Here is a 461373-nt window from a genome sequence, read left to right on the forward strand (position 1 = left end):
AATCTGTGCGAAGCCACGGACGCGAACGTGCAGCAGGTGGCACAGGGAATGGGCCTAGACAGCCGTATCGGACCGCGCTTCCTGCGGCCCGGCATCGGCTACGGCGGCTCCTGCTTCCCGAAGGATGTCGCAGCCTTCCGTTCGGTCGCTGACCAGATGGGCGTGGACTTCTCACTGCTGACGGAAGTGGAACGGATCAACGCGACGCAGAAGAAGCGCTTCCTGGCAAAGGTTCGAGCGGCCCTGTGGACGCTGCGCGGCAAGAAGCTTGGCGTTCTCGGCCTGGCCTTCAAGGGCGATACAGACGACATCCGCGACAGCCCAGCCATTGAGATGGTGCAGATGCTGCTGGCCGAGGGATGCTCGGTGTGCGCTTTCGATCCTGCAGCAGTGGAGCGGACCAAGGCTGTTCTGCCGGAGTCGGATAAGGTGTCGTACTCCACGGATGCTTACGCGGCCGCAGAAGACGCTGACGCCCTACTGATCCTGACCGACTGGGCAGAGTTCGGCAAACTGGACATGAAGAAGCTGCGCACAGCTTTGCGTTACCCCATCATGATCGACGGCCGGAATATGTTTGAGCCAGCGACCGTTGCGGCCGCAGGCCTGACGTACTACAGCGTGGGCCGCCCTGCGGCTCACCCCGGTCGCGCAGAAGCAAACGCATAATTTAGAACGACGGTGACGGAAGCAAGAAGGACGAAGATGGCTTGGAAGCGTGTGTTGATTACGGGTGCAGCGGGTTTTCTTGGCTCGCACCTGACGGATGCAGTTCTAGCTGAAGGTGCGGAGGTGATAGGTGTCGATAACCTCTGCACCGGATCGCTTGAGAACCTGCAGCACCTGAAGGGCAACGCGAAGTTTACCTTTCAGCAGCACGACATCTGCCATCCCTTCGACTTCGGCGAAGTGGACTATGTCCTCAACTTCGCCTCGCCGGCCAGTCCTGTCGATTACATGAAGCTGGGACCGGAGACGCTGCGCGTCGGTTCCGACGGCACGGTCAATGCCTTGGAATTGGCGAAGAAGTACAACGCAGGTTTCCTGCACGCGTCCACGTCCGAGTGCTACGGCGATCCAGAGGTTCATCCCCAGGTTGAGACCTATTGGGGCAACGTAAACCCCATTGGTCCGCGCTCGGTCTATGACGAGGCGAAGCGCTTTTCGGAGGCCACCATCATGGCTTACCAGCGCTACTACGGCGTTCGGACTAGCATGGTGCGCATCTTCAACACGTACGGCCCGCGTCTGCAGCCGAACGATGGCCGCGTCATCAGCAACTTGATGATGCAGGCTCTCGCAGGCGACGACCTCACAGTCTACGGTGACGGCGCTCAGACGCGTTCCTTCTGCTTCCAGTCCGACCTGGTGCGGGGCATCCTTGCACTCGCCAAGTCCGGCGAACCGCTGCCGACCAACATCGGCAACCCGGAGGAGTGGACAATCCTTGAGTGCGCGAAGACCGTTCTTGACGTGACCGGCTCGTCCAGCAAGATCGTCTACCGGCCCATGCCGCAGGACGATCCCAAGCAGCGTAAGCCCGACATCACGAAGGCTCGCTCGATCCTTGGCTGGGAGCCGAAGGTCAATCTGCGCGAAGGTCTGGAGATGTCCATGGACTACTTCAAGCAGCGCATCGCACAGGCGGCTGCTGCAAAGTAACTCCCGGAGTTTGAAGAACTTCCTAAGATCCCTCCGCATGCTGCACTTCAGCGCTGCGGAGGGATTTTTCTTTGGGCCGATGCGCTCGGGCAAGAACAGGTGGGCTATCGGGGACCGTGCTGCCGCAATAGGGCGCAGCACACGGTTGCCGTGAATGACGATATCTAGTGACGATCGAAGCCGGATTTTAACTTTGGATACCACGTCACCTGGAATGCGCCTGTAGTGCTGCTTTGCGGGCCAGCCTTCCATATCGGTGCCTTCCAGCGCTCCTCCTGGAACCATGCGTTCAGTTCCACGTCTCGTTTCAACCGTTTGATCACGTCGATGCGGAAGATGTCCTGCGTCGTTCCGCCCTCAATGAAGGATTTTGATGTCTTCTTCCGGAGGTACTGCGCCGTGATGGTTTCGTTGCCGGACAGGTGATATGTCACCCACGCCTGGCCGCCCTTGCCCTCGCGGCCCATCCAGTCACCCATGATGTTGCCATTACTGGTGTAGCCCTGCCGCTGGATGTCTTCAAAGTAGACGCCCCGGCCAAGGACACTGCGCGAGGTCACGTAGTCGGTGTAGGCACCTTCCACACGGAGATCCACCTTCGGCATAAAGGGCAGTCTCGTGATGTAGATGCCCGGCCGCCAGGCGGCACGGCGCGGTGCCGAGATGGGGAAGACGTCATCGTGCGTGACGGAATCTGCGTAGAGCGTGGCGATGTTGCGCAGGAACGGCAGACGGTACGAGAAGGAAAAGGCGCTGAAGCGAGCACCTGGATCCGCACGTGAGTATTTCTCTGCGGGCGAGGTGTCATTGACGTCGAAGAAACCCTTCAGGAACGTGTGCAGCGTGATGGGTGCGTGGCCTTGGCCGCCAAAGATGATGGTGCGCTGAAAGCCGAGCTGGAAGTTCTTGGTGGGCGCGAAATCGATCTTCTCGCTGTGTGCATAGGGATGCCGCGGGTAGGTATGACCCTGCAGACTGCCGATCATAAAGTCATATCGTACGTTGCCCAGCAGCCAGCTGACCACGGGGATATGCAGCGGTTCCACGCGGTTGAAGCGGAAGGCATACATGTTCTCTGCGTTGTTTGACCAGGCCATAGCTCCGCCGACGCCGGGCCCAAGCCACGAGTCCGCCTTGCCGAACGAAATCTCATGTCCCAAAACGTGGGCAGAGGCGGTTGCCTGGAGTACGCGGAAGCGGTTGGCTGCTGGTACGGGCCCTGCGGGGATGGTCGGCTGCGGCGCGTTCAGTCCGCCGAACAGATTGTTGGGCGCGTTGTAGGTAATTCCGTCCAGCAAGGACAAGGACTGTGTCAGCGGCAGGTTGTAGCCTTCGTAGCTGGGCGCATGCTGCAGCTCGCCGCGAAAGTAGAGTGAAAACGGCCCAAGCTCGCCTGTCGCCGAGAAGCCGTCATAGCTGTTGAAGCCACTGGAGTATGGGCGTCCGTAGTCGTTGTTGAAGGTCTGACCCAGGTGATAGCTGTCACGCAGAACTGTTCCGCCAACCACGCGAGCGCCGACGTAAGCCGAGCTGAGACCGTAGACGAGTCCGCGTTTTTTGAAGGGCAGAGAGTTTGAGGAAGGCTCATCTCTCAGCTCGTAATACAGCTTGTCCAGAAGCTCCTCGGCCTGTTCGTCGCCGTTATAACGGATATCGCTCTCGGACAGATCCAGCATGTGCAGGACGCTGCGGCGTGTCCACGGGCGGAGCGAAAGGAACGCCGTATCCAGGTAACCCATGGAGTAGAGGCGCAGCAGTGCAGGGTACATCCAGCTGTCCATCGGGATATAAGGCGAACTGAGCCACTCGCCGGTGGGGACGGTCTCGCCGTCCTGCGTATAGCCAGTGCGCGCCACGACAGGCTGCGTGACGGGAGCGGTCGTAACAGCCGTCTGCGCGCCCGCTGATGCGGAAGAGGATGCCGGAGGCATCGTCTGTGCAGACGCTGCAACGCCGCCGAGAGCGATACAGACACCTGCGGACCAGGAGGCTACAGGGAGGGTATGGCGGCAGAAGCGCCGCGATGTTAGCGATCGCGCAGGGGGGAAGAGGGAATCGGCCACACGGAGATTCTAACTGCCCGGCCCCTGCGACGTTCTCTCTCTATGTCGAGGAGATATCGTTTTGTGGCAACAAGCCTCGGACCCGCAGCCGCTGCTCCATGCCTGCGAGAGCGTCGGGTGCGCCGTCCAGGCGAGTCGCCTGGATGATGGCTCCGCCCCATCCGTTGCGAGCCCGCAGCATAGCTTCCTGCACCACGCGGCAGACGGCAACTGCATCGGCGTCGTCAACGGGCAGGATCGGCACCTTCGTGCCCAGCGCGCGGCGCTGTGCGTCGGCACGGGATAACGGTTCGGAGCGTACGACGACGATCAGCGGCAGATCGTTCTGCGCGATCAGTGATAGCACACCATCCAACGCGGGGTAGCCACGCAGAAGCGCTACCGTCACAGCACGTACGCCTGTGGTCCGTGCTGTTTCAGCGTGCTGTAACGCCATGCCGGCGGCGACGGCCGCGCACTCCTCTCCACGACCCGGGCAAACGATCGAGTGAAGCGATGAAACCTCAATGGGGAAGTAGGCGGCGAGGGCTGCTTTTGCAAGAGGATCTTCGCCCTCAGTCAGCAGCGTATCTCGCCGATGCATCTGCGATAGCAGCGCGGCATGCAGCGCCTCTGGCTGCGCGATCATGGCAGCACGATCGGCGCGCGAAAGGCCTTCTGTAGCGGCTCTGTCACGCTTCGTAAGGCGCAACTGTTGCATGGTGGTGTACATGCTGCGCATGGCAGCGTCGCTGATGAGCGGCTTACCCAAAGTGGTTCATCCTCGAATCGAAAGCTATGGTGTGTGGTTGAGTATCGCATCCTTCGCGTTTAAGAAACGAGCTCGGACTCGAAGAGTATCCCCGCAAGAGGAAAGGGCGCTGACAGAAGTCAGCGCCCTCCTTGATACGAACAACGATTACTTCTTGGAAGGATCAGTACCCTCGGTGTCGATACCCAGATCGGCGAATGCCTTCTGAGCAACTTTGGCCTTGACGCTGCCCTCGCGCACCAGCTTGGATAGTGTTGCTGCCACGATGGCTGCGGCATCCACTTCAAAGTGGCGGCGCAGGTGTTCGCGGTTGTCGCTGCGACCGAAGCCGTCGGTACCCAGTGTTACCAGGCGTGAACCGAGCCATGGTGCCAGTGAGTCCGGCATGACCTTCATGTAATCGCTCGCGGCGACGATGGGGCCGTTCGATCCGGTGAGTGCCTGAAGAAGATAGGGCTGCTTCTCCTTCTCGGCGGGATGCAGCCGGTTCCAACGCTCGACGTCGAGTGCGTTCCGGCGCAGTTCCGTGTAGCTGGGGACAGACCAGACATCCGCCTCGACGTTGTACTTGGTCGAGAGGATCTCCTGCGCCTTGAGAACTTCGTTCATGATGGTGCCCGAACCGAAGAGCTGCACTGAAGCAGCGCCCTTTGCCGCGGCCTTGAACTTGTACAGGCCGCGCAAAATGCCCTCGCGGACGTTGTCGCCCTGCGGCATCTCCGGGTGGACGTAGTCCTCGTTGTACATGGTGACGTAGTAGAAGATCTGCTCGTCATCCGCGTACATGCGCTTAAGTCCGTCCTGCAGAATGATCGCGAGTTCGTAAGCGAACGCGGGATCGTAGCTGATGCAGGTGGGAATGGTGCTGGACAACACGTGCGAGTGACCGTCCTGGTGCTGCAGACCTTCGCCAAGCATGGTCGTGCGACCGGCAGTGCCGCCCATCAGGAAGCCCTTGCCACGCGAGTCTGCGAAGGCCCAGGCCATGTCGCCGATGCGCTGAAAGCCGAACATCGAGTAGTACATGTAGAAGGGAACGGACGGCAGGTTGTAGTTCGCATACGCGGTGCCTGCGGCCGTGAAGCTGGCCATCGATCCGGCTTCCGTGATGCCCTCTTCTAGGATCTGGCCGTCCTTCTCCTCGCGGTAGCTCAGCAGCACATCGCTGTCATGCGGGATGTACTTCTGGCCTTCGCTGGCGTAGATGCCGACCTGCTTGACGGCAGACTCCATGCCGAAGGTACGGCCCTCGTCGGGCACGATCGGGACGATCAGCTTGCCAATCTCTTTGTCCTTCATCAGAGCGCGCAAGATAGCGACGAAGACCATCGTGGTCGAGACAGCACGGCCCTTAGATCCGCCGAGCCACTCCTTGAAGAAGTCGACTGTGGGGGCGGCGAAGGTGAATGGCTTGACCTCGCGCTTGGGCAGATAGCCACCCAGGTTGGCGCGATGCTCCTGCATGTACTTGAGTTCAGGCGCGTCCTCGGAAGGCTTCCAGGGCTTGCCAGCAGCAGCCTGTTCTTCCGGCACAGGAATGTCGAAGCGCTTGACGAAGGCGACTACGCCCTCATCGGTCAGCTTCTTCTCGTTGTGCGCGGCGTTGCGGCCTTCGGTGGTTGCGAAGCCGTAGCCCTTGACGGTCTTGGCGAGGATGACGGTCGGTCCGCCCTTGTGCTCTACGGCCTGCTTGTAGGCGTTGTAGACCTTCAGGGGATCGTGCCCACCGCGGTGCAGGCGGCCAAGCTGCTCGTCGGACATGTCCTTCACCAGCTCCAGCAGCTCCGGGTACTTACCGAAGAAGTGCTGGCGCAGGTAGGCGCCGCCCTTGGCCTTATATGCCTGGAAGTCTCCGTCGACGCACTCTTCCATGCGCTTCAACAGCAGGCCGGTGTGGTCGCGCTCGAAGAGCGCATCCCAGTCCGAACCCCAGACGACCTTGATGACATTCCAGCCGCAACCGCGGAAGTGCGCTTCGAGTTCGTCGATGATGCGTTTGTTGCCGCGGACCGGGCCGTCGAGGCGCTGCAGGTTGCAGTTGACGACGAAGATCAGGTTGTCGAGGTTTTCGCGTGCGCCGAGCGTGAGTGCGCCGAGCGTATCGACTTCGTCCGACTCGCCGTCGCCGACGAATGCCCAGACCTTACGGTCGGTGACGGGAATCAGCTTGCGGTTCTCAAGGTAGCGCATGAAGCGCGCTTGATAAATGGCGTTCAGCGGGCCGATGCCCATGGAAACAGTGGGGAACTGCCAGAAGTCCTGCATGAGCCACGGGTGCGGATAGCTGGAGAGGCCGGCGTGGTCGCGCAGTTCGTGGCGGAAGTTGGTCAGGTGCTCTTCGGACAGGCGGCCTTCGAGGAAAGCGCGGCCGTAGACGCCGGGGGAGGCGTGGCCCTGGAAGTAGATGAAGTCGCCGGGCTGATCGCCGTAGCTGCCGTGGAAGAAGTGGTTGAATCCCACTTCCAGCAGCGTGGCGAGCGAGGAGTACGTCGAGATGTGGCCGCCGATGCCGGCGTCCTTCTTATTCTGGCCGTGGACCATGGCCATGGCGTTCCAGCGAATGAGCGCTTCAATGCGCTTTTCCATGTCGCGGTCGCCGGGATAGGGCACTTCATCGTGCTTTGGAATGGTGTTGCGGTAGGGCGTGGCGAGCTCGTTTTCGGCGTGAACACCGGCTTCTCGCGCGCGTTGACGCAGTGCTGTCATCAGGTCGGCGCCTTGTTGGGGGCCTTCCGCGACAATCATTTCGTCAAACGCTTCAATCCACTCGGCAATCTCTTGTTGCAGATCGCTCGCCGGGGGCACAGCTACATTGGTCGCCATAATGCTCCAGAAATGGTGTCACTCTGACACGCTTGAATCGTCTCAGACTGCACAGTCTTCACCGGAGCAATTATAAGTGGGAAGCGCATACCGTATAAGCACGGTCAGCTACTTGACAGGCCTAGGCTCCCCGCCGAACGACTCCGACAGTTGTTTGACGACCTGGCGCGAGAGGTAGTTGGGTCCAACGAGCAACATGAAGAATCGCCAGCTCGGATGCTGGATGATGACGGTCTCGGTCATCTGGAGGCGGGTCTGGGTGGGGGAGACGGCGTCGAGCTGGTAGATCCAGGTGCCGCGGAAGTTGCCAGGGCTGGAGAGACCGACCTCCCGCAGGCGGGGGGCGGTGCTGACCTCGACGCACATCATGATGGGCAGCTTGCCGGCGGTCTCCTGCCAGCAGGGGCGACCGTTCACCGAGCGGGCCGGGCTGACGCTGAGGCCTTTGCGCCAGGTGGGCTGATCCTGGACGTCGGCGATGCGTTCCCAGACTGCGGACTGGCTGGCGGGGACGATGGCGGTGTAGCTTGCGGTGTGATCGAGCGGCTGCATGTAGCCGATGCCCCAGGCAGCCACGATCAGAACGATCACCACGAGAACGATAGCCAGTAGTCGCCGCATCTCCCAGATCCTCCGCAGCGCTTTTAGGTCGAGTAGTCCGCGTTGATGTGGACGTATTCGACGGTGAGATCGCAGGTCAGGAACTTTGAGCGGCCGGGGCCGGAACCAAAGTCGATTGCGATGGTGTATTCGCGCTGCTGCATCTTTTCATGGACCGCGGCTTCGTCATAGCCCGCATCGCGCATACCGTGATCGAAAACGCGCACGCCGCCAATGGTGATGGTGACGTTCTCCGCTGCGAAGGGCACGCCTGCGTAGCCTGCGGCGCAGAGGATCCGCCCCCAGTTGGGATCGGCGCTGGACCATGCGGTCTTGCAGAGTGGGGAGTGTGCGATGGACTTTGCGATGATCTTTGCCGCCGTGTCGTCCGGCAGGCCGGAGACGTCGAGGGTGACGACGTGCGTCACGCCTTCGCCGTCGTCGATGACGGCGTGCGCGAGTTCGTTGCAGACACGCTGTAGCTCATTGCAGAACTCGTCCTGGAAGCTGCGCTGCACGCTGTCCCAACGGACACCGCTGGCGCCGCTGGCGAGGATGAGGACGGTGTCGTTGGTGGAGGTGTCGCCGTCGACCGAGATGGAGTTGAAGCTGGCCTCGACTGCGGGTTCGAGCAGAGCGCGCAGGTCGGCAGGCTCGATATGCAGGTCGGTGAAGAGATAGACGAGCATCGTCGCGTGCGGCGGTCCGAGCTGTGGGCCGATCATGCCGGCACCCTTGCAGCAGCCGAAGATGCGGACGGAGCTTTCGGCATCTTCGAGCGAAGCCTGCGACACCTTCATCTTAGTGTCGGTGGTCATGATGGCGGTGGCGAAGTCTTCCGCTGCGGCCTGATTGTTGGCGAGGCGGGATTGTGCGTTGGGGAGGGCCGCGGTCAGCTTTTCGACGGGCAGCGGCACGCCGATGATGCCAGTGGAGGACGGGAAGACCTGGTCGGCGGGGCAGTCGAAGATCTCGCCGGCGCGGCCGCATGTCTGCTCGGCGACCTGAATGCCCTGGGGGCCGGTGGCGCAGTTGGCGTTGCCGGCGTTGACGACGAGCGCGCGTACGCGGCCCTGGGTGGCAGCCATGTTGCGACGGCCGACGGTGACGGGCGCGGCGACGACCTGATTCTTCGTGAACATGACCGCGGCGGATGCGGCACGGTCGGCTACGGCAACGGCGACGTCGGTGCGGCCGCTGGCCTTGATGCCTGCTTTGACAGCAGCCCAGCGAAAGCCGCGGGGCAGTTCCTTACGTATTGAGGGCAATGATGTTTCCTTCCTGCTCGAGCTGGGCCACGAAGAAGCTTCCTTCCTCACGCGTTGGTGATGTGCGGGGCGAAAGCTAAACCTCAGGGGCTAAAGCCCGGTCTATCGATGAAGTTTGTTGGCACAGCTGAAGCTGTGCCCTTCCGGTCAATTGGCATTCTCAGTTATTGAGGCTTTGCCCTTCCACGCAATCGCATCCTCAGTTGTTGAGGCTTTGCCCTTCCACGCAATTGCATTCTCAGTTGTTGAGGCTTTGCCCTTCCACGCAATTGCATTCTCAGTTGTTGAGGCTTTGCCCTTCCACGCAATTGCATTCTCAGTTGTTGAGGCTTTGCCCTTCCGCGCAATTGCATTCTCAGTGGTTGAGGCTTTGCCGTTCCACGCCATTGGCATTCTTGTCGTTGCGGCTGTGCGCTTCCGCACGACTGCATCCTCATTGTTCAGGCAGTGCCCCTGAGCCATCGCCATCCCGTGCGCAATGTCTTTGGGCTGCTTGACAGCGCCTCTTACCAGCCGGTGCTGTCGACGCGGACGGTGGCGCCGGTGCGTTGGCTTTCCATGGCGAGTTCGATGATGCGCGCGACGCGGACGGCGCAACGGGCGGTGACCTGTGGTTCGGCTGTGCCGAGGATGGCGTCGGCAACGTTCTGGTAGAAGCCGCGGTAGTCGCCGGGAAGTGTCGGGACCTTATCGGTGACGAGATCCGAGGGCTTCGCGGTGTCGGGTGCGGTGGTGAGTGTGCCCCAGCGCTCTTCGGGTTCCGCGAGCCAGGTCGTTGCAGAGCCCAGGACGGGTGGCAGGGTACCTGCGAGGATGGTCGGCTCTTGCGGATCGAGACCGTACTTTACATAGGTACCGCCGGTGCCGTTGAGGCGGTAGCGCGGGCCGGCTTCCGCTGCGAGGACGGTCGTGCCCAGACGGACGGTCATGGTGCGGTCACGACCTGTCGGGAAGACGAGCGTGAGGTCGAAGGCGTCCGGTACCTTGCCTACGTTGCGGTCGTGGCGGAGGTTTGCGGTGATGGTCGATGGGTGTCCGAAGAGTGTGAGGGCCTGATCGATGAGGTGGGGTCCGATGTCAAAGAGCTGGCCGCCGCCCTCTTCCTCTTCACGCCATGCGCCGGGCTTGGGGTCTGGGCGGTAGCGGTCAAAGCGGGACTCGAGTGTGACGGCGCGACCAACCTTACCTTCCTGAAGGAGCTTGCGGAGCGTCTGAAAGTCGCCATCCCAGCGGCGGTTGTGGAAAGGGAAGAGCATGACGTTTTTTTGGCGGGCGAGTTTCTCCAACTCTTCTGCCTGGGCGAGCGTAGTGGTCATGGGCTTGTCGCAGACGACGTGTTTGCCTGCCTGAAGGGCCTGCTTCGTGAAGTCATAGTGCGATGGCGTGGGTGTGCCGATGACAACGAGTTCGACATCGCTTGCGAGCAGATCTTCATAGCTGCGCACCTGTACGGCCTCCGGGTAGGCCTGCTTTGCCGTGTCTCCCGTGCGCTGGACGATAGCTGCGAGCTGCAGCGACGGCACCGCCGCGACGAAGGGTGCGTGAAAGACGCGGCCAGCGAGGCCAAAACCAACGACTCCAGTACGAATGCGGCGCAAGTGATTCTCCTTCGAGGCCCGATGCGGGCCTGCATGCGTGAGCGAAACGCGAAGCAACAGGATAGAACGCAAGGGGAGTGGATGTGTGAACAACTGTGAGCGAGTGTCGCGAGGGTCTGCTGTCGTGTCATTCCGCGCCACTGTTTATCTTGTGCTGGGGCCGCCGGGTCGGCGGGTGTGAGAGCGGAGAAGTCACCGGGCACCTTTCCTGCATTACGACCGTACTTGGCAGAGCAGAGCGGGGCGCGCAAAAGGCCGGAGCGGGTGAGATTTTGGTTTCTGCAGCGGAAGAGCGGGTCCTGGTGGAGGGATTTCGCTTGCACCATATGTGTTGCAGACTGAAATGAACCCAATTCGTCCTTCTGGTCTGGCAAGGCGAACATTTTCTGCATCGAAGGCGCGGGTGGACGGCATCAGATAGGCAACGCTGACGATTTGCCACTCCGAGCGCATTGACCGATGGGTCAGTGGCGGAGGTTGAGTGAACGCAGCAGCAATGGAGCGTATGACGCAACACGATCGAGCATGGAGCAGTACCCCTCGCCCGGGGCTGTGGGCGACGGCGGTTCTAGCCGCGTTTCTCCCGATGGCGGCGGTCGCGCAGATGGCATCGCAGGGCAGCAATGGCCAGAGCCAGGGATCTTCTGCGGGCGGCCGCAGCGCCAGTGGACCGGCGACGGTGCAGGCAGCGCAGCAGACGCTGCAGACCATCTCAAGCAGCGGACAGACGCAGGGCAGCGTGAATGGTGTCAGCCAGAACGACTACAAGGGTTCGCTGATCCAGGGCAAGGCTACCGATGGCGTTCTGGAGTTAACTCTGGACGACGCGATTCAGCGCGGGTTCCGCAACAACCTTGGCATCATTCTGCAGAGTTCGGCTGTGCAGAGCGCTTCGGGTACGCGTCTTCAGCAGTTGCAGCAATTATTGCCGACGGTGACCGGTTCCGCGACCTACACAGTGCAGCAGGTCAACCTGGCTGCGTATGGTTTGAGCTTTCCCGGTATTAAGCAGATTGTTGGACCGTTTCAGGTCTTCGACTTCCGCGCGTACCTTTCGCAGTCGCTGTTGAACATCAACAGCATCCAGAACTACCTGGCTGCGAAGCATAATTTTCAGGGTGCAAAGCTGTCGGCGGAGGATGCGCGGAACCTGGTCGTGCTGACCGTTGGTAACGCTTATCTGCTCTGCATCGCCGATGCCTCGCGCATTGAGGCTGCTCAGGCTGAGAAGGCGAATGCAAAGGTTTCGCTGGATCAGGCGACGGCGAATCACGAGGCCGGCACCAGCCCCAAGCTGGACGTGCTGCGTGCGCAGGTCGATTTTCAGAACACGGATCAACAGTTGATCCAGTCGCAGAACCAGTTGGAGAAGGACAAGCTGGCACTGGCGCGGGCGATCGGCCTGCCGCTGGACCAGAAGTTCCATGTATCCGATGCATCGCCTTACTCGGCCGCAACGCCGACAACGCCGGAGCAGGCTTTTGCCGACGCACTGAAGAGTCGCAAGGATCTTGCCGGTGCGGAAGAGCGAGTGAAGGGTGCGGAGTCGCAGAAGTCTGCGGCGAAGGCTGAGTACTATCCCACGGTGAGCGTGAACGGCGACTATGGCGATCTGGGTACGACGATCGGCCATTCGCATGGAACGTACACCGCTACGGGCGAAGTCTCTGTGCCGATCCTGCAGATTGCGAAGACGCGCGGCGATATCGCCGTGGCGGATGCGAATCTGCAGCAGCAGCGTGCACGTTACAGCGACCAGGTGCAGCAGATCAACGCGGATGTTCGCGACGCTCTGCTGGATATCGAGGCTGCAGCGAAGCTGGTTGAGGCGACCAAGTCCAACGTGGATCTTGCCAACGAAGCGTTGACAGAGGCGCAGCAGCGCTTCCGCGCGGGTGTGGCGGACAATCTTGCCGTGTCGGATGCGCAGTCGCAGACGCAACAGGCAAACGATCAATACATTAGCGCGCTCTACCAGCACAATGTGGCGAAACTTTCGCTGGCGCGCGCGGTCGGCTATGCCGGCACGAACTATAAACAGGCTCTTCAACTCGGAGGAAAGTGATCGTGGCAGATTCCGATCAGCAACAAGCTGGCAATCAACAGCAGGACAACAATCAGGCAGACGCTCCCAAGCAGGACAACAAGCCTGATGTGACGGAGACGCCGCCCGCTAAGGCACGTCGCAAGTTCATCATCATTGCGGTGGTGCTCCTGCTGGTGCTTACGGCCGGGTTCTTCTACTGGCGCTCGACCTACACGGAAGATACGGACGACGCGCAGGTTGATGGCGATCTGTACCAGGTATCGGCTCGCGTGAGCGGCCAGGTCATCAAGGTGAACGTGACCGACAACCAGAAGGTAAATGCCGGCGATCTGATTGCAGAGATCGATCCGCGCGACTACCAGGTTGCACTGGAGCAGGCAGAGGCGCAGCTTGCCAATGCGAAGGCCAGCTACACGCAGGCCAATGCGAACGTGCCGATTACCAGCGTGCAGTCACGGACGCAGGTCAGCACCTCAGGGTCTGACGTTGCAACCGCAGAGGCCGCAGTGGCGCAGCAGCAGAAGAATGTAGCTGCAGCACAGGCTCGCGTGGAGCAGGCGAAGGCGAATGCACTGAAGGCTCAGCTTGACGTGGAGCGCTATACACCGCTCGTCGCCAAGGATGTCATCAGCAAGCAGCAGTTCGATCAGGCCGTGGCACAGGCTTCCGCAACCAATGCGGCGTTGCTTGAGGCACAGCAGAACGTGATCGCACAGCAGGCCGGTGTGACGCAGGCCCAATCGAAGGTAGCCAGTGCACGCAGTGATGCGCAGCAGGCTCGCGAGAATGGCCCCAAGCTGGTCCAGGTGCAGCAGGCTCGCGCACAGGCGGCGAATGCCGACATCATGACGGCGCAGGCGAAGGTGGACCAGGCGAAGTTGAACCTGAGCTACTGCCACATCACTGCACCGACGACCGGCATCATCAATCGGAAGAATGTTTCGACGGGCCAGAACATCTCGATCGGCCAGAACATGCTGACGATTATCCCGCTGGACAATCTCTGGATCACGGCGAACTTCAAGGAAACGCAGCTTGAGAAGATGAAGGTCGGTCAGGCCGTTACTTTCTCTGTGGATGCGCTTGGTGGCCGCAAGTATAAGGGTCGCCTGACGCAGGTGGGCGGTGCAACGGGTTCACGCCTGTCGCTCTTCCCGCCGGAGAATGCGACCGGTAACTACGTGAAGGTGGTGCAGCGTATCCCGGTCCGTATCGACATCGATAAGGGCGAGAACGACGATCACCTGCTGCGCCCCGGCTATTCGGTGGTGCCGGACGTGGACATCAAGTAACTGCGGTTGTTTCACGAGAGAGGCACGGCTTTGGGCCGTGCCTCTTGTCTTTGCGCATGATCGACTACACTGCTGTAGAAGGAGTTTTGCCGTATGCCGCTGTCCGGAGAAGCAATTCGCACCATGAACTACGTCGACGATATTTCTGTGACGCTGCGTCGCATCCACGCCGTTCTGCCTTCGCTGACGCCGGAAGAGCGCGCGCGCGTTGCCGAGCACATCTCCAAGGCCGAGCCGAGCTATGCTTCGGTGGTCGCGGCGATCGAGACGAAGTAGTTGACGTCCGTAACCGATCCTTTTGCACGACGTGTAACGGGCCCGCTGACGCTCGCGCTGATTGGCGCGGGCAAGGCGGGCCGTTCGCTTGCTGCGCTGGCCGTCCGCGCGGGGCATCGCGTGGTTCTGGAAGACGTGATGCCGGCGAAGCTGCGCGAAGCACTGGAAGAGATTCCGACCGAGGGCATGCCTGGCACGCTGGAGACGGTCACGACCGTTGAGGACGCCGTTCGCGAGGCGGACCTGGTGATCGATTTTGTGCCGGATGAGCTGGAGTCAAAGCTCGAGATCGTGTGCATGGTCGACCGTATGGCGCCGCCAAAGACGGTGATGTGCATCCAGACGCGGGCGTTGAATGTGACCGACCTGGCGAGCTGCACGTATCGCGCGGATCGCTGTGTGGGACTGGTCTTCGACGAGCGCACTACGGTTCGTCGGGGGATCAAGACGTCCGACGAGACGATGGCGCTGGTGGAGGCGTTCGCACGCTCGTGCGGTGCCGCTGTCGATGTGCGCGACGAGACTCCGATTACGCTGTAAGTTCTGCCTTTGCCTGCGAAAGATCCTTCACGAAGAGCGCCAGTGATTGCGTCTTGACGAGGTACGTCGCGGTGATCTCTGCTGTGTCTTCTGTGGCGTCCTGGTCGGTGTCGACCAGCAGGCGCCATTTGCCGTTTGTGGGCAGCGTGAAGTTTGCGTCCTGGTGATAGTCGTTCACGATGAGGAAGAGGGATTCGGTGTGGCCCCGTTCGGCCAGGCCGGAGGGCCGGGCTTCGCCGTCGATCATCATGCCGAAGCACTGCGGTGTATCGCCGCTCCAAGTGCTACGTTGCGTCTCTGAGCCGTCGGGCAGGAACCAGCAGAGTTCGCGGATGCCGGACTCAGCATCGAGTTCGTCGTGCAGGTATCGGTTGCTGCGGAGGACGGGGTAGCGGTGGCGCAGGGCGAGCAGCTTCTTCGTGAAGGCGAGCGTGGAGGTGTTGCTCTCGCGGAGACTCCAGTCGACCCAGCTGATGTCGTTGTCCTGGCAGTAGGCGTTATTGTTGCCGCGCTGCGTGCGCGCGAATTCGTCGCCGCCGAGGATCATGGGCGTGCCCTGGGACAGCAGTAGTGTCGCCATAAGGTTGCGCATCTGGCGGCCGCGCAGGGCGAGGATGTTGGCGTCGTCGGTGGGCCCTTCGACGCCGCAGTTCCAGGAGCGATTGTCGTTGCTGCCGTCGCGGTTGTTCTCACCGTTGTCGAGGTTGTGCTTGTCGTTGTAGCTGACGAGGTCGCCCATGGTGAAGCCGTCGTGTGCGGTGATGAAGTTGACGCTGGTCCAGGGACGGCGGCCGTGGTGGTCGAAGATCTCGGGGGAGCCTGTGAGGGACTTGGCGAGGTCGGTGCTGTTGTCGCGTCCGATCCAGAAGCCGCGCGAGCGGTCGCGGAAGGTGTCGTTCCACTCCATCCAGCCGGGAGGAAATTCGCCGACACGATAGCCGCCGGGGCCGATGTCCCAAGGTTCTGCGATGAGTTTGACGCGGCTTAGGACGGGATCCTGCATGACGACTTTCAGGAAGCCGCTGCCGCGATCGAAGCCGCCGGGTTCGCGCGCGAGGATGGTGCCGAGGTCAAAGCGGAAGCCGTCGACGTGTGTCTCCAAAACCCAATAGCGGAGGCTGTCGCAGATCATCTGCAGGACGCGCGGGTGGTTGACGTTGACGGTGTTGCCGGTGCCGGTGTCGTTAATGTAGTAGCGGCGATTCTCGGCGTGCAGGCGGTAGTAGCTGGCGTTGTCGATGCCCTTGAAGGAGAGGGTCGGGCCGCGTTCATTGCCTTCTGCGGTGTGGTTGTAGACGACGTCGAGAATGACCTCGATGCAGTGCTCGTGATACTGCGCCACCATGGTCTTGAACTCCTGCAGCGCGCGCTTGGGATCTGCGGCGTAGCGCGGGTCGGGAGCGAAGAAGCCGATGGTGTTATAGCCCCAGTAGTTGGTGAGGTTGATGTCGCGCAGGTGCGACTCATCCATGAAGGTCTGGATGGGGAGAAGCTCGATGGAGGTGACGCCGAGGGACTCGATGTGGTCGATCACAGGTTTGGAGCCGAGGCCGGCGTAGGTTCCGCGCAGGTTTTCGGGTAGGTCCGGATGAAGTTTGGTGTAGCCCTTGGCGTGGATTTCGTAGAGTACGGTTGCGTCCCATGCGACGCGGCAAGTGCGGGGCGCGCTGATGTTGTCATGCCATGCGAAGTGCGGGTCAGTGACGAGGCACTTGGGCATGCAGGAGGCGCTGTCGCGCGTGTCGAAGGTGGTGTCGTCACCGGTCTCGACGATGTAGCCGAAGATCTCCGGTCCCCACTTGAGGCTGCCGGTGTGGGCGGTTGCGTAGGGGTCGAGGAGCAGTTTGTTGTGGTTGAAGCGGTGGCCTTCGCTGGGTTCGTAGGGGCCGTAGACCCTATAGCCGTAGGCGGTGCCGGGCGGCAGGCCTTCGATGTAGACGTGCCAGATGCCGTCCGTGTATTCGGGCAGGGTGATGCGCTCGAGTTCGTGTTCGCCGGTCTCGTCGAAGAGGCACAGCTCGACCCGTTGGGCGTTGTCACTGAAGAGGGAGAAGTTCGTGCCGCTGCCATCCCAGGTTGCGCCGCGTGGGTTGGGTGAGCCCTCGCGGATTCGATAACGTGATGTCTGGGTCAATTGCGGTCTACTTCCTTATCTTGTGAGCGGGCACGCTCCGGCGCTCCCGGGTCGTACTGTCAGTTTATGCGGAGTGTATTGCGGTTTTATGTGCGTTCGAGCGGAAGCCGCGATTCGGTAGCATCGGCTTTCAGCTCCTCGCACTCCGCTCGCACGGCTTCGTAGCCGGCGTGCAGCGCATCGAGTTCCAAGTCGCTGAGATTCTCAATATCGATCATCTGGTTGCGTGCGCGTTTGTGGGCGCGGATGAGTTCATCGAGCTTGAGGTTGATGGCGCGGGCATCGCGGTTCTGTGTGTTTTGGATGAGGAAGACCATCAGGAAGGTGACGATGGTTGTGCCGGTGTTGATGACGAGCTGCCATGCCTGCGAGTAGTGGAAGAGCGGCCCCATGACGGCCCAGACGACGATGAGCAGGACAGCGGCGCAGAAGGCCCACTTGGAGCCGAGCCAGCCGGATGATTTGGCTGCAAAACGCCCGAACCAGTCGTTGGTGGTGCGCACCTGTACTTCGAGCGGAACGTCATCCTGTGCCAAGCATCACCTTCCGTTTTGACCACACCACATGCGATGCGTGTTGGCTTCGATGAGTACGTATCGGTCGCGATGGCGGAAGGTGCAGGCAGAAAAAGGCGGACCAGCGATTGCTGGTCCGCCTGGGTTTGTTGCGGTGTTCTAGCCGAGGTTCTTGATCTTGGCGCGGAGAGCCTTGGCGGCTGCGCCGGGATCGGCTGCACCGTAGATGGCTGCGCCTGCGACAGCTACGGATGCGCCGGCGTCTTCAACTTCCGTGATGCGGTCGAGGTTGACGCCGCCTGCGACGGCGAAGGGGATGTCTGCGCCGCGGCCTGCTTCGAGGAGCTTGCTGATGGAGTAGCCGGCCTGCGCCTGCTCATCAAGACCTGCGTGCAGTTCGACGGAGTGGACGCCGAGCGCTTTGAGCTGCTTGACGCGCGTTGCCTTGTCGAGGACGCCGATGACGTCCGCGACGATGCCCTTATTGTGCTTCTTCGCTGCGTCGACTGCGCCGGAGATGGTGCTGTCACCGGCTGCTGCCAGGACGCTGACGAGGTCTGCGCCGGCCTTGAATGCCATGTCGGCTTCGAGGGCGCCTGCATCCATGGTCTTCATGTCGGCGAAGACGATCTTGTTGGGATAAGCGGCCTTCACGGCGGTGACGACGGCGAGGCCTTCTTGCTTGATGAGCGGCGTACCCAGCTCAATGATGTCGACGTGCTCCGCGACCTTCTCCAACAGCGTGAGGGCGTCCTTCGTGGACAGAAGATCGATTGCTACCTGAAGCTTCATGAAATAGTTCTCCTTCGAATTAGATGAGTGGGGGTTGCACGCGACTCTGCAGAAGCGCGAGGTGGCCGAAGATCGCCTACTCGAGGTTGGCGTGGCGTTTGAGGAGTTCTTCCGAGGTCTGCGGGCCGGACTTCCAGAGTGCGTGGAAGAGTGTGTCCATGACGAGGAGGACGGCCTGCTCGAAGAGGGAACCGGCGTACTGCTGGGAGGCGCGCTCGGCGGTGTCGGATTTGGAGGCGGCGGGGAGCAGGACGATGGCGTCGGCTAGCTGGCCGAGTTTCGACGCGGGTGCCGTGGTGATGGCGAGGATCTTCGCGCCGGTCTTTTTTGCTATTTCCGCTGCGTTCAGAACGGATGTCGTTGTTCCGGAGGCGGACGCGACGAGGAGGAGATCTCCTGTGGCGAGGGAAGGTGTTGTCGTCTCACCGGCGACGTAGGCCTGCAGGCCGAGGTGCATGAGGCGCATGGCGACCATCTTGAGCGCGAGGCCGCTGCGGCCGGCGCCGTAGAGGAAGATGCGCGGGCTGGTGAGGATGAGGTCTGCCGCGGTCTGAAGCTGGGTTGGGTCTACGGCGTTGAGGGTGGTCTGGACTTCTTCAAGGAGGAGGGTGCGGGCGGTGGTGAGGTCGTTTGTTTCGGGTGGGGCTTGGTGAGGCATGTTTGTTGGATGCGGTGATGTTCGTTTGGGCCAGCCGCGGTCGGTTGTGAGCGCGCGGATTCGAACGGTTGGGCTCCTGATTGTGGGGTGGCCGCGCGGGGTTATTGTGTGATCGGGACCCAGGGCGTTGCCCTGGGCTAGGATGGCACGGGCCTTCAGCCCGTCTTCGCGCTTTGCGCGAGTCTTCCCACTCATACGCTTTGCGTAGGAATGGGGCACCCCGGCGATTGTTTTACACTGCTCCTTGAGAGGGTGCGATGGAGAGGGCTGGATCCAGGGCGATGGGCCGGTGGTTGGTGGCGGCGGGTTTGCTGCTGCTTGGCCTTTTGCTGAGTGGGTTCAACTGCCCCGGCAACCTTCGCGACCATCTGCCGGCACGCGCTGAGGCTCGCGCTGCTTCTGCGCAGCAATCCCTTCGGCGCCAGTCGATTCAAAGCGAGATCAAGGTAGAAGTTGCGAAGGCTGCGCCGCTGGTGGCGCTGCTGCTTTCGCTGGTGCCTGCTCATCCGCGTGCAACGGCGGTGCCGGTTGCCGTGGTGGCGACTGCCGGTGACAGCAGCCTTTGGCTTATGCCGTATCTGTTTCGACCACCACCCGTAAGCATCCTCGTTCGGTAGCGATCTGGCTTCACACACTGTTGTGTTGTGAAGGCATGCGTGACCCGCGGAGCGCCCTGCTCCGCACGACAGCGGTGAACAGCCGCCGAGGAAATATTCATGCAGATGATGCCTGTTGTGATGGTTGACGGTGTCCGCTCATCTCTCACGGACTTTGCAACGGACGACCGTACGCGATTGATGGATGCGATGGTGAAGCACCGGAACTACCTGTACCGGATGGCCTATTCGATCGTGCGCCACGCGGAGGATGCGGAGGATGCCGTGCAGGCGGCTTACCTGTCGGCGTGGACGGGCTGGGCTTCGTTCCGCGGGCAGTCGACCTTGAAGACGTGGCTGACGACGATTGTGATGAACAAGGCGCTGAGTGAGTTGAGGACGAAGCGGCGGCAGACCTGCGTGTCGATGGATGCGGATCCGGCGCTGCTGGCGGATGCTGAGTGGCGGCTGTCGGCGGGGCAGGTGACACCGGAACAGCTTGCGATCCGGGAGCAGAGCGTGCGGCGGGTGACGGAGCAGATGGCCTATCTGCCGGAGCATACGCAGTGCATGGTGATGCTGCGGTATGGGCAGGAGCTGAGCGTGGAGGAGATTGCGCAGAGCCGCGGGACGAGCCGGGCTTCGGTAAAGGGACACCTGGTGCGTGGGTGCAAGGCTTTGCGGAAGGGTGTTTCGAGCCGGCGGATGTTGATGGCTTGAGTGGCGTCCCGGTTCAGCCTTGTCCTGGGCCGGGATTGTTTTCGCGCATTCGCGCGAAGGTCCCACTCATCCGCTTTGCGTATGAATGGGGCACCCGGTTTTGTGGCGCATTGTGGGCGTCGTCAGGGACGGGCGTGGAGGATGGATCCGAGCAGGAATGCGATGCCGTTCCATGAGATCTGTACGCCGATGCAGAGCAGGATGAAGCCCATGACGCGCAGGATGCCGTGTGCTGTCGCGGGCGGGATGGCCTTGGTGATGCGGGCTGCGTAGGCGTAGCAGAAGTAGACGGCAGCGCTGAGGACGACGATGGCGATGAAGAGACCGAGATGCGCGAGCAGGGCAGCGGTGCCGCGGTCGCCGGAGAAGCGCGCGCTCAGTGTGAGCAGCACGACGAGCGTGCCCGGGCCCGAGGTGACGGGAAAGGTGAAGGGATAAAAGGCCTTCTCCTGCAGATTGCCCAGCGCACCACAATCCTCGCCCAGTTGGGCTTCTTCGCGCTTATTGTCGGCCATGGCCTCCGAGTCTTTCGCGTTGAGGACACCCCAGCCGATGGCGGCGATGACGATGCCTCCGGAGACCTGAACGATGGGGAGGGAGATGCCAAAGAAGTGCAGGATCGCCGAGCCGAGCAGTTCAAAGATGCAGAGGAAGATGATGTTGTTGATGGCGATCTTGCGGGCCAGCGCTCGGTAGACGCCGGACGGCACCTGCCCGACTAACCCCAGGAAGACCAGGGAGGAGCCGAGAGGATTGATCAGTGGTAGCAGGGCCGTGAAGGCTATGAGAAATGAGTTCCAGACGGGCAAGGAAGTTTCCTCTGTGGATGATCGTAACCGTCGTGCAGATCAAACAAATTGGCTTTGCTCAGAGCGGGCTGCCGGAGGTAAACAGTTAGTCCCGCATCCTTTGCCAGAAAGACAGAGGTTTCACGTACAGGACTAGCTCGCCGGGATGCACTGCGACTTTCTGCGAACCGCAATTATTGGGTTCTGCCAAGCCACCATCAAGAATATTTTTCGTCGAAAAGCTGAAGCGCTCAAACTGTGGCGTCTTGGCGGTCTTTTCCCAGCAGGGTTGAAAGCCGAGTTGAATGTGCAACGTATCGGTATATGGCAATGTTGGAATGCCAGAACTCGCGGGAGCGAGAGACTCGTCCTGCTTTCCGGTTATTAGCAGGACATTCGCTCTTCCTTCGGAATCAAAGGCGAGCGGCAACGCGGCTCCTCTGAGATTGCTCCAGAGGTTCAACCAAGAGTGCTCGATTGGCTTCATGGTCCTTCCGTCGAGAAGAAGGACGGTGATGGACTGCGCAGCGACGGGCCTTATGGTCGCGACAGCCACGCATAGGGCTGAGATCAGAGTGGGCAGCTTGGCTTTTCGCAATGGCACGTTATTAAATCTCGTCCCCGGGCACGGGCGGGACGTCGGGGCGAGAGTCCAGCCATTCTTCGAGCGCGGTTCCGGTTGCGCCTTCAGCACGGCAGCGAAAGAATGCGCGAGCTCCTTCATCGGTATCCAGTCGGGACGCGACCGCCAAGCTGATCCACTGTTCGAGCGAAACACCGCTGAGACGTGCCTGCACCTGTGCTGCATGCACGATGCTGTCCGGGAGCGATACATTGCTTACTTCGGCTGCCATGGATGCGATCTCCTCAACTTGATGATATCGCCGGGCGTGAGGACGGCGATAGTGAATTGCTTCGGCACTGCAGCGAAGTCCCGCACATTGTGCGTGACGATGGCTTGCGCGTGGCCGTTTGTAGCTGCTTCGAGAACAAGTTCGTCGTCGGGGTCTGCCAGTTGAGGCTTCCATTGGTAGTCGATGCGAGTTGGCTCGATGATCGCTGCCAAGTCTTTTAGCATGGTTTCGAGAAATTCATGTGGGATACCGTGCTCTGGTCGCGATAAGACTTCTTCGTATTCGAAGAAGAGCGTTGCTGTCGCGACCATCCGAAACTCACCGGCGATGCACGCGCGCAAGAGCATGCTGCTTGCTCCATTGCGGCTTCGGTGGGCAGCGACGAGTACGGATGTGTCGAGCACTATGCGACTCGGGATCATTTCGCGTCCCGCCAGTTGGGGCCTTTGCCTACTTCGGCGACGATTGGGATGGAGAGCGATAGGACGCTCTCCATTTCGTGTTTTACGAGGGTGGTTACGGTTGCGGCTTCTGCTTCGGGGGCGTCGAAGAGTAGTTCGTCGTGGACCTGGAGGGTCATGCGGGTGGCTAGTTTCTGGTCGCGCAGGGCCTGGTCGATGCGGAGCATGGCGACCTTGATCATGTCGGCGGCGGTGCCTTGCAGCGGGGTGTTGACGGCGGTGCGTTCGGCGAAGCCTCGCATGTTGGGGTTGCGGGACTGGATGTCGGGGATGGGGCGGCTGCGGCCGAAGAGTGTGGTTACTTTGCCCGTTTCGCGAACGGTCGCGAGTGTCTCGTTGATGAAGTTCTGCACACCCTTGTAACGGTCGAAGTAAGTCTCGATGTACGTGCGTGCTTCCTTTTGATCGATGCCGAGTTGTGCTGCGAGGCCGAAGGGCGAGATGCCGTAGACGATGCCGAAGTTAACGGCCTTGGCGCGGGCGCGTGTCTCTTTCGACATGGTGACGGGGTCGACGCCGAAGACCTCGCTGGCGGTGAGTGTGTGGATGTCGATGTCGTTGCGGTAGGCGTGGAGGAGGAGCGGGTCCTGCGAGAAGTGCGCCATGAGGCGCAGCTCGATCTGCGAGTAGTCGGCGGAGAGGATGACGTTGCCGGGCGCTGCGATGAAGGCGGCGCGGATCCCGCGGCCGAGCTCGGTGCGGACGGGGATGTTCTGCAGGTTGGGCTGCGTGGAGGAGAGGCGGCCGGTGGCGGTACCCACCTGATTGAACGTGGTGTGGACGCGGCCTTCTGCGTCGGCGAGTTGCGGGAGCTGCTCGGTGTAGTTGCTGCGGAGCTTGGCGAGCTGGCGGTACTCGAGGACGAGGCGCGGCGCTTCGTGGTGTTCGGCGAGCTCTTCGAGGACGTCCTGCGCGGTGGAGACTACTTTGCCCTTGCCGTACTTCATCGGCTTGGGCAGTTCCATCTTACCGAAGAGGACTTCGCCGAGTTGCTTGGGCGAGTTGATGTTGAAGGTCATGCCGGCCATCTCGTGGATGCGGCTGGCCAGGTCGTCCATCATGACGGCGAGGCGGGAGTTCTGCTGACGGAGTAAGTCGCTGTCGATGCGGACGCCGGCTTTTTCCATGCGGAGTAAGACCGGGACTAAGGGTAAGTCGATTTCGTTGTAAGTCTTGTCTAACTCGCCCTCGGCGATTTGTTTCTTGAGGATGGGTTTGAGCTGGAAGACGGCTGCGGCGGCTTCGGGCAGGATGTGCTCGGGCGCGATCTGCTTCTTTTCGACGACTGTGAGTGCGCGGTCGTTGAAGCGTGCGGCGACGTCGCTGAGCTTGTGCGAGCCGTGCGTGGGGTTGACGAGGTAGCTGTAGAGCATGACGTCGTCGCGCACGTTGGCGATGGGCAGGTTGGCGAGTTCGCAGGTGCGGAGGACGGCCTTGAGGTCGTGGACGGTCTTGGGGATGGCGGGGTCGGCGAGGGCTTTGCGGATGGGCTCGGCGAGGTCGCTGCGGAGGTCGAGGAGCATGGCGGTGTCGGCAGTGGCGGTGATGCCGATGGGGAGCGGCTCGGTCTGCGGCGCGGCGAAGGGCTTCGGCTCGGTGGGGATGGTCATGCTGCCGAAGAGATCCATGTTGGTTGCGATGGGATCTTCTGCGGGGGCTTCGGGATCCAGCTCTGCTTCCGCGCCTGACTCTTCGGCGAGGGCTTGTTTGTCTTCGGGGAAGAAGATGGTTAGTCCTGCAAGTTCGGTGGCGGCCGGATCCCACGTCTCAGAAGCGAGACGTGGGGCACCCGCTTTAATCGGTTGCGCCGCTGCTTCGAGTAGAGCCGTGATGTCGGCGGCGGTTGGCTTCAGGATGTAGTCGACGTGGGCTGCTTCAGGGCTGGGCAGGTCTTTGAGGAGCGTGGTGAATTCGAGCTCGGTATAGAGGCTGCGGAGTTCGGCGAGGTTTGGTTCGTCGCCGGTGCTCATTGCCTCGATGGAGTAATCCACGGGTAAGTTGCAGTGGATGGTGACTAACTCCTTGGAGAGCATGACGGTGTCGCGGTTGTTCTGCAGCGACTCGCGGTAGGTCTTCTTCTTGATCTCGTCGGCGTGGTCGAGCGCGGCTTCGACGGAGCCCCACTGCTGGATGAGTTCGACGGAGCCCTTGTCGCCGATGCCGGGTGCGCCGGGGATGTTGTCGATGCTGTCGCCGCGCAGGGCCATGACGTCAATGACCTGGCGGGGTGGGACGCCGAGGACCTCTTCGACCTTGGCGGGGTCGAGGATCAGGTTGTCCTTGGTGGGATTGAGGATCTTTACGTGCTCGGTGACGAGCTGCATCATGTCCTTGTCGCTGGAGACGATGTAGACGGGGTAGCCCTCTTCGCTGAGGCGGCGGGAGAGTGTGCCGATGACGTCGTCGGCCTCGAAGCCCTCGTGATGCAGGATGGGGATGCCGAAGGCCTCGAGCGCGCGGCGGATGTAGGGCTGCTGCTGTGTGAGGTCGGGCGGCGTTTCGCTGCGGGTGGCCTTGTAGCCGGCGTAGTCGATCTCATCGAACTGCTGCGTCTTGATGTTGAACTTGCGGATGGTCTTCATGGCCGCGGCGGCTTCGTTGCGGTGCACGGGGGCGCCGCCCTCGTAGATGGCTGCGAGGTAGTGCGGTGCGAAGTCCTGCCGCAGCTTGTTGATCATATTGATGAAGACATAGGTCGCCGCGGTCGGGATGCCGGTGCGCGTGGACATGGGCCGCGATCGCTGCATGGCGTGGTAGGCGCGGAAGACGAAGGCCATGGTGTCAAGCAGGTATACGGGCGGCTTTTGTTCGGTCGGCATGGACTTCTAGTATCGCGCTTCGTGGGGCGAGTCAGCGAGTCAGCGACTTCGAGGGCACCCGGTTCAGCCTAGGAACATGCAGTCACCGTAGGAGAAGAAGCGGTAGCGCTCGTCTACGGCGTGGCGATAGGCGGCCAGGACGTTTTCGCGGCCGTGTTCGCCGGCGAAGGCGCTTACCAGCATCAGCAGGGTGGATTTCGGCAGGTGGAAGTTGGTCAGCAGGGCGTCGACCAGCGCGAAGCGGTGGCCGGGTTGAAGGAAGATGCTGGTGCTGCCGGAGTGGGCGTGGAGCTGGCTGGTTGCTGCAACGTGCTCGAGGGTGCGGGTGGTGGTGGTGCCTACGGCGACGATGCGGCGATGGTCGGCCTTCGCGCGGAGAATGGCGTCGGCGGTGGCGGCGGGCAGCGTGTAGTGCTCCTCGTGTAGGCGAATGTCTGAGAGGTCGTCCGCGCGGACAGGTTGGAAGGTGCCGAGGCCTACGTGAAGGGTTATGTGGGCGGTTTCGACTCCTCTTTGCCGGATCTGGTCGAGGATCTGCGGCGTGAAATGCAGGCCGGCGGTGGGCGCTGCGGCGGAGCCGTGGGTGTTGGCGCCGGCGTAGACGGTCTGGTAGCGGGTGCGGTCTTCTGGTTCGTCGTCGTTGCGGCGGATGTAGGGTGGCAGCGGCATGTGGCCAAGGCGGTCGAGCGTGCCGAAGAAATCGGGTGTGGGAGCGAACTGGAGGGTTCGTTCTCCGAACTCGCCAGCTTCGATCACATCGGCTTCCAGGGAAGACGCGCTTTCGCGCGGGTTCCATTCATTCGCTTCGCGTAGGAATGGGGCACCCGATTTTCTGGCTGTTGGTTGCTCTTCGAAGATGAGGCGCTCGCCTACGGGGACTTTGCGGCCTGGTTTTACGAGGGCTCGCCAGCGGCCATCGCCTAGCGGTTGGGTCAGGAGGACTTCCACGTGACCGGTGGGCGATGGTGAGTTTGCCTGGGTGCGGAGGCCTGCGCGGCGGGCGAAGAGGCGAGCCGGGATGACTCGACTGTCGTTCATGATGAGCAGATCGCCGGGCTGCAAGAGGGACGGGAGGTCGCGGAAGTGACGGTCGGCGAGTGCGCCGGTGGTGCGAGCGACCGTCATCATGCGCGAGTCGCCGCGTTCCGCGGGTGGGTGCTGCGCAATCAGTTCGGGCGGAAGGTCGAAGTCGAAGTCAGTTACGCGCACATCTTGATTGTAAGTAGCTCGCGTTGTGTGGTGCCGGGCGTCCTATCATCACTCAAAAAGTGTGAGGAGTCCTCTTGTTCAAGCTTCGAAGCGGTTTAACGGCGTGTGGCGTTGTCGGCTGTCTGTTGATCGCTGGACCTGTCCCGGCGCAGGTTGTGGCGGAGCGGCCGAGCTTTGAGGTGACGACGGTGCGGCCGGCGAAGCCCCTTGATGGTGGGCAAAGCTGGCACACGGAGAACAATCGCAGCATCATGGAGAACTTCACGCTGCGGCAGCTGATCCGGAACGCGTACCGGCTCAAGGTGGAGTCGCAAGTGCTGGGCGGCCCGGAGTGGATCGACAAGGAACGCTTTGACATTTCGGCGAAGATGGATGACGAGGAGTTCCGGAAGATGAAGGCACTGCCATCCTCGGAATCGGGCCGTATCAGTGGTCTGCTGCAGCAGTCATTGCTGGCGGAACGCTTTGGCCTCCGCGTTTCTGTTGAGCAGCGATCCATGCCGGTGTATGCGCTGGTGGTGGATGGTGGCGGGAGCAAGTTGGCCGCGTCTGTCGATCCTCCGGCGAAGGAGGGCGAGCCGAAGCCGGAGGCGCAACACAGCATGATGATCCATAGTGGTGATCACGGCACGCACCTGGAGGCGAAGAGCATTACGATGGCGGACGTTTCCGGGATGCTGTCGGATAAGAACGAAACGGGCCGGCGTGTGGTGTTGGATCAGACCGGACTGACGGGCAACTACGATTTCAAGATGGATTGGGCGCAGGACAATGGCTCCGGCGCTCCCGCGGATGCGACACAGCCGGGGTTGATGACGGCGCTGCGTGAGCAGCTTGGGTTGCGGTTGGAGAAGCGTGAGGCTGAGGTGCCGGTGGTGGTGGTGCAGTCGGCCAGCAGGCCTCAGTTTGACTGAGCGCTTATGCTTCTGCGCTGAAAACGGCTTCTTCGAGGGAGTGCTGCAGGGTCTGTGTCGTCGGAGCCTCCACTGGTGGCTGCCATGCGATGCGGACTCGGCTGAAGGGTTTGGGGATGAGGAACCGGTCCCAGGAGCGTAGAATCCATGCGGACTCCGGGTGCAGGTGGAAGCAGGATGCGGTGCTGTTCGCGCGTCTTGCGATGGCGGCGGCGCCGTCCTTTGCGATGTAGACGGGACCGCGCGGGCCGTCGGCGGTGATGGCCACTTTGTGGTCTGCGGCGCGGGCGCGGGTGGCGGCGAGCAGGCCTGCGGCGCCGCCGCGGGAGCTTGAGCCACGGATCGGCACGAAGCCAAGGCGTTCGACGAGCCGGGCGATGAGTTCGCCGTCGAAGGATGCGGAGATGAGGATGCGGATGCCGAGGCCGCGGTAGCGCCACGCTGCGAGCAGCAGGGCGCGATGCCAGAAGACATAGACTTCGGCTTCCTGCGGGAAGTGGTCAGCGGGGCGGGCGCCGGGTGCGTAGCGTTCTTCAAAGCGCAGCGTCGATCCCAGCAGGTGGAGCAGCGCGGATGCCAGAGGGGGCACTACCGCGAGTAGCAGTCGCTGTTGGCGTGTGAAGTTCAGGTCGCCGGGCTGGTTGCGCGGCGGGCTGTCCTGGGGTGTGGAGGGCACGGGAACCATTGTAGGTTGCCGGGGACGGCACCCTGCGTGGACAGTGCAATCCGATGGCGTGGCATCCCATAGACTGTTTGCAAGCCCTTCCCCGCATGAGCGATACAGAACCCAGAGTGGATACCACCCACAGCGACTCCAAGTCGACAGAGGCGGTGCTGGCCGTGGACGTGAGCGGGGACCTGCGCTTCATGCTGGATCAGCTGCCGGATGGCGTCATCTTCATGGATGAGGCGTGGCGGATCACCTATGCGAATGAGCAGGCTCGGCGCATCAGCCGCATTCGTCCGGAGGATCTGAACAGCAAGTCTCACTGGGAGCTTTATCCGGCGACCGTCGGCACGGAGCAGGAACGGCGATACCGCCGCGTGATGTACGAGCGGGTGATTGAAGAGTTCGAGGTTTACTACGAGCCGTTCGACGTCTGGATCAAGCTACGAGCGCTGCCAATTGCCAGTGGAATGGCGGTCTACTACCAGGATGTGACGGAGCTGAAGCGGGCTCAGATCGAGGCAGCGTCGGTGACGCGACGGCTGGAGCAGGTGTTCGATGCGACCTCAGACGCCATTGCGGTACTGAACCGTGAGTGGCGTTATACCTTCCTGAATCAGCGTGCGGCCAAACTTCTGCAGCCGGATGGACGGGAACTCATTGGGCAAACCATGTGGAACATGTTCCCGGAGACTGTCTTTCCCGGATCGCCGTTCGTCGAGAACTTCTTTCGGACGATGAATGAGGGCGTATCAACCGTCTTCGAGGCTTACTATCCGGCGCCGCTGAACTCGCACTTCCAGGTGGAATGCCAGCCGTCGCCGGAGGGAGTGGTCTTCTTCTTCCGCGATATCACCGAGAGTAAGCGTGCTGAAAAGGCCCTGCGCGCGGAGCAGGCGGAGACAGAACGTCAGCGCGCTGAGTTGGAGGCGATCTATCGCACAGCGCCGGTGGGGCTGATCCTGTTTGAGCCGAAGGAGCTGCGCTATCTGCGCATCAACGATCGCCAGACAGAGATGATGGGCCTGTCGCGAGAAGAGGTTCTGGGGCGCCGCGTCGAGGAGATTGTGACGTCTCCGATTGCGCTGGAAAACTTACGCAAGGTCGCGGCGGGCGGTGTCGTAACGGACTTCACCTTTGAGACTGCATTTGTGGGGCGACCGGACGAGACGCAGGCCTTCAATGTGAACTATTCGCCCGTGCTGGATGCGGATGGACAGGTTCGCGCTATCAGTGTGGCCGCGCTGGATGTGACGAAGCTGCGGAAGGCGGAACGGGCGCTGATCCAGAGCGAGAAGCTGGCGGCCGTGGGCCGGCTGGCATCGTCGATCTCGCATGAGATCAACAATCCGCTGGAAGCTGTGACGAACCTGCTGTACCTGATCGCGACCGACGAGGTGCTGCCGCCGTCGTTGAAGCCGTATGTGCATGCGGCGCAGGACGAGCTTTCGCGAGTGTCACAGATTGCGACGCAGACGCTGCGCTTCCATCGGCAGTCGAACAAGCCGACTGCAGTGACGCCTGCGCAACTGGTGGACGCGGTGCTGAATCTGTTCGCCGGGAGGCTGTCGAACAGCGGGATTCACGTGGAGGCCTCGTACTCTACGGCGACGAAGATCGTCTGCTTTGAGAATGACATCCGGCAGGTGCTGAATAATCTGATCGCGAATGCGATTGACGCGATGCGGACGGGCGGACGGCTGCTCGCGCGGGCGCATGATGCGCATCATGGCGGGCTTGAGGGTGTGCGGATTCTTGTGGCGGACACCGGGACGGGCATGTCGGTGGAGACGCAACGGCGACTGTTCGAGCCTTTTTATACGACGAAAGATCTGAATGGAACCGGGCTTGGGCTTTGGATTTCGAAGGAGATTGTGGACCGGCATGGCGGCGATCTGCGCGTGCGGTCGACACAGAACGGGAAGATGCATGGGACGGTCTTCTCACTGTTCCTACCCAAAGAGCCCCCTGCGGTTGCGGCGTCGAACAGTGCGCCGTTAAAGAGTCCTGCCGTGGTAAAGGGCGAGGGCCTGCTGCGATAGGATTACGGCTGTGCCTCGGCGCAGAGAAGGGAAGCGAAGCCAGGATGGATGCAACATTGCAGGCAGCCCTGCCTTGCACGCTGGTGGTGCCCTGTTACAACGAGGAGCAGCGCTTTCATGACGATGCGTTCGCGGCCTTTCTTGCTGCGGAGCCTGAGGCTCACCTGCTGTTTGTGAATGATGGCAGCCGCGACGGTACGCTGGCACGTCTACATGCGTTTGCTGCGCTGCATGGGGATCGATGCAGTGTGCTGGATGTGCAGCCGAATGGTGGCAAGGGGGAGGCGGTGCGGCGCGGGATGCTGCATGCGTTGCGTACGGCTGCGAATGGCACGCTGGTTGGCTTTTGGGATGCAGATTTGGCCACGCCGCTGGATGCTTACGCGGATTTTCGCCTGATCCTGGAGACGCTGCCGGAGATCGAGATGGTCTTCGGGTCGCGCATTCAACTGCTGGGACGTCATGTGAAGCGCAATGCTATGCGGCACTATGCGGGCCGCGTCTTTGCGACGACGGTTTCGCTGGCGCTGGGATTGCCGATCTACGACTCGCAGTGTGGAGCGAAGGTGTTTCGGGTGTCAGGGGTCTTGCGTGAGGTGCTGGCAATGCCCTTCGTCTCGCGATGGATCTTTGACGTTGAGGTGCTGGCGCGATTCCTGGCGGTTTGGCGGGCTGGCGGTGCGCATCCAGAGACGCGCATCTACGAACTGCCGCTGAAGGTCTGGATCGATGTGCCGGGATCAAAAGTCCATCTGAGTGACTTCTTCCGATCGTTCACGGACCTCATCAAGATTCGCAGCAGCTTTCCGGCTGGGCGCGGCCCCCGGGGCCGTTAGGACCTTAGGCGTTCGAGCTGTGTGGTTAGGTCTGCGATGAGGTCGTCGGCGTCTTCGATGCCGCAGGAGATCCGTAGCAGGTCTTCCGGGATGCCGCGCTGGGCTCGCTGTTCTGTGGGAACGCTGGCGTGGGACATCGCGTACGGGATGCTGATGGACGAGTTGACGCTGCCGAAGCTGACGGCGATCTTGAAGAGATCGAGGCCCTCCGCGATCTGCTTTGCAGCTTCGGGGGATCCTGCGCGGAAGGTGAGCAGAACGCCGGCGCCGGTGGCCTGCCTGGATTGCACGGCGTGGGCCGGGTGATCGGGCAGGCCGGGGTAGGCGACCTCAAAATGAGGGTAGTTCTGTTGCAGGTGTTCGGCGATGCGCTGGGCGTTTGTCTGCTGCGCGTCGATGCGGAGCTTGAGCGTCTTGAGGCCGCGCAGCAGGAGGAAGCAATCCATGGGGCCGAGGGCGGTGCCTTCAGCGTTTTGGAGGAAGTAGACCTCTTTCGCGAGAGCCTCGTCCTTTACGACGACGATGCCTGCCATGACGTCGCTGTGGCCGCAGAGCAGCTTGGTGCCGGAGTGGATGACGATGTCGGCGCCGAGTGCGAGCGGGTTCTGCAGGTAGGGCGACATAGCTGAGCTGTCGACGCAGAACATGACGCCACGATCCTGCGCAACGCTGGCGAGCGCCTGAAGGTCCAGGACGCGGAGCAGTGGATTGGTCGGAGACTCGACGTAGAGCATGCGGGTTGCGGGCCGCATGGCTTCGCGTACGGCTTCGATGTCGGTTCCATCGACGAGTCGGACGGTGACGCCGGCGCGGCGCACCACGCGGTCGAAGAGACGGCTTGCGCCGCCGTAGAGATCCCAGTCCGCGACGATCTCATCGCCGGCCTTGAGGAGCCGCGTGACGGTAGCGATGGCTGTCATGCCGCTGGAGAAGGCGAAGCTGCGAGAGCCGCCTTCGAGTTCCGCCATGTGATCTTCGAGCACGCGCCGGGTGGGATTACCGGAGCGCGAGTAGTCGTACTCGCCGAAGCTGTCCGCGTGTTCCTGCTCGAAGGTTGCCGTCTGGTAGATGGGCGTGGCCATCGGCCGGAAGGGATCCTTGGGCGCAGGGTCGAAGTGGACGAGGCGCGTGGCTGTCTTCATTCGCCACTTCCGGCGGCGTTGCCGTTGAAGGTGGCGGCGAAGGCCTGCTCGAAGTCCTTGATGAGGTCCTTGGGCGACTCGAGACCGACGGAGAGGCGGATGAGGCGGTCGGGGATGCCGAGTTGTTCGCGCTGCTCCAGCGGTAGATCGCAGTGCGATGCGGTGGCCGGGTTGGTGACGAGCGTTTCGACGGAGCCGAGACTCTCCGCGCAGGTGCAGAGGCGTAGTGCGTCGATGAAGTGGAGCGAATCGACGGTGTTGGCTTCAAGCTCGAAGGAGAGCATGCCGCCGAAGCCGGTCTGCTGCTTTTCAGCGAGGGCCTTCTGCGGGAAGGAGTCGAGGCCGGGATAGTTCACCTTGTGAACCATCGGGTGCTGCTCAAGCCAGGTGGCCACGGCCATGGCATTGCTGCAGTGCATGGCGAGACGTGCCGGCAGCGTCTTGACGCCTTGGAGTGCGAGCCACGCGTCGAAGGGCGGCTGGATGCTGCCGATAGTCTTGCGGACGAGGCGCATGCGCTCGACGAGCGCCGTGTTGTGCGTGGCGAGCGAGCCGCCGATGGTGGCGTTGTGGCCATCGATGTACTTGGTCGTGGAGAGCATGGAGACGTCTGCGCCGAGGTTGAGGCAGTTCTGCAGCAGCGGCGTCAGGAAGGTGTTGTCGACGGCGACGAGTATGTCCTTGTGCGAGTGCGCCATGTCGGAGAGCGCGCGAACATCGCTGAGCTTGAGCGTCGGGTTCGCGGGCGTTTCGAGGAAGAGCAGGCGGGTGTTCGGCTTAATCGCCTTCTCGGTGTCTTCCACGCTGGCCGTGTTGGCGAAGGTGTACTCAATGCCGAAGTTGCCGAGCACCTGGTGGAAGAGGCGCGAGGTGCCGCCGTAAATGACATCGCTCAAAACGACGTGGTCGCCGGCCTTCAGCATGGAGAGGCAGAGGGTCGTGATGGCGGACATGCCGCTGCGGAAGCAGAGCGCGTTCTCGGTGCCTTCAATGGCGGCGATCGCCTGCTCCAGCGCGTTAACCGTTGGGTTGGCGCCGCGTGAGTAGCCGTATCCCTTAGTGACGCCCACGCTCTCGTGGATGTAGGTTGCCGTCTGGTGGATGGGGAAGAGGATCGAGTTCGACTGCTTCTCGTAGCTCCGGTTGCTGTGGATGACGAGTGTCGATGGATCGAAGTCCGGGCGGTCTGGCAAATGCTTCTCCCTGCGCGCGGCCGTGAGCCGGCACATCAATCTTCTTATTTCAGCACATACGTTGGATCGCTGACGCTGGCGTGGCGATTCGCGGATCCTGCAAAAGAGAAGGGAGGCCGGTTGGCCTCCCTTCTTGTGTTGGTTTTCGAATGGTCTAGACGATGGCGAGTGCGGCGCCTTCCATCTGCTCATCGCCTTCCTGCGCGACGGGACGGTAGAAGAGCTTGTCGCCCGAGAGGTAGACCTCAAGGAACGCGGGCCGTGCCGTGATCTGGCCTGCGATCAGGGCTTCAGAGAGCGGGTCTTCCACGTAGCGCTGGAGGGCGCGGCGTAGCGGACGGGCGCCGTAGCTGCGGTCGACGAGCGTCTTGTCGAGGATCCACTTCTTGGCCTCGTCGTTGACGCTGATGGTGATGGCCTTGTGCACCAGGTTGGTGTTCAGGTTCTGCACCAGCAGCTCCAGGATCTGCATCAGGTCTGCATCCGACAGCGACGTGAAGACGATGATCTCGTCCAGGCGGTTGATGAACTCAGGATTGAAGGTACGCTTCACTTCCTGCTTCACCATCTCCTCCATCTTTTCAAGGACAATCTCTTCCTTGTTCGAGGCGAAGCCGAGGCCTTCACGCTTCATCAGGTGCTTGGCGCCGATGTTCGACGTCATGATGAGGATCGTGTTCTTGAAGTCGACAGTGTTGCCCAGGCCGTCGGTCAGGTGGCCATCTTCAAAGACCTGCAACAGCAGGTTGAAGACATCCGGGTGCGCCTTCTCGATTTCGTCGAGGAGCACGACCGAATACGGCGACCGCTTGACGCGTTCGGTGAGCTGACCGCCCTCTTCGTAACCGACGTAGCCCGGAGGCGAACCGATCAGCTTGCTGATCGAGTGCTTCTCCATGAACTCCGACATATCGAAGCGGATGAGGCTCTTGTCGCTGCCGAAGAGGAACTGCGCCAGAGTGCGCGCCATCTCCGTCTTGCCGACGCCAGTTGGTCCGAGGAAGAGGAACGAGCCGATAGGACGCGCAGGGTTCTTCAGGCCCGCGCGCGAACGCCGGATGGCGCGGGAGAGGGCGCTGATCGCCTTCTCCTGGCTGATGACACGCTTGTGGAGTTCTTCTTCCACGCGCATCAGCTTCGACATCTCTTCTTCCTTCAGCGAGTTGATGGGTACGCCCGTCCAGCGGCTGACCACGTCCTCAATGTCTTCCTTCGTCACAATGCCCGAGGACGAGTCATCGAGGTGGTACTTGTCACGCAGGGCGCGAAGGTTCTCACGCTCTTTCCGCTCTTCGTCGCTGTAGAAGCGCGCCTTCTCGAACTCGTGGTTCGCAATCGCGTTTTCCATGCGGTGGACGATGAACTTGATGCGCTTCTGCACCTCGGTCAGCTCTTCGGGCAGGGTGGTCTGGCGCAACTTCACGCGAGCGCCCGCCTCGTCGATCAGATCGATGGCCTTGTCCGGCAGGAAACGGTCCGGGATGTACCGCGAGGAGTGCGTCACAGAGAAGGTAATGGCCTCATCCGTGTAGCTGACCGCATGGAACTTCTCGTACTTGTCCTTGATGCCCATGATGATCTTGATGGCATCTTCTTCATTCGGTGGCGGCACCTTGACGGCCTGGAAGCGCCGTTCCAGCGAGCGATCCTTCTCGATGGACTTGCGGAACTCGGCCGGTGTGGTTGCACCGATGCACTGGATCTCGCCGCGCGAAAGTGCGGGCTTGAGGATGTTGGCTGCGTCGAGCGAGCCCTCAGCAGATCCAGCGCCCACCAGTGTGTGCAGCTCGTCGATGAAGACGATGCTGTTCTGGTTCTCCATCAGTTCTTTCATGATGGTCTTCAGGCGCTCTTCAAACTGGCCGCGGTACTTGGTGCCGGCGACGATCAGAGAGAGGTCAAGCGACAGGACGCGCTTGTCCGCCAGGAAGCTGGGGACTTCGCCGTCGGCGATCTTCTGTGCGAGGCCTTCTACGATTGCCGTTTTGCCCACACCAGGCTCGCCGATGAGGACCGGGTTGTTCTTGGTCCGGCGGCAGAGGATCTGGATGACGCGATCGACTTCCGTGTCCCGGCCGACGAGCGGATCCAGCTGCTGATCCATGGCGGCCTGGGTCAGGTCGCGGGAGAACTCTGCCAGCATGCTCTGTTCGCCACCGCCGCCCTGTTGCTGGGCTCGACCCTGCTTGCTGCCGCCCTGCTGCTGTGCTGGCTTCTCCTGCGTGGTGCGCTGGAGCTCCTCACGAATGGTGGGCAGGCGCAGGCCACGCTCCATGAGGATCTCTGCGGCGAAGCACTTCTCTTCGCGCAACAGACCCAGCAGGAGGTGCTCCGTGCCGATATGTTTGTGGCTCAGCCGTTCTGCTTCTTCCGCGGCATAGGCGAGCACACGCTTGCATTCGTTGGAGAGGGGGAGGTCGACGGAGGTCGATACCTTCTCGCGAATGGTCGTATGTCCTTCAATCTGCTTGCGGATCGATTCCACCGAGGCGTGCGAGCGGAGGAACCGATTGGTCAGCGCCTTGTCTTCGCGGAGCAGACCCAATAACAGGTGCTCCGTCTCAATGTAAGGCGAGCCAAACTGACTTGCTTCGTAACGCGCAAAGAAGATCACGCGCCGCGCTTTTTCGGTATAACGCTCGAACATGCTCCCCCTTAGCCCTCGACCAACGGCGTGCTGCCGTCTGTGAGGCCATTGGTTCACCCGCTCGTTCCCGCATCACGCACCAAAGCGTCCGATGCGGGAACCCCTAGAACAAACCTCGCCGATATGCACGCCGGCGAAGCTGCTCCCACATCTCAAAGTGCGTCCAGTGTACCGAAAGCGGCAGACCGGCCGCATTTGCCCTCGAACTTAGGCAAAACCTTATCAGGGCGAACACACTCCTGAAACGTGATTATTGGACGCGTCCTGTGGGAAAACGATGCGTAACCCCTGCGGCGTGGCGCATTGTTGATGGCGCAGGAATCCCGTGTGGGTCAGACTTGCAGGTTCGTCGACGCCAACTCCACCAGACGGCCGTCCCGAAGCACTAGCGTCCGGTCGCACCGAGCCGCGATGGCCATGTTGTGCGTGACCATGACGGTGCTGATGCCGTGCGAGGTGTGCAGCCGGTCGAGCAGATCGAAGATGGCGTCGCCGGTGGCGGCATCGAGGTTGCCGGTGGGCTCGTCGGCGAGCAGGAGGCGGGGTTCGGTGACGAGCGCGCGGGCCAGGGAGACGCGCTGCTGCTCGCCGCCGGAGAGTTCGCCGGCGCGGTGGGTTGCGCGGTCGGCCAGGCCTACCTCGGCGAGCCACTGGCGGGCTTTCTGCCGGGCCTCGGCTTGGGAGGTGCCGCGGGTAAGTAGTGGCATGGCGACGTTCTCCTCTGCCGTGAACTCCGGCAGCAGGTAGTGCGCCTGCCAGACGTAGCCGATGGTGCGGTTGCGGAACTCGGCCTGGTCGGCGGGTTTGAGGGCGGCAAGGGAGGTGCCGTGGATGATGACATCGCCGGAGGTTGGGGAGTCCATGGCTGCGAGGAGATGCAGCAGCGTGCTTTTGCCTGCGCCGCTGGCTCCGACGATGGCCAGCATTTCGCCATGCGCAACGGTAAAGCTAAGTTCGCGGAAGAGGACGAGTTCGCCACGGCCGGTGGCGTAGCTCTTGGTCAGCGATTCCACGCGGACGAGCGGTTCGGTCAGGTCTGGCGCGTTGAGTGGTTTGGCGTCGGGCATCTATCCTCATCGTAGAGGAGACACGATGCATCCTGCCGTTGAAACCTTCCTGGCGAAGCCTGCGAGCGACGCCGCTGCCGGCCCGTTACGGGCTTTATGGCATGCCGCCCATGGCGACTGGACTGCTGCGCACGAGATCGCGCAGGCGAGTGAAGACCGGGATTCGGCATGGGTGCATGCGTATCTGCATCGCGAAGAGGGCGACCAGTGGAATGCGGAGTATTGGTATCGGCGGGCTGGGAAGCCTGTTTTTAAGGGGTCGCTCGAGGACGAGCGCGAAGCGATGATCGCTACGCTGCTTCGCTAGTCGGCTTCTCGGTCTTGATGAGGCCCATCATGGCTTCGATCTTGACCAGGCGGACTTCCAGATCGTGCTCATTATGGAGCGATTTAAGTTCGGACAGAATCCGTTCGTGACGCTCAGCGGCTATCTTCTCCGCCTGAGCGAAGCGATCCTGCTCGGTCTTGTCAGCCGCGGTGAGGCGGCGGTCCACGTCGTCGAAGCGCTTTTCAAGCGCAGTGAGGCGCACGTCAATGGCTCGGAGTTCGGGTGCGACAAGGTCCTGCAGAAGCTTCCGGTTGTCCTCGACCACGCTCATGCGGCCATCGTACCCAATCCCGGTAGAAGATCAACCAGCATTTGCAGCGATGGCTGCGACCAGCTTTGCCTGCAGACCGGGTAGATCGGCGGGTTCGAGTACGTCGCCGTCGCGGGTCAGGTAGAAGACGTCGATGGCGGTGTCGCCTTCGGTGTCGATGACGGCGACTTCAATGTTGGCGCGGGCCTCGCCGAGCGTGGTGCTGATGGCGTAGAGGAGCCCGGGAAGGTCCTGTGCGACGACCTGCAGGACGGTCGAGTGAGAGGACGATTCGGTGTCGAACTCGACGGAGGTCGAGACGTCCACCAGCGGTGCACGGCGGCGTGACCGTTTGCGGTGGGCGATCATCTTTTCGGCGACGGCGGGGTCTGCAATGGCGTCGTGCAGGTTCTGCACCAGGCGGTCGCGTTCGGAGGGGTTCATCTCCAGCGTCTTGAAGCTATCGGTGAAGCGGAAGCTGTCGACGACGATGCCGTGTGCGTTTGAGAAGGCGTCGGCAGTGATGATGTTCATGCCCCATGCGGCGAGCACGCCGGCGATGCGGGCGAAGAGTAACTGGCGGTCGGGAGTGACGAGCGTGATCTCGCTGCGGTCGGCGCGCCAGACGAAGTCGAGCTGCACGGCGTCATCGCTGAGCTTCTTGCTCATCAGGTAGTGCGTGCGGATCTGCTCGGGCGAGCGCGTGCGCAGGTAGCGCTGCGGGAAGCCTTCGAGAAAGTGCATGACGTCGCGGCTTTCGCCTTGCAGCAGTTGCGTGACACGCAGTACGAGTTCGCTGCTGACGCGCAGGTCCACGCGCTCCTCGTCGATGTTGCGGTCGAGGTGGTTGGAAGTGGCGATGTAGAGACGCCACAGGTTCTCGGCCTTCCAGGGTGTCAGCGCGTCGGGGTGTACGGCGTGGATGTCGGCGAAGGTGAAGAGCGTGATGATGCGCAGTTCTTCGGGCGTCTGCACCTTGGCTGCGAAGCCGCGGACCGTCTCGGCGTCAAAGATGTCGCGGCGCAGGGCCGCGCTCATCTCAAGGTGATTCTGGATAAGGCCGAGGACGAGGCCGGATTCGTAGTCGTCCAGTTCGAGGCGCTCGACGACGCTTTGCGCGAGGCGCGCGCTCTCCGTGGTGTGTTCGCCGGTGGAGCGGCCTTTGCCGGTGTCGTGCAGCAGTGATGCGAGGTAGAGCAGGTCGGCGTGTTGCAGGTCGCGCAGGATGGCGGCGAAGCGGCGCTTCCACTCGGCCATGGGACCTTCGCCCGGCGTGAAGAGGCCGTGGAGTGTGTCGATGAGGACGAAGGTGTGCTCGTCGACGGTGTACCGGTGGTAGGCGTCGCGGATGACGAGGGCGTCGATCCCGTGGAACTCCGGGATGAGGAGTTCGAGGATGCCGAGGGTGTGCATCGATCGCAGCGCGAGGCCGGCATGGCGACCGAGGAAGATAAGCCGCAGTTTGTGCCAGAGTGCCGTGCCTTCGTCGAGTTGCGATGAGAGGACGGGAACGGATTCTTCGAAGCGGACTTCCGCGACGTTGCTGAGGCGTGCGCCGGTCTCCGCGATGGTTTGAAAGGCGCGCAGCATGACCTCGGGGTCGCATGCGGGGTCGTAGTCCTGCGTGGCCTCGTCGATGAAGATACGGCCGCGCTCCAGGCGCATGCCGGGTGTGTCGGCGGGGGCGGTGCGCTTGAGCAGCTCCTTCGACATGCGCAGCAGCGACTTCTGCTTGGGCAGCGCGTCCATCTGCTGTTCCAGGCGTCGTGCGATTACGCGTGCGTGGCGGAAGTAGTGCTGCATCCAGTGGGCCGCATCGCGCGGCAGGCCGTGGGGTACGCCGATGCCGTCGGCGGCAGCGGCGTCCTGCGTCTTCCAGTCGAGGGCGTTGCTGTCGCGGCCATTGCGCAGGTGGAGGAAGCAGCGCACGGCCGCGAGGAAGGCGAATGCCTCGCGGAACTCCATGGACTGCGGTGCGTCGTCGTTGGTCAGGCGTGCAAGCCAGCCGCAGACGTTGGCATCGCGCAGGCCGCCGGGACATTCCTTGATGTTGGGTTCCAGGTGGAAGAGTGTGTTGCCGTACCGTGCGTGGCGGTCGCGTGTCAGTTCGGCCAGGCGCTGTGTGATGTTTTTGCGCTCGCGGTCCAGCAGCTTCGGCAGGCAGTCGTCGATCAGCTTGTTTGTGAGAGTAACGTCTCCGGCGAGCGGCCGCACGTCGAGCAGAGAGAGTGTGAACTCTGCGTTGTCACTGTCGTATTTTTCGCATTCGCCGATCACGCGTGTTGTGGCGGCGACGCGGATGCCGCTGTCCCACAGCAACTGGTTCATGCGCTTGATGGGATCTTTTGCGTTCTTCTCTTTGGCGGCATCTTCGACCACGAACAGGAGGTCGAGGTCTGAGGCAGGGAAGAGTTCCTGACGTCCGTAGCCGCCTACCGCCAACATGGCGATGCCGCTGCGCAGGCGTTCGTCTGTCGCTGCGGCCTCCTGCCAGAGTGACCTGACCAAGGAGTCGGCTGCGGCGGCTCGTGCATGGATCAGCGCCACACCCGTGGTGTCGCGAGCACTGAAACTTCCCCGCAGGGTGAGCATGCTGTTCAGGTATTGCTGCCGGGGCGCAGCGATGTCGTCTGCCATGCCCTTACCTTCTCATGCTTTCCGAGTTCTTTCTAGAAGGAGATCTCAGTGCGTGTCCGGGATCTCCTGAGGGCTGAAGCGGCGGTAGAGCAGTGGAAGGACGAAGAGAGTCAGCAGGGTTGCGGTCACGAGACCACCGATGACGACGACGGCGAGGGGTCTTTGGACCTCGGCGCCACGGGAGTTTGCGAGAGCCATGGGGACGAAGCCGAGCGAGGCGACGAGTGCTGTGATGAGCACGGGGCGCAGACGATCGGAGGCTCCCTGCTGCACGGCTGTCTCAAGATCCTTGCCGTCTTTACGGAGGGTGTTGATGTGCGAGACCATCACGACGCCGTTGAGCACCGCGATGCCGAAGAGTGCGATGAAACCGACGCTGGCGGACAGGTTCAGGTTGATGCCGGTGATCCAGAGTGCGGCGATGCCGCCGACGAGCGCCAGCGGCACGATGCAGAGGATGAGCAGCATCTGCCGGGCGTTGCGGAAGGTGGCGTAAAGCAGGGCAGCGATGATGAGGATTGAGATGGGAAAGACGATGGCCAGGCGCTGCTGTGCGCGGCTCTGGTTCTCGTACTGGCCGCCCCACTCAAGCCGGTAGCCTGCAGGCAGTTGCATGCCGTCGGCAACGGCTTTCTTGCAGTCGACGACGAAGCTGCCAAGGTCACGTCCGTCTACGTTGGAGGTGACGACGGCACGGCGTGTGGCGTTCTCGCGGTTGATGAGGATGGGACCGCGGACTTCGCGGATCTCTGCGAGCTGATCAAGCCGCACGAGATTGCCGCTGGGTGTCTTCATCTGGATCGCGCTGAGCTGTTCCGGATCGTTCCGGACATCCGCGGGCAGCCGCAGTGCGATCGAGAAGCGCTGCTCTCCGACGAGCATCTCCGAGACGGTTTTGCCGCCGTAGAGGGATTCGATGAACTCGCGGATGTCGCCAACGTTGACGCCGTAGCGGGCGATGGCGTCGCGGTCGATGCGGATCTGCAGCTCTTCCGCGCCGGAGATGAGTTCCATCTGGTTTTCGGCCGCTCCCTTGACGCCGCCGATGATGTGGTTGGCCTGGTGGCCGAGTTGTTCGAGTGTGTCGATGTCGCCGCCATCTTTTGGCGCGAAGATCTTGAGTGCAACGTCGCCGCGGGTGCCGGTGATGGTCTCATCCATGCGCATCTGCATGGGCTGGGTGAACTCGTACGAGACGCCGGGAATTTTCTCAAGCTCCTTCTCGATGCGGTCGGAGAGCTCCTTGTGTTTGCTGGTGCTTGCTTCCTGAAACTTCGGTGTGAAGGAGACGTAGGAGTCGGATTCGTACTCGCCCATGGCCTCGGTCGCCAGGTCGGGGCGGCCCAGCTTGGTGACGACGCTGCTGATCTCCGGGAAGCTCTTGATGGTGCGTTCGATCTGCTGGCCGATCACGACGGATTCGGTCAGCGAGATGCCCGGCAGGCGCTTGGACGTAATGACCATGGAGCCTTCATCGAGCCGCGGCATGAACTCCGTGCCGATGAACTTGAGCGAGCCGATAGCGAGAACGATGAGGACGCCGGAGACGATGAAGATCCAGCGGGAGTAACGTTCGGAGCGCTTGAGCGCACTCTCGTAGTGGCGGCGGAGTTTGTCGAACCAGTTTGGCTTCTTCTCGTCGTGCTTCTCGCGTTCTTCCTTTGTCTGCTTTGCCTTGTGCTTCAGGGCGAGTGAACAGAGGGTCGGCACGATGAAGAGCGCGAGGAAGAGCGACCCGGCAAGTGCTGAGACGACCGTGACTGCCATGGGCCGGAACATACGGCCTTCGAGACTCTCGAGCGTGAGCACCGGCAGATAGACCGCGATGATGATGAGCACGCCAAAGGTGACGGGGCGGGCGACCTCGATGGCGGCGTCGCGGATGATCTCGAGCAGCGGGCGTTCTTCGCCGGTTTCGACGCGATGGATGCAGTTCTCAACCATGACGACCGAGCCGTCGACGATGGTGCCGAAGTCGATGGCACCAAGGCTCATGAGGTTGATGGAGATACGGAAGGCGCCCATCCCGAGAAAGCCGAAGAGCAGCGAGAGCGGGATGGTGACGGCGACGACGAGCGCCGCGCGCCAGTCCCCAAGGAAGAAGAGCAGGATGACGATGACGAGGAATGCGGCCTCAATGAGGTTCTTCTTCACCGTATGTGTCGTCGCGTTGATGACGTCGCTTTGGTCGTAGAAGGGCAGGATGCGGGCGCCCCCGGGCAGTTTGAGCGAGGCGACTTTCTCCTTGACCAGCTTGATGATCTGGTCGCCGTTTTCGCCACGCAGGATGATGACCATGCCGGAGACCGTCTCGCCCTTGCCATCCTTCATGACTGCGCCATGGCGCGGCAGTGCCGACAGCTTCATGGTCGCGATCTGGTTCAAGTAGGTGGGGATACCGTTGCGCGTGGTGACGACGATCTTGCCCAGGTCGTCGAGTGACTGGGCGCGGCCGATGCCGCGAATGGTGTACTGCTGCTCGGCGTGCTCGATATAGCTGCCGCCGAAGTTGTCGTTGTTCGACGAGACCGCGGTGACGACATCGTGCAGCGTGAGGTCGTAGCGGCGAAGGCTGTCGGGGTTGACCTCGATGGTGTACTGCTTGGTCTGGCCGCCCCACGAGTTGATTTCGCTGACGCCGGGGATCGTGAGCAGGTCGTAACGGATCACCCAGTCGTGGAGCGTCTTGATGTCCATCAGCGACATCTTTGGCGCTTCGACGGTGTACTGGTAGACCTCGCCGAATGCCGTGGCCATCGGACCGATCTGCGGCTGCAGGCCGGTGGGTATACGGCTCTGCACCTGGTTCAGGCGCTCCGCAACAAGCTGGCGGACGAGGTACTTGTCCATGCTGTCATCGAAGATGACGGTGACCATCGAGAGGTCGAGCTTCGAGGTGGAGCGCACCATCTGCAGCTTTGGCATGCCCATCAGCGATGTTTCGATGGGATAGGTAACGAGCTGCTCGACTTCCACGGGCGACAGACCCGGGCACTGCACAGTGACGACGACCTGATTGTTCGTCAGGTCGGGGAAGGCCTCGATCGGTAGCTGGAACATCGTGTAGATGCCGCCTGCGATCAGGACGAGCAGCATCGCGACGACGAGCCAGCGGTTGTCGAGCAGGAATGAGATGACCTTCTTCATCGGGGTTTAGCCATCTCCCACGGTGCCCTTGAGCAACTCACCCTTGACCATGAACGCGCCCTTGACGACGATGTGATCGCCCGGCTTGAGGCCCTGAACGATCTCGGCGCGGCCCTTGGAGTGCGTGCCGAGCCGCACGATCTGCGGGCGGAAGGTAACGCCGTCCATGGTGAGGAATACGACCTGGTTGCCGTTGATGTTCTGCAGCGCGTCCTCCGGAATGAAGACAGCGGTACGGCTGGCGGTGCCGGCGATGTGCGCCGCTGCAAACATGCCGGGGCGGAGACGCTGCCCCGGATTAGGGATCACGATGCGCACGGGAATGGTGCGTGTCTGCGGATCGAGTTCGCTGCCGACATTTCCAACGCGACCGTTAAAGGCGAGGTCCGGAAAGCCCTGCGTGGTGACGTCGGCACTTGCGCCGTTGTGTAGCAGGCTTATGTCCTTCTCGTTCGCTGAGGCGGTGACCCAGACGGTCGACAGATCGGAGACGAGAAACGCTTCGGTGCCGGTGTCGACGACCTGTCCGACGGTGAGAGATCGCGAGAGGACAACACCGTCGATCGGCGACCGGATGGGCACCAGTTCGCGGTTGTAGAGATTATTTGCGTTTAGGCTTTCAGGCGTGACCTGGAGCAGCTCTGACAGATGTTCCCGCTCCATGTGAACGCTGGCATCTGCGTCGAGGAGACTCTGTTTCGCCTGGAGGAGATCCTGCTCGGACTTCTGCTTCTCTTCGAGTGAGGCGGCCTGGATGCTGTAGAGCTTGGCGTAGCGGTCGCGGGCCTGCGTGGCGAAGGTGACGGCGCCCTTGGCACGGTCGACAGCAGCGAACGCCTGCAGAAGCGCGCCGACGGTTTCGTGGACGGAGTGGCTGTGTACCTGGCCAAGGGTCTGGCCGCGGCGAACAACCGCGCCCGGAAGAACGCTGAGCGAGGTGATGCGACCGTCGGCGACGACACCCACGTGCGAGGTGCGCTGATCGTTGGGAACGACCTGACCGTTGAGCGTCAGGAGCTGCGGCATGGACGCGACTTCAACCGGCGCGATGGCGATGCCGGCCTTCTGCTGGTCCGCAGCCTGGATCTTCACCGAGTCGGCGCTGGCTGCCTTCTTATCGTCGGCGCCAGACTTGCCGTCGCCTTGCTGGGACGCGGACTGCTTTTGATCTTCGCCCTGCTTGCTGCTGCCCTCGTCCTGTTTTCTGGAGCAGCCGGCGAGGGTGACGCAGAGGATCGCTATCGGAATGAGGCGTATCGGTGCGTTCATGGGCGCTCTCCCGTGGCAATCTGCAGGCGGACGGCGCTTTGCTGGAACTCAGTGAGGGTTTTCAGAGCGGTGATCTCCACGTCAATCTCGGTGCGTTCGGCGTCGATGTAGCGCAGCAGGTCGACGCCGCCGATGCGGTAGGCCTCGGTCATGATGGTCAGGTTCTGTTTCGCCCGATCGCGTATTTCGGGCAGCGTGTGCTGCACGATGTCGAGCTGCTGGTCGTAGCTGACGCGTGCGGCTTCGATGTCGGCCCGTGCGGCAAGTTCCGACTGGCGCAGCTGGTCTTCGGCGAGCCGGACCTGTGCCTGCGACCGTTCGATCTCGCCCTGGTTGCGATTGCGAAAGGGGAGCTGGATGTTCATGGATGTATAGAGCGTGTCGAAATTGTTGTTGCGCTTGTATCCGGCGGAGAGGTCAAGGTCCGGTGTCGCGATGGCGTGTTGCAGCTTCACATTCGCCTGTGCGGCCGTGAGTTGCTGCTGTGCGACCCGCAGATCGATGCGGCGGCTGAGCGCGGCCTGGACGTCCAGCGGCGGAAGCAGTGGCATGGTGGTGATGCTGTCCGTAAGCCGGATTGTCGCGAAGTCCTGGCGGCCAATCTGGCGGAAGAGGTCGGCGCGGGCGAGGGCTGCGTCCCGTCGCGCAGTCTGCAGCGACAGGTAGACGCGGTCTCGTTCGATCTGCACGCGGATGAGATCGATGCCGCGCATGGCACCCGCATCGACGCGCTCCTTGTGATACCGGACGATCTCATCGACGCCGGCAATGTCCTGTTGCAGGAGGGAGACGATGGACTCTGCACTGACGGCTCGCCAGTAGCTTGCAGCAACCGAAGCGGTGAACTGCTGGCGCTTGAGGTCGCGCTGCGCCTCGGCGATATTTACGTCTGCTTGCGCAAGTCCGACTCGCTTGCGCCGCTTGCCGTCCAGCTCGAAGGTCTGCGCGAGATAACCGTACTCTTCGGTCTGATCTGCGAATGAGAACTGCGAGTCCCAGGGACGGAGGTCTTCCGACTGGAGATAGAGCCGCGGGTTAGGGCCCAGGTGCGCCTGCCTGAGGAGACCCTTCGACGCGTTCAACTCTTCATCGAAGACCTGGGCAGCGGGACTTGCCAGGGCAGAGGTGATGGCGTCGGTCAGGGTAAGAGGTTGCTGCGCTCTCAGGTTTGGGCACGCACAGAGCAAGAAGACGATCGCCGAAGCGAATGCGAGTGTCGGTCTGAAATTGATGTGCCCGACGCTGCCGTTGCGCCTCCACGATCCCCGAGTGGGTGACATCCCTGTTCCTTTTTGGTTCTGTTGCAAGCAGCAGACGAGGCTGGTGCAGTGAGGATAGGCGTTTGCGGACAGATTCGTCTGCGTAGTCACCGGGCCTCACCACAGAGCGTATCCCACTTCCGATGCTTCGAAGGCGTCCTCTTGCCCTCCGTACGAATGACAATTCGGTCATGTTCGTTCGGCTCAAAATGCGACTGCCGACTTTGCGGAGTTCTTTTAGAAATTGGCGGGCCCGGGACTTGCCTGAACGGGCGAAATGCGGTCTCGGCGGACAGGACAGATGCGCATGGGCGAGGACGGACGCTGTCCACGGATGCCGACGAACGATTGGAGTTGGGGAGAAGCATTGGCACCCCGGAGTGCTGAAAGCTCTTAAAGAATTGCGAAGGGCACGGCTTTCGCCGTGCCCTTCGTGATCGCGAGTCAAGTGGATCTAGAGCGCCAGGTCGCCGCGGTCTTCGTTGCGGATGCGGATGGCATCGTCGACGCGCGTGATGAAGATCTTGCCGTCGCCGATGGAGCCTGTCTGGGCTGCGGTGATGATTGCGTTTACGGCCTTTTCAGCCAGGTCGTCGGTGACGACGGTTTCGAGCTTGATCTTTGGGAGCAGGTCAACCGAGTATTCGCGGCCGCGGTAGAACTCCGTATGGCCCTTCTGGCGGCCGTGTCCCCGCGCCTCCAGGATGGTGATGCCCTCGATGCCGGCCTCGATCAGTGCTTCTTTTACCGCGTCCAGCTTACCTGGCTGGATGACTGCTTCAATCTTCTGCATGGTGTTCTCCGAATCCTTCTCGCGTGCGCGGTGTGCGCCGCGAAGCATCTCATTGTGCCCGAAAGGTCCGGGTGCTGTCGTCACCCGTTGGTGAAACGGCAGCACCCATGCTGGTCAGCTAGTAGGACGGCTCAGCGTGGTAACCCTCTTCGCCGTGCTGCGAGAGGTCGAGACCGGTGTCCTCATCTTCTGCCGAGACGCGCAGGCCGATGGTCTTATCGACCACAACGAGGATGATGGTCGTGCCGACGATGGCCAGACCCCAGGCGATGGCGACGCCAACGGCCTGATTGAGCAGTTGGTGGCCATTGCCTTCGATCACGCCGGTTGCTTTGCCTGCGCCGAGGATTGGGTTGATCACCGAGGTGGCGAAGATGCCGGTGAGGATGGCGCCGATGGTTCCGCCTGCGCCGTGTACGCCGAAGGCGTCCAGCGAGTCGTCATAACCGAACTTCTGCTTGACGATGAAGACCATGAAGAAGCAGAAGACGCCGGTGATGGCACCGATCCAGAGTGCGGAGATGGGCGTGACGAAGCCCGCGGCGGGAGTGATGCCGACCAGGCCGGCGACTGCGCCGGAGATCGCGCCAAGCGCGGTGGGCTTGCCGGTTTTAATCCACTCGGCTGCGGTCCAGGTGCAGGCAGCGGCGGCTGCGGCGAAGTGGGTTGCCACGAACGCCGAGGTCGCAAGGCTGCTGGCATTGAGAGCCGAACCGGCGTTGAAGCCGAACCAGCCGACCCACAGGAGCGCGGCGCCGATGAAGCTGAGCACCAGCGAGTGCGGCGGCATGGCCTCCTTCGGGTAGCCGCGGCGCTTGCCCATGTAGAGGCAGGTGACGAGGGCCGAGACGCCGCTGGTGACGTGAACGACGGTTCCGCCGGCGAAGTCGAGCGTCGGGAACTTGCCGCCCAGCGCCGCGTTCAGCAGACCGCCCTTACCCCAGACCATGTGGGCCATCGGGCTGTAGACCAGGATCGCCCACAGGATCATAAAGACCAGCATTCCGCTGAATTTCATGCGTTCCGCGAAGGCGCCGGTGATGAGGGCGGGGGTGATGATGGCGAACATCAGCTGGTAGACCATGAACGTCTGCAGTGGAATGGTGGTGACGTAGACCTTGTCCGGGACCAGTCCGACGCCGTGCAGCAGCGCATTTTGAAACGATCCAATGAAGAAACCGAAGTGGCCGGTGTTTTCACCGAACGCGAGCGAGTAACCGATGAGCGCCCACAGGACCGTGATGACACCCATCATGGCGAAGGTCTGCATCATGGTGCTGAGGATGTTCTTCTTGCGGACGAGGCCGCCGTAGAAGAGGGTCAGACCGGGAGCGGACATCATGAGAACCAGGGCTGCGGAGACGAGCATCCATCCGTTATCACCGGCGCTCTGTGCTGCGGCGACCGAGGTCTGCAGATCGGCATTCGCTTTTTCCAGGGCTGCGATGCGGGCATCGGAGGTGGGCGCGGTGCCGGAGACGCCGTGCAGCTCCGGTCCGGGACCGGCTGTGGGCGTCTGGGCCGATGCGCTGACGGTCGCGGCCGTACACAGGAGCATGAAGAGAAGACATGGAAGCAGGCGCTCCCTAAAGATTCGTCGCAGATTACGCATAGTGCAAATCACCTGTACCGAAAGAAGTAAGGGGGTTAGCCACATTGCGCTCTCGGTTTGCGAGAAGCGCAGCATGGTATCGCCGTCTAGGAAGCCCGGTGAAACGGTGCGTACAGTTGGTTCGTTTCGTTTACTGTACACAAGGACCCGAGTCGGAGAGGTACTTCACAAGGCATGACTGCAGGATTTATGAGGCGCGTCGCAGGTTTACGCCTGGTGATTATTTTTCTCGGGCTGCCGTGCTGTGGGACTTTGCAGCTGCGGGCGCAGGGCAGGGGATGCGCGTCTCTGGAGTTCGATGGCGAGGTAGAAGCGGGCAAAAGCTTTCGCCACAGCATTGATGCCTCGCACGTCTTTTTGCTTGAGAGCATTGCATCAGGCTGGATCGTGCGTGTGCTGCCGGCCGCGGGGATCCGACCTGTGCATGATTATGCGGAGCTGGCGACACCGCCCTACCGGTCGCCAAATCCTTTGCTGATCTCCACGGACTTCAGCTTTCGGGCCCAGGATGCGATCGCCTGGAATCCGCGTGAGTTCCATTTCTTTACGACGCCGCAGCAACTGGCCGTGGCGACCCGGGCATTTGAGGCGACCGAGCGGGAACCGAACCGTCCGGCAGCCGGTGCTGCGCTGTTTCCCTTGCTGGCGCAGGCCTGCAAGGGGGAACTGCGTATTACGGACGCACGCATTGCAGGCGGCACGGCGGACCAGTCTGCCATGGCGGCAACGGTGGCCTCGCACTTTGCGCAGACAGCGCATACGCTGGAGACAAGTGCCGCTCCAACCGGCCTGGGCCGGATCGTAATGTTGCGGTTCCGTGTGCGGTTTCATGGAGCCGCGGCAGGTACTTCGCGCTGAGGTGTCGTGATCTGCATCACACTGTCAATCCCCTTTGCAGGGAAGAATGTGGCCCAAGGTGCCATGTCAAACCCATGACATCCGGCAAAATGCCGCTAGTGTAGAAAGTTTCGTGACATAGAATGAAGAGCATGATGACCCCTCCAGAAGAGACCTCGAGCAACGGTCGCCCCGCGTCGCCGCAGGGATCGGACCGCTACTTTTTCGGCACACTGGATTCCTTCGGGAAGAACCAGGACAAGCTGCGTGAGGTGAACTGGGGACCGCAGCAGCCTGAGGGCGTGGTCCTGGCATCGATGGATGCGGCAGTGAACTGGGCGCGCAAGAACTCGGTCTGGCCGATGACCTTCGGCCTGGCGTGCTGCGCGATCGAGATGATGAGCATGGGTGGATCCCGCTATGACATCGCCCGGTTCGGAGCAGAGGTATTCCGTCCGTCACCCCGTCAGAGCGATCTGATGGTGGTTGCGGGGCGTGTTTCTCAAAAGATGGCACCGGTGATTCGTCGGCTTTATGAGCAGATGCCGGAGCCGAAGTGGGTTATCAGCATGGGCGCCTGCGCGACATCCGGCGGCGTCTTTAACAACTATGCGTTGCTTCAGGGCGTGAACCAGATCATCCCGGTCGACATCTACGTACCAGGATGTCCGCCACGGCCAGAGCAGCTTCTGTATGCAATCACGCTCCTCCAGGAAAAAATTCAACAGGAGCGGGGCAGCATAAAGGACTCTTTGAACATCGCATAGTGCATATCAGGATTTGTTTCGCCCACTGGCCGAGCGTTACTGGTTAGATTCGGCACGTGGTATCGAGGCAGTAGCGCTGATGTAAACCAGCATCAGTGGATAGGAACCGGCAACGGCAGATATTTCTATGATGGTATGGAAATGCTGCTATACACTCAATCGCAATCGTTACCAAGCGGGCCGTTAGTTTCAGAGCCCGCGCAAGCGTATTAGATATTCCGCGGAGGATAAGTCGCATGTTTTCTCAGCCGTTTCGCAAACTGGGCCGTTCAGTATTGGCAGCCAGCGCAGTAACCCTGGGCGCTGCAAGCCTGGGTGCGCAAACAACGCCAGCCGCACCACCCGCAGGTCCCAACCCGTCGCGCGTCGACGTGTTCATGGGATATTCATACTGGAGTGGGCATGGCCAGCTGAAGCCCGCCGGTATCAGCTACTCCTCGATTGACCTTGGCGCCATCGGTAGCGGCGCGTACTACTTCAACAAGTATGCCGGTTTCGAAGTCTCGGCAGCCTTCCATCCGGATGGTAAGAACGATGGCCTGATGCCCCTGCTTCAGGCTGGTCCGGTCTTCCGTCTTCCTGGCCAGTACGTTACCTTCTTCGGTCACGCGATGGCCGGCGCAGCCCGTCTCGGTGGACCGAACAGCGATGTCCCCGGCGCCACCTATCACAATCCCTACACCTGGGGCCCTGCTTTGACGGCCGGCGGTGGTATGGATTATGACCTGCCGTTCTTCAACCACGCATTCGGTCTTCGTCTGTTCCAGGCTGATTACACGTACATCCACGCAAACTACGGTCCCTATGTCGGCATCCCCACGGCCGGCGCTCTGGGTGGCCGCGCGAACATTAGCTCGGCTCAGTTGAGCTCGGGCATCCTGATGCACTTCGGTCACATCGTTCCTCCGCCCCCTGTAACCTACGCTTGCGTTGCGAGCCCGGTTTCCGGTTATGCGGGTGATCCGATCACCGTCACCGGCACTGCGATGAACGTCAACCCGAAGAAGACCGCGACCTACGCGTGGACTTCGGATGGCGGCAAGGTATCCGGCACCAGCAACGTTGCAACGGTTGACACCACCGGTGCGGCTCCCGGCACGTACAACGTGAAGGGAACTGTCACGGAGAGCATGAAGGCTGGTCGCTTCGCGGAGTGCACCACGCCGTTCACGATCAACCCGCTGCCGGCTCTGTCCCTGAGCTGCTCGGCTAGCCCGTCCTCGGTTCAGCCTGGCGGATCCTCGACCATCAACTCGGTGGTTTCGGACTCCTACGGCCGTCCGGTCAACTACACCTACAGCTACAGCGCAACCTCTGGCTCGATCTCGGGAAGCGGCACCACTGCTACCCTTTCGACCACCGGCGCTGCTCCTGGAACCGTCTCGATCACCTGCAACGTGATGGACGACAAGGGCCGCAACGCAACGGCTTCCACGACGGTCGCTATCATCGCACCGCCGCCGCCGCCGCCAGTTGCTTCGTCCAAGTCGCTCTGCTCGATCACGTTCGACAAGGATAAGAAGCGCCCGGCACGTGTAGACAATGAAGCCAAGGCCTGCCTTGACGACATCGCTCTGAACATGCAGCGCGATTCGTCCGCCAAGCTGGACCTGGTCGGCAACGCAGCATCCACGAAGCGCAGCGCACGTCTGGCAGCAGAGCGCGCAGCAAACACGAAGGCCTACCTGGTCACCGAGAAGGGTGTCGATGCTTCCCGCATCATGCTCTACACCGGTTCGACTGGCGACAACTCGGTCACGTCCACCCTGGTTCCGGCTGGTGCAACTGCACCTGAGCTCGGCACGATGGTTGATGAGTCTGCGGTCCGTGTTCAGCCCCGCAATGCTCCGGCACGTCGTCACCACAAGAAGTAGTCGGAACTGCAACAAGGAAGCGGCTGACCGAAAGGTCAGCCGCTTTTTCTTTTGCAGCATCTAACCTTTTCTGGCAGTGTGTTGCCGCGCAGTCCAACGAAACACCATGAGTACCGTTGCAGGTTCCCCCGATCGTCGCCGGTTACGGCCCAGGCAACTTAGAATCATGGTGCTTTCTCCAACAAGGAAACCCATGAAGTCTTTTCTGAAATCTCTTGCTTCGCTGGCTGTACTCGCCACACTCTCCTCTGCTGCCTCCGCTCAAAACCGCTGGTTACCCTACGGCCCCGACGGCGGTGACGCGCGATCGTTTGCGACCGATCCTCACGATCACAATCACATCTACCTCGGCACTGTGAGTGGAACCATCTATGACTCGCATGACGGCGGTCAGACCTGGAAGCGTCTGGCTGTAGTCGGCAAGCGCGATGACCTGGTGCTCGATAACATCCTCGTCGACCCCGCAAACGCGAATCACGTTCTGGCCGCAGGCTGGGTGCTGGATCGTGAAGACGGTGGCCTCTATGTCTCAAACGATGCTGGAAAGACCTGGACACCCAACGAGAAGCTCGCCGGTCATTCCATTCGTTCTCTGACGGTCGCGCCCTCTGACGCGAAGATCATGATTCTCGGAACGCTCGACGGTGTGTACCGTTCCACCGATAGCGGAGCCTCCTGGACGCTGATCAGCCCTGCCGGCAGCAAGGAAATTCACGAGGTCGAGTCGGTTGCGATTGACCCGAAGAACCCCGAGCGCATGTATGCCGGTACGTGGCACTTGCCCTGGCGCACGACCGACGGCGGTCAGACGTGGCAGAACATGAAGGAAGGCATCATCGATGATTCCGATGTGTTTTCCATCATTGTGGATCCGGTCAATCCGTCGAACGTTTATCTCTCGGCCTGCTCGGGCATCTACCGCAGCACGGACCAGGGCATGAAATACGCCAAGGTACAGGGCATTCCTTCCACGGCGCGCCGTACGCGCGTACTGATGGAAGATCCGAAGGAGCCAGGCACGGTATTTGCCGGCACAACAGAAGGTCTCTGGAAGACCAGTGACAGCGGCCGTACATTCCTTCGCAATGGCGATCCCTCCTGGATCATCAACGACGTGAACATCGATCCGCAGGACAGCAAGCGGGTTCTTCTGGCGACGGATCGCAACGGTGTTCTCCTTTCCAACGACGGTGGAAAGACCTTCACTCCGTCGAACCGAGGCTTCTCGTCGCGCCAGATTTCGTCGATTGCGCAGGACCGCAGCAATTCACAGAAGGTCTACGTCGGCATCATTAATGACAAGACGGCTGGCGGTGTCTTCGCCAGCGAAGATGGTGGACTGTCCTGGACGCAGAAGGCCAGCGGCCTGAGCGGTGCTGATGTCTTCTCGTTGACGCAGGCCCCGGATGGCACCATGCTGGCGGGTACGCGTCACGGTATCTTCCGGTCCACTGGCGATGCCTGGGTCAGCTCGGGTCTAACGTTGGCTCTGCCGAATGAGCCTGATCCCGAGGCACCGGCAAAGCCTGTCGTCGCAAAGGCGCCGGTCAAGGTTGCGGCACGTGGTCGCGTGACGGGCAAGGCGTCGGGGAAGGCTTCGGCAAAGGCAAAGGCACCCGCTGTCAGCAAGATGGCTCCTGCCCGGACGGTTCCTCCGCAGGAATCGAACACGGGCGTCTACTCCATGACTTCGACGGACAATACGGTCTTCGCCGGCACGGAAGAGGGCCTGCTTAGCTCCGAGGACAATGGCCGCACCTGGAACCATGTCCGGAGCGCCCCAGGGACCTGGCGCCTGGTAACGGCGCAGGGAGTGCGTGTCGCAATTGGCGACCTGCATAAACTCGCCCTGTCGGTCGACAAGGGACTGAACTTCCATGAGATCTCGGCACCTTCGGAGCTGACCTACATCACGTCGGTTGCTGTCGACGATGGCGGTCGTATCTGGGTTGGTGGTCGCGAGGGCATCTGGGTTTCCGACAACAATGGAGGCGCGTGGCACTCCCAGCCAAACCTGTTTGTGCCCAACGTGAGCGGCATCTACTTCGACCACTCAAGCAGCCGCGTCCTTGTGACCTCGCGCGAGCCGAACACCCTTGTCTTCAGCGTCCACACGCCGGATATGAAGGTGAGCTACAGCGATGCGGGGTGGTCGCTGCGGACGGTTCGGCCGGTGGGTGACCATATGGTCGGCGTGACGCCATTTGACGGCGTCGTGCTGGAACCGCGCATGGTGGTGTCACAGGAGCGGCCGCTGAAGTAAGCTGCATGAAACCGAACGACGAAAACAGCACCGGCGGCGCCACACAAATCGAAGCGTGGCGCCGCCGGTCCGCGTCTAAACTAGTGTTATGACCGAATCGCCCACAGGCCGCCCTCGCCACGAGTTTCAAACGGATGACGCTACCCTGGCGCCGATTGCGGCAAAGGTTATGGCCGGCGAACGCCTGTCAGCGGAAGACGGCTACGCGCTGTACCGCTCACCCGACATCCTGGCAGTGGGCTGGCTCGCTAACCTGGTCCGCGAGCGGATGCATGGAAACCTGACCTTCTTCAACGTCAATCGCCACATCAATCCGACGAACGTTTGCGTCGCCAGTTGCCGCCTATGCGCCTTTGGCAAGAAGAAGGGCGATAGCGGCACATACACCATGGCCTTGGAAGAGGCGTGGCAGTCGGCTGGTGAAGGCTACAGCGAGGCTGTGACGGAGTTCCATATCGTAGGCGGATTGCATCCGGACTTGCCGTTTGAATACTTCTTGGATCTTGTGAAGGGTCTAAAAGAGCGGTTCCCGAAGGTGCATATCAAGGCCTTCACGATGGTGGAAGTTGCCTTCCTGGCGAAGCGTGCGAAGCTGTCGATTCCAGATGCGCTGATTCAGATGAAGGCTGCCGGCGTGGATTCGTGCCCGGGCGGTGGCGCGGAGATCTTTGCAGACCGTGTTCGGCATATCATCTGCGATCACAAGATCGACGGCAGCGAGTGGCTGGAGACGGCGGAGATGGTGCACAACGCCGGTCTGCGGTCGAACGCGACGATGCTCTACGGTCACATTGAAAACGAAGAAGACCGCGTCGATCACATGCTGAAGCTGCGCGCTGTGCAGGATCGTACGGGCGGCTTCCAAACGTTTATTCCGCTGGCGTTCCATCCGGAGAACACGGTGCTTGGACATCTGCCGCGGACGACCGGGTTCGATGACATGCGTCAGATCGCAGTGGGACGTTTGCTGCTCGACAACTTTGCGCATGTGAAGAGTTACTGGCAGATGGTGACGCCTAAGATGGCACAGATCTCGTTACGCTTTGGTGCGGACGATATCGATGGCACGGTCGTGGAAGAGAAGATCTATCACGAGGCCGGTGCGACGACGCCGCAAGGTATGCGTCGTGCCGAGCTGGAACGCCTGATCCGCGAGGCTGGCCGTGAGCCGGTTGAGCGTGACACGCTGTACAACCGCGTTACGCGGACGGAAGATACCTTCGTCATTGCTGTTTAGATTTTGCTTGTAATGAAAAGCACGCGAGTAGCGGCTCGCCGCGGATTGGCGGAGTCGTGCCTCGCTTGTCGGCAATCGAATTGGGATGCCAGGCTCATCGTTTCCGCGACGTGGTTTCTTCTGCAGAGTCCCATGATGAAGCGCGAGATGCGGCCTCGGTATGAGGAACTTGGCATCCTTGAGCCGCTGGCATAACAGTAAGATCGCTTCATGAGTAAGAAGGCAATCGATCCTGCGCACCGCTGCCGCTGGGCCAATAGTGATCCGCTGATGAAGCAGTACCACGATGAAGAGTGGGGCGTGCCGGAGCGCGACGGCCGCATGCTGTGGGAGACGCTGATGCTGGAGGGCTTCCAGGCTGGGCTGTCGTGGAGCATCATCCTGCGCAAACGCGAGACGTTTCGTGAGGCCTTCCTCAACTTCGACCCGAAAAAGGTCGCGCGCTTTGGGGATCGGGAGATTGAGATCCTGATGGCGAATCCCGGCATCGTGCGAGCTCGCGCGAAGATCGACTCCACCATCAAGGGCGCGCAGATCTATCTCGACATGAAAGAACGCGGCGAGAGCTTCAGCGACTTCTGCTGGAGCTTTACGGACGGCAAAGTGTTGAAGGGGGATGGCGAGGCGTTTGCCACCACGACGCCACTCGCGGAGAAGATTGCGAAAGAGATGAAGCGGCGCGGCTTCAAGTTTGTCGGACCATCGATCACGTACGCATGGATGCAGGCTGTGGGCATTGTGAACGATCACAGCAAAACCTGCTTCCGGCGGAAGCAGGTCTGACGCTTTACGCCAGTGTCTTGCGCTTCCTATCGAAGTAGAAGAAGACCGGCACTCCAAGCACGATGACGATGCAGCCTGCCAGCGTGTTCTTCGGATCGTCCACCAGTTGGAAGACGGTAAGAGCGATTGACGCGAGGATGAAGATGATGGGCACGACGGGATAGCCCGGCGTTGAGAAGGCGCGTGGCTTGCCGGTCTTTGCATCGCGGCTGCGGAAGACGAAGACGGTGCTGACAGCAAGACCGTAGGTGATCCACTCCGCGAAGATGGCGAGTGAGAAGAGTGCCTGGAAGCGGCCGATTGCGAAGATCAGCAGGGAAGACATTGCAGCCTGAACGACCAGCGAGACAGCGGGCGTTTCGAAGCGCGGATGGACATTCGCGATCGACGAGAAGAAGAGGCGATCACGCGCGGCGGCAAAGCTGATGCGCGCTCCGGAGAGCGTGGTGGCGATGAGTGTTGCGGTGATGCTGATGGCCATGCCGATGCTGACCAGCGCCGCTCCCCATGCGATGCCGTGCGAGTTCATCACGAGGCGGAGTGCATCTGCTGCGGGACGGTCGTCGGCAGCCAGCGCGGCCGCTGGCAGCACGTACTGGATGGCCGCGTTAGTCAGCATGTAAAGGCCGCCGACGGCCAGAATGCCACCCACCAACGCGATCGGCAGGTCACGCTGCGGCCGCTTGACCTCACCGGCGACGGCTGCGACGTCCGACCAGCCGTCATAGGCCCACAGAGCGGCGACGAGCGCGACCATGAAGCCCGCTGCCCCGCCACGTGCGCCCGTGAAGACAGAGGTAAAGTGCTGCACGGATCCGATAGGACCGGCGAAGACGAAGCAACTGATCGCGATAACGGCGATGAGGATGACTTTGAGTAGCGTGAGGCCCATCTGCACGTCCGCAGCCTTACGCGTGCCAACGATGTCGAGCCACGTGGCCAGCCAGAGTGCGACCAGCGCGGCGACCTGTCCCCAGTTCATGTGCAGGAAGGCGGGATCGTTGAAGAAGTAGAAGACGCTGAAGGTCGCGAGCGTTCGGACGAGGCCGCTGACGACGGAGGCGATCGAGGCGGGCTTTGCGATCGTCCACCACGTCCACATGTGCAGGAATCCGACCATGTCGCCGTAGGCTTCGCGCAGGAAGGCATACTCGCCGCCGTAGGCGGGCCGGGCCGATGCGATCTCTGCATAGGTAAGTGAACCAAAGAGGCTTAGCAGGCCGCCGACAATCCAGACGAGGTACAGCGTGCTGGACTTGCCGACGGCGGCGATCATCTCGCGCGGCACCAGGAAGATACCGCTGCCGATGATGATGCCGACGACGATGGCGGTTGCGTGCCGTGCGCCGAGGACGCGTGGCAGTTCGTGGTCGTGCTGCGGAGAAGAAGTCATGCGGTGGATGCAGCGTAGCACCCACCCCTGCGGAGCGCGAAATGGATTAGTAGTAGATCTTGCTTTCGGCCCAATCCGGCGGCAGCGGCATCTTGCGATGGCGTGCCAGGTAGATGTCGTGCCGCTCGTACGGCATGGAGAGCGGATTGTCGACGCGGCCGACGACCTGCACCTCCTCGTAGTACTTCTGGATGTTCGCCACGGAGCTCTTGCGGTCGATGATCATGACCTCGCCATCCAGACCACGCGTGCCCCAAAGCCAATACGTATTGTGTTCGCTGATGACGGTCGGCAGGCCGTGGCCCAGCCATTCGAGTGAAGCCGCCTGACCGTAGTTCCCGCAGAAGATGCCGACCTTTGCGCGGTCCGCCGGCGACAGCGCATTCACGATCCGTGTGACTTCGTCGACGTTCTCCTGCCAGCCGTACCGGTCGGCAAAGAACTGCGGTAGCGGAGCACGCGCGCTGTTCTCCGTCTCAGTGTCCGGCAGATGCAGCGCCTTGGCATAACGCCAATAGGTCTGTGGCTGCAGCACCGGCGCAGCGGACGGATAGACGATGGCAGCGCCGACGATCATCGTGACAATGCCAACTGCGAAGGCCAGCGGACTGTCACGCTGCACCGACTTACGCTGCGCAAAGCGTGTCTGCCACGCGACGCCGCCCGCAGCGAAGAGGATGGGGTAGATCGGTGCGAAGTAGTAGTCCTTTGCGCCGAGCGCGATCATGACAACGAGCAGAATGAGAAACGTCAGACCCAGCCAGCGGCGATCTTGCCTGCGAAGCAGGTGAACGAGTCCGGGCAGCCAGACGAAGGCGCCCCAGGGGCCGATGACGACGATCTGGTTCAGGACGAAAGCCAGCGGCGACAGCCTGATGTTCTTTCCCTGCTCGCGGCCGTTGCGCAGGAACTCCAGCGTGGGCCAGTGGTTGTGTACCTGCCACAAGACATTCGGAAGCGCGATCAGGATCAGCAGACCGATGCCGAAGGCGGCGTGGCGTGTAAACAGAACACGCCGCTGCGGTGTCAGCAGCAACGCAATTCCCACCGAGATCAGAAAGAAGAGCATGGATGGCTTGTTCAGCAGGCCGACGCCGGCGCTGACGCCCAACAGCGACCACCACATCCACCGGCGATCGATGCCGTCCGCTTCATCGCGGAAGATCATGATGAGCGCCAGCAGGCAGGGCATCCAGAACATGGACTCGAAGCTGTTCATGGAGAGGAAGCCGTCGATTCCAAGAAACAACGGGACGCTAAGGACGGCCGCCATGGCCAGCGCCTGTGCCGACCTTTTCCCGCCCAGCGACCAGCAGAGCAGCCCCGTCAGGAAGACGCGCATGGCTCCCGCGGCGGCGGAGAGGATGCGGATGCCCAGTAGACTGTGCCCGAAGACCGTCTCCGCGATCCGTGCCTGCAGAGCTACGATGGGGCCGTGGTCCACGTAGCCCCAGGCCAGATGGCGGCCGCACATCAAGTAGTAGAACTCATCGCGAAAGTAGCCCATGCCGATATGGCGCTGCCACAGTGTGGCGGCTATGTGGATCAGCAGCTTGATCGCGAAGAAAAGTAACGCGAGGCGAACCGCAGAGCGCAGAGAAGCGTCTGTTGGACGGACAATAGTCGTGCGGGTCATGCTGGAAGCATACGCAATCCGGGGCGCAATCGTTCCTCCCTTTTTCGCTTCGCGGGGGAACGGAGGCATCGGGAGGCGGGCGTCCGCATCCAACGGAACGCAAACCAGATTCACACACCACATCACTACCTAAGGGGCAAGCAGATGCAATGGACGCCGGGCGGCACAAGCAGTGACATCGAGGATCGGCGGGGTGATTCCGGCGGTGGCGGCGGGTTCAACCTGGGCGGTGGCGGTGGCTTCGGCATCGTTGGCTTCATCGTCGTTGTGGTGATCGGCCTTATCTCTGGCCGTGGCTTCCTGGGCAGCATCCTTGGTGGTCTGGGCGCAGGCGTGGGCAGCGGCAGTGGAGCGCCGGTGCAGCGCGAGTCGGCACGAAACGCAGACGGGTCGATTCAGGAGAGTGCTTCCGAGCATCGCGACGTGCAGCTCGTCTCGTTCGTGCTGGACGATGCGCAGAAGACCTGGACGGCGATCCTGCCGCAGCAGGCCGGTCGCAACTATCGCCACGCCAAGCTCGTTCTCTTCCGCGACGCGACACGGTCAGGCTGCGGGAATGCACAGTCCTCCACGGGCCCCTTCTACTGCCCGGCGGACGAGCGCGTGTACATCGACCTTGGTTTTTGGGATGAGCTGCGCAAGCTCGGCGGCAACACCGGCGACTTTGCGCAGGCGTACGTGATCACACACGAGATCGGTCACCACGTACAGAACATCCTGGGCATCGAGCAGCGTGCGCAGAGCGCCATGCGCGATCCGTCGCAACGATCGAAGACCTCCGTGGAACTTGAGCTGCAGGCCGATTGCTACGCCGGTATCTGGGCGCACAGCACGCAGCGACGCAACATCCTGCAGTCGGGTGATATCGACCAGGCCCTGCAGAATGCAGCGGCTGTTGGTGACGACCACATCCAGAAGATGCAGCGCGGCAGCGTCAGCCCGGAGAGCTTCACGCACGGATCCAGCGCAGAGCGGCAGGGCTGGTTCAAACGTGGCTTTACGACCGGCGAAGTAAAGCAGTGCGACACCTTTACCGCGGGTGCGGACGGCTACGGCGGCTGATGCGGTGGATCAGCTAGTCACCGATCAAACGACGAAAAGACGTACATCGGTGTACAAGGCACTGCGTTGGTATCTCATCGTGTTTGTCGTTTTGGCGGCGATGGGATGGGGCCTTGAGATTGCGGGTCGCGCGGATGTGGGCGATGTCTCCATCGACCACTCCGCGCTGTTTCATCCGGAAGAGGATTTTCACGATCGCGCAGCGTTTGGCGACCTGACCGACGTAAAGGACAGGACCGTACGCCTGAGTGCGGCGGCTCTCCATAAGCCGGGTTTCGTCGCCTTTCCTTATCCACCGGCTGCGGCGTTTCTCTTTAAATTCTTTAATCAGGGCTTTTCCAACGGACCGGCGGCTTACCTCTGTTGCTTCGGTCTGATCGCGGTCGTTGCGGTCGGTCTGGTGGCGATGCGTCTGGGCCGTGGGCAGCGATTGGCATTGGCAGTGTTGCTTACGACGGCGCTGCTGGGGTCTTCGCAGATCTTCTGTGCGAATCGCGGCAATCTCGAGTTGTTCAGTGGCACCTTTGCGGCGGCCGGCCTTGGGCTTTTTCTTGGAGGGTTCGGCTGGGCCGCCGCTGTCGCGGTCGGCTTAGCGATGTGTGTGAAGCCTTTTCCTGCATTGCTCCTGCTGTTGTTTTTGTGGCGCAGGCAGTGGGCCCAGGCGGCACTCGCGATCGCGGTCTGCGTGTTGGTCTCAACTGCTGCACTGTATGTTCTTGGGCCGAGTGTTCCGGCTGCGGCAAAGATCATCCTCACGTGCTGGGCTGACTACTTCAACCAGCAGGTGGTCGTGCTGAACATCGTGCAGGAGTTGAAGACGGATCACTCACTGATGGATGCGGTGAAGCTTGTGCTGTGGCGCGTACTTGGTGATGATTTCCTGGATGTGAAGCTGACGGATTCCGACCTGCCCGTATGGGCTCGGCTTGATCTGTGGGTGAGTTTCTTTGAAGTCTTCGCGGTGTTTGCTGCGGCCTTTGTTGCGTGGTTCTTCCGTCGTGGCCCGGTACTGAATCAGGTCTTTGCGCTCGTGCTGTTGATGGTTCTGCTCCCCTTCATCTCATCGGAGTACACGCTGATGCTGCTGTACCTGCCGTGCGCCGTACTGCTCGTGCGGATGAGTCAGGGTGGCTGGGCCGGAAGCCCGCGGCAGATGGCAACGATTGCTGTGTTGCTGGCCCTGCTGTTCGCGCCACTGAATGTGTTGGGTGTCTATGCTGGCCTGGCGAAGACAGTGCTGCTGCTTGGCCTGTTTGGCTTCGTGGCTCGTGTGCCGTTAGGAGACTCTGCCGAGGGTAGACATCTACTGAAGGATGCGTAGAGCGGGATCGCCTGCATCCGTCGTCGGTGTGCCCATCCCGTCGATGACGCCTTCGCGCTCGCCGTCAAAGTAGGCGCGGATCTTCTTCGCAGTTGCTGCATTTACGACGGCCGTCAGCGCGTCGTAGCCTGCGGCCTTGATGCCGCGCAGACTGCCGAAGTGTTCGATCAGACGCTTGCGCGTGGTGTCGCCGACACCAGGTATCTCCAGCAGTTCGCTGTCCCGGTCGCGCATCTCGCGGCGCTTGCGGTGGTAGCTGATCGCGAAGCGGTGCGACTCATCGCGGATTCGTTGCACCAGGTGCAGCACCGGGCTGCGGCGGTCAAGAACGACCGGATCGTCCTCCTGCCCGTAGACGTAGATCACTTCCTCCCGCTTCGCGATGGAAGCGAGCGGTTGCAGCGTGATGCCGATACTCTCAAGCGCTGCGTAGGCAGCGTGCAGTTGGCCCAATCCGCCGTCAATGAGGATCAGGGAGGGGAACGGCTCGTTGTGCGCCTGGAGCTTGCTGTAGCGGCGCACCAGGATCTCGTGCATCGATGCGAAGTCGTCGACGCCGCTGACGGTCTTCACCTTGAACTTGCGGTAGTCGGCCTTTTTCATCTCGCCGTTCTCCCACACGACCATGCTGGCGACGGTCTCTGCGCCGGCGATGTGCGAGATGTCGAAGCACTCGATGCGGGTTGGGATTTCGGGCAGGCCCAGCGCCTCCTGCAGCGCGTTGGCGATGGCGTTCTTCGATGGCGTCAGCGTGCGGAAGCGTTGATCGTACGACTGCTTGGCGTTCTGCCCGACGAGATCGACGAGGGAGCGCTTGTCGCCGCGCTGTGGTGCAAGGATCTCAACCTTGCGGCCCGACTGCTCGCTCAGGAACGAGGCCAGGGCGACGCGGTCCGGGAACTCCAGCGGTACCAGGATCGTGCGTGGAACGTACGGCTGGTCGAGGTAGAGCTGCTTCAGAAATGCGGAGAAGAAGACGCCCGGTGAGAACGGCTCGGACGCAGGAGGCGCGGCGTTGAAGCTGTCGGCCGTGGGCTCTGACTGCTCTTTCAGGCTTACGCCTGGGGTCGGTTCGACGGATGTCTCGTCCTGCTCCGGCTCTCCCGCGTCGAAGAGCAGGTCGGGCAGATCCTCCCAGAAGAAATCGCGTTTATCGACGATCTTGCCTTCACGCATGTGGAACTGCCCAACGGCGAGCATCTCCTTGTCGAAGTGATAGCCGAAGACATCCGCATCCTCGTTCTCTGCGGATGCGATGCGCTGCTTCTCCTGCAACTGGTGAACGGTCACAAGCTGGTCGCGGAACTTTGCTGCCATCTCGTACTGCTCGTTCATGGCGGCGTCGGCCATGCGCTTCTTCAGACGGCTTTCGAGTTCATCCTCATGACCTTCTAGAAACAGCTGTACGTCGCGGATCGCCTCGCGATACGTCTCGGGCGCCACCTGGTTCTCAACGCAGGGCGCGAGGCATCGCTTGATGTAGAACTCGAGGCAGGGTCGGGGGTGGTAGCGATTGAGGTCGACCTTGCAGCTGGGAATCAGGAACGAGCGGTGGATCAGGTCCACGATGCGATACGCCAGATTGCCGGGGAAGTAGGGGCCGTAGTACTGGCTGCCATCCTTCTTCAATTTGCGCGTGACGAAGACCTTCGGGTGGCGGTCGCCCGTGGTCAGCTTCACATACGGGTAGGTCTTGTCGTCGCGCAGAAGGATGTTGAAGCGCGGCTTCCGCTGTTTGATTAGGTTGTTTTCGAGCGCCAGCGCCTCGTGCTCGTTCGCCACCTGGATGTAGTCGACGTCGACCGCTTCGCGCATCAGCGAGCCGGTCTTTCGATTGGCGAGCTGGTTTGCCTCCAGCAGATAGCTGCTCACGCGGCTGCGAAGATTCTTCGCCTTGCCGACGTAGATCACCTCACCCTCGGCGTTCTTGTACAGGTAGACGCCTGGCTGCTTGGGGAGTGTCCGGATTTTAGCGGCGAGATCCATGAGGGAGCGAAGGCAGGCGAGCGGCCTGCCTTTAGTTTAGATTGCCGGCGTAGTTGGAAGTTTCTGCCGGGATTTCCGGCAGAAACTGCCCCGTATTCGCCTGCGCTTCTCTCTGATGGGGCTGTAACTGATTCATATAAAGCAACTTGTGAGCGTTAATGTTTGGTGATCAAGTTGCACAAGAGTACACGTCAGGCGCCATGCGCCTTTAAGACCTGGAGGATGGATCAATGAATACCAGCGTAAAGAAAATGACACGTGCAGGGTTGGCAGCGGGATCCGCTGCCCTGATTCTTTTTCTGACCACGGGCTGCTCGACCAAGAACTACGTTCGTTCCCAGGCAACACCGCTGGTGCAGAACACCAACGAACTTGACGCGCGCACGTCGCAGGATCACCGGAACATCGTCGACACGGACACCCGCGCCACTGCCGGAATTGCCAACGCTCAGAACGCAGCAGATGCCGCGAACCAGCATGCGCTGGCCGCCGGTCAGTCGGCTGACAAGGCACAGGGCAGTGCAAAGGATGCCTACAACCGCGTGGACTCGCTCGCGGGCGCAGTCGCCGGCCTGGATACCTATAAGCCCCTCAGCGAGAGCAGCGTGACCTTTGGGTTCGATAAGTCAACGCTGACCGCAACAGATAAGAAAGAACTGGACAGCATCGCTGCAAGCCTGGACACCACAAAGCACTACATCCTGGAACTGACAGGCGGTACCGACTCGACCGGCGACGCGCAGTACAACTACGCGCTGAGCCAGAAGCGTGCGGACGCAGTGGCTTTCTATCTACAGAGCAAGTACAACATCCCGCCGCACAAGTTCTACATGGTGGGTATCGGCAAGGATAAGGAAGTAGCTTCGAACCGTACGGCCGCTGGCCGTAAGGAAAACCGCCGGGTGGCAGTTCGTGTGCTATCCAACTTGCAGGACGAGGGAACCACGACCGCGCGCGCCGGTCAATAGCCTGTTTCGATAGCGTAAACATGGGGCGGCCTTCGGGCCGCCCTTTTGTGTAAGACGGGTGTGTCTGTTACCGAACTTTCTTGTTATATGTCATGCCGCCAGTTGCGAGTACGCTCTGTGTAGGAATTGTGTATGGCGCGACCAGGAACAAAATCGGAAGGTGACCCCGCATCAAGTGGCAGCATGAACGGGCACGATCTCTCATCGCTGACGAGCAAAGATCTGGACGAGACAATTGCTCTGTTAGAGGGCGGCGGGTTCTGCTGGCTGCGCCACAGTCCGATCCTCGAAGCCCGATTTGAGGATTCATTATCGGTCCACCGTTCCAAGAGGTTTTTGATTGAAGGGATCATCTGTGTCCTGCTCTTCAACCTGTTCCTGATCCCGGACTACTTCCTCTTTCCACAACACTTTCTTCACTTTTTTGTCGTACGGATCGGATTTGCGACTCCGCCCGCCCTCGTCGCCCTCATTCTTTTGCGGCGAGGTGTCAGTGCGGCCGTACGCGAGAGCTGTGTGGTCGTAATCGGCGTAACCTTCGCGCTGACTATTCTTTACCTCTACTTTGACATCAGCCCGGTGGTGTCGTCGTATGCGGTGACCGATCTGTCCATTCTGCTTTTGTTTGCCAACGTTGGCATCCGCGCACGATTCCCATACGCGATCGTGGTCTCGGTACTCTGTGTCTTGTTCGGTGCGATCTACCTGGTGCTGGATCCGATGTTGAAGCAGCCGGAAAAGGTTGAGAGTTTTGCCATCCTGTTCGCAGCAGCACTGCTTTCTGTTGTCGGAAACTACAGCATTGAGCGCGGGGACCGGCTCAACTTTCTGCGTCGACTCGAGAGTGAAGTGAGCTTCGGGGAACTCGCGAATGCGAACGATGAACTCCTGCTGCTGGCAAGGCAGGACAAGCTGACGGGGCTGGCCAATCGTGGGCACTTCGACGAGACTTACCGGACCATTTGGTACGAGAGTATTGAGAACGGTTCGATTCTGTCGGTCATCATGATCGACATCGATAACTTCAAGGCGCTGAATGATAGGTACGGACACCTCTACGGCGACTCCGTGCTGCAGCGTGTCGCGACACTTCTGAAGCAGGCCTTGCGCGGGGAAGAGGACTTCGTCGCTCGATACGGCGGCGAGGAGTTCATTGTCTTGCTGCCGAATACTTCAGAGGAAGCCGGCCTGATCGTCGCACAGCGAATTCGCCTGCTGATTGAGGTCGCAGGGAGTCCGGCGGTGCCGGCGGTCGCTTCGCACGAGCATGGGTGGGGGACCGTCAGCTGCGGTCTGGCTACGGTGCATCCGCGGAAGGGGCTGAGTCGCAACGGCCTGATCGCTCAGGCTGATGTAGCGCTCTACCAGGCCAAGGCGGATGGACGAAACCGCGTTTGTGTCGCGGAAACCGTGAAGGCGGAGCGCTAAAAGCTACAGGAGTGAGCCAATCAGGTGGCCCATCTTGTCCCGCTTCACTTCCAGATACTTCTGGCTCGTGAGTTCCGCAGCGACTTCGGCGCTGATCCGTTCCACTACCTTGATGCCGGCGTTTTCCATCGCCTGCACCTTCTCCGGATTGTTCGTGATCAGGCGAACGGCCTTCACTCCAAGCTGCTTGAGAATCTCCGCCGGCAACGTGAAGTCCCGGTGGTCTGAGCGGTAGCCCAGATCCTCGTTGGCCTGGATCGTGTCACGACCCTGATCCTGCAATTCGTAAGCGCGCAGCTTCGCCATCAGGCCGATGCCACGACCCTCTTGCGCCTCATAGATCAGGATGCCTGCGCCGTGCGCCGTGATGGTATCCAGCGCCAGCTCAAGCTGCTGTCGGCAGTCGCACCGCAGCGAATGAAAGACATCGCCGGTAAGGCACTGTGAGTGCACTCGCACAATGGGCGTCTTGCCATTACAGTTCCCATCGCTGCAGTCGCCGTAGACAAGCGCGACGGCTTCTTCGACGGTCTTACCCATGGGCCCGGGTGTTGCACCGGGGGGCAGGTGGCCTTCGAAGCCAAGAATGCGGAAGCTGCCCCAGCGTGTGGGCAGGTCGGCTTCGGCAATTTTCTCAACCCGGCTGTATTGCATAACGTCATTCTATAGATGCCGGACTGAGCGCACGGATGCAGGCAGTGCCCGGCGACGTACAGTAGAACCGTGCACCCCGTCGAGCCAAAGCTGGTCCTCATTTCGTTGCTGGTTCAGTTGGGCGTCGCTGCGGCGGTCTCCAGCTCGCTGGCGCGCTCGACACTCTTCCGGCGGCTGCTGCTGGCGCCGGAACGCTCGCCCTCCGATCGCCTGAAGCTGGTAGCCCTGATCTGTGCACCGCTGGTTCTGGGTGTCTGGATCCGCGCGGTCGTGCCAAACTTCCTCGCTGCGGACATCTCCCTGGCGACGGTGATCCTGCTCGGCATCATCGTCGGAACGCCCATGGCATCCGTGGGTGCAATCGCCCTCTCGCTACCGGCGATGCTGCATCGCGAATATCTGTCGCTTCCTGTGAACCTGATGGCAGCCGCTGTCTCCGGCCTCTTTTACCGATTTGTGGACGTGGAGGCGATCTGGTCCTTCTCGCCCATGATCGACCTCAGCCTGTACCGCTGGGTGCGCCGCAATCTGCGCCGCCCGCACCTCGACCGGCAGGTCTTCCTGCTGCTCATCATTGCGCTTCTGCAACTGGCGGCAAGTGAGATCGCAGAATTCTACCCCCACCGTTACTTCAGCCTGGGTTCGAATGTCTGGCTGCTGCAGCTCGCAATCTGCGCTGCCACGCCAGTACTGGTGGGGATTCCACTCAAGATCTGGAACGCCATCCGCATTGAAGACAAGCTGGAACAGCAGGCACGCCTACTGCTCGAGGCCAGGCTGGACGCCCTGCAGCGCCAGATCAATCCCCACTTCCTCTTCAACACGCTCAACTCCATCGGCTCGCTCATTCGCGTGGAACCCGACATGGCGCGAGAGATGGTGAACCGCCTCGCAAACATCCTGCGCATCCTCCTCAGGACGCGCGAGGCGTTCGTGCCGTTCCGCGATGAGCTTGCCTTTACGGACGACTACCTGGGGATCGAAGTCGTGCGCTTCGGCGAGAAGCTGCGTGTGGTGAAGGAAATTGCGCCGGAGACACTGGATCTGGTCGTTCCCAGCATGCTTCTGCAGCCGTTGATTGAGAACAGCATCAAGCACGGACTGGAGCCGCGCATCAGCGGCGGCACGGTCACGCTGCGCAGTCGCGTTCGTGGACAGCGGCTGCTGCTGGAAGTGGAGGACGACGGCGTGGGTGTGGCGCCGGAACGCCCCCTGCACAGCGGCAGCGGCCTCGTCCGTCCCAGCACCGGTATCGGCATGAAGAACGTGCGCGAGCGCATGGAAGTGCTGTACGGCGCCGATGCCGTCATGGAGATGGAGAGTCGGCCGGGTCGGGGCACACGCATCACGCTGGAAATGCCGATCGTAGACAGTACCGATCTGGCGGGCGGCCGCGGCGAGCCACGCCGCTAGCCTTTAAAGGTCGGCGAAGCTGATGAGCTCGATTCGGCCCTCACGAACCGCCTGCGGAATCTGCTGAAGCAGTGCCTCGCGTTCCGTGTCGCGCGTGGTGCGAAGACGCGTCTTCACCTGGGCCAGATCGGTGTCGTTGTAGCCCGGATGGCAGACCAACTCCCACGTCCCGGCGGTAGCAGCCTCCAGCAGGCGCCGAAGTGTAGCCGCATCCAGATGGCCCGTGGCGGAGACACCGATGGAACCATCGGTAGTTTTTAGTCCCGCGGCGCGGCGTAGCTTGTGAAAGGTGCTCGCGAACCTCCGCAGCGCCGCTACTTCAAGCTTTCGCAGAAGTGCTCCGCGCGTCAGCCTTGCGGACCAGGCCTGCTCAAACGGGTTGCGGATGGCCGGCACGCCGCAGCGCATGGCCGCACGCATGACAGGCAGCGCTACGCGGGGGAACAGGTGCGTGTGCTTATGGGTGTCGACGTGAGTCACGGTTACGCCGGCCTGTTGCAGGCGAGTAATCTGCGCCACAGCCTCAGTCTCTATCTGCTTCTCAGAGATGCGACCAAGGTAGAGATCTGCAACAAAGCGAAGCAGCGATGTCTGAAGCCGCCCGCCAGTGTCCACCAGCGTCGGGACCTCGGATGCTGGAGATACGGGCACGCCATCTACCAGTACGACGTGACACCCCATGCGTCGCACCCCGCGGGCGATGGCGTCCTCGAAGGCCCGCCCATTCGCCATGAGCGTCGCAGAGGAGAGTGCGCCGGTCGAGGCCAGCTCTGCAATCGAACGGTTCACGCCGTCGGTCAGACCGAAGTCATCTGCGTTGACGATCAGTCGCACAGGCGACGGGGGGTGGGAAGCCATCTGCGAAGTTTATACGCCCCATGCGAAACCCCCTCCTATGCGGCACGGAGGCGCACTATTTTGGCATTATCGAAACTCATTTGCATCCAAATTCAAATGCGCGGCTTCTAAGCTAGAGAAAATATGTTCCCATTTTAGGAATCGAAGTTGCAATTCATTGCATAGAATCCGCAGGAATCCTTCAAACCTGCGATATGCTCGTGAAAAAGCAGCCCCAGAAAAACGTCACCGGGCTCCCCGGGACCACGGTGGCAAACCTCTCTCTCAGGCACCAGCTAACAAGTTAACTGCCTCATGCCACCCGGTTTACGGGACGGCTGAGCACGCGGCTTAAAAGGTGTTTATGCAAGCACGGGATTTCGCACAAGAGGATGTGATGGGCAGCCGGCGAACCAGTCGGCCTCCGCTGCGCACCGGCTCGAGCGCGTCCGGCGTGTTGGAGCGGCCATCGTTCGTTAGCGCCGCGTGGTCCGTTCTCGATGTGATTACAACTCTCATCGCGTGCATAATCGCAACCCGCTTCCGTCTGGATGTTGCCGACGCCAGCGGTGCCTTGACCAACGAAGACCTGTTGGCTGGCCTGTGGAGCAGCTTCGGCGCGTACATGGCGTGGTTCGCCGCATGCCTCGTTTTCTTCACACGCTCTTACGGGCTATACGGTCCGATCCAAAATCGAAGCGGCCTCAATGAGCAGCGGATGACGCTGCAGGCGACGCTTGTCTCCGGCCTCATCCTCTGCGGAACCATCTACCTCTCGCGCGGTGAGGCAGTGTCCCGCATCGTAGTGATTCTTTCCGTGCTGCTGACCGGCGCGATGATCTGTGCACGCCGGGCCCTCTGGCGCTCCATGGTCTACACGCGTTACCGCGAGGGCCTGGATACACGCAATGTGCTCATCATCGGTTCAGGCCGCGTTGCGCACGCACTTCGCAACCACCTGGAGTCTCTGCGCCACCTTGGCTTCCGCTTTCGCGGTTTCGTCTCATTAACGGAGCAGGAGGCGGAGAGCGGCGATGCCGACATCGTGGGCGATGTAAAGAACTGCCTGGCGCTTGCCCGCGCCCTCTTCATCGACGAAATCTTTTTCTCCGTTCCGGCAGAGAAGAAGATGGTAATCGCACTGGTCAATGAGGCTCGTGAACTGGGCATCGATGTCCGCGTCGTTCCCGATCTCTACGATGGTCTGGCCTGGAACGCACCCGTCGAGTACATCGGTCAATTCCCGACGATCCCTCTCCACCGTCGCGATTTCCCCATCGGATCGTTCATGGTGAAGCGCGTGATGGACATCACCATCTCCAGCCTTGCGTTGACGGTGCTCAGCCCTCTCATCCTGGGAATTGCGATTGCGGTGCGTCTCAACTCGAACGGTCCCATCGTCTACAAGGCACGCCGCATTGGCCGCAAGGGCCGTACCTTCGATTGCATGAAGTTCCGCACCATGGTGCAGAACGCCGACGAACTCAAGGCGCAACTCGAACACATGAACGAGCGCGACGGCATTCTGTTCAAGGTCACGAACGATCCGCGCATCACTACTGTTGGCAGCGTCCTGCGCAAGTATTCGCTCGATGAGATTCCGCAGTTCTTCAATGTCCTCCGTGGCGACATGAGCCTGGTAGGCCCGCGGCCGCCGATCGCCTCCGAGGTGGAGCGCTATGACCTGGCGCATCTGCGCCGGCTGGACGTTCTGCCCGGTATCACTGGCTTGTGGCAGGTGGAAGCGCGGCAGGACCCATCGTTCGACAGCTACATCTCGCTTGATACGGCCTACGTTGAGAACTGGAATCTGTGGCTTGACCTCAAGATCCTGATCCGTACGGTGAGCGTCGTCCTGGGCGGCACTGGCACCTAAAGCGTCGTTCTCCAGCGCAAGCCATAAAATGGTCTTGTGAAGATTGCTCTCGCGCAGTTGAATCCTACCGTCGGCGATTTTGCCCGGAACACCAAACACATTCTGGCTACGGCACAGCGTGCCGCTTCCCTGGGCGCCGAGCTCGTCGTCTTCCCGGAGCTTGCGATCCCTGGCTATCCGCCGCAGGACCTGATCGAGGACGACAACTTCCTGGATCGCGCAGAAGCTGCTCTGCAGGAAGTTGCCGCTGCTACGGGACAGTCTGACATGCCCGGGATCCTGTGCGGCACGATTCGACGGTCCGAGCTACGGCCGGGCAAGCGCGCGCGGAACGTTGCCGCGCTGTGCTTCGACGGCGCAGTGAAGTTTGTGCAGACGAAGATGCTGCTGCCGTTCTACGACGTCTTCGACGAGCAGCGATACTTCCAGCCGGCTACATCCCAGTCACTCGTAGCCTTCGGCGATCAGGTGCTGGCGATCAGCATCTGTGAAGACGCCTGGAACGACAAGGGATTCTGGCCCGAACGTCTCTATGAGAACGATCCTGTCGAGCGCCTGATGACCTGCACTCTGGCTGGCCGTAAACCGACGGTGATGTTGAACCTCTCCGCTTCGCCGTATTGGGAAGGGAAGCAGGCTGTGCGCCGCCGCATGATCGGCGCCATCGCAAAGCGTCACGCTGTTCCCGCGGCCATGGTGGGGCAGGTTGGCGGCAATGACAGCCTGATCTTCGACGGCGCATCGTTTGCCGTGGATACCCACGGTGAGACAATCCTTGCCGCGAAGAGCTTCGAAGAAGACCTTGTCCTCTTCGACACTGCAAACCTTCCGAGTAGCGGCGCAACTGCCTTACCTCAGGACGGTCCAGAGGCCGCTTGGAACGCACTCGTTCTTGGGGTGCGCGACTACGTCCGAAAGTGCCGCTTCAGCAAGGTATTGCTGGGCCTCAGCGGCGGTATCGACTCGGCCGTGGTCGCTGCGATCGCAGTGGACGCACTGGGCGCGGAGAACGTCCTCGGGATCGGTATGCCAAGCGAGTTCTCCTCGACCGGATCGGTGGACGACGCTCGTGAACTGGCGCAGAACCTTGGCATCCGCTTCGAGGTCGTCGCCATTCGTGACACCGTCGATGCCATGGCGCGCAGCCTCAATCCTCTCTTCGCAGGGACGCCCTTCGGCCTGGCAGAAGAAAACATGCAGGCTCGCATTCGCGGAACGTTGCTGATGAGCCTGTCGAACAAGTTCGGGCACCTGGTTCTGACCACTGGCAATAAGAGCGAGATGTCGGTCGGTTACTGCACGCTCTACGGCGACATGGTCGGCGCGCTCGCGGTCATCGGAGACGTGTGGAAGACACGGGTCTACGAACTGGCCCGCTACGCCAACCGCGAGCGCGAGGTTATACCAGAGAGCACCATCAGCAAGCCGCCCAGCGCGGAGTTGCGTCCCGACCAGAAGGACACCGACTCGCTGCCTCCCTATGAAGTGCTCGATCCGATCTTGAAAGCTTATGTCGAGCGGTACGAGTCGGCCGAACAGATTGCAGAATCACTCGGTGTCGAGCTGGAGCGTGTCGATCATCTGCTGCGGCTCGTGGAGCGCAGCGAGTACAAGCGGCAGCAGGCTGCTCCGGTTCTTAAGGTGACGGCGAAGAGCTTCGGCACGGGGCGCCGCTTTCCGTTGGCAGCCAAGGTCCGTCCCTAAGTTCTGCGGGTGAGAAAATAGACGGGATCATGCGAATCAACTCTCTTGCCACCCTTGCCGGCGCACTGGCGCTCTTTGCTGGAGCTGTGTCTTTCGCCCAAACGGCCGCGCCCGCTGCGGATCCGTTTCCGCCCGTGAACCCCAAATTCTTTGACGCACCGTCGCCCACAGCGGCCGACGTCGATGCGTTCCTGAAGGCGATCTGGGGCTACGACATCAACCGCACGTGGCGCGTCGAAGCCGTGCAGAAGACCGCCGCGCCCGGCGTCAGCAAGGTGACGATCTTCGTCGCGGACAAGAGCCAGGGCAACAAGGTGGAAAGTGTTCGCTTCTTCGTCACGCCCGACGGTAAGTACGCCATTGCAGATACAGTCTTCCGCTTCGGAGCGAAGCCCTTTGAAGATAATGCGAAGCTGCTCGATGCCGAGGCAAATGGTCCCGCTGAGGGTTCCGCATCGAAGAAGCTGCTGCTCGTGGAGTTTGCCGACCTGCAGTGCCCGCACTGCAAGGAAGCCGGGCCAACGATGGATCAGTTGCGCAAGGACTTTCCGGAGGCGCGCGTCGTCTTCCAGAACTATCCGTTGACGCAGATTCACCCCTTCGCCTATAAGGCAGCGGCCATGGGCAACTGCGTCGCCGCAGCCAAGGGCGATCCCGCCTTCTTTGTCTACATCAAGGATGTATTCGACCATCAGGAGTCACTGACCGATCAGCTTGGGGAGACGACGCTGACCAATGCGGTGAAGGCCGCAGGTGCTGATCCGGCCTCGGTAGCCACATGCGCCGCATCGCCCGCAGCGAAGGCGAAGCTGGATGCGCAGATCGCTCTGGCCGACAAGATCGGTGTGGACCAGACACCCATGATCGCTGTGAACGGACACTTGATGCCGCTGGGTGGCGTGCCGTACGAGACACTGAAGCAGGTCGTCGCTTGGGACATCAAGCAGGGGAAGTAGTTGACACGCCCGATACAATAAAAGCAGAAGCAAAGGGAGAGCCTACGGGCTCTCCCTTTCGCGTTTCCACGGCTAAGTCCTTTGTTATCTAATTTTTGCGTATAAGTCTTTTAGAATCAAATTTTTAGCGGAAGTGTCGGAACTCAACCCCTTTGTTATCTAATTTTTACGGGAAAAACGGGGGGGGTGGTCCGCGCTGAGACCATGTCGACTAACCGCGCGAGAGGAAAGCAAACCGCGCAATGAACAGAGCGGCCAGCACGAATAATAACCAGTCGTGCCGCGTGGCCTTGCCGCTGAAGAGGCGCAGCAGTGCGAAGCTGCTGATGCCAATACCGAGGCCATTTGCAATTGAGTAAGTCAGCGGGATCATCACCAGCGTAAGGAACGCGGGGATGGCGACGGTGGCATCGGCCCAGTCAACCTCTGCGATGGACCCGAGCATCAGCGCGCCCACGATGATCAACGCTGGCGCAGTCGCGGCGCTGGGAATCGGTCCAACCAGCGGTGCAAGGAAGAGCGACAGGAAGAAGCAGATGCCGGTGACGATCGCCGGAATCCCGGTGCGCCCTCCCGCTGCGACGCCTGCGGACGACTCAATGTAAGAGCACACGGTGCTGGTGCCTGTAAGTGATCCGACGATGGTAGCGGTGGCGTCTGCAAAGAAGATCTTCGACAGCCGTGGGATCTTCGCATCGTCGGTGATCAGGCCTGCTTTCTTCGTGACAGCGACCAGCGTCCCCACATTGTCGAACAGGTCGACGAAGAGGAAGACAAAGATGATCTCGAGCGCGCCTGTGTGCAGTGCGCCTCGGATGTCGAGCTTGCCAGCGGTCGCGGTGAGTTCATGCAGGTTGAAGTGCTGCGGTGTCCAGTGCACCTGGCCGAAGATGTAGCCCGTCAGTAGCGTGCCTACGATGCCGATGAGGATGGAGGCGCGGATCTTCAGCATCTGCAGCACGGCGATCAGCAACAGGCCAAAGAGCGCCAGCATGGTGCCCGGCGCGCGCAGGTTGCCAAGCGCAACAACGGTGTCCGGATCGCGCACGACGATGCCCGTCTCGATCAGGCCGATGAAGGCGATGAAGAGACCAACGCCACCGGCCACGGAAGCGTGCAGCTCCCGCGGGATCGCTTCGACGAGCAGTTGACGGATGCCGCCGAAGGTCAGTGCTAGGAAGATCACTCCGGAGAGAAAGACCGCGCCCAGCGCGGTCTGCCACGGGATATGCATCTTCAGGCAGACCGTGTAGGTGAAGTACGCGTTCAGGCCCATGCCCGGCGCAAGAGCCAGCGGATAGCGCGCCAGCACGCCCATCAGGATGGACCCAAAGGCCGCGCACAGACACGTTGCAGCCGTGACCGCAGCGATGGGCATGCCCGTCTTCGACAGGATCGCCGGATTGACGAAGATGATGTAAGCCATCGTCAGAAACGTGGTCAGGCCTGCAAGGATCTCGGTACGCCACGTGGCGCCGAGTCCGCTGAAGTCGAAGTAATGCTCGATGCGCGCGATGGTGCTGTTGGGCAAGCTGGCCTTTCCGGTTGGGACGGGTGTAACGCCATCATACGAAAACGCGATCACGTTGATAGCGTCAGCGTGGCAGAGGACGCGATTGCGTCCAATCGCATCCCATTCCTGCGATGAGTACACGTGCAGCTGCCCCCCACGCAAAGTCCACGAAAAAGCCCCGTCCAATTGCTGCAGAGATCGTCCTCGATCCCGAGGAAGCGGCCCGCGCAGCGGGACTTCGCTACGTCTCCGACCGTCAGCCGGGCATGCATCGCATAAAGCACGGTGATAGCTTCCGGTTCGTCGGACCGGATGGCAAGGTGGTGCGCGACAAGACTGCGCTGGCACGCATCAAGTCGCTCGTGATTCCGCCGGCATGGACCGATGTTTGGATCACACCGCACGCGAACGGACACCTGCAATGCACCGGTCGCGATGCGCGCGGACGGAAGCAGAGCAGGTACCATCCGCACTGGCGCGAGGTCCGCGACGAGACGAAATACGAGCGGATGGCGCACTTCGCCAAGTCGCTGCCCGGCATTCGTAAGCGCGTGGCGGAAGATATGGCACGCGGCGGCTTGCCACGCGAGAAGGTGCTGGCGACCGTTGTACGGCTGATGGAAGAGACGCACATCCGCGTGGGCAATGAAGAGTATGCCCGCACGAATAAGAGCTACGGCCTGACGACCATGCGCACGAAGCATGTCGATGTGCACGGGGCAACAGTGCGCTTCAGCTTCCAGGGCAAGAGCCGCGTTCACCATACGATCGATCTCGCCGATAAGCGTATCGCGCGCATCGTGAAGCAGTGCTCCGATCTACCGGGGCATGATCTTTTTCAGTATGTCGATGAGGACGGCAACCCGCACTCCATCGACTCGCAGGCGGTGAATGATTATCTGCGCGAGGTGACCGGCGAACACTTCACCGCGAAGGACTTTCGTACGTGGGCGGGCTCGGTGCTTTGCTGTGACCTGCTGAGTGAGTTCGAGCCTGCTTCATCGATCACGGAGGCGAAGAAAAACGTGGTGCAGGCGATCGCTCAAGTAGCTGCGAAGCTCGGCAACACGCCCAGCGTCTGCCGTAAGTGCTACGTGCATCCGGTCGTGCTGGAGCGATATCTGGGCAACATCTCGTCGGCTGATGCGAAGAAGGAGATCGAACGCGAGATAGCGCATGAGCGCAAAGCGATCGAAGAGCATAGCGCTGCTCTGCGAAGGGAAGAACAAGCACTTGTGAATTTATTGCAGCAGAAGAAGCTTTTAAGCAAAGCGGCTTGAGGAGACCTCAGTAGAAGTCGCGTCCAGCGGGGCGGGACGAGCATCTGATCCGCAGAAGGATTTATCCTTAGGACTTGGCGACATGTTCCCGCAGCGTAGGTCGCGAGTGACACCGCAAGCGGACAGGGAGTGGACGTTGGCATCGGTTGACCGCACCATCCAGTTGATTCGCATTGGCGAGCAGCAAGGTAGTAGTTGTTCTTCGGCTCTTGCTGATGATCCTTGGGAGAACGATGTGCAGCCGGGCTATGGGCCTGGCGCTTCGCAGCGGGACCATTTGCCGACGGGATCGCCTGTTCAGGGTGTCATACCGCGGGAATACCGCCAGGCTTCGGCTGCGGAACTGGATCTGCGGATCCGTGCTGCGCGGCACTCACTGGGCGAAAAAGTGGTGCTCTTGGGGCACTTTTATCAGCGGGATGAAACGATTCAGTACGCTGATTTTGTCGGTGACAGTTTTCAACTCGCCCAGGCGGCAAAAACAAGGCCGAAGGCGGAGGCGATCGTCTTCTGCGGTGTCCATTTCATGGCCGAGACGGCCGACATGCTCTCGCGGGACGATCAGGCGGTGATCCTGCCGAACCTGGCTGCCGGATGTTCGATGGCGGACATGGCCGACCTGGACAGCGTTCAGGATTGCTGGGATGAGCTTGCGGCTCTGTATGGCACGGAACCCGATGCGGACGGCCGTGTGCCCGTGATCCCGGTGACGTACATGAACTCTTCTGCCGCGCTGAAGGCTTTCTGCGGAGAGCATGGCGGCATTGTGTGCACGTCGTCGAATGCGACGCGGGTGCTGGACTGGGCGTTTGCGCGCGGGCAGCGTGTGTTGTTCTTCCCGGATCAGCATCTTGGCCGCAACACCGCCTTTGCGATGGGGATTCCTTTGGAGCAGATGCCGGTGTGGCAGCCGGAGCAGCACCTGGGCGGTAACAGCGAGGCGCTGATGGGTGATGCTCGCGTGATCCTGTGGCATGGCTTCTGCTCGGTGCACAAGCGCTTCACGGTGGAGCAGATCAAGCATGCTCGTCATCGGCATCCGGGAGTTCGCGTGATCGTGCATCCTGAGTGCCCGATCGAGGTGGTGCAGGCTGCGGATGAGTACGGTTCTACCGACTACATCAAGAAGGCGATCGAGGCGGCAGCGCCGGGTGGCGTGTTTGCCATCGGCACCGAGATCAATATGGTGCAGCGGCTGGCGAGCGAGCATCCTGAGCACACAATCGTCTGCCTTGACTCGATCATCTGCCCGTGCTCGACGATGTATCGGATCCATCCGAGCTACCTGGCCTGGGTTCTTGAGGCTTTGGAGCGTGGTGAGATTGTCAATCGCATCACGGTGCCGGAGAGCGTTGCTGTACCGGCCCGGATTGCGCTGGAGCGGATGTTGAGTCTGAGTCCGGTGGCTGCTCCGACGGGGCAGGCGCAGTGAGTCTGTCGCCTGAACTGATCGAGCGCGTCGTCCGCATGGCGCTGGACGAGGATGCGCCCTGGGGCGACATCACTTCCGAGACATTGATCCCTGCCGATGCTCTGGTGACGGCGCAGTTGGTCGCACGTGAGGATGGCGTCTTGTGCGGCGCCGAGATCTTTGCTGCAGCGATGGTGATGTGCGATTCGGGCATCGTGGTGGAGTTTGCGGTGGAGGATGCTTCGCAGTTCTCTGCAGGGCAGACACTTGCTTCGATCACCGGACCGGCGCGCGGTGTGTTGCGCGGTGAGCGGGTTGCGTTGAACTTTACGCAGCGGTTGTCGGGCATTGCCACGATGACGGCTCGCTATGTCGCGCAGACTACGGGGACGAAGGCACGCATTGTGGACACACGCAAGACCACGCCGGGGCTGCGGCAGTTTGAGCGGTATGCGGTGCGGTGCGGCGGCGGCTGGAACCATCGGTTCTCGTTGTCAGACGCTGTGATGGCTAAGGACAATCACCTGGCTATCGTGGCGGAGAGTGGTTCGCTGTCGTTGACAGAGGCCTTGCTGGCGGCTCGTAAACGTCTGCCGCACACGACGCATGTTGAGGTTGAGGTGGATCGTCCGGACCAGATCGAGCCGGTGCTTGCGGGTGGTGTCGATACGATCATGCTCGACAACTTCAGCACGGATGCGATGCGGGATGCCGTGGCGCAGATTGCCGGGCGGGCTTTGATAGAGGCTAGCGGCGGGATAACACTGGGTCGCATTCGTGAGATTGCTGAGACTGGTGTGGATGTGATCTCGGTTGGAGCGCTTACGCATAGTGTGCGGGCGCTGGATCTTGGGTTGGATATTGCGGTCTTTTAGGTTTCGTGACTCGCCGATCCCACGTCTCAGAAGCGAGACGTGGGGCACCCGCTAAGAATGAAAGGCCACCGTTACCGGTGGCCTTTTCGTTGAATCGCGCTTATGAATGATGCGACGCGATTAGTCTATGAAGTCGACTTTGGACTTCATCGGGATGACGCCGCGTTCGTAGCCCATGTCGAGCAGCTTCTGGATCGCGATGCGGCCGTCGTCGCCGTAGTTCAGGGTGCGCTCGTTGACGTACATGCCGACGAACTTGTTGGCGAGTGCCGGGTCGAGGTCGCGTGCGAACTGCATGGCGTACTCGAGTGCTGCCGGACGGTGATCGAGTGCGTGCTGGATGCTGTCGCGCAGGGCCTGGGTGGTGATCTTCATCGACTCGGCACCGAGCGAACGCCGGATGGCGTTGCCGCCGAGCGGCAGAGGCAGCCCGCCGGTTTCGTCGCGCCACCACACACCCATGTCCAGGATCTTGTGCAGACCGTTGTCGCCGTAGGTGAGCTGGCCTTCGTGGATGATGAGGCCTGCGTCGAACTCGCCTGCGACGACCTTCGGGATGATCTCGTCGAAGGGTACGGTGACGGTTTCAACGTCCGGTGCGAAGAGCTTCAACGTGAGATACGCGGTCGTCATGTTGCCGGGAACGGCGATCTTCAGCTTCTTCACTTCATCCAGCGTGTACTTGCGAGGCGAGACGATCATGGGACCGTAGCCGTCGCCCACGGAGCCGCCACACGCCATCAGCGCGTAGTTCTCCTGCAGGTAGGGGTAGGCGTGGAAGCTGATCGCTGTGACGTCGTAGTACGGATCGTGGATGGCGCGCTGATTCAGCGTCTCGATGTCCGTGAGGACGTGCGTGAATTTGTAGCCGGGGACGCGGACCTTATTAGTTGCAAGGCCGTAGAACATGAAGGCGTCGTCGGAGTCGGGGCTGTGCGCGATCTTGATCTCTTGCACGTCGTTGGTTGTGGTGCTCATGTACGTGTGTTGCCCTTCTGTTGCTGCTTGAAAGCAATGCTAAGGATTCGACGTTCGCGCACGCGCGACGACTCAAGGGAAGGCCGTGTCAGGCGCGCTTTGCCACAGCTGCTGTGATGCCGGCGGCGGCGCAGATCTTTACGAGATCAGACAGGGCAAAGGGAAGCACGGTGCTGCCGAGCGCCGTGGAGAAATTGACGCCGATCTGGTGGCTGAACCAGAGTGCGCCGCAGGTGTAGATCAGCGTCATGGCTGCGAGGCCGCCGAGAGCGTAGGCGGCGAAGCGAGGCGACTTGACGATGCGGGGCAAAGCGCCTGCGATGGCCGCTGCGAGCGGGTAGGCGAAGAGGTAGCCGCCGGTGGGACCGATGAGGCGGGCGATGCCGGGCAGGCCTGCGGGTGTAAAGACGGGCAGACCGGCTGCGCCCTCTGCAAGATAGACCGCCATGGCGGCGAAGCCTGCCGTTGGTCCAAGCAGCATGCCGACGAGAATGACGGCGAAGGGTTGCAGCGTGAACGGTACGGGTGTGAAGGGCAGCGGCACGGCGATGTGTGCGCAGAGTGCGACGAAGAGGCTGGCGGCGACAACAGTCGCAGCGCGGAGCAGCAGGTCAGCCGAAGCGGAGCGGCCGTTGACCGCGAGCGGTGCCGGGCGCAGAGCGGAGGATAGAAGTCGCGACATCAGGTATGCCTCTCAGAGAATCTCTCCTGATTGTAATGCGACGCCATGGGCCGCGTGCCCAGTTGGCGTGGCCATTGTGTATGGAGGTCATGTTGGGCAGGGAGGATGTTTGACTCTACGGTTTCGGCAGATTGTGCCGCATGCCGAGATTGTTACCAGCCACTCGGAATTGCGCTAGCGTTCGGGCCGGGAGAGGGATCCCGTTGGACGCTGTACGCCGCCGGCGGGTGTGCCACCCGGCTCCGGATCGCTGAGGTCGCCGTTGTCCTGGTTGTAATAAGCCCAGTCGGGTCTGCGGGGAAGGTCAGCGTCGGCTGCTTTCGAGCGAGCAGAGGCCTCGAGCTTTTGCGGAGGCTGAACGCCCTGGCGGCGCGGGGCGTTGTGCACTGCCTGGGAGGATGCGACGATGCCCGCGGCGAGGTCGAGGCGTGGATGTGGTTTGGTCTTGCGCTGAGCGGTTCGCTTGTCCTTCGTGGAGCGGGTTGCGGCGCGCTTGAAGACGCGCCACCACAGGACTGCGGCGATAGCGAACAGTATGCAGCAGACGGCTCCGAGCTGTAGCAGGAACGGCATAGGCACGCGAAGGATAGCAACCTGGAAGTGATGTCGCCAGAGAATAGCGGCAGCGTCCTTTCGGCAAGACTATACCGGCTGCGTGACGTCGATGCGAAGCGTCCAGTGTTCATGCGGTACCGGATTCAGTGTGTCGTGCGGAAACGGCGGCGACAGGGGTATCTTTTCCGGCACATTTACTTGATGTAGAGCGGCGGCACAGCATCTACTGGAAACGTATGCCGCCGCAGCTAAATCCGACACGTACGGGCCGAGTCATGGGTCAATTGCGCCGTGCTGGTGAGGCCGTATACAAAGGCCGCACGAAGGTCGCGACGGGTGCTGCCGGTTTGCTCGCGCTGATGGTTGGCTATCACGTGGTCTTTGGTCAGAATGGCTTGACGGCTTACCAGGCGAAGCGCCACGACGCGCATGATCTACAGATGCAGGCGCAGGAGCTGAAGCGCGACAACGAGCGCCTGAAGGCGCACGTGGAGCGGCTGACGAACGATCCTGACGCGATTGAGCATGAGGCCCGCGAGGAGCTGCACTACACGCGGCCCGGCGAGGTGATTTACACCATGCCGCCAGAGCATAAGTAGTAGTCAGTCGACGTGGAGATCGCCGTCGAGGTCGACGGTGAGCCTGTCTTTCGTAACCAGCATGGAGTGGATCTTGAGTGCGTCGAGCGCTACGAGATAGCCCGTGGATTCCCTGGAGCGCCCAAGTGCGGTGCGCAGCAATTCCAGCGCATTGAGCTTCATGTTTGCGGGCAGCTTGCGGCTGAGGAACGGGACGAGGATGAAGTCGAGTTCCTTGTTGCCGGTGAATCGGTCGATGCGCGCGTCGCGGAAGCCGATGGATTCGCCTTCGGCATCGGGCAGTACGGAGACGTCTGCCTCGGTGTTGAAGCCGACGCCCACACACTTGCCGAACATGCCTGCGCCCAGACGCGAGTGCGTGTGGACGTGAATGACGACACGGTCGTCTTTGAAGATGACACTGGGGTTGTCAACGTAGACGAAGCAGGCGGAGTTGGCGTCCCCGCGGAGGTAGTAGCGTCCCTCCGGGCCGTTGAAGAGTTGCTGCTTCAACGTTCGTTCCAGCGCACCGGACGAGACCTTGAGCTCGATGGCGCGCGCTTTGACGGAGAGCAGGGACATGATGGCGAGCACGACCAGAGAGCGCTTCACAGTCCCTAGGATAACGCCTTCACGCTGCGGAAACGGAAGAGCCCGGCTGATAGGCCGGGCTGCTTCCTGGATGTCGTGCCAGCGTTAGTGGCCGGTACGCTCTTCCGTCGCTTCCTGGTTCTGCTCGGTTGCAATCGCACTGGAGGCTCCCGGAGTCGCCTCTGCGGCCTTTGCGTTGGGGCCGAGTCCGAGCTTGATGAGGGCTCGCGAGTCCGGCACGATCTTGGTCTGCCAGCCGTTGTCCGACTGCAGCTTGTGCATGGCGGCCTCGCTGGCGTTGTCCCAATGGCCGCTGACTTCGTCGAGGTAGCCGGCCTTGACCAGCGCTCCCTGAATCTGGGTGGCACGGGTGTCATCGATGTTTCGCTGGTGCGGCGTTTTGTCGCTCTTGGCCACTTTGTGCCGGTGCGATGTGGGGCCGCGCTTGATTCGGGATGCCTGTGACGGAAGGGCGGTCAACAGGACCGCGGCTGCGGTCAGTGCTGCGGTCGTAATCAGGGAAGAAGAACGCATAGCAAAACCTCAACAACAAGGGTAAACGTACGGCATAGGATCGACTGATTCCCACACAGTACACACTCGGTAAACACGGGTGCAAGGGCGAAGTATCGGCCAAATGGCAGACCGGCAGCCCTTGGAGGGGCTGCCGGCGGGGTTTGGCTGCGATTGGCGTTACGGCAGACGTCCACCGACGAAGCTGGAACCACCAGCGCCGCGCGCATTGGGCGAGTGGACGACGAAGACGACGTCGTCACCGGACTTGAGTTTGGCGATTGCCGACTCAAATTCGCTGATGTTCGGCGTTGCGTGACGGTTGACTTCGGTGATGATGTCGCCCTTCTGGAGCGGCAGATCATCGGCGAAGGAGCCGGGTTTGATGTTGGAGACGGCCACGCCACCGGAGAGCTTGAGGCGCGAAAGCATCTCTGCCGGGACGGTGCTGACGGACATACCGAACTTGTCCTGGGAGACGTTCGGAGCCGGGGTCTTACCCGGTGTGCCGTCGTCGTCAGGAGCACCGTTCATGGCGACTGCAGTTTCGTTGCGGTCGGCGATGGTGACGGTCACGGTGTTTTCCTTACCGTCGCGCAGGTAGGTCAGACGTGCACTGGAGCCGGGGTGGCGCGGTGCGACGTTTGAGACGAGGTCGTCGCCGTCCTTAACGGCAGAGCCGTCGATGGCGGTGATGACGTCCTGCGGCTTAAGTCCTGCCTTGGCAGCCGGACCGCCAGGTGTCACGGTGCTGACCAGAACGCCACCCTTGGCGAAGCCGTAGACACGGCTGACCGCAGAGGAGATGGTGGGCTGGAAGGAGATGCCGATGGAGCCGCGAACGACCTTGTGGTCGGGCGAGATCAGCATGTTGTAGACGCCGATGACGGTGTTGGACGGAACTGCGAAGCCGACACCGACAGAGCCCATGGACTGGGTGTAGATGGCGGTGTTCACACCGATGACAGCTCCCGTCATGTCGAGGAGCGGACCGCCGGAGTTACCCGGATTGATGGCCGCGTCGGTCTGGATGAACTTCTGGAACTGGCTGCCGCCGCCGCCGGGTTCTGTGCGGTTCTTTGCGGAGACGATGCCTGCTGTGACGGTCTGCGAGAGGGAGAAGGGGCTGCCGATGGCAAGGACCCAGTCACCGACCTGCGCGCCGTCCGAGTTGCCCAGTTTGACGGTTGGCAGGGAGCCGGTCGCGTCGATCTTGATGACGGCGAGATCGGTTTCCTTGTCGACGCCGATGACGCGCGCCGGACGGCCGGGATCATTTTCGCTGTCGGTCGAGAGCTTGACGTTGATCCGGTCCGCCTTATCAACGACGTGATTGTTGGTGATGATGTAGCCACGGGGATCGACGATGAAGCCCGAGCCCAGGGCGCGCCGCTCGCCGCCTGCGGGACCGCCCTGATCGTCGTCATCATCGCCGTCACCGCCGCCGGGTCCGCCGTTGCCGCCGAAGAAGCGGTTGAAGAAGTCCTGCATGTCGCCCTGGTCGCCGCCCTGGCCACCACGGGGCGAGAGTCCACGGCGTCCCTTGGGAGCGGTGGACTGCTTGGGCAGCGATTCGGTGTTGATGTTCACGACGGCCGGGCCGACCTGCTTGGCGATCTGGGTGAACTGATTCGGCTGATTGGCTGCCGGCGGAATGCGCAGCGGCGCGGCATCGCTGGTGTCAGTCTTTTGCTGCATAGCGCCGTGCACGGTGCCGGTGAGCACGGAGCCGGCGATCACACCAGCGGAGAGGGTTCCGAGCAGCACAAAGGTGGCTGCAAGCCGGTGCGAGCGAAGTCGTTCTGGGAAGGACTGAATCGGTGCCATGTAGTGGAATGTCCTCGTTCTTTGTGCAACATCAAGAGCCTGTTTTCCAGGCCCGTCCATTTTTTAGACGCCGTTTTGGGCGATATGTATGCGCGAGTTGTCTGTCGGCGATTATGCGCCACTGATGATATCTGATGCTATGCCCCCGGTTTCGACGCCGCCTGGTCGGCGGTGTCGTTCGTCGTGTAGCGGTGCGGGAGGCTTTCTTTTCTGCGGATGGAGTGTTGCAGCGGAAGTCGCAAGTGCTATGGAGCTTCGGTCGGATGTTCCAGCGCTGCGTTGGCTTCGGGCTGCTCTGCGACGGTTCCTGAGAGGAGTTCGCTGGCGATCAGGCTGACGAGGATCAGGGCTGCGCCTGCGCCGGAGCGGAGGGTGAGTCGCTCGCCAAAGAAGAGCAGGGCGGTGAGGAGGGCGAAGGCTGGTTCGAGCGCGAGAAGAAGGGCGGTGTGGCTGGCCTGCAGGTGTTGCTGGGCCCAGGACTGGATGCTGAAGGCGGCGGCGGTTGCGAGGAGGGCGCAGACGACCAGGGCTGCGATGAGCGAGCCGGTCCAGTGCAGGTAGGTGTGTTCGATGGCCGGGGTGGCGACGGACATGAAGAGGGCGGCGAAGCCGATCTGGAGTGTTGCGAGTTGGGCTGTTGGGATTCGTCGCGCCATGTGGGCGAGGGACAGGAGGTGGCCTGCGAAGGCGATGGCGCAGAGGAGACTGAGGATGTCTCCGCGATTGACGCCACGCGTGAACTCGCGCAATGGCATGCCGGCGGGTGTGGTGAGTAGGACGATGCCGGCGAAGGCACCGGCTGCTCCCAGGAGAGCGGTTGCGCGTGGCCGGTGCGCACCGGGCGGGCGTAGTGCAGGCACCACGGTAAAGAGCGGGACGAGGACGACGACGAGGCCGGTGAGGAATGCCGAGTGATCGGGTGTTGTGTAGACGAGGCCGGCTGTTTGCAGCTCATAACCTGCGGCGAGAAAGAAGCCGGCGACGGCTCCTGCTTTGAGCGCTTCGCGGCCGATGCGTGGCCACTCTCGCGCGTGCAGGATGGCGAGCGCGGCGAAGGCGAGGATCATGCGGAGTTGATTAAAGAGGAGCGGGGAGGCGTCGTGGAGTGCGCCCTTGACGACGCCGAAGGTGGCGCCCCAGACGGCGACGGTTGCGAGCAGCAGGACGTGCGCCAAGAGGGACTGGCGGCGTGTCGTGCCGGGCGTCATGGCTCGCCTGCTCCGGGGGAATCCGCCGCTACTTCATTGCCTGCTTCGAGGTGGCCGCAGAGGTCGAGAAGGATGAGGAGGACGCGACGGAGGGCGAGGTCGCGGCCCCGTGTGTCGTGCCATTCGTTGGTGGTGTGGACGCCGCCTGCGAGGCCGCCAGCGCCGATCGCTACGGCTTCGAGGCCGAGTGAGAGTGGGATGTTTGCGTCGGTGGAGCCGAGGCGTTCTTCGGTGCGTAGACGCAGGTGCCGATCAACAGCGCGGACGGTTTCGAGCAGGCGGGATTTGGGGTCGAGTTCGGCTGCGGGCCGGTCGCCGATGAGGGTGATCTGTGCCTGCAGTTTTTCGCCGCTGCCTGCGCGATTCGCGGCCATGACGGCATCTTCGACGGCGCGGTAGAGCTGGACTTCAAGCAGCAGTAATTGGCCGGCATCGGTGGAGCGGAGGTCGAAGGTGGCCTCAGCGGACTGGGCGACTGCAGTGACGGAGGTGCCGCCGCGGATCTCACCGACGTTGAGCGTGGTGCGTGGTCGTGCGGGCAGGGTGCGGGAGCTGATCTCGGCGATGGCGGTGCTGAGCGCGACGATAGGGTTGGCGACGGCGGAGTCGGTCCATGCGTGGCCGCCGGGGCCTGTGATTTCGACGCGGAAGCGGCGACTGCCGAGTGCGCGCGTGACGACGATCTCAGTCCCTGCACCTTCGAGCGCGAGTGTGCCGCAGATGCGTCGTGCGAAGGGCGAGCCGGTGAAGAGGTGTCGCATGCCGCGGAGGTTACCCTCGGCCTCTTCGCCTACGTTGGCTGCGAAGAGGATGTTGTTGACGGGCTGCAGCTCCGCGTGTCGGATGGCGGCGGCGAGGGCCAGCAGGCCGGCGAGGCCTGCTCCGTTGTCGGAGATGCCGGGGCCGATGAGCAGCGATTCGTCCTGGCGGATGTCGAGCTCTGTGTCTGCGGAGAAGACGGTGTCGAGATGGGCGGAGAGAAGGGCCACGTGTGACTGTCCGTCGTCCGGCCGCAGCAGACCGAGCGCGTTGCCTGCCTCGTCGATGTGGACGTCACTGAGGCCGAGTTCGCGCATGCGGTCGGCGAACCATGCGGCACGCTCGCCTTCGCCGAAGGGGGGAGCGGGGATGGCGACGAGCTCCTGTTGCCACGAGCTGATGCGAGGTTCCTGCAGGTGCAGCCATGCGAAGGCGCGATGCACTCCGCGGTGTTGCGCCAGGGTGGCGATTCGTGCGAGTGGGAGCGGCTCCTTCGTCCGTTCGCGGAAGATCATGCGGACGCCTTCGCTGCCGTTTTGTCGTGAGACGCGGTCTGGTCGGCGAGGTAGTTCACCTCAACGAGGTGCAGGCCCTGCGGTGGTGCGGTGGCGCCGGCCTGCCGGCGATCATGCGCGGCGAGGATTGCCGGAATGGCATCGGCGGGCATGCGGCCTGCGCCGATCTCGACGCAGGTGCCGACGATGTTGCGCACCATGTGATGGAGGAAACCGCTGCCGGTGACGCGATAGACGAGCAGACCGTCGCGGAGCTGCCATCCGGATTGGAAGCTGGTGCGGACGTTGTCAACGGGGTCGCCCTCATCCTGCAGGCGTTGCGTGCGATCGGGATCGGTGGCGGCGAAGGAGGTGAAGTCGTGTGTGCCGACGAATGCTTCGGCAGCGCGCTGCATCGGATCGAGGCTGAGCGGCCAGCGGCAATCCCAGACGTAGCGCGCGATGTCCGGGAGGCAGATCTGTTCGTTTGGCTGGGTGGCGAGGCGCCGTTGAAAGATGCGGTACTCGTAGGTTTTGTCGAGGACGCCGGCGCGTGCGTGAAAGTGCGGCGGAGCATCGACCAGGCTCACGATGCGGATGCTGGCGGGCAGGCGTCGATTGAGCGCGCGAAGCAGGCGGTCTGCGGGGATGTTTGCCTGCAGGTTGAGTGAAACGGCCTGTGCAGAGGCATGGACGCCGGTGTCCGTTCGGCCTGAACCCTGCGGGAGGACGGTTTCGCCGGTGACTTCACGGACCGCGGTTGCGAGTGATCCCTGGATGGTGGGCAGGCCGGGCTGTACCTGCCAGCCAAAGAAGTCTGTGCCGTCGTAGGCGATGGACAGGCGGTAGGTACGGGCGGGCGGTGCGTTCGGCGGTGTCCCGGCGTCGCTGTTTTGTCCGGAATGTTCTCGGTCTGAAGGGAACATCGGGGCTGTTTGAACCGTACCATGCAGCACCTACGCGAACGGCTGATGCCGGTTGCTATACTTTGACTTCCGAAGAACCTGCGTCGGTCGATGCGTTTGATGAAGAGATGTGTGTCACGGCAGCGGTCCGTGCGTCGCAAGCCCTTGCAAATGGCGACCACGCGTGCCTGATGCAGAGTGTGTGCGGGCATGTGAAAAGTAAGGCCGCACGGAATAAAGTGCGTCCGAATGGCGCTGGCGCACGTCTTCGTAGGGGAATACTTTCCGATTGGCTGGAGAAGAGGCGTGAGAGCAGGAACTATGCAGGGAGCAGCGAGCGTCGCTCTGTTGCTGATGGGATCTTTGGACATGTCGGCGTTCGCGCAGGCAGCGGCCGCACCGCAGGCTGGAGTCGGTGGTGCCCAGACCAATCCCACTGCTCCCGCCGCACCGCAGGCGCAGCAGGTCGACACCACGGGGCGTCCTGGGATACCCCAGGCACCCGAACCGAACCATCCAGGGCCGTTGTATCTTCGCGAGACTGCGAAGGATTACAGTCGGCTGAAGGGACATACATTCCGGCATCCGTTTGCTCCGTATACGAGCACGGACTACAACCCGCCCCGGCTGACGAATACGCCCCGGTTGGGGGACCTGCTCCGCGATGGCCGCATCTACCTGAGCCTTTCCGACGCTGTCCTCCTCACGCTTGAGAACAACTTTGACATTGAGATCGCGCGCGTCAACCTGGATATTGCCGATACGGATATCCTGCGCGCGAGGGCTGGCAGCACCCTTCGCGGTGTTTCGACGGGCCTGATCACCAATACGCTGGGCGGCACTTCGTCCACCGTGACAGGTGGTGGTGGACCAGGCGGTACGGGAACGGGTACGGGCGGTTCGGGTACCGGCGCATCGGGCCTCGTACTGAGCACGAATGGCGGCGGACCAGTGCCGTTGAATCGTGATGGAGTGATTACCGGCACGCTGCAGTATGAGCAGTTGAAATCGCCGGGCGGTACCAACTTCTTCAACCCGAACGCTACCGAAACGAACACTGGGACTTACAACTTCGGCTATTCGCAGAGCTTTCTTTCAGGAACCACTCTTAGCGCAACGTTCAACAACTCGCGAGCAACGTCGACATCTGCGACGAGTCCATACACGCCGTCGTTCAATTCAACCTACCGTCTGCAGGCGACTCAGAACCTGCTGCAGGGTTTTGGGCCTGGCATTCAAGGACGCTTCGTGGTGCAGGCGAAGAACAACCGCCGGATCGCCGACTCGGCCTTCCGTCAGCAGTTGATCTCGACGGTAACGCAGGTGGAGAGCATCTACTGGTCGCTCGTCAGCGCATATGAGGATGTCCAGGCGAAGACGCGCGGTCTGGAGCAGTCGACCAAGCTCGCATCGGACAACCGCAGGCAGTTGGAGATCGGCACCCTGGCGCCGCTCGATATCGTCAACTCCGATCAGGCTGTGACCACCGACCGGCAGGCCTTGACGACTTCGCAGTCGAACCTGGAATACCAGCAGCTGCTGATGAAGCAGGCGATTGTTCGCGATCTGAACGATCCGCAACTGGCAACAGCGCCCGTCGTACCGACGGACCGTGTGAGCCTGGATCGTCTGTCGGAAGAGGACACACCGGTCGAAGATCTCGTGAAGCAGGCGTTTGCCAACAATCCTTCGATTGAGCAGGCGTCGCTCAACATGAAGAACAACGAGATCACGATCAAGGCACAGAAGAACGGTCTGCTACCCATCTTGAACGCGTATGCGTTTTACGGTGGAACCGGTATTGCCGGTACGGCGAATCCTGTCAGTTCGATCTGCCAGAACTCTACTCTGCCCAACTGCGGTCTTGGAAATCAAGGATCGTACGGTACAGCCTTCACCAGTGCCTTCAATGCGAGTTCGCCGGATAAGGGTTTTGGTGCTAACTTCTCGATCCCCATCCGCAACCGTCCGGCACAGGCCGATCAGGCGCGTTCGCAGATGGAGTATCGCCAGGCGGGCATGCGTCTGCAGCAGCTTTACACGCAGACCCGTATCCAGGTCATCAACGGGCAGTTCGCCCTGACCAATGATCGCGCCTCGGTGATTGCGGCACAGGCATCGCGTGATTACCAAGCACAGGCACTTGATGCAGAGCAGAAGCGCTATCGTCTCGGTGCTTCAACCACGGCAAATGTATTGCAGCAGGAGCGCAATCTGGCGACGGCTGACAACACATTGATTACGGCGACTGCCGTGTATGCGCGGGATCGTGCGGCTCTGCTGCAGATCCTGGCGAGCACGCTGGATCGCTACAACGTTTCGCTGACCCAGGCCGCTGCCGGCACCATGACGACCGCACCGGTTGTTCCTGGCCTGACGGCACCGCAGGCACCGGCACCACCGAAGCCGTTGACCAGCACACCGGCACCGCTACCGCAGTAAGCATTGAAACAGTAGTGAGGGCGAAGGAGCGAGAGCTTCTTCGCCCTTTCTGTTTTGGGCGCTTCAGTGGGCGAATGACAGCTGACCTTTGACTTTATTCTGCATGGCGATGCGAGTTCTTCGTGCTTTCCGCCGCCTTCTAAGCTATAAAAGGCTTGTCAGGTACCCGGAACCCAGGACCTGCCATCCTCCATGTCTGGACACTCAACAGTTGGCTTGAAGATTCTGCGGCTCGCGGCGCTGTTGGCGTTGCTGGCGATCGCGCTTGCGCCTGTGTTCTGGCTGTCGTGGGCTCACCGTTCGCAGCGGGACAGCGCCCTTACTGCAGCGTTCGACGGAAGGAAGGGACAGTACACATCGCCTTCTTTCGTGCCAACGAAGGGCGCGACCTACCAGGTCGAGATCTATTTCCTTCCTTCGCATCAGCCGTTGAAGCTGGACTGGAAGGTGCTGGATGACGGGGGCGCGATCCTGGCCAAGAGCCGTTACAGCGAGATGAGCGGCGATGGCAACCTTGCCGATCTGGGCGAGTATGAGGCGACCAGCCAATCGGCGCAACGGATCGTTGTGGACCTTCAGAGCGAAGCGGATTTTGATTCGACCCTGCATGTTGAACCGCTGGAAGCCGGTCCCGAAGGTCGTGGGTATGCGATCCCGTTGGCCGGAGCCTGGGCGGCGATTGTTCTCTTCGGGGCTGTGGTGGGATTGCGGTCGTGGTTCTGCGAAGTCCTCAGCTAGTGAAGAGGTGCGCGTCGAGTTGATCCGTCTCCACTAAACTGAAGGGATGACCGATCCTGCACTGAACGCACTCGCTTCCGCCTCCTCCGCTTATCTCCGATCGGCGATGCATCAGCCTGTTCAGTGGGAGCAGTGGGGCGAGGCGGCGTTCGCGCGGGCTGCTGCTGAGAACAAGCCGGTGCTGCTGGACATTGGCGCGGTGTGGTGCCACTGGTGCCATGTGATGGACCGCGAAAGCTACGAGAACGCTGAGACGGCTGCGCTGATCAACGAGTACTTCGTTGCGGTGAAGGTCGACCGGGATGAGCGGCCGGATGTGGACACTCGGTACCAGGCTGCGGTGGCGGCGATCAGCGGGCAGGGCGGATGGCCGTTGACGGCGTTCCTGACGCCGGATGGCCGGCCTTACTTTGGTGGGACTTATTTTCCGCCGGAAGAGCGCTATGGCCGGCCGAGCTTTCGCCGGGTGCTGATGACAATGGCAGGGTCGTTCTACGACAAGCATCATGAGGTGGAAGAGTCTGCCAGCAGCGTGATGGAGGCGATCGAGTACAGCGAGACGTTTACCGGGGATGCGACGGATCTGGACGCATCCGGTGCGAGTCTTGCGTTGCTGGACAAGCTGATCGACGGTGCGTTGAAGCAGTTTGATCCGATCCATGGCGGCTTCGGCTCACAGCCAAAGTTCCCACATCCCGCGGCGCTTGAGATGCTGCTGGATGCTGCTTCCCGACCGGGCCCGAATGCGCCGCAATGTGCGGAGGCTGCGCTGGTGTCGCTGAAGAAGATGGCACGTGGCGGCATCTTCGACCAGTTGGCGGGCGGGTTTCATCGCTACTCGGTGGATGAGCGTTGGGTCGTGCCGCACTTCGAGAAGATGGCGTACGACAACAGCGAACTGCTGCGGGCGTATGTGCATGCCTTCCAGACGTTTGTGGATCCGGAGTGCGCGGATGCGGCGCGCGCGACGATGCAGTGGATGGATGAGTGGCTGAGCGATCGCGAGCGTGGCGGTTTCTATGGCTCGCAAGATGCGGATCTTTCTCTGGACGATGATGGCGGCTACTTCACCTGGTCTCGCGACGAAGCTGCTGCTGTGTTGACCGAGGACGAGGCGAAGCTGGCAGAGCTTTACTACGACATTGGTGCGGTGGGCGACATGCATCACGACCCGGCTCGCAATGTGCTCTTTCGGCCGATGACGCTGGAGCAGGCGGCACAGCAGGCTGGTGTCGATGCGGAGATCGCTCCCATGATGCTAAAGGTGATGCGATCCAAGCTGCTGGCTGCACGGCTGCAGAGACCTACGCCGTTCGTCGATAAGACGATTTACACGGGCTGGAACGCCATGTGTATCTCGGCCTATGTGCGAGCGGGACGTGTGCTGCAGGTGCCGGGCGCCGTCGCGTTTGCGTGTAAGTCACTCGACCGCGTGCTCGATGTCGCGCTGGTCGAGGGCACGTTGAAACACGTTGTTGCGTACAGCGATCCCGCCGCGCCGCACACGGATGTTGCCGGTGTACTGGATGACTACGTCTTCCTGGGGCATGCGTGCCTGGATGTGTGGGAGGCTACGGGCGAGATCGTTTACTTCGAAGCTGCGCGGGTGCTTGCGACGACGTTGCTGCGCAAGTTCTATGACGGCAAGGGCGGCGGCTTCTTCGATATGGCTTCTGACTCGACAGAGACGATTGGTGCGCTGAGCACGCGCCGGAAGCCGGTGCAGGACGCACCTACGCCCGCGGGTAATCCTGCCGGCGCAGCGCTGCTGTTGCGGCTGCATGCGCTGACGGGGGATGAGACCTATCGCGAGACCGCGCAAGAGACTCTGGAGACCTTTGCGGTGATCGTGGAGCATCTTGGGCTGTATGGTCCGACGTTTGGGCTGGCGCTGGGGCGGCTGGCGCGGCCTGCGGTGCAGGTGGTGATTGTTGGTGGCGGGGCGAAGGCTGCGCAGTTGGAGATGGTGGCGCTGGCTCGCTTTGCGGTGAACAAGAGCGTCGTGCGGATTGCGCGGGCGCAGCTTGGGGCGTTGCCGCCGGCGCTGGCCGAGACATTGCCGCACCTGCCGGATAGCGATGAGGCGATCGCGCTGGTGTGCAGTGGCATGACCTGCCAGCCGCCGATCCGGGATGCTGCGGAGCTGGCTGCGGTGTTGAATGCAGCGGATGCCGCCTAGCGCGTCCGGAAGGCCTTGATGGCGATTGCGTTGGGGTGTGCGCCGACGGGCAGCATGGTGAAGAGCTCGGGGCCGTTGGTGTCGCGGGTGCGGATGACGGCAACGTCGCTGCTGCCGGAGTCGGCTATCAGCAGGACGGGCTGGCCGGGGGAGAGCGCCATGGCTGCGGGCTGCGGGCCGGTGTGGACGCTCATGGCCATGCGGCCTTCATCGATGGAATAGAGGCTGACGGAGTCCGCGCCTGAGTTTGAGACCCAGAGTGAGGCGTTGTCGTCGCTGATGATGCCGTTGGCGGGCTGTGTGCCGATGGGGAAGGTGGCGCCGACTTCGTTGGTGAAGGTGGAGATCTCGCTGATGCTGCCGGAGCCGGTGTTGCTGACGAAGATTTCGCCGCTGTCGGGCTTGAGGGTCAGATGTCCCGGCGCGTGTCCGACGCGGAGGCGTGCCATCAGGCGGTCCTGCATGGAGGCTGGATCCTGCTTGGCGGGCCAGGAGTCGGGTGCGCTGGCGAGTGCGATGGAGAGGACCTGGTCGTCGCCGGTGCAGGCGATGAAGGCCTTGGAGGAGTCGCCGAGGATTGCCATGTCATTTGCGCCGGCGCAGCGGTCAAAGGTGGCGCGGAGGCGTGGTGTCGGGGCGTCCGTGATGTCGTAGACGGAGACGCTGCCACTGCCGCGATTGGCGACGACGAGGGAGCGGCCGTCGGGTGCGATTTTCACCGTGCCGGGCTGCTCGCCGGTGCCGACGGAGGCGACTTCCCGTCGTTGCTGCAGGTTGAGCACACTGACGGTGTTCGAGCCGGTATTGGTCACATAGGCGCGCTCGCCTTTGGCGTCGACGGTAATGCTCGCCGGCTGACGGCGGACGCCGATGGTGGCGGCTACCGAGTTGTTGGCGGCGTCGATGACCGAGACGGAACCGCTGGCCGTGTTGACGATGTAGACCTCGTTGCGCACGGGGTTGACGGCGACGGCAGAGGGCCCTTCGCCGACCTTCAGCGTGCGGTCCGGGCGGAAGTTCACCAGGTCAAGGACACTGACGGTGCCGCCGCTGCCGTTGGTGACGTAGGCGTATTCGCGGTAGTTATCGGCGAGTTGCGGGAAGCGCACACGACGGCAGCCGCCTGCGAGGAGCAGCAGCGGCAGGGATGCAAATGCAACGGAGCGAGTGAAACTCACGCGAATCAATTCTCAGTCTTGTTCAGCTTGACCCACAAAGAGCGCAGCCAGAGAGCATGCCCGATGTTGGCAGCGGCGACCAGCAGGTAGGCCGCCCATAGGAAGTGGATGCTGTTGACGTTGGGTTGCATGTCAGGCCTCCAGTGCCTTGAGTGCGGCGCGTGCGTCGGCACGCTGTTCGCGGCGAACGATGGCGTAACGCGCCCAGACCAGCGTTATGCCCCAGCAGAACCAGGCGGCTAGATTCCAAAGGAAGGCGGGCCACATGGAGGGATCGAGCGAGCCATCCCCTGTGAGAACTGGCGCGGGGTGCTGTGTGCGCCACCAGCGGATGCTCATGAAGACGATGGGCACATCGATGCCGGCGAAGACACTGAGAACGGCTGCGATGACGGGTGCCTGGCTGCTGGTGGAGAAGTTACGCACCAGGAGATAACTCACATAAAGAAGGAAGAGCATGAGGAAGCTGGTCAGGCGAGCGTCCCATGCCCACCAGATGCCCCACACAGGGCGACCCCAGAGCATGCCTGTCGCAAGGCCCAGACCGACATAGAGAACGGTGACCTCTGCCGTGGCGATGGCGAGTGCGTCGAGCTTGGCGGCCAGTTCCTGCTTCGTGCGGCGGAAGTAGAGGAAGGCGATCGAGGCGATCATGTTGACGTATGGGAAGACTTCGGCGGAGATGTTGATGGGCACGTGCCAGTAGAAGATCCGGTATACGGATCCCATGGTGGCCTCAACCGGCGCGACGAAGACTGCCTCGTAGAAGCCCCATGCCAGCAAGGCGAGACTAAAGCCACACAACATCCAGAAATAACGCTTCATGATCGGTATTCAGTCTACCGGTTTGCGGGGGCGGCGCGGGCGTTATTCGGCGTTGAGGACGGTATCGAAGAGCAGGATGCAGGCTGTCGTGAAGATGACGTCGAAGCCGAAGATGAGGCGGATCCACATTTGTGGCTCGAACTCGCCTGTGATGACGCCGGTTGTCGCCTGGGTGACGCCGAGGAGCGCGGGGATGGAGATGGGGAAGAGGATGACCGGCAGCATGAGGGCGCGGTTGCGGCTGCGCAGGCCGAGGGCGGCAAAGAAGGTGCCGTTGACCACGATGGCCCAGGTGCCGAGCGGCAGGATGAGCCAGAGCCACTTGATCTCGCCCAGGGGGTGCAGATTGTAGAAGACGACAAAAACCGGCGCGAGGACCGCTTCTACGAAAAGGACGAAGATCAGGTTGGCGAATGCCTTGCCGAGGAAGAGTGCGGAGGCTGGCGCGGCGGACATGCGGTGCGCGTCCAGCACCTGGTTGCGGCGCTCTCGCTCCCAGGAGATGTTGAGGGAGGTGGTCGCGGCGAAGAGCAGTCCCACCCAGAGCAGGCCGCCGCTCATCTGGCGAGCGAGCGTGGGGTAGCCGGTTGGATCGAAGGCCATGGCGAAGACGACGGCGATGAGCAGCGTGAAGAAGAGCATGCCGGCGACGGCCTCGCGGCTGCGCCATTCGAGTTGCAGGTCTTTCCTGAGATGCAGCCAGACGGTGCGTGCGTAGATCACGAGAGAGTCACCAGAGCTTTCGTCAGGTCGGCAACGTTCGCGTCCGCGGCCCGGATGTAGTCGGCCGGGGCAAGGATGAGCTGGAGGCCGCGCATGCCGGCGGAGACGCTGATGGTGTCGAAGAGTTCGAGGGCCTCGTCGACAAAGGCGCGGTAGGCCTTCTTTGCGCCCATAACGGTGACGCCGCCGCGGATGTAGCCGGTGAGTGGCTCGACGTCCTTCAGACTGGCCAGTTCGGCGTTTTTGGCGCCGGCAGCGAGTGCGAGCTTCTTCAGATCGAGTTCGCTGTCACCGGGGATGGCTGCGAAGACGTACTCGCCATCATTGAGGCGGCAGAGGAGGGTTTTGAAGACCTGCTCGGCCGGCATGTTGATCTTGCGGGCGACGTTGGTTGCGGTCAGGTCCTCGGGATCGACCTCGTAGTCGCGAGTGCTGTACGGAATGTTGAGGCGGTCAAGCAGCCGCGCGGCATTGGTCTTCACGCTGCGGTTGCTCCTGCCTGGGTCTCAGAGGCGACGATGCTGCCGTTGCGCATGGTGACGACCTGATCGGCGGCCTGGGCGACAAGTTCGAACTGGTGCGTCGTGACGATGACCGTGCGCTGTGCGCCGCCGGGCAGCGGCCAGGTACGGAAGTCGAGGAGAAGCTGCACGAGCTCCTTTGCGCCGCCGACATCCATGTTGCTGAAGGGTTCGTCGAGCAGCAGCAATTCCGGATCTGCCACGAGTGCGCGGGCCATGGAGACACGCTGACGCATGCCCTGTGAAAACTCGGAGACCGGGCGGGTGATGGTGGGATCGAGGCCGACGGCGCGCAGTGCCATCTCGGGCGATCCCGTGCAGTCACAGTTTGCGCCGGGGTTCTGCAGCCGGGAGAAGTAGCGCAGGTTCTCCATTGCCGAGAGCTCTTCGTAGAGCATGGGCGCGTGGCTCATGTAGGCCATGCGTGCGCGTGCTGCGTGTGGTTCGCTGCCCATGGTTTGCACGGTCCCGCTGGTGGGTGTGATGAGTCCTGCAAGGACGCGCAGCAGTGTGGATTTACCCGCGCCATTGGGCCCAAGGAGGACGTGAAAGCCGCCGGCAGGGAAGTCGCACGTGACACGCTTGAGCGCCGCGAAGCTGCCATAGAGCTTCGACAGGTTGCTGACGGTCGCCGCCGGAATGGGACTGGAGTGCATCGTTTCCGAGTATAGTGCGCCGAATTCTCTTGGCGTTGCAGCTCGCTGTCATTAGAGTTTGCGAATGGCTAATGTCATCCCTCCGCCTTCTCCCGCGTACGATCCACGCTACGTCCCACCGCCGGTGCGCCTGCATTGGGGATGGGTACTGGCGCTGAGTCTGCTGACGCGCGGCTACTTCAATTCCATCTGGATGGTCGTTCAGGCGAATTGGATCAAGAGGGTGACCGGCCGTGAGGATGTGTTGTGGTGGTCGATCGCGAATGTGGCGATGCTGCCGGTGCTCGTCATCATCGGCATCATGGCGGGCGTGACGATGGCGCTCGTGCCGCATCTGGGAGCGAACGATGGAAGCTCGTCGACCCTTTTAGTTGGTGCTAACGTTCTGGGCACAGTGTTGTACCTGGCCGTTTACGTCAAGACAGTGTTCACCCTGCGCGAAGCGCTGGAACTGCCACCGATCGGCATCCCGCTGGGTGGTGTGATGACGTTTCTGTTCAGCGGGATCTATTTCCAGTACATGCTGCACGATCACGTCGTTCCAGGTCCAGAAGAGGTTTATGGAACGATGCAGCCGCCAGCCTATGTGCCCGTTGCTTCGCCGGAACCGCGAGCGTAGCTGTGCGGCTCGCTGCACTGTATTTGCAACGAGTCCTGAGAGGACGCTCGGAAGCATGGATTTGACCATGCGGTACGGAATGGGACTGGGGTGCAACGTTTCGGAATAGAGTGAGCCGAATTTCTTTGGTCCGCCGCGCTTCCGTCTCTAGAGTGAGCGCATAGACAATGTTGTGTTGCCGTTTGCGCATCATCCGCAGCCTGTCGCGCAGCCCCCGCGGCTTCATTGGACCGTCGTGCTGGTGCTTTCGGTCATGTCGCATTTTCTGTTCTGGGTGATCTGGCTGATTGTTCAAAGCGGCGCCGATCGACCTCCGCCTGAGCGGACCCATGACCTTCTTTTTCGGACCAATTTATTTCCAGTACTTCCTGGATGATCTGCCAACGCCTGGTGAACAGGTGAGCGCGCTGACCGGCTAGTTTGAGTGGGCACTGCGGGTCGAGCTTGTGTCTGCTGAGTGGGAAGGGCAGAGCTTTTAGCTGGCGATGAGGCCCCAGAAACAGATTGGGCTTTGGCCTCAGGTCGAGCGTTCCTCAGCGAGAAAACGGACCTCAGCGGCTAAAGCCGATTGCTTCTTTGGGGACTTTTTCGGCACAGCTGAAAGCTGTGCCCTTCCGAACGCGATCTTGGTCAGCTTGCGACCAAATCTTCGGTTGAAGTTTGGCGCGACCGAGTGGAAATTCCGAGAGGTAGAGCTTCGACTGCGCGTCAGCTACTTGGCGGGCACCACGAGCGTAGCGGTCGTCCCGGTCACGGGGCTGCCTGCCGGCTTGTCGCCGGGCTTGGCGGGTGCGTACTTGCTGGCGCACTTGGCCTGGAGCTGGTTGGCCTGGAAGGTGCCGTCCCGGCCCAGGTGACCCATGGCCAGAGCCTGCGCGTCGTCCTTGAAGGTGTCGGGTGGCGGCTCGGCGCCGTCGTAGTTGACGGGGAGTTCCTTACCCAGTTCCAGCAGAACGAAGCTGGCGTGGGTGCCCATGCGGTGGATGCTGCCGGGCTTTACATTGCCGGCCACACGCAAATTGCGCGAGTAGGCCTTCTTGCCCATGCCCTGCAGTTCGCCGATGGTGCAGTAGTAGCTGGTGGCCTTGCTGTCGCGCGCGCCGCTGATGGCCAGGTAAAGCACTGCCGCGATGATGACGACGGATGCAACGATGACCTTTACGGAGGATGCGCTCTTGGTGTTCATGGCTTCTCTATTTTACAGCGCATTCGCGGGGGCTGCCGTGCCGAAGATCGCACCGTCTTTGGGCCGGCTGGAACGGTTACGCCGCCTCGTCGACCCTGCCAAACGGGTATACTTCGCCATAAGTCACACGCAGGGAGACACAGCAGATGAGCGCACTCGCGGGCAGCAACGGTAACGGACACAACGGCAATGGAAAGCAGTACGACGTGCCAACGCCGCGCGCGGAGTGGATCGTCAAGCGCCGCGAAGAGGCAGCACGCACCGGCGACACGAACATGAGCCAGATGCACTTTGCACGCAAGGGCCTGATCACGGAAGAGATGGCTTATGTTGCGCACAAGGAGAAGCTGGCACCGGAGTTCATCCGCAGTGAGATCGCCAAGGGAACGATGATTATCCCGGCGAACGTCATGCACCCGGAGCTGGAGCCCATGGCGATCGGCGTCGGCTCGCTGTGCAAGATCAACGCGAATATCGGCAATTCCGCGCTTGTTTCCAATGTGGATGAGGAGCTGCGCAAGCTGCACACCGCTGTTCACTTTGGTGCAGACACGGTGATGGATCTCTCGACCGGCGGCGACATTCCGATGATTCGCGAAGCCATCATTCGTCACTCGCCGGTGCCGATCGGTACCGTGCCGTTGTACGAGGCGCTGAGCCGCGTGAAGCGTGTTGAGGATCTGAACATCGATCTTTACCTCGAGGTGATCGAGGAGCAGGCGCAGCAGGGCGTCGATTACTTTACGATCCACGCCGGCGTGCTGATCCAGTATGTGCCGATGGTTTCGAAGCGCATCACCGGCATTGTGTCGCGTGGCGGCGCGATCCTGGCGCAGTGGATGACGGCAAACCACAAGCAGAACTTCCTCTACGAGAACTTTGACCGCATCACCAAGATCATGGCGAAGTACGACGTGAGCTACTCGCTGGGCGATGGCCTGCGGCCGGGTTGCGTTGCGGATGCTTCGGATGAGGCACAGTTTGCCGAGCTGAAGACCTTGGGTGAGCTGACCCGTCAGGCGTGGAAGGACGATGTCCAGGTGATGATCGAAGGCCCCGGCCACGTGCCGATGGACAAGATCAAGGAGCAGGTCGACAAGGAAGTCGAGCTTTGCGACGGCGCTCCGTTCTACGTGCTTGGACCGCTGGTTACGGATATTGCACCGGGCTATGACCACATCACCTCCGCGATTGGTGCGGCGATGATCGGTTGGCACGGCGCGGCGATGCTCTGCTACGTGACGCCGAAGGAGCACCTCGGTCTACCGAACGAGAAGGACGTAAAGGACGGCATCATTGCGTACAAGATCGCCGCGCACGCAGCGGATATTGCACGGCACCGGCCGGGTGCTCGTGATCGTGATGACGCTATTTCGCATGCTCGTTACACGTTCGATTGGGATGCGCAGTTTGACCTGTCGCTGGATCCTGAGACCGCTCGTGGAATGCACGACGAGACGTTGCCGGATGATTACTACAAGGAAGCGGCCTTCTGCAGCATGTGCGGACCGAAGTTCTGCTCGATGAACTGGTCGAGCAAGGTCGACAAGTACAACGAAGAGGTTCATGGTTTGAAGAAGCCGGAGCTGACGCAGATCATGACGGAGCAGCTGGCTCTACGCGGATAACCGTTTCTTTCAACAGAAACAAAAAGGGCCGCACATACTGTGCGGCCCTTTCTATTCTTCAGGTATGCGTCCTGGAGTATCGCGAAACGCGACCACCGCAGGACTGATCAACATGGCAGTAAAGCCGAGAGCAAGCAGCAAATGGTGCATTGTGGCCTCACGGACTGTGCGAATCGCTCAATCCAACATGAGCATGCGCCCGGAGAGATCGTTTTTCCAGTGAAAATACGTCCAGGGTTATGACTGAAAGGGAACATTAGGCAGAAAACGGAAGGGCCGCGCGAGCGGCCCTTGTGGTTTAGTGCCTCCCGGAGAGAGGCGGATCTTCGCTCGACCGAGTGGTAGAAGCGCTGATTCCGGAACCTTCTCCACCGCTGTCGTCCTGACGGAAGGCGATCAGCGACGGGACAAGAAAGATGAGCAGAGCAAATATTCCAACGACGACATCATGCATTCAGACAGCCTCAACGCCGGTTTCGACCGGCTGTCTCAGCATGCACTTTTGTCAATATTAAAGCTATTAATTTTCACCCTGTCGAATTCGGCAGGATGAACTGTTAAGCGGCAACTGGCTCGGTGCAGAACTTGCAGCGCGTTGCGGCGACGGGAATGTCACTGAGGCACTGCGGGCAGACCTTGGTTGCAGGCGGCGCTGGCGGTGCAGCCGGTTCGAACTTCTTCATGAGGTACTTCATGGGTACGACGATGAGGAAGTAGATTGCGGCGGCGTTCAGCAGGAAGCTGATGAGCGCATTGAGGAACTTGCCGATATGGATCTCGCCCGGTGGGACGTAGCCTGCAGGCAACGGGCTGGGCGGCGTAATGGTGCGCAGCGTGGGCATGTGGAAGACCAGGCTTGAAAAGTCTGGTGCGCCTACAAGCGCGGAGATCATCGGGGTGATGACGTCGGCGGTCAGCGAAGAGGTGATGGCGCCGAACGCGGCACCGATGATGACGGCGACGGCAAGATCGACGACGTTGCCGCGCAGGATGAAGTCGCGAAAGCCTTTCAGCATGGATGTGCCCTTTCTGTTCGAACCAGCTTACACGTCCCCATGGTGGTGGCTAGAGCCAGAGCGGGTAGACCAGGAAGAAGGCAATCATGCACACGGCCATCAGGTCCATGTAGGCGCAGAGGACGACGCCACCGTGATACCAGCTCCAGCGTGTGCGCATGCAGCGGAGAGTGTCTGCTGTGCCGATGAAGGAGAGCAGCAGCGGCAGCAGGATCCAATAGGACAGCCGATTGTGAGGGAAGTTCGACAGCCAGAAGGCTGAGAGCAGTGCGATGAGGACGAGCAGATTGGCGCGCACGAGCGAGCGTTTGCGCCAATCTGCAAAGTCCTGCAGCCACGAGTTAGGCGGTGGCTGCATTCACCTCGGCCTGCATGGCGAGCATGGTGTCGTCATAGGGGGGATAGAGCACGCCACGCTCGGTGATGATGCCGGTGACGTACTTGGCGGGTGTGACGTCGAAGGCGGGGTTTTCGATGCCGACGCCGTCGGGCGTCATCTGCTTGCCGTTGGAGTGGGTGACCTCGTAGGCGTTGCGCTGCTCGATGGGGATGTCATCGCCGTGCTTCGTGGCCATGTCGACGGTGGCCCAGGGAGCTGCGACGTAGAAGGGGATGCCGTGCTCCTTTGCGAGAACCGCGACGGTGTACGTCCCGATCTTGTTCGCAACGTCTCCGTTGGCTGCGATGCGGTCTGCGCCGACGATGACGGCCTGGATGCGACCCTGGCGCATGAGTGCGCCGCTCATGTTGTCGCAGAGGACAGAGGTGGGGATGTTGTCCTTCATCAGCTCCCACGCGGTCAGACGTGCGCCCTGCAGGAAGGGGCGCGTCTCGTCTGCGAGGACGTCGATGACGTGGCCGCGTTCGACTGCGGCGCGAATGACGCCGAGCGCCGAGCCGTAGCCGCAGGTAGCGAGCGCGCCCGCGTTGCAGTGCGTCAGGACGGTGCCTTTCTTGGGGAGCAGGTCCGCACCGAATTGGCCCATCGTCTTACACGCCGCGATGTCTTCGTCGTACATGCGATTGGCTTCGGCGATCACTTCGTCGGTGATGGCCTTCAGCTTGTCTGCGTCGCTGCGGTCGGCGGGCTGCGATGCTGCCAGTTTGCGGACGAGCGTGCGAATGCGCTCGATACCCCAGAAGAGATTGACGGCGGTTGGACGCGTTGCAGCGAGGACTGCAGCTGCTTCATCAACGTCCTTCAGCAGAGCGTCGACTGTGGTCGCGGGGGACTTCTGTACGGCGAGCGCCATGCCCATGCCGGCCGAGACGCCGATGGCCGGTGCGCCGCGCACGATCATGTCGCGGATGACGGTGGCAACGTCCTGGTAGGTGGTGGCGAGAACGTAGGTCTCTTCCAGCGGCAGCTTCGTCTGATCGAGGAAGTTGACGCCCTTGTCGGTCCATTCGAGGGTAGGAATCATCGTCTTTCAGTTTACTGCTCTGGGCGTTCGGGTGCTTGGGGCGGGTGGCCCGCTTCAGGACATGGAGGTCGGGACGGCATCCTTACCGCGTCGTCATCTCCCGCGCTTGAGGGGATGACGGGCTTAGGAGTGAATGCCGTATTTCGCGCTCAGGAATGCCTGAAGAGGCCGAGGCAGTGTAGTCGCGATCTCCTGCCAAGTGAGGAAGAGCATGCGGCTGCGCAGGGCTGAGGCGTGAATGCAGGCGATGACGGCAAACCACTCCTCGCGCAGATCGGGGCGGCGTGCGTCGCAGAGGACGGCGAAGCGTGCGTCATGGTGCGCTGCTGCGAGGACTCCGCGCAGGAGCTGGTAGCCGCGGAACTGGCCGCGTGTGCGTGGCAGGCGTTCCGTGTCGAAGAAGAGTTCAAAGTCCTGGTAGCGGGCCATCAGGTCGGCGCGTGCGGTCTGGAAGTTGCTCTCGCTTAGCTTGGCTTCTACGAGCAGGTCGCCCAGACGCATGTCGGCCTCAGTGCGGTCTTCCAGGTCGTTCGCGATGGGCGTGCGAACGCGTACGCCGAACTCCGGCTGTGCGTCCGGTTCGATGTGTAGCAGCGCTTGCAGCGGCTTCGATTGGAGGGTCTTCGGGTGGCAGAAGATATTCATCAGAAGCGCGTCGCTGCTGTTGCTGCAGTCGAGTTCGGCGCGCTCGCGTTCGTTGCCACGCACGATGCGGCTGGAGGCGGTGTAGGCCTTGGCGAGTCGCTGTGACCACGCTGCGTTGGCCCGGATGCGCTTGTAGGAAGCGGGGAAGAAGTTGCCGTGGTTGCCGGTCTCGTCTTCACGATAGAGAACGCTGGCTATGGAGCCGTAGGTGGTTTCGTGTGCGTGCTCGGCGGCGAGAGCGAGATTGCGTTCGCTCAGTTCGCGGCGTAGCTGGGAGGCGGTTTGTGGAGCGGCTTCGGGGAGTGTCGATCGCGCCGGCATTCTTCTATCTTAGGCGATGATAAGGCGAAGAGCGCCGATGTATCGATTGCGGCTTCGCAGCTTGCGTGGAGGCTCACGTCGGCTTCACGCGGTTATGGCTCTGCGAAGAGCTAACATCGACTGATGCGCTTTCTGGATAAAGAGAACCTCGCCGCGGGCGAGGACTGGTATGGCAACAACGCTGCGGTGACTTGCTACAACTGCGGCAAGGTCTTTCTTACATCACAGATCCTGCATCGCAAAGGCCGTGCTTGTCCGCAGTGTGGCGCCTGCAAGGTGATGTTTACGAAGCAGGGTGTTGAGGTTTCTGAAGCTGGGGACACCATTTAGCCTGCAGGTTGCAGCGTCGGCTGTCCCGAAAGTGTCTGACATGCAATTGGGATTGCGCCCGTGAGGCATGCTCGCCGTTGGACCATCAAAAAAAAGCTGAACCTCAGTGGCTAAAGCCATTCGATGGAATGGAATCTTGGCACAGCTAAAGCTGTGCCCTTCCGAATAGCCATTGGCAACCGTCGTTTGTTGCCTAAGCTTGCTTGAGTTTCTCTGCGCGTACGTCGGTTGCGGTGTAGACGCTGACGAAGGGTGTGGAGCCGATGACGGCTTCGATGTTGGCTCGGCCGCCCTGTTCGCGGTCTACGAGGCAAAGGACTGCAGCGACCTTCATGCCTGCGGCCTGCACGGCTTCGATCGCGGTGATGGTGCTGCCGCCGGTGGTGCAGACGTCATCCACTACGACAACCTCTGCGCCTTCACGGACGTAGCCTTCGATCTGGCGGCCGGTGCCGTGCTGCTTCATCGCCTTGCGGACGAGGAAGCCGTGGACGGGCTTCGCTTCGGGGTGCTCCAAGGCGTACCAAGCTGTAGCGGATGCGGTGTTGCTGACGAGTGGGTCGGCGCCCATGGTGAGGCCTCCTACGGCGACTGCGTTGGGTGCGTGCTGGCGGATCAGTTCGGCGAAGACGAGGCCACTGAGGCGGCCGCCTTCCGCGTCGAGCGTGGTGGTGCGGCAGTCGATGTAGTAGTCCGACTTGACCCCAGACGCGAGCGTGAAGTCACCGAGGCGGAAGCTCAGCTTTGCGATGAGAGAGAGCAGGGCGGCACGATCGGCGACGAGGGCTGTGGTCAGGTCCATGTCTCTATAAGAGCAGCGACTTCGCGAGTCAGCAAGTTGGCGTTGACAAGGATTTTGCCGAGGCGTTTGATGCCTGCTTGAGGTGATGGCATGGATGCTGTTGGTTTCTTCCTGGCACAGTTGGAGCGCGAGCAGGCACTGAACAGGAAGGTGCTGCAACAGGTGCCGGAAGGAAAGAACTCGTGGAAGCCACATGAGAAATCCATGGAGCTCGGCTATCTGGCCGCGCTGATAGCGCAGATGCCAGGGTGGATTGCGATGATGATCGCGACGGACGGGCTGGATCTTGACGACAAGGAGTCGGGCGACAAGTTTCAGGCACGGGCTTCCGAATCAAGTGAGGCTCTGATGAAGCTGACCGAAGACAACTACGCAAAGGCAAAGTCCGCGCTGGAAGGGACAACCGAAGAGCACCTCGGGGGACCGTGGGCCTTTCGTATGCGCGGCGTCGATCTAAACGGCGGTCCGCGACTGGAGCAGATCGCCGACGCGTTCACGCATATGGCGCACCATCGCGGGCAGTTGACCGTTTACCTGCGACTACTGGGCCAGAAGGTGCCCGCGACGTATGGGCCCAGCGCTGATGAGAAGGTCGGCTGACGGTCCGCTTCGCAATTAGTGATTGCTGAGTTTGTCGAGGTGCCGGAAGCCGTCGGTGAGGAAGAACATCACCACGAACAGGAAGCCGTTGTAGGCTGCGTGGACGGTGGCGCTGGCGGCTACGGAGCCGAAGCGCAGTCGCACGAAGGTGAGGACACCGCCGACGAGCCAGAGGACGCCCACGGCGTTCCATGCCCAGCCGAGTTGTGCGGCGTGCATGGCGGCGAAGAGACCGCTGGTGAGGATGCCGGAGAAGATGAGACCTCGACGCGACAGGTCGGCGGTGGTGGCCCAGCGTTCGCGGGTCGCGTCGCTCCAGCGGGAGCCGATCCAGTCGAAGAAGATGGCGAAGCCGCGGAGGAGAAAGCCGCGGAAGAAGATCTCTTCGCAGACCGGCGCGACCAGCGTGCCGAAGATGGCGATGATCCAGACGTCGGACGGGTGTTTGAAGAACTCGTCGACGGGCATTTCTTTTGGAAGCGTCAGGAAGCTTTCCAGCGCCTGCGCGACGATGCTGAGGATCATGCCGGTCAGCAGCAGCTTCGCCACGTTCATGCGTGCGGCGATCGAGTTCCAACTGAGGACGTCGCCGAAGGGCCGCCGCCACATGCGCGGGAAGAGCACGTATGCGGTTAGCAGCGTGAGGCCGAAGGTGATGGCCTCAAGGAAGATGCTGGCCTTGGGCTTTGCGCTGATGACTTTCGCGGCGTCGTGTGCGGAGGCGTGGCGAAGGTCTGCGGCGATGTCATAGGCGACGGCGAAGCCGATGGAGGTCAACGCAAGGAAGACCACGATCATGACGAGGATTATGGCGGCGTAGCCGAGGTTCGGCTGACGCTCCAATGGTTCATCGATGGGCATGGCAGGCTGCGGCGACCACAGCCGGAACTCGCGCGGCGGTGGCGGGATGTGGTCGGCGGGATCGAAGCCGTTGGGATCGTCTCTCACGCGATCTTCGTCCTTGCGGCCTTCTTTGCCTTGCTCTTCACGGCTGCGGCTTTCGCTGCGGCCTTGCGCTTGGCGGCACGCTCTTCCACGCTGGGCGCGAACTTGGTTGGGTTCGCGACTTCGGTCTTCACGTTCACGGGAGCAACGTATGCGGGCGCTGGGCCGCGCTTCGTATACGGGCGCTCTTCGTACAGCTTGGCCAGGAAGAAGCCTGTGTGCGACGCGCTGATCTTGGCGATCTGTTCGGGTGTGCCCGCGCCTACGACGGTGCCGCCGCCATTGCCGCCCTCAGGACCCATGTCGATGAGCCAGTCAGCGTTGCGGATGACGTCGAGATTGTGCTCGATGATGAGCACGCTGTTGCCAAGACCCACGAGTCGCTGCAGGACTTCAAGCAGCTTGCGCACGTCGTCGAAGTGCAGGCCGGTGGTCGGTTCGTCGAGCAGGTAGAGTGTGCGACCGGTCTGGCGCTTGCTGAGTTCCTTGGCCAGCTTCATGCGCTGTGCTTCGCCGCCGCTGAGCGTCGTTGCGGACTGTCCAAGGTGGATGTAGCCCAAGCCTACGTCTACGAGCGTCTGCAGCTTCTGCTTGATGTTCGGCAGGTCGCCGAGAGCAACGAGCGCGTCCGCGATGGGCAGGTCGAGGATGTCTGCGATGGAGAGGCCGTTGAGCTTTACGGCGAGTGTCTCCTGGTTGTAGCGACGGCCGTTGCAGACCTCGCACAAGACGTAGACGTCCGGCAGGAAGTTCATCTCAATGCGGCGCTGGCCGTCACCCTGGCAGGCCTCGCAACGACCGCCCTGCACGTTGAAGCTGAAGCGGCCGGACTTATAGCCGCGCTCGCGCGATTCGGGCAGCATGGCGAAGTATTCGCGGATCTGCGTGAAGACGCCGGTATAGGTCGCGGGGTTCGAACGCGGTGTGCGGCCGATGGGCGACTGATCGATCTGCACGGCCTTGTCTAGCTGGTCGATGCCGATCACGCGCTTGTGTGCGCCGGGCTCGTCCTTGCTGCGGTAGAGGAACTTGGCAAGCGAGCGGTAGAGGATGTCATTGACGAGCGTGCTCTTGCCGCTGCCGCTGACGCCGGTGATGACGACGAGCGCGCCGAGAGGGAAGTGCGCGGTCACGTTCTTCAGGTTGTGCTCAGTTGCGCCTTCGACCACGATCTCTTTGCCGCTGAGCGCACGTGGTGCGTCGTTGCTGCGGATGTCGATCTTGCCGGAGATGTACTGGCCGGTGACGGAGTTCGGGTTGGCTGCCATCTCAGCGGGCGTACCCGACTCGATGAGGTAGCCGCCGTTCTTGCCGGCGCCGGGGCCGAGATCGAGGATGTAGTCGGCCTTACGGATGGTGTCTTCGTCATGTTCGACGACCAGAACGGTATTGCCGAGGTCGCGCAGGTTTTCCATAGCGGCAATCAGCTTCATGTTGTCGCGCTGATGAAGCCCGATGGATGGCTCATCGAGCACGTAGAGAACGCCGCGCAGCCGTGAACCGATCTGTGTTGCCAGGCGGATGCGCTGGCCTTCGCCACCGCTGAGCGTGGCCGCGCTGCGATTCAGCGAAAGATACGACAGGCCGACGGCATTGAGGAATTCGAGGCGCTCGATGACTTCCCGCTGCAGGCGATCGGCGATGAGCTTTTCGCGGCCGGTGAAGTGGAAGGTCTGCGCGGACTGCATGGCTTCGTCCAGCGGCAGAGAGGTGAAGTCGCTGATGGACTTGCCGTCGACCTTTACGGCGAGTGATTCTGGCCGCAGGCGCTTGCCGTTGCAGGCGGGGCAGAGCGTCGCGGACATGTACTGCATGTAGTACTCGCGGAAGCCGTCGGACTTGGACTCTTCGACGGTGTCGCGCAGGTAGCCAAAGATGCCGTGGAAGCCGGTGCGTGCGGCTTCGCTGCGAGGCGGACCGTACAGCAGCAATTTCTGCTGGTCTTCTGTCAGGTCTTCGAACGCGAGCTTCAGGTTGATCTTGTTCTTATCGGCGAAGAGCTTGATCAAGCGCAGGAGGTAGGCAGATCCAGCGCCGGGCCCCATGGCGCCGTCGAGCAGCGGCTTTGACCAGTCGGTGATGGTCTTGCCGGGGTCGAAGTCGTAGATGCTGCCAAGGCCGTTGCACTCGGTGCAGGCGCCGTAGGTGCTGTTGAACGAGAACGAACGCGGCTCCAGCTTGGGCACGTTGATGCCGCAGTCCGGGCAGGCCATGGAGGTGGAGTACAGCGTCTCGTCGAGGCCATGGATGGCGATGACGACGAGGCCGCTGGCCATCTGCAGGGCCTTTTGGACGGAGGCTTCCAGGCGGCGTGTGTCGGGCTTGCCTTCGGCATCGAGCTTCAGGATGACGCGATCGACAACGGCTTCGATGGTGTGGTTCTTGCGCTTTTCCAGGCGCATGCCCTCGGTGATCCCGATCATCTCGCCGTCGACGCGGGCGCGGAAGCCCTGCTGGTCGAGTGCTTCGAGTTCTTCGCGGAACTCACCCTTGCGGCCGCGGACGAGTGGTGCAAGGACCGTGATGCGTTCGCCGGGCTTCAGCGCGACGACGCGCTCCACGATCTGGTCAGCGGACTGTCGACTGATCTCGTGACCGCACTGTGGGCAGTGGGGCTTGCCGACGCTGGCCCACAGCAGGCGCAGGTAGTCGTAGATCTCCGTGATGGTGCCGACGGTGGAACGGGGCGAGCGCGAGGTCGTCTTCTGCTCGATGGAGATGGCGGGGGAGAGACCGTCGATGGCGTCGACGTCAGGGCGCTCCATCTGGTCGAGGAACTGCCGCGCGTAGGCGGAGAGTGTCTCGACGTAGCGGCGCTGGCCCTCGGCGTAGATGGTGTCGAAGGCGAGGGAACTCTTGCCGGATCCAGAGAGGCCGGTGACCACCGTCAGCGAGTTTCGCGGGATGCTGACATCGATGTTCTTCAGATTGTGGTGACGCGCGCCGCGGACGGTGATGTGACTAATGCTCATAGGGGTGTTCGGGACCGATGGTGGGCGGGTTGCGCCGCATCCTCAAGGTTACGGCATTCGGGCCCAATGCGTTTCCGGCATACTAGAAGCAGCTTGTAGCCGTTCCCCATCGGCAGCTGCCTCTCATGGTTTGTTGCAGGTACCCCTTTGGGTACTGCCGCGCGTGCGCTCGGCGGGGCAAACTGTGTAAGACCGTTCTCATCTCTGATGGAGACGGAAATGCCCATCCCCATGGGCAGGAGAGATTTTGTGACGACCGTTGTGTTGATTTGCGCCGTTCTGGCCAGCCTTGCTGGTGGAGTCCTGCTGGCGTACGCGATCTGCTATTCGATGTTCAATGTGTTCCGGATCCACTCGATCCAGGTGGCACAGCAGCGCGCCGCGAAGCGCGAGGCTCAAGCGATGACCGCGGCAGACGTCGCGATCTAGTTTCGGGTGTCCGATTTGTCTTGCCGGTCCCTACGCCTTTCATGGCGTTGACCGATTTTTCCTGTCAAAGTCCAGAAAAACGAACACGCGTTACGCGCGAGAAAATTCCTGCGCGTACGAACACCTACTGCGGCTCGTTCTGTTGCTGTTGCTGACGCCTGCGGAGTTCTTCGAAGATCTGTTCCGGAGTGCGGACGCCGTTGGGCGACTGTTGCTGGTCTGCACCGGCGGCTGGATCGGTGGTGGTGTCCGGCGGGGTGCTATTGGGAGTGGCACCGCCAGTGCCATCCGGCATGGGCGGTTGCCCACCCGGGCCGTTTGGATTCGGGTCACTGAGTTCTCGCGAGCCAAAGGTTCGACCGGGTCGCTGGACGATCGGTATCCCGGGACTAGGAGTGCGACGGAAGTCCTCGTCATTGGAAACCTCGCGCACCTGTGGGGGCGATGCGGCGCCCGTGCGCGTGGTCAGGACGAGCTCTTTCGGTGTGGTCGCGTTGCCGTTTACGAGCATCATGTTGATCGCCAGGCCATCGAAGAGCTGGCTCATGACGGCCTGGACGGAACCCGGGCCGTAGGTGCCGAAGACGCGTTCGTCCGGGACGCCGCCGGTGATCTTCATACCCGTCTGGCGTGCAATCTGTTGCAGGATCTCGGGAAGGGCGCTGCCGCCGGCGTTGACCGTCAGCTTTCCGCCGTTCCATGTGACCTGAGCTTCGCCACGCGGCGTGCTCTCCTTAACGGCGGGGCGCGCGGAGGGCAGGTCAGAGACGGACTGCGTGGGAGCCGTGGCGGGGATGGCGGCCGACGGCTTCGCCTGCGCTGCAAACGCCGCAGCGGAGACGGTGGAGACCGCGAACGCCGTGAGACGGAGAGACCGGCGGATCAGAGTTGAGCGCTGCGTCATGGCTGCATCCTTATGCGTAAGACGGTTCTGACGGGGCAATGTGCTTACCTCCGCCGGGTGCGTCGCGTCTGTACTAGACTAGCAACCGCGGTGGCATGTGCCGCAACTGGAGTTTTTGCCGATGTGGCTGGTGCGAACGACGCAGGGAAATGGGCGACCGGGATTCGGGATCAAGCGGGCGATTGTGGCCGCCGCCATGGCTTGTGCGTCGATGCTGACGCCGGCCTTCGCGGAGACATGCACGACACAGTCTGCGATGACGGCGGCCGACCGCGATGCGCTGGTGCGTGCTGGCGAGCAATTTGCGGCGCTGACCGCAGCCAACAACGCTGAGGGTGTTCGCGCCCAGACCATGCCCCAGTTTGCGCAGGACTTCGGCGGCATCGCCGAGGCGATCCGCACGGCCGCGCCGAAGCTGCAGGGCGCGAGTTTCGTGCCGGACACTGTGTGGATTCTGGATGCTTCCACCTCAAAGCCAGGTGCTGACGGCAGCGCGCAGGATGCGCAGTTCTTCTGCAACCTGAATCGCGGGTCGCTCCAGACGAGCTTTCTGATCCCGGCGTTGCCGGCAGGGCGATATGCTCTGGTCGTCCTGAATACGGCGGGAACTGCCGATCCCTACCAGATCGCCATGCTGCTTCGCCAGAGTGCGACGGGCACCTGGCAGCTGGGTGGCCTGTTCCCGCGCGCAACTACCGCGGGCGGTCACGACGGCCTGTGGTTCTGGAAAGCTGCACGCGATTTCGCGGCGAAAAAGCAGTCCTGGAACGCTTTTGTGTACTACAACGAGGCCGAGCAGCTGTTGAAGCCGGTCAGCTTTCTGAGCAGCTCGCACCTGGAGTCGTTGCAGGCGGAACGGTCGAAGGCGGCACCGCCGGCGCTGTCGACGGGTATCAGTACAAGTCAGCCCCTGGTGATAGCACCCAAGGCGGGCGCGGAGGTTCGCGTGACGAGTCTTGAGGCGCTGAACGCTCCTGCGCAGGCGGGCATCGACCTGCTGGCGCATGTCCGTACGGAAGATGCCCTGACGGATCCGGTGGCGTCGCGAGCGCGCAACACGGCCGCCGCCAAAGCCATCGTCGCGGCCTATCCGGAGCTGCGGACGGCCTTCCATGGCGTCTGGATTGTTGCCGACCTTCCAAATGGGACGACATTTGTGAGTGAAGAGCCGATGGGCGCGTTGTAGTTCCACATCGGAACTAGCTCGAAATCGGCGCTGCCGTTACACTCATACCCGATGCACCAACCGCTTAAATCGCTGTCGGACGCGATCCGCGAACGCCGCAGCACGCCATCCTTTGATGGGCGTGAAGTCCCGGCAGAGGACATCCGGACGATTCTGGAGGCCGGACTGGCCGCGCCATCGGGCTACAACGTGCAGCCCTGGCGCTTCGTGGTCGTTCAATCGGCCGATGTCAAAAAGAAGCTGCGCGCCGCTTGTTTTAACCAGGCAAAGGTGGAAGAGGCGCCGGTCGTCATCGCTTGCTGCGGTGACGCAGACAGTTGGCGCCGCGACGCGGATGAGATCGTGCGCATGGGCCTGGAAGGCGGCATGAGCGAGGGCTACGCCGCGCAGTTGAAGAGCTACGTGGAAAGCTACCTGCTAAGCCTGAACACCGACCAGATGCATGGCTGGCTGAACAAGCAGATAACCTATGCCGCGGCCTATATGCAGCTGACGGCTGAGGTCATGGGCTACGACACCGCGACCATGGAAGGCTTCGAAGAGGACAAGGTGAAGGAAGCTCTTCGCCTACCGCTGAGCTACTGGGTTGTGTCTCTGCTGGCTATAGGCCACCTGAAGGGTGCGGACAAGTACGACGGCGGCCGCTTCGACATCAATCACACCTGCTTTGCAGACGAGTTTGGGAAGCCGCTGAAGTGAGCGGAAGTCTCACACGTCGATGGCCGATTTACCTCGCATCTGTGGCTGGTCTTGTAGTGGTGCTGGCGCTTGTCGTCTGGCTCAATCCCTTTCTGCTGATCGATGCTGGTATCGACGTCTATCTGCGCGGGCATGGTGTGAAGCATCACCATGTGGATGTTGAGGGATACAGCATTCAGTACCTGGAAGCGAAGCCTCCGGCAGGTTCGCCGGAGAAGCCGCTGGTGCTGGTGCACGGCCTGGGCGCACGCGCGACCGACTGGACGCCGCTGATCCCAACGCTGGCGGCGCATGGCTATCACGTCTACGCGCTCGACCTTTTGGGCTATGGCAACTCGCCCAAGCCGCGTGACGGCGATGCTTCGCTGGCCGTGGAAGAGCGCATTACACTCGGGTTTCTGCAGGCCCTGCACCTGGACAAGCCGGACGTCGCGGGCTGGTCGATGGGTGGATGGGTGGCGATGAAGCTGGCGCTGGATCATCCGGAGCACGTTCGGCGGTTGCTGCTGTACGACAGTGCGGGCCTGTACTTCATCATCGATTTCCCATACTCGCTCTTTACACCGAGCGATCGCGCAGGGTTTGACGCACTAATGGAGAGGATTGAACCGGATCAGCCACGCATGAAGATGCCGGCCTTCGTGATTCCGGGCATGCTGCGACGCTTTGAGAAGAGCCGCAGCATCGTCGACAGCTCGTTCCACAGCATGCTGACGGGCCGCGAGATCCTCGACTTCCGCGTGCATGCTTTGAAGATGCCTGTGCTGATTGTCTGGGGGACTGAGGACAAGCTGACGCCGCTGGCCACGGGCCTGCGTCTGCATGAGCTGGTGCCGCAATCTGTGTTCGTAGGCCTGCGTGGCTGCGGACATCTGGCGGCCGCGGAGTGTTCGAGCGCAGCGCTGCCGGCAACGATCAAGTTCCTGGACGCGGAGCCACCGATGGCAGCTTCGGCCACGTACATCGACGTGCCGCGCTAGCTACTCGCCGGCCTTCCACTGATAGGCTTCGCTCTGCTGCAATCCCACATGCGCGAGGACGCGGCAGGCGAACTGCCGTGCGATCTCATCCAGCCCGGGCGGACGGAAGTACATCGCTGGAATGACCGGGAAGATGGTCGCGCCCGCGTCCGCTGCCAGGGACATGTTGCGCAGATGGATGCGGTTCAGCGGTGTCTCACGCACGCACAGGATGAGCGGACGCCGCTCTTTGAGGGTGACATCTGCCGCGCGATCGATCAGGCGTGCGGCGAGGCCGTTGCTGATGGATGCGAGCGTTCCCATGGAGCAGGGCAGGACGATCATGCCATCCGACGGATGACTGCCGCTGGCAACCGCGGCGCCGATGTCATCGTTGCGTACCGACTTGATCTTTGCCGAAGCAGGACCGCCACCGACCGCCTGCAGCAGCGCGTCAACGAGACCGCTGCGACCGGTGGGTGCAAGCTCCTCACCGACGACACGCAGCGCGTGGTCTGACGCGATGAAATGCACGGTGCCAACGCGGTCATCCGCATCCAGCAGTTTCAGCAGGGCAGCGGTGAAGAGGGCGCCGCTGGCGCCCGTCATTGCAACAGTAAGATTCCGGCCTTGCGTCGTTTCCGCCATCTCTCGATTATCGCTGAGTTTTACACGGCATTTGCGTCGGGAAGCCGCCGCTTGTCATCACTGGAAGTGGCATCAAATGATGATAGATTCGTGCCTGAGGTACAGCCATGCGGACAACGATCGTTCTCGATGATGAGTTGATGGAGCGCGCGAGTGAGATCACCGGCTTGTCAGAAAAGTCGGCCATTGTCAGGGAGGCATTGAAGGCGCTCGTGGCCAGGGAAGCGGGGCGCAGGCTCGCCGCATTGGGTGGCAGCGCGCCAGATCTGAAATTGCCTCCCCGGCGTCGGTCTGCATCGTGACGTTGGTCGACACCTCAGTCTGGCTGGACCACCTGAACACGGCCGTTCCGTCCCTGGCGCGGCTGCTTCTCAAGGACGAGATCATGATGCATCGATACGTCATTGGAGAGGTGGCAATGGGCAACTGGAGGCGACGTTCGCAGACGCTCGCCGACCTGAACGAAATGCGTCAGGTAATGCCAGCCACGCACAGCGAAGTTCTCCAGCTCGTTGAGCGGCACCACCTTTACGGCACCGGAATCGGCTACGTGGATGTGCATCTGCTCGCAGCCGTTCGGATGACGCCCGGCTGTGACTTTTGGACACGCGACAAGCGGCTGAAAACAGCGGCGACGAAACTTGGGATCGCGTCGCCGCTCGTCTAGCTTGAAGGTTCTTCGGACTTCTCCAACACCGGCTTCTTTGCGGGCCGAAGCAGCGGGAAGAGGATGACATCGCGGATGGAGCGCGAGCCGGTGAGCAGCATGGTCAGACGGTCGATGCCGATGCCTTCGCCGCCGGTGGGTGGCAGGCCATAGGCAAGCGCCCGAACGTAGTCAGCGTCCATGGCGTGGGCCTCGTCGTCGCCGCGTTCCTTCTCGTGAAGCTGATCTTCAAAGCGGCGTCGCTGATCTTCCGGGTCATTCAACTCGCTGAAGGCGTTTCCGATCTCGAAGCCGCCAATGTAGAACTCGAAGCGCTCAACCCAGTCGGGTTCGTCTGGCTTGACCTTGCTGAGTGGGCTGACGGCTAGCGGGAAGTCGTAGATGATGTGCGGCTGAATGAGATGTTCTTCAGCGACGGCTTCAAACAGGTCGGAAATTCGCTTCCCGAGAGGCGTGGACTGATTCATCTCGTCTGCGATAGCGAACAGTGTTCTATTCAGCGCTATCCACTTTTGCGGCAGATCAACGAAGTTGACGCCTCGATCAGCTTCATTGGAATTGAGCGCGGAGTCGGGTGGGTAGGCAAGTCGCTTTGAGGCCGCCAGTGCATTCACTACGAAGTGATTGAACTCCACCGTATTGTCGAAGGTGCTGCTCGTGGGGGCTTCGCCAAGTTCCTTTGGCCACCACTTGATAATCGCTTCCTTCATCGAAAGCTTCGTCCACTTCCCAAGATCAATCTCAACCATCTCGCCAGCGCGAGGCCCCTTGGGCAGCGGGAAGTTGATCAGCGTCGTCCCATTCACTTCGTTGGCGACGAAGGTGATGATCTCTTCCGTGATGTTCATCAGGTCGTGGTAGTTCGCGTAGGCCTGGTAGAACTCCAGCATCGTGAACTCAGGATTGTGCTGGGTGCTGATACCTTCGTTGCGGAAGTTGCGATTGATCTCGTAGACGCGGTCCATGCCGCCGACGACCAGGCGCTTCAGGTAGAGCTCCGGCGCGATGCGCAGGTAGAGCTCCATGTCCATGGTGTTGTGGTGCGTGACGAACGGACGCGCCGCTGCGCCGCCGGCGACCGGCTGCATCATGGGCGTCTCGACTTCGATGTAGCCGCGGCTGTCGAAGTAAGTGCGTAGCGCCTTCAGGATCTGGGCGCGCTTCACGAAGACCTCGCGTGCGGGCAGGCGCTTGAGCGGGGCCGTTGCGGCGGCGATGGCCTCGGGATTTTCGCTATCGGCCGCAGCCTCCTCGGTGGACGGCTCGGCGGCGTCTTCGCCGGTATCCATGAACAGGTCGACGTACCGCTGGCGGTAGCGCAGCTCAATGTCGGTAAGGCCGTGGAACTTGTCGGGTAGCGCGAGCATGCTCTTCGACAGGAAGACGAGCTCCTGCACGTGCACGGTCAGTTCGCCGGTGCGCGTGCGGAAGAGGAAGCCCTTCACGCCGATGTGGTCGCCGAGGTCGAGCAGTTTGTAGAGTTCGAAGGCGGGCTCGCCCACGTCGTCCTTCCGCACGTAGATCTGCAGGCGGACGCCGTTGTTTTGCAACACGGCAAAGCCTGCCTTGCCCTGGCGGCGATGCGCCATGACGCGGCCGGCGCTGGCGACTGCGGGCTTGTCGGCCTCAAGCTGTTCGCCGGTGACGTCGACGTAGGTGCCCAGGATCTGCGGCGCAGTGTGCGTGAACGGAAAGCTGTTGGGATAGGTGGCTTCCAGCGGCAACAGGCCGGCCTGCACGCCAAGCTCCTGGATCTTTGTGAGCTTTTCCTGGCGTAGCTTGTATTGCTCTTCTTCGAAATCGGATGCGAACATGTCTTTCGAAGTATAGAAGGCTGCGGCACGCGGCAGCGCGCGCGTGATGTAATGGCTTCTGCGATGAGTAACGAAGGCAAGACACCGGGCAAACCGAAGGGCACACTGGGCGATCTGGTGAAGGCTGAGAGCATGATCCAGCTTGCGATTGCGCTGCCGATTGGCTGCGTCGTCGGCTGGTTCCTGGGCAGCCTGATCGACAAGCATTTTGGCACGCACTACTGGATGGTGATCGGCATTCTGATCGGAGCGGCGGGTGGATTCATCAAGATCTACCAGACCGCCGCAAAGTTCATGAAGGATCCCGAATAGTGGCTGAGAGCCTGGCGAACTTTACCGATGAGGATGCGCGAGCGGTCATCACGCGCGCCGTCAAGATCGTCGTGGTCCTGGGCATCATCGGCGCGCTGATTACGCTGGCGAAGGCGGGCTGGAAGTCTGCGTTATTGTTGCTGATTGGCGCGGCAATTTCGGCAACCGGTCTGTGGGAGTGGCGGCGGCTGATGGCTGCTCTGACGGCTCGCATGGAACCGATGGAAGGCGAGCATATTGTGGGCGCGCGGAGGCCCTCGATCGGGTTCGCGCTGGCCGGGTTCTTTCTCCGTTTGTTCGCAGTCGTGGCCGTGCTTTATGTTAGCCTTAGGTATCTGAACGGCTCTGCGCTCGCGCTTGCAGCAGGCCTTGCGATGGGCGTCTTTGCGCTTACCATCGAGGGCTTGCGGTTGCTGCGTAGCGGCACCATTTAGCCGCCACTCAGAGCCGATTTCGAAACCCCTTCCGATTCATGCCCCTGCGGTGTGAACGACAAGAAAGAACCATGCCGGAACAGCTAGTTTTTACCCGATTTCTGAATGCGCACTTTGCCGGTCCGGTGGATGCGTTGTTGCGTGCCGTGCACGTGCATCCCGTGTACCCGGATGCGCCGATCTCCAACGCTGTCGCGATGGAAGTGATCGTTGTTGCGCTGCTGTTGGTGTACTTCGTCGCAGTCCGCACCTCGCTTAGCGTTGACCGCCCGAACGGCGTGGCCCACTCCGCGGAGATGGTGCACGAGTTCGTCAGCGACCAGGCGGAGAGCATCGTCGGCCACGGCTACCACAAGTTTGTCGGCTACCTTTCGGTGCTGGCACTGTTCATCCTGGTGATGAACCTGTTGGGCCTGATCCCCGGCCTGATGTCGCCCACGTCGAACCAGGTCGTCCCTCTTGGCTTGGCGCTGGTCACGTTCATCTACTACCACTACCACGGCATCCGTTCGAATGGCGCCGGCTACATCAAGCAGTTCCTTGGCCCCGTCTGGTGGCTGGCACCGCTGATGTTCATCATTGAAGTCGTCTCGCACCTGGCGCGTGTTCTATCGCTCACCGTCCGTCTGTACGCGAATATGTTCGCGGGCGATCTCGTGACGCTGGCGTTCTTCTCGCTGATCCCGGTCGGCGTGCCCTTGATCTTCCTGGGACTACACCTTGGCGTGTCGGTTATCCAGACGTACGTGTTCATGCTGCTGGCGACGATCTATCTGAGCCTGGCTGTCAGCCACGAACACTAGAAAGTACAACCCATGTCTCAAAAAGCGAGACATGGGGCACCCCAAGTTTGACTTCGATGGCGCAGCCTCTGCCATCGTTGGAGTTCGACCCGGATGAGCGTGAGGGGGTCAGCACGGTGAACCTCAACCACCCACTGGTCCGGCATTCTGGAGGCATTTGGAGCACCACCATGAAGTTCATGAAGTACATGTTTATGATGTTGGCCACGCTGCTCATCGCGTCGCCGGTCTTCGCACAGGAAGCTGCTGCCAGCTCTTCCAAGGGCATGCTGTACATCGGCGCAGGTCTGGGCATGGCACTCGCTGCCGGTCTTTGCGGCCTGGCACAGGGTAAGGCAACGGCTTCGGCCGCTGAGGCACTCGCGCGCAATCCTGGCGCACGCCCCGGCATCTTCACCTTCCTCATCCTCGGTCTCGCCTTCATCGAATCGCTGGCTCTGTTCACGTTCGTCATCATCTTCATCAAGCTCCAGTAGTTCCTGCGCTGCATAAGCAGCCACAAGAAAGGCCCTCGCTTCGGCGAGGGCCTTTCTGTTTGCATTTCGGATTGACTACCGGATCTTGTCCGCGTGGTGATGGGCGCGATAGACATAGTGGCCGATGAGCCAGCCTGCGGCCGAGCCGATGAGGACGTCGGAGGGGAAGTGCTCCTGGCCAAGAACGCGCGTCACGGAGACGGCGCTGGCAGCGGTGTAAATGCCGAGTTGAGCCCATGGGCTGCGGTACTCGCCTGCGATGACGGCAGCAGAGGACCATGCGACCATGCTGTGGCCAGAGATGAAGGATGAGTCCGCGCCGGTCGAGCCAATGTAGAAGTTGCCGCGGGCGTTGTCAGCAAGGGGCCGCTCGCGGAACGAGGAGACCTTCACGAGCGCGTCTACGGCGTATGCTTCGACCCAGGCCTGCGATGCGAGGATGCCGGTCTCGCGTGCCTTTTCGTTGTGGACTACGGAACCGTAGAGAAACATGGCTGCAGGCGCCGCGATGAAGCCGTCCCGGCCTGCGTCGGAGACGTTGATTGCGGTCTGATTGAAACTGGCATCGTGGCTGACGACATCGCGCATGGTATGCGTGTCGGTAGCGAAGGCAGCGGCGGCGGCGCCGGCCAGCGGAAGCAGGTAGGCAAGATCTCGCGTGCGGATGTAGATGGGTGAGACGACGATATGGCCGGCGTCCGCCAGCATATGACGCGGTGTATTGCGAAGCGTCACAGGGGAGTGAGGCTGATCCTGTAATGGCAGGTCGGTATTCATCGCAGGTGAGCCGGACTGTGGGGCGTCCGCTGCGTGTACCGCTGAGGGGGCATCGGGTAGATTGTCCGTCGCCACAAGCGATGAGGAAAGTGCCAACTGAGCAGATGACGGTCGAGCCGTCATTGCCATGGCGGCGCAGACGAGCGCGAGCCAGCCCGATGTCTTACGGTGGTTACGGCGAAGGATGCTGGCGGCGGGGGAGTCCGATGTCATCCATATAGGCTCTCGAAACGGCCTTAACCCTGACTGAAGAATCGGACCGCAAATGCGAACAGGATGCGCCAAAAGCGCATCCTGTTTTGCATGGCGAAGGATCTCGCGCAGTCTAGTGGAGCGCAGCCGGATCGCTGACGGTATTGTCTGTCGCAACACCAGCCGGTGCGGTCGCAATGGCGGCTACCTGTGCCATGGTCAGCACGCGTCCCGGCGCGATGCCAAGCAGCAGAGTCGCGCCGACGGCTGCGGCCAGCGCAACATACGACGGAACGCGTGTGCTGGTCGGCGTTGTGAAGTAGCCGGTCGGGCGCTGCAGCAGTGCAGGACCGGTCTGGCTTCCAAGCGCATAATCTGCAAACTCGGCGGTGGCGGGCGCGGTGTAGAGGCGCACGATCAGTCGCAGATAGTAGAAGCAGGCGACGCCGGAGTTCAGCAGGCCGATGATTGCCAGATTGACGTGGCCGGTGTGCATGACTGCCGTGAAGACGTAAAACTTGCCGAAGAAGCCGCCGGTAAAGGGAATACCGATCATCGACAGCAGGAAGAACGTCAGAGCGGCGCCCAGTACAGGATGGCGCAGAGCTAGTCCGGTGTAGTCTTCGCCGGTGCGGAGACGCTCCTGGTAGCCGGTGACGAGCGAGATGACGATGAAGGCACCGACGTTCATCGCGGCGTATGCAGCCGAGTAGAAGGCCGCGGCGGCGATACCGTCGGTGGGCAGGGCAGTGAAAGCGGCGATCAGGTAGCCGGCGTGAGCAATGGACGAGTAAGCCAGCATGCGCTTCACGTCGCGCTGCATCAGCGCACCCAGGTTGCCGATGCACATGCTGAGCACGGAGATGATCGCCATGAGGATCTGCCAGCGCGGCTGCAGCATGGCGTAGCCGGAGAACAGGATGCGCAGGAGAACGGCAAATGCAGCGGCCTTGGGAGCAGTCGACATCATGCCGACGACGGGCGCCGGTGCGCCCTGGTAGACGTCAGGCGTCCAGACATGGAAGGGAGCTGCGGAGACCTTGAAGCCAATGCCGATGATGATCATCGCGACCGCGAGAACGGCCAGGATCGGCGTCTGTGTCTGCGTCATGGCCTGCGCAACGACTGTCAGGTTCGTCGAGCCGGTTGCGCCGAAGGTAAGAGCGATGCCATAGAGGAAGAAGGCCGTGGCGAAGGAGCCGAGAAGGAAGTACTTCAGCGAACTCTCGGTGCCGGTGGCCTGGCCCTTGCGGAAGCCCGCCATGATGTAGGTGGAGATGGACGAGATCTCGAGTCCGATGAACACCATCAGCAACTCGGTCGAGCAGCACATCAGCATCATGCCGACGGCGCCGAAACAGACCAGCGCGTAGTACTCACCGGCATGCGATTCCTTGCGGTCCAGAAAGTCCAGCGAAGTGAGCAGCGTGGCGACGACGACGAGGCCGATGATGACCTGGAAGAAGATTGAGTAGCTATCCACACGAATGGAGTCGTGGAAGGCATTCATGATGCCCAGGTGAAGCTGCCAAAGGCTGATGCAGGTAGCTGCGACTCCACCAAAGATGGCAAGCCAGCCCAGCGACTTGCGCGAGCGCGAAGCGGGCAGCACCGGCTCCAGCAGCATGATGATCACGCCAACGATGGTGAGCACATACTCCGGCAACAGCGCGAGAAAGTTGTTTCCGAGCGAATCCAACATCTAGCGGGCGCCTCCTGCTACGGGTACTTCGGGGCTTGTCCCCACGGTGGTGGTAAGAGTTGCCGGCATGACGTGCACCGCACCAGGAGCGTTAATGCTCCAGTTGCCCAGACGATCGCCGAGCGGCAGAAGCGCGTCCATGATGGTCGGCGATGCAACGCCCATGTAGAGGAAGAGGACAACCATGGGCCACAGTGCAAGATGCTCGCGGACCGTGATGTCCCAGCCGCGCTTCTCGGCCGTCACAGACCCCAGGTTCGCGTAGAAGACGCGCTGGATCATGGTGAGCAGGTAAGCAGCGGAGAAGATGACACCGGTTGTCCCGATGGTCGCCCACAGCCATGGGTGCGAGGAGAGCTGGGTCGAAGCAGCACCGGAGAGAATCAGGAACTCACCGACAAAGCTGTTCAACATGGGCAGGCCAACGTTGGACAGCGCAGTGATGACAAAGAGCGTCACCATCCACGGAAGTTTGCCGGCGATGCCGCCAAGTTCGCGCATGTCGTAGGTGCCATAGCGCTCGTACAGGAAGCCCATCAGCAGGAAGAGCGCGCCACCCGAGATCCCGTGGTTCAGGATCTGGTACATGCCGCCGTCGAGGCCGTTGATGGTGAAGCTGAAGATGCCGAGCGTAATGAACGACAGGTGGCCCAGCGTGGAGAAGGCGGCCAGACGCTTCAGGTCGTTCTGGACAAGCGCAATGCATGCGCCGTAGACGATGCCGATAGCGCCAAGCGCGATCATCAGCGGTGCGATGCGGTGCGACTGCTCCGGGAAGAGCCCGAAGGAGTAACGCAGGATGCTGTACAGGCCGATCTTGCCGGCGAGCACCATCACAGCAGCGGTCGGTGCTTCGCTGATGGCGTCGGAGAGCCAGCCATGCAGCGGGAAGACCGGGACCTTGACCGCGAAGGCCAGCAGAAAAGCGAGCGACGCGAGCCAGAGCGCGGTCGAGGTACCGGGAATCGCGTGTGCCGTTGCAAGCGCAATCAGACGCGGCATCTCAAAGGTGCCCGTCTTCGCGTAGATCCAGATCACGCCAACCAGCAGAATCGCCGAAGGGATGAAGTTGTAGAGGAAGTACTTCATCGCAGCTCTGTTGCGGTTGCTGGTGCGACCGAAGATGGCGATCATCACCGTCATCGGAACCAGCGCCATCTCGAAGAACGCGTAGAAGAGGAACAGATCCAGCGAAGCGAAGACGCCGAGCATGGCGACCTGCTGCAGCAGGAAGAGTACGTAGAACAGCTTGCGGCGCGAAGCGATTGCGTTCCACGAAGCGAGGACACCCAGAGGTGCAAGCAGGCCCGACAGGACGAGCAGCCACATGGACAGACCATCCACACCCAGGTGATAGCGGATGAGCGGGGAAGGGATCCAGAATTTGTTCTGCTCGAATGCAAAGGCAGAGATGCCCGAGCCGGCAGCACCCAGGTTGAGGACGGTGTGCGCCTCAACAAAGTGTGCGGGCAAATGCAGGGTCATGACGAAGGTGATCAGCGTGATCACCAGCGCGCCCCACTGTTGCAGACGACCGCGGTCGGGCAGCAGGGCAAGAATGCCCGCTCCCGCCAGTGGCGTGAGGATGATCAGCGAAAGGATGATGCCGTTCAGATTCATGGTGTCCTTTGCCGTCTCCTATTTCAGGTGCAGCGCGGCCTTGGTGGCGTGCTGTGTCAGAGAGCTGTAAGTCATGAGCAGGATGACGGCGGCAGCGCCAGCGGCGAGCCAGCCAGCGTACGAACGGATATTGCCGGACTGCATGCGGCGGGTGCCTTCGCCGGCCTGACGCGTCAGGAAGGTAGCGAAGGAACCCGAACCGTTGACGATGCCGGTGTCGACCAGACCGAGGAAGAGTACGCGCGAGACGATCTGGATCGGTGTGATGATCGCGAACTCATACAGCTCATCGACGTAGTACTTGTTGGCGACTAGGTTGTAGACCGGGTTTCCGGTTGCCTTCGCACCCAGCGTGCCGGGCTTCTTGTAGTAGAAGACGTACGCAGCAAGGAATCCGATGAGCGCAACCAGGACAGAGACGCCCGCGAGGCCAAGTTCAAGGCCATGCGAAACCTGATCCGCGTTCGTTGCGTTCTGAGCTTCCGTCGTCAGAGCGAAGACGGGATCCAGGAAGTGTTCAAAGTGGTTCGAACCACCCAGAGCCTGCGGGATACCGACCCAGCCGCCAACGACAGAAAGAATTGCAAGGATAACGAGCGGCGCCAGCATGACCCATGGCGACTCATGCACGCCATGCGAGTGTGCAGCCTGTCCGCTATCGTGCTCTGCTTCGCCTGCGTGGTGTGCGGCATGCGCGTCCGCGCCCAGATGTGCCTCATCGAAGCGCTCCGCACCAAAGAAGGTCTTGAACCACAGGCGGAACATGTAGAACGAAGTCAGGCCGGCAGTGATGACGCCAACCACCCAAAGCAGCATGTGCAACGGATTCGGCGAGCTGAAGGTGCGGTAGAGAATCTCGTCCTTCGAGAAGAAGCCGGCCAGCGGCGGAATGCCGGCGATGGCGATGACGCCCGCAGACATCGTCAGGAAGGTGATGGGAGTGCGCTTGCGCATGCCGCCCATGACGCGCATGTCCTGCTCGCCGCTGAGCGCGTGAATCACCGAACCGGCTGCGAGGAAGAGCAGTGCCTTGAAGAAGGCATGTGTCATCAGGTGGAAGACAGCAGCGGAGTACGCCGCAACACCACAGCCCAAGAACATGTAGCCAAGCTGCGAGATCGTCGAGTAGGCCAGCACACGCTTGATGTCATGCTGCACGACGCCGATGGTGGCCGCGAAGAGAGCGGTAGCCGCACCGATGATCGCCACGACACCGAGCGCATAAGGCGAACGATCGAACAACACGTGCGAACGGCAGACCAGGTAGACGCCCGCCGTGACCATCGTGGCCGCGTGGATCAGTGCGGAGACGGGCGTGGGGCCTTCCATTGCATCCGGCAGCCAGACGTACAGCGGAATCTGTGCAGACTTACCCGCCGCGCCGACGAGCAGCAACAGTGCAATAGCGGTCAGGAAACCGCCGTGCAGCTCCGGGTGGTGATTGATCGCGCTGAAAATCTCTACAAAGCTGAGTGTGCCGAAGTGCTGGATCATCAGGAACATCGCCAGCAGGAAGCCGAAGTCGCCCACACGGTTCGCAACGAATGCTTTGCGTCCCGCAGCATTGGCGCTGGGCTTCTGCCAGTAGAAGCCGATGAGCAGGTAGGAAGCGAGGCCCACGCCTTCCCAGCCGACGAAGAGTAGCAGGAAGCTTTCAGCCAGGACCAGCACCAGCATGAAGAACATGAACAGGTTCAGGAAGGCGAAGAAGCGCCAGTAACCCTCTTCTTGCGCCATGTAACCGGCCGAGTAGATGTGGATCAGGAAGCCGACGCCCGTAACGACCGCCAGCATGATCAGCGTCAGGTGATCGACCATGAACGCGAAACGAACGGTGAGAGCCGATGTCTGGATCCACGGGCTTGATGCTGCGGTGATCTGCAGAACGTCATGCGAGAGCATGTGCTGCCACAGCCAGGCGACCAGCGCTGCAGGCAGAGCGGTAAAGAGGAGTGCGATGGCGGCTACGCCCGCGCGCGGCAGTCTACGGCCGATTGTGCCGTTGAGCACGAAGCCGAGGAAGGGCAGCAGCGGGATGAACCAGAGCAGATGTTCAATCTTCATTGGAAGGTCTTCGGTCTCCGCTTAGTTCTTCATCAGGTTGATGCTGTCCACGTCCAGTGTCTGGCGCGTCCGGAAGATGGCGATGATGATAGCGAGTCCTACCGCAGCCTCAGCCGCTGCAACCACCATCACGAAAAACACAAACAGCTGGCCCTGTACGGCATGGTGCATGTGCGAGAAGGCCACAAAAGTCAGGTTCACCGCATTCAGCATCAACTCAATCGACATGAAGACGGTGATGATATTGCGCTTGATCAGGAACGCGCCGATGCCGATGCAGAACAGAATCGCGGCGAGGATCAGGTAGTAGTAGATGGGCACCATGCTTTAGTTCTCCTTCCGCGCAAGCACGACCGCGCCCAGGATCGCGACGAGGATAAGGATCGACGTGACTTCAAACGGCAGCAGCAGGTCCGTGAACAACACGCGGCTGATGGCAGCCATGTTGCTGACACCATTGTTCAGCTCACCGCCAAAGGTCGCGTAACCCAGCGTCGTGCGCTCATGCAGGAAGGTGTAGACCAGCAGGGCAAGCACACCAACCACACCGGGAACGCCGGCGAAGTAAGCTGCCTTTGAACCACGGGTACGTTCTTCCTCGCCGGCATTGAGCAACATGATGACGAAGGTGAACAGCACCATGATGGCGCCGGAATAGACGATAACCTGCGCAGCCGCGAGGAACTCAGCGCCCAGCGTCCAGTAGATGACGGCAAGCGACATCATGACGACCACGAGCGAAAGGGCAGAGTTGATGGGATGGCGCTGAAAGAGGAGATTCAGCGCGCTCACCACACATATCGCCGCGAAGATGAAGAAGAGCGCAGTTTGCATCGGTCCGGCAAGTCCTTACAAAAGGCAGAAGCGTTAGGGGGTGAACTTAGGGGCTTCACCCGATTGTAAATGCGGTCGCCCGCGTTATCCGTGGATTGCGAGCACAAGTGCGGTGATCACGATATTGACCATCGCCAGGGGCAGCAGCCACTTCCAGCCGAAACTCATCAGCTGGTCATAACGGAAGCGCGGCAGAGTCGAGCGCACCCAGATATACAGGAACAGAAAGCAGAAGACTTTGAAGATGAACCACAGAATAGGGAAGATCGCCGACAGGATTGGTCCGCCGAAGTTATCCGGTAGCAGATGACCCAGCGGGGAAGTCGCGCCGCCAAAAAAGAGCAGCGTGGCGACGCAGGAGACGGTGATCATGTTCGCGTATTCCGCCATGAAGAACATGGCGAACTTCATCGACGAATACTCGGTGTGATAGCCGGCAACCAGCTCCGACTCTGCTTCCGGAAGATCGAATGGCGCGCGGTTGGTCTCGGCGTATGCGGCCATCAGGTAGATGAAGAAACCCAGGAGCTGAGGCCAGATGTTCCAGCTCAGCAGGCCGTGGTGCGCCTGCGACCCTACAATGTCGCGAAGGCGCAGCGATCCCGCGCGCATGACAACGCCCACCAGCGACAGGCCGAGCGCCAGCTCGTAGCTGATGATCTGCGCTGAGGCGCGCAACGAACCCAGCAGAGAGTACTTGTTGTTCGAAGACCAGCCCGAAAGCGCGATGCCGTACACACCAACCGAAGTAATGCCCAGGACGACGAGCAGGCCGATGTTGATGTCGGAGATCTCGAAGAGGCTGACGCCGCGGTAGGTGAAGATCGAACCGAAGGGCACCACGGCGATCGAGATCAGCGCGCAGGAGAGTGCGATGACGGGCGCGATGACGAACAGCGGCCGCTCGACTGCGAGCGGCATCAGGTCTTCCTTGAGAAAGAGCTTGAGGCCGTCAACCAGCGGTTGCAGCAGGCCGAACGGGCCGACCCGGCTGGGTCCCCAGCGATTCTGGATCAGGCCGATGACCTTCCGCTCCAGCAGTACCGTGTAGGCGACTGCTGTAAGCGTAATGACCAGCACGACCACGATCTTGAGGATCGTCAGGAGCAGGAAGATTTGGAAGTCGGAGAGATGCGTCACGGCTATCGTTGTCCTGTTCTTGCGTTAGTCGGCTGGAATGCCGGCGGGTTCAACGGCATACTTGTCGGCGAGTTCGACCAGCTTGGGTGAGTAACGGCCAAGCGTGCCGGAGGTGAACAACGTGTCGTCCGCGGGCAGCACCAGGTCGCGGCGAGCCGGTTCAATCTGGACGAGGTCGGAAGGTGCAGCGGGGGACAGATGCTGATCGTTGCCGCTCAGCAACTGCAGGCGCAGCAGGTCATAGCCGGGTACCAGGCGCTGAATCTCATCGAGCACTGCAAACGGGTCGAACGGTGACAGCTTCATCTCGAGGTTGTTCGCCGAGAGCCACACAGCATGACGATCGGCCTCACCGGACTGCGCACCGCGCGTCTGGCCCAGATCAGCGCGAAGCCCCGCACCCTGCTTGCCGAACGGAACCAGCTCGCGGATGTTTGCGCCCATCTTGTCTGCAACGCGGACGATCAGCTCCAGGTCGGTACGGACGCCCGCACGATCGGAAGCTTTCTTCACCAGTTGCAGATCGCCGTAGCTGTTCGTGACCGAACCGGACTTCTCATACAGGTTCGCAGAGGGGAAGATAACGTCTGCGAGCTGCGCCGTCTCCGTCAGGAACATGTCGTGGACGACCACGAAGGTGTTTGCCAGCGCGGTGGGATCGACCGAGTAACGAGCGACCGGGTTGGCATTGACCACATACAGCGCGCCAAGGTTGCCGGCGATCGCTGCGTCGAACATACCGATCAGGTCAAGACCCGGCGTGTTGCTGAATCGCTCGCCATACTCGTTATGGAAATCGTGCGAGCCCTTCAGGGGCAGGTAGCCGGGCAGCATGTCCGGCAGCAGGCCCATGTCAGAAGCGCCGTGGCTGTTGACGTAATCGCTCAGCAGCGCGAACTTGGCGTGGGGCAGTGTCAGGCCGAAGTCGATCAAGGCCTTCAGCGCAGCGCCACGCAGTTCACTGCCAATCAGGATGACGATCTTCTCTTCCGCCTTTACGGCATCACGCAGCGCCGCGAGGCTCTCTGCGCCAGCACCGCTGGCGAGCGTGTTCATCGCTTCGCCATAGCCCAGTTCGTCGATCTGCGCGAACAGCTTTGCCTGGCGGCGCAGCTTGATCGGCTGATGATTCACGACATACAGGCGAGCATTGTTCAGACGGACGTCCGCACGAATGTTCCAGGCGGTAAGCGGATTCTCGTTCGTAGGATCGCCACCCACCAGCAGGATCGCGGGCGAGTTCTCATTGTCATGCTGCGATGCGAAACGGTCACCATTGCCGCTCAGCGCCGCAGCGAAGGTGACGTAGTCGGCCGTGCGATGGTGATCGATATTGTTGGTGCCGAGGACGCTGCGGCCGAACTTCTGCAGCAGATAAGCCTCTTCGTTTGTCAGGCGATTGCCACCGATGACGCCCGTCGCGGAGCCACCGCGTGCATCACGGATCTCACGCAGCTTGTTGCCGGCGTAGGCGATCGCCTCATCCCAGCTGACAGCCTTGAACTCACCATTCGGCTGCTTCACCATCGGCTGCGTGATGCGGCTGTGCGAATTCGCGAAGTCGAAGCCGTAGCGGCCCTTGTTGCACAGGAAGTCGCCGTTGATGCCGCTCTTGTCGCGGTTGTCCCCGCGGACAATCTCGCTGCCATCGGTCGTTGCACGCACACCCAGCGTGGTCTTGCAACCATCGCCGCAGTGCGTGCACACCGTGGCAACGTGGTTCATCTCCCACGGGCGTGTCTTATAGCGATAGGTGTCGCTGGTCAGCGCGCCGACGGGGCATACGTCGATGCACATGCCGCACTCTTCGCAGTCCAGGTGCTGCAGACCATCTTCACTCTGCGACGCAGGGATATTCGGTGCAATGACAGCGGACGAACCACGGTTTTGAATGCCCAGCGCGAAGACGTCCATGCCTTCACCGCACATACGAACGCAGCGATAGCAGAGGATGCAACGGGGACGGTCGAAGTAGACGGTGGGCGACCACTGCTGTTCTTCGCGGTGATTCTTCGGCTCGGTATAGAACGAATCCGCCGCGCCGTACTTGAAGGTCATGTCCTGCAGTTCGCACTGGCCACCGGCATCGCAGACGGGGCAGTCGAGGGGGTGATTGCCCAGCAGCAACTGCAGTGTGGCCTTGCGGGCCTGCGCAATCTCCGGTGTCTCGGTCGCTACGATCATGCCTTCCGCAACGGGCGTGGTGCACGCCGTCTGCAGCTTGGGCATCTTCTCAATGCGCACAACGCACATGCGGCAGGCCGCCTGCAGCGACAGGCCGGGGTAGTAACAGAAGGCCGGGATCTGGATGCCGGCCGCCTTGCAGGCGTCGATGAGCAGCGTGCCCGCTGGGGCAGTAATCTGCTGGCCGTCTACGGTAAGGGTTACGGAGCTTGCAGCTCGTACGTCTGGCATTCGTGTCCTCTGCTAGTGCGAAGCGCCGATAAGTTCTTCGGTGGTGATGAAGGTCTTCTCTGTCCGAGCGCCCTTGAGGTATTCCTCGAACTCAGGACGGAACTTCTTGATGAAGCCGAGCGTTGGCATGGCTGCGGCGTCGCCAAGTGGGCAGAAGGTGCGGCCCATCATGTTCTCAGCCAGGTACTGGATGTTGTTGATGTCCTTCAGATTACCGCCGCCGTTGTAAAAGCGCGTCAGGGTCTTCTTCAGCCAGTCCGTTCCTTCGCGGCAGGGAATGCACCATCCGCAGGATTCATGCTGGTAGAACTTGATGGTTCGCAGCGCAAACTCAACAATCGAGACCGTCTCATCCAGCACGACAATGCCGCCGGAGCCAAGCATGGTGCCGGCCTTGCCCATCTGATCGAAGTCCAGACCGACGTCGATCTCATCCGGCAGCAGCACTGGACACGAAGATCCGCCAGGGACAACCGCCTTCAGCTTGCGACCACCCTTGACGCCACCGGCAACTTCATAGATGGCCTTCTTCAGGTTGTAGCCCATGGGCAGCTCGTAGACGCCGGGGCGCTCCACGTGTCCGCTGATACCGAACAGGCGCGTGCCGCCGTTGCGCTCACTGCCGATCTTCGCGTAATCCGCGCCGCCCATCAGCAGGATGTGCGGTGCACTGGCGATCGTCTCAGCGTTGTTGATCACGGTCGGTCCGCCGTACAAGCCGACGACAGCAGGGAACGGAGGCTTGATACGCGGAACGCCGCGCTTGCCTTCCAGCGACTCCATCAGAGCCGACTCTTCACCGACTTCGTATGCGCCTGCGCCGGTTTGCGTGACGATGTCGAAGTCCACGCCTTCCTTGCCGAAGATGTTTTTGCCCAGGAAGCCCTTGGCGTAGGCATCGGCAACGGCCTTCTCGACGATCTTCAGCAGGTAGCGATACTCGCCGCGCAGGTAGATGAAGCCCATCTTCGCGCCAATGGCCAGGCCGGCGATCATGGTGCCTTCAATCACAGCGTGCGGATCATGCAGGAAGATCACGTGATCCTTGCAGGTTCCCGGCTCCGACTCATCGCCGTTCACCAGCACATACTTCGGCTTTTCGCTGGTCTTGGGAACAAAGGACCACTTCAAACCGGTGGGGAAGCCTGCGCCGCCACGTCCGCGGAGGCCGCTGGCCTTCATCTCATTGATGACCCACTCAGGCCCTTGTTCAATGGCCTTTTGTACTGCCTTGTAGCCGTCCAGCTCGACGTACTTGTCGATCTCTGCAGCGCCCTGCCCAAAGCGGCGGGAGAGGACTCGGACTTCATCGGGATGCGAGACCAGGGTGGGCATTACTTCACATCCTTTCCACGACCGGCAGCATACTCTGCCAGGATCGCGTCGACCTTCACGGTCGTCAGGTTGTCATGGAAGTCGTAGTTCACCTGCATGGCAGGCGCCCAGCAACAGGCACCGATGCACTCAACCTCTTCCAGGCTGAACTGGCCATCGGGTGTGACTTCCTTGTGCCCAATGCCAAGCTTCGCCTTGCAGTGGTCAAGGATGTCGTAGCCGCCAACGAGCATGCAGGAGATGTTCGTGCAAACCTGCACGTTGTACTTACCCGCAGGCTTCGTGCGAAGCATGGAGTAGTACGAAAGAACTCCGCGAACGTCCAACTCAAGCAGATCCAGCCGCTGCGCGATCTCCGCGACGACGGCGTCGGAAACATATCCAACCTCGTCCTGCGCATACAGCAGCATGGGGACAAGAGCCGATCGCTTTACCGGGTAGAGCGTGACGAGTTTGTCGAAACGCTCGGCGGTTGCCGGCGTGAAGATGCTGTCGGTTACGGTGCTCACACGGTAATTATCGCCGATGCCAGCCGCTCTGCGTAGAGGTCCATCTCATCTTCGTCGTGACCAACGCAGGCACGCCCATTTTCTGTCAGGGTGAAGGCGGTTGTTTCGCCCTCGCTGGTGGCGTATTCGGTGCGCGTGAACCGCATCCAGCGCAGCCCATAGCGCACCAGAATGCTGTCGTCACTCACCTCAACAACGGCATGCTGCTCGCGGCCCAGCGAGTGGACGGCAGCATACGAACGCAGCAGGGAAGCCCAGGAAGTCCACAATTCGCGGTGAAGTTGATCGGTCACAGTCTCTTCAGAGTAGCCGAGTTGCCGAAATGGGGGCTCCTGGCCCATGCAAGAAGAAACCCCACATCTCTTCGAGATATGGGGCGCCCGTGCTCTCATCTCCTGGACTCCCTTCAGGATCTAGGAGACCTGAGGGTTCTCCGTAGCCACTTCCGCGTCTTTGGTATCTGGAGCGTCGCTATGCGTCTGCGCCTGCTCCGCCGTCTCATCCGCAAGTAGATTCCATCCGTCAAAGGTTCCATTCATCGCATTTGCGGTGTGAACCATATCCGAAACGAACTCCTCACGCACAGCATCTCGGAGACTGCGCTTGACCCCCACCCGGATGTGAAAGCGGTCTCCCTGCTGCTCGGGATCTCGCAGCAGCACCCGCGTTCCCTTCGCAAACAGCGCCTTCGTCAATGCGCGCGCGCACTCCTCGTCCTGTGATGAGAAGCAGAGCACCAGCGACCGCGTCGTCTCCACGTTGTACTGCTGATCCACCAGCTCCTGCATGCGGACGCTGTTGTTCGTAAGCTGCTGGTCAAGATTCTCTTTTGCGCTCGCTTCTGTCGGCATCCCTGGCTTGTACCTCGAGACATTGGATGCGCTCCGCAAGGATCGCGTCAGGCGAGCTAAGCCTTTGGAGCGCTATCGATTTCGTCGAAGATGTCCGTAACCGTGATGCGAACGGGCGTACCCGGCATGGTCAGCGCATCCCCAGCCCAGGTTCCGCTCCTCGACCTCACCGTCCACGTAATCGCAGTCCGGCGCCTAAGTCGTCCGGAGGTACTCCTTCACCGGGATGTGGACCGTGGTAGCCATGAACCTATACGACGCTCCTGCCAGCCGTTGGCGCAAGAGAAAACCCCACATCTCACAGCGAGACGTGGGGCCAGCATTCCTTATTGCGGTTCAGCCTAGCGGTCGATCTCACCCAGAACAATGTCAATTGAGCCAATGACAGCTACCACATCGCCCAATAGCTTGCCTTTGCACATGGTCTCCAGCGCCTGCAGCGTCGCATAGCTAGGATTCCGCATGTGGCAACGCAGCGGCTTCGCCGTGCCGTCGCTGACGACGTAGTAACCCATCACGCCGCGTGGCGACTCTACCGTCTGGAAGACCTCGCCTGCCGGAACGCCAAAACCTTCCGTGACGATCTTAAAGTGGTGAATCAACGACTCCATCTGCGTCTTCATCTGCTCACGGTTCGGCAGAATGATCTTTGGAGCGTCTGCGACGATTGGTCCCTCAGGCATGCGATCCAGCGCCTGCTGACAGATCTTGATCGACTCGTACATCTCCTCCAACCGAATGACGTAGCGCGCCCAGACATCGCCCTCGGTGCGGATCGGCACCTTGAAACTGTACTTCTCGTAACCGGAGTAGGGCATATCCCGACGCAGATCCCAGTCCACGCCTGAGGCGCGTAGCGGCGGCCCTGTAACGCCCAGCGCGATCGCGTCTTCGGGCGACAGATAACCAACACCCTTCAAACGCGAGACCCAGATGGGATTACCCGTCAGCAGTCCCTCGTACTCGGCGATCTTCGACGGCATCACCTTCAGGAACTTCTGCACACGGCCAAACCAATCGATCGGCGGATCCATGCTGATGCCACCAATGCGGAAGTAGCTGGTCATCATGCGCTGGCCGGCAACCGCCTCAAACAGGCGCAGCAGCTCTTCGCGCTCACGGAAGCAGTACAGGAACACCGTTAGCGCGCCGATATCCATGGCGTGCGTGCCGAGCCAGACCAGGTGGCTCTGAATGCGCGTCAACTCGTTCAGCAGGATGCGGATCGTCTCCGCGCGCTCCGGAATCTCCAGGCCCAGCAGCTTCTCAACCGCCAGCACATAGGCCAGGTTGTTCGTCATGGGGCACAGATAGTCGATACGATCGGTCAGCGGCACCACCTGCTGGTAGAACTTCGCCTCGCAGGTCTTTTCAATGCCGGTATGCAGGTAGCCGATATCCGGCGCCAGCGACACGACGGTCTCACCGTCGATCTCAAGTACCAGCCGCAGAACGCCGTGTGTCGACGGGTGCTGAGGGCCCATGTTCAGAACCATGGTTCGGTCCTGCGCGGGATCGTCCTGGTGGCGTGCGGAGTCGGCGACGACGTCAAGAACGTCCGGAATGATCATGTCTGGCGCGGCAACAGGAGCCATGGTGCGAATCCCTCGGGTAATGCGGTTACAGAAACAGCGGCGTTCTAGCGGTAGACTTCAACCGATCTAGCGGTAGCCTTCGACCGGGTAGTCCTTGCGCAGCGGATGGCCCTTCCAGTCGGTCGGCATCATAATGCGCGTCAGGTTCGGGTGCCCGCTAAAACGGATGCCGAACAGGTCGAACACCTCGCGCTCATAGAAGTTCGCGGACGGCCACACAGACGTGATCGACGGAACGACAGGGGAGTCACCCTCCAGCAAAACCGCCAGGCGAATCCGCTGCTTCATCATCATCGAAACGATGTGGTAACTCACCTGAAAGCGCGGCTCGCTGGGGTACCAGTCGACCGCAGTGCAATCTTCAAAGAAGTTGTAACCGGCATCCTGCACGGCCTTGGCCGCGGCGACGATGTCTTCCGCACCAACAGTCACGGTCAGTTCGTCGCGGTCGAACTTGGCCTTCACCGGCATCGTTCCCAGCGCAATCATCGCTGGATTGTCGGTCATTGCCTCGCGAACGGCTTCGAGAGAGAGCAGAGCATCAGCCATTACAGATCCGCCTTATCGTTGCCCCAGTCGAGCACGCCCTTCTTCCACACATAAAACAGGCCCACGGCGACGAAGCCAAGGTACACAATCATCTCGTTGAAGCCGAAAAACTTCGACCCGGTCAGCGCCGGCAGCTGGCGGAAGACCGTAGCCCACGGCAGCATGAAGACAGCCTCGACATCGAACAGGATGAAGAGCATGGCAACCATGTAGAAGCGCACGGAGAAACGTCCGCGGGCATCACCCACCGGATCCATGCCGCACTCATAAGCGCCGGCCTTCACCTTGCTCGGGCGCTTCTTGCCAATGAAGAACGATGCGCCCACCATGCCGCCGGCCAGGCCAATGGCCACCAGCAGTTGCAGGGCAAGCGGAAGGTAGTTCCAGACGTAAGGGTGTGTCGAGTTCATGCGGTCCTTAAGGGTGCGTCTTTACCCGATTCTAGCCGCAGACCGCACCGAAGGGAATTCGGCGCCCGTCTCAGGGACAAGATTTGACTTTCCCCGCTTGAATTCATGCCTCATCCTGTTGCCATGATGGATCGACCACACAATCTGACCGCAATCCTTCCCTGCAGCGACGTCCCCGCAAGCAGGGCGTTCTACGAGCGGCCGGGCTTCCAGGTCTGGGCAGGCGACGACCACTACCTGATGATGCGCGACGGCAGGGGAGGCGAACTGCACCTGCAACCCGCCTGTGAAGACTGGCTGGTGCCGGGCCGTAACCCCTTCGGCCTCTACCTCTACTCGGAGGACGTCGACGCACTGGCCGCAAAGTTTCTGGGCGAGATCCTGGGAAAAGTTCATGGCCCGGAAGACAAGCCCTGGGGCATGTACGAATTTGCCGTCTCCGACCCTGACGAGACGCTCGTCCGCATCGGCTGGCCGTCCCGCTTACGCACTGCTTCTGCGAAATAACGGCAACGAGCTCTTCCCATGCGGGCACGTCACGCGATAAAGTGCTCATGCCGTCGTTAGTGGACGATGTACACATCTGGATCAGGGGAGAGTTAGGATGAGCCGAGTCAGGCTGCTGGTGGGCACACGCAAGGGCGCTTTCGTCCTGGAGTCGGATGGAACGCGGAAGGACTGGACGGTAAGCGGCCCGCACTTCGCCGGCTGGGAGGTCTATCACCTGAAGGCCTCGCCGCTGAATCCTGACCGGATCTATGCCTCGCAAACCTCTGCCTGGTTCGGGCAGGTGGTGCAGCGGTCGGACGACGGCGGCAAGACCTGGGCTGCCGCCGGGAATAAATTCCTCTACGAGGGCGTGGCTGGAACACACCAGTGGTACGACGGCACGCCTCATCCGTGGGAGTTCAAGCGCGTCTGGCACCTGGAGCCATCGCTCTTCGATCCAGAGGTCGTCTTCGCCGGTGCGGAAGATGCCGCGCTCTTCCGGTCGACGGATGGTGCCGCAAGCTGGACGGAACTCGCAGGTCTCCGCAAACACGGCAGCGGCCCGAACTGGGCGCCGGGCGCCGGCGGCATGTGCCTGCACACCATCGTGCAGGATCCTTCGGACGCCAGGCGGATGTTCATCGCCATCTCCGCCGCGGGAGCCTTCCGAACGGATGATGGCGGCGAAACCTGGAAGGCGATCAACCAGGGCCTGCGTTCGCAGCATATTCCCGATCCCAACGCTGAGGTCGGCCACTGTGTCCATCACATCGCCATGCATCCATCGCGGCCGCAGACACTCTTCATGCAGAAGCACTGGGACGTCATGCGCACCGACAACGCAGGGGATCAGTGGTCAGAGGTAAGCGGCAACCTGCCGACTGACTTTGGCTTCGTCATCGACGTACACGCTCACGAACCAGAGACCGTCTACGTCGTGCCGATCAAGAGCGACTCAGAACACTTTCCAATGGACGGCGCACTGCGCGTCTACCGCAGCCGAGGCGGTGGCAATGAGTGGGAGGCATTGACGGCTGGCCTGCCGCAAAAGGATTGCTACGTGAATGTGCTGCGCGACGCCATGAGCGTCGACTCACTCGACAAGTGCGGCGTCTACTTCGGCACGACGGGGGGGCAGGTCTACGCGTCAGCCGATGGCGGCGACAGCTGGAATGCGATCGTGCGCGACCTGCCCGCGGTGCTTTCCGTCGAGGCACAGACGCTCGCATGAAGATCCGGGTAGAACTGCCGGCGAACCTCTGCCGGCTGGCACACGTCGCGCCTCTGGTTGAGCTGGAAGCCGGCGAGCAGCCCACGCAACGCTCCATGATGGAGGCGCTGGAGGCGAAGCTGCCTGCCCTGCAGGGCACCGTGCGCGATCACACCACGCAACTGCGCCGGCCCTACCTGCGATTCTTCGCCTGCAACGAAGACATCTCACACCAGGACATCGACCAACATCTGCCCGAAGCTGTCGCCTCAGGAAACGAACCCCTCCTGATCGTCGGAGCCGTCTCCGGCGGTTAAGTTGGTCGACGGCATTTCGCGGGCTACTTCTTCGCTTTGACTGCTGCTGCGTCGTACTGGAAGACGTCCTCCAATGGAACCTGAAAGAGGGTCGCGATGCGGAAAGCGACCTCCAGCGACGGAGAATACTTGTCCTGCTCGATGGCGATGACCGTCTGCCGCGTCACCCCGATGGCATCGGCCAGTTGCTGCTGCGTCATCGTCTGTGCCGCGCGTAGGTCTCGGATCCGGTTGCGGATGCCGCCCATTATGCAGCCCTCCGATAGTCAATCAACTGCGTCACCACCCGGACGACGTCTGCCACGATCAGCATGCCGAACATGACGCTGAGGAAGTGGATTCCCATGCGGTTCGGGTTGATCCGCCCGAACGCCTCGTGCATCCACAGAAGACCCAGGCCAGAGACGATGCAAATGACAAAGGTCAGGTAACCCGCGCGGTAGCCTCGCAGCCGGATCAGGAGGTCGCGTTCGTCCTGAAGCAGATTGCGTGTTCTGATCGCAATCGCGGATTGCACGATGATCTGTGCCACGATCAGCACCAGGATCGACCCTGCGATCCAGCCTAACGAGTTGGTCTTCGCCGGGTGCCAGAGGTAAAGCACATAGACAAGCAAGTCGGCGATCAGTGTGCCATATAGCGTCCGCTCCTGGTAGTTCATCGAACCGTCTCCATGTCAAAAATGTTTGACATGAGAGACCGTAATCGGCTCCGATATCAATGTCAAATATTTTTTACATGCGACTACTAGAAACCCGCCTAGCGAAAGAGTGCGAGGTAAGCGTCGGTAATCCGCGCACCGTACATTGCGGCAACAAGGCCGCCAAGGCAGAGGAAGCTGCCGAATGCCAGTCGCGTCGCTGCACCTGCTCGACGTCCTGTCAGCAGGGCCGCCGCATAAAGTGTCGCCAGCATCAGCCCGACGAATAGCGACAGAACCGTCGCCGCGAACCCCACGAAAGCCGCAATCATCGCCAGTAGCTTGGCGTCGCCCAATCCCATGCCGTCCCGCTTGCGAATGGCTCGGTAAGCAAGCCGGATGAGGTACAGCAGCAGAAACGCGCCCACGGCGGCAAGCAGCCGCCCGAAGATCAGGTGCTCGGTCCCTGTCAGGAAGATGTTGCCAGGGCTGCGGCCGGAGCCAGCCGCATTAATGTCGGGAGCACGTTTCAGAACGACATTGCCTTCGTTGTCGTTCAGAAAGACCGCTTCGGCACAGGCGAACAGCAGGCCCAGCAAGATGCCGGGAATTGTCAGCGTGTTCGGCAGCAGATAGTGCTTCCAGTCGATGACCAATAGCGCGATCAGCAGGCAGCCAAGTGTGGCGACACCGACGGCATGAACGAGCAGCCGCGCGAAGACATCGCCGGAAAGGCCGTGCCCATCCACCACGGTCATGGCGCAAAGTGCAAACCAGATGCCGGTGGTCAACTCCACCGCGGGGTATTGCCAGGAAATCCCCGCGCCACAGTCGCGGCAACGGCCACGCAGCAGAAGATAGCTCAACACAGGGATGTTGTCGTACCACCTGATGGTGTGGCCACAAGCCATGCATCGCGAGCGGGGTGTGACGATTGACTCATCCAGTGGCAGCCGCGCAATGCAAACATTCAGAAAGCTGCCGATCAACAGACCGAAGAGGAACGCTATCGCTGGAATGAGAAGCTCGGCACGCACAGTCGAAGTATAGGGGTTCCCTCGAACCAGCCCGCGCTGCGGCGTCTTCCAGCGCAGTACTCCTTGAAACGCAGAGAAGGCCCAGGCGATGCGCCTGGGCCTTCGGATCGGTTTGGAAACCGGTGAGGACTACTTCTTCGCGCCAACAACGACCAGACCGAGGCCGCAGACGATCAGCACACCCGAAACAATCGGGCCCACCGGAACATGCTTTGTCGACTCGTGGCTGATCTGGATCGGGCCCGCGTCCACATCCTTCTTCTGATGAGTGAATGAGAAGCCGCCCGTCACCAGGCTGGCCACACCCGCCAGCATCAACACCACACCCACCACAACCAATGCCTTCATAACGCCTTGCCTCCGAAATAAAACAACTCGCGGTGTGACGATTCGCGCCACGCAGAGGATGCTTTTCATGCGGCGGAAACCGGCGCGGTACTCCCGCTTGCAGTCGCGGCGAACTCAGGCGTATGTTGTCCTTACACGGGAAAGGAGGATGATCCAGCCTATGAAATCTGACAGTTATTTGTGTGGTTCAACAGTACGTGAGGTGACTGAGGCTTAGGGCTTCCGCTCTAGACCTGGCAAGTGTTTTTGCCGAAAGTACGATCATCAGCAAACTCCGCCGAGGCCCTCCGAAAGAGTGGACGCCTCAGGTCAATCTCAACAGTTCACCGGCAACGGCTCGAGTCAGCAATGGCTCGGGCCGTTTGCTCTTGGTGGTGACGACCGGCACAGTACCGCACCGCTCAACGGTCTTAGAATGGAGTCCATGGAACCTCTGGTTATTGCAGGCAAGGCCTTTCAGTCGCGACTGATCGTTGGAACAGGCAAATACAAAGACGGCGCGGAGACGCGCGACGCCATTGAGGCCTCCGGGGCAGAGATGGTGACGGTCGCCGTCCGCCGGGTCAACCTCGACCGCTCGTCCGAGTCCCTGCTGGACTTCATCGATCCCCAGCGCTACTTCCTGCTGCCCAATACCGCCGGCTGCTATACCGGAGAAGAAGCCATCCGCGCCGCACGCCTCGGACGCGAGGTTGGTCTCTCCGACTGGGTCAAAGTCGAGGTCATCGGCGACAAGCGCACCCTCTATCCAGACGTAGCAGGAACGCTGTTAGCGACCGAGGTTCTCGTCAAGGAAGGCTTTACGGTTTTGCCCTATACCTCTGATGACATTGTCTTTGCGAAACGTCTCATCGACGTCGGAGCCGCCGCGGTCATGCCCTTGGGCGCACCGATCGGCTCCGGCCTAGGTCTGCAGAACACCGCCAATCTCCGTATCCTTCGCGAGATGATCACAGAAGTTCCGCTGATCGTTGACGCCGGCGTAGGAACAGCAAGCGACGCCGCCGTAGCCATGGAGATGGGATTCGATGCCGTCCTGATGAACACCGCCATAGCCGAAGCACGAGAGCCGGTCCTGATGGCTGAAGCCATGGGCAACGCAGTCCTCGCAGGCCGTCAGGCATTCCTCGCAGGCCGCATGCCCCGCAGACTCTACGCCTCGGCCAGTTCGCCCCTCGAAGGCGTCTCGCGGTAGATCTCAAGTTCGTCGCCGGCCGCCCGGGCAGAACGCAACAGCGTCCAGGCGCCGGCGACGAACAGGATCACCAGCAGCGGCCCATCGATCCGCTTACGAACCTCCCAGCTATAGATCGACAAGCCGTTCGCAACCACAAAGAACGCGACAGCAACAGATGCCGCAACCACGCGGAAGCGCCCAAGACCGGCGACCCAACGCCACGCCAGCAGCGCCAGCGGCAGAGTGATCGGTGCAACGTCATACTCCAGCAGTCGCGGATTGAGCAGGATGGTCCCCACCAGCAGCAACGGCGCCCACTCCTGCAGCGTAAAGTCCCCGCGAAAAAACCGCCGCGACAGATAGAACATGCAGCCCAGCAGCGGCAGCGCATACGCCAAATAGACAAAGTAGCTGGCAGGCGCATACGACAGTCCATGATCGAACCGGATAGCGCTGAAAAGCCCGGCAGGGCTACAGCCAAAGTCGCGGTTATAGCTGAACTGCAGCTCCACAGCCTGCAGATAGTGTCGAAAGAGCGAAGGCCAAAGCATCGGCTGGAACCCGAACAGCGAAACCCCCGCAGCCACCGTCGCCACAGCCGGCAGAATCTGCCGCCGGGCAGAGAGCGGTGCAATCACCACCAGGCTAAGCAACGGCGCCTTGACGCACGATGCAATCAAGACCGCGGCATAGAACCATCCCCATCGCTGCCGCCGCCAGCCATACACCGCCGCAGAGAAGACCAGGGCATACAGGATGTAAGCAATGTTCCCGCTCTGAACGGTCCCATTCGCCAGCAGGCCAGGGAAGAAGAGCGTTAGCGGAGCCACAAACGCAAAGACACCAAACTCCTGCCGCCGCACAAAACGCATCCCGACCCAGATCTGCGCCAGCGCGCCCAGGGCATATAGAAGCCAGTACACCGCCCCGCTCAGCCACTCCGGAGCATGCGCGATCCCACGCAGCAAAGGCAGAGTGATCGGCGAGTACACATAGCTATACGGAGGCGCGACTCCCGCCTGCAGCGCGTGCGACGCATGATAAGTGCGCTGCACGGCCATCGCCTGCTCATACGGATCCAGACCAGCAGCCGCATCGCGCATCCCCTTGGCATAAACGGCGACGTCCCAACCCGGCGCGTCGAAGTGCACCCACACTGGGAACACCGCCAGCACCAGCAACCACAGCACTAGAAGCACCGTGCGACGGCTACGTCCAAGCTCACTCGACATACCGTTCTCGATCAGCGGACTGCCTCAACGGCGGACCGGAACCGCCCGGGTGCAGCAGAGACCGTCGACCGCCGGCGCACGGGCCAGGTAAAGACGCTGCTCACAGAAAGATTCCAGACCGATCCAAGAACGATCCCCGAAAGTCCCGCTAGGTACCACTCCACATTCGACTGCAGCAGCGCGCGTGACAGCACCACATTCGCCCAAGCCCCAAACGAACACGCCAGCGCAAACTTCGCCAGCCCCGGCAGCACGCGAGCTCCCGTCAACTGGCGATCGCGGAAGGTGATGCGATTGTTCGCAAAGAAGTTCGCGACCATCGCCAGCGTCGTCGCAAAGAACTGCGCCTCGACAAAGTGCATGTGATGGAGCCGCATCAACGTCAGCAGCGTCACCAGGTGCACCAGCAATCCAAAGCCGCCCACCATCAGATACATCGCCATCCGCGGCGGCAGGGCATTGCCCAGCAACTTGTTCACCACCATGAACAGGTACTCAATCCCAACCACCAGGTCCAGCTTGCTCTCGCCATGCCGCCGAGCCGCAAAGGTATAGCCCACCTCGCCCACGCGAACCGGCCGCGATGACGACGCCAGCAGATCGACCAGGATCTTGAACCCCTCACCCTGCAGATCGCGCACAACCTCCATCAGGAACTCGCGCCGCAACAGGAAGTAGCCGCTCATCGGATCCGAGAGTTCGCAACGGCAGATCGACTGGCTGATCTTCTGTCCGCAGCGGCTCAACAGCACACGTCCGCGCTCGAACTCGCCCATGCTGCCGCCGCTCGCATTCCGCGTGGCCACCACAACGTCCAGCGACTCACGCCGGAGCCGCCGCAGCATCTCCGGCAGAATCGCCGTATCGTGCTGCAGATCGGCATCCATCACCGCGATCACAGGCGCATGAGTTGCCATCATGCCTTCAATGCATGCGGACGCCAAACCGCGTCGTCCCACGCGATGGATCAGTCGCACGTTCGGCGTCTCGACGGCGCACGCCGTCACAACATCCGCGGTACCGTCGCCCGAGTCGTCATCAACAAAGATGGCCTCCCACCGCAGCCCATGCAGATGCTGCGCAAGCTCCGCCAGGATCAGCGGCACGTTCTCACGCTCGTTGTAGGTGGGCAGTACCACGGCCAGGTCCAGACGGTTTCCCGCTCGAACCGGTTCCAGGCACGGCAGGTGCCGTTCAGGCTGAAGAGCCGAATTTGCGGGCATGTGCGTGAGGACACCCAATCTTTCTGACAGTTGCCAAGGCAAGATGGCCACTAATCTCCTAAGCTGCGACGAGCAAAGGGGATCAGTGGTTTACATCCACACTGAAAGCAGACACAAGGGTGTTGACCAGATCTTCAGAAATGCAGTTAGCGCAGGAAGACGCTCAGCTCATTTGCAGCCTGGCGCAAGTAGGGGAGGAAGTGCGCCTGCATCTCCATCATAGGCATACGCGGTGCATGACCGCTCAGGTTGATGGTCGCAATCACCTTGCCGCTAGGCGCATAGACGGGCACCGCCATCGACCGCAGGCCGACCTCATACTCCTGATCGCAGACGGCGTAGCCGTTTCGGCGAACGTTCCGCAGCAGCATTCGCAGCTTCTCAACTGTGTTCACCGTACGCGGCGTAAACGGCTTCAGAACCACCCGCGACAGGTAGCGCTCCACCTCATCCGGCGGCTGGGAAGCAATCATCACGCGACCCATGCTCGTGCAATAAGCCGGCAGGCGGCTGCCGATGTGAAGATCCACACTCATCACGCGCTGTACCTGCGTGCGTGCAATGTAGACGATCTCGTCGCCATCCAGCGTCGCAACGCTGAAGCTCTCGTTCAGCTTCTCGCTCATGCGCTCCAGGATTGGCTGCGCCGCGGACGACAGTGTGTTGCTTACCGTGTAGGTATGGCTCAGCGTCAGCATCTTCGGCCGCAGGCTATAGCGCTGGCCGTCTTCCGAACCCACATACCCAAGTTTGTTCAGTGTGTACAGACAGCGGCGAACGGCAGCCCGGCTAAGACCCGTCTTATTTGAGAGCTGCGAGATGGTCATCTGCGGCGTCTGCTGCGTAAACGTCTCCAGCACCGTCAGGCCTCGCGCAAGAGATGTCATAAAATTCGCATCGCCTTGGTAGATCTCAAGCGCCTTTGCGGGCGAAACCTTCACGGGCACTTCAGCAACGGCGGCAGACACAGGTACAGGAAGCACAGACACGCAGATCACCTCATGGAAGCGCTGGAATACGGGCATTCGCGCATTCTCGTTCGAATAACGCGCAAACGAGCGATTAACGCACTCTTAGTGTAGCCGCCTTCCACGACCCTGTGCAATGTGCCTACCCATTCTTCCGGCAAGGTTTGGCGTGATTCGCAGGCACCGGTCATCCGGTCGCAACCCGGCCTCCCATAGAATGGGAGTCATTATGAGCTCGCTTGATCTGCAGATTTCGCTCCCGTCCGCGCTGCAAAGCACCGTCACCACCACCGCCGCCGCATGGCAATCGGGCGACAAGCTAGGCCGCCTCTGGGCAAAGGACGCATCGCTCTGGACCTCCGCCACGGGCAGCGATGACGAGTCCATCTGGCTCGGCTGGCTCGACATCGTCGAGCGGCAGCAGGCTGACCTCGCCTCCTTCGCAGCACTGCGTGAAGACATTCGCAGCACCGGCTTTACCCACGCCCTCTTGCTCGGCATGGGCGGATCCTCCCTCTGCCCGGAAGTCCTGTCGCTCACCTACGGCCAGCAGCCCGGCTTCCCCAAGCTGCACATCGTCGACTCCACCGATCCTGCGCAGGTCGCCGCCGCCCGTGCTGCCGTCGATCTCAAGAAGACCATCTGCATCGTCTCCTCCAAGAGCGGCTCCACCCTCGAGCCGAACATCCTGAAGGACTACTTCTTCAGCGAGATGGCCAAGGAAGTCGGCGCAGGCAATGCTGGCAAGCACTTCATCGCTGTGACCGATCCCGGCAGCAAGATGGAAGCAGTCGCCAAGGCGGACGGCTTCCGCCACATCTTCTACGGTGACAAGACCATCGGCGGCCGCTTCTCGGCGCTGTCGAACTTCGGCATCGTTCCCGCAGCCGTTGCGGGTCTGGATGTTCCGCGCTTCCTCGCAGAGGCAAAGCGTGGCGTTGACGTCGCACACAAGACGGACATCGCGACCAATGCGGGAGCCCTGCTCGGTATCGTCCTCGGCGACGCGCACAACGCCGGCATGGACAAGCTGACCTTCTTCACCTCGAAGGAGATCTTCGACCTTGGCGCCTGGCTCGAGCAGCTCATCGCGGAATCGACCGGTAAAACCGGCAAGGGCATCACGCCCGTCGACCGCGAGCCCGTTGGTCCGCCCAGTGTCTACGGCAAGGATCGCGTCTTCGCCTACATCCGCCTCAGCACCAGCGATAACGCCGCACAGGACGCTGCAGTGGAAGCACTCGCCGCCGCCGGTCACCCGGTCGTCCAGTTCACCATCGACGACGTCTACGAACTGCCCGGCATCATGTTCCTCTGGGAGATCGCAGTCTCCGTCGCCGGTTCGGTCATGGGCATCAACACCTTCAACCAGCCCGACGTGGAAGCTGCCAAGATCGAGACGCGCAAGCTGACCGACGAGTACAACGAGACGGGTAAGCTGGCCGAGCACGAGGCAATCCTCGACGTCGACGGCATCAAGCTCTACGCTGACGAGACCTACGGCCTGACACTGTCCACCACCGCCAGCGCCAAGACCCTCACCGAGTACCTGAAGGCGCATCTCGCGCAGATCAAGCCGAACGACTACTTCGCCACGCTTGCCTACCTTAAGATGACCGACGAGCACGAGAAGCTCATCCAGACCTTCCGCATGCTGGTGCGCGACCGCGAAACCGTCGCCACCTGCCTCGGCTTCGGCCCCCGCTTCCTGCACTCCACCGGTCAGGACTACAAGGGCGGACCGAACACAGGGGTCTTCCTGCAGATCACCGCAGACCACGCAACCGACGTCGCCATTCCGAACGCACGCTACACCTTCGGCGTCGTGATTGACGCACAGGCAGCAGGCGATCTCGCCGTACTGCAGCAGCGCGGCCGTCGCGCCCTTCGCGTCCACCTCGGTGCAGATGTCACCAAGGGTCTGAACACGCTTGGCCTCGCAATGGCAGAAGCACTCGCATAAAGCAAGCTCACCAACGACAAGAGGCGTGCCCAAGGGCACGCCTCTTCTTCGTGACGCCACACACTCTTAAAGTGTGTCATCCCGCAGCGAAGCGGAGGGATCTGCATGTGTCCTGGCCCGCCCACCCAATATCAGAGGGCAGTGAAACCACCCGTCGCGCAAAGCGCGACCGCAGTCGCAGCGCGCAACGATGAGCCAGAGGCTTACAAAGCAGCCAAAACATCCTCAGGCTCAGGCCGAACACGAAAATCCGCATGCGCCTCGGCGAACTTAATGACACCATCCTGTCCAATCACAAACGTAGCCGGCAACGGCATCTTCCAAACCGCATCATCCACGGGCGCCATCACGTTCTTGCCGCTGTTGATGAAGGGAATGTTCACCAGGATGGACCGGTAATACTTCTGCAGCGCCGCAGAAACGCTGTAAGCAATCCCAAACTGTTCTGCCAGTGCGGAGTTCGTATCCTGCAGCAGAGGGTAGGGAATCCCGTACTGCTGCACGGCAAAGTCACTCTGGCGCAGCGTCTCTGGTGAGATGGCGACGATGAACGCGCCACGTTCACGCAACTCCGGGTACAGATCGCGCCACACTTCAAGCTCAGTCACGCAGTACGGATCCCAGCGCCCACGAAAGAAGTTGATGACCAGCGGCCCAAGCGCCAGCAGGTCGGTCGACCGGATCGGCTTGCCCGAAATCGCATCCGGCAACGTGAACTCCGGCGCGATCGCGCCAACCGGCAGCACACGGTCTTCAATACCGGTCTCGAAGAGTTCGGCGATCGTCTGCTCGCTGATGGCAAGCCGTTCCGGCTGCACCAGCTTGCGGGTGTTGAAGGTGATCTCGTCGAGCTTGCTTTGCAGTTGCGGCATTGAAACCATTCTCTCAGGTTGAGATGCGGCTATGCTTTCCCAGGGCGGTCTCGCCGCCAGGGAGCGAACGCAATGCAGCAGGTAATTGGTTTCATTCTGGAAATCGAAAAGCTCAAGGGGGTAACCCGCAAGGTGAAGCCGCTTGGTCTGGATCGGTATGAGAACTCCGCCGAACATAGCTGGCAACTGGCGCTGATGGCATGGTCGCTTCAGCCGTACGCGCCCCAGCCCGTCGCGATGGATCGTGTCCTGCGCATGTTGCTCGTCCACGACATCGGCGAAATCGACACAGGCGACACCATGGTCTTCGTGCAGGGCGGATGGGCCGAACGCAAGCAGGATGAGTTACAGGCTGTCCGGCGCATCTTCGGGCTGCTGCCCGCCGAACTCGCAGAAGAAATGCTCGCGTTCTGGCAGGAGTTTGAAGAGGGAACGACACCCGAGGCGCGCTACGCCAACGCGATCGATCGCGCGATGCCTGCGCTGCTAAACCTCAACAACGGCGGACAGAGCTGGAAAGAGAACGGCATCTCCTACGAGCGCGTCGCGGGCCGCATTCGCGGTCAGATTGAGGACGGCTGTCCCGCACTGTGGCAATACCTGGAGCCAAAGCTGGCAGCGGCAAAGGACGCGGGATTCTTCGGAGCGTAGCTCCCGCGCCCCCAGGGATTACTCCTTCGCTGCCGCTTCCAGGTCTGCAATGACGAACTTCTTCATCTGCATCATGGCCTGCATCGCCTTCGGGTGCTTCAGTAAAGAGCCGATATTCTCCGGAACGATCTGCCAGGCGAGTCCGAACTTGTCATCAAGCCAGCCACACTGCACCTCCTGGCCGCCATCGGATGTCAGCTTCTCCCAGTAGTAGTCGATCTCCGCCTGGTCCTTGCACTGAACGACAAAGGAAACTGCCTTGTTGAACTTGTGGTGGGGGCCGCCATTCAGCGCGGTGAACTTCAATCCTTCCAGTTCAAACGCGACCGTTATCGCCTTGCCGTCAGGACCAGTCAGGCCGCCGCTTTTCTTCGAGTTGGGGAAGACCGAAAGGTAAAAATCCACGGCCTCTTCGGCGTTGCCGTCGAACCACAGAAACGGAGTAATCTTCGAAGCTTCCACTGCCATTTGCTACCTCCAGAAGTGCGGAAGGGCACAGCTTCAGCTGTGCCAAATGAAATCCGAAAATGCTGTCGGCTTCAGCCCCTGAGGTAAGCTTCCTTGTCTTCGCCGAGGAAACAAAGAAGCGAAACCTCAGGGGCTAAGGCCCGGTTCCGAAGAGATGGAATAGGCACAACCGAAGCTGTGCCCTTCCGAGCCCACGAGATCCCTCCGCCACAAAGCACTGACTGCAAGGCATTGACTGCACAGATCGGGCGCCTACATGCCGCTCATGTTCATGTCATGGCACTGCATCGCGCTAGCCTTCGCAGACACAGGCTTCTTACGCGGCACAGGCGAATATAGCGCCGCATGCGGCTTGCCCGCGGGCATCTTGTCGATCTTTGCCAGCTCTGCCTTCATCCGAGCAAATCCCTGCTCGCGAGCGGTCTTATTGCCGTCGACCGTATTCGTCGGGTCCACACCGGCGCGCATAAAGCCATGGCCCGCGCCGTCATAGGTCACTTGCTCAAAGGTCTTGCCGGCCGTCTTCATCGCGGTCACAGTCGCAGGCAGCGTCGCATTGATGCGTGCATCATTACCCGCATAAAAGCCATAGATCGGCACGTTGATCTTCGCCATGTCGGCATCGCTCGGCGGCGGTCCGTAGAACACAAACGCCGCACTCAGATCCTTGCGATGCGTTGCAAACGCAAAGCTCTTTCCGCCGCCCCAGCAGAAGCCCGTCACAGCCAGCTTTCCGCTCGCCGCCGGCACCTTCTTGATGTAGTCGGCCGCTGCATCCAGATCGGCCATGACCACCTCGTTATCCAGCCCCGAAACAGCCTTCGTCACGGCATCCATGCTGGCAAATGAATCCGTTCCGCCACCATTCGGTCCCATGCCGCTGAGTACATCCGGAGCGATCACAACATAACCGGCCGCGGCAAGATCGTCGGCCATGGTCTTAGCCCACGCGGACAAACCAAAGATCTCCGGGATCAGAACAACAGCAGTCGCTTTGTTCTTCACCTCGGGATAGACGACAAACGCCTGAATGGGCTTGCCACCCGCCTGCAGCGTGACGTACTCGTGGTGGCGTGGCGATGCGTCCAGCTTCTTCACAGCCCAGTCCTGGGCTTGTACGACAGCGGTGGTAGCGCACAACAGCAAAGTAGCGGCGGCAGTCTTAAGGAATCTCATGCGAAGGAGTCTAGAGAACGCCTGCTGCAACGCGCAACGAAGAAATCACCGCTGTTCGTCCCACACATCCGCGCTAAGACTGCCAAATCAGGATGCCGTCCTGGAAGAACAGGGAATTAGCGGCCGAAACCGCCACCACGCCCCATGCTGCCCATCTGGCTCATCAACCGGCGCTGCATCTTGCCACCACCGCTGCCCAGGCCCTTGAACATCTTGCGCATCTGGCCATACTGCTTCAGCAACTGGTTCACTTCCTGCACGGACGTGCCGCTGCCCGCCGCAATCCGCTTACGCCGCGATCCGCTGATGATCTCGTGATTCAGCCGCTCCTTGGTCGTCATCGAGTTGATGATCGCCTCGGTCCGCGTCAACTGACCCTCGTCCACATTCTCCGCAGCCTGCTGCAGACCCTGGAACGGCCCAACGCTCGGCATCATCTTCAGGATCGACTGCATGGATCCCATCTTCTTGATCTGCCGAAGCTGATCCCGGAAATCCTCCAACGAGAAGCCATCGCCGCTCAGGGCCTTCTTCGCAAACTCCTCGGCCTTGCCGCGATCCAGCTTCTCTTCCGCCCGCTCCAGCAGCGTCTGCAGATCGCCCATGCCCATAATGCGCGACACGATACGGTCCGGATGGAACGGCTCAAACGCATCCGGCTTCTCGCCCGTACCCAGGAACTTCACCGGCGCGCCTGTCACATTCCGAATCGAAAGCGCCGCGCCACCGCGAGCATCGCCGTCCATCTTCGTCAGGACAACGCCCGTAATCCCAAGCTGCTTATGGAACGCATCGGCAGAATTGACGGCATCCTGGCCCGTCATCGCATCCGCGACAAACAGAATCTCCGAAGGATTGAGCAGCGCCTTCAGCTTGCTCATCTCGTCCATCAGCGCGGTATCAATGCCCAGACGACCAGCCGTATCGACGATCAGCACGTCATTACCAAAGTTCCGCGCCTCGCGCAGCGCTTCCTTGGCCAGGCGCTCCACCAGCGGCGTCCCCGCCTCGTCGTCACCCGTCTTGCCAATGTAGATCTGAGCGCCAACGCTCTTCGCCACGATCGCCAGCTGCTCACGCGCCGCCGGCCGGTAGACGTCGACTGACACCAGCATCGGCCGGTGTCCACCCTTCTTCAGCCACGCGGCCAGCTTGCCCGCCGTGGTCGTCTTACCCGAACCCTGCAGGCCCGCCATCAAAATCACCGAAGGAGGCTGCGAGCTGAACTTGAACTTCGCCGTATCCTTACCCAGGATCTCCACCAGCTCATCGTGCACAATCTTGATGATCTGTTCCGTGGGCGAAAGCGCCGTCGCCACCTGCGTGCCAATGGCCTTCTCGCGGATGTGATCGATCGTCGCCTTGACCACCGTCAGGTTGACGTCAGACTCAAGCAGGGCAAGGCGGATCTCACGCAACGCCTCGGAGATGTTCTCGTCCGTGATGGTGCCCTGGCCGCGAAGGTTCTTAAAGGTGCGCTGTAGCTTTTCCTGAAGGTTTTCAAACATGGCTTGTCACCGCTAAGTTTATCAGTGACGAGAGAGGCAGGCCCCCAATGGCTGAGCAACAACCGGAACCATGGCTGCGCGGCACCCACACGGACATCGACCCCGTACGCCGGGCCGTCCTTCACGCGCTCGAACTCGCGGAAGAAGACGCCCTCCGCTGGACGCGCGATCTAGACGCAGAAGCGCTCGAACTCGAGCCGCTCGGCATGCCCTCCGTGGCCTTCCAGATCCGCCACATCACCCGCAGCATCGACCGCCTCACCACCTACGCCAAAGCGAAACCGCTCTCGGAAGACCAGCTCAGCGCCCTCAAGGAAGAGCGCATCCCGGGTACCGACCGCGAGCAGCTCCTGCGCGAGCTGGTCGAAGCCATCCGCGGCGTGCAGCCCTTCATAATGTCGTTTCCCGTCGAAGATCTGCCGCAGCAGCGCAGCGTAGGCCGCGCCAACCTGCCCACCACCCTCGCAGGCTTACTCATCCACATCGCGGAACACACGCAGCGGCACGTCGGCCAGCTCATCACCACGGCAAAGGTCGTCATCGCCTTGCGGGACGCGCAGGGCAGCTAGTTCCGCGTCAGCTTGTACACAATGCCAAGCACCGCCGTCGCCAAAAATACCCACGCCAACTGGTACCAGTAGAAGAACGGAAATCCGAAGAGCGTCGGCGTCTCGCGGTTGTACAGCGCGGGAAAGATCAGCGCCAGCACCGGAATTACCAGCAGCCACAGGGGCTTGTTCGATCCGGATGTTTGTTCGTCGCGATCCATGCTCAGCAGCATACTGCATCGCGTTGATACGATGAAGGCATGAGCGACAACTCATCGACACAGGCTGCAGGCGAAGCCTTCGCAGAGGCCGTCCGCATCATGGCCCAGCTTCGCGCCCCCGGCGGCTGCCCATGGGACCGCGAACAGACCATGGATTCCATCAAGCCGCACACGCTTGAGGAGACCTACGAGGTCTTCGACGCCATCGATCGCCGCGCCTGGCCCGAACTCCGTGATGAACTCGGCGACCTTCTGCTGCAGGTCATCTTCTACGCGCAGATCGCCGCAGATGACGCCCACTTCAACATCGAAGAAGTCGTCCGCGGCCTCAGCGCCAAACTCATCCGCCGTCACCCCCACATCTTCGCCGACGCCGTCGCCGAGACCGCCAGCGATGTCAATCGCACCTGGGAAGCGGTCAAGCAGCAGGAGCGCGCCGGCAAGCCAAAGGAAAGCGAAGGCTACCTGGCAGATGTCCCGAAGTTTGTGCCGGCTCTCGTCGAAGCACGCAAGCTCGGCTCGAAAGCCGCAAAGATCGGCTTCGACTGGCCCGACGTCACCGGCCTCTTCGACAAGGTGCAGGAAGAGATCGCAGAGGTCCGAGCAGAAGTTACCGACTCTCCGGATGCCGCTAAGTTAGAAGAAGAGATTGGCGATCTGTACTTTGTCCTTACCAACTTATCCCGTCACTTGCAGGTAGACCCGGAACAGGCGTTGCGCAAGGCGAATGCAAAGTTTCGCCGTCGCTTCCATGCCATGGAAGTTGAAGCAGGAGAAGCCTTCGAAGGCCTCTCCTTGCAGGAGAAAGACGCACTGTGGGATAAGGCAAAAGCCGCGGAGAGACAGGCATGAGCCAACTCCGCATCGCACGACTGACAACTCCAGAAGAGTTCGAGGGCTGCGTCGATCTCCAGCAGAAAACATGGCAATATTCCGCGGGCGAGATACTGCCGCGCCGCGTCTTCTTCCTCGCTGAGAAGTTAGGCGGCCACGTACTCGGCGCCTACGACGGCGATAACCTCGTCGGCTTCAATCTTGGTCTGCCCGCGCAGCGTCGTGGCGTCGGCTACATCCACTCGCAGATGCTCGCAGTCCTTCCGGACTATCGCAACAGCGGCCTCGGTCGCAGCATGAAGCTCGCGCAGCGCGACCTCGCCATCGAGCAGGGCATCCACGTCATCGAGTGGACCTACGATCCTCTCGAGATCAAGAACAGCTTCTTCAACCTCTCGCGCCTCGGTGCCATCAGCCGTAAGTACGTGCCCAACTTCTACGGCGCATCGTCCTCGCCGCTGCAGGGCGGTCTGCCGACCGACCGCCTCTACGCCGAGTGGTGGGTGCGCTCAGCGCACGCCGAGCGCGTGATGGCACGCGAACCCCTGCAGGAGCCCGTGCTGCAGCGCGTCTCCGTCCCCGCCCAGATCTATGAGTGGAAGGCCGAAGGTGACCGGCACGCCCAGCAAACCCAGACCATGCTGCGCGAGCGTCTGCAGCAACACTTCGCCGATGGCCTTTGCATCATCGGCTACGACCGCCAGCCCGACGGCACCGGCGTCTTTTTGCTGGGCGAAGTACCCGCGGAACTTGCACACCCAAAGAGTTAGGAGAACACCCTGTGAAGATCGATGCGATCGTAATGCGTGAGATCAAGATGCCGCTCGTGCATCCGTTTGTGACCAGCTTCGGTAAGACGACGGACCGTCGCATCCTCCTCATTGAACTGCAATCCGAAGGCTTCACCGCATGGGGCGAGTGCGTCGCGGGCGAGCACCCCTACTTTTCCGACGAGATGATCGACACCGCGTGGACCATCACGGAGCAGGAACTCGCACCGCGAATGATCGGCAAGGACATCGCCACAGGCCGTGACGTGCCCGCCATGCTGCTGCAGGTCCGCGGACACCGCATGGCCAAGGCCGCTCTTGAGAACGCTGTCTGGGACCTCGAGGCGCAGGTCAAAGGCATCGCGCTCGCAAAGCTCCTGGGCGGCACGCGTGACGTCATCGCATGCGGCGTCTCCATCGGCATGCAGCCGTCGATCGAGGAGCAGCTACGCAAGGTTGAGACAGAAGTAGCCGCAGGCTATCAACGGATCAAGTTGAAGTGCCAGCCCGGCTATGACTCAAAAATGTTTGCCGCTGTGCGTGAGCGCTGGCCCGACATCCTGCTCAGCTGCGATGCAAACTCTGCCTATCAACTCAGCGACGCAGACCACATCGCATCGTGGGACGAATTTAAGCTGCTGATGATCGAACAGCCGCTCTGGTACGACGACTTCTACTTCCACGCGCAGTTGCAGAAGCGCATCAACACCGCAATCTGTCTCGACGAATGCATTCGCAATGCACGCGACGCGCAGGCCGCACTCGAACTGGGCAGCGGACGCATCCTTAACATCAAGGTTGGGCGCGTCGGTGGCTACACCGAAGCCATCGCTGTGCACGACGTGGCGCAACAGCACGGCGTTCCGGTTTGGTGCGGGGGCATGCTTGAGAGCGGCATCGGCCGCGCGCAGAACATCGCACTCAGCAGCCTGCCAAACTTCTCACTCCCCGGCGATGTCTCTGCTTCAAAACGTTACTGGAGCGAAGACATCATCGACCCGGAGGTCACCGTCAGCAGCGCCGGAGAGATCGTTGTGCCCACATCCGTGGGCCGCGGCTACGAGGTGCGGCGCGACCGTGTCGACACGCTGACCGTCCGGCAGCAACGCCTGACGAAATAAGTCAGGGTTTGCTGCTCAGCAGCATCTCGACCGCCTCTTTCAGGCGCGGCGGCGTCGGTAGATAGGTGATGTCAGTAGCCGTCAGCGTCTCGTGGTACGGCACCACCTTCACCATCAGTTCTCGGAGCTTCACATTGATGTCGATGTTGCGATAGGCATAGTGGCCGCCGCCAATGGCCTGCTGCTCATAGGTCAGCGTTCCGCCTTGATAGACCCGAGCCAGGATGCCGAACATCAGGTTCAGGTTCTTCGTTACGTTCAGTTCAATACGCAGCAAATGGTGCGTCTCGGCATCGATCCACATACGGCCGGCAATACCGGGCAGCACCTCCTGCGCGGTCGTCTGCGGGTGATACTGCGGATTCGGTGAAAAGTTCAGCACAACTTGCGGACGAGAAAACTGTGGCAACTGCGTTTGGCTCGGCGCCACTGTGAACAACATGGCATGCGGAAACGCGCCGATCAACTCCAACCCGTATTTGTCGGACGAATCGGCACTGCGCCGCCGTCGAGACAGTTCGGTCGCTGAAAGTGCACGCAAGCGCTTTTCTTCCGCGGCCGTCTCCTCATCGCTCAATGGGCGGCCATGATGCGAAAGCGTGCGGGCCACGTTGCCGTCAGCACTCTCGATCAACTCGCGAACACTATCGTCCTTGCTGTCGACGCGATGCACGCGATAGCGAAGCCCCCAGGACGTGTGATGAAAGTCCTCCATCTGGTATTTCACGGCCTCAGCAACCAGTGCGGGAACCGCATCGGGCGTGACCGAATCAGCAACCGTGGCGTGATATGCCGCATGCGCGAACGAAAGAGAGAGCACGGCAAGCGCACCGGCAGCGGGAATCAACAGGAAGGGAAGTCTCATAGTGCAGCTAAAAGTCCTGGCTAGCCGGGATGCCGATAGTGTACCGATCAGTGACGCAAAGCGGAGGCGCGTTGCCACCCGGGAGGCACTTGGTTAGACTCACCGCAGGTCGACTAAGGGAGCGCGCAACCATGGCAGGGGAAGTAACCACGATGTTGGGAAGATCCATTACAGTGCGCGGCGAGATCATCGGTTCAGAAGACCTGACGATCGACGGCACAGTTGAAGGCACCATCAAACTAACGGAGAGCCGCCTCACGGTCGGTCCGAACGCGCAGATGAAGGCGGACCTTCAAGTGCACGACGCAATCGTGCTGGGTAACGCGCAGGGCAACATCATCGCGACCGGACGCGTGGAAGTACGCAAAGGTGGATCGCTCATCGGCAACATCACGGCAGCTCGCCTCAGCGTTGAGGACACCGCATACCTCAAGGGTAAAGTCGAGTTGACCGGCACCAAAGAAGCCTGAGCAAACCAGTCATGTTCACACGGCACGGCACCACGCGTGCCGTGACTACCGGAGGTAGATGTGCGTCTGTTTGGCGGTTCTGAATCACGCAGCGCTGCGGCAAAGGCAAGCGCAAAAGTTCCGCGGGTCTCCAGCGGGTGGAATCACCTGCTCAAGCTGCTCCGTGCCGACGAGGGCCAGCGGATCCTGGACATAGGTCCTACGTCCTCCAACAACATCAACTTCCTCACCGGGCTGGGGCACAGCATCTACATGTCGAACGTCGTCTCCGAAGCTGCCGACCCAAAATGGGCGACTGAGGACGCAGACGCGGCGTTTCCCATTGAGGCATTCCTCACCGAGAATCTGAACTTTCGCGGGCGGGAATTTGACACCGTCCTGTTCTGGGATACAGCTGACTATCTTCCGGGCGGCCTGCGCGAGGCGGTTATCGAACGGCTCTATCAGGCACTCGTTCCAGGTGGCCAGTTGCTCGCCTTCTTCCACACCAAGCCGGAAAATGGTTTTCACCGCTACCATCTCCGCGAAGACGGACAGGTGGAAGCGCAGCTGATAGACGACCAGCCGGTGAAGGAGATCCTCAACAACCGCCAGGTGGAGAACCTCTTCAGCAGCTACACCAGCTACAAATTCTTTCTCGCAAAAGACAATCTGCGCGAGGTCGTAGTCACTCGATAAGAGGTTTGGGGCAACGAAAAGGGGGAGCGCAATGCGCTCCCCCTTTTTTCTATCGGATCAAAAACATTTTAGGAAGACTTGCGACGCTCGGCCCAGCGCTTCTTCTGCGCATCCGCAATGCGCTTACGCGCTTCAGGGCTCAGGTTACGCTTCTTCTGGCTGGAGCCGGTGCTCTTCGTGACGGTCGGCGCTGCGACGATCTTGCGCGGACGGCCAACAGCCTTCTTCGCGACAGCCGGTGCTGCAGTTGTGCTGCTTCCGCCCAGTAAAACGCGGGCCTGCTGAAGCTTCGCGATCTGAGCATCGATCTCTGCGAGGATGCGGTTTACTTCCAAGTGAAACCTCCTGAGAGCTCTCGCTCCGAAGTAAGTGTAGACCATAATTGTCTACACTTTGCAGGCATTTAGGTAACTATTTTGGGTTACGAACTTGTTATGCGTCGGCATTATTGGCGTTTGTTCCAGCCGTTTTCAGCGAATATCCAGGGCCTTCGTCATCCGTATCCTCAAAGCGGGACACCGCTCCAAGACCGCGTCGCTGGCTCTGTTCGTCCATATTCATGCGCAATTGCTGCGATGTCACGGTCCGATCGTTCGCATAAGACGACGCAAGACGAGTAAGTGCAAAGGTAACAATATCGGAGTGGTGAAGGTGCTCCATATCCGGATCGCGCCGCATATTCAGCCACAAACGGTGCACCAACTGCACATCACTGGCCGGAATGCTTGGGGTATGCGGACCAATATGGAAGCTCTCCGCTTCGCCAATGGGCGGCACAACATAGAACGTGAACTGCCGCTTCGGCTCCGGCAGAGTCTCCCACGCCTGGCCCACGTGATAAGCCTGCTCCTGCGCTGTCAGCTTCGTCGACAGGCCGGAAACAACCGCGGCCACATCCAGAGAGTTCGCAGTGCGAACGATCGCCGCAAACACATCGCCCGCAGGAACAACGACCAATCCAATATGCTTTCCGAAACTCTCAGCAACCGAGACTGCCTTGGTAAACAGCATCTGCTCGTGCTCGCTGAAGAGTTGTTCCGAAGCGTCCACATACTCCGGTCCGCCCGCGCCCATCATCCGCGCAGCCAGAACCACCACGTCCTGATCGTCCGTATCCGTACGTGCGAGCGCCCACTTCAATGCATGAGGCGTCTGCGCGTCGCGCATCGTCACCAGCACGCCGCCCGACCGGATCGCCAGGTCATCCCGGCCCACTTCCTCCGAATGCTCTAACTGGAAGTGTTCCTTCATCTGCCGCTCAGTCGCCTTATGACGACGGCGGTTATCCCGCTCCGACAGCGAGAAGATGATGAAGAAGGCCACCGCGAAAATAATGCCGCTCACGGTAGCAACGGACTTAGTGAACAGGTTCACAATCGCGATCGTCAGCAGCACCAGAAACACGCACGCCAGGCCGATCGGATACTCCGTCTTACCAATCTTCAGGTTCAGCGGAACCTTCGCGCCACGCTCGCCCTTGTACTTCCAACGCAGCACCAGCATCGCCAGGGCATTGAACGTAAAGCTCCAGATCACGCCAAAGGCATACGCCTCGCCGATCATGATCACGTCGCCGCGCGTAACGATAATCACGAACAACTGGATAATGCAGACCAGGTTTACGATCCGATAGCTCGTACCAAACTTACGCTGCGGCTTACGGAACCAGTCCGCAAGCACACCATCTTCCGCAACCCGCATCAGCACGCCGGTCGAACCCACGATGGCCGTATTTACAGCGCCACCCAGGATCAGGAAGCCCACGATTACGACGAAGACGCGGAATGCAACACGCATCGCCAGCGGCCCGACCATGTACATCGCCATGCCCGCGATCATGTTGTCGCGATACACACTAACGCGCACGCCATCCGGAATCAGCATCACGGCCAGCAGGGAACCAAGGCCCGTGAAGACCATGCTGTAGATCGCGATAATCAGCGCAGCCCGCTTCAGGTTCTGCAGCTTCGGATGCTCAATCTCCCGATTGACCTGCGCCAGCGACTCCTCGCCGCTCATCGCCAGGACCGAGTGACCAAAGGCCATCAGGATACCGAATAGTCCAAGGCTCCTCGCAAAGCTCGTATGTTTCAGGAAGCCAAGCGAAGCGTCTGAAAACTTAAGATTCGAAGGCGTCGGCAGCGGCGGCAGGTGCGCCCCGTAATGGCCCACGCTATAAAGGCCCCAACCGATCAGGATGATCACCATAATGGTGGTGATCTTCATAATCGTCAGAGCCTTCTCGCTCGACTCCTCGATACCCTTGATGTTCTGCCACCAGAAGTAAAGCGTAATGATGATCGCAATACCGGCAGAAGTGTGATTCACATTGAGTTGCCGCGTCGAACCCGCGGCATTTGTCACCAGCGCATGGAAGCGCGGCGACGTACTCATCTCAATGAAAAGCCCGTTGAACAACCCAACAATGTACTGACCGGCTGACACGCCCGAGATAGGTCCTGTCAACACATAGTCGAACATCAACGCCGACACGCTGATCTTCGCAAACGTGCCGCCCAGCGCTTCCTTCACGATGCGGTATACGCCACCGCGCGTGTACATCGAACAGCTCTCCACATACACGGCTCGCACCGCGTAGGAGAACAGCATGACACCAAGGATGAGCCAGGGAGCGGACTTGCCCACAGCCTCTTCCGCGATACCGCCAGCGTAAAAGGCAGAGGAGCCAAGATCGTTCAAAACGATTGCAGCGGCCCGCCAGAAGGAGATGAAAGTCAGCATCACGGAGGATGCGACGACCAGGCGGACTCGGCTGGATTGCGTCGGTGCGGGAATGCGTTTTGACGCCATTGGTTAAGGGGAACTCGTCTCCGGCGGAGCCTTATTGTCTCAGCGGGAAAGCGTCGCCCAGCGGTGAGTGTACTGCGAGGGTGTAGTGGAGTCAAACGCGAGCATTAGCTAAGTCCGTCCGGCGACTTACTCTCTTCGCCGTTATCCGCGAAGAAGTCATGGATGTCATGGACCACCGTGATCGCAACCACAACGGCAGACCCCGCCATACCAATCAGGAACATGGGGACCAGCACATGCGATATTGCGCGGACGAAGATCTCGAGCATGCCGTTAATTGTATGCCTCCCCACAGCGCAGCGTGCGGTGCCCGCACTACAGCAAAGTGCTAGACTCCAACGCGATGCGCCTCCTTTCCAGCCGGGTTCTCCTCGCGCTCCTGCTCACCAGCGTCCTGCAGGTGGTCATCTTTCCCGTCGCCGGTCCGCTGCCCATGTGGCGAGCCGCACTCTCCTGGTTCGCGCTCATCCCGCTCCTATGGATCCTGCTCTCCGCCGGCGCCGCGTGGACCCTCCGCCAAGCCGCGATCGCAGGCTATCTCAACGGCGTCCTGTGGTATCTCGGCACCTGTTACTGGATCTTCTTCACCATGCACCAATACGGTGGCATGGCAGTCCCCGTGGCCGCGATGGTTATGTTGCTCTTTTGCATGTACCTGGCGCTCTATCACGCGCTCTTCGCGGTCCTGCTGCATACCGTGGGCCGCGCCGGCACCGGCTACGCGCTCATCGCCGCGCCATTTCTCTGGATCGCCGTGGAACTCGCGCGCGCTCGCATCACCAGCTTTCCCTGGAACCTCCTCGGCTATTCGCAGGTGGGCAACTCCGTCCTCACATCGCTCGCGCCCATCACCGGCGTCTACGGTCTCAGCTTCGTCCTCGCAGCCGTAAATGCCGCCATCGCCGCCGCCGTCGTTCTGCCTCGCCGGCGCGTCACCACGGCCGTCGCACTCGTCGCCGCAGTCATCGCCACCGGCGCGCAAAACTTCGGATGGATGATGCAATCTCCGGTCCGCCAGGGCTCGCAAAAGGCCGTTCTGCTTCAGCCCAACCTCTCCGTCAACGGCGGAGAAGACGCGGACGTGGCTACCCTCGCAAGCAGCTCCGCCGCACTTTCGCTGCAGGCATCCGCCCTCGATGACTCGCCGACGCGAATCATCCTCTGGCCCGAATCCCCGTCGCCCTTCACAACGGAAAAACCTGCCTTCCTGACCACGACGCGCAAACTCGCGGCCGACGTACACTCACCGGTCATCTCCGGCGCCGTCGGCTACGTGCAGGACAACGCGCTGCGCCGCGGCTACCGTGTCTACAACTCCGCGCTCCTCTTCACACCCGGCGCCGGCTACGTCTCGCGCTATGACAAGATCCACCTCGTACCCTTCGGCGAGTTCGTTCCGTACGCCAGCCTCTTCAGCTTCGCCAGCGGCCTCACGCAGGCCGTGGGCCTCTTCGATCGCGGTACCAGCCGCGCGACCCTCGATGCCGACGGCCACCACTACGGCGTCTTCCTCTGCTACGAATCCATCTTCAGCGATGAAATCCGCCAGTTCGCCCGCAACGGCGCGGAAGTCCTCGTCAACCTCTCGGACGACGGCTGGTACGGCGACACCAGCGCACCCTTCCAGCACCTCAACATGGCACGCATGCGCGCCATTGAAAATCACCGCTGGCTCTTGCGCGACACCAACAACGGCATCACCGCCTCCATCGATCCCAACGGCCGCGTCGCAGAAACCATGCAGCGCAACCAGCGCGGTGCCGTCGCCGTCCACTTCAACTACCTCGCGGACAAGACGTTCTACACGCTGCACGGCGACCTCTTCGCCTACGCCTGCACGCTCCTCGCCATCGCCATGCTGGCCTACGCGGCACTGACGCCAAAGCGAGCGGTAAACTGAACTTATGTTGACTGACCTCGAATACAGCTACTCCCCGGTTCGTGCTCGCGTGCGCGATCTGCGGGAGTATCTTTGACTCGCCCAAACTCAAGCGACAACTAGCCGTCGTTGAAACGGATATCTCCGACCCAGCCGTCTGGGCTGACGCCTCGCGTTCGCAGCCACTCATGCGCGAACGCAAGCGACTCGAAACCCTGCTGGCCGACGACGCCGAACTCGCGCGCCGCACCGACGATATCGACGCCTACTTCGAATTAGCGAAGGAAGGCGAAGACGTTGAAGGGGAACTCGCAAAGGCGATCCACGACGTTAGCGAATTCGCCGAACAACTCGACTCCAAGACCATGCTCTCGCAGGAGAGTGACCCACTGAATGCCATCGTCACCGTTCACCCCGGTGCCGGAGGAACAGAGAGTCAGGACTGGGCTGAGATGCTCATGCGCATGTATCTTCGCTGGGCAGAGCGCCAGGGCTTCAAGACCGAGATCAACGAAATCCAGGATGGCGACGAAGCCGGCATCAAGTCCGCGACCTTCACCATCACGGGCGACTTCGCCTACGGCCTCCTGAATGGTGAGACAGGCGTCCATCGCCTCGTCCGCATCTCGCCCTTCGACTCTGCAAAGCGACGTCACACCTCGTTCTCATCCGTCTTCGTCTCACCGGAAATCGATGACACCATCATCATCGACATCAAGCCCGACGAACTGCGTATCGATACGTATCGCTCTGGCGGCAAGGGCGGCCAGCACGTCAACACAACCGACTCTGCCGTGCGCATCACGCATCTTCCCACCGGCATCGTCGCGGGTTGTCAGAACGAGCGTTCCCAGCACAAGAACAAAGAGAAGGCGATGAAGATGTTACGGTCGCGCCTCTACGAATTCGAGTTGGAGAAGAAACGCGCCGTAAGTAAGAAACTCGAAGACTCCAAGAGCGACAATACCTTCGGATCGCAGATTCGTTCCTACGTCCTGCAGCCCTACCGCATGGCAAAGGATCTCCGCACACGCGTAGAAGTCGGCGACGTAGACCGCGTCCTCGACGGAGACCTCCAACCCTTCATCCGCGGCTTCCTCAAAATGCGGCGAGAAGGCGGACCCTCCGGCCCAATCGAAGATATCGAATAGTCAATATTCGAAGTCACAGAGAATCTCTCGCATCAGCAAAAGTCATCCCACCTCAACGAACAGTAATCGCATATCAGCAACAGTAATAAGGGCACGGCCTCAAGCCGTGCCCTTATTGTTTCTGTCTCTATCTCAACTGCAGTTGTGACCACGAGACGATCCTGAGGACTCCTGTAAGCGCCAATTGCGCCACTAGACATCAGCCTGAAGCACAGCCTCATACGAGGACGATCTAACCCCGGGTTTGACGATATGAGTGAGCATCAGCGGACTGAAGGTCCGCGACTTCCCAAGCCAGGGCAAAGCCCGGGTTTGAAGAGATGAGTGAGCATCAGCGGGCTGAAGGCCCGCGACTTCCTAGCCCAGGGCGAAGCCCTGGGTTGAAGGCTCGAGTGTGCATTGCGGGCTGAAGGCCCGCGACAAAGAGCCGGATACCCCATCACAGGAAAGCCTCATCAACAAAGCGCCTGATCGAAGCGCCAAAAGGCGCGCCCATAAGTGCGCAGTGGTCTAGGCGCTCCGGCTGAGACAAACGGCAGCAAGGTCAGCGGGCTGAAGTCCGCGACTTACCAGCTCAGGGCAAAGCCCGGGTTTGACGATATGAGTGAGCATCAGCGGACTGAAGGTCCGCGACTTCCTAGCCCAGGGCGCAGCCCTGGGTTGAAGGTACGAATGTGCATTGCGGGCTGAAGGCCCGCGACAAAGAGCCGAAGACCCCAGACACCCTCACAGGAAAGCCTCATCAACAAAGCGCCTGATCGAAGGCCAAAAGGCGCGCCATAAGTGCGCAGTGGTCTAGGCGCTCCAGCTGAAACAAACGGCGACAACACCAGCGGACTGAAGGTCCGCGACTTCCTAGCCCAGGGCAAACCCCTGGGCTGAAGGTTCGAGTGTGCATTGCGGGCTGAAGGCCCGCGACAAAGAGCCGAAGACCCCAGACACCCTCACAGGAAAGCCTCATCAACAAGCGCCTAAGGCGCGCCCCATAAGTGCCGCAGAGGTCTAGGCGTTCCAGCAGAAATGAGCAGAGGCAACATAGGCGGACTGAAGGTCCGCGACTTCCTGGCCCAGGGTCGAAAAAATGAGTGAGCCATTGCGGGCTGAAGGCCCGCAACAAAGACTAACGGGCCCACGCACCGCAAAAACACTAAGCCCGAACGGCGCGTCCCACAACATGCGCTATGGAACGCGCCATGGCCATGATGTTCTTTCGACAGAGATAAGACCCGTTCGGTGGCTTTAGCGAATCCGACCGCCTACAGATTCGCTGCGGCCGTCAATGCAGCAGTTCCAAACGCGGCAGCGAGAACACTCCAGCCAATCCATTCTTCTTTGCGCATAACCATTCCTCCGGGCTCCCGAAGGAGCTTGCCATCTTGGACGAAGCGATTCGGAAAATGTTGCGCCCGTGATCGATTCAGCATCCAACCGTCATGGCCACCACGCTCGAATCGGAACTGAAGACGCAACTCAAGGCGCTGCTCGACGGCGGCCAGGCGCACGCGAAACTCGATGAGGCCGTCACCGGCATCCCGCCGGAGGCGCAGGGCAAGGTGCCGCAGGGCCTGCCGTACTCGCCCTGGCAGTTACTCGAACACATCCGCCTCGCTCAGAAAGACATCCTCGACTTCAGCGACAACGCGGACGGCACCTACCAGGAACTCAAGTGGCCTGACGACTACTGGCCGAAATCACCCGAACCACCCGACGCAAATGCATGGGGAAACAGCGTAGCCCAGATGCGCAAGGACCGCGCCGCCTTCGAGAAGCTGCTGGCAGAGCGCGATCTGACCGAACCCTTCCCATGGGGCGACGGCAAGCAAAACATGTTGCGCGAGGCACTGTTGATCGCCGACCACGAGTCGTATCACACGGGCGAACTCATTGTGACGCGCCGCCTGCTTGGCGCCTGGCAGCCGAAGAAGGGCCACGCGTGAACTCCCGGGAAGACATCGCAGGTATGCTCGCGGCAAAGACCATCGCCGTCGTCGGCCTCTCGGACGATCCCGTAAAGCCCAGCCATTACGTCTCGGCGTACATGCAGAGCGCGGGCAAACAGATTCTGCCGGTCAACCCATCGATCGCCACCGTCCTCGGCGAGACGAGCTACCCCTCGCTGCGCGATCTGCCGGAGAAGCCCGAACTCGTCAACGTCTTCCGTCTGCCGCGGGCCATCCCCGCGATCGTGGACGAGATGATCGAACTCGGCCTGACTAACCTCTGGGTGCAGCAGGGAATCGTCCACGCGGAAGCCGCCGCAAAGGCCGAAGCAGCCGGTATTCGCGTGGTGATGGATCGTTGCATCATGGTCGAACATCGTATGCGTGTGCGCTGAACTTAGCCGTTGCTGAGGCAGGCACCACGCCTACAATGATCAAGATGATCCTCCCACGTGTTCTCCGTCTCCTGCCGGCACTGCTGCTGGCGCTCGTGTTGCCCAGCTTGCACGGCCAGATCGGCATCACGGTAGGGAACGGCGGACCAGGTCCGGTCAAGGCACAGCACCTTACGGTGGAGATGATCTCCGCCGGCCCCCAGATCGCCGCAAGCGGCAAACAGACCGTCGCCTTCGTCTTCTCCATGGAGACGGGCTGGCACGTCTACTGGCGCAACGCCGGTTTCGCCGGTTACCCGCCACGCGTCAAATGGACGCTGCCCACCGGCATCACCACGGGCGATCTGCAGTTTCCCGCGCCGGATCGTCTCCCGCTCGACACGACCGTCGACTACGGCTACGAAGACTCCGTCGCATATCCCGTCACAGTTGAGGCCGCACCGAAGCTCAAGCCCGACGCAAAGGGCAACGTCCATCTGACCGCTAAACTCGACTGGCTGGTCTGCAAGGAAGTCTGCGTCCCCGGCAAGGCCGACCTCGGTCTCGACCTTAAACTCATGCCCGCCGGCACGCAGGTCAGCCACGATGGTGAGACCGTCGGCGAACTCGGCGCAGCACTCAAGTCCATGCCGAAGCCGATCCCACCGGCATTCAAACTCACGGCAAACAGCGTCGGCGACAACATCTACCTCACCGCTGTAACCGGCACCAACGAAACGGATGCCGAGTTCTACCCCATGGAGTCCGACGTCATCGCCGACGCGGCCAATGTGCAGGCCTTTGGACTGGCAGATGGGGCGCAGATTCACATGCAGAGATCACCCGCGGCAAAGACGCCCCCGCCGACACTGCACGGCCTGCTCAAGTTCTCCCCGGAAGAGAGTTACGAAATCACCCTGCCCATCGTTCCGGGCGCACCCGCATTCCTTGCGGGTGGATCCACGACACCGACGGATAGCGGCGCAACGAAGCTCACGGCTGTCAGTGCCGTCGCCCTGGCGTTCGTCGGCGGCATGCTGCTGAACCTCATGCCCTGCGTCTTCCCGGTGCTCTTCCTGAAAGCGCTCTCGCTCCTGCAGTCCTCCACGGAAGAGAAGCACCGTGTCCGCGCCCATGGGGTCGCCTACACGCTCGGCATCGTCGCATCCTTCTGGCTGGTCGTCGCTGCGCTGCTCGCCCTGCGCGCCGGTGGCAAGCAGTTCGGATGGGGCTTCCAACTCCAGTCCCCGGGCTTCGTCGTCGTCCTCGCCGCCTTCCTCTTTTTCTTCGCACTTTCGCTGTCGGGCATGTTTGAACTCGGCCTCTCGCTCACCAGCACCGGCAACGCGCTGACCCGCAAGACCGGCTACACCGGATCCTTCTTCACCGGCGTCCTCGCTACCGTCGTCGCGACACCCTGCGTTGGCCCCTTCATGGGAGCGGCCATCGGCTTCGCCCTCGCGCAGCCCGCAGTTGTCACCTTCCTGGTCTTCACCTCGCTCGCCCTCGGCCTCGCCGCGCCCTACCTGGCGCTGACGCTCCAGCCCGCATGGGTTCGCCTGCTGCCGAAGCCCGGCGCATGGATGGAAGTCCTCAAGCAGGTCACCGCCCTGCCGCTCTTCGGCTTCGTGATCTGGCTCGTCTACATCTACGGCCGTCTCTTCAGCGGACCCAACACGGGCTCGGACGGCATCCTGCGCATGACGCTGCTGTTGACCTGCCTGCTGCTCATCGCCATCGCCGCATGGGCGCTCGGCCGCTGGCCCGCCAACCGCTGGAGCACCATCGCCGCCGTCCTAATCACCATCGGCGCACTCGCCATCCCACTCTCCGCCTCGCACGAAGACGCAACCGCCACAGTCTGGAAGACCTTCAGCGCAGAAGAAGTCCAGCAGGCCCGAGCCAGCGGCAAGGCCGTCTTCGTCGACTTCACCGCAGCCTGGTGCCTCAGCTGTCAGGTGAATGAGCGCGTCGTCCTGAACTCGGGCGAAGTGAAGAAGCAGCTCCAGGCACCCAACGTGGTCCCCATGCGAGCCGACTGGACGCAATACGACCCTAAGATCACGGCAGCGCTACAGGCAGTCGGTCGCAGCGGCGTTCCGACCTACATCATCTATCCGGCCAACCCACAGGCAGCCCCCGATGTGCTCCCCGAGGTGCTCAGCAAGAGCGTTGTCATGGACGCAATGGCGAAAGATCTCAAACGCTAACGCAGCAGCGCACTGAATCGATTCATTTCTCGCGCGCAGCGTCACGCGCGCGAGCAATTTCGTCCATCCGCTGACCCAGTTGCCGCTCCCGGCCCTGGTCCGTAGGGACGTAATAACGACGATCCTTCAGCTCATCCGGAAGGCACTGCATCGCCGCAACCTTGCCCGGTAAGTCGTGCGCATACTGGTATTCCTTCCCATAACCAAGGTCCTTCAGTAGCCGCGTAGGAGCATTGCGAAGATGCAGCGGCACCGGCTGCGAACCCGTCGCATTCACGTCTGCAGCAACATCGTTAAACGCAACGTAGACGGCATTCGACTTGGGTGCAAGTGCAAGATAAACAACGGCTTGCGCCAACGCGAGCTCGCCCTCCGGAGAGCCCAGAAAGTGCATCGCCTGCTGCGCGGACAGCGTAAGATTCAGCGCCTCCGGAGCAGCAAGACCGATGTCCTCAACCGCCATCCGGACAACGCGCCGAGCAACGTACATCGGGTCTTCGCCCGCTGCCAGCATGCGCCTCAGCCAGTAGATCGCCGCATCCGCATCCGAGTTCCGAACACTCTTATGCAGCGCACTGATCAGGTCGTAATGCTGCTCACCCTTCTTGTCATAAAGCAAAGTCCGCTGCTGCAAAGCATCCGCAACAGCCTCCCGCGTAAGCGTCGAATCACCGCGCCCAGTCAGCAGATGCGCAGCAGTTTCAAGCGCATTCAAAGCGTAGCGAGCATCGCCGTTGCTGAAGCTCGCGATGCTCTCAAGAGCGCCTTCGCTCGTGGTCAGATGAAGGCTGCCGATGCCGCGCTCTTCATCCGTCAGCGATCGTTGCAACAGCGCAACGATCTCTTCGTCCCCAATCGATTGCAGCACGTAGACACGGCAGCGTGACAGCAGTGCAGCATTCAGTTCGAACGACGGATTCTCAGTCGTAGCGCCGATTAACCGCAGCGCGCCGCGCTCCACGTAAGGCAGAAACGCATCCTGCTGTGCCTTGTTGAAGCGATGGATCTCATCGACGAACAGGATAGTGCGTGAGCCATGTGCGGCCGCCCTCTCCGCATCGACCATCACCTGCTTGATCTCCTTGATGCCACTGGTGACCGCGCTGAACTCGATGAAGGTGGCGCTCGTGGTATTCGCGATGATCTTCGCAAGCGTCGTCTTGCCCGTACCCGGAGGCCCCCAGAAGATCATGGAGCCCGGCTCGCCGCGCTCAATCGCCAGGCGCAGCGGCTTGCCCGGACCAATGAGGTGCGTCTGTCCCGCAAACTCATCCAGATTGCGAGGGCGCATGCGTTCGGGCAGCGGCACATCGCGCTGATCGCGTGGCTGTTGCATCGTCTGCTGCGGTTCGAAATTGTCGAAGAGGCTCATCCTGACTACCGATCTTTAAAGCGTCTCTGCTGTGATGCCTCGTACAGCAGAAGGGAACCCGCGACGGCAGCGTTCAGGCTCTCCGTAGGGCCAATGGTGGCGAGCGTTACACGCTCATCAGACTCTTCCAGCAAAGCATCGGAAACGCCGGCAGCTTCGTTACCGACAATGATCACCGCAGTCCCGCCAAAATCGGTCACATGAGCCAGCTCACCGTTGCGCGCGACAGCAGCGAACAACCTCACATCGACGGCTCGCAACGACAGCAACAGATCGTTGTTCCAGCGTGGCAGCGGCATACGAAAGGCAGCGCCGGCTGCGGCTCGTAGACACTTGCCGTTCCACGGATCAACGGTGCCGTCACCAAGGGCCACGGCAGAAGCTCCAAAGGCCTCTGCAGACCGGATTAAAGTCCCAAGGTTGCCGGGATCCTGGATGCCATCGGCCATCAGCAGCAGATCGCCGGTCCGTGGTGCATAGGTCTGGGCAGGACGGTCGATCGTAGCTGCGATCCCTTGCGCCTGCTCCGTAGCTGCGGCACTGTCGAACGCCTCGCGCGAGAGCAGAAGAATCTCGCGAGCTGCATCGGTCGGCAGTTGGTCGAGCACGCTCTCCTGGTCTTCGCGCACGTACAGTGTCGTCAGCAACAAGCCGCTGGCAACGGCCTCGCGCACCAGGTGAAAGCCTTCGATACCCACCGTCTCGCCGCGCCTGGTCTGCAGGGCAGAACGCAGGGCGCGCACGCGGGAATTGGTCTTGCTTGTTATCCGTTCCGGCATCATGCGGATTCTACGTGGTTCCATCGACGGACGAGCCATCGCCGATGTGCTACCGTGCTGTTTTGGGCGCTGCTCTGCCGGTAGGGCAGGCTGCGCCGCTGTTTAGCCTTGGAGAGTGCATGTCGGCGGAGATGTTGCGGATGAACCCGGATGAGCCTGAAGCGGACCTGGTCAGGTACGTTGCCAGCTCACTTGAAAGCGGCATGGTCGTGGCGATGCCTACGGACACGTTCTACGGTCTCGCTGTCGATCCCGTGAACCTGCGTGCAGTCGAGCAGATCTACGAGCTGAAGACCCGCGCCAAGCACAAGCCGCTGTCGCTGCTGATCGCGAACCTTTCGCACGGCTACGAACTGGCCCGGGACATCGACACCGCGTTCGATCGCCTTGCGGAAAAATTCTGGCCGGGGCCTCTGACGATCATCGTCAAGGCGGGATCGCGCCTGCCGCTGCGTGTGACCGCACATACCGGCAACGTAGCGCTCCGCGTGCCCGAAGCACCCATTGCACGAGCCGTGGTGGAGAAGCTCGGCCTGCCCATCACAGCGACCTCCGCGAACCTGGCCGGTCAGCCGGAGTGCACCCACGCGCGCTGTGTCCGCGAGCAGCTTGGCGACAGGATCCCACTGATCGTGGACGGTGGCCCCACAGCGCGCACCGTACCCACGACGATCGTGGACCTGAGCGGCGGCGGCAACTCGTGGATGATTCTCCGCGAAGGTGCCATCCCGACTCACGAAATCGCGTTGGCATTGCAGTAACTGCGGGACGAGGACAACGAAGCGTTATGGCGGCAAGATCGCGAAAACGGCAAAGCAACGGAGGGCATCCCATCCGAACGCTTTTCATCGTCCTTTTTCTGGTCGCGAGTGTCTGGTTCGCCAGTCTGTACATGCGCATCGACCGTGTCGCCAATGAAGATCAGGCGCAGCCGTCCGACGCCATCGCAGTCTTCGGTGCGGCCCAGTACGTCGGGCATCCCTCGCCGGTATTCCACGCGCGGCTCGATAAGGTGGTATCGCTGTATCGCCGGGACATGGCCCCGCTCATCATCACGCTGGGCGGTTCGGCGGACGGTCGCACCGGACGGACGGAAGGTGGTGTCGGTCGCGATTATCTGCTTGCGCAGGGCGTGCCGTACGACCGGATCATTGCAGAGACGGAATCCATCGATACAGAGCAGCAGTCCGAGATTCTCGCCGATATCGCGCGGCAGCGTGGATGGAAGCGCGTTATCGTCGTGAGCGACGGCACCCACCTGTTCCGTATTCGTGCGCTATGCAGGCGGCAGGGCCTCAATGTACTGACCTCGCCGCGTGCCCCCTTCGGTAACCTCTCAGGATGGGGTCATTTTGAGCGTGTAGCTCACGAGATGCTCAGCTATACCTTCCTTCGTATGCACGTTGAGGCTGGATGGGCGAAGCGTTGGATGGAAGGCAGGGAAGAGTTCTAGAAACTATCGGCGGCCTGTAAAAATGCCTGGAAGATTGACTCCAAACGCATTGGCCAGCCGTCTACCGAGAAGGAAGTCTCCGCCAGCATCTGCGGAGGTGCCGACATTCTCTTTCATTCCGTTACAATGATGCTTGTTGGGGCCGCAGTGCTCCCAGTGCAGGAGCAGCGTTTGTTCTCAGTTCCACGTCAGGTAATTCGCGCGTCAGCCCTTTCGATGGGTTCGGTTGCGGCGGTATTTTTTCTTGCCGGTTGCGGCAATAACTATCGCCCGGTAGTCAGCGCCATCAACCCGGTCGGGCCGTCTTCTCAGCCCACCGTGTATGCAACGGCGCTCTCCGATCCCGGTAACGGCAAGAGCGGCCTCATCACGGTCGTCGATGTCTTCGGTGAGACGAACATCGCCAACGCGTATGTGGCGCCTGCGCCTTCGTACTTGGCGGTCGACCCGCTCGGTCAGTCATATGTGCTTCACAGCAACAGCGTGCTGGTGGATTCGTTCACAAGCGCCTCCGGTCTTATGACCAACATGGTGCGGCAGTCGTCGCTGGTGGCCGGCGCGGCGCCAACGCAGATCAATCCGACATCCGGCACCAGTGCCATCTACATTACGGAGCCCGGCCTGAGCCGCGTCTCCGTCCTGACGGGTGGTGCGCCGCCGACCGCTCGGCAGGATCTGCCGGTACCTGCGAATCCCGTTTATACGGTCGGCCTGTCGACTTCACCGCGAGTCTACACGCTAAGCCAGGGTTCCACGCCAGGCACCACGCTTGGAACCGCTACGGCGATCGAGAATGGCACGAACAACGTAATCTCAGCCAGCATCCCGGTCGGTGTTAGCCCAATCTACGGCATCATGACGGCGGATTCGCGTCGTGCCTTCGTCCTGAACACCAAAGGCAACGGTACCGGAAACGGCACGGTCAGTGTCATCAACGTGCAGGGCAATGTTCTCGATCGCACCATCGATGTGGGTGTGAATCCGATCTGGGCTGATCTGGCTCCGGCGGTGAATGAGATTGCGGTGCTGAACGCCGGAACCGCTACCACCCCCGGCACACTCAGCATCATTAATGTGGCCCTTTGCTCGCAGATTGCGCTAGGCGGCAACACGGCCTGCGATCCAACAAACCCGACGGATGCGGTCAACTTTGGCACCGTACTGGCGACCGTCCCGGTTGGACTAGGTCCAATACAGGTCGCAGTCCTGCAGGATCTGAGCAAGGCATACGTCGCGAACGCGACGGATGGCACCATCACTGTCGTGAACATGAACAGTATGGTTGCAACCAAAACGATCACCCTGCCAAGGCAGACCGATGCACAGGGAAATTCAGTTGCTGCTGCTCTGAACTGGATCGGCGCGGTTGCGGGTAATCCTACCGGCAAGGTGCTGGTCACCGCTTCGAACTCGCAGAACCTTTACATCATCCGCACGGACACCGATGTTCTGTCGGCAACGGTTCCTCTCCAGGGCAATGGCGTCTCGGTCCGTATCGCTCAGTAGTCTTCATCAAAATTCAACAGGAAAGGGGGAGCCGATTCGGCTCCCCCTTCTCGTTTCATTTGATCTTCTGATTGGTCTACGAGCCGATCATCAGGATGGGTAGTGTCGGCGTCTGTGAGCCGCCATCGTCTTCCATAGTTACACCGAAGGTGCTGGCCAGTACGCCCTTCGGCAGCTGCGGCAGGATTACGCTGGCATAGCCGCGCTCGTCAGGCTTGAAGGTGCCGGCTGGTATGGGCTGGCGGCCTTCGCCGACAGGGATCAGCCATAACTCATACGTTTTGGACGCCGGTAGCTGCTCCATGTTGGAGCCCTGGAATACCAACGATCCACTCTCTGCCAGATAGGTGACTCGCGCGGATGGAATCGGCTGCGAGTTCTGCTTGGTCAACTGGAAGCGCTGTGCCGCACCGGAGCGCAGCGTGTCGAGCACCTGCTGCGCCTTCGCCGAGTTTGTCGTAGCGCGTGCTGCGCTGGCGTTGACAAATGCGATCTTGTCCTGGAGATCTTGTGACCGGTGATACAGGTCGAATGTGCTGATTGCAAGGCCAGCTGCGACAGCCCAGCCCGCCCACGGCAGCATCACCCGAAGGATGCCGCGGCGTGGTGCCTCGTTCTCCTCATCGTCGTCATAAGACCGCAACGGAAGAGGTGCGTCGTGCGCGGGCGTGCGGCTATCGACATCGAGGGAAGTCAGACCGCGCTCGCTCGCCTCGCTGATCGGCACAGCGGTCTGCGACGACTGTGCAGCACGATTGATTGGTGTCGGAGCGGGCGCAGCCTTCTTCTCGCGCGCCACCTCCTTCATCAGGCGCTGGCGTGCTAACGCAGGCGGTGCCACTGATTCTGCCGACAGGGCGAGCAAGGCAAGGTCGCCGCGCACATTGGCAAGCTCCGTGCGCGCCTCAGGCGACTGCTGCAGGAAGCTCTCAAGGCGAGTCTGCTCTTCTGGTTCCAGAAGCTGCATTGCGTAGAGATAAAGATCTTCGGCTGTGACCGGCTGATTACTCACGCTTGCATCGCCTTTCTGAGAACCAGCAGAGCGCTGCGAATCCGCGTCTTTACCGTACCCAGTGGGTCACCGGTAAGCTCTGCAATCTCGGAATGGGTCAGGCCATCAAAGAAGGCCATTTCGATCACCTTGCGCTGTTCTGCAGGCAGCCCTGTGATGACGCCGCGTGCGCGCTCCATCATTACGGTGCGCTCGGAGTCTTCAGCGAGGTTGAAAGGCGAAGCAAGCACGATGTCCTCTACGGAATCCGACGGCTTGCGGCGGCGCAGGGAATCGATGGAGCGGTTACGGGCGACCACCGCGAGCCACCCACCGAGTGATCCTCGTGTGGAGACAAAACTCTCGGGTTTACGCCAGATTTGCATAAAAATGTCTTGCAACACGTCCTCGGCTGCAGCCGGATCGCGCAAGACGCGCAGCGCGACCGAATACACAACCCTGCTATAGCGGTCGAAGATGGTCGCCATAGCGCCCTCATCGCCCCGCTGAATTGCTCGGAGCAGAATTCCGTCATCGTTTGACGGCGTCATCTCGCTCTCTCTGACGAAAGAACGCGCGAACGGCTCCTGTGGATTGGGCCGCGGCGTGATGTCACCGAACGAAAAGTCGGAAGGAGGCATATTTGTTGACAGTGTGAAGCGCGGTGTTAGCGATGAACGTCCCCGCCGTCTCCGGCAGATGTCGTGCGTCGCAAACCTCCCGATGAGTGTAACCCGTCGTCACGATCTTTGTGCATTTGAGAGGATGGAAAGAGGCAGGGTGCATGGCTAAGCAACGGTTGGACAAGGTAATGGTGGAGCGTGGCATGGTCCCGTCGCGTGAGCGCGCGACGGGATTGATCCTTGCGGGCCGAGTCCTCGTGGCAGAGCAGAAGGTCACCAAGGCGGGTGCCGCCGTGGATCCCGAAGCAGCCATTCGGATTCTGGGCGAGGAGATGCCCTTCGTCAGCCGGGGAGGTCTTAAGCTGCGTGGCGCACTCGATCGTTGGAGCATCGATCTGACCGGCCGTCTGTGCGTCGACATCGGCGCTTCCACGGGCGGTTTCACCGACTGCATGCTGCAGGCCGGTGCGGCGGCCGTACTGGCGGTCGACACGGGCTATGGGCAGATGCATATGTCCATGCGCAACGATGCGCGTGTCCGCCTGATGGAGCGAACGAACGCGCGTCTGCTGGAACCGGGCGCGTTGGTTTTAGAGGCCGCCGCGCTGGCCCACTCCATCTCGCCACCTTTGCCACCGGATTTGGCCCCAAGTTTCTTCGCCATGGACGTCTCCTTCATCTCCGCCACGCTGGTGGTGCCTGCCGTGGTGCGTTCACTGGCTGCGGCGGGGCTGCAGTGGAAGGGCGAGGCGGTAACGCTGGTAAAGCCGCAATTTGAGGCGGGCCGTGAATGGGTCGGCAAGGGAGGCATCGTGCGCGATCCCGCGGCCTATGACATCGCAATCGACCGCGTCCGCGGTGCTGTCGCGGAGGCAGGCGGTGAAACGATTGATGTTTCTGACTCACCGATTACAGGTGCGGAAGGGAATCGCGAGTTTCTGCTATACGCCCGATTCGGCGGCTGACCGAAGTACACTTGTGCCTATGCCGTACGTCGCAATCATCTCCAAGCCGCAGAAGCCGGAACTCGTAGAACTGCTTCCTGAGCTTGTGAAGTGGCTTGAAAGCCATAACTACACGCCTGCTCTGGATGAAACCAGCGCAGAGTACATGGGCCAGCAGGGATTGGCACGCGAAGCGATGCCGAAGCTGTGTCCAGAGCTGGTCATCGTCCTCGGTGGCGACGGCACGCTCCTCTCGGCCGCACGTTCCTTCGCAAGAACTGACACGCCAATTCTCAGTGCCAACCTGGGTTCGTTAGGTTTCCTAACGGAAGTTCCTCTCTCCGAGCTCTACAAGACCCTCGACGCGTGGCGCGAAGGCTCATGCAAAGTGGACGAACGCGGCATGATGCACGCAGAACTGATGCGCGACGGTGGAGTCTTTCAGGCGTGGGACGCACTGAATGATGTCGTCATCGCCAAGGGCGCGATCGCTCGCATGGGCGATTACATCATCGAGCTTGGCGGCCAGCTGGTCGCACGCTTTCGCGCCGACGGCATCATCGTCTCCACACCGACTGGTTCGACTGCCTATAACCTCGCGGCCAACGGCCCCATCGTGATGGGGACCGTGAATGCAATGATCGTCACGCCCATCTGCCCGCACTTGCTGACACTTCGGCCGATCGTTGTGCCCGGCGACACGGAGGTCCGCGTCTATGTGGAAGGTATTGCCGATCAGACCTATCTGACCGTGGACGGCCAGGAGGCCGTGGAACTGAAACTGCACGACCAGCTTCGCTGCAGACAGTCGAAGTATCGCGTGCGGCTTGTCCGGCTCGGAGAGCACGGTCTCTTCAACGTTCTGCGATCCAAATTGAAGTGGGGAGAGCGGTAGGGAACGGCAACTTCTGGACTGATTGCACCAAAGAGAAAAGGCCCCGTGAGGGGCCTTTTCGAGATTGTATGGTGCACCCGGAAGGATTCGAACCTCCGACCTATTGGTTCGTAGCCAATTGCTCTATCCAGCTGAGCTACGGATGCACACAGTCGCTTCAACACCGTCGAAACGCGCTTACTCAAGATACCAAGAGAGAGGCTTCGTTGCAACTCCAACGCTGTGGATTGTTATGCCTGCACCACCGCAGGATCATCCTGCTCGAGCGGCTCTTCTGGCGAAGGTGCATCGACGATCTCGATGCCAGCGCGACGCAGCAGTTGCCGCACGACAGGCTCATTCAAGCGTGTTGCGTCGTACTCGATGCCGATGGTGCCAGCGCGCTCGTCGAGCGTGACGCGGCGGATGCCGTAGACCTCGCGAATGCTCGCAAGGGCCAGCACGGAACGCTCGCTGGGAGCCATGGCGAAGTGGAACAGAACGTCAACGGTGGTCATGGGTGCAGGATACCAGTTCAGCGTTAGGGACTTGAGTTTCAGACGCCCGTTGTGAGCAGCGTCTCATAGTCAGAAATCTGTTTCAGCGTCAGTGCCTGCATGTCTTCCCCCGCAGCCTGTGCGCGGTACCAGCGAACGAGCCACTCCAGGGTCGTATCCATGCGCAACGCAGGGCGCCATCCGAGATCGGCACGCGCCTTCGACGCGTCCAGTTTCAGGTAGCCGGCTTCGTGCACGCCGGGGTCCGGATCGAGCGCCCACTGTGCTCCGTCGCCCCAGACGTCCACCATCTTTTCCACGATGCGCGATACAGGCCACGCGTCATCATCCTGCGGGCCGAAGTTCCAGCCCGCGGCTGCGGACGAGTTGCCCTTGTAAAGCTCTTCAGCCAACCGCATATAACCCCAAAGCGGTTCCAGCACATGCTGCCATGGACGGATGCTTTTCGGACGGCGGATGCGTACGGATTCACCCCGCAAGAAGCCACGGACCAGGTCCGGCAGCAAGCGGTCATCCGACCAATCGCCGCCGCCAATTACATTCCCTGCACGACCGGTCGCGATGCCGCACCGATGCTGATCGAAGGTAGCCACATTGAAGAACGACTGACGATAGGCCGCCGTCACAATCTCCGCACATGCCTTCGACGAGGAGTAGGGGTCGTAGCCGCCCAGCGGATCGCTCTCGCGGTAGCCCCACACCCATTCCTTATTCTCGTAGCACTTGTCGGTTGTTACAGAGACGACCGCACGCACGCTGGGCGTCTTGCGGACTGCCTCAAGCACGTTTGCTGTCCCGATCACATTGGTTTTGTACGTCAGCAGGGGATCGACGTATGAGAGACGCACCAACGGCTGCGCGGCCATGTGGATCACGATCTCCGGCGCGAACTCCGTCATGCTCGCCGTGATCTTTTCTAGATCGTTGATGTCACCGCGTGTGTCTTCGATGACGTCGCCGATTTTCGCAACATCCAGCAGATTCGGCGTGGTGTAGGGATCCAGAGCATAGCCACGCACGTTCGCGCCCAGCTTGGCCAGCCAAAGTGCAAGCCAGCCGCCCTTGAAGCCGGTGTGGCCGGTCAGAAATACACGGCGGCCGTTCCAAACAGCCTTATCCGGAGCGGTTACCAGAGCTTCCACGGAGCCTTACCTTTCGACCACAATTCTTCCAACTGGTGCTTGTCGCGCAGCGCGTCCATCGCCTGCCAGAAACCGTGATGGAAGAACGCCTGTACCTCACCTTTTGCAACCAGGGCTTCCATCGGTTCGCGCTCAAACATCCAGTCATCGTTCTTTACCTCATCCAGAACGCGAGGATTCAGGACGAAGAAGCCGCCGTTGATCCATCCACCCTCATCCTTGGGCTTTTCCTGGAAGGCATAAACGTGTGAGTCTTTCAGACCGAGTGCACCGAAACGCGCGCTCGGCTGAATGGAAGTCAGCGTTGCTTCCTTCCCGTGCGACTTATGAAACTCGATCAGTTCCGTAATATTCACGTCGCTGACGCCGTCACCATAAGTCATGCAGAAGGCTTCGTCCTCACCCAGGTACTGGCGGATCCGACGCAAACGCCCGCCCGTGCCGGTACTCTCACCGGTATCTACCAGCGTCACCTTCCAGGGTTCAGCGACAGATTGATGTACGGTCATAGCATTGTTCTGCATATCAAAAGTCACATCAGACATGTGCAGGAAGTAATTCGCGAAATACTCCTTGATGACATAGCCCTTGTATCCGCAGCAGACGATGAACTCGTTAATGCCGTAGTGCGAATAGATCTTCATGATGTGCCACAGAATCGGCCGACCACCGATTTCCACCATCGGCTTGGGGCGCAGGCCCGTTTCTTCGCTCAATCGTGTGCCAAGCCCGCCGGCAAGTATGACTGCTTTCATGCTTCCTCATCCTGGGGTTAATCTTCGGCCAAAACCCGCCCGAACTAAGAGTACGACAGGCAGCCAGATGCGTCCGGCAGCCGTCTCCTGTAAGCTACAGGATATTCATGACGGATAAAGCACAAGCCCTTCGTAAGCAGATTCTGGACCTGGTTGAGGCGTACCACGCAGAAGCTTTCCCCCCGAAAGACTTCGTCCCTAACGCCAGCAATGTTCCTGTCTCCGGAAAGGTAATTGACGCGGCCGACATCAGTGCCGTCGTCGATTCTGCCCTGGACTCGTGGTTCACTACGGGCCGCTGGGCAAAGGACTTTGAGCGCAAACTGGCACGCTTCGTCGGCGTCCGTTCCGCGTCGCTGGTCAACAGTGGCTCTTCCGCCAATCTGGTCGCATTTTCCGCGCTGACTTCTCCCAAACTGGGTGACCGGCAGATTAAGCCGGGCGATGAAGTCATCACGGTCGCCGCAGGCTTCCCGACCACGGTGAACCCGATCATTCAAACCGGCTGCATTCCCGTATTCATCGACATCGCATTGCCCAGTTATGAGGTGGATGTCGCCCTGCTGGAAGCAGCACGTTCTGAGAAGACGCGCGCCGTCATGATCGCGCACACGCTTGGCAACTGTTTTGATCTGGAGGCCGTCTCGGCCTTCTGCAAGAAGTACAACCTATGGCTGGTTGAGGATTGCTGCGACGCACTTGGTGCCACCTTCAATGGCCGCATGGCGGGTTCGTGGGGCGATATCGCAACCGTCAGCTTTTACCCCGCTCACCACATCACCATGGGCGAGGGAGGTGCTGTGTTGACGGACAAGCCGGCACTGCAGGTTCTCATCGACAGTTACCGCGACTGGGGTCGTGACTGCTGGTGCGAACCCGGCGTGGATAACACCTGTGGCAAGCGTTTCGATTGGCAGCTAGGCACGTTGCCCTGCGGCTACGATCACAAGTACACGTACTCGCACATTGGCTACAACTTGAAGGCGACCGACATGCAGGCTGCACTTGGCGTCTCCCAGATTGCCAAGCTGCCCAAGTTCATCGCGAAGCGCCGCAAGAACTTCGATTACCTGAAGGCCGCTTTGCAGCCCGCTTCCGAGTGGCTGATGCTGCCGGAAGCAACTCCTGGTTGCGATCCCAGCTGGTTCGGGTTCGTGATTGGCGTCCGTAAAGATGCTCCCTTCACGCGCGATCAGCTTACTGCTGCGCTCGAGGCAGCAAAGATCGGCACACGCCTTGTCTTTGCCGGCAATCTGACGCGTCAGCCGGCCTACCAGGACGCCGAGTTCCGCGTTGTGGGCGAGCTCCCGAATACTGACTTTGTCATGAACAACGTCTTCTGGGTCGGCGTCTTTCCGGGCCTGACTGAGGTTATGCTGGACCACATCGTGAACACGATTATCACGTTCTGCAAGCAGAGCAAGATGCTGCCGATCGCATCGAAGTAGCTGCAGGAAATCACTCGGTGGGTGGCTTGAACCACCGCACACTGCAAGGCACGACATAAGGACGGACACTGAATGAATGCGCGCGAACGCAAGATGCTCGACTTGTTGAAGAAGGGCAGGGACGACTTCGGTTACCTTGCCGTTAAGGCGGAGTACGAAGCGGAAGGCACGCGCGTCGACGAGTTGTTGCGCCTTGTCGAGATCTGCCGCAAGGCAGGCCTTGAACTGGCAGTTAAGATCGGCGGCTGCGAGGCAATGCGCGACCTGATGGAGACCAAGCAGATTGGCGTGGACTACATCATTGCTCCGATGATCGAAAGTCGCTACGCCCTCTCGAAGTTCGCGGAAGCCGTTGACAAGGTTTACCCGAAGGAAGAGCAGGATGACACGGACTTCCTCTTCAACCTCGAGACGATCAACGCCTTCAACGTGCTCGACGAGATGGCCGACTATGCTGCAGCCGCTCCTGAGATTGCCGGTATCGTCTTTGGCCGCGTTGATTTCTCCCTGTCCGCCTCTCTTGGCCGCGACGCCATCAATGGTCGCGAAGTTACCGACTATGTTCTAAAGACCGCAGCTGCCGCAAAAGCGCGTGGCCTCGATCTCGTGGTCGGCGGCGGCGTTTCCAGCGATTCGATTCCCGTCCTCAGAGAGATGGTAGCTGTCCACTTGACCCGTTTTGAGACCCGTAAGGTCATCTTTGACGGACAGGCAGCGAACGCTCAGCACATCGATCAGGGACTGCTGAACGCAGTTCACTTCGAACTGCTGTGGCTCCTCAATAAGCGCGAGTACTACGGCTCCATCGAGAAAGAAGACTCGAAGCGCATCGATATGCTGGAAAAGCGCTGGGCTGTCCTCAACTCGTAGGTGGACCTGGGCATGAGCCATCGCTTCCTCGTATTCGGCGCCAGCGGCGCCATCGGCAATGCGCTGGTGGCGTCCGCTGTGGCGCGGGGATGGGAAGTGACATCGGTTGCACGTCACTGTCCCGCCGGGGTCGATGGTGTTACCTCGATCGCCTATGATCCTTTTGACGGGACCAGCTTCGCCACTTCTTCCTTAGCAGAAGCCGGTCCATTCGACTCCATTTGCTGGGCACAGGGCGCGAACGTCAACGACAGCATCGCTGACGTCGACGTGGAAAAGCATCTAGAAATCTACCGGGCGAATTGTCTTTATATCTTGGTCTCATTGCAGGGCCTGATGAATGCCGGTCTCCTGCGTTCGCCTGCAAAGCTCTGCGTCATCAGTTCCATCTGGCAAAACCTTGCACGGCAGTCGAAACTCACCTACTGCATGACGAAAGCTGCGGTAGAGGGAATGGTCCTATCGCTCTCTGCAGACCTCGCAGCGGATGGCCATCTGGTCAATGCGGTGCTTCCAGGAGCGCTGGAGACGCCGATGACTCGTAAGAATCTCTCGACCGAGCAGATCGATCGTCTGACGTCTGCGACACAGTTCGGACGACTGCCATCTCTTGAAGATGTAAGTGCCGCTGTGCTCTTTCTATGTTCGCCGGAAAATACCGGCATCACCGGCCAGTTCATCGCGGCCGATTTAGGATTCAGCCGTGTCCGCATCGTTTGATATTCAGTCGGCTACCGGCACTTACAACGTCACGGTAGAGAGTGGTTCGTTCGCTCAAACACTTGCGGGAATGCAAGACGCAGCCGTGATCGCCGACGCCTTTTTTAAGCCTGCCCTTGCCGGCATTGGTATCGATGCAATCTTCGTCGAGGCAATCGAAAGCAACAAGTCTCTCGACGCATCTCCCGCTCTCATCGAACAGATGCGCAAAGCCGGCGCAAACCGCTCGACGCACATGGTCGCGGTCGGCGGCGGCATCATTCAGGATCTGTCCGCCTTCATCGCGTCGGTGTACATGCGAGGTCTCCGCTGGACTTACATGCCAACCACGGTGTTAGCGATGGTCGACTCGTGCATCGGCGGTAAGTCATCGATCAACGTAGGTCCCTATAAGAACCTGGTCGGCACCTTCCACTCCCCGGAGCGTGTCTGGATTGACCCTGCGGTCATTGCGACGCTGCCTGCTGATCAACGCGCAAGCGGACTCATCGAGGCGGCAAAGATCACCTTCTGCAGAGGGGCCGAGGCGTTCGAAGAGCACCTGGCATGTGGACCGTCCGTCGATATGGACCCCGCTGCTCTCGAACGGCTTATCATCAACAGCCTGCATTCGAAGAAGTGGTTTATCGAGATCGACGAGTTCGATCGCAAGGAACGGCTTCTCCTGAACTTCGGCCATACCTTCGGTCACGCCATCGAAGGCGCGTCACACTTCGGTATCGCCCATGGGATTGCGGTTGGCATTGGCATCGAATGCGCCATCGCCTTTCAGGAAAACGCCGGTGTTGACTACACCGCAGTCCCGCGCGTAGCAGCGTTGCGGCAACATCTGCGGGACATGATCGGCAACGATCCAACGGTTCTAGGGCACCTTCGCGAGTTATCAGTGGACGACGTTTTGCAGCGCTTTGTCTCGGATAAGAAACACGGGAAAGACTTCTACGCGCTGATCCTGATCGCGCCGGATGGCAGTGTGATCCTGAGCAGGGAACCGCGTACTGAGGCAACGCTTGGAAGTGTGCGGCGTGCCGTGGAAGAGATCATAGAGGCATACGTATGAAGAAATATTCTGACTTGATGGCCGACTGGCTCGTCGATCTTGGCTACACGCATTGTTTCTTTCTGGGTGGCGGCAACATCATGCACCTGTTGGAGAGCTGCAGCCATCGCTTTACCTGCATTCCCGTAGTGCATGAAGTTGCGGCAGGTATCGCGGCCGAGTACCTCACAGAGCTCGGTGAAGGCAAGCGAGCCTTTGCGCTCGTAACAGCAGGACCAGGCTTCACAAATGTCGTCACTGCGATGGCCGCGGCGTTCCTCGAAAGCCATGAGCTGCTCGTGATTGGCGGCCAGGTAAAAGTTGCAGACCTGTCGCTAGGACGAGTGCGGCAGCGTGGTATTCAGGAAGCCGACGGCGTTGCGTTAGCAACGCCGATCAGTGTGAAGTCTGTCCTGATGGACAGGGTCATCGACCAGCGAGAATTCAACGCATGGACACAGGCAGGCAGCTCCGGTCGTAAGGGCCCCGTCTTCGTTGAAGTGCCTCTGGATGTGCAAGGTACCTCCGTGGACGAAGTCACCCTGAGCAATGCAGAGCGCGCCGCGCCAACAAATCCGTTGCCATCCGCAACCGCTGCACAGATCGCAGAGATCAATCAGTTATTGGAACGCGCAGAGCGCCCGGTCGTACTGCTTGGTGGTGGCATAGATCGCAGACTTGTGCGTTCGCTCTTGCCGCAACTGGAGAAGGCCAAATTACCTCTCATGGTGACCTGGAACGGCATGGACCGAGTGCCATCCGATCATCCCTACTACTTCGGAAGGCCGAACACCTTCGGCCAGCGCTCCGCCAACATCATTCAGCAACAGGCCGATCTTGTCATTGCTCTCGGCACACGTCTCGGGCTGCAGCAGACGGGCTTCAACTGGCAGCAGTTTGCTCCGATGGCGAAAGTGGTTCAGGTGGAAATCGATGAGCGTGAACTCACGAAGGGTCATCCTCGCGTCGACCTCCCAGTGCTTGGCGACGCGAACGAAGTTCTGCGCGAACTGAGTTCCGTCACGCCTGGGAACTGGTCCGAATGGATCGACTTTGCGCGGATGGTCCGTCGGGAAGTGCCGCTTGTCGATCCGCAAAACGTAACAGCTTCCGGATACCTCTCTCCCTTTGAGTTCAATGACAAGCTTTCTGCGATCGCGAACGGCGACGACATCGTCATCCCGTGTTCCAGTGGTGGTGCGTACACTTCCGCGATGCAGGTATGGGAGCTGAAGCGAGGCCAGATCTCCCAGACGACCAAGGGATTGGCTTCTATGGGATACGGTTTGGGCGGCGCAATCGGGGCCGCACTCGCCTGGCCTGAGCGCCGCACTATCCTGATGGAAGGTGATGGTGGCTTCTCGCAGAACCTGCAGGAGCTTGGTACTGTTCGAGCGCAGAAGCTGAACCTTAAGATCTTCATCAATGACGATCACGGCTACGCGTCGATCCGTATGTCGCAGATCAATTACTTCAAGGGGCATTACGTCGGGTGCGATATCGAGACTGGTCTCGGTCTCCCGGACTGGAACCTGCTCTTTCCTGCGTACTCGATTCCTGTCATGACGCTGAAGCCCGGCTTTGAGACGGACCCGGAATTCCTGCAACGCTTCAACACTCCCGGTCCCGCAGCGTTCCTGGTCAGTGTCGATCCGAAGCAGACCTACTTCCCCAAGATCATGAGCCGCATTACCGAGGCCGGCAGCATGGAGTCGAATCCGCTGCACTTCATGTCGCCTGACCTTGAGCCGGAAGTTGCTGCGAAGGTCTATCGCTACATCAGTGGCGATACCGGTGCGAAGGTCACGAAGTAGATGATGGCCGCGAAGCCCATCCCGGAGAGCGATCTGGCGGCAATTCTTGCTGCTACAAGCGAGCTCTGGGAGACGCTGCGCGGTCGCAGCATCTTTATGACGGGGTGCACCGGAACCTTCGGCGCATGGCTGCTGGAGAGCCTTAGCTACATCAATCGCGCGCTCGATCTGCGAGCCAGCGCTGTCGTCCTGTCGCGTCGTCCTGAGGCTTTCCGGGCGAAGATGCCACACCTCTTCGCGGACGATCTCATCACGATGCATGCGGGCGATGCGCGCGACTTCAGCTTTCCCGCGGGCGAGTTTCCGTTCATCATCTGCGGTGCTACGGAAGCGAGTGCGAAGCAGCAGGCGGAGCAGCCTGTGGAGATGCTTTCCACCATCCTGCGTGGCACGGAACGCACGTTGCAGTTTGCAGCGCAAAGCGGCTGCAAGCGATTGCTGCTTACAAGTTCTGGCGCTGTCTACGGCCGGCAGCCGAGCGATCTGGTTCATCTGCCCGAGAGTTACACCGGCGCGCCGGATTCTACGGACTTCAACTCCGTTTACGCGGAGGGCAAGCGCGCCAGTGAACTGATGTGCGCTGTCTACGGTCGGCAGTACGGTTTCACGACCGTCTTCTCGCGGGCGTATGCGATCGGCGGTCCGCATCTGCCGTTGGACATGCACTTCGCGCTTGGCAACTTCATCCGCGACGCCTTGGCCGGCGGTCCGATCCGCATCGGTGGCGACGGGACGCCGACGCGGTCGTACCAGTACGGCGGCGATCTTGCTGCCTGGCTGTGGACGATGCTCTTTCGAGCACCGGATCGCGCTGCTTACAACACTGGTTCCGGCGAGAGCCTTTCCATCCTGCAGCTCGCTCAGGCGGTTCGCGACGCGCTTGACCCATCGATTGCGATCGATGTCGCGAAGGAGCCGGTCGCGGGCGCGCCTGTCTCGCGCTACGTTCCATCGGTCGAGAAGGCTGAGAGGGAACTGGGACTTCGCAACATCGTACCGCTCGACGAGATCATCCGCCGCACGGCTCGCTGGTACGGCTGGCAGGGTTAGCGGCTGGCGTGTAGGCTGGTCTCTCGTATGAAGACCTCCAAGGTACTCGCCTCCGTCTGCGCCGGTATGTTGCTTGCCGTCGGCGCTTCTGCTCAGACCCCTGCACCGACTGCCGCTGCCGCCGCCGCTCAGGCTGCTGCCGGCAAGTTCACTCCCAGCTTTCCGCCGCCGCCTGGCATGACGATCATCGCTCCGCCGGATGGTCACGCGTGGACTCCGCTCTGGCCTGCCGGCGCTCCGGGTGCGCTTGGGACCGAGGAGGCCGATGTTCCGGCTGTCAGTGTCTTCCTGCCTCGTGTGAACCCGACGAAGACGGTCGTCGTCGTCGCTCCCGGCGGCGGCTACACGCACCTGGCGCTGGGGCATGAGGGCTACGAGGTGGGTGAGTGGCTCAGCCAGCATGGTGTCGCGGCGGTTGTGCTGCGGTACCGGTTGGGACCGAAGTATCACCATCCCATCGAGCTCGGCGACTCGCAGCGTGCGGTCCGTTATGCTCGGGCGCATGCAGCCGAGTGGGGCGTTGATCCGGTGCACGTCGGCATGTGGGGTTTCTCAGCGGGCGGGCATCTGACCGCGACTGCCGGGACGCACTTCGATGCGGGCAATGCTGCTGCGACCGACGCGGTCGATCGCGTCTCCAGCCGGCCGGACTTCCTGATCCTTGCGTACCCGGTGATTTCATTCGATCCGGCGGTGATGCATGCTGGATCACGCAAGTATCTGCTGGGCGATAAGGAGTCGGACCCGACGCTGATCGCGCTTCTTTCGGATGAGTTGCAGGTGACGCCGCAGACGCCACCGACCTTCCTGTTCAGCACGAGTGACGATGCGACGGTGCCGGTCGCGAACTCGATCCTGTTCTACTCGGCGCTGGTGAAGGCGAAGGTGCCGGCAGAGCTGCACATCTACAAGCATGGTGCGCATGGCGCAGGACTGGCCCTGGCCAACCCGGAGCTTCGATCATGGAGCGAGTTGCTGTTCCAGTGGATGAAGTCAAACGGGTGGGCTCAGTAGCACCCACCCCCCCCGCAAAACCCGTAAAAATCAGATTCTAAAGAAGTTGACGTTTCCCGAAACGGTAAAAATTAGATTCGAAAGGGGTTACGGGTAAAAATTAGATTCCAAAAGACTTACGCGAAAAAGGCAACCCGAGAGGGCTGCCCTTCTTGCTTCTATCTCTATTGTAACGAATCGCGCTGATTTTCCCGCCACCCGTAAGTTACTTGCATCATTGGGCTTACGCGATTTGGGGCTTGACAGCATTTCGAGCACGCCGCAGCCATGCGCTACTCGTATCGGAGAGCCTCCGCTGGCAGGATCTTCGCCGCGGACGAGCTTGGGTAGAGCGTTGCCAACAGTGACACGGCGAGCGAGACGAAGGCGACCAGAACGCCATCGATCGCGCGGGGTGCGAAGGGCAGGTAGTCGATGGAGTAGACCTGCGCGGAGAGCTGGATGAAGTGGTAGTGGCCGCCGATCCATGAGAGGCCGTAGCCGAGCACCAGGCCGATGATGGTGCCGCTGAGTGAGATGAGCAGCCCCTGCGCCAGGAAGATGCGGCGCACCTGGTCGGGACGGACGCCGAAGCTCATCAGGACGGCGATGTCGCGGGTCTTTTCCATGACGAGCATGGTCAGAGCGATCAGGATATTCAAGGCTGCAACGCAGACGATGAGCGCGATGACGATGAATGTTACGACACGCTCCAGTGCCAGCGCGCGGAAGAGTTCGCGGTTCTGATCCATCCAGTTCGTCGCCTGGAAGCCGGGGCCTGCGGCCTGTTCGATCTCGCGGGCGATCGTGTCGGCGTGATACAGGTCGTCGACCTTAAAGCTGATGACGGAGATCAGGTCGGGCTCCGAGAAGAGACGCTGTGCATCGGTCAGGCGGATGAAGCCGTAGCTGGAGTCGTACTGGTAAAAGCCGGAGTGGAAGATGCCGACGAGCTGAAATCGCTGGTACTTTGGCACGATCCCGAGCGGTGTGAGTTCGCCCTGCGGGCTGGTGACGAGTACCGTATCACCGACGCCCGCACCGATGTTCTCGGCGAGGTCTGATCCGAAGACGACCGGTGGTAACGGGGTCGGTGCAGGGTTGTCGAGCGGAGCTGCTGAGCCGGACTTCACGGTCTGCAGCAGATCCGTAACTGTCTTCTCCTGCGCCGGGACGACGCCTTTCAGGAGGCCTCCGCCGGAGCGTGCGCCACGGGAGATGAGGACCTGGCCGTAGAGGCCGGGGGCCGCTGCGGTGACGTGTGGCAGGTGCCGCATGCGTTCGACGAGCGGCCGCCAGTCGCGGATGCCGTCGGAGGCGGCCTTCATCAGGTCGACGTGTGCGGTGGAGCCGAGGAGGCGCGACTGGAGATCTCTCCGCATGCCGTTGGTGATGGCGAGCGCGATGATCAGCGAGGCTACGCCGGCGGCGACTCCGAGGACCGAGATGGCTGTGATGACACCGATGACGGCTTGCCGGCGCTTGGCGCGGAGATAGCGGGCGGCGATGAAGAGCTCGAAGCGCATGGGTTGGTTTCAGTATCGCTTAGGTGGGAAGGGCCGGGGCTGAAGCCCCTTGTTTGTTGGTCGGTTCTTCAGGGGACTGAAGGCCCCTGCCTTCTCCGGTTCGCGCTTTGCGCGAATTCCCACTCATGACGATGGAGCTGTCATGAATGGGGCACCCGGATTTGTGCCGCTTGAGGGTCTGTAAAAAGCGGTTCGAGCTTTGCTCGAAGAACCCACCCTTTCGCGATGAAGCCGCGAAAGAGTGGGGCACCCGGGTTCGGTGCCTCTCCGATCTCTCTACGTACTGGTCAGTGTTCTTAGCGGGCGATGGCTTTTACGCTTACGGCGTTTTCGTTGCGGTCGAAGACTCGGATGGCGATGGTGTGTTCGACGGTGCCGGTGACGGCGGCGGTGAAGTCGTAGTGTTCGGACTTGCTGTCGCTGAGGGCGCCGGTGGGTTCGAGGTACTGCCATGGGCCTGCGTCGACGGAGTACTCCGCGTGGGCGATGGGGCTTGTGGCATCGGTTGCGTCGAAGGTGGTGTGCAGCTTGCCGTCGCGCACGGTTGCGGCCAGAGTGCCGGGAACGGGTGGCGTGGTGTCTACGGTGAAGGGGGCTGAGACGCGATTCGCCGTGAGCGTGTCAGCGTCGGAGTGGACGGGACCGTCGCTGGCGGTGACACGCAGTTCGTACTCACCGTCGGGCAGCAGGGCGCTATCAAAGCTGTAGGCGCGGTCGCTGATCTTGTCCTTCAGGCGATGCCAGGTCTGCTCGTGTACGTCACGGAAGTCCACGGCGAACATCATGTCGTCGTTGTTGGGATCGTGTGCGAGCCAGCGTGCCGTGACGGAGTTGCGATCGCGCTGCGCGACCAGCGGCGGTACGCCTGTCTCTGCCTGGGAGAGAGCGGGTGCGGCCGAGGGTGCTCCGCGGAATCCCACGAGCACGTTCGCGGATGGGGCTGCAGCGCCGTTGGTGCCGGTGTAACGCGCACCGGGCTGCACGACGATGTCGTCCACCTGCGGTGGCAGATTGCGCGGCAGATAGTTCATGGTGACGGAGCGGAGTTGCGCCCCGGGCCGTAGCACGGCCTTCCACTGAAGGTAGCGGGCAGCGGGCGCGGGCAGCGGCGTCTGGTTGGCAGTGACGGGTTTCCAGTCGGACCACAGGTTGCCAAGGGTGTCGCGCGGGTTCTCCACGTTGCCGGAGCGCACGAAGAGATCGATGCCGGCGGGGGAGCCGGTGACTTCCGCACGACCCCAGCGGGTGGTGGTCTCTGCGTCGAAGACGTCGGAGGTGTAGCTGGCGTTGGCGGCGACGACGTCCGAAATCTGAAGGATCTTGCCGCTGTTCGCAGTAGCCATCACGATGCCTGCGGCGGACGGCGCCATGGCCGTGACCTGGCTGGCCTCAGTGTGTGCGATGTCCGTGTAGACGCCTGCATTCTCCGTGTCCACACGATAGACGCGGCCGCGATTGCCGGTGCCGGCGTAGAGCGCGCCGTTGCGCACGGCGAGCGCGTAGACCACGTCTTCACGCAGCGCGACCAGCCGCAGCGGTGTGCCGTCGGGTGCGATGCGGTAGATCTCGGAGCCGTCGGGGACGATGGAGTTGTTGTTGGCGGAGATGGTGGAACCGGGTTGCAGGATGGTGATCGACACCGTCTGCTGGCCGGACGCGGGTAACGGCGGCAGCGCGGGTGGGCGGCGGTCGCCGACGGCGGCTGCGTACAGGTTGTCGGCGGCGTCGAGCGCCATGGTCGTGATCTCGTGCTTTGGTGCGGCGTAGAGCGCGAAGGGCTTACCGTCCGGGCTGATGCGATAGACGATGCCTGCGCCGTCGGAACCGGCGTAGACCGTGCCGTCGGGTGCGACAAGCATGGAGCGGATGTGCTGATCGCCGGAGTGGAAGAAGACGGTCGGCTTGGGTGCGGCGGTGGGGGCTGCACCACCGAGCTTCACACGGAAGATGGTCGCGGGAGCACCGGCAGCGATGAGCAGGTCCCCATCTTTTGCTAAAGCAAGGCTCCAGAGATACTTTGGCTTTTCCGCGGTAGTTGTTGCATCGAAAACTACTTCCGGCGTTCCGCTGGAGCGAACTCGGTAGACCTTGCCGTCGGGCGAAGTGGCCGCAAGGATGCTGCCATCCGGCAGCGGCAGGACCGCCTGGACGTTCAACTCCTTGAAGGAGGCGGCGGTGGTGATGGCGCCTTTGTCGTCGATCCTGAGGAGTTGCGAGCCGCCCGAGGCGGCGCCGGTACCGGCGTAGAGACTGTTGCCGCTGCTGGCGAGCGACCAGAGAAAGGTGGCCTGGGTGCTGGCGACGGAGCGCAGAGTGGGCGCCGCTTCCAGGCGACCGTCATTGCGGACGGCGATATTGCTGGGCGTGCCTCGCTCGAACTCTTCGTAGCGGCTTACGGTCCACTGTCGCGTCCCCTGCGCGGCAAGCGGCAGGGCGGCGGTCAGCGAGAGGAGCAGGGCGGCGGTGTATCGGATGGCGGGCCTCAGCGAATGCGGATGGTGACGACTTCAGCGCCGGAGAGTTCGGCGTCAGCGGGTGCGGAGCCGGCTTCGGCAGCCGTCTCCGACGTGAAGGATATCTGCCGGGTGCCGCGCAGTGGCTGCAGCACGTTGGCGATGGAGGGCGGCAGGGACGGCAGCGCGGCGGCGGCGGTCACACCCTGTGTCTGATGATCGAGCAGCGTGACCCAGACGCGGTCGTTGGCATGGCTGCGGTTGAGCTGCGCGACGGTGTCAGTCAGGCCAAGCGGTTGTGTTCCCGCGTTTGCCGGCGGACGGAGCAGGCGGTCGAGCGAGGCGCCGTCGCTGACGAAGATGCGCAGCGGCCCTTCGGTCAGCGTGGTGGGCAGCGTGACCGGAATGCGAAGGACGCGCGTCTGCTGCTGGAAGGGGCGGATGGTCGCCTCTAGGGTGATAGTGTCGCCTGGGTTCGCTTCGTTGGTGCTGAGGCGGACGGTTTCGATCTCAGCCGATTCGCGATGCGAGACGGCCATTGCTTCGATACGGATGCTGTCGATGTGCGGCTTTGCGAGATCGTTGCCGTAGATCGCCATGAAGCGGCCTGCAAAATACTGCGTGGCGGCGGAGGCGGCAGAGACGCCGTCGGCGGACGCGAAGGTGTTGCTCAGACGGATGGAGCCGGCGTTGGCGAGAGCGATCTCGCCGGTCAGGTGCAGGCTCATGTCGTTTGCGGCGATGTTGGTCTGGTTCAGCGACTGGTAGACGGCGGCCAGCATCACCTGCGGCGTGAGCTGCCGGTTATCCAGTACCTCAAAGTGCAGCGACTGCGCGGGCAGGTTGCTGCCGGGCGCCGGCGTCACGGCGACGCTGACGGGGATCATGCGGGCGGTGCGGCCGAAGGTTCCGGCGACGGCGTTGGCGCGGTCCTGCGTGAAGCTGCCGACGGTCTCGGTGGTGTTGACGATCTTGAAGGCGTTCATGGGCGAGGGCAGCGTGGCTAATACCTGCGCCTTGGTCATGGGGATGGAGACGTCGCCGAACTGGGTGATGGGGTGTCCGCAGGCGAGTAGCTGGTGCGCGTCGACGTAGGTTACGGTGCAGGTGGCGGCGACGTTCAGGTCTCCGCGCGCAAGGACTGCGGAGACGGCTGAGCCGGGGATGATCGGCTCGGGTTGCAGGGTGTCCGGCGCGGCGGAACCGATGCCGTTGACGGGTTCCATGCCCATGGCGCGAAAGCCTTCGCCGTAGCGCGTGACCGTCTCGGCAGAGAAGCCGTTGAAGACGAGTGGCGTGTCGATGGGGTGGATCTGGATGTTGGGATCGGTCGCAGCCGGAGCAGGTGCAGCGCCTTGGGTCTTGCCGAGGGGCACCGCGATGCCGGGGTCAACCAGCGCGGGCAGGTCGCGCACCTGGAACATGCTGCCGATGGGCGTGATGCCGCAGATGGGTTCTTTGCTGAACTGACCGATGCGGTAGGAGACGGCTCCAAGCAGCTTGCCGTCGATGTAGACAGGCGAGCCGCTCATCCCGGCGACGACGCCGGTGAACTCGGGCTTGGTGCCGTGCAGGCGGGCCAGGATCATGTCCTGGCCGGGGCCGATGGCGTCCTTCAGGCGGCCGAGTATTTCAACGTCCATGGGTTCGGGGTCGACGCCCTCGAAGACCGTCCAGGCGGTGCCGTGCAGGCCGCGCTTGACGTCGGCGAAGGGGAAGATTTCGGCGGTCTTCGGCGGTGCGGTGGCCGCTGCCTGGGCGCTTGCTGCAGGGGATGCGAGGAAAGCCGAGGCGAGCGTGAGTGCGCACAACGGCGCTGCCAGAAGAGGCAGTTGCGATGCGGGCGCGGTAGCCTTTCGGCGGGGATTCACGTCTACCAGAGTAGGGCCAAGCGTATCCCGTGCCAAGTCATACCCGTTGGTCATACGATATGGACGCACGCCGACAGGTTTACGCTTAGTCAGCAGCATCGCAACGGAGACCCTCGCTTTGAATGCAACCCTCAAGACCCTGACAGCCGCCGCGATCGGCGCCATGCTGTTTGCCGGCACCGCATCCTTCGCGCAGACCACACCGCCGCCACCCCCCACGGACCAGGGCGGACCGCAGCAGGACAACAGTCCCGTCATCCTGAAGAAGAAATCACAACAGAACCCCCAGGATGAGCCGCCACCGCCGGCCGAGGAGCAGGAGAAGGTCAAGAACCCGAAGGGGCTTGAGAACTACTCCATCCGCGTGGATGTGCCGGTCGTCACGGTCGACGTCAGCGTGCAGTTGCAGAAGACAGGCCAGTTTGTCCCGGGCCTGAAGGGCGGCAACTTCAAGGTGACGGAAGACGGCGTTGAGCAGCGCGTGACCGACGTGCGCATGCAGCAGAAACCGATTACAGCCGTGCTGCTGCTGGAGTTCGCGGCGAATAGCTGGGCGTTCATCCAGGACATGCAGCAGTCTTCGTATGTGTTCTTCCGGCAGTTGAGGCCGGAAGACTACATCGCGGTCATCACGTATGACCTGCGCACACGCATCCTTACGGACTTCACGCAGGACAAGGGCATCACCGAGCAGGCGCTGCGCTCGCTGACGATTCCGGGCTTCAGCGACACCAACGAGTTCGATGCGCTCTACGAGACACTTGACCGCGTCAGCCGTATCGAAGGGCGCAAGTACATCATCCTGATCTCAAGTGGTCGCGACACGTTCAGCAAGCTGAATCTCGACCAGATCTATAAGAAGGTCAAACAGTCGCAGGATGTGACGATCTACACGATCAGCACGGGTGGACTCGCTCGCGAACTGACGGATGCTCGCGGCGGCATGGGCGGTATGCAGCGGATGAACTACCTGCAGGCAGACAACCAGATGCGGACGTTCTCATCGATGACAGGCGGCCAGTCGTACTTTCCGCTCTTCCAGGGTGCGCTGCCGGAGATCTTCAACTCCATCAACGCGTCCATCCGCAACCAGTACGTGCTGAGTTACCGGCCGACAAACACCTCGCAGGATGGCACGTATCGCAAGATCAAGGTAGAGCTGGTGGACCGCGAAGGGCTGCCGCTGAAGATGATCGACGAGAAGGGCAAGCAGGTGAAGTACTCCGTGATGGCGCGTGACGGATATCGGGCACGCATGCCGGTGGAATAGCTTCTTCGACCAAGCAAGTAAAAGGGCCGGACATATGTCCGGCCCTTTTACTTGCTCTCAAGATTGAGACGTTGATCAAGCCGCGCCGCTGCCGCGCAGCACCGCTGGAAGCGTCTTCGCAAGGATCTCGACATCCATCAGCAACGTCCAGTGGTCGATGTAGCGCAGATCCAGGTCAACCCATCCGTCGAAGTTGAGGTTGCTGCGTCCGGAGACCTGCCATAGACCGGTCATGCCGGGCAGTACGCTGAAACGGCGCATGTGGCGTAGCTCCTGGAAGCGGGTGACGTCGCGCAGCGGCAGCGGACGCGGCCCAACCAGCGACATCTCTCCGCGCAGCACATTCACCAGTTGCGGCAACTCGTCGATCGATGTCTTCCGGATGATCTTTCCTATCCAGGTGATGCGCGGATCGCTCTTGATCTTGAACACGGGGCCCGCGTTCTCATTCAGGTGTTCGATGGCGGCCTGCTTCTTTTCGGCATCGACCACCATGCTGCGGAACTTGAACATGTAGAACCGCCGCTTGTTCAGGCCGTACCGCTGCTGCTTGAAGAAGACAGGACCCCAGTTGGTCAGTGGGATCAGGATTGCGACAACCAGGAACAGTGGCAGCAGAAGAATCAGGAGCACGCTGGCGATCACAACGTCGAACATCCGCTTGATGTGGCGGCGGCTGTCCTGGTGCGTCATCGTCAGGATCATGCGGCCTTCTTTTTCCTGAATGCCCTTGGCGACGGTGGTGACCACGATTTTCGTGGGGAACTGCGTCTGCACGCCGGCAATTTCAACGATCTCCGTAACGCGCTGGATCGTATCGTAGTGCGACTTCACGGGGAGACCGACGAAGACGTCGTCCACCGGTGTGTGCATCAGCAGCTCGGAGAGTGCCTCAATGTTGCCCAGCCACGGACCGATCTCGTCACTGCCATCCTGCTCGACGGTGTCGACAAACCCATAAATCTCATAGTCGTAGACGGTCGACTCCCGGAGGTCTTCCGCCAACTGCTGCGCAAGGTTTCCGCTGCCGACAACCACGGCAACACGCCGGGGACGTGCGTGCGCGTGAAATAGGACTGCGGACAGGCTTGCCACACCGCGACTGCTCATCAAAAAGACGAAGGACAGCACCATAAAGATGATCAGCGGTCTCACGATGTCCCCGCCGTAATGCCTTGCCATCAGCGCCGCCGCAGCAAGCGGCGTGGAAAGAGCCACACCACCGGCGACACGCCTCATCAGGTCCATGGTCGAGGTGCTCCGGTAAAGGCCAACGGCCCACAGGCAGAAACGCCAGATCAGCAGCGAAACGGCCAGCAGAAGCAGGTTTCGCACCGAGACCCGCAGTTCGAAGTAACGCTGAAAGTTATCGACGTGGCCCGGCATGTGTTCCGCCAGGTTCGCGAGTGCCAGCGCCAGCGAGAGCAATGCAAGATCGCTCCAGGCTAGTGCAGAAGAGTTGAAAATCCGTCTTGCAATGCGATGCATCTTGGGCATGATGTCCGTCAGACTGGAGCGTCCGCGAGGGGGAATAGCCGCCCGGGCTCCGATGGGGAAAGTGGGGTGCGAGGTGTTCATAGCGAGTGGGGACCTCCCTGTACGTGCCGGACGCAGCATGCGCTTTGCCCGGGTGCCACGATGCAGAAGCTGCTTACATGCGCGCGCCTTTCCCGAGAAAAAAGCAGGAAAAACGTCCGACAACAAGAAGACAGAAAGGACGGCGCTAACTTATAGCGGTTACTCAACCATACCAAGCGAATAGCGCGAAGTGTGAGGATTTTTGTAAATGCTTCTTACTGTTGCCAAACAGTCAACCAAACTTTCGTGTTAGTTCGGGAGGCGGAGAGAAGCCTCCCGAAAGCGATCCTTTGTTTCTTCCCCGTCCCTTTCGGAATCCCCTGCAGATGTGTTGTCTATGCCGGCGTTCGCCCGCAGAAGGCCATGAAGCTCGGCCTTAGTATCCGTTTCGTCCGATGTGATGCTGCACTTGGGATGGACCCGTCTCTCCCGCAAATGTTGCGGCCGGCCATACGAATTAGCCTCAAACTGCATCCGCAGTTTGCTGTGAAGACGGCCTCATGCACCCTCGCAGCCACTCCGCCGTGCAGGGAACTTGCCTTTTGGCGGTGCGTTGAAGATGCTGAAGCTTCTGCGCGATCTCGCACGAAAAAAGGGAGCCGGTGAAGCGGCTCCCTCGCGAAATATATAAGCTCCTGCCTACTTCAATCACCAATTTGTGTCATCGCATTACCATCTTCACCCTTGACCGACTTGCGCGCGGCTGAGCGCAACGCCGAGCATGATCCCGTCGGAGCCTTTGCAGCACGGCCAGCAGCGAAAAGTCATGGGCAAGACGGCGAACGCCCCATCGCTGAACTTCGGAGAACGGTCGCCAGCGTCCATGGCAACCCACCACGCTGTGCAGTTCCCAACGGCGCTATTCCCAACCAGCATGTTGCCGTAACACGTGAGACCACCCTTGATGGAAGCCATCGTCGCGTACACCGGCACTACAAGATCGTTCGGGCCTGGCGCAACATCCATGTTGGTCGTGTTCGAACTCGCGTCATAGGTATTTCCGTACATCACGCCGGTGCTCGCGACACCGCTGTCTGACTCATGGGTCGAGCAGTTATTGGACACGCCCCAGATGTGGTTATCGAACTCCTGCGTGTTCGTGCTCGATTGATCGTCAAAGCCGTTGTGAAGCCCATGGTTGAAGGCCGACTTCAGATTTGTCATGACGCAGTCGATGCACCCACCATGGAGCCGGTGCCTTGCGGGGCCGTGATCTCCGCGTCGTCGATCGTGTTCGTGGGAGTTTCATCGGGGACACTGTGGTAATCGTACCCAACCCCAGCAATGAAAACGCGCCCATTGCTGGGCGCGTGGTGTTTCATGGTGTTCCATGGAACAGACTTTTGGTGGGCAAGGAGGGACTCGAACCCCCGACATCCTGCTTGTAAGGCAGGCGCTCTAACCAACTGAGCTACTCGCCCATTCCTCTATCCAGCATACCAGCTTCGTGTACTGCGGGTAAGGGAAGCTGTGGGTACCCATGCGGATGCACCTATGCAGGCCGCTTGCTTATACGTGGAAGGCCAAAGCAATGCGGTACGTCACGAACGAAGCCGCATACGCCAGCACCGTCATGTACCCCATCTGCACCAGCGGCCACTTCCAGCTATTGGTCTCGCGCCGAACGACGGCCAGCGTAGCGGTGCACTGCATGGCCAGCGCAAAGAACACCAGCAGGGCCAGCGCCCCGGCGAGGCCAATCTCAGCCCGGAGTGCCACGCCCGCATTGACTGATCCGTAGAGGGTAGCCAGCGTGCTGACAACACTCTCACGCGCCACAAATGCCGTCAGCAACGAGATACCCACGTTGCGCGTCAGGCCCAGCGGCCGCAGCAGCGGTTCGATCAGGTCGCCCAGGTGTGCCAGGTAGCTTGCGCCCACTTCGCTTGGCTGACCGTTGTGAAACGGCATGTGCGACAGGAACCATACGGCCAGGTTCAGCACCAGAATGACCGTTCCCACCTGCTTTAGAAACACCTTGCTGCGGTCGTAGATGGCCAGCAGGATCGTGCGCAGCCGTGGCAGACGGTAGTTCGGCAATTCGATCGCGAAGAGAGAGGGCTGGCCCTTCAGCATGCTGAAGTTCAGCAGCTTTGCGGTGAACAGTGCAGCCAGCAGGCCCAGCGCGTAGAGCAGCATCATCGTGATGGCCTGCAGGCCAAGCGCATTGCCCAGCAGCTTGCGCGCCGGAATGAACGCGGCGATCAGCAACGCATAAACCGGCAGACGCGCGGAGCAGGTCATGAACGGTGCGATCAGGATCGTTGCCAGCCGGTCTTTCTTCGACGGTATGGCACGCGTCGCCATGATGGCTGGCACCGCGCAGGCATAGGCGCTCAGTAGCGGCAGGAACGACCGGCCGTTCAGTCCGACGCGACCCATCGTGCGATCCGCGATCACGGCTGCACGGGCCATATAACCGGAGTCCTCAAGGACCGTGATCACAACGAACATGCAAAGGATCGTCGGCAGGAATCCGAGGACCGATGCCACGCCGTTCCAGATACCGTCTACCAGGATCGCGCTCACGATCGCGTTCGGAATATGCGCGCCAATCGTGGCGCCAATTGCGCTGAGCCAGTTGCTGAGCGCCGTCCCGGCTGGGTAAGCTGCGCGGAACATGATCTGGAACGCCGCCATGATGAACAGCAGACAAAGGATAGGGCCGATCACCGGATGCAGCGCCCAGCGATCGAACTCCCGCGTGAAGCGCGAGTGATTCGGGCGGCGGTAGGCGCCGGTCTTCGTCAGGTTGTTGCAGTCCGTCGCGCAGCCGGGGGCAGCGTTGCCGCCTGCCTGCAGGACCGGCAGCAGGGCTGCGGCGGCGTGTTCGCCGCTCAGGAAGCGGGTGATCGCATCCATGCCGGTGCCGCGCGATGCGCTGATCAGCGCGGTCGGCGCGCCCAGCTCCCGGGCGACGGCCAGCGGATCGATGAAGCCCTTGCGTGCCGTAAGTTCGTCGGCCATGTTGATCAGCACCAGCGTCGGCAGGCCGCACGCCAGCACCTGGCCGATCAGTGTCATGTACCGGTGCAGTTGTGTGCCGTCGACCACCAGCAGAACCGCGTCCAGCTTCGCGACGTTATGCTGCTTGCCCATCAGGACGTTGACGGCAATCTTCTGATCTTCGGACTCGGGCGTCAGGCTCCAGACGCCGGGCAGATCGACGACCGTCTGGCCACTCTTCAGCTTGCCGCTGCGATGCTCAACCGTCACGCCGGAATAGTTGCTGACCTTCTGGCGCATGCCCGTAAGCCGGTTGAAGAGTGTGGTCTTGCCGACGTTCGGCGGACCGATCAGGCCCACCGTCCGGTAAGCACCGCCGGCTGGCCGCGGGGCGACTGTAGCGGGAGCGGGAGCAATCAGGGTGCTCACCGTGCGCGCTCCAGTGCGATCTTTACCGTAGCGGCGGTCTCGCCGCGCAGGGCAATGTCGAAGCCATCCACGCGGACGATCAGCAACGACTTGCCGGAGAGGCTGCGCACCAGTTCGACCTCTGCGCCGGAGTTCAGACCCAGCGAACACAGGTGGCAGTACGCTTCGCCCTGCGCAACGCCCAGGACGTGCGCCTTCTCTCCGCGATTCAACTCAGCCAGGTGCAAAACAAGTCCTTCTTCCGTGCGCGTGTCGCTCACTTCATCGTAACGCAATCTACGACGGAATTAGTCCGCGATTGCTGCTGAAGGGTTGGATGACACGGGGCGGCGCAGGATGCGGCTGATTCGAATGCATTAGCGCGAGAAGATGCGCTTCCACAGGCTCGGCTTGTCTTCCGGTTCATCCGGCTCCGCGTCCTGCACTGGCTGCTCGGGCAGGGGATTGCCCTCAAACACAGCCATCGGATTGGTCACGCAAAGCCGCGTGGCAGTGTCCTCACCTAGCCGCTCCGCAATCGAACGGCGAGCAATGCTCATGGTCGGCGTACGGCGCTCCAGGTCATGCGCGTCCGTCGCGATGAAGTGGACGGAGTTTTGTTTGAGCAGCGACCACGCGAGCGACTCTGCCGTATGCCCAAACGTGCCGAGCACGGAACCTGCGGTTACCTGCAGCAGAAGCCCATTCGCCACCCACTCCTGCAGCTTGCCGGGCGTGCGCTGCAGCGTCACGTTCCGCTCGGGATGCGTCAGGATGGGGGTCATCCCGCCGATGCGCAGGTTGTACAGGATCTCGTCGATGCGGTTGGAGATGCCGATGTCCGGCAGCTCGATCAAGAGATATTCCTTCTCGTTGATCGTGTAGCGGCGTTTGTGGACGCGCGCATCTTCCGTGTTCTCAAAGTTCAGATGGAAATCGCACCCGAGGCCCAGCGTCATCGCCGCCGCAACGTCGGGCGGCAGCGCCTCGCGAATCTGCTGCAGCAAACCCTCATTCCGCGCGCGATCGTAGGAGTACCGGTCGTTCGCATGAGGCGTTGCGACGACATGCGTGATGCCGTCCTCCATCGCCATCTGCACCATCGCAACCGACTGCTCAAGAGACTTCGAGCCGTCGTCAATGCCGAACAGCAGATGTTGATGGATGTCGACCATGTTCCTGGGATGCTGCTAAACGGTCTGCAAGCTGTTGATGAGTCCCTGGAAGAGCTTTAATCCATCGGCTGATCCCAGCAGAGCCTCGCTCGAACGGTCCGGATGCGGCATCATGCCAAGCACGTTACGACCTTCGCTCAGGATGCCGGCGATGTTCTCCAGCGATCCGTTGGGGTTCGCCTCGGGCGTGACCTCACCGGTGGGCGTGCTGTAGCGGAAGGCGATACGGTCGGCCTTCTTCATCGCAGCGAGCGTCGCGTCGTCGCAGAAGTAGTTGCCTTCCATGTGGCCGATCGGCATCTGCAGCACTTCACCGCGCGAAAGCAGGTTGGTGAACGGCGAATCGGTGGTCTCGGTGCGCAGATGCACCTGCTTGCAAATGTAGCGCAGACCCGCATTACGCATCAGTGCGCCGGGCAGCAGGCCGCTCTCGCACAGGATCTGAAAGCCATTGCAGATGCCCATCACGGGACCGCCTGAGGCAGCAAACTTCTTGACCGATCCCATGATCGGCGCAAAGCGCGCGAGGGCGCCGGTGCGCAGGTAATCGCCATAAGCAAAGCCGCCGGGCACCAGGATGGCGTCACAGCCCTGCAGGTCTTCCGACGCATGCCAAAGGAACGTAACGGGCTGGTGCGCCACAGCGTCGATGACGTTGTAGGTGTCGTGGTCGCAGTTGGATCCGGGGAAGACAAGGACGCCGATCTTCATGGTTCCAAGGGTACAGGATTACGACGGGTGCTTGGGACGTCGCGTTACACTCGTCCGCATGATTCCGTCGCTTCGCCAGGACTTCAACGCGCGCTTCACCTACGACAAGTACCGCAGAATGCGAGCCGAGCTCGATCGCCACACCCGCACGGCCATCGACATCCGCGTCGCGGAGACACCCGTCTTCCTGCCCGCAGCGATGGTTGCGGAGATGGTCGACGCCGGTGCCGCCATGACGCATCAGCTCCTCAGCGATACCGAATACCTGCGCATGGCGGAGGAGACGATCCCGCCCGCCTTCCGCGTCGCGCACACCGACGCACACCCCAACTTCATGACGGTCGACTTCGGTCTGGTCCGTGAATCGGACGGGACTCTGACACCCCGGCTGGTCGAACTGCAGGCCTTTCCGTCGGTCTACGGCTACCAGGCGGCACTCGGGGAGGCGTACCTGCGGGCATTCCAGCTCGACACGCAACTGAGTCGATTCATCGGTGTCGACGAAGACCAGTATTGGGAGGCAATGCGGCAGGTTATCGTCGGCAATCACGCCCCGGAAAACGTCATCCTGATGGAGGTGACGCCGGATCAGCAGAAGACCCTGCCAGACTTCCGCGTGCACGAGGATCGTCTCGATATCCGCACCATCGACATCACGCAGGTGCGCCAGCGCGGCACAAAACTCTTCTACAACCGGGACGGCGTGGAGACACCCATCGAGCGCATCTACAACCGCGCCATCGTGGACGAGATGCTGCGCAAGAACATCCAGCCCGGCTTCGATCTGACTGCGGATCTGGACGTTGAGTGGGCTGGTCATCCGAACTGGTACTTCATGATCAGCAAGTTTTCGCTGCCGTTTCTGCGGCATCCATCGGTGCCGCCATCGTTCTTTCTGGATGAGTGGATGCGCGGAGAACACCGCGAACGCTTGCCCGCAGATCGCGCCGATTGGATACTCAAGCCGCTGTTTTCCTTCGCAGGCAAAGGAATTGAGTTCGCACCCAGCGACGAGCTGCTCCACTCCATTCCCACGGACCAGCGACGCAACTACCTGCTGCAGCAGCGCATGGATTTTGCCTCTACCGTCGAAACGCCGTATGGCCCGACACAGGCCGAGATCCGCATTCTGTATGTCTGGCCTGACGACGGAGACCTGCGCGCGATCAACACATTGGTGCGGCTGGGACGCGGCAAGATGATGGGCGTCGACCACAACCGCGACCAGCTTTGGGTCGGCGGCTCTGCCGGTTTGATCCTGGGTTAAGGGCCGATGCGATGACGGTAGGTGGCTTGTGAGACGGGTGCCGTCCTGTGTAACCGTATTCGATGTCAGCTAACCCACTGGATTGAGGACTCTTGGAGTACACTTCTCTCAAAGAATGTGACTAGAGTAACCAACACGTCTCTGTTCAATTACCGCATGCCTCCAGCGCCGATGCCACCTAACCCGCCCTCGCTCGTGACTGATCCCATGCGGAATTCGGTGCGCTTTCCACTGCGCCTGAACGTCCATGTCGACACGGAAAATGGTCCAGTAGACGCACTTACTGAAGACATTTCATCCTCTGGCGTGCAGTTCGTCATGCCATGGGCGCCGCCGATCAACAGCCGTCTCGCATGGACGCTCGTGCTGCCCGGCGACATCATGGGATCGCCTGAGGACGTGTCGGTGAATTGCGTAGGCCGCGTGGTCTGGCACAGACCCGGCATCGTGGGCAAGCAGGTTGGCGTGGTGATCGATGGCTACCGCATCGGAGATATCGCCCATGGATGAGCGCGCGCTCCACGAGACCCACGATGAAGATCTGCCGGAGAACGGCATCCGGGTCATTCTTGCGGATTCGCAAGCGATCTACCGCGTCGGCATGCGCAAAGTCTTCGCGCTGGAGGATGACATTCGCGTCGTCGCGCAGGCCGAGACACTGCTGAATCTTTACGCAGCACTGCAGCGATTTCCCGCCGACGTGGTCGTCCTGGAAGCCCAGTTGATTACCGGCACGGTGGATGCAATCCCGGAGCTTGTTCGCCGTGCACCCAACGCAAAGGTCATCGTGCAGGTGGTGGAGAACGATGAGGCTGCGACGGTGGAACTCTATCGGCGCGGTGTGCGTGGCGTGATCCCTCGCTCCATCTCGCCCGACCTGCTGGTCAAGTGCGTTCGCAAGATCGCCGCCGGAGAGACTTGGATCGACAACCGTTCGATCACATGGGTGATTGAGGCCTATCGCTCGCAGGCCAACGCCCTCGTGAGTCCTCGTTCGCGCCCTCGGCTTTCCTCGAAGGAGATTGCGATCATCACGTGCATTACGCGCGGTATGCGCAACAAAGAGATCGCATACCACGTGGGAACGACCGAGCAGGTCATTAAGAACTACCTGCGGAAGATCTACGACAAGCTGGGCGTAAGTGACCGCCTGGAGCTTGCCCTGTACTGCATGCACCACCAGTTGCTGAAGCACTATCCGCAGGACGCGGTCATGGAGCTGGTGCAGTAGACAAGTTGCAGCATGAGAATGAAAAGGGCCCCGCAACGTTGCGAGGCCTTTCTGTTTCGTGGGACTTGCTCAAACTACTTGTTGATCTCGATGTCGATTGTGAACTTGACTTCGTCACCCAGCACAGGCGGCTGAAACTTCGCTTCCTGGCCGAAGTTGAAGTTCTTCCGGCTGATCACGCCAGTGGCCGAGAAGCCGCTGAGCATCTTGCCGTTCTGTCCGGGCTGGGGAGCCGCGGGGCCTTCCACATCCAGTGTGACCGGCTTGGTCTGGCCACCCAGGGTCAGGTCGCCGACGATCTGCAGCTTGCCTTCGCCGGTGCGCTTCACCTGCGTGGAACGGAAGGTCAGCGTGGGGTACTTTGCCACGTCGAAGAAGGTCTCGGACTTCAGGTGGCCGTCACGCTTGGGTTCGCCGGTGTCGACGGTGTCGGTCTTCATGGTGGCTTCCACGTGAGACTTGGACGGATCCTTCTCATCCCAGACCACGGTGCCGGTCGCGCCGCCCAGCTTGCCGTGGACGTTGCTTACACCAAGGTGGCGGATGGTGAACTCAGCGCCCGAATGGACGGGGTCGATGTTCCATGTGGATACCTGCGAAAACGCCGGCAAAGCAACGGTCAGCGCAGCAACAGCAAATGCACTCTTAAAGATGTTCATGGTCTCCCTGAATAAAACTTGTGATCTCACTCTACCGACGTACCAGGCGTCTGAGTCGATTTCTGTAGATTCAGATGACCACAAAAAGTCCTTCGATGCAGAAATAAATTGCGCAATCGATTCGTCCTGCAAAATTTGTCTCGCCTACCCGCCACACGAGCCATTAGGATCGGACGAACCCTATGGCAACTGGCATTGTGCAGCAGTGGAAGACGCTCACGTCTCCGCAGAAGAACGCGTTCATCGCATGTTTTCTTGGATGGTCGCTCGACGCCTTTGATTTCTTCGTCCTGACCTACTGCATTACCGCCATCGCCACGGACTTCCATACGGGCGTGGAGCAGGTGACGGAGGCGCTCTTCTGGACACTGGTGATGCGGCCCGTGGGCGCGCTGATCTTCGGCGCACTTGCGGAAAAGATCGGCCGGCGCCCGACGCTGATGATCAACATCATCAGCTTCTGCGTCTTTGAAGTTGCATCGGGTTTCGCGCCAACGCTTGGCTGGCTTCTGGTCTTCCGCGCACTCTTCGGCATAGCGATGGGTGGCGAGTGGGGCGTGGGCGCCGCGCTTGCGTTTGAGACGCTGCCGGAGAAGGGCCGCGGCTTCTTCAGCGGCCTGCTACAGGAGGGATACGTCATCGGCAACCTGCTGGCGGCGACCGTCTACGGCCTCGTCTTCCCGCATCTGCATCCGGCGGGATCGGGCCTGCTGACCAACTGGCGCATCATGTTCTTCCTGGGCGCTGCACCGGCTGTGCTGGTGTTCTACATCCGCAGCAAAGTAGCCGAATCGCCCGCATTCCTGGCGGGACAAGCCAAGGCAGTCAAGCCGTCGCTCAACTTCGGCGAAGTGGCTCGCTACCTGCCGAACTTCCTCTTCCTCGTGCTGCTGATGACTGCCTTCACATCGTTCAGCCACGGCACACAGGATCTTTACCCAACCTTTCTGCAGAAGGGCAAGGGCTTCGCACCCGCGCGTGTGGGATGGGTCTCGGATGTAGGCCACATCGGCGCGCTTCTGGGCGGCATCACCTTCGGCACCTTGTCCGAACGCTGGGGTCGCAGACGCTGCATTGTGATCGCGGCGCTGCTAGCGATCCCAATGATCTACATCTGGGCCTTTACCTTCGAGCCGTTTGTCGTCGCGACCGGTGGCTTCCTGATGCAGTTCATGGTGCAGGGAGCATGGGGCATCATCCCGGCGCACCTGAACGAACTGTCGCCCGCAGCCGTACGTGCGACGTTCCCAGGATTGGCCTACCAGCTCGGCAACCTGCTCTCGTCGCGCAATGCCAAATTCCAGACGGCACTGGCCCGCAAATACTTCCACGGGCAGCTTGGTCCCATCTTGGCCATGACCGTCGCCATCGTTGCGATAGCCGTTAGCTTGCTCGCAGGGTTTGGCAGGGAAGCCAAGGGCCAGAGCATGCTCACAACGGACGATGTGGCGATCTAGCTGATCTGGGTCGTCACACGCTGGATGGCTGACCGCAATCAATTCTCGGTCGGCTGATCCAGGTGGTCGATGACGTACAGCTTCACGGGACCCTTCGTGGGAACCAGGCGCAGTCCCGTCTCTGTCTGTAATGCCTCGGCAAAGGAAGGCAGAGCTGCGTCCTCGTCCGAGACGGGAGCGGTACCCGAATCACGAGCCCACTTCAGCTTCACGTCGATCTTGCCTTGGAATCCCGTGCGATCGTAGACATCCCGTTTCACCTGCGCGGCGAGCAGCTCCGCGAATTGTGAGGTCGAAATGCCATGACCGGCGATCTCGTTCTCTCTGGAAGAGGCGCAGCCACCGCAAAGCCCGTACACCGTCTTGGTCTTGTCGTCCGGATCCAGCGCAGCGGTCAGCTTTGGGCCGTCTTTCCCTGGCGCCAGGTCATACGTAGGCATCTGTTTCGTCTCGACGTGGTACTTGAGTCCGAAGCGTTCCGTCAGCAAAGCCAGCAGAAGAGCGCGGTGCTGATCCTGCGTCAGCTTCTCCGCTGTGGCTGCGTCCATGTCAGTAAGCTTGGCGGTGATATCGAAGTGCTGCTCCTTCGCCCAGTTCGGCAGGTCGAGCACCTGGTCCTGCCGAGCGTGGAAGGCACTATTCAGGATCCATTGCAGGGTTACGTTCGTGGCCTGCAAGGCGGCGAAGCGCCAACTCAGCCCCATGCCGGTCTCCCCAGGCTTTGCAGGTTTCACCGTTGACACGTCGTAGGTGGATTGCCCATGCGCACGTGCCCCATCCACCATTGTCGTCACCGCTGCGGCTGCGACAACAACCGGAAAGACCAGGGAACGTCGGAGCCGCGGCAACGAGAGCCGGATTTTTGCAGGAAACAGCCTGCGTACGATGCAATGCATAGTGGAAGACCTCCGCACGGGAAGCATAAACGCAGCCAGGGAAAAGGCAACTGGTAGGACCACTTGGGAAGGTCGAATGGGTATTTCGCCTGATTTCACGCACTCGTTGGCCTTCCAGCGAATTTTCCGCGAAAATAGAGCAGAAGGCCTTATGCCACGAATTCACTTCCAGCAACAGCTCGCCACGCTCAAGGACAAGCTCCTCGCGATGGCTGCACTCTCGCAGCAGGCGCTTGAGCTGTCGGTCGAGGCATACCTGCAGCGCGATACGGGTCTGTGCGATCACGTGCATGACATCGAGGCCGCGATCAATGCTGCGGAGCGTGGCGTGGGCGAGATGGCCTACGAGCTTCTGGCGAAGGAGCAGCCCATGGCGATGGACCTGCGCTTCATCATGGCTGTCATCAAGATCAATGGCGATCTGGAACGCGTGGGCGACCAGGCTGTGGCCATCGTCAAGCGCTGCGGCGAGCTGCAGAAGTACGACCCCAACGCCGGTCCGGAGAATCTGCCCGGCGACATTGCGCAGATGGGTGCGATCGCCGTCAAGATGATCCGCCGCGCCATCCGTTCGTTGCTGGAGGGTGATCCCGTCCTTGCCGAGAAGGTTCTCGACATGGATGACGAGATCGATCGCCTGAACCACGAGACACAGGCTGCTCTGCGCGATGAGATGATGCGCCGGCCTGAGGTCACGGAGAACGCTCTGAACTCGATCATCGTTGCGCGCAACCTGGAGCGCAGCGCCGACCACGCGACCAACATTGCCGAAGACGTCATCTTCTGGGTGCGCGGTTCGGACGTGCGTCATAAGGCCGCAGCTGCGGCCGTCCTACAGTAACGATTCATTCAGCCGGGAAGGCATTGGAACCGAAGCATGGCAGACGAAGTACAGAACCCGACCAACGCAGCGCACATCGTAACGCCCGTCGAAACTGCAGCTCCCCTGAAGCCCGTGAAGGAAACCAAGGCGCAGAAGAGTGAGCGCCTGAAGCTTGAGAAGAACCCGTGGGAGACATGGGAAGAGGTTCGCCAGTTTGCGCGCGAAGGTCGCGAGGCTGTCATGCCGGACTGGGCCAACTTCTACTTCAAGTGGTGGGGCATCTACACGCAGGGTGACGGCGTGGGCGCCGTCGGCGGTGTGGGTGGCGAAGGCAAGGTCACCGACTACTTCATGATGCGTGTCGGTATTCCGAATGGCATCCTCACGAGCGACCAGACCCGCGTCATCGCAGACATTGCGCGCGATCACGGCCGCGACCTGGCTGACATCACAACTCGCCAGAACATCCAGTTTCACTGGCTCACGATCGAGTCGCTGCCGCTGGTTGTGGATGCGCTGTCAGCCGTTGGCCTTACGCCCAAGGGCGCATGCGGCGACGTGGTCCGTAACGTCACCGGCTGCCCGCTGGCTGGCCTGCACAAGCATGAGCTGATCGACGCTGCGCCACTGGCACAGCGCGTCGGCGCGCACCTGACGGCGCACCCGGACTTCGTCAATCTGCCACGTAAGTTCAAGATCACCATCACCGGCTGCCCCGAGTGGTGCTCTTACCCGGAGATCAACGACATCGCGCTGACCGGTGCGGAGCGTACTGTCGACGGCAAGCGTGAGGTCGGCTACTCCGTTCGCGTGGCTGGTGGCCTGTCGAAGGATCCGCATCTTGCAATCCGTCTGAACGCGTTCATCAAGCCCGAAGAGGCGGAAGAGGTCTGCTACAAGATCACCGAGATCTTCCGTGACCAGCAGGGAACGCTGCGCGAGAGCCGCACGCACGCCCGCATGAAGTTCATGTTCATCAAGGACGGCTGGACAGCCGAGACCTTCCTCGCGGAGCTGGAGCGCAAGCTCGGCTACAAGCTTGATCCCGCGCCCGATGAGATCGTGCCGGATGATCTGTTCCGCGATCACACTGGCGTGTTGCCGCAGCAGCAGGATGGTCTTTCGTCCGTCGGCATCACCGTTCTGCGTGGCCGCCTGAACGCGAGCCAGTTGCGCACGCTGGCCGATCTGGCCGACGAATTCGGCAACGGCGATCTGCGCTGCACCATTCAACAGAACATCATCATCGTAAATGTTCCAAACGAGAAGGTGCAGGCGCTGATCGCACGCATCAACGCGCTCGATCTGCATGTGGACGCGACCAACTTCTGGCGCGGCACCGTGGCCTGCACGGGCACGGAGTTCTGCAAGCTGGCCATCTCGGAGACGAAGGGCTTTGCACGCTGGCTGGTCGACGAGATGGAAGACCGCGTGCCGAACTTCGACCAGCAACTGCGCATCAACGTGACCGGCTGCCCCAACAACTGCGGCCAGGCATGGATCGCGGATATCGGCCTTGAGGGCAAGAAGATCAAGCACGAAGGCCAGATGGTGGATGCCTTCTACTTCTGCCTGGGCGGAGCGCTTGGCAAGCATGCAGGCTTCGCGCGCGCTGTTGGATACCGCGTGCCCGCAACGGAAGTGCCTGTTGCGATGGAACGCCTGCTGAAGACGTACCTGAAGGACCGTTCGCCGGAAGAGAATCTGCGGCAGTACTTCGCACGCTTCAGCGATGAAGAACTTCGCGGTCAGCTTGCTGGCGCAGTCGTTGCAGCAGTGGAACGCGACAAGCCAAGCGGACGTCCGCCGGCGGACGCGTAGAACTGCCTTCGCAAATGGGTCTCCCACTCATGACAGCACGTCGTCATGAGTGGAAGACCGAAGCCGTAGAGAGGTAACGGATGTCACTCTTTCCAATCTTCCTGAAGCTCACCGGCCGCCGCTGCCTCGTCGTCGGTGCGGGTTCGATTGCGGAGTCGAAGATTCAGAGCCTGCTCGATGCGGATGCGGATGTCACCGTGGTCGCCACACGCATCTCGGCCCAGGTGCAACGCCAGGCTGAGAACGGCGAGATCAAGCTCCACCTGCGCGAGTTTGTAGATAGCGATCTCGATGGCAACTTCCTCGTCGTCGCCGGCACCGATGTGCCGGAGGTGAATCGCGCTGTCTTCGCCGGTTGCGAGCGCCGCAATATTCTCGTCAACGCGATCGACGATCCGCCTTACTGCGACTACTACTTTCCGTCGATCGTGAAGCGTGGCGACCTGCTGATTGCCATCTCGACCGCAGGCGAGAGCCCGGCACTGGCGCAGCGGTTGCGTAAGGAATTAAACGCACAACTGCCGCTGGACCTGGGCCCGTGGCTGATGGAACTGGGGCGACTGCGCCGCGAAGTCATCGGCATGGAACCGCTCGGCGAGCCGCGCAAGATGCTGCTGCATCAACTGGCGCAGCGCGAAGTCTGCGGCGCCGAGGCATGCCCGTCGCGTGAGATGGCTCGCGCCCATGCACGGCAGCACTATCCGCAGCGCAATCCACAGTTGATGGAAACGCAGGAGTTACGGATATCCAACGACGCCCCGCCGGAAGGCCAAAACGTCACCCTTGTCACCAATGCCGTGCCGCTTTCGGAGGGGCATGGCTTTAGCCATGCCATCCACCCGGACGAAGAGAAGGCGGCTTTAGCCGCTGAGGGAACTCTGCCATGAGTCGCGATGCGCAGAAGGGAACGGTCTATCTCGTCGGCGCAGGACCGGGCGATCCCGACCTGCTCACGGTCCGCGCGGCGCGCCTGCTTGCAACGGCTGATGTCGTTCTGCATGACGATCTTGTTCCCGACGCCGTTGTTGCCCTCGCCAATGCGCATGCCCTGATCACCAGCGTCGGCAAGCGCTGCGGGCGTCCTCGAATCACGCAGGCTGGCATTCATGACCTGATGATCGACTCCGCTCGCCGCAACCTGAGCGTGGTGCGTCTGAAGTCGGGTGATCCGCTGGTCTTCGGACGTGCTGCTGAAGAGCTTAATGCACTGCGACAGGCGGGCATTCCGGCAGAGGTTGTGCCCGGCGTCTCCGCTGTCTTTGCTGCGGGAGCTGCGCTGCAGTTGCCGTTGACCGATCGCCGCACTGCCTCCAAGCTGATCCTCATCGCAGGCCAGCACGCCGCGGATAAGTCCGCTCCGCCACCCATGTGGGATGGACCGCTGCCCGCCGATGCAACGCTCGCCATCTACATGCCGGGACGGGATCTCGCGGCACTCGCGGCAGAGCTGCACAGGAACGGTGTCGCCGCCGACATGCCGTGTGTCGCCATCTCAAAGGCCGCAACGCCACAGCAGCGTGCAGACGCGTCCACACTGCAGGACTTCGGCGACCTCAAGCCGGGTGCAGCGCCGCTGCTGATCCTTGTGGGCCGGGCGATGGCGCCCATGCTGCGCAACGCCACCGATGGCCAGGCAGAGTCCATGGTGCAGAGCGCCGCGGAAGCCTTCTCCAACCTCGAGCAGTAAGCATCGATACCGTATCACCGCGTCGGCGGCGCGAAACGTCGACCATTCCAGAGCGGTCTCCGGCAGTCCTTCCGCGTCCTATCGCGTGAAGCATCACCCTGGAGACACGAAATGCCCGAACCCAAAGACACTGCCAGCCTGACCGGAGCCGACAATCTGCAACGGCCCCCGTATGACCCGGCGCTGCGCACCACACGCAAGCCGCTGATCATCACGGGGACACTCGTCTCCCGCGTGGACGACACCCCGCACGCCCTGCGGTCGCATGACGAGGGCTCGTCCGTCGACCGGAAGGGCAGTGAGGTGAAGCACCCGAAAGAGCATCCAGAGAAGCTCGCGATCGAACCCAATCCCAACCTTGCTTATGAACGGTGGGATGAGTACTGGCGCAAGGTTCACGGGCCCAAGTTCGCCTATGAGGAGCCGGGCAGCACATCGCACATGGTCTTGCGCTATGACCAGTTACACCGGCTGCCCTCCGGCCCTTCGACCTACTTCCGGCCGCCCTATCGCGCCATGATCGACACCGCAGGAAAGCTCGTCAGTGACCCCGCAGCCCATGTGCCGAAGTTTGCGCGTCCCAAGTGGGATGGCCTTGCTTACATCGCATACGCCAGCGAAGCCGACATGGAAGCGACGCTGCAGGATCAGGATCAATACGCGAAACGCATCATCGCGGACGAGCAGGTCGCCTTCCGCATGGTCACGCGCGAGATCTGCGAAGAGCACATCCTGATCCCAAGCGCGCAACACCGGGACGCCTTCAGCCTCGTGAAGATCCACAAGCGCCGCCAGGACTGGTCGCGCGATCAGTTCCAGCAGCACATGCTCCACAAGCATGCGGAACTGCTGATGTCAAAGGCAGCCACGCACACCTACGTTCGCCGCTACGCGCAACTGCTCAACATTGGATCGACGCAGAAGGACCCTGAGGGCAGTGTCATCGACAGCATGTCCATCCTCTCCTTCGCCTCAGTGAACGATGTCGAAGACTACCTGCTCACAAGCGACTACGCGACGATCGAAGCCGATGAAGCCGCGGCCTCCGGTGAGGTCACAGAGTTCTGGACCGCCGTAAACTACGGCCTCATCAATCGCCTGCTACCGGAGCTCGCAACCGAACGCCTGTAATCAGCGCGGACGTTTCGCCGGAATCACAGCCTCCGGAACCTCCGCAGTGGGCAGGTACCCGTACAGCAGGTACTGCTGCCGGCGCTCGCGGAACTTCCAGAGCTCCGGCTCCCAGGCCGCGGCGATGTCATGCGGGTCCTTGCCAGCGGCGAGGGCCTGCATGGTGGCATCGTTCAGAATGATCCGCTTTGCATTCGCAAACGAGAACGCAGTCGGATACTGCGCATGCACCGCACCCAGCAACTCCGCACCCATCGCGGGAGCGTCGAAACGAGTGCGATCGGTGACGGTCGCGCGCACACCATGAATCGTCTGCCCTGCAAACGGGTAAGGCTTTGCAGGCGTGAACGTGACCGGAGCAAAGGTAACGCCAACCAGCTTGCGCGCGTTCAGCGTGTCAGCCAGCTTCTGCGCTTCCGCATCGTTCGCAATCCACGCAGCACCCACCTGCTCAAAGGCAGCATCGGTGCCACGTCCAACCGAAAGATTCGACATCTCCGCAAACGCGACGCCCGTGTAAGTAGTCGCTGCGGACAAGCTCTGCAGATTGGGCGAAGGATTCACCCACGGCAGACCGGTCTGGTCATACCAGAGTCCCCGCTGCCAGTGCTGCATAGGAACAACCGTCAACTTCGCACCCAGATGCCGCTCGCCATTGAAGTACCCGGCAAGCTCGCCCATCGTCAGGCCCAGCGACATCGGCTCATCGCCATAGTTGATGTAGCTCTCCGTCCCCGGATCGCTCTTCGGACCCGTCACCATCACGCCGCTGATCAACGCGGGCCGATCCAGCACCACCACGGGCGTACCGGTCTTCGCAGCAGACTCCAGCACATACGCCATCTCGGTCTCATACGTGTAGAAGCGCGCGCCCGCATCCTGCAGATCGATCAGGATCGCATCCAGCTTCTGCAGGTCTTCCGCCTTCGGCTTACGATCTTCCAGCTTTGCGCCATACAGCGACACGACGGGCAGCCGCGTAGCCGCATCGACCGCGTTGCCAAGGCCTTCCTTGTCCTCCGCGCCCAAAATGCCATGCTCCGGCGCAAACAGCGTCGTCAGCTCAAGTCCCTTCGACTTCTGCGCCGCCAGCACGTCAATGGTGCGCTTGCCGTTGCGATCAAGTCCCGTATTGTTCGTCAGCAGACCCAGCTTCAGGTGTCCCGCCGTCCGAGAAGGCAGCGCATACAGCGTGCGAAAGTTCGTCGCTTCCAGGACATCGATCCCGGTCAGTGTCGGCTTGTCAGCCAGCGGCTTATCCAACTGCAGCGCACGTGCCACCACCGTAGCCAGCTTGCCGCGCAACGGCGTAATGGCGCCGCGACCACGCGGGTGCACTGCGTTCGCCAGCAGGATCACGTAGCTGTCGCTGCGTGGATCCATCCAGATGCTGGTGCCGGTAAAGCCCGTGTGCCCAAAGCTCCCAACGGGATAGATCTCACCGCGCGGCCGCGAGAACGGCGAATCAACATCCCATCCATAAGCACGCAGAGCCTTCGCGCCCGTCGGCTGTTCCGGACGGCACATCAACTCCAGCGAAGACTGCTTGAGCGGGAACGTGCTCGGACGCCCAGCAAGCCGGTCCAGCAGTGCCTGCGCAAAGAGCGACACATCTGCCGCACTGGAGAAGACACCCGCATGACCCGCGACGCCACCCATGCGGCGTGTCGTCGGATCGTGCACTTCGCCGCGCAACATGCGATCGTCGGCCATAGGCTTGTCGTCGTTGTGCGCGGTCGGAGCGATCAACGGTTTCAGGCTGACCAAGGGATTGTAAGTGGTGTGAACCATCCCCATCGGCGCGAAGATATGCTTCGCCGCGTAGACGTTCAGCGGCTCGCCGCTGAGCTTCTCAACGATCGCTCCCAGCGTGATGAAGTTGATATCCGAGTACTTGAACGTCAGCCCCGGCGGCCCGTAAGGCGCAGATTCCATCGCACGCTTCACACCTTCCAGCTTGCCACTCCACGCATCGGTCAGCGACACATCTTCCTTCAGGCCGCTGTAGTGCGTCAGCAACTGGCGAACGGTGATGTTGCTCTTGCCGTTGGGTGCAAACTCCGGCAGGTACTTCACCACCGGATCGTCGAACTGCAGCTTGCCCGCCTCGTACATCTGCATAATTGCGACAGAGGTCGAGATGCACTTCGACAGCGATGCCATGTCGTAGATGGTGTCTTCCGTCGCGGCTTCGATCGCAGGATCTTCCGCGCGATTGCCATAGGCCTTGTGGAAGACAACCTTGCCGCCACTGCCCACAACCACCACGCCGCCGGGCAGTTGCTTCGCAGCAAGTGCTGCCTGCATGACCGTATCGACTTCGCTGAAGTTATACGTCTGCGCACTCGCAGATCCTGCACCAGCGACCAGCACCAGCAGAACGGCCGCAACGGCGGTGCGCTTATGCTTCATGACCAGGCTCGCAACCGATCCCACAACAAACGTGGTCACCGAGCCCAGCAGAACGTACCAGGTGTAAGCAATCTTCGACAGCATGAATCCTCGAATGTGCAGCGACGGCACCGGCAGAATGGTTGGCAGAAAGAGAGCAAGATTCAACGCGAAGCCGGCCACCAGACCCGTGACTGCGCCGGCCTGTGTCGCATACTTCGTGAGGGTACCCAGCAGGAAGACGCCAAGCAGCGCGCCGTATGCGACCGACGCGATGGAGAGTCCCAGTTCCACCACGTGTCCCTTGCCCCCGGCCTGCACGGAATAGATAGCGATGCCGATCAGGATCGCCGCCCAGAAGACGGTTGCAACGCGCGACAGGAAGTTGCGTTCCTTGTCGGTGGCATTCGGCTTCATGTGCAGATAGAAGTCGATGATGGTCGTCGACGACAGCGAGTTCAACGCCGCGGACAGGTTCGACATCGCCGCCGCAAGAATCGCCGCGATCAGCAGGCCCGCAATGCCAACCGGCATCTGCTGCACGATGAAGGCAGGGAAGAGCCGGTCTGATCCCTTCACGGTGAGCAACGCCGGGTGCTGGCCATAGAAGACAAACAGGCCCGCGCCGATAACGAGGAAGAGTGTGAACTGCAGGAAGACCACGCCACCGCTCGCCAGCAGCGACACACGCGCATCGCGCAGGTTCCTCGCCGCCAGCAGGCGCTGCACCATCAACTGGTCCGTACCGTGCGACGCCATCGTCAGGAACGCGCCGCCGATCAGGCCCGCCCAGAACGTGTAGGTCGTCGTCAGATTCCAGCCCAGGTTGAAGACCTGCAGCTTGCCCGCCGCTCCCGTGATGGCATGTACGGTCGTCCATCCGCCATCGATCTTCGAGCCAAGCGTAAACAGTGCAATGACGGTGCCTGCAACGTATAGGCCCATCTGCACGACGTCTGTCCAGATCACGGCAGCCATGCCGCCTTCGAAGGTGTAGAGCAGCGTCAGCAGGCTGATGATCACGATGCTGGCAATATCATTCGTTCCGATGGCGATGCCAACGACGATGCTGACCGCATAGACACGCACGCCCTCGGCGGCGGCACGCGTCAGCAGAAACAGACCAGCCGTCACCTTATGCAGCACCCGGCCAAAACGCTTGTCGATCAACTGGTACGCGGTGAACAGCTCGCCATCGAAGTAGCGTGGCAGGAACAGGATGCAGATAACGATGCGGCCGACCATGTAGCCGAAGACCAGCTGCAGGAAGGTGAAGTTACCGCCAAAGGCAATGCCGGGCACGCTGATGATGGTGAGCGTACTCGTCTCCGCCGACACAATCGATAGCGCAATCGCCCACCAGGGCACGCTGCGTTCGGCAAGAAAGTACGAGGCAAGGCTCTTATCGCCGGACTTGCGGAAGCGCAGGCCGAAGAGCGTAATGCCCAGCAGGTAAACGACGATCAGGACAAGGTCAAAGGCATGAAGCCGTGTCGGCATACGTGAGAGTTTACTGCGAGCGGGCCACTCTCGGCTCCTTAGACCGAGAGCAAGCGCCCGCGAAGGATCGTGCCGGTACGCTGGCCCGTATCGTCGAACAGGTTGAAGTCTGCCCACTCACTGGTTGCGGGAAGGCCAAGCATCGCCGCCGGATTCCTCGACGCAAGGTAGACTGCCGACGGAAGATCGATGCCGGTAAACGCCTGGACATTCGCCACGGCCTTATCCATTGTGAGCACAGAGCCGGCCAGCGCACCATCGTGCATCGCCACGCCGTTCGTCACCACCGCCAGCATGTCGCCCAACAGGTATTCGCCGTCGGGCATGCCGGTTGCAGCCATGCCGTCCGTCACCAGCAGCGCGCGATCCAGGCCCTTCATCTTCAGCCAAAGCCGCACGGCCTCTGGCGTCGTGTGAATGCCGTCGCAGATCAGTTCGGCGTACAGTTCGTCCGCATCCAGCACCACGCCCAGCATGCCGGGTTCGCGCTGGGTCAGGCCGCGCATGGCGTTGAACGTGTGGGTTGCAGAGACAGCACCGGCAGCAATACCGGCACGGGCGACCGCAGCCACGGCATCGCTGTGACCCAGGCTCACACGAACACCCTTGCCGCTGGCATGTGCAATCAGATCGAGTGCATCGGGCAACTCCGGCGCAATCGTCATCAGGCAGATATGCCCACGCGCCGCCTCTACGAAGCGGTCGAAGAGTTCAATGGACGGTGCTTGCAACAACGCCGGCGAGTGTACTCCGCGCTTGGCATGCGAGAGGAACGGCCCCTCCAGATGGATACCGATAGGCGTTGCTGCTTCCGGCGAGGACGGTCCGGTCTCAATGGCCGTTGCAATCGTGTCGAGCGCCGACAGGATGTGATCCACGGTCGCCGTCACGGTGGTGGCAAGGAAACGTGTCGTGCCATACGACGCAAGCGTCCGCGCAACCGTATCGATCGCCTCGGCGGAACCTTCCATCACATCGCGACCGCCCGCACCGTGCACATGCACGTCCAGGAAACCCGCGGAGAGCGTGGTCTCCGGCAGATGCAGCGTATCCTTCGGGGCCTCGCCGGCGGCCTGCGTCGAGATGCTCTCGATGCGGCCATCCTTCAGAAGAACCAGTGGGTGGGAGATCACGCCATCCGGTGTGATCAGTGCCTTTGCCGTAATTGCTCGCGGGGTCTTATTCATGGGTAGGCTCATCGTGCCGCCACCGGCGGCGCGGGAATGCCGATATCTGACGCGGGCGGCAGAGTCTGCGTCCGGTCCCACTGCCGCTGGGCGCTGCGGAACTTGTCGATACGTGCGAACCACGTGTTCAGTGTGAAATCGTAGCGCGCAAGGTTGTTGCGCAGGAAGTATGGCCGGTTGCTCTTCAGCCACGCCGCCTCATACAGATCGCGCAGCAACGAGTAATTGTTGCGGAAGTCCTGCAGCTTGCCATTCACAGCATTGATGTCAGCAAGATCCCGTGCGATCTCCGTGCGTGCATCCCGATCCCGCGAGTTCTGTAGGCGATACGCCGCGTCATACTCGATGGCGATATCGTCGGTCAGTTGGAACTTCAGTCCAATCAGGTCCATACGGCGCGCTCCCAGGTCCAGCGCATCCAGTGCATCCTGCTCACGCAGATTGCCCTGTGCCCGTGCCTCGGCGATCAGAACGATCGCACGCTCCGCATGCAGCCGCAGGTCATGGACGTAGGGCCGGATCTTCGGCGCGTAGATCTGCCCATCCGGGCTCCACGGATCGATCCAGAAGAGCAGATCACTGGCATCGCTCGTCTTGAAGTTGTTCTTCAACACCGCATGCGCTGCCATCAACTCCTGCTGCGCTTCATTCACCTTGCCGCTGGCGTCGCCATGGAAGACCTGGCCGTAGTTGCCCTGGAACTGCGGGATCGAGCTTTCGCCCTTATGCCACGCGGCCTCCGCGCCATACAGCAGGGCATACCAGTTGTTGTTGAAGAGCGCCTCACCATCGTCTTCCCATATGGTATTCAGCTGGCCGGTGCATCCGCCGGCCTGGCCCTGCGCCGTGAACTGCTGAATATTCGGCAGCGTGTTATTGAAGTTGGGCCACACGCGGCTCCAGTTATTCACGCCGGGCGCCACCCAGCACTCAATGCCAGCATCGGTGTAAGGCTTGATCCAGGGCGTGAAGCTCGTATGCGGGTTGTACTCCCACGCGACGGCAATCATCTGCGACTTGAAGTCCTGCGGCAGCGCCTTCACCAGCGCCGGCTCCTTCATCGCAATGTCGCCCCAGAACAGGAAGCGGCGGTTCAGCGGCTTCAGCGCGGCGACCGTGCTCTGCAGGTAATCGAGGTAGACCTTGCCCAATCCCTGCGCATCGACCGCGGCCTTCGTCTGTCCCTTACCCAGTTCCACGGTCTCGTCCGCGCCCAGGTGCAGCAGCGGTGACGGGTAAATCTGTGCGAGCTCCGCATACATCCGCTTCGTCAGTGCGATCGATCCCGGTTGCCCGGGTGCCAGCACGTGGCCATTCGGCGTCTCCGACAGTGGAGCGTACAGCTCTTCGTTCAGCATGTAGTGCAGGTGACCAAAGGCCTCCTGCTCCGGCACGATCGTCACGTGATACTGCGCAGCGTACGCCACCAGCTCCCGTGCCTGTGCCGGCGATAGGGTGCCGCCCGGCGGTGCTGCCAGCGGATCGCTCAGGTACTGCATGGTGTTCTCAAAGTACGGCGAGTACACATTGATCTTGTACGCCGCGAAGGTCCGTATCTCTTTCTTCTGAAACTCCAGAGTCGGCACCGGGCCGCGCGACAGATCGTCATGCACGCCGCGATACTTCATGGCGGGCCAGTCGCGAACGGTAGCCGTCTGTAGCTTCGCCGCCGTGCCGAAGCCGCTGACCAACTGCTTCGCGGTCATCGCTCCGTAGAACACACCGGTGGGCGTCGCACCCACAACGCTGACGCCCGTGCCGTCGGGCACAATCGCGTAGCCCTCGGCCTGCATCTCGGGTGACCAGGTGATCCTGCCGCGACTCAGAGCCTCGCGGCCAGCCGCGCTCTCCGCACGCAACAGCGTAATGTGGGCGCTTGCCGAGGGAGTGGTCGTCACGCCCATGTCGGCAAGGCCGCGGGTCAGTTCAGCCGCAGCAAAGCTGTCCTGCCCGTCGCACGCTGCGCAGACGACGCTGACACCCGCAGCCAGCGGTAAAGATTGGGCCGGTGCGGCCTCACGCGGTGCCGGTAAGAGCGCGAGCTGGCCCCAGACAGGGGCAAAGCCCGAAACAAACAACGAAGCAGAGAAGGCAGCGGCGCGGAAGGGGGTGCGCAGTGCGGAGGAGAGAAAAGCCATAAAACCAAACTACCCCATTGTCCGCTTCGCGGCCTCGCTTAAACCTGTCAAGCCCCTGACTGGGGTATCTCACTCAGAACATTGAAGATAGAGTTGGCGGGTAATTACCTGGGAATTTCTATAATAGAAAGAGGTGGGTAAGAACGCGTGCAGTGCGTCGATAGCGCAACTGGCTAAGTCCTTTGTTTTCTAATTTCTGCGCGTAACTCCTTTGGAATCTGATTTTTGCCGATTCGGGAAACGTCAACTCCTTTGGAATCTGATTTTTAGCGTTTCCAGGGGAGGGGGTTACCCCCTCCTTCACGCCGGTGGACGAACCGTCCACAGTGCAGGCTGCCGCACCGGAAAGGTACGCAGCAACTCAGCCGACTTCGGCTCCACAGGCAGCCGCTTCCACACGTCGAGATATTCGCCTCGGCCGAAGGCCCGCCCGGCCAGCAGCAGCGACGGCTGCCTCACCGGCCAGTCCGTGAAGTGTCGTGCGTCCGCCGGATACTTCCATCGGGCGCGACTCTCCATGGCAGGAAACAGGAAGGCAACAGCCGACCGCATGCCCCGCCCGTCTGGCAGTGTGTAATCCCAAAGTCGCTCCAACGGCGTCGACAGCACCTCGCACGTGACGGACAGGCAGTCCAGCGTGAACAGGCTGGCGGCGTAGGCGTCTGCGCGATGCAGCTCCAGCGGAAACTCGCCGTCGAAGTTCATCTGCCGCAGCAGCTTGTCTTTAAAGCGATGCGAACACTCCAGCGCCAGCGCGCTGTTGTGCGTGAAGCGAGCACACTCTGCCGCCTGCAGCGTCCAGCAGATGGCCAGTCGATCCTTCGCCTCGCGAGCGATCATGCCCTTCTTCGACTCGTCCAGCCATGCGCTGAAGTCACTGAACCACTTGCGAAGCGCAGCGGCCTCATCTTCGGTCGCAACACCGTTGTAAGCGCAGAGGAACGATGCGGCACGCACGGTCTCGGCAAGCGCGACCGTCTCTTCGATGCCGCGATAGTGGCCATCGCTCGCCGGCGGAATCGTCGCCGCATGCTCCAGGCTCGGCTCCATGCGTGTCGCAGCGTCGACGAACCACGCGCGCAGGTGCAGCATCGCATGCTGCGCGTACGGCGCCTCGCCCGTCAGCCGCCAAGCTGCAACGCACGCCGCAACGATGCCGTTCATCCGCACCAGAGCATCGCGGTGCGCAGTGAACGCCTGAGGATTGGTGTAGCCCTGGCGTCGCTCGTAAGCTGACTTCGCCGCACCCTCCGCGGGGAACCACTCGGTATCTTCGGAGTAGTAGGTGTTCGGCTCCAGCGCCTTTGCAGGCGCCGCTGTCGCCGTAACGGTCTGCGGCGCCTGCTTCAAAGCATCGGCAGCCGCTGCCAGAATGCGTGCGCGGTCGTACTCAGCCACGTTGAAGTGGATGTTCTCCGCCACCTGCGCACGCAGGATCTGAGTCGTCGCGCAGGCTGTGGCAAGCGCACCACCGCAGAAGCGTCGGCGAGTCATCGGCGATGGCAGCAGGTGAGACATCGTGGCCAGAAGGCTAACACCTTCCAGCGTCACCGCGAAGTGCAGCGTTACAGCCAGCCCTTCGTACGCGCCAGCCGAGAGGCTTCCACGCGATTCGATGCGCCCATCTTCGCGATGGCCTCGGACAGATAGTTGCGCACCGTGCCGTCCGACAGCCGCAGCGACCGGGCGATCTCGGCAGTGCTCTCACCTTCGCCGGCCCGGCGCAGGATCTGCCGCTCGCGATCCGTCAGAGGATCGTTCTCGGCGTTCCATATCTCCGCGGCCAGAGCAGGATCGACCACGCGCAAGGACTGGTTCACGCGCCGTACAGCATCAGCCAGCTCCGCAGAAGGACGATCCTTCAACAGGTAGCCATGCGCGCCCGCATCCAGCGCGCGCCGCAGATAACCCGGCCGCGCGAAGGTAGTCACGATGACGACACGTGTCTCCGGGTAAAGCTCCCGCACCCGAGCAGTCAGCTCCAGCCCGGTCAACTGCGGCATCTCGATGTCAGTCACCAGCACGTCCGGCCGCTCGCGGCCAACGACGCGCAGCGCTTCCTGCCCATCGGCAACCGCAGCAACGACCTCGATGTCATGCTCGATGGACAGCAACGCGGCGAGCGCTCCACGCACCATCGCCTGATCTTCCGCGAGGACCACGCGGATCTTGCCGGTTGATGCTGCACTCATGCGTGTGTCTCCTGCAGCGGCAGCGTGGTGTCTCCAACGGGTTGCGCTGCCGGCAACTCGACAATCAGATGCGTTCCGCCTTCCACACCGTTGGTGATGCGCATCTTGCCTCGCAGTCCTTCGACGCGCTCTCGCATCCCGCGCAGGCCGTTGCCTTCGCACGCACGCGCTCCGACGCCGTTGTCTTCCACGGAGAGCACGAGCCCGTGCGCGTTGCGGGACAGTCGCACCTGGCACGTCGTCGCCTTCGCGTGACGTACGATGTTGGTGATGCTCTCGCGCAGGCACAGGCAGAGCACGTTGGTCACGGCAGGTGTCAGTTCGATCAGTGCGATGTCCGTCTGCAGCGACACATTCGCCGACTGCAACGTTCGACGTGCACTGAGCACCTCGGCCGGGAAGCCTTCGGATCGGTAGCCAACGACAGCTTCGCGTACCTCCGCCAGAGCCTTGCGTGCGGTCTGTTCCACGTCGATCATCTCCTGCTTCGCGCGTTGCGGATCGCGTTCGAGCAGGCGATTCGCCAGCTCAGACTTGATGGCTATCACGGTCAGCGTATGGCCCAGCAGGTCATGCAGGTCCCGCGCGATGCGCTCGCGTTCGGCCACCTGCGCGAGATGCTCGATCTCTTGGTTGGCGCGTTGCAGCATGTAACTGGTCTGCTGCTGGCGTGAGTAGGAGAGGTTGCTGAAGCCTAGAACCAGGGAGAAGAAGACGCCATAACCACCTGCCCACCATGGCATGTGAAATAGCCAAGTCTCGAGCACGATACCGAGGACAGTTGCCGCAAGTAGACCGATGTAGGTCCGCGTGCTGCGGACGACAAAGGCGAGCATGACGATCGGGTAGACAAAGGCACCGGACGCACTCTCGTTATAGGGGAAGTAGACGAAGCCGACGACGAACATGAGCACGAACAGCAATTGCTGCACGCGCCCTTTTGTCTGCGGGATCGCAAAGTAAAGCGTGAGGAAGACAGCGTAGAAGACTCCGAACCACAACCAGTGCGCGCGCGAGTGGCGGTAGTAGGGATCGATAAAGAAGAAGCAGGTGTAAAGCAGGTAAAGGTAGCGTAACGCGCGCGCGCTGCCTTTGGACTTACGCCACGCCTCACCGGCCGCTGGAGCGTTGGCTCGCGGCAGGGCTGGATGTCCGGTTGGTGGGTTCTGATCCTGCGAAAGCATACGCAATCATCATGCGCTATCCGCATGCTTGCCGTCAGCCCACAGTGTCACGGCCTCCGCATGACATTTGTCATGGTGACAACTGTCACCCGACGCAGCTGACACCGCACACTGCCCGCATCTCCAGCGAAGCAGGAGTCTGGGAGTGCAGCAAGTGGAGGTAGTGGCGATGCGTTTGGCGATAGCAGCAGCAATGGTTTCCGCGACTCTGGGCGTTCAGGCGCAACAGTGCGCGACCCATTCAGGGCGCGTCTCTGGTGAAGTGCGAGACACCACGGGAGCACTTATCGTTGGCGCCGTCGTCGCAGTGGACGCTGGCGATCCTGTCAGAACGGACAAGCAGGGACGCTTTGATTCGGCCTGCGTCGTCGATGGATCGCACACCGTCTCCATCGAAGCGGACGGCTTTGAGGCAGTCGTGGAACAGGCGCAGGTAGGTGTCGGCGCGCACATGCTGGCCACGAAGCTGAAGCCATCGTCGGTGGTAGCTGTTGTCGATGCGGTCAATGCCAGCGGCGTGGACAGCGAGGATGTCGCTGGCTCGAGGACGCTCCAAGCCAACGACCTGAAGCAGCTGGCCGACGATCCCGATGAGTTCGCACGTCAACTACAGGTGTTAGCCGCCGCGGCCGGTGGCGCGCCGGGGCAGGCCATCATTACGGTGGATGGATTTCAGAACAGCGGCAGCATCCCGCCGAAGTCAGCTATCGCCTTCATCCGCGTCAACCCAGACCTGTTCTCGTCAGAGTATGAGCGCCCTCCTTATCAGGGTGGCCGCGTCGAGATCTTCACCAGGCCCGGCCAAAGCAGGCTGCACGGAGCACTCTTCACGACGCAAAGCACTGGCTTCCTCAATGCAAAGGACCCGTTCGCCCTCAGTCGTGCTGCCATTGGTAAACAGCGTTATGGCTTTGAGCTGAGCGGTCCCATCCGAAAGAACAAGGCAGACTTTACGCTCGCTCTGGAGCATCGGCAGATCGACCAGTTCGCCGTGGTGAATGCGGTGTCGCTCGACGCAGCAGGAAACAACGTCAATGTGATTGCGAACGTCGCCACGCCACAGACGTTGTGGGAAGGAAGTGCACGTCTCGGGTGGATGCCGAACGTGAAGAACAACGTGACAACCACCTACTCGGCGAACGTGAACTCGCTGCACAATGTGGGCGTCGGCGGTACTGTACTTCAGCAGGCGGGCTATGACAGCCTGCAGCAGGAGCATGCCCTCCGCTTCACCGATCTTCAGACTCTGTCCGCGCGCCTCGTCCATGAGAGCCGCATTGGCTACACGTGGCGCAATCGCGATGATGCCCCACAGAGCAGCGCACCATCGCTTGTAGTCGCAGGAGCATTCACCGGTGGAGGCGCCACAACACAGTTGTTGCGCAGCCATCAGCGTGATCTTGAGATGGACGACGACATCCTATACACGCGTGGCAAACACAGCATGAAGGCCGGTGTGCAACTCCTGAACACCACGCTCAACGATTCGCTGCCGACAAATTTCAATGGCCAGTATGTCTTCGGCGGCGGCCCTGTGGGAACCACGACGATCAGCGGACTGGAGCAGTATCGTCGCGCCCTGCTTGGTCTTCCGGGTGGTACGCCAACGCTATACACCGTCACGGACGGCAACGCTTCCATCTCGTTGAACCAGCTTCGTGTTGTGCTCTACGCGCAGGATCAGTGGAAGCTGCGACCGCGGCTTTCGCTTTCCTATGGCCTGCGTTACGCCGTGCAAAGTTCGCCGACCACGCTAAAAAATGCGGGACCACGGCTGGGTCTGGCATGGTCACCGGACAAAGCACAGCGCTGGGTGCTACATGCCCGCACAGGGCTTTTCTTCAGCCCGATCGACACGGCGACGGTCTTGGAGGCGAACCGCTTGGACGGTGTGCAGCAGCGGCAGATTCAGATCTACGGTCCCGTGTATGGGCAACCTCTCACCACTGGCACGGCGACGATCACAACCGTGCGAGCACCCTTGCCCGAGTTGAGCCAGACGCCTTCGCTGCAGTCCCACATTGGTGTCGAGCATGAGTTCACAGGTCACTGGCATGCGCAGGCCAACCTTTACCTGGTGCGCGGGTGGGATCTTCTCCGTTCGCGCAACATCAACTCACCGCTGAACGGGCAGCCAAATGGACCGCGGCCGTCGTCCGCCAACATCAACATCAATCAGTATCAGCAGACCGGAACGATCCACGGCAACGTCATGTTCCTTGGACTGGATCAGCACAGCCTGCGCCGTGTACAGATCTTTGCCGGTTACATCCGTATGGATCTGCGCACCAACGCGGACGCGGCGAACGCATATCCGCAGAGCAGTGCTTCGGACATCGGAGAGACCGCACGTCCCTCGTGGCTTGCAACACACCACATCATCGCCTTCTCGAACATCACTCTGCCGAAAGGTCTTGCGCTGTCAACGCAGTTCGACGCGGCCAGCGGCAACCCTTACAACGTCACCACGGGCTTCGACGCTAATGGAGACGGCATCCTGAATGATCGTCCGCACTATGCGACCGGTGCCGAGAGCACCATCTATCGCACATCCTTCGGCGCTCTGGCAGGTGCAGGTTCAGGACGATACCTTCAGCGGAACGCTGGTACGTTGCCGTGGAACATCCATCTCGACGCGAACCTCAGCCGAAGCTTTGCAATGCCGCATCGGCACGGCAGCGACGCAACCAACCTTGCTGTCAATCTTCGCTCTACGAACCTCCTTAATCGCACCAACGCAACCGCCGTCGGAGGTGTTCTGGGTTCGCCGCTCTTCGGCCGTGCCTACGCCGCCGATCCGGGGCGGCGCATAGAGCTTGGATTGCGCTACAGCTTCTAGCCCCATAATCCTGTCACCCAAATCCTTAGGAGATTGCGCCATGAATCGCTTCGCACACACGCTGACAATCGGACTGATTGCCTCTTTACTCGCAGCTCCACTGACCGCGCAAACCATTGCTCCACCCACGACCGGGCTGCTGGTGCAATACCAGTACTGGCCCGTTCAATATGTCCAGTGGATTGGAACAGAGCTGCCCTACTCCATGATTGAGTTGGACGTCGATGCGACTGCCAAGCAGCCCTTGTACAACGTCATCCTGACGGATCGTTCGAGCGGCAAGCGGATCGTGTATGCGAACTCCGATGCACTGGTCGCGAACGCAAAGGCACAGGGAGAGGAAGCCTATCAAACGCAGATAGCCTTCGACGCGCCCGAGACTACAAACGTGGGTGCTACCTCCACACTTCGTCTCTCGCTGGTGGATGGCAAGCCGTTGCAGTGGCGCTTCGTACAAGGCTCCGACATCTCGGAACAGGGCGCCGGCCTGACACCGTTGCCGCAGGTGCCGGTCCCTGTCCTCGCTTACCGCGAACAGGCCGCAGTCGCGGGTGAGGGCACTGCGCTGCAGATCGGCGACAAAGTGAGTACCGCTGAAGTATGGACAGAGATTTCGAAGCCACCTTACTTTGTTGCTTATCACGGTGCGATATCGCTGAGCGCGCACATGACTGTGTTGGTCCCAGGCAAGCAGACGTGGACCGTTGTGTCCGCACCGACCGATCTCAAGGCCGGCCAGTCGTGGGAGCTCGATGGCGACCACGGCAACCACCGCACTTTGCGCATCACCAGAGTAGAGGGCTCGAAGTTTGTCATCACTGGAAGCGACCGCTTCGCGACTCGGACAGCCTTCACCATGGACTGCAAACGAACAGGTGATAGCTGGTCGATCGACCGCGTGCGATTTGCGCCCGCCGTGGATGGGGAGAAACACTTTCTCGCGATGACGTTCACTGTTCCACTTACTGGCAGCAGCGCGGCCAGCACGGTCGACATCAGTGTTGGGCGCAAAGCCAAAGTAGCGTCAGCGAACCTGGCGCTCTCCGGCTCACAAGAGGACCGCACCGTAACGCTGCGAATGCAGACCCCGACGTGGGCGAGGGGGAAGGGTTTGATAGAGGAGACGACTACTGACGCGGCTACTCTCACGACCGTATCGAAGCTCTCTCACTGAAATCGTCAAGAAAGCGCTGTTGATGCATTGCGTTATGTTCGACAGCAAAAGAGAAGCCTACATCGACACGCGACGCTCAATCGTTTTTCCATATCGTCAAAGATTCTTTGCCGATATCGTCCGAAGCGAGATGCAGAAGTGAAAAGCGCTCTCCGCATTTCTAGTAGCCGAGCGGATGCAAGATATCCTCTAAGGATGTCACCTTCGTTTGAACTGAAGCGGCTCGTCACCGGCGCCCCCGGCCTTGATGACATCTTGTCGGGCGGGCTGCCTGCCGGTCAGATGTATCTGCTGGAAGGTAGTCCCGGCACCGGTAAGACGACGCTCGCCATGCAGTTCATCCTGGAGGGCACGCGCAATGGCGAGCGTTGCCTTTACATCACTCTTTCGGAGCCGCGTACCGAGCTTGAGCTTTCACTCCGCTCGCATGGTTGGGATCCCGCTGACCTTCCCATCGCAGAGTTCGTCCCAGCGGAGGCCAGCCTTTCCGCCGAGCAACAGTACACTGTGTTCCATCCTAGTGAAGTGGAGTTGGCCGACACTGTTGAGAAGCTCGTCGCGACTCTGGATGAAGTCCAGCCGGACCGCCTCGTGATCGACTCCTTGTCGGAACTCCGTCTGCTCGCCTCAGACAACATGCGTTACCGGCGGCAGTTGTTGGCACTTAAACAGTATTTCGCGGGTAAGTCGACAACGGTCCTTCTGTTGGATGACCTGACCGGCAATGGCCGAGACCTTCAACTTCACAGTATCGCGCACGGTGTCATACGGCTCGAAAAAATCAGCCGTTCCTACGGAGCGACCCGCAGACAAATTGAGATCGTAAAGTTGCGAGGATCAGGCTACCGCGAAGGCTTCCATGACTATGTAATCCAGCGCGGAGGTGTGGTGATCTTCCCGCGACTCGTCGCAGCAGAGCACGGTGAGAGCTTCGACGGCGAACGCATGGCCAGCGGACTTACCCAGCTGGACGCAATGTTTGGTGGCGGTATCGCTCGTGGATCTTCTACGCTTTTCACCGGGCCACCGGGTAGCGGCAAATCGACGCTCGCCATGCAATTTGCGTACGCTGCAGCAGCACGTGGTCAACGGTCAATCGTTTATACCTTCGACGAAGTATTACGCACCGCGAAAGACCGGGCCAACGCTCTTGGCATGCATGTCGACGTCGAGGTGGCGCGCGGCACGTTGTCCATCTCGCAGGTCGATCCCGCTGAGCTGTCGCCAGGGGAATTCATCCATGACATTCGCTCCGATGTCGAAGAGCACGATACCCGCGTTGTCGTCATCGATAGCCTGAACGGCCTGATGAACTCCATGCCTGGTGAGCGCGACCTTGTCATGCATCTACATGAGCTTTTGTCGTTCCTGAACCAGAAGGGCGTGATCACCCTGCTGGTACTTGCACAGCAGGGCTTGGTAGGCACCATGCACGCGCAGGTCGATGTCAGTTATCTCGCAGACACGGTCGTTCTAATGCGTTATTTCGAATCGAAGGGCGCCATACGTCAGGTAATCAGTGTCCTGAAGCAACGGGTGGGCGCGCATGAGCGGACGTTGCGAGAGTTGACGTTCGGGGCCAACGCGATCGAAGTTGGGGAGCCGCTGGTTAACTTCCAGGGCATCCTGACAGGTGTGCCGCAAATGCTGTCAGAATCAGAGGCTGGCGGTAACGTCGCCTCGCCGCTTCACGGAACCATGTCATCAGTTGGCGGACCGCTTCCCGGCCAGGATGCCGTCTAAGACTCTCATGGCGATCAAACGCAGTGTAGGAACCGCAGTATGAGCATGGTGGTGCGAGTGATCGCACCCAGCGGTCGCGATGCAGAATTAATCCTGGCCCTGCTGCGGCAGAACAGTATTGCTTCAGAGACCTGCACGGATCCTTTGCAGCTGCTGACTCGCGGTTATGACGTGGGTCCCATGTTGATTGCGGAGGAGTCGCTGACGTCCGCTCTCATCGCGGCTCTGGCGCATTTTGTAAATACGCAGCCCTCGTGGTCTGATCTGCCGATCCTCATCTTGACGACAGTCGGAAGAGAGACCGAGCGTACACGCCGACTTGAGCGTGAGCGTCTTCCCATTGGTGCACCCATTCTTCTTGAGCGGCCCATCCGCACGGCAACACTGTTAAGCAGTGTGCAGGCTGCGGTCCGTGCGCGTAGCCGTCAATACCAGGTACGGGATGCGATCGCCGAGCGTGATCAAAACGCCGCCAGGTTGCGCGCCGAGCAGGAGACCTTACGCACGGTGCTCGACAGCATGCCGGTTGGTGTTGCTGTCGCACATGCGAACGGTGAAGTGGTCCTCACCAATGCCATGCTCGCGCAGATTCTCAGGCATGAGGAGTTGCCGACACCGAATTTCATCGCATACAGCGATTGGGATACACGGCACGCAGACGGTAGGAAGTTGACGCCCGAAGATTACCCTTTAACACGCGCAATCCGGAGCGGCAGACCGGTGGCCGGTGAAGACTTCCTCTACCACCGCGGCGACGGCACAACCGCGTGGATTCGCCTCTCGGCCGCACCAATTGTGGACGCAGAGGGCGAGATCCTGGGCGGTGTAACTGCGGTGATCGATGTCGATCAAGAACGCAAGGCAGCCGAAACATTGCGCCGCAGCGAAGAGCGCTTTCGCCTACTGATCGAGCAGGCGAGCGTCGGCATCGTCATCGGCGATCTTGGCGGTAGCCTCTCGTATATGAATCCCACACTCCTTCGAGCGCTCGGCTACACACACGAGGAGATGGAACAGGGAGTCATCCGGTGGGACGAACTCACACCGCCCGAGTATGCCGAGCTTGATCTGCAGGCGATCAAAGAACTTCAAACCGTCGGTGTCGCGCAACCCTATCAGAAGGTGTACGTCGCTCGCGACGGGCGCCGCATCCCACTCCTGCTTGGTGCTGTGCGTATCCCAGCGCAGGAAAAGACAGATCATGAAGAGATCGCAGTCTTCCTGACGGATCTCAGCTCTCAAAAGCAGGCTGAGGCAGCCCTCATTCAGAGTGAGAAGCTTGCCGCAGTTGGACGCCTCGCAGCTTCCATCTCGCATGAGATCAACAACCCCCTCGAAGCCGTGACCAACCTTCTCTACCTCGCTCGCAGCGAGCAGACAACGGCAGCCGGTCGCGAGTACATCGAGCAGGCATCGCAGGAACTTGCGCGTGTCTCGCAGATCGCAGGCCAGACCCTACGCTTCCATCGGCAATCGACGCGTCCGCGTTCCGTTACGCCGCGTGAGCTGATTGAACCAGTGCTAGCACTCTATGAAGGCCGGCTCCGCAACGCGCGCGTCCGCGCCATCTCGCAGCATCGCGGTGAACCTGCATTCGTCTGTTATGAGGGGGATATTCGCCAGGTCCTCAATAACCTCGTCGGCAACGCGATCGATGCGATGCGTGGCGATGGCACGCTGCGCATTCGCAGTCGCGCTGCGACTGACCAGCGTACTGGACAGTCAGGCGTTCGCATCACCATCGCGGACACCGGTGGCGGCATGTCCGAGTCCACCCTCCAGCGCATCTTCGAACCCTTTTATACGACGAAGGGAATTCACGGAACCGGCCTTGGTCTCTGGATCTCACAAGGCATCGTCGAAAAGCACCATGGCCTTCTCCGTGCCCGCAGCAGGGAAGAGGGGGCACACATCGGCACCGTGTTTACACTCTTCTTACCGCTCGAGCCGGGAATGGAAGATCGTTAGTCGACGAGCAAAGAAAAAGGCGGACGCGCGCTAAGTTGCAGCGACGAGTCCGCCTCGAACATGAAGCACTCAGAACTTGGCGATCAGGCTGATCCCACCAACCAGCAGCAGGCTTCCCACCACGCGTCCCGTGTTCAAGGGATGAGCCTGCATCCTGAACCAGCCGAAGTGGTCGATCAGCAGGGAAGAGATGAGTGCTGCGGTTACCGTGAACCCGACAAATGGGCCGGCGCCCACCTTATTCACCAACGTAAGTCCTGCATACACCTGAACAGCTCCCACCAGTCCACCGACTACCGCCCACCACGGCAGTTCCGCGAGATCATGCTGTGAAGGCAGCGGGTTAGGATGGATCAATGTTGCGCCGGCAAAGAAAAACGTAATCAGCGCAAACGAGATTGCCGAGGCAAGCCACGGGTTCACAACATGCTTATTCAGTTGACCGTTCATTGCCGCGCCGCAACTCTGAAGTGCGCCGCCCAGAATGATGAAAGGGATGATCCATCCGGCATTTGCGTTCATAAGGCTCTCCTTGGTGCTTAGTGTTGACCTGTCATCATGTGCATCAGAAGCGCGCCGCCCAGAGCTGCAAATAAAGCCGCTGGCATCGCAACCATTCCAACCTTCAAAAACTTCCAAAAGCTGACATCAAGCTTCTCCCCGCCCGTCTCTGCACCGGAATCCTTACGAAGAGCAAGCAACCATAGGATCGTCGCCAGGGATCCAGTGACTGAAAGGTTCGGGCCCAAATCGACGCCAATCAGGACCGCATTCGCTATCAGACCTTTCGTGTGAGCAGCCTCGATTGTGCCGCCTGCAATCAAACCCAAGGGCAGATTATTCACGATGTTATTAGCGATACCCACTGCGAATCCGACGACCATCGTGCCTGCGGTCTGCCCTAGATTGGAAGCCCACGTGAGCCATTGTTGTGTCAGCTTGAGCGCGCCTTGACTTTCGACAGCATCGACCATGATGAAGAGTCCAGCCACCAGCAGCAGCGTGCCCCAGCTAATCTCACGCGCCAGCTTAAGAGGATTGCTCTTTGTCTTAATCGACACGATAGCGGTGATGACAAGCGCAGCCAGGCACGTCGGCAGACCAAGATCCCTCTTGAAAGCGGATGCCGTCAGGAGCACGCCAATCATCATGGCAAGCCCAGTAAGGACGAGTTTCCCGTTAGCACTCAGCGTTACATCGTCCACCTCGCACTCGATCTGCTTGGCGAGATCTTCGCGGAACAGAAATCGCATGACGATGTAGGTCACAACGATAGACAGCAGGGACGGGATGCCGAAATCGGCAAGCCACGTTCCGAGTGGTGGCATTCCGGTGTGAAAGACCACAAGGTTCGCGGGGTTCGAAATCGGCAAAACAAAGCTTGCAGCATTTGCGATCAGCGCACAGACGAACAAATACGGAAGTGGCGACACCTTCGCCTTTCGGACTGCGGTCAGAATGGCAGGTGTCAGCACAACTGCGGTTGCATCGTTTGACATGAAGATGGTGACGAGTGTCCCGACGCCATACACCAGCAGAAAGAGCCGCGAACAACTGCCTTTGGCGCCGCGTACCGCGACCGAGGCCACCCAGTCGAAGACGCCTTGTTCTCTCGCGAGCTCGCTCAGTAGCATCATGCCGATGAGGAACAGGTAGACATCACTTCCTTCTGCAACGGCCTTCCCGGCTAACTTCAGCGGCACCAGGCGCAGCACCACCAGTAGCAGCGCCCCGCCCGAGATCCACCAGACTTCCGGTATGCCACGCGGACGTGTCAGCATCAACGCAATGCTTATCGCAACGATCAACGGCAGGACAATGTGTGCAATTTCTACGGGAATCATCACCACTTCTTTCCGTTCTTGTTTGGTCCCAGCTGTGTGCCCAGCAGGCCGTGCTCTGGCCATGCTTTCAGCGCGTTGTCCTGATCTCGCTCAGCACACTCATGTTCTGCACGCTGTCCGATGGCGATACGTACCTCATCGGTTGCGACATTGCCTTGCGCGTCCTGAAAAGAAACCATTAAGGCATGGATACCTTCGCGAGGGGCTGCAATCTCACACTCCCAGACGTGACTCATCCCGACTCGCTTCATCTGGAAGCTGCGCTCTTCTAGGTGCGCTGTAGCCTTCACCGCGTCAGCGGTTCCCCAGAATTTTGCCCGCACTTTGATCGTCTCCTGCAGCGGTGTGTTCGCTGCAGGCAGCAGACGCTCGTCGCTGGGAGATGTGATCATCGCCGCAGGCAGCTTACCGAGATCAAAAAACTTCCAACTGACAACATTGCCGTCGATGTTGGTAACGGAATAGCCCACCGGGCCTTCTTCGATCTGTCCCGTGGATCGTGTTGCCGTGTAGAGGAGTCGACCGTCATTCGCGACTTCGTTGTAGTGCGTATGCCCCATGTCGATGAGTCGCACATCGAAGCCCCTGAGAAGGTGCATGAGACGCGTGCCACCTTCTTTCAGATCACTCGGGTAGCAGTGCAGCAGGATCACCTTGGTCTGGCCCGCATCGGTCGCTGTCTGCAACTCCCGCTCGACCCAATCCAGTTGTTCCGCCGTCACCGTGAACGATGCGGGATGCGGTACGTCGAAGGCGTTCATGGCGATGAACCTTACAGCACCGACAGTGAACGCATAGTGGGTCTTCTCAGACATTGCCTCACGGAAGTTGACGAAGCTTTTCTCGTGAACATCATGATCACCAACAATGGAACACCACGGCACACTCAGGCGGTCGAGCTCCCCGCGTACAACCGCGTAGGCCGCGCGACTGCCGTCATCCGCGACATCGCCCGGCAAAAAGACAAAGCTCACCGAGTCCGCCAAAGCCTGATTGACTTCATTCACGATCGCCGCCAGGTCCAGGTGGTTTTGTTCACCAGCATGGGTCATGTGCAGATCCCCGAAGTGGACCCAGCTGATTACGCCAGCGGGATCAGCCGGCCTTGGTTGAAAGGTAGACTCTGACGCGACAGTATTCATGCGGAAAGCTCCTGAGAAGAGATTGCGTTGGAAATGTCTTGATCCTGCTGGTTGTCCCGAGGCAATGTCTCCGGGATCGCCATCCACAGCAAGACAAAGGCGAATGCAGCGATGGCACCCAGCGATAGGAATGAAATTCGATAGCTGAAGTGCTGTATGAGTTTTCCGCCAAACGTGGTGCTCAGTGCCGCCCCGAGTCCCACTGCCGTGGCAAGGCTGCCCTGTACCAGATTGAAGCGGCCCGTCCCGCGAGTGCGATCAGCAATCACAAGGACAGAGACGACCCCAAAGACTGCATTTGCGACACCATCGAGCAACTGGATAGCGATCAGGCCGCCCGTGTTGTGGGTCAAGGTATACAGCAGTGCGCGGATTGGCAGCACACCGAATCCCACCAGAAGCAGTGGCTTCCTCCCACGCATATTTGCGAATCGTCCGATTGCAGGCGCCGAGCACATAATGACAATCTGCGTCACAATGATGCACGCCGACATGAAAGGAGCCGCCGTCGCCTGGGCGCCATTCGATAGCATCTCGCCAAGCTGCGGCAACATAGCCGCATTGGCAAAGTGAAAGAGGAACGCGCACCCAAGGAAGACAAGTAATACCTTGTCGCCAAGCAACACCTTCACGATGGAGACCTGCGCAGACGCCTCTTTACCGTCGCCCTTGACCGCACAGCCGCGTGCCAGGTCGTGGTCGATATCCTCACCCTTGATAGAAGTGATTGCAATTGCCGTGGGTATCGTCAGCACCGCGGCAGTAAGGAAAATAGCGCGGTTGCCGAACCAGTGACTCATGCCTGCAATCAACACCGCGCAAGCCACGTTTCCTGCGGAGTTGAAAGATTGGTTCTTTCCAAACTGACGATCGAAGAGTGTGACACCAACCATCCCCATCGTGATCGCGGCAAGCGTGGGAGCAAGGAACGGCCCGGCACCACCAATGAGAACCTGCGAGGTATAGACAGCCCAGGGCTCGGTCGTGTTGCTGAGTAATATCGCTCCGATGGCAAGCACTGCGGAAGCCAGCAGAAGGATCAACCTCTTTGACCGGAGTCGATCCACGATCGCACCAGCCGGTGTCTGCAGTACCACAGTAATAATTCCACTCACGGTCAACGCCATGCCGATACGTCCTGGTGCCCAGCCCGTACCCGCCAAGTAAGCGGCGAGAAACGGTCCCAGACCAGTTTGTACATCTGCAAGAAAGAAGTTCGTCGCTTCAAGGGCGTAGATACTTTGCTTCTTGCCGGAATCGATCGGCATAGCGTCAACCTTTTGTGTTTTTTTGGCGCAACTGGGCAAGCCCGCGCTGCTGAGCTTTCGCAGCGCGGACCGAGGTTCAGGTTCTACTAAGCGTTCTGGAGCTGTAGAGGTTTACGTCCGCTCTCAAGCTTCAAATTGCCCTCGAGCTTCACATGGGTAAGAGCCTCAGCACCGCGCGCAAACTCGAGTGCCTGGTGGTAAGCGCCATCCCTGAAGGCCTTCTGTGCGCTCTTTCGAGTGCCGTCATAGATCGTGCCAACGACGGACTGTTTCTCGTTGCCTTCCCAGTGGTCATCCGCCCGCTGCAGCAATTCATCGAAGTGCTTTGTGATGGACTGCTTTAGCTCGTCGGATAAGCCGTCACCGATGCGACTATCGCCCGCTCGAGAAGCGAAGCTGAGGTGCTCGCAGGCCCGCAGCAGATCGGCTGCATCCTTGTTCTTTCCACTCTTGATGGCGTCTTGGGCAAGTGCGGTCAGTTCGGTAACAGAGGCAGCAGTGGATGGCTGAGCAGTGTGCGTAAGAATTTCCACGCGTCCCAGGTGCTCGTATGCGCGACGTAGATCGTTGGCTTGATGCTTGTCGTGATGGTTACCTGCGGCCTTTTTCGCAGCTTTTTTAGCGGCCTTCTTCGGGGGAGGCATAAATTGTTCCTTTCATCCTTGAGCAAATGGTTCGATGCAGAAGTTCATTGGTTGAACATCGCGACGTGCATGGAAAGATTGCGACATGCGAGTGATTTCATGTCACGAGAAGGATGTGCAGAGAGAGCCCACACATCCGTCTCAAGCAAGTGCTCAGTTCTGCATAGGCGGCGGTGGGGGCGTCATGCCGTTCGCAGGCGGCGGAGGCGGTGCCGCACCATCGGGCGGGGGCAGCGGAGGCACGGAAGGACCTGCAGGCGGAGGTGGCCCACCCGGACCCGCCACCGGTGCCGGCGAACCCGGAGCGGCGGGGGGCGGTGGTGCATTTGGCCCGGCTAGCGGCGCGGGCGCACCGGCCGGAACGCCATAGGGCGCCGGAGGTCCATCAGCAGCACGTCTCCGTCGGGCTGGCGATGGCGGTGCCTGTGGGCCGTTCGGAGGAGGCGGCGCGATCTCCTGTCCGACTCCGTTCGGCCCTGCAGGTGCGTACATGGTGTTGCCCGCAACGAAGGTCTGGTCGTTGAGTCGTACGCTCGCAGCTTCAACCGAACGCTGTCCATTGATCTCGGAACGCGTTCCTGTAACCGTTATCTTCTCGCCCTTACGGATCGCGCGGCCGACTTGCCCGCCTAATGCGGGACTGAGCGCAACAACGCTTCCGTTGCGGAGATACACACTGTGCACCTCGCCATCAGGGCCGACGTTGAAAGCCCGGACACGAGAGGACTCGGTGACTAGGGGAAGTTGAGTGGGTGCAAGCGCGGAGGACGCACCTGCAGGTCCTGTAGGAGGGGGTGGGAGTGCGGGAACCGGGCCCTGTGCGCACGCAGTCGATCCGATTGCGAGACCAAGAGCAGTGACACGAAGAGAAGATGGAATGTACATCGGCATTACCTCTGCCCCGGTTAAGGCAAACTCCGTGCCATTCTTCATCAACGCAAAAAACCTTGAGAATAAAGGGAATTCAGCAGTTTTCCATCCGCAAGGAAAGTCAGTGTGTTCGCAATCCCCTCAGCTCGTGTGCTGATTGCGGACACCTCTATCTCATCGCCCAGCGACCTTTGGCATCTGAACTCTTGAAAGTCGGCGCGTTTCCGTCAAAGTATCAATGGCAGTCGGGTTGCATATCATGAAGTCAATTCACGCGATGCAATAGCTGACGCGCAAGGAGGAGAGGAATGCAAACGATGTTCTGGAGAAGTCTTCGTTCTCGCATCCTCCTGCTCGTCGTTCTTACGTTCCTGTTTCTCGCTGCTGCGGCGATCAGCCTCTTTACCTTTTTGCGCAATCGTCACATCGAGACACTCTCACTCACCGAACGTCATCTGGTCAGTGTCGCCTCCAACCTCGCGAGAGATTACGCAGATCATCGAACCTCTGAGAACTCTCTTCGGCTGATCGATCCAGGTCCACCATCACCACCGCCGCCACCACCTCTTGCGCCGCCATTCCAACCCAACGGTCCACCACGTCCGCATGCAGACCCGCTAAAATTCTTCACCACGGAAACACTGCGACATGAAGATGGGATCGAAGGCGGCTTCTATGCGGCCAAAGCAGACGCACTGGTGGGCTATGCCTTTCCGACGCATGAAGGTCCCGGTAATGAGAAAGGCATGCCCGAACGCGAGAGGCCAACCATCGAAAATCTCGCGCGCGAAGCCGTCCAGGCAAACGCGACCAGGACCTTCCGTTTTCAAGGACCACATGATGCCATCCTTTTCGTCGCCGTCCCCATTCTCGAAGATTCCAGTGCAACCGGGACGAACAATCGCGACAGGGAAGCGACGGGAGCAGCGTGGCTCATGAAACGCCTTCCCGGCATCGAAGGCGGTCGGAGTCGCGAGTTCCTCTACGGCAGCATCGGCTTCGGCCTCGCCGCACTGATCACTGCGCTGCTCGCTGTCTTCGTCACAACGGAGATCCGCAGCGGCGTCAACATCGTCCTCCAACGCCTCGGCTCCATGGAAGGTGGTCTGACGGCAAGTGCGCAACAAATGACCGGCCGGCCTCCACTCGAGGAGTTTGATCGTGTGCTGCACGGCATCGACTCGCTCGCGCTCGCACTGCAGCAGAAGATCGAGAATGAGCGAACCCTTGAGGCACAAGTTCGCCACAACGAACGACTCTCTGCACTCGGCCAGTTCGCAGCCGGTATCGCGCATGAACTGCGCAATCCCCTCGGCACCATCAGAATGCGGACGCAGATGTGGCAGCGCTCGCCTGACGCCGACGCAGCGAATCGCAGCAGCGCCGTCATCCTCGAAGAGATCGACCGGCTCGACACCATCATCAGCCGTCTTCTCTACTTCGCAAGACCCATTCAGCTTCAACTCGAACCCATCTCACTCGATGCATTATGTGCTTCCACCGCGGCAACGTGGGCAGAGAAAGAGACCTCAACAGGCGTTACGATTCGTTGCAAGGCCAGCGCAAATTGCATCATCACGGCAGATCGCGGACGACTCGTTCAAGTCCTCGACAATCTCATGGAAAATGCTGTTCACTCTGCGTCTCATGCCAATGAAAACAACGGCATAGTCACAATCAGCACAGTGCTGAACAAAGACGGCGCTCGTATTGACATCACAGACAACGGCAGGGGATTGAACGCAACTTCGCTAAGTCATGCAATGGACCCCTTCTACACAACAAAAGAAACCGGCACGGGACTTGGTCTCTCCATCGCGTTTGAAATCGTGCAAGCCCATAGTGGCGCTTTGCAACTCACCAATCATGAGGGTGGAGGAGCCATAGCATCCCTTCGTTTGCCAATCGCGAACGCTGCCGGCATCGCATCGGAAGCTCCAGAGAAGCAGGTGGGACAAGATGCCTGAAGTACTCATCGTCGACGATGATCACAACTTCCGCGAGACCATCCGCGAGTTGCTCACAAACGAGGGCTACAAGACTCTTGTCGCAACCAATGCCGAAGAGGGAATCGCTTTACTTCAAACCAACAGCCCGGACCTTACTCTCTGCGACTGGAAGATGCCCGGCGGAGGTGGAGAGCAATTTCTTAAGAGCCTGCAATCCGAAGGCTTGTTGACCAGCATGCCGGTCATCATCTTGACCGCGCACGGCACCGGTCCGAATGCGATGCAAGCAATGCAGCTCGGTGCCTACGACTTCATCACGAAGCCACTTGATATCGATCAGGCTCTCGCGACCGTGGCCCGCGCTATTCGCGACATGGAGTTGCAGCGCGAAGTGGAATTGTTGCGTCTGCAGCGTTTCCAGGATCGTGCGCTGGATGACACCACGAGATCAGGAGAGGACCGCAAGCCGCAATTGGTTGGAAACTCTGCAGCATGGATCGAGGTCTTCAAGAATATTGGCCGAGTCGCATCGACAGACGTCGGCGTATTACTCCTCGGCGAGTCCGGTACTGGAAAAGAAGTCGTGGCACGTGCGATCCATAAGAACAGCGCTAGGAGTACGCGTCCCTTCATCATCCTCAACTGCGCGGCCTTGCCTCCGGAGTTGCTCGAGTCAGAACTCTTCGGCCACGAGCGTGGTGCCTTCACCGGTGCTATTGCCCAAAAGCGTGGCAAGTTCGAGGCTGCAGATGGTGGCACCATCTTCCTCGATGAAATTGGTGAACTACCGCTCTCGCTCCAGCCAAAACTTCTGCGCGTCTTGCAGGAACATACCTTCGAGCGCGTCGGTGGCACCGCTTCCATCGCAACAGACGTACGCGTGATCGCCGCCACAAACCGATCTCTTGAAGACGAAGTGGAACGCAGGACCTTTCGTGCGGATCTGTTCTATCGACTGAACGCCTTCACCGTCCGCCTGCCGCCATTGCGCGAACGTCAGTCCGACATACTGCCTTTGGCCGAATACTTCCTTGCGCGCTATACCCACCGCAATCAACTCGCACCAATCGGACTCGCCGCAGATGCGGTCGTCGCGCTTCAGCAGTATTCCTTCCCTGGCAACGTCCGGGAACTCGAGCACCTGATCGAACGTGCTGCAGTAAAGGCTGGTGGCCGCGCCATTGCAGCCGAGCAGATTCTGCAGGAAATGACACGAGCAAAGACCTCCGCGTCGGGTGCCTTCGACATCCAAGCAGCGCTCAGCATTCCATTTCATGAGGCCGTTGCCGCATGGGAGCGTTACCTCATAGAGCAGGCGCTGGAGGCATCGCGGGGAAACAAGTCGGACGCAGCGCGCAGGCTTGGCATTCACCGTCGCCTCCTATACGAGAAACTCACCCAGTTCGATATGTAATGCCGCGCGACTCGGGTTCAGAAAGTAGGAGCGTTCAGGTGATGCTTCACTGTGGCCATGAAGTCGCTAGTCTCACTCCGAGCGAAAAACGTCCTGATAGAAGAAAGACTCCTTTCGCACCATACGTTGGCACTTTAAGTGCTACAACTTCGGTGGCAGCAGATGGACTGCATCTCGCTTCCTGCTTGGGGAAAAAGTGGAAGAATCTTTCCTCTTCGCCTCGAAAAAATCCGCACTCGACGCTGAATGCAAATCTTCGCTCTAGGAAGCTGGCCCACAATGCCGTCTCTTTTCCTCTGTGTCCTCGCAGTGACTGCTCTGCCTGCCATGATTGGAACGTACGTCACGCGTCGGAGGCTAGAGAAGTACTCTCATCTGCGTAGCATCACGCATCGCTTCGAACGCTCGTAGATCAAGAACAGCTTTGCTCCGTAAAAGATGGTTTAGTCTCCCGCGGGTCTGATTGGGAAAACTTTACCGTCGAGGGAGGGATTCGGCCCTCAAGAAGTGCCAGCCGCAGTTGAATGCCTGGCGAGCCTTGGGGCCGTTCCAGCACGTAGATTCCATTAACAGTCTGTGCCTGTCGCTCCAGTAGCCGCGGTTGGATCTGTGCGTATTGCCCACGACCGGCAAGCCCATTCAGGTCGTCGTGGAAAACCGAATCGTCCCAATCTTGTGAAGTGAAAATATTCTGACGCTTCGTGGTTCTGCGGCCCATTCAGCGTAATTCGTAACTCAATCCTTGAAAAAACTAATAATTACCGGCGCCCGGTTATAGATGCGGCGCATTATTACTGTCTGTGAGATTCCTTTCTAATATTGGTTCAAACGCACATCAGACGCCCCTTCATGAAGTGGATGGCAAGCGGCGTGCAAGGTAAATCCATAAGGGGTGAAGGAATAACATGCAGAAGAAGGTAAGGATTACAGTAGTTGGTTCGGGTTATGTCGGTCTTGTGGCTGCAGCCTGTTTCGCAGAGATTGGACATGACGTCATCTGTGTCGACAATGACCAGTCCAAGATCGACGCCCTCAAGGGCGGCGCATGCCTCATTCATGAAGAGTTCCTGCCAGAGTTGCTGGATCGTCATCGCAATGGCCGCTTGCAGTTCAGCGCCAATCTGGCAGAAGCAACAGCAGGTTCTGACGCGATCTTCATCGCGGTAGGTACGCCCCAGTCGGATACAGGCGACGCAGATCTTTCTTACGTTGAGGCTGTCGCGAGCGAGATCGCACGCCACCTCACGCACTACACGGTGATCGTTGAGAAGAGCACGGTTCCTGTCTACACAAACGAGTGGATCCGCCGGACGCTCGAGCGCAACGGCGTTGAGCGTGGAATGTTCGACGTCGTATCGAACCCAGAATTCTTGCGTGAAGGAACGGCCGTTCGTGACTTCCTGCATCCGGATCGTATCGTCGTCGGATCGGACAAGCAGGAAGCTGCCGATGTTCTATCCGCTATCTATGCTCCGCTCACGGACGGCACATATTTTGACGGCGAGAGCGCCATCCCCGGCCCGTTGAACACAAACACCCCGGCGCCGATACTTCATACATCGACGAAGAGCGCCGAGATTATCAAGCACGCCTCAAATGCGTTTCTGGCTTTGAAGATCTCGTTTATTAATGCGGTGTCGAATCTCTGCGAAGCAACAGACGCGAACGTCGAGCAGGTCGCAAGTGGCATGGGCCTCGACAGCCGCATTGGTGGACGTTTCTTGCGTCCTGGCATCGGATATGGCGGCTCATGCTTTCCTAAGGATGTCGCCGCGTTTCGTTCAGTGGCTGATGCTCTTGGCGTCGACTTTTCTCTGTTGCGCGAAGTGGAAAGCATCAACATCGAGCAGCAGAAGCGCTTCCTGCGCAAGATTCGCTCCGCACTCTGGACGCTTCGTGGAAAGAAGCTTGGCGTTCTCGGCCTCGCGTTCAAGGGTGGAACGGATGACATCCGTGACAGCCCTGCGATCGCGCTAATCCAGATGCTCATCGAAGAGGGTTGCACGGTCTGTGCATTCGATCCGGCTGGCATGGAGCGCGCTCACGCTGTGCTGCCAGTCTCCGCAACCATGAGCTACGCTGCCGATGCCTATGAAGCGGCGATGGAGGCAGATGCCCTCCTGATCCTGACGGACTGGGATGAGTTCTGTGACCTGGATCTCAACCGTATCAAGCTCAACCTCCGCTACCCGACGGTGCTTGATGGTCGCAACCTCTTCGACCCCAAGACGGTCTCTGGTGCAGGCCTGACCTACGTCAGCGTTGGCCGCCCGACCGCGCACCCCATACGCGAACATGCTGTGAAGCAGACCGCGTAGGTACGCCGTCTGCTGGGTGCTGTGGATGGAAGGGAAGGCTCTACCAAATTTTCTGAAAAAGCGGTTTAGGTTGAGCCTCCCTTGCGCCTTGAGTAGATCTGCTCAAAGCCCCTCCCATCGACAGTCGCCGACATTGTGTGCGCTGGCAACTGACCATCGAAGGTCTTACGCAGAAAGGGTTCAAACGGTCAAACTTCCACAGCGCAGAAATCTATGAATCGACTTTCTGCATCGTAATGAACGTACAGAAACATCCCTGTAACGCATGGGGTCTTACGTCTGTCGGCTGAGCCGATCAGTCGTGAGCGTTCACGCCGAACTGGCGGTAGATCCATGAGTGGCAAGCGGTAAGAAGCTGATGAAAACAGGGACGGACAGAGCCTTGCGTCTTGGAAGGCTTGTCTTGGCAGTTGCCTGCTTCTCGAGCCTCCAAGGGCAGTTAATGCGCCAGTAGTGGCGCACTGATCGCGGTGATGGAGATACAACGTCAATGTGGAATTGCAAACCTTTTCTTTTAAATCGGATCAATCATTCATGACACAAAGGCGAATGCAGAAGCGCACCAACCGCAAGCGTAGGTTGAGCATGCTTCTTCCTGGACTTCTCGCGCTAATCCCATTCCAGCAGGCCCTCGGTCAGGCAGACCCCGCTGCCGTCAAGAAGATACCTCTATCTTTTTTCGCGGGCGGCTCTGGTATCTACACAGGACTGTTAGGCAGCAAGAATCTGAGCATTACCGCGGGAGCTGATTTACGTCTGAGAGACGTCTTCGGCCTCGCGCCATCAGTAGAAATACGCGGTTCGTATCCAATCGTCCGTGGCAATGTGGTCAGCGAGAAAAATATTCTTGCAGGTCTACGGGTCGATCGGTCCTTCGGTCGCTTTACTCCGTATGGCAACATCCTCTTCGGACTTGGTCAACTGAGCTACGACCCACTTCGCCCAAATCCAGCGGGCACATTTGCCTACGCGTACTCGTCTTCCAATGTGATCTCGCCCGGCGCAGGCGTCGACTTTGAGATGACTCCCACTTGGGGCATCAAAGTCGATGGTCAGTTTCAGCGATATTCGGTGCCGGTCACTGACTCACATCACATCTACGCAAAGTCGGTTACTGTAGGCATCGTCTATCACCTGTTCTCAGGAAGCGGCCCCCGCTAATCCGGAAGGCCGCACAGTAGCCAGGCGCTGGGCACGTCCCTTTCAATTGATGGAAAGAGCATCTTGGCGACTAGCGTAGGACATCATCCCCCGAAAAATAATGCGCCACGGTTGGCGTGCGCTTACAGTCAGACCAGCAGTATCAGTGGTGCGGAAGTAGTCTTGCTCCCCGTTCTGAGCGGTCTTGATCGAGCTCCTTCACGCAAATACATTCGCGCCGGTCGCTAGGCTGGCCGCCGTCAGGCTCAGATTGCCCGCGATCTGGCATCGTCACGACATTCTGCCCTATAATGCCCCCGGACTGGCGATCGCGAAAATTCGCGATCGCTCTGTCGACGACGGCCTACCTGGCCGTGTCACAGGTTACAGCGGATGGCTTGCCTTTCTTAGGGAGCGTGTCGTGACCCGCAAGATTAAGTTCATCACAACAGCGTCTATGCTGAACATTCCGCCCAAACCAAGAGGATAGATCCGTGATCTGTCGAGAGCTTGGGCCTCTCGAAGACTACCTAGCCATCGATGCCATCGCGCAGATCACAACCAGAAAACGTCAGTTCGAGTTGTAGGAGGTCTTCGCACAAGATCGCCGGATGTGCCCTACGCTGTCCTGATCTTCGTCGGGGCGGTCTCTTCAATGCGACCGATCGGCACCTTCAGGTTGGATCCAGGTAGATGGAAACCAAATGTCCACAAATGGTGGGCAATCTGGAGAAATGGGGAAATGCATAACTTATCCGCATCCACCCCCCAGCGAATTAACGGCTCGGTCTACCTCTTTGATTTTTGGACGTCCGGCGCAGGCGGAACCACGGCGGTAACTGTAACACCGCCTCACAAGACAACCACCTTTGCGGCCCACCTTGAAGTCGGAAACTATTTGAACGTAATCTCTCAGGGCGGCGGAACGGCGACCGTCAGCAATCCAGGGGCGAAGCTTGACGGCCTCTCATACTATCGACCATGGGATTCGGTCGCAGTATCAGCCAACCCCGCGGCTGGTTGCAGCTTCCTGCGATGGGACGGCTCATCCTCATCTTCTTCGTACCTGAACCTCAACATCACCGGCCCCACCAACCTCAACGCGGTCTTTGGATGTGGCAAAAATGCAGGCGGAAACTGATCTCCACCGTTCACTGACCACATAGCGTTCGCTGCAGAAAAAAGACCGCCCGTCACGATCTCGTGACGGGCGGTCTTTTCTGCGTGCTCACCTCGTCATCACAGTGGACGGAAACCAATCCTTAGAAGTCCCGGACGAAGACACAGTCCAGGGGACGCAGTAGTCGCACGCGACACAGGCAGTGACGCTGAGGAGCGGGAAATGGTGTGAAGCAAAATGGAACGCGCAATGGCGTTGCTGGGCTGACAGGAGAGGAACAGCGCATGCAGAAAAACGCCACCCATATCAGAATCACCCAAGGCATCTTATGACTGCCGTTCGCTGGATTTATCTGGGGATAGCGTTTCTGGTGATTGGTTGCGGGGGTAGGATTTGAACCTACGACCTTTGGGTTATGAGCCCAACGAGCTACCGGGCTGCTCCACCCCGCATAACCAATATAGCTCCGTTGAAGTACTGAGTCAATAGGTGGGCCGCCGCTCTGACTTGTCGCGACACAAGGCATAGCCTCCGCCACTCCGGTGCTAGCATCGATGCACGCAATTGCCATGCGCAAAATCTGAATTAATTCAAAAGTCCTTTCAAGGAAGTGAGACGACTCCTGTCCATGCTGAAGCCCACTTATCTGTTGGTTGCTGCCGCCCTTGCTACATGCGTCTCTGCCAGTGCCTCCGCGCAGAAAGTGCCCATCCAGATCACTGCAGATCTGACAGAAGGCGCGCGCCACCTCTATCACGCGGAAATCGATATCCCGGTCAAGCCCGACAGCACGGCTGACTTCATCACACCGCGCTGGATTCCTGGCACCCACGCGCCCGGCGGCCCATTGGCTGACCTGGTAGGCGTCGTCTTCACCGGCAACGGCCAGACGCTGAAATGGCGGCGCGATGATGTCGAATTGGCGGAGTTCCACGTCACCGTACCCAAAGGCGTGACCAGCGTCCACGTTCATGTCGACTCCATCGTCTCCGGCCGCGTCACCACAAAGATGTCCGTGCTCGAATGGGAGCGCCTGCTGATGTATCCGGCCAACGTCCCCACCAGGGACATTGCGATCCAGCCCTCCGTAACCGTTCCCGCAGGGTGGGGAACCGGCACAGCTCTGAAGCCGGTCGGCACCGTTCCCACCCCGGCAGTCACGGGCGTTGACGAAGGCGCCCATACACCCACCTCCGGCTCCGTAACGACAAAGTACAACGTCACCAACGTCGAGCAGCTTGAGGATTCGCCGGTGATCACCGGCCTATACTTCCACGAGTTTCCGCTCGCACCGGAGATCACGCCCAAGCACTTCATCGACGTCGTTTCGGACGACCCCGAAGACTCCAAAATGCGTCCGGAGACACTCGCAGAGATCGGAAACCTCGTCCGCGAGGCCGATGCCAACTACGCCTCGCACCACTACAACGAGTACCACTTCCTTCTGACCCTCTCCGACCGGGCAGGCGGCGAAGGCCTCGAGCACGGTCAGTCATCCGACAACGGCGTAGGCGAGAAGGGCTTCGCAGACGACGGTCACCAGCTTGCCGAAGCAGACCTCCTCGCGCACGAGTTCACGCACTCCTGGAACGGCAAGTATCGCCGTCCCGCCCGGCTCTATCAACAGGACTTTGCCACCGCGCAGCAGGGTGACCTGATGTGGGTCTACGAGGGCATGACGCAGTACTGGGGCAACGTGCTCGCGGCGCGTGCCGGCCTCAAATCGCAGGAGCAGTATCGTGACCTGCTCGCGCTGAGTGCAGCCCAGCTCGATTACAAGTCTGGCCGCGCATGGCGCTCCACGGAAGATACCGGCATCGCCGGCAGCCTCATCCGTGGCGGCAATCAGAACTGGGTCAACTGGCGTCGCGGTCAGGACTACTACCAGGAAGGCGAACTCGTCTGGCTCGATGCCGACACGAAGATCCGTCAGCTTACCGATAACAAGAAGTCGCTGAATGACTTCGTAAAGATCTTCCTCGGCAAGGGTGGCAACACCGGCCCCATCGTTGTGGGCTATGAGTTCCCGGAACTGGTGAAGGATCTCAACGAAGTCGTGAAATTCGACTGGGATACCTTCCTCCGCCAGCGCATCATGAACATCAATCCGCGCGCAGACCTGGACGGCATCGAGCATGGCGGCTACAAACTCGTCTATCTCGATCACCCGTCCAAAAGCGAGCGCACACTCGCCAGCACCCGTCGTGGTGCCTCCATCAACGTCTGGTACTCACTCGGCATGCGTGTCGGCATAGACGGAACCCTCGGTGATATTCGTTGGAATGGCGTCGCCGACAAAGCGAAGCTGGCGCCCGGCGAAAAGATCATCTCGGTCAACGGTCTGGTCTTCTCCGCAGACAACATGAAGGCGGCTATCGTAAAGGCGAAGACGGACACAGCTCCCATCCACCTGCTCGTGCAGCAGGAAGACGCCATCATGCCGGTGGACCTGGACTACCACGAAGGCGAAAAGTATCCGGCCATGGTTCGCGTCGAAGGCACACCGGCATACCTCGACGACATCACCAGGCCGCTGACAACACCGCAGCACGCACCCGCAGCAGACCCCGCAAAGCCGGCAAACTAAACCCCCGCAGCACAGCAAAAAGAGGCACGGCTCCGGCCGTGCCTCTTTTTGTTGCCTTTAAGTCAGGCCAACTCGTCGCTCCCCAAAGCGGTGTGCTCGGCTCTAACGAACAAAAACTGCTGTTTGGTCAGGCTCAAAAACACGGTCTGCACCACAAAAAGTGCAGGTTGCACTCCCTACCGCAATAGGCGAAGATAAGGCGAAGAAAGGGCGACCCCCATGCCTCACGCCGCAACGCTTCGCCGACAGATTGAAGATGCCCTGCAAGACCGAGTCCCAGGTGCACTTTCGCCCCGGCCCACCGGCGTGCGCGAGACCATCCCGACCGGCATCGACGCTCTGGACGCGATGCTCCACGGCGGCCTGCCGATCGGAGCGTTAGCGGAACTGGTGGGGCCTGAATCCTCCGGCCGCACAACAGCTGCGCTCTCGTTCCTATCCCGGGTCACGGCCGACGGCAATGTGTGCGCCTGGATCGACGTCTCCGACGCGCTCGACCCCGAGACTGCCGCAGCCAACGGTGTCGACCTGGAGCGCCTGCTATGGGTCCGTTGTGCCCGAGGCAAGACCACCCCGCCCCATCCCCAACCGGAAAAAGTGGTGCCACAAACCATCGCATCCGCACAGCAGCCACAGGTCGCCCCCGCCAGACCGGGGCCAACCGCACCCGGAGGCTGTGGCAGTCCACATCCCCGCAGCGAAGGTCGCAGCATGTCCGAAGCCATCCACCAACTGCTGCACCAGCAGCCACGTTCCGCGTCCATTAAGGACGTGCGCCGAAATCGCGGCATCGGCACACCCGGCGCACCGAACCGCCCCCTCACAGCCAAAGAAGATCAGAAGCGCGAAGAGCAGATCCCCACCGACCGGCGGCCGGCCCGCCGTGGTGAAAACCTGCAACCACTTACCACCCAGCAGGCTTCAATCCTGCAGATGAAGGCAAGCCTCTCTGCGGTCATGGCAGAAAAGCAGGCTGCCATGAAAGCCCCAGCCCAGAAGCGCGAGTTCGTAAAAGGAGAGGCGCGCTGGTCTCCGCTCGACCGTGCGCTGCGTGCAACCGATCTGTTGTTACAGGCTGGCGGCTTCCGAGCCATCGTGCTCGACCTCGGCAGCACACCGGCAGAGATGGCGTGGAGAGTCCCCATGGCCACATGGTTTCGCTTTCGCGCCGCATGCGAGCGGTCGCGCGTCAGCGTCCTGCTCCTCACACAACATCCTTGCGCACGCAGCAGTGCAGAGCTGGTCGTCCGCATGCAGCCCGGCCAGTTCGAACACACCGGCGCCGTCATGACCGGCATCACCTGGCGCAGTCAGGTCGAGCGTCAGAGAAAGCACCGGCCGGAACCGCAGCGAAAAGGCAACGTTGTCTCCATACGCAAGCAGCCACAGACAGACCCCGAGGGAACGTGGTCCGCATCCGCAAGCTGGGTGCGTGCGTGATGAGGATCCGTGGATGACACAGCCGCAGGTCTATCTCGCAGTCCATGTGCCGGAGTTCGCCGCACAGGCGCTCCTGCGCATGCGCCCCGATCTTCAATGCAAACCAGTAGCAGTGGTGAAGGGCATCGCACCCCTGCAGGAAGTATGTAGTGCCAACACAGCAGCACGCGCCATGGGCGTTGAGAACGGAATCACCCGCGCCCAACTCGATGCGTTCGACGGTCTGACCATTCTGCCGGTCTCTGCCGGGGAAGAAGCATGTGCTCGAACAGCCCTGCTCGATGTCGCAGCCGTCTTAACACCACGCATCGAACCGCAGCCGATGGCCGACGGCGCCTTCCGCATGTTGCTCGACATGACAGGGACCACACTGATCTGGGGACAGACGCACCAACTGGCCCAGCGTGTAGCGCACGCAGTCAGTTCCATCCGTCTGTCTGCAAGAGTCGTCGCCAGCAGCAACGCACACGCATCTCTCTCGCTGGCTGCCGTCCCACGAAGCCGTCCGTTGGTCGTCAACGCAGGGGATGAAGCGAAAATTCTCGCGCCTTTGCCACTCTCAGCGCTGCATCTGTCACAGGAGGAGACTGAGACGTTTCAATTGTGGGGTCTGCGTACCCTCGGAGAGCTCGCAATGCTGCCCGTACGCGATGTCGTCTCCCGCATAGGACAGCGCGGAAAGCACCTCCACGCCATGGCACGCGGCGAGCATCCACACCATCTCGTGCCGCAGGAAGAAGCCTTCAAACTCGAAGAGCAAGTCGAGTTCGAAGCACCCGTAGATGTCCTGGATTCGCTACTCTTCGTGCTCGGCCCCATGCTCGATCAACTCATCTACCGAGCAGCCAATCGCTCCTACGCCTTGGCCAGCGTCACAACGCATCTGCGACTTGACGGCGGTGGCGAACACGAACGAACAGTACAGCCTGCGCTGCCAAACGCAGATCGAGCGGCATTGCTGAAGCTGATGCAGCTCGATCTGCAGGCGCACCCGCCCGACAACGGCATCGTCGCAATAACACTCACAGCGCAGACAGGCGATCGCAGCAAAGTACAGATGGGTCTCTTCGCACCACAACTGCCAGAAGCCATGCGCCTGGATGTGACAATCGCCCGCATCGCCGCACTGGTCGGTGAAGATTCCATCGGTCGCGCACGGCTGCTGGATACACACGGCATGCATAGCTTTGCCATGGATCGCTTCCTCGTAAAACCCTCGTCAGCAAAGACAAAACATCACGCCATTCCCAGGCAAAGATTCAGCATCCGACGTCATCGTCCGCCTGTGCCGCTTCATGTCTCTCCGCAGTACAGGCACAACGGATCGCGACCTTTTTCCTTTTATCTGGAAGGCAAACAGTATGTCATCGCAGAGGCCTACGGCCCGTGGCGGTGCAACGGCGACTGGTGGTCTTCTGACGTTTGGTCGCACGAGGAATGGGACGTACGCGCGCGTAGCGATGACGACATAAGCACCCTGTTGTTATGCCTGCTGAACCACGATCTTCTGCGTAAGACATGGACGCTGGAAGCGACCTATGACTGACAGCGACTATGTCGAACTGCATGCCAACAGCGCCTTCAGCTTTCTGGAAGGTGCTTCGCAGCCAGAGCATCTGATCGATGTTGCCGAGCAGATGCAGATGCCGGCCATGGCGCTGATGGATCGCAACGGTCTATACGGTGCGGCACGCTTCCATCTGCGTGCGAAGGAGAAGGGCATCCGCGCCCACATCGGCGCAGAGGTTGCCGCAGACTGTTTCGATCCGCGACCGCAGCCGCCGCTGTGGCTGCCTCATCAGCAAGGCCATCAACATGCCAGACTGCCGTTACTGTGCTCCTCGCAGACTGGTTACAACAATCTTTGCCAGCTGATCACACGATTCAAACTCCGGGAACGCGGTAAGGCGGAAGGCTTTGCACACGAACGTGATCTCGAAGAGTTTGCAGAAGGCCTGGTATGTCTTACCGGTGGGGATGAGGGGCCACTCGCGGCAGCACTGACGCATGGCGGCGTCGAAGAAGGCCGCAAGTTGCTGGATAAACTGCAGCGCATCTACGGACGCGACAATGTCTATGTCGAAGTGCAACGGCATGGCGAACGAGAGGAAGAGTGGCGCAACGCTGCCGCATCTTCACTGGCAGAATCGTTGCGTCTTCCTATCTTGGCGACAAATGGTGTGCGCTACAGTGCTCGTTACGATCGCGAGATTCTTGATGTTTTCACGTGCATTCGTAATGGTGTCGATCTGGAACATGCAGGCCGTCTGTTGCAGTCAAACTCACAGCGACATGTGCGAAATGGCAAAGAGATGCGGCAGATCTTCGCTGATCTGCCACGGGCTATCGAAAACACATCAGAACTGTCGCAGCGCCTGGACTTCGAACTCGACAAGAACTTCGGCTATGCATTTCCCAGTTACCCTGTGCCAGATGGCGAGACGATGGACAGCTATCTCCGCAAGCGCGTCAGGGAAGACATTCTGAATCGCTATTACTTCAAATGGAACTCAGCACTGCTGCGTAAGGCAAAACGACAGGCCGAGACGGAATTGCGACTCATCGAGCAACTCGGCTTTGCAGGTTATTTTTTGATTGTCTGGGATATCGTTCGTTACTGCGGGCAAAATGACATCCTCGTGCAGGGTCGAGGTAGTGCGGCAAACTCTGTCGTCTGCTACGCGCTTGGGATCACCGCGGTTGATCCGGTGAGTATGGGACTGTTGTTTGAGCGCTTTCTCAATGAAAACCGGCGAGAGTATCCGGATATCGATCTTGACCTGCCTTCCGGCGACAAGCGCGAGAGCGCGATCAAGTATGTGTATCAGCGCTACGGGGAACTCGGCGCAGCGATGACTGCAAATGTCATTACGTACCGGGGGAAGTCCGCTGCGCGAGAGGTTGGCAAGGCGCTTGGCTTCGATGAGGAGACTGCGGGGCGGCTGTCCTCACTCGTAGGACAGTGGGAGTGGCGACGCAAGGACGAAACCCTTAGCGATAACTTCCGGCATGCAGGCTTTGACCTACAGCACCGACGCATTGCGAAATATGTTGAGTTATCAGAGCGTTTGCAGGATCTGCCGCGGCACCTTGGCCAACACTCCGGCGGCATGGTCATATGCCAGGGAGCCCTGAACAAGGTGGTTCCCCTTGAGCGAGCCTCCATGCCGGGTCGCACAGTCGTTCAGTGGGATAAAGACGATTGCAGTCAGATGGGCATGGTCAAGGTGGACCTGCTGGGCCTTGGCATGATGGCCGTAATGAAGGACTGCCTGGACCTGATACCTGCCCACTATGGAGATGTTGTAGATCTGGCGCATCTTCCGCAGGACGATGACGTGTACGACGTTTTACAGAAGGCCGACACCGTGGGCATGTTCCAGGTGGAAAGCCGCGCGCAGATGGCATCGCTCCCACGAAACAAGCCGAAGGTCTTCTATGACATCGTGGTGCAGGTCGCCATAATTCGTCCCGGTCCTATCGTCGGCAAGATGATGCACCCCTACATGCGCCGTCGTCAGGGTCTGGAAGAGGCGAAGGCAATTGTGCCGGAGTTGGATGAAACTCTGAGACGCACCCTTGGGGTGCCGCTGTTCCAGGAACAACTGCTTCGAATGGCCATGGTCGTCGGTGAATTTAGTGGCGCGGAAGCTGAAGAGCTGCGGAAGGCCGTGGGTATGCGCCGGTCCCGCGAACGGATGGCCGTGCTCATGGCCAAGCTACGCGATGGCATGATTCGCAAGGGGTACAGCGAAGAGATACAGAACGACATCGTGCAAAGCATTGAGTCCTTCGCCTTATATGGCTTTCCAGAGTCCCATGCGGCCAGCTTTGCACTAATTGCTTATGCTTCTGCTTACTTTAAGGTGAAGTATCTCGCGGCATTTCTCTGCGCCATGTTGAACAACCAGCCCATGGGTTTCTATACACCAGCAGTGCTGGTGAAAGACGCGCAGAGGCACGGTCTCCGTGTCCGTCCGATGGACGTGCAGGTATCGCAACGTCTCTGCACTGTCGAGCATGATGAGCAGGGCGCACTCTCCGTCCGCATGGGTTTGATGTACGTGCGTGGTCTGCACACCCGTGTTGCGGATGCCCTGGTCGCGGAACGCGAACGTGCCGGTATCTTTCGAGGCGCCGAGGATCTCGCGCGTCGCGTGCCCTCGTTAAATCGCCGCGACATGGCGCAGCTTGCACGCGTGGGGGCATTGAACTGGATGGATGGTGTACAGCACCGGCGCGACGCCATCTGGCAGGCAGAGCAATGCAGCCGGCCAGCCGGCCCGTTGCTGCGTGATGCGGAGACCGACGAGATTGTGAGCACTGCGTCTCCACTGAAACAGATGACAGATGAGGAGCGACTGGTCGCGGACTACAGCGGCGCGGGCCTGACCACAGGCCGTCACCCCATGGCCTTTCGCCGAGCAGAGATGCGTCGTGCAGGCATCCTATCCGCTACGGATCTTCGAAACGCTCAGGATGGTGCATGGGTGCGCGCTGCGGGCGCCATCATTGCGCGACAGCGGCCCGGCACGGCGCTGGGCTTCATCTTCCTGTCCATGGAAGACGAGACCGGTATCGCCAATGTCATCATCCATCCGGAGCTGTACGAGCGGGATCGTGCGCTCATTACGCGCGGAAAGTTTCTGCATGTGGAAGGGAAGTTGCAGAACCAGGATGGTGTCGTACATGTGAAGGCGGAACGGGTGAAGCTGCTGGAGATGAGCTCGGCGGACATCCGATCGCACGACTTTCACTAGACCTGTGCGCCCCGGCATAGTTAGGTTGCTTCATCAACAAAAGACCGCTACAGTAGCCACAACACCAGCACATCCGAATATCTTCCTGAGGACATCGATGACCCGGTCTCGCTCCCTGTCTTGCTGCTTTGCAGCGGCGCTGTTCCTGTCCAGCAGCACGTTCGCGATGGCCCAGCAGCCGCGCCGGCCGAGTGGCGACGCACCTACGGCCGCACCGCAGACCATCGTTCAACGCACGGCGACGCTTCAAAAGATGGACGGCTTCTTCCCGGTCTACATGGACACGAAGACCGCGCATCTTTACCTGGAGATCAGCGGCTGGAACAAACAGTTTCTATATCTGCGTCACACTGCCACGGGCAATGGCGCTGGAGTCAACCGCGGTGCTGTCGCTCAACCGCTGGTGGTGCACTTCTCACGGATCGGCCCCAAAGTCCTGTTGATCGCGGAGAACACAGCGTGGCGCAATGGAACCGGTGAGCCAGCGCAGGCATCGGCGACGCGCGACAGCTTCGCACAGTCTTTAATAGGTGGCTTCACAGTTGCCGCAGAAGACACGGACGACCATGTACTCATCGATGCAACAGACTTTCTGCTACGCGACGTCGTCAACTTCGCAGCCCGGCTTGGCACAGGGTATCGTCTCGATACCACCCGCAGCACGATCGTCCCGGAACACACAAAGAACTTCCCGAAGAACACTGAGATTGAGACGATGTTGACCTTCGCTCGTGAGGGCGGGGGACCAGCCGGTTTTCCTGGCGGCGCTGGAGCACCGGTGGGCCCGTTCGCTCCGGATGCAGCGTCGATCACGCTGGAGGCACGTCAGTCACTAATTGAACTGCCAGACGACAAGTACAAGCCGCGGCGGTGGGATCAGCGCGCCGGCAATCTGCAGAACACCAGTTATTCGGACTGGTCAAAGCCTTTGGGCGATGCTCGCGAGACACGCTTCATCAACCGCTTCCGTCTGATCAAGAAAAATCCGAGCGCCGCGGTCTCCGATCCTGTTGAGCCGATCCGTTTCTACATTGATCGCGGAGCGCCGGAGCCTGTGCGCACCGCACTACTGGAAGGCACGCGCTGGTGGTCTGAAGCGTTCCTAGCTGCTGGTTTCTCAAACGCCTTCAAGGTCGAAATTCTGCCTGAGGGCGCGGACCCATACGACATCCGTTACAACATGATCCTTTGGGTTGAAGGCGAGAACCGTGCCTTCTCCAACGGCCTGGACGTGGTCGATCCACGGACGGGCGAAGTCATCAAGGGCGAGGTGACGCTGACCGCCGGGCGTGAGCGCCAGGACTACCTGATCACCGAAGCGCTGTTATCCCCATACAAGACCAGCGACAAGCCGGACCCGCAGCAGCTGGCGCTAGTCCTCCAGCGCATCCGCCACCTGGCCGCGCACGAGACAGGGCACACCTTGGGGCTTGGGCACAACCATGCCGCCAGTGCATTTGGTCTTGGATCATCCGTGGATGATTATCCTTTCCCGAATATCCAGATTGATAAGAACGGCAAGCTTGACCTGTCGCACGCCTATGAGCCCGGGCTGGGCGCGTGGGACATGATGGCTATCAAGCACACCTATATGGAACTGCAGCCGAACACCACGCCAGCGCAGGAGAAAGCAGCGCTCGATAAGGTGATCGACGATGGCATAAAGAAGGGCATGTATTTCCTTACGGACTCCGGTCCATCGACGGTGCATCCGCACTCATCGCAGTGGGACAATGGGCCTGACTCTGCAGTGGAGCTTGACCGCCTGTTGAAGGTGCGCGAGGTCGCGATGAAGAATTTCTCAGAGGCTGCCATCAAACCTGGCACACCCATGGCAGAGTTACAGGACACGCTGGTACCGGTCTATCTTCTGCATCGCTACCAGGTAGAAGCAACGATCCAATCCATCGCAGGCGAGGACTATCGCTACGCGGTGCGGGGCGATGGTCAGCAGATCGCTCCCATGGTGCCCGCAGCGCAACAGCGTGCAGCACTCGCCGCCGCTGTGAAGACGCTTGATCCGCAGATGCTCACTTTGCCAGAGTCACTGATCCTGAAGTTCCCGCCCCGCCCGCCATCATTGCCGCGTACGCGAGAGTCCTTTCAGGGTGAGGCAGGCGATGCCTTTGATCCCATGGCTCCCGTGCATGCCGCTGCCACCATCACACTTGCAGCGCTGTTTGAGCCCACGCGCGCAAACCGGTTGATTGAGTTCCACGGGCGTGATGCGAGCATGCCAACGTTATCTGACGTGATCGACGCAACATTGCAGGCGACTTGGATGGCGCCGTCGCAGCAGGGACTCACGCAGCAGTCAAAAATGACTATCGATCGTGTGGTGCTGGATGAGTTGCAGACGCTGGGCAATAGTCCGCAGGCGTCTGCGATAACGAAAGGCGTGGTACGGGCGGAGCTTGCGAAGTTGAGAACGTACGCCGCAGAGCGCTCAAAGGATGTGGCTCTCGATCCGGACAGTCGTGCCTTCTATGGCAGCGCCTTTGAAGCGACGGGTGGCGGATCAACTAGTCGCGGCGGCGCCGCTACACCAGCACCCGTGGCACCCGGTCGACGCGGCGCCGACACCGACGCTATTCCTGCCGGCGCACCAATCTAATCTGATTAGCGGCTAAGCACAGGGTAAACACGAAGGTGTCTGCCCTGTGCTGTTACCAGCGTGCACAAAACGTCGGCGCTGACTTTGTAGTCATCGAACGCAGCTTTGCGACATCGAAACGCTTCATGCCGCAATCTGCATCCTACCGTTCACCCGAGGGTGTAACTGGATGTGGATTGTTCGGCTGGCGCTTCGCCGCCCGTATACGTTTGTCGTGGTGTCCTTACTCATGCTGCTGCTGGGTATCGGCACCGCTGTGGAAGCACCCAAGGACATCTACCCGTACATCAACATCCCGGTAGTGACCATCGTCTGGAGCTACAACGGCCTGCCACCGGCTGAGATGGAAGGTCGCATCATCACGGTATGCGAGCGGGCGCTGACAACGACCGTCAACGACATTGAGCACACCAGCAGTGAGAGTTACCAGGGCGTCGGAGTCATTCGCGTCTTCTTTCAGCCGAACGTAAAGGTTGAGTTGGCAATGTCGCAGATCACGGCTGTGGTGCAGACCATTCTGCGCGTGATGCCGCCCGGCACTTTTCCGCCCAACATTCTCAAATATGACGCCAGTTCCGTACCCATCGTGCAGCTTGCGCTTGCCGGCCAGGGCATAAAAGAAGAGGACCTTTATGACCTGGGCCTGGCATTCATCCGGCCGCGCCTCGCCAATGTGAAAGGTGCCGCCATTCCTCTGCCATACGGCGGCAAAGTGCGGCAGGTCCAGGTTGATGCGGATCCCAACCAGATGTATGCGCACCATCTCTCAGCGACGGATATCTCGACGGCATTTAACCAGCAGAATCTGATTCTGCCGGCAGGCGTGGCGCGGATGGGTGATCGCGAATTCATCGTCAAGCTGAACTCTTCACCGCCGGAAGTCTCCGCTCTGAACGACCTCCCCATTCGTGCCGCGAACGGCGCCATCGTGTCTGTGAAGGACGTGGCGCAAGTGCGGCTGGGCTATGCGCCGCAGGTGAACGTTGTCCGTCAGGACGGTAAGCGCGCCGCACTCCTGACAGTGTTGAAGAATGGTGAGACCTCGACGCTCGATATCGTGAAGGGCGTTAAGCAGCTTCTCCCGCAGGTCAAGGCTGGTCTTCCCGCTGCGCTCACGATCACGCCGCTCTTCGACCAGTCAATCTTCGTCTCCGAGTCGATCAGCGAAGTGGTTCGTGAAGCCGTCATCGCCGCGGCGCTTACAGCGCTCATGATCCTTCTGTTCCTCGGTTCGTGGCGTTCGACGCTGATCGTCTGCGTGTCGATTCCGCTTTCCATTGCGACGTCACTCGTTATCCTCGGCGCCATGGGCGAGACCATTAACGTGATGACACTCGGCGGCCTTGCACTGGCCGTCGGCATCCTCGTGGACGACGCGACGGTCGAGATCGAGAACACGCACCGCAATATGAGCGAGAAGAAGCCGCTCGTTCGCGCCATCCTGGACAGCGCACAGCAGGTCGCATCACCGGCTTTCGTGTCGACACTCTCCATCTGCCTCGTCTTCACGCCGGTCGCATTGCTCAGCGGCCCGGCCAAGTATCTCTTCACGCCGCTGGCGCTCGCCGTTGTCTTCGCAATGATGGCGTCGTACTTTCTTTCACGCACACTCATTCCCACGATGATGCACTTCCTGCTCGCAGCAGAGATCGGTCTCTATCAAGACCCGGATGCTGCGGAGAAAGAGAAGGAAGAGAACTTCATCTGGCGCTGGCATTCGCGCTTCGATGAGTGGTTCGAACGTCGGCGCGAAAGCTATAAGAGGTTGCTGGAGCACACGCTCGCAGCGCGCGGTCTAACCATCGCTGTCTTCGGTCTCTTTGTGCTGCTATCGCTGCCGCTGGCGTTTCTTATCGGCGAAGACTTCTTTCCGTACGTTGACTCCGGCCAGATGCGTCTTCATGTCTATCCGCCTTCGGGCATGCGGCCAGAGGACTCCGAGCAATACTTTGCCGCGATCGAGCGTGAGATTCGTAAGGTCATCCCAGCCGAGCAGACGAAACTCATTCTGGATAACATCGGCCTCCCAAACGGAGGCATCAATCTTGCCTTCGGAAACAGCTCCGTCATCTCTGACACGGATGGCGACATCTACATCTCGCTAGAGCCCGGCAAACGCGACACGCAGATGTACATGCGTCAACTCCGCGCTGATCTACATAACAAATTCCCGGACGGCACCTTTTTCTTCACCCCGGCGAATATCACAAACCAGATCCTCGACTTCGGTCTGCCCGCACCAATCGATCTGCAGATCTCCGGTCGCAGCCCGCAGAACTACGCGACCGCGCAGCAGATGTTGAAGGAGGTTCAGGCAATCCCCGGCGTTGCCGACGCTCATATCCATCAACAGATCGCGCAGCCGACGGTGAACGTGAACGTCGACCGTCTGAAAGCGCGGCAGATCGGCCTTACGCAGCAGGACATCGCGCAGAGCATGCTCATCTCACTGACCGGCACAGGCCAGACCGCGCCGAATGAGTGGCTCAACCCAAAGACCGGCGTCAATTATCAAGTTGTCGTGCAGACGCCGCAGTACCGCATCGACAGCATGCAGGCACTCTCTCGCACACCGGTGACATCACCAGCCGGGAATGCCAGTCAGCTGTTGGGAAATGTAGCTAACTTCGAGCGTGACGTGACGCCCGCCATCATCGACCACTACAACATCCAGCCGGTCTACGACATATATGCCGACGTGGATCAGCGCGACCTGGGCGGCGTCGCCAGTGACATCCGCAAGATCATCGCGAAGCATAAGCCCGATCTCGCGGTGGGTTCACAGCTGGCGTTGCGTGGCGAAGTGCAGACGATGAGTGAATCCTTTACGAGACTTGGCATCGGCATTGTCTTCGCCATCATCATGGTCTACCTGCTGATGGCGATCAACTTCCAGTCGTGGCTCGATCCGCTGATCATCCTTATGTCGTTGCCTGTCGCATTCGCCGGCATCCTGTGGATGCTGTACCTCACGCACACCACCTTCAACGTCCCATCGCTGATGGGCGCCATCATGACGATCGGCGTTGCCACGGCCAACAGCATCCTGATGGTGGTCTTTGCGAATGACGAACGCGCTGCCGGTAAGAGCAGCCTCGAAGCCGCACTCAGCGCAGGCTTCACCCGCCTTCGTCCTGTATGCATGACGGCATTGGCCATGATCATCGGCATGCTACCAATGGCGCTGGCGCTGGGTGAAGGTGGCGAGCAGAATGCGCCGCTGGGCCGCGCGGTCATTGGCGGTCTCCTCTTTGCCACCCTTGGCACGCTATTCGTCGTCCCCATCATGTACTCGTGGCTACGGACCGAAGCGCCGCGCGACATGGACAAGGAAATCGACGATGCCTACCACGAAGGCGAGAACGCAGATCAGCTGGGCAACAAGCGGGGCAGCACGGGTGGACACCCCCAGCAGCAGCCCGCATAACGAGGCATAAGGACTATGAGCGACGACCTGCAGCAACGCGTATATCCCGAAGACGAACGTCTCCGCGCCGTTCAGGAAGACCCTGACCGCCGGATGACGCGCGATGAGTGGGAGCGTGAAGAGTCGCTGGCCCGCCAGGCCGCGCATAAGCGCCATGTCAGCGTGCAGCACGACCGCGAAGTACAGCAGGAGCACGATCGGAAGCACCGCGCGCAGCATCGCAGCTGGGGCAAGATCCTCCTATGGATTGGCATTGGAATCGTCGTCATGCTGCTCATCTTCCTCATCGGCTATCTGCCGCATCGAGCCGAAGCGAAGAAGGCAGCGGCCGCTGCGCGTGAGCGGGAACAGGATGAGCCGCAGGTCCCTGTTCTTGAAGTGAAACGCAGCAGCAAACCGGGCCAGCTCACCGTACCGGGAACTACTGCACCAATGACTGAGGCCTATATCTACGCACGCGCCAACGGTTACTTGAAGAAGCGCTTCGTCGACATTGGCGACCACGTGAAAAAGGGCCAACTCCTCGGCGTCATCGACGCGCCCGATCTTGACCAGAACGTAGAAATGGCGCGACAGCAACTACATCAGGCGGAGGCCGATGAGGCGCAGCAGCAGGCGCAACTCGACCTGAAGCGAGTGACCTGGGAACGCTGGCGTACCTTGGTGGCGAAAGGTGTTTTCTCACGACAGGACGGCGATCAGCGCGAGACCGACTATCGCGCCCAGCTTGCCCTCGTGGCCTCTGCGCAACGCAACGTCGAAAGCTTCCGCGCAAACCTCAATCGCGCCATCGCCCTGCAAAGCTATGAGCGAGTGACCGCCCCCTTCGACGGTGTCGTGACGCAGCGCAATACCGACATCGGCGCGCTCGTCGGTGCGGGTGGCAGTTCTACACCGCCGCCGATGAACTCGTCGAACTCCGGGAATGGTGGTTCTGCTGGCGCAAGCAGTTCCAACACCAGCGGCGCCAGCGGCAACGGCAGCAGCACCGCGACACCTTCCACGGGGCAGTCCAGCGGAGGCGCGCTCTTCGCGGTCGCGCAAGTTGATAAGCTACGCATTCTCGTCGCTGTCCCCGAGGGCTACGCCACCAGCATCGTCGCCGGCATGCAGGCGCAGGTCTTCCTGCAGGAGCGCACCGGCAAGCCAATCTATGGCACCGTCACGCGCAGTACGCACTCCATTGATGCGAACACACGAACCATGCTCGCCGAAGTGGACCTCGATAACCACGACGGCCGCTTGAATCCCGGCATGTACACGGTCGTTACGTTCGTACAAGTACGTGGCACACCACCACTCACGGTACCTGGTGATGCGATCGTCGTCCGCCAGGATCGCACCATGGTTGCCATCGTCCGTGACATGAAGGTGCAGATGGTTCCGGTCGAAATCGGCCGCGACTACGGCCCATCGGTCGAAATCCTCACTGGTCTCCATGAAGGAGACCATGTCATCACCACCGTGACCGACGGCGTACGGCAGGGTGCGAAAGTTCGGCCATTGCAGCAATCCGGCGAGAACGGAGAGGACGCAAGCGGCAAGGGCGGTCAGCAAACCAATCAAGTCCCCAACGCAGGTCCAAATGAATACGGGGATCAGTCCATCGTGAACCAAAAGTCTGAGAGCACGAACGACCAAGGCAAAAAGGGCGGCGGTACAGGCGGTGGCCAGCAGGGCAGCGGCGGCAAGCAGTCGCAGGATAAGAGCAGCAAGTGAAACCCGTCATCCCAACCCGAATCGCTATCTCGGCCATAATCGCCCTCGCACGCACAGCCTGCGTCAGCAGCCTTGCCGTCAGCATCATTGCAACGGCACAACAGCGGCCGCCTGCCTCGCAAAGTCCACAGCCGCCTCCGTACACGGCGCCGCAGCCTGCACTGTCGCCAGTTCCTGCGTCGTCCGGTCTGGCAGCAACCGAATCCCAGCAGCCTTCCGCAACGCCCGATGCACCGCTGCCGCAACCCGACGGCAGCACCATCGACCTGCGGGATGTGAAGCCGCTCAGTGTGCAGCCCGTTCAATCCGCGCAGCTCTCAGCAACGCAGCAGCGAGCGCAGTCGACTGTTACAAAGCCACAGGCAGAGACACCTTCCTCACTTAGGACTGGCCTCTTCAACGTCGTCGGCGCCTACCATCCTGCACGTGTCGCGGCACTGCCGGCGGGTGACACCTCTCGTCTTTCATCCTTGGTGCGCGACGGCAAGCTCTACCTTTCACTGCATGATGCGCTGGCACTGGCGATCGAAAACAACCTGGATGTCGAGGTTGGCCGGTACAGCCTTGGACTCGCAGAGACAGACATTACAAGAGCAAAGGGTGGCGGCACGCTCCGTGGCCTGGACTACACGGTGACGCAGACCGCTCCAGGAGTTGGCGCAGCAACCACCCCGTTTTTGATCACAACGACCACGCAGAACGGGTCGCCCACCAACGCCTCCATCACCGATCTCTCGCAGGTAACGCAGACCGGCAGCACAACCCAGCAATCCCTCAGCGAAAGCGGCACCGACACCTACGCGCAGGGTCCGCCCATCCCCATCTTCGATCCAACGTTGATCGGCGAACTCGGCTATCTCCGGCGCTCGAACCAGACATCGTTGATCGAAACCGCAACGACCGGGTCCACGTCCAACACCGGTCCACTCTCGTTCCTGAGCGGGGGGCTCGACTATCAGCAGGGCTTCTCACCCGGCACCCAGATTGAAGCGTTCGTCGACAACGCTCCCTCCGTCCTTTATGGACCGCAGTCGCAGTACAACCCGTTCAAGTCGCCGAGTACGTCCGTCACGGTAACGCAACCGCTGCTGCGCGGACGTGGACGCGCGGTCAACCTGCGCTTCGTCCGCATCGCACAGATCAATCAGAAGGTGTCACGCCTGCTCTTCGAACAGCAGGTGCTCGAGACGGTCTATGGCGTCTCGCGCCTGTACTATGACCTGGTCTCGCTGGGCGAAAACATCGGCGTGAAAGAACAGTCGCTTGCCGCCGCGCAACGTCTGCTCCAGGACGATCGCAATCAAGTCTCTGAAGGCACTCTCGCTCCGGTAGAGCTGACACGGGCGCAGGCGCTGGTGTCCTCAAGCCGACTCGATCTCATCCAGGCGCGCGGTCAATACCGCCAGCAGGAGGTGATCCTCCGGCAGCAACTCGTCCGCAACATGGCGGACCCCGGTGTGCAGGTGATGTCGATTGTCGCGACCGATCGCATCACTGTTCCAGATGCTGCGCCGCAATTGGACGTCAGCGCCCTTACGGCTGACGCACTGGCGAACCGGCCCGACCTTGCGCAGGCCGGTCTGCAGGTCGCTGCCAACGAGGTGTCCGCGCGGGGAACAGGCAACGCAGTCAAACCACTCCTAAATCTCTACGCGAACGTGCAAGCGCGAGGCTCGTCACTGGTGCCCTACCAGAACCTCGGATCAGCCGGCACAGGTGTCGTGCAGGTGCCGACCGCACTGACGACAGGCGGGCTCCGGCTGTCAACGATCTATCAGGCCGGCATCCAATTGAATCTGCCGCTGAGAAATCGTATCGCCCAGGCCGACGCCGCCAGGGATCAGATTCAATTGCGTCGCGCCCAGGGGCGTACTGCAAAACTGGAGAACGACATCCGGCAGCAGATTGAGAACGCCAGTGTCGCTCTGGAGAACGCACATGAGGCCTATACCGCTGCCGTAGAGAGCCGCGACTACCAGCAGCAGCTACTTACCGCAGAGATTGATAAGTTCGCCGTTGGTGCCAGCACCAACTTCATGATCATTCAGGATCAGGCCTACCTGGCACAGGCGCGGTCGACCGAAGTGGCCGCCCGGTCCAATTGGATGAAGGCACAGATGGCGCTCGACCGCGCCTTGGGCGACTTGCTGTCGAAGAATCGTATCGAGCTGGACGACGCCATTCGAGCAGACATCAAATGAATTTGTTTTCACAACACCGACAACTTAATAGTGCAAGTCAACGTGAGAGCGCAATGCACGCATCTTTCTTCCTAGATGTGCCGCTTTCCGTTGCGACCTGCTGGACGAGGCGGGTATGCTTCGAGGCATCGGCTTAGACCCCCCTCCGGTCTGCGTGAGCGCAGATCACCGATCCACGCGGCTTGGCCGCCTAACCGCAAAGAGGGGTAACGGTATGGCGAGCGAGCAGCAGGCAGCAGACGGATTCGGTGGTTGTTGTCTTTCCGACAGCCTTTTTGAACGTTACAGCTGGTTTTACGCCCTTTGCAGAGAGCATCTCTTCCACGACCACTCCGACGAGATTCGCGAAGCGCTCTGGGACGGTCGTGATCCCAAGGCGGGTACCCACCTGGTCGAGCTTGGTTGTGGCCCGGGCTTTTACGCCTGCCGTTTCGCGGAAAAGTTTCCGGAGATGCGTTCTACCGGCGTCGACCTTTCTCACAACCTGCTGACGCGTGCGCGTCAACGCGCCGCACGCAAGCGCCTGACGAACTGCGCCTTCTACAACGCCGACGTCCACGCACTGCCTGCGGCGATGGAGCCCGTGCACGACATCGTCGTCTCGCGACTCTTTCTGATCGTGCCGAACCGCGAAGACGTCCTGCGAGAGATCTTCCGTGTCCTGCGTCCGGGCGGCCGATGCTTTATCGCAGAGCCTGTCAGTGCCATGCGCACGCAACTACCGCTTTCCGCAATGTGGCTGCTGGCGAAACTTACATCCTTCGGGCGAGTGCCGTACACTGAGCCGCACAAGGTGAAGACGATGTCCGCAACTGAGTTCGACGCGCTGCTCCACACAGAACCCTGGGCTGAGGTGCAGATTACCCGTCGCGGCCGCTATCAATTCGGCGTGTGCACCAAGCCCATGGCTACGGAAGCCTCCAGTACGGCCGACACGGCGGAGTTCGCCGTTGCCTGATCAGTACCCGATCCTTTCTCCAGAACATCCCTCTGCCTCCAACGCCGGGAAGTGCGCCCTCGCCGTCATGGCAAAAGCACCCCGCCCCGGTAAGGTGAAGACCCGCTTGGCTCCACCGCTCACATTGGAGCAATCGGCAGCTCTCAACACCTGTTTCCTCCGCGATACCTTCGCAAACATCGGCCAGGTCGACGGCGCGCAGGGCATCATCTGCTACACCCCGGTGGGCGATGAGGCGATGTTCGACGGCCTCGCTCCGGAAGGTTTCGCGCTCATCTCGCAGCGTGGCGACGGCTTCGGCGAACGTCTCCATCTTGCTGCTACCGATCTGCTGGCCTGCGGCTTTGATTCCGTGTGCCTCATCGACTCCGATAGTCCGACGATTCCTCACGCCGCGTTGCAGCAGGCCGTTGAGGCACTCGCTAAGCCCGGCGACCGTGTCGTTCTCGGCGGCTCGGACGACGGCGGCTACTATTTGATCGGTCTTAAGGCTGCGCATGCCGTGGTCTTCGAGCGCATCACGTGGAGCACAGGATCAGTCTTCGCTGAGACCGTCGAGCGTGCCGCAGAGGCAGGCCTGGAACTGGTGGAGCTGCCTCTCTGGTACGACGTGGATGACGGTGCGACGCTGCGCGTTTTGGCTGCGGAGCTGCTGGAAGGGAAGCGGCCGCCGTTCGCGGCGATGGATGGTTTCGATGCCATCCGTACACGGGAATTTCTTCAGGCGCTGGCCGAGGGCGGATTGCAGCCATGGCAGACGGCCGGTTGAAAGCGGTAGCCAAGCGCGGCGCAGCGTTGCCAGCGACTGCGCTGGGAACCAATCTCGGACTCATCGTTCTCGGGTGCCTGCTGCTCGGCCTCTCGCGTCACCTGGCAGGCCAGATGGACCACATCCTCTTCGACTACTCCGAGACTTCGCTCGCAGCCTTGGTCACATTCCTCGGCGCGGCGCTGCTTGTGACGCGTCAACCCGTCGACCGGGCGACGCTGCCCATCATTCTCGTCTTCGCCGCGCTCTGCCGACTGGTCTTCCTGATGCCGCGGCCGCATCTCTCCAGCGATATCTACCGGTATGTCTGGGACGGCATGATGCAACACCACGGCATCAACCCCTACCGTTACTTTCCGGCCGATCCACACATCGCAGCCTTTCGCGATAACGCAATCTATCCGCACATTAACCGCAAAGAGTACGCGGTCACCATCTACCCACCCGTGGCGCAGATGTTCTACTTCGTGGCCACCACCTTTGCAGCCAGTCTGACAGCCATGAAGCTGACCCTGTATGCAGCGGAGGCCGTCACGGTCTTCACGCTCATCCGCATGCTGGTCCTCCTCGGCCTGCGGCGGGAGCAGGTACTCCTTTATGCATGGAGTCCTCTGCTTATCTGGGAGGTTGGTTCCAGCGGCCACCTCGACGGCTTTCTCACCGCTCTGCTTGCACTTGCTTTGCTCTTCCGCATGCGGAATCAGCCGGTGCTGACCGGGCTGGCGCTGGGCGCGGCAGTGATGACAAAGTTCTATCCACTGCTCCTGTTACCGGCGCTCTGGCGGCGTCGTGACTGGCGCATGCCGCTTACTGTCTTGGGAGTGATCGTCGCTAGCTACTTGCCTTACCTTTCCGTAGGAAAGCGAGTCTTCGGATTCGCGGGCGGCTACGTGCAGGAAGAGGGAATTAGCACAGGTTCACGTTACTTCTTGTTGGAACTCGCGCATCACATTCCCGGCCTCGAAAATCTGCCGGCCGCTGCCTACTACGCTTTCTGCGTCCTCTGTTTCGTACCGCTCCTCTGGTGGTGCTGGCATTTGAGCGCGAGTGCCGATCTCGCAGCGTTCCTTCGCCCAGCCGCAGCACTTGCCTTTGCGCTCATGATCTTGTTCTCGCCGCACTATCCCTGGTACGTTCTCTGGCTGGTCCCGTTTGTGGTCTTGCGGCCCAGCTTTACGATGGGCGTGTACCTCTGCGTCATCTTTTATGGTTTCACCACCATGTGGGCCGAGCCGGGCGCGAAGATGTACTTCCTCAGCAAGTGGATGTACGGGGCGGTCGCAATCGCCGCCATCCTGCAGGGAATCTACGAAGGCTGGCTGCACCGCGTCCTGCCGTTGGCCCGGCTATGGCCCGTGACGGAAGAGGGCAAGGCATAGCATGCGCGTCTCTGTAATCATTCCGGCGCTGAACGAGGCGGAATCCATCGGCTTCGTCGTCAGCGAGATGCCCTGGCACCTGATTGACGAGTGCATCGTCGTCGACAATGGATCGACCGACGCCACCGCAGCAATCGCGACGGCCGCCGGAGCCCGCGTCGTCTCTGCGCCTCGCGGCTACGGCGCTGCCTGCATGGACGGTGCCGCCGCTGCGTTACCCACCAGCGATGTCCTCATCTTTCTGGACGGCGACGGTGCAGACATCCCCGCGCACATGCCCGAACTGCTGGCGCCAATCGAACGTGGCGAAAAGGACCTCGTCCTCGGCACACGCCTGGGGCCGCGGCCCAATGCGCTCAGGCGCGCGAAGGGTTCCATGCTCGCCTCACAGATCTTTGCTGGATGGTTGGTCGGCACGCTGCTGCGCCTCCGTTTTCCCGGCAAGCACTGCTACACAGACATGTGCGCCTTCCGCGCGATTCGGCGTACCTCGCTTGACTCTCTCGGCATGCGCGAGCGGACCTTCGGATGGAATCTCGAGATGCAGATCCGCGCCCTGCAGAAGGGGCTTCGCGTCGCCGAGATCCCCGTCGGCTATCGGAGTCGCTACGGCGGTATCTCCAAAGTCTCCGGCGACTTCCGGGCAAGTGTGAAAGCGGCACAACGCATCCTCGAGGTGCTCTTCCGTGTCACCGCCGAACGCACCTGACTGGTGCGTCGGTTAGACAACGGTTGTCGCCGCATCTTCGCCCTGCAAAACCACAACTTCCATCGCAAGATCGCGTCTTATGAGGTACGGGCCGGCCGCCACGATCAACCGGCCAGCTTTCTGAACCGAACGGTTCGGAGGCCGAGGCCCGACGGAGTCACGACGATGCAGTCAAAGTTTGGATCGCGCCCCCTTGCAGTCTCTTCTCGCTTTGCCGGTTCGCTCGCTCTTGCGGCAATTCTTCTTGCGCCGGCCGCGACTGGTTTCGCGCAGACCGCCCAGAAGGGCCCGAGCGACGCCCAGGTGGAAGCAAACGTCCTGAAGGCCTTCGCCGCAGACGGCAAGCTGGCGAATCAGCCCATCAATACCTCTACTGTCTTCGGCACCGTTACGCTCACCGGTTCGGTCAGCGACGAAGCCGCGCGTGACGCCGCGGAACAGATCGCATCGCGCACCGCGGGTGTGAAGAAGGTCATCGACCAGCTCACGGTCGGCGCGCCGCAGGAAGCGGACAATGATCCTGCAACCGGGAACAGCCTGCCCAACGGCGCGGCGATGCCCGCAGCGCAGGCCGGTCAGATCGTAGCGCGCAATCCGCAGGGCAACGCCGACAACGGCAACATGGGCCCCGACGCGCAGGCAGTCCAGCAGGGACAGGCAGCGCTCCAGGACGAGGGCAGCCAGGACCCCCAACAGGCCGGCGCTTCGCAGGGCCAGCCGCAATACTCGCAGCAGCAGCCCGGCTATCCGCAGGGGCAGCCCCAGTACTCCCAGCAGCAACCCGGCTACGGTCAGCAGCAGCCTGCATATGGCCAGCAGGGATACCCGCCGCAGCAGGGCTATCCGCAGGGCGGCTATCCCCAGCAGGGAGCGCCGCAGTATGGCGATCCGCAGGCCAACGGTGGCTATCCGACCCCGCAGCAGCAGCCGGGTCGTCTATATCACCGCGACTATGAGCGCCAGATGGCAGCGCGGCAGGGTGGCCAGCAGGGATACGGCGCACCGCAGGGATATGCAGCGCCCCAGGGTCAGCCCGGCGGACAGACTGTTGTGATTCCTCCGGGAACCGACATCGCCGTCCGCATCAACCACTGGATCTCCAGCGGTGACGCTGCACCCGGTTCCAGCTTCTCGGCACTCGTGTCGAACGACATCGTCGCGGGTGGCGCCGTAGCCATCCCCCGCGGAGCCACCGTACAGGGCACAGTTCTCGATGCCAAAGGCGCCGGCGCACTCAAGGGCCGTGGCGAGCTGACGCTCGCGCTCAACATGCTCGAACTCGGCGGCCAGCAGATTCCGCTGCAGAGCGAGCCATTTTTCGTCAGCGGTCGCGATAAGGCCGCGCAGTCCATCGGTTCCACTATCGTTGGTGCTGGCGTTGGCGCCCTGATCGGCGCCGCCATCGGTCGTGGCACGGGCGCAGCCATCGGCGCAGGCGTTGGTGGTGCGGCCGGTCTCGGCGCATCGGCTGCTTCCAACGGCGGACAGGCGAACCTGCCACCAGAGGCCCTGCTGCACTTCCGCCTCACGACACCCGTGCAGGTCATGACGGTCTCTGAAGCCGAGATGCAGCGGCTCGGCGGCTACGCAGGCCCGGCGAATGCCTATGTTGGTGGCGGCGTTCCCGCTCCCTATCCCTACGTTCAGCCCTACCCGGCAACTGTGGGTATCTACGCCTATCCCGCACCGTACTATCGCCGTGGCTACTACCGTCGCGGCTACTGGTACTAGTCCTCAAATCCGTTCGACGGAGGGCCGCGGCGAATCTGCCGCGGCCTTTCTGCATTCGCCGTTTCGCCGCTCATTTATACTCGGAAGCAGCGCCGCGCTCTGTGCGCTCGCACGGTTGCGCGCTTTGCGCAGGCCATGCGTGTCACGCACGCGTTGGATCGCACTGAGTTCTCTGAAGGGTCTCCGCCAAAAGCAATGATTCGTGCTCTGCAAAAGGATAACCGTGTAACAAAGGCGATCTTCGCCGTCATCATCGGCGTGGCCACGCTCTCCATGGTGCTGTACCTCGTTCCGGGTCTGTATGACGGTGTGACCGGCGGTGGTGCTACCCCTGGCGTCTACGCCACGGTGCGCACACCCGGTGTGCTGGGCCGTATCTTCGGCGAAACCACAAGCATCAAGACGACGGAAGTCACGCAGCTCGCGCAGTCCCTGGCGCAGCGGCAGAATCTTCCGGCGCAGTACCTGCCGTTCCTGATGCCGCGCTTTGAGCAGCAGGCCCAGCAGGTCCTCGTTGCGTCGGCGATCGAGACGCGCGAGGCAGCACGCCTTGGCCTGTCCGCCACCGACGCGGACGTCCGCCAGGAACTGCAAACCGGCCAGCTCGGCCAGTTCTTCTTTCCCGACGGTAAGTTCATCGGCGACGACAAGTACAAGGCCTTCATCACCAACCAGCTCCAGTTCGCCAGCGTTGCCGAGTTCGAAGGCAAGGTGAAGGAAGAGATCACGACGCGCCGTCTGCAGCAGTTCGTCACCGCAGGAGCCACCGTAAGTGACAACGCCGTTCGCGAACTGGTGCGCAAGCAGGGCGTGAAGGTCAAGTTCGACTACGCGCTCATCTCCGCAGCGGACATCGCGAAGACTGTCAACCCGATTGACAGCGACCTTGAGAACTTCTTCAAGAAGAACGCCGCGCGTTACGCGACAGCTGTCCCCGAAAAGCGCAAGATCGCCTACATCCCGATCACCCTCGCAAACCTGCCCGGCGGTAAGCCGCAGGTCAGCGATGCTGATCTGCAGGCCTATTACAACGCTCACAAGGCCGACTACCACGTCGACCAGCAGGTGAAGGTCCGCCACATCCTCATCGCATCGTCCAGTCCCGCGACCGACGCAGCCGCCAAGGCGAAGGCGCAGGACCTGCTGAACAAGATCAAGGCAGGCGGCGACTTCGCAGCTCTCGCGAAGGCCAACTCCGACGATCCGGGCTCCAAGGGCACGGGCGGCGAGCTCGGTTACGTAAAGGCAAATGGCGCCATGGTGCCTGAGTTCCAGGCGGCGGCCATGAAGCTGAAAGCCGGCGAAACCTCTGATCTCGTCAAGACCAGCTTCGGTTACCACATCATCAACGCCGAAGCGCGCGACGAAGCGCACGACAAGACGCTGTCTGAGGTCGCCGGCGAGATCCGTCCGATCCTCGAGCAGCAGAACGGCTCCAAGGCACTCGGCACGCTCGCGCAGCAGATCGCTCAGGACGCTGCCAAGAATGGCATCGAAAAGGCAGCGACGGATCACAGCCTGAAGGCATCAACCACCGATTACATCACCAGCACTGACACGGTGTCCGCAATCCCGGACAGCGCACAGATGGTGCAGGCAGCATTCACCGGCAAGAAGGGTGACGCACCTCGCTTCGCACCTGCCGGCCAGGGAACCATGGTCGTCTTCCAGACGGCTGACGTCCAGCCCGCGCACGCGCCGCAGTTTGCCGAATGGAAGGACCACGTCCTCGAGGACTACCGCACCGAGCAGGTGCCTGCGATGCTGCAGGCGAAACTCGTAAAGCTGTCGGACCGCGCGAAGCAGCTGGGTGACCTGCACAAGGCAGCCGCCGAGATGAACGTCCCGGTCAAGTCGTCGGACCTCGTCGACCGCACCGGCAATGTTCCCGAAGTGGGAGCAATGAGTGGTGCGGCCTCCGCCGCGTTCGATCTGCCGAAGGGCGGCATCAGCACAGCGCTCAACAACGGCCAGAACGGCGAAGTCCTTCAGATCGTCGAAAAGCAGGAACCCTCTGCCGACGAGATCGCGAAGTCCTTCACCACACAGCGGACAGCCCTGCTCGAACAGCAGCGTGGCGAAGTCTTCGGTGTGTATATGCAGACGCTCATCGACGAATACACCAAGAAGGGTGCGGTGCGCGTCATGGCAAAGCCAACAGCGCCTACCATCCCCATGGGCAGCTAACGTACGCTGCATAACAGACCAAAGGCCGGACGCGTATGCGTCCGGCCTTTCTCTTTTCCTGTACTCCTCGCAGCACCTCCGCGCCACCACATCATCTTTGCGCATCACACAATCGACATGATCTCTGAACGGCTCTCCGGTGTACTCCTGCACGTCACCTCGCTGCCTTCCAACGGCGGAATCGGTGACTTTGGCCCTGCGGCTTATGCGTTCGTCGACTATCTTGCGCAAGCCGAACAGCGGCTGTGGCAGGTGCTGCCTTTAAATCCGGTGGGCTATGGCAACTCGCCATACTCGGCGTTATCCGCCTTCGCAGGCAATCCGCTTCTCATCAGCCTGGAAGAACTCCAGAAGGCAGGATGGCTCTACGCTGGAGAGGCCGAAGGCCTCGCCGGCGCAAACGGGCCAGTCGACTTCGCTCGAGCCATTACAGAGAAGATTCCCCTCATCCATCGCGCGGCGAAACGGTTCCTGCAGAGCAGCAACAGCCAGCAGTGCCAGGCCTTCGAGAAGTTTCGCGAAGCAAGCCGGGCATGGCTCGTGGACTACGCACGCTTCACCATCCTGCGCCGTCAGAACAACTTCGTGCACTGGAACGAGTGGCCCACAGAACTCGCCGCGCATGACGCCGACGCTTTGGCGAAGTTCGACGCGGAACACAAGGAAGATCTCGAGATCGAGTACGCAACCCAGTTCTTCTTCACGGAACAGTGGACCGCTCTCCGCGCCTTCTGCACCACGCGCGACATTCGCGTCATGGGCGACATGGCCATCTTCGTCTCCTACGATTCGGCCGATGTCTGGGCAAACAAGGAGATCTTCGATCTCGACGAACAGTACAAGCCCATCGCCGTCTCGGGTGTGCCGCCGGATTACTTCTCGGCGACCGGCCAGCGCTGGGGTAACCCCCTCTACCGCTGGCGTTACCTCGAACAGCACGGCTTCGACTGGTGGGTGGAACGTGTCAAACGCCAGCTCGAGCTATACGACCTTCTGCGCCTCGATCACTTCCGCGGCTTTGAAGCCTACTGGCGCATTCCCGCCGACGAAGAGACCGCAATGAACGGCGAATGGGTCGAGGCACCGGGCTTCGCGCTCTTCGACCGCCTCAAGTCCGCCCTCGGTGGATCGCTGCCATTCATCGCAGAAGACCTCGGCGTCATCACGGATAAGGTCGACAAGCTCCGTTGCGATTTCAGCATGCCCGGAATGCGCGTCCTTCAGTTCGGTTTTGCCGGTCGCGGAGCGCACCTCCATCTGCCGCATAAGTACGACCGCAACACCGTCTGCTACACCGGCACCCACGACAACGACACCACGCTTGGCTGGTGGATGAGCGCAGGCGAAGACGACCGCAAGAACCTGCTTACCTACCTCGGTCCGCTGGCTCACCCAAACGATGTCGTCTGGGCGATGATCCGCTGTGCGCAACGATCCGTCGCCTCGCTCTGCATCATCCCGTTGCAGGACCTGTTGCATCTGGGACCGGAAGGCCGTATGAATACACCCGGTGCTCCCGAGAATAACTGGACGTGGCGCTACCACCCGGAAGCGCTGCATCCGGACATCGGCATGCAGCTTCGCCACATCACGGAAGAATGCGATCGTGACGCCTACATTCCGGAATCGGCGGCGCAGGAAGTGGCGTCCATGCCCTCTCCGCCCGAGGCCCTCTCAGATCAAACCGGCGAACAGCAGGGAACTGCCGCTGAAACCATTGCTCCCACGGCCTAATCCGGCAGGTGGAAAACGAGTAACCGGCCTGCAACGCTAGGCATCCTATGCTGTAAGAGAACGAGGAGAACATCATCATGGCAGTTGCAATCAAGAAGCCCGATACGAAGGACATGAGCACTCCGCACTGGCACGAGCAGGCGAACGAGATTCAGAAGTACGGCACGGTCACTCAGGATCTGCCGCTCGGTCTTAGCGCTGACGTTCGCGCAAAGTCCTGCAAGGCTCTGAACCAGTTGCTTGCTGACTCCATCGCGCTGCGCGACATGTACAAGAAGCACCACTGGCAGGTTGCCGGACCCACCTTCTACCAGCTACATCTGCTGTTCGATAAGCACTTCGAAGAGCAGGTTGAGATCGTCGACACCATCGCCGAGCGCGTTCAGCTCTTGGGTGGCGTCACCATCGCCATGGGCGGCGACGTTGCAGAAGTAACGCGTATCGCACGTCCTCCCCGCGGCAAGGAAGAGGTTCCAGTGCAGATCTCGCGCCTTCTGGAAGCGCACAAGATCATCATTGAAGAGTGCCGCGACATCGCGAAGCAGGCCGATGAAAACGGAGATGACGGTACGAACGATCTGGCAGTCTCCGACGTGCTCCGCGCCAACGAACTGCAGGCGTGGTTCATCATGCAGCACCTGGTCGACATGCCGCTGGTCCACGCCAGCTAGGACTACAACCTGAATGCGAATGGCCCGCCACTAGGGCGGGCCATTTTTGCTGCGATGCACTCACGCTTGTCCGACCATCTCCAGGTATCGTGCGACTTCCAACCTGCCTTCATGGCGCGCCCATTCCAAAGGTGTGGCATTCCAAAGAACATCCCGCATGTCCGGCCGAGCTCCGGCTTCGACAAGCGCGCGAGCAGCCGCCAGATGCCCGAAACCCGCGGCCTGATGCAGTGGAGTTGCGTGAGCGTGTCCTCCCGGCGGGTTGTAGGCGTTGGGATTCGCGCCGGCTTTCAGCAACGCAAGCACCGCGTCCACTCTGCCGGACTGGGATGCGACGGACAACGCAATCTGAAGATCTTCCGCGGTGGCATCGGTCAGGTCCTCCAGCGGGAGTCCGAGCGCCGTTGCCAGGATGGGCGTCATCTTTGCTCCGTGTTTCACCAATTCCGCGACGGAGGCATCTTCCATCAGAACGGCGGCTGCCTTCGCGGCGCCATTGGGATTCGCACCATGCCTGCAAAGCAAGGCGATGAGCTGCGCCTGAACGCCGCACTCACGCGGCACGCTACCGGTGGCGACCAGCATAAGCGTCTCATCTCGGCTCGCTGCATCGGGGTTGGCTTCCAGGATGGCGAGCGTGACCTCCACAATATTGGAGGGAAGCTTGCCGTGACGTACCGGATTCTCAGCGATGAAATTCAGCAGGGTTGCAGAATGGAAGTAGTTGCCTCCCTCAAACGTGACATGTTGATGCACCAACGCGGAATGCATCCGCAGCCACTCCCGCAACCCGGCAGCGTCCCCCGCATCGATCAGGTCCACGGCGTGGCGGAAAGTCGGGTCTGTAATCAGCTCGTGCTGCGGGGTCTTCCAACGGTCGATGGGGGACGGGCCTTCCACGTGAGCTTTCAGGCGGGGCCAGCTCGGGTAGCCGTACTCTCGTGCGATGGCCAGCAGCGCTTCGCTCTGCGAAAGAGCCGTTGCGAAGATCGCGTCGTCATTGAGCCGGCGGCATCGCGGGAGAAACTCCCGCAAGCGTTGCGCCGCCATGGCAGATCGGGCAGAGTGGTCTCGGCGCAGGTCTTTCGCCTGTGCCTTTAGATGATCAAGGTTTGGGGAGTCAGGGAGGCGGCGTACGGGCATGGAACTTCCTTTCGTCATTGCCCAGGTCCGCACGCAGGGGGCTGAAAGTCAGTTCGTATTAGATTAAGAAAAACAAGGTGGACTTCTGTCCTCTCCGCGGACCGGATGCGCCCTTCGCGCCGCCACCAGCCTAGCACCGCTTCGGCAAGGAATCGAACGATTTCGGGCAGTGAGTGTCGCGCACACCTCAAAAGAGGACTCGCAAAATGAAGCGAAACCATTTACTAATTCATCTACAGAGCAGAGTCCCCTCGCTATGCCTATCGCCCTAGACTTTTTCGTGCACTACGCCTACGGCATCCTCTTTCTTTGGGTGCTGATAGAGCAGCTTGGCGTGCCTGTGCCTTCGGTGCCGCTGCTGATTGCTGCGGGAACGCTGACGGCGACGCATCGCATCCACGCCGTCCCGGCCATGCTGGCCATTCTTCTCGCGTGCTTGGTCGGCGACTCGGTCTGGTACATGGCTGGCGTGCGTTACGGCGGACGCGTCGTCAAGCTTGTCTGCCGCCTCTCGCTGGAAGCCTCGGCCTGCGTGAAGAAAACCGAAAACTCCTTCGGCAAGCACGGCGCAACGACACTGCTCTTCGCGAAGTTCATCCCCGGACTCTCGACGGTGGCGCCCCCCATCGCCGGACAGACTGGCATGAGCTACGGCCGCTTCCTGTTCTTCGATCTTGTTGGCTCGCTCATCTGGTCTTCGACCTATGTCTTCGGCGGTCGCTTCTTCGGTGACCTCGCAGAACGCTATTCCCCGTTCTTCCACTTCCTCGGGCGCTTTGGCGTGTTTCTGTTCGCTGCAGCCATCGTCTTCTTCGTTCTTCGCCGCATCTGGAGACAGCGCGAGTTCCTCAAGAACCTGCGCGACGCCGGCATCACCGGACCGGAACTGAACGAGATGCTGCTCTCGTCCGAAACAAACAATACGCGTGCCCCTTTCATCGTGGATCTTCGCCATCCATTGGACTACCTGCCCGACCCGCGCGTGCTGCCCGGCGCCGTACGCATCAGCCCCATTGAGCTGGAGAAGCACTGCGACCTCCTGCCGCGCGATACGGACGTGATCCTCTACTGCACATGCCCCAACGACGAGACCAGCGGTACCCTCGCGCAACGTCTGCAGAAACTCGGTGTGCACCGCGTCCGTCCGCTCCGCGGTGGCTTTGAAGGATGGCGCGACGCGGGCCTGCCGCTCGTCGAATATGACGAGACCAAGCCTCGCGAAACCGCGCCCCGCCTGGTCGAAGTCGCTGCTGCGTAAGCTCTTCCGTATAAAATCGGACGCGTTCACTTGCTGAGTCGGTGACTAGCTGTTGTAGTAGAGGCACACCTCTGCTTCAGGAGCTTTTCATGACACACCCGTGTGCCGTGCGCCGCGTGCTTTTTGCCGCTGCCGCCTTTGCTCTTTCTGTGACATTCGCACCCCTGCCGGGCAAAGCTCAGCCGCCCGCAGGGCAGCGGCGCCCGCAGTTGCCGGACACCGGTGGCCGCTCCGCCACATACGATCCACTAAAGACCTTTGCTCCCTTCGCTATGCCGGATGCAGTCAACAGCTACCGCAGCGGTAACGGCGCGCCCGGACCCGCCTTCTGGGCGAACCAGGCAGACTACGAGATGCACGCGTCCATCGACACCGCGACGCAGACGCTTACCAACGACGAGATCATCACCTACACCAACAACAGCCCGGACATGCTCAACAGCCTGTGGCTGCAGGTGGAGCAAAACACCTATCGCACCGACAGCCGCGCGCGAACCTTCGCCGGCGGCAGCCGCCGTCCCGGAGCCGATCAGTCATCCGAAGGCACCGTCTTCGAGTCCATGGAACTCATGGGTAATGGCAAGAATGCCAAAGCCGAGAAAGCCACGTACGTCATCAGCGACACACGCGCCCGCATCGACCTGCCCGCAGGCCTGGCGCATGGCGCGCAGATTAAGGTCCACATCAAGTACCACTACAAGGTTCCCGGCCAGTGGGGAGGCCGCACCTCCGTCGGCAAGTCGAAGGACGGCTACGAGATCTACGACATCGCCCAGTGGTACCCCCGCATGTGCGTCTATGACGACATCCGCGGTTGGGATACCCAGCCCTTCCTCGGCAACGAGTTCTACACCGAGTTCGGTAACTTCGATAACTACATCACCGTGCCTGCCAGCATGCTCGTCGCAGGCAGCGGCGTTCTCGTCAACGAGAAGGACGTCCTCACCAAGGCGCAGATCGACCGCCTCGCGCAGGCGCGCACTAGCGACAAAACAGTCATGATCCGCACCGTCGCCGAGATCAAGGATCCGGCCAGCCGGCCCAAGCAGGACGGAACGCTGACCTGGCACTACCACATGGACCACACGCGCGATGCCGTCTTCTCGGCCTCGGCGGGCTTCGTATGGGACGGTGCAAAGATCAACCTGCCTGGTGGCAAGACGGCGCTCTCCCTCAGCTTCTACCCCGCGGAATCCGCCGGCGATGAGGGCTGGGGACGCACCACCGAGTACGCCAAGGACACCATCGAAAACATGTCGCACGACTGGTTCAGCTACCCCTGGCCCGTCATGACGAACGTCGCCGGCTTCTCCTCCGGCATGGAGTATCCCGCAATGGTCTTCGACGGCATCAACTCGAAGAACAAGGGACTCTTCGTCGTCACCGCGCACGAAGTCGGACACACCTGGTTCCCCATGATCGTGCAGTCCAACGAGCGCCGCGACGCATGGATGGACGAGGGCTTCAACACCTTCATCGATATCTACGAGAGCGATCAGTTCCAGAAGGGCATCTGGGGACCGAAGCGTGACGGCGAATACGCACCCGGCGGCGGCTTTCCCGCAGACGAGATCGCAAAGATCATCGCTGATCCTGAAGCGCCTGTGATGCTCAGCCGCGCAGACGCCATCCGCGAGAAGTACCGTCACCCCATCACCTACTTCAAATCCGCAGAAGGCCTCTACATCCTGCGCGAAGAGATCATGGGCCACGAAGTCTTCGACCGCGCCTTCCGCAAATACATCAAGGACTGGGCCTTCAAACACCCCACACCCAGCGACTTCTTCCGTGCCATGGCAAGCGAGGGCGGAGAAGACCTGGACTACTTCTGGCGCGGCTGGTACCAGAACAACTGGACGATGGACATGGCCGCGAAGAACCTGAAGTGGGTCGACGCAGCCGATCCCTCCAAGGGCTCCGTCGTCACCATCGTGCAGAACGGCCAACTCGTCATCCCCACGTGGATCGAGGTCAAGTTCGAAGACGGCACCTCCACGAAGACAAAGCTGCCCGCCGAAACCTGGATGCAGAAGGCCACCTTCGACATGGCCATCACCTCCCCAAAGAAGGTAGCCTCCGTCACCATCGACCCGGAACACCGCGTCCCAGACAACGACCGCAGCAACAACGAAGTAAAGCAGTAACGGATCGCATAACAAGCCAGGCGCAGCGGCCCACCGGTCGCTGCGCTGGCTTTTTGCCCCCTGCTTGCCCTTGGTGAGGTCCTCTGCGATGGCAACTATTCACAGAAGAAAAGGCTAAGAAAAACATCACATCGGTCCGCTCAGATCAGAGCTAAGATGTTGCCACAAAGACAGCGGCTTTCATCCGGAGGTTGATGATGCAGCGAAGGAACTTCGTGAAGTTGGGCATGCTTTCCGCACCCGCGCTCATGCTGGCACAGACCAAACCAGCCGCCAATGATGCGCATGCCGTTTCGGCAGGCACAGACGTCCTTGGGGAAGCGCACACTCTCGGCTTCAGCAAAATTCTTTTCAAGACAACCGCTGCTGAGACGAATGGTGGCCTCTTCATACTGGAGCACAACAATCTGGAGAAGGGTGGACCCTTCCGTCACGTGCATCCAGCGCAGGATGAATGGCTCTATGCAATGGAAGGGGAGTTCCGCGTGGAGATCGGAACTCAGAAGCTCACGCTGCATCCCGGCGATTCCGTCCTGATGCCGCGCAAGCTGCCACACGTCTGGGCTCAAACAGGCGACACCCCCGGCAAACTGATTGTCGCCTTCACGCCCGCCGGCAACATGGAGGCCTTCTTCCGCGAGTTCGGAAAGACCGGAAAACTCCCGACCGACGCCACAGTCCTGACCCAGTACGGCCTCGAGCGCCTCGGACCCCCGCTCAGCATCTAGTAGTACCGCCGTCGAGTCATCCCGAAACACTTGATACATTGGGTGTGTCACCCACAACCAATGTCAGGCGGAGCCGCGCCTAAGTCAGCTGCCCGTGTTGAAGCTTGCATCCATCGAAGAGGCTCGCCTCCATCCTGTTCAGGAGTTTTCATGCGCCGTTTCGTCCGTCTGCCCGTAGCCGCCTCCCTCGCAATTCTGCTGCCGCTCGCCGCTGTTTCTCAGCAGGCGCCAAAGCCAATCCTCGGCTTCACGCCGCAGACCGAAGCCGCGGAACGCACGTGGGAGACGAAGTTTCAGGCAATTCCCGCCGCAAAGAACATCGTCGACAACATGCACCGGCTCGCCGCACATCCACACAACGTCGGCTCCCTCGCTCAGCGTGCCAACGCCGAATGGATGGTTTCGCAGTACAAGTCCTGGGGTTGGGACGCAAAGATCGAACAGTTCGACGTGCTTTATCCCACACCGAAAGTGCGCGTTCTTGAGCTGCTCGGCAGCAAGCCCTATAAGGCAAAGCTCGAAGAGCCGCCCGTCCCGGAAGATCCCTACACCCAGGACAAGAGCCCCGCAATGCCGCCCTACAACATCTACGCGATGGATGGCGACGTCACCGGCCCGCTGGTCTACGCAAACTTCGGTCTGCCGGGCGACTACGAAGAGCTGGAGCGCAACGGCATCAGCGTCAAGGGTGCCATCGTCATCACGCGCTACGGCGGCGGCTGGCGCGGTCTGAAGCCGAAGCTTGCCTATGAGCACGGCGCCATCGGATGCATCATCTACTCCGATCCTGCGGATGACGGTTACGGCCAGGGCGGCACAATACCCGCTGGCCCCATGCGTCCGGAGTGGGGCGTGCAGCGCGGCTCCGTAGCAGACACCACGCTCTACGCAGGAGACCCGCTCACGCCCGGCGAACCCTCCATCCCCGGCACGAAGCGCCTCGACATCAAGGCCAGCAAGACCATCATGCAGATCCCGACCATCCCCATCTCTTGGGGTGATGCGAAGCCGCTGCTCGAGCAGCTCGGCGGTCGCACCGTTCCTGTCTCATGGCGGGGCGGCCTGCCCATGACCTACCGCTTCGGTCCCGGCGCCGCCAAAGTCCACCTGAAGATCGAATCGGAATGGGGTACAAAGCCTGTCCTCGACGTCATCGCCACCATGAAGGGCAGTGAAGAGCCCGAGACATGGGTCGTCCGCGGCAACCACTACGACGGCTGGGTCAACGGTGCCGACGACCCCGTCAGCGGCCAGTCCGCACTCCTCGAAGAAGCGCGTGCCTTGGGCGAACTGCACAAGCAGGGCTGGTCGCCCAAGCGCACACTCGTCTATGCCGCATGGGATGGTGAAGAGCCAGGACTCCTCGGTTCAACAGAATGGGCCGAGATGCACGCGGACCAGCTCACCAAGCACGGCGCCGTCTACATCAACAGCGACGAAAACGGCCGCGGCTACTTCGGCGGCAGCGGCTCGCAAAGCCTAGAACTCATGGTGAACGACGTCGCCCATGAGATGACGGATCCCGAAACCGGCAAGACCGTCTGGGAGCGCCAGAAGGCCGCGCAAAGCATCGGTCGCGGACGTGGCGCAGCCAGTCGTGAAGGCGCAACGGAGCGCGCCACCATCGAGTTCGGACCGGCAGGCAGCGGATCCGACTTCGCAGGCTTCATCGATCACCTTGGCGTCGCCTCCGTCAACATCGGCTTCGGCGGCGAGGATCGTGGCGGCACCTACCACTCGGCATACGACACACCCTGGCACTGGGATCAGTTCGCAGATAAGGAAGAGGTCTACGGCAAGCTCTTCGCCCAGACCGCCGGTGTTATCGTCATGCGCATCGCAGATGCCGACGTCATGCCATACAACTTCACTGAACTCTCGCTCACGGTCAACGGCTACGCCGCAAGCCTGAAATCGGAAGTGAAGACCTTGCAGGCGGCCTCAATGGCGCGCACCCGCGCCCTGAAGAGCGGCGCCTATACCCTCACCAACGACCCGAAGAACTCGGTCGCGCCACCACCCGCGCTGTCCCTGCCGCCTGACATGGACTTCAGCGCGCTCGACGGAGCACTGGCCAAGCTCAGCGCGGCCTCGACGCGTTATCAGTCCATCGCAGGCAAGGCATCCATGATGTCGCCCGCAAAGCGCAAGGCATTGAACGACGGCCTGGCCCTCAGCGAGCGTAAGCTGATCAGCGAAGCCGGTCTGCCCGGGCGTCCGTGGACCAAGCATCTCCTCTACGCACCGGGCACCTTCACCGGCTACGGTGCAAGCACCTTCCCAGGAGTTCGCGAAGCCGTCGAAGCGGGCCGCTATGACGAAGCCAACCAGCAACTCGGAGTTCTCGTCCAGTCCCTCAACGAAGAAGCCAGCTTTATCGATTCGCTTTCCGCTATGGTTGGTCAGTAGCGGATCGCCCAAACCAGGTACGAAAACGGGGAGCCGGGCATCCGACGGCTTCCCGTTCTTGTCTTATGTCGTGAACACAGCACTTGGAGGAATTACATGCGCAAGCAGTGGATCGCAACCCTTTGCCTGATCGGCGGCTGTACCGTCGCAATGGCCGCACCGAAGAAGGCTCTGACCGTTCCCATGAAGGATTCCAAGGGAGCAGAGGTCGGCCAGATCATGATCACCGAGAAGGCCAAGACCGTGACACTGAATGTCATGCTGCACGGCATGCCTGCCGGCCAGCACGGCATTCACATCCACGCAAACGGCTCCTGCACCGCGCCTGAATTCACCGACGCCGGCGGCCACCTCAACCCCGATACCAAGAAGCATGGCTTCAAGAACCCCATGGGCCACCACGCTGGCGACTTCCCCAGCAGCATCACCGTCAAGGACGACGGCAACGGCTCCATGAAACTGACCAACAAGGACGTTACGCTGAAGCCGGGCGAGCCAAATTCCATCTTCGGCAAGTCCATCGTCGTGCATGAGTCAGCCGACGACGAGATGACCGATCCCGCCGGCGCCTCCGGCAAGCGCATCGCATGCGGCGTCGTTCCCGAATCCATGTAGTCCGTCAGTCTGCGTGCTCATTTCTGTTACGAACAGGAATGGGCACGCAGACCAGTATCCATACGGTCTCGAAAGACTTTTCGGATGAAGCTCTCACGTATCTCTGTCTGCCGTTGCCGGCCTGTGCGGGGCGGTGTCATGCGGAGTCCGTCATCAGGCATACAGCCTCGTGTCAGGCGGGCTGAACGTCCGCGACTTCTTAGCCCAGGGCGAAGCCCTGGGCTAAGAGTCCATCAAGCGATCGCGGGCTGAAGGCCTGCGACAAAATGCTTATGGTCACTGATCTCGATGCGCGAAACGTAGGTTACTTACCGTGGCTTCGAATACGCCGCGCAGGTGCAGGCAGAACGCGCTGAGCCGCCGGCAACAAAACGACGGTCGGCGCATCGTCAATCATGAGGTTCCCACGGCCTGCAGCAACCGGCTTCAAAGCGCCATTGCTCGCAAAGTGCAACACAGCCGGCACAGCACTCCCTTGAACATGCAGCACCACGGACTGCGGTGCCACCGGCGTCACCTTCCTCGTCTCCGGGTCATAGCCGGAAACCTCCTGCCACAGCAGCAGGATCGTCTCGCCGTTGCTCTTACGCAAAGCCAGGTGGTGCAGGGAAGTGTCGCCACCCTCCAGCTTCCAGGCTGCCGGCAGAACATCCTGCGCAGCAGCCTCAGCCTCGCTGAGCACGGTAGAATTCGTCTCTTGCAATAACTTCAGCAACGCACTTACGGCAGTAAATGCAGGCCGAGGCGTGAAGTCCGCGCGCAACAACCCGTCATGGTCGCGGATGCCGCGGTCTGGCACCTCCATATCAATCAACTCGTATAAATACGTTCGCCGGATGCCGTGCAGAAACTGCTCCAGCAGCAGCCGTACCGTGTACTTGCCGGCCACATCCTCCGGCACGCCATTTGCCACGCTGGGGTCGGCAACATAGCCACTCTCCGTGGTCATCAACGGCAGGGAACCGAAGGCACTCTGAGCCAACTGCAACGTCCACGGGTACGATCCGGTGCCGGCCTCATCGCGGCCCGCAGTCCCCGGATGACGTCCACCAAAGTAGTTATGCAGATTCCCGAACATGCAGTCGCACGGTTGCGTTCCAAACTCCGCAAACGATCCGCGACGCGTCAGCGCGGGTGCGACGGTGAAGATCTGCGTCCCGCTGGTGGCTTTCGTGATTTGCTGCTGAGCCTCGCGGACTTCCTTCAGCCAGCTCTCACTCGTCGCGTCCAACTCGTTCGGCGCTTCAATGCCCTCAAGCGATCCCGGCGCGCGCGTCGGAAAGGCTCGCAGCATCGGCGATGTCTCGGAGACATCGGTATACAACAACGCATGCACACCATCGCGAGCCAGCAGCGTCAGCCCCGTGTAATAGTCCTCGACGTTGGAGTTCAGCAGTCCATCGCGCACATGCTTCACGCCCAGTTGCTTGATCGCCGTGCGCACGCGCAGCGAATCGCCATAGGCCGAATCCTGCGACGCAAGGTGCACGTTTACACCAACACTGTCGGTGAAACGGCTTGCAGGCACGGTCTCCTGCGCGCACAGCAGCAACGGACAAACCAGGCACGCAGCACGCGCAACCCGCAGGCTTGCGCAGAGTCCTCGAAGCATCCACGCTCCTTTTATGGGTGACGCTACTGGATAGACGAAGCCATTCGCATTCAAGCTCACAGCCCCAGCGAGGGAAGCGCGACGCCCATATGTTTCGCTGCGACGGCAGCTGCGGACCATCCGCACATCCCATGCACGCCACCACCGGGTGGCGTTGACGATGAGCAAAGATACACACCCTCGATCGGCGTGCGATACGGCGGCAGCGTCGGTCTGCGGACGATCTGCGCCAGGGTCATCGCACCGCCAGACACATCGCCGCCAACAAGGTTTGCGTTCCAGGCTTCCATCGCCGGAGCCGACCGCGTATGGCGCGCAAGAATCGTCGCACGAAACCCCGGCGCAAAACGTTCCACCTGTGCCTCGATGCGCGCCGTGTAATCCGCCGCGCTGCCATTGGGTACATGACAGTAAGCCCAGGCAGTGTGCATGCCCGCAGGCGCACGCGTGCTGTCGAAGAGGCTGGGCTGCGAGAGCAGAATGTAAGGCCGCTCGCACTCGCGACCCTCCCACGCGCTCAACTCGGAAGCCGCAATCTCATCGAAGCTGCCACCAAGATGAACTGTCCCGGCTCGCCGTGCCAGCGTCGCACTCCACGGGATCGGTGCAGACAGGGCCCAATCCACCTTGAACACACCGGGACTCTGCCGCACACGCTCAAACGGCTCGCGCTGTCTCTCAGAAATTGCTTCCCCTGCAAGCCGCACGAACTGCCGAGCCGTAACATCCAGCAGTACCGCATCATGCGATGGCAGCTCCCGCAGCGTATCTACGTGGCTGTTGATGTGGATGACGCCTCCCAGCGACTGCAGCAGCGACCCCAGGGCATTCGTGATCGACTGAGCACCTCCACGCGCGATAGGCCATCCCGTCGCATGCGCAGCACCTGCCAGCACTAACCCCGGCGCGGCACTTGCGATAAAGTGCAACGGCACATTCGAGTGACCGGCAAGGCCCGCAAACAACGTGCGCGCACGCTCTGTCTTGAAGTGCGTACGAGCCGCGAAGGACGCGGACTGCAACGCCGTCAACCCGAATCGCGCCATCACCAATGGATGTCGCGGTACACGCAGCATCGGCCCAAGCGCGTCGCCAAGGAATCCCGGCCACGCATCCATTAGTGGCTTCACCAACGCCCGCCAGGCATCCCCATCCTGGCCCAGCAGAGCGGCGGTCTCATCAAGATCATGCATCTGTCCGACGCAATCCCCACCGTCCAACGGGTGCGCCAGAGGTACATCTGGCTCGATCCACTGCAGGCCGTGTTCCCGCAATGGCAGCGTCTTGAAGAAAGGAGAAGCGATCCCGAGAGGAAACACCGCCGCGCCGGCATCGTGAAGAAAGCCCGGCAACGTAAGGGCCTCCGTGCGAACACCGCCACCGATCGTCTCCGCAGCTTCGAAGACCGTCACCCGCACACCTGCGCGCGCCAGCGCAACGCCGGCGCTCAGGCCGTTGGGTCCGCTGCCGACAATGACCGCATGCTTCATCCCTCGTCTGATGCGCCTGGTCGCATGCCGTCAACATTACACTGGAACAAAGCGAGCAAGTTTGCGCACGGAGCGCAACAGCGATTCGCCGGAGCAAGCACTTGCCTCACACCAATGCCGAGCCCTTCCTCTCGCTTCAGCACGTCTCCATCGCACGCGGCAACGCCACCGTGCTGCACGACGTAAGTCTCTCCATCCGCCGGGGCGAACGCGTCGCCATCCTGGGCCCCAACGGCTGCGGCAAATCCACCCTCATCAAGACCATGACGTGCGAGCTCTACCCGCTCATCACGCCCGGCATGCAGGTCGAGATCTTCGGCCGCCCACGGTGGGACCTGACCGAGCTGCGCCGCAAACTCGGCGTCGTCACCTGCGAGACTCCCAGCAAAAGCGCACTGCACACGACATCCTTTGACGCAGTGCTCACCGGCTTCTTCTCATCGGCAACGCTGTGGCCCAACCTCACGGTGACGGATGCAATGCGCGAGACGGCCGCCGCAGCACTAAAGCAGGTAGACGCAGAGGCCTTCGCAAGTCAGCCTCTGGGAGAACTCTCCGCCGGTCAGCAGAAGCGAGTCCTCATCGCACGCGCCCTCGTCGGCAGCGGACCCGTCGCCAGCGAACGAATGCTGCTGCTCGACGAACCATCCAACGCACTCGACCTGGCCGCGCAGACAGAGCTACGTCAAACCATGCGCCAACTCGCACAGGACGGGACCGGCATCATCCTTGTCACACATCACATCGCAGACATCGTGCCGGAGATTGACCGCGTACTCTTCATGCGCGAAGGCCGCATCGCAGGCGACGGCTCACGCAAAGAGATGCTGACCGAAGAGAAGCTCTTCGAACTCTTCGGCGTGCACGTAAACCTCGCAGAGCGCGATGGCTTCCTGCACGCCTGGTAATCGAGAATTCGGGTGCCCCACGTCCGATTCGGAGACGTGGGCTCTTAGTGATCCGCCCCGGTGAAGGCAATCTGCAACGGCACCAGCTCCGGCTGCTTGATCTTCGCAGGCCCAAGCACCGCTACCCGCGGCACAGGCCCACGCAACATCGCAACCTCGTCACAAGCGTGCAGACGCGGACACTTCTGGCAATCCTTGTAGATCTTGTCTGGTAACGCCGTGCGATCCATCGTGGTGCGGAAGCCATACCGAAAGAAGAAATCCGGGATGCGCGTGAAGAGGCAGACCGTCTGCACGCCATGCACCTCCGCCTCATCCAGCAAAGCCTTCATCACAGCACTTCCGGCGCCCTGACCCTTGGCCTCAGGCTTCATAACAATCGAACGCACCTCGGCAAGGTGCGGCCCATAAAGATGCAGCGCACCGCAGCCAAGAAAGATCCCGCCCTCGCTATGCGCCACATGGAAATCGCGAATGTTCTCGCAGATCTCCGCATATTGCCGGCGCAGCAACGTGCCATCGCCCGACAGCGAATTCACCAGCTCGAAGATATCGGCAGCATCCTGCAGACGCGCCTGACGAACACTAGATCCCACGCGCCGCCCCCGTCTCCAAAGCACTCAACCGACGACCAGCGGCCGCAAGCGCTTCCGCCACACGGTGCACCGCCGTGCCGCCAATCACATCATGGCAATCCAACGTAGCCTTCAGCGTAACGGCCGCATGGAAGTCCTCGCCAAACTCATCGCCAAACTTCTTCAGCTCTTCCACCGAAAGCTCGTTCAACTCGCGACCACTGTCCAAACCAAAACGGACCGCATTGCCAATCTTCTCGTGCGCCGTGCGGAAGGGAACACCCTTATAAACCAGGTAAGTCGCAGCAGCCATCGCGTTCAAATAGCCCGACTGCGCAGCCTCTTCCATCCGCGGATAACGGAACTGCAACGCAGCCGTAAACGGAGCCATCAACGGCAGCATACCCGCAAACGTCTCGGCCACCTCAAACGTAGCCTCCTGCGTCTCCTGCATATCCTTGTTGTATGCCAGCGGCAGTCCCTTCAGGATCGTTGCAAAGGTAGTAGCCGCACCCAGCAGACGCCCGCTCTTACCCCGCACAAGCTCCGTCAGATCAGGATTCTTCTTCTGCGGCATTGCAGAAGACCCGGTGCTAAAAGCCTCCGGCAAATCCACAAACCCAAACTCCGCTGTCGCATGTAGCGTAATCTCTTCCGCAAAGCGCGACAGATGCAGCCCAATGGTCGCCGCCACCTGCGCAAACTCCAGCGCAAAATCACGATCGCTCGTGGCATCCATGCTGTTCGCAGTCGGCGCAGTAAAACCAAGCTCACGCGCCGCAATCGTGCGATCCAGCGCCAGCGTAGCGCCCGCAATCGGTCCCGAACCCAACGGGCAGAAGTTCATCCGCGCCCGGGCATCTTGCAGCCGTGAAATATCCCGCACGGCCATCTCAAAATAAGCCATAAGCCAATGCGCCACCAGCACAGGCTCTGCACGCTGCAGATGCGTATAGCTCGGCATCGCATGCTCGCCCGCAGTCTTCGCGAGCTCCAGCAGGGCAGCCGCCCACGCCTTCAAATCCACCACAGCGCGATCGATAGCATCCCGCACATAGAGCCGGAGATCCGTAGCAATCTGTTCATTGCGCGAGCGTCCGGTGTGCAGCTTCAGTGCAACGGTGCCGACACGCTTCTGCAACTCCAGCTCAAGAAAATGATGCACATCTTCCGGCACATCTGTCGCAACATTCAGACTGCCCGCAGCAAAGTTTTCCCCGATCGCGCGCAGCCCATCAACGATCTGCGCAAGCTCTTCGCTCGTAAGAATGTTCGCCGCAGCAATCGTCTTTGCATGCGCCGTGCTCGCCGCTATTTCCTGCGGAATCAGACGCCAGTCAAATGGAAACGACCGCTGCCACTGCTCGAAGGCCTTGTTCAACGGCTCGCGAAAGCGGCCGGACCACATCTTGGTGGGTTCATTCGACATGACTATTCCGAACCCTTGAGCTGGGGCATCTCAGAGCCCTTGCTAAGATTGATCAATCCCGTCGCCGCATACGTCTGCAGCTTCGCGCGCGTATCCGTGATGTCCAGGTTGCGCATCGTCAACTGGCCGATGCGATCCCGCGGCGAGAAGTTCGACTCCGTCTTCTCCATCGACAGACGATCCGCGGCAAACGTCAGGTTCGGGCTCTCCGTATTCAACATGGAGTAGTCATTGCCGCGACGCAACTCCAGTGTCACCTCGCCCGTCACCGGACGCGCAACCCACCGCTGCGAAGCCTCGCGCAGCATCAGCGCCTGCGGATCGAACCAGCGTCCCTGGTACAGCAGACGACCCAGCTTCCGCCCGTTCTCGCGGTACTGCTCGATCGTGTCCTCGTTATGAATGCCGGTGATCAGCCGCTCATACGCGATGTACAGCAGCGTCAATCCCGGTGCCTCATAGATGCCGCGGCTCTTCGCTTCGATGATGCGGTTCTCGATCTGGTCACTCATGCCCAGGCCATGACGGCCACCAATGCGATTCGCCTCCAGCATCAGCTCAACGGGGTCGCTGTACTCCGTACCATTCAGCGCAACGGGCACGCCCTCGGCGAAACGGACCGTCACTTCTTCCGCCTTCACCGCAACATCCTCGCGCCAGAACGCCACACCCATAATCGGCGACACGATCTTCATCGAGCTCTTCAGAAACTCAAGATCCTTCGCCTCATGCGTCGCACCCAGAATGTTCGAATCGGTCGAGTAGGCCTTCTCCGTCGACATCTTGTAATCGAAGCCCGACCGGATCAGAAACTCCGACATTTCCTTACGGCCACCAAGCTCATCGATAAACGCGGCATCCAGCCATGGCTTGTAGACCTTCAGGTTCGGATTCACCAGCAGGCCATAGCGATAGAACCGCTCAATGTCGTTGCCCTTGTACGTCGAACCATCGCCCCAGATGTTGACGTCGTCTTCCTTCATCGCCGTCACCAGCATCGTGCCGGTCACAGCACGGCCGATGGGTGTGGTGTTGAAGTAGGTCACACCCGCAGTCGTGATGTGAAACGCACCCGACTGCAACGCTGCAATGCCTTCGCGGACAAGCTGCGCACGGCAATCGATCAACCGAGCCTGTTCCGCGCCATACTCCATCGCCTTGCGCGGGATCGCGTCGTAATCCGTCTCATCGGGCTGGCCAAGATTGGCCGTGTAAGCGTAGGGAACTGCGCCCTTCTGCTTCATCCAGTGGAGCGCGGCAGACGTGTCCAGGCCGCCGGAGAAGGCAATGCCGACCTTCTGGGCAGTGGGAAGCGATTCGAGGATGACAGACATGAGGTGGAGCCTTCCTGAGCGTGCTGCGGTCCGGCGCGCCATCGTTGCGCACGCCGGACCGGTTTGATTCGGGACCTTAAGTGTATGCGAAAGGACTAGGCCAGCGTGCGACGTCGCTTGCCATTCACACCGCGATCGCGCGGAATGCGCTTCGCGCCGCCCAGCAGCATCAGTAGCAATGCCTTCTGCGCATGCAGACGGTTCTCCGCTTGGTCGAATACAACAGACTGCTCTCCATCCATGACCGCATCCGTTACTTCCTGGCCGCGGTGTGCCGGCAGGCAGTGCATAAACACCGCGTGGCTGGCCGCATTGCCCATCAGCGACTCATTCACTTGGAACGCCTTGAAGATGGGTGTGCGCCGCATCGTCTCGTTTTCCTGGCCCATCGAGATCCACGCGTCCGTATAGACAGCGTCTGCACCGGTGACGGCCTTGACGGGATCGTGCGTGATTGTGATGGATGCGCCTGTTTGTTCGCAGATGGCCATGGCCTTTGCCACCACATCTACCTCTGGTTGATAACCCTTCGGTGTTGCGACGGTAATGTGTGCACCCAGCAGCGCTCCGCACAGAATGAGCGAGTGGCACACATTGTTGCCGTCACCCACATAGGTGAACTTGATGCCCTCAGCCGATCCAAAGCGCTCTTCGATCGTCAGGAAGTCGGTGATCGCCTGGCACGGATGCTCATAGTCGCTCAGCGCGTTGATGACTGGCACCTTGCTGATCTCCGCAATCTCCGTCACCGTGTCGTGGGCGTACGTACGCAGCACAATCACGTTCATCCAGCGCTCCAGGTTGTGCGCCACATCGGCCAGCGACTCACGCTCGCCCAGCGGCGATGCAGTCTGATCGACGAATAGAGCATTGCCGCCCAGTGTGTTGATCGCAGCCTCAAACGTCAGGCGCGTGCGCAGCGATGCCTTCTCAAAGATCATCACCATCTGCTTCGCTTCCAGCGCATGGCGGAAGTCTTCCGGATGCGCCTTCACTGCATGCGCCAGCTCCATCAGCGCGGCCAGCTCGTGCACCGTCAGGTCGCTCATCGAGCACAGATCGCGGCCGCGCAGCGACTTCGCCGCTTCCGTAAATACAGCGTCCGATTGAATGCCGAGTGCGATCTTCGGCTTCGGCATATCCAGCAGATCCGTGCCATTCGGATTCATCACAACAGTCTTGCTATCCATGAACTTGTTCTCCGGCAAGTACGGTCTGCGCCGCGCTTGCTTCCTGCAAAAGGCTGCCAAGGGCAGCAATGGTTTCGTCAACGTGCGCCTTCGTAATCAGGAAGGGCGGCAGAAAGCGCAGAACGGTCTCGCTCGTGCGATTGAGAATGATGTGCCGCTCAAACATCATGCGGTCGGCCAGCTCCTTCGCCAGCTCGGCGGTGCGGATCTCGACACCGATCATGAAGCCCATACCGCGAACCTCCAGGATCGAGTCATGCTCCTGCGCAAGCCCACGCAACTGTTCGACGAAGTAGCTGCCCACTTCGCTCACATGCGCGAGCAGGTTCGCACGATTGATCTCGTCGATCACGGCAATGGCAACAGCGCACACCAGCGGTCCACCGCCAAACGTTGTGCCATGCATGCCTGGCGTAATGGCGCGTGCTGCGGCCTCGGTGCAAAGGAGCGCACCCATCGGCAGACCACCCGCCAGCGGCTTCGCCAGCGTCGTCACATCCGGCTGAATGCCATAGTGCTGGTACGAGCACCACTTGCCGGTGCGGCCCATGCCGCTCTGGATCTCATCGCACAACAGCAACGCACCGGTCGAGTCGCACAGCTCTCGCGCCGCTGCCAGGAACTCCTGCGACACGGGATGGATTCCACCCTCGCCCTGTAGGCACTCCAGCGCAATACCGCACACCTCGTTCGTAAACGCCGCACGCAGCGCGGCAACGTCGTTGAACGGCACAAACACAACGTCCGGCATCAGCGGTGCAAATGGCTCGCGATACTTCAGCTTGTGCGTCGTCGCAACCGAACCCATCGTGCGTCCGTGGAAGCTGTGTTCCATCGCGATGAAGCGCGTGCCAATCGTCTTGCCTTCCGCGCGCAACATGCCCGCGTGCGCACGTGCCAGCTTCAGCGCAGCCTCCCACGCCTCGGTGCCGCTGTTGCAGAAGAAGACGCGATCCATGCCGGTCAACTCCGTCAGCTTTACAGCCAGTGTCGCGGTGCCATCGTGATAGAACAGGTTCGACGTGTGCAGCAGCGTTGCGGCCTGCGCCATCATCGCCTTCGTGATCGCGGGATGACCGTACCCAAGCGCCGACACACCAATGCCGCTCAGCAGATCCAGGTACTCGTTGCCGGCGTCGTCGAACAGGTGCACACCTTCGCCACGCGTCAGCAGGATCGGGTGGCGATCATAGGTTTGCAGCAACAGCTTCTGCTCCGCCGCCTGGGTTGCAACAAGGTTCATGTCTGCTGCGCCTCCGGTGATAGTTCCATCCTGTTTCATGTTGTCGAGTTTCATGCGACCGTTGTCGAGTTTCATGCGACCATGACCTCCGTTCCGTCGTTGACCCGCGAACTGATCAGGTCGGGTAAAACCGTTGCAGACTCAGCCGGTAAGATGCGTACGCGCTTCACGCCGGCCAGCAGGGCATCGCGGCATGCATTCAACTTCGGCAACATGCCGCCGCTGATCACAGCCTGTTTCTCCAACTGCGGAATCTCCTTCAGGGTCAGCCATCGCATCACCTGTCCGTCCGCACCCTTTACTCCGGGAACATCCGTCAGGAACACCAGCGCATCCGCCTTGGTCGCAATCGCCGTTGCAGCCGCCATCTCATCGGCGTTGATGTTGTAGTACTCGCCGTCAAAGCCAAGCGCCATTGAACTGATCACCGGCACCGCGCCCATCTTCCAGATCGCATCCAGCCAGCGCGGATCCGTTGCAGCAATCTCGCCCACAAAACCCAGATCCGGCGACGTCTTCTTCTTACGCGCGCGAAACACATGGCCGTCACCGCCGCAGATGCCGACAGCCGCCTGTCCTTGCTGTCCCAGCGATGCGACCAGGGACTTGTTCACGCGGCCTGCCAGCACCATCAACGCGGCATCGCGTGTCTCCGCATCCGTCACGCGCAGACCGCTGATGAACTCGCTTGTCTTGCCCATCGCCTTCAACGTCTTCGTCAACTGCACACCGCCACCATGCACAATGGCCACCTGGTGACCATCCGCAACCAGGTCTGCGATGGCCTTGCCAATGGCGTGCAGCAGTTCCGGCTTCTCCAGTGCGGCACCCCCGAGCTTCACGACATACTTCAAAGGAGTCCCTCCGATTCTTTCCAACCACACATCACATTCATGTTCTGTACCGCCTGCCCGGAAGCACCCTTTAGAAGGTTGTCCAGGCAGGACACGAGTACCAATCGCTTGCCGTCCGGCGCCAGCTCAAATCCGATGTCGCAAAAGCTGGTCCGCACCACGTTCTGGATCTGCGGCAGATCGCCCGATCGGTGCACACGCACCATGGGGCTCCGCGCATAGAAACTTCGCAACGTATCTTCGATGGTCGCCGCATCCATCCCGTCGCGTAGCCGTAGATAGATCGTCGAAAGAATGCCGCGCGGAATCGGCAGCAGATGCGGCGTGAACTGGATCTGGTCGTTCGTAAGACCAAGTTGCTCCAGCAGTTCGCCCGTGTGCCGGTGTCCGAAGACTGCGTAAGCGGAAAGATTGTCCGCCGCGTACATGTAGTGCGTCTTCGCCGAAGGCGCCTTGCCCGCACCACTCACGCCGCTTTTCGAGTCGCAGATGATGCCATGCTCCACGTCCACCACGCCCGCCCGAACCAGCGGTGCGAGAGCAAGAATGATTGACGTCGAATAGCAGCCGGGATTCGCCACCAGATCGGCGCCCGCAATCTCGTCGCGGTGCAGCTCCGGCGAACCGAAGACCGCCTCAGCCTGGATCGCAGCCGCCAACGCAGGATCGGAGTCGGTCAGCTTGTAGACCGCTGCGTTTGCAGGATGATGCAGTCGCCATGCACCCGAAAGATCGATCACGCGAAGCCCGGCCGCCAGCGCATGCGGTACGTATTCACGCGATTGCTCGTGCGGCAGCGCCAGGAACAGGATCTCCGTCCCGTTCTCGCGCAACGTCTCCCACGAAAAGGGAACTACCGGTGGCGCAGGCTTGCCATCATTCTTCGCGATCTGCGGATGCAGATCATAGATTGTCGTCCCGTCTGCCTCGGCTCCCATGCGGCCAAGGAAGATCGGCTGGGTGTCGCCGAGACGCGGGTGATGCAGCAACAGGCGCGCAAGTTCCGCGCCGGCATATCCCGTCACGCCGGCAACGGCCGTGCGCACGTGGGACTTCGGTTGTTTTGCGAGGGTCGCCAACGGCTCACTCACAGCGGCAAAATGGCTCACCCGATCAAACCTTCCATCCGCGCCTTCAGCACCGCGGCCTGCTTTGCATCCGCGCAGATCACCAGCACGGTGTCATCGCCGGCGATGCTTCCCATCATCTCCGGCCAGTCTTCATAATCCAGGGCGGCCGCCACGGGCTGTGCCGAACCTGTCGTCGTAATTACCACCAGCAGATTTTGAGCCTGCTTCACTTCCAGGCCATAGTTCCGAAGCGTTTCGCCGATGCCGGGGGAGTCGTCATCCTCCTCCATATTGCCCGGCAGCGCATATCCATTCGGTCCCTTATAAACATGAAGTTCATGAATATCGCGTGACAGCGTCGCCTGCGTTACCGTAAATCCGCGCTTGGCCAGCTTCTTCCGCAACTCGTCCTGGCTGAGCACGCTGGTCGTCACCAGAAGTTCACGGATTGCAGTGTGTCGTTGCTGTTTCATGCGAAAAAGGGTCCGCCCTGGGTTGGTGCTGCCGTTGACCTGTTGTAGGGGGCGGAAGCGAGAAATGTCGTGCCGATTAACGGCTACAAATAAGATGTTCGGCGAACTTCGCCGATGCATAACTATACATCTAGTTGTATAAATATACAGAACCCCCGTCAAGCAAACTCCCAAGCTGTGATCCGGAAATTTCGGCGAACGGTTAGGAATCCTTACAGAAAGACCGTCGCGCCCGCACAAAATCGCGGTCTCCGCGCAGTAGAATGAGCTATGGACACGTGTTTTTTGCCCGCCCGCCCCGAGGTTGTCAGCGCCCGCACGTCGGTGCGCTCCCTTGTGGATCCCCGCTTCGACCACGACTCCTGCGGTGTCGGCTTTGTCGCGGATTCCGGCAACGTCGCCTCGCATAAGGTCCTTACGGATGCGCTGACAGCGCTCGCCCGCCTCGCACATCGCGGCGCGGTCGCTGCAGATGGTAAGAGCTCGGACGGCGTCGGCATTACGTCCGCCGTGCCGCGAGCCCTTCTGCTGGCAGAAACAGGTGTCACACTCGACGATGCACAGCCCCTCGGCGTCGGCGTCATCTTCGTGCGCGAAAAGGGTGCCAACACCTGCACGGTCCTCGACGAATGCCTCGCAGAGCAGGGCATCACGGTACTCACGTGGCGCGACGTACCCGTCAAGCCCGAGGTCCTCGGCGAGATCGCACTCGGCACCATGCCGGAGATCCGCCACGTCCTCGTCACTGGCGCCCCGGAAGACTTCGAGCGCAAGCTTTATCTCGCGCGCAAGACCTTCGAGCGCCGCCTCGAAGCCGGCGAAGTCACCGGCTACGTCGCCTCGCTCTCTTCGAAGACCATGGTCTACAAGTCCATGTGCAGCGGCCGTCTGCTGCCCGAGTTCTACCCGGACCTGCAGAACGAAAGCTTCACCACGCCTTTCGCGCTCTTCCATCAGCGCTACGCCACCAACACCACGCCCGCATGGCACCGCGCACAGCCCGGCCGCACTCTTGCGCACAATGGCGAGATCAACACTGTCTGGGGCAATCGCGCACGCATGGAAGCGCGCTACTCCACGCTGCCCTCAGAGTGTCAGCCCATCCTCACCCAGGACGGCACCGACTCCACCTCGCTCGATGAGACCGTCGAACTCCTGATGCACAACGGCCGCACCATCGCGGAAGCCATCCGCGTCCTCCTGCCGCCTGCCGTCGCAGGCCGCGACTCGGCCTTCCTCAAGTACCACATGGACACCATGGAACCATGGGACGGCCCAGCCGCACTCGGCTTTACGGACGGCCGCTACGTCGGCGCCGCGCTCGACCGCAACGGCCTGCGCCCCTGCCGCTTCGCCATCACCACGGACGGACTCGTCGTCGCCGGCTCCGAAGCAGGCCTCGTCGATCTCGATCCCGAGACCGTCACCCACAGCGGCCGCCTCGGACCCGGCCAGATGCTCGTCGTCGATCTGCAGGAAAAGAAGATCTACGAGAACGAGGAACTCCTCGACCTCTTCGACGCAGACGGCAGCTACGCCGCGCTCATCGACGACACCACCATCTCTGCCGAGTGGGTCGACCTGCCCGCCACCGACTTCGAAGCCATCGCCAAGTCCCAGCGCAACTTCGGCTACACCAAGGAAGACGTGCGCATGGTCCTCACACCCATGGCAACCGACGGCAAGGACGCCGTATGGTCCATGGGCGACGACACACCGCTCGCCTACCTCGCGAAGACACCCCGGCCGGTCTACGCCTACTTCCGCCAGCGCTTCGCCCAGGTCACCAACCCGGCCATCGATCCCTTGCGCGAAGCCATCGTCGTATCGCTGCACACCCGCCTCGGCCCCTGGTCGCACATGCTCAACAAGCAGGCATCACTGCGCGGCATGGCCCTGCCATCACCCTTTCTCTCCATTGGCAAGCTGGAGTCCCTGCGCCAGGGTAGGTACCCTCACAACGACACGCTGCGTCTGCGCGAACTCAAGTGCGTCTTCTCCTCCCGCTTCTCGCTTGAAGTCGGCATCGAAGCGCTCTGCACCAACGCCGTCGAGCTCGTCAAAGAGGGCGTAGAGATCCTCCTGCTCAGCGATCGCAACGCCGACACGGACCTGTTGCCCATTCCCATGGCCATCGCGGTCAGCGTCGTCCATCACGCCCTCGTCAAGGCCGGCCTCCGCACCGCAACCGGCATCGCTGTAGAAGCAGGTGACGTGCGCGACGTGCATCACGCTGCCGTTCTCATCGGCTACGGCGCGGGCGCTGTCTGCCCATGGCTCGCGCTCGAGACAGCACGCGCCACCGCAGGCCCTGACGGCGACGCAAAGGTCCCCGAGATCAAGATGCTCAAGGCCTTCGACGCCGGTCTTGCAAAGATCATGTCGAAGATGGGTGTCAGTGTCGTCGACAGCTATCGCGGTGCCTACCCGTTCGACATCCTCGGCCTCAGCAACGAAGTCGTAAACCGCTGCTTCCCCAACACACCCGCACCGCTCGGCGGCGTCGGCTTCGCAGAGATCGAGCACGGCATCCGCCAGCTCTGGGGCGCGCCCGTCTCGCCCGATCTCCAGGCAAAGATCGACCTGCCCGACTACGGCTGGGTCAAGTTCCGCAAGGCTGACATGGCCGAACCGCACGCATGGCAGCCCTCGAACGTGAAGGCGCTGCAATCCGTCGTGGGCTCCGCCCGCAACGTGCCCATGCCGGAAGACGCCGCAAAAGCGTTCCAGATCTACTCAACCGCCGTTGCCACCAAGGAAACGCCGACGGTCCTCCGTGAACTTCTGGAGATCCGTCCCGCAGGGCCCGAGCTCGATCTCGACAAGGTTGAGTCCCCACGCTCCATGATGAAGCGCTTCGCCGCCTCGGCCATGTCGCTCGGCTCGCTCAGCCCTGAGGCGCACACCACCATCACCATCGCCATGAACAGCATCGGCGGCAAGTCCAACACGGGCGAGGGCGGCGAAGATTCCGACGTCTACCGTCCGCACCCTGGCAACCGTCGCGTGCTCATGCCCGGTGAGGCCTCGGCCTTCGTCAACAAGCCATCCCCCGGCGGCGTCGCTGTCGCGGAGCCCATCGTCGAAGCACCCGCCGTCCACTCGTTCCTCAACAACAAGATCAAGCAGGTCGCCAGCGGTCGCTTCGGTGTCACCGCCGAATACCTCGCACACGCTGAAGAGATCGAGATCAAGGTCGCACAGGGCGCCAAACCCGGCGAAGGTGGCCAGCTCCCCGGCCACAAGGTCACCGGCCTCATCGCCCGTCTGCGTCACGCCCAGCCCGGCGTGCCGTTGATCTCGCCGCCACCGCATCACGACATCTACTCCATTGAAGATCTCGCGGAGCTCATCCACGACCTCAAGCGCGTCAATCCGCGCGCTGCGGTAGGCGTCAAGCTCGTCTCAAGCTGTGGCGTCGGTACCGTCGCCGCAGGTGTAGCGAAGGCCTACGCAGACTACGTCGTCATCGCCGGCAACGTCGGCGGCACCGGCGCAGCGGCACTCTCGTCCATCAAGTACGCAGGCAATCCCTGGGAGCTCGGCCTCGCCGAAGCTCACCAGACGCTCATGGCAAACGGCATGCGTGGACGCGTCCGTCTGCGTACCGACGGCGGACTCTCCACCGCACGCGATGTGCTGATCGCAGCCATGCTTGGCGCGGACGAGTTCGCCTTCGGCACCGCTGTCCTCGTCGTCCTCGGTTGCGACATGGCGCGGCAGTGTCACCTCAACACCTGTCCCACCGGCATCGCGACGCAGAAACCCGAACTCCGCGCACGCTTCCGCGGCAAGCCGGAGCACGTCGTCCGTTTCTTCGAACAGCTCTCAGGCGACCTGCAGCAGATGCTTGCGCGCTACGGCCTCGCATCCATTGAAGAAGCCATCGGCCGCGTCGACCTGCTCGAGCAGGTACGCTTCGACGGTGGTCTCGACCTGTCGCCCATGCTGGTGCAGGAAGGAAACGGCCCCCGCAAGTGGGACGGCATCCGCAACGACCGTCCCGAGACAGAACCCGCTCTGGACGACGCGTGGGTCGCACCTGCCGTCGCCGCCTTCGAAAAGGGCGAGGCCTACTCGGTCAGCGGCATGATCGCCAACAAGGATCGTGCCGTCGGCGCCCGCATCGCGGGTGAGATGACTATCCTGCAGGCAAAGGCCGAATCGCCCATGCCACTGCCGGACGTCACCATCAAGCTCACCGGCACGGCCGGACAGAGCTTCGGAGCCTTCGCCATCGAAGGCATGAAGCTGGAGCTGACCGGCGAAGCGAACGACTTCGTCGGCAAGGGCCTCAGCGGTGGAGAAATCGTCATCCGCGCACGTGGCCTCGCAAAGACCAAGAGCGGCGCACACGTCCTCCTCGGCAACGTCGCTCTTTACGGTGCAACTGCCGGCAAGCTCTTCGTCGCGGGGCAGGCTGGCGAGCGCTTCGCCGTCCGCAACTCCGGCGCCACCGCGGTCGTCGCTGCGGTAGGGGATCACGGCTGTGAGTACATGACCGGCGGTACCGTCGTTGTGCTCGGATCCATCGGCCTGAACTTCGGCGCAGGCATGACCGGCGGTATCGCGTGGCTCTACGACGCGGAGGGCACGGTACTCTCGGGCTCCCGCTATCACGCCGACTTCCTGCAGGCCATCCCCTTCGCCGAAACCGACGAAGCAGCCCAGGCCGAACTGAAGTCGCTGCTGGAAGAACACGGCGCCAAGAGCGAAAGCACACGCGCCGCACGCTTCCTCTCCGACTGGGACACCCACTCGAAGAAATTCCTACGCATGGTGCCCATCTCGCAGGTGTAATCGAACACTGGCAACACGCGCATCGCAACGATGCTCTCCCGCACTTATAAGAGTAACGAGCTGACAGGCGATAAGAAGGCGAAGCAAAACTGTCGGACAGTCCCAACGTGGCCAGCGCGGCAGATGCTGAAAAGGTGTCACGTATGTGGATTGCTGTTCTTGATATCGCGACTTCCAGCGGCGTGTGTGCCGATGGAAGTCGCCGATGTGTTCGGGAGCAAACGTGTCGGCTGCTCTCCCAGCACTGGGTGAAAGGCACATCGACGCTTTGCTCACAGGAGCGAAGACGTTAAAGCCAGAGCCAAAGGCAGAGTCGAAACGTGGCAATTGTACGTAGTGGACGTATCCCGGGGCACTCTCGTCAAAAGCACTCCCCTCTGCGATGCACACCAAATTGCGATGCGGAGGCGCGTCGCATCGAGGATGTCTTTACGAAGAAGATCTCGCTTGGCTGTCTGCTCTTACGGTCAGGAGAGCAGACAGCCAAGCGAGATGAGTCTTACTTCGTGATCTTCTGAAATTCCGCGGCCGTGTAACGGTGCGCGCTATCCGTAGGATCCTTGATCCTGTAAGCAAATGGCCTTGGCACGGCTGTGTTCAGTATCCATGAAATGCTACCGCGAAACTTAACGGCTCCAGCGCTTGCTGTCGTGTACAAAGGGCACCCCGAAGCGTTGTTGGAATCGTAGCGCCCGCCTTCAATGCTGACGCCAATTGCATTACCTTCAACCGTTATCGAGCAGGCGTGCACATCTGTGATGATGTTGTTGACATAGCGGGCGTGGTCGCCTCCATTGCCATCAATCCCGTTGTACAGTCTGGAATCGCGGCTGAGGCCCAGGTGTGCAATGGTGTTATCAGCGGCATAGCCGTACGACTGAACCTGTATACCGAAGCCACGGCTGTTGGTGATGGTGTTTGATGTCACCTGGTCATACGGGCTGTCTGCGGTAATGTTGCCTTCATTGTCGGAAAGCGTATTTTCTGCGATGAGGTTATATCGGCATGTTGAAGCGAGACCATAAGGACGGTCTTGAATGCCCATGGCGTTGGTCGTCTTCACCGTGTTGCCTTTTACCAGGGCACCATATGTGCCCCGCAGTTCAATGCCGCCGATGTTGTAGTTGAGACCGTAGGGAGAATCCAGGCGACCGATGTTGTTGTTGGTGATCTGCCATCCCATCAGCGCGCGCGAGCCAAACGATGTATTTGCCCGCACCAGGATGCCACCTTCGAACCCGAAGGGCATAGGGGCGGTCGAGCCGGTATTGAACGTCGTCAGCGCATTGAGCGTGTTGTTCTGGTTGCCACTCGTCCCGAACAGGTTTCCATAGTCGAGGACAAACGCGACACCAGAGTTTGTCGTTCGAATGATTTCAAGGTCTTGAACCGTGACATAGGATTTGTTTGAGGCGACGATGCCGCTCTTGTGGGTGCTGCCGGAAACCTCGATGGTGTGCTTGGCTGGGTCACTGCCATCCAGCAGGTGGACGTACAGGGTGTCCGCGTCCGCGTAGAACGACCCGGCAGTATTGATGGCATTCGCGAGGTTCGACTGACGTGTAAGCGGGATCGTCTGCTTGTAGAGGGCGTCCACGAAGACCTTGTAGCTCGCTTCGGTGCGATGCGTCTGGTAGGTGTCGGAGGAGATGAGGCTCCATCCGCTGATAGTGTCGGCGCCGTCAATGATTGGAAGCCGACCAGAACCGTATGCGCCGACGACCAGGCGACTGTTGAACGAGGAGCCGGAGCTGGGGATTAAGAATTGCTCATGCCAGACGTCCCCACGCTTTAGCAGGATTGCGTCGCCACCCTTAAGATGAACGAGGCTGCTCGCCTTCGCAAGTGTTTCAAAGGGGGCAGACTGGCTCAGACCGTCATTGCTGTCATTACCAGCAGACTGTGACACAAAGTAGCTGGTGGCAGAGGCAGGAAGTGTGGCAAGCGCGCACAGGATCGTGGGCGCGCAGAAGCGCGTCAAGAAAGTCATGGGGTCCCCAACCGGTTGTGAAATTTTCTGCGGAGTGCGTACAACCTTTATAGCGCGGTTTGTCTTGGCAGAATATGGCCATACTTACCACTTTTTAGGGAATTAATTCCCTAGTTGCGGGAGGAATTACCTTTTCATTGAAATCTGGTTGCTCGGGACAACGGTTTCACTCGTGTTGCCGAAGCTTCATACGCCGGGTCAGGATGGCGGTGAGGAGTCCAGCCCGTCACAGGTGCACCGCAGTATCTGATCTGCTCGCGATAATTCTTTCAGATACGATTACTCAGGATTGCTTGAGAGTGGGCCAGCGCGCGACTTCGCGGTTCGGCGATACAATTGTATGTGGATGCAAGTAGCATTGAGGAGAGCTCCATCTCACCACATACCAAATCAGATCGACATGTTCTAAGTGCCTGTGTATTGCTTTGCACCTATAGGCGGCCGATTGATGTTGAGCGTTGCATCCGCGCACTCGCGTTGCAAACGCGTCTTCCAGACGAGCTACTGGTTGTGGTCCGTGACGAGGATGTGGCGACGCAGACTTTCGTGGCGCGAATGCAGCCTCCGCCCTTTCCAGTACGCATCATCATGGTCCACACTGCTGGCTTAGTTGCCGCGCGGAATGCCGGGCTTGACGCTGTTCGAAGCGACATCATCGCCATGATTGACGATGACACGGCACCGCTGCCTGAGTGGCTGGACCGCATCTGCACGCACTTTGAGACGGACTCGACCGTGGGGGCAGTGGGCGGGAGGGATCGCCCTGCTGGGCCGCACGCCGGTGCAGAGGTTCGCCAGCCGACCGTGGGCATTCTTCAGATTCACGGGCGCTACATAGGGAACCATCACTGCGGCATCGGTCCGCCAAGGCCGGTTGACCTGTTGAAGGGCGCCAACATGAGTTACCGCGCCGCAGCGGTTGCCTCGTTGCGCTTTGACAAACGGCTGCTAGGCCGGGGGGCACAGCCATGCGAAGATCTTGCCTTTTCACTCGCCGTGCGTGGTGCCGGTTGGAAGCTGATTTATGACCCTGAAGTAGTGCTGGATCATTACGAAGGCGATCGCGAAGAGCTTCGACACTACGCCGGAATGATGCCCATCAAGGATGGCGATGCGTTCGGTGAGATGACCTACAACTGGGTTGTGGCGATCTGGGACCACATTTCCGTACCGCGGCACGTGTTGCATATCATATGGCAGGTGTTGGTCGGCACGAGAGCTAGGTTCGGTCTGCTGCAGGCGCTGCGATTTTTGCCAGCGCTGAAAGGTGCCTCATGGCAGCGCTTCTGGTACACGCAGAAGGCCCTCTTCCGCGCTTACGTGCACTTGGGATTGCGCCGCGGCACAGAGCGCAAGTCGGTATAGCGTCAAAAAGACTTCAGCAGCTCAACATGCCAAGAACGGACGATTCTTTACGCCGGCAAGGACGCCATCGGCCAATGCGTTTACAGCGACCGCATTGTGGACAGCGCGGGATTTTCTTTATCGCAAGTACCGAAGCGCACTCCGTGTGGGACTAGGAGCACGGAACTCGCAAGAAGACGACTTTAGCGCAGAGCTGCAAGGCAGCTATCGGTGTTCCAGCCAAGCGGCGCAGACGCAGTGTTCTGACGCCGGCCGGTCCGACGGCACTGAAGGAACGACGTTGCTGGCAGTCGGCAGGGTGGTGGAAGAACAGAAGCGCTTTGCAGATCCGTTGCAGGAGCTCGTGTGTCTGCCTGCTGGAGTTCACTGTCGACCTGTAGGTCAGGTCCTGGTGAGACGCCCTTGAAGGAAACGTGCGGGCAACCGGGTATGACTGGACGGTGTGCGCTTCGCCAGCTTCTTCTCACACCGTGAAGGTCTGCACAAAAGGTACTGCGGATGCGCGTGTTCGTGTCAACCTGCATTGGAGATGGTGGCTGGTGCTGGCGACGAGAGTTGCGGCTCGCCCGTGCTTGCGACCCTCTCCCGAATTTTGGATTAATGCTCTTAGCGGTCTCAGTACGCCACTGATTGGGGAGCAATCCGGACGTGTGTGCTGAGTAGAGCAGTGTTCGGAGCAGAAGCCCGCAGCGTTCCTACATCGCGTAAACCCTACTATTTAGCGGCCATCCGAAGCTGTCGGACCCGAATGCCGCTTGATCCCGACTCCTCTGCAAATATTTGCAGTTGATTGCCGTAGACGCATCACTTCGGCCACTCAAGTGCAATGTCAATGGCATTCGTCCAAAGACTTGGACCCGGGGGAGCCACTGGAATGCAAACAATCACTGAAGTACAGGAAAGTCGACCCGCGCGGCCGCTAGGGACCATCCGGTCTGTCCGCGAGCCGTCGGACCGCATCTGTGCGATAGCGATTGCGCTGCTCTACCTTGTCACGTTCCTGATCCTTGCGAGCGCTCTGCGCACCCGATTCGGCTTCCCGCTGGATGATTCGTACATCCACCAGACAGTTGCTCGGAATCTGGCCTATCACCACGTCCTTGGGTTTCTTGCGGATCGGCCATCGTCCGGCTCTACCAGCCTTTTGTGGGAGTTTTTGCAAGCCGCCAAATACACACTGCTTCCCGGTCTGGATCCAGTCTTTTACAATCTCGGTCTGAGTCTGGTGATCCTGCCGGTTATTGGCAGCACCTTCTTCCTCCTGGCCCGGCGTGACGGCATGTCGTGGAAGGCGTCCGCCGTGCTTGCCGCCGCACCCACGCTATCCGGCAATTTTTTGTGGCTTGGCCTGATTGGCATGGAGCACCTGTTTTTTGTAGCATTCTCCCTGTTGGCGATCCTCTTTTGGTTTGACGGTGGGAAGCCGAGTCTGCGCCAGGTGATAATTGCCGGCTTTTTCAGCGGTTTAGTGGTGCTGACGCGGCCGGAGGCGGTGGTATTTGCTCCGATGCTGCTGGCGGTGACAGCCGTGAGCCGTTCACGTCCACGTCCCTGGCGGGATTACGCCATTGTTACTGCCCTGTGGTTTGTGGCCACTTCGCTGGTGGTGTCCGCGAATTTCTGGACTTCAGGCTCGCCCATGCCGGCCACCTTACAAGGACGGTCCTGGCTATACTTCCACAGCACCGGCGGATCGCACTCAGTCGGCACCATCCTGCGCTTCGTGGGTGGATGGGTACAGCGGCTGCCGCGAGAGTTCAGCACAGGGTTCGTGAATCAGTTGAGTTCGCCAACTCAACTCGGCACGCGGACGGGACTTATCGGTGTTGTGCTGCTGGCTTTCATGATTTGCGGTGTCGTTGCGCTTCTGCGTCGCAAGCCGCTTCGCATCAAGTTCCTGCTGCTTTGGGCTTTAGTTCACTTTCTCACTTATCTGGCCACATTTCCCGCAGCAGGCCATGGTGGACGCTATCAGCCGATTGTGGTGATGTTGCTGTTCCCACTGTTGTTCTTCGGGGTGTTGTTTGCGCTGCGCCGCATGGTTCATCTTCCTGCGAAGGTAGCATTTGCACTCGTCTTTTTTGTGATGCTAGTAAGTGGCGTGGCTTCCATCTCCACTTGGCGCCGGGTAACGGAGTCTGGAGTGGCTCACATCAGCCGCGTGCATGGCGAAATCGGCACTTGGATGCAGCAGAACCTGCCGCCCGACACGCGCTTGGCAGCCTTTGACATCGGTCGAGTCAGTTACGAGTGGAAAGGCCAGGTCATCGATCTGGGAGGCCTCGTCGATCCGTCCTACTATCACTATCTGGTGAGCGGACAGGTGCCGCAATACCTCCGTGACAAACGGATTCAATATGTCATGTTGCCAGGCGCCGGTACGAAAGACATGGGGTTCTCAGACCGCGACGGGCTTGAGGTCGTGTTCCGGCGCTGCAGCGAATCGGCCGACTGGCTGCTGGGATGGCGGTACACCATCAACGCGACTCAATGCCAGGAGATTGACCGAGTGCCGGACGCGACCGAGGTTGGAGGCGCTAAGCGGTGATGCTCAAGCACAAAAGTGACCTGCCAGACGCGTTCAGAGTCACGATCGCTTCAACGCGTGCTAATGGGTACATCTTCAAAGTAGCAGGGGTTTGCATGACAACACTTCCATGGCACCTGACATCTGATCTAGGGAGCAGGACGGGTTGTGATTTACGGCACAGGCATGACCCTATGTTCAACGTCACAGGTAGGAAGCATGGGTCACTCCGCGATGGAGCGAAGGTGCTCAAGTGGAGTGTTTTACGATGATGCAAAGCCTGGTTCGTAGTCACAGTAGCGTTCTCTGTCTACTGTTACTTCCGTTCGTGATCAGTGGCTGCTCCACGAACGGTGGCGGCAGCGGCAGCGGGGGGGGAACTGGTAGCACAAAGACCTACCCGGACTCAACGGGGAACTGGGTGGTGCAGGCTACTGCGACGTCAGGTACGGCTCCGTTTACTCTGCTCAGCGGCTACATCAACGAGCAGCAGACGGGAACCTCGCACCCGACAACAGGAACCTTCCTGCCTGCGTCCACGGGCTGCTATGCGGCGGCTGCTAACGTGCCGATGAACGGCGTCATTCAAGGTGTGCGCCTTCACCTTGTCTCATTCGGCCTCGACCAGCAGGTTCTGGATATTTCTGCGGCGAAAGACGATACCTCGACACACTTCACCGGGACGTACAGCGTGACCGGTGGCTGTGCGGATGGCACTGCAGGCACCGTTGCAGGTACACGCTATAGCGCGCTGACCGGCACCTATAGAGGGTCACTTAGCGCAGATCCGGCGACGGTGGTCACGTTGACACTGAATCAGTTCGCACTGGGTACGGGCGAAGCGAAGTTCCTCGTGAGCGGCTTTGCGGTGGTCGCGGGGCAAACCTGTTTCACCACGGGTACTCTCAGCACCGCGAATGGGTCGGTGATTGGAAACCACGTGCAAATGAGCTTCCTAAATTCAAATGGCCCAAAGATGGATGTTACCGGCGAGTTTGACGCCGAGGCAACGACCATCAGTGTTTCCGGTCTCCTGTTTACAGGTGCCGGGTGCCCGACCAACGTCGCTCAAGCGACGTTGACGAAAGTTTAGGTGATCTTCTCGATGACTGACCGGTATCAATCCTCATCCGCAACGAAGCAAAGACCCGAAGTCGGGAGCCGTCAGCGTGCACAACGTTTCGCTGCGATGGCCAGCCTCACCGGGCTACTGGTGGTCATCGGATGCGGATATGGCGGCGTCCCGATTGGCGACGGAACAGTGACTCCTCCTCCTGCAGTCGCCAGTGAGATCGGGAACTGGCAGGTACAGGCCACCAGCACCGCTGGAACATCGCCATTTATTGCGTTGGCCGGCTGGATCTACGAGCCCAAGTCCACAGGCACGGCGGCTGTAACTACGCAGAGTGTCTTTCAAGTCACTCCGGGCGCGAGCAATTGTTTCGTAAGCGCGACAACATTGCCATCACAGGGAACTCTGACGGGAAGAGCGCTCGTGCTGAACGGTTTCGCAGTCAATGGCCAGTACTCCACGATCAATGCCACCCAGGATGAGACTGCCACGCATTTCACTGGAACATATTCAGTTCGCGGAGGCTGCGCATCGGGTACAGCCGGTACCGTGACCGGTACGCGTTACGACGCGCTCACGGGTTCTTATCGCGGCGCGCTTGCCGGTGGACAGACATTCGTTATCGCTACGACACAGGATCCGTATCCTGATGGAACGGGTTATTTCTCTCTTTCAGGAAGCGCAACGGTCATAGGCACCGGTTGTCTGACGGGCGCAACGCTCGATGCAGATTCAAGCTATGTGATTGGTAGTTCGGTGTCGATGACCCTGGTCTCGGCGAGTGGATTGCGACTTACATTGGTTGGCTCCTTCACCCCCGACGCCTCATCAATCACAGTGACTTCCGTCCAAATAGCCGGAGCCTGCGCGGATTCCTTCGGTGCTGGAATGCTTTTGCGTCAGTAGGGAAATTATTTTCCTCTTTGTGTCGTTAAGCTATCGACCCTTGGCACCGCCGAAATAAAGTCAGATGTTTCCCGGTCGATCGTTCAATCTGAAGGCATAGCAAAATACCCTTTCGTGCATACGTCTGACAAGGAAACTAAGCGCCAATTCGCGCCTAGCATGCCAATAACTTTAAAATTCGCGCGTTAACCGCGTTGTGGCGTTCCAACTGCAAGGGTAGTCGTGAAGACTTGCACAGTGCATTGGACCCATAGTGGATCACCGAGCGCTGTGCCCTATGTCGCACAACCTGAACGCGCGGAGACACTTGTGAAGAATCTGGAACTAAACCTCAATAGCCCACCCGTACGATTCTTCCCGGCAGCGCAGGCTGAGCATACTTCCGTGGTGTATGGAGTCTTACGCGGGATTGTCCCTGTGGCTGCGGCTGCACTCGCGTGGGTATGGGTAACGCATGACTTGCATCTCTCTACGCTCCACGAAGGATGGGACGTAAAGTTTGCGTTCTCCCGCGTGCTGGTGGTGTTAATGGCAATGGTGCTGTGGAACATGCTGGTGTATCTGCGTCCCTTGGATAACAGTAAGCACCTCTGGCTATGCGAGCTACAGGGCGTTGTGATGGCGTCGATTTTGTGTTCCGCGTTTGGCTTGGTGTGTGCCCACTCAATTCTAGGGATCGGAAATACAGGCGTCGCGGCCGAGAGTGCGTGCCTGGCCATGTTGGCCAGTAGTGCGCTTTTGGTTCTGCTAGAGTTTCAGCGGCCTAACGTCAAACGCCACCTTGGCTGGGGCAAGCCGGATGCGATCATTGTCGGATCTGGCAAAGGTGCAGAGGCAGCACTGCTCGAGATCAGCGAAACCTACAACGTCGTGGGTTGCGTAGATGATCGTCTCCAGCCTGGCAGCAGCCTCCTCTCCAGGTATCTAGGCGAAATCGACGCTCTGCCGAGCCTTCTAAAGTATCATCCGGTTGAGGCGGTCGTGATTGCGTTACCCACCCGTTCTCACTATGACCACATCCAACGAGCCCTTACGCTTTCTGAGAATGCCGGCGTGACTGTCCATCTATCCGCGAGTTGCTTTAAGACTCGGATCCTTACACATTCCAGCCGGTCACAGATTCTTCGTCGCGGAGTCATGTTGCATGCGAAGCGATTTGATGTTCGCGATGTAGTCAAGCGCATAATGGACTTTGGTCTGTCATTCGCCGCAGTCGTTCTGCTCGCTCCTGTTCTCCTACTCATCGCTTTGCTCATCAAAGTGACGAGCCCCGGCCCAGTGATTTTCATTCAACAGCGTTACGGCATGAATCGAAAGAAGTTCCCGATCTACAAGTTCCGGACCATGTGCATCGATGCTGAGGCAAAGATGAAGCAGTTGGAAGCGATGAACGAGATGGGTGGACCCACGTTCAAGATGAAGAATGATCCGCGCATTACGAAGGTCGGCAGGTTTTTGCGCGCCACGTCTCTGGATGAACTGCCGCAGCTGTTCAATGTACTTACGGGCGACATGTCTCTGGTTGGTCCGCGACCTTTGCCGCTGCGTGACGTTGGTCTATTTGAAGAGGGCTGGTTACTGCGTCGCTTCAGCGTGAAGCCGGGACTTACCTGTCTGTGGCAGATCAGCGGGCGCAGCAACACAACATTTGACACATGGATGCGCCAGGATCTTGACTACATCGATAGCTGGTCCCTATTCCTGGATTGCCGCATTCTGCTCAAAACAATACCTGCCGTGATCCGCGGTAGCGGCGCGATGTAGTTCGGCGGAACCCCGATCAAAGATCGTAACAAGGGGCGTTCGCCCCAGGAGTACACATTGCAGATCATAAGAAAATCGAAGCGAGTACTGAATAGGATGATGCTGCGGCAGATAGCCCTTGCTATCTTTGCAGTCGGCATTTTAATGACGTCCATGGCGGCGCAGGTCGCGCTGAAGCAAAGAAGTTCGTATCGGCTGCACGCGGGCGATCAGTTGACCGTGCAATTCACCTATACGCCTGACCTAAACCAGGCAGTTACTGTTCAGCCCGACGGCTATATCGTTCTGCCGAGTACTGGTCAGGTTCAAGTCGGTGGTCGCACCGTCGATGAAGCCATCAAGCTGATCGAGGAAAAGGCAGCGGGCCATCTTAAGGATCCTGAAGTCGCGATTGTGCTGACAGACTTCCAGAAACCCTACTTTATCGTTGCCGGCCAGGTGAACGCTCCTCTGCGCTACGACATGCGTGAACCCACGACAGCCCTGAAGGCGGTCATGCTTGCCGGTGGTATCAAGTCCACGGGTAAAGAGAAGCAGGTAGTCGTATTTCACGACATGGAGGGCGCGTCGCCACAGGTACGAGTGCTCAATCTGAAGAAGATGTCGGATCCGAAGATCTTCGAACATGATATGGAACTCTCGTCCGGAGACATCGTCTTCGTTCCACGCACCACGATGGACAGAGTCGCAGATGTTGCCAAGGTGGCCGCTACGTTCGGCCTCTACCTCAACGCAGCCACCTATATCATCACTCGATAATGACCAAGTCGTCGTCGAGCCCTCGTCGCACCCGAGTCCTGTATATAGACCAGACCGCATCCATGAGTGGCGGTGAGCTTGCCTTACTGTCACTCATTCAGGAGCTCGACAAGCAGGCCTTCGATCCTACGGTTTTGCTCTTCGAAGATGGTCCGCTTGCGACCAAACTCCAGGGCCTAGCCGAGGTCGTCATCCTGCCCCTCGACTCCAGCGTGCGGGAGATGCGAAAGGAAGCGGTTGGCGGAACTTCTTCCATGGGGTTCTCCAAGGCGTTCGTCCTTATGGGCTACATCGCTAACCTGGTGCAGACTGTTCGCCGACTTCGGCCGGACGTGGTCCACACAAACTCCCTGAAGGCTGACATCCTTGGCGGCCTGGCAGCGCGTCTTCTTAGGATTCCTCTGATCTGGCACGTCCGCGACCGTATCGCGGACGATTACCTTCCGCATCGTGCAGTCATCGTCTTTCGAAAGTTATGCCGAATCCTGCCCAACTACGTCATTGCCAACTCGTATGCCACGCTGGAAACACTGTTCCTTCCAACAGGCAAGCCGCAGTGTGTCGTCTCGTCCGGCTTTGATGTAGCTGCATTTGCTCAGGTGGGTGCAGAACGTGCACCACTCGCGGATGCGATGAAGATGGGCAGAGTCGAGATTGGAATTGCTGGGAGAATCAGCCCTTGGAAGGGACAGGATGTCTTCCTTCGCGCCGCCGCGCTCATCCATGCAGTCTTTCCCGCTACCCACTTTTCCATCATTGGGGCTGCACTCTTCGGAGAAGCGGATCACGAAGCGAAGCTCCATGCTCTGACGCACGAACTGGGCCTTGATGACGCCGTGACCTTCTGCGGATTCCAGGAAGATATCGCCACGGCCATCGGCGCCCTCGACGTCCTGGTCCATGCATCGATCATCCCTGAGCCGCTTGGTCAGGTCATTGCCCAGGGTATGGCCGCCGGCAAGCCAGTCGTTGCCGCCCGCGGAGGAGGAGCTTCGGAGACGGTACGGCACGGCGAGACCGGATGGCTCGTGCCGCCAAACGATCCGGAGAGTCTTGCAGGGGCAGTGATTCATATCTTGCGGAATCCGCAGGCCGCACAGGAAGTCGCTCGTCGTGGACAAGTGACCGTCAAAGATGAGTTCGATCCCAGGGCAGTAGCTGAGCGAGTCGAGCAGGTGTATCGCTCGCTACGGCGATAGCGAGCAGCTACGCCAATGCCTTCGGATGACGCTCGTCAATAATCTGCTGAAGATAATGGACGAACTTGCGTGCGAAATGAATGCGATCAAATCCCTCAGCATGTGTGCGCAATGCCTGCGGATCCCATGCGATGGTTTCTGCACGCAGCATCGCATCTTTCATCGACTCAGCGGTGGGACGAGCAAAGTGGACGCCGGTCACACCGTCCACGACCGTATCGAGGGCCCCGCCTTTGCCAAACGCAATCACGGGGCGACCAGACGCCGCAGCCTCAAGGGGCGTAAGGCCGAAGTCTTCTTCACCAGGGAAAAGGAAGGCCTTGCAGTGCGATAGCAGGTGCGCAACCTGTTCGTCGGGCGCGCGACCTGCAAACGTGATCTGATCACCCGCCATGCCTTCAAGACGTGGGCGATCCGGTCCCTCGCCCACCACTATCAGCTTGCGTCCAAGTTCGTTACAAGCCTGTATCGCGAGGTCAACACGCTTGTATCCAGCGAGTCGCGAAATGACCAGGTAGTAATCATCTGTTTGGTCGGCAACTGTGAAGCGGCTGCAGTCAATGGCTGGGAACATAACAATTGAGTCGCGGTTGTAGTATTCGCGAATGCGCTCCGCAACCACGGTCGAATTTGCGATGAAGAAATCAGTGTTGTTCGCGGCCTTCTGATCAAGGCCTCGCAGCAAACGCGTCACGCGGCTGAGGACCGCATTCACCACCGGATTCAACGTCTCGCGGCTAATGTAGTCCTCATACCTCCAGATCCAACGCGTCGGCGTATGGCAGTAGCACACATGCACAGCACCCTTGGGTTTCGGCAACATCTTCGCGAAGCCGTAGCAGCTGGAAACAATAAGGTCATAGCCTTTCAGGTTCAGTCCACGCAGCGCAATCGGATACAGAAGAAAATAATGACGGTAATACTTCTTCACGTTCGGCAGATGCTGCATCCACGTCTTCACGATGTTGCGTGTCCGCATGTATGCAGTCAGCCTTGCCTCGACCGTTACCGTCGTGAACACTTTCGCGGTTGGGAGAGCGCGTGCAATCTCCTCAGCAACTCGTTCGCCGCCTCCAGCTTGCACAAAGTTATCTTGCACAAAAGCAATGCGGATGGACGGGGCGGCCAGTTCTGTTGGTTCGGTGACGGGTAAATGGTCGTTCGCTTGCATTGATTCCTTTTGGAAGGGGTTGTTCGTCGGATTGCGCATCCAACCCATCGACTACACTTGAATGGCGTTGAAATTGCATGACCACTCACTGGTATTTATAGGTAGGATGCATCCTATTCAGCTAATGAAGTCTAAGCAATTCTCAGGCCAACTCGAAACAAAACACCTGCACACCACAATGAACGGAGTCATGAAATACGCATGAAGAGTTTTCAGCTCGCTCTTTCCTGGTGCACGACTGGCGCCGGAGGCTCAGGTCGCGTGGTACAGACACTTGTCGATCATCTCCCTGAGCAAGGTGTACAGGTGAACGGCGCTGTGCTGGCGCCGGCAGATGTAGCGCAACAGACTGGTGGACGATTCACCGCAATTGCTCCCGTGGGGACTGGTGGCATCAGGCGTCTAGCCTTGACGCGTCGCGTTGTCCTCGATGCTCTGACCAAACAAAAGCCTGACATCTTCGCATCGCATTTTGCCATGCTCGCGCTCCCTTCTCTTGATGCGGTCAAGCGTCAACCTTTCGTCGTCCACTTTCATGGTCCATGGGCAGATGAAGCGAGGGTGCAGGGCAGTGGTGCCGCAAAAGCAATGGCGATGCGAACCGTCGAGAGGCTTGTATATTCTCGCGCCGATCTCGTCATTACTCTCTCTCTCGCATTTTCGAAGGTGCTCCAGGAAAGCTATGGCATCGCGCAGGAGCGCATCCGCATCGTTCCAGGCGCTGCAGATCTTCAGCGCTTTGTTCCGGCTGCAACGCGTGCGGCAGTTCGTGCGGAACTTGGCTGGCCACAGGATCGTAAAATCCTAATCACGGTTCGTCGTCTGGTGCCGCGCATGGGCCTTGGGAATCTGCTGACTGCAATAAGCCGCCTTCGGACAAAGCACCCGGATATGCTCTTGTACATGATCGGAAAAGGCCCGCTTCAACCGCAGTTGCAGGCACAGATTGAAGCTCTGGGGCTCCAGGACCATGCAAAGCTGTTGGGCTACGTCGCCGAAGACGATTTGGTGAAGATGTACGGTGCTGCCGATCTCAACGTTGTGCCTACACTCGCGCTGGAGGGCTTCGGCCTTGTCGCGGCAGAGTCGCTTGCGGCGGGAACGCCTGCATTGGTGACTCCTGTGGGAGGACTCCCTGAAGTTGTCGGAGGACTGTCCGACAGTCTGGTGCTCGCGTCCACCTCTGCCGAGGATATTGCGCGCGGACTCGACGCCGCGTTGTCCGGAGACGCGCCCCTACCGACGACCGCAGCCTGCAGAGCGTATGCAGAGCAACATTTCAGTGCAAACCTTATGGCCGAACGAACCGCCGCCGTGTACCGCGAACTGGTCTAAACGTCGGCGTCCGCCGCCGCTCATGGAGACGTCATGCCTCGCTTTCAGACGCAAAGTATTGGAGCCACATTCTGCCTGTTACTTACCGTGTGCAGCGTCAGGCTCTCGCCGGCAGCGACCTACTACGTCGATGCAACTCACGGTAGAGACGCAGCAAGCGGAACATCCCCGCAGGCCGCGTGGCGACATCTCAGTGCAGTCGAGCGCCTCGCTCAGGCTCGAGGTTTGAAGCCCGGCGACAGCGTTCTGCTGAAGTCCGGCGAACGCTGGCGGGAACAATTTGACCTCTCCGACATCCATGGTAGGCAGGGCGCACCCATCCGCATTGCAAGCTATGGCACGGGCGACTATCCAACCATTGACGCGGCAGACCTGGCGACCGGCTGGACGAGAGTACAGGGCGACATCTACCAGACCCCTGCAGTGGAAGCTGTCTACAAAGTATTTGTGGATGGGGACGATCGGCCGGTTGCCGCGCTCCAACCCGTCGTAAACGGTCTCGCCGACTGGACGATGGGCAAGCAGTATGTCCTCGGGGATCAGGTGCAGGCCAACGGCAAAACCTTCACGGCACTGCGTACTCCCATGGACCCGAAGCACCTCAACCCGGCGGATTGGTACCGCGTCAACTCAGCCGCGGTGCAGACAGACGGTATGACGAACCTCTTGCAGACTGCCGGCAGTTTCTGGTACGACGCACGCAGTAAGCGACTCCTCGTTCGACTTGCCGATGGCAGCAATCCTGCTTCGCATTCTATCCAGATCACCACCCGCCGCTATGGTGTGCATCTGCAGGGCAGCAGCAATGTCGTCGTGGATGGCCTGCGCATCGTGCACCCTGCGAAGGCCGGTATTGCTGCAGTTGTTGCAGATACACCCCTGTCTGATGCGGCACAGGATAACCAGTTCAACACAATCCAGAACAGCATCCTTTGGAATGTTGCCGACACTACCTCGGACTTCTCAATGGCATTGAACACAGGTGGAGAAGGCGGGATCTATATTTCACCGGGCTCGGGACCGGGACGTGGATCGCTGCAGGGATGGACCATCCAGAACAATGCGATAGGTATCGTGGACAGCGCTCGTTATCTCACGTACGAGCGCGACGGCATTCTTGTTGCCGGCACCACCGGGGCCTCGATCAAGAACAATTATGTTTCCACAGCGAACGCACTTGGGATCTCCGTCGTGTCCGAACGCGGTGTTGCGTGCTCGACACCCGCAGTGGTTGGCAATTACCTTACGAACAATGACGGCAACATCCGCATATCAGGCTGTGCGCAGGCGTCGGTCGATAGCAACACGATCGAATACTCCTACGGATATGGTGTGCAAGTCGGCGGCAATAGCAATGCACCAGTCGTCACGCGAAATGTCATCCACCACATCGAGCGACTGGGACAGGAGAACGCGTATAACGGCTTCGATTGCAACGGTGGCGCTCCTGGCGGAACACTAAGCGAGAACAACATCGCCGCAGTCTGGGGAGCAGAAGCTACCTTCGAGGTCGGATGCGGACACTGGACCATCGAAAGGAACATCTTCGACTCCAGCTCGAATATGAAGGGCGGCGGCCTGACGCTTTACATTCGACGGGACTCGCCGCAGCTTCAGTTCCGCAACAACACCTATCATCTGAATGCAGGAACAAACCGCCAGTTCAACTTCGGTGCGGGTGAACCAGGCGCGCAGACATTCCATGACTTCGCTTGGTGGCAACAGACTGTGGAACAAAGTGCGCAGAGCGGCCCGCAAGCCAACGCCTTGGTCATGCGCCGTGCTGCGGTCCCCGCAAAGACGCCGGCAGCGCAGAATTACCTGCGTGTTGCGCCGCCTGTGAATTGGGAACCCTAACGTGCGTTCAGCAACTCGTCGTAGACCAATTCTGTCTCAACACTCATACGCTGCACTTCGTAGCGCTGGAGATCCTGTACGGTCTCGCGCTGCAGCCGTGTACGAAGCTCCGCATCGTCGAGCAAGGAAGTGATCGAAGCTGCTAAAGCCCCTGCGTCTTCCGGCGGAACCAGCAGTCCTGTGGCGTTGTGCTGGATGATCTCCGGGATGCCATCGACATCGGTCGCAACAATGGCGCAACCGGCAGCGCGCGCTTCGATCAACGCCAAGCCAAACGCCTCGCGCCTCGAGGCCAACACGAAGACCTCCGCGGACACAAGATAACTGCGCGGATCAGCCTGGAACTTCTCAAAGTGAATGCGATCAGCGCATGCAGTTGCAGCGGCGGCTTCCCAGATCCCAACCTCTTCAGCACTGCCTCCGCCCACTAGATACAGGTGAGCCGTGGGGTACCGTTCTGCCACTTTGCTGAAGGCCTCGATCAATTCGTACATGCCTTTGCGAACAGTAATACCCGCAACTGAAACGATGGCCGGTTTTCCCAGAGGCAACGGTACCGGTTCCTGTGAGAGGCGTTGCGTACCCAGAGTTCCATTCATCACGATGCGGATGCGGTCGGCCTTCGTGCCATGACTCTTCAGATCTTCTGCCACCGCGTTACTGACAGCGATCACACGGTCAGCCAGCCCCGTGGTGCCCATGTGCTCGTTATGGATGTTGTGCAGATGAAGAACGATGGGAATACGCAGCAGCCGCGCCATCGGCCACACCATGAAAAGGCTCTTACGCATGTGCGCATGAATAATATCCGGTTTGAACTCACGCAAGATCCGCCAAAGGCGGAACAGCGCCTTTGGTAGAACGCGTGAACTGTGCAGCGGCAGCGTGTACACTTTCACGCCATGCCTGCTCATCAGGTCATTCCATCCACCACCGGCGGACACAAAGGCAGTAGCGCCTCGCGTTGCCTGATCGATCGCAAGATCGACGGCCACGTTGACAATTCCGTTCCCAAGACTGGAGGCGCTGTTCGAGAAGTGCAGAATGCGCTGAGCATGCTTCATATCGTCTGCACCTGCGTGTCGTTCAGGGACACGGGCTTCAAAGTGGTTCCGCTAGATCTCACATTCTCCTTATAAGCGATTCCCATCATAATGCTCGACCAAAGGAGGAACGCAGGCGTGCTCGCAAACAAGCCCATCGTCGGCATCTGCACAATCAAGGACAGCAGAGCCGCATTCACCGGCGTCAGCTCCTGAGGAGAAGGTGCATGCAGACAGGTAAATACCAGGCCGCCCAAACCGATAGCAAACACAACACTGCCAAACCAGCCGAAGGTAAGCATGAACTGTTCAATGCCGTTGTCAGCAAGGTACACACCTTGAATCGTTGCCACGCCAAACGTCGGGCCCGAGCCTGTGTCGTCGGATGACCCGCCGAATCCGTTGCCGAACGCACGGTCGCCGAACATGGTGATCGCATGTTCTTGGCTGAGCATACGCGCATTCACACTGCTGTCTGTCTTTAGGTCTGTAAAGCTTTGTAAACGGCGAGTAAGTTGCTCGTTTACCTCCGGCACCTGAGACAGTACCGCAAGCAGCAACACCGAGCCAAGCAGCGCCATCATTATCTGCAGGCGGCGCTTCGCTGGGAAGAAGAAGATGATGAAGCACATCCCGACCACTCCACCGATCCAGGCAGAGCGGCTGTTCGTCAGGCCAAGGGCCATCAGGCCGACAGGAATGGCGAAAAAGCGCAGGCGTCGCGTAGAGGCAGTGCTGAAAAGGATGCCAAAAACAATGAAGTCTGCGAACGTCTGCGGCGCATTCATCGTCGAGAAGACGCGGACGCCGAAAGGCTCAGGGGTTCCGATGGTCGACAGTGTGGACTGTTCCATCCATGTCGCGTCCCAGGGTGCCAAGAAAACATATTGATAGATGCCGTAGAGACCCATCACCAGGGTGCCCAGCATGAACTGGTCACGAAATGTCTCCAGCATCTCGGCGACATGCTCACGTTGTACAAAGAGATAGAGCGCGAAGGCGAGTGGCCCAGCCCATGTGATCGCCTCCTGCACAAGAGCAATGGGAGAATGCAGCATGTACCCCACAAAGCTCGCATAGGCGTACGTCGCTACAATCAGGACCATCCACTTTAGTCGACCGAAGTTCAGCATGCCCCATAGCTGCTTCGGGTATGGCGTCGCACCCATGCAGGCAAGAATCGGGGAAGCAATGATTGCACTTGCGGATGCGCCACCCAGGTGAGCATCAATCATCCGTCGCAACATCGGCGCCAGAAAGAAGAGCCACAGCACGAAGGTGATGTACTGCGATCTGGAACGCCTGCTCAGGTACACGCCGCCAAGGAGCGACGCCAGCGGCACAAGTACGATCTCACCCTGAGCCAACGGCGTAAACGATCCCGCAATCGCGAGAACGAAGCACGCAATGAATACATTGCGGCGATTAAGTACCCTGCTCTTTATTTGGTCATGTGTCATTTTGCGGTCTTTGACTCGGACATCCGGGTCAGCACCATGCTGACCATAACGTTACGTCTACCTGCGGGCCACGGCGCGCAGGCATCTAGCATGCGCGCTGTTGTTAGAATCGCAACGCGCGGTGCAATAGCCCGCAACATTGCCGTTAAATTTAAGCCGGAAGATTCCTTCTTCACTTGCACTACTGTTCCTTCGTCACGCATTGCGTCCGTCACAGGATCATCTAGCTGTCGGGAGCACTGCGCACTGGTTCTCGCGCTACTTCTGTGCCAGGTGTGCCTGCGTCTCCGTCTGCAGTTCCGTCCCCACGGGGCCGCGGATCGCAGTCAACTTGCCGGACGGTTCAAGCGTACCGTCCAGTGTCATGGGACGGTTCATTGCGTTCAGCAGGTACACAGTCATCAGAGCCAGAAACAGTGTTGCAGCAAAACCAAGAATCGCATCGCGGAGCGGCTTGGGACGGACCGGAGACAGCGAGAAGGTAGGCAGCTGCACAACCCCAAAGTTGAGTAGACCACTGTTGTCCATCGCAGCAGACATCCGCGCAGAATCTCTTTTCTGAACGTAGAGCAGGTAGTTGGCATCCAGCGACGCCGCAGTCTCTTGCAGGTTTTTAAATTCCAGTGCGTCGCCGGAAAGTCCCCGCACGTCGCTCTGCAATCTATCCACCTGCGACTGCAGCGTTGCGCGTCGGCCAGTGACTGCCTTAAGCCGCGCACTGTCTGTCGTGAACGCCTGATCCAGTGACTGCCATGTGGGATTGATATCGGTACTTTCGTCCGAAGTGCTGAGCGATCTCAGACGCGTCAACTCTTCATTCGCCTGCTCAATCTGCACCTCAACGGCCTTCACCGTGCGATCTTCAGGCTGATACGCTGTGAGCAATTGCGCGCGCTTCATGTTGAGCTGTGCTAGAAGCGTGTTGACCTGGTCGATCGCGCCAGATGCGGGAGAGGTCCGCTGCGCCGTACGCACGCGCACTGGCGTCGTTGCAAGCTGCGCATGCTCTGTAGCGATTCGCTGTGTCAGTTCACTTAATTCCGCTTCGCTTGCGCGAAGCAGCGTACGCGCATCATCGAGTGCCTTGGCGCTCTCCACTTCCTTGTCCGACACAGAGATGAAGCCATGGGTCTGTTGAAAGGCAGCCAGTTTCCGCTGCGCCTCTTCCCACTGTGACTTGTAGCGCTGCGCTTCCTTGTCAAAGAATTGCGGTACGTTGCCTGGCTGACTAAGCACCTTTTCCTTGTCTATGAATTGACGCAGAAGGGCCGACAGCGTGTCTTGAGAGACCTTTGGGTCATTGGACGTGTAGCTTACATCGATCACGTGGGACTTGCGGACGGGCATCACAATCATGCGCTTGCGCAGATTCGCAAGCTTCGCTTCATGGTCGTTCTGCGCCTGCGCGCTGTGCGAGGGTGAATCTTGCCAGCCGGGATCTGCGACGTCGTCAAGAACGTCAGTGCTGCCAAGTACCTCAACGGCAGAGTTGATGTCTTCCTCGGAAACAACCGATGCAATGGGCTGCGAGTTCGTCGTCGGGTCGGCAGAGATGACATTGGTCTTGCGTGAGTTCTGCACAATCAGGCTCATGTCGCTCTGGTACTTCTTGTGCGAGAACAGCAGATAGGCTGACGTCAGCACGAATCCGGCGATCAGAACGGTCAGGAACGGGATCTTGTACTTCCGTATCGCACCGGTGATGCCGGATTCCGGCGTCGGCTTGGTGTTGGAAGATTCTCCGAGTAATAAATTGGCCACGTAGACTCCTCTGGGCTGTGTATGGTTCCGTGCTCCGCGCCAAGTAGTTCAGTAGAACAGGCGGGTCACCCTGCTGCAACAGGCTGCTCGCGCTCTCGTAGCGCTCCACAGTCTAATAGACAGCAATAAAGTGATTAATCATGCAATGAGATGCATGTTCTGATCTGCGCGTGGACTCCGCAAGACAAATTATGGCGGTCGCTAAGACCACGAAATAGGGCTTTTGAGAAAAATAATGCTATGTTGCCGCTCCTGGTTGCCGCTAAAGCTGTCTAAGCCGCTCTTGAGAGCGCTTCACAGCACTTTGAGCAAATAGTTCCAATTTATTAGCCACTTCTTGCCTGAAGTGACGTTACGTCATCTTTCGTGAATACATCTTGCACGATGAAGGCCACTCATGATCCCAAGTGCGGAAAGGTCTCCGAAAACGGGTCAGCGGAATTAACCGGCGGGTGGTTAGCTCCCGGAGGGTAGGTCGATCTGAGCGGCCGCATGGTTGGTAAACTGAGGGAGCAGCGTGCGTTCTTTGAGACGGGCGCAAGACCTCAAGCATTAAGCGTCCATCACGCTGGAGTTATCTATGATCGCTGAGTTCGACGACCGCAAAGGTGCTGAACCACTCGTTGTCGACCTTTGCATCGTGGGCGGAGGCGCAGCAGGTATCGCAATGGCCCGGCATTTTGCCGGATCCAAGTTGCGCGTCGCGTTGCTCGAGAGCGGCGGCTACAAATATGATCCCGCTCTCCAAGCCCTCTACGAGGGACAAAACACCGGTATGCAGTACTTCGATCTTCACAATTGCCGCACGCGGCAATTTGGTGGAAGCACGAACTGTTGGGGTGGCATGTGCACCCCCATGACCGCCGTTGACTTCTCGCATCGCAGCTGGGTACCGCATAGCGGCTGGCCCTTTGACGCGCAGGCTCTTGAACCACACATGCGTGCCGCGCACACGTTATGCGGCATCGGTCCATACGGTTATGACGAATCCGTGTGGGGCATGCTCGGCAAGGAACCTCTGCCGTTTGCGTCCGATCTGTTGTGGTCCCACTTCTGGCAGATGAACAGCCGACTGGGAAAGCGTCAGGTTCGCTTTGCGAAGAAGTTCCGGGGCATCATCCAGGATGCGCCGAACGTCCAGGTGTTCCTTCATGCCGATGTCGTCGACCTTGTGCTGGATGACAATCACCGTCGGGTAACGGCGGTTAAGGTCAGGACTAGGGATGGCGGCGAACAGCACGTGCATGCAAAGGCCTTTGTGCTCGCATGCGGAGGCATTGAAAACGCTCGTATGCTGCTCACTTCGGATCGGCAGACGAAGAACGGTGTAGGCAATCAGAATGACCTTGTCGGCCGATTCTTTCAAGAACACCTGCAAACGCCCTGCGCCACGGTAACTCCTGAGCCGAATGATCGCCTGCTATCGTATGCACGCTGGTGGGAACTGGGCCTGACACACGCGCGACCAGGCCTGACATTGTCTCCCACCGCGCAGCAGCGGCACCGGGCCTTGAACATCAGTGTCTCCGTGGATGCGGTCTACGATGAACGATTCCTATGGACGGCCGCCAAGAGTGTATGGGACGACATCGTGGCCCGGCGCTTCAGCGCGAAGACGGCCCGGAACATCGCACATTGTGTGACACAGTCTCCCTCATTTCTCCCGGATACCTATCGCCGTTTGCGCTTTGGTGCACGCCCCATGGGAATCCCTGTTCAATACACGCTGTACGCGCGCGCCGAACAGGCACCCAACTACGACAGCCGCGTTCGGCTCAGTGAGGAGCGTGATCGTCTCGGCATGCGGAAGGTCATGCTCGACTGGCGCACGATCCCTCTGGACCACACCGCATTCGTCACGATCACTGACGTAATCAAGTCTGAGTTTGCACGTCTGCGTCTGGGACGCGTCGACACCTTTGACTGGGTCAAGGAAGGTCGTTGGCCGGACACTCTCGTGGGCGGTCCGCATCACATGGGAACTACGCGTATGTCGGACGACCCGAAAACCGGCGTCGTGGACGCGAACGCAAAGGTACATGGGCTCGACGGTTTATACATGGCTGGAAGCTCTGTCTTTCCTACCGGGGGACACGCGAACGCTACCCTCACGCTGCTGGCCACAACTCTTCGCCTCTGCGACCACCTGGAGTCCCGGTTAAGAGCTACTTAACTGGGACGTCGGCGCGGGCCACGGAAGGAACGAAGCGCCCTTGCCAGCGCCGGGAAGTGCCATTCCAGAAAACGCTGCGACATCTTCGCCATCCGTGTTGGCAATTGCCGGATCTCTCGCTTAGGACGCGGGACTTCGGAAGGGATTCTCTTCAACACACGCAAATAAGTGGACTGGTAGTGAGGCGCCCACTTCCACATCCACGGCTTGTAACGAGACGTGAAGTGGACAATTTCCGGAGCACGCTTCCACATGGCGTACTGCTCTTCGGAGATGTGTAGCTGTACTGGCTGCAACCTTGGGAACAGGGCCTGCCAGTTCCAGCCAAGACCAATGTCGATCGCTTCACCACGAAATACTGAGTTCAGGATGTCCTGATCAGGACTGAAAAGAATCGCTTGATTGGTCTCTGCGAACTGGAGAAAGCGCGCCACTACGTCTTCGTCTCTCCACTTCTTGAGATTCACGACCATGACGCCAGCGTTGAAGTAGAAATCCTCCGGACCAAAGCCGAGTGGTAGCCGTTGCTTCGAATCAAATGGTTCCCGCGCAGCGCCCACATACCGGTCGCCCAGCTCAACCTTCCAAAGCTCCTCAAAGTTATGCGTAAGAACAAGAACGTCGCTGTCCAGGTAGATCACCTTTTCAACGGTGGCAGGAAGGCAGTCCGTCAGGAAAAGTCGCAAGTACGTCGCCAGACTGATATGGCCATGAACCGGAAGATGTCCGTACGCCACGGTGTTGTCGAACGGAACAAGTTCGAGTGAGGCATTTCCCGCATCTGCTATCAGCTTGCGGAGGCTGGCCTGGTCGCCGGCAAACACATCGGGCGTTCCGATAACAAATAGGCGGAACTCGGATCCCGGATTGTTCAACACAAGCGAGGAGATAGTGATGGTTAGCGGATGCCAAAAGCTCGCATCAATGCAAAAAACAACGTCAATCATGCGGGCCTTCAGAAGTAGATAAGGCTAGAGGCTAATGCAGGGTACAGTCTCAAACCCATAGAATATAGACAAGTTTCCCATCGTGGATAGCATGACGAGCAGAAGAGTGGCGCCCGCGGTCAGCCTAAACAGCCATTCTGTGTTGCCACCCAAATCAGAATCGCTGCTTTTCGGCGTATCAAACAACGCCTCGCAACGACAAATGCGCCGCACGTCATCGAACGCGGATACCCGGGAAGACAAGCATCAATGGTTTGTATCCGGCTAAGATCGATTTGCCTGATGCCTGCGGATGATATTCACCAGTTGCGCCACATACCGTGAGCCGCTTAACCGTGAGACATAATCGCGCCTGGCAGACCAGCACATATTCAGATATAATTCTCGGTCCTTATAGATGCTGGCAATACGCTGCGCATAGGCTTCCGGAGGTGTATCCGGCAGAAACAACACACCCCATACATCATGTTGAACGACCGATGAGATTCCGCCAACATTCGTCGCTATCACCGGCAGACCATACGCTGCAGATTCGTTGAAAACGATGCCCTGCGCTTCGGCAGAGGCAGGTAAGAGAAAGAAGTCGCTTTCGGTATACAGCCTCTGCAACAACTCTCGTTGAGCCGGATCAGTCTTGCGTAAGAGACCATGGACATGAACGAAATCGGTCAGGCCTGTCGGACTACAGCCCACAACATGAAGCTCGACTTCAACGCCAAGGCCGCGCAAAGCACAGCAGATCGCTACAGCGAGCGGTCCGCCTTTTCGTTCCCAGTCACGGCCCACGAAGAGTAGCTGACAGACATTACGTCCCCGCGCCGAGATGCCTGCCGCGACCTCGCTGTCGGACGGATCAACGTCGAAGTTCGCTCCGAAAGGGAGCACGCTCATCTTCTTTGGATCAATTCCGTAATCGCTCGTTGCCCGGTCAGCAGCCCACTTGGAAGCCATGACATAGGAAACGTCACTGCGGCGGAACGTGATGTTGTCCAGTTTCTTTCCGCCTTCCACGATGCGGGACGGCATCCGACTCGGACTCAGATGCGGATAGGTCTCCAACATCTGCGACCAAGTACCGTCATGCAGCAAGTAAATGGGCTCCCGGGATCTCAGATATGCCGTAAACGGCGGCGAAAGTGTGATCACTCCATCTGCCCTCGCGTGCAGGAACAGCTTCAGATTTCCGACCTGGGTAAAGACCCACGTAAGGAATCGGTCCCGATCGACGTGATAGTACTTACGGAACACGCGGTTGTAGAAGTGGTAGAAGAGCGACGTACTCACCCGCCGCAGGGTCGGCAGTTGCGGCCCGACCACGCTGACTTTATGTCCGGCCTCACGCAAGTGATGGATGATATGGGCCGCAGTGCCCGCCCAGAGCCCGGCATCCAGCGGATCATTCAGGTCGTAAAAAATAAGAGAGAGCGGTCGTTGTGATAAAGCCTGGGACTCAACGGTAGATTCTGCTAAAGCCATTCGGACGCCTCGAAATCTGATCTCAATCGGTTGCTGTGGGCGAAGTTTTGCGGATCTGCCCTGCCTCGCCTCAGGAAAAGGGCGTCCATGCAAGGGCTTCTCTCACATTGGATTCTCGACCAGAATCAAACTTGTCGTTGCGCGTCAGAAGCCAGCACGTCTGCCAGCAGTACTCACTGCGCGACAGTGGGCTCGGACGTCCTTCTCAAGAGAAGCGTCAGAAGAGGGAGAAGGTCTTCCTTCTTCAGCAGCAATCTTGGAGCCTTGGTTTTTAGTACAAGTCGGAAGCTAACGTAGATCGTGATAAAGCGGCAAGTCGTCGAGATCAGCAAAGACGCCGCAGCCCCGGCGATACCCCAGCGCGGAATGAGGAGAAGCATCATCGGAACGCAGACAGCGAGCCCGACGCCCTGCAATGAAGTCACAAACCCGGGACGGCCCAGCGCCATGAATGCCTGCGCCAGCACAACCGTTGCGCCGGAGAGAACAACCTCCACCAGCAACAGCCGAAGCGTCCCGATGGAGCTGGTATAGGCGCGGCCGTAGAAAATGCGCAGCAAAATTGGGCCGACGATACCAAGTGTTACGGCTGCAACAGCAGTGATTGCGGTGCTCATGCGTACCGCCCTAGACGTCATCGCAAGTGTGGTCTCCATGGAAAGGCCGGTCGCCTTCGGGAAGAGGACTGCAACCACAGACCCTTGGAAGACATTCAGAACCCGCGACAGACTCAGCATCACGACATAAACACCAAGTTCTGCCGGATGAAGGAAGCTGACTACGAGAACCTGGTCCACCTGGAGAGCAAGAGTTCCAATCAGATCGATTCCGTAAGACCGCACACCATAGCTCAGCAGGAGCTTCTGGGTCGCCCATCGCAGTTTCACTCCGCGGTCGAAGAGCGAGCGCGAACGCCACAGAAGAAGCCCGATCGGCGGTAGGGCAGCAAAAATGTACGCACAGGCCGCTGTCAACGTATCGAAGCGATGAAGCTCGTAAAGCACACCCAGAATCACCAGGACCGCGGCAGGGTTCAGGATCTGAGAGAGATTTGAGCCGGAGAAGTTCTGCTTTGCTTCCAGCGCCGCCCGCAGAATATACGTGACGCTTGCAACCGGGGTAATAAGCAGAAACCATTGCGCAGCGACGATTGCCCAGTGCGGATACTGGTGCAGCCAGGACGGCATGCAGACGGCGCCCACAGCAGCTGTGAGGCACGAGATCACCGTGCAAAGAAAAAGCGCATTCCACGTCATATCCGCAACGCGCTCAGGGGAACGCCGAATATGGAAGATCATGGCCGTCGGAAGCCCGAAGGAAGTTAAACCCGCAAGTAGACCAGACCAAAGAATAATCGCGGCGAGCTCACCCCGCCCTGCCGGCATCAACATGCGCGCCGTCATAATCCCCGTGAGGACGTTGAGTCCTTGGATCAGGACACGCGATACGACAGTCTGAAAAACAGCTTTCACGCCCTTTCCAACTGCGGCCTTCGTCTGAGGCACTTTGGGTTCCTCTTTTTTCACCATCTCGGGCGGTGCGGTCATGAATTGTCCTTTGCAGGCCGATGCGTGGCAGGTGCGAGTTGCCGCGTACTGAGCTGCTCTTTATGGGTGGATTTCGATGGCGGGCAATCTGCTAAAGGAAGCGCACCGTTTGAGCTTATCTCGATCTTAATAGGCGGGCGCATCACATCCGGACACTCCCTCTCGTTGCAACTGGGATTCCATCCTAAAGAACAGCCCATGTTGACCGAATCGCACGGACTTCAGGGGGAGGGTACCATCGAGGTGAAGCAGCGAGTGCCGCCGTCCTGTCGCTGGTCGCTCATGGGCCAAGAATCCAGCATCAAGGGTGTGTGCATTGTGGAAATGGCAAGAGCATCAATGCATGATCTGCCTTCAGACTGAAAGGAATTTGCATGGATCGCGATCACCTGAAACTTGTCTTTTATGACGTACATGATCCGGAAGATAAACAATTCTGGGCCGGATCGTCCGCGCACGTAATTTCGGGCCTGCGAAAAGCTGGACAATCGGTGACCTCAGTTGGAAATCTCGTTCCCAGGCTCCGTCGTGTGCTTCGCGCCGGACTCTTCCACGCCTACCGGGTCGCCCGGAATTTGCATTATCATCCCGATCGGCATGACCTCGTAACCCGCTTCTACACGGCGATTGGCAACCGGCGACTACGTCAACATCGTGACGCGGACGCAATACTGACCGTGTCGGCGGCATTCGCGGCTTACCTCGAGGTACCACAGCCCATTTTCGTGCTACTCGATGCTACTTGGGGGCAGATCGTCGAGATGTATCCCTACTTTGCCGCCGATCGCCAGCCCGCCCACATCGTCCGGGCAGGATACGCGCTGGACAGGCGGGCATTCGCCAAACCGAATCTCCATCTCGTAATGACTTCTGCCTGGGCAGCGGACCGGGCAATGCAAGAGTACGGAATGGATCCTTCCCGCGTGCATATCCTTCCCTTCGGCGCCAACTTTACTGACGACCCGCAGCGCGACCTCGTCATGAAGGCCGCCGCCCAGCGCAACGGCCAGCACTGCAATCTACTTTTTGTTGGGCGTGAGTTCGACCGGAAAGGTGGCCCCATTGCCGTGGAAATCGCGCGCAACCTGAACCAGATGGGAGTTCCCGCCACGCTGCACGTCGTCGGGTGTTCGCCGGAGAGCATGCCCGATTGCGTCAAGGTGCACGGCTTGCTGAAGAAAGAGATTCCCGGGCAACTGGCGCAACTGCAGAATCTTTATGCAACCAGCGATTTCTTCCTGTTGCCCACCCGTGCAGAGGCCCAGGGCATCGTCTTCAACGAGGCCGCTGCATACGCACTTCCTGTTGCAGCCACGGACGTAGGGGGTGTCAGCACCGTGGTCCAAAAGGACTGGGGTTTTCTGCTTCCTCTGGAAGCGGATGCTCATCAGTATGCCGTTTGGTTGCGCAACGCGTTCCAGGACCGTGACTCTTACAAGCTTCTCTCAGAAAATGCACGTAAGGATTTCGAGGCACGTCTGAGTAATACGGTCTATACGCAGAAATTACTGGGGATTATTCGCGGTGCCCTCCATGCGACCCGTGCCGCATAAAAAGAATTGAATCGAGTGACTGCGGACTTTAGAAACGCGCATCGGATCGGGTATGAGTCACAACAGGGAATTAGATAGTGGCAGGGCGCTGGGAAAGATTCACAGTGGCTCAGCACACCTTGGTCGATCGTTCACCGTAGCAACCGGAAGAAGAGATTCCGAACGCGATGAAGGGGCACCGCCGAAGCGGTGCCCCTTCATCTTAGAGATGCAGTTGACAGGTATTCACTTACTGTCCCGAAGTGGCCGCCATGAACTTTGCCTGCGTCATACGATTCTGCCTGTCGCCAGCGGATGCCATCCTGTAGCGAAAAGCGTCGGGTGTCTTTGTGATCCAGGTCGTTCTACCGTCGAAGGCTACATGTCCCGCGCTGGCCGTGGTGTACAGCGCGCACTGCCCACCCTTGGTCGCGTCGTACGTTCCTCCCAGCACCTGCACTCCCGTCGCTGTTCCTTCAATCGTCAGCGAGCATCCGGAAACATCGGAGACATTGTTATTGCCGTAGACAGCGTTCGCTCCGCCAGCACCGTCAATGCCGTTGTACAGGGTGCCGTCCGTGCTTGTCTTCAGGTGGGCGATCAGATTATTGGTCGCATACCCAAAGGACTGGACCTGGATACCAAAACCCCGGCTGTTCGAGATCTTGTTGTTATTCACGTAGTCGTAGTTTTCTTCGGCAGAGATATTCCCTTCATTATCGGAAAGGGAGTTGTTTGCGATCAAGTTAGCTCCGCATGACGAAGCCAGACCATAGTTACGATCCTGGATACCCATCGCGGTCGTTGTGCGGACCGCATTATTCGCAATATATGCGCCCTTGATACCGCGCATGTTGATGCCGGCAATGTTGTAATTCAGGCCGACGGGCGAATCCAGCCTTCCAACCAGATTCTTCGCGATCGTCCAGCCTGTTACCGCCATCGAGCCATACGAAGTATTTGCGCGTACCATGATGCCGCCGTCGAACCCGAAAGGCATAGGGGCCGAAGATCCGGTGTTGAAGATCGTAAGCGCTTGGAGCGTGTTGTTCTGATTCGGGCCATTGCCTGCGGTGTTCGGCGAGTCTAGAACAAACGCAACCCCTGAATTCGTGGTGCGGATGATTTCCAGGTTCTGAATTGTCACAAAGGACTTGTTTATAGCGACGATGCCGTTCTGATGACCGCTTCCTGAGACTTCGATTGTGTGCTTCGAAGGATTCGAGCCGTCGATCAGATGCACATATAGTGTGTCAGCATCACTGTAGAAGGATCCTGGAGTGTTGATGGCAACCGCAAGATTGGCTTGCGCCTTCAGGGGCACCGCTTGGGCGTAGATGGCATCCACGAACACCTTATAGCTGGGAATAGTACGCCGGGTTTGGTAGGTGCCTGCAGAGATGAGGCTCCACCCGGTTTCGGGGTCAGCACCATCGATGATAGGCGTTGCACCTTGGCCATACGCATCGATAACCAACCTGCTGCGTGCGGAAGATCCCGACCCTGGCACAACCAGCTGCTCGTGCCAGACGTCTCCACGTCGAAGAAGGATCGAGTCGCCCCCTGTGACTTTCTTCAGAGCACCTACCCTGCTCAGCGTTTTGAACGCTGTTGTCTGACTGAGACCATTATTATTGTCGCTCCCCCCAGACTCAGAGACGTAGTAAGTGGTTGCCGAAGCGGATAGCGTAAGTGACGCACAGACAATGGCCGAGGCCCAGAAATGGTTCAAATGTGACATATATCTCCGCAAGTCAGAACAAAGTGAAGGATTACCATCCCTTTATAACTGCGGAAAATGGGTAAAGCTCTACCACTTTCGGGCATATCAAAAGCACTTTTGGTCATTACCTGGGCGAAGGGCTGTCCAACAGCTATGAGTGCGCAGGCGGCAACCACTCGCTGGAGCAAAGTCGTCGGGGACGATTTCAGATCGCGACCAGAGCGTCGTTGCCAGGCAAGGACAGCGCGTGAGCTGCAACTCGCGTGTTACCTCTGAGGAGGCCAGCGCAAACACCGCTGAAACGGCTACTTCGCTGATCGGCGAAATGGGCATAGGTTAGGACCTGTCTGAAGAAGCGAGTCGGCATTTGCAACGGCAGCGCACGCAACATCTGGTCTGGACGTACAACGGAAGACCGTCCTGTGGACATCGCCGAGAAGGACCGAAACTCATAGTGGAGGGCCGCAACGTAAATCGGTACCGCGCCGTCTGCCCGCACCGCATGACATCCCGAACGGTGTTTGCTTGCCACTAACCCATCGCATGTAGGATTCTCTGGAGACGAAATTGCCTCCGGGGATCGCATGCAGCTGCGTACGTTGAACGATGTGTTTCGGAATGCCACTTCGCGAGGCCAGTCCCGCGCAATCCTTTCTCCCAGCGGCGATCAGTGGCTGCCTATATCCTGCGACGCACTCTACTGGCGCACCCGCCGTCTCGCAGCCTGGCTCATGGCCCAAGGCATCACCAAGGGCGACCGTGTCGCACTCATCGCAGAGAACCGCTGGGAGTGGCCCGTCACCGACTTTGCCTGCCTCGCCATCGGCGCCATCGATGTCCCCATGTTCCCAACGCTCACCGCAGATCAGACCGAAGCACAACTGCGCGACAGCGGTGCGAAGATCGTCTTCGTCTCCACGCCCGACCTCGCTACCAAGATCCTCAAGTCCGGCCTCGATGTAACCGTCGTCGTCATGGATGCCGAAGCCAGCTCACAGCACATCGCCTTCGCAGACCTCGTCGCAGGCGAGGAACCCGGCACACGCGACGCAGACTTCGACGCCACGCTGCAGGCCATCGAACCAGGCGACATCGCCACCATCATCTACACCTCCGGCACCACTGGCGATGCCAAGGGCGTGGTCCTCACCCACGGCAACATAGCCTCCAATCTCACAGAGACGACGGACCTCTTCCGCTTCGGTGCGGAAGACCTCATGGTCTCGTTCCTGCCGCTCTCACACGTCACCGCCCGGCATATCGACTACCTTTTCTACGCAGAGAACGTCACGCTCGCCTACGTCAGCCGTCCCGAGCGCGTGCTGCCGGCAATGGCCGCGGTCAAGCCCACCATCTTCGTCGCCGTCCCGCGTGTCTATGAGCGTGTGCGTCAATCTGCGGAGGGCAAGGCGCTCAAGGCTGGCGGCCTCAAAGCGAAGATCTTTGCGTGGGCCATCAGGACCGGTGGCAAACACCGCGACCAGGTCGCGCAAGCGCAGGGCGATCCCTCGTCCCTCGCCTGGAAGATCGCGAACAAGCTCGTCTACAGCAAGCTGCGCGAGGCTATGGGCGGCCGCGTCAAGGTCTTCGTCGCAGGTGGCGCGCCCCTCGGCATCGATCTCGCACGCTGGTTCGCAGATGCGGGTATTCCCATCTTCGAAGGCTATGGCCTCACCGAAACCTCACCCGTCATCGCAGTCAACCTGCCGGGAAAGAACAAACTCGGCAGCATCGGTCCCAAGCTCAAGAACCTCGACGTCCGCTTCGCCGAAGATGGCGAACTCGAAGTCCGCGGCCCCAGCATCTTCCAGGGCTACTGGCAGAAGCCTGAGCAGACCGCCGCAGTCATGGATGGCGAGTGGTTTAAGACTGGCGACATCGGCGCCGTGGATGCCGAAGGCTTCCTCTCCATCACCGATCGCAAGCGCGAACTCATCAAGACCGTCAGCGGCAAGTTCATCGCACCGCAGCCCATTGAGAACAGGCTGAAGGTCTCACCGCTCATCGGCTTCGCTGCGCTCCAGGGCGACACCCGCAAGTACGTCACGGCCATCGTCTCGCCCGATCTCGTTGCTCTGGAAGAGTGGGCAAGGGAGCAGGGCATCCAGTCCTCCGACCGCACCGCTCTCGTGCGCGAACCGAAGGTCATCGCCCGCTACCAGCAGGAGTTCGACCGGGTAAACGCCGACGCCGCACCGTGGGAGAAGGTAAAGCGATTCCGTCTGGTGCCGGACGAGTGGACCGTCGACACCGGCGAGATGACACCAAGCCTCAAGCTGAAGCGCCGCATCGTGGCCGCAAGATATGCCTCTGAGATCGACGCCCTCTACACCGGAGCCGAAGCCGAATGATGTTCCGCGTCATCCGCGTCCTCGCTGCAGCGTTACTCTCAGCAACGCTCGCGAGCGCGCAGGTCGCGAACCATCCACCAACCTGCCCGAACCTGCGCAAGGCCTCGCCGCACCCAACGGCTTCGCAGATACTCGCCGCGCAGGAACAGGCAGCGGCTGATCCCAACGTGATCCTCTCGCCGGAACCCGTAGGCAACATCGGCCTGCTCCGCTACGCCCTCCGCGACTACGCCGACTGCACAGGCGACGCGGGCTGCTACTGGACCGATTTGGACGCACAAACCCAACGCGCTCTCAACGCACTGGAATCCGGGGTAAGGGAAGCGCGTCGCGGAGCAAAGCTGGCACTCGTCCTCGACATCGACGAAACCTCACTTTCCAGCTACTGCGAATCCATCGCAGAGGACTTCGGCTACATCCCGGACCGTTGGGAGAAGTGGATCGTCTCAAACGAAGCCGCAATCCCGATCCCGGGCACTGTCCGCCTCGTCAAACGGGCGCAGGCTCTCGGCGTGACGGTCTTCTTCATCACGGGGCGCCCCGAGGCCCAGCGTGCCGCAACCGAAGCGAATCTCACAGCCGCAGGCTACGCAGCCTGGCACCATCTATCGCTGCGCCAGGCCGGCGCCTATCCCTCAACTACTGCCTACAAGGCTGCAGAGCGCGCGAAGATCCAGGCGGACGGCTACACACTCCTGCTGAACATGGGTGACCAGTGGAGCGATCTGCAGGGCCAACCCATGGCACAGCACAGCGTCAAGCTCCCGAATCCCTTCTACTACCTGCCCTGATCCAAACCACGCACCAAAATTCGAATGTGCCAAAGACGATTTTTTCTTGTCTTACCTGCCTGAAAAGGGGTACAAGTATCTGGCTGGGCGGCCAATCCACCGGATCGAACGGCAACTCCCTCGCTTCAGGAAAGCCATCACATGCGTAGCTCTGCTGAGACCGTTTTGCGAGAGGTAATGGATATCCGGCAGGCCGCCGGATACCTTGGGATCAGCAGCGACACTCTCTATCGCTACGCGTCCGAAGGCTTCGTACCTGCGTTCAAACTGGGAAATCGCTGGCGTTTCAAGAAAAGCTTGCTCGATGCCTGGATGGATCGCCAGTCCGGTGCAGCCACACTACCTGCCCTTGCAGAAGTGAAGCCCCGCGAAAAGAAGCCAGCCCGAGCTGCGGTTTAGCGGATCCCGCCTCGGATCTGTCAAGAGGTAAATCGTATAACGTGCTTATTTTGAGTGGTTTACGTTGGCGGGTTTTCCTGTCCAAGCTGCTATCCTTGAATAGGACACAGATAGACGACTGGCAATGTTGCGGGCCGCTAAGTCCTTTGTTATCTAATTTTTGCGTGTAAACCCTTTTGAATCAGATTTTTGCCGAAAAGGGAATCGTCAACCCCTTTGTTTTCTAATTTTTACGGGAAACGCGGGGGGGGGCACCCTACGCCGGTTGCAGCGTCAGCATCGTCAGCTCGGGCGGACAGTTGAACCGGAATGGCAGGTGCATGCAGCCAAGTCCACGATTCACATAGACTTGTGTCCCCGCAGCCGCTTGGAACAGGCCCTCAACATATTTCACGCCCAGTGCAGGCAGCATCATTGCAGGCATCAGCGGAATGCGAACCTGTCCGCCATGCGTGTGTCCCGCCAGCATCAGATCCACCGGCGCGGTGGCAGCCACCGTGTCGACGAAATCCGGCTCGTGGCCCAGCAGGACGATCGGTTCGCCATCCTTCCGCTTCGGCACGGCGGTCGCCAGATTCGGCAGGTCGAAATAAGCGTCGGCGATGCCAGCGATCCAGAGCCGGTCGCCACGCAGATCGATTGCAGTGAACTCGTTGTTCAGCGGAGTCAGCCCGTGGCGTCGAAGAATCTCCCGCATCTGCGGACCGATGCCCGCGTCGTGATTGCCCAACGAACAGAAACGCAGGGCGCACTGGATCCCGGACAGGATCGAAGCGCATCCATCCGCATCGGCGAGATTGGTCGCGAGGGGCCCGCGGTGCGCCGTAATGAAGTCGCCCGTTAGAGCAACCATGTCCGGCTGCAGGCGATTGATCGTCTTCACCGCATGCTGAACGAAAAAGGGCTCGTCGTACGAATGGAAGTGAATGTCGCTGATCTGGGCGATTCGGAAACCATGGAAAGCCGTCGGCAGGTTCTTGATGTGGACAGTCCGCTCGACCGTCATAAGCGCGTGCCGCTCGATCTCGCTCGAGTAAAGCACCAGGGATCCTGCGGTGATGGCGGTGCCGATAAGAAAGCGTCTACGAGTGAGGACGCGTTGTGCGTGCTGAAACGGCTCCATACGTCATGATACCGGGCAGAGTGCCGCAGGCGAATGAATCCCCAGGGCATCGTATGATCGCCTGATGAATCAACGAGCCAGATTGCGCGCCCTGGCGTCGGCATTGACCCGCAAGTCCACGCCGGCATTGCTCGTCACGCACCTGCCCGATGTCAGGTATCTGACCGGCTTCACCGGATCAAACGCTGCGCTGGTGGTCCTCGCAGGCTCGCGCGTCTCCGCACGTCTCTTCACCGACGGCAGATACACCGCTCAGGCGAAGCAGGAAGTTAGCAGCGCAACGGTCCGCATCGCACCCAGGTCCGCGCTCGCGGAAGCCTGCGCCTACGCCGCCCAGCACGCCACCGTCTGCGGCTTCGACCGCACTCAGACCACCGTCGCCACGCTCGCCACGATGCGCACAGCAGCCCGCAAAGCTGGTGCAGACGGTAACTTCTTCAAACCATTTGACGGCGCTGTAGTGGCATTGCGTGTCGTGAAAGACGAGGAAGAAGCAGCGATCATGCGTCGAGCAGCAGCCATGACCGGCGATCTGTACGAAGGTCTCCTGTCATGGATTGAAGCAGGCATGCGGGAACGAGACGTCGCGGCAGAGCTCGAGCACCGCGCTCGCCTCGCCGGAGCCGAAGGTATGAGCTTCGAGACCATCGTCGCCGCCGGCGAACGCAGCAGCCACCCGCACGCACGCGCCACCGACGCGACACTGCAGCCAGGCGACCTGGTCACGCTGGACTTCGGCATCGTGCTCGACGGTTACTGCTCTGACATGACTCGGACCTTCGCCCTCGGCTTTGGTGGAGGCACGATTCCGCCGAGGCTGCGAGCGCGCTGGGCAGAGCAGCGCGAGGTCTTCGAGGCAGTCCTCGCAGCCCAGACTGCAGCCGTCCGAGCCGTCCGCCGCGGCGTCACCTGCGGGGAAGTCGACGAGGCAGCACGGTCCGTTCTGACCGAACTCGGCTGGGCGAAGTACTTCACCCACTCCACCGGCCACGGTGTCGGTCTGGAGATTCACGAAGGCCCACGCGTCGCGAAAGCGCAGTCACAGCGACTGGAATCTGGAATGGTGATTACAATCGAACCCGGGGTCTATCTACCCGGTCGCTTCGGTGTGCGCATCGAAGATACCGTGCGCGTGACGGACGATGGAGCCGAAGTGCTGACGCCCGTGCACAAGGGCTGGCTGGAACTCTGAGGGAAAAGCGGCCGGAAAGGCCGATGGCAAAGGAAGATGATGGAAGAGAAAGATTTGCAGGAACTTCGGGATCTGGTTGGGTTCCTCAAGGACAATGGCATCGCCGAGTTCGATCTTCACCGCGGCGAGCAGCATGTCCGCATCAAGTTCGCGCAGGCAGCAGTCGCACCGGCATTCGACGCCGCGCAGCTACAGCACTTCGCCGCGGCATCCGCCGCAGCGCACGCGCCAGCGGTGGCTGCACCTGTCACGCACGCACCAGCGCCGGTTGCAGCTCCTGAAGAGAAGCTGCACGAGGTGAAGTCACCTATCGTCGGCACCTTCTACGAGAGTTCAGCACCCGGTGCCGCCGCATTCGTTAAGGTCGGCGACATCGTGGAAGTCGGCCAGGTGCTTTGCATCGTCGAGGCCATGAAGCTGATGAACGAGATTGAGAGCGATGTGGCCGGCGAAGTCGTCAAAATCATCGCCAAGAACGGCCAGGCTGTCGAGTATGGTCTGCCGCTGTTCGCTGTGAGGCCGCGGTAAGCATGTTCAAGAAAGTCCTGATCGCTAATCGCGGAGAGATTGCGCTACGCGTGATCTCGGCATGCCGGGAACTCGGCATACGCACCGTCGCCGTCTATTCCGAAGCCGACCGCAACAGTCTGCACGTTCGCTTTGCGGACGAGGCTATCTGCATTGGACCGCCGCGTTCGGCTGAAAGCTATCTGAACGTCCCTGCGGTTATCTCCGCTGCTGAGATTGCGGACGTGGACGCCATCCATCCGGGCTACGGCTTGCTGAGCGAAAACGCAAACTTCGCGGAAGTCTGCCGCGCCAGCAACATCAAGTTCATCGGACCGCGCCCGGAAGTGACTCGCATGATGGGCGAAAAGTCGACGGCACGCCAGACCATGAAGGCCGCGAATGTGCCGATCCTTCCCGGTTCTGATGGCGTCATCGCCACCGTAGAAGAGGCGCTGGAGTGGGCCAAGCAAGTACGCTTCCCAGTGATCCTGAAGGCAGTTGCGGGTGGTGGCGGTCGTGGTATGCGTATCTGCCGCACAGCCGAAGAACTTCCAGGCCTCTTCAACCAGGCGTCGCAGGAGGCTTTGAATGCCTTCGGCAACGGCGACCTGTACATGGAAAAGTTCATCGAGCGTCCGCGCCACATTGAATTTCAGGTGCTCGCTGACGAGCATGGCAATGTGATGTCGCTCGGTGAGCGTGAGTGCTCCATCCAGCGCCGTCACCAGAAGCTCATTGAGGAAGCGCCGTCGCTTCAGGTCACGCCCGAGATTCGCGCGCGACTCGGCGGGGTTATCGAGCGCAGCCTCCGTGAGATCGGGTACTGGAACGCCGGCACGATCGAGTTCCTGATGGATGAAGATGGCGAGATCTACTTCATCGAGATGAACACGCGCATCCAGGTGGAGCATCCAGTCACCGAAGCCGTCACAGGCGTCGATCTGGTGAAGGCTCAGCTCCTAATTGCAAGCGGTGAAAAGCTCTCGGACATCGTCCCGGAACGGCCCGTCATCCGCGGTCATGCGATCGAGTGCCGCATCAACGCAGAGCATCCTGAGAAGTTCACGCCATCAGCAGGTAAGATCACGGCGTTCAACCTTCCCGGCGGCAATGGAGTTCGCGTCGACACCGCGCAATACCAGGAAGGCGTCGTGCCGCCGTACTACGACAGCATGATCGCAAAGGTAATCTGCCACGGTCGCGACCGCGAAGAGGCCATGAACCGCATGCAGCGCGCGCTGAGCCAGTTCGTAGTGGAAGGCATCTACACGACGATCCCGCTGCAGCAGAAGATCTTTGCGGACGCGGACTTCCGCCGTGGCGACTTCGATACAAAGTTCATGGAGCGCTTCTTCGAGCGCGAAGCCGAGCGCAAGAAGGCCGAAGCGGCCAATGAGCCGGTTGGCGTTTAATTTCAGCGATAACTTTCAGCGGCGCATCGCTTCCGGCGATGCGTCGCTTCGTCTTTACGCCATCCTCGACGCCGAATCCTGCGCACGTCGCGGCTTGTCACTCCTCGCCGTCGCGGAAGCATGGCGTAACGCAGGCATTCGTCTCGTCCAGTACCGAGACAAGCAGGGAACAGATGATGCGGTGCTTGCGAACGCGCTTGCGATTCGCGGCATCTTTGAGGGCTCAGGAGCGATCCTGATCCTGAACGATCGTGTCCCCCTGTTCGCAGCCTCTGGCTTCCAGGGCGTGCATGTCGGTCAGACAGACGCCGGCGTCACGACAACGCGCGAGATGATCGGTCGTGAAGCGATCCTGGGTACCTCCACCCACACGCCAGTGCAGGTAACGGAAGCAGACAAGACCGATGTATCTTACATCGCGGTCGGTCCTGTCTACGGTACGCAGACGAAGCTGGACGCCTCACCGGTCGTGGGCTTGGAAGGCGTCCGCACCGCGCGCGCCCTCACGCGCAAGCCGGTGGTGGCAATCGGTGGCATCACTGCCGAAACGGTGCGGCTGGTTCATGACAACGGCGCGGATTCCGTGGCGGTTATCTCTGCGTTGCTGCCGACATCCGGCGAGACGCTAGATAGGCCCGCGAAGACTTTGCTGCGTCTGCTCACGGTGTAATCGTCGGGCTGGCCGGGTTCGCCTGGCCCTGCGACACCGGCTTTGTAAGCGTGTCGAGTTTGCTCTTCGCCATCTTCAGGATGACGCCGGCGTTGCGGTCTGCCACCTCGCTGACCTTGTACTCCGCAGCGGTTCCAAGCACCATGGCAAATTCTGATGGCGTCAGCTTGTATACGCGCGCCAGATAGTTCTCCATGCGTTCGGTGGCGTCCTGAAAGGCAGCGTCGATAGAGCCGTCTAGGCCGATGGCCATCAGGTGCGTTGGCGTCTCCAGAAACGGGCCGCGGATCGGGACGTCGTGCACCACTTCCACCGTCACGGTGACATCCATGGATGTTTCGAGGGCGTCTCCAGTGGTTTCTCCGTCGCCTTGGACGGCGTGACCGTCGCCAAGATAGAGGAGCGCACCTGCTACTCGAACCGGCAGATAGAGTGTGGCGCCTTCGGTGACCTCGTTGAAGTCCATGTTGCCTCCGAAGTTGCCGGAGTCACCGGTTCTGGGTGCAGGGCCGCTGGGGTCTGTGGCGACCCCGATACAGCCGAGCATCGGCTTTAAAGGGACGCTGTAAGTAGCCATGTGTGGGCCTGGCTTCTCGGGGCTGGCAAGACCTTTCTCAAGGTCGAGGTGCCAGCGGACCACCCCAGAATCTGTCAGTCGGCGCGCGATGCCCGGCGGGTTCGCGCGGTCCACGATGCTGTTTGTGCTGATAGCCCAGTCGCGATTGAGCCTGAGGCGACGGATGTGAATCGCGAGTACGTCGCCAGGCGCAGCGCCGTTGATGAAGAACGGGCCGGTCTGTGGGTTGCCTCCGAGAGATCGCGGTGTGCCGGTGGCATCGTAGCCGGCAGCGTCCACGGTCCATGTGTGGATGGTGTCACCGGAGTTCACTGTGAGAACCGGTTCGTACGCCGCAGAGAATTGCCGGCGGAAGACTGTCGGCGTGAAGTCGTGGAATGTGGGCTGCGGTGCGACGCCAGTCTTCAGTGCGGCGCGAGTTGCGGTGAACGTGTGCGTCGTCGGGTGGCTGACGGCGGCGTTCTGAGCCCACACGAGCGAGCCTGTGATCGTGTCACCAGAGACGGTTGCGGTGACATCCTCATATCCACCCTGAGGGTCCTTCGCATGGAAGGACAGCTTGCCATTCTTCAAAGAGCCTTCGAGCTTATCGCCGCCAAGCTCGCCGGTGATGTGATCACCGTTCTGTTCCAGTGTGAGATTCCAGTTCGTCGGCGTGCCGAAGGTATCGATGTTCGTGATCCACTTGCCGCCCGCATTGGGTTGCTGAGCGGAGGCGGTTGCTGCGAACAGGATGGCGGCGCTGAGCAATTTCACGGTGGCTCCGTTCTGGTAGGTGGCTGCATATTGTGTACGTCCCGGTGGGACGCATTGACGATGAAATCTTTCGTGATTGGCTGATGCATTGCGGAACTGGTACAACAAAGCACACACGTGTCCAACGAAAATCTTTCAACAGACCAGACCCAGCCGGAGTTCGTCAAAGGCCTCGGGCTCTTTTCCGCCACGGCCATCGTTATGGGATCGATGGTCGGCTCGGGCATCTTCATCGTCTCGGCGGACATGTCCCGTACGCTGGAGTCGCCGGCGCTGCTGATCGCTGCCTGGCTGGTCACGGCGATCATGACGATCGTTGCCGCTCTCAGCTATGGGGAACTCGCGGCCATGATGCCCAAGGCCGGTGGACAGTATGTCTACCTCCGTGAGGGGCTTGGTCCGGTCTGGGGCTTTCTGTACGGCTGGACACTCTTCCTGGTGATCCAGAGCGGCACGATTGCTGCTGTGGGTGTCGCGTTCGGTAAGTTCCTCGGTGTCTTTGTGCCGTCGGTTTCGGCAAGTCACTGGATATGGCACATCGCTCATGTTCCACCGGTGAATGTTGGACCGATGGTGCTGGGCAATATGGACGTTGGCCTAAGCACGGCGAATCTCACGGCGATCATCATCATTACGCTGCTGACTATCCTGAATACGCTGGGCGTGAAGCTGGGCGCGTTGATCCAGAACATCTTTACCTCGGCAAAGATCGTGGCGCTTCTGATGGTCGTCGGTCTCGGTCTGCTGGCGAAGAATGCTGCAGCGATCGCGGCGAACTTTAGCGGCGGCAATTTCTGGCACGGTGCTGGTCTGCACTCTGTTCACCCGGTGACTGTAGGGGCGGGTGGGCCGACGGCGATGGTTGGCTTCCTGACCGTGATAGCGGTGGTGCAGGTCGGTTCGCTGTTCTCGAGCGATGCCTGGAACAACGTGACGTTTACCGCTGGCGAGATCACGCATCCGAAGCGCAATCTGCCGTTGTCTCTGGCACTTGGCACAGGCATCGTGCTGGCGCTCTATATCGCATGTAACTTCATCTACCTTGCCGTTCTGCCGCTTCACGGTTCGGCGGAAGGGACAACGATCCTGGCTCGTGGAATCCAGTTCGCCAGCGAAGACCGTGTTGCGACGGCTGTGATGGAGCAGGCGTTCGCAGGCTACGGTGCGCGCATTATGGCGCTGGCTGTGATGATCAGCACCTTTGGCTGTGCGAACGGCATGCTGCTCAGCGGCGCTCGTGTTTACTACACGATGAGCCAGGACGGACTCTTCTTCAAGGCTGCTGGAAAGCTGTCGCCAAAGTCGAAGACGCCTGTGGTCAGCCTGTGGGTTCAGTGGGCCTGGACCTGCTTCCTGTGCCTGTCCGGATCGTACGGGCAGCTGCTGGATTATGTGGTTGTTGCGGTTCTGATCTTCTACATCCTTACGATCGTTGCTTTGTTCGTTCTGCGGCGGACCCGACCGGACGCCGAGCGGCCCTACCGGGCGATTGGTTATCCTGTATTGCCTGCGCTGTATATCGTGATGGCTACGTTTGTCTGTGTTGTACTCTTACGCTATAAACCGCAATACACCTGGCCGGGAATCCTGATCGTTCTGCTTGGACTTCCGGTGTACTTCCTTTGGCAGAGGAAGGCAGATCCCCGCGTGGAAACGCTGTAGGTTCTGCATCTGCCGTAAGCATTTTGAGATTCAAGGAGTAACCCAAACGCATGGCTGATCTTTTCGCCAAAAAATCAATGGAATCGCTGATGACCGAGGCGCACGAAGAGGGCACTCACTCTCTTCAGCGCTCGCTCGGGCCGGTGTCGCTTACGATGCTGGGCATTGGTGCGGTCATCGGCGCAGGCATCTTTGTACTGTCCGGTCTTGGAGCGCACTCCGCCGGACCGGCGTTGATGCTGGCGTTTGTGTTGTCTGGCCTTGGCTGCGCCTTCGCGGGCCTTTGCTATGCCGAGTTTGCGGCGATGATTCCGCTGGCTGGGTCTGCTTACACGTACGCTTATGCGACGCTGGGCGAGCTGTTTGCGTGGATCATTGGTTGGGATCTCACGCTGGAATACGCCATGGGCGCAAGCACCGTGTCTTCGGGCTGGTCGAACAATTTCGTTGAGTTCCTGAACATCTTCGGTCTGCGGTTTCCGCTGTGGCTCGCGTACGACCACTGGACGGGACTTCGGACTGCGCTGGAGCGGGTGGCCCGTGCGTCGCTGGCTACGACACGGCCTGACCTGCACCCGGGCACGATGCCCTTCAGCGATGCGCTGGCTGCGATCATGGCGCATCCTTCGGCGGCTCTATCGTCGCAGGCACATGCTCTGTTGAACGCACCGCAGATCTTTGGTGTTGAGATCGGATTTAATCTTCCTGCGTTCATCATCGCTCTGCTGATTACGACGATCCTGGTGATCGGTATCCAGGAGTCGGCGAAGTTCAATGCGGGCATCGTTGTCATGAAGCTTGCGATCGTCCTGTTCGTCATTGGTCTTGGTTCGCACTATGTGAACCGCGCGAACTGGGGCACGGACTGGCATTCGTTCGCACCGTTCGGTGTGGGTGGTATCGGGCTGGCGGCCGGCCTTGTCTTCTTCAGTTACATCGGCTTCGACGCTGTCTCGACGACGGCGCAGGAGGCGATCAATCCGCAGCGTGATATGCCGATCGGCATCATTGTGTCGCTGTCGCTCTGCACGGTGCTGTACATCGGTGTTGCTGCGGTGCTGACCGGCATGGTGCCCTGGCAGTCGATCAACATTGAAGCCCCGATCGTTCGTGCGTTCCTGGAGTACAAGGTCGGCTGGGCTGCGAACGTGGTGACCATCGGTTCCATCGCTGGACTTACGTCGGTGATGCTGGTGATGCTCCTGGGTCAGTCGCGTGTTCTGTACGCGATGGCGAAGGACGGCCTGCTGCCGCGGAAGTTCTTCGGCGACATTCACCCTCGCTTCCGTACGCCCTGGAAGGGCACGATCCTGGCCGGTCTGCTGGCTGCTGTCGTCGGTTCGGTGACACCGATCGATGACATCGGCAAGATGGTGAACATCGGCACGCTGCTGGCGTTCGTCATCGTCTGCATCGCCGTGGTGATGCTGCGTCGCACCGATCCCGATCGTCCTCGTCCGTTTCGTGCGCCGCTTGTCTGGCCTGTGCCGGTTGTCCCTGTGCTCGGTGTTCTCTTCAACGGTTACATGATGTTCAAGCTGGGACCTGCCAACTGGATCCGCTTGATCGTGTGGCTGGTGATCGGCCTGGTGGTTTACTTCACCTACAGCCGGAAGCACAGCCGGGTGCAGCGTGGTTTGCTGCCGGCTGAGCCTGTGGATCACCTGTAACTGGAATCGCATACTGCAAGAGAGAGGCCGCCATCACTGGCGGCCTCTCCTCTTTGCTCTTAGGGGGGACCCCACCCCTTGAATCGCTAAAAATTAGATTCTAAAGGAGTTGAGTATTCCCATTCTGGCAAAAATCAGATTCGAAAGGGCTTAAGGGTAAAAATTAGATAACAAAGGACTTAGCCGATTGCGGCATCGCGCGCTGACTGGACCTCTTTCAAGGATAGCAACTCTGCGGAAATAACCCGCCAAGTTTATTTCCTTTGGAATGAATGGTTTAAGTCCTTAAGGGGCTTGACAGCGATTACGGATTACTCGGATGCCTAGTGTGTCGCTTCGCCTGCCGGACTGTCTTGCGAGGTGGCCGGCGCCGCGGGTTGAGCGGGTGTCGCGGGACTGTGGTGTGCCGGAACGACGGCAGCAGGTGCCACGGCGGTGGTGACGACGGATGGATCATCGCGCAGTTTGAGATAGAGCGTGCGATTGTCTGCGGGGCGTGGCACAGGTAGCGCCTCGCCGGCAAAGCCCATCGGAACTGCGATGGGTTGCGTGAAGTCGCTGTCTGCGGCGATCGAGTCGACCAGGAAGAGGTTGGCACCAGTCATCTGGCATCCAGTCTCCGGCAATGTGGCATCCTCCGCGAGGGGCTGCACCGTCCGTGTCGAGGCTTTGGTGCAGGTGATCGCCGTGATGGTTGGCGTACGGACGAGCGTTCCCAACGAGATCCAGTCTCCGACTGTGCCATCCTCCGAGAGCGCACGAAGTTGCAGCGGGCCGAAGGCGGACGGGCCGAAGGATTTTGCAGGGGAGAGGAAGGCGATTGCCGTGCGGTTGTCCTGGAGGACGAGCGAGCCCTCGCCAAGTGAGAGCGTGGTTTTGAGCGAGCCATCCGCGAGAGCGATCTCGACCTTTTGCGACCGCTGGAAGCGTGCAGGGAACTCCGATCGCAGGGCGATGGTGACCTTCGCGTTGAGCGGTACGTCGTCCTTGCTGCCCAAAGTCAGTGGAAGTCCGGGCTGACCGTCCGGCTTGACCGAGGTGCTGAGCAGCCGGAGAGAGGGGCGTGCTGCGTCGACCGTGTAGGGAACGGTAAGGGTGCGGCCATCCGCGAGGAAAGCTTCCGCGATACCGGTTTCGCCGGCTGTCGTCAGGGGAAGCTTTGCCTTTGCGTCCTTACCGGGAGTCGGCGTTCCTGCGAGGCGAAGATCCTTGCCGTTCGCGGGCTGCTCCTCCGTGGGTTTGTAGTCAGCGCCAGCGAGGCGGACGGACTTAACGTTGTTGAGGCCGCTGCCGGAGAGCATGGCGAAGTGATCGCCGGAGTGGATGTGCAGCGTTGCGAGGCGTGTGGCGTCCGAGTAGGACGTTGCAGCGACTTTCTCGACGTTGGGCGTACCGTACTGATGGACAAGCAGGTGCATGCTGCCCGGTGCCGCCTTTTCGAGTGGGACCTGAACCTCAACAGCCTGCGGCGCTTTGATGTCGGGACCGCTGACCTGCTTCCACTGGAGTGGAAGGCCGTGGCCGCCCTGATCGAGGTCAACCTCTGAGGTGCATGCGGTTCCGTCGGCGTGGAGCATCAACTGATTCATGCGGCCGGCGATGAGGTCAGAGTGGCTTGCAGCATTCCAGCCGCCGCCTATCCGCCGCTGCAGCGGCACAGTGACGCCGGAGAAGTTATCAAAGCCCCACGAGCCCCGCAGCGTACCGGTAACGATGAGATCGCCCGTAGAATCTACGGCGCCGCCCTGCAGGGTCGCGGTGGACTTTGCGGAGTTCGGTGCCTGAGCAGTGGTCTTGTTGGCAGCGGAGGCACGCATGCCCGTGGGGTTCTCGACGGAATCGCGTGCTTCCGGAGCGGCCACTGCCAGCGGTTTGCGTTCGGGCGCATTCGTCAGAACCAGACCGCCTTCGAAGGCGTCCGGAGCCAGCGGCAGATCGGTTTTGCCACCGAAGGTCGCGCCATTGTTCAGGTGCAGGACCAGATCGTGCGCGAAGCCAGTTGCGAAGACGAGTGGCGCGCCTTCCAGCGGCAGGACCATGGAGGGCTGCAGGAGGCAGGAGACGTGCGCCGCATCCTGCAGACGGAGCGGGGGCGCTACCGATGACTGAATGGCCGGTAGAGCGACGACGATGACCGACTTGGGGTTGTGGAAGGAGGGTGGAGTGTTGAGACGCAGATTGAGCGTTTCGTCGTCCGGGAAGGCGATGGCGGGGATGTACTGAAACTGGGCCGTGTGGATGCCGTTCATCAGACGAACGAGGTCGATGACGGTTCCAACGTAGGCGGAGTAGACGCCTGAGCCGCTGGCCATGGGCGTTCCGGCGACGGCGCCGATGAGGTTTGCCGAATCGCCGGAGGTCAGCATGGACGCGAGGGTCTGTCCGTGACCGTCATCCAGGAGGAGCTGTGTGCCCGTCTGGCGAAGGCAGCTCATCTGCTGATCGGCGGGCTTCTTAAAGCAGTCATCGTTTGGTTTGAGGTTGAGCGTCGCGGCGAGCTTGTGCGAGTGGTCCAGCAGGTCTGCCTGCGAACCGGCGGGCACGCGGCGAATGGCCTGGAGATAGCGCTCGATGCGCGCCTGTTCGAAGGAGGCCTCAATCAGATCCTGTGCTGCTCGTACGAATAGACCGGGACGGCCAGTCACGGCGGACTTCAAGGTCGAGTAGTCACCGCCGGTCTCTGGCGCAAGAAAGATGAGAGCCTGCTGTGCCTCTGCCGGGACGGTGACAACCACTCCCTCAGAGCTGACCTTCTTGTCCCAGGTGTTGACGCGGGTGAACCACTTCTCTGGCGGGGGATTGGTGCTGCCGCGGAGGAAGGCGACGACCATGATGAGCTTGACCGACTGGGTCGCCGGCAGGTCGGCATGAATGGTGAGCTTGTCGCCCGCTTGCAGGTTGGGCACCATGGCGATGGGGAGCGACTGATCACCACGCTGGACGTGTACATCGATCTTTGGGCCGGTAAGGTCGAAGCGGCCGCCTGTGGCGCCTTGTGCGTGTGCAGAGAAGCAGCAGGACGCAGATGCTGCGAGCAGCACCGCGGATCGTAGGACAGTTCGAAACGTATTTTTCTGTGCTGCAGCCATCGTTCCCAGTTTAGACGCTGGGATGCCTTCGTCGGTGCTTGTCGTGCTGTGGCGGGAAAGTGAGACGACAACTAGACGGCAGCGGCTGCCTTGCGCGGCGAGGGATGGTCGCTGGCAATGACGCCGTCGCGAATGGTGACCACGCGGTTGGCGTGTTCTGCAATATCCGGCTCGTGTGTGACGAGGACGATGGTGTTGCCCTGGCGGTGCAGGTCTTCGAAGAGCGCCATGATTTCGACACCGGTTTTTGAGTCGAGGTTTCCCGTTGGCTCGTCGGCCAGGATGATGGACGGGGAATTGACGAGGGCGCGCGCGATGGCGACACGCTGGCGCTGACCGCCGGACATCTCATTCGGCTTGTGATCCATGCGGGTGCCGAGGCCTACTGATTCAAGCACAGCCTTGGCGCGAATGATGCGGTCAGTGGCGTTGGTGCCGTTGTAGATGAGTGGCAGTTCCACATTGTGCAGGGCAGTGGCGCGCGCGAGGAGGTTGAACGTCTGGAAGACGAAACCGATCTCCTTGTTACGGATGCGTGCGAGTTCGTCGTCGGAGAGGCGCGAGACGTCATGACCGTTGAGGCAGTAGCTGCCCTGCGAGGGCGAGTCGAGACAGCCGATGAGGTTCATCAGTGTGCTCTTACCGCTACCGGACGGTCCCATGATGGCGACGTACTCGTTGCGGCGGATGCGGAGATTGACGCCGCGGAGAGCGTGCACCTCCTGCTCGCCCATGACGTAGGTCTTCCACAGATTCTCTGTGACGATCACTTCGCCGGGGTCGCACGCCACGACATGGTTGGTCACGGTGCTGGTTGCTGTCGCCATACTCACCTTTGCAGTCTACTGCGCCGCGGTCACGCGACCGCAGGGTTGCCTTTGTTACGACGAGGTTTCTGCCGTTTCGGGCGTGGTGTCGCGTTTGATGGAGCTTCCACTGGCGAGTGAGCGAAGAATCTTATAGCGGCCGGTGACGACCTCATCGCCAGCCTGCAGACCATCCGTTACCTGGATGTCGGTGGAACCGGTAATGCCGGTCTTTACCGGCCGGAAGTAGGCGCGCAGCTTGCCGTTCTCGTTCTTGACGACGTAGACGCCCTGTTCCTTCTTCGCGTTCTTCGTGTTGCTTGCCGCGGATGCCGTGTCGCCTTCCGGCGCCTTGCCGTGGTTCTTCGCGAGGACGGCTTCGGCGGCGGGATCGCGCGAGACAAGCGCTTGTAGTGGAAGGATGACGGCGTTCGAGACGGAGGCGGTGCGGACCTTTGCGGTGGCGGAGAGGCCTGGGCGAAGCTCGTCGTTGTTCTGACCGCTGACGTTGTCGAGTGTGACAACGACCTTGAAGTCCTTGGCCTCTTCCGTGCCGGTGGTGGACTGCGAGGTCGCGATGCCGGTGGTGCGGAGGAGAGCCTGGTCGCCTACTTCTGTGACGTGGCCGTGGAAGATGCGGCCGGGCAGGGCATCGACGGTGACGTCAACGGCCTGGTCCATCTTGACGTTGATGACGTCGGTTTCGTCGACCTTGACCTCTGCGGTGATGACGGACATGTCTGCGATGGTCATCAGGGTCGATCCCTGCGCGTTCTGAATGCCGGTGACCATCGTCTCGCCCTCGCGGACGGGGACGTTGGTGACCAGGCCATCATAGGGTGCGCGGGAGATGGTCTTGTCGAGTGCGTCGAAGTTGGCTCGCTGTGATGCGACCTGCTGGTTGACGTGAGCGCGCGAGGAGTCCGTCTGCGCCTTTGACTGGGCGAGTGCGGCCTCGCGCTGCTGAACAGTGGCAGCGCTGACGTCGTAAGCAGCCTTCTTGGAGTCGTAGTCCTGCTTTGCGACGAGCTTCTCTTTGTAGAGGGACTCATAGCGATCGATGTCGAACTTTTTCTGCTGGAGATCGGCGCGGGACTGGGCGAGGTTTGCCTCGGCAGTCTTCTCTGCGGCGACGTAGCTGTTGACGTCTGTCTTTACCGAGGCGATGTTTGCGGCCTGGGAGGCGACGGTAGCTGTGGGCTGAACGCTTTCCAGCGTTGCGAGCACCTGGCCCCGCTTCACATGATCGCCCTCTTTGGCGTAGAGGTGCGTGATGCGGCCAAAGGCCGTTGCGCCGATGTTGACGTATGTCTTGGGCTTGATCTGGCCGGTCCCGGTGACGATGGAGGTGAGATCCTCGCGCTGGATCTTCGCCGTGGTGACGGCGATGACGCCGGCGCGGCTTTTATAGATACTTCCACCCACAATGGCGGCCAGGACAAGGACCCCAGCCACGATCAGCAACACTTTCTTCATAAGTCGCTTTACCTGTATGCCGCGGTCGGCCGTTCGTCGAATGAGCCAAGCGGTTCAACATCTAATACGCGGCATGGCTGGAAAATGTTCCGCCCTAGCAATTGCTTAGTTGCTGCGCGATGTGTGCACGCCATTTCGACTGCACTTCGTCCAAGATGATAGCAGCGCAATTTGGCGCGGCGGTAAGCTTTTGTGTTGTGGGGGTGGCGAATCTCCTGCGATGCTTGCCCACCCGTTTATCGGACTTTACAATACATTGACCCGGGCTTCGGCCCGCGTGGAGTTGCAGGGCGATGAGCAGAGCAGTTTGGCAGGGTTGGATCGGTGCTGCGGCACTGATGTTGGGTGGACTATCCGCGGTGAGCCACGCCCGCGCACAGGCGTCAAACGTGACGCCGACGCCCACGGGGGAGACCACGCCGACTGTGAACAAGTCTGCACCGCCGGAAGAGCGCCCCGACCCGATGAAGCGTCGGTTGAGCGATCGTGAGCGTATTCAGCAGCAGAAATACCTGAAGAACGAATTGAAGCCGGACGGCACCTTCAAGAAGTGGTTGGAGCAAGACGTCGTCTGGATCATCTCGGACCAGGAGATTTCCGCGTTCAAATCGCTGAAGAACGATGAAGAGCGCGAGAACTTCATTGAGAACTTCTGGCTGCGTCGCAATCCGAATCCGGATTCGCCGGACAACGAGTTCCGCGAGCAGCACTATGCGCGTATTGCGTATGCGAATGAGCATTTTGCGGCGGGCAAGCCGGGATGGAAGACCGATCGCGGTCACATCTACATTGCCTGGGGCAAGCCGGATTCGATCGACTCGCACCCGAGCGGCGGATCGTATGACCGCCCGATGGAAGAGGGCGGCGGTACAACGTCCACCTTCCCGTTTGAAGTGTGGCACTACCGTTACGCCGAGGGCCTGGGCGACAACGTTGATCTGGAGTTCGTCGATACCTGCCAGTGCAACGACTATCACATGACTATCGATCGTTCAGAGAAGGACGCGCTGAAGTATGTTGCTGGCGCGGGCGCGACTCTGTACGAGCAGACTGGTCAGGCTACGCGTGCCGATCGTATGAACGGCGGCCTGGAGCAGTTGGGCAAGGGCCCGATGTCGACCTCGCAGCAGTCGAAGCAGTTCGATCGCATCTCGCTGTTTGCGAAGGCGCTTGCAGCTCCGCCGATCAAGTTCAAGGACATGGAGCAGTACATCACGTCGGCGCAGATCCTGAAGGGACCGCCGTTCCTGTTCGATGTGCGCACCGACTATGTCAAGGTGACGAACGATACCGTCCTGGTGCCGGTGACACTGCAGATCCAGAATAAGGACATCACCTTCCAGACGAAGGACAACGTTTCTACGGGAACGGTCAATATTCTGGGGCAGGTGTCGAACATCAACCACCGGATTGTTCAGACGTTTGAGGACACCGTGAACGTCCAGGTGCCTTCGGAGTTCCTGGCGAAGACGCAAGCGAACAAGAATATGTACTGGAAGGCGCTGCCTCTGCGCCCGGGTATGTACAAGGTCGACATCGTCATCAAGGACGTCAACAATCCGGAGCACATTGGAACGTGGCGCCGTTCGGTGAACGTGCCGAAGTATGACGATGACCGTCTGTCCGCATCTTCGTTGATTCTGGCGTCGAGCATGGCGCGCGTGCCGTCGAAGGAGATCGGCGCTGGTTCGTTCGTGATCGGCAACACGAAGGTGATTCCGAGCGTTTCGGCTAACCCATCGCTGCCGGTGATCTTTAAGAAGAGCGGCAATCTGAACTTCTGGATGCAGGTTTATAACCTGGGCATCGATGAAAAGAGCAAGCAGAACAACGCCGAGATCCAGTACCAGGTGACCGACCTGGCGACGAATAAGTTCGTTCTGGATACGACGGAATCGACAGCGAAGACGAACCCGAATGCAGACCAGGTGACGCTGGAAAAGAGCCTGCCGCTTGGCAGCCTGCAGCCGGGTAAGTATTCGCTGGCCATCAAGATCAATGATGGAGTTTCAAAGCAGCAAATTTCGCAGACTGCTCCCTTCGTTATTGAGTAGTTTGTGGAGTAGACTGCAGGGGCAAGGCGGTACGGTACGTTTCGAGAAGAGAGCTGGCGCAAGACACGACAGCCCTGCTCCTTCTGGTTTGGTTTTCCCGGGTTCGGATGCTGGAACCCTTTGGGAGAGGCTGAGACGCGAAGAAGGTACATCCAGGCAGTGAAGCAGTTGACCTTGCAACACGGTGTGGTTCTGACGCTCGCAGCGCTAGCTGCCTCGGCATGCACGGGTTCGTGCGCAGAGGCACAGCTAACCCAGCGCAGTGCGGACGTGTTTGGCGCCAGCACGGTGAGTGGCATCATCCGCGATGCGGAGGGTGTGCCGCAGATGGGTGCCCTGGTCGAGGCACTGCTCCCGGATACGTCCGTGACGGCGTCTGCCATCACCGATGCGCGTGGCCGCTACCACCTGAATCTGAGACCAGGTCGCTATCGCATTCAGGCTACGGCAGCCTTATTTCTGCCGTCTGTGCGGGATCGGCTGCAGGTGTTGCGCGGCGGTCGAACCATTGTGAATCTGACGATGGCTACGTTGCTGGCACCCAGTGGATGGCTGCCGGCGTCGCGCCGTACGACCAGCGAGCCGAGTGACGACTGGATGTGGACGCTGCGCTCATCGGCCGGCAGGCCGATTCTGCGTTTCGACAGCTCGGGTGGTTTGAGTTCATCTCAGCCGGACGATGAGGAGAGCAGCGGACCACTTGCGGTGTCTTCAAGCCGTCAGGAGTCGAGACGCGGTGCGTCTGGTGGCAGTGTGACGGTGAAGAGCAGCCAAGGTGGGTTTGCTCGCGGTGGCAGTCACAACGTCCTGGTGCTTACCCGTGTGAATGAGGACGGCAGTGGTGCGGTCCTTCGAACAGATCTGTCTGGCCCTCGTTCGCCTTATCCTGTAGCGCCATCGACGGAATTGAGTGTCGGCATGCAGCGCCGTATGCCCCTGAATGGCTTCACGCGGGCTGTCCTCACGTATTCCAATCATCCCGAACTCACCTCCGGCCGCGGTATGACCGGCATGCAGGGCGCGACTTTGCGGTCCGGGGAACGAATCGAGGTGGGCGACCTCCTCCGAATCGATGCCGGAAGCGTTATGCGCGAGAGCAATCTAGGAGGCAATGCGCTCATTGTGGAGCCATTCCTCCGGGTGTCGGCGCACGGTCCCGCGAGCATGGTGCTGGCTTACAGCATGACGCGTTCGCGCGGAACGGGAAGCCTTGATGATCTTGACCGGGTAGGTGCGCCCACTCCGATTGCCGTCATGCGGAATGGACATATGCGCCTGGAAACAGGCAGCCACCACGCGTTGTCGGCCTCTGGCGAGATTCCCGGCGGGGGCGTCATTGAAGTTGAGCTATTCCGCGATGCTTTCAGCAATCCGCTGATTGGTGGAGTTGGCTCGCTGGCGGCTGCGGACATTCCCGCGGAGGGCCTGGTTGTCGATCCTACGACGACTACCTACCGTGTCGCAGGTCGTGATTACGACAGCGTCGGGGTGCGCGCTTCCATTCGGCAGCCTGTGACGAAGTCCATGCATGTTGGAGCTGAGTTTGCGACGGGGCAGAGTCTTCGCGTTTCGCACCTGCAGAGTGCATCGATGACGGACGTGCTGAATACTCTTGCTCCTGCACAGTCGTATGCGGCGACGGCGTATGCCGATGGCAAGGTCTTGCACACGGGAACTTCCATTCGAGCCAGCTATCGCTTCCAGCCGTTGCGGACGCTGACCGCCGTAGACGGCTACCGTGTCGGGGATGAGGGAGCTTATCTCTCTTGTTCCATTCGTCAGTCTTTAGGGCATACACGCTTGCTGCCGCAGGGACTGGAGGCGGTTGTGGACGTACAGAATCTTCTCGCGCAGGGATATCAGCCGTTCTTTTCGAGTGATGGCACGACGATGTATCTTGCGCAGACACCGCGTAGCCTCCAGGCTGGACTCTCCTTTACTTTCTAAGTGCGCCTTGATTTTGCGACACGCTATAACCTGTGTTACATTCATCTAGTCGCGCAACTGCGCGGCAAGCTGTGAACGGGGCATAACCTGCCCATCGAAGGCGCCCGCCTTCGTGCCGTATCGGCCCATTCGGGTCTTCTGCCGGCTCACACCAAAACCTGGACGCGTAGCTCAACTGGCAGAGCATTCGACTCTTAATCGACAGGTTGTAGGTTCGATTCCTACCGCGTCCACCAATAACTTCTCCCACAATCAAAACGGATAAATCGTCCTCCGTGCGATCTCCGAGAAGCTCGCTCGATCTGCTTTTCTTGATGGGGATAGCAGCAGCTAGGAGCAGTCGTTGTGCTCGCGAGTAGCTGCGTGGAGCAGTCCTCTGATCGGGCCCCTCTGCCGCATCTCGCCGTAAGGTAAGTGACAGGCAGGGAAGTCCTCGATCACTTGGAATTCGCTTAAAGATAGTTTCCTTGTTGACACGGGTGAGTCAGACTTGTATAAAAGAAAAGTCGATCAGGCGGGCGGTATGTCGCGGATCGAGTGGGTAGCCGGAAGGCAGCCTGCGGCGTAAGACTCGCGAGAGCGGCACAGCAGTCCAAGCGTTTGTCACGCGTGATTGGTATCGGGGGCCTTCGGGTCCTGGTCAATCCAAAGACAAGCCCAAGACACTGCAGTAAAGATTAGGGGCCTACGCTCCGGGACAGACGTTCGCGTTTGCTCCTTTGGATGGTTTGAGATTTCTGGTGCTGTAAAGCTGTGCGCCAAGCGCGAAGCCTTTGTGGTCTGAGGGTGGAGCGTCTGGAGTGCGAATTCGCGAGAGTCATCGCTGCTTTTAGCTATTTCCAATTCGTGGCCGCGGGCCTACGTCGACCATGAGGATCGAGAAGCGAACGAAATAGTATAGAAGCGAGCGAGTTGACAGGCAAGCGAAATCGCGATACTCTAGAAAAGTTGGTGAACGGCAGTCGAGAGCGAAAGCGACGCGGTCCTGGTAGGAGCTACGAAGTAGCGACCGGGAAGCAGCGAGCGAGTAGAAAGTGACTTACTTGTTAAGTCCCAAATCAAGACCATTGCAGCCCATACAAGTTCGAGGACACAACCGTTGAGTCTATGACTTGCGGCGTCCTTGATCCAAAGCAGACGGCTTAGGCCTGATCTGACAAGGATCTTTGACAACATAGTTGAACGTGCCAGTCGTGAGATGCATTGGACCTTACGGTTTAGTCATTCTCACTTGTTTTAAACCGGCTAGCTTTCGAGGCTAGACCGGGCACCTATGCTAACCACCTCCGTGAGTTAGTAAGTGCAACCAGCATTCAAACGAGAGTTTGATCCTGGCTCAGAATCAACGCTGGCGGCGTGCCTAACACATGCAAGTCGCACGAGAAAGGGACTTCGGTCCTGAGTAAAGTGGCGCACGGGTGAGTAACACGTGACTAATCTACCTCCGAGTGGGGAATAACTGAGGGAAACCTTAGCTAATACCGCATAACACTTACGAGTCAAAGCAGCAATGCGCTTGGAGAGGAGGTCGCGGCAGATTAGCTAGTTGGCGGGGTAATGGCCCACCAAGGCAATGATCTGTATCCGGCCTGAGAGGGCGCACGGACACACTGGAACTGAAACACGGTCCAGACTCCTACGGGAGGCAGCAGTGGGGAATTTTGCGCAATGGGGGAAACCCTGACGCAGCAACGCCGCGTGGAGGATGAAGTCTCTTGGGACGTAAACTCCTTTCGATAGGGAAGATAATGACGGTACCTATAGAAGAAGCCCCGGCTAACTTCGTGCCAGCAGCCGCGGTAATACGAGGGGGGCAAGCGTTGTTCGGAATTATTGGGCGTAAAGGGCGCGTAGGCGGTTTGGCAAGTTTCGTGTGAAATCTTCGGGCTCAACTCGAAGTCTGCACGGAAAACTGCCGGGCTTGAGTATGGGAGAGGTGAGTGGAATTTCCGGTGTAGCGGTGAAATGCGTAGATATCGGAAGGAACACCTGTGGCGAAAGCGGCTCACTGGACCATTACTGACGCTGAGGCGCGAAAGCTAGGGGAGCAAACAGGATTAGATACCCTGGTAGTCCTAGCCCTAAACGATGATTGTTTGATGTGGCAGGTACCCAATCCTGCCGTGTCGAAGCTAACGCGATAAACAATCCGCCTGGGGAGTACGGTCGCAAGGCTGAAACTCAAAGGAATTGACGGGGGCCCGCACAAGCGGTGGAGCATGTGGTTTAATTCGACGCAACGCGAAGAACCTTACCTGGGCTCGAAATGTACCGGAATCCGGCAGAAACGTCGGCGTCTAGCAATAGACCGGTATATAGGTGCTGCATGGCTGTCGTCAGCTCGTGTCGTGAGATGTTGGGTTAAGTCCCGCAACGAGCGCAACCCTTATCTCTAGTTGCTACCATTTAGTTGAGCACTCTAGCGAAACCGCCTCGGATAACGGGGAGGAAGGTGGGGATGACGTCAAGTCCTCATGGCCTTTATGTCCAGGGCTACACACGTGCTACAATGGCCGGTACAAACCGCTGCGAACCCGCGAGGGGGAGCCAATCGGAAAAAGCCGGCCTCAGTTCGGATTGGAGTCTGCAACTCGACTCCATGAAGCTGGAATCGCTAGTAATCGCAGATCAGAACGCTGCGGTGAATACGTTCCCGGGCCTTGTACACACCGCCCGTCACATCACGAAAGTGGGTCGTACTAGAAGTCGGTGCGCTAACTCGCAAGAGGAGCAGCCGCCCAAGGTATAATTCATGATTGGGGTGAAGTCGTAACAAGGTAGCCGTAGGAGAACCTGCGGCTGGATCACCTCCTTTCTAAAGAGAACCAGTCTGACAAAGTCAAAACGCTCTGCGTATCGCAGACGGCCATTGTGCCGAGTTCGACTGAGGTCAGACAACCTCCAGGATTTATCCTGGAGAGCTTGAACTAAGCCTCTCTTTGGTCTAATACCCATCTATGCGATGGTCATCACTGGCGTAGCCGGTGAGCACGTTCAACTGTGTCCTCGAAAATCTTTCGAGAGCCAACTGCGTTTGCAGTGAGCTCAAGGTAAATCAGAGGGTTGCCGGCAGGTGTCCGCAAGGGCTCTGCCGGTATCGCCCTGATCTGGGCCTGTAGCTCAGTTGGTTAGAGCGCACCCCTGATAAGGGTGAGGTCGGTAGTTCGAATCTACCCAGGCCCACCACAACCTCTTGATTGGAAGCCGCGCGAGCGGTACTCTGATTAAGTTGTTCTGAATGGGGCTGTAGCTCAGTTGGGAGAGCGCCTGCTTTGCAAGCAGGATGTCATCGGTTCGATCCCGGTCAGCTCCACCATTTACTCGAAAGATAGAGTCTGTATGAGGTTGAGGAAGCTACTTTGGTAGTGATCCTGAGCCTTGGACAGAACGCGTGTGGCGTCTGGGAAACCGGAGCAGCACGAGGAAAAGTCCCACACCCCAGGGTGTGCTGGTGAGCGGTATCGCTTGCTTGTGATGTTTGACAACTGAATAGATTGGGTAAATATAACTACAAGGCTGAGCCTTCAGTTTCCCGGGTTTTCTCTGGGAGTAAAGCTGAAGATTTAGTGTTGAGTGTCTTTAGGATAATAAAACGGCGAAGTAAAGGACTAAAGCATTAGCAGAGTATGTTTCTGCGTGCGAGTAAATTCTATGAACAAGCTACTAAGGGCGCACGGTGGATGCCTTGGCAGAATCAGGCGATGAAGGACGTGGCAAGCTGCGATAAGCTTCGGGGAGCCGCACACAGGCGTTGATCCGGAGATTTCCGAATGGGGAAACCCACCTAGGCAAAACCTAGGTATGACCCGCTGAATACATAGGCGGGATCAAGCGAACGGGGGGAAGTGAACCATCTCAGTACCCCCAGGAGAAGAAAGAAACCTCGATTCCGAGAGTAGTGGCGAGCGAAATCGGATGAGCCCAAACCCGTTCCATTTCGGTGGCACGGGGGTTGTAGGGCCTGCAACAAGTAGAGTTACCAATCCAGTAGATAGTCAAAGCCCTTGGAAAGGGGCCCCATAGAGCGTGACAGGCGCGTAGACGAAATTTATCTGGACTCGAAGCAGGTACCTGAGTAAGGCGGGGCACGAGAAACCCTGCTTGAATCCACGGGGACCATCCCGTAAGGCTAAATACTCGATTCTGACCGATAGTGAACCAGTACCGTGAGGGAAAGGCGAAAAGCACCCCATTGAGGGGAGTGAAAAGTACCTGAAACCGTGTGCCTACAAGCAGTGGGAGGACTATGCCCGTAAGGGAATGTCTGACCGCGTGCCTATTGCATAATGAGCCGGCTAGTTATTCTTGTCAGCAAGGTTAAGCGTGAGCGAGCCGCAGCGAAAGCGAGTCTGAATAGGGCGATAAGTTGGCAGGAATAGACGCGAAGCGGGATGATCTACCCTTGGCCAGGTTGAAGATGGGGTAACACCCATTGGAGGACCGAACCGGTGTTTGTTGAAAAAAGCTCGGATGAGCTGAGGGTAGGGGTGAAAGGCTAATCAAATTCCGTGATAGCTCGTTCTCTCCGAAATAGCTTTAGGGCTAGCCTCGGGTGATTTGGATTGGTGGTAGAGACATGATTGGACTAGGGGGCTTTCCGGCTTACTGAATCCAGCCAAACTTCGAATGCCAATCACAACCAGCCCGGGAGTCAGACTGTGGGGGCTAAGCTTCACAGTCGAGAGGAAAACAGTCCAGACCGCCTGCTAAGGTCCCCAAATTATCGTTAAGTGGGAAAGGAAGTCGGAACGCTCAGACAGCCAGGAGGTTGGCTTAGAAGCAGCCATCCTTTAAAGAAAGCGTAATAGCTCACTGGTCAAGCGGTCCGGTGCCGACAATACAACGGGGCTAAAACGATATACCGAAGCAGCGGATGCACACCTTAGGGTGTGCGTGGTAGGAGAGCATTCTCGCGACAATGAAGGTAGACTGAGAAGACTACTGGAGTTTCGAGAAGAGACCCTGCCGGCATAAGTAGCGATAATCAGTGTGAGAACCACTGACGCCGAAAGTCTAAGGTTTCCTGAGGAAGGTTAATCCGCTCAGGGTTAGGCGGTCCCTAAGCTGAGGCCGAAAGGCGTAAGCGATGGATATCCGGTTAATATTCCGGACCTCCCAATACCTCGTTATTACGATGGGGTGACACAGAAGGATAATCAGGCCCTCCTATGGCTATGGGGGTTGATACACGTAAGCTGGATCTGATAGGCAAATCCGTCGGGTCTTAACAGTGAGGTGTAAAACAGTAAGGCGTATGCCTGAAAGCTGATGAGTTCACGCTGTCAAGAAAAACCTCTAAGGAGAGGAATTGGGAACCGTACCACAAACCGACACAGGTAGACGAGGAGAATATCCAAAGGCGCTCGAGTGAAGGCTTGTTAAGGAACTCGGCAAATTAGACCCGTAACTTCGGGAGAAGGGTCGCCACGGTAGGGTTCATAGCCCGAAGTGGCCGCAGTGAAACGCGTACGGCGACTGTTTAACAAAAACACAGGTCTCTGCAAAGTCTAAAACGACGTATAGGGGCTGACTCCTGCCCGGTGCTGGAAGGTTAAAAGGAGGGGTTAGCGCAAGCGAAGCTCTGAATTGAAGCCCCAGTGAACGGCGGCCGTAACTATAACGGTCCTAAGGTAGCGAAATTCCTTGTCGGGTAAGTTCCGACCTGCACGAATGGAGTAACGATCGTACGACTGTCTTAACGAGTTGCTCGGCGAACTTGTAGTACCGGTGAAGATGCCGGTTACCCGCAGCTAGACGAAAAGACCCCGTGCACCTTTACTATACTTTTACTATGGGTTACGGCAATTGCTGCGCAGGATAGGTGGGAGGCTTTGATACCGGGATCTCGGTTTCGGTGGAGCCAACGGTGAGATACCACCCTGCGATTGTTGTGACTCTAACCTCCTTCCCTTATCGGGAAGAGGGACATAGTAAGACGGGTAGTTTGACTGGGGCGGTCGCCTCCTAAATTGTAACGGAGGCGCGCGAAGCTACACTCAGGCTGTTTGGAAATCAGCCGTCGAGTGCAAAGGCATAAGTGTGGTTAACTGCGAGACCTACAAGTCGAGCAGATGCGAAAGCAGGCCTTAGTGATCCGGTGGTTCTGTATGGAAGGGCCATCGCTCAACGGATAAAAGGTACGCCGGGGATAACAGGCTGATCATTGCCAAGAGTTCATATCGACGCAATGGTTTGGCACCTCGATGTCGGCTCATCGCATCCTGGAGCTGTAGAAGGTTCCAAGGGTTAGGCTGTTCGCCTATTAAAGCGGTACGTGAGCTGGGTTCAGAACGTCGCGAGACAGTTCGGTCTCTATCTGCTGTGGGCGTAGGAGATTTGAAGGGGGCTGTCCTTAGTACGAGAGGACCGGGATGGACGAACCTCTTGTGTTCCAGTTGTCTTGCCAAAGGCACGGCTGGGTAGCGAAGTTCGGTTATGATAACCGCTGAATGCATATAAGCGGGAAGCATGCCCTAAGATGAGATCTCCCAACCCAAAAGGGAAATGAAGGGCCCTAGAAGACCACTAGGTTGATAGGCTGGATGTGGAAGCGCAGTAATGCGTGTAGCTTACCAGTACTAATCGCCCGTTCGGCTTGATCATAGAATTTACTCTGCGCAGAAACATTCGTTTTTTGTCCTGAGACATTCGACACAAGCTAAGTAGTTATGTTCGGAGCGCAAGCTCTGCGACGAAACTAAGTACGAAAATTACGAAGTATATGTCTACTCAATCTATTCAGTCGTGAAACTTCGCAGCGTGAGCGCGAGTTTTGACAATTTGCCGGTGAGAATATCACGAGGGCTACACCCGTTCCCATCCCGAACACGGAAGTTAAGTCTCGTTGAGCCGATGGTACTGCACGGGCGACTGTGTGGGAGATTAGGTTATCGCCGGCATAAACATAAAGGCCCACTCTTCGGAGTGGGCCTTTTGATTTTGCTGGTAACAGGAATGCCTGGTGTGATGCGGGTTCAGGCTCTAACGGGTACCGTAAGTCGCGCAGTATCGGCCGTGGGCGGCTGGAAATGCGACGTAATGCACGCCCGCGAAGCTCTATGTCGCCTTGGGGGTACAAGCTCCCACAGGCAGTACGATCGGCTTTGAAGCTTGTCGGCCTGGCAGGCCGGGTATCAGAAACTACTTTGAGATATAGGCGTTGAGACCGACAGTGATCGGCTTTCCGTTTACGGTGGCTTGTGTCTCGATGTTGCCGCCACTGCTGGCAACCAGCAGGGTTTTGCCGCTCTTCGATTTGGTCGGTTCCGCAAGGAGTGGGATACGGATCACGAGTTCGTTACCTTCTACGCTTACCTGCATGGTTGTCCTTTTCTCCGCCTCAACAAGAGTATTCTCCTCCCCTTCACTTATTGATTGACCGCATGCCGTGCCCTCTGGAAAAGCCCGCTTGACAATCTCGCAGTTGAGACAGATTCTTATCTAGCGGTGGATATGGAAGAGATCAGGCACCGACTGGATGCGCACGGAGTGAAGTTTACTCCGCAGCGCTACTGCCTGATGGCATTCCTGATGGAGAATGAGGGCCATCCCACCGCTGCGGAGATCTTCGACGGTGTGAACCGCCTGGATCCGCGGTCTTCCCGCGCGACCGTTTACCGCAATTTGAAGGACATGGTTGAAGCTGGTCTGGTGCGGGAAGTGGCTGTGGAAGGGCGATCGGCACGGTTCGATGCAAAGGGAATTCCGCACCATCACTTCATCTGCGACAAGTGCGGCGGGGTTGAAAACATGACGTGGTTCGATGTGCCACGCCCGCCGGCAGGCGCCGTCGGTGACCGCGTTGTGCGCGAATACGAACTCATCCTTCGGGGTCTCTGCAGCAGTTGCGTAGCGGCCTCCCCCACGCTTTCTGTAAGAACCGGCGGGATCAGCACCGGATAGATCCATCTCACTTCACCATCAAGCAAAGTTTGGGATTCGGATGGTTTGAATCCCGCAACACAGAAAACTGCAGCAGAGCAACTGGGGATGGCTGTCCCCAGGCACGAGAACAAGGAGCAAGCATGTCAGACGAAATGAAGTGCCCGGTAACCGGCGTCACCGGCGACCGTCCCGCACCGAATGTCACCGCGACCGAAACGGAATCGCCCAAGGGTGGTGCGGTCACCCACAATTCACGCAAGATCATGAACAACGTGGCATGGTGGCCCGATCGCCTGGACCTGGCTGTTCTGTCGCAGAACAACAAACTCGTCGATCCTATGGGCAAGGAGTTTGACTACGCCGAGGAGTTCAAGAGCCTCGACCTGAACGCTGTGATCGAAGATCTGAAGGCGGTCATGACGACGTCGCAGCCCTGGTGGCCTGCTGACTACGGCCATTATGGTCCGTTCTTCATCCGCATGGCATGGCATAGCGCCGGCACCTATCGCCAGTACGACGGCCGCGGCGGCGCAGGTATGGGCACGCAACGCTTCGCACCGCTGAACAGCTGGCCTGACAACGTCTCGCTCGACAAGGCTCGCCGTCTGATCTGGCCGGTCAAGCAGAAGTACGGCAAGAAGATCTCCTGGGCCGATCTGATGATCCTGACGGGCAACATCGCGCTCGAGACCATGGGCTTCAAGACCTTTGGCTTCGCAGGCGGCCGCGCCGATGTCTGGGTGCCGCAGGAAGACGTCTTCTGGGGCTCGGAAGGCACATGGCTTGGCAGTGACCGCTACCAAGGCGATCGCGAGCTTGAGCAGCCGTACGCCGCCGTGCAGATGGGTCTTATCTACGTGAACCCCGAAGGCCCTGATGGCAAGCCCGACCCCATCGGCTCTGCCCGCGACATCCGCGAGACCTTCGGCCGCATGGCGATGAACGACGAAGAGACGTTTGCGCTGATCGCCGGCGGACACACCTTCGGTAAGGGCCACGGTGCACACGATCCCGGTCCGAACGTAGGACCCGAACCGGAAGGCGCTCCCATCGAGCAGCAGGGCTTTGGCTGGAAGAATTCCAAGGGCAAGGGCCACTCGGAGGACACCATATCCTCCGGTCTTGAGGGCGCCTGGACCTCCAATCCGATCAAGTGGGACAGCGAGTATCTCGACAACCTCTACAACTTCGACTGGGCTCTGCGTAAGGGACCCGGCGGCGCATGGCAGTGGTACGCCACGGCGGAAGGGGAGACCTTCCCGGACGCTCACATCAAGGACAAGAAGCACCTGCCCATGATGTTCACCTCGGATCTTGCGCTGAAGTTTGATCCCATCTACGAGAAGATCGGCAAGCGCTTCCAGAAGGATCCTGCAGCCTTCGCCGATGCCTTTGCTCGCGCCTGGTTCAAGCTGACCCACCGCGACATGGGCCCCCTCGCTCGCTACCTGGGACCGCTGGTTCCCAAGGAAGAGTTACTCTGGCAGGATCCGGTTCCGGCAGTGACGCACGAACTGATCAGCGATGCAGATATCGAAGCTCTCAAGGCCAAGATTCTCGCTTCGGACGTAACCCCGGCGCAGTTCATCGCAACCGCATGGGGCGCAGCAGCATCCTTCCGCGGTTCGGACAAGCGCGGCGGCGCCAACGGTGGTCGCATTCGCCTGGAGCCGCAGAAGAGCTGGGAGGTCAACCAGCCCCAGGTGCTCGCCAAGGTGCTCACAGTGCTGGAAGGCATCCAGAGCGACTTCGGCAAGCCCGTTTCGATTGCTGACCTCGTCGTTCTCGCCGGCACCGCTGCCGTCGAAGCGGCGGCGAAGAAGGCAGGCTTCGACGTAAAGGTTCCGTTCACGCCGGGCCGCACCGATGCCTCGCAGGAGCAGACCGACGTTGTATCCTTCGCGTTCCTCGAGCAGAAGGCAGACGCCTTCCGCAACTACCTGACGCCCGGCCACAAACTGCGCGCTGAGGAGTTGATGATCGATCGCGCGCAACTGCTTACGCTGACCGCGCCGGAGATGGCAGTTCTGCTTGGTGGCCTGCGGGTCCTGGGTGCGAATCACCGCGGATCGAAGAACGGTGTTTTCACCGACCAGCCCGGCACGCTGACGAACGACTTCTTCGTCAACCTGCTGGACATGGCGACGGAGTGGAAGCCGGCCTCGACGGGCGAGGGCCTCTTCGAAGGTCTCGACCGTGCGACCGGTGAGATCAAGTGGACGGCAACCCGCGTCGACCTGGTCTTCGGTTCCAACTCCCAGCTTCGTGCGCTCGCAGAAGTGTATGCGGCCAGCGATGCGAAGGAGATGTTCGTGAAGGACTTCGTTGCAGCATGGACGAAGGTGATGAACCTCGATCGTTTCGAGATTGCGTAAAGCCGCGGTCGAAGCAAACAAAAAGAGACGGCCCGCGCGAATTGCGCGGGCCGTTTCTTTCTGTGCGGGACGCTTACCTCATGCGTTTACGCGAGCGCGAATGTCAGTGCGGCATCGCAATGAAGAAGCGTGGTGTCGAAGACCGGTACGGACACATTGCCTTGGTTGAGCAACATGCCTACCTCCGTGCAGCCGAGAATCAGGCAGTCAGCACCGCGTTGCACCAGGCGTTCTGCGATCGCTGCACAGGCCGTTTCGCTTTGCGCGGTTACAACCCCGCGGCAGAGTTCCTCATAGATGATCCGGTGCGTCTCGGCGCGGTCAGCTTCCTTGGGAATGATTGGCGCCAGACCAGCAGCGATCAACCGGTCGGTATAGAACGTCTGCTCCATCGTGAATGCTGTTGCCATCAGGCCAGGGGACTGCAGGCCCTTCGAGACGATGCTGGCGGCCGTCGCGTCGGCGATGTGCAGCAGTGGGATGGTGACACCGCGCATCATCTCCTCGGCAAGCTTGTGCATGGTGTTGGTTGCGAGCAGTAGGAAGTCCGCACCGCCGCGCTCGAGCGCCCTTGCCTCCCGGTTCAGAATGTCGCCTGCTGACGCCCAGTCTCCCTTCATCTGCAACTCCTCGATGCGCGCGAAGTCGAGAGAACGGATCAGGAGTTCTGGAGAGTGAAGGCCACCGAGACGTTCGCGCGTACGGCTGCACAGCTCTCGATAGTAGGTTTGTGTGGATGCCGCTGACATGCCACCCAGAATGCCGATTGTCTTCATAGGGTCGCCCCATACTATCGAATGACACGGTGGCCATCGCTTACACTCAAGCCACATGCTGAATCGGGGCTATGCCTACACCACAGTCATCAGCAACAAGTACTGTGGTCGAACCCTGCTCGCGCACCTGGCAAGCCTCTATCCGCATGCGACAGCGCAAGAATGGCAGCAAAAGCTGAACGACCGCGAAGTGACTCTCGATGGTGTTGTTGCGACGGGAAGCGAGTGGCTGAAGTTGGGTCAGACCCTTGTGTGGGACCGCCCGACCTGGATCGAGGCAGAGACTCCTCAGCACTTCGAAGTGCTCTTTGAAGACCCCTACCTGCTCGCCGTGAATAAACCGGGTGGACTGCCCACCCTTCCTGGTGGCGGTTTCATGGAGAACACGCTTCTACGCCTGGTGCAAAAGCAACGCCCCAGCGCGAATCCTGTGCACCGCCTTGGGCGAGCCACCACTGGCATTGTCCTCTTCGCAAAGACATCCAAGGTGGCAGCGCACCTCTCTGCAAACTGGAACACTCCGAGCATTCAAAAGATCTACAGGGCACTGGCTCAGGGCATTGCGCAGCACGACGTCTACGAGATCCTCACACCCATCGGCCCGGTGCCGCACCCGCGCATCGGTTCTGTCTGGGCGGCCCACCCCGGTGGTAAACCTTCGAAGTCTTTGGCGAAGGTGATCGCGCGCGGCGCAGATACAACGACGTTTCAGGTAAGCCTCTATTCGGGCCGTCCTCATCAGATCAGGATTCATCTGGCGTCCATCGGCCATCCACTCGTGGGCGATCCACTGTATGGACCAACGGGCATGCCGCTGGAAGATCTTCCCGGGCTCCCGGGCGATGGGGGGTATCTCCTCCACGCAGGACTTCTGACACTCGACCATCCGGTCACGGGGGAACGGCTCGAGCTTGCGGCACCTGTGCCTTCTGCATTCTCATTGCATTCGTAGGTAGCTTCAGGCTCTATTTCCTGCGGCGTCCACCATTTCTCGCATGCCATGAAGTGCAACGGCAGCGTTCGTCATTTTGGCTCGCCCCGTTGCCGTTGCTTCCGTTGCTGGGGTGTGGGGTCGCCTACAATGACGAAATATGCCTGCCCGCTCCTCCCGTTCTGTGGTTCCACTCGCGCTGTTCGCGGCGGTGCTTGTCGTTGCAATGAATACCTGGTTCGCTGTCTCTGCAGTGCGATCGCTGCTGGACAGCGAGGCGTGGCTGGCGCATACGTGGGAGGTCATCGGCCAGGAAGAGCAGTTGATGCTGACCGTTACCAACGCTGAGACTTCGGCGCGCGCCTTTGTCATCACAGGGCAGGAACCGTTTCTCGGACCGTTCCGTGAGGCCGAGCGCACGTTGCCCGCGGACGTGCAGCGTTTCAAGGACCTGACCCTCGACAACCCCATTCAGCAGAGCACTATCGATGAGGTCCATGCCTCCATTGGCCGCCGCATGAAACTGTTGGAGCAGAGCGGCGAGGCAAGGCGAGCGGGTGGTCTGGAAGTAGCATCTTCACTTGTTTCCAGCGGCATCGGAGCTGCGGAGATGGAACATCTGCGCAGCCTTGTCGCGCAGATGGACGGCGAGGAACGGCGCCTGCTTGCGAACCGAGCCGATGAGGCTCGGCACAACGGTGCGCGAACAATCTTTGCTATCTCCCTGGCGTGCGTGCTGGACCTGCTGATGATTGGTTTTGTTACCTGGTACTTCTGGCAGGAACGGTCGCTGCGTCTTGCGTCTGAGCTTGCCAATGAGCGCCTGGGTGTGGCGCGGGCGGAGGCAGAGCGCTCTGCGGAGGAAGTGCGGGTTCTGAACCTGGAGCTTGAAGCGCGTGTGCGTGAGCGGACGGCTGAACTGGAGACCACGAACCGTGAGCTTGAGGCCTTCAGCTACTCCGTGTCGCACGACCTGCGTGCGCCTCTGCGGACGATTGACGGCTTCAGCCTTGCGCTCATGGAGGATTACGCCGATGTCGTGGACGACACGGGCCGGGACTATATCGGACGAGTCCGTGCCGGCGTGCAGCGCATGGGCCAGTTGATTGATGCGCTGCTGCAACTGTCGCGCATCACCCGTGCGGATGTGACCCGCGAGACGATCCATCCGTCGGAGATCGCGGAGACCGTCGTGGCGCAACTGCGCGAAGAGAATCCCGACCGGAAGATTGCCTTTACGGTGACTCCGGGACCGCAGGAGAATGCCGATCCCAAGCTGGTACAGGTGGCGCTCGAAAACCTGCTGGGGAATGCGGTGAAGTTCTCAGCGCGCCGCGAGGATGCGGAGATTTCGTTCGGTTGGGACGCAGAACAGAAGGCTTGGCGCGTGAAGGACAATGGCGCCGGCTTCGACATGCACTACAAGGACAAGCTTTTCAACGCCTTCAATCGTCTGCATGGGGACAAGGACTTCAAGGGATCCGGCATCGGCCTGGCGACGGTAGCGCGTGTGATCCGGCGGCATCACGGCCGCATCTGGGCGGATAGCGAGGTCGATCATGGCGCGACGTTCTGGTTTACGCTAGGATGACGGCATGGCTGAGGCTACACGTTTGATCCTGCTTGTTGAAGATGACCCCGACCATGAGCTTTTGACGATCCGTGCTCTCAAAAAGAGCAACATCGCCAATGAAGTACGCGTGGCACGCGATGGGGAAGAGGCGATTGCGTCTCTCTTCGGGCCGGATGCTGTCCGTCCGCAATTGGTACTGCTGGATCTGAAGCTGCCGAAGGTAGAAGGTTTGGAAGTCCTGCGCCGGATCCGCGAAGACGATACGACGCGCATGTTGCCGGTTGTGGTTCTCACCTCCTCTGACGAAGAGCGCGATGTCGTTCGAAGCTACAAGCTGGGCGTCAACAGCTATATCCGCAAGCCGGTGAACTTCACGGACTTTGCGGAGGCGACACGGCAGCTCGGAATGTACTGGCTGGTGCTGAACGAATGTCCGCCGATGAGCTAGCTCCGCCGCGGCAGCTTCAATTGCTGCTGGTGGAGGATAATCAGGATGACGCTGCGCTACTGGAACGGCATTTTCGCCGTAACGGCTTCGCGCCCCGTGTGACACGTGTGGAGACTGCCGCAGAGATGATGGCGGCTATCTCTGCCAGTGTTCCGGACCTGGTCATTGCCGATTACAACCTGCCAAATTTCAGCGGCCCCGCTGCGCTCAGCATCGCGCGGCAGAGCGGCTATGACCTGCCGTTCATCATGATGTCTGGCGCTATCTCAGAAGAGACGGCCGTTGAGAGCATGCGTGCAGGTGCGCAAGACTACGTCACTAAGCAGAATGTCGCACGCCTGATTCCGGTGGTTGAGAGGGAATTGCGTGAGGCGTCGGCGCGCAAGTCGCGGCTGTTGGCAGAACGCGCGCTCGCGGTCAGCGAGGCACGCTTCCATCACCTGGTCGACGCCATGCCTCTGGGGCTCTTGATCAGCCAGAGCTCGGGTCGTATCACCTACGCCAACGCCGCCGCTGAGCGGCTTTTGGGCTTTGCTCCTGAGAAGGTTTTGAACGGGGACATCACGCTGGCGTCCTTGTGTGGCGCGCTGGACGCGCCCTTTGCCGAGCTGGAGCAACGCGCCGCAGAAGAGCCGTTCGAAGCGACCTGCACGACCTCTGCGGGGCTAGCCGTCGATGTCCTGGTGGGTATGGCATTCCTGGATCGCGAGCAGGAGGCAGGGCATCGCGAGCTTGCCGTCTTTATCGCGGATCTCAGCCACCAAAAGCGCAGTGAAGAGGTGCTCCGCCGGACCGAAAAGCTTGCAGTGGCCGGGCGACTCGCAGCATCCATCGCGCATGAGATCAATAATCCGCTCGCAGCCATCACGAACTGCCTGTACCTCGTTCAGCAGACGGCGCTGGACGACATCGGTCGCTCCTACCTTGAAATTGCGCAGAAAGAGCTCGATCGCGTCGCGCAGATCACGGTGCAGACGCTCCGCTTCCATCGTCAATCCAGCCGGCCCATGCCGACGGAGACGAGCGAACTGATCGAGACGGTTCTTGCCCTCTTCGAATCGCGGATTCGCCGGCAGGGCATACAGATCGAACGGCGCTACCGTCAGACGTCTCCCATCTTTGCGTACGAAGGCGAGATTCGGCAGGTGATCGTAAATCTGCTGGGCAACGCCATCGACGCGATGCCGGGCGGCGGCAGCATTACTGTTCGGACGACCGAGACACACAATCCAGTAACCGAGGCTCGCGGCCTTGCACTCACCGTCTGCGATACCGGCAGTGGCATGGGTGAAGAGACCATCGCACATCTATTCGAGCCCTTCTACTCGACCAAGGGTGTTACCGGAACGGGACTGGGCTTGTGGGTGTCGAAGGAGATTGTCGACCGCCACCACGGCAACATTCGTGTGCGCAGTCGCAAGAGTGTCGACGGCAATCCGGGCCAGACGACCTTCCGGGTATTCCTCCCGATCGATGGTATTCCCGCCTCAGCGAGCGAGCAGACGGCCTGACGAGCCGCCGCGTCCGTACCTCGCAGCGCGCTTGATCTGTTCGATCAGTTTGCGTCCTATCCGGCGCCACTGGAACTCAAAACCCGCCCATACCAATGTCAGAAATTCAAGCCTTGCCCAATTTCGTATGGGCATCGTATGATTTCGTTCGCGCCGCGAACTTATGTTGGGGAAACGTTTACTCAAATAGCCAGGGATTCGGATCTGCGGATTCTGCCGGAGCTATCTCGAGTATCCGTGTAGCTCTGGGGCTGTCACAACAACGTCGGTCGCATGCATGTATTGGAATGGGGCCGGAATGCAATCAGGCAGTGCGTACGATGCGTCTCGTGTGAAAGTGCCAGCGGATAGATCTTCTTCAATAGACAGACGTCAGTTCCTGCAATACGCAGCAGGCGCAGGCATGATGCTTGGGTTGGGGCGAGGCGTCTTCGCGCAGGGTTTGGCTGCAGCATCGGACAATCGTCTGCCGGATGGCAGCGGCCACGTGTCCTGGGAACAGCCACTGCAGTTCACCAAGACCTACTACGTCGACAACAAATCGCAGAAGGCGGACGACAACGGCCCGGGCACTTCTGCAAAGCCCTTCCGCACGATTAACAAGGCGGCGCAGGTGCTTCAGCCGGGGGAGCGAGTTGTGATCGCCGCCGGTACGTATCGCGAATGCGTGCGCCCTATGCGCGGCGGGACAGGCGCCACGCGCATGATCAGCTATGAGGCTGCTCCGGGTGCGCAGGTCATCGTCAAGGGGTCAGAGATTCTGAAGGAGGGCTGGGAGAAAGAGTCGGTCGCAATGGGCCGCGGACCGCAAAGCGGACAGGTTACGGCCTGGCAGCATGAACTGAGCGGCAAGCTTTTCCCGGATGCCTACAATCCATTCGCACTGGCAAGTGCGCCGGGCGATCGCTCCTGGCTTGATACCAAGTCTGTCGACATGGGGCCTTACTTCCGTCGGCGCGGCCTGGTCTTTGTGGATGGCAAACCGCTTGAGCCGGTCGAGCAACTCCGTGAACTCGCTTCTGCAAATCTGCCTGGACCACCGCCGCCCACAGCTGCCAAGGTACTCAACGGACTCCCAACGCGCGTTCGCACCGCGCCCATCATGCAGGAGGTAGGCGGCACACCTGACGGTCGTTTCTGGGTGGAGAACTCAGGTACTGGAGTGCACGTACGTCTGCCGCAGGGAGAGCCTGCCGACCACACCATCGAAGTCACGACGCGTGAGCAGGTCTTCGCGCCGTCGCAAAAAGGTCTTGGTTTCATCCGAGTGAAGGGCATCACCTTTCAGCACGCGGGCAACGTGATCCCGGTGCCGCAACGAGGCCTGGTATCGACCGCGGGCGGCAACCACTGGATCATTGAGGGCAACACCATCGAGTGGGCGAACGGTACCGGCCTTGATATCGGGAATGGTGACTGGAACGGCCCCGGCGCACCGAATGCGGGTCTCAATCAGATCATCCGTGGCAACACCATCCGCTACTGCGGTGTGGAGGCCATCGGTGGCATGGGCACGAAGAACACTCTAATTGAAGACAATCTGATCGAGTGGTGCGGCTGGGCCGATGCAGAACGTGCGTGGGAGGCGGGCGCGGTGAAATTTCATCGTGCGCAGAACATGCTCTTCCGGCGCAATGTCATCCGTCACATTCGCCATGCGAACGCGGTGTGGTTCGACAGCGGCAACGTCAACAATCGCATTACCAGCAACGTCTTCGCAGACGTCTTGACGGTGAGTGCCGCTGTACACATTGAGGTCAATCTTCAGGAGAACCAAATCGACAACAACGTCATCTGGGACGTTCGCAATGCGGAGCCGGGAACACCCGGACAGAGAGGCTGCGCAGGTTCCGGCATCTTCATCAATGCCAGTGACCGCGTCGTCATCGCGCAGAACCTGATTGGTCGCTGCGATAACTCCGGCGTGTTTGCCATCATTCGCGAAGACCGAGCCGGTACCGGCACGGCTACGGGTAACAAGATCTTCAATAACATCTTCAGCCACTGCGGTAAGTCTGCCGTCGTCTTCCTGAACACCCGGAACGAGGCGGACGGCAACCTCTATGTTTCCATGCCACAGGGCTATCTCGGCTTCACGACATCCGACTCAAAGCAGTGGCTCGATCTTCCAGCTTGGCGCGAGACGCATGGCTGGGATAAGAACGGTGCAACAGCAGATGCGCAGATTGACTTCAACCCGGACACGCTGGAGCTGACCATGAGCAGCAAGCAGCCGCTTCCGACGGTGAGCGCCTTCAACCATATCGACAACGATCTCTTCGGCAAGGCCACGGGCGCCACCCGATTACCCGGACCACTGGCTGATCCGAGTGCCAAGGCCGTCTGGAAACTTGATCCGCGTGTGTCGGTCGTTTAAGCCAGCAACAGAAATCGTAACGGCAGTCGATACAGGACAACGAAAGCTCGATTGATGAAGACGAAGATTCGGAACACCGGCTGGGTTGTTGCTGTCTCCCTGTGTGCATTGGCCGCGGTTGCGGCGGTGACTCCACGGCAACGCACGCCCACCTCAACGCTGGATGCAGGTCATACACGGTACTCTGGGTTGTCGGAGATCAATCGCGGCAATGTGCAGAACCTGAAGCCCGTCTGGGTCTATGACACCGGCGTCAAAGGCCGCACCTGGCAAGGGAATCCCATCGTTGTAGACGGCGTGATGTATCTCTCGATACCAGGCGGGGCATCTGCAATTGACCCGGAGACAGGCAAGGAATTATGGAAGTTCGTCCCCAAGGGTATCTCGCGACCGGGGCGTGACCGAGGCGTGGCGTACTGGCCCGGCGACGGCGCGCTCACTCCGCGGATTATCTACGCAACGGTAGATCGCCTGTACGCGCTGGATGCGGTGACGGGTGTACCAGTCGGAGGTTTCGGCAAAGACGGCCTGGTGAACCTGCGGGATGACGTTGCCGACAAGTATCCCAACGCTCTCTACACGATCTCTTCACCGGCTGCGATCTATAAGAACCTGGCGATCATCTCTCCGTCGACACAGGAGTTTGGCAGCAAAGGTCCCAGCGGCGACCCGCGCGCCTTTGACGTCCGCACGGGCAAGCTTGTCTGGCGGTTCCATACCGTTCCACAACCCGGCGAGCCACAGGATGGTTCGTGGGGGCCGGAGGGCTGGAAGGAAAGAGCCGGACCAAGCGCGTGGGGCGGCGCTACCGTGGACGCGGCGACGGGGCTTGTCTTCATTCCCATTGGCAATCCCGATGACAGTTACAACGGCGTTGATCGCCCGGGTAAGAACTATTACGCCAACTCAATCGTCGCGCTCGATGCAGCGACGGGAACGCTGAAGTGGTTCTATCAATTCACGCATCACGACATCAACGACGTCGACGCGCCTGCCGCGCCAAGCCTGATTGATATCCGCCGCAACGGTCAGTTGATCCCCGCGCTGGTTGAGGTGCCGAAGTCGGGACTCGCATTTGTGCTGGACCGTCGCACAGGCAAGCCGGTCTTCGGAGACGAGGAGCGACCCGTGCCTCAAAGCGACGTGCCGGGTGAGCATAGTTCGCCGACGCAGCCTTTTCCTATGAAGCCGCTGCCATTGGCGAAGACAAGTGTGACGAAGGCGGACATCACGACGATGTCGCCGGAAGCACATGCGTTCTGCCTGGCGCAGTGGGACAAGCTGCAACTGCACAACGACGGTCCATATACTCCGGTCAGCATCAAGGGCACCACGCTGTTTGCGCCGGGAACCTCTGGCGGTGGCAACTGGGGCGGCGTCTCAACCGATCCGCGGCTCGGCTACTTCTTCGCAAATATCTCCAATGTGCCAACGACAAGCCGGATGGTCCCGGATGCAGCGGGCGGCTACAAATTGGAGGGCGCCTATGGCCGCTTCAACGATCCAAAGGGCTGGCCCTGCATCAACCCGCCATGGGGCGAACTGATCGCCGTGAACGCAAACACGGGCGACATTGCATGGCGCACACCACTGGGTACGTCGGACGATTATGGTGCGGCAAGTAAGAACGCCGGCACGGCAAATATCGGTGGATCGATCGCCACTGCGGGTGGTCTTGTCTTCATCGGCGCGACGGTCGACTCGCGCTTCCGTGCCTTTGATTCACGTACCGGCAAAGAGGTGTGGACCGTGTCGGTGCCCGCGCCCGCAGTCTCGACGCCGACGACTTATCGCGGCAAGAGTGGGCGGCAGTATGTCGTGATTCCGGATGGCGGACCCGGCACAATCGGCATGCCGGGGCGCTTCTCCAGCTTCCACGCGATCCTACTGGCTTACGCGCTTCCAAAGCCTGGTGAGGCTGCGGTGGACCTGACGCAGTTCGCTCCCACGCCGATGCAACTTCCACCCAGACCTCCCGGCGGCCAGACTCCGAGCGGGCCATCCACCGCGGCGCTTCCGGCATCGGCAGGGCCAACTACATTGCCGGACGGCGCAGGTAAGGACGACGTGTTGAGTATGTGCGGGCAGTGTCATGGTGTCAGCACAGCGGTGGCAGTCCGCCGGTCGTCTGAGGGCTGGCATGACCTCATCCAGGACATGCGCTCGAGAGGAGCACAGGGAGATAACGCCAAGGCAGCACGAGTGCAGGACTATCTCTCACGATACTTCGGCATGATGCCGGTCCCGATCGACTCTGTCGCTGTGCCGAAGCCGTGACGAAGGAGTCGGATCAAGGTGCCCGTTGACAGCGGGGCATTGAGGAAGCTAGTTTTCTCCACGCCTCGAACTTATCTCATTCGCAGTCACTGATCTCGAAGGGGATTGGTGGAAATTAGTAAACGTTTTCCATTATCTCGTGATGGATCGTGATTTGAGAGGAAGCATGAATAGAAGATCGCTCCTGAAGTACTCGACCATGCTCGGTGTCACCAGTTCCTTGTCGTCGCTCGTCCTTGCAGAGGCTGAGCCAGCGAAGGGAAGCGGCGGCGGCATCGTTCTCTACTGCGACCTGGCAATCGATCCGGCGCGTGAGCAGGAGATGTTGCACCACTTCCACATGGACTTCCTGCCGGCTGCGGCAAAGTTTGACGGCTACATCGACGTCAAGATGTTGAAGCTTCGTAAGGTGATGCAGGGCCAGCCGGCGCCGATGCCGAACATCAACTATCGCTTCCAGCTCACGTACAAGAGCGAGGAACTGCGCCAGAAGTGGATCGCGTCGGCAATCCATCAGCGCGTGTGGCCGCTGATCGAAGACACCGTGACGAACAAGGATTACCTGGTCTTGCTCACGGACAAGGCTTAGACGAGCAGTTTCAGTCGACGAATGGTTTGTTCCAGGGAAGAAAGCACACAGATGAGATTGAACTCGAGATGGATCGTATGGAGCGTCATGAGTGTGGCGCTCGCCGGATGCAAGGCGAAGCAGCCCGCTCCGGCGGTCGTCGCGTCCCCGCCAGCCCAGGCAGCGTCAGCCAGCCTGGAAGTCGTGCGGCTCGATGCTGCGCTGGATGCTGTCATCGCACCCGGCACGAAGATCGAGAAGGTCGCAAGCGGCTTCGTCTTCGCTGAGGGCCCAATGTGGCATGAGGGACAACTGTGGTTCTCCGATGTGGCCGGGAACAAGATGTACGCCATGACGGCGGACGGACACACACCCGTCTTAATCGATCACGCCGGCGGCCTGGATAGCTATCCCGCTGGAATGCCTAAGGGATCGAACGGCATGGCGACCGACAAGGACGGCAGCGTGCTGATGACGCAGCACGGTGTACGTCGCATCGCCCGGCTTGATGATCACCAGAAGCCGACCACCTTCCTCGACCGATTTGAAGGCAAACGCTTCAACAGTCCCAACGACCTCGTCTTTGCACCGGATGGTTCGTTGTGGTTTACGGATCCGCCCTATGGGCTCACCGGCCAGGACCGCGACCCCGCGAAAGAGCTGCCCTTTAACGGCGTCTACCGCTATGCGAACGGCAAGCTGACCGCGCCCATTCGCGAGCTGGCCCGACCCAATGGCATCGGCTTCACGTCGGATGGCAAGACGCTCTATGTGTCGAACTCCGGACCCGAGATGTATGTGGAGAGATACGACGTCAACGCGGACGGGACGGTCTCGAAAGGCACGCGGTTTATCGAGTACCCCGGCAGCGCTCCGGACGTTCCCGATGGCCTGAAGCTCGACTCAGCGAATAACCTCTGGACATCCGGGCCGGGTGGCATTCGCATTATCTCGCCTGCAGGTAAGGTCCTGGGACAGATCAAGCTGCCGGAAGTCGCCGCGAACATGGCCTGGGCCGACGGCGGCAAGACGCTGTACATCACGGCTTCCACCAGCATCTATCGCCTTCCGGTCAAGACGCCGGGAGCTTTGCCTCACTACGTCAAGTAAGTCGTACGGTTGTTGCTACAAGATCGGGAGTAAGTCAGCGAATGGACGTGAAACGCAACACGAGAGTACGTTGGGCGCTTGCTTCCTGGCTATTTGTTCTGAGCGCGGTGGCGTTCCTTGACCGGACGAATGTCTCCATCGCCGGCCTGCAGATCAGCAAAGAGTACGCACTCGGGAACCAGCGTCTGGGCTGGATGGCGAGCGCCTTCCTGATCGCCTATGCAGCCTTCCAGGTCCCGGCGGGATGGGTCTCCGCGCGGTACGGCCCGCGGCGCGTCCTCGCGTTCGGAGTGCTTTGGTGGGGGGTTGCAACGGCGCTCACGGCCCTGCTGCCCGCGTCCGTCTCACACGCCGCGATGATCCTGGTAGCGCTGCGATTCGGTCTTGGCGTGGGCGAGTCGGTGATGTATCCCGCGGCGAATCAGTTCGTGATGCGTTGGTTCCCGGCGGAAGAGCGTGGCCTCGTTAATGGACTCATCTTCGCAGGCGTCGGAGCAGGCAGTGGACTCACACCGCCGCTGCTGACCTGGTTCATCCTGCATCACGGCTGGCGCTCTGCCTTCTGGCTAAGCGCGGCAACGGGACTGGTTGCAGGCGCCATCTGGTGGTGGATCGCGCGAGACCGTCCTGAAGAGCACCCGTGGGTACAGACCTCTGAGCTGCGCCTTATCCGTGGAATAGCTAACGCCGACGCAGCAACTCCCGCACTGCAAGCGGCGCCTAAGACCGTGCCGTGGAAGTTAATTCTCGGCCGCACCGATCTGCTCGCCATGATGGCTGCTTACTTTGGATTTCTTTACGTCGCGTGGATCTACTTCAGCTGGTTCTTCATCTACATGGCGCAGGTGCGCGGCTTCGACATGAAAGCCAGCGCGCGATACACCATGCTGCCTTTCCTTTCGATGACCGTCTTCTGTCTGGCGGGCGGCAAGCTGAATGACGTGCTCGCGCGTAAGTATGGTGTGCGTGCGGGCCGGTGCGGCCTTGCTGCCGGCGCATCGTTGCTTACGGCGGTCTTCCTGATCCTTGGATCGCAGACACACAGTCCGCAACTGGCCGGCTATATCCTCGCGCTCGGAGCCGGCGCGCTCTATCTGTCGCAGAGCTCCTATTGGGCCGCCTCGATCGATATCGCCGGCCCCAGCTCCGGTATCTTCTCCAGCATGGTCAATATGGGCGGACAGATCGGCGGCGCAGTCACCGCGTCCCTGACGCCATGGATCGCCCAGCGCTTCGGATGGACGACCTCTTTTGCCACCGCCGCAGCATTCGCAGTGTTATCCGCAATCCTCTGGCTTACTGTGCATCCGGAGCGGCCGCTTGCAGGCGAGGCGAGTGAGCCTGCCGAAGGCGTCCAGAGAGTACCCGGACGTCTTAAAGCAGCCGCGCAGAGTGCCTGAAGAGCGTTCCAACAGATCGAGTTTCTAAGGAGATGACCGTGCAGGCAAAGTTGATCTTTACATTGCTTTTCGTGTCCGCAGCATCGACTTCGTCCGCGCAGACGGCGACGCCTCCGGCCCGCACGCCGCAAACGTTGGAACAACGTATCGGCCACACCGATCCGGCGAAGGCAATGCATCAGTCGGCCGTGCATGACGGCGCAGGTGCTGTCGACTTCCGGCCACTCCTTGGAATGAATGCGACGGATACGAACCTCATCTTCTTCCATCGCGGTGTCATTGAGCCAAAGAGCGGCATCGGGCAGCACTTCCATAACAAGTGTGAGGAGATGTTCGTCATCCTCGACGGCGAGGCACAGTTCACAGTCGATGGACACACCTCATTACTCAAAGGGCCCGTCGCTGTGCCGGACATCATGGGCCATGCCCACGGCATCTACAACGCGACGGACAAGCCGGTGCAGTGGCTCAACATCAACGTGGGTATGAGTAAGGTCTACGATGCCTTCAATCTCGGCGACTCGCGTGTGGGCGCCGCACTCGATCCCGTGCCCCAGTTCGTCTCCATGCACTTCGACCGGTCTCTGTTGAAGCCCGTGGATCACATGGGCGGTGGCACCGGCACGGTGCAGTACCGCCGCGCGCTGCCACCCAGCGTCTTCTCCACCACCTGGTCTTACGTGGATCATCTGCTGCTCCCACCCGGCAGTTCTGTAGGACCGGCGACGAAGGCCACACTGAGCGAGGTCTATTACGTGATGAACGGTAGCGGCGAGGCGCACATCGGTACAGAATCGGCTGCAATTCATACGGGAGACGCCATCCCGGTCCGACTCGATGAGGCAGAGGGATTCACCAACAACGGCAGTGAACCGCTGGAGTTCCTGATCGTCGGCGTGGCAAAGGACTTTGCAGCAAAAGACGCGCTGATGAACGCGCCGCGGCCACGCGGAAACTAAACTGCAGCAAGAGTGGTTCGTGAGGAGTTGTTGATGGTCCTGGTGAAGCGTTGGATCGCAGTGGCGATATTGTTGTTCGCGGCCTTTGCGCCTGCGCAGAAGGTCGAGAAGCAGTCGAAGCAGCGCGTAAAACCAGCACTCGCAGCGCGGCCGCCACTGGGATGGAATAGCTGGGACTCGTACGGTCTGCGGATTGATGAGCAGCAATTCCGAGACAACGTGAAGGTGCTCACGAACAAGCTCAAACCCTTTGGTTATGACTACGCCGTCATCGACGAAGGCTGGTTCCTGCGCAACCCGGAATCACGACCGCACCCTGAACTTCTGCAATACGAACTCGATGCGAACGGCCGTTACATCCCGGTACCGTCAAGGTTTCCTTCGGCAACAGCTGGCACAACCAATGTCGGCTTTGCACCCATCGGGAAGTGGCTCCACGCGCAGGGACTGAAGTTCGGTATTCACATCGTGCGAGGGATCCCGCGCGAGAGTGTGAAGCGGGACCTGTCCATCGAAGGTTCAACCTTCAAACTGGCGGACGCCGCAGATCAAAGCGATGCATGCCCCTGGGATCCCACCAACTGGGGCGTCAAAGACACACCAGCCGGTCAGGCCTGGTACGACGCGCTGCTTCGTCAGTACGCGGTCTGGGGAGTCGACTTTCTCAAAGTCGACTGCATCTCCAACAACCCCTACAAAGTTAGTGAGATTCGACAAATTCGCCTCGCCATTCAGCACGCCGGCCGGCCTATGGTGCTCAGTCTGTCACCCGGGCCGACCTCGGTCGACCACGCTGAGGAAGTCATCGCCATGTCACAGATGTGGCGCATCTCGAATGACGTATGGGATGTGTGGTCGACGAAGGCGCCATTTCCAAAGAGCGTGAAAGATCAATTTGCGCAGGCCGCGAAGTGGAGCAAATACGCAGGCCCTGGGCACTGGCCCGATGCGGACATGCTGCCGATTGGGGAACTCACGCCGTACCCGGATGTGGGTAAGGTCGCGCGGCATACTCGCCTGACTCCTGCGGAACAACGAACGATGGTGACGCTCTGGTCCTTCGCGCGAAGCCCGTTGATGGTGGGGGCAAACCTCACGCAACTCGATGAACCGACGACGGCTCTGCTGACGAATAGGAACCTGCTTCGCATCGATCAAAACGCAATCGCAAGCAGGGAAGTAAGGCACGACGGTGAAACCATTGTGTGGACCTCCGACCTGCCGAACGGACAGTTCGCTGTTGCCGCATTCAACATCGGTGACGAACCAGCCGATGGCGCGTGGCAGCTCTCCGACCTGGGTCTTCCAGCAGGTAGCTTCAGCGTTCGAGACGCCTGGGAAGGCACAGAGAAGGGCAGCGCGACAGACCTGAAGGTGCACCTGGAACCGCATGCCACAGCGGCCTACGTCTTGACCCGGAATCATCAGTAAGTCACGAGTTACTACCGGTGAGTAGGACTAAGCTTTGTCCGCTGACTTTCGGGCGGCCGGCTTCGATCCGGGCGTCTGCTTCGACGGGACGCCGGTCGTCTGCCGAACCACCAGGTTGGTCTCCACCTGCTTTGGGGCGATTCCGGGATTCAGCAAGGCGTAGACGGCGCTCGCGGCGATATCTCGACCTGACATGCGAATCGTCGTGAGTGGGGGCAGCACGTACTCCGTCAATTGAATATCGTCGAAGCCGATCAGCGAGATGTCCGCGGGGATCGACAGGCCCGCGCGTGAGATCGCGTGCATCGCACCCAGCGCACTCATATCGTTCGAGCACATGATGGCAGTGGGTGGCTGCTTGATGCTCAGCAGATGCTCCACACCGCGGGAGCCGCCCTCCGCCGTGTGATCACCATGGAAGATGCACATCTCCGGCACACGAATCCCGACACGTTCCGTAGCAGAGAGGAACGCATTCAATCGCGCGTTCGCAGAATGAAGACGGGGCGGGCCGGTGATAAATCCGATCCGGCGGTGTCCCAGCGCGGCCAGGTGCTGCACGGCTTCGCGAATGCCCTGGTCGTAGTTCACATGGATGACGGAGATGTTCTTCTTCCGAGGAGCCACGTCGATGAAGACCATGGGAATGCCCTCAGAGGACAGGCGCTCCAGCAGTGGCTCTTCAATGCCGAAGGTCATCACCGCAACACCTTCGACCTGCCGCTCCAGCATGCGTTGGACGCAGTGCTCCATGCGTTGCAGGTCGTAATTCGTGGATCCAATCAGCGTCTCGTAACCAACGTCGATCGCTTTATCTTCGAAACCCTGGATAAGTTCCGGGAAGAATGGATTGGTGATGTCCGAGATGATGACGCCCAGCAACTTGCTGCGACCGGAGACAAGGGCTCGTGCCTGGGTGTTGGGGATATAGCCAAGCTTTTTGACGGTGGCCCAGACTCGCTTGCTCAGTTGTGGGTCAACCGTGGGAACCTTGTTCATCACCCGGGAGACGGTTGCCACGGAAACGCCCGCAGCAGTAGCAACAGTGCGGATGTCAAGCCGCTCTTTTCCCTTTGCTGTCGTGGTTGATCGTTTCCGAGTTGCCAAACTATCCCTCGCTCAAGTCAGGATCATAGCAGCCTGACTTGAGCGTTTCGGGTCTCCTTAGGAGTACAGCAGGTGCTGTCTGAGCGTGCGCAGATCGGTATCTGCGTCGATCCGAACAACCTCAACACCGGCCATTACGGCGAAATCTTCCAGGTGCTCGCTGTTCAGTGCCTGGCTGAAGCCCGTGTGGTGCGCGCCGCCGGCATAGATCCAGGCTGCTGCCGCTGTCTTGAGGCTCGGCCTCGGAACCCAGAGAGCACGGGCGACCGGCAGGTGCGGCAGATCGTGCTCGGGCTGGATGACGTCAACATCATTCAAAATCATCCGGAAGCGATTGCCCATGTCCACAATGGTGGCCACGACGGCGGGACCTGCTGGTGCAGTGAAGACCAGGCGCACCGGATCTGCCTTGCCGCCGATGCCAAGGGGATGCACCTCAAGTGAAGGGCGCTCCGCCGCGATCGACGGGCAGATCTCCAGCATGTGCGATCCAAGAACCTTCGGTGTGCCGGAGAAGTCGTAGGTGTAGTCCTCCATAAAGGACGTGCCACCGGGCAGCCCCTGCGCCATCATCTTCATGATGCGTACCAGCGCGGCCGTCTTCCAATCGCCCTCGCCCGCAAAGCCAAAGCCGTCTGCCATTAGGCGCTGCACCGCGATACCGGGCAACTGGCCGATGCCATGCAGGTCTTCGAAGGTATCGGTAAACGCGCCGAAGCCACCCTCGGTCAGAAACGCGCGCAGACCGAGTTCGATACGCGCAGCAACTGCCAGCGCATCGGCACGATCGTGCTGCGATGCGATCGAATAGCTCTCGCGGTACTCGCCAACGAGCGCTGCGACTTCGGTCTCGCTGAAGTGCGACATACGATCGGCAAGATCGCCAATGCCGTAGCCCAGGACGCTATAGCCGAAGACGCGCTGCGCCTCGACCTTGTCGCCTTCGGTGACAGCAACCTCGCGCATGTTGTCGCCGAAGCGAGCCACCTTCAACGTGCGGGAGTGGTGCCAGCCGATGGCGGAACGAGCCCACGAACCGATCTCACCGACGGTCTCAGGATCGCTATAGAAACCGACGATGACCTTTCGCGGCAGTTTGAGGCGAGCCGTAATGAATCCGAACTCTCGGTCGCCATGGGCGGCCTGGTTCAGGTTCATGAAGTCCATATTGATCGTCGCCCACGGCAGCTCGCGGTTCGCCTGCGTGTGCAGCTGCAGGAAGGGCTTGCGCAGCGCCGTCAGGCCTGCAATCCACATCTTGGCCGGGGAGAAGGTATGCATCCACAGGACGAGACCGATGCAGGCCTTGCTGGAGTTCGCTTCCTGGCACAGATCGAGGATAGAATCCGGGGAGGTCAGGGTGGCCTTCCAGACAACCCGCACCGGGATCTCCGCGGCTTGATCCAGGTAGCCGGCGATCTGCTTTGAATTCTCAGCAACACGCTGAAGCGTTTCGGGGCCGTAAAGATGCTGGCTGCCTGTGACGAACCAGAGTTCAAGGGGTGTATTCGGGGTCATTTCCATCTAGCCTTCACCGGTTTGGTGCTTCTCACGGTAAGCGTTTACCCGGCAATGTGCAAGAGAACGGCAAATTGAGACGTAAAAATCCTTGTACCGCAATCCATCTGAGAAAACGTATACTCAAAACGCCATCATGATGCTGCTTGAGTTGAAACAGAAGACGTGGGAAGCGAACCAGGACCTTGTCCGGCGCGGCCTTGTGCTCTATACGTTCGGCAACGCCAGCGGGATTGACCGTAACGAGAATCTCGTTGTGATCAAGCCGAGCGGGGTTGACTACGACAAACTTCGGCCCGAACACATGGTCGTTTGCAACATGGACGGAAAGATCGTCGAAGGCGACCTGCGCCCCTCCAGCGACCTTGCGACCCATCTCGAGATCTACCGCTCCTTTCCGCAGATTGGTGGAGTGGTCCACACCCACTCAAAGAACGCGACCGCCTGGGCGCAGTCCGGCCGTGATATCCCGGCCCTTGGAACAACCCACGCGGACTACTTTCACGGCCCCGTCCCGTGCACGCGGGAACTGACTGACGATGAAATTCGCGGCGACTACGTGCTGAACACCGGACATGCCATCGTGGAGCGCTTCCAGGGGATCGACCCACTCGCCGTACCCGGTGTCCTGGTCGCGGGACATGCGCCATTTGCCTGGGGACGCGATCCCATCGACGCCGCTCATAATGCGGTGGTACTCGAGGCAGTCGCCGAGATGGCCTTTATGACCGTGCTCCTTAATCCCCATGCCGGCGTCTCACAGGCGCTGCTGGATCGTCACTACTACCGCAAACATGGCGCTGCTGCGACCTACGGACAGAGGTAAGAAGAAACATGGCAATCGTCGCAGGCGCAGACTTCGGCACACTCAGCGTTCGAGTCACCCTTCTGGATTCAGCGAAGGGACGGTTAGGGACGGCGGTCGCGGAGTATCCGCTTCACAGGCGCCGCAACGATCCGGACTACGCGACACAATCGCACGCGGACCAGATGAATGCGCTGGCCGAGGCGACGCAGAAAGTCCTGGCTGAGACAGGTGTCGCTGGTGCCGATGTCGTGGCGCTCGCACTGGACACCACCGGCTCAAGCGTCCTGATCGTCGACGCAGCGATGCAGCCCATCGGCGACTACTACCTCTGGTGCGACCATCGCGCACACAAGGAAGCTCGGCAGATCACGCTGCGAGCCCATGAAGTGGGCCTCGAAGCCATCGACTGGTGCGGAGGCGTCTATTCTCACGAGTGGGGCTGGGCAAAGCTGCTGCATTGGCTGCGCAACGCAACACCCGAGGAGAGAGCACGGTTCGGCACCGCAATCGAGAACTGCGACATGGTCGCGGCGACTCTCACCGGCGTGACCGACGTTGCGGATCTCAAGCGCTCTGTCTGCGCCATGGGCCACAAATGGATGTGGAACCCTAAGTGGGATGGCTTGCCCTCCGAAGAGTTCCTCATCGGCGTCGACCCACTGTTCGCAGGTATCCGCGCGAAGATCGGCGGCGAGTACCTGACCTCCGACCACATCTACGGCAAGCTCGCACCCGAGTGGGCAGAGCGCACGGGATTGCCCGCCGGCATCCCCATTCCGGTCGGCGCCTTCGACGCCCACTGGGACGCACTGGGAGCAGGCTGCCGCGCCGGCGATGTCGTCAACGTCGTCGGCACTTCCACCTGCATCATTGCAATGGCCGACAGCACGGAGCTGGTTCCCGGCGTCTGCGGTGTGGTTCCGGGCAGCGTCCATCCAAAGTTCACCGGGATCGAAGCCGGACTATCCGCAGTCGGTGACATCTTCGAGGCGATCTCCCGCAGGGCCGGCAAGTCTGTCAGGGAACTCGCGGCTGGACTCGAGGTCTATCGCGCAGGCCAGACGGGTCTTATGCGGCTCACCTGGGATAACGGCGATCGCACCGTCCTGGTGAATCCAGAGCTGGGTGGCATCACGCTCGGTTGGAATCTCGTTCACACGGCGCAGGACGAACTCTTCGCTGCAATCGAAGGCACAGCGTTCCACACCCGGATCATTCTTGAGCGTATGGCCGAGCACGGCGTCCCGGTCGAGCGAGTCATCAACGCAGGTGGTGTGCCGCAGAACAACACGACGCTCAACCAGATCTACGCGGACGTCCTGAACAAGCCAATGCTCGTACCGGACGGCGTACCCACCAGCATCGGCTCCGGCATCATCGCGCTCACAGCGGCCGGCACCTTCGACTCGATCGAGGCTGCACAGGACGCGCTCTGCCTCCCGCTGCGCTCCTACCTGCCACAGCCGGCTGCCGTGGCCGTCTACGAAAGGCTCTACCAGCTCTACCGGCGGCTCTACTTCGCCTTCGGCACGCCGAATGCTGCGGGTGTCGCCTTAGGCGATGTGCTGCCGGAGCTGAGAGCCATCGCAGCAGCACAACAAGGTGATCTCACGTAAAGCCGTCTCCGTATCCTGCAAAGTCAAAGCTTCTTGGAGGGTAACGATGTTGAAGAGAACGTTGTTCGTGCTTCTGCTTGTCTCTGCAGGGATCGTCGCGCACGCCGAGGTCACCAGGGCATCGTTCGGCAATATGCCGGATGGCCGCGCGGTCGACGTCTTCACGTTGACGAGCCGGAACGTCGAGGCAAAGGTGATCACCTACGGCGCGCGCCTGATCGACATCCGCACGCCGGACCGCAATGGCAAGATCGCCGACGTCATGCTCGGGTACGACACGCTGCCTGAGTGGCTCGCCGACAGGGGCTCTTACAACGGCTCCATCGTTGGTCGCTACGGCAATCGCATCGCGAACGGCCGCTTCACCATTGACGGGAAGGAATACCAGGTGCCGCCGAACGACGGCCCAAACGCCCTGCACGGCGGCCGAGGCGGCTTCGATAAGAAGCTCTGGACAGCGAAGCAGCTACCGGACGGCGTGGAACTCACGCTGGTTTCGCCCGACGGCGACATGGGCCTTCCCGGCACGCTGACCGCACAAGTCACGTACACGCTCAAGGGAAATGCGCTCAAGATCGACTACAAGGCGACAACCGACAAGCCAACTGTGGTCAACCTGACGAACCACACCTACTTCAATCTCACGGGCACGGACGAAGATGTCCTGGGGCATCAGCTCATCATCCACGGTGACCGCTACACGCCCACATCGAAGACGCTCATCCCCACCGGCAAGCTGGACTCCGTAGCCAACACTCCGATGGACTTCCGCACCAGCCACACCATCGGGGAGCGCATTGCCGCACCATTTGAGGCGCTGACGATGGGCGGTGGCTACGATCACAACTGGGTTCTGAACGGACCGGACGGCGTGTTGAAGCCAGCCGCGGACGTCTACGAACCGAAGAGCGGCAGAACGCTCAAGGTCACGACGACGCAACCCGGCGTGCAGTTCTACTCTGGTAACTTCCTCAACGGTATGCTGACCGGTCGCGGTGGCATCAAGTACACAAAGCACATGGGCTTCTGCCTGGAGACGCAACACTTCCCGGATTCGCCGAACGAGCCCAGCTTCCCATCCACCGTCCTGAGGCCCGGTCAGACGGCGAGCTCAACCACCATCTTCACCTTCGGCATCAAGAAGTAGAAGCAGCGGGCGGTGGCACCTGCGATCTAAATGCGCACCGGCTGCACCGAAAGCTCTGCCTGCTTCGGAAGCAGAAGGATCAGCAGGGAAGACAGGATCACCGCGACCGACATCAGCAGGAAGCCGGCCTTCGGGCCACCCGTCGCAGACTGCAGCCAGCCAACGAGATAGCTGCCAACAAACCCACCCAGCGCACCAGCAGAGTTGATCATCGCCATCACTTCGCCCGTAACGTTCTTCGGTACGCGGTCTGGAATGATGGCGAAGTAAGGTCCGTAAGGCGCATACATGCAGGCGCCTGCGACGATAAGGCATAGGAACGCAACGGTAAAGCTCTTACCCGACGCGAAGTAGGACCCAAGCATCGCCAGTCCTCCCATCATCAGAAACGGCCACACGACTGACGCACGTTTCATCGTTCGGTCCGAGATGGAAGACGCAACCAGCATCAGCGCCGCGGCGACCGCGTAAGGGATGGCAGTCAGCAGGCCTGTGTTGCCCATACCCTGGCCCGAACCCTGCCGCACAATCGTAGGCAGCCATAGCACGAAGCCATAGACTCCCAGACTCCAGCAAAAGTACTGCACGGCGAGCAGGATAATGTCGGGCCGTAGCAATGCCTGCCGAACGGCCTTCACCTCCGCGACCTGCGCCTGTTCCGCCAACAGCACCGCATCCAGCGTTGCGACCGATTCGCGCTTCAACCAGCCCGTCTGCGATGGGTAATCCTTGATGAAGAGGATCCAAACAAAGGCCCACACGATGGAGGGAATACCCTCCACGATGAACGTCATCTGCCAGCCAAGCGAATCGATCAGCTTGCCGGTAAGCGCAGACATCCACAGCACAGTAACCGGATTGCCAAGAATCAGAAAAGTGTTCGCGCGGGAGCGTTCGCCCTTGGTGAACCATCGCGTCAACAGCAGAAGGATCACCGGGAAGATGATGCTCTCCGCAACGCCGATCAAAAAGCGATCGAGGGCCAGCAGCCAGAACGAGTGAATGACGCCGGTCAATGACGCAAGCACGCCCCAGGAAAACAATGCCGTAAAGACAAGCTTCGCTGCCCCATGCTTCCGCGCGAATGCAGCACCCGGAATCTGAAAAAGAAAGTATCCAAGGAAGAAAGACGCGCTGATCAGCGACGTCTGTTTGCCTGTGATGTGCAGCGTCTCGGCCAGCCCCGCCGCCGCGCCTAACCCGAAATTCGCGCGATCAAGATACGCAAGGCTGTAAGTGATGAAGACGGCCGGAAGCATGAAAAGGAATCGGCGCCGCAGGTCGGCATGCTGCTTCAGCGGTGTGTCAGCGGTATAAGTTTCTTTCACCAGCAATGAGCTCGTTTCCTTTACATAAGACCGTCGCGAAACAGATCCGTTGTCATACGACTCACGGCGAAGTGTGTCGTCCCAGGAAGGACAGTGGCTGTTCTTCCTAGGAAAATCATCCGTCCGAAAAGGTGCGGCAGGCAGACCCACACCATTAAACAACGTCGCTGGCGGATCGGACTGCAAGTCATAGCGGATTTGCATTAACTGGGCAATCTTCGAAGACGAGACAAGAACCGTGTTGCCGTTCGGCGAGGGGAAGATCGTATTGATCCGCTTCCGTTGCGGAAGATGGGTGCCGACGGGGCTTCGCCGGCACCCATCTCCTTAGGCGAGGATGATCTTGCGAGAGTCGCCGTCTGGGTCGTTGACCATGCGGCACTGATTATCGAAGATCATGGTCCCATTGCTTGCCGGATCGCTGGGCTGCCAGTTGATACCTGCGGTGCTGGGCTTGCCGGTCGCCGCAAAGGCCGCCCAGGACGACGCCATCTTCTTTGCCAACGCCTGCGCCTCTGGCGTGTTGCCGGTTCCTTGCTCGCAACGCTTGGCGTTGTCGAAGCAGAACTGAAGCTCCGCCGTATGCCACGCGCCCGGCAGCCCATCCAGAATGGCCGTCTGCCACGTGAAGTAGTACGCATAGGCAGGAGCAGCGTTCAGTTCGTGCTTCAGCTTCGCCATCTTGACCACGTTGTTGCGCATGGAAAGACCATTGAGTCCGCCGGCGCCTCCACACATGTAGGAGAGCGTCTGAATCGCCTTGTTCGGATAAGACTTTTTCAGCGTCGAGACAAGGGCCGTTGCCTTATCCTCGCCGTACGCCTTGGCCAGATTGGCATGCCATTGCTCCTCGGTCGGATGCTGCGACATCCGGTTGCCCTCTTCGCTTACCGAGCCCACCAGCATGGGTACGTTCTTCGAGATCTCCGGGGCAGCGTCATAGAACGAGCGCAGGTTGATGTTCTTGCCGTCGATGCTGGGACTCCATCCGGCACGCGGTGGGCCTGCGACGGGGCCGGCGGTCGGCGGTCCAGGCGGGTTGACCTTCGCCACCGCAGCATTGCCTGCCGCATTCAGCTTGGCCCACTCCATCTTCTGTAGCGACGCGATGTCGTTCGGCTGCAGTCCAAGGTCCTTCATCATCTGGCGCGCAACTTCAGTCTGCTGTTCCTTGGTGGGGATGTTGCCGCCACCGCCCGACTGCACGGACGCACGGCTGAAGAGACCGTTTGCGTGGGGCATGCCCATGAGCGTCGTCACCTTCGATCCACCGCCGGACTGCCCATAGATCATCACGCGATCCGGGTCGCCGCCAAAATTTTCGATATTGTCGTGAACCCACTTCAGGGCAGCCACCAGGTCCGTCATGCCGACGTTCACTGAGTCCTCATACGCTGAGCCGCCGATGACGGACGCGTCAAAGAAACCCAGGATGTTCAGGCGGTGGTTGACCGATACCTGCACCACATCGTGGTTACGAGCCATGTTCGCGCCCTCGTGCGAGGGCAGTTCGTAAGACGACCCGAACGAGTAGCCGCCGCCGTGGATGTAGAACATCACCGGCCGCTTGCCCGTCAGCGACGGAGTCCAGATGTTCAGCTTCAGCATGTCCTCGCTGATCCAGCCGTCATCCCAGTCCTGAATAAAGGTCTGCGCTCCAGTCCAACTGTGCAGATTCTGTGGACAGTTGGAGCCGTACGTGAGCGTCAGCATCTCGTCCGTCCACGGCTTGGGTGCCTTGGCGGGCAGCCAGCGATTCTCGCCCGCCGTAGTCTCGCCGTAGGGCACGCCCTTGAACGTGAAGACGCCGCCGTCAAGGTAGCCGCGAACCTTGCCGTACTGCGTCTTCGCAATCGCGGAACGAGGCGTTGAGAGTGTGCCGGGACCCGAGTGCGCGGCCGTCTTCACGCTGTCGGATGCGTTTGACATCTGCGGCAGGGAAAGCCCCAAACCTGCAGAGGCCGAGAACAGTAGTGCCTCACGACGACTGATTCTGCCATCGACCATCTTGCTCATTGGAACCTTCCCATCTCGTAGATGAAGTGCGTAGTGCGCATCGCAACGGCCGGTAACTACTTCAATGGAATATCTATGACCTGGATCGTGTTTCCCGGCACCGTGTAATCCAGATTTGCCTTCCACGTAGTCGACGACGTCACAGGCTTGATCGCCTCGGGACGCTCGATGGTGTTGGTGGCCCATCGACTGCCGGCGCTCAACGTGTACGTGGTCGCCTTGCCGCTCGCGACTCCAGGGATGTCCAGCGACAGCTTCTGCGTGCTGCTGGAGCCGTTCACCAGCTTCAGATGGAGCATCTTGTCCGCCGTCGAAACCGTCGCAGACCAGAAGAAGCGGCTGTTCAATCCGGTCGCATCCGTCTTCACGGTGTGATCGCCCAGGTGGCTCGCAAACAAAGCCTGTGCGTAATACGAAGGCGAGCCATACGCCTTCGACGCGTCATATCCGATCAGGTCGGATGGCCACTGCATGCCGCCGGGATTTACATTCACGAACAGCGGTGCATAGCAGGACATGATGATGATGTCGCTGTTGCGCTCCATGCCTGTCATCCATGCCGCATCACCCAGCGCCGCACCGAAGTCTGGCGTCGGCGATCCCGTTCGCGTGGCCCATTCACCAACGAAGATCTTTGGGCCCTTGCGGTCGGTCTTGTCATACATGTGCGCCATTGAGAACATCTCTTCCGGCGTCCGGTAGTAGTGATCATCCAGCACGTCAGGATTGCCACGCGTAATCGGCATCGTCGTGATCATCTTCAGCGATGGATACTTGGCGCGGATCGCCTTTGCAAAATCGTCGAAACGATCTTCGTAGGTCTTCGCCTTATCGAAAAAGTCCTCGTTGCCGATCTCGACATACTGCAGGGGGAACGGGGCCGGGTGACCATTCTTTACGCGCTCAGCGCCCCACTTGGTGCTCGCATCACCCGTAACGTATTCGATCTCATCCAGGGCTTCCTGGATGAAGGGCTTCAGCTCCGCGCCAGTAACGTGCTCACCCTTCAACGAATAACCCGCATAGACGGCCAGCACCGGCTCCACCTTCAGGTCCTCGCACCACTCCAGAAACTCCAGCAGTCCCATGCCGTCCGACGAGGTGTAGTTCCACGGACTGCGATGAGTCGGACGATCGACCAGCGGCCCGATCGTCTCCTTCCAGTTGAAGCGCTCCTTGATCGTGTCGCCCTCAAGGTAGTTGCCGCCGGGCAGCCGCAGAAAGTGCGGATTCATCGCAGCCATCATGCTCATCAGATCGGACCGGTTGCCATTCGCACGATCGTGGTACGTCGGCCCCATCAGCGACACCAGCTGCAACTCAACCGTTCCCGACTCACCGAAGAGAACTTCCAGGTGGTACGCACTCGACGCAACCGCCTTTGCGCTTGAGGTCATCTTGAAGGTGTACTGCTTCCAGCTTTCACCGCTGATCGCAACATCTGCCTTCGCAACGGCCTCGCCGCTCTCGTCAGAGATCAGCATCACCTGCGCCGTGCGCGCCTTGTCGGACTTCGCATAGAGCGATCCGGTGTATGCAGTTCCTGGCTTTACGCCCATTCCCCAGTAGCCCATATTGGCCACACCGGCCTGGTCGCTACCACCGGCCTTCAGGTTCAGCTTCATCGATGTGGACAGGGCAGTGCTCGGCCCATCGGTTCCGCCATCGATCTCCACCGTGCCGTTCCCGCGTGACGCAGGCAGCCACGACGAGAAGTTTTTGCCCCGGTGCTGGAACGAACGATTGCGGACCATCTCCGCATACAGGCCGCCGTCGTACGAGAAGTTAATCTCCTCGGTCATCAACCCGTACAGCATTGGACTCACGGGCGCTACCGAGGCGTCCGTCTGCACTTTCAGACTCGCAGTCTGAGCGGGAAGTGTGACTGCACAGGCGGCGAGCGCGGCGGCCGCCGCGACGAGAGATGGCTTGAGACGAAGCATGCGATTCACAGAACACCTTTCAGACTGCCGGGCCCCGAGAGTGCGGAAGACTGGAAGGCAGTCCGCGGCCAAGGCATTGGAACAACACAAAGTGAGTAAACGTTTACGTGCCACACGATAGTGACGCGCCACTTTGCTTGTCAAGAAAAGAGCGGCACCGCTCGCAAACGTCTTAACCACGGCTGACGCGGCTTTGCTTTGATAGGAGCTAACGGAAGAACAGACCCTTAGACGGCAAGTGCGTGCGGCGAAAGTGATTGACTAGCTGATGTCGAGATAGCTACCATGCCCTGCATTCAAGAAATCGTTTACTCACGCGCCAGACGTGAAGCGTCGCACCCCTTCTAAAAGGGCATGCGGCAAGCATCATCAGCATGCAACGCCGCTACAGACCTGAGAAGAGTGAGTCACCTCAACATGAAGACATTTCGCCGAATCGGAAAACTTGCCCTGCTCGCCGTAGCTGCCGCTGCGCCCATCGCACTCGCTCTGGATGGGCTGGTGAATATCCACGACCCCTCCACCGTCATCCAGTGCGACGGAAAATACTACGTCTACGGAACCGGCGGCACCGCGCTTGTCTCGGACGATGGCTGGGCCTGGCGAGCCGGCACGCGAGCGCCACGCACTGGCCTCGCTCCCGACGTGATTCACATCGGCGATCGCTACTACATGTACGTCGCACGCAACACCGGCGTCACCAAGGGCGCGATCAACATGATCTGGAGCAAGTCGCTCGATCCCGCGTCGCCCAACTACAAATGGGAAGAGGGCGGAGTGGTCGCCTCCTCGGACGGTGTCGAGGAGTCGAATGCCATTGATCCCGGTGTCTTCCTCGATCCCACAACCGGTCGTCTCTGGCTGGTCTATGGTTCGTACTTTGGCTTCATCCGTCAGGTAGAACTCGACCCGAAGACGGGCGCTCGCCTGCACGCAATCGACAAGCCGCGCGACCTCGCCGTCAACTGCGAAGCATCGGACATGATGTATCACGACGGCTGGTACTACCTGCTGGCAACTCACGGCAGTTGCTGCCGCGGTGCAGACTCCGGTTACAACATTCGCGTCGGCCGTTCGCGCAAGGTCACCGGCCCCTTCGTCGATGACATGGGCGTCGACATGATTGAGGGCGGCGGGAAGCTCCTGCTCGGTTCTGAGACGCGTGTCATCGGCCCCGGTCACTTTGGCCTGCTGGATCTGGGCGACGGCGTCCAGAAGTTCTCGCTGCACTACGAGGCCGACCTGGAACGCGGTGGCGCCAGTGTCCTCGATATCCGTCCGCTCCTTTGGAAGGACGGATGGCCGGTTGCCGGCAGCAACATGAAGGAAGGCACCTTAGAAATCGAGTCGGCCCGCGCCGGCACGGCACTCGAAATGGCGGTGGAAGGCATGCCGGTGGGCGGCCGCATCACCCGTCAACGCCCCGCAGGTCCTCCGCCCGGAGCAGCCGCACCGGGGACAGGTGCTCCAGCAGGCCCACCACCCGGTGGCGGCCCAGGAACCGGCGGCGGTATGTTCGCAGGCGTTGGCCATGTGATCGAGCCGCAGCAGGCCGCGCAGGTCTCCTCAAAGTGGCCGTCTGGCAACATCGACCTACGCCTCTCGAACTTCATGTCGCAGGCGCAGCAGCGGTGGACGATCAGCCCGGCGAAAGGCGCAGGTGGCTACCTCGGGTCGCCCTACTTCCGCATCACCATCGCCGGCACAGAACGCGCGCTCTCGGCCACGCCCGGTGGCGAACTGACCGTCGCCTCATCCTTCACAGGAGCACCCGAGCAGCTCTGGCGATTCGACCAGCTCGCCGATGGAACATGGCGCATCATGCCAAAGGCCGTACCCAACGCAACCCAGCCAATGGCACTCTCCGCAGTCGGCAGCGGCGGCGTGACGCTGGCAAAGTTCGATGCAGCAAGCGACCGGCAACACTGGCAAATTCAAGCCCAGTAGCTCTGCGCGCCGCTCCGTTCGTCATCTCGGAACAAACGTTTCATAGGAAACCGAAGGGCTGAATCGATGAAAGAGTTTCAATGGCGTTCCATCGCGTGGGTCGCAATCGTTACCGGAATCTTTTTGACCACAGTTGCTGCAAGATCAGCCGCAGCACAGGCTCCGACAGAAGCGCCCACCGGCCCCATCCCGGCCGCAACACTGACGACACCAACGACGCCCACCGCGGTGCCCAGCGCCGAAGGCTTCATCCAGCGCTGGCTCGTGCTTGAGCCGATTCCCGTCATGGGCGTCACACAGAACGCCGTGCAGGCCACCGTCAAGAAAGATGCCTTACCCGACACGCAGCCGGCGGTGCCACACACTGGCGATAAGACAACCGTCGACGGCAAAGACCTCACCTGGCACGCCCTCGACACAAAGAACTACAACCTCAACCTCTTTCATTTTTCGCGCTCCCTCGCCAGGCCGACATCGGACGTCCTGTTCTGGGCAGTGACCGTGGTCAACTCGCCCACTGAGATGAAGGACGTCCGTCTGGCCATCGGCTCCAACGCAGCCTCCGTCTGGTGGTTCAACGGCGAAGAGGTCATCGGCATTTACGGCGATCGCCAAACAGTCATCGACGACGGCGTCTCAAAGCGGCTCACACTGAAAAAAGGACAGAACATCATCCGTGCAGCCGTCGTGAACGGTGGCGGCGCAACGGACTTCTGCGCACGCCTCCTGGACGCAGACGACAAACCAATCAAGGGTTATACGATCACCCTTGCCAAGTAACAGCGGCAACCCCGGCCGTGGAGTCGATATGTGCATCGCAGTCACTCGTAGAAAAGTATTGCAGTGGGGCGCCATCCTCGCTGCAGCGCAAGTTACCCCCGGCCTCCGCGCGCAGGCGCGTCGGCCTGACGCCATGCTGCAGATCGACGGTCGCCTCTCGCCGTTTCCCATGAGCGCAGTCCGCCTCCTGGATGGTGAGTTCAAACGCTCCGCCGATGTGAATGAGAAGTATCTCGACAGCCTGCAGGTCGACCGCCTGCTGCACAGCTTCCGTCTCACCGCCGGCATCACTTCATCCGCAAAACCCTATGGTGGCTGGGAGATTCCGAATGGAGAACTCCGCGGCCACTTTGCCGGCGGGCACTATCTCTCCGCCGTAGCCTTTGCATCCGCAGGAGCAGGGAACACGACACTGCGCGAAAAAGGGAACGCCCTCGTAGCCGGCCTCGCCGCCTGTCAAAAGGCCAATGGCAATGGCTATCTCAGCGCCTACCCGCCCGAACTCTTCCAGCGGCTGGCCCTCGGCAAACAGGTCTGGGCACCGTTCTACACCTACCACAAGATCATGGCCGGCCTCGTCGACATGTACACGCAGACCGGCAACGAAGACGCGCTGAAGGTAGCAGAAGGCATGGCAGGATGGTCGTCAGCCTACTTCGCCGACATGAGCGATGCGCAGCGCCAAGGCATCCTCCGCATCGAGTACGGCGGAATGAACGAAGTCCTCGTGAACCTCTACAGCCTCACCGGCAAGGAGCGTTACCTCTCGCAGGCGCGCAAGTTTGAGCAGCCCACCTTCCTCGATCCACTCGCAGCGCATCGCGACGAACTGCAGGGCCTCCACGCCAACACCAGCATCCCCAAGATCATCGGTGCCGCCCGCATGTACGAAGCGACGGGCGATCGCCGTTACCAGGAGATCGCCAGCTACTTCCTCGACGACGTCCTCTCCGCGCACACCTACGCCATCGGCAACACCAGCGACGACGAACACTGGCGGACGCCCGCAGGCTCGTTGGCCGGTTCGCTCTCGCTCAAGAACGCAGAGTGCTGCGTCGCCTACAACCTCATGAAGCTCGAACGGCACCTCTCCGCATGGACCGGTGACGCTCGCTGGATGGACGCCTACGAGCGGACGCTCTTCAACGCTCGCCTCGGCACGCAGGACGCCGCCGGCCTGAAGCAATACTTCTTCCCGCTCGCCGCCGGCTACTGGCGCGTCTACGGCTCGCCCGAAGAGTCCTTCTGGTGCTGCACCGGCACTGGCGCAGAAGACTTCGCGAAGTTCGGCGACTCCATCTACTTCCATGCGAACGACACGGTCTACGTCAACCAATTCATCGCATCCGTCCTGACGTGGAAGGAAAAGGGCTTCACCCTGCGGCAGGAAACAAGCTTCCCATCCGAGTCGCAGACGCGCCTCACCATACAGACGGCGCAGCCGCAGGAACGCTCCATCGCCATCCGCATCCCCTCATGGATCGCCGATGGAGGTTTTGTCGCCGTGAATGACAAGCGCCTCGAAGCCTTCGCCGAGCCGGGCTCCTACCTCGTCATCCGCCGGACCTGGCACGCTGGCGACACCGTGACGGTGCATCTCCCCATGGCCCTGCGAGAGGAGCCGCTACCCGGCAGCCCAAACACCGCCGCCGCTCTCTACGGCCCGCTCGTTCTTGCAGGCACACTCGGGGACGGCCCGACCTCCGGCCCGACAAAAATCCTCACCGGCCGAGGCACCGCACCGGAAGGTGTTCCTGCTGCCGCACCACTTCCAGGAATCAAGGCTGGCACTACACCCGGCAGCTGGCTCAAGCCGGTGCAGGGAAAGCCACTCCACTTTCAGGCGGAAGACAAGGCGGGCGCAGCGGTAGAAGTCATGCCGATGTACCAGGTCCGCGACCAGAAATATTCCGTCTACTGGCAGCGCAATACATAAGTAAGAAAGGTTCTTCCATGCAACGTGTCACAGTCTCCCTCTGTCTCTTGCTGGGATTAGCAGCGGGCGCCGCAACGCAAATGCACGCGCAGGCAAAGACCGAGGTCCCGGCAGTCATTCCCGGTGCCAAGCCCGTCCGGACGGAGAAGATCAAGATCCACGGCAAGTTCCTTGAGGGCAGTCTTGAAGGTGACTCTGCAGACCGCGACGTCATCGTCTATCTGCCGCCCAGCTACGACAAAGATAAGAAGCGCCACTATCCCGTCATCTACGCGCTCCACGGTTACTCCATCGGAGCCGACCAGTGGAGCAAGGAGATCCACGTCCCGCAGACCATCGAAGGCGGTCTCGCACAGGGCGCGAAGGACATGATTGTCGTGCTGCCGGACTCCAAGACAGTACACAACGGTTCCATGTACTCAAGTTCGGTCACAACGGGCGACTTCGAACGCTTCATCGCGCAGGAAGTCGTCGCATACATCGACGCACACTACCGCACAATGCCCAACCGTGCCAGCCGCGGCCTCGTCGGCCACTCCATGGGTGGCTACGGCGCCAGCCGAATCGGCATGAAGCACGCTGATGTCTTCGGCAGCCTCTACATCATGAGTCCGTGCTGCATGTCGGCGCGCCCCGCAGGCCCCGCCAACGCCGAGATGGAAAAGACGCTGGCTGCAGTCAAGAACGCGGAAGATTCCGCCAAGCTGCCCTTCGGCGCGCGCGCTCAACTCGCAACCGCCGCGGCATGGTCACCCAATCCGAAGAACCCACCGCTCTACCTTGACCTGCCCACGAAGGACGGCGTCACGCAGCCCGACGTGCTCGCCCGCTGGGCAGCAAATGCCCCCTTGGAATTCGTCGATCAATACATCGACGAACTCAAGCGCTATCACGCCATCGCGATGGATGTGGGCGATCAGGATGGTCTCAGGATCGACGCAGGCAAGCTGCACAACATCATGGATCAGTACGGCGTTGCCAACTCCTTTGAGATCTACCCCGGCACACACACGAGCGCCGTCGCCGACCGCTTCCAGAACCACGTGATGCCGTTCTTCAGCAAGAACCTGTGCTTCGATACAACATGCGCCGATCACACCCACTAGGCAAAAGGAGCAGCAATTGATGGTGGCATGTAGATACATGAGGTCCTCACTGTTGCACCACCTCAAAGCGACCACCACAAGCCTGCTCTTCTTCGCCGCGCTCTGCTGCTTTGCAAGAGGCCACGCGCAGACATGGCACGCCGACAACGGCGACGGTACGTACAGCAATCCGCTCTTCTACGACGAGTTCTCCGACCCTGACATGATTCGTGTCGGGTCGGACTTCTATCTCACCGGCACCACCATGCACAGCATGCCGGGCCTTCCTATCCTGCACTCCAAAGACCTCGTCAACTGGGACTTCGTAACTTACGCGCTCGATAAACTCGACCTTGGTCCCGAGTACCGCCTCGAGGACGGTCGAAGCATCTACGGCCAGGGCATCTGGGCGCCCAGTTTCCGCTATCACAACGGCACGTACTACATCTTCAGCAACGTCAACGGTAAGACCACACAGCTCTTCCAGGCGACCAGCCCCGCCGGACCATGGACGCGCAAACCCATGACGCAGAGCCTGCACGATCTTTCCGTGCTCTTCGACGACGACGGCAAGGCCTACGCCGTCTGGGGCTACCGAGCCATCCATCTGGCACAACTCACAGACGACCTCACCGACATCGTGCCCGGCAGTGAACAGCAGATCATCAATCCCGATCAGGGCATGGGCGAAGGCCTGCACCTCTACAAGATCAAGGGCAAGTACATCCTTACCAGCGCCTGGTACGTCGGCGAAGAGCGGATGCCAACCGCCCGCGCCGACAAACTCACCGGCCCATGGGAGGTCAATCAGAACGTCAGCCGCGGCGAAGACTTCGGCCTGGTTAAAGGCCACGGCATGAACCCGGGCCCACGCCGCGACGGCTCCATCAAGCCGCCCTACAAGATCACGCCACCCAACCCCGAAACGATGGGCCGCGTCGCCATCCATCAGGGCGGCATCCTCGACACACCCACCGGCGAGTGGTGGGGCTTCTCCATGCAGGATGCCAACGCGATCGGCCGGCTGCTCAGCATCTCACCCGTCACGTGGACGGACGGATGGCCCTACTTCGGTCTGCCCGGCAATCTCGGCCGCACCCCACGCACCTGGCTCAAGCCCAACACCGGCACCACCAGCGCAGTACATGCACCCTATGTGCGCAACGATGACTTCTCCGGACCGAAGCTGGCCAACATCTGGCAGTGGAACCATGTACCCGTCGACGGCAAATGGTCGCTCACCGAGCGCCCCGGCTATCTTCGCCTCCACGCCATGCCGGCAACCGAACTCCGCGCCGCAAAGAACACCCTCACGCAACGTGCCATCGGCCCACAGTCCACACCCACCACCGTGCTCGACACCAAAGGCATGGCAACGGGAGACACAGCAGGCCTGGCCCTCTTCAACTTCCCGAACGCCTGGATCGGCGTCACAAAGACAGACACAGGCCAATCCATAACGGTCTCCGACGAACAAGCCCCAGGCCCTGTCTCAGAACCGCTCCAGTCCAACCGCGTCTGGCTGCGAGCCACCTGCGATTACCGGAAAGAGACAGCACAGTTCAGCTACAGCACCAACGGCAAGGACTTTCGCAACCTCGGCGCGCCTGTCACGCTCGTCTACCAGATCATCACCTTCCAGGGCATCCGGTACTCGCTCTTCAGCTACAACAGTGCAGGGAAGCCAGTGTCCGGCTACGCCGACTTCGACGACTTTACGGTGAACGAACCAGCACCCCGAGCCAACATGCAGCCCATCCCATACGGAAAGTCGATCGCACTCCAGACCTTCGGCCTGGCCGCGACCTCCGGCATCTCGCTCAAAGGTGCAGCGCCAGCCATGACCCCGACTGCGACAGGCCATATCGAAGTCCGTCGCGCAGGTCCCGGCCGCATTCAACTCTGCAGCCAGAATCGCTGCCTGCACGTAGATGAAGCCGGCGCAACGACCATGCAGGCAGGCAAGCCTGCATCCGGCAATACCTTCCAATGGATCACCAGCCTGACCGGTGAACTGACCCTGATGTCACTCCAGAACCACCGCTATCTCCGCGCTGACGCCGCCACTGGAAAGCTGATCGCCGACAGCCCCGGCCCAAGGCCCAACGCAACCGACGGCGCACGCTTCACCTGGCACACAACGAACAAATAGCCAACACAAAACCGGGTGCCCCACGTCTCGCTTCTGAGACGTGGGTTCGTCTGAATCCGTGACATCAAAGACCTACAGCACAAGTAAAGGCGTCCGAAATCCGGAGGCCCTTGCTCTTTCTCTATGGAACAACAACAGCCCTATCGAAACAAACGCGGTGCAAAGTCCTGAAACGACCGTCGCCAAGTCAACCACTCATGCGCCGTTCCTGGTGACTCGAAGTACACATTGTTCACGCCAGCGGTCTGTAGCGCATCGCTGAACTGCTTCACGCGCGGCCCCTCCACAGATCCCGTCGAGATATAAAGCAACTTCACCTTTTTGTTGAACGCCGCCGGATCCGCAAAGGCGCCACTGCAACTCGTCTTCGGATCGAAGCTGGCGCCCAGGCTGCCGCAGTTGCCGCTGAATCCCGCCAGGTAAGCAAACTTATCCAGATTGGTAAGTCCCGTGTTGAGCGTCTGAAAACCACCCATCGACAGTCCAGCCATCGCGCGGTTCTCACGACCTGGCGCCGTGCGGTAGTTCTTCTCCACCATCGGGATCAGGTCCGCAACCATCATCTCGGTAAACGTATTGCTCATGCGCGGCATGCCACGGGGAGCCGGCGTCGCACCCGGCGCGGGCGGCGGCACTGGCACGGCCTGTGTCAGCACAGAACGAGCGTTGTAAATCGACGCATCCTCACCCGGCTTCGCTGCGTTCAGGTTATCCATCACAATCACCATCGGCTTGGCCTTGTTCGTGGCGATCAGGTTATCCATGATCTGGTCGACATGGCCCTGGTAGGTCCAGCCGACTTCGTTTTCCCCCCACCCATGCAGCAGATACAGAACTGGGTAACGCACCTTCGCGTTCGCGTCATAACCCGGCGGGGTGTACACCATGGCACGTCGCCACTGCTGCGTCACCGTAGAGAAGTACTCCTGTTCGCGCACCACTCCATGCGGCACGTCCTTGTGTGCATAGAACTCCGCATCCGCAGCCGGAACCTCAATGGCGCTGCTCCACAGGCCGCCGCCAAAGTAAGTCCGCGTCGCCGGGTCTGACACTGACGCCCCGTCGATGTTGATCGTGTAGTAGTGGAAACCCTCCACCAGTGGCGGTGTCGTGGCATACCACAGGCCATCTTCCTTCTTGGTCATATCGACGCGCCCACCGGCGCTCACCTGCACCTTCTGAGCGGCCGGCGCATTCACGCGAAACATCGCCGTCCGGTCCGGCATCACGCAGGGATAAGGTGCACCCGGAATATTCAACGACGACGGTTTACACGCAGCCGGCGGCTGCGCCCATGCGGTGCCTGCGGTCAGGGCCGCTGCGGCGAACATTGCAATGTATTTCATAAGTCCTCGTTTTCAGGTTAAGAAGGCAATCGAACGGCCTCCCCGAATGCCGCACAAAGCCATCCAGGGCTATTCATAGGAAGTGCAGGGAGACCGCGTCAGAACAGATATTTGGCCGCCAGCTGCAGTTGACGCATATTCCCCGCGGTCACCTGTCCAAACGTCGACGAGTTGATCGTCAGCGTCGGCGTGTTCCAGTTCGGATGGTTCAGTGCATTGAAGGCCTCAAAGCGGATCGACAGTGCATGATGCTCACCGTAGGGCATCGCAAAGTCTTTATGAAGCGAAGCATCCAGGTTCGTGACGCCCGGCCCGGTAAAGCTGCCGCGGCTCACATTGCCGAAAGTCCCGGCGGGTGACTTCGCATACGCCGCAAGGTTTGCCCACTTATCAACCGATCGCGCAGTCCCTGAGAGATACTGACTGACGCCGGTCTGGTTCGGACGATCGAAGTTTCCAAACGGACTGCTGATGCCGGCATTATCCGCACCCGTCTGCGGGGTCGCCACCTGGCCTGTCTGGTGCGTGAAGATTCCGCCCACCTGCCATCCGGCAAGGATCGAAACCAACGCCTTATTCTGCAGCGGGATCAGCCGGCCCGGTCCGATTGGCAGCTCATACAGTGCGGCCACCACTACGCGATTCCTCACATCGAACGCGGACGGGCCATACTCGCAGGAAAGGCAGTAGCTGTTCTGTGGGTACAGCTGATCGTTGCCCTGGTTGCGAATGCCGCTCGTGTTGTCCAGCGACTTCGAGTACGTGTACGAGCTGGTAAGACTCATACCCTTGCTGAACCGACGGTTTAGCTTGAACGTTGCAGAGTTGTAGTTTGCACTGCCGCCGTCGTGGACATACTGCAAACCGCCCGCCACGTTCGGGAACGGCTGACGTGGCCCGACCGGAGTCGCCGAGGTGCTGCCAAAGAAGCTCCACGGCGTTGCAGCGTTTGCATTGATGAAGCCATACAGATGCCGGCTCAATGCGCCCTGGAACCCCGCCTCCATGGACCAGTTCTTGCCGATCTGCTGCTGAATATTCAAAAGAAACTGCTGGGTATAGCTGGTCTTGTGACTCACGGCATTTGAGAAGGCTACCGTCGTCGCCGGCAGGTTCACCGTGGTGGCGCCGCTCGCGCCAGGAGCAGCGTTCGCCCACGTCAGGTTCGAGGGAGCGCCAAGCTGATTCGCATTCTGGTTCGTCACCGTGACGCGTCCCGCGATGTTGCGCGAAATATCAAAGACCGCGTTTGCGACGTCCTGCGTGTAGAAGATGCCGAACCCGGCGCGGATCACCGTCTTCTCCATGGGCGCCCACGACAGGCCGATACGCGGCGCAATGTCGGTATACCGGGTGTTCATCAGCGTGTCATTGGGAATCTGTCCGTTGCTGCACTCCGCCCGGCTCGCCGTCCACCGGACTGCAATGCTCGCGTACACATCGGCCGGAGCGCAGTTGCCCTGCCGCACATAGTAGGGAAGCTGCGCTGCGGTGTAAGTCGTGTTGGTGTCACCCTGCTTCGGAAGTTGTGGCAGGCGCACGTTAAAGTTGTTGCCGAACGTGTTCGTCCACGGCGGAGTCAACTCGTATCGCAGGCCAATGGATGCGGTGAACTTCTGGCTCCCTTGAACGTGTCGTCGACATAACCGGCCTGCACATTCCGCACGTCATTCGCGTTGGCTACTGCCACGGCAACTACAGACTGCTGCAGATTACCCAGCAGCAAATCCGCCAGGGAATCGCCGCCGGTCAGCGTCGTCCCGGTATAGAACGAAGTGGTCAGCGGCTGCGCGGAAAATTGGCCACGAGAGAACTGGTTGCCAAGCTGGTTGAATGTCTGCCGGTTGAACTCATACCCCAGGCGAAGCGAGTGCTTGCCGCGGATCAGCGTTACGTTGTCGACAATCTGCCAGGAGGGGTCGCGGAGCACGTACGGTCCATCCCCTCCCTGATCGCCGAACCCCGTCCAGATAGCCGGCGCGGTGCCAAACGCACCCGAACTCTGAACACCGGAAACGGCGAAGTTCGAAAAGCTCACGGAAGGAATGCCCCAGGTCGCCGGATCGCCCCCGGTAAGCCCGGGAATGCCAAGGCTGCTCACGACGTCGGTCGTAAATGCGGACACCAGGCCCAGCGAGTTGAAGAAGTTGCTATAACCAAACCGCGTTTCGTTCACCACCGTGGGCGAGAAGGTATGCGTCAGCGATCCCATGTATTGCTGATATTGCGTGATGGTCTTACTGCCGGCGCCAAGCAGCCCTGTGTTAAGAGAATCGCCATCACCCTGGCCGTAGCGGAAGCTGATCTGCGTCCGATCGGACCAGTTGTAGTCACCGCGCACATACAGGCTCTCGCGGTTCGAAGGGCTGGTGGTGGAGTACCGATAATTCGGGACGGCCGCGCAGTTCGTGTTGGTCGTGACCTTTGCTGGGCAGTTGTAAGTCGGCAAACTCGCTGCAGTACCCAGGTACTTCAAAAGTGCGGTGGTCTGCTTCGAGATCCGACCTGCCGGAATGATGTTATTCGGAAACGGCTGCCTGCCTGTTCCGTTCGCATTTCCGGTCGATGGATCATAGATCGTGACAGGAGCATTGCGAACGGCCCCGCTCGGATCAACATACTGGTAGGAGTAACCACGGAAGTCGCCCCCGGCCATCGCCGCTGTTGGCACCGTCGCCGTCGCATTGGGATTGCTAGAGCGGCTGCGGAACCACTCCTTCGAAACCATGAAAAAGAACTTATCCTTGCCGTTATAAAGCTTCGGAATCCGGATTGGACCGTCCAGTTCAAAACCAAAATCGTTGTACTTGAATGGGTTGATCTGCTGCACAGCTCCGGCTGCCTGGCGCTGCGGGAACCAGTAGGGCCGCGCGTCAACAAAGTTATTCCGAATAAACTCGTATGCCGTACCGTGATACTTGTTCGTGCCGCCCTTCGTCACAACGTTGACCTGCGAAGCTTCATGCCCAAACTCCGCAGAGTAGACGCCGGTCTGAACCTTCATCTCCTGTATGGCATCCGGAGAAGGTAGACCGATATAGGTATTGAAGTCGGGATCGGTATTATTCACGCCGTCCAGCGTGAAGTAATTGAACATAATGCGCTGCCCGCCCACCGCGATGGACTGGTTCGCGCGGTCGCCACCCAGGCGGCTGCCGGCCTGACCCGATGCCTGGGAGAGCGTATTCACGTTGGAAGAGAGGGCCACCAGACCAAGGTAGTTCCGTCCATTCAGCGGTAACTCCGTAAGCTCTTCGTTTCCAATTACCGTACCGGTTGCTGCATTCTCAGACTGCAGCAACGTGCCCGCAGTCGAAACCTCAACTGTCTCACTGATGGCACCGATCTCCAGGTGCACGTCCAAGCGAACAGACTGTCCGATCTGTACATCGAGCGCACTGCTCGAACTGGTCTTGAAGCCGGCATGCTGTGCGGACACCACGTACGAGCCGATGGGAACTTCCGTAAAAGTGTAATCGCCAGTGGAAGTTGTCACCGTCGTGCGCTCGGCACCGGTGTCCACATTCTTCAACAAAATTGAAGTGACAGGTACCGCAGCACCTTGCGGATCGGCAACGTGGCCAGAGATGCTTCCCGAAGTCTGTCCATATGCACTCGTTGCCAATGCAACTACGATTCCCGCTACAGCCACGGACGGCGACAGGACATCGCGTACGCAGGTAAACGTTTTCCCTACCGGACGAAAAGCTCCTGGAAACTTCTCCATGTATGCGACCTCTGAAATTGTCGGTTGAAAATCGAGGAACTATACAATCTGTCCGTCATCGATAGTCAAGAGTTTTTTTGAGCTGCGAACAAAAAACGTTTCACTCGCATCGTCTCCACGGCCAGTGCCCACGTTGCCGCATGCTTGCAGGCAAAGCTTCAGCAGATACAACCACCTTTCAAACGGTAGTGCGTGGTGATTCCGCCCGAACGCTTTTGGAAAACCTCGCACCGAAATGAATCGGCGCATCGGAATCGTTACTGACCCTGGCGTCCGTCAGCTCTCTCCTGGAGGGGATTGTTCTGGTTACACGCGCAACCGAAAAATCGCACATCCTCCAAGGGCGCGTCGCCCGCGGCACCTGGTGTAAGATCGGGTCGCATTGTAGTAAACGTTTACGTGGCCGTGAGTCGTAGGGATGTGAAAGTCAGTTACCGCGCAAAACGCACGACGGCGAACGAGCTGCCCATCAGTCCCGCTGTTCTGCAGCCGCAGCAAGCCGTCGATACAGGGCGTTTCAGGAGAGTTCATGGTTCTGCGTACGACCGCGCTTTGCTTCGCCTGTCTCGCACTCACAACGGGAACCCAGGCGCAGACGCCGACGCCTCCGGTCACGACTGCCGCTCCTGCAGTTCGCCCATCCGGCAGACCCGCCCCGCTGGTGTCGCCACAGCTCGCACCCGACAACCGCGTGACCTTACGCATCTACGCACCGCAGGCATCCGCCGTTACGCTGGCCGGCGACATGGGGCAGGGCGTCGCCCGTGACCCTGCCAGTAATGGAACCACAGCGCAGGCCCTCGCAGCAGCCATCCCCATGATCAAAACGCCCGACGGCGTCTGGACAGGCAGCTCCGCGCTCCCGATCAAATCCGGCGCCTGGCGCTATCACTTCCTGGTTGATGGCGCGTCCGTGGTTGACTCGCGCAACGTAAACACCTCGCCCTACCAGTCCCAGATGGAAAGCCTCCTCATCGTGCCGGGCGATTTTTCAGACACGCGCAACGTGCCGCACGGCAGCGTCTCCAGGGTCAAATACATGGCGTCCACCTATCAGGGCGCGACCCGCGAAATGTATGTCTACACGCCGCCAGGGTACGAGAAGGGAAGCGGCACCTACCCGGTCCTCTACCTCATCCACGGCGGCGGAGAGACCGCGGCCTCATGGTCCACGGTCGGCCGCGCCAACGACATCCTCGACAACCTCATCGCCGAAGGCAAGGCCGTGCCCATGATCATCGTCATGCCATCCGGCTGGACACCGCTCGGCGGCCAGGTCATGACCTCCGACGCAACGAAAGACCCCTTCAACGACGAGATGATGAAGGACATCATCCCGTACATGCAAACCCACTTCCGCGCGAAGACAAGCCCGAACGATCGGGCACTCTCAGGCCTCTCCATGGGTGGCATTCAGACGCTGAACGTCGGCCTCCACAACCTCGGCAGCTTTCGCTATCTCGCCGTCATGAGCTCCGGCTGGACCACCGACCAAGACCGTCAGGCCTTCTTCACGACCGAAGCCGCGCGCATCCCCACGTACAACTCCCAACTCAAACTCTTCTGGTGGGGCTGGGGCGCAACCGACATAGCTCGTCCTAATTCACTACTTGTAACGGATCGCTTCAAGGCGAAGGGTGTCCACATGGAAACCATGGAGACAGCCGACGGTCATGAGTGGAAGAATTGGCGTCTCTACCTGCACGAGGTCGCACCGAAGCTCTTCCAACCCTCAAAGCCGAACGAACAAGTCTCTGCGCGCAGGGGCACAGCACAAAAAGGAATCCGCATTGAACCGTAGACACTTTGTCCTGAGCACCATCGCTGCCACGGCCGCTCTTCCCATACGCGCCACACCATGGCTGTCAGTTGCGGACGCGGAGACTTTAGAGCCAGGTGTCGCCGTGCTGCTCGTCGACACGGACCGAAAGACAGCACCCATCGATCGCAACATCTACGGCCAGTTCCTCGAACACATCAATCACTCCGTTGAAGACGGCCTTTACGCCGAGCAGATCCAGGGCGCGGGGTTCGAAGGCGATGACTTCAAAACCTACTGGAAGCCGTCCAGCGAAAAGGGTCACGTCGAACTCATAGATCTGGAGTTTCAGAACGGCAAGAAAAGTGTCCGTCTCACTGCCCAGGGTGGCCACGCCTCCATCCGGCAGGGCCGCATCTTTCTCGAGCAGGGCAGCCGCTACGAAGGCTCACTCTGGGTCAAGCGCGAGCGAGGATCCTCGCACCTTACCCTCCGCGTCCTCGGCCACGCAGGAGAGCAGATCGCGTCCCTCCCAATCGCCGTCACTGGCTCCGAGTGGAAGGAACTCCCGTTCTCCTTCACAAGTACCGTCAGAGACACGCAGGCGTCCATCGAACTCACCGCATCCGGCAACGGCTCCATCCTCGTCGACTTCATCTCCATGATGAGTGCAGCCGCCCGCGCCAACGGCATGTTCCGCCACGATCTCTACAGTGCGTTCAATGACCTCAAGCCCGCGTTCATCCGGTGGCCCGGTGGCTCTTTCGCATCCACATACAGGTGGAAGGAAGGCATCGGTCGCTACGCCGCACGCGGCTATCATCCCAATACCTACTGGGGCGGTTACTCCGATTACTTCGGCTTCGGCACCGACGAGTTCCTGTCACTCTGCAAGAAGCTGAAAGCCGAGCCGCTCATCACGCTCCCCGCAACCAGCACCAAACCCGAAGACGTGCAGTACGCCATCGATTGGATCCACTACGTAAACGACCCGCCGACGACGGAGATGGGAAAGCTGCGAGCGGCCAACGGCCACCCCGAACCCTACAACGTCAAGCTCTTCCAGATCGACAACGAGCCCATGAACAACGGCTTCACGCCCGATGCATACGCGGAGATCGTGAACGTCTACGGTCCGCGCATCCGTGCCGCAGCACCATCCGCAAAGGTCGTAGCCTGCGGACAGAAACGCTCGAATGACATGGAGTGGAGCGAGAAAGTCATCGACCTGGCAGGGAAGAACTTCGATGTCCTCGGCTGCCATAACTACGAATACGAACCCGATAACTTCGAGACAGGCGTCCGCCGCATCCACGAATACCTCGTGAAGCTGCGGGACCACGTCCACAACTCGGACCACCCCAAGATCGAGATCGCGGTCCTCGAATGGAGCCTGCAACACACCTACGACTGGCGGGCCGGCCTGCACGCTGCGGGCAGCCTCATGATGTACGAAAGCCTGAGTCCAGCGCTCAGCATGACCTGTCCGGCGCTGCTCATGCGTAACATCACCGACGATCCCACGTGGACCTCGTCCATCTATCACGACCACGTCTCGTGGTTTCCGGGCGGCAGTTATCCCGTCGAAAAACTCTTCAGCGACTGCTACGCCGAACGCTTTCTCGCATCGACCTCCGGAACCTTTCGCGATCAGCCGAACCGCGCCATCCTCTTCGACAAGATCTCGACCGCAATTCCGAAGGGCTGGATTCCCGGCTCGGTGGACGCAGTCGCGACGGCCAGTGAAGACAACCGCCGCATGGTCATCAAAGCGGTCAACTACCGAGGTGTGAAGGCAGACCTGCTCGTACGTCTGCAAGGTGCCCGGACCCCGAAGAACGCTACCGCCGTGCTGCACACCATCACCGCAGCACCAACCGCCGCAGCGTCCATTGAAAACCCAAACGCCATCCTGACGGAAACAAAGTCCTTCCCATACACAAGCGAATTCACCATCAACCTCGCGCCGTACACCGTGGCAGTGCTCGAGATAACTGGCTCCGCTGCGTAATACGCACGGAAACTCGCTGCGACAACTCGCACACCGGGTTGCCGCAGCGCTGTCGCAGCGTGAGCAAATCCAGGTCAGGAGCGATAGGGAACAAGTGTCACAGGCGCACGAAGACAAGCGAAGCAGTCAGAAGAATGTAATGGGAACTTAGATCAGAGGGGTTTGGAGGCGCGGGTCGGGATCGAACCGACGCATAAAGGTTTTGCAGACCTCTCCCTTACCACTTGGGTACCGCGCCACTTGCGCATCCGGGGGTGAACGCACATTCTTCAGAAAGCCGGCTGAAGCAGTTCAGGAAGGGAAAAAGGCTTTATTGGAGCGGGAGACGGGATTTGAACCCGCGACATCTTCCTTGGCAAGGAAGCACTCTACCACTGAGCTACTCCCGCTCAACAAGATTAAGTATATCCAGCCTTCGCACTAAGGTCAACGTTAGCTCGCAACTAAGAAATCACCAGTGTTTACGCAGTCTTTTGAAGCTCGCTCAAACACCCATGTGGAAGACTTTCCACCAGCGATTGCCTGACATCACAGTCGCATTACTCGTCGTCAGGACGCGGAGGCAGCGCGATGTAAGGTCCGGTGGGGCTCCGGTGTCCCAACCGCACGATGTGCGGCGTCAGCATCAACACAAGGTCGCCGGTGCTGCGGGTGCCATTGCGATTGGTGCCTCCTTGGAAGCCCGGCAGCTCGCTCAGTCCGGGCACCCCCGTCACCGCTGTCGTCTCGTTCTGAGTCGTGTCGCTGACCATCAGCGCCGTATCGCCATCGGCCATCGTCAGGTCCGACGAAAACTGCCGGCTCGACAGGATCGGGATCCCATTCAGCGCGGCACCCGACAGCGCACTTACCTTGATCTCAAGGTGCATGCTCACATCGCCCGTACGCAGGATGCGCGGCACCGCAGTGATCACCAGCCCCAGGTCCTCGTACTGAAACTGCGGAATAATTCCATTGCTCCCGCTCGAGTTCGTTCCCAGGTACTGCGACAGCAGGCTCGACAGGCTGACGCCATTCACCGTGGTGTTACCCAGCGCACTCGACGCGTTCGAAGCGATATCGCTGAAGAGCGAAGTCTGGATCGGATACCGCGTGCCCGCCTTGAAGATAATCGTCTGCCGGTCGCTCCCACGCAGCTGCACATCCTCCAGCGACCGCGCATCGCTCTGATTCAATGCCAGGTTGATCGTAGGAATATTGCCCGCAGACAGCACACCGGTCGTCGCGCCACCGCCAAAGATCAAAAAGCTGTTCGACAGCAGGGAACTCGTCCCGCCCACACCCGCCACAAACACCAGGTAGGCCGCCAGCTCATACACACTCGTCGTCGACGGAATCACACCGCTCGCAATCAACTGCGTAATCAGCGACTGGTTCGCCGAAACAATACTCTGCGCCTGCGAAGCCAGGCTGAACGCATTCAGCGACGACGGCAGCACAACGCCCAGGTTCTGCGTCCGCGATTTCTCGATCGCATAAAGCTTCATGTCGATCACGACATCGCTTCCGCCCGTCATCAGGTCTGCAAAAATCTTGTCCGCAGCATCCACCAGATCCGCCGGACCGCGCACCACCAGCGATCCATCGCCCGGCTTCACGCTGACCTGCTTCAGCGTCAGCACGTTCTGCGCAATGCTGACAAAATCCTTCAACTGATCAGCAGTGAACGCCGGCAGGTAATACACCGCCTCCACCAGGCGCTCATACCGTTGCCGATTCGCCACCGTATCCATCGCAAACAGCAGCGTATGTTCATCCAGCGGTACCGACATCATGTTCGTCAGCACGCTGAAGACACTCATCACTTCGTCATAGCTCGCATCATCCACATCGATGCGGTACGACTTCGTCGGCACCTCGGTATCGAGTACGGCCTTCAGGCCATAGTCCGCAGCAATGTGCGATGCAAGCGTGCGGATGTCACTGCGTTCGTGGTAACTGTGCCGGGTGTTCGTGTGCAGCAGCACCACGCCACCCACCACCTCCATCTTTCGCACCGGCTTGATCGCAGTAGGCCCATCGTGCTGCGTCACGCGCGGATTGTCCCGATCCAGCGCTCGCGCCTGTCCCACCAGCGCATCCGCCGCGGCAGCATCTCTCGGCCGAGTCGCCGCCGCCTGCTGCAGCAGGTTCGTCACACGATGCTCGCGCGACAACACCAGCGCCTGCACATACTCCGGACGCGACGGATCCACCACAATGGCCCGCGCAAAATCCTTCTCAGCCGGCAGAAATTCTGCCTTGCTCAGGTGCTTCGCGCCGGAAAGATAAGCATCTTCCGCCCTCGCACGCTGCTTCGCAGAAAGGGGAGTCAGAGGTTTCGGGGTGGGCGCAGCAGTTTGTGCCTGGGCTAGCGGCGACAGCAACAGCGCGGCGATGCAGCCCAGCGAAACTCCGCGGCGATGGGGAAGAGATGCAGTCATGCCTGCAGCATTAGACGGTCGAGTGACCACAACCTCTAACGGACGCGTGCAATCGTCTGCAGCCGTGGCGTCCCTGCAGCGCGATCGCTACGCGCAGGCCGCTTCAGACCGCTGCGGATCTGTGCCGTGTCCATGTCCAGCTCGGCCAGCGTACGGCTCAGCGTGTTCCGGTGCATGCCCAGCTCTTCCGCGCTCTTGCATTGATTGCCGCGATGATTCACCAGCACCTGCAGAAGATACCGCCGCTTGAACTCGCGCACGGCCTCTTCGTAAGAAATGCCGTCTGCATGCATCTGCGCCACCAGGATGTCCAATTCCCGCTTCACTCGTACTCACCTCAGTCTGATGGCGTCGTGCGTTTTCCGATGGGCGCAAGCTCACCGGCGGCGCTCCTGGCATGGTTCCACCAGTCGCTTGCCGGGAGTCGTTTCCCAAAGTCACGCGGCACAACGAAGGATATCCCATGCGCGGCCGGAAGCAAATAGGGCAAAAGTACTGAATCTTTCGCAGCCCTGAAATCATGTAGAAACGGCCCAAATGGCAGCACCAGCGACGCCAGCAGCAATACTCCACGAACAAAACCGAAGCAAGCGCCGCCCAGCCGATCCAGAAAACCAAGCCCCACCGCCCCGGCGGCCCCGCTCAGCACCCGTCCCAGCAACGCTGCCAGCACGTACACTCCCGCCAGGATCAGCACGAACGCGACGATCTCCGCAAAGGCAAAAGGCGTCACCCACCGCGCCAGGTACGCCGCACCCTTGGGTGCATACCAGCACGCAGCCAGGATGCCCGCCAGCAGCCCCGCCAGCGACACCACCGAACGAATCAGGCCACGCATAAACGCCGTCACAACTGAGATGGCGAGCACCAGCGCAATCGTCCAGTCCAGTGGATTCATGCCGTTCAGGCCGATCGTGACACCGTGCAGGGTATTGTTCAAGACAGTTACTCCGGCAACTCTTGCTTGCCCGTCAGCAGCGTGAACGCCTGCAGATACTTCGCACGCGTCTCCTCCACCACCTCATCCGGCAGCGCAGGTGCAGGCAACTGCTTGTTCCACTGGATCCGCTCCAGGTAATCCCGCACAAACTGCTTGTCGAACGACGGCTGAGCACCACCCGGCGCATACCCGCTCGCCAGCCAGTAACGCGACGAATCCGGTGTCAGCACCTCATCCGCCAGCACTAGCAGGTCGCCGCCGTCCTTCGACGGCACAAACCCAAATTCGAACTTCGTATCCGCCAGGATCAGGCCCTTGCTCTCGGCATACTTCGATGCCGCGCCATAGATCGCCAGCGTCAACGACCGCAGCCGCTCCGCCAGCTCCGGCCCCACAGCATCGACCACATGGTCGAACCCGACATTCTCGTCGTGGCCCGTATGATTCTTCGCCGCCGGCGTAAAAATCGGCTCCGGCAGGCGATCGCTCTCGCGCAGGCCGCTCGGCAACGCAATGCCGCACACCGCGCCGGTCTGCTGGTAATCCTTCCAGCCCGACCCCGAAAGATACCCTCGCGCCACGCACTCCACCTGAACCATGCGAGCGCGCTGCACGATCATGCTGCGGCCGCGCAACGCATCGCTGTACACCTGCAGATCGGCAGGGTAGTCCCGCACATCCGCCGTGATCAGGTGGTTCGGCACCAGGTTGCGCAGATAGTCAAACCAGAACAGCGACAACTGCGTCAGCACCTTGCCCTTGTCAGGCACCAGGCTTCCCAGCACATGGTCAAAGGCAGAGATGCGGTCGCTCGCTACAAACAGCAATCGGTCAGTGCCAACCTCGTACAGGTCGCGCACCTTTCCGGTCAGAATCGGTTTCAGGTCGCCAAGGATCATCCCTCTGATTTCACCACTTTTTACGGGACACGTGCGGACTCATGCGACAAGGCATCGGTTCGGTTACCGGCGTACACCGCATCCACGCAGAAATCTTGCACCTCCAACCGCCGTCATGCGATAGCCTGACGTTCTGCATATTGGCGCGATTTCACCCAGCCGCTTGAAGGAGTAGCATGCACGGTCCCCCCGTAGCCACCACCCGGCACGCCGTACACGAGGCGCCCGACCTGAACACACCCCTGTTCAGCCCAAGTCACCGCACCGCTTTTTTTGTCGTGACGGCGCTCTTCTTCCTCTGGGCGCTCCCGAACAACCTGAACGACGTGCTCATCCGGCAGTTCATGAAGGCCTTCCAGCTCTCGCGCCTGCAGGGCGGCCTGGTGCAATCCGCGTTCTACTTCGGATACTTCTGCATCTCCATGCCGGCCGCCTACGTGCTTCGCCGCTGGGGATACCGCGTTGGCCTCGTCACCGGCGTCCTGCTCTACGGCGTGGGCTGCCTCTTGTTCTGGCCGGCCGCACTCGCCAACCAGTACAGCTTCTTCCTCATCGCTCTCTTCGTCATCGCTGCAGGTCTGGCGTTTCTTGAGACGGGTGGAGCGTCCTTCATCACGCTTCTCGGCGACCCATCCACCTCGGAACGCCGACTGAACTTCGCGCAGGCCTTTAATCCACCGGGAACCATCGCCGGCGCCCTCATCGGCACCGTCTTCATCTTCTCCGGCATCGAACCCAGCGCCACAGAGACCGCGCAGATGAAGGCCGCAGGAACCTACGCAGCCTTTCTGCACCGCGAAACACTCCGCGTCACCACGCCCTACCTCGTCCTCGCGCTCGTCGTCTTTCTCTTCGCCATCCTGCTCATGCGCGTGAAATTCCCCGCGCGAACACTCAGCCAGGACCAGTTCCCGTTTGAAGAGCGCGGCACAACGGCCAGTCTCATCCACGTGCCGCACTTCGTCTGGGCCGTCATCTCGCAGTTCTTCTACGTAGGCGCCCAGGTAGCTTCCTGGAGCTTCCTCATCCAGTACGCGCACGACTACGCACACCAGCCGGAAAAGATCGCAGGCTACTTCCTCAGCGGCAGCCTCGCCATCTTCTCCGTAGGCCGCTTCGCCGCAACTGCGCTTATGAAGTACGTCCGCCCCAACGTGCTCATGGGCATCTTCGCCCTGATCAACGTGGCGCTGCTGGTACTCGTGATCCTCTTCCCGGGCTGGGTAGGACTCTGGGCACTCATGTTCACCAGCTTCTTCATGTCGCTCATGTACCCCACCAACTTCGCACTCGGCCTGAAGGGACTAGGCGCAAACACCACGCTCGGAGCCAGTGTCCTCGTCATGGCCATCATCGGCGGAGCAGTCGCAACACCAGTCGTCGGATGGGTCGCAGAACAGACCGGCAGCATGGCCATGTCCTTCATCGTCCCGCTACTCTGCTACCTCGTAGTCGCATACTTCGCGTTCATAGGATCGAAGGTGCGCACGCAGGTCTCATAGTGGTCGTGCTCCCGTAACGGTGTACTTACCGACTACGGTCGTGCCGACCCATGACGGGCGCTAAGTTCCGATAACGCCCATGCTTCTGTCTCGGGCCATCGAACTTAGCGCCAAAGGCGCGACCAGATCTTAGCCTAGGGCAACGCCCTGGGCTAATGGCCCCTTCCTCTCCCGAGATCCAACGGCCCGACCCGTAAATCGCATCTCGAGTCCTCGGGTATAACAACCGCTCCGTACCTGGTGCGTATCGACATACGGTGGGCTCTAACCGCTGGGGGATATTGCGGGCTGTAGGCCCGCGACTTCCCAGCACAAGGCAACGCTCTGGGTACAGCACAAGCGATGTCCCTTGGCGGGCAGAAGGCCCGCGACTTCCCAGCCCAGGGCAACGCCCTGGGTACAGTACAAGCGATGTCCCAGGGCGGGCTGAAGGCCCGCGACTTCCCAGCCCAGGGCAACGCCCTGGGTATGGTTACAACGCAAATCCCATGCGGGCTGAAGGCCCGCGACAAAATGTAGAGAATTCGGAGACCACTCGCGCGGGACTTGACTTCAGCGGGCTAAAGCCGGTCGACGCGATGATTCCCGGGCCGCAAACGCAACAAAGCCCAGCGCTCGCTGGGCTTTGTCGTTGCATTAAAAACGAGACTACGCGACCCGCCGTGTCTCCGCCTTATTCAAATTCACACTGACAATCTTGCTCACACCAGGCTCCTGCATGGTCACGCCATAGATCACATCGGCCTCGGTCATCGTCCGCTTATGGTGAGTAATCACCACAAACTGCGTGTCCTTGCTCATCTCGTGGATCAGCCGCGCAAACCGGCCCACATTCGTCTCATCGAGCGGTGCATCGACTTCGTCCAGCACGCAGAACGGGCTCGGCTGGAACTCGAAAATACCGACCAGCAGCGACAGGGCAGTCAGCGCCTTCTCTCCGCCCGACAGCAACAGAACGTTCTGCATCTTCTTGCCCGGCGGCGATGCCACCAGGTCGATGCCGCTCTCGGCCGAGTTCGACTCGTCCGTCAGCTTCATCGTCGCCTGTCCGCCACCGAACAGCTTCACAAACGTCTCGGAGAAGTTCTTGTTGATGATGGCGAACGCATCATCGAACTTGATCTTGCTGATCTCGTCGATCTCCTTTATTGCGCCCTGCGTATTCGAGATGGAGTCCAGCAGATCCTTGCGCTGCGTCTCCAGGAAGCTGTGACGCTGCTCCGCCTCCGCAAACTCTTCAAGCGCCATCATGTTGACCGGCCCCATCGCCTCCAGCTTGCCCTTCAGCGTCCGTGTCTCTTCGTCGGCAGCATCCAGGGCCTCTGCCGTGATCGGCTCGATCGTCGTGTCCGCACGCAGCTCTTCCGCCGGCATATTCAGGTCATTCAGCGACTGCGCCTCAAGATGCTCGATTTCGCTGCTCAGCCGCGCAATCGTCGTCTGCAACGTGCCGCGCTGTTCGCGTAGACCCTCGATCTCGGTACGCAGTGAACGCAACAGCCCATTCTTCTCGCCGATGCTCGCGCGTAATGCCGTTGCCTCTGCGCCTAGCCGTTGCGCCTCGGCCGACAGTTGCTCGCGCTGCGCAGTCAGCTCAGCCTGCTGCTCGATCAACTGCACGGTCTCTTCTTCGCGACGCGTGCGTTCCGCGGCTGCGCTGGCATTCTGACCTTCCAGGTGCAGAATGCGCTGCTGCGTCGTATTGCGCATGCGTTCGTTCTGCTCGAAGTTCGACGAAGCATTGCGGCGACGCTCTTCCAACCCTGCAAGGGCAGCCGAAGCCGCCGCCGCAGCAGCCTGCACCTCTTCCCGCTGACGACGCAGGTCTTCAATGCGCAGCAATGTATCGCTCACCCGCACATCGATTGCTTCGCGCTCCATCATCAACTGCGAAGCCTCAGCCTGCTTGCGCTCGATCAGGTCCTGCTTCTGTGCGCGAGCATCACGATTCCGCTCAGAGTGCAGCGACCAGTCCGCCAACCGCTTTTCAATACGAGCCGCCTCCGAGTCCATCTGCCGCAGCGCAGCGCCGCTGTTCGCAGCCTCACGCTCCGCCTCACGTCGCTCGTTGCCCTTGGCCTCCACCGCGTGCTGCATCTCCTGGATCTGCTTCGCCAGCGCTGCAACACCAATCTCGCTCTGCGCCAGCTCGGCCTGCACACCTTCCAGCTTCGTCTGGATCTCGCGCAACTCGCTCTTCAAAGCCAGCGGGCCGCCCGAGCGCGCCTTGCCGCCCGTCACCGTCATGTTGTGGAAGGTCTCACCGGAAGGCGACAGGAAGAACGCCTCTGGATTCTCAATCGCAAGCGTCCGTGCCGTCTCGCTATCCGGGGCAATGAACCCCTCGCGCAGCTTCGGCAGAATCACCTCGAGCGACCGTCCAAATCCATTCAGCACGCGGATGCAGTCCTTCAAAGGCCGCGCACCGCGCAGATCGCCCGCAGACCGGCTCGCCATGCCATCGCCATACTTCGGCGCCGACTCGCTATGGACCAGGAACGTAGCCCGTCCATCCACATTGCCCTTCAGCAGCCCGATACCTGCATCTGCCGAATTCCAATCCTTCACGACAATGTAGTTCAGCTCCTCTTTCAGGAACTCATCGACTACCGCTCCATGCTCGTCATCCACTTCCAGAAAATCCGCAAGCGTCCCAACCGGCGCAACACTCGTCGCAATCCCATTCGCCTTGAACAGCTTCCGAACCGTCTCGCTCGAGTAGCTGTGATCGCGAATCAGCGCCTCCAGCGAGTTCTTGCGTCCCGTTAGCGTCGCCGCCTCCGCGCGCAGATGGTCGCCACGCCGCCGCGTCTCCATCTCCTCACGCCGCTTCGCATCCAGGTCCAGCCGCAACTGCGCAATCTCGGCCTCCAGCCGCTTCAGCCGGTCCGTCACCGACTCAAACGTCATCGACACCTGGCCACGCTGCTTGCCCAGCGCCTCCAGCTCAACCTTCGCCTGCTCCGACTCCCCGATCAGCCGCTCCGCCTCACGCTCCAGCCCCGCAAGCGACTCAGCAGCCTGCGCCTCCTCACGATGCACATTGCTGATGCGCTGCATCAACTGCATCGACTGGTGCCGGCCGTTGCCCGCCTCGCGGTCCGTATTGTTCACCTGCGCCTGGGCCTCATTGGCTTCACGCTGCTTCGTCTGCGCCGTCTGCTTCGCCTCTTCCGTATCCGCGGTGGCCGTCTCCAAAAACAGCCGCAACCCATCCCGATCCGCCGACAGCGCCTCGATCTGGTGCTTCAACTGCGCCAGCTCTTCCGTGCCGCTCGCAATCCGGGCAGCCAAATCCGTCACACGATCCGTATTCGAATGAATCCGAGCAGTAGCCCGCTCCAGCTCAATCCGCGTCTCGTTGATCCGGCTCTGCGCCGCACGAGTCTCCTCATCCAGCTCATACCCGCGAGCCACACCCGCCGTATGCTCCGCATCCAGAGCCTCCAGTGACCCTGCCTGCTCATCGATCGAAGCCGTCAGCTTCGTCACCGAAGCCTCAGAGGCCGCACGATCCGCATCATGCTGCGACAACCGGCTGCGCAGCACCACGCGCAACTTCGCCCGCAACTCGTCGCGCATCTGCCCATAGCGCTCAGCCTTCGCAGCCTGCCGCTTCAAGCTGCCCATCTGCCGCGTCACTTCGTCGAAGATGTCATCCACGCGCGCCAGGTTCTGCTTCGCCGCCTCCAGCCGCAACTCCGCCAACCGCTTCTTCGTCTTGAAGCGCGTAATGCCCGCCGCCTCTTCAATGATCGACCGCCGATCCAGCGGCTTCGACGACAGCAACTGCCCAATGCGCTCCTGCCCGATAATCGCGTAGTTCTCGCCCGACAGACCCGTTCCAAAGAAGATGTCCTGGATATCCCGCAACCGGCAGATCTTGCCATTCAGCAGGTACTCCGACTCGCCCGACCGAAACAGTCGCCGAGTCACCGTGATCTCACCCGCCCGTACCGGCGCACGGTTAAACTTCCGCCGGCGAATCTTCAGTACCAGCGGATTCGGCGCCACCGTGCCAGCCTCAGCTGCGGCAAGCTCGGCCGTCGAATCGACCGGAGCATCCACCTCGATCTCCTCCGACTCCTCATCCGCAGGGATCGGGCCCGGCTGTGCCTCGGCAACCGCCGCCAGCGTAGCCTCCGCGCTCATATTGCGCTCGGCCGTCTCGTCCCAGTCGTTGATCTCCGCCGGCTTCGGCGTCACCGACCCCATGTTGATCGTCTCGCCCGCATCGCTCGCGTCATAGACATCCGGATCCACCAGCGTCAGCGACACCTCGGCCATACCGGTCGGCTTCCGGTCACGCGTGCCCGCAAAGATGACGTCTTCCATCTTTACGCCGCGCAGGCTCTTCGCACTCTGCTCGCCCAGCACCCACGTAATGGCGTCCGAGATGTTCGACTTGCCGCAACCGTTCGGTCCAACGATCGCCGCAATGCCATTGCCGCTCAGCTGCACATCCGTACGATCACAAAAGGATTTGAAGCCGAGAATCTGAACACGCTTGAGCTTGAGCAAGGAAACGAGACCTCCGCACCGTCTACCCACCCCGCCTGGGCAGGGAAGATGACGGTGTTCTTGTATGCAATCAGGCTAGTCCGCCCCAGAAGCGGAATCAAGCGGGATACCGGCCAGATATTGTGGATAAGAAGGTCCCAAACGCAAGGTGTGGGGATCGCCCCGCATCTCTCACTGCCAGGCAGCGCTTGCACCCCGCAGGTCCACCAATCCGTCTATGCCCGCTCCCAGTCATTGGGAGCCTTCTACTTTGCCGCTCGTCCGCATCGCTACTTGCTGCGATAATCGGTCGTGAACCGTCCAATAAACGTAGAAATTGGGTGCTGGCGCATCGCAGGTTTTGCGGTGGAGCTACACCTGATACATTGCTTGCATCTATGAAAACCTGTGACTCGTAAACAGCACAGCGTTCTGCTCTGATTAATGAAGAGATTGAATAAGAACAGGGAGAGTTCGATGAAGAAGGCTTTTCTCGCCTCGATGCTGGCGGCCGCGTGTGTCTCCGCAACGTACGCCGTGGCACAAACACCGGTAAACACGAACAATGGGGCGGCAGCACAGGGACCACAGCTCTCGGCGGACGAGTACACGGCCTACCAGGCTGTGATCACCGCTACCGATCCGGCGGCCAAGGCCACCGCGGCTGAGGCGTTCCTGACGAAGTTCCCCCAGTCGTCCGTGAAGAGCACGGTCCTGGAGCAGCTTGTCGCCGGCTACGCCGGTTCCAACAATGTTCCCAAGACCCTCGAGTCGGCTGACAAGCTCCTCCAGGTCGACCCGAACAACATCCGCGCACTCGCGCTCGAAACCAGCCTGCTGAAGGCTCAGGGCGACTCCGCAACGGATCCCGCTGCGAAGCAGTCCGCCTACGACAAGGCAGCCGACGCTGCCAGCCGCGGCCTCAAGGCCACCAAGCCTGCCGCCGTCGCTGACGCCGACTGGGCTGCCATCCAGAAGCAGGTAACACCCTACTTCTACTCGGCCATCGGCATCGACGCTCTCACCAAGAAGGATTCCGCAGGCGCCATCGCTGCTTACACCTCTGAGCTGAAAGCAGTCGACGTTGCAGCAACCACGCAGCCCGGCCCCGTCCTTCAGGACACCTACTTCCTCGGCCAGGCCTACTACACCTCCACGCCTCCCGACTACCTGAACTGCACGTACTTCGCAACGCGCACGGCCATCTACGCGCCCGAGCAGTTCAAGTCCACCTTCCAGCCCCTCGCGACCTACTGCTATAAGAAGTTCCACGGCGCAGAAGATGGTTACGACGCAGTCAAGGCAGTCGCAAAGGACAACCTCTTTCCGCCCGCAGATTTTGCGACCAGCGTAAAGCCGGCTCCGACCCCGGCAGACCAGGCAACAACGGTCTTCGAGGCGGACAAGAAGGAAGATCCGACGCTGACGAAGACCAACATCGCTGATCGCGAGTTCGTCATCACCAACGGCACCACCGAGCAGGCAGAAGCAGAGTTCGCACCCATCAAGGACAAGGAAGTGAAGCTGACCGGTAAGGTCGTCAGCATCGCGGACACCACCCTGACGCTTGCTGTCTCGGACGATGCCAAGCAGGCCAACCCCCTCGTTGCAGACGTCAGCGTAACGCTGACAGAAGCTCCGAAGGTTGCGCCCGTCGTCGGTGCAGATGTCACCGTCGTTGGCAGCATGGCCTCCTACACGCAGAAGCCCATGATGTTCACCATGACCGGTGGCACCATCGAGGGTAAGGCTGCTGCAAAGGCTCCCGCCAAGGCAGCTCCCGCACGCCGCGCTCCGGCTCGCAAGCGCTAACCCGCACCAAACAGCAACAGGGAAGAGGCAGCCTTCGGGCTGCCTCTTCTGCTTTCCTGAAATGAGGTCGTGATGCTTCCGTCGAACCGAATCACAAACGCGCTGCTCGCGGTCATCGCCGTAGCACTCACAGCCATTGCCGCGCGTCCCTACGTGCAGCCCACACCCGTCGCCGCACAGTCGTCGACCTTCGCCTCACAGGCGGGCAACGCCGATCCCATCTACGTCGAGCCAGGCGTCTACATGCTGCGTCGCCCTGAGGGTGGACAGGTCCTCGGCAAAGTCACCATCAACCTGCGCACCGGCAACGTTTGGGGCTTCCCGACAGGCACGCCGGATCCCTATCCGGTCACACCGCTCGACAGCAAGCCACAGATCTCCCACGCCATCCCGCTGGGACGGTTTGCCGTAGGCGAGGCCGACCGGTAGTCGCTACTCGCCCAGCATGACCCGCTTGATGCGATAAGCGCGACCCGTTGCGCCATCGCACTCGATCACCGCGGCGCACATCTTCGGATTCCCCTTGGCTGCTTCAAACTTCGCGGGCTGGCCCGTCAGGAACCGCTCGATCACGGCTTCCTTCTCCACGCCAATCACGGAGTCATACGGCCCGCTCATACCCACATCCGTTTGGAAGGCAGTGCCACCCGGCAGCACGCGCTCATCAGCCGTAGGAATGTGCGTATGCGTACCCAAAACGGCAGTCACGCGGCCATCCAGGTACCAGCCCATCGCCACCTTCTCGCTCGAAGCCTCCGCGTGAAAGTCCACCAGAATCACCTTCGCCTTGATCGAAGCCAGCATCTCGTCGGCCTTGCGAAAGGGATCATCATTCTGCTGCATGAAGACGCGGCCCTGCAGGTTCACCACCGCATAAGGCTGCCCCGTCGGCAACGCACTCTCGTACACACCAAACCCCGGCGTCTTCGGCGCAAAGTTTGCAGGACGCAGGATGCGCCGGGGGCGACCGTGAGAGTCAGCGGGAACCTTCAGGTAATCCAGCAACTCCTTCTTATCCCAGAAGTGGTTTCCGGTCGTAATAACATCCGCGCCCAGGTCAAAGATGTCATCCGCAATCGAAGGCGTAATGCCAAAGCCACCCGCGGCATTCTCACCATTAATTACACAAAGATCGATGGCGTTGGACTCAAGAACATGGCCGATATGCTCCGCAACAATGCGACGGCCGGCCGAACCAAAGATGTCGCCGACAAAAAGAATATTCACCGCTCTAGGGTACCAACACCCCAGCAAACAATCACCGACGTGGAGAGATCCACTCCAGCACATCCCACAACAAAGGACCGGCACAGAGACCGGGTGCCCCATTCTTTGCGAAGCAAAGGGTGGGTTATCGCGCGAAAGCGCGACCAGCGTACCTGAGTCCAACTCGCCCGCGCCGGGACCAAGTCAACCCTGTAAAAACCCACAAAACCGGGTGCCCCATTCTTTGCGAAGCAAAGGGTGGGTTATCGCGCGAAAGCGCGACCAACGTACCTGAGTCCAACTCGCCCGCGCTGGGACCAAGTCAACCCTGTAAGAACCCACAAAACCGGGTGCCCCATTCTTTGCGAAGCAAAGGGTGGGTTATCGCGCGAAAGCGCGACAGCAGTGAGCATCACCCTGCAGGCCTGAAAGACACCGCACAAACAAAGGCTTTCGCCGCGGTCCAAAAAACAGCGCCGCTTACAAGTCGTAAATCGCCTTTTGAGGCGGGCTGAAGGCCCGCGACTTCCTAGCCCAGGGCGAAGCCCTGGGTCACCACCGGCAACAAAGCAGGCGGGCTGAAGGCCCGCGACAAAATCCCAAACCTTCTCAGACACCCAACAAAGCAAAAGCAACAACGGTAGTCCCAGACAAACCCGTCTCGAAATCCAACCGCGCCTCAAGATCCGGATCCGGCAAATGCAACTCCGCCGCCGCGACCGCCTCCTCGGGCGCTCCAACAAAACAAAGCTCGCAAACGCCAAACCCCTCGTCCCCCGTCCGCACCGGCGGACCAAACGTCCGGCACGTCATCGGACGGTGCGCATACAGATCGCAAGTCCCCGTCACTGGATCCAGAACAGGGCACACCTCGTCATCCGCAAAGTCCTCGAACCGTTCCAGCGAATCGTCATCCTCGAAAAGCAAGCCTGTATCAGTGTCACCAGGAAATCCCGGCGAAAGCCGCGCGACACTCTCACGCACACGATCGCGAATCAACCCAGCCTTCTCATCGCCAAGCAAACGCAACCCCTCGCGAAGGCGTTCCGCATCCAGAGGCCCAATCCGGAACACACCCGAGCAGCACTGATTGCACCCCGGCCGGCAGGCCAGCCAATGCCCACTACGCACCGCCGCATCCGCCAGCGCGGCGTCCATAATCTGCACGAGTTCGCGATCACCCTGAGGAAGCATCGTGACTGAAGACTAACAAGCCCGCCCCAGGACCGGGTGCCCCACTCATGCGCGCACCATGCGCATGAGTGGGACTTCGCGCGAAGCGCGACCTACTTCCCCTGCAACTCCGACAAAGGCTTCCCAAAAACCCGCTCAAAAATCGCCGGAACATTCTCCAACCGCCGGTTCACATCGAAAGCCCGCACAATCCGCTCAGGCGCCAGCAGTGCCGTAATCTGCGCATCCGCCGCAACCAGCTCCTTGAACACCAGGTCTTCCTTCCACGCCTTCATCGCCAGCGTCTGCACGGTTTTGTAAGCATCCTCACGAGACATGCCGGCCTCCGCCAGGTCCAGCAGCAACTGCCCGCTGAACACCAGTCCACCCGTCAGGTTCAGGTTCTTCAGCATCCGCTCCGGATACACCATCAGCTTGTCGATCAGGTTCGTCGTCTTCGACAGCATGTAGTCCGCCAGCGTCGTCGTATCCGGCAGAATCACCCGCTCTGCGGAAGAGTGCGAGATATCCCGCTCATGCCACAAAGCCACATCTTCAAGTGCCACTTGAGAGTTCGCGCGCATCACGCGAGCCAGGCCACAGATGTTCTCGCACGTAATCGGATTACGCTTGTGCGGCATCGCGCTCGAACCCTTCTGCTTCTCGCTGAAGAACTCCTCCGCCTCGCGAACCTCTGTACGCTGCAGGTGACGAACCTCCGTCGCAATCCGGTCCAGCGAAGAAGCCATCACCGACAGTGCGCCGATGTAAGCCGCATGCCGATCCCGCTGCAGAACCTGCGTGCTGACCAGCGCCGTATCCAGGCCCAGGCGCGTGCAGATCTCCTCTTCCAGCGCAGGCGTCACGGTGCCATAGCTGCCCACCGCGCCCGAAAGCTTGCCAACGTTCATGCCGGCCGCAGCCGCGTCAAAACGGACGATGTTGCGCTGGCACTCGGTGTACCAGAGCAGCAGCTTCAGCCCGAACGTCGTCGGTTCCGCATGCACGCCATGGGTACGTCCAATGCAAGGCGTCAAGGCGAACTCAATGGCGCGACGCTTCAACACAACCGACAGTGCAACCAGTCCCTCACGGATGATGCTGGACGCCTCACGCAGCAGCAGCGCCTGCGCGGTGTCCACCACGTCTGTCGACGTCAGGCCAAAGTGCAGCCAGCGTGCCTCGGGTCCAACCTTCTCAGCAACAGCGGTCGTGAAGGCGATCACGTCATGACGCGTCTGCTGCTCAATCTCAAGAATGCGCGCAATGTCGAAGTCGCCGCGCGTGCGGATCGCCTTAGCGGCGTCCTGCGGCACAATGCCGGCATCGGCAAGCACTTCGCTGGCGGTGGCTTCCACTTCAAGCCATGCGCGGAACTTCGACTCGTCGGACCATAGCGTGCGCATGGCTGGGCGTGTATAGCGATCGATCAATGTGGCGTCTCCAGAAGGTCGCGCACAGCAGGGAAAGCAGCAGTGACGCGGTAGACTTAAGTCTAATGGAAGCTGGAAGTAAACAAGCCGCAGCGCCACTGCCGCCGACACCGGCGCAGGCATCCCGGCGCCGGCTTATGATCCGCGACGGCCTCAAGTTCCTCACTCTGACGCTCGTAGCAGTCGTTCTCAGCGGTGTCACGACCTTTCTTTTTCGCTCCTTCGAATCGCGCCGCGAACGCCTCGCCGAACGATGGGCGCAACGCGGCCACGATGCCATGCAGCGCGGTCAATCCGAACAGGCGGTAGCAGCCCTCCGTGTCTCGCTCTCCTATCACCCCGATGACTACGAGAACCAGCTCGCCCTCGCCGAGGCCCTCGCCGCAGGCGGCCACGTCGACGAGGCCGAAAACTACTACCTGAACCTCTGGCAGTCCCGCCCAGGTGACGGGCCCATCAACCTCCAGTTGGCCCGCCTCGAGCGGACGCGCGGCCGCGACCAGCAGGCCATCGACTACTACCGCGCAGCCGTCTTCGGCACATGGGCAGGCGATGCACCAGCCAGGCGACGCGACACCCGGCTTGAACTCTCGCGTTACCTCGTCGACCGGGGTCAGCCGCTCGCAGCCCAGGCCGAGCTGCTCATCGCCGCAGGCAACAACCCGGACCCGGCAACGCAGCTCCGCATCGCGGAAGCCCTCGAAGCTGCCGGCGACACCAGCAGCGCCCTGACCGCCTACCGCAGAGCCGAAGTCGGTTCGCAACTCCATACCGCCCAGGCGCGTGCCGGCGAACTCTGCTTCCGCGCCGGCGACTACACCTGCGCCGAGGACTCCCTGGAAAAAGCTCTCCGCTCGAAGACCTGGACCGCAGAGCAGATCACCCGCCTCAACGGCATGCACGACGACGCAGCCCGGCTCCAGGAACTGGCCTTCTCCCCGGTCGTGCCACCCGCGCTCCGGTCGGCCCATCTGCTCAGCGACAGCGTCATCGCACTGAATCGATTCAAAACCTGCACAGACCCGTCCCTAATGCCCCTTCAAACGCGCTGGAAAGCGCTAAATACGCCGCAAAATCGAGCTGCGCTGCGTCACGACGATGATGTACAGCTTCAATACGCAAACCTCATCTTCGAGACCGAAATAACCGCCGCAAAGACCTGCGGCACACCCATCGGCGACGACGCTCTGCTGCTCCATCTGCAGGACCATCCCATGACCCGCATAGGAGCGCAGCAGGGATGAGCACACTGATCTCGAACGAAAAAGAAACCAGCACCGACTCCTCACCCATGCGTGAAGAGCGCCTGTTTCTCCTACTCTCCATCTTCATCGGCATCATCTCCGGCCTCGTCGTCGTGTCCTTCCGCATGGCCATCGAGTGGCTCACCGTCCTGCTCCAGGGCTCCGCGCCAGCACCACATCAACTGCGCCTGGTCATAGTCCCCGCAGTCATCGGTCTCGCGCTCGGAGTCATGATCCGCTACGTCTTTCCGGACGTGCGAGGCTCCGGCGTAAACCAGACAAAGGCCGCGCTCTACATACACAACGGCTACATCTCCACCAAGACAATGATCGGCAAGTTCCTGCTTGCCGCGCTCTCCATCGGCTCCGGTCAGTCACTCGGACCAGAGGATCCGTCGCTGCACTTCGGCGCCGGCGTGGCCTCTCGGATCGGCCGCTACATGGGCCTCTCACGCGAGCGCATGCGCCTCTTCGCACCGGTCGGCGCTGCCGCCGGCCTCGCCGCCGCATTCAACGCACCGATCTCCGCAGTACTCCTCGTCATCGAAGAAGTGATCGGTCAATGGACCGCTGCCATCCTGGGATCGATCGTGCTGTCAGCTGTCTCAGCAGTCGTGGTCGCGCGATGGTTCTGGGGACCACAGCCCATGTTCCGCATCCCGCCGGTAACGCTCCGCGATCCACGCGAGCTGCTTGCCTACGCGGTCCTGGGCGTCGTCGGCGGCTTCGCATCACTCGCACTGACTAAGGCGTTAGCTTACCTACGCCCCAGGCTGCGCAGCCAATCGGCAAACCGGCAGATGTTCATGCCCGCACTGGCCGGCCTCTTTGTCGGAGGCATCGCCTACTTCGGCGTGCCGCAGGTGCTGGGCGTCGGCTACGGCGCGATGGACGCGGCCATGCACGCGCAGTACACCATTGGCTTCCTCCTGCTGCTGGCAGGATTAAAGCTGGTCGCATCCACAGTTTCGTTCTCATCCGGCGCACCAGGCGGCCTCTTCGCAACCGCACTCTTCCTCGGCGCAATGCTCGGCTCTGTTGTGGGCACCGTGGAGCACGGCCTCTTCCCATCGCTCACCGGTTCCGTGGGATCGTATGCACTGGTCGGCATGGGCGTCTTCTTCGCGGCGTTCATCCGCGTTCCACTCACGTCGGTCTTCATGATCCTCGAGATGAGCGGCAACTACTCTGTCATCCTGCCCGTAATTCTCGCGAACACCATCGCCTATCTCATCTCGCGCTCGCTGCAGCCCGTACCCATCCTCGAGCTCTTCACCCACCAGGATGGCCTCTACCTGCCGTCCATGGAAGAGGAGCGTGAGGACTCGCAACTGCACTTCGAAGATGCTCTGAAGCCTTCGAGCGCACCAATCCTGCCGGGCGGCGAGAAGCTGAACGAACTCGCAAAGACCGTCGAGAACAACAGCGAGATCGCGCACGCCGCGGCGGTCCTCATCCAGTGCAGTGACGGCTGGTACGCAGCGACACAGACAGAGCTGCAACAAATGCTCACAAATGCTTCGGCGGACAGGGAAGGTGCTGGTGCGAAGACGTTGGAACAGAGCGTAGGCCAGGCAAGGACACCGCTGCTTTTCCCGGATCAACCGCTCGCCAATGCGCTGCCATTCTTCAAGATCTGGCCGCTCCTGCCCATCTCAAATCGCGCGATCCGTGGCGTTATCGAGGGCGTGCTGACACTCGACGATGTCCTGAAGCGCTATCAACGCAGCTAGCAAACAAAACACGAGGCATCCCGCAGGATGCCTCGTCTAATTTTGCAACTCGCGCTGCTCTAAGCCTTCGTCACGCCAAGCAGCAGGGACATCTCTTCGTACAGGAAACCCTGCCCGGGCTTATAGGGCTGTACCCACTTGCCATCGATAACAAACTGCGGAATCGCCTTCTTGCCAACGTTCTGCAGTAGAGCATCCACCGCACCGGGCGTTCTCTCGATGTCGATCTCAGTAAAGGCGATGCTGTGCTGTTGGAGGAAGCGCTTTGCGACGAAACAGTCGCGGCACCAGGAGGCTGTGTAGACCTTCAAATCCATTATCTAAGTGTACCTTTCAGGCCTTACTGCTCGTGATAGTTCCGCATCAGTCCGCCGTCGACGAAGTACGTGGAGCCCGTGACGTAAGCCGCTTCGTCACTCGCAAGGAAAGCAGCCAGTGCGCTGACGTCGTCGATGCTGCCCATCCGTCCCAGCGGGATATTGGCGAGCAGGGGATCGAGCTTCGCCTTGTCATCCAGCAACTTCTTGTTGATCGGCGTAATGATGGCGCCTGGCGCGATGTTGTTGACAGTAATGTTCTTCGGTCCCAGCTCCACAGCAAGATCGCGCATCAGCATGCGGATACCGCCCTTGGAGGCGCAATAGCTGGCGAAGTGTGGGAAGACCATGTCCTCGTGAACGGAGGAGATATTGATCACGCGCCCCGGTATCTTCGCAGCCAGCACGCGCTTCACGAAAGCCTGTGTCGTAAAGAACGGTCCTTTGAGATTCACATCCAGCACCAGGTCGTAGTCAGCCTCGGTGACATCGACAAAGTCTGAACCCTTCTCAACGCCTGCATTGTTCACCAGGATGTCAATCTTGCCGAACTGATCCCAGCCCGCCTGCACCAGTGACTGACACTCGGCAACCTTCGACACGTCTGCGCGGACGATGAACGCCTTCCGGCCCAGCGCTTCGATCTCCTGCTGCGTCTCCTGCGCGCCTTCAATGTGCCCACTGTAGTTCACGACGATGTCTGCGCCGTCCTTCGCCATGCGGATTGCGATGCCCTGACCGATGCCGGACGAGGAACCGGTGATAAGTGCGACTTTGCCTGCGAGTTTGCCTTCGCTCATGTACAGATGAGATGCAGGAAACCCTGCCAAGTCAGTCGAACCAAAAAAAGATGGACACCCGAAGGTGTCCATCTGTCGTTCGTGATCGCGCAAGACCTAGAACTGGCCCCACAGCAGCTGGTTGTAGATCTCGTGGTGGAACTGCACTTCCGGTCCCTTGACCACAGATCCCAGCAGGCGCGGGCAACGATCAGCCGAAGCCTGCTTTAACTCTGCAAAGCGCTCTTTCACATCCGCACCCAGCAGGGTCGTGGTCCAGTCGGAGCCGCGGAAGTTTTCGATCGCCGTGTAGATGTTGTCTGGCAGGTAACGCGAAGCCTGGCGCAGGTTTTCGATCTGTCCCACCTGGCCGTCCAGACCCGTCTTGAAGACCGAGTACAGCACGCCGTACGGGTTCGCATCGGGGCCCACAGAGCGGACCTCAACACGTGCCGACTTCTCGTTGCCGATCGGGATACGAACCATCGAACCGCGATCCGTTGCCGAAGCCTTGATCTGGTTCGGCGCTTCGAAGTGCGGATCCAGACGACGGTATGCGTTCACGCTCGAGTTCAGCAGCAGGCAGATGTCGTTGCCGTGCGTCAGAATCTTGTCGATGAAGCTCCATGCCATCTCCGACATGCCTTCTTCACCAGCCTTATCGAAGAAGAGGTTCTTCTTATCCTTGGTGATCGACACATTGGTGTGCATGCCGCTGCCATTGACGCCCGTAACGGGCTTGGGCAGGAAGCTTGCCGTCATACCCATCTGCGTCGCCACCTGGCGGCAGATCAGCTTGTACAGCTGGATCTGATCGGCTGCCGAAACCACATCGCCGTACGTGTAGTTGATCTCGAACTGTGAGGGAGCAACTTCCGGGTGATCCTTTTCGTTCTCGAAGCCCATCGCGCGCTGCACTTCTGCGGCCGTATCGATGAACTCGCGCAGGGGATCGCCAGGCAGCGAGTTGTAGTAGCCGCCGCCGTTGACGTACTCAAACGAGCCGGTCTTGTGGAACGAGCGCTCTGCATCGACGCCTTCAAACAGGAAGCCTTCGACTTCGTTCGCCGCGTTCAGGGTGTAACCCTTCTCGTCGTACAGCTTGTTGGCGTACTGCTTCAGGATGCCGCGCAGATCGGCGCTGTAGGGGCCGCCGCTCTTGTCGATGACTTCGCCGAAGACCATCACCTTGCCGGAACCGAAGACGTCTGCCGGAGTCCAGTAGAAGGCATTCCAGTCCAGGCCCAGGCGCAGATCCGATTCCTTCTGTGCCGTAAAGCCGCGGATGGACGAGCCGTCAAAGGTCAGGTTGTCATAGCTGTTGACCAGGAACTTCTTGTCGTAGTCCAGCATGTGCATCCGGCCTTCCAGATCGCTGAAGACGACGGTGACGGCCTTGATGCCCTTGGTGTCGGTCAGGTACTTCAACCGCTCTTCCTGGATCTTGCCAATCGCAACGTGCTTCTTGCGCTGGTCCTTGGCGGCCAGGTTCAGCTCTTCGAGCTCTTCATACGACAGTTCGAGAAATTCGCGGTAATTGCCTGACATACGACTCCTTAGCGGGTACGACGCGGCGCTGCACAGCAGCCTGCGCGGGTATCAAACCTGGGATAAAGAAAGCAAAGTGAGATGCGGACGAGACGGTGGGCCGAACAGCCTTGCCTCCCCTAAAAAATATCAGAAAATTCGCAAGGAACGATGCCGGGCTTCGTACCTCTTGTTTTCAAGCCGCAGATCCGCTTCCACGGCGTAACGCGGCCACTGCGTCTCGCTCGAGAGAAAGCTAAGATGAAGTGTGCGAGAAGCGTCACTGCTTCTGGGACATCCAATCAGGAAGCAATGACACACATCAGCACCGACAACTCGCAACAGTTCGCCAGCGACAACTACTCCGGTATCTGCCCTGAGGCGTGGGCGGCGATGGCTGAGGCCAATCAGGGCCACGCCACTGCGTACGGCGACGATCCCTGGACCCAGCGCGCCTCGGACCTCTTCCGCGACCTCTTCGAGACAGAATGCGAGGTCTTCTTCGCCTTCAATGGCACTGCGGCCAACTCGCTGTCGCTCGCGGCGCTGTGCCAGAGCTACCACTCGGTCATCTGCGCTCAGTCGGCCCACGTCGAGACGGACGAGTGCGGCGCACCGGAGTTCTTCTCCAACGGCAGCAAGCTGCTCACCGCGCAGACCACCGATGGCAAAATGACGCCGGCGGCGATCCGCACACTGGCGACGTCGCGCAACGACATTCATTTCCCCAAGCCAAAGGCCGTCACCATCACCCAGTCGACCGAGACCGGCCGGGTCTACTCGCTGGACGAGCTCAGCCAGCTCAGCGCTACTTGCCGCGAGCTGAAGCTGCATCTCCACATGGATGGCGCGCGCTTTGCCAACGCCGTCGCCAGCATCGGTTGCACACCTGCAGAGATGACGTGGAAGGCCGGCGTCGAAGTGCTCTGCTTCGGCGGCACCAAAAACGGCATGGCCATCGGCGAAGCGATCGTCTTCTTCGATCACACACTCGCGCAGGACTTCGACTATCGCTGCAAGCAGGCGGGTCAGCTCGCCAGCAAGATGCGCTTCCTGTCGTCACCCTGGGTCGGCATGCTTGAGAGCGGCGCATGGCAGCGCAACGCGCAGCACGCTAACGCCTGTGCCACACGCCTGCGCGAGTCCATATCGGGCATCACGCAGGGCAGCATCATGTACCCCACCGAGGCGAATGCCGTCTTCCTCATGAGTGACGAGGCCCGCCTGGAGCAGCTGCGCGAGCGCGGCTGGCGCTTCTACACCTTCATCGGCGGCAGTGCCCGCTTCATGTTCGCGTGGGACACGGATCTTGCGCGCGTCGATCAGCTTGCAGCAGACATTCGCGAGATCATGGCGTAAGCCGCTCGCACAGGAGTTTGAATCATGAAGAAGACCAAGATTGCGCTCATCCAGATGAGCTGCGTCCCCGATACGGGGAAGAACCTGGAGCACGCGGCAGAGCTCGTCATTGAGGCTGCAAAGAACGGAGCGGATCTCGTCTGCCTGCCGGAACTTTTCCGTGCGCAGTACTTCTGCCAGCGTGAGGATCACGCACTCTTTGCAACCGCCGAGTCGATCCCCGGCCCGTCGACAGAGCGCCTCGGCGCCATCGCAAAGGAACACGGCATCGTCATCATCGCGTCGTTGTTTGAGCGCCGTGCACCGGGGCTTTATCACAACACGGCCGTGACGATCGAGCGCGACGGCAGCATCGGCGACGTCTATCGCAAGATGCACATCCCGGACGATCCGCTCTACTACGAGAAGTTCTACTTCACGCCGGGCGACCTGGGTTTCAAAGCATTCGCATCCTCCGCCGGCAATATCGGCACGCTCGTCTGCTGGGATCAGTGGTACCCCGAAGGCGCGCGCATCACGGCGCTCAAGGGCGCAGAGACGCTCTTCTTCCCGACGGCCATCGGTTGGCATCCCAGCGAAAAGGAAGAGTACGGTGACGCCCAGTACGACGCATGGCAAACGACGCAGCGTGCGCATGCCATCAGCAATGGTGTCTGGGTCTGCGCGGTCAATCGCGTTGGCTTCGAGCATGGCGACGTCGTCCACAACGGTGTCGACATGCCAGGGCCAGAGGGTGCAGGACTCGAGTTCTGGGGCGGCAGCTTCATCGCCGATCCATTCGGGCGCATCGTTGCCAGGGCTTCACACGACAAGGAAGAGATCCTCTACGCCGACATCGATCCCGCTCAGGTTGAAATTACGCGTCAGCACTGGCCCTTCCTGCGCGATCGCCGCATCGATGCCTACGAAGGTGTGACGAAGCGTTTCCTGATCTGAAGGGGTTCACGATGAAGGTCAAAGCACTTGCACTCTTGCTGCTTCTGGCAATCGGCGCGCACGCGCAGGATGTCACGGAGCCTCCGGCCACCGCCAAGGTCAAGTACACGGTGCTAGGCATCGGCCGGCAGGTCTACGCCTGTGGTGAGGACGGCAAGTGGACGCTGCAGGAGCCGCAGGCTGACCTGATCGACACGCAGACGCATCAACCGGTGGGCACCCACACCAAGGGGCCCACATGGACCTGGAGTGATGGCAGCGCAATCACCGGCAAGGTGCTGCAGCAACGCGTATCGGCAGACTCAATCCCATGGCTGTTGCTGCAGGTGCAGAGCAGTGGCGGAAGCGGCGCGCTCAGCACCATCGCCTTCATCCGTCGCTCAGACACGCAGGGTGGCGTCCCACAGGCCGCAAACATCTGCGGTGCGCAGAACGTCGGCAGTACCATCAACGTCCCTTACCAGGCGACCTACACCTTCTACACGGCTCAATAGATGACGAACGAGACACACTCGCAGTACCGCATGCCCGCAGAGTGGGATACACATACCTCCACCTGGATCGCGTGGCCGCATAACGCGCAGGACTGGCCCGGTCGCTTTCAGCCCATTCCCTGGGTTTACTCCGAGATCGTGCGGCAACTGTCGCAGGTGGAAGAGGTCAACATCCTCGTCAACGACGAGCGCGCACAGAAGGTTGCGACGCGAATCCTGACGCGTGCCGGCGCTAACCTCGCGCGCCTGCACTTCCACCTCTGGAAGACAGATCGCATCTGGCTGCGCGACAGTGGCCCCATCTTCGTCAAGAAGGACGACAAGCTCGCGATAACAAACTGGAAGTTCAATGCGTGGGCAAAGTATCCCAACTGGTTGAACGATGACCAGATTCCCGAGCATGTTGCAAAGCTGCAGGGGATCGAGCGTTTTGACCCCATGATCACGCTGGCCGATGGCAGGGAACAGCGCGTGGTGCTTGAGGGCGGCTCGATCGACGTGAATGGTGCCGGTGCCATGTTGACCACGGAAGAGTGCCTGCTGAGCGAAGTGCAACAGCGCAACCCAGGCGTCTCACGCGAACAGCTTGAGGGTATCTTCCGCAGCTATCTCGGTGTCGACCAGGTGCTATGGCTCAACCGCGGTTGCGCAGGCGATGACACGCACGGTCACGTCGACGACATCGCCCGCTTCACCGCGGTCGATACCATCGTCGCTGCCGTCGAACACAACACCGCCGATGAGAACCACCTGCCGCTGGCGGAGAACCTCGAACGTCTGCGCAACTTCCGGCAACCAAATGGATCGCCCTACAAGATCGTTGAACTGCCAATGCCGTCGCCCGTGATCTTCGACGGCGAACGCTTGCCCGCGAGCTATGCAAACTTCTACATCGCGAATGGCCTCGTGCTGGTGCCGACATTCAACGATGCAAACGACCGCGTTGCCCTCAACATCCTTGCCGAACAGTTCCCGACGCGCAAGGTTGTCGGCATCCACTGCGGCGACTTCATTTGGGGTCTCGGCGCGCTCCACTGCATGACACAGCAGGAACCCGCTTAAAAGGAACTTCGCAGGCACTCTCTTCGTATGTAAGCTGGACGCATCCCCCAAACTGCAGTCCAGCTTCCTACCTGAGGTTTCACGCATGCTGAAGACCATCGCCGCCGCCGTTACGCTCTCCACGTTTGTGATCGCTGCGGTCGTCTCGCATCCGGTCAAAGCGGCTGACAAGACCTCCGCACCCACCACGATGCCCATTCCCGCCGACTACCGCGAGTGGATCTATCTCACCAGCGGCATGGATATGACCTACGCACAGGCCGGTGCCGTCGGACTCACTGCTGACAAGAAGTCTGTCTTCGACAATGTGTTCGTCAACCCCGAGGCCTACAAGGTCTTCAAGCAGACGGGCACGTGGCCGGACAAGACGACATTCATCCTCGAAAACCGCATCGGCGAGCCGAATGTCTCCATCAACAAGGGCGGACGCACGCAAAGCCATGACATCAGCGGCCTTGAAATTCACGCGAAGATGAACAACGAGTGGGTCTTCTATGTTCGCGGCAAGGACGGCCAGGAACACCTGGTTCCAAAGCCCGCAAGCTGCTACACCTGTCACGAAGAACACGCCGCCAGCGACACGACCTTCGTGCAGTTCTACCCAACACTGCTGCCCATCGCACAGGCGAAGAACACCCTCAGCGCTGCCTATCTAAAGGAGACGGCGTCACCCGATGGAAGCGGTGCGGGCACGACACCGGTCGCACCACCCACAAAGTAAACTTCCCACAACGTAAACTTGTCGTTGTGACCGATCTGGATGCCATGCAAGCCGCTATCGCCGAGGCGCACGCCGCCTCGGCTGACGGTGAAGTTCCCGTGGGCGCAGTGGTCCTGCTCGATGGCGAGATCATCGCTCGCGGCAACAATCGCGTCATTCGCGACAGTGATCCGACGGCACACGCTGAGATCGTTGCCATGCGCGCTGCAGCGCAGCACCTGCGCAACTACCGGCTCAGCGGTTGCACGCTCGTCGTGACCCTTGAGCCGTGCTCCATGTGCGCCGGTGCGATTCTCCACGCACGTGTCGCCCGCCTGATCTATGCAGCAGCCGATCCCAAGGCAGGCGCGTGCGGCTCCGTTCTCGAAGTAATGAACCACCCAAAGCTCAATCACCGCGTAGAGGTCACCGCAGGCCTCCTGGCAGAGGATTGCTCCACCATGCTGCAGCAGTTCTTTCGGGCAAGACGCTAGCGCGCAACCGGCAGAGGCACATGAAACACGATGCCCGCACCCACGCGCACACTGCGCTGACGGTCACCGGCACCATTCGGCAGATTCGTCTGCAGAAAATCCACCTCCGCCACTCGAAGACCAAGTCGCCGGCTGAGCCGAACTTCAAATGCACCGCCAAGGGCCATCGCAAAGTTTGTCGAAGTGTCCACACGCCGTGGCCCCGCGACAAAGTCAGCATCGAAGCCACGCACAGCGCCAAAGAGCGCATGAGCATTAAGCGTCCCATATCGCAACGGCACCGCATAACGCGGCCCGGCAAGCAAAGTGATCTCGCTCAGTCCGCGCGCAGAAGCCGGAACACGACTCACCGTGACGCCAGCAACTTCCACTGCCGCAGACAGCCGCCGAAACAGTGGCACTGCGGCATCCACCGCACCACCCTGCAGCCAGAAACAGCCGCAGGTCCCCGGAGGCGCATTTGCCTCCGTCGCCACATAGCGGACGGCAACAGGGATCGCGACCTCCCGACCACTCCGATCCTGCGCACTCACCGCCTGCGCCATGCCTGCCAGCAAGAACAAGGCAAGGCACCTCAAGACGCGCACCCACGCGCCCGGCAACAACAATCGCATCATTGGCTCACCGTCAAATTGATGGTTGCGGTGTGGACGAGCGCGGCTCCCATCACATCCGTAGAAGTGGCAGTAACGATCACCGCGTAATGAAAAGTCTTGGCCGCACCGCCAGTGCCGTTGCTCGCAGAAGTAGCCTGAAAGCCACCGCCACAACCTCCTGCGCACACCAAAGCAACGACACAAAGCACTCTCACACCAGGACGGAAGCCCCGCCGCCACCCAAGCAGGAAGAAGCCTGCAATCACTCCCGCCATCGTTCTCGACACACCCGAAGGCCCCGTGCCAGCTAACGTCGTAGGCATGATTAAAGCCAGCGAGACATTCGCAGGATCGCCGCCAAGCGTAAAAACCGACGGAGTAAAAAGGGCTGTAGCTCCCGCCGGCAAACCGCTAACGCCAAGCCTCACCGTATGATTCAGCGTGCCGTTCACTGGCACAATCGACAACGGGATCGCAATGCCACCACCCGCGCTGCCGCTATAACTCCCGGCAGCTGCAGCGATCGTGAAGTCAGGCGCTGGCACCACCGTCTGCGTCACATCCGCCGACACACTGCCCGCGTACGCCGCATCACCGCTGTAGACCGCATGCACCGTATGCCGTCCCGTCCGCAGCCCAGCCGTCGCAAACGTCGCCGAACCACCCGTGAGCGCAACTGTCGCAAGCGGCACATCCCCATCTAAGAATGTGACGTTCCCCGCCGGCACAGTTCCCAACAATCCCCGCACGACAACGGAGAACTCAACCGGTGTCCCCGCAAAACTGATGCTGCCATCGCTCGACAGCGTGGTGCTGCTCGCAGCCAGGGAGCCGACAGCCGTCGCATTGCCCGTCAAAACGACACTCGCAGCCGGTGCGCCTTCAAGCAGCAACCGAAGAAAAGCCGTCTGCTGCCCCTGAGCAATCGGAGCGAAGGTCACCCCAACGACGCAGGAAGCCCCCGCCTGCAGCGAGAAAGGCGCCGCAGGACAGCCCGCACTCCCGCCACTCGCAATAAAGCCCGACGGGAACAAGACCGCGGAGATTCTCACCGACTCTTTCCCACCATTGCGAAGCGTCAGAGCCTGCGCCGCAGACGAACGACCGGCAGGAACATCCCCAAAGGCAAGGGAAGACAAAGTAACGCGCTGCACCTGGTGATTTCGCCGATCACTCATCGCGACACTGCCACCCGCGTCGACTGCCGCACCTGCCGGCGAATCCATCGCGCTCTCTGCCGCAACCCCGACAGCAGCCGCGCCCTGCCTCCCGCTCCCGGCAACACTAGCAGAAGCGACAACTCCAGAAGCATCCAGCCCGCTCAGTAGCATCTGCTGTCGCCCCGCATCGGCGATCAGCAGCCCCCCGGCAGCGTCCACACCAAGACCCTCCGGCCTGCGCAGCGTCGCTCCCGTCTCGTAGGCGTTGATCGTTCCATCGGCCAGAAGAGCGCGTACGCGGTAAGCTTCCCGGTCAGCGATCAGCAGCCTTCCATCCGGCAGCACCTGCAACGCCCCGGGCGAACGAAACGAAGCAGCCGTCGCAACGCCGCCATCACCCGCATCATCCTCCGTACCGGTCCCGGCAATCGTAGAGACCGAACCGCCGGGTGGGATCTTCCGAACACGGCGGTTGCCAGTGTCAGCGACATACAAGCTCCCATCCGCCGCGAACGCCAGTCCACCGGGCGATCGAAACCGCGCGACCATTGCCGGGCCTCCATCACCACCAAACCCAGGCGCGCCATTGCCGGCGACGGTCGTAATCACTCCACTGGCGATGCGGCGGATGCAGTGATTGCCGCTATCGGCAAAGTAGACTGACCCGTCCGGCGCGACCGCTACAGCCGTCGGTGCATTCAGTTCCGCCGCCGTTGCCGCGCCACCATCCCCTACGTACCCCTGATGGCCAGTCCCCGCAACCACCGCGAGCACGCCGCCTGACGAGACGCGATCGATCTGATGATTCCGAGAGTCCGCAACATACAAATTGCCCTCGTGGTCATACGCCAGGCCTCGCGGCCAGCCCAGTGCAACATCTTGCGCAGTGCCCGCCACCGTCCGTCCATCGCGACCACTGCCTGCGAGCGTACCCACGCGACTACCAGGATCGAGAACCAGGACCGCCTGGGCTTTCACCGAAAGTACGGAAAACAGCAAAAAGATGAGGAACGAAGCTGTCACCAGGGACTTGCCGCGCCGCGCCCGACGCGATAACCCTTCGTCCCTCGGCAACGTCACTCGATCACCTTCGAACCCGACAGGGGCGTCACGACGCCTTGATGTCATCGGAAAAGTTATTTACAGGGAAACGATTTGCCACATCGTACGCCCCGGTTGCCTAAAGTTACACCCCCGTGGCATACGTCTATGCAACTAAGTGTGTACGCTAGACATCACTTGACTACGTATGATTGGCGCATAGACGCCCGTTGACGTCTCGACTTGTATTGCCCTTTGAGGGTCTGGCAACTCTCGTTTCTATCTGCTCGTTCTCACTGACCCTCCCGGTCTTTGGTGAAAATCGCGTTTTAAGAGCGCTGCCAGCAACGGAAAAACTGTTGCCGTGATCGTACTGCGGCAATTGCAAGGGCGCGACGGGGAAGGCTGGACACTATGCAGGAAGTCGAATACCAGTTCTGGGTGCGTGAGCAGGAGCGCAAGCTTCGTGGTGGATCGCCAAAGCCGATCTTGATCAAGGGCGAAATCCCGCGATTCTCCATGGCGTTCCAACCCATCGTCAGCGTCCTTGACGGATCTGTCTTTGCCTTCGAAGCCTTGGTGCGCTCGGAGTCGGGCGAGAGCGCGCACTCCGTCCTCTCGCGCGTTCAACCGCGCAACTTCCACCTATTCGATAAGGCATGCCGCTCCCGCGCCATGACGGAGGCGATCCGCTCCGGACTTCTGCAGCATCCGGATCAGAAGCTGTGCGTCAATGTAAATCCGAACGCAGCCATCAGCGCCAACAGCCACCTCCGTCACACCTGCGACGAAGCGATCGGCATTGGCTTCCCACTCGATCGTCTGATCATCGAGTTGGTTGAGGACGATGAGATCTGCGACTTCGACGGCTTGAAGCGCGTCGTTGATGACTACCGCAAATGCGGCGTCAAAGTCGCCATGGATGACTTCGGTGCAGGCTATTCGGGATTGAAGCTGCTCTCGAAACTGCAGCCCGACATCATCAAGCTCGACATGGGCTTGATCAGCCGTCTGCATGAAGACCGCACCTCGCAGGTAATCGTGAAAGCGATCGTGCAGGCATGCTCTGAGCTCGAGATCACAACCATCGCCGAGGGCGTTGAGAGTTACGACACAGCCATGCGTCTACGCGACATGGGCGTTGCTCTCCAGCAGGGCTACTACTTCGCGCGGCCGGGCTTCGAGCATCTTCCGCACGTAACCTACACGCTGCCTGAGCCGGCCCTCGGCTAGGCAGCGCGCAAGTCCTTACGAGAAAAAGAACTCCTTCGTCCGCATCTCTTTGATCTGGTCGCGAAGCTTCGCGGCCTTTTCGAACTCAAAGTTCTTCGCCGCCTCACGCATATCCTGTTCCATGCCGGCAATGTGCTTGTCCAACGCCTGCTGATTTGGAAAGTCGGCCACATTATCGTCGGTCGTCACATCGACGTAGTCGGCCTCTGCGATACCCACCAGCGCCTCGCCAATCGGACGGACAACAGACATCGGCGTAATGCCATGCTCCTCGTTGTAAGCCACCTGCTTCTCCCGGCGGCGATCCGTCTCGTCGATGGCGCGACGCATGCTGTCGGTCATAACGTCGGCGTACAGAATCGCCCGGCCTTCCAGGTGTCTTGCGGCACGTCCAATCGTCTGGATCAGTGAGCCCTGCGAACGCAGGAAGCCTTCCTTATCTGCATCCAGAATGGCAACCAGCGAAACCTCTGGCAGATCGAGGCCTTCGCGCAGCAGGTTGATGCCGATCAGCACGTCATACTCGCCCTTACGCAGATCGCGCAGCAGCTTCACGCGCTCGAGCGTCTCGATCTCAGAGTGCATGTAGCGGCACTTCACCCCAACCTCCGTGTAGTAGCCGCTCAGATCCTCCGCCATTCGCTTCGTAAGAGTCGTGACCAGCACGCGCTGGTTCTTCTCCACGCGATCACGGATCTCCGCAAGCAGATCGTCGATCTGGCCCTTGATCGGACGGATCTCAACCGGAGGATCGACCAGACCCGTGGGACGGATGATCTGCTCGGTCACGACGCCCGCGGCCTTCGTCAGCTCATACGCTCCAGGCGTCGCGCTCACGTAGATGATCTGACCGGTCCTGGTCTCGAACTCATCGAACTTCAGCGGACGGTTGTCCATCGCAGAAGGCAGGCGGAAGCCATAGTCCACCAGGTTACCCTTGCGCGATCGATCGCCGTGCCACATGCCATGCAACTGCGGCACGGTGACGTGGCTCTCGTCGATGAACACCATAAAATCACGAGGGAAATAGTCGAAGAGTGTCGGTGGCGGCTCACCCGGCAGGCGCTGGCTGAAGTGCCGCGAGTAGTTCTCAATGCCGTGGCAGTAGCCGACGGACTTGATCATCTCCAGGTCAAAGCGCGTGCGCTGGTGGATGCGCTGCGCCTCCACCATGCGGCCTTCTTTTTCAAGCTGCGCCTCCCATTCGACAAGCTCGCTCACGATGCTGTCGATCGCGGATGACTTGCGCTCGGGCTGCACGACATAGTGGCTCTTGGGGTAGATCGGCAGCCGCGCGTACTTCTGCTTGACGGTACCGAAGAGCGGATCGATCTGCGAGAGCGAGTCGATCTCGTCACCGAAAAGCTCAATGCGATACGCAAGTTCGTCGTACGTCGGAAAGATCTCGATCACATCGCCGCGAACGCGGAAGGTACCGCGACGGAAGTCGCCGTCATTGCGGTCGTACAGAATCTCGACCAGTCTGCGCGTGATGTCCTCGCGCTTGATCTTCTGGCCCTTCTCCAGCAGCATCAGCATGCCGTAGTAAGCCTCCGGCGAACCGAGACCGTAGATGCACGAGACCGACGAGACGATGATGCAGTCACGGCGCTCAAAGAGTGACCGCGTCGCGGAGAGCCGCAGCTTGTCGAGCTCTTCGTTGATCGTCGCTTCCTTCTCGATGTAGAGATCGCCCGAAGGAATGTAAGCCTCAGGCTGGTAATAGTCGTAGTAGCTGACGAAGTATTCGACTGCGTTGTTCGGGAAGAACTGTTTGAACTCGTGGTAAAGCTGCGCCGCCAGCGTCTTGTTATGTGCCAGCACGATCGCGGGGCGGTTCGACGCCTCGATGACCTTTGCCATGGTGAAGGTCTTGCCGGAGCCGGTGACGCCCAGCAGCACCTGGTGCTTTTCGCCGTCGAGCAGGCCGGCAGTTAGCTCTGCGATGGCGCGCGGCTGATCGCCTTGGGGTGTGTAGTCGGTGGCTAGCTGGAAATCCATCCCTACAGTTTACCTTTTGTTCGCCTTCCGGGAACCGGCGGCAATCTCGTGCGTGTGTCATTTGCAGCGGCGCGGGCAGATGCTACTCTGCGTTCCATTACCTTCAAAAGAATGTTTTCGCAGGGGACGGCGATGGAAAGTACATCGACCTCGTTTGACGCATTCTCTGACCTGATGGCACCGGCAGCCGATGCGTCTTCAAACACCTGCTGCGGTTATCGCGCAGGCGTGGCGGCCGAGGATCGATAAACTGGTGGCTTGAAGCCCGACTCCTCCAACCCTGCGAAGCAAACCGATCCGTCGACGCTGCGCGGTCACGCGCTGGCCGTGGCGCTGCTGGCTGCGGGTGCGCTCTTCATGGAGAATCTCGACGCGACCATCATCGCAACGGGCCTGCCCACCATGGCACGCGACTTCGGCACAACTGCCATCGCGGTCAACGTCGGCATCACAGCCTACCTGCTGACGCTCGCCATCTTCATCCCGGTGAGCGGTTGGGTCGCAACGCGATTCGGCGAGCGACGCGTCTTCGCTTCGGCCATCCTCATCTTCACGGTGGCTTCCGCAATGTGTGGTCTGAGCCACACGCTGCCTCTGTTCACGGCGTCACGAGTCCTGCAGGGCATCGGTGGATCCATGATGGTGCCGGTCGGCCGCTTGATGGTGCTGCGGGCATCGACCCAGGCGCAGTTGATGAAGGCAATCGCGTACACCATCTGGCCGGCGCTGGTGGCGCCCATACTCGGTCCGCCCGTCGGCGGCTGGATCCTCAGCTTCGCAAGCTGGCCGTGGATGTTCCTGGTGAACGTACCGATCGGCATCGTCTTGTTCTTCTTCGTCATGAAGGTCGTGCCGCCCGACCTGGAAACACGGCGCGAATCGTTCGACGTGCCCGGTTTCCTCCTTGCCGGTGGTGCGTCCTTCTGTCTGATGTATCTGCTCGAATCCATGCAGGTGACACCACTGCCCGTTGTGAAGCTGACGGTGATCGCGGTCCTCGCGGCGGTCCTGTCTCTCGGAGCGGTGCGCTGGATGCGTGTCGCGCGTGAGCCGCTCTTCCGCCCCGAAGTATGGAAGATCGACACCTTTCGCGTGAACAACGGGGCCGGCGCATTCTTTCGCATGGCCGTGTACTCCGTACCCTTCCTGCTGCCACTGCTCTTTCAGGAAGCCTTTGGATTAAACCCGCTTCAATCCGGTTCGCTCACGATGGCGGTCTTCGCGGGGAACCTCGCGATGAAGCCGCTTACGGCGCCTCTGCTCCGGCGCTATGGCTTTCGCCAGGTACTCATCGTGAACGGTTTCCTAACCGTGGTGCTGCTGGCAGCATGCGGATGGCTGCGTGCCGACAGTCCACGACTGCTGGTGCTCGCTGTGTTGTTCTTTGGCGGCCTTGCCCGGTCCATGGAATTGACCTCGCTCACCACGATCGGCTACGCCGATCTGCCCAGGGATCTAAAGGCAACCGGCACAACACTGACAACGACCATCAATCAACTAACGACAAGCCTCGGAGTGGCCGTATCCGCGTTGGCGCTGCATATCAGTGCGTCGATGCGCGGCGGCGTCAGCGCGTTTGATTTTCGTGTGGCCTTCTGTGTCATGGCCGTCTTCGCCGCGGCCAGCATGCCGGCCTACTTTCGCCTACATCCAGATGCCGGCGCCGAGGTGAGCGGAGCCGCGATCCGGCAGGAGAGGGAAGCAACGCCGGCGGAAGGCTAGGGCAGTAGCCGCCGGATGCCGCTGATCCACTCCGTCGGAGTGTCGACGATGTGATCGGGCTTCGCCTCGCGCAGGCGCTCCGGCGCAAGACCGTAACTGCAGCCAAGGCAAAGCGCCCCGGCATTTCGTGCAGTCTCGACATCCACATGCGAATCGCCGACCAGCACCGTGCGCGCCGCCGTAACCTGTCTACCCAGCAACGCACTCGCTTCCGCGATCAAAGCATGCATGCCAAACGGGTCCGGCTTCTTCAACGGAAAGCTGTCGCTGCCGTAGTTCTGAAAGAAGAAAGGCGAGAGCCCCAGACCGTCACAGATCACCCGCGACGGCCGAAAAGGCTTGTTCGTCAGGATCGCCATGGGCAAATCCGGCGCAATCTCTCTGAGACGATTCAATTCTGCAATTACGCCATGGTAAACGTAGGTGTAATCGAGGTTATGAGCGCGGTAATAGTCCAGAAAATAAGGCAGCGCCACCGCCATCAACGCATCGCTGACGCCCCCCGTAGCCTCCAGAGAACGACGCACCAGCATCGCCGCACCATCGCCGATAAACTCTGCGATGCGCGTGTCATGCAGCTCAGGCCGCTGAAGATGGGCCAGTGTGGCGTTGACGGAATTGGATAAATCCCGCTGAGAATCGATGAGCGTTCCATCGAGATCAAAGACCAGAAGATCGCAGTTCAGGCCACCGGCCAAGATCGAATCAGGCATACTTTCGCAACATACCAAGAACTTTGCCCTGAATTGCGACACGGTCCGCGGGCGCAAAAATAGGGGCCATTTCGCTATTCGAAGGCTGCAGCCGGATCAGGTTGCCCTCCTTGTAGTAGCGCTTGAGTGTCGCGTCAGAACCATCCACCAGAGCGACGATAATCTCACCTTCGCGAGCAGTGTTCGTTCGCTCTACGAGGACATAATCGCCGTTGACAATGTGCTCATCCCGCATGCTGTCCCCGCGCACTTCCAGCGCAAAAACCTCACGATTGCCGATGATCTCCGAAAGAGAAATACTCTCGGCACTCTCGATGGCTTCGACAGGCTTGCCGGCTGCAATGCGTCCCATCAGCGGCAGGCGCTCGTTGTTCCTACGAGTGCTCCGCGGCGCGAGCACATCGATGGAGCGCGAACGGTTATGTGCGCGCTGCAGCATCCCTTTGTTGTGAAGATTGGTAATGTGTTTGTGCACGGTCGCCAGAGAGCTAAGACCGAGACCTGCAGCAATCTCTTCATAGGAGGGCGAGTAGCCCTTCCGCTGCGTGAAACCCGAGAGAAAGTCTAGGACTTCCTTTTGTCGACGCGTGATCGCCATGGGGATGATTCTAGCGAATAAAAAGCGAACTGCAAGCAGAAAACTCAAGGAACCAAGATCGATACGGAACGTTACCACCTTCCCAAAGTGGAACAGTTCGCCCGGAAAGGGGTTCGGGTCCGGTTGTTGCTGCCCAACTTTAGGGGCATCTTTACTGGACAGCACGGCCCGGATATTGGGGGATTTGTGCGCATAGCAGGTCTGTTGCGGCAGGAGAAGCACATGAGAGTCATCGTTGCGGAAGACGACTTCGCTCTATCGATGTTCTTGCAAAAAGGACTTGAGCTGGAGGGCCATGCGGTGCGGTGCATCGCGGATGGCGCCACAGCGCTAGAGCAGATTCAGGAAGATGCTCCGGATCTGCTCGTACTGGATCTTGGTTTACCAAGGATGGACGGCGTGGATGTATTGAGAACCCTGCATGGAAAGGTCACCAGCATGTCCATCATGGTGTTGACCGGAAGGACACAGCTTCCGATGAAGCTTGACTGCCTGAACCTGGGCGCGGACGACTATATGATCAAGCCGTTTTCACTGCACGAACTCCTGGCGCGCTGCAGGGCGCTTGCGCGGCGTCGTGTTGGCGTTGGCACGGGTGTCCTGCAGCACGGCAGTCTCCGTATGGATCGCATCCTGCGCTCCGTAACTTTCGGTCTCGAATCCGTGGATCTGACCGTAAAGGAGTTTACGCTGCTGGAGTATCTGCTTCAGAACAAGGGACGCTCCGTCTCGCGACGTGAGTTGCTGGAGCAGGTCTGGCACATGTCTCCTGACGCCGGTACCAACGTCGTGGATGTCTACGTGAACTACCTGCGGCGGAAGCTGGGCGCGGCTGGATCGATAGACCTGATCGAGACAGTGCGCGGTGAAGGATACGGCTTGGGTACCCGCACCGATGGTGGGAAGCGCCCACCTACTTCTGTTCGCTCCGCTGGCCCTGCGTCCTTTGCAGGCGCCGCATAATGCGCATCGAAGAGCGCGCAGATGCACTGGAAGATGCGATTCATCATCTGTCCCAGCCACTGACAGCATTGACGTTTGTCATCGAGTTGGGGCGGCTCCAGCTAACCCCTGAGGCTTGGAGACAATCGCTTGATACCGCTGCGGAAGAATGTCGCAGGGCCGTCTCAGCACTGAACGCGGTTCGTCACGCAGCGGCAGCCATGGCCGCGGAAAGCATAGAAAACGCATGAGTACAGCGCCTGTAGCTCTCACGACGCAGCAACGAAGTGTCGTGCTGGTGACGCCCGATGCAGATCTGCGCCAGCGCCTGACGGATCGACTGTGCAGCATGCGCTGGAACGTTTTCACCGCGGCCGGCGGTGCTGAGGCGATGGCATATTTAAGCAATTCGGCCCCGGAAGCGATGATCGTCGATCACTGGCTGCCGGATCTGGATGCAGCGGAGTTCAAGGATTATGCCTCCGCCATGTGTCCCGAAACAGATTTGCTCCAGATGGATGGAAGTGCGTCAGCGGGCTGTGTCCGGAGCGCCCGCCGGAACGAATTGCTGCATGCGATCCGCGAAGTGCACGACGCGGGAGAGGCGACCAGTGTGCCGTCCGCACTGCCGTTGAAGTTCGACGGGCCCACATGGCTGCAAGCGCCTATCGCCATTCCGCCGCTGGAGCCGGTTCCCAAGGTGGCGGACTCGGCAGCCTTCGGTTTGCCGTTTCTCATACCTCAGAACGATGTGGTGCAAGAACATCGTAACGGCACCAGACCCCTAAGCGGACCGGTGGAGGTGCGGATGAACCTTCCCGAGATCGTGGGTGACGCGCAGCAAATGCGCGAGCTGGCAAGGGTGATTCGACTGATCGCGCCGCATAACGTGAGCGTTCTTATCAAAGGTGAGACAGGCACAGGAAAAGAACTCGTGGCCAAGGCGGTGCACCGATTGAGCGCACGTGCTGGAAAGCCTTTCGTTGTATTAAATTGCGCGGCCATCCCAGAGCATCTGCTGGAAGCTGAGCTGTTCGGTCACACGCGCGGAGCGTTCACTGGCGCGGTCGCCTCTCGCATCGGGCGCATCGAGGCGGCGCATGGCGGCACGCTCTTTCTGGATGAGATCGGAGAGATGCCGCTCCCGCTGCAGGCAAAGATGCTGCGGTTCCTGGAGAATGGCGAGATCCAGAAGGTAGGCGAAAATGATGCGGTGCGCGTCGACGTAAGGATCGTCGCCGCCACGCATCAACCGCTTGAGCAGAACACCGCGAATAAGCTCTTCCGCCTCGATCTCTACCATCGCCTTGCTGTCTTTCCGGTTGATGTACCTGCACTGCGCGAGAGAGCGGAGGATATTCCCATGCTGGCGGAACACTTCCTGCGCAGGCTCGGTGAGGCTGCGCCAAGAAGGTCGATGACACCGGAGGCACTCGGAGCTTTAATGGCCTATCACTGGCCCGGCAACGTGCGTGAGCTGGGTCATGTTCTGCAGCGCGGTGTCATTCTCTGTGGCGAAGACGCCGTGCTGCCTGAACACCTGCGCATGCGCGATCCACAAAGCACATCGTGGCTTAGCCCTGGCTAAGAATCACCTCCCTTAAAAGCTGCAAGCTTTGGCCGCTCTCAGGAGCGGCCATTCGCGTCTGGTTGCATGCGTGCATGGTTATCGGCAGGGCGATACGAGACTTGAGGGAGGAGAACGCGATGCTGGAGATGCCGACCGCTGCTGCCATCGAGCGTTATCTCTCATTGAGTACGCAGCAGATGAAGCTGACCGCTGCCAACATCGCCAACATCGACACGCCTGGCTACAAGACGGTCGGCATCGATTTCGAAGCGGAGTTTTCAAAGGCGCTTGAGAGCCACAACACAGACAAACCTGCGGAGGCGACTGTCGCTACGGTGCCCGGCCTGACGTCGCGACCGGACGGCAACAATGTCTCGGTCGATCGCGAGTCGATGACGATGGCGGCCACGCAATTACAGTTCCGAACCGGCATTGAATTACTGCGGCACCAGTACAGCCAGATGATGGACGCCATCAAGTCGGACATGAAGTGACAAAAAGGATCACGCGATGAATCTATTTGGAGTCATGGAGATCAGCAGTTCGGCCCTGCGCGCGCAACGGGTCCGTGCTGAGGTGGTCGCAGTAAATATGGCCAACGCCGAGACCACGCGAACCGAAGGAGGCATTCCCTATCAGAGGCAGAGTGTCATTCTCCAGACGGCCGCCGGCACCAGTTTTGCGGGCGCTATGAAGAGCTTTGGCGTCATCGGAGATTCCGTGGCTCCGGCAGGCGGCGTGGAGGTAGCCAGCGTGATCAGCAGCACCGCTCCCGCGCTGCGCCGTTACGATCCGTCGCATCCCGATGCGGACGGCGACGGTTACGTCTCGTATCCAGACATCAGCCCTGTAACGGAGATGGTTGACCTGATGGGAGCGAGCCGTTCCTACGGTTTGAATGCGAGCGCTGTGCAGGCGGAAAAGGGAATGCTCGCGGCCTCGCTGGATCTGCTGAAGTAAATCGCGCGAAGGGAGTGACATGATGCTGCCAATCCAGAACGCAACCGCCCTACGCGAAGCGCTGCTGCAAAGCCGCACACCATCGGCCGGTGACACGACTGTTGCAAGCTCGCCGGATCAGGAAGGAATCTTCGGTGGTTTGCTTCAGGCTGCGCAGCATCAGATCAAGGCCGCGGACACCAAGGCGCAACAGGCTGTGACCGGACTGCTTAGCGGCCAGGGCGTAGAAGTGCATGAAGCGATGATTGCAACACAGCAGGCCGACCTGACGTTCGAGCTGGCGCTGCAGGTTCGAAACAAAGCCGTCTCCGCATATCAGCAGATGATGCAGATGCAGTTCTAAACAGTAAGACGAGAGATTCAGACACGCATGGCGACAATGGCGGAAAGCACTAGCAGCGGAGGAAGTGTAAGAGCGATCCTCTCGAATCTGCGGGAGCGCTGGGCTGCTATGCCAGCGGCACAGCGTCGACTGCTGTTGATGTGTGGAGCTGCGCTGCTTGCGCTGTCGGCGCTTTCGATATGGTGGGGGACGCGCACGGATTGGCGAACACTGTTCAGTGGCATGGATGGGCGCGATGCCGTCGCGATGCAGCAACAATTGACCGTTGCCGGCATCCCTTACCAGACGACTCCGGATGGAACGGCCGTGCAGGTGCCGGCAGAGCAACTGGACAAGGCACGCGTCGCCATTTCGACAGGTGGCCTGCCGCAAAGTGGTCGTCTTGGATTCGAGTTATTCGACAAGCCCAACTGGGTGGGCAGCGAGTTTGACGAGAAGGTCAACTTCCAGCGTGCGCTGGAGGGCGAGTTGGAACATACCATCGGATCGCTCGAAGCAGTTCGTTCGGCCCGCGTGCATATTGTTCTGCCGAAGCAGGGAGCGTTCTCGTCCGAAGACCAGCCGGCAAAGGCGTCGGCCGTCTTGAAGCTTCGCCGCTCGAATCTGCCTCGCGAACAGAGTGACGCCATTCGCAACCTCATCGCGGGGTCGGTCGAAGGTCTCCACTCGGATGGGGTCACACTCGTCGATGCAGACGGGCGAACGGATTTGAGTCCGACGAGCGCAAGCGGCAACGATCTGGAGCAGGAGCATCTGCTTCACGCCAAGTTGATCCAGGTCCTGAAACCACTTGCTGGTGCAGGGAACGTGCATGCGACTGTTTCGATCGCGTACCTGCGGGGGAGCGAGGAGCACACGGACGAGGTCTACGATCCGCAGAGTGCCACTCCCGTCAGCACACAACGAACTGACCAGACGTCGGCCGCATCGCGACCTTCGGGTGTTGCGGGTGCCAGCAGCAACCCGCCGGGCGCACAAGCCACCGTGAACAATGCTGCGCCAAACACTGCACCTGCAGCCACACCGACGCCCGCCGCGACGCAGAATGGCCAGACACAGACAACGCATGAGGAGAGCAATAGCTACGCTGTGACGCGTCATGTTACGCACACGGAAGAGGCGCCTGGCCGCGTTCGCCGCGTTACAGCCGCCATCGTCGTCAACGATCGGGAGATACAACAGATGAGCGGCAAACGGATGCATACGGCCTGGCAGCATCGAACGCCGGAGGAGATGAAGCAGCTACAGCAATTGGCGCAGGCCGCCGTCGGCTTCGATGACAAGCGTGGCGACCAGGTAGTGCTGGAGAACGTCGCCTTCTCCGGTAACAACGACGTAGCGCCTGCTGGAGGTTTGACACGCGCCTTCGACGGGGTAACAGACATGCTGCGCGCGCAACCCACCTTACCGCGCGCCGTCGCAACCGGCATCGGCATCCTCATCCTGGGCCTATTCGTTCTCCGCCCGCTGACGAAGCAGACGCAACAACTTCTGGGTACGCCGGCGAAGCCACTCCTCACTGCGGCCTCAACTTCGCCCACGGGGCAGCCAGCGGAACTTGCAATTGGGGACGCTACCGGTGCACGGATGAGCACACAGCACGTCTTCGACCGAGTGACGGAGGGCATCCATGCCGAGCCGGAGAGCAGCAGGCGCCTGATCGGCAGTTGGATCGGCGCGGCTGAGGAGGCCGACTGATGGCGACCGCATCGACTACATTGGCCGCAACCGTCCCACCCATGCCAGCCGTCCCGGCCCTGACCATCGCACCCTTGCGAAAAGCCGCGATCCTCATCATGACGCTCGGAGAGCAGGCTTCGAAGGTTCTGCTGCGGGGCCTGGGAGAGGGGGAGGTCCAGCGCCTGACGGAAGAGTTGTCGCGTGTCGGGGACATCTCTCCCGAGGAACAGACGCAGGTACTTCTTGAGTTCTACAGCCTCCAGGAGACCCAGCAGTACATCCTGCGCGGAGGGCCTGATTACGCACAGCGTCTGCTGCTGGAGACGTTTGGGCGGCAGCGTGCCGACGAACTGTTACGCGATATCAGCAGGATCGGCGATCGGCAGGTGGGCGATCTGGCAGCGCTGCAGAAGATGGATCCGGCACAGGTTAGCAAGTTCCTAGAAGGTGAACATCCGCAGACAGTCGCACTCGTCCTGGCGCACCTGAATCCGAAGCGCGGGTCAGCCGTCCTGATGGCGTTGCCGGAAGACCTGCGTGTGGAAGCGGTTCGAAGGCTCGCGGAGATGAGGCAGTTCTCACCTGAGATGGCCCAACGCGTGGCTATGATCCTGTACAAACGCATCCATGCGCTGGGTTCGAATGGTCGGCAGTCGTATGCAGGATTTAAAGCTGTTGCCGAGCTGCTGAACCGTATGGAGGGCAATGCGAGTCGCAGCATTCTGGAGAGCATAGAGCAGCAGGAGCCGACACTGGCCATTGGAATCCGGAACCTGATGTTTACCTTTGAGGACCTGTTGAACGTGCCGGCTTCCAGCATTCGAGAACTCGTGAGTGCCGCCGAAAAAAGAGTACTCGCGTTGGCACTGAAATCTGCCGATGACACTCTCAGGATGCACCTGTTCGCCGCAATGAGTTCGCGCGCGGTGGAGATGCTGCAGGAAGACATGGAGACCTTGGGTCCCGTGCGCGGACGGGATGTAGCCCAGGCACAGCAGGATCTTCTGTCGCTGGCCCGCAGGTTGGAGACGGAGGGCAAGATGATCTTGAAGATGGAGGCTGATGGTGACTTCGCAAGCTAACGAGAGGTCCGCCAGGAAGATCGTGAACGCCGAGCCACTGTTCTTTCGTAGTATCGAGGAGTCCTTCGACATAGGCGTACTGCTTCCGGACCAGGCCGAAGCGAACCCTGAGCCCTTTCTCGACTTTGAGGCTAGCTTGCGCGCGGCACATGAGCAGGGCCGCCGCGAAGCGTTGGCCGCAGCAGAGCAGGATCTGGAGCAACGGCTTCTGCAGGAGCGCGAAAGCGTCAACCGTTTTGTGCAGCAGTTCGAGCAGGAAAAACAGCGTTACTTCTCAGAGGTCGAGAGCGAAGTCGTGAAGCTTTCTCTTGCCATTGCAGAGCGCGTCCTGAACCGTGAGGCGGAGATGGATCCAATGCTGCTGGAGGGTGCTGCGCGCGTTGCACTCGATCAGGTTGCAGATTCCAGCGAGACGGTCCTTCGCGTCCCGCCTGCCGAAGCCGATCGATGGCATCAGGCTTTCGCTTCGAAGCACATGCTCATTGAAGCCGATGCCGAACTGCCGCGGGGCGAGGCCGTTTTGAAGACGCGTAGCGGCACCATACAGCTGGGGATGCGGGCCCAGTTGCAGGAGATCGAACGCGGTTTCTTCGAACTGCTGGATCGCCGGCCTTCGATGGCGGCGTAGATGGCGCTTGAGAGCTACTTTAGTCATCTGAAGACCTCGCCATTCGCGCGCTTGTATGGCGAGGTCGTGGAGGCGAACGGCAGCTATGTGCAGTCGCTAGGGCCGCCGTGTTCTATAGGCGACTGCTGCGAGATTCATGGCAAGGACGGCACGCGCCACATGGCGGAGGTTATCGGGTTCCGAGCACACAATGTCCTGGCCATGCCGCTCTCCTCTGGTGCCGGTATTCGTTTCGGTGACCGGGTCTTTGGCTCCGGGACACCCGCCTCGCTAAGCGTCGGGATGGCGATGCTTGGTCGCGTGCTGGATGCCAACGGCCATCCCATCGACGGATACGGGGCGGTGCTGGGAGAGACATTGCTTCCGCTTGACCGGAACGCTCCCATGCCGCTGGAACGCACACGCATGCTGCAGCCCATCAGCGTTGGTGTCCGCGCCATCGACGCCATGATGACGGTCGCGCGCGGGCAGCGCATTGGTATCTTCGGTGGATCCGGCGTGGGTAAGAGCACCCTCATCGGCATGATGACAAGGAACACCGCAGCTGACCTGACGGTCGTTGGCCTAGTCGGCGAACGCGGCCGAGAGGTGGGCGAGTTCCTGGAGGATTCACTCGGAGAAGAGGGCCGTTCTCGGTCTGTCGTCCATGTGTCTACCTCCGATGAATCGCCGCTGATGCGCATGCGTTGCGCACTCGCTGCAACCACTACGGCTGAGTACTTTGCGGCTCGCGGGAAGCACGTCCTTCTTATCCTGGATTCCTTAACGCGCTATGCCATGGCAGCGCGCGAAATTGGTCTTGCTGCGGGAGAGCCGCCCTCCACCAAGGGATACCCTCCCTCGGTTTTTGCAAAGATGGCTCGATTGCTGGAGCGCGCAGGAAACTTCTCGAATGGCAGCATCACAGCTTTCTACACCGTCTTAATGGAAGGTGATGACGAGCAGGATCCAATCGTTGATGGCGCACGATCAATTCTTGACGGACACATCATCCTGTCACGCGAGATTGCCGGTGAGGGAAGATACCCGCCGATCGATATCCTTCGGTCGCTGAGCCGCTTGATGCCGGCGGTAGCCAGTGAGAGCCATCAGCTGCAGGCAAGGGCAGTCCGTCGCATGCTGAGCGCCTATGCGCGTGGCGAAGATCTGCTGCGAGTCGGCGCATACAAAGCCGGGTCCGATCTCGAACTGGATCAGGCAATCGCTCTGCGTCCGCTCATCCTAAAGCTGCTCACCCAAGCCACGCACGAGAGGCATGACCTCAATAGCTCGGTCCAGGCGTTAAACGATCTGACGGTGCTGCGATGACCGAGCGTCAGAGACGGGTTGAACGTTTGTTGAAGCTTCGTACCAGTCAGCACGAGTCCACGACGGTTCGATTGCGTGCAGCCCGAGCCGTGTTGCATGAGACCGAATTGGCCCTGCAGCAATGTTCACAGTGGTCACAGCAGGCACGCGAGAGCCTTGAACAATGCTCCGCTCAGGGAAATCAGCAGGAATGGCTTATCATCTGCGCGGACATCGAGGCCTCAAAGATCGTTGCCCGCGCGAGGGATACGAGACGTTCCGCTGCAGCAGCAGAGGTGGAGTTGGCTGCTGCACAGGAGGCGGACGCGAAAGTCGCGCGCAAGCAGATGGAGAGAAGCCTGGAGCTTATCGCTAAGAGTGCACGGTCGCACGACGTACGGGCAGAACAGAATGAGCTGGATGAGACGGCTCGTCTTGTTAGCGAAAGCTCATCAACAAAGCATCAGAACGGAAGATTCCCCTAACAAAACACCGGCGGTCACGGTGAATCAATTGCATTGACTCATCGCGTGAATGCACCCGCTACCACGATCGCTTCGGTACAAGCCCCGGCAAGACTACCGGAGCGATCGAATACCACACCTGAGGCCAAGAAGAGCGCAACACAGCCCCTTCATTTCTCCGATGCACTTCAGCATGCGCGCAAGGTGAGTGGCGAGCAAGTCACTGTTGCCGGCGCAAAGCAGTCCCACGGGACGCCGCAAGGTCTTAGGTCGCTCCCAGCGACTGATGGTTCCACACTTGATCTTGCACCGCTTGAAATGACAGACGGTAGGCAATCCACCTGTGAAGTGGAAGCCCTCGTCGGGACTTTAAACACGGCGCCTTCCGATTCACTCGCTGTGACGGGCGACCCTGAAAGTCCCGTGGTGACAGCAATCGACGACATCATTGCGGCGACGGATCATCCAATGGAGGATACTTCGGTCGCAGACTCTTCCTCGGAGACGGAACCAAAAGGAGCCGTTGGGAAGAGTCACGCGGCAACAAAGGGGAGAGCGGGGCTTCGGGCGCAGGCTGTAGATGAGACTTCCGACGCTGTCCAGACCGGCCCGGAAGCTGGAACTTCTTTACAGAGCAATCCGCAAGTAGCACTCACCTTCGTCATAGCGGATACCGATTCAGCAGGGAAGCCGGCAGCACTCAACGAGCAAACGATCGTCGAGAACTCCACGACCGCAGATATTACCTCGCTGTCGACAGCCAAAGCGATGAAGTCAGATTCCAAGCCACTTCCTTCGGAGCGTGTTCGCGCCAATTCGTTGGCCCTTCACCCTGGGTTGGAAAGGCCTACCGCTGCGGATGGTGAGATTGAGTCACCCGGTTCTGATGTGAGCGAAGCGGTAACTAAGGTCCTTCACGGATCTCGCCTCTCCATAAAAGAAGTTCCTACCTCTGCTGTGAGCTTCCAGCCATCGATCCAAATGTCATTCCAGTACGCCCATGGCAACATGACTCCGCTCCGGGACGATTTTATGGAGGTATCCCCGCGTGTCATCGAATCCAGTCCAACGTTGGTGACCGCTTCAGCAGTTCGGCATCTCGAGATCGCGGTTGACGATCCTGTGCTGGGAAACGTCGGTGTGCGTGCCGAGCTACGTGGCGGCGTATTGCATGCCTCAATCTCAGCCGCAGACAACATTGCGTCGACCGCTCCACAGTTACACCTGTTCCTTCAGCATCACGATGTCGCGCTGCAGAGCTTAAGTTTTACCGCGGCAGGATCAAACATCCCGCAACCTTATGGTTCTACTGCAGTCATGGCGACCTCTGAAAGCGCAAACGGTTCGTTTGTCTTTGATCAATCCAGTGCTCAGCAGCGAGGGAATCCCGAATCTGGAACGCAGTCGAAGGCGGCAGCTTCAAACGGGGATGACGACGTCCGGCGAATTCCTGTCACAGCAACTCCAAATGCAATGAACGCGGTCCGTGCAGGTAGCACTCTCAGCATTCACATCTAGCACGAAAGGTCTCCGACGATGAACTCCTTGACGACAACGAATTTCATGACACAGCAGACGGCACGTGTCTCGGCCTATGCGTCTTCCGCATCCAGTAACAGTAGTGCCGACGATGCAACGACGATCACCTCCAGCGACTTTCTGACGTTGCTGGTTACTCAGATGAAGAACCAGGATCCAACTGAGCCCACCGATCCGAGCCAGTATCTCCAGCAGCTTGTTGGCGTGAACAGCCTGGAACAACTGATCGACGTGAACAAGCAGTTGACGTCTCTCGGCGGTTCAACCGCCACTTCCACCACTTCAGCCGCAGGCGTTTAAAGCGCATCGATCCACTGCAAAGAACTACACATTAGTCCGGCCGTAACCCGGGGAAGGAACATAGAAAAATGCCATCATTTTCCATTGCGCTTACAGGACTGCAGGCTAACTCCGTCGCACTGACTACCATCGGCAATAATCTGGCGAACCTTAATACGACCGCCTTCAAGAAGCAGGGCGTCAACTTCGCAGATATGTTCTACCAGAACATCGGAACCACTGGGTCAAGCGCGCCGCTTCAGGTAGGTATCGGAACGCGCGTATCGTCCATCGAAAGCGACTTCTCTCAGGGCAACCTGGCGCCAACCGGCTCTTCTTCGGATATGGCGATCAATGGCAACGGTTTTTTTGTCGTGAATCAAGCGGGAACAAATGAACTGACGCGTGCCGGCAACTTTCAGCTTGGCCCAACGGGTAACCTGATCACAAGTGAGGGCTACGCGGTCATGGGGTATCCCTCTGTCAACGGCGTGGTCAATACCGACGCGCCGCTGCAGGCAATGAACGTACCCACATCGAAGACACAACTGGCCCATGCCACGACGGGCTTCGCCTTCACATCAAGTCTCGACTCGAGCGCTGCAGTGGGGAAGCAGTTCACCTCTTCGACCGCCATGTATGACTCACAGGGCACGGCGCACATGGTCAGCGTCAGCTTCACCAAGACGGCAAGCAATCAATGGAGCTATAGCATCAACATGCCGGCCGGTGATGCTGCTTTGAGCACCGGCAATACGGGCACATTGAGCTTCAATTCTGACGGCACGCTGGCGCTTCCTGCGTCTGATGTCACTGGAGTAACATTCGCAGGACTTTCAGATGGAGCAGCCGACATGAGCTTGTCATGGAAACTGCGAGAGGCAAGCGGGAACAGCCTTATTACGCAGAGCGCGGGCACCTCAGCGACGAATGCGAGCGCGCAGGATGGATACGCCAGCGGCACATACAAAAGCTTTGCTGTCGATGCGACGGGCACCATGACCGCAACCTTCACAAATGGCGGCACCGAAATTCTCGGCCAGATCGCGGTAGCGACGGTGACTAATCCAGAAGCGTTGGCACGTCGCGGGAGCAATCTTTACGCGGTCAACCAGGCATCCGGCGCAATGGACATCGGCGTAGCCGGCAGCGGTGATCGCGGCACCGTGGATGGCAGCACATTGGAGCAATCCAATGTCGATATCTCCACGGAGTTCGCAGATCTGATCGTCGCGCAAAGGTCCTTCGAAGCCAACTCCAAGACCATCACGGCCTTCGACACGATCATGCAGGACACCATCAACATGATTCGTTAACTCCGGTTGAGTAGCAGAGGGCTGCGTTAGTCACGGCTAATGCGGCCCTTCGACGTTCTGGTATGCCGCGTGCATTGTGAAGGATATGTCAACCTCCCCAGCTGAGATCGTCCCCAACGGAAACGTGGCCATACCACCGAAAGTAGGCGTGACCGCGATACTGCTTCCCGTCCTGCTCTCCACAGTATTAGCGCTTGGGTCGGTGGGAGTTGCGCTCTATTGGCTAACCAAGTCAGGTAAGCTCGGTGCCGCAACAGCTGCGAGTGTGGCACGACCGATCATCGTAGTCGCTCCGCCGGCATCGCATGTGCTGGCGTTGGAGCCGATGATTGTCAATCTCTCCGATGACGGGGGGCGCAGCTATCTGCGCGCCACCGTCAGCTTACGCATCAAGGACGAGCCGAAGACGGAAGAGAAGACAGATCCGAAATCCTCCGATGGTTTAGCAGCTGCGTTGCGCGACAGCACCCTGAGTGTGCTGACTCAAGAGAGTGCTGACAGCCTGCTGATTCCGGAGGGCCGGGACCGCCTGAAAGCCAAACTGCAACAGGAGTTCAAGCTCCGTAACAGCGAGACGTCCGTGCTGGAGGTTTATTTCACGGACTTCCTGGTGCAACGAGGATGAGCGCACTCGAGACCAGTCTTGCCGTGACCGACCCTGTCGGAATCACGCCGACTCCGTCACAGGACACGATGACACGTGGTGCGATTCGTTCCATCCCGTTCCGTTTGGCTGTCACCATCCCGGTTTCGGGACTGAAGCTTCGCAGCTTACGTGAACTTGGAATCGGCGAACTATTCGTCACGGATATTGCAGCTTCAGAGGATGTTCCAGTGTTTCTTGGTGGAGCCTTGCTCGGCTACGCAGAGCTAGACAACGTGGATGGTGCAATGGCCGTTCGCATGACGAGACTGAGTTGACCAAGAGGGGAGTGTTCTTATGAATGTTTCAACGGTCAGCGACGGTCGATCGCTTATGAAGCTCGCGACTAGCCTACGTTCAAAGCTCGCAAAATCCGCTGCGGGACTCATCGGAAGCCGCCGCCCGTCAGGTCATTCGCTGCAGATCCGGGAGACGTTATCGCTCGGAATCAAGCGGCAGGTCTTTCTGATTGAGTGTGACGGCCAACGATTCCTTATCACTGCCGCGGGCGACTCCATCAGTTCCCCGGTGTCGTTGGCAATTGGATCGGCAGCGCGTTGCGAAGAGACACCGCAGCTATGAGAAAGCTTTTCCCATCCTCATGCCTGCTGACCGTGATCATCGCAGTCCCGCTATGTCTGCATGCACAGTCCGCAGAGTCCTTCTGGGTGCGTCCTACAACCGCCGTGCACACGGTAGGTTTGCCCATGTCACCCAGGCCGATTTCCACGCGGTCTACGCACGAATTCGAACCCCATCGATCGACAACAAAGGCAATCCCTGCAGCAAACCCGGCCAAACCAACCCAGGAGAGTAAGGCGCCGGGTCCGTCAGCCGCGAACTCGGCGGTCCCCGCTGGCCGTAGCATTGCGGAGGCACTTGCGACTGGCAATAGTTCGCCTTGGTCGGTCGCCGTCGGACTGACTCTCCTCACGCTTGTACCAGCGATGTTACTGGCGATGACGCCGCTGGTGCGACTGTTGGTGGTCTTTCATTTTCTACGGCAGGCGCTTGGAACGCAGACCGCACCGTCGAACCAGATTCTGATGGCGCTTGGACTTATGATGACCTGGTTTCTCATGCAGCCTGTGATCACCCAGGTCAACCAGGTGGCCATCGCACCGTACCGCGCAGGAACTCTACAAGGCGAAGACGCGCTCTCACGTGGTGTCGTGCCGGTAAAGACATACATGCTTCGATACGCGCGCGACAAGGATCTGGAACTCTTCGCCTCCGCCTCGCAAGTGCAGCGTCTGGCGAAACGTGATGATGCACCGATGCAGGTAGTGCTACCCGCTTACATGCTTAGCGAGCTTAAGGCAGGCTTCCAGATTGGCGCGATCCTCTTCTTGCCCTTTCTCTTGGTTGATCTTGTGGTCGCGAGCGTAACAACGTCCGTCGGCATGTTACAGATGCCGCCCACTGTCATTTCGACACCGGTGAAGATACTTCTCTTCGTCATGGTCGATGGCTGGCACCTGCTTGCTAGCTCATTGTTGAAGAGTTTTTAGAGGGGCATGCGATGGGGCCTGACATGGTTACCGACTTGATGCGCAGACTGATGCTGGAGGCTTTACTCCTAAGCGCGCCATTGCTAATAGTTGGCTGCCTTATCTCCATTGCGCTCACGCTTGTGCAAACACTCACCGGAATTCAGGAACAGACAATCACGGCAGTACCGCGATTATTGTTCGTCTTCTTCGCCGGATTAGTGAGCATGCCCTGGTTCCTGCGGCGCGTAGTTACCTACACGTTGCATCTTTGGACGGACTTTCACCGGTTCTTGGGTTAGAGCTATGGCAATCGAAGCCGTCCCACAAAGTGGCCTCCAAGACTTGCTGTCCGCCGGCCTGTTGGTGATGCTGCGCCTGGGGAGCGCATTAGTATCGATGCCGATCTTTAACTCACCGGCGATTCCCGTAAGAGTAAGGTCCGTCTTTGTGCTGATACTCGCCGCCGTTCTGACGCCGGTCGCAGCTTACCTGCCCGGAACTGAACTCCATCTGACCGCAATGGCTCTGTTAGGTGAGGTAGCGGTTGGATTATGCTTCGGCCTCACACTCGCTTTCTTGAATGAGGCCGTACTGTTTGCTGCGTCCATGATGAGTTCTGCATTTTCGTTCTCGCTCGCGAACCTGATGGATCCTAACTCAATGGTTGAGACAGAGGTGCTGGGTACAGTGCTCAGCTGGTTCGGCGTCCTCGTGCTGCTTAGCGCAGGGCTGCATCGGACGATGCTTGCTGTGTTGATGCGCACCCTGGTGACAGTACCGCTGGGGCATGCGCCCATTGCGACCAGGTCTGCGACGACGCTTGCGAATATGGCATCGGGCATCTTCTTTTCAGGACTGCAGCTTGCCGCGCCGGTCGTTGCAGCGGCGTTTCTGGTTGAGGTCTCCGTCGGCATCGTCGGCCGCATGGCTCCGGCCCTTCCTGCCCAGATTGCATCCGTGCCCATCAAGACACTGGTCTCCTATACCGTGTTGATCGGAGCGTTGGCCGTTTGGCCGGGGTGGATGGAACACCGCTTTGTCGCGCTCCTGGATGCTGCGCAGAAAGGCATGCACGCATGAGCGGCGAGAAGACAGAGAAACCCTCAGAACAGCGAAAGAGGAAGTCGCGCGAAACGGGAGACGGAGTCAAAAGCCGTGAACTGACGGCGGCTGCTGCCATGCTCTGTGGCCTTCTACTGCTACGCGGCGCAAGCGTTCAGTTTTTGAAGGCTTGGAGCGGAGCTTACGAAAGCGCTCTCGCACACGGCACGCATGTCTTCGACACGCCCGACGGCATCGCACGGTTTCTGTCAACGTTGTTACTGCCTGCGATGGGCCCTGTCGCCGCAGTGATGGCCGCAGCGCTGGCAGGAGCGATCGCTGTCGGCGCGATGCAGACGGGGGGAGTACAAGTCCATCCTGGCGCACTCGCCTTGAAGCCGGGACGATTGAGTCCTGCAAACAACACGAAGAATATGTTTTCCATGCGGTCCGTGCTGCGACTCTCAAAGTCCCTGGTGCCCACGGCGATCGTGGTCATCCTGACCTCGCATGCTCTAAGAGGAGCAATTCTGCCGATGCCAGTCACCAGCTACGCGCGACTTCCAATCACACTCACGGCAACATACGGTCTTTCCATGAAGGCTGCATGGATTTCACTGGCGTGGTCCGCGATTGACTATCTGAATGAGTGGAGATCTTGGAACAACGGTCTGAAGATGTCGAAGGAAGACGTAAGACGGGAGATGAAGGAGTCGAACGGCAATCCTCATACGAAGGGACGCATCCGGCAGATTCAACGTGCCATGCGCAAACGCCGGGTGAGGGCCGATGTCGCCAAAGCGGCTGTCGTGATCACAAACCCCACACATTACGCGGTGGCGCTGCTGTTTGACCTCACCACTATGAGCGCACCGAAGGTCTTGGCCAAAGGACGCGATCTACATGCCCTCGATATTCGCGAGCAAGCGCGATGGGCGGGTGTCCCGATCGTGGAGAATCCACCGCTGGCCAGGTCACTCTACCGCAGTGTGGAAGAAGGGCAGGCGATTCCATTTGAGTTGTACTCCGCAGTTGCCGCCATACTGGCGTTCCTGTTTCGTGAGGCAAGTGATCGCTCGGGGCGAGACGCCCGCAACCAGACGCAACATCGAGGCTATGGCTACGCTGCGCAACCTCGAGTTCAGATTCCTGTGACCAACTATGACCCGGCCACAAGTGAAGGTGGTCGCCTATGAATACCGAGAACTCCGTGACGGCTCCTCAAAAGTTTTCCATGGCGCGGGCTAAGCCATTTCTTCTGCCAGCTGGGGCCTTGTGCACTATCTTCGTCATGCTTGTGCCGCTTCCCGGCATTGTGCTCGACCTGCTATTGGCGATATCGATCACTGCGTCATTGTTGGTCTTCCTCACTGCCGTACAGGTACGCAAGGCCACAGAGCTATCGGTCTTCCCGACACTCCTACTGTTGCTGACGCTCTTTCGTCTCTCACTGAATCTCGCATCGAGCCGTCGCATCCTCCTCCATGGCAGTGAAGGCACAAGCGCCGCTGGCGAGGTTATCCAGGCCTTTGGACAGTTCGTGGTGGGTGGCAACTACGTCGTTGGCTTCGTGCTGTTCTTGGCGCTGACCGCTATCCAGTTTCTCGTCGTGTCTCATGGAGCGGTACGAACCGCAGAGGTTACGGCGCGGTTCACGCTGGATGCGCTGCCAGGTAAGCAGATGGCGATTGACGCCGATATGAATGCCGGCCTGATCGACGAACAGCAGGCACGCAAGCGGCGCGAGGCTATCGCTCGTGAGGCAGAGTTCTATGGAGCAATGGATGGTGCGGCGCGCTTCAATCAGCGTGATGCTCTGGCCACCATCCTGATCACCGCGATCAACATCATCGCGGGTCTTCTGATCGGCGTGTTTCAACAGGGCATCGATGTCGCCACTGCCGTCAAAACGTACACAATCCTCACCGTTGGCGACGGCTTGGTGACAATGATTCCAAGTCTGCTCGTCTCGGTTGCGGGCGGGCTGGTGCTGACGCGTGCCTCCTCCGCAGGCACGTTGGATCAGGAACTGAACGCGCAACTCTTCGCGCGACGTAACACGATCTATCTCGCAAGCAGCGTCCTTCTCGCGATGGCGTTGATTCCCGGCATCCCGAAGATCCCGTTCCTCATGGTCGCAGGCGCATTGGCTCTTTTCGGCCGCCGCTTGCCCAGCGAGCAGCTACTTACGCAGGAGACAGCACTAACTGGGACGTCGAACGGTGGCGCCGCCATTTCGCCCGTACCTGGCGGTGAAGACCTCGGAAGTTTGCTTAGGGTGGAGGAACTGACACTTGAGATCGGTTTTCAGTTGATTCCGATGGTCGATGAGAAACAGGGCGGCCAGATGCTCAATCGTGTGCGCGCTCTTCGTCGACATCTGGCGACAGAACTTGGCTTTATCGTGCCACCGGTTCACATCACGGATAACCTCCGCCTTCGGCCCAGGGAATATGTGGTGCTGCTGCGCGGAACTGAGATCGGGCGATGGCAGACAGAAAATAACTGCCTGCTCGCAGTGAATAGCGATCCCAAAGCCAGATCAATCCCGGGCACCGAGACAAGGGAGCCGGCCTTCGGCGTGCAAGCGAAGTGGATCGAACCCGGCCTGGAAGAGCAGGCACTGGCGGCTGGGTATTCCGTCGTAGATCAGACCGCCGTGATCGGCACCCATCTTGCCGAATTGATACGGCGCCATGCGCACGAACTGCTTGGTCGCGTCGAGGTGAAGCGGTTGCTCGATTCAGTCAATGAGTCGCACCCCAAGCTGCTCGAGGAGCTGCTCCCGAAGCTGATGAGCCTTGGCGAGATACAGAAGGTATTGCAACAGTTGCTGCGGGAGCAGGTAAGCATCCGCAATCTTGGGACCTTACTGGAAACGATGGTGGAAGCTGCCACCCAGTCAAAGAATGTGGTCTTCCTTACGGAACAGATCCGCCAGGCACTCGGCCGCAACCTTGTACGACCGCTGCTCGATAACGATGGCAGTCTAAACGTCTTGATGCTTGACCGCGCCCTCGAAGAGCAAATCATCAGCACCTTTGATCCTGATGGTGCAGCTCGGCTGCTTGGCGAGACATCACGACCCGCGTCACAGGGAAACAACTTTCTTCGCCCAATCCTGGAGTCTGTGAAGCGCTTAACCGGCGATGGTGAACCAACGGCTCTCCCCGTGCTTCTTTGTCCATCGCCTGCTCGATATCACCTGCGGCGCTGGCTTGAGCCATTTCTGCCAAAGGTGACAGTGCTTGCACCTGCCGAGATCCCGCCGGAAGTACGGGTTCGGAGTCTTGGCACCGTGGGTGCGTGAAGTGTTGGAACAGGATCACCGAAGTGGGAGAGACGATGGCGACCTTAGGCACAGGGAAGAACAGCATGGTCGATTACAACAGTGAGTTTATGTCTGCTTCTGAAATGCCACTCACGATGCTCGGTAAGACGGGTGCAGCCGTATTTAGCAGCAGCCCGGACTGCAACATCTATGGTCACACTCTTGAAGATGACAGTACAGCGATCGGTCCGGGGGAACGGGATCGACTACTGTTGGAGCATCTGCCTACCGTTCGCTTTGTGGCCCGTCGCATCCATGAGCGACTGCCACAGCACGTGGATATGGAAGACCTTGTGTCGGCCGGCATTGTCGGGCTCATCGATGCGTTCTCGAAGTTTGACCACGGAAAGCAGGTGCAGTTCAAAAGCTATGCGCAGTTCCGCATCCGCGGCGCCATTCTCGATTCACTCCGCACGTTGGATTGGAGCCCGCGCGAACTACGGCGCAAGGGCCGTGCAATGGAAGAAACGGTGCGGACCATGACACAGCAGCTTGGCAGATCTCCTACGGAGCAAGAAATTGCTGCGGGCATGGAGATGAGCCTGAACGAGTACCAGCAACTGCTGGGGGAATTGAGGGGTTTGGAGATTGGGAGCCTCAATCTCGAACGCAATGAAGACGGCGGTGATGAGGAACTCTCCTATCTACCGGGTTCTGAGACCGATGAGCCACTCTTTCAGTGCCTGAAGGGTGAGCTTCGCCAACACCTCATCGATGCGATTGAAACGCTGCCGGAGAAGGAGCGCCTGGTCTTGACTCTTTACTACTACGAGGAGCTAACGATGAAAGAGATTGGCCTGACGTTAGGCGTGGTGGAGTCGCGTGTGTCTCAGATCCATTCCGCGGCTGTCGTAAAACTCCGCGTGGCAATGGCTGACCTGGGCGCACACAAGGCCGGCACAAAGCGGAACGCCTCGGTGAAAGGAATGCATGCCCGCTGAACTTGTGCAGCTAGCAGGGGAGAAGCGGGCCTTCAACTTCAGCCGTGCAGGGCTTGTCGGGAATGACCAGATGCGCACGCTGCGCACGGTGGACGAGCAGTTCGCTCGGAACCTGACGCATACGCTGGGTGCCTGGATGCGAACTAACATCACGATCGCACCGCAGCCCGCTGAGCAGACCGTCTTCAGTCAATTCATGGAGAAGACCGCAGCGGAATGTCATGTGGTTCCACTCCGGGTCGAGCCACTGCAGGTGCGTGGTGCGATGTCGCTCGATCTGCAGCTGGCACCATCGATCATCGACCTGTTGCTGGGTGGTAGTGGTCGTACCAGCGGGTTGGCGCGCGAATTGACGGAAATCGAAGAGGCCGTTCTTGGTTCGGTGCTGGAGATCGTGTCGAGGGAATGGAACGCCGCATGGAGCACGCTTGGCATGGAGTTCATCCCGCAACCGCGTGAGCGTGACAGCGCTGGTCAGCGCATGATGCCGCTGCAGGAGAAGGTGTTCTTCTGCAGGTTCCAGGTGTCTCTAGCCGAGCTCACGGGTGAACTGCTGTTCTGTATGCCGTCCTCTGCATTAACGTCCACGCTAAAAGCCGTATCGCATCGCCGGGAAAGGCAGCGGCAACGTACCGCCGAGGAGCGAGGACGCATGTTGCAGCGGCTGGGTGCAGCCGGACTGCGGGCACAGCTTCACTTTCCAGCGATGCGTCTTCACGCAGAGGAACTGCGCTCTTTGAAGGTGGGAGCGTTGTTGTGTTTGCCGCTATTACGCGGTGTTTCTGCTGAGATACGCGTGGGTGGTGTTGCTGTATTTCGTGCGCTTCCTGTGCGTGCGGGGGAGCATCGTGCTGCTCAGATTGAGCATGCGCTGGAGTTGATCTCTGTTGAGGAGCATGCGGCATGAGCGGGAACTTAGAGAGTGTGGGCGCAGTGGTGGATGAGGTTGCTGCGGTTGGGAATGATGCTTTGCTGGATATTGAGCTGGAGGCGAGGATCCAGTTTGGTTCGCGTGAGATGTTGTTGTCGGAATTGATGGAATTGAATGCCGGCGATGTTGTTGAACTGGATCGACTTATCTCGGATCCGGTGGATCTGCTGGTGGGGGATCGCATTGTTGCTCGTGGTGAGGTGGTGGTTGTGGGCGGGAACTTTGGTCAGCAGGTGACCGAGGTGGTCGCCCCAAAGCCGCGGCTTGAGAGTGTTCGGTGTCTGCTTTAGGCGGCTTCATTTTTTGCGTTGTTTGTCGCGAATCTTTTGGAGAGTTGTTTTTGGGGCAGAACCCCTGTATTTGCTGCGCATTTGTGTATGCATTGAGTCGTTTCGTGCATTTTTGAATCGATTCATAACGCATGTTTTGTCGTTAATTGCTTCTTAGATTCGTGGGCGCTGGGTTGGCGATCTTCTTGCCTGTAGTCCCGGCATGGATAGCGGACTTTACGCGGCTTATACGGGACTGCTGGCGCGCACGCAGGCGCTTGATACCGCTGCGAACAATCTTGCCAACAGCAACACGAACGGCTTCCGCGCGCAGCAGGATTACTTTCGTGGTGTGATGGCGGGTCTGGCCGGCGAAACGGTTACCGATGACAGCGGTGTGGGCGCTGCGGTGAACCAGTTCGGCATCCTGGGTGGTACTCGGCTGGATGTGAGCCAGGGACAGATCAACTCCACCGGCAATCCGCTGGACCTTGCTTTGAATGGCAGCGGCTTCTTCGAAGTGAAGACGGCGCATGGGACGCAGCTTACGCGGGACGGAGCGTTTCTTCGGTCGGGGGACGGAACGCTTACGACGCAGCATGGCGAGCCGGTGCTGGATGCGAGCGGCGCTGCGATTGTGTTGCCGACGGGGTCGGTGCATGTGGGCGACAACGGAGACATCTCGGTGAGTACGCCTGATGGTGGCAGCGGGATTGTGGGCCGGCTTGCGATCGTGAACTATGCCACGGAGGACCTGGGGGCGGCGGGAACGAACCACTTCGTGGTGCGTGATGGAGCCAAGGCGACGAAGGCCGATGGGCAGGTGCAGGAGGGTGCGCTCGAAGGAGCGAACCAGGACACGGTTCACGGCACGATGCAATTGATGCTGGTGCAGCGGCAGGCCGAGATGATGCAGAAGGCGTTGAACGTCTTCCATAACGACTTCGACAAGACAGCGACGGAAGAACTCGGCCGCGTCTAGATCGTTCTTCAGGAGCAACAGATGATTCGCGCACTCTACACGGCAGCGAGCGGCATGAGCGCACAGCAGGCCAATCTGGACACGGTCGCCAATAACCTGGCGAACTCTTCGACGACAGGGTTCCGGCGGCGCAACCTCCAGTTCGAAGACATGATGTATCAGAACATGGTGATGCCGGGGGCTGCGCAGACGACGAGCACCACACAGGCGGGTCTGCAGATCGGGCTCGGAACGCATGCTGTTTCGACCGAGGTTGTGAATACGCAGGGCGACTTCAATCAGACCGGCAACCAGCTTGACCTTGCGATTAGTGGGGCCGGGTTCTTTCAGGTGACACGGCCGGACGGGACGACAGCGTACACGCGTGACGGCAGTTTCAAGCTCACCTCTGCGGGACAGATGGTGACGGCGAATGGTGAGCCACTTTCGCCCGCGATCACGATACCGACGAATGCCACGAGCATCAGTATCTCCCAGTATGGGGTGGTGACGGCGACGATCCCAGGGCAGACTGCGGCATCGACACTGGGCCAGATCCAGCTTGTGACCTTTCCAAATCCCGGCGGGCTGAACTCCATCGGCGGCAACCTTTTGACGGCGAGCGGTGCGAGTGGGAATGCGGTGGTCGATAACCCCGGCGGAGCCGCTGGCCTGGGCACGTTGCAGCAGGGATCGCTCGAGGCGAGCAACGTGGATGTGGTGGAGGAGTTCGTGCAGATGGTGCTCGCGCAGCGGGCGTATGAGAGTAACTCCAAGGTCATCAAGACGGCGGATGACATGTACTCGCAAGTGAACAACCTGGTGCGCTGATGCGTCGATCGCCGGTGGGACTGCTTTGGTGGGTTGCGTGGCTAGTGGCTGTCACGCATGCCTCGGCGCAGGGAGTGACGGCAACGAATGGATGTGCGTCCACGCCCGAGGCTGCCGTAGAGTCCGCGATGGGCAGGGGGCTGCCGATTGCGCCTGCCGAAGGCGAAGGATTTCGAGTGCAGGATGTGCAGGTGGACGCCGTTTTGCATCGGACCTGGGCGCGTGTGCGGCGATGTGACCGTGACGCGCCTTTGATCTTTATGCCTCTGAAAGCTGCGTTCAAAGCTGTTCTGCCGCCTGGTAAGTCGGAGTACGTTGCCGGCGTAGTCATGCCGGTGCTCTCCGAAGTGGTGGTGCATGCGGGCGATGTTGTGCGTGTGGTCTCGGCAAGCGACAGCGTGCGGATGGTCCTGGAGGCGACTGCGAATCAGCAGGGCGCTGTTGGCGACATGGTCGTGGTCACGCTGAAGAGGCGGATGAACCAAGCGGCAGATGAGCCGGATCACAGGATGCGTGGCACGGTGCTTGCCGACAAGAGTGTCGAGGTGAAGCTTTGACGGGCGGACAGAAGGCGATGAGCGCATACCGGTTCGGTTACATTGTCGTTGGGGTATCGCTGCTGGGGGCTGATGCGATGCAGGCCCAGGCGAAGGCGGTGACTGCTGCGTCCGCGACGAAGTCTGCGAAAGATCCGGCTGCGGGATCGCTGGATGACTATCTGCGGCGGGTGCGTGCGGAGTTCGCTGAGAACCGGCCGGAGGCCGGTGCGATCTGGACGGATGGCAGCCGGTTCGCACGCTTGAGCGCGGACGTGCGGGCGAGGCAGGTGCATGACCTGGTTTCTGTGGTGGTTTCCGAGGCCCTGGAGTCGTCGACGGATGGTGCGGTGAAGGGGAGTCGAAGTTCCTCCGCGAGCAGCGCGATCACTGCGTTGTTTCAGAAGTTGTCCGCGGCCAGCGCCGCGCAGAACCTGGTGAATATGAATGCGCAGTCCGCGTTGAATGCGCAGGGTCAGAGCGCGAACAGCAGCAGCCTGAGCACGACGCTGGGCGGCGAGGTGGTCGAGGTTCTACCGAATGGAATGCTGGTGATCGAGGCGGCGCGGCAGGTGGAGTTCAGCCAACAGACGCAGACGGTCGTGCTGCGCGGGCTGGTGAGGCCGGAGGATATCTCGCAGTCGAACCGCGTGCTGTCGACCGCGATCAGCGACCTTACGTTGCAGGTGCGTGGGCATGGGATTGTTTCGGACTACACACACCGGCCGAATGTGCTGGTTCGGTTATTGCAGCGGGCTTTGATCTTTTCATTCTTCGGGGGCGCGCTAGTTCGGTTGATTGATTCCTAAGCGCTTCTTACTTTCTGCCGTGATCCGTGGCCAGACGATTGCACTGCCTTGGTATTGAGGATGGAAGCCTTCGTCATGCTGATTGTGCTGAGAGACCGCCGCATTCGTTTCGCGCTGGGTTTGCTGCTGCTGTTTGTGGCGGAGGTGGCCTTGCTTGCCGATACGGTACCTGCGCAGCGGCAGGCGCGAATCAAGGATATTGCCACCATTGAAGGTATTCGTGAGAACCAGTTGGTGGGCTATGGGATTGTTGTTGGGTTGAACGGCAGCGGTGATAGCCAGCAAACGGCATTTCCAGTGCAGACGCTGGCAGCGAC

The 461373-nt window shown here is 60.3% G+C and carries 377 protein-coding genes, 8 tRNA genes and 3 rRNA genes (2 of these 388 cut by a window edge); 211 read left to right on the forward strand and 177 right to left on the reverse strand.

Annotation, left to right across the window (positions count from 1 at the left end):
* Both TERRO_RS07180 and TERRO_RS07185 read left to right on the forward strand, forming a co-directional pair.
* Positions 1-669: the end of a UDP-glucose dehydrogenase family protein gene (locus tag TERRO_RS07180; protein WP_014785333.1), read on the forward strand. 735 nt of this gene lie to the left of the window's left edge; only the last 669 of its 1404 coding nucleotides appear in the window; its start codon lies beyond the left edge, outside the window; it ends in the stop codon at positions 667-669.
* A gap of 36 nt (positions 670-705) precedes the next feature.
* The gene (locus TERRO_RS07185) at positions 706-1662 is read left to right on the forward strand and encodes a UDP-glucuronic acid decarboxylase family protein (protein ID WP_014785334.1); all 957 of its coding nucleotides are present in this window, start codon (positions 706-708) and stop codon (positions 1660-1662) included.
* A 164-nt stretch (positions 1663-1826) separates the two neighbouring features.
* On the opposite strand, the gene TERRO_RS07190 is transcribed toward TERRO_RS07185, so the two are convergent.
* From TERRO_RS07190 to argJ, 5 genes are all read right to left on the reverse strand, one after another.
* The gene (locus TERRO_RS07190; protein ID WP_245536242.1) at positions 1827-3725 is read right to left on the reverse strand and encodes a capsule assembly Wzi family protein; all 1899 of its coding nucleotides are present in this window, start codon (positions 3723-3725) and stop codon (positions 1827-1829) included.
* Positions 3726-3765: 40 nt separating this feature from the next.
* Positions 3766-4476 carry a thiamine pyrophosphate-dependent enzyme gene (locus TERRO_RS07195; RefSeq protein WP_014785336.1) on the reverse strand — a complete coding sequence of 237 codons (711 nt, stop codon included), beginning with the start codon at positions 4474-4476 and terminating at the stop codon, positions 3766-3768.
* 147 nt (positions 4477-4623) lie between these two features.
* Positions 4624-7299 carry a pyruvate dehydrogenase (acetyl-transferring), homodimeric type gene (gene aceE / locus TERRO_RS07200; RefSeq protein WP_014785337.1) on the reverse strand — a complete coding sequence of 892 codons (2676 nt, stop codon included), beginning with the start codon at positions 7297-7299 and terminating at the stop codon, positions 4624-4626.
* 108 nt (positions 7300-7407) lie between these two features.
* Entirely contained in the window at positions 7408-7920 is a 513-nt protein-coding gene (locus tag TERRO_RS21940; RefSeq protein WP_014785338.1) for an SRPBCC family protein, read from the reverse strand.
* A gap of 23 nt (positions 7921-7943) precedes the next feature.
* Positions 7944-9167, reverse strand: coding sequence for a bifunctional glutamate N-acetyltransferase/amino-acid acetyltransferase ArgJ (gene argJ / locus TERRO_RS07210; RefSeq protein WP_014785339.1), 1224 nt, complete (start codon positions 9165-9167; stop codon positions 7944-7946).
* 118 nt (positions 9168-9285) lie between these two features.
* On the opposite strand from argJ, the gene TERRO_RS23085 reads away from it, so the two are divergent.
* Complete coding sequence (locus tag TERRO_RS23085) at positions 9286-9624, forward strand: hypothetical protein (protein WP_157178283.1); 339 nt, start codon at positions 9286-9288, stop codon at positions 9622-9624.
* Between the two features lie 49 nt (positions 9625-9673).
* Here TERRO_RS23085 and TERRO_RS07220 read toward each other — a convergent pair whose 3' ends face one another.
* Positions 9674-10765 carry a Gfo/Idh/MocA family oxidoreductase gene (locus TERRO_RS07220; protein ID WP_014785341.1) on the reverse strand — a complete coding sequence of 364 codons (1092 nt, stop codon included), beginning with the start codon at positions 10763-10765 and terminating at the stop codon, positions 9674-9676.
* A 481-nt stretch (positions 10766-11246) separates the two neighbouring features.
* Between TERRO_RS07220 and TERRO_RS07225 the strand changes: the two genes are divergently transcribed.
* The 4 genes from TERRO_RS07225 to TERRO_RS07240 all read left to right on the forward strand — a co-directional run bounded on the left by TERRO_RS07225 (position 11247) and on the right by TERRO_RS07240 (position 14920).
* Positions 11247-12830, forward strand: a complete 1584-nt coding sequence (locus tag TERRO_RS07225) for a TolC family protein (RefSeq protein WP_014785342.1) — start codon at positions 11247-11249, stop codon at positions 12828-12830.
* 2 nt (positions 12831-12832) lie between these two features.
* Complete coding sequence (locus TERRO_RS07230; protein WP_014785343.1) at positions 12833-14104, forward strand: HlyD family secretion protein; 1272 nt, start codon at positions 12833-12835, stop codon at positions 14102-14104.
* Positions 14105-14197: 93 nt separating this feature from the next.
* Positions 14198-14380, forward strand: a complete 183-nt coding sequence (locus TERRO_RS07235) for a hypothetical protein (protein ID WP_014785344.1) — start codon at positions 14198-14200, stop codon at positions 14378-14380.
* Positions 14381-14920 carry a 3-hydroxyacyl-CoA dehydrogenase NAD-binding domain-containing protein gene (locus TERRO_RS07240; RefSeq protein WP_014785345.1) on the forward strand — a complete coding sequence of 180 codons (540 nt, stop codon included), beginning with the start codon at positions 14381-14383 and terminating at the stop codon, positions 14918-14920. It abuts the gene before it with no gap.
* Here the strand turns inward: TERRO_RS07240 and glgX are convergent.
* The 4 genes from glgX to hxlB form a co-directional block, all read right to left on the reverse strand.
* Positions 14910-17054, reverse strand: a complete 2145-nt coding sequence (gene glgX / locus TERRO_RS07245) for a glycogen debranching protein GlgX (RefSeq protein ID WP_014785346.1) — start codon at positions 17052-17054, stop codon at positions 14910-14912. The genes TERRO_RS07240 and glgX overlap by 11 nt on opposite strands.
* An 86-nt stretch (positions 17055-17140) precedes the next feature.
* A complete protein-coding gene (locus tag TERRO_RS07250; protein WP_014785347.1) occupies positions 17141-17590 on the reverse strand; it encodes a low affinity iron permease family protein in 450 nt (149 codons plus the stop codon).
* A gap of 138 nt (positions 17591-17728) precedes the next feature.
* The gene (gene hxlA, locus TERRO_RS07255) at positions 17729-18361 is read right to left on the reverse strand and encodes a 3-hexulose-6-phosphate synthase (protein ID WP_014785348.1); all 633 of its coding nucleotides are present in this window, start codon (positions 18359-18361) and stop codon (positions 17729-17731) included.
* A 76-nt stretch (positions 18362-18437) separates the two neighbouring features.
* Positions 18438-19019, reverse strand: coding sequence for a 6-phospho-3-hexuloisomerase (gene hxlB, locus TERRO_RS07260; protein ID WP_041592499.1), 582 nt, complete (start codon positions 19017-19019; stop codon positions 18438-18440).
* A gap of 281 nt (positions 19020-19300) precedes the next feature.
* On the opposite strand from hxlB, the gene TERRO_RS07265 reads away from it, so the two are divergent.
* Together TERRO_RS07265 and TERRO_RS07270 are read left to right on the forward strand one after the other, a co-directional pair.
* A complete protein-coding gene (locus tag TERRO_RS07265; protein ID WP_041592500.1) occupies positions 19301-19636 on the forward strand; it encodes a hypothetical protein in 336 nt (111 codons plus the stop codon).
* A gap of 99 nt (positions 19637-19735) precedes the next feature.
* Entirely contained in the window at positions 19736-20335 is a 600-nt protein-coding gene (locus TERRO_RS07270) for an RNA polymerase sigma factor (RefSeq protein WP_014785351.1), read from the forward strand.
* A gap of 122 nt (positions 20336-20457) precedes the next feature.
* On the opposite strand, the gene TERRO_RS07275 is transcribed toward TERRO_RS07270, so the two are convergent.
* The 6 genes from TERRO_RS07275 to queA form a co-directional block, all read right to left on the reverse strand.
* Entirely contained in the window at positions 20458-21144 is a 687-nt protein-coding gene (locus TERRO_RS07275; RefSeq protein ID WP_014785352.1) for a MarC family protein, read from the reverse strand.
* An 85-nt stretch (positions 21145-21229) separates the two neighbouring features.
* Positions 21230-21610: a hypothetical protein gene (locus TERRO_RS07280; RefSeq protein ID WP_014785353.1), complete on the reverse strand. Its 381-nt coding sequence runs from the start codon at positions 21608-21610 to the stop codon at positions 21230-21232.
* A gap of 121 nt (positions 21611-21731) precedes the next feature.
* Complete coding sequence (locus TERRO_RS07285) at positions 21732-21977, reverse strand: hypothetical protein (protein ID WP_014785354.1); 246 nt, start codon at positions 21975-21977, stop codon at positions 21732-21734.
* Entirely contained in the window at positions 21962-22399 is a 438-nt protein-coding gene (locus TERRO_RS07290) for a putative toxin-antitoxin system toxin component, PIN family (protein WP_014785355.1), read from the reverse strand. Before TERRO_RS07290 ends, TERRO_RS07285 begins: the two co-directional genes overlap by 16 nt.
* Positions 22396-25257, reverse strand: a complete 2862-nt coding sequence (gene polA, locus TERRO_RS07295; protein WP_014785356.1) for a DNA polymerase I — start codon at positions 25255-25257, stop codon at positions 22396-22398. The genes TERRO_RS07290 and polA overlap by 4 nt, the downstream gene beginning before the upstream one ends.
* 63 nt (positions 25258-25320) lie before the next feature.
* On the reverse strand, positions 25321-26466 hold the full coding sequence (queA, locus tag TERRO_RS07300; RefSeq protein WP_014785357.1) for a tRNA preQ1(34) S-adenosylmethionine ribosyltransferase-isomerase QueA: 1146 nt from the start codon (positions 26464-26466) through the stop codon (positions 25321-25323).
* A 74-nt stretch (positions 26467-26540) separates the two neighbouring features.
* Between queA and TERRO_RS07305 the strand changes: the two genes are divergently transcribed.
* Positions 26541-27380 carry a TIGR03435 family protein gene (locus tag TERRO_RS07305; protein WP_014785358.1) on the forward strand — a complete coding sequence of 280 codons (840 nt, stop codon included), beginning with the start codon at positions 26541-26543 and terminating at the stop codon, positions 27378-27380.
* A gap of 4 nt (positions 27381-27384) precedes the next feature.
* Here the strand turns inward: TERRO_RS07305 and TERRO_RS07310 are convergent, their stop codons facing one another.
* Complete coding sequence (locus tag TERRO_RS07310) at positions 27385-28065, reverse strand: lysophospholipid acyltransferase family protein (protein ID WP_014785359.1); 681 nt, start codon at positions 28063-28065, stop codon at positions 27385-27387.
* 107 nt (positions 28066-28172) lie between these two features.
* Here TERRO_RS07310 and TERRO_RS07315 point away from each other — a divergent pair, with 107 nt between their 5' ends.
* Together TERRO_RS07315 and TERRO_RS07320 are read left to right on the forward strand one after the other, a co-directional pair.
* The gene (locus TERRO_RS07315) at positions 28173-30089 is read left to right on the forward strand and encodes a PAS domain-containing protein (RefSeq protein ID WP_245536244.1); all 1917 of its coding nucleotides are present in this window, start codon (positions 28173-28175) and stop codon (positions 30087-30089) included.
* 44 nt (positions 30090-30133) lie between these two features.
* Positions 30134-30925, forward strand: a complete 792-nt coding sequence (locus TERRO_RS07320; protein WP_014785361.1) for a glycosyltransferase — start codon at positions 30134-30136, stop codon at positions 30923-30925.
* Here TERRO_RS07320 and TERRO_RS07325 read toward each other — a convergent pair.
* The 4 genes from TERRO_RS07325 to TERRO_RS07340 form a co-directional block, all read right to left on the reverse strand.
* Positions 30922-32067 (reverse strand): trans-sulfuration enzyme family protein, encoded by a 1146-nt coding sequence (locus TERRO_RS07325; RefSeq protein ID WP_014785362.1) that lies wholly within the window; start codon positions 32065-32067, stop codon positions 30922-30924. The genes TERRO_RS07320 and TERRO_RS07325 overlap by 4 nt on opposite strands.
* A complete protein-coding gene (locus tag TERRO_RS07330) occupies positions 32064-33260 on the reverse strand; it encodes a trans-sulfuration enzyme family protein (protein ID WP_041593113.1) in 1197 nt (398 codons plus the stop codon). The genes TERRO_RS07325 and TERRO_RS07330 overlap by 4 nt, the downstream gene beginning before the upstream one ends.
* 154 nt (positions 33261-33414) lie before the next feature.
* Positions 33415-35907 carry an ATP-dependent Clp protease ATP-binding subunit gene (locus tag TERRO_RS07335; protein ID WP_014785364.1) on the reverse strand — a complete coding sequence of 831 codons (2493 nt, stop codon included), beginning with the start codon at positions 35905-35907 and terminating at the stop codon, positions 33415-33417.
* A 332-nt stretch (positions 35908-36239) separates the two neighbouring features.
* On the reverse strand, positions 36240-36974 hold the full coding sequence (locus tag TERRO_RS07340) for an ABC transporter ATP-binding protein (RefSeq protein WP_014785365.1): 735 nt from the start codon (positions 36972-36974) through the stop codon (positions 36240-36242).
* Between the two features lie 25 nt (positions 36975-36999).
* Between TERRO_RS07340 and TERRO_RS07345 the strand changes: the two genes are divergently transcribed.
* A complete protein-coding gene (locus tag TERRO_RS07345; protein ID WP_014785366.1) occupies positions 37000-37281 on the forward strand; it encodes a hypothetical protein in 282 nt (93 codons plus the stop codon).
* On the opposite strand, the gene TERRO_RS07350 is transcribed toward TERRO_RS07345, so the two are convergent.
* The 7 genes from TERRO_RS07350 to TERRO_RS07380 all read right to left on the reverse strand — a co-directional run bounded on the left by TERRO_RS07350 (position 37265) and on the right by TERRO_RS07380 (position 48215).
* Positions 37265-37573: a hypothetical protein gene (locus TERRO_RS07350; RefSeq protein WP_014785367.1), complete on the reverse strand. Its 309-nt coding sequence runs from the start codon at positions 37571-37573 to the stop codon at positions 37265-37267. The two genes, TERRO_RS07345 and TERRO_RS07350, sit on opposite strands and share 17 nt — an antisense overlap.
* 30 nt (positions 37574-37603) lie before the next feature.
* On the reverse strand, positions 37604-40189 hold the full coding sequence (locus tag TERRO_RS07355) for a [protein-PII] uridylyltransferase family protein (RefSeq protein WP_014785368.1): 2586 nt from the start codon (positions 40187-40189) through the stop codon (positions 37604-37606).
* Positions 40190-40234: 45 nt separating this feature from the next.
* Positions 40235-43336, reverse strand: a complete 3102-nt coding sequence (locus TERRO_RS07360) for an efflux RND transporter permease subunit (RefSeq protein ID WP_014785369.1) — start codon at positions 43334-43336, stop codon at positions 40235-40237.
* A gap of 6 nt (positions 43337-43342) precedes the next feature.
* A complete protein-coding gene (locus TERRO_RS07365) occupies positions 43343-44605 on the reverse strand; it encodes an efflux RND transporter periplasmic adaptor subunit (RefSeq protein ID WP_014785370.1) in 1263 nt (420 codons plus the stop codon).
* Positions 44602-45885 carry a TolC family protein gene (locus tag TERRO_RS07370; protein ID WP_014785371.1) on the reverse strand — a complete coding sequence of 428 codons (1284 nt, stop codon included), beginning with the start codon at positions 45883-45885 and terminating at the stop codon, positions 44602-44604. Before TERRO_RS07370 ends, TERRO_RS07365 begins: the two co-directional genes overlap by 4 nt.
* 433 nt (positions 45886-46318) lie before the next feature.
* A complete protein-coding gene (locus tag TERRO_RS07375) occupies positions 46319-46657 on the reverse strand; it encodes a P-II family nitrogen regulator (RefSeq protein ID WP_014785372.1) in 339 nt (112 codons plus the stop codon).
* Between the two features lie 118 nt (positions 46658-46775).
* A complete protein-coding gene (locus TERRO_RS07380; RefSeq protein WP_081490615.1) occupies positions 46776-48215 on the reverse strand; it encodes an ammonium transporter in 1440 nt (479 codons plus the stop codon).
* Between the two features lie 411 nt (positions 48216-48626).
* Between TERRO_RS07380 and TERRO_RS07385 the strand changes: the two genes are divergently transcribed.
* The 6 genes from TERRO_RS07385 (at position 48627) to TERRO_RS07410 (ending at position 56030) form a co-directional block, all read left to right on the forward strand.
* The gene (locus TERRO_RS07385; protein WP_217164476.1) at positions 48627-49127 is read left to right on the forward strand and encodes a hypothetical protein; all 501 of its coding nucleotides are present in this window, start codon (positions 48627-48629) and stop codon (positions 49125-49127) included.
* A gap of 131 nt (positions 49128-49258) precedes the next feature.
* Positions 49259-49873, forward strand: a complete 615-nt coding sequence (locus TERRO_RS07390; RefSeq protein WP_041593116.1) for an NADH-quinone oxidoreductase subunit B — start codon at positions 49259-49261, stop codon at positions 49871-49873.
* A 236-nt stretch (positions 49874-50109) separates the two neighbouring features.
* Positions 50110-51747 carry an OmpA family protein gene (locus TERRO_RS07395; protein ID WP_014785376.1) on the forward strand — a complete coding sequence of 546 codons (1638 nt, stop codon included), beginning with the start codon at positions 50110-50112 and terminating at the stop codon, positions 51745-51747.
* Between the two features lie 193 nt (positions 51748-51940).
* Positions 51941-54010 carry a hypothetical protein gene (locus tag TERRO_RS07400; protein ID WP_014785377.1) on the forward strand — a complete coding sequence of 690 codons (2070 nt, stop codon included), beginning with the start codon at positions 51941-51943 and terminating at the stop codon, positions 54008-54010.
* A gap of 88 nt (positions 54011-54098) precedes the next feature.
* A complete protein-coding gene (gene mqnE / locus TERRO_RS07405; protein ID WP_014785378.1) occupies positions 54099-55247 on the forward strand; it encodes an aminofutalosine synthase MqnE in 1149 nt (382 codons plus the stop codon).
* 210 nt (positions 55248-55457) lie between these two features.
* Positions 55458-56030, forward strand: coding sequence for a DNA-3-methyladenine glycosylase I (locus TERRO_RS07410; RefSeq protein WP_014785379.1), 573 nt, complete (start codon positions 55458-55460; stop codon positions 56028-56030).
* A 4-nt stretch (positions 56031-56034) separates the two neighbouring features.
* Here the strand turns inward: TERRO_RS07410 and TERRO_RS07415 are convergent, their stop codons facing one another.
* Both TERRO_RS07415 and TERRO_RS07420 read right to left on the reverse strand, forming a co-directional pair.
* Positions 56035-57423: an APC family permease gene (locus TERRO_RS07415; protein ID WP_041592504.1), complete on the reverse strand. Its 1389-nt coding sequence runs from the start codon at positions 57421-57423 to the stop codon at positions 56035-56037.
* Positions 57424-57469: 46 nt separating this feature from the next.
* Entirely contained in the window at positions 57470-59059 is a 1590-nt protein-coding gene (locus TERRO_RS07420; RefSeq protein WP_041593117.1) for an ArnT family glycosyltransferase, read from the reverse strand.
* A gap of 144 nt (positions 59060-59203) precedes the next feature.
* On the opposite strand from TERRO_RS07420, the gene ypfJ reads away from it, so the two are divergent.
* Positions 59204-60121 (forward strand): KPN_02809 family neutral zinc metallopeptidase, encoded by a 918-nt coding sequence (ypfJ, locus tag TERRO_RS07425; RefSeq protein WP_014785382.1) that lies wholly within the window; start codon positions 59204-59206, stop codon positions 60119-60121.
* Positions 60122-60170: 49 nt separating this feature from the next.
* Positions 60171-61442: a glycosyltransferase 87 family protein gene (locus tag TERRO_RS07430; RefSeq protein ID WP_014785383.1), complete on the forward strand. Its 1272-nt coding sequence runs from the start codon at positions 60171-60173 to the stop codon at positions 61440-61442.
* Here the strand turns inward: TERRO_RS07430 and uvrC are convergent.
* Entirely contained in the window at positions 61425-63428 is a 2004-nt protein-coding gene (gene uvrC, locus TERRO_RS07435) for an excinuclease ABC subunit UvrC (RefSeq protein WP_014785384.1), read from the reverse strand. The two genes, TERRO_RS07430 and uvrC, sit on opposite strands and share 18 nt — an antisense overlap.
* Before the next feature lie 230 nt (positions 63429-63658).
* Here uvrC and TERRO_RS07440 point away from each other — a divergent pair, with 230 nt between their 5' ends.
* Positions 63659-64396 (forward strand): OmpA family protein, encoded by a 738-nt coding sequence (locus tag TERRO_RS07440; RefSeq protein WP_014785385.1) that lies wholly within the window; start codon positions 63659-63661, stop codon positions 64394-64396.
* Positions 64397-64732: 336 nt separating this feature from the next.
* Positions 64733-65824, forward strand: a complete 1092-nt coding sequence (locus TERRO_RS21945; RefSeq protein ID WP_157178285.1) for a GGDEF domain-containing protein — start codon at positions 64733-64735, stop codon at positions 65822-65824.
* Between the two features lie 3 nt (positions 65825-65827).
* Here TERRO_RS21945 and ribA read toward each other — a convergent pair whose 3' ends face one another.
* A complete protein-coding gene (gene ribA, locus TERRO_RS07450) occupies positions 65828-66478 on the reverse strand; it encodes a GTP cyclohydrolase II (protein ID WP_014785387.1) in 651 nt (216 codons plus the stop codon).
* A 69-nt stretch (positions 66479-66547) separates the two neighbouring features.
* Here ribA and TERRO_RS07455 point away from each other — a divergent pair, with 69 nt between their 5' ends.
* The gene (locus tag TERRO_RS07455) at positions 66548-67891 is read left to right on the forward strand and encodes a sensor histidine kinase (RefSeq protein WP_014785388.1); all 1344 of its coding nucleotides are present in this window, start codon (positions 66548-66550) and stop codon (positions 67889-67891) included.
* A gap of 3 nt (positions 67892-67894) precedes the next feature.
* Here the strand turns inward: TERRO_RS07455 and TERRO_RS07460 are convergent, their stop codons facing one another.
* On the reverse strand, positions 67895-68749 hold the full coding sequence (locus TERRO_RS07460; protein ID WP_014785389.1) for a ChbG/HpnK family deacetylase: 855 nt from the start codon (positions 68747-68749) through the stop codon (positions 67895-67897).
* Positions 68750-69125: 376 nt separating this feature from the next.
* Here TERRO_RS07460 and TERRO_RS07465 point away from each other — a divergent pair, with 376 nt between their 5' ends.
* From TERRO_RS07465 to TERRO_RS07475, 3 genes are read left to right on the forward strand one after another with little or no spacing between them, the layout of a single operon-like run.
* On the forward strand, positions 69126-70604 hold the full coding sequence (locus TERRO_RS07465; protein ID WP_014785390.1) for a sugar transferase: 1479 nt from the start codon (positions 69126-69128) through the stop codon (positions 70602-70604).
* A gap of 36 nt (positions 70605-70640) precedes the next feature.
* A complete protein-coding gene (locus tag TERRO_RS07470; RefSeq protein ID WP_014785391.1) occupies positions 70641-72308 on the forward strand; it encodes an NAD+ synthase in 1668 nt (555 codons plus the stop codon).
* A gap of 29 nt (positions 72309-72337) precedes the next feature.
* Complete coding sequence (locus TERRO_RS07475; protein WP_014785392.1) at positions 72338-73264, forward strand: thioredoxin domain-containing protein; 927 nt, start codon at positions 72338-72340, stop codon at positions 73262-73264.
* A 211-nt stretch (positions 73265-73475) separates the two neighbouring features.
* Here the strand turns inward: TERRO_RS07475 and TERRO_RS07480 are convergent, their stop codons facing one another.
* Positions 73476-74918: an NCS2 family permease gene (locus TERRO_RS07480; RefSeq protein WP_245536245.1), complete on the reverse strand. Its 1443-nt coding sequence runs from the start codon at positions 74916-74918 to the stop codon at positions 73476-73478.
* Here TERRO_RS07480 and TERRO_RS07485 point away from each other — a divergent pair.
* From TERRO_RS07485 to nadC, 3 genes are all read left to right on the forward strand, one after another.
* On the forward strand, positions 74909-76057 hold the full coding sequence (locus TERRO_RS07485; protein WP_014785394.1) for a DNA topoisomerase IB: 1149 nt from the start codon (positions 74909-74911) through the stop codon (positions 76055-76057). The genes TERRO_RS07480 and TERRO_RS07485 overlap by 10 nt on opposite strands.
* A 136-nt stretch (positions 76058-76193) precedes the next feature.
* Positions 76194-77489 (forward strand): quinolinate synthase NadA, encoded by a 1296-nt coding sequence (nadA, locus tag TERRO_RS07490; RefSeq protein ID WP_041592506.1) that lies wholly within the window; start codon positions 76194-76196, stop codon positions 77487-77489.
* Positions 77486-78343, forward strand: coding sequence for a carboxylating nicotinate-nucleotide diphosphorylase (gene nadC / locus TERRO_RS07495; protein ID WP_014785396.1), 858 nt, complete (start codon positions 77486-77488; stop codon positions 78341-78343). Before nadA ends, nadC begins: the two co-directional genes overlap by 4 nt.
* A 120-nt stretch (positions 78344-78463) precedes the next feature.
* Here the strand turns inward: nadC and TERRO_RS07500 are convergent, their stop codons facing one another.
* The 3 genes from TERRO_RS07500 to TERRO_RS07510 form a co-directional block, all read right to left on the reverse strand.
* Positions 78464-79321 carry a menaquinone biosynthesis family protein gene (locus TERRO_RS07500; protein ID WP_014785397.1) on the reverse strand — a complete coding sequence of 286 codons (858 nt, stop codon included), beginning with the start codon at positions 79319-79321 and terminating at the stop codon, positions 78464-78466.
* Between the two features lie 88 nt (positions 79322-79409).
* Complete coding sequence (locus tag TERRO_RS07505) at positions 79410-80003, reverse strand: biotin transporter BioY (protein WP_014785398.1); 594 nt, start codon at positions 80001-80003, stop codon at positions 79410-79412.
* Between the two features lie 174 nt (positions 80004-80177).
* Positions 80178-80576, reverse strand: a complete 399-nt coding sequence (locus TERRO_RS07510; RefSeq protein ID WP_014785399.1) for a hypothetical protein — start codon at positions 80574-80576, stop codon at positions 80178-80180.
* 218 nt (positions 80577-80794) lie between these two features.
* On the opposite strand from TERRO_RS07510, the gene TERRO_RS07515 reads away from it, so the two are divergent.
* Complete coding sequence (locus TERRO_RS07515; protein ID WP_014785400.1) at positions 80795-81157, forward strand: FtsB family cell division protein; 363 nt, start codon at positions 80795-80797, stop codon at positions 81155-81157.
* A gap of 3 nt (positions 81158-81160) precedes the next feature.
* Here the strand turns inward: TERRO_RS07515 and TERRO_RS07520 are convergent, their stop codons facing one another.
* The 6 genes from TERRO_RS07520 to truA all read right to left on the reverse strand — a co-directional run bounded on the left by TERRO_RS07520 (position 81161) and on the right by truA (position 87454).
* Entirely contained in the window at positions 81161-81748 is a 588-nt protein-coding gene (locus TERRO_RS07520) for a hypothetical protein (protein WP_041592507.1), read from the reverse strand.
* A gap of 84 nt (positions 81749-81832) precedes the next feature.
* Positions 81833-82261, reverse strand: a complete 429-nt coding sequence (locus TERRO_RS07525; RefSeq protein WP_014785402.1) for a hypothetical protein — start codon at positions 82259-82261, stop codon at positions 81833-81835.
* Between the two features lie 159 nt (positions 82262-82420).
* Positions 82421-84067: a trypsin-like peptidase domain-containing protein gene (locus tag TERRO_RS07530; protein WP_014785403.1), complete on the reverse strand. Its 1647-nt coding sequence runs from the start codon at positions 84065-84067 to the stop codon at positions 82421-82423.
* 245 nt (positions 84068-84312) lie between these two features.
* Positions 84313-85275, reverse strand: coding sequence for a DMT family transporter (locus tag TERRO_RS07535; RefSeq protein WP_014785404.1), 963 nt, complete (start codon positions 85273-85275; stop codon positions 84313-84315).
* The gene (locus tag TERRO_RS07540; protein WP_014785405.1) at positions 85272-86549 is read right to left on the reverse strand and encodes a M20/M25/M40 family metallo-hydrolase; all 1278 of its coding nucleotides are present in this window, start codon (positions 86547-86549) and stop codon (positions 85272-85274) included. The genes TERRO_RS07535 and TERRO_RS07540 overlap by 4 nt, the downstream gene beginning before the upstream one ends.
* Complete coding sequence (truA, locus tag TERRO_RS07545) at positions 86546-87454, reverse strand: tRNA pseudouridine(38-40) synthase TruA (protein WP_014785406.1); 909 nt, start codon at positions 87452-87454, stop codon at positions 86546-86548. The genes TERRO_RS07540 and truA overlap by 4 nt, the downstream gene beginning before the upstream one ends.
* Positions 87455-87739: 285 nt before the next feature.
* On the opposite strand from truA, the gene TERRO_RS07550 reads away from it, so the two are divergent.
* The 3 genes from TERRO_RS07550 to TERRO_RS07560 all read left to right on the forward strand — a co-directional run bounded on the left by TERRO_RS07550 (position 87740) and on the right by TERRO_RS07560 (position 92792).
* Positions 87740-89875: a TolC family protein gene (locus TERRO_RS07550; RefSeq protein WP_245536246.1), complete on the forward strand. Its 2136-nt coding sequence runs from the start codon at positions 87740-87742 to the stop codon at positions 89873-89875.
* 192 nt (positions 89876-90067) lie between these two features.
* Positions 90068-90613, forward strand: coding sequence for a hypothetical protein (locus TERRO_RS07555; RefSeq protein WP_014785408.1), 546 nt, complete (start codon positions 90068-90070; stop codon positions 90611-90613).
* Positions 90614-90659: 46 nt separating this feature from the next.
* Positions 90660-92792 (forward strand): thioredoxin domain-containing protein, encoded by a 2133-nt coding sequence (locus TERRO_RS07560; RefSeq protein WP_014785409.1) that lies wholly within the window; start codon positions 90660-90662, stop codon positions 92790-92792.
* On the opposite strand, the gene TERRO_RS07565 is transcribed toward TERRO_RS07560, so the two are convergent.
* Genes TERRO_RS07565 through TERRO_RS07585 form a run of 6 tightly spaced genes read right to left on the reverse strand, consistent with a single transcriptional unit; the run spans position 92789 to position 96695 of the window.
* Positions 92789-93970 (reverse strand): YncE family protein, encoded by a 1182-nt coding sequence (locus tag TERRO_RS07565; RefSeq protein WP_245536247.1) that lies wholly within the window; start codon positions 93968-93970, stop codon positions 92789-92791. The two genes, TERRO_RS07560 and TERRO_RS07565, sit on opposite strands and share 4 nt — an antisense overlap.
* Before the next feature lie 5 nt (positions 93971-93975).
* Complete coding sequence (locus TERRO_RS23805; protein ID WP_014785411.1) at positions 93976-94101, reverse strand: hypothetical protein; 126 nt, start codon at positions 94099-94101, stop codon at positions 93976-93978.
* A 1-nt stretch (position 94102) separates the two neighbouring features.
* Positions 94103-94795, reverse strand: coding sequence for a cytochrome c biogenesis protein CcsA (ccsA, locus tag TERRO_RS07570; RefSeq protein WP_014785412.1), 693 nt, complete (start codon positions 94793-94795; stop codon positions 94103-94105).
* A gap of 42 nt (positions 94796-94837) precedes the next feature.
* Complete coding sequence (locus tag TERRO_RS07575) at positions 94838-95518, reverse strand: heme exporter protein CcmB (RefSeq protein WP_014785413.1); 681 nt, start codon at positions 95516-95518, stop codon at positions 94838-94840.
* Positions 95515-96000 (reverse strand): Cys-tRNA(Pro) deacylase, encoded by a 486-nt coding sequence (gene ybaK / locus TERRO_RS07580; RefSeq protein ID WP_014785414.1) that lies wholly within the window; start codon positions 95998-96000, stop codon positions 95515-95517. The genes TERRO_RS07575 and ybaK overlap by 4 nt, the downstream gene beginning before the upstream one ends.
* Positions 95997-96695 carry an ABC transporter ATP-binding protein gene (locus TERRO_RS07585; RefSeq protein WP_014785415.1) on the reverse strand — a complete coding sequence of 233 codons (699 nt, stop codon included), beginning with the start codon at positions 96693-96695 and terminating at the stop codon, positions 95997-95999. The genes ybaK and TERRO_RS07585 overlap by 4 nt, the downstream gene beginning before the upstream one ends.
* Before the next feature lie 64 nt (positions 96696-96759).
* On the opposite strand from TERRO_RS07585, the gene TERRO_RS07590 reads away from it, so the two are divergent.
* Positions 96760-97314 carry a hypothetical protein gene (locus TERRO_RS07590; protein WP_014785416.1) on the forward strand — a complete coding sequence of 185 codons (555 nt, stop codon included), beginning with the start codon at positions 96760-96762 and terminating at the stop codon, positions 97312-97314.
* Between the two features lie 712 nt (positions 97315-98026).
* On the opposite strand, the gene TERRO_RS07595 is transcribed toward TERRO_RS07590, so the two are convergent.
* Positions 98027-98500 (reverse strand): cytochrome c maturation protein CcmE, encoded by a 474-nt coding sequence (locus TERRO_RS07595; RefSeq protein WP_014785417.1) that lies wholly within the window; start codon positions 98498-98500, stop codon positions 98027-98029.
* Positions 98501-98646: 146 nt separating this feature from the next.
* Here TERRO_RS07595 and thiC point away from each other — a divergent pair, with 146 nt between their 5' ends.
* Positions 98647-100128, forward strand: coding sequence for a phosphomethylpyrimidine synthase ThiC (gene thiC, locus TERRO_RS07600; protein WP_014785418.1), 1482 nt, complete (start codon positions 98647-98649; stop codon positions 100126-100128).
* A gap of 557 nt (positions 100129-100685) precedes the next feature.
* On the opposite strand, the gene mscL is transcribed toward thiC, so the two are convergent.
* The 4 genes from mscL to TERRO_RS07620 form a co-directional block, all read right to left on the reverse strand.
* Positions 100686-101144 carry a large conductance mechanosensitive channel protein MscL gene (gene mscL, locus TERRO_RS07605; protein ID WP_014785419.1) on the reverse strand — a complete coding sequence of 153 codons (459 nt, stop codon included), beginning with the start codon at positions 101142-101144 and terminating at the stop codon, positions 100686-100688.
* A 49-nt stretch (positions 101145-101193) separates the two neighbouring features.
* Complete coding sequence (locus TERRO_RS07610; protein ID WP_014785420.1) at positions 101194-101502, reverse strand: hypothetical protein; 309 nt, start codon at positions 101500-101502, stop codon at positions 101194-101196.
* Positions 101486-102568 (reverse strand): S-methyl-5-thioribose-1-phosphate isomerase, encoded by a 1083-nt coding sequence (gene mtnA / locus TERRO_RS07615; RefSeq protein WP_014785421.1) that lies wholly within the window; start codon positions 102566-102568, stop codon positions 101486-101488. Before mtnA ends, TERRO_RS07610 begins: the two co-directional genes overlap by 17 nt.
* Positions 102569-102691: 123 nt before the next feature.
* The gene (locus TERRO_RS07620; protein ID WP_014785422.1) at positions 102692-103534 is read right to left on the reverse strand and encodes a PGN_0703 family putative restriction endonuclease; all 843 of its coding nucleotides are present in this window, start codon (positions 103532-103534) and stop codon (positions 102692-102694) included.
* 123 nt (positions 103535-103657) lie between these two features.
* On the opposite strand from TERRO_RS07620, the gene TERRO_RS07625 reads away from it, so the two are divergent.
* Entirely contained in the window at positions 103658-103864 is a 207-nt protein-coding gene (locus TERRO_RS07625; RefSeq protein WP_014785423.1) for a hypothetical protein, read from the forward strand.
* Between the two features lie 193 nt (positions 103865-104057).
* Here TERRO_RS07625 and pyrE read toward each other — a convergent pair whose 3' ends face one another.
* Complete coding sequence (gene pyrE / locus TERRO_RS07630; protein WP_014785424.1) at positions 104058-104666, reverse strand: orotate phosphoribosyltransferase; 609 nt, start codon at positions 104664-104666, stop codon at positions 104058-104060.
* A 90-nt stretch (positions 104667-104756) separates the two neighbouring features.
* Between pyrE and TERRO_RS07635 the strand changes: the two genes are divergently transcribed.
* Positions 104757-105266 (forward strand): DinB family protein, encoded by a 510-nt coding sequence (locus TERRO_RS07635; protein WP_014785425.1) that lies wholly within the window; start codon positions 104757-104759, stop codon positions 105264-105266.
* A 15-nt stretch (positions 105267-105281) separates the two neighbouring features.
* On the opposite strand, the gene TERRO_RS07640 is transcribed toward TERRO_RS07635, so the two are convergent.
* A complete protein-coding gene (locus TERRO_RS07640) occupies positions 105282-106214 on the reverse strand; it encodes a CPBP family intramembrane glutamic endopeptidase (protein WP_014785426.1) in 933 nt (310 codons plus the stop codon).
* Positions 106211-109183: an excinuclease ABC subunit UvrA gene (gene uvrA, locus TERRO_RS07645; protein WP_014785427.1), complete on the reverse strand. Its 2973-nt coding sequence runs from the start codon at positions 109181-109183 to the stop codon at positions 106211-106213. Before uvrA ends, TERRO_RS07640 begins: the two co-directional genes overlap by 4 nt.
* A gap of 219 nt (positions 109184-109402) precedes the next feature.
* On the opposite strand from uvrA, the gene TERRO_RS07650 reads away from it, so the two are divergent.
* Positions 109403-109612 (forward strand): hypothetical protein, encoded by a 210-nt coding sequence (locus TERRO_RS07650; RefSeq protein WP_014785428.1) that lies wholly within the window; start codon positions 109403-109405, stop codon positions 109610-109612.
* Between the two features lie 124 nt (positions 109613-109736).
* Here the strand turns inward: TERRO_RS07650 and TERRO_RS07655 are convergent, their stop codons facing one another.
* The gene (locus tag TERRO_RS07655; protein ID WP_014785429.1) at positions 109737-110516 is read right to left on the reverse strand and encodes a hypothetical protein; all 780 of its coding nucleotides are present in this window, start codon (positions 110514-110516) and stop codon (positions 109737-109739) included.
* A gap of 121 nt (positions 110517-110637) precedes the next feature.
* Between TERRO_RS07655 and TERRO_RS07660 the strand changes: the two genes are divergently transcribed.
* Genes TERRO_RS07660 through TERRO_RS07670 form a run of 3 tightly spaced genes read left to right on the forward strand, consistent with a single transcriptional unit; the run spans position 110638 to position 113381 of the window.
* The gene (locus TERRO_RS07660) at positions 110638-111702 is read left to right on the forward strand and encodes a hypothetical protein (protein ID WP_014785430.1); all 1065 of its coding nucleotides are present in this window, start codon (positions 110638-110640) and stop codon (positions 111700-111702) included.
* Between the two features lie 51 nt (positions 111703-111753).
* Positions 111754-112401, forward strand: a complete 648-nt coding sequence (locus TERRO_RS07665) for a nitroreductase family protein (RefSeq protein ID WP_014785431.1) — start codon at positions 111754-111756, stop codon at positions 112399-112401.
* Between the two features lie 41 nt (positions 112402-112442).
* Entirely contained in the window at positions 112443-113381 is a 939-nt protein-coding gene (locus tag TERRO_RS07670; protein WP_245536248.1) for an alpha/beta fold hydrolase, read from the forward strand.
* Here the strand turns inward: TERRO_RS07670 and TERRO_RS07675 are convergent, their stop codons facing one another.
* Positions 113382-114008 carry a UbiX family flavin prenyltransferase gene (locus tag TERRO_RS07675; protein ID WP_014785433.1) on the reverse strand — a complete coding sequence of 209 codons (627 nt, stop codon included), beginning with the start codon at positions 114006-114008 and terminating at the stop codon, positions 113382-113384.
* 107 nt (positions 114009-114115) lie between these two features.
* Between TERRO_RS07675 and TERRO_RS07680 the strand changes: the two genes are divergently transcribed.
* Positions 114116-114310: a type II toxin-antitoxin system VapB family antitoxin gene (locus TERRO_RS07680; RefSeq protein ID WP_014785434.1), complete on the forward strand. Its 195-nt coding sequence runs from the start codon at positions 114116-114118 to the stop codon at positions 114308-114310.
* The gene (locus TERRO_RS07685; protein WP_014785435.1) at positions 114307-114675 is read left to right on the forward strand and encodes a type II toxin-antitoxin system VapC family toxin; all 369 of its coding nucleotides are present in this window, start codon (positions 114307-114309) and stop codon (positions 114673-114675) included. Before TERRO_RS07680 ends, TERRO_RS07685 begins: the two co-directional genes overlap by 4 nt.
* Here TERRO_RS07685 and lysS read toward each other — a convergent pair.
* Positions 114672-116489, reverse strand: a complete 1818-nt coding sequence (gene lysS / locus TERRO_RS07690; protein WP_014785436.1) for a lysine--tRNA ligase — start codon at positions 116487-116489, stop codon at positions 114672-114674. The genes TERRO_RS07685 and lysS overlap by 4 nt on opposite strands.
* 63 nt (positions 116490-116552) lie before the next feature.
* Here lysS and TERRO_RS07695 point away from each other — a divergent pair, with 63 nt between their 5' ends.
* From TERRO_RS07695 to TERRO_RS07710, 4 genes are all read left to right on the forward strand, one after another.
* Positions 116553-116801 carry an AtpZ/AtpI family protein gene (locus TERRO_RS07695; protein ID WP_041593125.1) on the forward strand — a complete coding sequence of 83 codons (249 nt, stop codon included), beginning with the start codon at positions 116553-116555 and terminating at the stop codon, positions 116799-116801.
* Entirely contained in the window at positions 116801-117235 is a 435-nt protein-coding gene (locus TERRO_RS07700) for a hypothetical protein (protein WP_014785438.1), read from the forward strand. The genes TERRO_RS07695 and TERRO_RS07700 overlap by 1 nt, the downstream gene beginning before the upstream one ends.
* Before the next feature lie 71 nt (positions 117236-117306).
* The gene (atpB, locus tag TERRO_RS07705; RefSeq protein ID WP_014785439.1) at positions 117307-118038 is read left to right on the forward strand and encodes a F0F1 ATP synthase subunit A; all 732 of its coding nucleotides are present in this window, start codon (positions 117307-117309) and stop codon (positions 118036-118038) included.
* 56 nt (positions 118039-118094) lie between these two features.
* The gene (locus TERRO_RS07710; RefSeq protein ID WP_014785440.1) at positions 118095-118514 is read left to right on the forward strand and encodes an ATP synthase F0 subunit C; all 420 of its coding nucleotides are present in this window, start codon (positions 118095-118097) and stop codon (positions 118512-118514) included.
* Positions 118515-118589: 75 nt separating this feature from the next.
* On the opposite strand, the gene TERRO_RS07715 is transcribed toward TERRO_RS07710, so the two are convergent.
* The 15 genes from TERRO_RS07715 to TERRO_RS07785 form a co-directional block, all read right to left on the reverse strand.
* Positions 118590-119504, reverse strand: coding sequence for a phosphatase PAP2 family protein (locus TERRO_RS07715; RefSeq protein WP_014785441.1), 915 nt, complete (start codon positions 119502-119504; stop codon positions 118590-118592).
* A gap of 112 nt (positions 119505-119616) precedes the next feature.
* A complete protein-coding gene (locus TERRO_RS07720; protein WP_014785442.1) occupies positions 119617-121185 on the reverse strand; it encodes an NADH-quinone oxidoreductase subunit N in 1569 nt (522 codons plus the stop codon).
* Positions 121186-122805 (reverse strand): complex I subunit 4 family protein, encoded by a 1620-nt coding sequence (locus tag TERRO_RS07725; RefSeq protein ID WP_014785443.1) that lies wholly within the window; start codon positions 122803-122805, stop codon positions 121186-121188.
* 18 nt (positions 122806-122823) lie between these two features.
* Complete coding sequence (gene nuoL, locus TERRO_RS07730; protein ID WP_014785444.1) at positions 122824-124869, reverse strand: NADH-quinone oxidoreductase subunit L; 2046 nt, start codon at positions 124867-124869, stop codon at positions 122824-122826.
* Between the two features lie 21 nt (positions 124870-124890).
* Positions 124891-125193: an NADH-quinone oxidoreductase subunit NuoK gene (gene nuoK / locus TERRO_RS07735; protein WP_014785445.1), complete on the reverse strand. Its 303-nt coding sequence runs from the start codon at positions 125191-125193 to the stop codon at positions 124891-124893.
* A 3-nt stretch (positions 125194-125196) separates the two neighbouring features.
* Positions 125197-125703 carry an NADH-quinone oxidoreductase subunit J family protein gene (locus tag TERRO_RS07740; RefSeq protein ID WP_014785446.1) on the reverse strand — a complete coding sequence of 169 codons (507 nt, stop codon included), beginning with the start codon at positions 125701-125703 and terminating at the stop codon, positions 125197-125199.
* Between the two features lie 84 nt (positions 125704-125787).
* On the reverse strand, positions 125788-126843 hold the full coding sequence (gene nuoH, locus TERRO_RS07745; RefSeq protein ID WP_014785447.1) for an NADH-quinone oxidoreductase subunit NuoH: 1056 nt from the start codon (positions 126841-126843) through the stop codon (positions 125788-125790).
* A 24-nt stretch (positions 126844-126867) separates the two neighbouring features.
* Positions 126868-129258, reverse strand: a complete 2391-nt coding sequence (locus tag TERRO_RS07750) for a molybdopterin-dependent oxidoreductase (RefSeq protein ID WP_014785448.1) — start codon at positions 129256-129258, stop codon at positions 126868-126870.
* Positions 129259-129270: 12 nt separating this feature from the next.
* On the reverse strand, positions 129271-130593 hold the full coding sequence (gene nuoF / locus TERRO_RS07755; RefSeq protein WP_014785449.1) for an NADH-quinone oxidoreductase subunit NuoF: 1323 nt from the start codon (positions 130591-130593) through the stop codon (positions 129271-129273).
* Positions 130593-131102: an NADH-quinone oxidoreductase subunit NuoE family protein gene (locus tag TERRO_RS07760; RefSeq protein ID WP_014785450.1), complete on the reverse strand. Its 510-nt coding sequence runs from the start codon at positions 131100-131102 to the stop codon at positions 130593-130595. Before TERRO_RS07760 ends, nuoF begins: the two co-directional genes overlap by 1 nt.
* Entirely contained in the window at positions 131099-131443 is a 345-nt protein-coding gene (locus tag TERRO_RS07765) for a transcriptional regulator (protein ID WP_245536249.1), read from the reverse strand. The genes TERRO_RS07760 and TERRO_RS07765 overlap by 4 nt, the downstream gene beginning before the upstream one ends.
* 72 nt (positions 131444-131515) lie before the next feature.
* Entirely contained in the window at positions 131516-131953 is a 438-nt protein-coding gene (locus tag TERRO_RS07770; protein ID WP_014785452.1) for a ribonuclease E inhibitor RraB, read from the reverse strand.
* Between the two features lie 341 nt (positions 131954-132294).
* Complete coding sequence (gene nuoD, locus TERRO_RS07775; RefSeq protein WP_014785453.1) at positions 132295-133548, reverse strand: NADH dehydrogenase (quinone) subunit D; 1254 nt, start codon at positions 133546-133548, stop codon at positions 132295-132297.
* 66 nt (positions 133549-133614) lie between these two features.
* Complete coding sequence (locus tag TERRO_RS07780; RefSeq protein ID WP_014785454.1) at positions 133615-134097, reverse strand: NADH-quinone oxidoreductase subunit C; 483 nt, start codon at positions 134095-134097, stop codon at positions 133615-133617.
* Positions 134097-134507 carry an NADH-quinone oxidoreductase subunit A gene (locus TERRO_RS07785; protein WP_014785455.1) on the reverse strand — a complete coding sequence of 137 codons (411 nt, stop codon included), beginning with the start codon at positions 134505-134507 and terminating at the stop codon, positions 134097-134099. Before TERRO_RS07785 ends, TERRO_RS07780 begins: the two co-directional genes overlap by 1 nt.
* 123 nt (positions 134508-134630) lie before the next feature.
* Between TERRO_RS07785 and TERRO_RS07790 the strand changes: the two genes are divergently transcribed.
* From TERRO_RS07790 to TERRO_RS07800, 3 genes are all read left to right on the forward strand, one after another.
* The gene (locus tag TERRO_RS07790; protein ID WP_014785456.1) at positions 134631-135014 is read left to right on the forward strand and encodes a VOC family protein; all 384 of its coding nucleotides are present in this window, start codon (positions 134631-134633) and stop codon (positions 135012-135014) included.
* Between the two features lie 97 nt (positions 135015-135111).
* The gene (locus TERRO_RS07795; protein ID WP_014785457.1) at positions 135112-136227 is read left to right on the forward strand and encodes a WD40/YVTN/BNR-like repeat-containing protein; all 1116 of its coding nucleotides are present in this window, start codon (positions 135112-135114) and stop codon (positions 136225-136227) included.
* A complete protein-coding gene (locus TERRO_RS07800; protein ID WP_014785458.1) occupies positions 136224-136523 on the forward strand; it encodes a ubiquitin family protein in 300 nt (99 codons plus the stop codon). The genes TERRO_RS07795 and TERRO_RS07800 overlap by 4 nt, the downstream gene beginning before the upstream one ends.
* A 23-nt stretch (positions 136524-136546) precedes the next feature.
* Here the strand turns inward: TERRO_RS07800 and TERRO_RS07805 are convergent, their stop codons facing one another.
* The 4 genes from TERRO_RS07805 to TERRO_RS07820 all read right to left on the reverse strand — a co-directional run bounded on the left by TERRO_RS07805 (position 136547) and on the right by TERRO_RS07820 (position 138548).
* Positions 136547-136771: a helix-turn-helix transcriptional regulator gene (locus tag TERRO_RS07805; protein WP_014785459.1), complete on the reverse strand. Its 225-nt coding sequence runs from the start codon at positions 136769-136771 to the stop codon at positions 136547-136549.
* Positions 136771-137184 carry a hypothetical protein gene (locus TERRO_RS07810; RefSeq protein WP_014785460.1) on the reverse strand — a complete coding sequence of 138 codons (414 nt, stop codon included), beginning with the start codon at positions 137182-137184 and terminating at the stop codon, positions 136771-136773. The genes TERRO_RS07805 and TERRO_RS07810 overlap by 1 nt, the downstream gene beginning before the upstream one ends.
* Before the next feature lie 98 nt (positions 137185-137282).
* Positions 137283-138200, reverse strand: coding sequence for a prepilin peptidase (locus tag TERRO_RS07815; RefSeq protein WP_014785461.1), 918 nt, complete (start codon positions 138198-138200; stop codon positions 137283-137285).
* A 129-nt stretch (positions 138201-138329) separates the two neighbouring features.
* Entirely contained in the window at positions 138330-138548 is a 219-nt protein-coding gene (locus tag TERRO_RS07820) for a hypothetical protein (protein ID WP_014785462.1), read from the reverse strand.
* Positions 138549-138972: 424 nt separating this feature from the next.
* Between TERRO_RS07820 and TERRO_RS07825 the strand changes: the two genes are divergently transcribed.
* The gene (locus TERRO_RS07825) at positions 138973-139743 is read left to right on the forward strand and encodes a thiazole synthase (RefSeq protein WP_041592509.1); all 771 of its coding nucleotides are present in this window, start codon (positions 138973-138975) and stop codon (positions 139741-139743) included.
* Here the strand turns inward: TERRO_RS07825 and TERRO_RS07830 are convergent.
* From TERRO_RS07830 to TERRO_RS07840, 3 genes are all read right to left on the reverse strand, one after another.
* A complete protein-coding gene (locus TERRO_RS07830) occupies positions 139701-140957 on the reverse strand; it encodes a hypothetical protein (RefSeq protein ID WP_014785464.1) in 1257 nt (418 codons plus the stop codon). The two genes, TERRO_RS07825 and TERRO_RS07830, sit on opposite strands and share 43 nt — an antisense overlap.
* 11 nt (positions 140958-140968) lie before the next feature.
* Positions 140969-142180 carry a glycosyltransferase family 2 protein gene (locus TERRO_RS07835; protein ID WP_157178286.1) on the reverse strand — a complete coding sequence of 404 codons (1212 nt, stop codon included), beginning with the start codon at positions 142178-142180 and terminating at the stop codon, positions 140969-140971.
* A gap of 146 nt (positions 142181-142326) precedes the next feature.
* On the reverse strand, positions 142327-143205 hold the full coding sequence (locus TERRO_RS07840) for an IclR family transcriptional regulator domain-containing protein (RefSeq protein WP_014785466.1): 879 nt from the start codon (positions 143203-143205) through the stop codon (positions 142327-142329).
* Between the two features lie 172 nt (positions 143206-143377).
* On the opposite strand from TERRO_RS07840, the gene TERRO_RS07845 reads away from it, so the two are divergent.
* Positions 143378-145111, forward strand: a complete 1734-nt coding sequence (locus TERRO_RS07845; protein WP_014785467.1) for a bifunctional transaldolase/phosoglucose isomerase — start codon at positions 143378-143380, stop codon at positions 145109-145111.
* Positions 145112-145314: 203 nt separating this feature from the next.
* On the opposite strand, the gene TERRO_RS07850 is transcribed toward TERRO_RS07845, so the two are convergent.
* Positions 145315-145983, reverse strand: a complete 669-nt coding sequence (locus TERRO_RS07850) for a peroxiredoxin family protein (protein ID WP_014785468.1) — start codon at positions 145981-145983, stop codon at positions 145315-145317.
* 72 nt (positions 145984-146055) lie between these two features.
* Here TERRO_RS07850 and TERRO_RS07855 point away from each other — a divergent pair, with 72 nt between their 5' ends.
* Complete coding sequence (locus TERRO_RS07855) at positions 146056-146634, forward strand: HD domain-containing protein (protein WP_014785469.1); 579 nt, start codon at positions 146056-146058, stop codon at positions 146632-146634.
* A gap of 18 nt (positions 146635-146652) precedes the next feature.
* Here the strand turns inward: TERRO_RS07855 and TERRO_RS07860 are convergent, their stop codons facing one another.
* The 3 genes from TERRO_RS07860 to ffh form a co-directional block, all read right to left on the reverse strand.
* On the reverse strand, positions 146653-147102 hold the full coding sequence (locus tag TERRO_RS07860) for a VOC family protein (protein ID WP_014785470.1): 450 nt from the start codon (positions 147100-147102) through the stop codon (positions 146653-146655).
* A gap of 252 nt (positions 147103-147354) precedes the next feature.
* Positions 147355-148278, reverse strand: coding sequence for a dienelactone hydrolase family protein (locus tag TERRO_RS07865; RefSeq protein WP_081490616.1), 924 nt, complete (start codon positions 148276-148278; stop codon positions 147355-147357).
* A 116-nt stretch (positions 148279-148394) separates the two neighbouring features.
* On the reverse strand, positions 148395-149786 hold the full coding sequence (ffh, locus tag TERRO_RS07870) for a signal recognition particle protein (RefSeq protein ID WP_014785472.1): 1392 nt from the start codon (positions 149784-149786) through the stop codon (positions 148395-148397).
* Positions 149787-149833: 47 nt separating this feature from the next.
* Here ffh and TERRO_RS07875 point away from each other — a divergent pair, with 47 nt between their 5' ends.
* Positions 149834-150355 carry a DinB family protein gene (locus TERRO_RS07875; RefSeq protein WP_014785473.1) on the forward strand — a complete coding sequence of 174 codons (522 nt, stop codon included), beginning with the start codon at positions 149834-149836 and terminating at the stop codon, positions 150353-150355.
* Here the strand turns inward: TERRO_RS07875 and TERRO_RS07880 are convergent.
* Positions 150352-150555 carry a DUF3311 domain-containing protein gene (locus TERRO_RS07880; RefSeq protein ID WP_052313459.1) on the reverse strand — a complete coding sequence of 68 codons (204 nt, stop codon included), beginning with the start codon at positions 150553-150555 and terminating at the stop codon, positions 150352-150354. The two genes, TERRO_RS07875 and TERRO_RS07880, sit on opposite strands and share 4 nt — an antisense overlap.
* Before the next feature lie 39 nt (positions 150556-150594).
* On the opposite strand from TERRO_RS07880, the gene mazG reads away from it, so the two are divergent.
* The 3 genes from mazG to menC are packed head-to-tail and all read left to right on the forward strand — an operon-like array spanning position 150595 to position 153280.
* Positions 150595-151407: a nucleoside triphosphate pyrophosphohydrolase gene (gene mazG, locus TERRO_RS07885; protein WP_014785475.1), complete on the forward strand. Its 813-nt coding sequence runs from the start codon at positions 150595-150597 to the stop codon at positions 151405-151407.
* On the forward strand, positions 151404-152159 hold the full coding sequence (locus TERRO_RS07890) for a GNAT family N-acetyltransferase (protein ID WP_014785476.1): 756 nt from the start codon (positions 151404-151406) through the stop codon (positions 152157-152159). Before mazG ends, TERRO_RS07890 begins: the two co-directional genes overlap by 4 nt.
* A gap of 11 nt (positions 152160-152170) precedes the next feature.
* Positions 152171-153280 carry an o-succinylbenzoate synthase gene (gene menC / locus TERRO_RS07895; protein ID WP_014785477.1) on the forward strand — a complete coding sequence of 370 codons (1110 nt, stop codon included), beginning with the start codon at positions 152171-152173 and terminating at the stop codon, positions 153278-153280.
* A 1-nt stretch (position 153281) separates the two neighbouring features.
* Here the strand turns inward: menC and TERRO_RS07900 are convergent, their stop codons facing one another.
* Positions 153282-154145, reverse strand: a complete 864-nt coding sequence (locus TERRO_RS07900; RefSeq protein WP_014785478.1) for a hypothetical protein — start codon at positions 154143-154145, stop codon at positions 153282-153284.
* A 131-nt stretch (positions 154146-154276) separates the two neighbouring features.
* Between TERRO_RS07900 and TERRO_RS07905 the strand changes: the two genes are divergently transcribed.
* Positions 154277-154615: a bactofilin family protein gene (locus TERRO_RS07905; RefSeq protein ID WP_014785479.1), complete on the forward strand. Its 339-nt coding sequence runs from the start codon at positions 154277-154279 to the stop codon at positions 154613-154615.
* A gap of 60 nt (positions 154616-154675) precedes the next feature.
* A complete protein-coding gene (locus tag TERRO_RS07910) occupies positions 154676-155293 on the forward strand; it encodes a class I SAM-dependent methyltransferase (RefSeq protein ID WP_014785480.1) in 618 nt (205 codons plus the stop codon).
* A 68-nt stretch (positions 155294-155361) separates the two neighbouring features.
* Here the strand turns inward: TERRO_RS07910 and TERRO_RS07915 are convergent, their stop codons facing one another.
* The 3 genes from TERRO_RS07915 to TERRO_RS23090 form a co-directional block, all read right to left on the reverse strand.
* Complete coding sequence (locus TERRO_RS07915) at positions 155362-155628, reverse strand: hypothetical protein (RefSeq protein ID WP_014785481.1); 267 nt, start codon at positions 155626-155628, stop codon at positions 155362-155364.
* 97 nt (positions 155629-155725) lie between these two features.
* Positions 155726-158104 (reverse strand): APC family permease, encoded by a 2379-nt coding sequence (locus TERRO_RS07920; protein WP_014785482.1) that lies wholly within the window; start codon positions 158102-158104, stop codon positions 155726-155728.
* A 104-nt stretch (positions 158105-158208) separates the two neighbouring features.
* On the reverse strand, positions 158209-158373 hold the full coding sequence (locus TERRO_RS23090) for a hypothetical protein (protein ID WP_157178288.1): 165 nt from the start codon (positions 158371-158373) through the stop codon (positions 158209-158211).
* A gap of 74 nt (positions 158374-158447) precedes the next feature.
* Here TERRO_RS23090 and lnt point away from each other — a divergent pair, with 74 nt between their 5' ends.
* The 5 genes from lnt to TERRO_RS07945 all read left to right on the forward strand — a co-directional run bounded on the left by lnt (position 158448) and on the right by TERRO_RS07945 (position 165658).
* Complete coding sequence (gene lnt / locus TERRO_RS07925) at positions 158448-160004, forward strand: apolipoprotein N-acyltransferase (protein WP_014785484.1); 1557 nt, start codon at positions 158448-158450, stop codon at positions 160002-160004.
* 4 nt (positions 160005-160008) lie between these two features.
* A protein-coding gene (prfB, locus tag TERRO_RS07930; protein ID WP_174277924.1) for a peptide chain release factor 2 occupies positions 160009-161134 on the forward strand; the annotation gives its coding sequence in 2 pieces (ribosomal slippage) (positions 160009-160077 and positions 160079-161134; 1125 coding nt in all).
* A gap of 1433 nt (positions 161135-162567) precedes the next feature.
* A complete protein-coding gene (locus tag TERRO_RS07935; RefSeq protein ID WP_014785485.1) occupies positions 162568-163071 on the forward strand; it encodes a DinB family protein in 504 nt (167 codons plus the stop codon).
* Positions 163068-163469, forward strand: coding sequence for a CoA-binding protein (locus tag TERRO_RS07940; RefSeq protein ID WP_014785486.1), 402 nt, complete (start codon positions 163068-163070; stop codon positions 163467-163469). Before TERRO_RS07935 ends, TERRO_RS07940 begins: the two co-directional genes overlap by 4 nt.
* 44 nt (positions 163470-163513) lie before the next feature.
* On the forward strand, positions 163514-165658 hold the full coding sequence (locus TERRO_RS07945) for a protein-disulfide reductase DsbD family protein (RefSeq protein WP_245536250.1): 2145 nt from the start codon (positions 163514-163516) through the stop codon (positions 165656-165658).
* A 22-nt stretch (positions 165659-165680) separates the two neighbouring features.
* On the opposite strand, the gene TERRO_RS07950 is transcribed toward TERRO_RS07945, so the two are convergent.
* Positions 165681-167030, reverse strand: a complete 1350-nt coding sequence (locus TERRO_RS07950) for a replication-associated recombination protein A (protein WP_014785488.1) — start codon at positions 167028-167030, stop codon at positions 165681-165683.
* A 5-nt stretch (positions 167031-167035) separates the two neighbouring features.
* Entirely contained in the window at positions 167036-167812 is a 777-nt protein-coding gene (locus tag TERRO_RS07955) for a TrmH family RNA methyltransferase (RefSeq protein WP_014785489.1), read from the reverse strand.
* Between the two features lie 116 nt (positions 167813-167928).
* On the opposite strand from TERRO_RS07955, the gene TERRO_RS07960 reads away from it, so the two are divergent.
* The 3 genes from TERRO_RS07960 to TERRO_RS07970 all read left to right on the forward strand — a co-directional run bounded on the left by TERRO_RS07960 (position 167929) and on the right by TERRO_RS07970 (position 170768).
* On the forward strand, positions 167929-168570 hold the full coding sequence (locus TERRO_RS07960) for an L-threonylcarbamoyladenylate synthase (RefSeq protein WP_014785490.1): 642 nt from the start codon (positions 167929-167931) through the stop codon (positions 168568-168570).
* A gap of 131 nt (positions 168571-168701) precedes the next feature.
* Positions 168702-169262, forward strand: coding sequence for a YdcF family protein (locus tag TERRO_RS07965; protein ID WP_245536251.1), 561 nt, complete (start codon positions 168702-168704; stop codon positions 169260-169262).
* A 171-nt stretch (positions 169263-169433) separates the two neighbouring features.
* Positions 169434-170768 carry a YncE family protein gene (locus tag TERRO_RS07970; protein WP_014785492.1) on the forward strand — a complete coding sequence of 445 codons (1335 nt, stop codon included), beginning with the start codon at positions 169434-169436 and terminating at the stop codon, positions 170766-170768.
* Between the two features lie 76 nt (positions 170769-170844).
* Here TERRO_RS07970 and TERRO_RS07975 read toward each other — a convergent pair whose 3' ends face one another.
* Together TERRO_RS07975 and TERRO_RS07980 are read right to left on the reverse strand one after the other, a co-directional pair.
* Entirely contained in the window at positions 170845-171780 is a 936-nt protein-coding gene (locus TERRO_RS07975) for an anti-sigma factor (RefSeq protein ID WP_014785493.1), read from the reverse strand.
* Positions 171777-172310, reverse strand: a complete 534-nt coding sequence (locus tag TERRO_RS07980) for a sigma-70 family RNA polymerase sigma factor (protein WP_041593136.1) — start codon at positions 172308-172310, stop codon at positions 171777-171779. The genes TERRO_RS07975 and TERRO_RS07980 overlap by 4 nt, the downstream gene beginning before the upstream one ends.
* A 233-nt stretch (positions 172311-172543) precedes the next feature.
* On the opposite strand from TERRO_RS07980, the gene TERRO_RS07985 reads away from it, so the two are divergent.
* The gene (locus TERRO_RS07985) at positions 172544-173347 is read left to right on the forward strand and encodes a TlyA family RNA methyltransferase (protein WP_014785495.1); all 804 of its coding nucleotides are present in this window, start codon (positions 172544-172546) and stop codon (positions 173345-173347) included.
* Positions 173348-173366: 19 nt separating this feature from the next.
* Positions 173367-174221 carry an NAD(+)/NADH kinase gene (locus tag TERRO_RS07990; protein WP_014785496.1) on the forward strand — a complete coding sequence of 285 codons (855 nt, stop codon included), beginning with the start codon at positions 173367-173369 and terminating at the stop codon, positions 174219-174221.
* Between the two features lie 69 nt (positions 174222-174290).
* On the opposite strand, the gene TERRO_RS07995 is transcribed toward TERRO_RS07990, so the two are convergent.
* The 4 genes from TERRO_RS07995 to rfbF form a co-directional block, all read right to left on the reverse strand.
* Positions 174291-174367: transfer RNA gene (locus tag TERRO_RS07995), tRNA-Arg, on the reverse strand.
* A gap of 84 nt (positions 174368-174451) precedes the next feature.
* Positions 174452-174718: a hypothetical protein gene (locus tag TERRO_RS08000; protein ID WP_014785497.1), complete on the reverse strand. Its 267-nt coding sequence runs from the start codon at positions 174716-174718 to the stop codon at positions 174452-174454.
* Positions 174719-174756: 38 nt separating this feature from the next.
* Positions 174757-175860, reverse strand: coding sequence for a CDP-glucose 4,6-dehydratase (rfbG, locus tag TERRO_RS08005; RefSeq protein ID WP_014785498.1), 1104 nt, complete (start codon positions 175858-175860; stop codon positions 174757-174759).
* The gene (rfbF, locus tag TERRO_RS08010) at positions 175845-176615 is read right to left on the reverse strand and encodes a glucose-1-phosphate cytidylyltransferase (RefSeq protein WP_014785499.1); all 771 of its coding nucleotides are present in this window, start codon (positions 176613-176615) and stop codon (positions 175845-175847) included. The genes rfbG and rfbF overlap by 16 nt, the downstream gene beginning before the upstream one ends.
* Positions 176616-176722: 107 nt before the next feature.
* Between rfbF and rfbH the strand changes: the two genes are divergently transcribed.
* The 7 genes from rfbH to TERRO_RS08045 all read left to right on the forward strand — a co-directional run bounded on the left by rfbH (position 176723) and on the right by TERRO_RS08045 (position 184570).
* Positions 176723-178063, forward strand: a complete 1341-nt coding sequence (gene rfbH, locus TERRO_RS08015) for a lipopolysaccharide biosynthesis protein RfbH (protein WP_014785500.1) — start codon at positions 176723-176725, stop codon at positions 178061-178063.
* Between the two features lie 72 nt (positions 178064-178135).
* Positions 178136-178933: an aldolase/citrate lyase family protein gene (locus TERRO_RS08020; RefSeq protein WP_014785501.1), complete on the forward strand. Its 798-nt coding sequence runs from the start codon at positions 178136-178138 to the stop codon at positions 178931-178933.
* Positions 178934-178945: 12 nt separating this feature from the next.
* Positions 178946-179653, forward strand: coding sequence for an SDR family oxidoreductase (locus TERRO_RS08025; RefSeq protein ID WP_014785502.1), 708 nt, complete (start codon positions 178946-178948; stop codon positions 179651-179653).
* Complete coding sequence (locus TERRO_RS08030; RefSeq protein WP_014785503.1) at positions 179637-180713, forward strand: 3-dehydroquinate synthase; 1077 nt, start codon at positions 179637-179639, stop codon at positions 180711-180713. The genes TERRO_RS08025 and TERRO_RS08030 overlap by 17 nt, the downstream gene beginning before the upstream one ends.
* Positions 180710-182506 (forward strand): thiamine pyrophosphate-binding protein, encoded by a 1797-nt coding sequence (locus TERRO_RS08035; protein ID WP_014785504.1) that lies wholly within the window; start codon positions 180710-180712, stop codon positions 182504-182506. The genes TERRO_RS08030 and TERRO_RS08035 overlap by 4 nt, the downstream gene beginning before the upstream one ends.
* On the forward strand, positions 182507-183556 hold the full coding sequence (locus TERRO_RS08040) for an NAD-dependent epimerase/dehydratase family protein (RefSeq protein WP_014785505.1): 1050 nt from the start codon (positions 182507-182509) through the stop codon (positions 183554-183556).
* A 27-nt stretch (positions 183557-183583) separates the two neighbouring features.
* Entirely contained in the window at positions 183584-184570 is a 987-nt protein-coding gene (locus tag TERRO_RS08045) for an alpha/beta hydrolase (protein WP_014785506.1), read from the forward strand.
* A gap of 272 nt (positions 184571-184842) precedes the next feature.
* On the opposite strand, the gene TERRO_RS08050 is transcribed toward TERRO_RS08045, so the two are convergent.
* The 3 genes from TERRO_RS08050 to TERRO_RS08060 all read right to left on the reverse strand — a co-directional run bounded on the left by TERRO_RS08050 (position 184843) and on the right by TERRO_RS08060 (position 190399).
* The gene (locus TERRO_RS08050; protein ID WP_014785507.1) at positions 184843-186075 is read right to left on the reverse strand and encodes an FtsX-like permease family protein; all 1233 of its coding nucleotides are present in this window, start codon (positions 186073-186075) and stop codon (positions 184843-184845) included.
* Positions 186076-186371: 296 nt separating this feature from the next.
* Positions 186372-188231, reverse strand: coding sequence for an SMP-30/gluconolactonase/LRE family protein (locus TERRO_RS08055; RefSeq protein ID WP_245536253.1), 1860 nt, complete (start codon positions 188229-188231; stop codon positions 186372-186374).
* Between the two features lie 326 nt (positions 188232-188557).
* Complete coding sequence (locus TERRO_RS08060) at positions 188558-190399, reverse strand: SpoIVB peptidase S55 domain-containing protein (protein WP_169315294.1); 1842 nt, start codon at positions 190397-190399, stop codon at positions 188558-188560.
* 118 nt (positions 190400-190517) lie between these two features.
* Between TERRO_RS08060 and TERRO_RS08065 the strand changes: the two genes are divergently transcribed.
* Positions 190518-191669, forward strand: a complete 1152-nt coding sequence (locus tag TERRO_RS08065) for a VWA domain-containing protein (protein ID WP_014785510.1) — start codon at positions 190518-190520, stop codon at positions 191667-191669.
* 75 nt (positions 191670-191744) lie between these two features.
* Here the strand turns inward: TERRO_RS08065 and TERRO_RS08070 are convergent, their stop codons facing one another.
* From TERRO_RS08070 to purQ, 7 genes are all read right to left on the reverse strand, one after another.
* Positions 191745-193157, reverse strand: coding sequence for a sugar transferase (locus TERRO_RS08070; protein ID WP_157178290.1), 1413 nt, complete (start codon positions 193155-193157; stop codon positions 191745-191747).
* 768 nt (positions 193158-193925) lie between these two features.
* Positions 193926-194411, reverse strand: a complete 486-nt coding sequence (locus TERRO_RS08080) for a hypothetical protein (RefSeq protein ID WP_014785512.1) — start codon at positions 194409-194411, stop codon at positions 193926-193928.
* A gap of 180 nt (positions 194412-194591) precedes the next feature.
* Positions 194592-194668 (reverse strand) — tRNA-Val (locus TERRO_RS08085).
* 88 nt (positions 194669-194756) lie between these two features.
* Positions 194757-196622, reverse strand: coding sequence for a ferrous iron transporter B (feoB, locus tag TERRO_RS08090; RefSeq protein ID WP_014785514.1), 1866 nt, complete (start codon positions 196620-196622; stop codon positions 194757-194759).
* Complete coding sequence (locus TERRO_RS08095; protein WP_041592514.1) at positions 196619-196897, reverse strand: FeoA family protein; 279 nt, start codon at positions 196895-196897, stop codon at positions 196619-196621. Before TERRO_RS08095 ends, feoB begins: the two co-directional genes overlap by 4 nt.
* Positions 196898-196978: 81 nt before the next feature.
* Positions 196979-197776, reverse strand: a complete 798-nt coding sequence (locus TERRO_RS08100; RefSeq protein ID WP_014785516.1) for a tyrosine-protein phosphatase — start codon at positions 197774-197776, stop codon at positions 196979-196981.
* A 15-nt stretch (positions 197777-197791) separates the two neighbouring features.
* Entirely contained in the window at positions 197792-198487 is a 696-nt protein-coding gene (gene purQ / locus TERRO_RS08105) for a phosphoribosylformylglycinamidine synthase subunit PurQ (RefSeq protein ID WP_014785517.1), read from the reverse strand.
* 58 nt (positions 198488-198545) lie between these two features.
* Between purQ and TERRO_RS08110 the strand changes: the two genes are divergently transcribed.
* From TERRO_RS08110 to TERRO_RS08120, 3 genes are all read left to right on the forward strand, one after another.
* A complete protein-coding gene (locus tag TERRO_RS08110; protein WP_041592515.1) occupies positions 198546-199754 on the forward strand; it encodes a hypothetical protein in 1209 nt (402 codons plus the stop codon).
* 207 nt (positions 199755-199961) lie between these two features.
* Positions 199962-200264 (forward strand): PilZ domain-containing protein, encoded by a 303-nt coding sequence (locus TERRO_RS08115; protein ID WP_157178291.1) that lies wholly within the window; start codon positions 199962-199964, stop codon positions 200262-200264.
* Positions 200257-200985 carry a response regulator transcription factor gene (locus TERRO_RS08120; protein ID WP_014785520.1) on the forward strand — a complete coding sequence of 243 codons (729 nt, stop codon included), beginning with the start codon at positions 200257-200259 and terminating at the stop codon, positions 200983-200985. Before TERRO_RS08115 ends, TERRO_RS08120 begins: the two co-directional genes overlap by 8 nt.
* A gap of 74 nt (positions 200986-201059) precedes the next feature.
* Here TERRO_RS08120 and TERRO_RS08125 read toward each other — a convergent pair whose 3' ends face one another.
* On the reverse strand, positions 201060-201644 hold the full coding sequence (locus tag TERRO_RS08125; RefSeq protein ID WP_014785521.1) for a YceI family protein: 585 nt from the start codon (positions 201642-201644) through the stop codon (positions 201060-201062).
* A gap of 182 nt (positions 201645-201826) precedes the next feature.
* Here TERRO_RS08125 and TERRO_RS08130 point away from each other — a divergent pair, with 182 nt between their 5' ends.
* Positions 201827-203101 (forward strand): MFS transporter, encoded by a 1275-nt coding sequence (locus TERRO_RS08130; RefSeq protein ID WP_014785522.1) that lies wholly within the window; start codon positions 201827-201829, stop codon positions 203099-203101.
* A 38-nt stretch (positions 203102-203139) separates the two neighbouring features.
* On the opposite strand, the gene TERRO_RS08135 is transcribed toward TERRO_RS08130, so the two are convergent.
* Positions 203140-203997 (reverse strand): TIGR03435 family protein, encoded by an 858-nt coding sequence (locus TERRO_RS08135; protein ID WP_014785523.1) that lies wholly within the window; start codon positions 203995-203997, stop codon positions 203140-203142.
* Positions 203998-204148: 151 nt separating this feature from the next.
* On the opposite strand from TERRO_RS08135, the gene phoU reads away from it, so the two are divergent.
* The 5 genes from phoU to TERRO_RS08160 all read left to right on the forward strand — a co-directional run bounded on the left by phoU (position 204149) and on the right by TERRO_RS08160 (position 209459).
* Positions 204149-204838 (forward strand): phosphate signaling complex protein PhoU, encoded by a 690-nt coding sequence (gene phoU / locus TERRO_RS08140; RefSeq protein ID WP_014785524.1) that lies wholly within the window; start codon positions 204149-204151, stop codon positions 204836-204838.
* 36 nt (positions 204839-204874) lie between these two features.
* Complete coding sequence (locus TERRO_RS08145; RefSeq protein WP_014785525.1) at positions 204875-206641, forward strand: nitrite/sulfite reductase; 1767 nt, start codon at positions 204875-204877, stop codon at positions 206639-206641.
* A gap of 80 nt (positions 206642-206721) precedes the next feature.
* Complete coding sequence (locus tag TERRO_RS08150; RefSeq protein ID WP_014785526.1) at positions 206722-207528, forward strand: precorrin-2 dehydrogenase/sirohydrochlorin ferrochelatase family protein; 807 nt, start codon at positions 206722-206724, stop codon at positions 207526-207528.
* Positions 207525-208328 (forward strand): uroporphyrinogen-III C-methyltransferase, encoded by an 804-nt coding sequence (gene cobA / locus TERRO_RS08155; RefSeq protein ID WP_014785527.1) that lies wholly within the window; start codon positions 207525-207527, stop codon positions 208326-208328. Before TERRO_RS08150 ends, cobA begins: the two co-directional genes overlap by 4 nt.
* A gap of 111 nt (positions 208329-208439) precedes the next feature.
* Complete coding sequence (locus TERRO_RS08160) at positions 208440-209459, forward strand: EthD domain-containing protein (protein WP_014785528.1); 1020 nt, start codon at positions 208440-208442, stop codon at positions 209457-209459.
* On the opposite strand, the gene TERRO_RS08165 is transcribed toward TERRO_RS08160, so the two are convergent.
* The 6 genes from TERRO_RS08165 to TERRO_RS21950 all read right to left on the reverse strand — a co-directional run bounded on the left by TERRO_RS08165 (position 209460) and on the right by TERRO_RS21950 (position 220051).
* On the reverse strand, positions 209460-213350 hold the full coding sequence (locus TERRO_RS08165) for a sodium:solute symporter family transporter (protein WP_014785529.1): 3891 nt from the start codon (positions 213348-213350) through the stop codon (positions 209460-209462).
* 38 nt (positions 213351-213388) lie between these two features.
* On the reverse strand, positions 213389-214537 hold the full coding sequence (gene nagA / locus TERRO_RS08170; protein WP_041592516.1) for an N-acetylglucosamine-6-phosphate deacetylase: 1149 nt from the start codon (positions 214535-214537) through the stop codon (positions 213389-213391).
* 8 nt (positions 214538-214545) lie between these two features.
* Positions 214546-216675, reverse strand: a complete 2130-nt coding sequence (locus TERRO_RS08175; RefSeq protein WP_014785531.1) for a glycoside hydrolase family 20 zincin-like fold domain-containing protein — start codon at positions 216673-216675, stop codon at positions 214546-214548.
* A 300-nt stretch (positions 216676-216975) separates the two neighbouring features.
* Positions 216976-218193: an alginate lyase family protein gene (locus TERRO_RS08180; protein ID WP_157178292.1), complete on the reverse strand. Its 1218-nt coding sequence runs from the start codon at positions 218191-218193 to the stop codon at positions 216976-216978.
* 47 nt (positions 218194-218240) lie between these two features.
* The gene (locus TERRO_RS08185) at positions 218241-218867 is read right to left on the reverse strand and encodes a response regulator transcription factor (protein WP_014785533.1); all 627 of its coding nucleotides are present in this window, start codon (positions 218865-218867) and stop codon (positions 218241-218243) included.
* On the reverse strand, positions 218864-220051 hold the full coding sequence (locus TERRO_RS21950; RefSeq protein ID WP_014785534.1) for a sensor histidine kinase: 1188 nt from the start codon (positions 220049-220051) through the stop codon (positions 218864-218866). The genes TERRO_RS08185 and TERRO_RS21950 overlap by 4 nt, the downstream gene beginning before the upstream one ends.
* 169 nt (positions 220052-220220) lie before the next feature.
* Between TERRO_RS21950 and TERRO_RS08195 the strand changes: the two genes are divergently transcribed.
* The 4 genes from TERRO_RS08195 to TERRO_RS21955 all read left to right on the forward strand — a co-directional run bounded on the left by TERRO_RS08195 (position 220221) and on the right by TERRO_RS21955 (position 227775).
* Positions 220221-222890, forward strand: coding sequence for a TonB-dependent receptor (locus TERRO_RS08195; RefSeq protein WP_041592517.1), 2670 nt, complete (start codon positions 220221-220223; stop codon positions 222888-222890).
* Between the two features lie 40 nt (positions 222891-222930).
* A complete protein-coding gene (locus tag TERRO_RS08200; RefSeq protein ID WP_014785536.1) occupies positions 222931-224064 on the forward strand; it encodes a hypothetical protein in 1134 nt (377 codons plus the stop codon).
* A 195-nt stretch (positions 224065-224259) separates the two neighbouring features.
* Positions 224260-225807 carry a DUF7125 family protein gene (locus tag TERRO_RS08205; RefSeq protein ID WP_014785537.1) on the forward strand — a complete coding sequence of 516 codons (1548 nt, stop codon included), beginning with the start codon at positions 224260-224262 and terminating at the stop codon, positions 225805-225807.
* A gap of 39 nt (positions 225808-225846) precedes the next feature.
* A complete protein-coding gene (locus tag TERRO_RS21955; RefSeq protein ID WP_014785538.1) occupies positions 225847-227775 on the forward strand; it encodes a PAS domain S-box protein in 1929 nt (642 codons plus the stop codon).
* Positions 227776-227844: 69 nt separating this feature from the next.
* Here the strand turns inward: TERRO_RS21955 and TERRO_RS08215 are convergent, their stop codons facing one another.
* The 6 genes from TERRO_RS08215 to TERRO_RS22630 all read right to left on the reverse strand — a co-directional run bounded on the left by TERRO_RS08215 (position 227845) and on the right by TERRO_RS22630 (position 233348).
* Complete coding sequence (locus TERRO_RS08215; protein ID WP_014785539.1) at positions 227845-228297, reverse strand: DMT family transporter; 453 nt, start codon at positions 228295-228297, stop codon at positions 227845-227847.
* A 17-nt stretch (positions 228298-228314) separates the two neighbouring features.
* Complete coding sequence (locus TERRO_RS08220; RefSeq protein WP_014785540.1) at positions 228315-229619, reverse strand: arsenic transporter; 1305 nt, start codon at positions 229617-229619, stop codon at positions 228315-228317.
* Positions 229619-230761 (reverse strand): metallophosphoesterase family protein, encoded by a 1143-nt coding sequence (locus TERRO_RS08225; RefSeq protein ID WP_014785541.1) that lies wholly within the window; start codon positions 230759-230761, stop codon positions 229619-229621. Before TERRO_RS08225 ends, TERRO_RS08220 begins: the two co-directional genes overlap by 1 nt.
* Complete coding sequence (locus TERRO_RS08230) at positions 230758-232029, reverse strand: MFS transporter (RefSeq protein WP_014785542.1); 1272 nt, start codon at positions 232027-232029, stop codon at positions 230758-230760. Before TERRO_RS08230 ends, TERRO_RS08225 begins: the two co-directional genes overlap by 4 nt.
* An 86-nt stretch (positions 232030-232115) precedes the next feature.
* Positions 232116-232673: a hypothetical protein gene (locus TERRO_RS08235; protein ID WP_014785543.1), complete on the reverse strand. Its 558-nt coding sequence runs from the start codon at positions 232671-232673 to the stop codon at positions 232116-232118.
* Positions 232674-232826: 153 nt separating this feature from the next.
* Positions 232827-233348 carry a hypothetical protein gene (locus TERRO_RS22630; RefSeq protein ID WP_245536303.1) on the reverse strand — a complete coding sequence of 174 codons (522 nt, stop codon included), beginning with the start codon at positions 233346-233348 and terminating at the stop codon, positions 232827-232829.
* A gap of 503 nt (positions 233349-233851) precedes the next feature.
* On the opposite strand from TERRO_RS22630, the gene TERRO_RS08240 reads away from it, so the two are divergent.
* The 5 genes from TERRO_RS08240 (at position 233852) to TERRO_RS08265 (ending at position 241505) form a co-directional block, all read left to right on the forward strand.
* Positions 233852-235510: a sensor histidine kinase gene (locus TERRO_RS08240; RefSeq protein WP_014785545.1), complete on the forward strand. Its 1659-nt coding sequence runs from the start codon at positions 233852-233854 to the stop codon at positions 235508-235510.
* Complete coding sequence (locus TERRO_RS08245) at positions 235503-236906, forward strand: sigma-54-dependent transcriptional regulator (protein ID WP_014785546.1); 1404 nt, start codon at positions 235503-235505, stop codon at positions 236904-236906. Before TERRO_RS08240 ends, TERRO_RS08245 begins: the two co-directional genes overlap by 8 nt.
* Before the next feature lie 905 nt (positions 236907-237811).
* Positions 237812-239224, forward strand: coding sequence for a UDP-glucose dehydrogenase family protein (locus TERRO_RS08250; RefSeq protein WP_014785548.1), 1413 nt, complete (start codon positions 237812-237814; stop codon positions 239222-239224).
* A gap of 492 nt (positions 239225-239716) precedes the next feature.
* On the forward strand, positions 239717-240385 hold the full coding sequence (locus TERRO_RS08255; protein ID WP_245536254.1) for a hypothetical protein: 669 nt from the start codon (positions 239717-239719) through the stop codon (positions 240383-240385).
* Between the two features lie 721 nt (positions 240386-241106).
* Positions 241107-241505 (forward strand): InlB B-repeat-containing protein, encoded by a 399-nt coding sequence (locus TERRO_RS08265; RefSeq protein WP_014785551.1) that lies wholly within the window; start codon positions 241107-241109, stop codon positions 241503-241505.
* 354 nt (positions 241506-241859) lie between these two features.
* On the opposite strand, the gene TERRO_RS08270 is transcribed toward TERRO_RS08265, so the two are convergent.
* Positions 241860-241936: transfer RNA gene (locus tag TERRO_RS08270), tRNA-Met, on the reverse strand.
* Positions 241937-242112: 176 nt separating this feature from the next.
* Here TERRO_RS08270 and TERRO_RS08275 point away from each other — a divergent pair.
* From TERRO_RS08275 to TERRO_RS08350, 16 genes are all read left to right on the forward strand, one after another.
* Positions 242113-244071 (forward strand): M61 family metallopeptidase, encoded by a 1959-nt coding sequence (locus tag TERRO_RS08275; RefSeq protein WP_014785552.1) that lies wholly within the window; start codon positions 242113-242115, stop codon positions 244069-244071.
* 219 nt (positions 244072-244290) lie between these two features.
* Positions 244291-245511, forward strand: coding sequence for a recombinase A (locus tag TERRO_RS21960; RefSeq protein WP_014785553.1), 1221 nt, complete (start codon positions 244291-244293; stop codon positions 245509-245511).
* 13 nt (positions 245512-245524) lie between these two features.
* The gene (locus TERRO_RS08285; protein WP_014785554.1) at positions 245525-247057 is read left to right on the forward strand and encodes a DNA polymerase Y family protein; all 1533 of its coding nucleotides are present in this window, start codon (positions 245525-245527) and stop codon (positions 247055-247057) included.
* Complete coding sequence (locus tag TERRO_RS08290; protein ID WP_014785555.1) at positions 247050-250271, forward strand: DNA polymerase III subunit alpha; 3222 nt, start codon at positions 247050-247052, stop codon at positions 250269-250271. The genes TERRO_RS08285 and TERRO_RS08290 overlap by 8 nt, the downstream gene beginning before the upstream one ends.
* A 97-nt stretch (positions 250272-250368) precedes the next feature.
* Positions 250369-252885 carry a zinc-dependent metalloprotease gene (locus tag TERRO_RS08295; protein WP_014785556.1) on the forward strand — a complete coding sequence of 839 codons (2517 nt, stop codon included), beginning with the start codon at positions 250369-250371 and terminating at the stop codon, positions 252883-252885.
* 169 nt (positions 252886-253054) lie between these two features.
* Complete coding sequence (locus TERRO_RS08300) at positions 253055-256312, forward strand: efflux RND transporter permease subunit (RefSeq protein ID WP_014785557.1); 3258 nt, start codon at positions 253055-253057, stop codon at positions 256310-256312.
* A gap of 15 nt (positions 256313-256327) precedes the next feature.
* Positions 256328-258031: an efflux RND transporter periplasmic adaptor subunit gene (locus TERRO_RS08305; protein WP_014785558.1), complete on the forward strand. Its 1704-nt coding sequence runs from the start codon at positions 256328-256330 to the stop codon at positions 258029-258031.
* On the forward strand, positions 258028-260232 hold the full coding sequence (locus TERRO_RS08310; RefSeq protein WP_014785559.1) for a TolC family protein: 2205 nt from the start codon (positions 258028-258030) through the stop codon (positions 260230-260232). The genes TERRO_RS08305 and TERRO_RS08310 overlap by 4 nt, the downstream gene beginning before the upstream one ends.
* Before the next feature lie 214 nt (positions 260233-260446).
* The gene (locus TERRO_RS08315) at positions 260447-261190 is read left to right on the forward strand and encodes a class I SAM-dependent methyltransferase (protein WP_014785560.1); all 744 of its coding nucleotides are present in this window, start codon (positions 260447-260449) and stop codon (positions 261188-261190) included.
* A gap of 67 nt (positions 261191-261257) precedes the next feature.
* Positions 261258-261959, forward strand: a complete 702-nt coding sequence (locus tag TERRO_RS08320) for a TIGR04282 family arsenosugar biosynthesis glycosyltransferase (protein WP_157178601.1) — start codon at positions 261258-261260, stop codon at positions 261957-261959.
* Positions 261941-263338, forward strand: a complete 1398-nt coding sequence (locus TERRO_RS08325) for a glycosyltransferase family 87 protein (protein WP_014785562.1) — start codon at positions 261941-261943, stop codon at positions 263336-263338. The genes TERRO_RS08320 and TERRO_RS08325 overlap by 19 nt, the downstream gene beginning before the upstream one ends.
* 1 nt (position 263339) lies before the next feature.
* Complete coding sequence (locus TERRO_RS08330) at positions 263340-264047, forward strand: glycosyltransferase family 2 protein (RefSeq protein WP_014785563.1); 708 nt, start codon at positions 263340-263342, stop codon at positions 264045-264047.
* A 165-nt stretch (positions 264048-264212) separates the two neighbouring features.
* A complete protein-coding gene (locus TERRO_RS08335; protein ID WP_014785564.1) occupies positions 264213-265778 on the forward strand; it encodes a BON domain-containing protein in 1566 nt (521 codons plus the stop codon).
* Positions 265779-265973: 195 nt separating this feature from the next.
* Positions 265974-267965 (forward strand): peptidylprolyl isomerase, encoded by a 1992-nt coding sequence (locus TERRO_RS08340; protein WP_014785565.1) that lies wholly within the window; start codon positions 265974-265976, stop codon positions 267963-267965.
* A gap of 117 nt (positions 267966-268082) precedes the next feature.
* Positions 268083-269699 carry a 4-alpha-glucanotransferase gene (gene malQ / locus TERRO_RS08345; protein WP_014785566.1) on the forward strand — a complete coding sequence of 539 codons (1617 nt, stop codon included), beginning with the start codon at positions 268083-268085 and terminating at the stop codon, positions 269697-269699.
* A 77-nt stretch (positions 269700-269776) separates the two neighbouring features.
* The gene (locus tag TERRO_RS08350; protein ID WP_014785567.1) at positions 269777-270370 is read left to right on the forward strand and encodes a Dps family protein; all 594 of its coding nucleotides are present in this window, start codon (positions 269777-269779) and stop codon (positions 270368-270370) included.
* Between the two features lie 60 nt (positions 270371-270430).
* Here TERRO_RS08350 and TERRO_RS21965 read toward each other — a convergent pair whose 3' ends face one another.
* Entirely contained in the window at positions 270431-271513 is a 1083-nt protein-coding gene (locus TERRO_RS21965) for an ankyrin repeat domain-containing protein (RefSeq protein ID WP_014785568.1), read from the reverse strand.
* A gap of 256 nt (positions 271514-271769) precedes the next feature.
* Between TERRO_RS21965 and TERRO_RS08360 the strand changes: the two genes are divergently transcribed.
* The 5 genes from TERRO_RS08360 to TERRO_RS08380 all read left to right on the forward strand — a co-directional run bounded on the left by TERRO_RS08360 (position 271770) and on the right by TERRO_RS08380 (position 278667).
* Positions 271770-272771, forward strand: a complete 1002-nt coding sequence (locus TERRO_RS08360) for a VTT domain-containing protein (protein ID WP_014785569.1) — start codon at positions 271770-271772, stop codon at positions 272769-272771.
* Positions 272772-272860: 89 nt separating this feature from the next.
* A complete protein-coding gene (locus TERRO_RS08365) occupies positions 272861-274915 on the forward strand; it encodes a M1 family metallopeptidase (RefSeq protein WP_014785570.1) in 2055 nt (684 codons plus the stop codon).
* A 194-nt stretch (positions 274916-275109) separates the two neighbouring features.
* Positions 275110-275643: a cupin domain-containing protein gene (locus TERRO_RS08370; RefSeq protein ID WP_041592518.1), complete on the forward strand. Its 534-nt coding sequence runs from the start codon at positions 275110-275112 to the stop codon at positions 275641-275643.
* Positions 275644-275793: 150 nt separating this feature from the next.
* Positions 275794-278052, forward strand: coding sequence for a transferrin receptor-like dimerization domain-containing protein (locus TERRO_RS08375; RefSeq protein WP_014785572.1), 2259 nt, complete (start codon positions 275794-275796; stop codon positions 278050-278052).
* Between the two features lie 96 nt (positions 278053-278148).
* On the forward strand, positions 278149-278667 hold the full coding sequence (locus tag TERRO_RS08380; protein WP_014785573.1) for a superoxide dismutase family protein: 519 nt from the start codon (positions 278149-278151) through the stop codon (positions 278665-278667).
* 304 nt (positions 278668-278971) lie between these two features.
* Here TERRO_RS08380 and TERRO_RS08385 read toward each other — a convergent pair whose 3' ends face one another.
* Positions 278972-280279 carry a hypothetical protein gene (locus TERRO_RS08385; RefSeq protein ID WP_014785574.1) on the reverse strand — a complete coding sequence of 436 codons (1308 nt, stop codon included), beginning with the start codon at positions 280277-280279 and terminating at the stop codon, positions 278972-278974.
* A 56-nt stretch (positions 280280-280335) separates the two neighbouring features.
* Positions 280336-281769 (reverse strand): phytoene desaturase family protein, encoded by a 1434-nt coding sequence (locus tag TERRO_RS08390; RefSeq protein ID WP_014785575.1) that lies wholly within the window; start codon positions 281767-281769, stop codon positions 280336-280338.
* Positions 281770-281870: 101 nt separating this feature from the next.
* Between TERRO_RS08390 and TERRO_RS08395 the strand changes: the two genes are divergently transcribed.
* A complete protein-coding gene (locus tag TERRO_RS08395; RefSeq protein WP_014785576.1) occupies positions 281871-282677 on the forward strand; it encodes an ABC transporter ATP-binding protein in 807 nt (268 codons plus the stop codon).
* Between the two features lie 44 nt (positions 282678-282721).
* Here TERRO_RS08395 and TERRO_RS08400 read toward each other — a convergent pair whose 3' ends face one another.
* From TERRO_RS08400 to TERRO_RS08435, 8 genes are all read right to left on the reverse strand, one after another.
* Positions 282722-283273 (reverse strand): GNAT family N-acetyltransferase, encoded by a 552-nt coding sequence (locus TERRO_RS08400; RefSeq protein ID WP_014785577.1) that lies wholly within the window; start codon positions 283271-283273, stop codon positions 282722-282724.
* A complete protein-coding gene (gene argH, locus TERRO_RS08405; protein WP_014785578.1) occupies positions 283263-284681 on the reverse strand; it encodes an argininosuccinate lyase in 1419 nt (472 codons plus the stop codon). Before argH ends, TERRO_RS08400 begins: the two co-directional genes overlap by 11 nt.
* Before the next feature lie 2 nt (positions 284682-284683).
* Positions 284684-286015, reverse strand: a complete 1332-nt coding sequence (gene argG, locus TERRO_RS08410; protein WP_014785579.1) for an argininosuccinate synthase — start codon at positions 286013-286015, stop codon at positions 284684-284686.
* A 95-nt stretch (positions 286016-286110) separates the two neighbouring features.
* Complete coding sequence (gene argF / locus TERRO_RS08415; RefSeq protein ID WP_014785580.1) at positions 286111-287205, reverse strand: ornithine carbamoyltransferase; 1095 nt, start codon at positions 287203-287205, stop codon at positions 286111-286113.
* On the reverse strand, positions 287198-288523 hold the full coding sequence (locus TERRO_RS08420; protein ID WP_014785581.1) for an aspartate aminotransferase family protein: 1326 nt from the start codon (positions 288521-288523) through the stop codon (positions 287198-287200). Before TERRO_RS08420 ends, argF begins: the two co-directional genes overlap by 8 nt.
* Complete coding sequence (gene argB / locus TERRO_RS08425) at positions 288520-289302, reverse strand: acetylglutamate kinase (RefSeq protein WP_014785582.1); 783 nt, start codon at positions 289300-289302, stop codon at positions 288520-288522. The genes TERRO_RS08420 and argB overlap by 4 nt, the downstream gene beginning before the upstream one ends.
* Complete coding sequence (gene argC / locus TERRO_RS08430; protein ID WP_014785583.1) at positions 289299-290411, reverse strand: N-acetyl-gamma-glutamyl-phosphate reductase; 1113 nt, start codon at positions 290409-290411, stop codon at positions 289299-289301. Before argC ends, argB begins: the two co-directional genes overlap by 4 nt.
* Positions 290408-290845 carry an arginine repressor gene (locus TERRO_RS08435; protein ID WP_014785584.1) on the reverse strand — a complete coding sequence of 146 codons (438 nt, stop codon included), beginning with the start codon at positions 290843-290845 and terminating at the stop codon, positions 290408-290410. The genes argC and TERRO_RS08435 overlap by 4 nt, the downstream gene beginning before the upstream one ends.
* Before the next feature lie 270 nt (positions 290846-291115).
* On the opposite strand from TERRO_RS08435, the gene TERRO_RS08440 reads away from it, so the two are divergent.
* Positions 291116-295645: a glutamate synthase large subunit gene (locus TERRO_RS08440; RefSeq protein WP_014785585.1), complete on the forward strand. Its 4530-nt coding sequence runs from the start codon at positions 291116-291118 to the stop codon at positions 295643-295645.
* A 499-nt stretch (positions 295646-296144) separates the two neighbouring features.
* On the opposite strand, the gene TERRO_RS08445 is transcribed toward TERRO_RS08440, so the two are convergent.
* Positions 296145-297635 (reverse strand): right-handed parallel beta-helix repeat-containing protein, encoded by a 1491-nt coding sequence (locus TERRO_RS08445; protein ID WP_014785586.1) that lies wholly within the window; start codon positions 297633-297635, stop codon positions 296145-296147.
* Positions 297636-297977: 342 nt separating this feature from the next.
* Here TERRO_RS08445 and TERRO_RS08450 point away from each other — a divergent pair, with 342 nt between their 5' ends.
* The 7 genes from TERRO_RS08450 (at position 297978) to TERRO_RS08480 (ending at position 307227) form a co-directional block, all read left to right on the forward strand.
* Positions 297978-299000: a glycosyltransferase family 2 protein gene (locus tag TERRO_RS08450; protein WP_425358500.1), complete on the forward strand. Its 1023-nt coding sequence runs from the start codon at positions 297978-297980 to the stop codon at positions 298998-299000.
* A gap of 1156 nt (positions 299001-300156) precedes the next feature.
* The gene (locus tag TERRO_RS08455; RefSeq protein WP_245536255.1) at positions 300157-301548 is read left to right on the forward strand and encodes a glycosyltransferase family protein; all 1392 of its coding nucleotides are present in this window, start codon (positions 300157-300159) and stop codon (positions 301546-301548) included.
* A gap of 307 nt (positions 301549-301855) precedes the next feature.
* Complete coding sequence (locus TERRO_RS08460; RefSeq protein WP_157178294.1) at positions 301856-302620, forward strand: hypothetical protein; 765 nt, start codon at positions 301856-301858, stop codon at positions 302618-302620.
* Positions 302621-303505 carry a hypothetical protein gene (locus TERRO_RS08465; protein ID WP_052313299.1) on the forward strand — a complete coding sequence of 295 codons (885 nt, stop codon included), beginning with the start codon at positions 302621-302623 and terminating at the stop codon, positions 303503-303505.
* 309 nt (positions 303506-303814) lie between these two features.
* Positions 303815-305269, forward strand: a complete 1455-nt coding sequence (locus TERRO_RS08470) for a sugar transferase (protein ID WP_014785591.1) — start codon at positions 303815-303817, stop codon at positions 305267-305269.
* 153 nt (positions 305270-305422) lie between these two features.
* Positions 305423-306028, forward strand: coding sequence for a polysaccharide biosynthesis/export family protein (locus TERRO_RS08475; protein WP_245536256.1), 606 nt, complete (start codon positions 305423-305425; stop codon positions 306026-306028).
* A complete protein-coding gene (locus tag TERRO_RS08480) occupies positions 306028-307227 on the forward strand; it encodes a glycosyltransferase family 4 protein (RefSeq protein WP_014785593.1) in 1200 nt (399 codons plus the stop codon). The genes TERRO_RS08475 and TERRO_RS08480 overlap by 1 nt, the downstream gene beginning before the upstream one ends.
* 7 nt (positions 307228-307234) lie before the next feature.
* Here the strand turns inward: TERRO_RS08480 and TERRO_RS08485 are convergent, their stop codons facing one another.
* Complete coding sequence (locus tag TERRO_RS08485) at positions 307235-308446, reverse strand: glycosyltransferase (RefSeq protein ID WP_014785594.1); 1212 nt, start codon at positions 308444-308446, stop codon at positions 307235-307237.
* Between the two features lie 153 nt (positions 308447-308599).
* Between TERRO_RS08485 and TERRO_RS08490 the strand changes: the two genes are divergently transcribed.
* Entirely contained in the window at positions 308600-309733 is a 1134-nt protein-coding gene (locus tag TERRO_RS08490; RefSeq protein ID WP_014785595.1) for a glycosyltransferase family 4 protein, read from the forward strand.
* A gap of 33 nt (positions 309734-309766) precedes the next feature.
* Positions 309767-311590 carry a right-handed parallel beta-helix repeat-containing protein gene (locus TERRO_RS08495; protein ID WP_014785596.1) on the forward strand — a complete coding sequence of 608 codons (1824 nt, stop codon included), beginning with the start codon at positions 309767-309769 and terminating at the stop codon, positions 311588-311590.
* Here the strand turns inward: TERRO_RS08495 and TERRO_RS08500 are convergent.
* The 3 genes from TERRO_RS08500 to TERRO_RS08510 all read right to left on the reverse strand — a co-directional run bounded on the left by TERRO_RS08500 (position 311587) and on the right by TERRO_RS08510 (position 315854).
* Complete coding sequence (locus TERRO_RS08500; RefSeq protein WP_014785597.1) at positions 311587-312654, reverse strand: glycosyltransferase; 1068 nt, start codon at positions 312652-312654, stop codon at positions 311587-311589. The genes TERRO_RS08495 and TERRO_RS08500 overlap by 4 nt on opposite strands.
* Positions 312651-313766, reverse strand: coding sequence for an O-antigen ligase family protein (locus tag TERRO_RS08505; RefSeq protein WP_157178298.1), 1116 nt, complete (start codon positions 313764-313766; stop codon positions 312651-312653). The genes TERRO_RS08500 and TERRO_RS08505 overlap by 4 nt, the downstream gene beginning before the upstream one ends.
* A gap of 585 nt (positions 313767-314351) precedes the next feature.
* Entirely contained in the window at positions 314352-315854 is a 1503-nt protein-coding gene (locus tag TERRO_RS08510; RefSeq protein WP_014785599.1) for a GumC family protein, read from the reverse strand.
* Positions 315855-316434: 580 nt separating this feature from the next.
* On the opposite strand from TERRO_RS08510, the gene TERRO_RS08515 reads away from it, so the two are divergent.
* Positions 316435-318027 carry a GMC oxidoreductase gene (locus TERRO_RS08515; RefSeq protein WP_014785600.1) on the forward strand — a complete coding sequence of 531 codons (1593 nt, stop codon included), beginning with the start codon at positions 316435-316437 and terminating at the stop codon, positions 318025-318027.
* On the opposite strand, the gene TERRO_RS08520 is transcribed toward TERRO_RS08515, so the two are convergent.
* The 3 genes from TERRO_RS08520 to TERRO_RS08530 all read right to left on the reverse strand — a co-directional run bounded on the left by TERRO_RS08520 (position 318024) and on the right by TERRO_RS08530 (position 321997).
* Positions 318024-318974, reverse strand: a complete 951-nt coding sequence (locus TERRO_RS08520; protein ID WP_014785601.1) for a glycosyltransferase family 8 protein — start codon at positions 318972-318974, stop codon at positions 318024-318026. The genes TERRO_RS08515 and TERRO_RS08520 overlap by 4 nt on opposite strands.
* A 264-nt stretch (positions 318975-319238) precedes the next feature.
* Positions 319239-320450, reverse strand: coding sequence for a glycosyltransferase family 4 protein (locus TERRO_RS08525; protein ID WP_014785602.1), 1212 nt, complete (start codon positions 320448-320450; stop codon positions 319239-319241).
* Positions 320451-320623: 173 nt separating this feature from the next.
* Positions 320624-321997, reverse strand: a complete 1374-nt coding sequence (locus tag TERRO_RS08530) for an oligosaccharide flippase family protein (RefSeq protein WP_014785603.1) — start codon at positions 321995-321997, stop codon at positions 320624-320626.
* 374 nt (positions 321998-322371) lie between these two features.
* Between TERRO_RS08530 and TERRO_RS08535 the strand changes: the two genes are divergently transcribed.
* Positions 322372-323550 carry a glycosyltransferase family 4 protein gene (locus TERRO_RS08535; RefSeq protein WP_014785604.1) on the forward strand — a complete coding sequence of 393 codons (1179 nt, stop codon included), beginning with the start codon at positions 322372-322374 and terminating at the stop codon, positions 323548-323550.
* Between the two features lie 229 nt (positions 323551-323779).
* On the opposite strand, the gene TERRO_RS08540 is transcribed toward TERRO_RS08535, so the two are convergent.
* On the reverse strand, positions 323780-324877 hold the full coding sequence (locus TERRO_RS08540; protein ID WP_245536257.1) for a right-handed parallel beta-helix repeat-containing protein: 1098 nt from the start codon (positions 324875-324877) through the stop codon (positions 323780-323782).
* A 959-nt stretch (positions 324878-325836) separates the two neighbouring features.
* Here TERRO_RS08540 and TERRO_RS08545 point away from each other — a divergent pair.
* The 3 genes from TERRO_RS08545 to TERRO_RS08555 all read left to right on the forward strand — a co-directional run bounded on the left by TERRO_RS08545 (position 325837) and on the right by TERRO_RS08555 (position 328793).
* The gene (locus TERRO_RS08545) at positions 325837-327603 is read left to right on the forward strand and encodes an AMP-dependent synthetase/ligase (protein WP_014785606.1); all 1767 of its coding nucleotides are present in this window, start codon (positions 325837-325839) and stop codon (positions 327601-327603) included.
* The gene (locus TERRO_RS08550; RefSeq protein ID WP_014785607.1) at positions 327600-328394 is read left to right on the forward strand and encodes an HAD family acid phosphatase; all 795 of its coding nucleotides are present in this window, start codon (positions 327600-327602) and stop codon (positions 328392-328394) included. Before TERRO_RS08545 ends, TERRO_RS08550 begins: the two co-directional genes overlap by 4 nt.
* A gap of 141 nt (positions 328395-328535) precedes the next feature.
* A complete protein-coding gene (locus TERRO_RS08555; protein ID WP_014785608.1) occupies positions 328536-328793 on the forward strand; it encodes a helix-turn-helix domain-containing protein in 258 nt (85 codons plus the stop codon).
* A 256-nt stretch (positions 328794-329049) separates the two neighbouring features.
* Here TERRO_RS08555 and TERRO_RS08560 read toward each other — a convergent pair whose 3' ends face one another.
* A complete protein-coding gene (locus TERRO_RS08560) occupies positions 329050-329916 on the reverse strand; it encodes a metallophosphoesterase (RefSeq protein ID WP_014785609.1) in 867 nt (288 codons plus the stop codon).
* Between the two features lie 64 nt (positions 329917-329980).
* Between TERRO_RS08560 and TERRO_RS08565 the strand changes: the two genes are divergently transcribed.
* From TERRO_RS08565 to thiE, 4 genes are read left to right on the forward strand one after another with little or no spacing between them, the layout of a single operon-like run.
* Positions 329981-331108: a M24 family metallopeptidase gene (locus tag TERRO_RS08565; protein ID WP_014785610.1), complete on the forward strand. Its 1128-nt coding sequence runs from the start codon at positions 329981-329983 to the stop codon at positions 331106-331108.
* 39 nt (positions 331109-331147) lie between these two features.
* A complete protein-coding gene (accB, locus tag TERRO_RS08570) occupies positions 331148-331636 on the forward strand; it encodes an acetyl-CoA carboxylase biotin carboxyl carrier protein (protein WP_014785611.1) in 489 nt (162 codons plus the stop codon).
* 2 nt (positions 331637-331638) lie between these two features.
* Positions 331639-333030 (forward strand): acetyl-CoA carboxylase biotin carboxylase subunit, encoded by a 1392-nt coding sequence (gene accC, locus TERRO_RS08575; RefSeq protein WP_014785612.1) that lies wholly within the window; start codon positions 331639-331641, stop codon positions 333028-333030.
* Positions 333011-333700: a thiamine phosphate synthase gene (gene thiE / locus TERRO_RS08580; RefSeq protein WP_014785613.1), complete on the forward strand. Its 690-nt coding sequence runs from the start codon at positions 333011-333013 to the stop codon at positions 333698-333700. Before accC ends, thiE begins: the two co-directional genes overlap by 20 nt.
* On the opposite strand, the gene TERRO_RS08585 is transcribed toward thiE, so the two are convergent.
* A complete protein-coding gene (locus tag TERRO_RS08585) occupies positions 333690-335033 on the reverse strand; it encodes an acetamidase/formamidase family protein (protein ID WP_014785614.1) in 1344 nt (447 codons plus the stop codon). The genes thiE and TERRO_RS08585 overlap by 11 nt on opposite strands.
* 117 nt (positions 335034-335150) lie before the next feature.
* On the opposite strand from TERRO_RS08585, the gene TERRO_RS08590 reads away from it, so the two are divergent.
* Positions 335151-336695, forward strand: a complete 1545-nt coding sequence (locus TERRO_RS08590) for an APC family permease (protein ID WP_014785615.1) — start codon at positions 335151-335153, stop codon at positions 336693-336695.
* A 50-nt stretch (positions 336696-336745) separates the two neighbouring features.
* Positions 336746-338365 (forward strand): amino acid permease, encoded by a 1620-nt coding sequence (locus TERRO_RS08595; RefSeq protein WP_014785616.1) that lies wholly within the window; start codon positions 336746-336748, stop codon positions 338363-338365.
* Positions 338366-338688: 323 nt separating this feature from the next.
* Here TERRO_RS08595 and TERRO_RS08600 read toward each other — a convergent pair whose 3' ends face one another.
* From TERRO_RS08600 to TERRO_RS08610, 3 genes are all read right to left on the reverse strand, one after another.
* Complete coding sequence (locus TERRO_RS08600; protein ID WP_014785617.1) at positions 338689-341454, reverse strand: hypothetical protein; 2766 nt, start codon at positions 341452-341454, stop codon at positions 338689-338691.
* Positions 341455-341525: 71 nt separating this feature from the next.
* A complete protein-coding gene (locus tag TERRO_RS08605) occupies positions 341526-342281 on the reverse strand; it encodes an ABC transporter ATP-binding protein (protein WP_014785618.1) in 756 nt (251 codons plus the stop codon).
* A 54-nt stretch (positions 342282-342335) separates the two neighbouring features.
* On the reverse strand, positions 342336-343736 hold the full coding sequence (locus TERRO_RS08610) for an efflux RND transporter periplasmic adaptor subunit (protein WP_014785619.1): 1401 nt from the start codon (positions 343734-343736) through the stop codon (positions 342336-342338).
* Between the two features lie 293 nt (positions 343737-344029).
* On the opposite strand from TERRO_RS08610, the gene TERRO_RS08615 reads away from it, so the two are divergent.
* From TERRO_RS08615 to rrf, 8 genes are all read left to right on the forward strand, one after another.
* Positions 344030-345790, forward strand: coding sequence for a GWxTD domain-containing protein (locus TERRO_RS08615; protein WP_014785620.1), 1761 nt, complete (start codon positions 344030-344032; stop codon positions 345788-345790).
* Between the two features lie 159 nt (positions 345791-345949).
* Positions 345950-347737: a carboxypeptidase-like regulatory domain-containing protein gene (locus TERRO_RS08620; protein ID WP_014785621.1), complete on the forward strand. Its 1788-nt coding sequence runs from the start codon at positions 345950-345952 to the stop codon at positions 347735-347737.
* Between the two features lie 160 nt (positions 347738-347897).
* Positions 347898-347973: transfer RNA gene (locus TERRO_RS08625), tRNA-Lys, on the forward strand.
* 1077 nt (positions 347974-349050) lie between these two features.
* A 16S ribosomal RNA gene (locus TERRO_RS08630) occupies positions 349051-350552 on the forward strand.
* Between the two features lie 294 nt (positions 350553-350846).
* Positions 350847-350923: transfer RNA gene (locus TERRO_RS08635), tRNA-Ile, on the forward strand.
* Positions 350924-350977: 54 nt separating this feature from the next.
* Positions 350978-351053, forward strand: a tRNA-Ala gene (locus TERRO_RS08640).
* A 337-nt stretch (positions 351054-351390) separates the two neighbouring features.
* Positions 351391-354340, forward strand: a 23S ribosomal RNA gene (locus tag TERRO_RS08645).
* 179 nt (positions 354341-354519) lie between these two features.
* Positions 354520-354636 (forward strand): 5S ribosomal RNA (gene rrf, locus TERRO_RS08650).
* The 16S, 23S and 5S rRNA genes sit together here with 2 tRNA genes alongside, the layout of an rRNA operon.
* A gap of 241 nt (positions 354637-354877) precedes the next feature.
* Here the strand turns inward: rrf and TERRO_RS08655 are convergent.
* Positions 354878-355057 carry a hypothetical protein gene (locus tag TERRO_RS08655; RefSeq protein WP_014785622.1) on the reverse strand — a complete coding sequence of 60 codons (180 nt, stop codon included), beginning with the start codon at positions 355055-355057 and terminating at the stop codon, positions 354878-354880.
* Positions 355058-355189: 132 nt separating this feature from the next.
* Here TERRO_RS08655 and TERRO_RS08660 point away from each other — a divergent pair, with 132 nt between their 5' ends.
* Complete coding sequence (locus TERRO_RS08660; RefSeq protein WP_014785623.1) at positions 355190-355639, forward strand: Fur family transcriptional regulator; 450 nt, start codon at positions 355190-355192, stop codon at positions 355637-355639.
* 122 nt (positions 355640-355761) lie between these two features.
* Complete coding sequence (gene katG, locus TERRO_RS08665) at positions 355762-357996, forward strand: catalase/peroxidase HPI (protein ID WP_014785624.1); 2235 nt, start codon at positions 355762-355764, stop codon at positions 357994-357996.
* Between the two features lie 86 nt (positions 357997-358082).
* On the opposite strand, the gene TERRO_RS08670 is transcribed toward katG, so the two are convergent.
* A complete protein-coding gene (locus TERRO_RS08670; protein WP_014785625.1) occupies positions 358083-358772 on the reverse strand; it encodes an aspartate/glutamate racemase family protein in 690 nt (229 codons plus the stop codon).
* Positions 358773-358827: 55 nt separating this feature from the next.
* Here TERRO_RS08670 and TERRO_RS08675 point away from each other — a divergent pair, with 55 nt between their 5' ends.
* The 11 genes from TERRO_RS08675 (at position 358828) to TERRO_RS08725 (ending at position 373357) form a co-directional block, all read left to right on the forward strand.
* On the forward strand, positions 358828-359724 hold the full coding sequence (locus TERRO_RS08675; RefSeq protein ID WP_014785626.1) for an RluA family pseudouridine synthase: 897 nt from the start codon (positions 358828-358830) through the stop codon (positions 359722-359724).
* 139 nt (positions 359725-359863) lie between these two features.
* Positions 359864-361294 (forward strand): sensor histidine kinase, encoded by a 1431-nt coding sequence (locus tag TERRO_RS08680; protein WP_014785627.1) that lies wholly within the window; start codon positions 359864-359866, stop codon positions 361292-361294.
* Between the two features lie 4 nt (positions 361295-361298).
* Positions 361299-361724, forward strand: a complete 426-nt coding sequence (locus tag TERRO_RS08685; RefSeq protein WP_014785628.1) for a response regulator — start codon at positions 361299-361301, stop codon at positions 361722-361724.
* On the forward strand, positions 361706-363235 hold the full coding sequence (locus TERRO_RS08690; protein WP_014785629.1) for a hybrid sensor histidine kinase/response regulator: 1530 nt from the start codon (positions 361706-361708) through the stop codon (positions 363233-363235). The genes TERRO_RS08685 and TERRO_RS08690 overlap by 19 nt, the downstream gene beginning before the upstream one ends.
* Before the next feature lie 403 nt (positions 363236-363638).
* The gene (locus tag TERRO_RS08695; RefSeq protein WP_014785630.1) at positions 363639-365612 is read left to right on the forward strand and encodes a right-handed parallel beta-helix repeat-containing protein; all 1974 of its coding nucleotides are present in this window, start codon (positions 363639-363641) and stop codon (positions 365610-365612) included.
* A 54-nt stretch (positions 365613-365666) separates the two neighbouring features.
* Positions 365667-367889, forward strand: coding sequence for an outer membrane protein assembly factor BamB family protein (locus TERRO_RS08700; protein WP_014785631.1), 2223 nt, complete (start codon positions 365667-365669; stop codon positions 367887-367889).
* Between the two features lie 166 nt (positions 367890-368055).
* Entirely contained in the window at positions 368056-368478 is a 423-nt protein-coding gene (locus TERRO_RS08705; RefSeq protein WP_014785632.1) for a hypothetical protein, read from the forward strand.
* Between the two features lie 51 nt (positions 368479-368529).
* On the forward strand, positions 368530-369567 hold the full coding sequence (locus TERRO_RS08710) for an SMP-30/gluconolactonase/LRE family protein (protein ID WP_217164484.1): 1038 nt from the start codon (positions 368530-368532) through the stop codon (positions 369565-369567).
* Positions 369568-369608: 41 nt separating this feature from the next.
* The gene (locus TERRO_RS08715) at positions 369609-370967 is read left to right on the forward strand and encodes an MFS transporter (protein WP_014785634.1); all 1359 of its coding nucleotides are present in this window, start codon (positions 369609-369611) and stop codon (positions 370965-370967) included.
* A gap of 32 nt (positions 370968-370999) precedes the next feature.
* Entirely contained in the window at positions 371000-371926 is a 927-nt protein-coding gene (locus TERRO_RS08720; protein WP_041592520.1) for a cupin domain-containing protein, read from the forward strand.
* Positions 371927-371959: 33 nt separating this feature from the next.
* Positions 371960-373357 carry a glycoside hydrolase family 27 protein gene (locus TERRO_RS08725; protein ID WP_014785636.1) on the forward strand — a complete coding sequence of 466 codons (1398 nt, stop codon included), beginning with the start codon at positions 371960-371962 and terminating at the stop codon, positions 373355-373357.
* Positions 373358-373384: 27 nt separating this feature from the next.
* On the opposite strand, the gene TERRO_RS08730 is transcribed toward TERRO_RS08725, so the two are convergent.
* Complete coding sequence (locus tag TERRO_RS08730; protein ID WP_014785637.1) at positions 373385-374464, reverse strand: LacI family DNA-binding transcriptional regulator; 1080 nt, start codon at positions 374462-374464, stop codon at positions 373385-373387.
* Between the two features lie 57 nt (positions 374465-374521).
* Positions 374522-375988 (reverse strand): L-arabinose isomerase, encoded by a 1467-nt coding sequence (gene araA, locus TERRO_RS08735; RefSeq protein WP_245536260.1) that lies wholly within the window; start codon positions 375986-375988, stop codon positions 374522-374524.
* Between the two features lie 130 nt (positions 375989-376118).
* Here araA and TERRO_RS08740 point away from each other — a divergent pair, with 130 nt between their 5' ends.
* Genes TERRO_RS08740 through TERRO_RS08750 form a run of 3 tightly spaced genes read left to right on the forward strand, consistent with a single transcriptional unit; the run spans position 376119 to position 379553 of the window.
* Entirely contained in the window at positions 376119-376808 is a 690-nt protein-coding gene (locus TERRO_RS08740; RefSeq protein ID WP_014785639.1) for an L-ribulose-5-phosphate 4-epimerase, read from the forward strand.
* An 8-nt stretch (positions 376809-376816) separates the two neighbouring features.
* Positions 376817-378406, forward strand: a complete 1590-nt coding sequence (locus tag TERRO_RS08745; RefSeq protein ID WP_014785640.1) for a ribulokinase — start codon at positions 376817-376819, stop codon at positions 378404-378406.
* 46 nt (positions 378407-378452) lie between these two features.
* Positions 378453-379553, forward strand: coding sequence for an aldose epimerase family protein (locus tag TERRO_RS08750; protein ID WP_014785641.1), 1101 nt, complete (start codon positions 378453-378455; stop codon positions 379551-379553).
* 26 nt (positions 379554-379579) lie between these two features.
* Here TERRO_RS08750 and TERRO_RS08755 read toward each other — a convergent pair whose 3' ends face one another.
* The 3 genes from TERRO_RS08755 to TERRO_RS08765 form a co-directional block, all read right to left on the reverse strand.
* Positions 379580-380881, reverse strand: a complete 1302-nt coding sequence (locus TERRO_RS08755; RefSeq protein ID WP_245536279.1) for an MFS transporter — start codon at positions 380879-380881, stop codon at positions 379580-379582.
* 327 nt (positions 380882-381208) lie between these two features.
* Positions 381209-382810, reverse strand: a complete 1602-nt coding sequence (locus tag TERRO_RS08760; protein ID WP_217164487.1) for a carboxylesterase/lipase family protein — start codon at positions 382808-382810, stop codon at positions 381209-381211.
* A 143-nt stretch (positions 382811-382953) separates the two neighbouring features.
* Positions 382954-384840, reverse strand: coding sequence for an alpha-L-arabinofuranosidase C-terminal domain-containing protein (locus TERRO_RS08765; RefSeq protein ID WP_014785644.1), 1887 nt, complete (start codon positions 384838-384840; stop codon positions 382954-382956).
* A gap of 417 nt (positions 384841-385257) precedes the next feature.
* On the opposite strand from TERRO_RS08765, the gene TERRO_RS08770 reads away from it, so the two are divergent.
* From TERRO_RS08770 to TERRO_RS08790, 5 genes are all read left to right on the forward strand, one after another.
* Positions 385258-386787 carry a family 43 glycosylhydrolase gene (locus TERRO_RS08770; protein ID WP_014785645.1) on the forward strand — a complete coding sequence of 510 codons (1530 nt, stop codon included), beginning with the start codon at positions 385258-385260 and terminating at the stop codon, positions 386785-386787.
* A 66-nt stretch (positions 386788-386853) separates the two neighbouring features.
* Positions 386854-387567 carry a hypothetical protein gene (locus TERRO_RS08775; protein ID WP_014785646.1) on the forward strand — a complete coding sequence of 238 codons (714 nt, stop codon included), beginning with the start codon at positions 386854-386856 and terminating at the stop codon, positions 387565-387567.
* A gap of 28 nt (positions 387568-387595) precedes the next feature.
* Entirely contained in the window at positions 387596-389503 is a 1908-nt protein-coding gene (locus TERRO_RS08780) for a glycoside hydrolase family 127 protein (RefSeq protein WP_014785647.1), read from the forward strand.
* 17 nt (positions 389504-389520) lie between these two features.
* Positions 389521-390609, forward strand: coding sequence for an alpha/beta hydrolase (locus TERRO_RS08785; RefSeq protein WP_014785648.1), 1089 nt, complete (start codon positions 389521-389523; stop codon positions 390607-390609).
* A 19-nt stretch (positions 390610-390628) separates the two neighbouring features.
* On the forward strand, positions 390629-392740 hold the full coding sequence (locus TERRO_RS08790) for a glycoside hydrolase family 43 protein (RefSeq protein ID WP_014785649.1): 2112 nt from the start codon (positions 390629-390631) through the stop codon (positions 392738-392740).
* A 140-nt stretch (positions 392741-392880) separates the two neighbouring features.
* Here the strand turns inward: TERRO_RS08790 and TERRO_RS08795 are convergent, their stop codons facing one another.
* The 3 genes from TERRO_RS08795 to TERRO_RS08805 all read right to left on the reverse strand — a co-directional run bounded on the left by TERRO_RS08795 (position 392881) and on the right by TERRO_RS08805 (position 397813).
* Entirely contained in the window at positions 392881-394086 is a 1206-nt protein-coding gene (locus TERRO_RS08795; RefSeq protein WP_014785650.1) for an alpha/beta hydrolase-fold protein, read from the reverse strand.
* 98 nt (positions 394087-394184) lie between these two features.
* Positions 394185-395669: an outer membrane beta-barrel protein gene (locus TERRO_RS08800; RefSeq protein WP_041592521.1), complete on the reverse strand. Its 1485-nt coding sequence runs from the start codon at positions 395667-395669 to the stop codon at positions 394185-394187.
* Positions 395666-397813 carry a TonB-dependent receptor gene (locus TERRO_RS08805; protein ID WP_081490622.1) on the reverse strand — a complete coding sequence of 716 codons (2148 nt, stop codon included), beginning with the start codon at positions 397811-397813 and terminating at the stop codon, positions 395666-395668. Before TERRO_RS08805 ends, TERRO_RS08800 begins: the two co-directional genes overlap by 4 nt.
* A gap of 529 nt (positions 397814-398342) precedes the next feature.
* On the opposite strand from TERRO_RS08805, the gene TERRO_RS08810 reads away from it, so the two are divergent.
* Together TERRO_RS08810 and TERRO_RS08815 are read left to right on the forward strand one after the other, a co-directional pair.
* Positions 398343-399614, forward strand: a complete 1272-nt coding sequence (locus TERRO_RS08810; RefSeq protein ID WP_014785651.1) for an alpha/beta hydrolase-fold protein — start codon at positions 398343-398345, stop codon at positions 399612-399614.
* The gene (locus TERRO_RS08815; protein WP_014785652.1) at positions 399604-401583 is read left to right on the forward strand and encodes a carbohydrate binding domain-containing protein; all 1980 of its coding nucleotides are present in this window, start codon (positions 399604-399606) and stop codon (positions 401581-401583) included. The genes TERRO_RS08810 and TERRO_RS08815 overlap by 11 nt, the downstream gene beginning before the upstream one ends.
* A gap of 163 nt (positions 401584-401746) precedes the next feature.
* Here TERRO_RS08815 and TERRO_RS08820 read toward each other — a convergent pair.
* The 6 genes from TERRO_RS08820 to TERRO_RS08845 all read right to left on the reverse strand — a co-directional run bounded on the left by TERRO_RS08820 (position 401747) and on the right by TERRO_RS08845 (position 405845).
* Positions 401747-401821: transfer RNA gene (locus TERRO_RS08820), tRNA-Cys, on the reverse strand.
* Positions 401822-401897: 76 nt separating this feature from the next.
* Positions 401898-401972, reverse strand: a tRNA-Gly gene (locus TERRO_RS08825).
* 150 nt (positions 401973-402122) lie between these two features.
* The gene (locus TERRO_RS08830; protein ID WP_014785653.1) at positions 402123-404006 is read right to left on the reverse strand and encodes a type II secretion system protein GspD; all 1884 of its coding nucleotides are present in this window, start codon (positions 404004-404006) and stop codon (positions 402123-402125) included.
* A gap of 35 nt (positions 404007-404041) precedes the next feature.
* Positions 404042-404332: a helix-turn-helix domain-containing protein gene (locus tag TERRO_RS08835; RefSeq protein WP_014785654.1), complete on the reverse strand. Its 291-nt coding sequence runs from the start codon at positions 404330-404332 to the stop codon at positions 404042-404044.
* A gap of 11 nt (positions 404333-404343) precedes the next feature.
* The gene (locus TERRO_RS08840; protein WP_014785655.1) at positions 404344-404946 is read right to left on the reverse strand and encodes a CvpA family protein; all 603 of its coding nucleotides are present in this window, start codon (positions 404944-404946) and stop codon (positions 404344-404346) included.
* A 5-nt stretch (positions 404947-404951) separates the two neighbouring features.
* Positions 404952-405845, reverse strand: a complete 894-nt coding sequence (locus TERRO_RS08845) for a phosphoribosylaminoimidazolesuccinocarboxamide synthase (RefSeq protein WP_014785656.1) — start codon at positions 405843-405845, stop codon at positions 404952-404954.
* Positions 405846-406021: 176 nt separating this feature from the next.
* On the opposite strand from TERRO_RS08845, the gene fucP reads away from it, so the two are divergent.
* Positions 406022-407347: an L-fucose:H+ symporter permease gene (fucP, locus tag TERRO_RS08850; RefSeq protein ID WP_014785657.1), complete on the forward strand. Its 1326-nt coding sequence runs from the start codon at positions 406022-406024 to the stop codon at positions 407345-407347.
* Between the two features lie 648 nt (positions 407348-407995).
* Here the strand turns inward: fucP and smc are convergent.
* On the reverse strand, positions 407996-411868 hold the full coding sequence (gene smc, locus TERRO_RS08855; RefSeq protein ID WP_014785659.1) for a chromosome segregation protein SMC: 3873 nt from the start codon (positions 411866-411868) through the stop codon (positions 407996-407998).
* A 456-nt stretch (positions 411869-412324) separates the two neighbouring features.
* Between smc and TERRO_RS08860 the strand changes: the two genes are divergently transcribed.
* A complete protein-coding gene (locus TERRO_RS08860) occupies positions 412325-413659 on the forward strand; it encodes a hypothetical protein (protein ID WP_014785660.1) in 1335 nt (444 codons plus the stop codon).
* A 72-nt stretch (positions 413660-413731) separates the two neighbouring features.
* Positions 413732-414088, forward strand: coding sequence for a hypothetical protein (locus TERRO_RS08865; RefSeq protein ID WP_014785661.1), 357 nt, complete (start codon positions 413732-413734; stop codon positions 414086-414088).
* A 3-nt stretch (positions 414089-414091) separates the two neighbouring features.
* On the opposite strand, the gene TERRO_RS08870 is transcribed toward TERRO_RS08865, so the two are convergent.
* From TERRO_RS08870 to purB, 3 genes are all read right to left on the reverse strand, one after another.
* Positions 414092-414886, reverse strand: coding sequence for a TIGR00282 family metallophosphoesterase (locus TERRO_RS08870; RefSeq protein ID WP_041592523.1), 795 nt, complete (start codon positions 414884-414886; stop codon positions 414092-414094).
* A gap of 588 nt (positions 414887-415474) precedes the next feature.
* On the reverse strand, positions 415475-416059 hold the full coding sequence (locus TERRO_RS08875) for a YkgJ family cysteine cluster protein (RefSeq protein ID WP_014785663.1): 585 nt from the start codon (positions 416057-416059) through the stop codon (positions 415475-415477).
* 92 nt (positions 416060-416151) lie between these two features.
* On the reverse strand, positions 416152-417471 hold the full coding sequence (gene purB / locus TERRO_RS08880) for an adenylosuccinate lyase (RefSeq protein ID WP_014785664.1): 1320 nt from the start codon (positions 417469-417471) through the stop codon (positions 416152-416154).
* A gap of 65 nt (positions 417472-417536) precedes the next feature.
* Here purB and TERRO_RS23095 point away from each other — a divergent pair, with 65 nt between their 5' ends.
* Both TERRO_RS23095 and TERRO_RS08890 read left to right on the forward strand, forming a co-directional pair.
* Positions 417537-418715, forward strand: a complete 1179-nt coding sequence (locus tag TERRO_RS23095; protein WP_157178300.1) for a tetratricopeptide repeat protein — start codon at positions 417537-417539, stop codon at positions 418713-418715.
* Positions 418712-420448, forward strand: coding sequence for a chloride channel protein (locus tag TERRO_RS08890; protein ID WP_014785666.1), 1737 nt, complete (start codon positions 418712-418714; stop codon positions 420446-420448). The genes TERRO_RS23095 and TERRO_RS08890 overlap by 4 nt, the downstream gene beginning before the upstream one ends.
* 59 nt (positions 420449-420507) lie before the next feature.
* On the opposite strand, the gene TERRO_RS08895 is transcribed toward TERRO_RS08890, so the two are convergent.
* From TERRO_RS08895 to TERRO_RS08905, 3 genes are all read right to left on the reverse strand, one after another.
* Positions 420508-420765 (reverse strand): glutaredoxin family protein, encoded by a 258-nt coding sequence (locus tag TERRO_RS08895; protein WP_014785667.1) that lies wholly within the window; start codon positions 420763-420765, stop codon positions 420508-420510.
* Between the two features lie 23 nt (positions 420766-420788).
* Positions 420789-421565 carry a glucose 1-dehydrogenase gene (locus tag TERRO_RS08900; protein ID WP_014785668.1) on the reverse strand — a complete coding sequence of 259 codons (777 nt, stop codon included), beginning with the start codon at positions 421563-421565 and terminating at the stop codon, positions 420789-420791.
* Positions 421566-421661: 96 nt separating this feature from the next.
* Positions 421662-423092, reverse strand: a complete 1431-nt coding sequence (locus TERRO_RS08905; protein ID WP_014785669.1) for a glutamine synthetase family protein — start codon at positions 423090-423092, stop codon at positions 421662-421664.
* A gap of 291 nt (positions 423093-423383) precedes the next feature.
* Here TERRO_RS08905 and TERRO_RS08910 point away from each other — a divergent pair, with 291 nt between their 5' ends.
* From TERRO_RS08910 to tadA, 6 genes are all read left to right on the forward strand, one after another.
* Positions 423384-424430, forward strand: coding sequence for a threonine aldolase family protein (locus tag TERRO_RS08910; protein ID WP_014785670.1), 1047 nt, complete (start codon positions 423384-423386; stop codon positions 424428-424430).
* A gap of 24 nt (positions 424431-424454) precedes the next feature.
* Positions 424455-425366, forward strand: a complete 912-nt coding sequence (locus TERRO_RS08915; RefSeq protein WP_014785671.1) for a carbon-nitrogen hydrolase — start codon at positions 424455-424457, stop codon at positions 425364-425366.
* Between the two features lie 11 nt (positions 425367-425377).
* Positions 425378-425860, forward strand: coding sequence for a DUF3455 domain-containing protein (locus TERRO_RS08920; RefSeq protein ID WP_014785672.1), 483 nt, complete (start codon positions 425378-425380; stop codon positions 425858-425860).
* Positions 425861-426922 carry an agmatine deiminase family protein gene (locus tag TERRO_RS08925; protein WP_014785673.1) on the forward strand — a complete coding sequence of 354 codons (1062 nt, stop codon included), beginning with the start codon at positions 425861-425863 and terminating at the stop codon, positions 426920-426922. It abuts the gene before it with no gap.
* An 85-nt stretch (positions 426923-427007) separates the two neighbouring features.
* Positions 427008-427643, forward strand: a complete 636-nt coding sequence (locus tag TERRO_RS08930; RefSeq protein ID WP_014785674.1) for a cytochrome P460 family protein — start codon at positions 427008-427010, stop codon at positions 427641-427643.
* Positions 427644-427669: 26 nt separating this feature from the next.
* Positions 427670-428116, forward strand: coding sequence for a tRNA adenosine(34) deaminase TadA (gene tadA, locus TERRO_RS08935; RefSeq protein ID WP_245536261.1), 447 nt, complete (start codon positions 427670-427672; stop codon positions 428114-428116).
* On the opposite strand, the gene TERRO_RS08940 is transcribed toward tadA, so the two are convergent.
* Entirely contained in the window at positions 428113-428679 is a 567-nt protein-coding gene (locus TERRO_RS08940) for a hypothetical protein (protein ID WP_041592524.1), read from the reverse strand. The two genes, tadA and TERRO_RS08940, sit on opposite strands and share 4 nt — an antisense overlap.
* Before the next feature lie 50 nt (positions 428680-428729).
* Complete coding sequence (locus TERRO_RS21970) at positions 428730-430952, reverse strand: NHL domain-containing protein (RefSeq protein WP_169315295.1); 2223 nt, start codon at positions 430950-430952, stop codon at positions 428730-428732.
* 375 nt (positions 430953-431327) lie between these two features.
* Between TERRO_RS21970 and TERRO_RS08950 the strand changes: the two genes are divergently transcribed.
* Positions 431328-432146, forward strand: coding sequence for an EAL domain-containing protein (locus TERRO_RS08950; protein ID WP_014785678.1), 819 nt, complete (start codon positions 431328-431330; stop codon positions 432144-432146).
* Between the two features lie 15 nt (positions 432147-432161).
* Here TERRO_RS08950 and uvrB read toward each other — a convergent pair whose 3' ends face one another.
* Positions 432162-434147, reverse strand: coding sequence for an excinuclease ABC subunit UvrB (gene uvrB, locus TERRO_RS08955; RefSeq protein WP_014785679.1), 1986 nt, complete (start codon positions 434145-434147; stop codon positions 432162-432164).
* Between the two features lie 258 nt (positions 434148-434405).
* On the opposite strand from uvrB, the gene TERRO_RS08960 reads away from it, so the two are divergent.
* Positions 434406-435869 carry an MFS transporter gene (locus TERRO_RS08960; RefSeq protein ID WP_014785680.1) on the forward strand — a complete coding sequence of 488 codons (1464 nt, stop codon included), beginning with the start codon at positions 434406-434408 and terminating at the stop codon, positions 435867-435869.
* On the opposite strand, the gene TERRO_RS08965 is transcribed toward TERRO_RS08960, so the two are convergent.
* Positions 435866-436582, reverse strand: coding sequence for an HAD family hydrolase (locus tag TERRO_RS08965; RefSeq protein ID WP_014785681.1), 717 nt, complete (start codon positions 436580-436582; stop codon positions 435866-435868). The two genes, TERRO_RS08960 and TERRO_RS08965, sit on opposite strands and share 4 nt — an antisense overlap.
* Positions 436575-437402: a transcriptional repressor LexA gene (gene lexA / locus TERRO_RS08970; RefSeq protein ID WP_245536262.1), complete on the reverse strand. Its 828-nt coding sequence runs from the start codon at positions 437400-437402 to the stop codon at positions 436575-436577. The genes TERRO_RS08965 and lexA overlap by 8 nt, the downstream gene beginning before the upstream one ends.
* On the opposite strand from lexA, the gene TERRO_RS08975 reads away from it, so the two are divergent.
* From TERRO_RS08975 to TERRO_RS09115, 28 genes are all read left to right on the forward strand, one after another.
* Positions 437403-438143 (forward strand): response regulator transcription factor, encoded by a 741-nt coding sequence (locus TERRO_RS08975; RefSeq protein WP_014785683.1) that lies wholly within the window; start codon positions 437403-437405, stop codon positions 438141-438143.
* 226 nt (positions 438144-438369) lie between these two features.
* A complete protein-coding gene (locus TERRO_RS08985; protein ID WP_014785684.1) occupies positions 438370-439710 on the forward strand; it encodes a sigma-54-dependent transcriptional regulator in 1341 nt (446 codons plus the stop codon).
* 119 nt (positions 439711-439829) lie between these two features.
* Entirely contained in the window at positions 439830-440186 is a 357-nt protein-coding gene (gene flgB, locus TERRO_RS08990) for a flagellar basal body rod protein FlgB (RefSeq protein WP_014785685.1), read from the forward strand.
* Positions 440187-440202: 16 nt separating this feature from the next.
* Positions 440203-440652, forward strand: coding sequence for a flagellar basal body rod protein FlgC (gene flgC / locus TERRO_RS08995; protein WP_014785686.1), 450 nt, complete (start codon positions 440203-440205; stop codon positions 440650-440652).
* A 19-nt stretch (positions 440653-440671) separates the two neighbouring features.
* A complete protein-coding gene (gene fliE / locus TERRO_RS09000; RefSeq protein WP_245536263.1) occupies positions 440672-440995 on the forward strand; it encodes a flagellar hook-basal body complex protein FliE in 324 nt (107 codons plus the stop codon).
* 36 nt (positions 440996-441031) lie between these two features.
* Positions 441032-442693, forward strand: a complete 1662-nt coding sequence (fliF, locus tag TERRO_RS09005) for a flagellar basal-body MS-ring/collar protein FliF (protein ID WP_041593180.1) — start codon at positions 441032-441034, stop codon at positions 442691-442693.
* The gene (fliG, locus tag TERRO_RS09010; RefSeq protein WP_014785689.1) at positions 442693-443757 is read left to right on the forward strand and encodes a flagellar motor switch protein FliG; all 1065 of its coding nucleotides are present in this window, start codon (positions 442693-442695) and stop codon (positions 443755-443757) included. Before fliF ends, fliG begins: the two co-directional genes overlap by 1 nt.
* A gap of 22 nt (positions 443758-443779) precedes the next feature.
* Positions 443780-444385, forward strand: coding sequence for a FliH/SctL family protein (locus TERRO_RS09015; RefSeq protein WP_014785690.1), 606 nt, complete (start codon positions 443780-443782; stop codon positions 444383-444385).
* On the forward strand, positions 444386-445693 hold the full coding sequence (locus TERRO_RS09020; protein ID WP_014785691.1) for a FliI/YscN family ATPase: 1308 nt from the start codon (positions 444386-444388) through the stop codon (positions 445691-445693).
* Positions 445690-446157, forward strand: a complete 468-nt coding sequence (locus TERRO_RS09025; protein WP_014785692.1) for a hypothetical protein — start codon at positions 445690-445692, stop codon at positions 446155-446157. The genes TERRO_RS09020 and TERRO_RS09025 overlap by 4 nt, the downstream gene beginning before the upstream one ends.
* Positions 446158-446202: 45 nt before the next feature.
* Positions 446203-447654: a hypothetical protein gene (locus TERRO_RS09030; RefSeq protein ID WP_157178301.1), complete on the forward strand. Its 1452-nt coding sequence runs from the start codon at positions 446203-446205 to the stop codon at positions 447652-447654.
* A gap of 27 nt (positions 447655-447681) precedes the next feature.
* Positions 447682-447975, forward strand: coding sequence for a flagellar hook assembly protein FlgD (locus TERRO_RS09035; protein ID WP_081490714.1), 294 nt, complete (start codon positions 447682-447684; stop codon positions 447973-447975).
* Positions 447976-448043: 68 nt separating this feature from the next.
* Entirely contained in the window at positions 448044-449270 is a 1227-nt protein-coding gene (locus TERRO_RS09040; RefSeq protein WP_014785695.1) for a flagellar hook protein FlgE, read from the forward strand.
* A gap of 85 nt (positions 449271-449355) precedes the next feature.
* Positions 449356-449895, forward strand: coding sequence for a flagellar basal body-associated FliL family protein (locus tag TERRO_RS09045; RefSeq protein ID WP_014785696.1), 540 nt, complete (start codon positions 449356-449358; stop codon positions 449893-449895).
* Complete coding sequence (locus TERRO_RS09050) at positions 449892-450191, forward strand: FliM/FliN family flagellar motor switch protein (protein ID WP_014785697.1); 300 nt, start codon at positions 449892-449894, stop codon at positions 450189-450191. The genes TERRO_RS09045 and TERRO_RS09050 overlap by 4 nt, the downstream gene beginning before the upstream one ends.
* Positions 450192-450491: 300 nt before the next feature.
* Positions 450492-451424, forward strand: coding sequence for a flagellar type III secretion system pore protein FliP (gene fliP / locus TERRO_RS09055; protein ID WP_014785699.1), 933 nt, complete (start codon positions 450492-450494; stop codon positions 451422-451424).
* 38 nt (positions 451425-451462) lie between these two features.
* Positions 451463-451705 carry a flagellar biosynthetic protein FliQ gene (locus tag TERRO_RS09060; RefSeq protein ID WP_281047898.1) on the forward strand — a complete coding sequence of 81 codons (243 nt, stop codon included), beginning with the start codon at positions 451463-451465 and terminating at the stop codon, positions 451703-451705.
* 4 nt (positions 451706-451709) lie between these two features.
* A complete protein-coding gene (locus TERRO_RS09065) occupies positions 451710-452486 on the forward strand; it encodes a flagellar biosynthetic protein FliR (RefSeq protein WP_014785701.1) in 777 nt (258 codons plus the stop codon).
* Positions 452483-453643, forward strand: coding sequence for an EscU/YscU/HrcU family type III secretion system export apparatus switch protein (locus tag TERRO_RS09070; protein WP_014785702.1), 1161 nt, complete (start codon positions 452483-452485; stop codon positions 453641-453643). Before TERRO_RS09065 ends, TERRO_RS09070 begins: the two co-directional genes overlap by 4 nt.
* Positions 453640-455757, forward strand: a complete 2118-nt coding sequence (gene flhA, locus TERRO_RS09075; RefSeq protein ID WP_014785703.1) for a flagellar biosynthesis protein FlhA — start codon at positions 453640-453642, stop codon at positions 455755-455757. Before TERRO_RS09070 ends, flhA begins: the two co-directional genes overlap by 4 nt.
* A gap of 35 nt (positions 455758-455792) precedes the next feature.
* The gene (locus TERRO_RS09080; RefSeq protein WP_014785704.1) at positions 455793-456719 is read left to right on the forward strand and encodes a sigma-70 family RNA polymerase sigma factor; all 927 of its coding nucleotides are present in this window, start codon (positions 455793-455795) and stop codon (positions 456717-456719) included.
* The gene (locus TERRO_RS09085) at positions 456709-457626 is read left to right on the forward strand and encodes a flagellar motor switch protein FliM (RefSeq protein WP_014785705.1); all 918 of its coding nucleotides are present in this window, start codon (positions 456709-456711) and stop codon (positions 457624-457626) included. The genes TERRO_RS09080 and TERRO_RS09085 overlap by 11 nt, the downstream gene beginning before the upstream one ends.
* Positions 457623-457940: a FliM/FliN family flagellar motor switch protein gene (locus tag TERRO_RS09090; protein WP_014785706.1), complete on the forward strand. Its 318-nt coding sequence runs from the start codon at positions 457623-457625 to the stop codon at positions 457938-457940. The genes TERRO_RS09085 and TERRO_RS09090 overlap by 4 nt, the downstream gene beginning before the upstream one ends.
* A gap of 202 nt (positions 457941-458142) precedes the next feature.
* On the forward strand, positions 458143-458901 hold the full coding sequence (locus TERRO_RS09095) for a flagellar hook-basal body protein (RefSeq protein WP_014785707.1): 759 nt from the start codon (positions 458143-458145) through the stop codon (positions 458899-458901).
* A gap of 21 nt (positions 458902-458922) precedes the next feature.
* Positions 458923-459711, forward strand: coding sequence for a flagellar basal-body rod protein FlgG (flgG, locus tag TERRO_RS09100; protein ID WP_014785708.1), 789 nt, complete (start codon positions 458923-458925; stop codon positions 459709-459711).
* Positions 459711-460268 (forward strand): hypothetical protein, encoded by a 558-nt coding sequence (locus TERRO_RS09105; RefSeq protein ID WP_014785709.1) that lies wholly within the window; start codon positions 459711-459713, stop codon positions 460266-460268. The genes flgG and TERRO_RS09105 overlap by 1 nt, the downstream gene beginning before the upstream one ends.
* A 17-nt stretch (positions 460269-460285) precedes the next feature.
* On the forward strand, positions 460286-461056 hold the full coding sequence (locus tag TERRO_RS09110; protein WP_157178302.1) for a flagellar basal body L-ring protein FlgH: 771 nt from the start codon (positions 460286-460288) through the stop codon (positions 461054-461056).
* Positions 461057-461116: 60 nt separating this feature from the next.
* Positions 461117-461373, forward strand: partial view of a flagellar basal body P-ring protein FlgI gene (locus tag TERRO_RS09115; protein WP_245536265.1) — the 5' portion only. 892 nt of this gene lie beyond the right edge of the window; 257 of the gene's 1149 nt are visible here — the first part of the coding sequence; its start codon is at positions 461117-461119; the stop codon falls past the right edge of the window.

Source organism: Terriglobus roseus DSM 18391 (genome assembly GCF_000265425.1).
In the GTDB taxonomy this organism is placed as follows: Bacteria; Acidobacteriota; Terriglobia; order Terriglobales; family Acidobacteriaceae; genus Terriglobus; species Terriglobus roseus.

What these genes read in the sequence shown, in the direction of transcription:
- TERRO_RS23090 (WP_157178288.1), bottom strand. Translation starts at nt 158,373, where the DNA reads ATGCTCGAGATCTTCGTCCGCGCAATATCGCATGTGCTGGTCCCCATG.
- TERRO_RS08360 (WP_014785569.1), top strand. Translation starts at nt 271,770, where the DNA reads ATGCCTATCGCCCTAGACTTTTTCGTGCACTACGCCTACGGCATCCTC.
- TERRO_RS07680 (WP_014785434.1), top strand. Translation starts at nt 114,116, where the DNA reads ATGCGGACAACGATCGTTCTCGATGATGAGTTGATGGAGCGCGCGAGT.
- TERRO_RS08710 (WP_217164484.1), top strand. Translation starts at nt 368,530, where the DNA reads ATGAGATTGAACTCGAGATGGATCGTATGGAGCGTCATGAGTGTGGCG.
- TERRO_RS08185 (WP_014785533.1), bottom strand. Translation starts at nt 218,867, where the DNA reads ATGAGTGCAGCATCAACCGGCAAGATCCGCGTGGTCCTCGCGGAAGAT.
- ribA (WP_014785387.1), bottom strand. Translation starts at nt 66,478, where the DNA reads ATGCAATACAGCCGGGTTGAGAAAATTGCCGAAGCCGACCTGCCCACA.
- TERRO_RS08135 (WP_014785523.1), bottom strand. Translation starts at nt 203,997, where the DNA reads ATGCATTGCATCGTACGCAGGCTGTTTCCTGCAAAAATCCGGCTCTCG.
- cobA (WP_014785527.1), top strand. Translation starts at nt 207,525, where the DNA reads ATGAGTCGCGATGCGCAGAAGGGAACGGTCTATCTCGTCGGCGCAGGA.
- TERRO_RS08720 (WP_041592520.1), top strand. Translation starts at nt 371,000, where the DNA reads ATGACCGTGCAGGCAAAGTTGATCTTTACATTGCTTTTCGTGTCCGCA.
- TERRO_RS07905 (WP_014785479.1), top strand. Translation starts at nt 154,277, where the DNA reads ATGGCAGGGGAAGTAACCACGATGTTGGGAAGATCCATTACAGTGCGC.
- TERRO_RS08180 (WP_157178292.1), bottom strand. Translation starts at nt 218,193, where the DNA reads ATGTCTCACCTGCTGCCATCGCCGATGACTCGCCGACGCTTCTGCGGT.
- TERRO_RS08315 (WP_014785560.1), top strand. Translation starts at nt 260,447, where the DNA reads ATGGCGAGCGAGCAGCAGGCAGCAGACGGATTCGGTGGTTGTTGTCTT.
- TERRO_RS08050 (WP_014785507.1), bottom strand. Translation starts at nt 186,075, where the DNA reads ATGCGCTTCGAGCTCTTCATCGCCGCCCGCTATCTCCGCGCCAAGCGC.
- hxlA (WP_014785348.1), bottom strand. Translation starts at nt 18,361, where the DNA reads ATGAAGCTTCAGGTAGCAATCGATCTTCTGTCCACGAAGGACGCCCTC.
- mazG (WP_014785475.1), top strand. Translation starts at nt 150,595, where the DNA reads ATGAGCGACAACTCATCGACACAGGCTGCAGGCGAAGCCTTCGCAGAG.
- TERRO_RS07890 (WP_014785476.1), top strand. Translation starts at nt 151,404, where the DNA reads ATGAGCCAACTCCGCATCGCACGACTGACAACTCCAGAAGAGTTCGAG.
- accB (WP_014785611.1), top strand. Translation starts at nt 331,148, where the DNA reads ATGGAAGAGAAAGATTTGCAGGAACTTCGGGATCTGGTTGGGTTCCTC.
- nuoL (WP_014785444.1), bottom strand. Translation starts at nt 124,869, where the DNA reads ATGAAGATTGAACATCTGCTCTGGTTCATCCCGCTGCTGCCCTTCCTC.
- TERRO_RS09065 (WP_014785701.1), top strand. Translation starts at nt 451,710, where the DNA reads ATGGCAATCGAAGCCGTCCCACAAAGTGGCCTCCAAGACTTGCTGTCC.
- TERRO_RS08550 (WP_014785607.1), top strand. Translation starts at nt 327,600, where the DNA reads ATGATGTTCCGCGTCATCCGCGTCCTCGCTGCAGCGTTACTCTCAGCA.
- TERRO_RS08300 (WP_014785557.1), top strand. Translation starts at nt 253,055, where the DNA reads ATGTGGATTGTTCGGCTGGCGCTTCGCCGCCCGTATACGTTTGTCGTG.
- uvrA (WP_014785427.1), bottom strand. Translation starts at nt 109,183, where the DNA reads ATGAGCATTAGTCACATCACCGTCCGCGGCGCGCGTCACCACAATCTG.
- TERRO_RS08040 (WP_014785505.1), top strand. Translation starts at nt 182,507, where the DNA reads ATGATGGCCGCGAAGCCCATCCCGGAGAGCGATCTGGCGGCAATTCTT.
- TERRO_RS07370 (WP_014785371.1), bottom strand. Translation starts at nt 45,885, where the DNA reads ATGTCACCCACTCGGGGATCGTGGAGGCGCAACGGCAGCGTCGGGCAC.
- TERRO_RS08615 (WP_014785620.1), top strand. Translation starts at nt 344,030, where the DNA reads ATGAGCAGAGCAGTTTGGCAGGGTTGGATCGGTGCTGCGGCACTGATG.
- TERRO_RS09105 (WP_014785709.1), top strand. Translation starts at nt 459,711, where the DNA reads ATGCGTCGATCGCCGGTGGGACTGCTTTGGTGGGTTGCGTGGCTAGTG.
- TERRO_RS08810 (WP_014785651.1), top strand. Translation starts at nt 398,343, where the DNA reads ATGGTTCTGCGTACGACCGCGCTTTGCTTCGCCTGTCTCGCACTCACA.
- TERRO_RS07820 (WP_014785462.1), bottom strand. Translation starts at nt 138,548, where the DNA reads ATGAAGGCATTGGTTGTGGTGGGTGTGGTGTTGATGCTGGCGGGTGTG.
- TERRO_RS08115 (WP_157178291.1), top strand. Translation starts at nt 199,962, where the DNA reads ATGCGGAATTCGGTGCGCTTTCCACTGCGCCTGAACGTCCATGTCGAC.
- TERRO_RS07560 (WP_014785409.1), top strand. Translation starts at nt 90,660, where the DNA reads ATGACCGATCCTGCACTGAACGCACTCGCTTCCGCCTCCTCCGCTTAT.
- TERRO_RS09085 (WP_014785705.1), top strand. Translation starts at nt 456,709, where the DNA reads ATGCCCGCTGAACTTGTGCAGCTAGCAGGGGAGAAGCGGGCCTTCAAC.
- TERRO_RS08845 (WP_014785656.1), bottom strand. Translation starts at nt 405,845, where the DNA reads ATGATCCTTGGCGACCTGAAACCGATTCTGACCGGAAAGGTGCGCGAC.
- TERRO_RS08000 (WP_014785497.1), bottom strand. Translation starts at nt 174,718, where the DNA reads ATGACCACCGTTGACGTTCTGTTCCACTTCGCCATGGCTCCCAGCGAG.
- TERRO_RS07865 (WP_081490616.1), bottom strand. Translation starts at nt 148,278, where the DNA reads ATGAGATTCCTTAAGACTGCCGCCGCTACTTTGCTGTTGTGCGCTACC.
- TERRO_RS08070 (WP_157178290.1), bottom strand. Translation starts at nt 193,157, where the DNA reads ATGCATCGCATTGCAAGACGGATTTTCAACTCTTCTGCACTAGCCTGG.
- thiE (WP_014785613.1), top strand. Translation starts at nt 333,011, where the DNA reads ATGAGCCGGTTGGCGTTTAATTTCAGCGATAACTTTCAGCGGCGCATC.
- TERRO_RS07830 (WP_014785464.1), bottom strand. Translation starts at nt 140,957, where the DNA reads ATGTCGAGTGAGCTTGGACGTAGCCGTCGCACGGTGCTTCTAGTGCTG.
- nuoF (WP_014785449.1), bottom strand. Translation starts at nt 130,593, where the DNA reads ATGCCCACCCTGGTCTCGCATCCCGATGAAGTCCGAGTCCTCTCCCGC.
- TERRO_RS07415 (WP_041592504.1), bottom strand. Translation starts at nt 57,423, where the DNA reads ATGACTTCTTCTCCGCAGCACGACCACGAACTGCCACGCGTCCTCGGC.
- TERRO_RS07610 (WP_014785420.1), bottom strand. Translation starts at nt 101,502, where the DNA reads ATGCAGCCACCGCCTAACTCGTGGCTGCAGGACTTTGCAGATTGGCGC.
- TERRO_RS07285 (WP_014785354.1), bottom strand. Translation starts at nt 21,977, where the DNA reads ATGGCAGCCGAAGTAAGCAATGTATCGCTCCCGGACAGCATCGTGCAT.
- rfbF (WP_014785499.1), bottom strand. Translation starts at nt 176,615, where the DNA reads ATGAAAGCAGTCATACTTGCCGGCGGGCTTGGCACACGATTGAGCGAA.
- TERRO_RS07515 (WP_014785400.1), top strand. Translation starts at nt 80,795, where the DNA reads ATGCCGCCGCAGCTAAATCCGACACGTACGGGCCGAGTCATGGGTCAA.
- uvrB (WP_014785679.1), bottom strand. Translation starts at nt 434,147, where the DNA reads ATGGATTTCCAGCTAGCCACCGACTACACACCCCAAGGCGATCAGCCG.
- TERRO_RS08525 (WP_014785602.1), bottom strand. Translation starts at nt 320,450, where the DNA reads ATGGCTTTAGCAGAATCTACCGTTGAGTCCCAGGCTTTATCACAACGA.
- TERRO_RS07440 (WP_014785385.1), top strand. Translation starts at nt 63,659, where the DNA reads ATGAATACCAGCGTAAAGAAAATGACACGTGCAGGGTTGGCAGCGGGA.
- TERRO_RS08920 (WP_014785672.1), top strand. Translation starts at nt 425,378, where the DNA reads ATGAAGGTCAAAGCACTTGCACTCTTGCTGCTTCTGGCAATCGGCGCG.
- TERRO_RS08205 (WP_014785537.1), top strand. Translation starts at nt 224,260, where the DNA reads ATGTCACCTTCGTTTGAACTGAAGCGGCTCGTCACCGGCGCCCCCGGC.
- TERRO_RS07675 (WP_014785433.1), bottom strand. Translation starts at nt 114,008, where the DNA reads ATGGCGGAAACGACGCAAGGCCGGAATCTTACTGTTGCAATGACGGGC.
- ffh (WP_014785472.1), bottom strand. Translation starts at nt 149,786, where the DNA reads ATGTTTGAAAACCTTCAGGAAAAGCTACAGCGCACCTTTAAGAACCTT.
- TERRO_RS23805 (WP_014785411.1), bottom strand. Translation starts at nt 94,101, where the DNA reads ATGCAACCCAACGTCAACAGCATCCACTTCCTATGGGCGGCCTACCTG.
- TERRO_RS07525 (WP_014785402.1), bottom strand. Translation starts at nt 82,261, where the DNA reads ATGCGTTCTTCTTCCCTGATTACGACCGCAGCACTGACCGCAGCCGCG.
- TERRO_RS21965 (WP_014785568.1), bottom strand. Translation starts at nt 271,513, where the DNA reads ATGCCCGTACGCCGCCTCCCTGACTCCCCAAACCTTGATCATCTAAAG.
- TERRO_RS07770 (WP_014785452.1), bottom strand. Translation starts at nt 131,953, where the DNA reads ATGCCGACAGAAGCGAGCGCAAAAGAGAATCTTGACCAGCAGCTTACG.
- TERRO_RS08925 (WP_014785673.1), top strand. Translation starts at nt 425,861, where the DNA reads ATGACGAACGAGACACACTCGCAGTACCGCATGCCCGCAGAGTGGGAT.
- TERRO_RS08900 (WP_014785668.1), bottom strand. Translation starts at nt 421,565, where the DNA reads ATGAGCGAAGGCAAACTCGCAGGCAAAGTCGCACTTATCACCGGTTCC.
- TERRO_RS08305 (WP_014785558.1), top strand. Translation starts at nt 256,328, where the DNA reads ATGAGCGACGACCTGCAGCAACGCGTATATCCCGAAGACGAACGTCTC.
- TERRO_RS08695 (WP_014785630.1), top strand. Translation starts at nt 363,639, where the DNA reads ATGATGCTTGGGTTGGGGCGAGGCGTCTTCGCGCAGGGTTTGGCTGCA.
- TERRO_RS21950 (WP_014785534.1), bottom strand. Translation starts at nt 220,051, where the DNA reads ATGCTTTCGCAGGATCAGAACCCACCAACCGGACATCCAGCCCTGCCG.
- TERRO_RS07990 (WP_014785496.1), top strand. Translation starts at nt 173,367, where the DNA reads ATGCCGTACGTCGCAATCATCTCCAAGCCGCAGAAGCCGGAACTCGTA.
- TERRO_RS23095 (WP_157178300.1), top strand. Translation starts at nt 417,537, where the DNA reads ATGGAAGCTGGAAGTAAACAAGCCGCAGCGCCACTGCCGCCGACACCG.
- TERRO_RS07400 (WP_014785377.1), top strand. Translation starts at nt 51,941, where the DNA reads ATGAAGTCTTTTCTGAAATCTCTTGCTTCGCTGGCTGTACTCGCCACA.
- TERRO_RS08530 (WP_014785603.1), bottom strand. Translation starts at nt 321,997, where the DNA reads ATGACCGCACCGCCCGAGATGGTGAAAAAAGAGGAACCCAAAGTGCCT.
- TERRO_RS08485 (WP_014785594.1), bottom strand. Translation starts at nt 308,446, where the DNA reads ATGGGTTGGATGCGCAATCCGACGAACAACCCCTTCCAAAAGGAATCA.
- argG (WP_014785579.1), bottom strand. Translation starts at nt 286,015, where the DNA reads ATGTCTGTCATCCTCGAATCGCTTCCCACTGCCCAGAAGGTCGGCATT.
- TERRO_RS07485 (WP_014785394.1), top strand. Translation starts at nt 74,909, where the DNA reads ATGAGTACACGTGCAGCTGCCCCCCACGCAAAGTCCACGAAAAAGCCC.
- TERRO_RS07950 (WP_014785488.1), bottom strand. Translation starts at nt 167,030, where the DNA reads ATGAGCCTCTTCGACAATTTCGAACCGCAGCAGACGATGCAACAGCCA.
- TERRO_RS09050 (WP_014785697.1), top strand. Translation starts at nt 449,892, where the DNA reads ATGAGCGCACTCGAGACCAGTCTTGCCGTGACCGACCCTGTCGGAATC.
- TERRO_RS07715 (WP_014785441.1), bottom strand. Translation starts at nt 119,504, where the DNA reads ATGACATCGGACTCCCCCGCCGCCAGCATCCTTCGCCGTAACCACCGT.
- rfbH (WP_014785500.1), top strand. Translation starts at nt 176,723, where the DNA reads ATGACGGATAAAGCACAAGCCCTTCGTAAGCAGATTCTGGACCTGGTT.
- TERRO_RS08785 (WP_014785648.1), top strand. Translation starts at nt 389,521, where the DNA reads ATGCAACGTGTCACAGTCTCCCTCTGTCTCTTGCTGGGATTAGCAGCG.
- TERRO_RS08495 (WP_014785596.1), top strand. Translation starts at nt 309,767, where the DNA reads ATGCCTCGCTTTCAGACGCAAAGTATTGGAGCCACATTCTGCCTGTTA.
- TERRO_RS07805 (WP_014785459.1), bottom strand. Translation starts at nt 136,771, where the DNA reads ATGGGCGGCATCCGCAACCGGATCCGAGACCTACGCGCGGCACAGACG.
- TERRO_RS08125 (WP_014785521.1), bottom strand. Translation starts at nt 201,644, where the DNA reads ATGAACATCTTTAAGAGTGCATTTGCTGTTGCTGCGCTGACCGTTGCT.
- TERRO_RS07535 (WP_014785404.1), bottom strand. Translation starts at nt 85,275, where the DNA reads ATGACGCCCGGCACGACACGCCGCCAGTCCCTCTTGGCGCACGTCCTG.
- TERRO_RS07800 (WP_014785458.1), top strand. Translation starts at nt 136,224, where the DNA reads ATGAAGATCCGGGTAGAACTGCCGGCGAACCTCTGCCGGCTGGCACAC.
- TERRO_RS21960 (WP_014785553.1), top strand. Translation starts at nt 244,291, where the DNA reads ATGCCTCACGCCGCAACGCTTCGCCGACAGATTGAAGATGCCCTGCAA.
- TERRO_RS07945 (WP_245536250.1), top strand. Translation starts at nt 163,514, where the DNA reads ATGATCCTCCCACGTGTTCTCCGTCTCCTGCCGGCACTGCTGCTGGCG.
- TERRO_RS07740 (WP_014785446.1), bottom strand. Translation starts at nt 125,703, where the DNA reads ATGCAAACTGCGCTCTTCTTCATCTTCGCGGCGATATGTGTGGTGAGC.
- TERRO_RS21940 (WP_014785338.1), bottom strand. Translation starts at nt 7,920, where the DNA reads ATGCGGCGACTACTGGCTATCGTTCTCGTGGTGATCGTTCTGATCGTG.
- fliF (WP_041593180.1), top strand. Translation starts at nt 441,032, where the DNA reads ATGGCGGAAAGCACTAGCAGCGGAGGAAGTGTAAGAGCGATCCTCTCG.
- TERRO_RS07360 (WP_014785369.1), bottom strand. Translation starts at nt 43,336, where the DNA reads ATGAAGAAGGTCATCTCATTCCTGCTCGACAACCGCTGGCTCGTCGTC.
- TERRO_RS08370 (WP_041592518.1), top strand. Translation starts at nt 275,110, where the DNA reads ATGATGCAGCGAAGGAACTTCGTGAAGTTGGGCATGCTTTCCGCACCC.
- TERRO_RS07310 (WP_014785359.1), bottom strand. Translation starts at nt 28,065, where the DNA reads ATGGTTCCCGTGCCCTCCACACCCCAGGACAGCCCGCCGCGCAACCAG.
- lysS (WP_014785436.1), bottom strand. Translation starts at nt 116,489, where the DNA reads ATGTTCGCATCCGATTTCGAAGAAGAGCAATACAAGCTACGCCAGGAA.
- TERRO_RS07265 (WP_041592500.1), top strand. Translation starts at nt 19,301, where the DNA reads ATGGGCCGGTGGTTGGTGGCGGCGGGTTTGCTGCTGCTTGGCCTTTTG.
- TERRO_RS08130 (WP_014785522.1), top strand. Translation starts at nt 201,827, where the DNA reads ATGGCAACTGGCATTGTGCAGCAGTGGAAGACGCTCACGTCTCCGCAG.
- TERRO_RS07810 (WP_014785460.1), bottom strand. Translation starts at nt 137,184, where the DNA reads ATGAACTACCAGGAGCGGACGCTATATGGCACACTGATCGCCGACTTG.
- fliP (WP_014785699.1), top strand. Translation starts at nt 450,492, where the DNA reads ATGAGAAAGCTTTTCCCATCCTCATGCCTGCTGACCGTGATCATCGCA.
- TERRO_RS07840 (WP_014785466.1), bottom strand. Translation starts at nt 143,205, where the DNA reads ATGCCCGTATTCCAGCGCTTCCATGAGGTGATCTGCGTGTCTGTGCTT.
- TERRO_RS09020 (WP_014785691.1), top strand. Translation starts at nt 444,386, where the DNA reads ATGGCGCTTGAGAGCTACTTTAGTCATCTGAAGACCTCGCCATTCGCG.
- TERRO_RS08805 (WP_081490622.1), bottom strand. Translation starts at nt 397,813, where the DNA reads ATGGAGAAGTTTCCAGGAGCTTTTCGTCCGGTAGGGAAAACGTTTACC.
- TERRO_RS08215 (WP_014785539.1), bottom strand. Translation starts at nt 228,297, where the DNA reads ATGAACGCAAATGCCGGATGGATCATCCCTTTCATCATTCTGGGCGGC.
- TERRO_RS08965 (WP_014785681.1), bottom strand. Translation starts at nt 436,582, where the DNA reads ATGCCTGATTCGATCTTGGCCGGTGGCCTGAACTGCGATCTTCTGGTC.
- TERRO_RS09095 (WP_014785707.1), top strand. Translation starts at nt 458,143, where the DNA reads ATGGATAGCGGACTTTACGCGGCTTATACGGGACTGCTGGCGCGCACG.
- flhA (WP_014785703.1), top strand. Translation starts at nt 453,640, where the DNA reads ATGAATACCGAGAACTCCGTGACGGCTCCTCAAAAGTTTTCCATGGCG.
- TERRO_RS08350 (WP_014785567.1), top strand. Translation starts at nt 269,777, where the DNA reads ATGGCAGTTGCAATCAAGAAGCCCGATACGAAGGACATGAGCACTCCG.
- TERRO_RS09040 (WP_014785695.1), top strand. Translation starts at nt 448,044, where the DNA reads ATGCCATCATTTTCCATTGCGCTTACAGGACTGCAGGCTAACTCCGTC.
- TERRO_RS07410 (WP_014785379.1), top strand. Translation starts at nt 55,458, where the DNA reads ATGAGTAAGAAGGCAATCGATCCTGCGCACCGCTGCCGCTGGGCCAAT.
- TERRO_RS07710 (WP_014785440.1), top strand. Translation starts at nt 118,095, where the DNA reads ATGGCGCAGCCTCTGCCATCGTTGGAGTTCGACCCGGATGAGCGTGAG.
- TERRO_RS07625 (WP_014785423.1), top strand. Translation starts at nt 103,658, where the DNA reads ATGCGCTTTCTGGATAAAGAGAACCTCGCCGCGGGCGAGGACTGGTAT.
- TERRO_RS08390 (WP_014785575.1), bottom strand. Translation starts at nt 281,769, where the DNA reads ATGAAGCATGCGGTCATTGTCGGCAGCGGACCCAACGGCCTGAGCGCC.
- TERRO_RS08875 (WP_014785663.1), bottom strand. Translation starts at nt 416,059, where the DNA reads ATGCTTCCTCAGGGTGATCGCGAACTCGTGCAGATTATGGACGCCGCG.
- phoU (WP_014785524.1), top strand. Translation starts at nt 204,149, where the DNA reads ATGCCACGAATTCACTTCCAGCAACAGCTCGCCACGCTCAAGGACAAG.
- TERRO_RS07655 (WP_014785429.1), bottom strand. Translation starts at nt 110,516, where the DNA reads ATGACGCAGCGCTCAACTCTGATCCGCCGGTCTCTCCGTCTCACGGCG.
- flgB (WP_014785685.1), top strand. Translation starts at nt 439,830, where the DNA reads ATGCTGGAGATGCCGACCGCTGCTGCCATCGAGCGTTATCTCTCATTG.
- TERRO_RS07825 (WP_041592509.1), top strand. Translation starts at nt 138,973, where the DNA reads ATGGAACCTCTGGTTATTGCAGGCAAGGCCTTTCAGTCGCGACTGATC.
- TERRO_RS08240 (WP_014785545.1), top strand. Translation starts at nt 233,852, where the DNA reads ATGCAAACGATGTTCTGGAGAAGTCTTCGTTCTCGCATCCTCCTGCTC.
- TERRO_RS07380 (WP_081490615.1), bottom strand. Translation starts at nt 48,215, where the DNA reads ATGCTCCTGTGTACGGCCGCGACCGTCAGCGCATCGGCCCAGACGCCC.
- TERRO_RS08610 (WP_014785619.1), bottom strand. Translation starts at nt 343,736, where the DNA reads ATGAAGAAAGTGTTGCTGATCGTGGCTGGGGTCCTTGTCCTGGCCGCC.
- TERRO_RS09110 (WP_157178302.1), top strand. Translation starts at nt 460,286, where the DNA reads ATGAGCGCATACCGGTTCGGTTACATTGTCGTTGGGGTATCGCTGCTG.
- TERRO_RS08380 (WP_014785573.1), top strand. Translation starts at nt 278,149, where the DNA reads ATGCGCAAGCAGTGGATCGCAACCCTTTGCCTGATCGGCGGCTGTACC.
- TERRO_RS08120 (WP_014785520.1), top strand. Translation starts at nt 200,257, where the DNA reads ATGGATGAGCGCGCGCTCCACGAGACCCACGATGAAGATCTGCCGGAG.
- TERRO_RS08895 (WP_014785667.1), bottom strand. Translation starts at nt 420,765, where the DNA reads ATGGATTTGAAGGTCTACACAGCCTCCTGGTGCCGCGACTGTTTCGTC.
- mtnA (WP_014785421.1), bottom strand. Translation starts at nt 102,568, where the DNA reads ATGATTCCTACCCTCGAATGGACCGACAAGGGCGTCAACTTCCTCGAT.
- TERRO_RS08320 (WP_157178601.1), top strand. Translation starts at nt 261,258, where the DNA reads ATGGCAAAAGCACCCCGCCCCGGTAAGGTGAAGACCCGCTTGGCTCCA.
- TERRO_RS08560 (WP_014785609.1), bottom strand. Translation starts at nt 329,916, where the DNA reads ATGGAGCCGTTTCAGCACGCACAACGCGTCCTCACTCGTAGACGCTTT.
- TERRO_RS07325 (WP_014785362.1), bottom strand. Translation starts at nt 32,067, where the DNA reads ATGAAGACAGCCACGCGCCTCGTCCACTTCGACCCTGCGCCCAAGGAT.
- TERRO_RS08660 (WP_014785623.1), top strand. Translation starts at nt 355,190, where the DNA reads ATGGAAGAGATCAGGCACCGACTGGATGCGCACGGAGTGAAGTTTACT.
- TERRO_RS08715 (WP_014785634.1), top strand. Translation starts at nt 369,609, where the DNA reads ATGGACGTGAAACGCAACACGAGAGTACGTTGGGCGCTTGCTTCCTGG.
- TERRO_RS08420 (WP_014785581.1), bottom strand. Translation starts at nt 288,523, where the DNA reads ATGAAACTCGACAACGGTCGCATGAAACTCGACAACATGAAACAGGAT.
- TERRO_RS08890 (WP_014785666.1), top strand. Translation starts at nt 418,712, where the DNA reads ATGAGCACACTGATCTCGAACGAAAAAGAAACCAGCACCGACTCCTCA.
- TERRO_RS07460 (WP_014785389.1), bottom strand. Translation starts at nt 68,749, where the DNA reads ATGGCTTCCCACCCCCCGTCGCCTGTGCGACTGATCGTCAACGCAGAT.
- TERRO_RS08860 (WP_014785660.1), top strand. Translation starts at nt 412,325, where the DNA reads ATGAAGAAGGCTTTTCTCGCCTCGATGCTGGCGGCCGCGTGTGTCTCC.
- TERRO_RS07280 (WP_014785353.1), bottom strand. Translation starts at nt 21,610, where the DNA reads ATGAAGCCAATCGAGCACTCTTGGTTGAACCTCTGGAGCAATCTCAGA.
- TERRO_RS07355 (WP_014785368.1), bottom strand. Translation starts at nt 40,189, where the DNA reads ATGGCAGACGACATCGCTGCGCCCCGGCAGCAATACCTGAACAGCATG.
- TERRO_RS07595 (WP_014785417.1), bottom strand. Translation starts at nt 98,500, where the DNA reads ATGAACACCAAGAGCGCATCCTCCGTAAAGGTCATCGTTGCATCCGTC.
- TERRO_RS07505 (WP_014785398.1), bottom strand. Translation starts at nt 80,003, where the DNA reads ATGTCGCGACTTCTATCCTCCGCTCTGCGCCCGGCACCGCTCGCGGTC.
- TERRO_RS08175 (WP_014785531.1), bottom strand. Translation starts at nt 216,675, where the DNA reads ATGGCTTTTCTCTCCTCCGCACTGCGCACCCCCTTCCGCGCCGCTGCC.
- TERRO_RS07290 (WP_014785355.1), bottom strand. Translation starts at nt 22,399, where the DNA reads ATGATCCCGAGTCGCATAGTGCTCGACACATCCGTACTCGTCGCTGCC.
- TERRO_RS08445 (WP_014785586.1), bottom strand. Translation starts at nt 297,635, where the DNA reads ATGACTTTCTTGACGCGCTTCTGCGCGCCCACGATCCTGTGCGCGCTT.
- TERRO_RS09060 (WP_281047898.1), top strand. Translation starts at nt 451,463, where the DNA reads ATGCGCAGACTGATGCTGGAGGCTTTACTCCTAAGCGCGCCATTGCTA.
- TERRO_RS08750 (WP_014785641.1), top strand. Translation starts at nt 378,453, where the DNA reads ATGTTGAAGAGAACGTTGTTCGTGCTTCTGCTTGTCTCTGCAGGGATC.
- TERRO_RS08340 (WP_014785565.1), top strand. Translation starts at nt 265,974, where the DNA reads ATGATTCGTGCTCTGCAAAAGGATAACCGTGTAACAAAGGCGATCTTC.
- TERRO_RS08160 (WP_014785528.1), top strand. Translation starts at nt 208,440, where the DNA reads ATGCCCGAACCCAAAGACACTGCCAGCCTGACCGGAGCCGACAATCTG.
- TERRO_RS08235 (WP_014785543.1), bottom strand. Translation starts at nt 232,673, where the DNA reads ATGCCTCCCCCGAAGAAGGCCGCTAAAAAAGCTGCGAAAAAGGCCGCA.
- TERRO_RS08830 (WP_014785653.1), bottom strand. Translation starts at nt 404,006, where the DNA reads ATGACTGCATCTCTTCCCCATCGCCGCGGAGTTTCGCTGGGCTGCATC.
- TERRO_RS08775 (WP_014785646.1), top strand. Translation starts at nt 386,854, where the DNA reads ATGAAAGAGTTTCAATGGCGTTCCATCGCGTGGGTCGCAATCGTTACC.
- TERRO_RS07900 (WP_014785478.1), bottom strand. Translation starts at nt 154,145, where the DNA reads ATGAGACTTCCCTTCCTGTTGATTCCCGCTGCCGGTGCGCTTGCCGTG.
- TERRO_RS07780 (WP_014785454.1), bottom strand. Translation starts at nt 134,097, where the DNA reads ATGGCTGATGCTCTGCTCTCTCTCGAAGCCGTTCGCGAGGCAATGACC.
- TERRO_RS07340 (WP_014785365.1), bottom strand. Translation starts at nt 36,974, where the DNA reads ATGCCCGACGCCAAACCACTCAACGCGCCAGACCTGACCGAACCGCTC.
- TERRO_RS07935 (WP_014785485.1), top strand. Translation starts at nt 162,568, where the DNA reads ATGGCCACCACGCTCGAATCGGAACTGAAGACGCAACTCAAGGCGCTG.
- flgC (WP_014785686.1), top strand. Translation starts at nt 440,203, where the DNA reads ATGAATCTATTTGGAGTCATGGAGATCAGCAGTTCGGCCCTGCGCGCG.
- TERRO_RS09045 (WP_014785696.1), top strand. Translation starts at nt 449,356, where the DNA reads ATGTCAACCTCCCCAGCTGAGATCGTCCCCAACGGAAACGTGGCCATA.
- TERRO_RS07875 (WP_014785473.1), top strand. Translation starts at nt 149,834, where the DNA reads ATGGCTGAGCAACAACCGGAACCATGGCTGCGCGGCACCCACACGGAC.
- TERRO_RS07845 (WP_014785467.1), top strand. Translation starts at nt 143,378, where the DNA reads ATGAGCTCGCTTGATCTGCAGATTTCGCTCCCGTCCGCGCTGCAAAGC.
- TERRO_RS08515 (WP_014785600.1), top strand. Translation starts at nt 316,435, where the DNA reads ATGATCGCTGAGTTCGACGACCGCAAAGGTGCTGAACCACTCGTTGTC.
- accC (WP_014785612.1), top strand. Translation starts at nt 331,639, where the DNA reads ATGTTCAAGAAAGTCCTGATCGCTAATCGCGGAGAGATTGCGCTACGC.
- TERRO_RS07695 (WP_041593125.1), top strand. Translation starts at nt 116,553, where the DNA reads ATGAGTAACGAAGGCAAGACACCGGGCAAACCGAAGGGCACACTGGGC.
- TERRO_RS08705 (WP_014785632.1), top strand. Translation starts at nt 368,056, where the DNA reads ATGAATAGAAGATCGCTCCTGAAGTACTCGACCATGCTCGGTGTCACC.
- TERRO_RS08290 (WP_014785555.1), top strand. Translation starts at nt 247,050, where the DNA reads ATGACTGACAGCGACTATGTCGAACTGCATGCCAACAGCGCCTTCAGC.
- TERRO_RS07880 (WP_052313459.1), bottom strand. Translation starts at nt 150,555, where the DNA reads ATGGATCGCGACGAACAAACATCCGGATCGAACAAGCCCCTGTGGCTG.
- TERRO_RS07790 (WP_014785456.1), top strand. Translation starts at nt 134,631, where the DNA reads ATGATGGATCGACCACACAATCTGACCGCAATCCTTCCCTGCAGCGAC.
- TERRO_RS08605 (WP_014785618.1), bottom strand. Translation starts at nt 342,281, where the DNA reads ATGGCGACAGCAACCAGCACCGTGACCAACCATGTCGTGGCGTGCGAC.
- TERRO_RS07965 (WP_245536251.1), top strand. Translation starts at nt 168,702, where the DNA reads ATGCGCATCGACCGTGTCGCCAATGAAGATCAGGCGCAGCCGTCCGAC.
- aceE (WP_014785337.1), bottom strand. Translation starts at nt 7,299, where the DNA reads ATGGCGACCAATGTAGCTGTGCCCCCGGCGAGCGATCTGCAACAAGAG.
- ccsA (WP_014785412.1), bottom strand. Translation starts at nt 94,795, where the DNA reads ATGAAGCGTTATTTCTGGATGTTGTGTGGCTTTAGTCTCGCCTTGCTG.
- hxlB (WP_041592499.1), bottom strand. Translation starts at nt 19,019, where the DNA reads ATGCCTCACCAAGCCCCACCCGAAACAAACGACCTCACCACCGCCCGC.
- TERRO_RS08555 (WP_014785608.1), top strand. Translation starts at nt 328,536, where the DNA reads ATGCGTAGCTCTGCTGAGACCGTTTTGCGAGAGGTAATGGATATCCGG.
- TERRO_RS07785 (WP_014785455.1), bottom strand. Translation starts at nt 134,507, where the DNA reads ATGAACTCGACACACCCTTACGTCTGGAACTACCTTCCGCTTGCCCTG.
- TERRO_RS08200 (WP_014785536.1), top strand. Translation starts at nt 222,931, where the DNA reads ATGAATCGCTTCGCACACACGCTGACAATCGGACTGATTGCCTCTTTA.
- TERRO_RS07530 (WP_014785403.1), bottom strand. Translation starts at nt 84,067, where the DNA reads ATGGCACCGATTCAGTCCTTCCCAGAACGACTTCGCTCGCACCGGCTT.
- TERRO_RS07855 (WP_014785469.1), top strand. Translation starts at nt 146,056, where the DNA reads ATGCAGCAGGTAATTGGTTTCATTCTGGAAATCGAAAAGCTCAAGGGG.
- atpB (WP_014785439.1), top strand. Translation starts at nt 117,307, where the DNA reads ATGCCGGAACAGCTAGTTTTTACCCGATTTCTGAATGCGCACTTTGCC.
- TERRO_RS08295 (WP_014785556.1), top strand. Translation starts at nt 250,369, where the DNA reads ATGACCCGGTCTCGCTCCCTGTCTTGCTGCTTTGCAGCGGCGCTGTTC.
- TERRO_RS07955 (WP_014785489.1), bottom strand. Translation starts at nt 167,812, where the DNA reads ATGATGCCGGAACGGATAACAAGCAAGACCAATTCCCGCGTGCGCGCC.
- TERRO_RS08500 (WP_014785597.1), bottom strand. Translation starts at nt 312,654, where the DNA reads ATGAAGCATGCTCAGCGCATTCTGCACTTCTCGAACAGCGCCTCCAGT.
- TERRO_RS08440 (WP_014785585.1), top strand. Translation starts at nt 291,116, where the DNA reads ATGGACACGTGTTTTTTGCCCGCCCGCCCCGAGGTTGTCAGCGCCCGC.
- truA (WP_014785406.1), bottom strand. Translation starts at nt 87,454, where the DNA reads ATGTTCCCTTCAGACCGAGAACATTCCGGACAAAACAGCGACGCCGGG.
- TERRO_RS09070 (WP_014785702.1), top strand. Translation starts at nt 452,483, where the DNA reads ATGAGCGGCGAGAAGACAGAGAAACCCTCAGAACAGCGAAAGAGGAAG.
- argH (WP_014785578.1), bottom strand. Translation starts at nt 284,681, where the DNA reads ATGTCGAATGAACCCACCAAGATGTGGTCCGGCCGCTTTCGCGAGCCG.
- TERRO_RS08325 (WP_014785562.1), top strand. Translation starts at nt 261,941, where the DNA reads ATGGCAGACGGCCGGTTGAAAGCGGTAGCCAAGCGCGGCGCAGCGTTG.
- ypfJ (WP_014785382.1), top strand. Translation starts at nt 59,204, where the DNA reads ATGCAATGGACGCCGGGCGGCACAAGCAGTGACATCGAGGATCGGCGG.
- TERRO_RS08435 (WP_014785584.1), bottom strand. Translation starts at nt 290,845, where the DNA reads ATGAAACAGCAACGACACACTGCAATCCGTGAACTTCTGGTGACGACC.
- TERRO_RS07320 (WP_014785361.1), top strand. Translation starts at nt 30,134, where the DNA reads ATGGATGCAACATTGCAGGCAGCCCTGCCTTGCACGCTGGTGGTGCCC.
- TERRO_RS08760 (WP_217164487.1), bottom strand. Translation starts at nt 382,810, where the DNA reads ATGTCAAACGCATCCGACAGCGTGAAGACGGCCGCGCACTCGGGTCCC.
- TERRO_RS08330 (WP_014785563.1), top strand. Translation starts at nt 263,340, where the DNA reads ATGCGCGTCTCTGTAATCATTCCGGCGCTGAACGAGGCGGAATCCATC.
- TERRO_RS07270 (WP_014785351.1), top strand. Translation starts at nt 19,736, where the DNA reads ATGCAGATGATGCCTGTTGTGATGGTTGACGGTGTCCGCTCATCTCTC.
- TERRO_RS08285 (WP_014785554.1), top strand. Translation starts at nt 245,525, where the DNA reads ATGACACAGCCGCAGGTCTATCTCGCAGTCCATGTGCCGGAGTTCGCC.
- TERRO_RS07345 (WP_014785366.1), top strand. Translation starts at nt 37,000, where the DNA reads ATGCATCCTGCCGTTGAAACCTTCCTGGCGAAGCCTGCGAGCGACGCC.
- TERRO_RS07235 (WP_014785344.1), top strand. Translation starts at nt 14,198, where the DNA reads ATGCCGCTGTCCGGAGAAGCAATTCGCACCATGAACTACGTCGACGAT.
- TERRO_RS08745 (WP_014785640.1), top strand. Translation starts at nt 376,817, where the DNA reads ATGGCAATCGTCGCAGGCGCAGACTTCGGCACACTCAGCGTTCGAGTC.
- TERRO_RS08480 (WP_014785593.1), top strand. Translation starts at nt 306,028, where the DNA reads ATGACCAAGTCGTCGTCGAGCCCTCGTCGCACCCGAGTCCTGTATATA.
- TERRO_RS08265 (WP_014785551.1), top strand. Translation starts at nt 241,107, where the DNA reads ATGCATAACTTATCCGCATCCACCCCCCAGCGAATTAACGGCTCGGTC.
- TERRO_RS07375 (WP_014785372.1), bottom strand. Translation starts at nt 46,657, where the DNA reads ATGCAGAAGATTGAAGCAGTCATCCAGCCAGGTAAGCTGGACGCGGTA.
- purQ (WP_014785517.1), bottom strand. Translation starts at nt 198,487, where the DNA reads ATGAAGATCGGCGTCCTTGTCTTCCCCGGATCCAACTGCGACCACGAC.
- TERRO_RS08045 (WP_014785506.1), top strand. Translation starts at nt 183,584, where the DNA reads ATGAAGACCTCCAAGGTACTCGCCTCCGTCTGCGCCGGTATGTTGCTT.
- TERRO_RS07395 (WP_014785376.1), top strand. Translation starts at nt 50,110, where the DNA reads ATGTTTTCTCAGCCGTTTCGCAAACTGGGCCGTTCAGTATTGGCAGCC.
- TERRO_RS08490 (WP_014785595.1), top strand. Translation starts at nt 308,600, where the DNA reads ATGAAGAGTTTTCAGCTCGCTCTTTCCTGGTGCACGACTGGCGCCGGA.
- TERRO_RS08765 (WP_014785644.1), bottom strand. Translation starts at nt 384,840, where the DNA reads ATGCTTCGTCTCAAGCCATCTCTCGTCGCGGCGGCCGCCGCGCTCGCC.
- TERRO_RS07985 (WP_014785495.1), top strand. Translation starts at nt 172,544, where the DNA reads ATGGCTAAGCAACGGTTGGACAAGGTAATGGTGGAGCGTGGCATGGTC.
- nagA (WP_041592516.1), bottom strand. Translation starts at nt 214,537, where the DNA reads ATGAATAAGACCCCGCGAGCAATTACGGCAAAGGCACTGATCACACCG.
- TERRO_RS08790 (WP_014785649.1), top strand. Translation starts at nt 390,629, where the DNA reads ATGGTGGCATGTAGATACATGAGGTCCTCACTGTTGCACCACCTCAAA.
- TERRO_RS07540 (WP_014785405.1), bottom strand. Translation starts at nt 86,549, where the DNA reads ATGATCTTCCGCGAACGGACGAAGGAGCCGCTCCCACTCGCACGAATC.
- TERRO_RS07465 (WP_014785390.1), top strand. Translation starts at nt 69,126, where the DNA reads ATGGGCAGCCGGCGAACCAGTCGGCCTCCGCTGCGCACCGGCTCGAGC.
- TERRO_RS08150 (WP_014785526.1), top strand. Translation starts at nt 206,722, where the DNA reads ATGTCACTCTTTCCAATCTTCCTGAAGCTCACCGGCCGCCGCTGCCTC.
- nuoK (WP_014785445.1), bottom strand. Translation starts at nt 125,193, where the DNA reads ATGGTGCCCATCTACTACTACCTGATCCTCGCCGCGATTCTGTTCTGC.
- TERRO_RS08375 (WP_014785572.1), top strand. Translation starts at nt 275,794, where the DNA reads ATGCGCCGTTTCGTCCGTCTGCCCGTAGCCGCCTCCCTCGCAATTCTG.
- TERRO_RS08770 (WP_014785645.1), top strand. Translation starts at nt 385,258, where the DNA reads ATGAAGACATTTCGCCGAATCGGAAAACTTGCCCTGCTCGCCGTAGCT.
- TERRO_RS07795 (WP_014785457.1), top strand. Translation starts at nt 135,112, where the DNA reads ATGAGCCGAGTCAGGCTGCTGGTGGGCACACGCAAGGGCGCTTTCGTC.
- TERRO_RS07765 (WP_245536249.1), bottom strand. Translation starts at nt 131,443, where the DNA reads ATGGGCCAGGAGCCCCCATTTCGGCAACTCGGCTACTCTGAAGAGACT.
- polA (WP_014785356.1), bottom strand. Translation starts at nt 25,257, where the DNA reads ATGCCGACCGAACAAAAGCCGCCCGTATACCTGCTTGACACCATGGCC.
- TERRO_RS08740 (WP_014785639.1), top strand. Translation starts at nt 376,119, where the DNA reads ATGATGCTGCTTGAGTTGAAACAGAAGACGTGGGAAGCGAACCAGGAC.
- TERRO_RS08230 (WP_014785542.1), bottom strand. Translation starts at nt 232,029, where the DNA reads ATGCCGATCGATTCCGGCAAGAAGCAAAGTATCTACGCCCTTGAAGCG.
- TERRO_RS07510 (WP_014785399.1), bottom strand. Translation starts at nt 80,576, where the DNA reads ATGCCGTTCCTGCTACAGCTCGGAGCCGTCTGCTGCATACTGTTCGCT.
- TERRO_RS07725 (WP_014785443.1), bottom strand. Translation starts at nt 122,805, where the DNA reads ATGAATCTGAACGGCATCATCCTTTCGCTGATCATCCTCACGCCACTG.
- TERRO_RS08595 (WP_014785616.1), top strand. Translation starts at nt 336,746, where the DNA reads ATGGCTGATCTTTTCGCCAAAAAATCAATGGAATCGCTGATGACCGAG.
- TERRO_RS07555 (WP_014785408.1), top strand. Translation starts at nt 90,068, where the DNA reads ATGTCTGGACACTCAACAGTTGGCTTGAAGATTCTGCGGCTCGCGGCG.
- TERRO_RS07585 (WP_014785415.1), bottom strand. Translation starts at nt 96,695, where the DNA reads ATGCACTCCAGTCCCATTCCGGCGGCGACCGTCAGCAACCTGTCGAAG.
- TERRO_RS08250 (WP_014785548.1), top strand. Translation starts at nt 237,812, where the DNA reads ATGCAGAAGAAGGTAAGGATTACAGTAGTTGGTTCGGGTTATGTCGGT.
- TERRO_RS07960 (WP_014785490.1), top strand. Translation starts at nt 167,929, where the DNA reads ATGTCGGCGGAGATGTTGCGGATGAACCCGGATGAGCCTGAAGCGGAC.
- TERRO_RS08865 (WP_014785661.1), top strand. Translation starts at nt 413,732, where the DNA reads ATGCTTCCGTCGAACCGAATCACAAACGCGCTGCTCGCGGTCATCGCC.
- TERRO_RS08035 (WP_014785504.1), top strand. Translation starts at nt 180,710, where the DNA reads ATGAAGAAATATTCTGACTTGATGGCCGACTGGCTCGTCGATCTTGGC.
- TERRO_RS07390 (WP_041593116.1), top strand. Translation starts at nt 49,259, where the DNA reads ATGATGACCCCTCCAGAAGAGACCTCGAGCAACGGTCGCCCCGCGTCG.
- TERRO_RS09090 (WP_014785706.1), top strand. Translation starts at nt 457,623, where the DNA reads ATGAGCGGGAACTTAGAGAGTGTGGGCGCAGTGGTGGATGAGGTTGCT.
- mqnE (WP_014785378.1), top strand. Translation starts at nt 54,099, where the DNA reads ATGACCGAATCGCCCACAGGCCGCCCTCGCCACGAGTTTCAAACGGAT.
- TERRO_RS08675 (WP_014785626.1), top strand. Translation starts at nt 358,828, where the DNA reads ATGCTGAATCGGGGCTATGCCTACACCACAGTCATCAGCAACAAGTAC.
- TERRO_RS07650 (WP_014785428.1), top strand. Translation starts at nt 109,403, where the DNA reads ATGCCCATCCCCATGGGCAGGAGAGATTTTGTGACGACCGTTGTGTTG.
- TERRO_RS07475 (WP_014785392.1), top strand. Translation starts at nt 72,338, where the DNA reads ATGCGAATCAACTCTCTTGCCACCCTTGCCGGCGCACTGGCGCTCTTT.
- TERRO_RS08520 (WP_014785601.1), bottom strand. Translation starts at nt 318,974, where the DNA reads ATGATTGACGTTGTTTTTTGCATTGATGCGAGCTTTTGGCATCCGCTA.
- TERRO_RS08930 (WP_014785674.1), top strand. Translation starts at nt 427,008, where the DNA reads ATGCTGAAGACCATCGCCGCCGCCGTTACGCTCTCCACGTTTGTGATC.
- TERRO_RS08915 (WP_014785671.1), top strand. Translation starts at nt 424,455, where the DNA reads ATGAAGAAGACCAAGATTGCGCTCATCCAGATGAGCTGCGTCCCCGAT.
- fliE (WP_245536263.1), top strand. Translation starts at nt 440,672, where the DNA reads ATGATGCTGCCAATCCAGAACGCAACCGCCCTACGCGAAGCGCTGCTG.
- TERRO_RS08950 (WP_014785678.1), top strand. Translation starts at nt 431,328, where the DNA reads ATGCAGGAAGTCGAATACCAGTTCTGGGTGCGTGAGCAGGAGCGCAAG.
- TERRO_RS08975 (WP_014785683.1), top strand. Translation starts at nt 437,403, where the DNA reads ATGAGAGTCATCGTTGCGGAAGACGACTTCGCTCTATCGATGTTCTTG.
- TERRO_RS07850 (WP_014785468.1), bottom strand. Translation starts at nt 145,983, where the DNA reads ATGCCGCAACTGCAAAGCAAGCTCGACGAGATCACCTTCAACACCCGC.
- mscL (WP_014785419.1), bottom strand. Translation starts at nt 101,144, where the DNA reads ATGCTGAAAGGCTTTCGCGACTTCATCCTGCGCGGCAACGTCGTCGAT.
- lnt (WP_014785484.1), top strand. Translation starts at nt 158,448, where the DNA reads ATGCGCCTCCTTTCCAGCCGGGTTCTCCTCGCGCTCCTGCTCACCAGC.
- TERRO_RS08335 (WP_014785564.1), top strand. Translation starts at nt 264,213, where the DNA reads ATGCAGTCAAAGTTTGGATCGCGCCCCCTTGCAGTCTCTTCTCGCTTT.
- TERRO_RS08985 (WP_014785684.1), top strand. Translation starts at nt 438,370, where the DNA reads ATGAGTACAGCGCCTGTAGCTCTCACGACGCAGCAACGAAGTGTCGTG.
- argF (WP_014785580.1), bottom strand. Translation starts at nt 287,205, where the DNA reads ATGGATAGCAAGACTGTTGTGATGAATCCGAATGGCACGGATCTGCTG.
- TERRO_RS08145 (WP_014785525.1), top strand. Translation starts at nt 204,875, where the DNA reads ATGGCAGACGAAGTACAGAACCCGACCAACGCAGCGCACATCGTAACG.
- TERRO_RS08690 (WP_014785629.1), top strand. Translation starts at nt 361,706, where the DNA reads ATGTCCGCCGATGAGCTAGCTCCGCCGCGGCAGCTTCAATTGCTGCTG.
- TERRO_RS08110 (WP_041592515.1), top strand. Translation starts at nt 198,546, where the DNA reads ATGATTCCGTCGCTTCGCCAGGACTTCAACGCGCGCTTCACCTACGAC.
- TERRO_RS08545 (WP_014785606.1), top strand. Translation starts at nt 325,837, where the DNA reads ATGCAGCTGCGTACGTTGAACGATGTGTTTCGGAATGCCACTTCGCGA.
- TERRO_RS09080 (WP_014785704.1), top strand. Translation starts at nt 455,793, where the DNA reads ATGGCGACCTTAGGCACAGGGAAGAACAGCATGGTCGATTACAACAGT.
- TERRO_RS08700 (WP_014785631.1), top strand. Translation starts at nt 365,667, where the DNA reads ATGAAGACGAAGATTCGGAACACCGGCTGGGTTGTTGCTGTCTCCCTG.
- TERRO_RS08165 (WP_014785529.1), bottom strand. Translation starts at nt 213,350, where the DNA reads ATGCCGACACGGCTTCATGCCTTTGACCTTGTCCTGATCGTCGTTTAC.
- TERRO_RS07920 (WP_014785482.1), bottom strand. Translation starts at nt 158,104, where the DNA reads ATGGCGTCAAAACGCATTCCCGCACCGACGCAATCCAGCCGAGTCCGC.
- TERRO_RS08080 (WP_014785512.1), bottom strand. Translation starts at nt 194,411, where the DNA reads ATGACAAATCTGAAGTCGGCCTTCAACCATGGGCTTCACAACGGCTTT.
- TERRO_RS08600 (WP_014785617.1), bottom strand. Translation starts at nt 341,454, where the DNA reads ATGGCTGCAGCACAGAAAAATACGTTTCGAACTGTCCTACGATCCGCG.
- TERRO_RS08795 (WP_014785650.1), bottom strand. Translation starts at nt 394,086, where the DNA reads ATGAAATACATTGCAATGTTCGCCGCAGCGGCCCTGACCGCAGGCACC.
- TERRO_RS07660 (WP_014785430.1), top strand. Translation starts at nt 110,638, where the DNA reads ATGTGGCTGGTGCGAACGACGCAGGGAAATGGGCGACCGGGATTCGGG.
- TERRO_RS08505 (WP_157178298.1), bottom strand. Translation starts at nt 313,766, where the DNA reads ATGCTGAACTTCGGTCGACTAAAGTGGATGGTCCTGATTGTAGCGACG.
- TERRO_RS07720 (WP_014785442.1), bottom strand. Translation starts at nt 121,185, where the DNA reads ATGTTGGATTCGCTCGGAAACAACTTTCTCGCGCTGTTGCCGGAGTAT.
- TERRO_RS07590 (WP_014785416.1), top strand. Translation starts at nt 96,760, where the DNA reads ATGGCTAATGTCATCCCTCCGCCTTCTCCCGCGTACGATCCACGCTAC.
- TERRO_RS09025 (WP_014785692.1), top strand. Translation starts at nt 445,690, where the DNA reads ATGACCGAGCGTCAGAGACGGGTTGAACGTTTGTTGAAGCTTCGTACC.
- thiC (WP_014785418.1), top strand. Translation starts at nt 98,647, where the DNA reads ATGAGCGCACTCGCGGGCAGCAACGGTAACGGACACAACGGCAATGGA.
- TERRO_RS07635 (WP_014785425.1), top strand. Translation starts at nt 104,757, where the DNA reads ATGGATGCTGTTGGTTTCTTCCTGGCACAGTTGGAGCGCGAGCAGGCA.
- TERRO_RS08905 (WP_014785669.1), bottom strand. Translation starts at nt 423,092, where the DNA reads ATGTCAGGCAATTACCGCGAATTTCTCGAACTGTCGTATGAAGAGCTC.
- TERRO_RS08275 (WP_014785552.1), top strand. Translation starts at nt 242,113, where the DNA reads ATGCTGAAGCCCACTTATCTGTTGGTTGCTGCCGCCCTTGCTACATGC.
- TERRO_RS07350 (WP_014785367.1), bottom strand. Translation starts at nt 37,573, where the DNA reads ATGAGCGTGGTCGAGGACAACCGGAAGCTTCTGCAGGACCTTGTCGCA.
- TERRO_RS07185 (WP_014785334.1), top strand. Translation starts at nt 706, where the DNA reads ATGGCTTGGAAGCGTGTGTTGATTACGGGTGCAGCGGGTTTTCTTGGC.
- TERRO_RS08685 (WP_014785628.1), top strand. Translation starts at nt 361,299, where the DNA reads ATGGCTGAGGCTACACGTTTGATCCTGCTTGTTGAAGATGACCCCGAC.
- TERRO_RS07365 (WP_014785370.1), bottom strand. Translation starts at nt 44,605, where the DNA reads ATGAACGCACCGATACGCCTCATTCCGATAGCGATCCTCTGCGTCACC.
- TERRO_RS07620 (WP_014785422.1), bottom strand. Translation starts at nt 103,534, where the DNA reads ATGCCGGCGCGATCGACACTCCCCGAAGCCGCTCCACAAACCGCCTCC.
- TERRO_RS07750 (WP_014785448.1), bottom strand. Translation starts at nt 129,258, where the DNA reads ATGCCAGACGTACGAGCTGCAAGCTCCGTAACCCTTACCGTAGACGGC.
- araA (WP_245536260.1), bottom strand. Translation starts at nt 375,988, where the DNA reads ATGGAAATGACCCCGAATACACCCCTTGAACTCTGGTTCGTCACAGGC.
- TERRO_RS08670 (WP_014785625.1), bottom strand. Translation starts at nt 358,772, where the DNA reads ATGAAGACAATCGGCATTCTGGGTGGCATGTCAGCGGCATCCACACAA.
- TERRO_RS08245 (WP_014785546.1), top strand. Translation starts at nt 235,503, where the DNA reads ATGCCTGAAGTACTCATCGTCGACGATGATCACAACTTCCGCGAGACC.
- flgG (WP_014785708.1), top strand. Translation starts at nt 458,923, where the DNA reads ATGATTCGCGCACTCTACACGGCAGCGAGCGGCATGAGCGCACAGCAG.
- TERRO_RS07500 (WP_014785397.1), bottom strand. Translation starts at nt 79,321, where the DNA reads ATGAGCACCACAACCAACGACGTGCAAGAGATCAAGATCGCGCACAGC.
- TERRO_RS07665 (WP_014785431.1), top strand. Translation starts at nt 111,754, where the DNA reads ATGCACCAACCGCTTAAATCGCTGTCGGACGCGATCCGCGAACGCCGC.
- TERRO_RS08365 (WP_014785570.1), top strand. Translation starts at nt 272,861, where the DNA reads ATGACACACCCGTGTGCCGTGCGCCGCGTGCTTTTTGCCGCTGCCGCC.
- TERRO_RS07860 (WP_014785470.1), bottom strand. Translation starts at nt 147,102, where the DNA reads ATGGCAGTGGAAGCTTCGAAGATTACTCCGTTTCTGTGGTTCGACGGC.
- TERRO_RS08385 (WP_014785574.1), bottom strand. Translation starts at nt 280,279, where the DNA reads ATGCTTCGAGGACTCTGCGCAAGCCTGCGGGTTGCGCGTGCTGCGTGC.
- malQ (WP_014785566.1), top strand. Translation starts at nt 268,083, where the DNA reads ATGATCTCTGAACGGCTCTCCGGTGTACTCCTGCACGTCACCTCGCTG.
- TERRO_RS08475 (WP_245536256.1), top strand. Translation starts at nt 305,423, where the DNA reads ATGGCGGCGCAGGTCGCGCTGAAGCAAAGAAGTTCGTATCGGCTGCAC.
- fliG (WP_014785689.1), top strand. Translation starts at nt 442,693, where the DNA reads ATGGCGACCGCATCGACTACATTGGCCGCAACCGTCCCACCCATGCCA.
- TERRO_RS07835 (WP_157178286.1), bottom strand. Translation starts at nt 142,180, where the DNA reads ATGCCCGCAAATTCGGCTCTTCAGCCTGAACGGCACCTGCCGTGCCTG.
- TERRO_RS08225 (WP_014785541.1), bottom strand. Translation starts at nt 230,761, where the DNA reads ATGAATACTGTCGCGTCAGAGTCTACCTTTCAACCAAGGCCGGCTGAT.
- TERRO_RS08220 (WP_014785540.1), bottom strand. Translation starts at nt 229,619, where the DNA reads ATGATTCCCGTAGAAATTGCACACATTGTCCTGCCGTTGATCGTTGCG.
- TERRO_RS08780 (WP_014785647.1), top strand. Translation starts at nt 387,596, where the DNA reads ATGTGCATCGCAGTCACTCGTAGAAAAGTATTGCAGTGGGGCGCCATC.
- TERRO_RS08680 (WP_014785627.1), top strand. Translation starts at nt 359,864, where the DNA reads ATGCCTGCCCGCTCCTCCCGTTCTGTGGTTCCACTCGCGCTGTTCGCG.
- TERRO_RS08725 (WP_014785636.1), top strand. Translation starts at nt 371,960, where the DNA reads ATGGTCCTGGTGAAGCGTTGGATCGCAGTGGCGATATTGTTGTTCGCG.
- TERRO_RS08025 (WP_014785502.1), top strand. Translation starts at nt 178,946, where the DNA reads ATGAGCCATCGCTTCCTCGTATTCGGCGCCAGCGGCGCCATCGGCAAT.
- TERRO_RS08910 (WP_014785670.1), top strand. Translation starts at nt 423,384, where the DNA reads ATGACACACATCAGCACCGACAACTCGCAACAGTTCGCCAGCGACAAC.
- TERRO_RS07420 (WP_041593117.1), bottom strand. Translation starts at nt 59,059, where the DNA reads ATGACCCGCACGACTATTGTCCGTCCAACAGACGCTTCTCTGCGCTCT.
- TERRO_RS07980 (WP_041593136.1), bottom strand. Translation starts at nt 172,310, where the DNA reads ATGACGCCGTCAAACGATGACGGAATTCTGCTCCGAGCAATTCAGCGG.
- pyrE (WP_014785424.1), bottom strand. Translation starts at nt 104,666, where the DNA reads ATGGACCTGACCACAGCCCTCGTCGCCGATCGTGCCGCCCTGCTCTCT.
- fucP (WP_014785657.1), top strand. Translation starts at nt 406,022, where the DNA reads ATGCACGGTCCCCCCGTAGCCACCACCCGGCACGCCGTACACGAGGCG.
- TERRO_RS08195 (WP_041592517.1), top strand. Translation starts at nt 220,221, where the DNA reads ATGCGTTTGGCGATAGCAGCAGCAATGGTTTCCGCGACTCTGGGCGTT.
- nuoD (WP_014785453.1), bottom strand. Translation starts at nt 133,548, where the DNA reads ATGGCTCCTGTTGCCGCGCCAGACATGATCATTCCGGACGTTCTTGAC.
- TERRO_RS07335 (WP_014785364.1), bottom strand. Translation starts at nt 35,907, where the DNA reads ATGTTCGAGCGTTATACCGAAAAAGCGCGGCGCGTGATCTTCTTTGCG.
- katG (WP_014785624.1), top strand. Translation starts at nt 355,762, where the DNA reads ATGTCAGACGAAATGAAGTGCCCGGTAACCGGCGTCACCGGCGACCGT.
- TERRO_RS08535 (WP_014785604.1), top strand. Translation starts at nt 322,372, where the DNA reads ATGGATCGCGATCACCTGAAACTTGTCTTTTATGACGTACATGATCCG.
- TERRO_RS08565 (WP_014785610.1), top strand. Translation starts at nt 329,981, where the DNA reads ATGAATCAACGAGCCAGATTGCGCGCCCTGGCGTCGGCATTGACCCGC.
- TERRO_RS08100 (WP_014785516.1), bottom strand. Translation starts at nt 197,776, where the DNA reads ATGGTCGACATCCATCAACATCTGCTGTTCGGCATTGACGACGGCTCG.
- TERRO_RS21955 (WP_014785538.1), top strand. Translation starts at nt 225,847, where the DNA reads ATGAGCATGGTGGTGCGAGTGATCGCACCCAGCGGTCGCGATGCAGAA.
- TERRO_RS08020 (WP_014785501.1), top strand. Translation starts at nt 178,136, where the DNA reads ATGAATGCGCGCGAACGCAAGATGCTCGACTTGTTGAAGAAGGGCAGG.
- uvrC (WP_014785384.1), bottom strand. Translation starts at nt 63,428, where the DNA reads ATGGATCTCGCCGCTAAAATCCGGACACTCCCCAAGCAGCCAGGCGTC.
- TERRO_RS08655 (WP_014785622.1), bottom strand. Translation starts at nt 355,057, where the DNA reads ATGCAGGTAAGCGTAGAAGGTAACGAACTCGTGATCCGTATCCCACTC.